At 73.5% G+C, this 454,507-nt stretch carries 410 protein-coding genes and 1 riboswitch (2 of these 411 running past the window's edge); of the genes, 187 read left to right on the top strand and 223 right to left on the bottom strand.

What is annotated here, in order from left to right; genetic code table 11:
* Nucleotides 1-111, top strand: the final stretch of a protein-coding gene (locus HT134_RS03995; RefSeq protein WP_175598857.1) for a hypothetical protein. It extends 894 nt beyond the left edge of the window; the window shows 111 of its 1,005 coding nt (coding positions 895-1,005); its start codon lies off the left edge, out of view; its stop codon occupies nucleotides 109-111.
* Between the two features lie 115 nt (nucleotides 112-226).
* Here HT134_RS03995 and HT134_RS03990 read toward each other — a convergent pair whose 3' ends face one another.
* From HT134_RS03990 to HT134_RS03980, 3 genes are all read right to left on the bottom strand, one after another.
* Entirely contained in the window at nucleotides 227-481 is a 255-nt protein-coding gene (locus HT134_RS03990) for a TFIIB-type zinc ribbon-containing protein (protein WP_175591454.1), read from the bottom strand.
* Between the two features lie 59 nt (nucleotides 482-540).
* A complete protein-coding gene (locus HT134_RS03985; RefSeq protein WP_175598856.1) occupies nucleotides 541-1,395 on the bottom strand; it encodes a phosphotransferase in 855 nt (284 codons plus the stop codon).
* Nucleotides 1,396-1,479: 84 nt separating this feature from the next.
* A complete protein-coding gene (locus HT134_RS03980; protein WP_175598855.1) occupies nucleotides 1,480-1,911 on the bottom strand; it encodes a hypothetical protein in 432 nt (143 codons plus the stop codon).
* Nucleotides 1,912-2,080: 169 nt separating this feature from the next.
* On the opposite strand from HT134_RS03980, the gene HT134_RS03975 reads away from it, so the two are divergent.
* The gene (locus HT134_RS03975; protein WP_175598854.1) at nucleotides 2,081-2,992 is read left to right on the top strand and encodes a TIGR03619 family F420-dependent LLM class oxidoreductase; all 912 of its coding nucleotides are present in this window, start codon (nucleotides 2,081-2,083) and stop codon (nucleotides 2,990-2,992) included.
* A 121-nt stretch (nucleotides 2,993-3,113) separates the two neighbouring features.
* Here the strand turns inward: HT134_RS03975 and HT134_RS03970 are convergent, their stop codons facing one another.
* The 3 genes from HT134_RS03970 to HT134_RS03960 all read right to left on the bottom strand — a co-directional run bounded on the left by HT134_RS03970 (nucleotide 3,114) and on the right by HT134_RS03960 (nucleotide 5,713).
* On the bottom strand, nucleotides 3,114-3,668 hold the full coding sequence (locus HT134_RS03970) for a DinB family protein (RefSeq protein ID WP_312887953.1): 555 nt from the start codon (nucleotides 3,666-3,668) through the stop codon (nucleotides 3,114-3,116).
* A 79-nt stretch (nucleotides 3,669-3,747) separates the two neighbouring features.
* Entirely contained in the window at nucleotides 3,748-4,518 is a 771-nt protein-coding gene (locus tag HT134_RS03965; protein ID WP_175598852.1) for a class I SAM-dependent methyltransferase, read from the bottom strand.
* Complete coding sequence (locus tag HT134_RS03960) at nucleotides 4,511-5,713, bottom strand: MFS transporter (RefSeq protein ID WP_175598851.1); 1,203 nt, start codon at nucleotides 5,711-5,713, stop codon at nucleotides 4,511-4,513. Before HT134_RS03960 ends, HT134_RS03965 begins: the two co-directional genes overlap by 8 nt.
* A gap of 50 nt (nucleotides 5,714-5,763) precedes the next feature.
* On the opposite strand from HT134_RS03960, the gene HT134_RS03955 reads away from it, so the two are divergent.
* Nucleotides 5,764-6,150: a MerR family transcriptional regulator gene (locus HT134_RS03955; protein ID WP_175598850.1), complete on the top strand. Its 387-nt coding sequence runs from the start codon at nucleotides 5,764-5,766 to the stop codon at nucleotides 6,148-6,150.
* Nucleotides 6,151-6,223: 73 nt separating this feature from the next.
* Here HT134_RS03955 and HT134_RS03950 read toward each other — a convergent pair whose 3' ends face one another.
* Complete coding sequence (locus HT134_RS03950; RefSeq protein WP_175598849.1) at nucleotides 6,224-7,294, bottom strand: serine hydrolase domain-containing protein; 1,071 nt, start codon at nucleotides 7,292-7,294, stop codon at nucleotides 6,224-6,226.
* A gap of 107 nt (nucleotides 7,295-7,401) precedes the next feature.
* Nucleotides 7,402-8,412 carry an N-acetylmuramic acid 6-phosphate etherase gene (gene murQ / locus HT134_RS03945; protein ID WP_175598848.1) on the bottom strand — a complete coding sequence of 337 codons (1,011 nt, stop codon included), beginning with the start codon at nucleotides 8,410-8,412 and terminating at the stop codon, nucleotides 7,402-7,404.
* A gap of 57 nt (nucleotides 8,413-8,469) precedes the next feature.
* Here murQ and HT134_RS03940 point away from each other — a divergent pair, with 57 nt between their 5' ends.
* Complete coding sequence (locus tag HT134_RS03940) at nucleotides 8,470-9,582, top strand: exo-beta-N-acetylmuramidase NamZ family protein (protein WP_175598847.1); 1,113 nt, start codon at nucleotides 8,470-8,472, stop codon at nucleotides 9,580-9,582.
* Between the two features lie 14 nt (nucleotides 9,583-9,596).
* Here the strand turns inward: HT134_RS03940 and HT134_RS03935 are convergent, their stop codons facing one another.
* From HT134_RS03935 to HT134_RS03900, 8 genes are all read right to left on the bottom strand, one after another.
* Nucleotides 9,597-10,463: a GNAT family N-acetyltransferase gene (locus HT134_RS03935; RefSeq protein ID WP_312887952.1), complete on the bottom strand. Its 867-nt coding sequence runs from the start codon at nucleotides 10,461-10,463 to the stop codon at nucleotides 9,597-9,599.
* A gap of 5 nt (nucleotides 10,464-10,468) precedes the next feature.
* On the bottom strand, nucleotides 10,469-11,479 hold the full coding sequence (locus HT134_RS03930) for an ABC transporter ATP-binding protein (protein ID WP_175598846.1): 1,011 nt from the start codon (nucleotides 11,477-11,479) through the stop codon (nucleotides 10,469-10,471).
* Complete coding sequence (locus HT134_RS03925; RefSeq protein ID WP_312887951.1) at nucleotides 11,476-12,516, bottom strand: ABC transporter ATP-binding protein; 1,041 nt, start codon at nucleotides 12,514-12,516, stop codon at nucleotides 11,476-11,478. The genes HT134_RS03930 and HT134_RS03925 overlap by 4 nt, the downstream gene beginning before the upstream one ends.
* Nucleotides 12,517-12,522: 6 nt before the next feature.
* Nucleotides 12,523-13,440 (bottom strand): ABC transporter permease, encoded by a 918-nt coding sequence (locus HT134_RS03920; protein ID WP_175598845.1) that lies wholly within the window; start codon nucleotides 13,438-13,440, stop codon nucleotides 12,523-12,525.
* Nucleotides 13,437-14,444 (bottom strand): ABC transporter permease, encoded by a 1,008-nt coding sequence (locus tag HT134_RS03915; protein WP_175598844.1) that lies wholly within the window; start codon nucleotides 14,442-14,444, stop codon nucleotides 13,437-13,439. Before HT134_RS03915 ends, HT134_RS03920 begins: the two co-directional genes overlap by 4 nt.
* A 7-nt stretch (nucleotides 14,445-14,451) precedes the next feature.
* Nucleotides 14,452-16,278 carry an ABC transporter substrate-binding protein gene (locus HT134_RS03910; RefSeq protein WP_175598843.1) on the bottom strand — a complete coding sequence of 609 codons (1,827 nt, stop codon included), beginning with the start codon at nucleotides 16,276-16,278 and terminating at the stop codon, nucleotides 14,452-14,454.
* A gap of 173 nt (nucleotides 16,279-16,451) precedes the next feature.
* Complete coding sequence (locus HT134_RS03905) at nucleotides 16,452-17,204, bottom strand: aminotransferase class IV (protein WP_217707165.1); 753 nt, start codon at nucleotides 17,202-17,204, stop codon at nucleotides 16,452-16,454.
* Nucleotides 17,205-17,295: 91 nt separating this feature from the next.
* Nucleotides 17,296-18,528: a M20 metallopeptidase family protein gene (locus tag HT134_RS03900; protein ID WP_175598842.1), complete on the bottom strand. Its 1,233-nt coding sequence runs from the start codon at nucleotides 18,526-18,528 to the stop codon at nucleotides 17,296-17,298.
* A 62-nt stretch (nucleotides 18,529-18,590) separates the two neighbouring features.
* Between HT134_RS03900 and HT134_RS03895 the strand changes: the two genes are divergently transcribed.
* Complete coding sequence (locus tag HT134_RS03895) at nucleotides 18,591-19,370, top strand: HAD-IIA family hydrolase (RefSeq protein ID WP_175598841.1); 780 nt, start codon at nucleotides 18,591-18,593, stop codon at nucleotides 19,368-19,370.
* Between the two features lie 56 nt (nucleotides 19,371-19,426).
* Nucleotides 19,427-20,056, top strand: coding sequence for a DinB family protein (locus HT134_RS03890; protein ID WP_175598840.1), 630 nt, complete (start codon nucleotides 19,427-19,429; stop codon nucleotides 20,054-20,056).
* Here the strand turns inward: HT134_RS03890 and HT134_RS03885 are convergent.
* Entirely contained in the window at nucleotides 20,013-20,486 is a 474-nt protein-coding gene (locus tag HT134_RS03885; protein WP_175598839.1) for an NUDIX domain-containing protein, read from the bottom strand. The genes HT134_RS03890 and HT134_RS03885 overlap by 44 nt on opposite strands.
* A 74-nt stretch (nucleotides 20,487-20,560) precedes the next feature.
* On the opposite strand from HT134_RS03885, the gene HT134_RS03880 reads away from it, so the two are divergent.
* The 7 genes from HT134_RS03880 to HT134_RS03850 all read left to right on the top strand — a co-directional run bounded on the left by HT134_RS03880 (nucleotide 20,561) and on the right by HT134_RS03850 (nucleotide 28,276).
* Nucleotides 20,561-21,487: an acyl-ACP desaturase gene (locus HT134_RS03880; RefSeq protein ID WP_175598838.1), complete on the top strand. Its 927-nt coding sequence runs from the start codon at nucleotides 20,561-20,563 to the stop codon at nucleotides 21,485-21,487.
* Between the two features lie 140 nt (nucleotides 21,488-21,627).
* Nucleotides 21,628-23,646, top strand: a complete 2,019-nt coding sequence (locus HT134_RS03875) for an ABC1 kinase family protein (RefSeq protein ID WP_175598837.1) — start codon at nucleotides 21,628-21,630, stop codon at nucleotides 23,644-23,646.
* 232 nt (nucleotides 23,647-23,878) lie between these two features.
* Entirely contained in the window at nucleotides 23,879-24,466 is a 588-nt protein-coding gene (locus tag HT134_RS03870; protein WP_175598836.1) for an NADPH-dependent FMN reductase, read from the top strand.
* Between the two features lie 148 nt (nucleotides 24,467-24,614).
* Nucleotides 24,615-25,022: an alternative ribosome rescue aminoacyl-tRNA hydrolase ArfB gene (gene arfB / locus HT134_RS03865; protein WP_175598835.1), complete on the top strand. Its 408-nt coding sequence runs from the start codon at nucleotides 24,615-24,617 to the stop codon at nucleotides 25,020-25,022.
* Between the two features lie 185 nt (nucleotides 25,023-25,207).
* Nucleotides 25,208-26,026, top strand: coding sequence for a hypothetical protein (locus HT134_RS03860; RefSeq protein ID WP_175598834.1), 819 nt, complete (start codon nucleotides 25,208-25,210; stop codon nucleotides 26,024-26,026).
* Nucleotides 26,023-26,604: an HAD family hydrolase gene (locus tag HT134_RS03855; protein ID WP_175598833.1), complete on the top strand. Its 582-nt coding sequence runs from the start codon at nucleotides 26,023-26,025 to the stop codon at nucleotides 26,602-26,604. Before HT134_RS03860 ends, HT134_RS03855 begins: the two co-directional genes overlap by 4 nt.
* A gap of 139 nt (nucleotides 26,605-26,743) precedes the next feature.
* On the top strand, nucleotides 26,744-28,276 hold the full coding sequence (locus HT134_RS03850) for an alkaline phosphatase D family protein (protein ID WP_175598832.1): 1,533 nt from the start codon (nucleotides 26,744-26,746) through the stop codon (nucleotides 28,274-28,276).
* 104 nt (nucleotides 28,277-28,380) lie between these two features.
* Here HT134_RS03850 and HT134_RS03845 read toward each other — a convergent pair whose 3' ends face one another.
* Nucleotides 28,381-30,252: an efflux RND transporter periplasmic adaptor subunit gene (locus HT134_RS03845; protein WP_175598831.1), complete on the bottom strand. Its 1,872-nt coding sequence runs from the start codon at nucleotides 30,250-30,252 to the stop codon at nucleotides 28,381-28,383.
* A gap of 146 nt (nucleotides 30,253-30,398) precedes the next feature.
* Here HT134_RS03845 and HT134_RS03840 point away from each other — a divergent pair, with 146 nt between their 5' ends.
* The 6 genes from HT134_RS03840 to HT134_RS03815 are packed head-to-tail and all read left to right on the top strand — an operon-like array spanning nucleotide 30,399 to nucleotide 36,388.
* On the top strand, nucleotides 30,399-31,586 hold the full coding sequence (locus HT134_RS03840) for an efflux RND transporter periplasmic adaptor subunit (protein ID WP_312887950.1): 1,188 nt from the start codon (nucleotides 30,399-30,401) through the stop codon (nucleotides 31,584-31,586).
* Nucleotides 31,583-32,314 carry an ABC transporter ATP-binding protein gene (locus HT134_RS03835; RefSeq protein WP_175598830.1) on the top strand — a complete coding sequence of 244 codons (732 nt, stop codon included), beginning with the start codon at nucleotides 31,583-31,585 and terminating at the stop codon, nucleotides 32,312-32,314. Before HT134_RS03840 ends, HT134_RS03835 begins: the two co-directional genes overlap by 4 nt.
* The gene (locus tag HT134_RS03830) at nucleotides 32,311-33,561 is read left to right on the top strand and encodes an ABC transporter permease (RefSeq protein WP_175598829.1); all 1,251 of its coding nucleotides are present in this window, start codon (nucleotides 32,311-32,313) and stop codon (nucleotides 33,559-33,561) included. The genes HT134_RS03835 and HT134_RS03830 overlap by 4 nt, the downstream gene beginning before the upstream one ends.
* A gap of 39 nt (nucleotides 33,562-33,600) precedes the next feature.
* Entirely contained in the window at nucleotides 33,601-34,179 is a 579-nt protein-coding gene (locus HT134_RS03825) for a DUF5666 domain-containing protein (RefSeq protein WP_175598828.1), read from the top strand.
* Entirely contained in the window at nucleotides 34,176-34,868 is a 693-nt protein-coding gene (locus HT134_RS03820; RefSeq protein WP_175598827.1) for a response regulator transcription factor, read from the top strand. The genes HT134_RS03825 and HT134_RS03820 overlap by 4 nt, the downstream gene beginning before the upstream one ends.
* 17 nt (nucleotides 34,869-34,885) lie before the next feature.
* Nucleotides 34,886-36,388, top strand: coding sequence for a sensor histidine kinase (locus tag HT134_RS03815; RefSeq protein ID WP_175598826.1), 1,503 nt, complete (start codon nucleotides 34,886-34,888; stop codon nucleotides 36,386-36,388).
* Between the two features lie 167 nt (nucleotides 36,389-36,555).
* On the opposite strand, the gene HT134_RS03810 is transcribed toward HT134_RS03815, so the two are convergent.
* On the bottom strand, nucleotides 36,556-37,998 hold the full coding sequence (locus tag HT134_RS03810) for an FG-GAP and VCBS repeat-containing protein (RefSeq protein WP_175598825.1): 1,443 nt from the start codon (nucleotides 37,996-37,998) through the stop codon (nucleotides 36,556-36,558).
* A 208-nt stretch (nucleotides 37,999-38,206) separates the two neighbouring features.
* Here HT134_RS03810 and HT134_RS03805 point away from each other — a divergent pair, with 208 nt between their 5' ends.
* Entirely contained in the window at nucleotides 38,207-39,451 is a 1,245-nt protein-coding gene (locus tag HT134_RS03805; RefSeq protein WP_312887949.1) for a cytochrome P450, read from the top strand.
* Nucleotides 39,452-39,496: 45 nt separating this feature from the next.
* Here the strand turns inward: HT134_RS03805 and HT134_RS03800 are convergent, their stop codons facing one another.
* Nucleotides 39,497-40,180 carry a TetR/AcrR family transcriptional regulator gene (locus tag HT134_RS03800; protein ID WP_175598824.1) on the bottom strand — a complete coding sequence of 228 codons (684 nt, stop codon included), beginning with the start codon at nucleotides 40,178-40,180 and terminating at the stop codon, nucleotides 39,497-39,499.
* Between the two features lie 103 nt (nucleotides 40,181-40,283).
* Between HT134_RS03800 and HT134_RS03795 the strand changes: the two genes are divergently transcribed.
* Complete coding sequence (locus HT134_RS03795) at nucleotides 40,284-41,162, top strand: NAD(P)H-binding protein (protein WP_175598823.1); 879 nt, start codon at nucleotides 40,284-40,286, stop codon at nucleotides 41,160-41,162.
* A 37-nt stretch (nucleotides 41,163-41,199) separates the two neighbouring features.
* On the opposite strand, the gene HT134_RS03790 is transcribed toward HT134_RS03795, so the two are convergent.
* The gene (locus HT134_RS03790) at nucleotides 41,200-42,597 is read right to left on the bottom strand and encodes an MFS transporter (protein ID WP_175598822.1); all 1,398 of its coding nucleotides are present in this window, start codon (nucleotides 42,595-42,597) and stop codon (nucleotides 41,200-41,202) included.
* 58 nt (nucleotides 42,598-42,655) lie between these two features.
* Between HT134_RS03790 and HT134_RS03785 the strand changes: the two genes are divergently transcribed.
* From HT134_RS03785 to HT134_RS03765, 5 genes are all read left to right on the top strand, one after another.
* Entirely contained in the window at nucleotides 42,656-43,588 is a 933-nt protein-coding gene (locus HT134_RS03785; protein WP_175598821.1) for an STM4015 family protein, read from the top strand.
* Nucleotides 43,585-44,724 carry an STM4014 family protein gene (locus HT134_RS03780; RefSeq protein WP_312887948.1) on the top strand — a complete coding sequence of 380 codons (1,140 nt, stop codon included), beginning with the start codon at nucleotides 43,585-43,587 and terminating at the stop codon, nucleotides 44,722-44,724. The genes HT134_RS03785 and HT134_RS03780 overlap by 4 nt, the downstream gene beginning before the upstream one ends.
* Before the next feature lie 95 nt (nucleotides 44,725-44,819).
* Complete coding sequence (locus HT134_RS03775) at nucleotides 44,820-45,626, top strand: STM4013/SEN3800 family hydrolase (RefSeq protein ID WP_175598820.1); 807 nt, start codon at nucleotides 44,820-44,822, stop codon at nucleotides 45,624-45,626.
* Entirely contained in the window at nucleotides 45,623-47,014 is a 1,392-nt protein-coding gene (locus HT134_RS03770; RefSeq protein WP_175598819.1) for an STM4012 family radical SAM protein, read from the top strand. The genes HT134_RS03775 and HT134_RS03770 overlap by 4 nt, the downstream gene beginning before the upstream one ends.
* A complete protein-coding gene (locus tag HT134_RS03765) occupies nucleotides 47,001-47,978 on the top strand; it encodes an STM4011 family radical SAM protein (protein WP_175598818.1) in 978 nt (325 codons plus the stop codon). Before HT134_RS03770 ends, HT134_RS03765 begins: the two co-directional genes overlap by 14 nt.
* Before the next feature lie 140 nt (nucleotides 47,979-48,118).
* On the opposite strand, the gene HT134_RS03760 is transcribed toward HT134_RS03765, so the two are convergent.
* Together HT134_RS03760 and HT134_RS03755 are read right to left on the bottom strand one after the other, a co-directional pair.
* Nucleotides 48,119-48,724, bottom strand: coding sequence for a TetR/AcrR family transcriptional regulator (locus HT134_RS03760; RefSeq protein ID WP_175598817.1), 606 nt, complete (start codon nucleotides 48,722-48,724; stop codon nucleotides 48,119-48,121).
* 66 nt (nucleotides 48,725-48,790) lie between these two features.
* Entirely contained in the window at nucleotides 48,791-49,438 is a 648-nt protein-coding gene (locus HT134_RS03755; RefSeq protein ID WP_175598816.1) for a biliverdin-producing heme oxygenase, read from the bottom strand.
* A 1,190-nt stretch (nucleotides 49,439-50,628) separates the two neighbouring features.
* Between HT134_RS03755 and HT134_RS03750 the strand changes: the two genes are divergently transcribed.
* Both HT134_RS03750 and lon read left to right on the top strand, forming a co-directional pair.
* Nucleotides 50,629-51,177, top strand: a complete 549-nt coding sequence (locus tag HT134_RS03750) for a YciI family protein (protein WP_175598815.1) — start codon at nucleotides 50,629-50,631, stop codon at nucleotides 51,175-51,177.
* Between the two features lie 168 nt (nucleotides 51,178-51,345).
* Complete coding sequence (gene lon / locus HT134_RS03745) at nucleotides 51,346-53,718, top strand: endopeptidase La (RefSeq protein ID WP_175598814.1); 2,373 nt, start codon at nucleotides 51,346-51,348, stop codon at nucleotides 53,716-53,718.
* Between the two features lie 395 nt (nucleotides 53,719-54,113).
* Here lon and HT134_RS03740 read toward each other — a convergent pair whose 3' ends face one another.
* Nucleotides 54,114-54,593 carry a MarR family winged helix-turn-helix transcriptional regulator gene (locus HT134_RS03740; RefSeq protein ID WP_175598813.1) on the bottom strand — a complete coding sequence of 160 codons (480 nt, stop codon included), beginning with the start codon at nucleotides 54,591-54,593 and terminating at the stop codon, nucleotides 54,114-54,116.
* A gap of 73 nt (nucleotides 54,594-54,666) precedes the next feature.
* On the opposite strand from HT134_RS03740, the gene HT134_RS03735 reads away from it, so the two are divergent.
* From HT134_RS03735 to HT134_RS03705, 7 genes are all read left to right on the top strand, one after another.
* Nucleotides 54,667-55,803 (top strand): FUSC family protein, encoded by a 1,137-nt coding sequence (locus tag HT134_RS03735; protein ID WP_175598812.1) that lies wholly within the window; start codon nucleotides 54,667-54,669, stop codon nucleotides 55,801-55,803.
* Nucleotides 55,787-57,049, top strand: a complete 1,263-nt coding sequence (locus tag HT134_RS03730) for an alpha-amylase family protein (RefSeq protein WP_175598811.1) — start codon at nucleotides 55,787-55,789, stop codon at nucleotides 57,047-57,049. Before HT134_RS03735 ends, HT134_RS03730 begins: the two co-directional genes overlap by 17 nt.
* Before the next feature lie 423 nt (nucleotides 57,050-57,472).
* Nucleotides 57,473-58,423: a methionine ABC transporter ATP-binding protein gene (locus HT134_RS03725; RefSeq protein ID WP_175598810.1), complete on the top strand. Its 951-nt coding sequence runs from the start codon at nucleotides 57,473-57,475 to the stop codon at nucleotides 58,421-58,423.
* On the top strand, nucleotides 58,420-59,076 hold the full coding sequence (locus HT134_RS03720) for a methionine ABC transporter permease (RefSeq protein ID WP_175598809.1): 657 nt from the start codon (nucleotides 58,420-58,422) through the stop codon (nucleotides 59,074-59,076). The genes HT134_RS03725 and HT134_RS03720 overlap by 4 nt, the downstream gene beginning before the upstream one ends.
* Nucleotides 59,077-59,113: 37 nt before the next feature.
* Complete coding sequence (locus tag HT134_RS03715; RefSeq protein ID WP_175598808.1) at nucleotides 59,114-59,941, top strand: MetQ/NlpA family ABC transporter substrate-binding protein; 828 nt, start codon at nucleotides 59,114-59,116, stop codon at nucleotides 59,939-59,941.
* A 115-nt stretch (nucleotides 59,942-60,056) separates the two neighbouring features.
* Nucleotides 60,057-61,604: an AMP-binding protein gene (locus HT134_RS03710; protein WP_175598807.1), complete on the top strand. Its 1,548-nt coding sequence runs from the start codon at nucleotides 60,057-60,059 to the stop codon at nucleotides 61,602-61,604.
* A 157-nt stretch (nucleotides 61,605-61,761) separates the two neighbouring features.
* Nucleotides 61,762-63,009 carry a S1C family serine protease gene (locus HT134_RS03705; protein WP_175598806.1) on the top strand — a complete coding sequence of 416 codons (1,248 nt, stop codon included), beginning with the start codon at nucleotides 61,762-61,764 and terminating at the stop codon, nucleotides 63,007-63,009.
* 86 nt (nucleotides 63,010-63,095) lie between these two features.
* On the opposite strand, the gene HT134_RS03700 is transcribed toward HT134_RS03705, so the two are convergent.
* The 9 genes from HT134_RS03700 to HT134_RS03660 form a co-directional block, all read right to left on the bottom strand.
* Nucleotides 63,096-63,836 carry an ABC transporter permease gene (locus HT134_RS03700; RefSeq protein ID WP_175598805.1) on the bottom strand — a complete coding sequence of 247 codons (741 nt, stop codon included), beginning with the start codon at nucleotides 63,834-63,836 and terminating at the stop codon, nucleotides 63,096-63,098.
* On the bottom strand, nucleotides 63,829-64,710 hold the full coding sequence (locus tag HT134_RS03695; protein WP_175598804.1) for an ABC transporter ATP-binding protein: 882 nt from the start codon (nucleotides 64,708-64,710) through the stop codon (nucleotides 63,829-63,831). Before HT134_RS03695 ends, HT134_RS03700 begins: the two co-directional genes overlap by 8 nt.
* Complete coding sequence (locus tag HT134_RS03690) at nucleotides 64,707-65,033, bottom strand: transcriptional regulator (RefSeq protein ID WP_175598803.1); 327 nt, start codon at nucleotides 65,031-65,033, stop codon at nucleotides 64,707-64,709. The genes HT134_RS03695 and HT134_RS03690 overlap by 4 nt, the downstream gene beginning before the upstream one ends.
* The gene (locus tag HT134_RS03685) at nucleotides 65,030-65,653 is read right to left on the bottom strand and encodes a hypothetical protein (protein ID WP_175598802.1); all 624 of its coding nucleotides are present in this window, start codon (nucleotides 65,651-65,653) and stop codon (nucleotides 65,030-65,032) included. The genes HT134_RS03690 and HT134_RS03685 overlap by 4 nt, the downstream gene beginning before the upstream one ends.
* Before the next feature lie 83 nt (nucleotides 65,654-65,736).
* Nucleotides 65,737-66,702, bottom strand: a complete 966-nt coding sequence (locus HT134_RS03680; RefSeq protein ID WP_175598801.1) for a D-2-hydroxyacid dehydrogenase family protein — start codon at nucleotides 66,700-66,702, stop codon at nucleotides 65,737-65,739.
* Between the two features lie 34 nt (nucleotides 66,703-66,736).
* Nucleotides 66,737-68,419 carry a thiol reductant ABC exporter subunit CydC gene (gene cydC, locus HT134_RS03675; protein ID WP_312887947.1) on the bottom strand — a complete coding sequence of 561 codons (1,683 nt, stop codon included), beginning with the start codon at nucleotides 68,417-68,419 and terminating at the stop codon, nucleotides 66,737-66,739.
* Nucleotides 68,416-70,311 carry a thiol reductant ABC exporter subunit CydD gene (gene cydD / locus HT134_RS03670; protein WP_312887946.1) on the bottom strand — a complete coding sequence of 632 codons (1,896 nt, stop codon included), beginning with the start codon at nucleotides 70,309-70,311 and terminating at the stop codon, nucleotides 68,416-68,418. Before cydD ends, cydC begins: the two co-directional genes overlap by 4 nt.
* Before the next feature lie 17 nt (nucleotides 70,312-70,328).
* Nucleotides 70,329-71,093, bottom strand: a complete 765-nt coding sequence (locus HT134_RS03665; RefSeq protein ID WP_175598800.1) for a cytochrome d ubiquinol oxidase subunit II — start codon at nucleotides 71,091-71,093, stop codon at nucleotides 70,329-70,331.
* A gap of 12 nt (nucleotides 71,094-71,105) precedes the next feature.
* A complete protein-coding gene (locus tag HT134_RS03660; protein ID WP_175598799.1) occupies nucleotides 71,106-72,269 on the bottom strand; it encodes a cytochrome ubiquinol oxidase subunit I in 1,164 nt (387 codons plus the stop codon).
* Between the two features lie 90 nt (nucleotides 72,270-72,359).
* On the opposite strand from HT134_RS03660, the gene HT134_RS03655 reads away from it, so the two are divergent.
* Nucleotides 72,360-72,692: a helix-turn-helix transcriptional regulator gene (locus HT134_RS03655; RefSeq protein WP_175598798.1), complete on the top strand. Its 333-nt coding sequence runs from the start codon at nucleotides 72,360-72,362 to the stop codon at nucleotides 72,690-72,692.
* 39 nt (nucleotides 72,693-72,731) lie between these two features.
* Here the strand turns inward: HT134_RS03655 and HT134_RS03650 are convergent, their stop codons facing one another.
* Nucleotides 72,732-73,409: a permease prefix domain 1-containing protein gene (locus HT134_RS03650; RefSeq protein ID WP_175598797.1), complete on the bottom strand. Its 678-nt coding sequence runs from the start codon at nucleotides 73,407-73,409 to the stop codon at nucleotides 72,732-72,734.
* Nucleotides 73,410-73,511: 102 nt separating this feature from the next.
* Here HT134_RS03650 and HT134_RS03645 point away from each other — a divergent pair, with 102 nt between their 5' ends.
* The 3 genes from HT134_RS03645 to HT134_RS03635 are packed head-to-tail and all read left to right on the top strand — an operon-like array spanning nucleotide 73,512 to nucleotide 74,714.
* A complete protein-coding gene (locus tag HT134_RS03645) occupies nucleotides 73,512-73,865 on the top strand; it encodes a VOC family protein (protein ID WP_175598796.1) in 354 nt (117 codons plus the stop codon).
* Complete coding sequence (locus HT134_RS03640; protein WP_175598795.1) at nucleotides 73,862-74,245, top strand: ArsR/SmtB family transcription factor; 384 nt, start codon at nucleotides 73,862-73,864, stop codon at nucleotides 74,243-74,245. Before HT134_RS03645 ends, HT134_RS03640 begins: the two co-directional genes overlap by 4 nt.
* Nucleotides 74,238-74,714, top strand: a complete 477-nt coding sequence (locus tag HT134_RS03635; RefSeq protein ID WP_175598794.1) for an SRPBCC family protein — start codon at nucleotides 74,238-74,240, stop codon at nucleotides 74,712-74,714. Before HT134_RS03640 ends, HT134_RS03635 begins: the two co-directional genes overlap by 8 nt.
* Nucleotides 74,715-75,120: 406 nt before the next feature.
* On the opposite strand, the gene HT134_RS03630 is transcribed toward HT134_RS03635, so the two are convergent.
* A complete protein-coding gene (locus tag HT134_RS03630; protein WP_175598793.1) occupies nucleotides 75,121-75,645 on the bottom strand; it encodes a PadR family transcriptional regulator in 525 nt (174 codons plus the stop codon).
* A 91-nt stretch (nucleotides 75,646-75,736) separates the two neighbouring features.
* On the opposite strand from HT134_RS03630, the gene HT134_RS03625 reads away from it, so the two are divergent.
* Together HT134_RS03625 and HT134_RS03620 are read left to right on the top strand one after the other, a co-directional pair.
* Complete coding sequence (locus tag HT134_RS03625) at nucleotides 75,737-76,996, top strand: serine hydrolase (RefSeq protein ID WP_175598792.1); 1,260 nt, start codon at nucleotides 75,737-75,739, stop codon at nucleotides 76,994-76,996.
* Nucleotides 76,997-77,423: 427 nt separating this feature from the next.
* Nucleotides 77,424-77,828, top strand: coding sequence for a hypothetical protein (locus HT134_RS03620; RefSeq protein WP_175598791.1), 405 nt, complete (start codon nucleotides 77,424-77,426; stop codon nucleotides 77,826-77,828).
* Between the two features lie 39 nt (nucleotides 77,829-77,867).
* On the opposite strand, the gene HT134_RS03615 is transcribed toward HT134_RS03620, so the two are convergent.
* The gene (locus HT134_RS03615) at nucleotides 77,868-80,750 is read right to left on the bottom strand and encodes a poly(A) polymerase (protein ID WP_175598790.1); all 2,883 of its coding nucleotides are present in this window, start codon (nucleotides 80,748-80,750) and stop codon (nucleotides 77,868-77,870) included.
* Nucleotides 80,750-82,486 carry an RNA ligase family protein gene (locus HT134_RS03610; RefSeq protein WP_175598789.1) on the bottom strand — a complete coding sequence of 579 codons (1,737 nt, stop codon included), beginning with the start codon at nucleotides 82,484-82,486 and terminating at the stop codon, nucleotides 80,750-80,752. The genes HT134_RS03615 and HT134_RS03610 overlap by 1 nt, the downstream gene beginning before the upstream one ends.
* Before the next feature lie 435 nt (nucleotides 82,487-82,921).
* On the opposite strand from HT134_RS03610, the gene HT134_RS03605 reads away from it, so the two are divergent.
* Entirely contained in the window at nucleotides 82,922-83,686 is a 765-nt protein-coding gene (locus tag HT134_RS03605) for an SDR family oxidoreductase (RefSeq protein WP_175598788.1), read from the top strand.
* 75 nt (nucleotides 83,687-83,761) lie between these two features.
* On the opposite strand, the gene HT134_RS03600 is transcribed toward HT134_RS03605, so the two are convergent.
* From HT134_RS03600 to HT134_RS03580, 5 genes are all read right to left on the bottom strand, one after another.
* A complete protein-coding gene (locus HT134_RS03600; RefSeq protein WP_175598787.1) occupies nucleotides 83,762-84,544 on the bottom strand; it encodes a class I SAM-dependent methyltransferase in 783 nt (260 codons plus the stop codon).
* A gap of 42 nt (nucleotides 84,545-84,586) precedes the next feature.
* Complete coding sequence (locus HT134_RS03595) at nucleotides 84,587-85,288, bottom strand: 2-phosphosulfolactate phosphatase (RefSeq protein ID WP_175598786.1); 702 nt, start codon at nucleotides 85,286-85,288, stop codon at nucleotides 84,587-84,589.
* A 7-nt stretch (nucleotides 85,289-85,295) separates the two neighbouring features.
* Entirely contained in the window at nucleotides 85,296-86,312 is a 1,017-nt protein-coding gene (locus HT134_RS03590; protein WP_175600100.1) for a fatty acid desaturase family protein, read from the bottom strand.
* Between the two features lie 164 nt (nucleotides 86,313-86,476).
* The gene (locus tag HT134_RS03585) at nucleotides 86,477-87,010 is read right to left on the bottom strand and encodes an AAA family ATPase (protein ID WP_175598785.1); all 534 of its coding nucleotides are present in this window, start codon (nucleotides 87,008-87,010) and stop codon (nucleotides 86,477-86,479) included.
* 68 nt (nucleotides 87,011-87,078) lie between these two features.
* The gene (locus HT134_RS03580) at nucleotides 87,079-87,954 is read right to left on the bottom strand and encodes a universal stress protein (protein ID WP_175598784.1); all 876 of its coding nucleotides are present in this window, start codon (nucleotides 87,952-87,954) and stop codon (nucleotides 87,079-87,081) included.
* Between the two features lie 943 nt (nucleotides 87,955-88,897).
* Here HT134_RS03580 and HT134_RS48005 point away from each other — a divergent pair.
* Nucleotides 88,898-89,287: a rhamnogalacturonan lyase family protein gene (locus HT134_RS48005; protein ID WP_376768068.1), complete on the top strand. Its 390-nt coding sequence runs from the start codon at nucleotides 88,898-88,900 to the stop codon at nucleotides 89,285-89,287.
* On the opposite strand, the gene HT134_RS03575 is transcribed toward HT134_RS48005, so the two are convergent.
* From HT134_RS03575 to HT134_RS03555, 5 genes are all read right to left on the bottom strand, one after another.
* The gene (locus HT134_RS03575) at nucleotides 89,203-89,508 is read right to left on the bottom strand and encodes a hypothetical protein (RefSeq protein WP_175598783.1); all 306 of its coding nucleotides are present in this window, start codon (nucleotides 89,506-89,508) and stop codon (nucleotides 89,203-89,205) included. The two genes, HT134_RS48005 and HT134_RS03575, sit on opposite strands and share 85 nt — an antisense overlap.
* Nucleotides 89,509-89,586: 78 nt before the next feature.
* On the bottom strand, nucleotides 89,587-90,456 hold the full coding sequence (locus HT134_RS03570) for a TIGR03619 family F420-dependent LLM class oxidoreductase (RefSeq protein ID WP_175598782.1): 870 nt from the start codon (nucleotides 90,454-90,456) through the stop codon (nucleotides 89,587-89,589).
* Between the two features lie 114 nt (nucleotides 90,457-90,570).
* On the bottom strand, nucleotides 90,571-90,819 hold the full coding sequence (locus HT134_RS03565; protein WP_175598781.1) for an SCO4226 family nickel-binding protein: 249 nt from the start codon (nucleotides 90,817-90,819) through the stop codon (nucleotides 90,571-90,573).
* Nucleotides 90,820-90,928: 109 nt separating this feature from the next.
* On the bottom strand, nucleotides 90,929-91,711 hold the full coding sequence (locus HT134_RS03560) for a class II aldolase/adducin family protein (RefSeq protein WP_175598780.1): 783 nt from the start codon (nucleotides 91,709-91,711) through the stop codon (nucleotides 90,929-90,931).
* Between the two features lie 147 nt (nucleotides 91,712-91,858).
* Nucleotides 91,859-93,268 (bottom strand): pentapeptide repeat-containing protein, encoded by a 1,410-nt coding sequence (locus tag HT134_RS03555; protein ID WP_175598779.1) that lies wholly within the window; start codon nucleotides 93,266-93,268, stop codon nucleotides 91,859-91,861.
* Nucleotides 93,269-93,373: 105 nt separating this feature from the next.
* On the opposite strand from HT134_RS03555, the gene HT134_RS03550 reads away from it, so the two are divergent.
* The gene (locus HT134_RS03550; protein WP_281387364.1) at nucleotides 93,374-95,113 is read left to right on the top strand and encodes an ExeM/NucH family extracellular endonuclease; all 1,740 of its coding nucleotides are present in this window, start codon (nucleotides 93,374-93,376) and stop codon (nucleotides 95,111-95,113) included.
* A gap of 138 nt (nucleotides 95,114-95,251) precedes the next feature.
* Nucleotides 95,252-95,632 (top strand): thioredoxin, encoded by a 381-nt coding sequence (trxA, locus tag HT134_RS03545; protein WP_175598777.1) that lies wholly within the window; start codon nucleotides 95,252-95,254, stop codon nucleotides 95,630-95,632.
* 61 nt (nucleotides 95,633-95,693) lie between these two features.
* Here the strand turns inward: trxA and HT134_RS03540 are convergent, their stop codons facing one another.
* Nucleotides 95,694-97,031 (bottom strand): class II 3-deoxy-7-phosphoheptulonate synthase, encoded by a 1,338-nt coding sequence (locus HT134_RS03540; RefSeq protein ID WP_175598776.1) that lies wholly within the window; start codon nucleotides 97,029-97,031, stop codon nucleotides 95,694-95,696.
* Nucleotides 97,032-97,098: 67 nt separating this feature from the next.
* Nucleotides 97,099-97,296, bottom strand: a complete 198-nt coding sequence (locus HT134_RS03535; RefSeq protein WP_175598775.1) for a hypothetical protein — start codon at nucleotides 97,294-97,296, stop codon at nucleotides 97,099-97,101.
* 207 nt (nucleotides 97,297-97,503) lie between these two features.
* On the opposite strand from HT134_RS03535, the gene HT134_RS03530 reads away from it, so the two are divergent.
* Complete coding sequence (locus HT134_RS03530; protein ID WP_217707163.1) at nucleotides 97,504-98,400, top strand: anti-sigma factor; 897 nt, start codon at nucleotides 97,504-97,506, stop codon at nucleotides 98,398-98,400.
* A 7-nt stretch (nucleotides 98,401-98,407) separates the two neighbouring features.
* Here the strand turns inward: HT134_RS03530 and HT134_RS03525 are convergent, their stop codons facing one another.
* Nucleotides 98,408-99,301 carry an SDR family oxidoreductase gene (locus HT134_RS03525; protein ID WP_175598774.1) on the bottom strand — a complete coding sequence of 298 codons (894 nt, stop codon included), beginning with the start codon at nucleotides 99,299-99,301 and terminating at the stop codon, nucleotides 98,408-98,410.
* A gap of 86 nt (nucleotides 99,302-99,387) precedes the next feature.
* Here HT134_RS03525 and HT134_RS03520 point away from each other — a divergent pair, with 86 nt between their 5' ends.
* On the top strand, nucleotides 99,388-100,038 hold the full coding sequence (locus tag HT134_RS03520; protein WP_175598773.1) for a TetR/AcrR family transcriptional regulator: 651 nt from the start codon (nucleotides 99,388-99,390) through the stop codon (nucleotides 100,036-100,038).
* On the opposite strand, the gene HT134_RS03515 is transcribed toward HT134_RS03520, so the two are convergent.
* The 9 genes from HT134_RS03515 to HT134_RS03475 all read right to left on the bottom strand — a co-directional run bounded on the left by HT134_RS03515 (nucleotide 100,004) and on the right by HT134_RS03475 (nucleotide 109,762).
* Nucleotides 100,004-101,002, bottom strand: coding sequence for a phosphotransferase family protein (locus HT134_RS03515; protein WP_175598772.1), 999 nt, complete (start codon nucleotides 101,000-101,002; stop codon nucleotides 100,004-100,006). The genes HT134_RS03520 and HT134_RS03515 overlap by 35 nt on opposite strands.
* A gap of 25 nt (nucleotides 101,003-101,027) precedes the next feature.
* A complete protein-coding gene (locus HT134_RS03510) occupies nucleotides 101,028-102,026 on the bottom strand; it encodes a LacI family DNA-binding transcriptional regulator (RefSeq protein ID WP_175598771.1) in 999 nt (332 codons plus the stop codon).
* Nucleotides 102,007-103,395 carry a GH1 family beta-glucosidase gene (locus tag HT134_RS03505; protein ID WP_175600098.1) on the bottom strand — a complete coding sequence of 463 codons (1,389 nt, stop codon included), beginning with the start codon at nucleotides 103,393-103,395 and terminating at the stop codon, nucleotides 102,007-102,009. The genes HT134_RS03510 and HT134_RS03505 overlap by 20 nt, the downstream gene beginning before the upstream one ends.
* A 17-nt stretch (nucleotides 103,396-103,412) precedes the next feature.
* Nucleotides 103,413-104,249: a carbohydrate ABC transporter permease gene (locus HT134_RS03500; RefSeq protein ID WP_312887945.1), complete on the bottom strand. Its 837-nt coding sequence runs from the start codon at nucleotides 104,247-104,249 to the stop codon at nucleotides 103,413-103,415.
* Entirely contained in the window at nucleotides 104,246-105,199 is a 954-nt protein-coding gene (locus tag HT134_RS03495) for a carbohydrate ABC transporter permease (protein WP_175598770.1), read from the bottom strand. The genes HT134_RS03500 and HT134_RS03495 overlap by 4 nt, the downstream gene beginning before the upstream one ends.
* A 99-nt stretch (nucleotides 105,200-105,298) precedes the next feature.
* Nucleotides 105,299-106,633 (bottom strand): ABC transporter substrate-binding protein, encoded by a 1,335-nt coding sequence (locus tag HT134_RS03490; protein ID WP_175598769.1) that lies wholly within the window; start codon nucleotides 106,631-106,633, stop codon nucleotides 105,299-105,301.
* Nucleotides 106,634-107,016: 383 nt separating this feature from the next.
* Nucleotides 107,017-107,703 (bottom strand): CHAP domain-containing protein, encoded by a 687-nt coding sequence (locus tag HT134_RS03485; RefSeq protein ID WP_175598768.1) that lies wholly within the window; start codon nucleotides 107,701-107,703, stop codon nucleotides 107,017-107,019.
* A 13-nt stretch (nucleotides 107,704-107,716) separates the two neighbouring features.
* Nucleotides 107,717-107,856: riboswitch (cyclic di-AMP (ydaO/yuaA leader) on the bottom strand.
* A 117-nt stretch (nucleotides 107,857-107,973) separates the two neighbouring features.
* Entirely contained in the window at nucleotides 107,974-108,927 is a 954-nt protein-coding gene (locus HT134_RS03480) for a Gfo/Idh/MocA family protein (protein ID WP_175598767.1), read from the bottom strand.
* A gap of 19 nt (nucleotides 108,928-108,946) precedes the next feature.
* The gene (locus HT134_RS03475; RefSeq protein ID WP_175598766.1) at nucleotides 108,947-109,762 is read right to left on the bottom strand and encodes an aldo/keto reductase; all 816 of its coding nucleotides are present in this window, start codon (nucleotides 109,760-109,762) and stop codon (nucleotides 108,947-108,949) included.
* Between the two features lie 146 nt (nucleotides 109,763-109,908).
* Here HT134_RS03475 and HT134_RS03470 point away from each other — a divergent pair, with 146 nt between their 5' ends.
* Both HT134_RS03470 and HT134_RS03465 read left to right on the top strand, forming a co-directional pair.
* The gene (locus HT134_RS03470) at nucleotides 109,909-110,829 is read left to right on the top strand and encodes a hypothetical protein (protein WP_312887944.1); all 921 of its coding nucleotides are present in this window, start codon (nucleotides 109,909-109,911) and stop codon (nucleotides 110,827-110,829) included.
* The gene (locus tag HT134_RS03465; RefSeq protein ID WP_175598764.1) at nucleotides 110,826-111,989 is read left to right on the top strand and encodes a DUF6716 putative glycosyltransferase; all 1,164 of its coding nucleotides are present in this window, start codon (nucleotides 110,826-110,828) and stop codon (nucleotides 111,987-111,989) included. Before HT134_RS03470 ends, HT134_RS03465 begins: the two co-directional genes overlap by 4 nt.
* A gap of 286 nt (nucleotides 111,990-112,275) precedes the next feature.
* Here HT134_RS03465 and HT134_RS03460 read toward each other — a convergent pair whose 3' ends face one another.
* The 5 genes from HT134_RS03460 to HT134_RS03440 all read right to left on the bottom strand — a co-directional run bounded on the left by HT134_RS03460 (nucleotide 112,276) and on the right by HT134_RS03440 (nucleotide 118,873).
* Nucleotides 112,276-113,514, bottom strand: coding sequence for a polysialyltransferase family glycosyltransferase (locus tag HT134_RS03460; protein ID WP_175598763.1), 1,239 nt, complete (start codon nucleotides 113,512-113,514; stop codon nucleotides 112,276-112,278).
* The gene (locus HT134_RS03455; RefSeq protein ID WP_175598762.1) at nucleotides 113,511-114,491 is read right to left on the bottom strand and encodes a glycosyltransferase family 2 protein; all 981 of its coding nucleotides are present in this window, start codon (nucleotides 114,489-114,491) and stop codon (nucleotides 113,511-113,513) included. The genes HT134_RS03460 and HT134_RS03455 overlap by 4 nt, the downstream gene beginning before the upstream one ends.
* A gap of 31 nt (nucleotides 114,492-114,522) precedes the next feature.
* The gene (locus HT134_RS03450; protein ID WP_175598761.1) at nucleotides 114,523-116,643 is read right to left on the bottom strand and encodes an N-acetylneuraminate synthase family protein; all 2,121 of its coding nucleotides are present in this window, start codon (nucleotides 116,641-116,643) and stop codon (nucleotides 114,523-114,525) included.
* Between the two features lie 71 nt (nucleotides 116,644-116,714).
* A complete protein-coding gene (locus tag HT134_RS03445) occupies nucleotides 116,715-117,383 on the bottom strand; it encodes a response regulator (protein ID WP_175598760.1) in 669 nt (222 codons plus the stop codon).
* Nucleotides 117,380-118,873: an ATP-binding protein gene (locus tag HT134_RS03440; protein ID WP_175598759.1), complete on the bottom strand. Its 1,494-nt coding sequence runs from the start codon at nucleotides 118,871-118,873 to the stop codon at nucleotides 117,380-117,382. Before HT134_RS03440 ends, HT134_RS03445 begins: the two co-directional genes overlap by 4 nt.
* 136 nt (nucleotides 118,874-119,009) lie before the next feature.
* Here HT134_RS03440 and HT134_RS03435 point away from each other — a divergent pair, with 136 nt between their 5' ends.
* Entirely contained in the window at nucleotides 119,010-120,347 is a 1,338-nt protein-coding gene (locus tag HT134_RS03435) for a cation:dicarboxylate symporter family transporter (protein ID WP_175598758.1), read from the top strand.
* 55 nt (nucleotides 120,348-120,402) lie between these two features.
* On the opposite strand, the gene HT134_RS03430 is transcribed toward HT134_RS03435, so the two are convergent.
* The 3 genes from HT134_RS03430 to HT134_RS03420 all read right to left on the bottom strand — a co-directional run bounded on the left by HT134_RS03430 (nucleotide 120,403) and on the right by HT134_RS03420 (nucleotide 124,479).
* A complete protein-coding gene (locus tag HT134_RS03430; protein WP_246363534.1) occupies nucleotides 120,403-121,233 on the bottom strand; it encodes an SAM-dependent methyltransferase in 831 nt (276 codons plus the stop codon).
* Nucleotides 121,234-121,297: 64 nt separating this feature from the next.
* Nucleotides 121,298-122,653 (bottom strand): sensor histidine kinase, encoded by a 1,356-nt coding sequence (locus HT134_RS03425; protein WP_312887943.1) that lies wholly within the window; start codon nucleotides 122,651-122,653, stop codon nucleotides 121,298-121,300.
* A gap of 221 nt (nucleotides 122,654-122,874) precedes the next feature.
* Complete coding sequence (locus HT134_RS03420) at nucleotides 122,875-124,479, bottom strand: glycoside hydrolase family 13 protein (protein ID WP_175600094.1); 1,605 nt, start codon at nucleotides 124,477-124,479, stop codon at nucleotides 122,875-122,877.
* Nucleotides 124,480-124,786: 307 nt separating this feature from the next.
* On the opposite strand from HT134_RS03420, the gene HT134_RS03415 reads away from it, so the two are divergent.
* From HT134_RS03415 to HT134_RS03395, 5 genes are read left to right on the top strand one after another with little or no spacing between them, the layout of a single operon-like run.
* Entirely contained in the window at nucleotides 124,787-126,076 is a 1,290-nt protein-coding gene (locus tag HT134_RS03415; RefSeq protein WP_175598757.1) for a sugar ABC transporter substrate-binding protein, read from the top strand.
* A gap of 4 nt (nucleotides 126,077-126,080) precedes the next feature.
* Nucleotides 126,081-127,649, top strand: coding sequence for an ABC transporter permease subunit (locus tag HT134_RS03410; protein WP_175598756.1), 1,569 nt, complete (start codon nucleotides 126,081-126,083; stop codon nucleotides 127,647-127,649).
* A gap of 32 nt (nucleotides 127,650-127,681) precedes the next feature.
* Entirely contained in the window at nucleotides 127,682-128,485 is an 804-nt protein-coding gene (locus HT134_RS03405) for a sugar ABC transporter permease (RefSeq protein WP_175600093.1), read from the top strand.
* A 4-nt stretch (nucleotides 128,486-128,489) separates the two neighbouring features.
* Nucleotides 128,490-130,277 (top strand): glycoside hydrolase family 13 protein, encoded by a 1,788-nt coding sequence (locus HT134_RS03400; protein WP_175598755.1) that lies wholly within the window; start codon nucleotides 128,490-128,492, stop codon nucleotides 130,275-130,277.
* A 60-nt stretch (nucleotides 130,278-130,337) separates the two neighbouring features.
* Nucleotides 130,338-131,606 (top strand): right-handed parallel beta-helix repeat-containing protein, encoded by a 1,269-nt coding sequence (locus HT134_RS03395; protein ID WP_175598754.1) that lies wholly within the window; start codon nucleotides 130,338-130,340, stop codon nucleotides 131,604-131,606.
* A 3-nt stretch (nucleotides 131,607-131,609) separates the two neighbouring features.
* Here the strand turns inward: HT134_RS03395 and HT134_RS03390 are convergent, their stop codons facing one another.
* Nucleotides 131,610-132,170 carry a TetR/AcrR family transcriptional regulator gene (locus tag HT134_RS03390; RefSeq protein ID WP_175598753.1) on the bottom strand — a complete coding sequence of 187 codons (561 nt, stop codon included), beginning with the start codon at nucleotides 132,168-132,170 and terminating at the stop codon, nucleotides 131,610-131,612.
* 88 nt (nucleotides 132,171-132,258) lie between these two features.
* On the opposite strand from HT134_RS03390, the gene HT134_RS03385 reads away from it, so the two are divergent.
* From HT134_RS03385 to HT134_RS03365, 5 genes are all read left to right on the top strand, one after another.
* Nucleotides 132,259-135,375, top strand: a complete 3,117-nt coding sequence (locus HT134_RS03385; RefSeq protein ID WP_175598752.1) for a bifunctional cytochrome P450/NADPH--P450 reductase — start codon at nucleotides 132,259-132,261, stop codon at nucleotides 135,373-135,375.
* 179 nt (nucleotides 135,376-135,554) lie between these two features.
* On the top strand, nucleotides 135,555-136,154 hold the full coding sequence (locus HT134_RS03380; RefSeq protein WP_175598751.1) for an ACT domain-containing protein: 600 nt from the start codon (nucleotides 135,555-135,557) through the stop codon (nucleotides 136,152-136,154).
* 122 nt (nucleotides 136,155-136,276) lie between these two features.
* Nucleotides 136,277-137,440, top strand: coding sequence for an acyl-CoA dehydrogenase family protein (locus HT134_RS03375; protein ID WP_175598750.1), 1,164 nt, complete (start codon nucleotides 136,277-136,279; stop codon nucleotides 137,438-137,440).
* An 89-nt stretch (nucleotides 137,441-137,529) separates the two neighbouring features.
* Nucleotides 137,530-138,732: an acyltransferase family protein gene (locus tag HT134_RS03370; protein WP_312887942.1), complete on the top strand. Its 1,203-nt coding sequence runs from the start codon at nucleotides 137,530-137,532 to the stop codon at nucleotides 138,730-138,732.
* Between the two features lie 228 nt (nucleotides 138,733-138,960).
* On the top strand, nucleotides 138,961-140,169 hold the full coding sequence (locus tag HT134_RS03365) for a cysteine--tRNA ligase (protein WP_175598749.1): 1,209 nt from the start codon (nucleotides 138,961-138,963) through the stop codon (nucleotides 140,167-140,169).
* Nucleotides 140,170-140,309: 140 nt separating this feature from the next.
* Here HT134_RS03365 and HT134_RS03360 read toward each other — a convergent pair whose 3' ends face one another.
* The 4 genes from HT134_RS03360 to HT134_RS03345 all read right to left on the bottom strand — a co-directional run bounded on the left by HT134_RS03360 (nucleotide 140,310) and on the right by HT134_RS03345 (nucleotide 145,293).
* The gene (locus tag HT134_RS03360; protein ID WP_175598748.1) at nucleotides 140,310-141,311 is read right to left on the bottom strand and encodes a sporulation protein; all 1,002 of its coding nucleotides are present in this window, start codon (nucleotides 141,309-141,311) and stop codon (nucleotides 140,310-140,312) included.
* 342 nt (nucleotides 141,312-141,653) lie between these two features.
* Nucleotides 141,654-143,057, bottom strand: a complete 1,404-nt coding sequence (locus tag HT134_RS03355) for an MmgE/PrpD family protein (RefSeq protein WP_312887941.1) — start codon at nucleotides 143,055-143,057, stop codon at nucleotides 141,654-141,656.
* 121 nt (nucleotides 143,058-143,178) lie between these two features.
* The gene (locus tag HT134_RS03350) at nucleotides 143,179-143,994 is read right to left on the bottom strand and encodes a cyclase family protein (RefSeq protein ID WP_175598747.1); all 816 of its coding nucleotides are present in this window, start codon (nucleotides 143,992-143,994) and stop codon (nucleotides 143,179-143,181) included.
* Between the two features lie 18 nt (nucleotides 143,995-144,012).
* The gene (locus tag HT134_RS03345; RefSeq protein ID WP_175598746.1) at nucleotides 144,013-145,293 is read right to left on the bottom strand and encodes an ABC transporter ATP-binding protein; all 1,281 of its coding nucleotides are present in this window, start codon (nucleotides 145,291-145,293) and stop codon (nucleotides 144,013-144,015) included.
* Between the two features lie 188 nt (nucleotides 145,294-145,481).
* Here HT134_RS03345 and HT134_RS03340 point away from each other — a divergent pair, with 188 nt between their 5' ends.
* Nucleotides 145,482-146,507: a LacI family DNA-binding transcriptional regulator gene (locus tag HT134_RS03340; RefSeq protein ID WP_175598745.1), complete on the top strand. Its 1,026-nt coding sequence runs from the start codon at nucleotides 145,482-145,484 to the stop codon at nucleotides 146,505-146,507.
* A 39-nt stretch (nucleotides 146,508-146,546) separates the two neighbouring features.
* Nucleotides 146,547-147,434 carry a carbohydrate kinase family protein gene (locus HT134_RS03335; RefSeq protein WP_175598744.1) on the top strand — a complete coding sequence of 296 codons (888 nt, stop codon included), beginning with the start codon at nucleotides 146,547-146,549 and terminating at the stop codon, nucleotides 147,432-147,434.
* Nucleotides 147,435-147,458: 24 nt separating this feature from the next.
* Here HT134_RS03335 and HT134_RS03330 read toward each other — a convergent pair whose 3' ends face one another.
* From HT134_RS03330 to HT134_RS03315, 4 genes are all read right to left on the bottom strand, one after another.
* A complete protein-coding gene (locus HT134_RS03330) occupies nucleotides 147,459-148,655 on the bottom strand; it encodes a cytochrome P450 (protein ID WP_175598743.1) in 1,197 nt (398 codons plus the stop codon).
* A 37-nt stretch (nucleotides 148,656-148,692) separates the two neighbouring features.
* The gene (locus HT134_RS03325) at nucleotides 148,693-149,502 is read right to left on the bottom strand and encodes a class I SAM-dependent methyltransferase (protein ID WP_175598742.1); all 810 of its coding nucleotides are present in this window, start codon (nucleotides 149,500-149,502) and stop codon (nucleotides 148,693-148,695) included.
* 15 nt (nucleotides 149,503-149,517) lie between these two features.
* Nucleotides 149,518-149,985: a GbsR/MarR family transcriptional regulator gene (locus tag HT134_RS03320; RefSeq protein WP_217707161.1), complete on the bottom strand. Its 468-nt coding sequence runs from the start codon at nucleotides 149,983-149,985 to the stop codon at nucleotides 149,518-149,520.
* 111 nt (nucleotides 149,986-150,096) lie between these two features.
* Complete coding sequence (locus HT134_RS03315) at nucleotides 150,097-150,492, bottom strand: winged helix-turn-helix transcriptional regulator (protein WP_175598741.1); 396 nt, start codon at nucleotides 150,490-150,492, stop codon at nucleotides 150,097-150,099.
* Between the two features lie 137 nt (nucleotides 150,493-150,629).
* Here HT134_RS03315 and HT134_RS03310 point away from each other — a divergent pair, with 137 nt between their 5' ends.
* Nucleotides 150,630-151,565, top strand: coding sequence for an NADP-dependent oxidoreductase (locus HT134_RS03310; protein WP_175598740.1), 936 nt, complete (start codon nucleotides 150,630-150,632; stop codon nucleotides 151,563-151,565).
* A gap of 245 nt (nucleotides 151,566-151,810) precedes the next feature.
* Here the strand turns inward: HT134_RS03310 and ligA are convergent, their stop codons facing one another.
* The 6 genes from ligA to zwf form a co-directional block, all read right to left on the bottom strand.
* Nucleotides 151,811-153,880 (bottom strand): NAD-dependent DNA ligase LigA, encoded by a 2,070-nt coding sequence (gene ligA, locus HT134_RS03305; protein ID WP_175598739.1) that lies wholly within the window; start codon nucleotides 153,878-153,880, stop codon nucleotides 151,811-151,813.
* Nucleotides 153,881-154,102: 222 nt separating this feature from the next.
* Nucleotides 154,103-156,805 (bottom strand): serine/threonine-protein kinase, encoded by a 2,703-nt coding sequence (locus tag HT134_RS03300; RefSeq protein ID WP_175598738.1) that lies wholly within the window; start codon nucleotides 156,803-156,805, stop codon nucleotides 154,103-154,105.
* 169 nt (nucleotides 156,806-156,974) lie between these two features.
* A complete protein-coding gene (gene eda, locus HT134_RS03295) occupies nucleotides 156,975-157,589 on the bottom strand; it encodes a bifunctional 4-hydroxy-2-oxoglutarate aldolase/2-dehydro-3-deoxy-phosphogluconate aldolase (protein WP_175598737.1) in 615 nt (204 codons plus the stop codon).
* Nucleotides 157,590-157,775: 186 nt separating this feature from the next.
* A complete protein-coding gene (locus tag HT134_RS03290; RefSeq protein WP_175598736.1) occupies nucleotides 157,776-158,765 on the bottom strand; it encodes a glucokinase in 990 nt (329 codons plus the stop codon).
* Nucleotides 158,762-160,702 carry a phosphogluconate dehydratase gene (gene edd / locus HT134_RS03285; RefSeq protein WP_175598735.1) on the bottom strand — a complete coding sequence of 647 codons (1,941 nt, stop codon included), beginning with the start codon at nucleotides 160,700-160,702 and terminating at the stop codon, nucleotides 158,762-158,764. Before edd ends, HT134_RS03290 begins: the two co-directional genes overlap by 4 nt.
* 118 nt (nucleotides 160,703-160,820) lie before the next feature.
* Nucleotides 160,821-162,239 carry a glucose-6-phosphate dehydrogenase gene (gene zwf / locus HT134_RS03280; protein ID WP_217707469.1) on the bottom strand — a complete coding sequence of 473 codons (1,419 nt, stop codon included), beginning with the start codon at nucleotides 162,237-162,239 and terminating at the stop codon, nucleotides 160,821-160,823.
* A 241-nt stretch (nucleotides 162,240-162,480) separates the two neighbouring features.
* Between zwf and HT134_RS03275 the strand changes: the two genes are divergently transcribed.
* On the top strand, nucleotides 162,481-163,662 hold the full coding sequence (locus HT134_RS03275; protein ID WP_175598734.1) for an ROK family transcriptional regulator: 1,182 nt from the start codon (nucleotides 162,481-162,483) through the stop codon (nucleotides 163,660-163,662).
* A 313-nt stretch (nucleotides 163,663-163,975) separates the two neighbouring features.
* On the opposite strand, the gene HT134_RS03270 is transcribed toward HT134_RS03275, so the two are convergent.
* Both HT134_RS03270 and HT134_RS03265 read right to left on the bottom strand, forming a co-directional pair.
* On the bottom strand, nucleotides 163,976-164,512 hold the full coding sequence (locus tag HT134_RS03270; RefSeq protein WP_175598733.1) for a hypothetical protein: 537 nt from the start codon (nucleotides 164,510-164,512) through the stop codon (nucleotides 163,976-163,978).
* Nucleotides 164,513-164,770: 258 nt separating this feature from the next.
* Nucleotides 164,771-165,649 carry a DUF2470 domain-containing protein gene (locus HT134_RS03265; RefSeq protein ID WP_175598732.1) on the bottom strand — a complete coding sequence of 293 codons (879 nt, stop codon included), beginning with the start codon at nucleotides 165,647-165,649 and terminating at the stop codon, nucleotides 164,771-164,773.
* Nucleotides 165,650-165,725: 76 nt separating this feature from the next.
* Between HT134_RS03265 and rpsD the strand changes: the two genes are divergently transcribed.
* The gene (rpsD, locus tag HT134_RS03260) at nucleotides 165,726-166,340 is read left to right on the top strand and encodes a 30S ribosomal protein S4 (RefSeq protein WP_175600088.1); all 615 of its coding nucleotides are present in this window, start codon (nucleotides 165,726-165,728) and stop codon (nucleotides 166,338-166,340) included.
* Here rpsD and HT134_RS03255 read toward each other — a convergent pair.
* Nucleotides 166,328-167,206, bottom strand: coding sequence for an ion transporter (locus HT134_RS03255; RefSeq protein ID WP_175598731.1), 879 nt, complete (start codon nucleotides 167,204-167,206; stop codon nucleotides 166,328-166,330). The two genes, rpsD and HT134_RS03255, sit on opposite strands and share 13 nt — an antisense overlap.
* A 65-nt stretch (nucleotides 167,207-167,271) precedes the next feature.
* Entirely contained in the window at nucleotides 167,272-167,748 is a 477-nt protein-coding gene (locus HT134_RS03250; protein ID WP_175598730.1) for a nitroreductase family deazaflavin-dependent oxidoreductase, read from the bottom strand.
* A 102-nt stretch (nucleotides 167,749-167,850) separates the two neighbouring features.
* Here HT134_RS03250 and HT134_RS03245 point away from each other — a divergent pair, with 102 nt between their 5' ends.
* Nucleotides 167,851-168,162 carry a DUF4190 domain-containing protein gene (locus tag HT134_RS03245; RefSeq protein ID WP_175598729.1) on the top strand — a complete coding sequence of 104 codons (312 nt, stop codon included), beginning with the start codon at nucleotides 167,851-167,853 and terminating at the stop codon, nucleotides 168,160-168,162.
* On the opposite strand, the gene HT134_RS03240 is transcribed toward HT134_RS03245, so the two are convergent.
* Nucleotides 168,085-168,795, bottom strand: a complete 711-nt coding sequence (locus tag HT134_RS03240; RefSeq protein ID WP_175598728.1) for a TetR/AcrR family transcriptional regulator — start codon at nucleotides 168,793-168,795, stop codon at nucleotides 168,085-168,087. The two genes, HT134_RS03245 and HT134_RS03240, sit on opposite strands and share 78 nt — an antisense overlap.
* A gap of 61 nt (nucleotides 168,796-168,856) precedes the next feature.
* On the opposite strand from HT134_RS03240, the gene HT134_RS45215 reads away from it, so the two are divergent.
* Both HT134_RS45215 and HT134_RS45210 read left to right on the top strand, forming a co-directional pair.
* The gene (locus HT134_RS45215) at nucleotides 168,857-169,603 is read left to right on the top strand and encodes an ABC transporter ATP-binding protein (protein ID WP_246363533.1); all 747 of its coding nucleotides are present in this window, start codon (nucleotides 168,857-168,859) and stop codon (nucleotides 169,601-169,603) included.
* A complete protein-coding gene (locus HT134_RS45210) occupies nucleotides 169,600-170,337 on the top strand; it encodes an ABC transporter permease (protein ID WP_312887940.1) in 738 nt (245 codons plus the stop codon). Before HT134_RS45215 ends, HT134_RS45210 begins: the two co-directional genes overlap by 4 nt.
* 43 nt (nucleotides 170,338-170,380) lie before the next feature.
* Here the strand turns inward: HT134_RS45210 and HT134_RS03230 are convergent, their stop codons facing one another.
* Nucleotides 170,381-171,745, bottom strand: a complete 1,365-nt coding sequence (locus HT134_RS03230; RefSeq protein ID WP_175598727.1) for a S8 family peptidase — start codon at nucleotides 171,743-171,745, stop codon at nucleotides 170,381-170,383.
* Between the two features lie 167 nt (nucleotides 171,746-171,912).
* On the opposite strand from HT134_RS03230, the gene HT134_RS03225 reads away from it, so the two are divergent.
* Nucleotides 171,913-173,943 (top strand): spermine/spermidine synthase domain-containing protein, encoded by a 2,031-nt coding sequence (locus tag HT134_RS03225; RefSeq protein WP_175598726.1) that lies wholly within the window; start codon nucleotides 171,913-171,915, stop codon nucleotides 173,941-173,943.
* A 52-nt stretch (nucleotides 173,944-173,995) separates the two neighbouring features.
* On the opposite strand, the gene HT134_RS03220 is transcribed toward HT134_RS03225, so the two are convergent.
* Together HT134_RS03220 and HT134_RS03215 are read right to left on the bottom strand one after the other, a co-directional pair.
* Complete coding sequence (locus HT134_RS03220) at nucleotides 173,996-175,759, bottom strand: LCP family protein (RefSeq protein WP_175598725.1); 1,764 nt, start codon at nucleotides 175,757-175,759, stop codon at nucleotides 173,996-173,998.
* 130 nt (nucleotides 175,760-175,889) lie between these two features.
* A complete protein-coding gene (locus HT134_RS03215) occupies nucleotides 175,890-177,173 on the bottom strand; it encodes a neutral zinc metallopeptidase (RefSeq protein WP_246363532.1) in 1,284 nt (427 codons plus the stop codon).
* 492 nt (nucleotides 177,174-177,665) lie between these two features.
* Here HT134_RS03215 and HT134_RS03210 point away from each other — a divergent pair, with 492 nt between their 5' ends.
* The gene (locus HT134_RS03210) at nucleotides 177,666-178,535 is read left to right on the top strand and encodes a LysR family transcriptional regulator (protein ID WP_175598724.1); all 870 of its coding nucleotides are present in this window, start codon (nucleotides 177,666-177,668) and stop codon (nucleotides 178,533-178,535) included.
* Nucleotides 178,536-178,966: 431 nt separating this feature from the next.
* Nucleotides 178,967-179,872, top strand: a complete 906-nt coding sequence (gene folP, locus HT134_RS03205) for a dihydropteroate synthase (protein ID WP_175598723.1) — start codon at nucleotides 178,967-178,969, stop codon at nucleotides 179,870-179,872.
* On the opposite strand, the gene HT134_RS03200 is transcribed toward folP, so the two are convergent.
* Nucleotides 179,869-180,720 (bottom strand): CPBP family intramembrane glutamic endopeptidase, encoded by an 852-nt coding sequence (locus HT134_RS03200; RefSeq protein ID WP_175598722.1) that lies wholly within the window; start codon nucleotides 180,718-180,720, stop codon nucleotides 179,869-179,871. The genes folP and HT134_RS03200 overlap by 4 nt on opposite strands.
* A gap of 55 nt (nucleotides 180,721-180,775) precedes the next feature.
* Between HT134_RS03200 and HT134_RS03195 the strand changes: the two genes are divergently transcribed.
* The gene (locus HT134_RS03195) at nucleotides 180,776-181,633 is read left to right on the top strand and encodes a TetR/AcrR family transcriptional regulator (protein WP_246363531.1); all 858 of its coding nucleotides are present in this window, start codon (nucleotides 180,776-180,778) and stop codon (nucleotides 181,631-181,633) included.
* A gap of 9 nt (nucleotides 181,634-181,642) precedes the next feature.
* Here the strand turns inward: HT134_RS03195 and HT134_RS03190 are convergent, their stop codons facing one another.
* The 5 genes from HT134_RS03190 to HT134_RS03170 all read right to left on the bottom strand — a co-directional run bounded on the left by HT134_RS03190 (nucleotide 181,643) and on the right by HT134_RS03170 (nucleotide 188,996).
* A complete protein-coding gene (locus HT134_RS03190; protein WP_175598721.1) occupies nucleotides 181,643-183,205 on the bottom strand; it encodes an ABC transporter permease in 1,563 nt (520 codons plus the stop codon).
* Nucleotides 183,202-184,098: an ABC transporter ATP-binding protein gene (locus tag HT134_RS03185; protein WP_175600084.1), complete on the bottom strand. Its 897-nt coding sequence runs from the start codon at nucleotides 184,096-184,098 to the stop codon at nucleotides 183,202-183,204. Before HT134_RS03185 ends, HT134_RS03190 begins: the two co-directional genes overlap by 4 nt.
* 111 nt (nucleotides 184,099-184,209) lie before the next feature.
* Entirely contained in the window at nucleotides 184,210-186,870 is a 2,661-nt protein-coding gene (locus tag HT134_RS03180; RefSeq protein WP_175598720.1) for an ATP-binding protein, read from the bottom strand.
* Nucleotides 186,871-186,982: 112 nt separating this feature from the next.
* Nucleotides 186,983-188,329, bottom strand: a complete 1,347-nt coding sequence (locus HT134_RS03175) for a sensor histidine kinase (RefSeq protein WP_175598719.1) — start codon at nucleotides 188,327-188,329, stop codon at nucleotides 186,983-186,985.
* Nucleotides 188,322-188,996 carry a response regulator transcription factor gene (locus tag HT134_RS03170; RefSeq protein WP_175598718.1) on the bottom strand — a complete coding sequence of 225 codons (675 nt, stop codon included), beginning with the start codon at nucleotides 188,994-188,996 and terminating at the stop codon, nucleotides 188,322-188,324. Before HT134_RS03170 ends, HT134_RS03175 begins: the two co-directional genes overlap by 8 nt.
* Before the next feature lie 146 nt (nucleotides 188,997-189,142).
* Here HT134_RS03170 and HT134_RS03165 point away from each other — a divergent pair, with 146 nt between their 5' ends.
* The 4 genes from HT134_RS03165 to HT134_RS03150 all read left to right on the top strand — a co-directional run bounded on the left by HT134_RS03165 (nucleotide 189,143) and on the right by HT134_RS03150 (nucleotide 193,175).
* Complete coding sequence (locus tag HT134_RS03165) at nucleotides 189,143-190,390, top strand: LolA family protein (RefSeq protein ID WP_246363530.1); 1,248 nt, start codon at nucleotides 189,143-189,145, stop codon at nucleotides 190,388-190,390.
* A complete protein-coding gene (locus HT134_RS03160; RefSeq protein ID WP_312887939.1) occupies nucleotides 190,387-191,373 on the top strand; it encodes an ABC transporter ATP-binding protein in 987 nt (328 codons plus the stop codon). Before HT134_RS03165 ends, HT134_RS03160 begins: the two co-directional genes overlap by 4 nt.
* 445 nt (nucleotides 191,374-191,818) lie before the next feature.
* On the top strand, nucleotides 191,819-192,661 hold the full coding sequence (locus HT134_RS03155) for an ABC transporter permease (protein ID WP_312887938.1): 843 nt from the start codon (nucleotides 191,819-191,821) through the stop codon (nucleotides 192,659-192,661).
* A gap of 319 nt (nucleotides 192,662-192,980) precedes the next feature.
* A complete protein-coding gene (locus tag HT134_RS03150) occupies nucleotides 192,981-193,175 on the top strand; it encodes a CsbD family protein (protein ID WP_175598716.1) in 195 nt (64 codons plus the stop codon).
* Between the two features lie 240 nt (nucleotides 193,176-193,415).
* Here the strand turns inward: HT134_RS03150 and HT134_RS03145 are convergent, their stop codons facing one another.
* The 4 genes from HT134_RS03145 to HT134_RS03130 all read right to left on the bottom strand — a co-directional run bounded on the left by HT134_RS03145 (nucleotide 193,416) and on the right by HT134_RS03130 (nucleotide 196,586).
* A complete protein-coding gene (locus HT134_RS03145) occupies nucleotides 193,416-193,628 on the bottom strand; it encodes an EF-hand domain-containing protein (RefSeq protein WP_175598715.1) in 213 nt (70 codons plus the stop codon).
* A 205-nt stretch (nucleotides 193,629-193,833) separates the two neighbouring features.
* Nucleotides 193,834-194,580, bottom strand: coding sequence for a YcnI family copper-binding membrane protein (locus HT134_RS03140; protein WP_175598714.1), 747 nt, complete (start codon nucleotides 194,578-194,580; stop codon nucleotides 193,834-193,836).
* A 48-nt stretch (nucleotides 194,581-194,628) separates the two neighbouring features.
* Nucleotides 194,629-195,240 carry an MFS transporter gene (locus tag HT134_RS03135; RefSeq protein ID WP_175598713.1) on the bottom strand — a complete coding sequence of 204 codons (612 nt, stop codon included), beginning with the start codon at nucleotides 195,238-195,240 and terminating at the stop codon, nucleotides 194,629-194,631.
* A gap of 389 nt (nucleotides 195,241-195,629) precedes the next feature.
* Entirely contained in the window at nucleotides 195,630-196,586 is a 957-nt protein-coding gene (locus HT134_RS03130; RefSeq protein ID WP_175598712.1) for a rhamnogalacturonan acetylesterase, read from the bottom strand.
* Between the two features lie 157 nt (nucleotides 196,587-196,743).
* On the opposite strand from HT134_RS03130, the gene HT134_RS03125 reads away from it, so the two are divergent.
* Complete coding sequence (locus HT134_RS03125) at nucleotides 196,744-197,205, top strand: hypothetical protein (protein ID WP_312887937.1); 462 nt, start codon at nucleotides 196,744-196,746, stop codon at nucleotides 197,203-197,205.
* A gap of 43 nt (nucleotides 197,206-197,248) precedes the next feature.
* Here HT134_RS03125 and HT134_RS03120 read toward each other — a convergent pair whose 3' ends face one another.
* Genes HT134_RS03120 through HT134_RS03110 form a run of 3 tightly spaced genes read right to left on the bottom strand, consistent with a single transcriptional unit; the run spans nucleotide 197,249 to nucleotide 199,699 of the window.
* On the bottom strand, nucleotides 197,249-198,019 hold the full coding sequence (locus HT134_RS03120; RefSeq protein ID WP_175598710.1) for an ABC transporter ATP-binding protein: 771 nt from the start codon (nucleotides 198,017-198,019) through the stop codon (nucleotides 197,249-197,251).
* 2 nt (nucleotides 198,020-198,021) lie between these two features.
* Entirely contained in the window at nucleotides 198,022-198,810 is a 789-nt protein-coding gene (locus HT134_RS03115) for an ABC transporter permease (protein WP_312887936.1), read from the bottom strand.
* On the bottom strand, nucleotides 198,803-199,699 hold the full coding sequence (locus tag HT134_RS03110) for an ABC transporter permease (protein WP_246363528.1): 897 nt from the start codon (nucleotides 199,697-199,699) through the stop codon (nucleotides 198,803-198,805). Before HT134_RS03110 ends, HT134_RS03115 begins: the two co-directional genes overlap by 8 nt.
* A gap of 111 nt (nucleotides 199,700-199,810) precedes the next feature.
* On the opposite strand from HT134_RS03110, the gene HT134_RS03105 reads away from it, so the two are divergent.
* Both HT134_RS03105 and HT134_RS03100 read left to right on the top strand, forming a co-directional pair.
* Nucleotides 199,811-200,797, top strand: coding sequence for an alpha/beta hydrolase (locus HT134_RS03105; RefSeq protein ID WP_175598709.1), 987 nt, complete (start codon nucleotides 199,811-199,813; stop codon nucleotides 200,795-200,797).
* 78 nt (nucleotides 200,798-200,875) lie between these two features.
* Entirely contained in the window at nucleotides 200,876-201,709 is an 834-nt protein-coding gene (locus HT134_RS03100) for a siderophore-interacting protein (protein WP_175598708.1), read from the top strand.
* A 19-nt stretch (nucleotides 201,710-201,728) separates the two neighbouring features.
* Here the strand turns inward: HT134_RS03100 and HT134_RS03095 are convergent, their stop codons facing one another.
* From HT134_RS03095 to aceA, 3 genes are all read right to left on the bottom strand, one after another.
* Nucleotides 201,729-202,886, bottom strand: coding sequence for a TolB family protein (locus tag HT134_RS03095; RefSeq protein ID WP_175598707.1), 1,158 nt, complete (start codon nucleotides 202,884-202,886; stop codon nucleotides 201,729-201,731).
* Nucleotides 202,883-203,392, bottom strand: coding sequence for a SigE family RNA polymerase sigma factor (locus tag HT134_RS03090; RefSeq protein WP_312887935.1), 510 nt, complete (start codon nucleotides 203,390-203,392; stop codon nucleotides 202,883-202,885). The genes HT134_RS03095 and HT134_RS03090 overlap by 4 nt, the downstream gene beginning before the upstream one ends.
* Before the next feature lie 193 nt (nucleotides 203,393-203,585).
* Nucleotides 203,586-204,872 (bottom strand): isocitrate lyase, encoded by a 1,287-nt coding sequence (aceA, locus tag HT134_RS03085; protein ID WP_175598705.1) that lies wholly within the window; start codon nucleotides 204,870-204,872, stop codon nucleotides 203,586-203,588.
* A gap of 258 nt (nucleotides 204,873-205,130) precedes the next feature.
* Between aceA and HT134_RS03080 the strand changes: the two genes are divergently transcribed.
* The 4 genes from HT134_RS03080 to HT134_RS03065 all read left to right on the top strand — a co-directional run bounded on the left by HT134_RS03080 (nucleotide 205,131) and on the right by HT134_RS03065 (nucleotide 209,928).
* Nucleotides 205,131-206,603: a helix-turn-helix domain-containing protein gene (locus tag HT134_RS03080; protein WP_376768067.1), complete on the top strand. Its 1,473-nt coding sequence runs from the start codon at nucleotides 205,131-205,133 to the stop codon at nucleotides 206,601-206,603.
* Between the two features lie 82 nt (nucleotides 206,604-206,685).
* Nucleotides 206,686-207,639: a glucosyl-3-phosphoglycerate synthase gene (locus HT134_RS03075; protein ID WP_312887934.1), complete on the top strand. Its 954-nt coding sequence runs from the start codon at nucleotides 206,686-206,688 to the stop codon at nucleotides 207,637-207,639.
* A 139-nt stretch (nucleotides 207,640-207,778) separates the two neighbouring features.
* Nucleotides 207,779-208,987 (top strand): acyl-CoA dehydrogenase family protein, encoded by a 1,209-nt coding sequence (locus HT134_RS03070; RefSeq protein ID WP_175598703.1) that lies wholly within the window; start codon nucleotides 207,779-207,781, stop codon nucleotides 208,985-208,987.
* A 620-nt stretch (nucleotides 208,988-209,607) separates the two neighbouring features.
* Nucleotides 209,608-209,928, top strand: coding sequence for a sensory rhodopsin transducer (locus tag HT134_RS03065; protein ID WP_175598702.1), 321 nt, complete (start codon nucleotides 209,608-209,610; stop codon nucleotides 209,926-209,928).
* A gap of 51 nt (nucleotides 209,929-209,979) precedes the next feature.
* Here HT134_RS03065 and HT134_RS03060 read toward each other — a convergent pair whose 3' ends face one another.
* Nucleotides 209,980-210,507, bottom strand: coding sequence for a hypothetical protein (locus HT134_RS03060; RefSeq protein ID WP_175598701.1), 528 nt, complete (start codon nucleotides 210,505-210,507; stop codon nucleotides 209,980-209,982).
* Nucleotides 210,508-210,703: 196 nt separating this feature from the next.
* Nucleotides 210,704-210,982: a hypothetical protein gene (locus HT134_RS03055; protein ID WP_175598700.1), complete on the bottom strand. Its 279-nt coding sequence runs from the start codon at nucleotides 210,980-210,982 to the stop codon at nucleotides 210,704-210,706.
* 331 nt (nucleotides 210,983-211,313) lie between these two features.
* Between HT134_RS03055 and HT134_RS03050 the strand changes: the two genes are divergently transcribed.
* Together HT134_RS03050 and HT134_RS03045 are read left to right on the top strand one after the other, a co-directional pair.
* Entirely contained in the window at nucleotides 211,314-211,910 is a 597-nt protein-coding gene (locus tag HT134_RS03050; RefSeq protein ID WP_175598699.1) for an Rv1733c family protein, read from the top strand.
* Nucleotides 211,911-212,073: 163 nt separating this feature from the next.
* Nucleotides 212,074-212,745 carry a restriction endonuclease gene (locus tag HT134_RS03045; RefSeq protein ID WP_175598698.1) on the top strand — a complete coding sequence of 224 codons (672 nt, stop codon included), beginning with the start codon at nucleotides 212,074-212,076 and terminating at the stop codon, nucleotides 212,743-212,745.
* Nucleotides 212,746-212,772: 27 nt separating this feature from the next.
* On the opposite strand, the gene HT134_RS03040 is transcribed toward HT134_RS03045, so the two are convergent.
* The gene (locus tag HT134_RS03040; RefSeq protein ID WP_175598697.1) at nucleotides 212,773-212,991 is read right to left on the bottom strand and encodes a cold-shock protein; all 219 of its coding nucleotides are present in this window, start codon (nucleotides 212,989-212,991) and stop codon (nucleotides 212,773-212,775) included.
* Nucleotides 212,992-213,086: 95 nt separating this feature from the next.
* Here HT134_RS03040 and HT134_RS03035 point away from each other — a divergent pair, with 95 nt between their 5' ends.
* Entirely contained in the window at nucleotides 213,087-214,424 is a 1,338-nt protein-coding gene (locus tag HT134_RS03035) for an ATP-grasp domain-containing protein (protein WP_175598696.1), read from the top strand.
* Here the strand turns inward: HT134_RS03035 and HT134_RS03030 are convergent.
* The 4 genes from HT134_RS03030 to HT134_RS03015 form a co-directional block, all read right to left on the bottom strand.
* Entirely contained in the window at nucleotides 214,421-215,377 is a 957-nt protein-coding gene (locus HT134_RS03030) for a helix-turn-helix transcriptional regulator (protein ID WP_175598695.1), read from the bottom strand. The two genes, HT134_RS03035 and HT134_RS03030, sit on opposite strands and share 4 nt — an antisense overlap.
* Before the next feature lie 128 nt (nucleotides 215,378-215,505).
* Nucleotides 215,506-217,341 carry a DUF2264 domain-containing protein gene (locus HT134_RS03025; protein ID WP_175598694.1) on the bottom strand — a complete coding sequence of 612 codons (1,836 nt, stop codon included), beginning with the start codon at nucleotides 217,339-217,341 and terminating at the stop codon, nucleotides 215,506-215,508.
* Nucleotides 217,342-217,421: 80 nt separating this feature from the next.
* Complete coding sequence (locus HT134_RS03020) at nucleotides 217,422-218,060, bottom strand: NAD(P)-dependent oxidoreductase (protein WP_175598693.1); 639 nt, start codon at nucleotides 218,058-218,060, stop codon at nucleotides 217,422-217,424.
* Nucleotides 218,057-218,833: an SDR family NAD(P)-dependent oxidoreductase gene (locus HT134_RS03015; RefSeq protein ID WP_175598692.1), complete on the bottom strand. Its 777-nt coding sequence runs from the start codon at nucleotides 218,831-218,833 to the stop codon at nucleotides 218,057-218,059. Before HT134_RS03015 ends, HT134_RS03020 begins: the two co-directional genes overlap by 4 nt.
* Nucleotides 218,834-218,902: 69 nt before the next feature.
* On the opposite strand from HT134_RS03015, the gene HT134_RS03010 reads away from it, so the two are divergent.
* The 5 genes from HT134_RS03010 (at nucleotide 218,903) to HT134_RS02990 (ending at nucleotide 223,617) form a co-directional block, all read left to right on the top strand.
* Nucleotides 218,903-219,394: a MarR family winged helix-turn-helix transcriptional regulator gene (locus tag HT134_RS03010; RefSeq protein ID WP_175598691.1), complete on the top strand. Its 492-nt coding sequence runs from the start codon at nucleotides 218,903-218,905 to the stop codon at nucleotides 219,392-219,394.
* Between the two features lie 73 nt (nucleotides 219,395-219,467).
* Entirely contained in the window at nucleotides 219,468-220,727 is a 1,260-nt protein-coding gene (locus HT134_RS03005) for an ABC transporter substrate-binding protein (RefSeq protein ID WP_175598690.1), read from the top strand.
* Nucleotides 220,724-221,620 carry a carbohydrate ABC transporter permease gene (locus HT134_RS03000; RefSeq protein WP_312887933.1) on the top strand — a complete coding sequence of 299 codons (897 nt, stop codon included), beginning with the start codon at nucleotides 220,724-220,726 and terminating at the stop codon, nucleotides 221,618-221,620. Before HT134_RS03005 ends, HT134_RS03000 begins: the two co-directional genes overlap by 4 nt.
* Entirely contained in the window at nucleotides 221,620-222,450 is an 831-nt protein-coding gene (locus HT134_RS02995) for a carbohydrate ABC transporter permease (RefSeq protein ID WP_175598689.1), read from the top strand. The genes HT134_RS03000 and HT134_RS02995 overlap by 1 nt, the downstream gene beginning before the upstream one ends.
* Nucleotides 222,451-222,459: 9 nt before the next feature.
* Nucleotides 222,460-223,617, top strand: a complete 1,158-nt coding sequence (locus HT134_RS02990) for an ABC transporter ATP-binding protein (RefSeq protein ID WP_175598688.1) — start codon at nucleotides 222,460-222,462, stop codon at nucleotides 223,615-223,617.
* A gap of 9 nt (nucleotides 223,618-223,626) precedes the next feature.
* On the opposite strand, the gene HT134_RS02985 is transcribed toward HT134_RS02990, so the two are convergent.
* Nucleotides 223,627-224,271 carry a TMEM175 family protein gene (locus HT134_RS02985; RefSeq protein ID WP_175598687.1) on the bottom strand — a complete coding sequence of 215 codons (645 nt, stop codon included), beginning with the start codon at nucleotides 224,269-224,271 and terminating at the stop codon, nucleotides 223,627-223,629.
* Between the two features lie 219 nt (nucleotides 224,272-224,490).
* Between HT134_RS02985 and HT134_RS02980 the strand changes: the two genes are divergently transcribed.
* Nucleotides 224,491-225,267 (top strand): SDR family NAD(P)-dependent oxidoreductase, encoded by a 777-nt coding sequence (locus HT134_RS02980; RefSeq protein ID WP_217707454.1) that lies wholly within the window; start codon nucleotides 224,491-224,493, stop codon nucleotides 225,265-225,267.
* Between the two features lie 34 nt (nucleotides 225,268-225,301).
* Here the strand turns inward: HT134_RS02980 and HT134_RS02975 are convergent, their stop codons facing one another.
* Together HT134_RS02975 and HT134_RS02965 are read right to left on the bottom strand one after the other, a co-directional pair.
* Nucleotides 225,302-226,585 (bottom strand): cytochrome P450, encoded by a 1,284-nt coding sequence (locus HT134_RS02975; protein WP_175598685.1) that lies wholly within the window; start codon nucleotides 226,583-226,585, stop codon nucleotides 225,302-225,304.
* A 1-nt stretch (nucleotide 226,586) separates the two neighbouring features.
* The gene (locus HT134_RS02965; RefSeq protein WP_246363526.1) at nucleotides 226,587-227,417 is read right to left on the bottom strand and encodes a TetR family transcriptional regulator; all 831 of its coding nucleotides are present in this window, start codon (nucleotides 227,415-227,417) and stop codon (nucleotides 226,587-226,589) included.
* Between the two features lie 426 nt (nucleotides 227,418-227,843).
* Here HT134_RS02965 and HT134_RS02960 point away from each other — a divergent pair, with 426 nt between their 5' ends.
* Nucleotides 227,844-228,071 (top strand): hypothetical protein, encoded by a 228-nt coding sequence (locus HT134_RS02960; protein WP_175598684.1) that lies wholly within the window; start codon nucleotides 227,844-227,846, stop codon nucleotides 228,069-228,071.
* A gap of 625 nt (nucleotides 228,072-228,696) precedes the next feature.
* On the opposite strand, the gene HT134_RS45205 is transcribed toward HT134_RS02960, so the two are convergent.
* A complete protein-coding gene (locus tag HT134_RS45205; RefSeq protein WP_246363525.1) occupies nucleotides 228,697-228,843 on the bottom strand; it encodes a hypothetical protein in 147 nt (48 codons plus the stop codon).
* Between the two features lie 262 nt (nucleotides 228,844-229,105).
* On the opposite strand from HT134_RS45205, the gene HT134_RS02950 reads away from it, so the two are divergent.
* On the top strand, nucleotides 229,106-229,552 hold the full coding sequence (locus HT134_RS02950; RefSeq protein WP_175598683.1) for a hypothetical protein: 447 nt from the start codon (nucleotides 229,106-229,108) through the stop codon (nucleotides 229,550-229,552).
* A gap of 386 nt (nucleotides 229,553-229,938) precedes the next feature.
* A complete protein-coding gene (locus HT134_RS02945; RefSeq protein WP_175598682.1) occupies nucleotides 229,939-230,526 on the top strand; it encodes a hypothetical protein in 588 nt (195 codons plus the stop codon).
* Nucleotides 230,527-231,014: 488 nt separating this feature from the next.
* Here HT134_RS02945 and HT134_RS02940 read toward each other — a convergent pair whose 3' ends face one another.
* Nucleotides 231,015-232,022: a saccharopine dehydrogenase family protein gene (locus HT134_RS02940; protein WP_217707159.1), complete on the bottom strand. Its 1,008-nt coding sequence runs from the start codon at nucleotides 232,020-232,022 to the stop codon at nucleotides 231,015-231,017.
* A 78-nt stretch (nucleotides 232,023-232,100) separates the two neighbouring features.
* Between HT134_RS02940 and HT134_RS02935 the strand changes: the two genes are divergently transcribed.
* Nucleotides 232,101-232,691: a TetR/AcrR family transcriptional regulator gene (locus HT134_RS02935; RefSeq protein ID WP_175598681.1), complete on the top strand. Its 591-nt coding sequence runs from the start codon at nucleotides 232,101-232,103 to the stop codon at nucleotides 232,689-232,691.
* 277 nt (nucleotides 232,692-232,968) lie between these two features.
* Here the strand turns inward: HT134_RS02935 and HT134_RS02930 are convergent, their stop codons facing one another.
* The gene (locus tag HT134_RS02930; protein WP_312887932.1) at nucleotides 232,969-233,325 is read right to left on the bottom strand and encodes a S1 RNA-binding domain-containing protein; all 357 of its coding nucleotides are present in this window, start codon (nucleotides 233,323-233,325) and stop codon (nucleotides 232,969-232,971) included.
* A 170-nt stretch (nucleotides 233,326-233,495) separates the two neighbouring features.
* Between HT134_RS02930 and HT134_RS02925 the strand changes: the two genes are divergently transcribed.
* Nucleotides 233,496-236,582, top strand: coding sequence for a CARDB domain-containing protein (locus HT134_RS02925; protein WP_175598679.1), 3,087 nt, complete (start codon nucleotides 233,496-233,498; stop codon nucleotides 236,580-236,582).
* Nucleotides 236,583-236,691: 109 nt separating this feature from the next.
* On the opposite strand, the gene katG is transcribed toward HT134_RS02925, so the two are convergent.
* Complete coding sequence (gene katG, locus HT134_RS02920) at nucleotides 236,692-238,968, bottom strand: catalase/peroxidase HPI (RefSeq protein ID WP_175598678.1); 2,277 nt, start codon at nucleotides 238,966-238,968, stop codon at nucleotides 236,692-236,694.
* Nucleotides 238,969-239,353: 385 nt separating this feature from the next.
* Between katG and HT134_RS02915 the strand changes: the two genes are divergently transcribed.
* Nucleotides 239,354-240,205: a phosphotransferase family protein gene (locus tag HT134_RS02915; RefSeq protein WP_175598677.1), complete on the top strand. Its 852-nt coding sequence runs from the start codon at nucleotides 239,354-239,356 to the stop codon at nucleotides 240,203-240,205.
* Between the two features lie 122 nt (nucleotides 240,206-240,327).
* On the opposite strand, the gene HT134_RS02910 is transcribed toward HT134_RS02915, so the two are convergent.
* The 8 genes from HT134_RS02910 to HT134_RS02870 form a co-directional block, all read right to left on the bottom strand.
* Entirely contained in the window at nucleotides 240,328-241,209 is an 882-nt protein-coding gene (locus HT134_RS02910) for a TIGR03620 family F420-dependent LLM class oxidoreductase (protein WP_175598676.1), read from the bottom strand.
* The gene (locus HT134_RS45195; RefSeq protein WP_175598675.1) at nucleotides 241,206-242,135 is read right to left on the bottom strand and encodes an NmrA/HSCARG family protein; all 930 of its coding nucleotides are present in this window, start codon (nucleotides 242,133-242,135) and stop codon (nucleotides 241,206-241,208) included. Before HT134_RS45195 ends, HT134_RS02910 begins: the two co-directional genes overlap by 4 nt.
* Nucleotides 242,136-242,440: 305 nt before the next feature.
* A complete protein-coding gene (locus HT134_RS44580; RefSeq protein WP_217707157.1) occupies nucleotides 242,441-243,718 on the bottom strand; it encodes a GNAT family N-acetyltransferase in 1,278 nt (425 codons plus the stop codon).
* A gap of 62 nt (nucleotides 243,719-243,780) precedes the next feature.
* On the bottom strand, nucleotides 243,781-244,461 hold the full coding sequence (locus tag HT134_RS02890) for a FadR/GntR family transcriptional regulator (protein ID WP_175598674.1): 681 nt from the start codon (nucleotides 244,459-244,461) through the stop codon (nucleotides 243,781-243,783).
* A gap of 3 nt (nucleotides 244,462-244,464) precedes the next feature.
* Nucleotides 244,465-245,598 (bottom strand): L-talarate/galactarate dehydratase, encoded by a 1,134-nt coding sequence (locus HT134_RS02885; RefSeq protein WP_175598673.1) that lies wholly within the window; start codon nucleotides 245,596-245,598, stop codon nucleotides 244,465-244,467.
* Nucleotides 245,599-245,640: 42 nt separating this feature from the next.
* A complete protein-coding gene (locus HT134_RS02880) occupies nucleotides 245,641-246,408 on the bottom strand; it encodes an SDR family NAD(P)-dependent oxidoreductase (RefSeq protein ID WP_175598672.1) in 768 nt (255 codons plus the stop codon).
* A gap of 90 nt (nucleotides 246,409-246,498) precedes the next feature.
* On the bottom strand, nucleotides 246,499-247,599 hold the full coding sequence (locus HT134_RS02875; RefSeq protein ID WP_175598671.1) for a sialidase family protein: 1,101 nt from the start codon (nucleotides 247,597-247,599) through the stop codon (nucleotides 246,499-246,501).
* Nucleotides 247,600-247,848: 249 nt separating this feature from the next.
* A complete protein-coding gene (locus HT134_RS02870; protein WP_217707156.1) occupies nucleotides 247,849-248,745 on the bottom strand; it encodes a LysR family transcriptional regulator in 897 nt (298 codons plus the stop codon).
* A gap of 99 nt (nucleotides 248,746-248,844) precedes the next feature.
* On the opposite strand from HT134_RS02870, the gene HT134_RS02865 reads away from it, so the two are divergent.
* From HT134_RS02865 to HT134_RS02835, 7 genes are all read left to right on the top strand, one after another.
* Entirely contained in the window at nucleotides 248,845-249,669 is an 825-nt protein-coding gene (locus HT134_RS02865; RefSeq protein WP_175598669.1) for an oxidoreductase, read from the top strand.
* 133 nt (nucleotides 249,670-249,802) lie between these two features.
* Nucleotides 249,803-250,213, top strand: coding sequence for a hypothetical protein (locus HT134_RS45190; protein WP_175598668.1), 411 nt, complete (start codon nucleotides 249,803-249,805; stop codon nucleotides 250,211-250,213).
* Nucleotides 250,210-251,433, top strand: a complete 1,224-nt coding sequence (locus tag HT134_RS02855; RefSeq protein WP_175598667.1) for an NRAMP family divalent metal transporter — start codon at nucleotides 250,210-250,212, stop codon at nucleotides 251,431-251,433. The genes HT134_RS45190 and HT134_RS02855 overlap by 4 nt, the downstream gene beginning before the upstream one ends.
* Complete coding sequence (locus HT134_RS02850; protein WP_175598666.1) at nucleotides 251,430-252,206, top strand: hypothetical protein; 777 nt, start codon at nucleotides 251,430-251,432, stop codon at nucleotides 252,204-252,206. The genes HT134_RS02855 and HT134_RS02850 overlap by 4 nt, the downstream gene beginning before the upstream one ends.
* Nucleotides 252,207-252,311: 105 nt before the next feature.
* Nucleotides 252,312-252,926 (top strand): hypothetical protein, encoded by a 615-nt coding sequence (locus tag HT134_RS02845; protein WP_175598665.1) that lies wholly within the window; start codon nucleotides 252,312-252,314, stop codon nucleotides 252,924-252,926.
* Nucleotides 252,927-252,987: 61 nt separating this feature from the next.
* Nucleotides 252,988-253,551 (top strand): DUF6328 family protein, encoded by a 564-nt coding sequence (locus HT134_RS02840; RefSeq protein ID WP_246363523.1) that lies wholly within the window; start codon nucleotides 252,988-252,990, stop codon nucleotides 253,549-253,551.
* Between the two features lie 234 nt (nucleotides 253,552-253,785).
* Nucleotides 253,786-254,154 (top strand): hypothetical protein, encoded by a 369-nt coding sequence (locus HT134_RS02835; protein ID WP_175598664.1) that lies wholly within the window; start codon nucleotides 253,786-253,788, stop codon nucleotides 254,152-254,154.
* 77 nt (nucleotides 254,155-254,231) lie between these two features.
* On the opposite strand, the gene HT134_RS02830 is transcribed toward HT134_RS02835, so the two are convergent.
* Nucleotides 254,232-254,648, bottom strand: a complete 417-nt coding sequence (locus HT134_RS02830) for an SRPBCC family protein (RefSeq protein WP_175598663.1) — start codon at nucleotides 254,646-254,648, stop codon at nucleotides 254,232-254,234.
* Nucleotides 254,649-254,740: 92 nt separating this feature from the next.
* Nucleotides 254,741-255,697: a carbohydrate kinase family protein gene (locus HT134_RS02825; RefSeq protein WP_175598662.1), complete on the bottom strand. Its 957-nt coding sequence runs from the start codon at nucleotides 255,695-255,697 to the stop codon at nucleotides 254,741-254,743.
* Between the two features lie 203 nt (nucleotides 255,698-255,900).
* Here HT134_RS02825 and HT134_RS02820 point away from each other — a divergent pair, with 203 nt between their 5' ends.
* From HT134_RS02820 to HT134_RS02800, 5 genes are read left to right on the top strand one after another with little or no spacing between them, the layout of a single operon-like run.
* Nucleotides 255,901-256,890: a sugar ABC transporter substrate-binding protein gene (locus tag HT134_RS02820; RefSeq protein WP_175598661.1), complete on the top strand. Its 990-nt coding sequence runs from the start codon at nucleotides 255,901-255,903 to the stop codon at nucleotides 256,888-256,890.
* 10 nt (nucleotides 256,891-256,900) lie between these two features.
* Entirely contained in the window at nucleotides 256,901-257,863 is a 963-nt protein-coding gene (locus tag HT134_RS02815) for an ABC transporter permease (protein ID WP_246363522.1), read from the top strand.
* Nucleotides 257,860-258,669, top strand: a complete 810-nt coding sequence (locus tag HT134_RS02810; protein WP_175598659.1) for an ATP-binding cassette domain-containing protein — start codon at nucleotides 257,860-257,862, stop codon at nucleotides 258,667-258,669. Before HT134_RS02815 ends, HT134_RS02810 begins: the two co-directional genes overlap by 4 nt.
* A gap of 19 nt (nucleotides 258,670-258,688) precedes the next feature.
* Complete coding sequence (locus HT134_RS02805) at nucleotides 258,689-259,702, top strand: LacI family DNA-binding transcriptional regulator (protein ID WP_246363521.1); 1,014 nt, start codon at nucleotides 258,689-258,691, stop codon at nucleotides 259,700-259,702.
* 57 nt (nucleotides 259,703-259,759) lie between these two features.
* Nucleotides 259,760-260,284 (top strand): hypothetical protein, encoded by a 525-nt coding sequence (locus HT134_RS02800; protein ID WP_175598657.1) that lies wholly within the window; start codon nucleotides 259,760-259,762, stop codon nucleotides 260,282-260,284.
* A gap of 24 nt (nucleotides 260,285-260,308) precedes the next feature.
* On the opposite strand, the gene HT134_RS02795 is transcribed toward HT134_RS02800, so the two are convergent.
* Nucleotides 260,309-260,932, bottom strand: a complete 624-nt coding sequence (locus HT134_RS02795; RefSeq protein WP_175598656.1) for a TetR/AcrR family transcriptional regulator — start codon at nucleotides 260,930-260,932, stop codon at nucleotides 260,309-260,311.
* Between the two features lie 80 nt (nucleotides 260,933-261,012).
* On the opposite strand from HT134_RS02795, the gene HT134_RS02790 reads away from it, so the two are divergent.
* Nucleotides 261,013-261,699: an SDR family oxidoreductase gene (locus tag HT134_RS02790; RefSeq protein ID WP_175598655.1), complete on the top strand. Its 687-nt coding sequence runs from the start codon at nucleotides 261,013-261,015 to the stop codon at nucleotides 261,697-261,699.
* 33 nt (nucleotides 261,700-261,732) lie between these two features.
* Here HT134_RS02790 and HT134_RS02785 read toward each other — a convergent pair whose 3' ends face one another.
* The 4 genes from HT134_RS02785 to HT134_RS02770 all read right to left on the bottom strand — a co-directional run bounded on the left by HT134_RS02785 (nucleotide 261,733) and on the right by HT134_RS02770 (nucleotide 267,189).
* Entirely contained in the window at nucleotides 261,733-262,182 is a 450-nt protein-coding gene (locus tag HT134_RS02785; RefSeq protein WP_175598654.1) for a DUF6292 family protein, read from the bottom strand.
* 120 nt (nucleotides 262,183-262,302) lie between these two features.
* On the bottom strand, nucleotides 262,303-263,127 hold the full coding sequence (locus tag HT134_RS02780) for a PIG-L family deacetylase (protein ID WP_175598653.1): 825 nt from the start codon (nucleotides 263,125-263,127) through the stop codon (nucleotides 262,303-262,305).
* A 100-nt stretch (nucleotides 263,128-263,227) separates the two neighbouring features.
* Entirely contained in the window at nucleotides 263,228-264,757 is a 1,530-nt protein-coding gene (locus HT134_RS02775; RefSeq protein ID WP_175598652.1) for an acyl-CoA synthetase, read from the bottom strand.
* Between the two features lie 92 nt (nucleotides 264,758-264,849).
* Entirely contained in the window at nucleotides 264,850-267,189 is a 2,340-nt protein-coding gene (locus HT134_RS02770; RefSeq protein WP_175598651.1) for a beta-xylosidase/alpha-l-arabinosidase, read from the bottom strand.
* Nucleotides 267,190-267,490: 301 nt separating this feature from the next.
* Between HT134_RS02770 and HT134_RS02765 the strand changes: the two genes are divergently transcribed.
* Nucleotides 267,491-268,498 (top strand): LacI family DNA-binding transcriptional regulator, encoded by a 1,008-nt coding sequence (locus HT134_RS02765; RefSeq protein WP_175598650.1) that lies wholly within the window; start codon nucleotides 267,491-267,493, stop codon nucleotides 268,496-268,498.
* A 40-nt stretch (nucleotides 268,499-268,538) separates the two neighbouring features.
* Here the strand turns inward: HT134_RS02765 and HT134_RS02760 are convergent, their stop codons facing one another.
* A complete protein-coding gene (locus HT134_RS02760; protein WP_217707154.1) occupies nucleotides 268,539-269,048 on the bottom strand; it encodes a GNAT family N-acetyltransferase in 510 nt (169 codons plus the stop codon).
* 284 nt (nucleotides 269,049-269,332) lie between these two features.
* Between HT134_RS02760 and HT134_RS02755 the strand changes: the two genes are divergently transcribed.
* The gene (locus tag HT134_RS02755; RefSeq protein ID WP_175598648.1) at nucleotides 269,333-270,145 is read left to right on the top strand and encodes a hypothetical protein; all 813 of its coding nucleotides are present in this window, start codon (nucleotides 269,333-269,335) and stop codon (nucleotides 270,143-270,145) included.
* Nucleotides 270,146-270,205: 60 nt separating this feature from the next.
* On the opposite strand, the gene HT134_RS02750 is transcribed toward HT134_RS02755, so the two are convergent.
* From HT134_RS02750 to HT134_RS02730, 5 genes are all read right to left on the bottom strand, one after another.
* Nucleotides 270,206-272,401, bottom strand: a complete 2,196-nt coding sequence (locus HT134_RS02750; RefSeq protein WP_175598647.1) for a choice-of-anchor J domain-containing protein — start codon at nucleotides 272,399-272,401, stop codon at nucleotides 270,206-270,208.
* A gap of 175 nt (nucleotides 272,402-272,576) precedes the next feature.
* Entirely contained in the window at nucleotides 272,577-273,635 is a 1,059-nt protein-coding gene (locus tag HT134_RS02745; protein ID WP_175598646.1) for a hypothetical protein, read from the bottom strand.
* Nucleotides 273,632-274,120, bottom strand: a complete 489-nt coding sequence (locus tag HT134_RS02740) for a SigE family RNA polymerase sigma factor (RefSeq protein WP_175598645.1) — start codon at nucleotides 274,118-274,120, stop codon at nucleotides 273,632-273,634. Before HT134_RS02740 ends, HT134_RS02745 begins: the two co-directional genes overlap by 4 nt.
* 123 nt (nucleotides 274,121-274,243) lie before the next feature.
* Nucleotides 274,244-275,212 (bottom strand): adenylate/guanylate cyclase domain-containing protein, encoded by a 969-nt coding sequence (locus HT134_RS02735; RefSeq protein ID WP_175598644.1) that lies wholly within the window; start codon nucleotides 275,210-275,212, stop codon nucleotides 274,244-274,246.
* A 152-nt stretch (nucleotides 275,213-275,364) separates the two neighbouring features.
* On the bottom strand, nucleotides 275,365-276,138 hold the full coding sequence (locus HT134_RS02730) for a FadR/GntR family transcriptional regulator (protein WP_175598643.1): 774 nt from the start codon (nucleotides 276,136-276,138) through the stop codon (nucleotides 275,365-275,367).
* A 98-nt stretch (nucleotides 276,139-276,236) separates the two neighbouring features.
* Here HT134_RS02730 and HT134_RS02725 point away from each other — a divergent pair, with 98 nt between their 5' ends.
* From HT134_RS02725 to HT134_RS02690, 8 genes are read left to right on the top strand one after another with little or no spacing between them, the layout of a single operon-like run.
* Complete coding sequence (locus HT134_RS02725) at nucleotides 276,237-277,727, top strand: ABC transporter substrate-binding protein (RefSeq protein ID WP_175598642.1); 1,491 nt, start codon at nucleotides 276,237-276,239, stop codon at nucleotides 277,725-277,727.
* Nucleotides 277,724-278,671 carry an ABC transporter permease gene (locus HT134_RS02720; RefSeq protein ID WP_175598641.1) on the top strand — a complete coding sequence of 316 codons (948 nt, stop codon included), beginning with the start codon at nucleotides 277,724-277,726 and terminating at the stop codon, nucleotides 278,669-278,671. The genes HT134_RS02725 and HT134_RS02720 overlap by 4 nt, the downstream gene beginning before the upstream one ends.
* Entirely contained in the window at nucleotides 278,668-279,519 is an 852-nt protein-coding gene (locus HT134_RS02715; protein WP_175598640.1) for an ABC transporter permease, read from the top strand. Before HT134_RS02720 ends, HT134_RS02715 begins: the two co-directional genes overlap by 4 nt.
* The gene (locus HT134_RS02710) at nucleotides 279,513-280,457 is read left to right on the top strand and encodes an ABC transporter ATP-binding protein (protein ID WP_175598639.1); all 945 of its coding nucleotides are present in this window, start codon (nucleotides 279,513-279,515) and stop codon (nucleotides 280,455-280,457) included. Before HT134_RS02715 ends, HT134_RS02710 begins: the two co-directional genes overlap by 7 nt.
* A complete protein-coding gene (locus HT134_RS02705; protein ID WP_175598638.1) occupies nucleotides 280,426-281,298 on the top strand; it encodes an ATP-binding cassette domain-containing protein in 873 nt (290 codons plus the stop codon). Before HT134_RS02710 ends, HT134_RS02705 begins: the two co-directional genes overlap by 32 nt.
* Nucleotides 281,295-282,476, top strand: a complete 1,182-nt coding sequence (locus HT134_RS02700) for a M20 family metallopeptidase (RefSeq protein WP_175598637.1) — start codon at nucleotides 281,295-281,297, stop codon at nucleotides 282,474-282,476. Before HT134_RS02705 ends, HT134_RS02700 begins: the two co-directional genes overlap by 4 nt.
* A gap of 43 nt (nucleotides 282,477-282,519) precedes the next feature.
* Nucleotides 282,520-283,524 carry a P1 family peptidase gene (locus HT134_RS02695; protein WP_312887931.1) on the top strand — a complete coding sequence of 335 codons (1,005 nt, stop codon included), beginning with the start codon at nucleotides 282,520-282,522 and terminating at the stop codon, nucleotides 283,522-283,524.
* Entirely contained in the window at nucleotides 283,521-284,957 is a 1,437-nt protein-coding gene (locus HT134_RS02690) for an aldehyde dehydrogenase family protein (RefSeq protein ID WP_312887930.1), read from the top strand. Before HT134_RS02695 ends, HT134_RS02690 begins: the two co-directional genes overlap by 4 nt.
* On the opposite strand, the gene HT134_RS02685 is transcribed toward HT134_RS02690, so the two are convergent.
* A complete protein-coding gene (locus HT134_RS02685; protein WP_175598636.1) occupies nucleotides 284,944-285,546 on the bottom strand; it encodes a TetR/AcrR family transcriptional regulator in 603 nt (200 codons plus the stop codon). The two genes, HT134_RS02690 and HT134_RS02685, sit on opposite strands and share 14 nt — an antisense overlap.
* A gap of 64 nt (nucleotides 285,547-285,610) precedes the next feature.
* On the opposite strand from HT134_RS02685, the gene HT134_RS02680 reads away from it, so the two are divergent.
* Entirely contained in the window at nucleotides 285,611-286,015 is a 405-nt protein-coding gene (locus HT134_RS02680) for a nuclear transport factor 2 family protein (protein WP_175598635.1), read from the top strand.
* 77 nt (nucleotides 286,016-286,092) lie between these two features.
* On the opposite strand, the gene HT134_RS02675 is transcribed toward HT134_RS02680, so the two are convergent.
* Nucleotides 286,093-286,863: an SDR family oxidoreductase gene (locus tag HT134_RS02675; RefSeq protein ID WP_175598634.1), complete on the bottom strand. Its 771-nt coding sequence runs from the start codon at nucleotides 286,861-286,863 to the stop codon at nucleotides 286,093-286,095.
* A gap of 78 nt (nucleotides 286,864-286,941) precedes the next feature.
* On the opposite strand from HT134_RS02675, the gene HT134_RS02670 reads away from it, so the two are divergent.
* Together HT134_RS02670 and HT134_RS02665 are read left to right on the top strand one after the other, a co-directional pair.
* Entirely contained in the window at nucleotides 286,942-287,571 is a 630-nt protein-coding gene (locus tag HT134_RS02670) for a TetR/AcrR family transcriptional regulator (protein ID WP_175598633.1), read from the top strand.
* A gap of 53 nt (nucleotides 287,572-287,624) precedes the next feature.
* Nucleotides 287,625-288,521: a maleylpyruvate isomerase N-terminal domain-containing protein gene (locus tag HT134_RS02665; protein WP_175598632.1), complete on the top strand. Its 897-nt coding sequence runs from the start codon at nucleotides 287,625-287,627 to the stop codon at nucleotides 288,519-288,521.
* A gap of 10 nt (nucleotides 288,522-288,531) precedes the next feature.
* On the opposite strand, the gene HT134_RS02660 is transcribed toward HT134_RS02665, so the two are convergent.
* The 6 genes from HT134_RS02660 to HT134_RS02635 form a co-directional block, all read right to left on the bottom strand.
* Complete coding sequence (locus HT134_RS02660; RefSeq protein WP_175598631.1) at nucleotides 288,532-289,308, bottom strand: class I SAM-dependent methyltransferase; 777 nt, start codon at nucleotides 289,306-289,308, stop codon at nucleotides 288,532-288,534.
* 5 nt (nucleotides 289,309-289,313) lie between these two features.
* Nucleotides 289,314-290,297, bottom strand: coding sequence for an aldo/keto reductase (locus HT134_RS02655; protein WP_175598630.1), 984 nt, complete (start codon nucleotides 290,295-290,297; stop codon nucleotides 289,314-289,316).
* Between the two features lie 85 nt (nucleotides 290,298-290,382).
* Nucleotides 290,383-291,147, bottom strand: a complete 765-nt coding sequence (locus tag HT134_RS02650) for an SDR family NAD(P)-dependent oxidoreductase (protein ID WP_175598629.1) — start codon at nucleotides 291,145-291,147, stop codon at nucleotides 290,383-290,385.
* An 83-nt stretch (nucleotides 291,148-291,230) separates the two neighbouring features.
* Nucleotides 291,231-292,439 carry an RNA polymerase sigma factor gene (locus HT134_RS02645; protein ID WP_175600070.1) on the bottom strand — a complete coding sequence of 403 codons (1,209 nt, stop codon included), beginning with the start codon at nucleotides 292,437-292,439 and terminating at the stop codon, nucleotides 291,231-291,233.
* A gap of 65 nt (nucleotides 292,440-292,504) precedes the next feature.
* Nucleotides 292,505-292,855 carry a YciI family protein gene (locus HT134_RS02640; protein WP_175598628.1) on the bottom strand — a complete coding sequence of 117 codons (351 nt, stop codon included), beginning with the start codon at nucleotides 292,853-292,855 and terminating at the stop codon, nucleotides 292,505-292,507.
* A 97-nt stretch (nucleotides 292,856-292,952) separates the two neighbouring features.
* Nucleotides 292,953-293,504: a GNAT family N-acetyltransferase gene (locus HT134_RS02635; RefSeq protein WP_175598627.1), complete on the bottom strand. Its 552-nt coding sequence runs from the start codon at nucleotides 293,502-293,504 to the stop codon at nucleotides 292,953-292,955.
* 107 nt (nucleotides 293,505-293,611) lie between these two features.
* Between HT134_RS02635 and HT134_RS02630 the strand changes: the two genes are divergently transcribed.
* A complete protein-coding gene (locus HT134_RS02630; protein WP_175598626.1) occupies nucleotides 293,612-294,307 on the top strand; it encodes a TetR/AcrR family transcriptional regulator in 696 nt (231 codons plus the stop codon).
* Nucleotides 294,308-294,373: 66 nt separating this feature from the next.
* Here the strand turns inward: HT134_RS02630 and HT134_RS02625 are convergent, their stop codons facing one another.
* Nucleotides 294,374-295,135 carry an alpha/beta fold hydrolase gene (locus tag HT134_RS02625; RefSeq protein ID WP_175598625.1) on the bottom strand — a complete coding sequence of 254 codons (762 nt, stop codon included), beginning with the start codon at nucleotides 295,133-295,135 and terminating at the stop codon, nucleotides 294,374-294,376.
* Between the two features lie 71 nt (nucleotides 295,136-295,206).
* On the opposite strand from HT134_RS02625, the gene HT134_RS02620 reads away from it, so the two are divergent.
* On the top strand, nucleotides 295,207-295,743 hold the full coding sequence (locus HT134_RS02620) for a PadR family transcriptional regulator (protein WP_175598624.1): 537 nt from the start codon (nucleotides 295,207-295,209) through the stop codon (nucleotides 295,741-295,743).
* A gap of 110 nt (nucleotides 295,744-295,853) precedes the next feature.
* Nucleotides 295,854-296,816, top strand: coding sequence for a helix-turn-helix domain-containing protein (locus HT134_RS02615; protein ID WP_175598623.1), 963 nt, complete (start codon nucleotides 295,854-295,856; stop codon nucleotides 296,814-296,816).
* Between the two features lie 4 nt (nucleotides 296,817-296,820).
* On the opposite strand, the gene HT134_RS02610 is transcribed toward HT134_RS02615, so the two are convergent.
* On the bottom strand, nucleotides 296,821-300,363 hold the full coding sequence (locus tag HT134_RS02610; protein WP_217707152.1) for a S8 family peptidase: 3,543 nt from the start codon (nucleotides 300,361-300,363) through the stop codon (nucleotides 296,821-296,823).
* Nucleotides 300,364-300,582: 219 nt separating this feature from the next.
* On the opposite strand from HT134_RS02610, the gene HT134_RS02605 reads away from it, so the two are divergent.
* The 3 genes from HT134_RS02605 (at nucleotide 300,583) to HT134_RS02595 (ending at nucleotide 307,706) form a co-directional block, all read left to right on the top strand.
* Nucleotides 300,583-301,473, top strand: a complete 891-nt coding sequence (locus tag HT134_RS02605) for a TIGR03620 family F420-dependent LLM class oxidoreductase (RefSeq protein ID WP_246363520.1) — start codon at nucleotides 300,583-300,585, stop codon at nucleotides 301,471-301,473.
* A 242-nt stretch (nucleotides 301,474-301,715) separates the two neighbouring features.
* Entirely contained in the window at nucleotides 301,716-303,035 is a 1,320-nt protein-coding gene (locus tag HT134_RS02600) for a chymotrypsin family serine protease (RefSeq protein ID WP_175598622.1), read from the top strand.
* Between the two features lie 429 nt (nucleotides 303,036-303,464).
* On the top strand, nucleotides 303,465-307,706 hold the full coding sequence (locus tag HT134_RS02595) for a hypothetical protein (protein ID WP_175598621.1): 4,242 nt from the start codon (nucleotides 303,465-303,467) through the stop codon (nucleotides 307,704-307,706).
* Nucleotides 307,707-307,982: 276 nt separating this feature from the next.
* On the opposite strand, the gene HT134_RS02590 is transcribed toward HT134_RS02595, so the two are convergent.
* Nucleotides 307,983-308,423 carry a MarR family winged helix-turn-helix transcriptional regulator gene (locus HT134_RS02590; RefSeq protein WP_175598620.1) on the bottom strand — a complete coding sequence of 147 codons (441 nt, stop codon included), beginning with the start codon at nucleotides 308,421-308,423 and terminating at the stop codon, nucleotides 307,983-307,985.
* Nucleotides 308,424-308,503: 80 nt separating this feature from the next.
* Here HT134_RS02590 and HT134_RS02585 point away from each other — a divergent pair, with 80 nt between their 5' ends.
* Entirely contained in the window at nucleotides 308,504-308,917 is a 414-nt protein-coding gene (locus HT134_RS02585) for an organic hydroperoxide resistance protein (RefSeq protein ID WP_175598619.1), read from the top strand.
* Between the two features lie 92 nt (nucleotides 308,918-309,009).
* On the opposite strand, the gene HT134_RS02580 is transcribed toward HT134_RS02585, so the two are convergent.
* Nucleotides 309,010-309,285, bottom strand: a complete 276-nt coding sequence (locus HT134_RS02580; protein ID WP_175598618.1) for a hypothetical protein — start codon at nucleotides 309,283-309,285, stop codon at nucleotides 309,010-309,012.
* A gap of 123 nt (nucleotides 309,286-309,408) precedes the next feature.
* Here HT134_RS02580 and HT134_RS02575 point away from each other — a divergent pair, with 123 nt between their 5' ends.
* Nucleotides 309,409-310,389, top strand: a complete 981-nt coding sequence (locus HT134_RS02575; protein ID WP_175598617.1) for an acetylxylan esterase — start codon at nucleotides 309,409-309,411, stop codon at nucleotides 310,387-310,389.
* Between the two features lie 151 nt (nucleotides 310,390-310,540).
* On the opposite strand, the gene HT134_RS02570 is transcribed toward HT134_RS02575, so the two are convergent.
* On the bottom strand, nucleotides 310,541-310,831 hold the full coding sequence (locus HT134_RS02570) for a Fe-S cluster assembly protein HesB (RefSeq protein ID WP_175598616.1): 291 nt from the start codon (nucleotides 310,829-310,831) through the stop codon (nucleotides 310,541-310,543).
* A gap of 151 nt (nucleotides 310,832-310,982) precedes the next feature.
* Here HT134_RS02570 and HT134_RS02565 point away from each other — a divergent pair, with 151 nt between their 5' ends.
* Nucleotides 310,983-311,579 carry a TetR/AcrR family transcriptional regulator gene (locus HT134_RS02565; RefSeq protein WP_175598615.1) on the top strand — a complete coding sequence of 199 codons (597 nt, stop codon included), beginning with the start codon at nucleotides 310,983-310,985 and terminating at the stop codon, nucleotides 311,577-311,579.
* The gene (locus HT134_RS02560; RefSeq protein WP_175598614.1) at nucleotides 311,576-312,055 is read left to right on the top strand and encodes a DUF6653 family protein; all 480 of its coding nucleotides are present in this window, start codon (nucleotides 311,576-311,578) and stop codon (nucleotides 312,053-312,055) included. Before HT134_RS02565 ends, HT134_RS02560 begins: the two co-directional genes overlap by 4 nt.
* Before the next feature lie 16 nt (nucleotides 312,056-312,071).
* Here the strand turns inward: HT134_RS02560 and HT134_RS02555 are convergent, their stop codons facing one another.
* Together HT134_RS02555 and HT134_RS02550 are read right to left on the bottom strand one after the other, a co-directional pair.
* Entirely contained in the window at nucleotides 312,072-313,364 is a 1,293-nt protein-coding gene (locus HT134_RS02555; RefSeq protein WP_175598613.1) for an ArsB/NhaD family transporter, read from the bottom strand.
* Complete coding sequence (locus HT134_RS02550; RefSeq protein WP_175598612.1) at nucleotides 313,361-313,804, bottom strand: CBS domain-containing protein; 444 nt, start codon at nucleotides 313,802-313,804, stop codon at nucleotides 313,361-313,363. Before HT134_RS02550 ends, HT134_RS02555 begins: the two co-directional genes overlap by 4 nt.
* Nucleotides 313,805-314,045: 241 nt before the next feature.
* Here HT134_RS02550 and HT134_RS02545 point away from each other — a divergent pair, with 241 nt between their 5' ends.
* Both HT134_RS02545 and HT134_RS02540 read left to right on the top strand, forming a co-directional pair.
* Nucleotides 314,046-314,546 carry a DUF5946 family protein gene (locus tag HT134_RS02545; protein ID WP_175598611.1) on the top strand — a complete coding sequence of 167 codons (501 nt, stop codon included), beginning with the start codon at nucleotides 314,046-314,048 and terminating at the stop codon, nucleotides 314,544-314,546.
* 170 nt (nucleotides 314,547-314,716) lie between these two features.
* A complete protein-coding gene (locus HT134_RS02540) occupies nucleotides 314,717-315,565 on the top strand; it encodes a phosphotransferase (RefSeq protein WP_175598610.1) in 849 nt (282 codons plus the stop codon).
* A gap of 177 nt (nucleotides 315,566-315,742) precedes the next feature.
* Here the strand turns inward: HT134_RS02540 and HT134_RS02535 are convergent, their stop codons facing one another.
* Nucleotides 315,743-316,051, bottom strand: a complete 309-nt coding sequence (locus HT134_RS02535; protein ID WP_175598609.1) for a type II secretion system protein M — start codon at nucleotides 316,049-316,051, stop codon at nucleotides 315,743-315,745.
* A gap of 118 nt (nucleotides 316,052-316,169) precedes the next feature.
* On the opposite strand from HT134_RS02535, the gene HT134_RS02530 reads away from it, so the two are divergent.
* Together HT134_RS02530 and HT134_RS02525 are read left to right on the top strand one after the other, a co-directional pair.
* On the top strand, nucleotides 316,170-316,862 hold the full coding sequence (locus tag HT134_RS02530; RefSeq protein ID WP_246363519.1) for a DedA family protein: 693 nt from the start codon (nucleotides 316,170-316,172) through the stop codon (nucleotides 316,860-316,862).
* A gap of 250 nt (nucleotides 316,863-317,112) precedes the next feature.
* Nucleotides 317,113-317,295 carry a hypothetical protein gene (locus tag HT134_RS02525; protein WP_175598608.1) on the top strand — a complete coding sequence of 61 codons (183 nt, stop codon included), beginning with the start codon at nucleotides 317,113-317,115 and terminating at the stop codon, nucleotides 317,293-317,295.
* A 111-nt stretch (nucleotides 317,296-317,406) separates the two neighbouring features.
* On the opposite strand, the gene HT134_RS02520 is transcribed toward HT134_RS02525, so the two are convergent.
* From HT134_RS02520 to HT134_RS02495, 6 genes are all read right to left on the bottom strand, one after another.
* Nucleotides 317,407-318,819: a dihydrolipoyl dehydrogenase family protein gene (locus tag HT134_RS02520; protein ID WP_312887929.1), complete on the bottom strand. Its 1,413-nt coding sequence runs from the start codon at nucleotides 318,817-318,819 to the stop codon at nucleotides 317,407-317,409.
* A 513-nt stretch (nucleotides 318,820-319,332) separates the two neighbouring features.
* Nucleotides 319,333-319,947, bottom strand: coding sequence for a pentapeptide repeat-containing protein (locus tag HT134_RS02515; protein ID WP_175598607.1), 615 nt, complete (start codon nucleotides 319,945-319,947; stop codon nucleotides 319,333-319,335).
* A gap of 79 nt (nucleotides 319,948-320,026) precedes the next feature.
* Nucleotides 320,027-321,202, bottom strand: coding sequence for a cation:proton antiporter (locus HT134_RS02510; RefSeq protein ID WP_175598606.1), 1,176 nt, complete (start codon nucleotides 321,200-321,202; stop codon nucleotides 320,027-320,029).
* An 8-nt stretch (nucleotides 321,203-321,210) separates the two neighbouring features.
* Nucleotides 321,211-321,693 carry a cation:proton antiporter regulatory subunit gene (locus tag HT134_RS02505; protein WP_175598605.1) on the bottom strand — a complete coding sequence of 161 codons (483 nt, stop codon included), beginning with the start codon at nucleotides 321,691-321,693 and terminating at the stop codon, nucleotides 321,211-321,213.
* A 109-nt stretch (nucleotides 321,694-321,802) separates the two neighbouring features.
* Entirely contained in the window at nucleotides 321,803-322,978 is a 1,176-nt protein-coding gene (locus HT134_RS02500) for an acetate/propionate family kinase (RefSeq protein ID WP_175598604.1), read from the bottom strand.
* Nucleotides 322,954-325,257, bottom strand: a complete 2,304-nt coding sequence (locus HT134_RS02495) for a phosphoketolase family protein (protein ID WP_246363518.1) — start codon at nucleotides 325,255-325,257, stop codon at nucleotides 322,954-322,956. The genes HT134_RS02500 and HT134_RS02495 overlap by 25 nt, the downstream gene beginning before the upstream one ends.
* Nucleotides 325,258-325,387: 130 nt before the next feature.
* On the opposite strand from HT134_RS02495, the gene HT134_RS02490 reads away from it, so the two are divergent.
* The 6 genes from HT134_RS02490 to HT134_RS02465 all read left to right on the top strand — a co-directional run bounded on the left by HT134_RS02490 (nucleotide 325,388) and on the right by HT134_RS02465 (nucleotide 332,292).
* Nucleotides 325,388-325,777 carry an ATP-binding protein gene (locus tag HT134_RS02490; protein ID WP_175598603.1) on the top strand — a complete coding sequence of 130 codons (390 nt, stop codon included), beginning with the start codon at nucleotides 325,388-325,390 and terminating at the stop codon, nucleotides 325,775-325,777.
* A gap of 46 nt (nucleotides 325,778-325,823) precedes the next feature.
* Nucleotides 325,824-326,240: an ATP-binding protein gene (locus HT134_RS02485; protein ID WP_175598602.1), complete on the top strand. Its 417-nt coding sequence runs from the start codon at nucleotides 325,824-325,826 to the stop codon at nucleotides 326,238-326,240.
* A 10-nt stretch (nucleotides 326,241-326,250) separates the two neighbouring features.
* Nucleotides 326,251-327,957, top strand: coding sequence for an IlvD/Edd family dehydratase (locus tag HT134_RS02480; protein WP_175598601.1), 1,707 nt, complete (start codon nucleotides 326,251-326,253; stop codon nucleotides 327,955-327,957).
* 135 nt (nucleotides 327,958-328,092) lie between these two features.
* A complete protein-coding gene (gene pgi / locus HT134_RS02475) occupies nucleotides 328,093-329,724 on the top strand; it encodes a glucose-6-phosphate isomerase (protein WP_175598600.1) in 1,632 nt (543 codons plus the stop codon).
* A gap of 95 nt (nucleotides 329,725-329,819) precedes the next feature.
* Nucleotides 329,820-331,934: an alpha-galactosidase gene (locus HT134_RS02470; protein WP_175598599.1), complete on the top strand. Its 2,115-nt coding sequence runs from the start codon at nucleotides 329,820-329,822 to the stop codon at nucleotides 331,932-331,934.
* 4 nt (nucleotides 331,935-331,938) lie between these two features.
* The gene (locus tag HT134_RS02465; RefSeq protein ID WP_175598598.1) at nucleotides 331,939-332,292 is read left to right on the top strand and encodes a spore germination protein GerW family protein; all 354 of its coding nucleotides are present in this window, start codon (nucleotides 331,939-331,941) and stop codon (nucleotides 332,290-332,292) included.
* Between the two features lie 83 nt (nucleotides 332,293-332,375).
* Here HT134_RS02465 and HT134_RS02460 read toward each other — a convergent pair whose 3' ends face one another.
* Entirely contained in the window at nucleotides 332,376-333,098 is a 723-nt protein-coding gene (locus tag HT134_RS02460) for a VIT1/CCC1 transporter family protein (protein ID WP_175598597.1), read from the bottom strand.
* Between the two features lie 386 nt (nucleotides 333,099-333,484).
* Nucleotides 333,485-334,135 (bottom strand): hypothetical protein, encoded by a 651-nt coding sequence (locus HT134_RS02455; protein ID WP_217707149.1) that lies wholly within the window; start codon nucleotides 334,133-334,135, stop codon nucleotides 333,485-333,487.
* A 434-nt stretch (nucleotides 334,136-334,569) separates the two neighbouring features.
* Between HT134_RS02455 and HT134_RS02450 the strand changes: the two genes are divergently transcribed.
* The 3 genes from HT134_RS02450 (at nucleotide 334,570) to HT134_RS02440 (ending at nucleotide 341,829) form a co-directional block, all read left to right on the top strand.
* Entirely contained in the window at nucleotides 334,570-336,813 is a 2,244-nt protein-coding gene (locus tag HT134_RS02450) for a hypothetical protein (RefSeq protein WP_175598596.1), read from the top strand.
* A gap of 151 nt (nucleotides 336,814-336,964) precedes the next feature.
* Nucleotides 336,965-340,372, top strand: coding sequence for a phosphodiester glycosidase family protein (locus HT134_RS02445; protein ID WP_312887928.1), 3,408 nt, complete (start codon nucleotides 336,965-336,967; stop codon nucleotides 340,370-340,372).
* 161 nt (nucleotides 340,373-340,533) lie between these two features.
* A complete protein-coding gene (locus HT134_RS02440; RefSeq protein ID WP_175598595.1) occupies nucleotides 340,534-341,829 on the top strand; it encodes an amidohydrolase family protein in 1,296 nt (431 codons plus the stop codon).
* Between the two features lie 39 nt (nucleotides 341,830-341,868).
* Here the strand turns inward: HT134_RS02440 and HT134_RS02435 are convergent, their stop codons facing one another.
* The 5 genes from HT134_RS02435 to HT134_RS02415 all read right to left on the bottom strand — a co-directional run bounded on the left by HT134_RS02435 (nucleotide 341,869) and on the right by HT134_RS02415 (nucleotide 349,377).
* On the bottom strand, nucleotides 341,869-342,471 hold the full coding sequence (locus tag HT134_RS02435) for a hypothetical protein (RefSeq protein WP_175598594.1): 603 nt from the start codon (nucleotides 342,469-342,471) through the stop codon (nucleotides 341,869-341,871).
* A gap of 47 nt (nucleotides 342,472-342,518) precedes the next feature.
* Entirely contained in the window at nucleotides 342,519-343,160 is a 642-nt protein-coding gene (locus HT134_RS47500) for a zinc metalloprotease (RefSeq protein ID WP_217707147.1), read from the bottom strand.
* A 234-nt stretch (nucleotides 343,161-343,394) separates the two neighbouring features.
* Nucleotides 343,395-344,924, bottom strand: a complete 1,530-nt coding sequence (gene amaB, locus HT134_RS02425) for an L-piperidine-6-carboxylate dehydrogenase (RefSeq protein ID WP_175598593.1) — start codon at nucleotides 344,922-344,924, stop codon at nucleotides 343,395-343,397.
* Between the two features lie 32 nt (nucleotides 344,925-344,956).
* The gene (gene hglS / locus HT134_RS02420) at nucleotides 344,957-346,423 is read right to left on the bottom strand and encodes a 2-oxoadipate dioxygenase/decarboxylase (RefSeq protein ID WP_175598592.1); all 1,467 of its coding nucleotides are present in this window, start codon (nucleotides 346,421-346,423) and stop codon (nucleotides 344,957-344,959) included.
* 38 nt (nucleotides 346,424-346,461) lie between these two features.
* Nucleotides 346,462-349,377 carry an FAD-binding and (Fe-S)-binding domain-containing protein gene (locus HT134_RS02415; RefSeq protein ID WP_175598591.1) on the bottom strand — a complete coding sequence of 972 codons (2,916 nt, stop codon included), beginning with the start codon at nucleotides 349,375-349,377 and terminating at the stop codon, nucleotides 346,462-346,464.
* A gap of 186 nt (nucleotides 349,378-349,563) precedes the next feature.
* On the opposite strand from HT134_RS02415, the gene HT134_RS02410 reads away from it, so the two are divergent.
* A complete protein-coding gene (locus HT134_RS02410) occupies nucleotides 349,564-352,389 on the top strand; it encodes a glycoside hydrolase family 2 TIM barrel-domain containing protein (RefSeq protein ID WP_175598590.1) in 2,826 nt (941 codons plus the stop codon).
* 131 nt (nucleotides 352,390-352,520) lie between these two features.
* Here the strand turns inward: HT134_RS02410 and HT134_RS02405 are convergent, their stop codons facing one another.
* The gene (locus HT134_RS02405; RefSeq protein ID WP_175598589.1) at nucleotides 352,521-352,670 is read right to left on the bottom strand and encodes a hypothetical protein; all 150 of its coding nucleotides are present in this window, start codon (nucleotides 352,668-352,670) and stop codon (nucleotides 352,521-352,523) included.
* A 156-nt stretch (nucleotides 352,671-352,826) separates the two neighbouring features.
* Between HT134_RS02405 and HT134_RS02400 the strand changes: the two genes are divergently transcribed.
* A complete protein-coding gene (locus HT134_RS02400; protein WP_175598588.1) occupies nucleotides 352,827-353,420 on the top strand; it encodes an RICIN domain-containing protein in 594 nt (197 codons plus the stop codon).
* 12 nt (nucleotides 353,421-353,432) lie between these two features.
* On the opposite strand, the gene menC is transcribed toward HT134_RS02400, so the two are convergent.
* Together menC and HT134_RS02390 are read right to left on the bottom strand one after the other, a co-directional pair.
* Nucleotides 353,433-354,533: an o-succinylbenzoate synthase gene (gene menC, locus HT134_RS02395; RefSeq protein ID WP_175598587.1), complete on the bottom strand. Its 1,101-nt coding sequence runs from the start codon at nucleotides 354,531-354,533 to the stop codon at nucleotides 353,433-353,435.
* 120 nt (nucleotides 354,534-354,653) lie between these two features.
* Complete coding sequence (locus tag HT134_RS02390; protein ID WP_175598586.1) at nucleotides 354,654-355,217, bottom strand: acyclic terpene utilization AtuA family protein; 564 nt, start codon at nucleotides 355,215-355,217, stop codon at nucleotides 354,654-354,656.
* Nucleotides 355,218-355,397: 180 nt separating this feature from the next.
* Here HT134_RS02390 and HT134_RS02385 point away from each other — a divergent pair, with 180 nt between their 5' ends.
* Entirely contained in the window at nucleotides 355,398-356,399 is a 1,002-nt protein-coding gene (locus tag HT134_RS02385) for a mechanosensitive ion channel family protein (protein WP_175598585.1), read from the top strand.
* 237 nt (nucleotides 356,400-356,636) lie between these two features.
* Here the strand turns inward: HT134_RS02385 and HT134_RS02380 are convergent, their stop codons facing one another.
* The 7 genes from HT134_RS02380 to HT134_RS02350 form a co-directional block, all read right to left on the bottom strand.
* On the bottom strand, nucleotides 356,637-356,948 hold the full coding sequence (locus tag HT134_RS02380) for a DUF6401 family natural product biosynthesis protein (RefSeq protein ID WP_175598584.1): 312 nt from the start codon (nucleotides 356,946-356,948) through the stop codon (nucleotides 356,637-356,639).
* Nucleotides 356,949-357,040: 92 nt separating this feature from the next.
* A complete protein-coding gene (locus tag HT134_RS02375; RefSeq protein WP_312887927.1) occupies nucleotides 357,041-358,126 on the bottom strand; it encodes a M24 family metallopeptidase in 1,086 nt (361 codons plus the stop codon).
* Nucleotides 358,123-359,028, bottom strand: coding sequence for an ABC transporter ATP-binding protein (locus HT134_RS02370; protein WP_175598583.1), 906 nt, complete (start codon nucleotides 359,026-359,028; stop codon nucleotides 358,123-358,125). Before HT134_RS02370 ends, HT134_RS02375 begins: the two co-directional genes overlap by 4 nt.
* The gene (locus tag HT134_RS02365; protein ID WP_175598582.1) at nucleotides 359,025-359,810 is read right to left on the bottom strand and encodes an ABC transporter ATP-binding protein; all 786 of its coding nucleotides are present in this window, start codon (nucleotides 359,808-359,810) and stop codon (nucleotides 359,025-359,027) included. The genes HT134_RS02370 and HT134_RS02365 overlap by 4 nt, the downstream gene beginning before the upstream one ends.
* Nucleotides 359,807-360,682: an ABC transporter permease gene (locus HT134_RS02360; RefSeq protein ID WP_312887926.1), complete on the bottom strand. Its 876-nt coding sequence runs from the start codon at nucleotides 360,680-360,682 to the stop codon at nucleotides 359,807-359,809. The genes HT134_RS02365 and HT134_RS02360 overlap by 4 nt, the downstream gene beginning before the upstream one ends.
* Nucleotides 360,679-361,758 (bottom strand): ABC transporter permease, encoded by a 1,080-nt coding sequence (locus tag HT134_RS02355; protein WP_175598581.1) that lies wholly within the window; start codon nucleotides 361,756-361,758, stop codon nucleotides 360,679-360,681. The genes HT134_RS02360 and HT134_RS02355 overlap by 4 nt, the downstream gene beginning before the upstream one ends.
* Nucleotides 361,759-361,777: 19 nt before the next feature.
* Entirely contained in the window at nucleotides 361,778-363,367 is a 1,590-nt protein-coding gene (locus HT134_RS02350) for an ABC transporter substrate-binding protein (protein WP_175598580.1), read from the bottom strand.
* A 107-nt stretch (nucleotides 363,368-363,474) separates the two neighbouring features.
* Between HT134_RS02350 and HT134_RS02345 the strand changes: the two genes are divergently transcribed.
* Nucleotides 363,475-364,116, top strand: coding sequence for an Lrp/AsnC family transcriptional regulator (locus HT134_RS02345; RefSeq protein ID WP_175598579.1), 642 nt, complete (start codon nucleotides 363,475-363,477; stop codon nucleotides 364,114-364,116).
* 5 nt (nucleotides 364,117-364,121) lie between these two features.
* Here the strand turns inward: HT134_RS02345 and HT134_RS02340 are convergent, their stop codons facing one another.
* The gene (locus HT134_RS02340) at nucleotides 364,122-364,475 is read right to left on the bottom strand and encodes an avidin-fold protein (protein ID WP_312887925.1); all 354 of its coding nucleotides are present in this window, start codon (nucleotides 364,473-364,475) and stop codon (nucleotides 364,122-364,124) included.
* 214 nt (nucleotides 364,476-364,689) lie between these two features.
* Between HT134_RS02340 and HT134_RS02335 the strand changes: the two genes are divergently transcribed.
* Both HT134_RS02335 and HT134_RS02330 read left to right on the top strand, forming a co-directional pair.
* The gene (locus HT134_RS02335; RefSeq protein ID WP_175598578.1) at nucleotides 364,690-365,457 is read left to right on the top strand and encodes a bestrophin-like domain; all 768 of its coding nucleotides are present in this window, start codon (nucleotides 364,690-364,692) and stop codon (nucleotides 365,455-365,457) included.
* Nucleotides 365,454-366,827 carry a hypothetical protein gene (locus tag HT134_RS02330; protein ID WP_175598577.1) on the top strand — a complete coding sequence of 458 codons (1,374 nt, stop codon included), beginning with the start codon at nucleotides 365,454-365,456 and terminating at the stop codon, nucleotides 366,825-366,827. Before HT134_RS02335 ends, HT134_RS02330 begins: the two co-directional genes overlap by 4 nt.
* Nucleotides 366,828-367,175: 348 nt before the next feature.
* Here HT134_RS02330 and HT134_RS02325 read toward each other — a convergent pair whose 3' ends face one another.
* The gene (locus HT134_RS02325) at nucleotides 367,176-368,366 is read right to left on the bottom strand and encodes a phospholipase D-like domain-containing protein (protein ID WP_217707146.1); all 1,191 of its coding nucleotides are present in this window, start codon (nucleotides 368,364-368,366) and stop codon (nucleotides 367,176-367,178) included.
* Between the two features lie 692 nt (nucleotides 368,367-369,058).
* Nucleotides 369,059-369,847: a protein phosphatase 2C domain-containing protein gene (locus HT134_RS02320; protein WP_175598576.1), complete on the bottom strand. Its 789-nt coding sequence runs from the start codon at nucleotides 369,845-369,847 to the stop codon at nucleotides 369,059-369,061.
* A gap of 580 nt (nucleotides 369,848-370,427) precedes the next feature.
* Here HT134_RS02320 and HT134_RS02315 point away from each other — a divergent pair.
* The 4 genes from HT134_RS02315 (at nucleotide 370,428) to HT134_RS44570 (ending at nucleotide 378,211) form a co-directional block, all read left to right on the top strand.
* A complete protein-coding gene (locus HT134_RS02315) occupies nucleotides 370,428-372,020 on the top strand; it encodes an FGGY-family carbohydrate kinase (RefSeq protein WP_175598575.1) in 1,593 nt (530 codons plus the stop codon).
* 236 nt (nucleotides 372,021-372,256) lie between these two features.
* Nucleotides 372,257-373,462, top strand: a complete 1,206-nt coding sequence (locus HT134_RS02310) for an FAD-dependent oxidoreductase (protein WP_175598574.1) — start codon at nucleotides 372,257-372,259, stop codon at nucleotides 373,460-373,462.
* Nucleotides 373,463-374,439: 977 nt separating this feature from the next.
* Nucleotides 374,440-375,471, top strand: a complete 1,032-nt coding sequence (locus HT134_RS02305; protein WP_175598573.1) for a coiled-coil domain-containing protein — start codon at nucleotides 374,440-374,442, stop codon at nucleotides 375,469-375,471.
* Between the two features lie 130 nt (nucleotides 375,472-375,601).
* Nucleotides 375,602-378,211 (top strand): serine/threonine-protein kinase, encoded by a 2,610-nt coding sequence (locus HT134_RS44570; protein WP_217707145.1) that lies wholly within the window; start codon nucleotides 375,602-375,604, stop codon nucleotides 378,209-378,211.
* A 2-nt stretch (nucleotides 378,212-378,213) separates the two neighbouring features.
* Here HT134_RS44570 and HT134_RS02295 read toward each other — a convergent pair whose 3' ends face one another.
* The 3 genes from HT134_RS02295 to HT134_RS02285 form a co-directional block, all read right to left on the bottom strand.
* Nucleotides 378,214-379,128, bottom strand: coding sequence for a pirin family protein (locus HT134_RS02295; protein WP_175598572.1), 915 nt, complete (start codon nucleotides 379,126-379,128; stop codon nucleotides 378,214-378,216).
* A gap of 95 nt (nucleotides 379,129-379,223) precedes the next feature.
* Nucleotides 379,224-380,345 carry an MBL fold metallo-hydrolase gene (locus tag HT134_RS02290; RefSeq protein ID WP_175598571.1) on the bottom strand — a complete coding sequence of 374 codons (1,122 nt, stop codon included), beginning with the start codon at nucleotides 380,343-380,345 and terminating at the stop codon, nucleotides 379,224-379,226.
* Between the two features lie 90 nt (nucleotides 380,346-380,435).
* Nucleotides 380,436-381,224, bottom strand: coding sequence for an oxidoreductase (locus tag HT134_RS02285; RefSeq protein WP_175598570.1), 789 nt, complete (start codon nucleotides 381,222-381,224; stop codon nucleotides 380,436-380,438).
* A 112-nt stretch (nucleotides 381,225-381,336) separates the two neighbouring features.
* Between HT134_RS02285 and HT134_RS02280 the strand changes: the two genes are divergently transcribed.
* Nucleotides 381,337-381,921 carry a TetR/AcrR family transcriptional regulator gene (locus HT134_RS02280; protein ID WP_312887924.1) on the top strand — a complete coding sequence of 195 codons (585 nt, stop codon included), beginning with the start codon at nucleotides 381,337-381,339 and terminating at the stop codon, nucleotides 381,919-381,921.
* A 20-nt stretch (nucleotides 381,922-381,941) separates the two neighbouring features.
* Here HT134_RS02280 and HT134_RS02275 read toward each other — a convergent pair whose 3' ends face one another.
* A complete protein-coding gene (locus tag HT134_RS02275; RefSeq protein WP_175598569.1) occupies nucleotides 381,942-382,838 on the bottom strand; it encodes a LysR family transcriptional regulator in 897 nt (298 codons plus the stop codon).
* A gap of 121 nt (nucleotides 382,839-382,959) precedes the next feature.
* Here HT134_RS02275 and HT134_RS02270 point away from each other — a divergent pair, with 121 nt between their 5' ends.
* Nucleotides 382,960-383,466, top strand: a complete 507-nt coding sequence (locus HT134_RS02270; RefSeq protein WP_175598568.1) for a nuclear transport factor 2 family protein — start codon at nucleotides 382,960-382,962, stop codon at nucleotides 383,464-383,466.
* Nucleotides 383,467-383,490: 24 nt separating this feature from the next.
* On the top strand, nucleotides 383,491-384,786 hold the full coding sequence (locus HT134_RS02265) for an FAD-binding oxidoreductase (RefSeq protein WP_175598567.1): 1,296 nt from the start codon (nucleotides 383,491-383,493) through the stop codon (nucleotides 384,784-384,786).
* A gap of 36 nt (nucleotides 384,787-384,822) precedes the next feature.
* Here HT134_RS02265 and HT134_RS02260 read toward each other — a convergent pair whose 3' ends face one another.
* Nucleotides 384,823-386,184, bottom strand: coding sequence for an NAD(P)/FAD-dependent oxidoreductase (locus tag HT134_RS02260; RefSeq protein ID WP_175598566.1), 1,362 nt, complete (start codon nucleotides 386,182-386,184; stop codon nucleotides 384,823-384,825).
* A gap of 494 nt (nucleotides 386,185-386,678) precedes the next feature.
* Between HT134_RS02260 and HT134_RS02255 the strand changes: the two genes are divergently transcribed.
* Nucleotides 386,679-387,866 carry a Cmx/CmrA family chloramphenicol efflux MFS transporter gene (locus HT134_RS02255; RefSeq protein WP_175598565.1) on the top strand — a complete coding sequence of 396 codons (1,188 nt, stop codon included), beginning with the start codon at nucleotides 386,679-386,681 and terminating at the stop codon, nucleotides 387,864-387,866.
* On the opposite strand, the gene HT134_RS02250 is transcribed toward HT134_RS02255, so the two are convergent.
* Both HT134_RS02250 and HT134_RS02245 read right to left on the bottom strand, forming a co-directional pair.
* A complete protein-coding gene (locus HT134_RS02250) occupies nucleotides 387,840-388,574 on the bottom strand; it encodes a tyrosine-protein phosphatase (RefSeq protein WP_175598564.1) in 735 nt (244 codons plus the stop codon). The genes HT134_RS02255 and HT134_RS02250 overlap by 27 nt on opposite strands.
* A gap of 52 nt (nucleotides 388,575-388,626) precedes the next feature.
* A complete protein-coding gene (locus HT134_RS02245) occupies nucleotides 388,627-389,055 on the bottom strand; it encodes a type II toxin-antitoxin system PemK/MazF family toxin (protein WP_175598563.1) in 429 nt (142 codons plus the stop codon).
* Nucleotides 389,056-389,339: 284 nt separating this feature from the next.
* On the opposite strand from HT134_RS02245, the gene HT134_RS02240 reads away from it, so the two are divergent.
* The 5 genes from HT134_RS02240 (at nucleotide 389,340) to HT134_RS02220 (ending at nucleotide 395,627) form a co-directional block, all read left to right on the top strand.
* A complete protein-coding gene (locus HT134_RS02240) occupies nucleotides 389,340-390,368 on the top strand; it encodes a LacI family DNA-binding transcriptional regulator (protein WP_175598562.1) in 1,029 nt (342 codons plus the stop codon).
* Between the two features lie 423 nt (nucleotides 390,369-390,791).
* Nucleotides 390,792-392,075: an extracellular solute-binding protein gene (locus HT134_RS02235; RefSeq protein WP_175598561.1), complete on the top strand. Its 1,284-nt coding sequence runs from the start codon at nucleotides 390,792-390,794 to the stop codon at nucleotides 392,073-392,075.
* 3 nt (nucleotides 392,076-392,078) lie between these two features.
* Nucleotides 392,079-393,086: a carbohydrate ABC transporter permease gene (locus tag HT134_RS02230; RefSeq protein WP_175598560.1), complete on the top strand. Its 1,008-nt coding sequence runs from the start codon at nucleotides 392,079-392,081 to the stop codon at nucleotides 393,084-393,086.
* Nucleotides 393,083-393,949 (top strand): sugar ABC transporter permease, encoded by an 867-nt coding sequence (locus tag HT134_RS02225; protein ID WP_175598559.1) that lies wholly within the window; start codon nucleotides 393,083-393,085, stop codon nucleotides 393,947-393,949. The genes HT134_RS02230 and HT134_RS02225 overlap by 4 nt, the downstream gene beginning before the upstream one ends.
* A gap of 82 nt (nucleotides 393,950-394,031) precedes the next feature.
* On the top strand, nucleotides 394,032-395,627 hold the full coding sequence (locus tag HT134_RS02220; RefSeq protein ID WP_175600057.1) for a glycoside hydrolase family 13 protein: 1,596 nt from the start codon (nucleotides 394,032-394,034) through the stop codon (nucleotides 395,625-395,627).
* A 264-nt stretch (nucleotides 395,628-395,891) separates the two neighbouring features.
* Here HT134_RS02220 and HT134_RS02215 read toward each other — a convergent pair whose 3' ends face one another.
* Entirely contained in the window at nucleotides 395,892-396,749 is an 858-nt protein-coding gene (locus HT134_RS02215; RefSeq protein ID WP_175598558.1) for an AraC family transcriptional regulator, read from the bottom strand.
* Between the two features lie 628 nt (nucleotides 396,750-397,377).
* On the opposite strand from HT134_RS02215, the gene HT134_RS02210 reads away from it, so the two are divergent.
* Complete coding sequence (locus HT134_RS02210; protein WP_175598557.1) at nucleotides 397,378-397,728, top strand: VOC family protein; 351 nt, start codon at nucleotides 397,378-397,380, stop codon at nucleotides 397,726-397,728.
* Between the two features lie 370 nt (nucleotides 397,729-398,098).
* On the opposite strand, the gene gnd is transcribed toward HT134_RS02210, so the two are convergent.
* Both gnd and HT134_RS02200 read right to left on the bottom strand, forming a co-directional pair.
* Entirely contained in the window at nucleotides 398,099-399,523 is a 1,425-nt protein-coding gene (gene gnd, locus HT134_RS02205; protein ID WP_175598556.1) for an NADP-dependent phosphogluconate dehydrogenase, read from the bottom strand.
* An 82-nt stretch (nucleotides 399,524-399,605) separates the two neighbouring features.
* A complete protein-coding gene (locus HT134_RS02200) occupies nucleotides 399,606-400,298 on the bottom strand; it encodes an HAD family hydrolase (RefSeq protein ID WP_175598555.1) in 693 nt (230 codons plus the stop codon).
* A 22-nt stretch (nucleotides 400,299-400,320) separates the two neighbouring features.
* On the opposite strand from HT134_RS02200, the gene HT134_RS02195 reads away from it, so the two are divergent.
* Together HT134_RS02195 and HT134_RS02190 are read left to right on the top strand one after the other, a co-directional pair.
* On the top strand, nucleotides 400,321-400,965 hold the full coding sequence (locus HT134_RS02195; RefSeq protein WP_175598554.1) for an NAD(P)H-binding protein: 645 nt from the start codon (nucleotides 400,321-400,323) through the stop codon (nucleotides 400,963-400,965).
* Between the two features lie 164 nt (nucleotides 400,966-401,129).
* Nucleotides 401,130-403,619: an ATP-dependent Clp protease ATP-binding subunit gene (locus tag HT134_RS02190; protein ID WP_175598553.1), complete on the top strand. Its 2,490-nt coding sequence runs from the start codon at nucleotides 401,130-401,132 to the stop codon at nucleotides 403,617-403,619.
* A 33-nt stretch (nucleotides 403,620-403,652) separates the two neighbouring features.
* Here the strand turns inward: HT134_RS02190 and HT134_RS44565 are convergent, their stop codons facing one another.
* Nucleotides 403,653-404,600, bottom strand: a complete 948-nt coding sequence (locus HT134_RS44565; RefSeq protein WP_312887923.1) for a DUF2218 domain-containing protein — start codon at nucleotides 404,598-404,600, stop codon at nucleotides 403,653-403,655.
* Nucleotides 404,601-404,773: 173 nt separating this feature from the next.
* The gene (locus HT134_RS02180; RefSeq protein WP_175598552.1) at nucleotides 404,774-407,062 is read right to left on the bottom strand and encodes a transglycosylase domain-containing protein; all 2,289 of its coding nucleotides are present in this window, start codon (nucleotides 407,060-407,062) and stop codon (nucleotides 404,774-404,776) included.
* Between the two features lie 133 nt (nucleotides 407,063-407,195).
* On the opposite strand from HT134_RS02180, the gene HT134_RS02175 reads away from it, so the two are divergent.
* Complete coding sequence (locus tag HT134_RS02175; protein ID WP_175598551.1) at nucleotides 407,196-408,251, top strand: D-alanyl-D-alanine carboxypeptidase family protein; 1,056 nt, start codon at nucleotides 407,196-407,198, stop codon at nucleotides 408,249-408,251.
* Between the two features lie 21 nt (nucleotides 408,252-408,272).
* Here HT134_RS02175 and HT134_RS02170 read toward each other — a convergent pair whose 3' ends face one another.
* Nucleotides 408,273-408,620, bottom strand: coding sequence for an MmcQ/YjbR family DNA-binding protein (locus tag HT134_RS02170; protein WP_175598550.1), 348 nt, complete (start codon nucleotides 408,618-408,620; stop codon nucleotides 408,273-408,275).
* A gap of 222 nt (nucleotides 408,621-408,842) precedes the next feature.
* Nucleotides 408,843-409,259: a CBS domain-containing protein gene (locus tag HT134_RS02165; RefSeq protein WP_175598549.1), complete on the bottom strand. Its 417-nt coding sequence runs from the start codon at nucleotides 409,257-409,259 to the stop codon at nucleotides 408,843-408,845.
* 195 nt (nucleotides 409,260-409,454) lie between these two features.
* Between HT134_RS02165 and HT134_RS02160 the strand changes: the two genes are divergently transcribed.
* On the top strand, nucleotides 409,455-410,249 hold the full coding sequence (locus HT134_RS02160; protein WP_175598548.1) for a methyltransferase domain-containing protein: 795 nt from the start codon (nucleotides 409,455-409,457) through the stop codon (nucleotides 410,247-410,249).
* A 103-nt stretch (nucleotides 410,250-410,352) separates the two neighbouring features.
* On the opposite strand, the gene HT134_RS02155 is transcribed toward HT134_RS02160, so the two are convergent.
* From HT134_RS02155 to HT134_RS02120, 8 genes are all read right to left on the bottom strand, one after another.
* Entirely contained in the window at nucleotides 410,353-411,105 is a 753-nt protein-coding gene (locus HT134_RS02155) for an ABC transporter permease (RefSeq protein ID WP_312887922.1), read from the bottom strand.
* A gap of 111 nt (nucleotides 411,106-411,216) precedes the next feature.
* Nucleotides 411,217-411,750 (bottom strand): hypothetical protein, encoded by a 534-nt coding sequence (locus HT134_RS02150; protein WP_175598547.1) that lies wholly within the window; start codon nucleotides 411,748-411,750, stop codon nucleotides 411,217-411,219.
* A gap of 80 nt (nucleotides 411,751-411,830) precedes the next feature.
* Nucleotides 411,831-412,985, bottom strand: a complete 1,155-nt coding sequence (locus HT134_RS02145) for an alpha/beta hydrolase family protein (RefSeq protein ID WP_175598546.1) — start codon at nucleotides 412,983-412,985, stop codon at nucleotides 411,831-411,833.
* A 12-nt stretch (nucleotides 412,986-412,997) separates the two neighbouring features.
* Nucleotides 412,998-414,416 (bottom strand): S41 family peptidase, encoded by a 1,419-nt coding sequence (locus HT134_RS02140; protein ID WP_175598545.1) that lies wholly within the window; start codon nucleotides 414,414-414,416, stop codon nucleotides 412,998-413,000.
* A complete protein-coding gene (locus HT134_RS02135; protein WP_246363516.1) occupies nucleotides 414,413-415,456 on the bottom strand; it encodes an ABC-2 membrane transporter-related protein in 1,044 nt (347 codons plus the stop codon). Before HT134_RS02135 ends, HT134_RS02140 begins: the two co-directional genes overlap by 4 nt.
* Nucleotides 415,453-416,343: an ABC transporter ATP-binding protein gene (locus HT134_RS02130; protein ID WP_175598544.1), complete on the bottom strand. Its 891-nt coding sequence runs from the start codon at nucleotides 416,341-416,343 to the stop codon at nucleotides 415,453-415,455. Before HT134_RS02130 ends, HT134_RS02135 begins: the two co-directional genes overlap by 4 nt.
* Entirely contained in the window at nucleotides 416,340-416,732 is a 393-nt protein-coding gene (locus HT134_RS02125; protein ID WP_175598543.1) for a GntR family transcriptional regulator, read from the bottom strand. The genes HT134_RS02130 and HT134_RS02125 overlap by 4 nt, the downstream gene beginning before the upstream one ends.
* Before the next feature lie 167 nt (nucleotides 416,733-416,899).
* Complete coding sequence (locus HT134_RS02120; RefSeq protein WP_312887921.1) at nucleotides 416,900-418,033, bottom strand: hypothetical protein; 1,134 nt, start codon at nucleotides 418,031-418,033, stop codon at nucleotides 416,900-416,902.
* On the opposite strand from HT134_RS02120, the gene HT134_RS47495 reads away from it, so the two are divergent.
* Complete coding sequence (locus HT134_RS47495; RefSeq protein WP_312887920.1) at nucleotides 418,026-418,625, top strand: arylamine N-acetyltransferase family protein; 600 nt, start codon at nucleotides 418,026-418,028, stop codon at nucleotides 418,623-418,625. The two genes, HT134_RS02120 and HT134_RS47495, sit on opposite strands and share 8 nt — an antisense overlap.
* A 72-nt stretch (nucleotides 418,626-418,697) precedes the next feature.
* On the opposite strand, the gene HT134_RS02110 is transcribed toward HT134_RS47495, so the two are convergent.
* Complete coding sequence (locus tag HT134_RS02110; protein WP_175598540.1) at nucleotides 418,698-419,354, bottom strand: tetratricopeptide repeat protein; 657 nt, start codon at nucleotides 419,352-419,354, stop codon at nucleotides 418,698-418,700.
* 138 nt (nucleotides 419,355-419,492) lie between these two features.
* On the opposite strand from HT134_RS02110, the gene HT134_RS02105 reads away from it, so the two are divergent.
* From HT134_RS02105 to HT134_RS02095, 3 genes are all read left to right on the top strand, one after another.
* Nucleotides 419,493-420,401: a cation diffusion facilitator family transporter gene (locus HT134_RS02105; protein WP_175598539.1), complete on the top strand. Its 909-nt coding sequence runs from the start codon at nucleotides 419,493-419,495 to the stop codon at nucleotides 420,399-420,401.
* Nucleotides 420,402-420,492: 91 nt separating this feature from the next.
* Nucleotides 420,493-422,349: a propionyl-CoA synthetase gene (locus HT134_RS02100; protein WP_175598538.1), complete on the top strand. Its 1,857-nt coding sequence runs from the start codon at nucleotides 420,493-420,495 to the stop codon at nucleotides 422,347-422,349.
* 133 nt (nucleotides 422,350-422,482) lie between these two features.
* Nucleotides 422,483-425,497 (top strand): NACHT domain-containing protein, encoded by a 3,015-nt coding sequence (locus HT134_RS02095; RefSeq protein WP_175598537.1) that lies wholly within the window; start codon nucleotides 422,483-422,485, stop codon nucleotides 425,495-425,497.
* On the opposite strand, the gene HT134_RS02090 is transcribed toward HT134_RS02095, so the two are convergent.
* Together HT134_RS02090 and HT134_RS02085 are read right to left on the bottom strand one after the other, a co-directional pair.
* Nucleotides 425,494-426,645, bottom strand: coding sequence for a sensor histidine kinase (locus HT134_RS02090; protein WP_175598536.1), 1,152 nt, complete (start codon nucleotides 426,643-426,645; stop codon nucleotides 425,494-425,496). The genes HT134_RS02095 and HT134_RS02090 overlap by 4 nt on opposite strands.
* On the bottom strand, nucleotides 426,642-427,298 hold the full coding sequence (locus HT134_RS02085) for a response regulator transcription factor (protein ID WP_175598535.1): 657 nt from the start codon (nucleotides 427,296-427,298) through the stop codon (nucleotides 426,642-426,644). Before HT134_RS02085 ends, HT134_RS02090 begins: the two co-directional genes overlap by 4 nt.
* A gap of 153 nt (nucleotides 427,299-427,451) precedes the next feature.
* Between HT134_RS02085 and HT134_RS02080 the strand changes: the two genes are divergently transcribed.
* Entirely contained in the window at nucleotides 427,452-428,873 is a 1,422-nt protein-coding gene (locus tag HT134_RS02080; RefSeq protein ID WP_246363515.1) for a hypothetical protein, read from the top strand.
* Here the strand turns inward: HT134_RS02080 and HT134_RS02075 are convergent.
* The gene (locus tag HT134_RS02075; RefSeq protein WP_175598534.1) at nucleotides 428,857-429,819 is read right to left on the bottom strand and encodes a lytic transglycosylase domain-containing protein; all 963 of its coding nucleotides are present in this window, start codon (nucleotides 429,817-429,819) and stop codon (nucleotides 428,857-428,859) included. The genes HT134_RS02080 and HT134_RS02075 overlap by 17 nt on opposite strands.
* 249 nt (nucleotides 429,820-430,068) lie before the next feature.
* Here HT134_RS02075 and HT134_RS02070 point away from each other — a divergent pair, with 249 nt between their 5' ends.
* Together HT134_RS02070 and HT134_RS02065 are read left to right on the top strand one after the other, a co-directional pair.
* Nucleotides 430,069-430,956, top strand: coding sequence for a hypothetical protein (locus HT134_RS02070; RefSeq protein WP_312887919.1), 888 nt, complete (start codon nucleotides 430,069-430,071; stop codon nucleotides 430,954-430,956).
* 9 nt (nucleotides 430,957-430,965) lie between these two features.
* Nucleotides 430,966-431,943 carry a hypothetical protein gene (locus HT134_RS02065; RefSeq protein ID WP_246363514.1) on the top strand — a complete coding sequence of 326 codons (978 nt, stop codon included), beginning with the start codon at nucleotides 430,966-430,968 and terminating at the stop codon, nucleotides 431,941-431,943.
* Between the two features lie 66 nt (nucleotides 431,944-432,009).
* On the opposite strand, the gene HT134_RS02060 is transcribed toward HT134_RS02065, so the two are convergent.
* On the bottom strand, nucleotides 432,010-433,143 hold the full coding sequence (locus tag HT134_RS02060) for a UDP-N-acetylglucosamine--N-acetylmuramyl-(pentapeptide) pyrophosphoryl-undecaprenol N-acetylglucosamine transferase (RefSeq protein ID WP_175598533.1): 1,134 nt from the start codon (nucleotides 433,141-433,143) through the stop codon (nucleotides 432,010-432,012).
* 116 nt (nucleotides 433,144-433,259) lie between these two features.
* Here HT134_RS02060 and HT134_RS02055 point away from each other — a divergent pair, with 116 nt between their 5' ends.
* Nucleotides 433,260-434,204 carry a Ppx/GppA family phosphatase gene (locus HT134_RS02055; RefSeq protein ID WP_175598532.1) on the top strand — a complete coding sequence of 315 codons (945 nt, stop codon included), beginning with the start codon at nucleotides 433,260-433,262 and terminating at the stop codon, nucleotides 434,202-434,204.
* Between the two features lie 126 nt (nucleotides 434,205-434,330).
* Nucleotides 434,331-434,489 carry a hypothetical protein gene (locus HT134_RS02050; protein WP_175598531.1) on the top strand — a complete coding sequence of 53 codons (159 nt, stop codon included), beginning with the start codon at nucleotides 434,331-434,333 and terminating at the stop codon, nucleotides 434,487-434,489.
* Nucleotides 434,490-434,493: 4 nt separating this feature from the next.
* Here HT134_RS02050 and HT134_RS02045 read toward each other — a convergent pair whose 3' ends face one another.
* Nucleotides 434,494-434,973, bottom strand: a complete 480-nt coding sequence (locus HT134_RS02045; protein ID WP_175598530.1) for an ATP-binding protein — start codon at nucleotides 434,971-434,973, stop codon at nucleotides 434,494-434,496.
* A 69-nt stretch (nucleotides 434,974-435,042) separates the two neighbouring features.
* A complete protein-coding gene (locus tag HT134_RS46695) occupies nucleotides 435,043-435,588 on the bottom strand; it encodes a TetR/AcrR family transcriptional regulator (RefSeq protein ID WP_281387362.1) in 546 nt (181 codons plus the stop codon).
* Nucleotides 435,589-435,688: 100 nt separating this feature from the next.
* Between HT134_RS46695 and HT134_RS02035 the strand changes: the two genes are divergently transcribed.
* Nucleotides 435,689-437,254, top strand: a complete 1,566-nt coding sequence (locus HT134_RS02035) for an MDR family MFS transporter (RefSeq protein WP_312887918.1) — start codon at nucleotides 435,689-435,691, stop codon at nucleotides 437,252-437,254.
* A gap of 70 nt (nucleotides 437,255-437,324) precedes the next feature.
* Here the strand turns inward: HT134_RS02035 and HT134_RS02030 are convergent, their stop codons facing one another.
* Nucleotides 437,325-437,645: an STAS domain-containing protein gene (locus tag HT134_RS02030; RefSeq protein ID WP_175598528.1), complete on the bottom strand. Its 321-nt coding sequence runs from the start codon at nucleotides 437,643-437,645 to the stop codon at nucleotides 437,325-437,327.
* A 68-nt stretch (nucleotides 437,646-437,713) separates the two neighbouring features.
* Between HT134_RS02030 and HT134_RS02025 the strand changes: the two genes are divergently transcribed.
* Complete coding sequence (locus HT134_RS02025) at nucleotides 437,714-438,643, top strand: GNAT family N-acetyltransferase (RefSeq protein ID WP_175598527.1); 930 nt, start codon at nucleotides 437,714-437,716, stop codon at nucleotides 438,641-438,643.
* Nucleotides 438,644-438,725: 82 nt separating this feature from the next.
* On the opposite strand, the gene HT134_RS46690 is transcribed toward HT134_RS02025, so the two are convergent.
* The 8 genes from HT134_RS46690 to HT134_RS01985 form a co-directional block, all read right to left on the bottom strand.
* Nucleotides 438,726-440,000: an AAA domain-containing protein gene (locus tag HT134_RS46690; RefSeq protein WP_175598526.1), complete on the bottom strand. Its 1,275-nt coding sequence runs from the start codon at nucleotides 439,998-440,000 to the stop codon at nucleotides 438,726-438,728.
* Nucleotides 439,997-441,424, bottom strand: a complete 1,428-nt coding sequence (locus tag HT134_RS02015; protein ID WP_175598525.1) for a hypothetical protein — start codon at nucleotides 441,422-441,424, stop codon at nucleotides 439,997-439,999. The genes HT134_RS46690 and HT134_RS02015 overlap by 4 nt, the downstream gene beginning before the upstream one ends.
* A gap of 52 nt (nucleotides 441,425-441,476) precedes the next feature.
* Nucleotides 441,477-442,577, bottom strand: coding sequence for a hypothetical protein (locus HT134_RS02010; RefSeq protein ID WP_175598524.1), 1,101 nt, complete (start codon nucleotides 442,575-442,577; stop codon nucleotides 441,477-441,479).
* A 149-nt stretch (nucleotides 442,578-442,726) separates the two neighbouring features.
* Nucleotides 442,727-444,001, bottom strand: a complete 1,275-nt coding sequence (locus HT134_RS02005; RefSeq protein ID WP_175598523.1) for a hypothetical protein — start codon at nucleotides 443,999-444,001, stop codon at nucleotides 442,727-442,729.
* 59 nt (nucleotides 444,002-444,060) lie between these two features.
* Nucleotides 444,061-444,756 carry a class I SAM-dependent methyltransferase gene (locus tag HT134_RS02000; protein ID WP_175598522.1) on the bottom strand — a complete coding sequence of 232 codons (696 nt, stop codon included), beginning with the start codon at nucleotides 444,754-444,756 and terminating at the stop codon, nucleotides 444,061-444,063.
* 85 nt (nucleotides 444,757-444,841) lie between these two features.
* Nucleotides 444,842-446,263, bottom strand: a complete 1,422-nt coding sequence (locus tag HT134_RS01995) for a polysaccharide lyase 6 family protein (protein WP_175598521.1) — start codon at nucleotides 446,261-446,263, stop codon at nucleotides 444,842-444,844.
* A gap of 67 nt (nucleotides 446,264-446,330) precedes the next feature.
* Nucleotides 446,331-447,143 (bottom strand): AraC family transcriptional regulator, encoded by an 813-nt coding sequence (locus HT134_RS01990; protein ID WP_246363796.1) that lies wholly within the window; start codon nucleotides 447,141-447,143, stop codon nucleotides 446,331-446,333.
* A 5-nt stretch (nucleotides 447,144-447,148) separates the two neighbouring features.
* Nucleotides 447,149-448,129, bottom strand: a complete 981-nt coding sequence (locus HT134_RS01985; RefSeq protein ID WP_175598519.1) for a hydroxyacid dehydrogenase — start codon at nucleotides 448,127-448,129, stop codon at nucleotides 447,149-447,151.
* Nucleotides 448,130-448,283: 154 nt separating this feature from the next.
* Between HT134_RS01985 and HT134_RS01980 the strand changes: the two genes are divergently transcribed.
* The 5 genes from HT134_RS01980 to HT134_RS01960 all read left to right on the top strand — a co-directional run bounded on the left by HT134_RS01980 (nucleotide 448,284) and on the right by HT134_RS01960 (nucleotide 453,242).
* Nucleotides 448,284-449,600 carry a sugar ABC transporter substrate-binding protein gene (locus tag HT134_RS01980; protein ID WP_175598518.1) on the top strand — a complete coding sequence of 439 codons (1,317 nt, stop codon included), beginning with the start codon at nucleotides 448,284-448,286 and terminating at the stop codon, nucleotides 449,598-449,600.
* On the top strand, nucleotides 449,597-450,526 hold the full coding sequence (locus tag HT134_RS01975) for a carbohydrate ABC transporter permease (protein ID WP_175598517.1): 930 nt from the start codon (nucleotides 449,597-449,599) through the stop codon (nucleotides 450,524-450,526). The genes HT134_RS01980 and HT134_RS01975 overlap by 4 nt, the downstream gene beginning before the upstream one ends.
* A complete protein-coding gene (locus HT134_RS01970) occupies nucleotides 450,523-451,389 on the top strand; it encodes a carbohydrate ABC transporter permease (protein ID WP_175598516.1) in 867 nt (288 codons plus the stop codon). The genes HT134_RS01975 and HT134_RS01970 overlap by 4 nt, the downstream gene beginning before the upstream one ends.
* 6 nt (nucleotides 451,390-451,395) lie before the next feature.
* The gene (locus HT134_RS01965; protein ID WP_175598515.1) at nucleotides 451,396-452,610 is read left to right on the top strand and encodes an alpha-L-fucosidase; all 1,215 of its coding nucleotides are present in this window, start codon (nucleotides 451,396-451,398) and stop codon (nucleotides 452,608-452,610) included.
* A 176-nt stretch (nucleotides 452,611-452,786) separates the two neighbouring features.
* Nucleotides 452,787-453,242: a hypothetical protein gene (locus tag HT134_RS01960; RefSeq protein WP_175598514.1), complete on the top strand. Its 456-nt coding sequence runs from the start codon at nucleotides 452,787-452,789 to the stop codon at nucleotides 453,240-453,242.
* Here the strand turns inward: HT134_RS01960 and HT134_RS01955 are convergent.
* Nucleotides 453,200-454,051, bottom strand: coding sequence for an ABC transporter permease (locus tag HT134_RS01955; RefSeq protein ID WP_175598513.1), 852 nt, complete (start codon nucleotides 454,049-454,051; stop codon nucleotides 453,200-453,202). The two genes, HT134_RS01960 and HT134_RS01955, sit on opposite strands and share 43 nt — an antisense overlap.
* Nucleotides 454,048-454,507, bottom strand: the 3' portion of a protein-coding gene (locus HT134_RS01950) for an ABC transporter ATP-binding protein (RefSeq protein ID WP_175598512.1). It continues 260 nt past the right edge of the window; only the last 460 of its 720 coding nucleotides appear in the window; its start codon lies off the right edge, out of view — the gene reads right to left on this strand; its stop codon occupies nucleotides 454,048-454,050. Before HT134_RS01950 ends, HT134_RS01955 begins: the two co-directional genes overlap by 4 nt.

The following is a 454,507-nucleotide window of genomic DNA, read 5'->3' as shown; positions in this document are numbered from 1 at the left end:
ACCTTCACCGCCACCCAGATCCGCTGGCACGACTGGCGCATCACGCTGCACGCGATCGCCGGCGGCAACGCCCGCACCGCCGACGTGGACCCCGACGACTTCCCGGGCTGAGACCCCCGGAACGGCAAGGGCCGCGCACTTCTCGTGCGCGGCCCTTGCCGTTCCGCGGTCGTGCCGTGTCGCCGGCACGACCGTCGGCTCGTCAGCTCGTCAGCTCGCCGGTCCGTCAGGAGGAGAACAGCATGCCCACCCAGCTGCGCTGACGGTGGTGGCCGTAGTGGTGGCCGCCGTGCGGGGCGCCCCAGGCGGGGCCCGGCGCGGGCGGAGGCGGAGGAGCGGCGTGGTAGCTGGCCTCCATCCGGGTCAGCGTCTCCAGCTCGCCGTAGTCGAGGAAGATTCCCCGGCAGTTGTCGCACTGCTCGATGTGAACGCCGTTGCGCTCATAAGTCCGCATGGTGCCGCGGCACTTGGGGCACTGCATCTCTCGTCGGTCTCCTTGGCCTCGGATCTCTGAGGGAAAACCTACCGCGCGCAACCCCGTCACGCTCTGACGATTCTGTTGCACGCCTCCACTAACGACTGTTCGACCTCGTCGAGTTCCCGGCCCTCGCGACCGGCGTTGACCACGGCCGCGGCGGCCAGCTGGATGGCCACCGCGCGGGCCGGGAGGTCGAGCCGCCGCCACGGGTCGGCGCCGTCGCCGAGCGCCGGCCCGCCGAAGGCGAGGTACGCCCCCAGGAACCGCTCCCACACGGCCGGGTCGAGCAGCCCCGCGGCGTACCAGGCGGCCGGCCGGGCCAGGTCCCACGCCGGGTCGCCGACGCCGAGGTCGTCCACGTCGATGAGCAGCCAGCGGTCGCGGCGCACGAGCTGGCCCAGGTGCCAGTCGCCGTGGGTGAGCAGGCCGGGCACCGGCTCGGGCTCCGGCAGCTCCGCGAACGCCCGCCGCAGCAGCCGCTCGACCGGGCCGTCGCCCGGCATGCGGCGCACCGCGCGGGCCGCCCGCGCCGGTCCGCCCGCCTCGGGGAGCGGCGGCACCAGCGTCAGGGGCACCGCGTGCAGCCGCGCCAGCAGCCGGGCCCCCTCCTCCCAGGGCGCGGTGTCGACCTCGTCGTGCGCGACGGGCGCGCCCGCCGGCCAGACCGTGACCGCGCGGCCGGCCACCGTGAGCACGTCGGGACGCAGCGGCGGCAGCAGGACGCCGCTCAGCGCGGCCGAGGCCGCGGCGCGCACCCGCAGCCGCAGCGCCTCGGCGTCGTCGCGCCGCGAGTGCGCCTTGACCACGACCTCGCCCCGGCGTAACACCACCACGTCGGTGCGGGTCGGGTGGAGCACCGGCTCCCCCGTGCCGCCGTGCGCGGCGGCGACGACCCCGAGTTCGCCCTGCAGATCCACTCGTACAGACTATTCGGCAGGAACACGGTCAACGCACGCGGTGCGCGCCCGCCGGACCGCCCGAGGCGAAGGCGAAGGTGCTCATCAGATGATCGGGCAGATCCTCAAGGTCGCGTCCGGTTCGTTGTCGCCGCCGCCCCGGAAGTAGATCTGGTTCACCCAGCCGATCCTGCCGTTGTCGGCCGTGGTCAGCGCCCACCAGTAGTTGGTGGCTCCGTGAGCGGTCTGCTGCGTGCCCGTGTAGCCGCATTGGTACCAGTCGTCCCCGGGGGCGTAGATGTAGCCGACGATCGGTGAGGTCTGATCGCGATTCGCGTGGACGGGGATCGAGTCGTCGGGTGCCCAGTCCGGGCAGAACTGCACGTAGACGTTGGGGCCGGGCTTCCAGAACTGGGGCCCGCAGGGATAGGCGTCGGCAAGAGCCCTGGTGGTGGATGCCTGTGCCGGTGGGACCGTGGCGAGGGACAGGAGGATCGCGGCGACGAGCACGGGCAAGATCCGCCGAAGGCCGGTCATGCTGCTCCCTTCCGGGGCGAGATGGATAGCCGTCGGCTCGATCATCGTTGAGCGCGAGCCTCCGCACCATGGCAGTAAGGAGACATTGACAAGACATGTCAGGGTGCGGTCGGCGCGCCGGAGTGCCGCTGGGATGTGTGCGGGGATTCGGGTGGGCCAGACTGAGGGCATGAGAATCGGTTTCGCCGTGCCGCAGTCGGGCCCCTGGGCCACACCCGCCAACATGCGCCGGATCGCCGCCCGGGCCGAGCGACTCGGCTACGCGGAGCTGTGGACGTTCCAGCGGGTGCTCTACCCCGTGGGCCACCCGATGGGGCCCGTGTACCGCAGCGTCCACGACCCGGTGGTCACGCTGTCGTACCTGGCGGGGGTCACCGAGACGATCAGGCTCGGCGTCGCCGTGATCAACGCGTACGTGCAGCCGGTGGTGCTGGCCAAGCAGCTCGCCTCGCTGCAGATCGTGTCCGGCGGGCGGCTCACGGCGGGGCTGGGGCTGGGTTGGCTGCGCGAGGAGTTCGAGGCCGCGGGGGTCGGCTTCGAGCGGCGCGGCCGGCGCGTGGAGGAGTTCACGCAGGTGCTGCGCGAGGCGCTGACCGAGGACGTGATCGAGCACTCGGGCGAGTTCTACCGGGTCCCGGCGTCCCACCTCGACCCGCGCCCGGAGCACGCGCCCCCCATCCTGCTGGGCGGCGCGGCCGAGCCGGCGCTGCGCAGGGCGGGCCGGCTCGCCGACGGCTGGATCAGCTCCAGCAGGGAGGACCTGGCGGGCATCGCGCCGCGGGTGGCCGTGATCAAGGAGGCGGCCCGGGAGGCCGGCCGCGACCCCGAGGCGCTGCGCCTCGTGTGCCGCGGCGTCACCCGGGTGCGGCCGGCGGGGGCGAGGGAGGAGGCGGACGGTGGGCGTTCGCCGCTGACGGGCACGTACGAGGAGATCCGGCGCGACGTGGACGACCTCATGGCGCGCGGCGTGACGGAGGTCTTCCACGACCTCAACTTCGACCCCGAGATCGTCACCGCGGAGCCGGAGGAGGCCATGCGCCGCGCCGAGGAGGCCCTGGAGGCCCTCGCCCCGAACGCCTGAGACACCTCCCGCCGCCTCCCGTCCCGGGCGCCCGAGGTCACCGGGCGCCTGAGGGCCTGTCCGCGCGAGGTCACCGGGCGCCCGATGGCCTGTCCGCGAGGTCACCGGGCGCCCGTCCCGCTCACACGCCTCTGGCCCCGTCGATGCGTTCGCGGAGCAGGTCGGCGTGCCCGTTGTGCCGGGCGTACTCCTCGATCATGTGGATGAGCACCCAGCGCAGCGAGACCCGCCCGCGCCAGGCGTCGTGACCCTCGACGTCGAGGTGGGGCGCCTCGGCGACGTAGGCGTCGGCGAAGGCCACCTCCTCCCGCCACGCCAGCCAGGCGCCGGCGACGACGTCGGGGTCCGGCACGGCGCCGTCGAAGTCGCCGTCGGGGTCGTCGGCGGAGGAGAAGCGTCCCGGTGCGTCCTGGCCGGCCAGGACGCACCGGAACCAGCGGCGCTCGACGTCGGCGAGGTGCCGGACCAGTCCGAGCAGCGACAGCGTGGAGGGCTCCACCGACTGCCGGGCCAGCTCGGTGTCCAGGCCCGCGCACTTCAGCTCCAGCGTCGCCCGCTGCGCGGCGAGGACGTCGGCGAGCAGCGTCCGCTCGTCCCCGACGGCGGGGAAGGTGAAGCGGCGGTCCTCGTCGCCGCCGAGGATCTCGCTCCGTCTCCGGGGGGTCTCATTGCTCACGGTGTTCGTGCCTCTCTGAAAAGAAGGGAATCTCTGGGGGAGGGGCCGGTGCGCGTGGTCACGCGGCCGGGGCATGCCGTCAGTTCGCCGGCGGAGGCGGTGCCTTGACGGCGGTCAGCAGGCGCATGCCCCGAGGGCCGAGCTCGTCGCGGCGCACGGTCAGCCCGGCCGCCGCGCATCGCTCGGCGAGCCAGCCGGCGCCGAGCCGCAGCTTGGGGTAGCTGCCGGCCTGCCGGCTCCAGGTGTCGCCGGAACGGGTGTACAGCAGGTCGTGGACGACGACGACGTCGTCGTCGCGGTAGTCCAGGAAGCAGGTGAGCAGCCGGTCGGCGCTCCCGCGGACCAGGATGAACCGGTCGGTGCCGGTCAGCGGCCGGCTGAGGTCGCGGTAGGTGACGACCAGCGTGCCGCCCTCGGCCAGGGCCCGCGCGATGTCGCCGATCAGGGCGGTCACCTCGTCCTTGCCCGGCAGATGGGTCAGCGTGTCGCCCATGCAGACGACGAGGTCCGCGCCGCCGGGCGGGGTGATCCGCGGCAGCACGGTGCGGATGTCGGCCTGGACGGTCCGGATCGCCGGGTCGCCGCCCGCGGCCGTGAGCAGTTCGTCCAGCAGCGCCTTGCTGGTGTCGACGGCCAGTACGGTCGAGTAGCCGAGCCGGGCCAGGGCCAGGCTCTGGCTGCCCGGCCCGCAGCCGAGGTCCACGGCGGTGGCGCCGGGGCCCGCCGGAGCGGCGCCGGCGTCGCGCAGGAGGTCGGCCTGCTCGGCGGCGAGGGCGGCCAGGTCGCCGCCGAGCATCCAGGTGTAGTGCCGGGCGAGCAGCCGGTCGTAGTGGTCGATGGCCTCAGTCATGGATCTTCCTCAGGGTCGGGGACGGGGCCGGGTGCTCCGGCCGCCGCGTGGCGGCGGCGCGCCGGGGCACGGCCAGGCAGGACAGCAGCAGCCCGGCGGCGCTGAGCACGGCTCCGGCCAGGCCCGTCCAGCGCAGTCCGGCGGCGGTCACGACGCCGGCGCCGATCACCGAGCCCACCGCGTGGGCGAGCATGAACGCGGCCACGTTGACCGTGACCGCCAGGGTCGGGGCGGCGCCCGCACGTCGCAGGATCAGGCTCTGCAGCGGAGCGACGGTGGCGGTGGCCAGCAGCCCGAGACCCAGCACGGCGGCCGCCGCCGCCGGCTTGTGCACGACGGCCAGCGGCAGCACCGCGAGCAGCGCCGTCAGGCACGCGAAGACGCCGCGCAGCGTCGCCCCCACGGACCGGTCGGCGAGCCGTCCGGCGACGAGGTTGCCCAGCAGGCTGCCCACCCCGTAGGCCAGCAGCAGCCAGGAGACCATGGCCGGGGTGAAGCCGCTCACCTCGGTCAGCGTCGGCGCCAGGTACGTGAACACCGCGCCCACCCCGGCGAAACCGACGGCCGTGGTCGCGACCGACACCAGCACGGGCCGCCGGGCCAGCACCGACAGCTCCGTGGTGACGCTCGTGGGCTGCGCCGGGACGCGCGGCAGCGCGAACGCCAGCAGCGCCAGGCACGCCAGCGCCAGCGCGGCCAGCACGGCGAACGGGAAACGCCAGCCCAGCTGCTGGCCGAGTGCCGAACCGAGCGGCACGCCGAGCAGGTTGGCCACGGTCAGGCCGGAGGTCACGGCGGCGATCGCGGAGCCGGCCCGCCCGGGACCGGCCACGGTGGTGGCCGCGATCAGCGTCAGCGCGAAGAACGTGGCATGGCCGACCGACGAGACGACCCGCCCGGCGAGCAGCACCGGATAGCTGGGCGCGAGCGCGCTCACCACGCTGCCCGCCGCGAAGACCGCCATCAGAGCGAGCATGAGACCTTTGCGCGGCAGCCGCACGGTGGCGACGGCCACCAGGGGCCCCGCGACCACGGTGCCGAGCGCGTACGCGGTCACCACCTGCCCGGCCACGGCGACCGAGACCCCCAGATCGGACCCGATCCGCGGCAGCAGGCCGGCGGCCAGGAACTCGGCGGTGCCGACGACGAACACGCTGACGCAAAGAGCGGCGAGTACCGCAAACGTCCTTCTCATGCGGGGGAGGCTAAGCTCTGACATCCATGTCAGAGTCAAGGGGAGGCGCCGTGCGCATCGGGGAACTGTCGCGTCGTACCGGGGTTCATGAGCGGTTGCTGCGGTACTACGAGCAGCAGGGGCTGCTGTGGCCGGAGCGGGCGGCCAGCGGCTACCGCTCCTACCAGGAGTCGGACGTCGACACCGTCGTGCGCATCCGCCGCCTGCTGTCGGCCGGGCTCAACACCGAGACGATCGCGCAGGTGCTGCCCTGCGTACGGGTCAAGGCCGGGAACCTGGTCCCGGTCTGCCCGGAGATCGTCGACGACCTGCGGCACCAGCGGGAACGCATCACCCGCGCCATCGAGGAGTTGCAGGAGTCGCGTGACCTGCTCGACGCCGTCATAGACGCGGCGCCGCGGACGCTCTCGTCGCCGGCCGCCCGCGTCCCGGCCTGACCGCGCCGGCCCCGCCGAGGCGGCCCGCCGAGGGGGCTTTCGGTGAGGGCGGCTCGCCGCGTACGGGCGGCGGTCAGCGGCCGGACAGGCGGAGGGCCTCGGCGGCGACGGCGCGGCGCACGTCGCGGATGCCGTCCCGGCCGCGCAGCGGGTGCACGGCGTTGGTCAGCAGCACCACCGTCAGCCCGCGGGCCGGGTCCACGACGAGCGACGTCCCCGTGAAGCCCGAATGCCCGTACGCCCCCTCCAGCGGCCCCACGATGCCCGGGTCACCGATCCGCACCCCGAGCCCGTGGCGGAACGGCGCCCCCTCGGCCCCCTGGTCGCGGACCATCTCGGCCACGCTCTCCGGCCGCAGCATCGCGCCGCCGCCGCGCCGCAGCGCCTCGCCGAAGGCCAGCAGGTCGTCGGCCGGGGCGAACAGCCCCGCGTGCCCCGCCACGCCGCCCAGGCCGTGACAGGTCTCGTCGTGCACCTCGCCGCGCACGCAGCCCGGTGACGACGGGGACGGCCCCGGTCGTTCCGGTCTCCACTCGGTGGCCGCCACGCGCGCCAGCTTGCCCGGACCGGGCCGGTAGCCCGTCGCGTCCAGGCCCAGCACGCCGGTGACGCGGGCGCGGACCAGCTCGTCGAGCGGCGCGCCGCCCGCGAGCTCGGCCACCCGGCCCATCGTGATCATGCCGACGTCGGAGTAGAGGTACGGCCCGCCGACGGGGCCGGTGACGGGCGTGTCGATGATCGCGTCCAGCCGGGCGGCATGCCCGGCGTGGGGCAGCTCCAGGTCCACCCGGCGGGTGGGCGGGAGCCCGGCCGTGTGGGTGAGCAGGCGGCGCGGCGTGATCCGCGGGTCGCGCCCGGGCAGCCAGGCCGCCACCGGCTCGTCCAGGCCGAGGCGGCCCTGCTCGGCCAGGGACAGCACGACGGCCGTGGTGAACAGCTTGCTCACCGAGGCCAGGTCGAAGATCGAGTCGCGGCGGGCCGGCGGGCGCTCGCCGGCCAGGGTGCCCTCGCCGTCGGTGTACCTGACCAGCTCGCCGGCCACCGCCGCCGCCGCGACCTCGCCGTCCACGGCGACGAGCGCGACAGCCGCCGAGCACACGCGCGGCACCGCGTCGGCCAGGACCTCCTCGAGTCCCTCCGCCACCTTCCCCCCTCCGCTCTTCCGTTCTTCCGTCCGTCCGGGCACCAGTGGCGCCGTCCGCCGCGCCCCGGGAACGCCGCCCGGCGCGTCAGCCGCTCAGCGCGTCGCTCTCAGCCGCTCAGCGCGTCGCTGAGCCGCTCGCCGTGCGACTCCAGCAGCGCCCGGGCGCCCTCCGCGTCGAGCCCGTGCTGGATCATCACCACGGCCGTCTTGGCCTGCCCGCCGGCCTCGTCCACGGCCCGGGCCGCGGTCTCCCGGTCGGCGCCGGTGATGTCGACGACCATGCGCACCGCCCGGTCGGCGAGCTTGCTGTTCATGGCCGACATCTCGATCATCCGGTTCCCGTACGTGCGGCCGAGCCGGACCATCACGATCGTGGAGATCATGTTGAGCACGAGCTTCTGGGCGGTGCCCGCCTTGAGGCGGGTCGAGCCGGCCACCACCTCGGGGCCCACGACGACCTCGATCGCGTGCTCGGCGGCGGCCGACAGGGGCGCGCCGTCGTTGCACGACAGGGCGGCGGTCAGCGCGCCGCGCCGCCGCGCCTCGGCCAGGGCGCCCAGCACGAACGGGGCACGGCCGCTGGCGGACACGCCCACCACCGAGTCGAGCGGTCCCACCTCCAGGCGCTCCATGTCCGCGGCGCCGGCCTCGGCGTCGTCCTCCGCGCCCTCCACGGAGCGGGTCAGGGCGTCCAGGCCGCCGGCGATGACGCCCTGGACGAGTTCCGGGTCCGTGCCGAACGTGGGCGGGCACTCCGAGGCGTCGAGCACGGCGAGCCGTCCCGAGGTGCCCGCGCCGACGTACAGCAGCCGGCCGCCCGAGCCCATCCGCGCGGAGATCGCGTCGATGGCGGCCGAGATGGCGGGGATCGCCACCGCGACGGCGGCGGGCACCGCGGCGTCGGCCTGGTTCATCAGGCGCGCGATCTGCTCGGTCGGCAGCCGGTCGATCTGGGCGTAACGGGGGTCGCTCTGCTCGGTGGCCAGCTCGCCGGCCGGCACCGCCGGCGAGCCGGCGGTCGGCGCGGCGGACGCGCCGTCGAGGGCTGGCAGGGCCGGCGAGCCGGTGGAGGACCCGGTGGACGCCTCGGCGGAGGGCTCGGGTAGCGGATCAATCATGACGCTAATTTCCACCTTCTCCTTCTCTCTTGTAAATATCTTTCAGACTATGGATTCATGACGTACGTACGAACCGGAGCCGAACGGCTGGCCGCGGATGCCTCTCTGGCGGGTGGACGGCGGCTCGGCCTCATCACCAACCCCACCGGGGTCCTTCCCGATCTGACCCCCACCGCCGAGGCGCTGCTGGCCGGCGGCGCGCCGCTGGTGGCGCTGTTCGGGCCGGAGCACGGCGTGCGCGGCACCGCGCAGGCCGACTCCAGCGAGCCCGACACCACCGACCCGAGGACGGGCCTGCCCGCCTACGACACGCACAAGCTCTCCGGCGAGGCGCTGGACGAGGTGGTCGCCCGTTCGGGGGTGGACACGCTGGTCTTCGACATCGCCGACGTGGGAGCCCGCTTCTACACCTTCGTGTGGACGATGTACGACCTCATGGCGTCGGCGGAGCGGCTGGGGCTGCGGTTCGTGGTGCTCGACCGGCCGAACCCGCTGGGCGGCACCGTGACCGAGGGGCCGGAGCTGGACCCGGCGTTCGCGAGCTTCGTCGGCCGCTTCCCGATCCCGGTGCGGCACGGCAGGACCGTGGGGGAGCTGGCGCTGCTGTTCGGCTTCGACCTCGACCTGGACGTCGTGCGGATGGAGGGCTGGCGGCGCGACATGGACGCCGCCGCGACCGGGCTGCCGTGGGTGATGCCGTCGGTCAACATGCCCACCCCCGACACCGTGCTCGCCTACCCGGGCACCGCGCTGTTCGAGGGCACCACGTTCTCGGAGGGGCGCGGCACGACCCGGCCGTTCGAGCTGGTCGGCGCGCCGTTCGTGGACGAGCGCCTCGCCGCCGAGCTCAACGCGCTGGACCTGCCGGGGGTGCGCTTCCGTGACACCTGGTTCACCCCCACCTTCCACAAGCACGCGGGCACGACCGTGCGCGGCGTCCAGCTGCACGTCCTCGACCGGGCCGCGTTCCGGCCGGTGCTGACCGGCGTGTCCATGCTGCACGTGGCCCGCACGCTCTATCCAGACGGCTTCGGCTGGTGGGGGCCCGAGAACTTCGAGGACCACCTGTGGGGGTCGGACACGCTCACGGCGTGCCTGGACAAGGGCGAGGACCCGAGGGCGCTGTGCCCCGAGCCCGCGCCCCCGGCGGGGCCGCTGCTCTACCCGTGACCTCAGGCGTGACATCACGCCAGGTCGCGCCGGTAGAGCCAGAAGACGCGTTCGGCGCGCGCGCCCACGGCGCGCGCGTAGAACCGCAGCGGCCCCACCCAGCCGATCTCGGCGGTGTCCTGCCCGGCGGCGCGCTGCTCGGCCAGGCAGCGGCGCAGCAGCACCCGGCCCACGCCGAGTCCGCGCGCCTCGGGCGCCGTGCCCATCGGCCCGAACCACGCAGGCCGCGCGCCCCACGCCGCGAACCCCAGCACCCGGCCGTCGCGCTCGGCGTAGTGCAGGCCGGCGGCGTTGGCCGCCTCCCAGGCCCAGCGCTCGTTCCAGTGCTCGGCCACGAACGCGGCCACCCGGTCGCGGTCGTCGCCGGCCCGGCGCACCGCCACGCCCTCCGCGGCCAGCAGCGCCTCGTCGGCCTCGGTGGACAGGTCGGCGCCGGGGCCGAGGGGGGCGGTCATGTTCCAGGCGACGTGGTAGCGCTCGTAGCCGAGGCTCTCGGCCAGGCAGGCGGCCGCGGTGTAGCGGACGTCCACGCCCGGCCAGGCGTAGCACGGCGGGTTGCCGGCCATGCGGGCCTGCGTCGCGCCGTGCCCGCGCAGCCACTCCTCGGCCGCGCGGACCAGCTCCCGGCCGGCCCCGCGTCCCTGCCGCTCCGGATGGACGGCCAGCAGGTCGAGGTGGCCCACGGTGGGCTCGCGCGTGGACAGGGACGCCATCACGACGCCCCCCTCGCTCACCAGCGCGCCCCAGGTGCGGTCCGCCGGAGGGGCGGCCAGCCGCCGCACCAGCGCGCCCGCCTCGGGGGTGTCCAGCGTCAGCGCCGCCTCCGCGATCCGTACGGCCCGCTCCAGGTCCTCCCCGCCCAGAGCGGAACCCTCGCGCACGCGGGTCACACGCCGCTCAGCGGACGGGCGATCACGCTGCGGCTGCGCGGGTGGAAGCACGCGTGCTCCTGCGGGACGCCGTCGGTCACCTGGAGCAGCGGCAGCTCGCTCTCGCACCGCTCGTCCCGGAACGGGCAGCGGCGGGCGAACAGGCAGCCGGCGTCGGCCTGCGACTCGTCCAGCGACTCCAGCGGCACGACGGGCTGCTCGCCCGGCTCCTCCAGCCCGTGCAGGACGGGGATGGCCGACAGCAGCGACTGCGTGTACGGGTGGACCGGGTCGGCGATGACGGTGTCCACCGGCCCGCGCTCCACGACCTGGCCCCGGTAGATGACGAACAGCTCGCCGTCGTCGCCGATGTAGCGGGCGGTGGCCACGTCGTGGGTGATGAACAGCACGGCCACGCCGAGCCGCTCGCGCAGGTCCTTCAGCAGCGCGAGGATGCCGAGCCGCAGCGACACGTCGATCATCGAGACGGCCTCGTCGGCGACGAGCATCTCGGGGTCCACGGTCAGCGCGCGGGCGATGACGACCCGCTGCCGCATGCCGCCGGAGAGCTGGTGCGGGTAGCGCGACAGCACGCTGCCCGGGTCGAGCCCGACCAGCGACAGCACCTCGGCGGCCCGCTCCTCCATCCACTGCTTCGAACGGCCGGTCTGGCGGGCCCGCAGCGCCAGCGGCGCCTGGAGGGTCTGGTGGATGGTGCGGGTCGGGTTCAGGGCCGAGTAGGGGTCCTGGTGGATCATCTGGATCTTGCGGAAGTGCGGCTGGCGCTGCTTGGGCCTGAGCGGCGTCATCGGCGTGCCCGCGATGGCGATCTCGCCGCCGTCGTACGACTCCAGCCCGGCGATGATCCGGCCCAGCGTGGTCTTGCCGCAGCCCGACTCGCCGATGAACGAGGCGGCCCCGCCCTTGGCGATCGAGAAGTCGACGCCGCGCAGGGCGTGGACCTCGCGTCCGGCGAGCACGCCGCCGCGCTGCTTGAAGGTCTTGGTGATGCCGGTTGCCGTGATCACGTGCGCTCCTTCGCGCCCACCGCGTGGCAGGCCACGATCCTCGGCCCGTCGGCGAGGGCCGCCGGATCGTCGGTCTCACAGATGTCCATGCGCAGGGCGCAGCGTTCCCGGAACACGCAGCCCCGCTCCGGCACGGTCGCCAGCGTCGGCGGCCGGCCGGGCAGCGCCCGCGCCTCGTCGATGTCGCCCACCAGGCGCGGGATGGCCTGGATGAGGCCCCGGGTGTACGGGTGGCGGGGCGCGCCCAGCACCTCGCGGGTCGGGCCCTGCTCCACCAGCCGCCCGCCGTACATGACGGCCAGCCGGTCGGCCACCTCGGCCACCACGCCGATGTCGTGGGTGATGACCAGCGTGGTCAGGCCGCGCTCGGCGTGGACCTCGCGCACGATCTTCAGGATGTTGGCCTGCGTGATCATGTCGAGGGCGGTGGTCGGCTCGTCCAGGACGACGAGGTGGGCGTTGAGCACCAGGGCCAGCATGATGCCGACCCGCTGCCGCATGCCGCCGGACAGCTCGTGCTGGTGGGAGTCGAGCACCCGCGCGCCGTCCAGGCCCATCCGGCCGAGCAGCTCCTTGGCCTCGCGGACCAGGCCGCGCAGGTCGTCCACGTCGTGGGAGCGGCCCAGGTCCAGGAGCTGCTTGCCGACCGTCTTGAGCGGGTTCAGGGAGTTCTGGGCCGCCTGGAAGACGTACCCGATGTGCGCGCCGCGCGCCTTGCGCAGCCGCTCGCCCGCGAGCCCGACGACGTCGCCGAGCCCGTCGATCTCGACGCTGCCGGCCGCGATCCGGCCGGGCGGCTGCACCGCGTTGAGCAGCGACAGCGCCAGCGTGGACTTGCCGGAGCCGGACTCGCCGACGATGCCGGTGATCGAGCCGGGCTCCAGGGTGAGGCTGACGTCGCGGACGGCCGGCAGCTCGCCCGCGGAGGTCTTGTAGACGACGGTCAGGCCGTCGATGCGCACCCCGGGCGCGGGCGTGACCGGCGCCGGGACCGGCGCGGGTGCCATCTGCGGGGGTGCCGTCTCTGGCTGGGCCACCGGTGGTTACTCCTCACGCAGCCGGGGGTTGAAGATCTCGTCCATGGCGTCCACGACGAGCACGATGCCGAGCGTCAGCAGCAGGATCGCGAGCAGCGGCGCCAGCAGGTAGCCGAGCGCGTACGGGGTGATCATCGCACCGGCCTGGAAGACGGCCAGGTTGAGCATGACGCCCCAGTTGTTCGACTCGTACGGCAGCACGCCGAGGAAGAACAGGCCGACCTGCGCGTAGACGGCGCCGGTGACCGCGATGAGCATGTTCATCGCGATGTACGGCGCCATGCTCGGCAGCAGCTCCTTGCCGATGATGTGGCCGGTGGACAGGCCCAGCCCGCGCGCGGCCTCGATGAAGCCGCGCTCGCGCAGCGACAGCGTCTGGGCCCGCACCGCGCGGGCCACGCCGCCCCAGCCGAGCAGGCCGAGCACGAGGCCCATCTGCAGCGGGCTGCCGAACTTCCAGACCGTCGCGAGGACGAGCAGCAGGGGCAGGCCGGGGATCGTCAGCTTCATGTCGGTGACCCGCATGAGCACGGTGTCCCAGCGGCCCCGCTTGAAGCCGGAGAACAGCCCGAGCCCGGTGCCGAAGACCACGGTGATGAGCGCGGTCACGGCGGCGCTGAGCAGCACGTACCGGGAGCCGGTGATGACGAGCGCGAGCACGTCGCGGCCCTGCGGGTCGGTGCCGAACCAGTGCTCCCAGCTCGGCGGCCGGGTGATGGCGTCGGCGTCGCCCGGCAGGTTGTCCGGGTAGAACATCGGCCCGAAGACGGCCATGAACACGAAGCCGACCAGGATGACCGCGCCGGCCAGCCGGCTGGGCTTGCGCCTCATCACCCGCCACACGCCGCGCCAGAAGTTGCGCCGCATGGCCGAGGCCGTGGACAGGCCGCCGCCGGAGGTCTCGGGGATGACCGTGGCGCTCATGCCGCCTCCTCGCCGCTGCGCACCCGCGGGTCGATCGTGCTGTAGAACAGGTCGGCCACGATGTTGGCCACGATCACCGCGGCCGTGATCAGCAGGAACGCCCCGCTCATCAGCGCGTAGTCGCGGTCGTTGACGCCGTTGATGAGCATCAGGCCGAGGCCGGGGTAGTTGAAGATCTTCTCGATGAACACGGCGCCGCCGAGCAGCAGCCCCAGCGACAGCGCCAGGATCGTGAACAGCGGCAGGATCGCGTTGCGCGCGATGTAGCGGAAGACGATCGAGCGCTTCATCCCGCGCAGCTCGGCGGCCAGGATGAAGTCGTCGCCCAGGACGGTCACCACACTCGACTTCATCGCGAGGACCCAGCCGCCGTACGCCGACAGGGCGTAGGTGACGACCGGCAGCACGGCGTGCTCGGCGAGCGAGCCGATGTAGCCGGCGTTGAACCCCGGTTCGAAGAGGATGTCCACCGGCCCGTCGGCGGGCAGGATCGGGATGAGCGTCGCGAAGATCACCACGAGCAGCATCGCCAGTACGTACTGCGGGATGCCGTGCAGCAGCGAGCCGGAGATCGCCAGGGCGTCGCCCAGCTTGCTCGTGCGCTTGATCGCCGCGAACACCCCGAGGATGACGCCGACGAGGAAGCTCAGCAGCGTGCCCACCAGCACGGGCAGCACCGTCCACTTCGCCGCCTCGCCGAGCACGTCGAGGACCGGGGTGCCGGGCCTGCTGACGGAGACGCCGAGGTCGAGGTGGAGCAGGCCGCCCATGTAGTCGGTGTACTGCTGCCACAGGGTGCCCGTCGGCTGGAAGCCGTAGAGCACCTTGACGGCCTGCGCGGCCGCCTCCGGGGACATGCCGCCCTCGACGAGCTTCTCGTAGCGGGCGGCCATGGGGTCGCCCGGGATGTTGTTGACGATGAAGAAGCTGATCGTGGCGACCACGAGGATCATGACGAGCCCGCGGGCCAGGTGGCCCGCGAGTCGCCGTGCGATGACCGTCATAAGGGCCTTACTGCTTCGCCTTGACCATGCCGAGCTGGATCCACACGCCGGCGGGGAGCACCCCGGTGCCCAGGCGGAGGATCTCGTCGTCGTGCGGCCAGCCGGTGAAGCGGGTGTTGTTGACGAACTGGTTGTTGACGTAGTCCCAGAGCTGGATGACCGGGAGGTCCTGGTTGGCGGCGGTGGCGAGCTGGGCCATGATCGGCTTGGCCTGCTCCGCGGTGGCCGTGTTGAGCTTGCCGGTCAGCTCACCGGGGTTGATCTTGGCGCCGTCGACCTCGATCTCCTCGGGGCCGCCCATCCAGTTGCCGTTCTTGCCCGGCGCGGCGTGCGTGACCTTGCCGGCGACGTTGGTCCAGCCGTTGGAGGCGCCGTAGAGGCGCTGGAAGATGTCGTACGGCGCGGGGCCGAGCGCCATCAGCCAGAAGCCGACGTCGTACTTGCCGGCCGCCAGCTCCTCCAGGTAGAGCGGGTAGTCGGTGGTGGTGACGACCTCGGCGTCGATGCCGTTCTTGACGAGCTGGCTCTTGATGTTCTCCTGGGCCGACAGCCAGTCGGAGAAGCCGGAGGGCGCGTGCATGGACACCTTCCACGGCGTGCCGTCGGCGAGGGCCCACTTGCCGTCCTTCTTGGTGAGGCCGGCCTGCTTGAACTCGGCCTCCGCCTTGGCCGGGTCCGGCTTGTACGGGTCGAGCTTGGGCAGCGTGTCGGGGATCCAGGCCTGGGCGGCCTTCTGGTGGATGCCGCTGGTGGTGACGGCCGGGGTGCCGCCCTCGGGCGAGGCGACCTTGGTGACCTCGTCGCGGTTGATGAGGTAGGCCAGGCCGCGGCGCACGTGCACGTTGTCGTACGGCTTCTTGGACTGGTTGAAGGCCATGCTCACGGCCACCGGCGAGTAGCCCTTGATGACCTCGTTGCCCGGCGCCTGCTTGATCCGGTTCATCACGTCCGTGGGGGCCGCGATGAAGCCGGACTGGTCGAGCTTGCCGGCGGTGAGGTAGTTCCAGATCTGCTCGTTGCCGGTGTAGTTGAGGAACTTCACCTGCGCCGGGGCCACGTTGGCGGCGTTGTAGAAGTTCTTGTTCTTGACCAGCAGCGCCTCGCCGGGGTTGACCCGCTCCAGCACGAACGGTCCGGCCGAGACGTCCTTCGGCGGGGCGAAGGTGAGGACCTTCTGGCCGAGGGCGGTGATGTCGGCGCGGGCCTTCTCGGCGGCGGCGTCGTCACCGCGGGCGGCCTTCAGCGTGTCCCAGAAGTTCGCCGGCAGGACGTCCTTCCAGACGTGGGACGGCAGGACCGTGGTGTCCAGCACGCCGCGCACGAACTTGGGGCTCGGGTTGGCCATCTCCTGCGTGATCTTCAAGGTCTTGTCGTCGACCACGGTCACGTCCGAGGCGACTCCGGCGGCGCCCGGGGTGACCGAGAAGGCGGTGCTGCCCTGCGTGTACGCGATCCCGATGGACATCTTGACGTCCTCGGCGGTGACCGGCTGGCCGTCGGACCACTTCGCGTTCGGCTGCAGCTTCAGCGTGATGGCGGAGTTGTCGGGGGCGACCTCCCAGCTGGCCGCGATGCCGGGCAGCGCCTGGTTCGGGTCCGTCAGGTGGTTCTTGACCCATCCCAGCTTCATGGAGTTGAAGGCGGGGAAGGAGTTCCCCTTCGGGTTGTACGGGTTGGCCGGGGCCGACGCGTCCAGACCGGGCCTGTTCACGTCGATCGTGGTGAAGAGCCCGCCACCTCCGCCCGAACCGGACTTGGTGGGGGAACCACCGCTGCACGCTGTCACGGTGGCTGCGAGGCCCAGCAACGCCGCTGCGGCTGCTAGTCGCTTCATGTTCCGCTCCGGGGGATGTCTGACCTGTTCAGGATCTGCAGGATTGACCGGACCCTACGGTCGCGCCAAGGGCGCGTCAATAATCTCCAGGGGTTGTGAGGCTAATGTAACTTTCCTTCATGGGTGTCCGCAATGGCGCTCGGCTCCATTCCGTCCCAGGTCGGGCGTACGGGTCAGATCACATCCCAGGGGACGCCCTCGTAGGCGTCCCGCACCCGGGCCAAGGCGGCCTCATCCGAGCGTATCCGCAGGTCACCGACCTGGGAAACCGGCACGACGCCCCACGAGTTGGTCAGGAAGACCGCCGGACGGCCGGCCAGGTCGGCGACCTTCAGCGGCCGGCGCTCGCTCGGCAGCTCGCCCTCCTCCAGCAGCGCCATGGTGATGCCGCGCAGCATCGGGGCATCCGGCCAGAGGAGCCGCTCGCCGTCGAAGCAGCCCAGGTTGGCGATCGACGACTCGGAGACGAAGCCGTCCGCGTCCGTGAACAGCACGTCGTCGAAGCCCGCGGCCGGCGCGCTGCGGGCCAGGTGGGCCTGCGGGAAGCCCCCGAGGTGCTTGACGTGCGGCAGGTAGCGCGCGTAGCGCACCGGCAGCAGCGAGAGCGGGGTGTCCGGCCAGGCGTGCGGAGGCGCGGCCGTGGCGATCACCCGTACCCCGTCGCGCTCGGCGACGATCACCCGCACGCTCGCGTCGGGCGCGCCGCCCAGGGCGTGCCGCGCGGTGGCCAGGACCAGCTCCTCGTCCAGGGCCGCGCCGAACAGCTCCTCGTTGGCGGCGCGCAGGCGGGCCAGGTGCAGGGCCAGGCCCCGCACCCGGCCGCCGCGCACCTGCATGGCGGTGAAGTGCCCGTAGCGGGCCGCCGCGGCGAGCCCGAGGTCGCCGGCGCCCGCGGGCCGGCCGTCGACGGCTACACGATCGATCACGCGTCCCAGCCTAGGGAACGCGGGCGGGCGCGTTCGACCCTCCGGGCGCCCGCACGTCGCCTCGTGCGGGGCTCGGGCGCCTCTGCGGCGCTCAGGTGTCCAGGCTCGCCGCCGCGGCGAGGCGGTCGCGGGCCAGGGTGGCGAGCAGCGCCGCGCCGTCCGGCACCACCGCGTCGTCGAACAGCGCCTCCGGGGAGTGGTTGTACGGCGCCGTCGCCGGGTCGCGCTCCGGCGGGCACGCCCCGAGGAACAGGAACGCCCCCGGCACCCGCTCCAGCACGTACGAGAAGTCCTCCGACCCCATCACCGGCTGCGGCGTGACCAGGAACCGGCCGGGCCCGAACAGGTCGCCGGCCGTGCGCTCGGCGAAGCCCGCCTCGTCGGCGTCGTTGACCGTCACCGGGTAGCCCATGCCGAACGAGGTCTCCACGCCCAGCGCGTGCGCCGCCGCGACGCCCTCGACGACCTCGACCAGCCGCCGCTTCGCCACGGCCCGCGCCTCCGCGCTGAACGTGCGGAGCGTCGCCTCGAAGTACGCCTCGTCCGGGATCACGTTGTCGGTCGTCCCGCCGTGGAACTGGCCGACCGTGACCACCACCGGGTCGAACACGTCGAACGTGCGCGTCACCATCGTCTGCAGCTCGGTCACCATGGCGCAGCCCGCCTGCACCGGGTCCAGCGCCCGGTGCGGGCTGGAGCCGTGCCCGCCGCGCCCCTTGACCCGGACCTGGAACACGTCGGCCGCCGCCATCATCGGCCCCGGCCGCGAGGTGAACAGGCCGGGCGGCAGCATCGAGGAGATCACGTGCAGGCCGTACGCGGCGACCGGCCGGGGCCCGGCCGCCTCCAGCACCCCCTCGTCGATCATGACCTTGGCGCCCTCGAACCCCTCCTCGCCGGGCTGGAACATGAACACGACGTCGCCGGCCAGCTCCTCGCGCCGCCCGCACAGCAGCCGCGCCGCGCCCGCCAGCATCGCCGTGTGCAGGTCGTGGCCGCACGCGTGCATCCGGCCGTCGATCTCCGACCGGTACGGCAGGTCGTTGCGCTCGGCGACCGGCAGGCCGTCCATGTCGCCGCGCAGCAGCACGACCGGGGCCTGCCCGCCGATCGGCCGGCCGCCGCCGCGCAGCACCGCGGTGACGGAGCTGAGCGCGGTGCCCGTCGAGATCTCCAGGGGGAGCCCGTCGAGCGCCGCCAGGACCTTCTCCTGGGTGCGCGGCAGGGTGAGGCCGAGCTCGGGGGTGGCGTGCAGCGAACGGCGCAGCGCGACCAGCTCGTCGCGCAGGTCCTGCGCGGCTTCGGTGAACAGCGTGGGCGACATAGCCCCTATTCGCTCATATACCTGTCGCGAAGTCGACAAGACTCCCTCGGTACGATGACCGGGTGACCGAGCGTAAACGGATCGATTACTGGCTCTCCGACATGGACGGCGTCCTCGTGCACGAGGGCCGCCCCGTTCCCGGCGCCGACACCTTCATCAAGCGCCTCAGCGACTCGGGCAAGCCGTTCAGGGTGCTGACCAACAACTCGATCTACACGCCCCGCGACCTGTCCGTACGGCTCGCGGCGGCCGGCCTGGAGGTGCCGGAGCAGTCGATCTGGACCTCCGCCCTGGCCACCGCCGAGTTCCTCGACGACCAGCGGCCCGGCGGCTCGGCGTACGTGATCGGCGAGGCCGGCCTGACCACGGCCCTGCACGAGGTGGGCTACATCCTCACCGACCTCGACCCCGACTACGTCGTGCTCGGCGAGACCCGCACCTACAGCTTCACCCAGATCACCCGCGCGATCCGGCTCATCGAGAACGGCGCCCGCTTCATCGCCACCAACCCCGACCCGATCGGCCCCTCCACCGAGGGCTCCCTGCCGGCCTGCGGCGCGGTCGCCGCGATGATCACCAAGGCGACGGGCGTCGACCCCTACTTCGTCGGCAAGCCCAACCCCCGGATGATGCGCAGCGCGCTCAACGCCATCGAGGGCCACAGCGAGACGACCGCGATGATCGGCGACCGCATGGACACCGACGTCGTGTGCGGCATGGAGGCCGGGCTCTACACGATCCTCGTCCTGACCGGCGTCACCCAGCCCCAGCAGATCGAGCGCTTCCCCTACCGGCCCTCGCTCGTGGTCGAGTCGGTGGCCGAGCTCGTCGACCTCGTCTGAGGTCCGCCGCCCGTACCTGACGCGTTCTGACAGGTACGCGTGGCAGGGTGAGCGTCATGACCCGTGTCTACCTGGAGCTCGGCCCCAAGAAGGTCTTCGCCTGCTCGCTGGAGTGGCCCGGCTGGTGCCGCGTGACCAAGGGCGAGGAGCCGGCCCTCGACCTGCTCATGGACTACGTGCCGCGCTACCGGGCGATCGCCCGGCGGGCCGGTCTCGCGTTCGAGCCCGGCGAGCCCGTCGTGGCGGAGCGGGTGACCGGCGACCCGACGACCGACTTCGGCGCGCCCTCCGCCATGCCCCGGCTGGACCTGGAGCCGCTGGACGCGGACGAGGCGCGCCGGCAGGTGGCGCTGCTGCGCGCTGCGTGGGAGCTGTTCGACGAGACCGTGGCGGCCTCGCCGGAGGAGCTGCGCAAGGGCCCGAGGGGAGGCGGGCGCGACACGTCCAGGATCTACGACCACGTCGTCGAGGCCGAGCGCTCCTACGCCCGCAAGCTCGACGTCCGGCACAAGCCGTACCGCTCGCGCGAGGACCGCGACGCGATGCGCGAGGAGCTCGCCGAGGTGCTGTCCCGGCCGTGGGCGCCGCCGGGCGACACGCGCTGGACGCCGCGCTACGCCGTCCGCCGCCTGGCCTGGCACGTCATCGACCACCTGTGGGAGATCGAGGACCGTCGCGAGGGATGAGCCGGGGGAGGGCGGCGATGTGCTCCGACAGGTAGCCGGCGACCGCCTCCGGCACCACGTGCCGCGAGGTGATCTCCGAGCGGAGCAGCGGCAGCCGCTCCACCTCGTAGCGGCCGCGTGTCGCGTCCTCCACCTCCGGGCCGTGGCGCAGCGCCCAGTCCATGCCGACCAGCCGGCAGCCGTAGAGGTGCTGCACCTTCACCTCGCCCTGCCACGGATGGCGCACCGTGGTGAGCGGCGTGACGGCCGACACCGTCGCGCCCAGCTCCTCCATCAGCTCCCGGCGCAGCGTGTGCTCCAGCGTGGCGTCGTCCGGCTCCACGTGGCCGCCCGGCACCGACCAGTAGACCTCGCGCCCCGGGACCGTGCGGCGGAACAGCAGCAGCCGCTCCTCGCGGTCGAGCAGCAGGCCACGCACGCTGGGACGCACGGCGGCTCCTTACGGGACGGAGATGACCTTCGGGTACCCTAACCTACGGTCCCGTAACAAAGGAGAACGTTCTTATGGCGATGACGCAGACGGAGCTTCTGCACGAGCTCGAACCCGTGGTCGCGGGAGAGCTCGACCGCCATCACGCGATGGCCAAGGAGTGGTTCCCCCACGAGTACGTACCGTGGAGCGAGGGACGCGACTTCGACGGTGTCTACGGTGGTGAGGCCTGGCAGGAAAGCGACTCCAAGCTGCCCGAGGCGGCGCGCGTCTCCCTGATCGTCAATCTGCTCACCGAGGACAACCTCCCGAGCTACCACCACGAGATCGCCACCACGTTCGGCCGCGACGGCGCCTGGGGCACGTGGGTCCACCGGTGGACCGCCGAGGAGGACCGCCACGGCACCGCCATCCGCGACTACCTCACGGTCACGCGCGCGGTCGACCCGGTCGCGCTGGAGCGCGCCCGCATGGTGCACATGGAGAACGGCTTCACCAGCGAGTACGGGACCATGCTCCAGCAGCTCGCGTACGTCTCCTTCCAGGAGCTCGCGACCCGCATCGCGCACCGCAACACCGGCAGGGCGTCGGGCGACGAGGGCTGTGAGCGGCTGCTCGCCCGCATCGCCGCCGACGAGAACCTGCACATGCTCTTCTACCGCAACCTGCTCAAGGCGGCCTTCGAGCTCGACCCCAACCAGACGATGCGGGCCGTGACCGACGTGGTCACCACCTTCCAGATGCCCGGAACCGGCATCGAGGGCTTCGCCCGCAAGGCGATGATCATCGCCCACGAGGGCATCTACGACCTGCAGCTGCACCTGGACGACGTGCTCATGCCGGTGCTGCGCCAGTGGTCGGTCTTCGACAAGACCGGGCTCGACGCCGAGGGCGAGCAGGCCCGCGAGGAGCTGTCGGCGTTCCTCGCCAAGACCGAGGCCACGGCCGCGCGCTTCGTGGAGCGCCGCGAGGAGCGCCGCGCCCGCGCCGCCGCCCGCTGACCCCGCCGCGACGACCCCGTACCGCCCGCCCGGCCACCCCCCGCCGGGCCCGGCGTGATCCGTCTCCTTGCGGCTTCCTGAGCTTCCCGCTGCGGCTCTGCGGGCGGTGTGGGGCGATTTGTCTGGGATGATCCAGAGCCATGGACTTCCCCGTGACGCTGGTCGTCTCCGTCGCCGCCCTGGTGATGATCCTCCTGCTGGCGGGTGCCGCCCGGCGGCTGCTGGGAGTCAGGTTCGGGGCGATCCGGACGTTCCTGGCCGGCTTGCTGGCCTTCGCCCTGTCCGCCCCGCTGCTCTCGCCGATCCTCGACTCCTTCCCCCGGACGCCCGCCGGCGGCGAACCGGTCGATCCCGGCATCGGCGCCGTCTGGGTGCTCCTGCTCGTCGCCATGTGCGTCGTGCTCATCCCCATGGTGCTGCTGGTGCTGGCCGAGGCGCTGGTCCCGCCCGGCTCCATCCCCGGGCCGCTGGAAGTGGTCCGCTCGATGCGTGGCCGGATCTCCCGGGCCAGGCGGTACTCCCAGATCACCCGCATCGCGATCCGCCACGGCCTCGGCCCGTACCTGCGCGGACGCGGGGCGCGGGTCGAGGACCGGCCCGGCCGGCGGCGGCTCGCGGCGTCGCTGCGCCAGGCGCTCGACGACGGCGGCGTCACGTTCGTCAAGCTCGGCCAGGTGCTGTCCACCCGCCGCGACCTGCTGCCGGCGGAGTTCGTGGAGGAGCTCGGCCTGCTGCAGGACCGGGTCCAGCCCGCGCCGTGGGAGCAGATCGAGCCGGTGCTGACCGCCGAGCTGGGCGGCCCGCCGGAGAGCGTGTTCGCGGAGTTCGACCGCACGCCGCTGGCCGCCGCGTCGATCGCCCAGGTGCACGCCGCCCGGCTGCGCACCGGTGAGAGCGTCGTGGTCAAGGTGCGCCGGCCCGGCATCGACCGGGTCGTGGCCAGGGACCTCGACATCGTGCGCCGCCTGGCCGCCACCCTGGAGACCCGTACCCGCTGGGGCCGCTCGCTGGGGGTGCGCGAGCTGGCCGAGGGGTTCGCGGTGGCGCTGTGCGAGGAGCTCGACTTCCGCGTCGAGGCGGCCAACATGGCGGCCGTGATCGCCTCCAGGGCGTCCGGCGCGCCGCCCGCCGTGTCCGTGGCGGCGGGCGGGTCCGGGGGAGTGGCGGTCACGTACCCGGGACCGGTCCCGTCGCTGTGCGGCGAGCGCGTGCTCGTCATGGAGCGGCTGACCGGCCGCCCGCTGGCCGCCGCCGACGACGGCGCCCGCGGCCTCGAACGCGCCCGCGCGCTGCTGGACTGCCTGCTCAGGCAGGTGCTCGTGGAGGGCGTCTTCCACGCCGACCCGCACCCGGGCAACCTCATGCTGCTGGACGACGGCACGCTCGCGCTGCTCGACTTCGGCTCGGTGGGGCGCCTGGACGCCGCCGTGCGCTCGGCGCTCCAGCGCTTCCTGCTGGCCATGAACCGGCAGGACCCGGTGGCCGTCACGGACGCGCTGCTGGAGGTGATGCCGAGGCCCGAGGACGTCGACGAGCCGGCGCTGGAGCGCGCGCTCGGCCAGTTCATGGCCAGGCACCTGGTGCCGGGATCGGCGAGCGTGCAGATGTTCACCGACCTGTTCAGGATCGTCTCCGGGCACGGGCTGTCCGTGCCGCCGGAGGTCGCCGCGGTCTTCCGCGCCCTCGCCACGCTGGAGGGGACCCTGCAGCGGCTGGCGCCGGGCTTCGACCTGGTCGGCGAGGCGCGCGCGTTCGCCGGCCGCCACCTGTCCGAGCGGCTCGACGCCGGCGCGGTCAAGGAGACGGTCGTCCAGGAGGTGGCCACGCTGCTGCCCATGCTGCGGCGCCTGCCCCGCCGGATCGAGCGCATCGCGAGCGCCGCCGAGCACGGCCGCCTGGGCGTCAACGTCCGCCTCCTCGCCGACGACCGCGACCGCCGCTTCCTGACGGGGCTGCTGCACCAGGTGCTGCTGACGGTCCTCGGGGCGACGGCCGGGCTGATGGCGGCGATCCTGCTCGGGCTCGACGGCGGGCCGCGGGTGACCCCGGCGATCAGCCTCTTCCAGCTCATCGGCTACAACCTGCTGGTGATCAGCGCCATCCTGGTGCTGCGCGTGCTGATCGTCGTCTTCCGGCGGCCTCGCGACGCCCGCCCGTAGCGCCGCTCACGGCGGGTGACGAGGCGGTCTCCCGATCGTCACGCCGATCCCAGCAGTCCCAGAACATTCTTCTGTCGATCTCGCTGCGGCGGGCGTTCGCGCAGATCATGACCCTGCGCGTACGGCCCTGCGGCCCCGGCGGCAACTTGACCCTCAAGTGGTGTTGGACATCCCCGACATCGGGCAGGTTCCCGCCCATGGGCACCACATTGAGATCCTTCGGGAGTAGAGGGTGAGAATCATCGGGATCGCCGCGAGCCTCCACGCAGGATCCTTCATCACTAGATTGCTGGCGGCGGTGGGCGGCGAGCTCCCGTCCGGCGTGGACTTCATGCCCTGGACCGGACTCGCCGACGTGCCGCCGTTCACCGCCGGACCCGTGCCCGACCCGCCCTCCGAGCTGCTGCGCCTGGTGGACGACGCCGACGGGCTGCTGCTGATCGCGCCCGAGCACAGCCTGCTGCCCGTCGAGCTCGGCGACGCCCTGCGGTGGCTGTCCGCCTCCGGCGCGCTGACCGGCAAGCACGTCGCGGTGATGAGCGCCAGCGCGCGTCCCTGCGGCGCCATGTGGGCGCAGGCCGAGCTGTACCGGCAGCTCACCGAGGCGGGGGCCGTGGTCATGGGGGCCGAGCTGGTCATCTCGCCGCTCAGCCCGCACTTCGACGAGCGGGGCCGCCTCACCGTGGGACGGCTGCGCGAGCAGGTGCGGGACGTGGTGAGCCGCCTGTGCCCGGCCGCGGTCGGCGAGCCCGTGCCCGTCATGGAGGCCGTGCCGCTCAGGCAACCCGCGGTGAAGCGGGAGGCCGCCCTCACCGCCTGACGGCCCGGACTCACCACTCGCCTCTCCGGCCCGACCGTGTCCCGGTCGGGCCGGACCTGTGTACGGGCGAAAAGCCGTTGGCCGCCGCGCCCGTCCGATCGGTACCGTTGAGGAACAGAACGGACGACAACGACAGGAGCCCACCACGATGCCCGGCCCGCTGGTCGTCAACGACGCGGTCGTCATCCCCGACGCCGAGCTCGTGTGGCGCTTCTCGCGCTCCTCCGGCCCGGGCGGACAGGGCGTCAACACCACGGACAGCCGGGTGGAGCTCAGCTTCGACCTGGCGGCCAGCACCGCGTTCCCGCCGGCGCTCAAGGCGCGCGCCCTCGACCGGCTGGGCACGGCGACCATCACGATCGCCGCCTCGGAGTACCGCTCGCAGCTGCGCAACCGCGAGGCGGCCTGCCAGCGGCTGGCACAGCGCCTGAGGGAGGCGATCGCGCCCCCGCCCAAGCGCCGCCGCCCCACCAAGCCGAGCCGCGGGTCGGTCGAGCGGCGCATCGCCGCCAAGAAGCAGCGCGCCGACCTCAAACGCCTGCGCCGCGACCCCTGACCCGCGCCGCCCCCGAGCGCCCGTCAACTCTTGGCCGCCGCACGCGGGCGTCCGCGCCACCCCCGGACCGCGGCCCGCGGCCCGCAGGCTTCCCCCGCGCCCCGCCCGTTTCGCGCTCTGATGGTGTGATGCAAGCGACATGTGCGACCATCGCCGGGAATCCGCGGGTCTAGTGGGGAGGCGCTGTGGCGGGCATCGTCGGCGTGCACGGAATCGGGAAGTACGACTACTACCTCAACGCCGGGAACTCGGCGAGCGGGGCCGCCGAGGCGATGCGCCTCAAGTGGGACCGCTACTTACACGTGGCGCTCGGCGGCGAACCCCGGCCGTACTTCACCGAGGTCGCCTACTTCTCCCACCTCCTGCGTGACCGCGCCCCCGAGCAGGGGCCGAAGGCGTTCGCCGCCATGGGCGCCGACGCCCACCACGTCCTCGCCGAATGGGCCCGGCAGCGCGGCTGGGGCGAGCACGTCACCGGCGCGCTGCGCACGTTCACGGGATGGCTGCTGACGCGGCTCGACGCCCGCTCGGCCGCGTTCGCCGGGCTGTTCGCGCCCGAGGTGGCCGCGTACCTCACCGATGCCGTCCGGCGGGAGCGGGTGCGGCAGGCCGTCGCCGCGACGATCCGGCGCAACCGGCCGCGCGTCGTCGTCGCCCACTCGCTCGGCAGCGTCGTCGCCTACGAGGCCCTGTGGTCCGACCCCGCGCTCGAGGTGGACCTGCTGCTGACCCTCGGCAGCCCCCTCGGCATGCGCAACGTCGTCTTCGAACGCCTCCTGCCCGCGCCGATCAACGGTCGCGGGGGCCGCCCGCCCGGCGTCCGGCGCTGGGTGAACATCGCCGACAAGGACGACATCGCGGCCATCCCGCCGGACCTGTGCGACAGCTTCACCGGGGTGGACGTCGAGGAGCTGGTCAACCTCGACTGGATCGACTTCCACACGGCCGAGAAGTACCTGGGCTGCCCCGCGCTCGACCCGCATCTGCGACCCTTTCTCGTATGAAGTGGATCGTGTTCGACTACGGCAACGTCCTGTCCAAGTCACCGCCCGAGGCCGACGTGGAGGCGATGGTCCGGGAGTCCGGCGCCGACCCGGAGACGTTCCGGGAGGGCTACTGGAAGCACCGCCACGACTTCGACCTGGGCACGCTGACACCGCGGGAGTACTGGTCGGCGGTCCTGGGCCGGGCTGTGGCCGCCGACGAGGCCGCCCGCCTGGACGCCCTGGACGTGGCGGGCTGGTCGCACCCGGAGGCCGGCACGGTCGCGCTCCTCGGCGAGCTGCTCGCCGCCGGCCGGCCGGTGGGCCTGCTGTCGAACGCCCCCGCCTCCCAGGCCGACGGCCTGGACCAGCTGCCCTGGATCGCGGCGATCCCGCACCGGGTCTACAGCGGCCGGATCGGCATGGCGAAACCCGATCGCGCGATCTACGACCACCTCGCCCGCGAGATCGGCGCAGACCCCGCCGGCGTGGTCTTCGTGGACGACCGGCCGGACAACGTGGCGGGGGCCCGGGCGGCGGGCATGACGGCCGTGGTCTTCACCACGGCCGCCGCGCTCCGCGCCGACCTCGGCCTCTGACGACCACACCCACCGCCCCGAGCCGCTGACCACCGCCCCGGGCCTCCGGCCACCGCGCCCGCCGCTCCGACCGGAGCTGTTCACTCGTACGTGGCGCCGCTGTCATGACCGGGTCAGCGGCGCCGGACATACCTGAGGCGTGAACCGCAGATCCTTCCTCACCGCGGCGGCCGCCGGCCTGGTCACCCAGGCCGCCGACCCTCTCACCTCCCCGGCCCGGGCCTCCGCCTCCCTGGCGCTCAAGAGCGACCCGTTCACGCTCGGCGTCGCCTCCGGCGACCCCTCCACCGGCGGCTTCGTGCTCTGGACCCGTCTGGCCCTCGACCCGCTCGGCGGCGACGGCCGCGGCGGCATGCCCGCCCGCGACGTGGACGTCGACTGGCAGATCGCCACCGACGAGCGCTTCCGCTCCGTCGTCCGCACCGGCACCGCGACCGCCCGCGCGGGCGCGGCGCACAGCGTCCACGTCGAGGTGGACGGCCTGGAGGCGGGCCGCGAGTACTTCTACCGCTTCCGGTCGCAGGGCCGCCTGTCGCCCGCGGGCCGCACCAGGACCACCCCCGCCGTGGAGCGGCCGCTGAGGTTCGCCGTCGCCGCGTGCGCCCACTACGAGCACGGCTACTACACCGCCTACCGTCGCCTGGCCGAGGACGAGCCGGAGCTCGTCGTCTTCCTCGGCGACTACATGTACGAGTACGGCCCCAGCGGCTACACCGCGCTCGCCGGCCGGGTCCGCACCCACACGCCCGGCAAGTGCGAGACGCTGGCCGACTACCGGCTGCGCCACGCCCAGTACAAGAGCGACCCCGACCTCCAGCACGCCCACGCCACCGCCCCGTGGCTGGTCGCCTTCGACGACCACGAGGTGGAGAACAACTGGGCGGGCCCCGTCTCCAGCACCGGCGCGCCCGGGTTCGCCCGCCGCCGCGCCGACGCCTTCCGCGCCTACTACGAGAACATGCCGCTGCGCCGCGCCAGCCTCCAGGGCGCCGTGCTGCGGGTCAACCGGCGCGTCTCCTGGGGCCCGCTGGCCCGCTTCCACCTGCTCGACACCCGCCAGTTCCGCGACGACCAGGCGTGCCTCGACGGCGTACGGGCCGGCTGCGACGACCGGCTGTCGGCGAAGCGGACGCTGCTCGGCTCCGGCCAGTGGAGCTGGCTGGAGAGCGGCCTGCGCGGTTCCGACGCCCACTGGAACCTGCTCGGCCAGCAGATCATGGTGACGCAGCGCGACTACAAGGTCGGGCCCGGCCGCGAGGTGAACCTCGACTCCTGGGACGGCTACGCCCCCGAGCGCACCCGGCTGCTCGGCTCGCTCGCCGCCACCTCCAACCCCGTCGTCCTGACCGGCGACGCGCACATGCACCACCTGGCCGACCTCAAGACCGACTTCGACGACCCCGACGCGCCCGTGGTCGCCAAGGAGCTGATCGCCTCCTCGATCGCCAGCGACGGCGACGGCTACCGCGACAAGGCGTGGATCGCCGAGGCGGTGGCGGAGAACCCGCACATCTCGTTCATCGACCAGCGGCGCGGCTATCTCGTGGGCCGGCTCACCCGCGACGAGCTGTCGGTCGACTACCGGACCCTCGACTACATCTCCCGCAGGGGAGCCCGGGCCAGGACGGCGCACCGCGTCACGATCCCCTCCTCCGCCCAGGCCCGCGCCTGACCACCCTCATCAGGTTCCCGTCGCGTCTGACCACCCTCATCGTCCCCGTGCTCCGCCCAGGCGCCCGTGCCTGAGCGTTCGCTGGGAGGAGGCTGAGGGTTCGCTCAGCGGCCCGGCCACGACCCGTCGGGGAAACCGCCCGCCGAGCCGCCCTCCAGCACCACCTGGTCGCTCTCGCTCAGCCCGGTGGTGACCTGCACGTACTGGTCGCCGCGCACGCCCGTGCGCACCACCCGGGTGGCGTCCCGGCCGCCCGAGCGCACGGTGACCACCGACGTGCCGTCCGCGCGCCCGCGCACCGCCGCGACGGGCACGTACACGGCGTCCGCCGCCGTGCCGGTCGTCACCACCACCGACGCCGTCTGCCCCAGCATGATGCCCGCGGGCGGCTCGTCGAAGGCCAGCGCGACAGAGTAGCGGACCAGGCTGCCGTCCGTGGTGGCGGTCGGGGCGATACGGGTCACCCGGCCCGCGTACCGCTGCCCGGGGCGCGTGGCGAGCGTGATCTGCGCCTTCTGGCCGATCTTGAGCCGGTTCACGTCGGACTCGGTGACCATGGCCTCGACCTGCTGCTCGTCCAGGTCGCCGAGGCTGACGAACGTGCCGCCGCCCGCGGCGTCGCCCGCCCGGCCCGCGACCGACAGGACCGTGCCGGCGGCGGGCGCCACGATGCGGGTGCCCCGCACCGCGTCGGCGGCCTGCTCCAGCGCGGCCTCGGCGCGGTCGACGTTCGCCTGCGCCTGCTCCTCGCTGATTCCGCCCTTCGCGCCGCCGCCCGGCTGGCACGCGCCCTGTGAGGGACGGGCCCCGCTGGAGGGCCGCGCTCCGCTGGAGGGGCGTGCTCCGCTGGACGGACGGGCGGAGGGCCGGCCGGACGGCTTGCCCGTGGGTTCGCCCGTCGTCCTGCCGGTGGGGGCGGCGGTGGCCTTGCCGGTCGGCGTGGCGGTGGGACGGCCGGTGGGTGCGGGGCTCGCCCCGGGGTCGGCGGGGCCGGCGGTGGGTCCGGTGGTGGGTCCCGCCGTGGGCTCGGTGGTCGAGGGCCTGGTGGGGGTGGCGGTCACGGTCGCGGTGGCCGTGACGGTGGCCGTCACCGTGACGGTGACCGTGGGCCGCGGCTCCGGGAGCGTGGGGCCCGGCTCGGGGTCGCCGGAGGGCCCCGACGTGGACGAAGGCGTGGGGGAGGGGGCGCCCTCGGGCGAGGCGGGAGCCCGGGTCGCGACGGCCGCCCGCACACTGAACGCCCCAGCGCCCCCTAGCGCGGCCGCGTCCTGGACGGTGGCGGCCGTGGATCGTGGGGATGGGGGAGTGGCCTGGGGGGCCGCCGTGTCCTGGACGGAAGAGGGGGTGGGTCCTGGGGACGGGGCGGTGCCCTGGAGGGCGGCCGACGTGCCGGCAGAGGTGGTGGGGGAGCAGGTCGAGGGGGTGGCCGTGGACGAGGACGCCTCCTCCAGCGCCTCCCGCGCCGCCGCCAGGTCCGCCTTGGCCGCCTCGTACTGCTCGCGCGCGGCACGCCCGTCGATGCGGGCCAGCACCTGGCCCTTGCGCACCTTGGCCCCGACCTTGACGTACACGCGCGTCACGGTCCCCGAGCCGCCGAAGGCCAGGTCGCGGCGGGAGCCGTCGACCGTGCTGCCCGCGGCCGTCACCGAGGCGGTCACCACGCCCCGCCTGGCCGCCGCGAGCTGGACCCGGACGGCGGCCGGGGCGTCGTCGCGCAGGGCGACGGCCAGGCCGGAGCCGGCCGCCAGGACGGCCAGCGCCAGCGCCCCCAGCGCGAGCGCCTTCGGCCGCGAAAGCCCCGAGAGCCCGGAACGCCCTGAAAGCCCCGAACGCCCCGAAAGCCCCGAGAGCCCCGAGAGCCCCGAGAGCCGCGAAAGACGCGAAGGACGCGAAGGCCCCGAGGGCCCTGAGGGCTTCGAGGGCTCCGAGGGCTCCGAGGGCTCCGAGGGCAGCCCGGGCCGGGAAGTCGGTCTCATGGCCGCCCATCCTGGCGCGGCAGGTTCACGCCCTCCTGCGAGCCGGCTCCGAGTTGGCTGTGTGCCGAGCGGACGGCGGCCGTTGTCAGCGAACCTTCAGCAAGCTCCCGGCTCGGGCGCAGGCTGGTGTGCCAGGGTCACCGCCTGTGAAGGTGTCCCCCCGGCGCAGAGCGCTGACGACCACGACCAGCCGCAGGACGCTGGTGACCAACGGAGCGCTCGCCGTGCTCCTCCTGGGCGGCGCCGCGTTCGCCTACGCCCAGCTCGGCACGGACGAGGCGGCCGGCGAGACGGCCCTGCGGACCGCGACCGCCGCCCGGGGCGGCGTGACCGCCTCCGTGACCGCGTCGGGCTCCGTGGAGAGCGCCAAGAGCAGGGCGCTGACGTTCGGCACCAGCGGCACCGTCGAGCGCGTCAACGTCAAGGCCGGCGACAAGGTGCGCAAGGGCGACATCCTGGCCGAGGTGGACGACGACGCCGCCCGCGAGACGCTGTCGGCGGCCCAGGCCACGCTCGCCTCCGCCACCGAGGACGGCACCTCGACCGCGCAGCTCTACGCCGCCTACGTCAAGGCGCGCAACGCCTACCGCGAGGCCAGGCGGGCCGTCGACGGCACCGTCATCCGGGCGCCCTTCGCCGGCACGGTCACCGCCGTGAACGGCAGCGTCGGCGGCTCCTCGTCCGGCACCGGCTCCGGTCAGACCCAGACCGGCCAGACCGGCCAGACCGGTCAGACAGGTCAGTCCGGTCAAAGCGCCCAATCTTCCCAGCAGAGCACGACCGGGTTCATCGAGCTGGCCGACACCCGCAAGCTCCAGCTCGTCGGCTCGTTCACCGAGTCGGACGCCGGCCGCCTCAAGGTCGGCCAGAGCGCCACCGTCACCTTCGACGCCCTGCCCGGCGTCACCGCCACCGGCAAGGTCAGCCAGATCCAGCCCGTCGCCTCCACCAGCAACAACGTCGTCCAGTACCCGGTCACGATCACCTTCGGCAGCGTGCCCGCGCAGGTCCGCCTCGGCCAGACCGCGACCGTCGAGGTCGTCGTCGGCAGCGCCGAGAACGCCGTCACCGTCCCCACCGCCGCGATCTCCACCAGCGGCGGACGCAGCACGGTCACCCTCCTGCGCGACGGCGCCCAGGTCAGGACCCAGGTCGAGGTGGGCGTGCGCGGCACCGCCACCTCCGAGATCACCTCCGGGGTGTCGGAGGGCGACGTGGTCGTCCTGCCGTCCGTCACCACCGGGACGGGCACGGGCAACGGCCAGCAGCAGCGCGGCTTCGGCGGCGGCTTCCCGGGCGGCGGCCCCGGTGGCGTGCCGGGAGGCGGCCGATGAGCGCCCCCGTCCTGCGCGTGCGCGAGCTCGTCAAGGAGTACGGCGAGGGCGACGCCCGCGTCCGCGCCCTGCGCGGCGTGGACCTCGACGTCGACCAGGGCGACTACGTGGCCGTCATGGGCGCCTCCGGCTCCGGCAAGTCCACGCTCATGAACATCCTCGGCTGCCTCGACGTCCCCACCTCCGGCAGCTACCAGATCGACGGCGCCGACGTGGGCCTGCTCGACGAGCACCAGCTCGCCCTGCTGCGCAACCGCCGGGTCGGCTTCGTCTTCCAGTCGTTCAACCTGATCCCGCGCATGAGCGCCCTCGCCAACGTCGAGCTGCCGCTCGTGTACGGCGGCGTCGGCCAGGCCGAGCGCCGCTCCCGGGCGCTGGCCGCGCTGGAGCAGGTGGGCCTGTCCGACCGGCTGCACCACGAGCCCAACCAGCTCTCGGGCGGCCAGCAGCAGCGCGTCGCCGTCGCCCGCGCGCTCGTCACCGCCCCCGCCCTGCTGCTGGCGGACGAGCCCACCGGGAACCTCGACACCGCCTCCACCCGGGACGTGCTCGACATCCTCGACCGGCTCAGCGCCGCCGGCCGCACGATCGTGGTCATCACCCACGAGGACGACGTCGCCGCGCACGCCAAGCGGGTCATCCGGCTCGTGGACGGCGCGATCGTCGAGGACCGCAGGCAGGCGCCGGTGGACGGCCCGCCGCCGAGGCTCGCGGAGGCGGCCAGGTGAACCGGCTGGAGATCCTCCGCTTCGCGCTGCGCGGCCTGCTGGCCAACAAGATGCGCAGCGCCCTGACCACGCTCGGCATCCTCATCGGCGTCGCCGCGGTCATCCTGCTCGTCGCCGTCGGCGAGGGCTCCTCCCAGAGCATCCAGAAGAACATCCAGCGGCTCGGCGCCAACACCCTGACGATCTCCCCGTCCTTCACCGGCGGGGGCGGCGGCCGGGGCGGCCCCGCGGGCGGCGGCCAGAACACCGGCCCCCGCACCCAGGCGCGGCAGCTCACCCTGGCCGACGCCGAGGCCCTGGCGGACAAGGCCGCCGCCCCGTCGGTGGCCTCCGTCTCGCCGGTCGTGACCGCCGGCTCGGCCACCGCCACCTACGAGGCGGCCAGCCACGGCATCGGCCAGCTCGTCGGCACCTACCCCAGCTACTTCGAGGCCATGAACAGGCAGGTGGCCCGCGGCACGTACTTCTTCAACGACGACGTGCTGGCCGCCCGCAAGGTGATGGTGCTCGGCACGACCGTGGCCGAGGAGCTGTTCGGCGACCTCGACCCGGTGGGCAGGCAGGTCAGCGTGTCGGGCGTGCCGTTCACCGTCGTCGGCGTGCTCAAGGAGAGCGGCTCCACCGGCATGCAGGACGCCGACGACGTGGCCCTCGCGCCGCTGCCGGCCGTCCAGCAGAGCCTCACCGGGTTCGGCTCGCTCGGCTCGATCGTCGTGCGGGCCACCGGCGCGTCCGCCACCGCGACGGCGCAGGCCGAGGTCACGGCCATCCTCAACCAGCGGCACGGCGTCACCGGCACCGCCGCCGCCGACTACCGCATCCTCAACCAGGCCACCCTCCAGGAGACCGTCAGCGCGGCGACCGGCACCTTCACCGTGCTGCTCGGCGCGGTCGCCGCGATCTCGCTGCTGGTCGGCGGCATCGGCATCACCAACATCATGCTCGTCACCGTCACCGAGCGGACCAGGGAGATCGGCATCCGCAAGGCCATCGGCGCGCCCCGGGGCGCCATCCTCGGCCAGTTCCTGATGGAGGCCACGCTGCTGAGCCTCGTCGGCGGGCTGTCCGGGGTGCTGGTGGCCTTCGCCGGCACCCGGTTCACCATCGCCGGCATCGAGCCGGTGCTCGTCCCGTCGTCCGTGGTGCTGGCCCTCGGCGTGTCGGTCGGCATCGGGCTGTTCTTCGGCAGCTACCCCGCCAACCGGGCCGCGAAGCTGCGGCCGATCCAGGCCCTGCGCCACGAGTGACGCCTTCCCCATCCCCGTATCCCCCTCTAGGAGACTGACATGGCCGAGCGTGACAACCCGCTCGACTCCTCGCTCGACTCCTCGCCGTTCCGCGACGACCTGCGCGAGGAGCTGGCCGTCCAGCCCCGCAAGGGACCGTCCAGGGTGACGCTCGCGCTCGGCGCGGGCGTGGCGCTGGTGGCCGGCGTGCTCATCGGCATCCAGGCGCACAAGACGCTGGGCGGCGACGCCGCGCCCGCTGCCGCCGCCGCGGGCGGCCGGCAGTTCGGCGACGCTTCGCAGGGGTACGGCCAGCGCATGGGCGGCATGCCCGGGAACGGCATGCCCGGCTACGGCGGCCAGCCCGGCGGGCAGCCGGGCGGCGGGCAGCCCGGCCAGCGCATGGGCGGCGGCACGGTGGGCACCGTCGAGAAGGTCGAGGACGGCAAGGTATACCTGAAGGCCATGGACGGCTCCACCGTCACCGTCACGACCACCGGCTCGACCACGGTGCAGATCTCCCAGCCCGGCAAGGTGTCCGACCTGGCCACCGGCTCCACCGTCGTGGTGCGCGGCCAGAAGGCCGCCGACGGCTCGCTCGCCGCCGTGTCCATCAGCCAGGGAGGCGGCGCCCGATGAGGGTGCCCGAGGCGCGGCTCCTGGTCGTGGACGACGAGCCCAACATCAGGGAGCTGTTCTCGGCGAGCCTGCGCATGGCCGGCTTCGAGGTGTTCACCGCCGCCGACGGCAGGAGCGCCCTGCGGGTGGCCGAGGAGCGCGCCCCCGACCTCGTCATGCTGGACGTGATGCTGCCCGACCTCGACGGCCTGACCGTCGCCGCGCGGCTGCGCTCGCGCGGCCGGCGCGTCCCGGTGCTGTTCGTCACCGCCAAGGACACCCCCGAGGACCGGCTGGCCGGGCTGGGGCTCGGCGAGGACTACGTCACGAAGCCGTTCAGCCTGGAGGAGGTCATCGCCCGCATCCGGGCCGTGCTGCGCCGCACCAGGCGCGGCGCGCCGCTGCCCAACCGGCTGCGCGCCGGCGACCTGGAGCTCGACGTGGAGACGCACGAGGTGTGGCGCGACGGCCTGCCCGTGCGGCTGTCGCCCACCGAGTTCCGGCTGCTGCGCTACTTCATGCTCAACACCGGCCGCGTGTTGTCGAAGACGCAGATCCTCGAGCACGTCTGGAACGGCGACTGGCGCACCGACGTCGGCCTCGTCGAGTCGTACGTCTCCTACCTGCGCCGCAAGCTGGACACCGGCGAGCGCCGCCACCTGCACACCTTGCGCGGCGTGGGCTATATCCTTCGCCCGCCCAAGGACTGACCCGGGGAGCGTGAGGCATGAGGCGCGGGCGTGAGGCCGTCCGGCAGGTGCGGCGGCGGCTCGCCCGCACCCCGCTGTGGCTGCGGCTGGTCTCGGCGACGCTGCTGATGGTCACGCTGGCCATCGCGCTGACCGGGCTGTTCGCCGTGCGGCTGCTGCGCGGCTACCTCGTCGAGCGGGTCGACCAGCAGCTCCACTCCGCCAGCCGCCCGCCGCGCGTGCCGCCGCCGCCCGACCCCACGCCGGGCAGCCGCGCGCCGGAGCGCTTCTACGGCCTGTTCCACGGCGTGCTCGTCGACGCGGGCGGCGCGGTCGTGCGGCGCTACTCCGAGTCCACCGACGCCTACACCCCCGACCTGCCCCGCCTGACCAGCGCCGACGTCGCCCGCCTCGCCGGCCGGCCGTTCACCGTCGAGTCGGTGCCCGCCGACGGGCCGCTATGGCGGGTGATCGCCGTGCCCGCCCGCGACGGCGCCAGCCGCGTCATCGCGATCAACCTGGGTGACGTGGACGCCACCGTCAGCCAGCTCATGCTCATCGTCGTCGTGGGCGGCGGCGGCACGCTGGCCGTCCTCGGCGTCGCCTGTCACTGGCTCGTGCGGCGCAGCCTGCGCCCCCTCGGCGAGATCGCCCGCACCGCCCGCGACATCGCCGGCGGCGACCTGTCGCGCCGGGTGCCGCTGTGGGCCGCCACCACCGAGGTGGGCCGGCTCGGCCGGGCGCTCAACGGCATGCTCGGCCGCATCGAGGTCGCGGTGCGGGAGCGTGAGGCGGCGGCCGAGGAGGCCCGCCGCTCGGCCACGGCCGCCCAGCGCTCCGAGGAGCTGATGCGCAGGTTCATGGCCGACGCCTCCCACGAGCTGCGCACCCCGCTCACCTCCATCCGGGGCTTCGCCGAGCTGTACCGGCTGAGCGAGGAGCAGAGCCTGGACGAGGCGGTGCGGCTGCTCGGCCGGATCGAGGGCCAGGCCGCCCGCATGGGGCTGCTCGTGGAGGACATGCTGCTGCTGGCCCGGCTCGACCAGCGCCGCGCCCTCGACCGGCGGCCCGTCGACCTGCTGAGCCTGGCCGCGACGGCCGTCATCGACGCGCAGACGCTCGCCCCCGACCGGGTCGTCGAGCTGGTCCGGCTCGACGGGGGAGAGGGGCCCGTGCCGGTGGTGGGCGACGAGCCGCGCCTGGCCCAGGTGCTGGGCAACCTCGTCGGCAACGCGCTCGCCCACACGCCGCCCGGCACGCCGTTCCGCGTCGGGGTCGGCCTGCTCGGGGACCGGGTCGAGCTGGAGGTGGCCGACGAGGGGCCGGGCTTCCCGCCTCGGGTGGCGGAGCTGGTGTTCGAGCGGTTCTACCGGGCCGACCCGGCGCGCGGCACCGGCGGGTCGGGGCTCGGCCTGTCGATCGCGGCCACGCTCGTGGAGGCGCACGGAGGCACGATCACCGCCGCGTCGGAGCCGGGGAAGGGCGCGGTGTTCCGCGTCGTCCTGCCCGCCGCCCCGCCGGGCGCGTACCCGGACGAGTAGCCGCGCGGTCCCGCCGGTGCGTGCCCGGACGAACCGCCGGGCGGCCCACCCGGGTGCGTGCCCGGACGAACCGTCGGGCGGCCCACCCGGGTGCGTGCCCGGACGAACCGTCGGGCGGCCCCGCCGGGTGCGTACCCGGACGCGCGGCCGGGTCGCCCTTCGCGGGGCTATCCCAGGGCGTAGCCGTACAGGCCGGGACCCTCGCCCAGCTCCCGCGCCCGGCCCGGCCGCACCCCCGGGTACGGCCCCGGCCTGCGGGCACCCGGCACGAGCCAGACCGCGCCCTTCTCCGGCTCGGCCACCACCAGCCCGTCCACCCGCCCCTCCATCGGACGGGCGTCCGCCGCCACGGCCGCCGTCGCGCCCTTGGCCGGGGGCGCGGACAGGGCAGGGCCGCGCCGGACCGCCGGCAGCACGGCCGGGACCGCGCCGCGCCCCTTGACCAGCACGTCCCCGTGCCGGGTCAGGCCGCCGGACCGGTCCGAGGCCAGCACCTGCACCGCGTTCTCGCCGGGCACACCGACGGCCAGCTCGTCGTCGCCGTCGCCGTTGAAGTCACCGGCCGCCAGCGCCGCGCCGAACCGGTCGTAGTAGCGCGGCTCGCCCTTCAGCAGCCGCTGCGTCCACGTCTCGCTGCGCGCCCCCCGCAGCCCGGAACGGCCCCCGTAGATCACGTGCACGGCCCCGTCGCCGTAGTCCATCGCCCGCTGGTTGGCGCTCAGCCCCTCGCCGGGCACCCCGACGGCCAGGTCGTCACGGCCGTCGTCGTCGAAGTCGCCCGTCGCCAGCGCCGCCCCGAACGCGTCCCACTTCTCCGCCGCCCCCTTGATCCCGGCGCTGCTCTGGGTCAGCGCCAGGGCCCGGCCGCGCGCGACGTCGAGCACGGTCACGGAGCCCTGGCCGTCCTGGGTGACGCTGTCGGCCGGGGCGCCCACGGCCAGCTCGTCGCGGCCGTCGCCGTCGAAGTCGCCCGTCGCCAGCGCCGCGCCCCACTGGTCGGTGACGTTCGCGGCCTGCCGCACCCACCGGGTCCGCTGGGTGATCTCGTACGGGCCGCGCCCCTTCAGCCAGTAGACGACCACCGAACCGCCCCGCCCGCGCGTGGGCGCGCCCACGGCCAGCTCGTCGCGGCCGTCGCCGTCCAGGTCGCCCGCCGCCAGCGCCGCGCCGAACCGGTCGCTGGACGGGTCGCGCGGCGCGAGCCGCCCGCCCGCGCGCAGCCCCTCCGGCGAGCCGTGGAAGACCTGCACCACACCGTTGCCGTCGCCGCCCGGCACCCGCCGGCCCGCGAACTCCTCCGACACGCCCACGGCCAGGTCGGCGCACCGGTCGCCGTCGAAGTCGCCGGTGGCCAGCGCCGAGCCGAACGCGTCGCCCGGCTCGGCGTCGTCCTGCGTGAGCTTCACCGTGCGGCCGTCGCCGTACAGGACGGTCACCGACCCGGCGCGGCGGTCGTCGTACGGCGCCGCCACGGCCAGGTCGGGACGGCCGTCGCCGTCGAAGTCGGACGGCCCGCCGGCGCACGACCGGGCGATCGCGGCGTGCGGCGCGGCGTGGGCCGCCCCGGAGGCCAGGGGGAGGATCAGACAGGCGGCGAGCAGCGCTTTCATGCCTCCAGTGATGACCGTCCAGGAGGAACCACGCCTGAACGTGACGGGAACGCCCCGAGAGGTCCGGATGCACATCGCCCCCCGCCGGACGGCTCGCGGACGTGACCCGGACCAGCGGCGCGCCGGCCTGGCGCGCCGAGACGCGGGAACCCCGGCGGTGACGGGGATCCATGAGTGGACCGCCCCGGGAACGTGCCAGGATAGACGCGTGGCTATCGACGTGGCGGACATCGATCTCGCGGACCTGGACTTCTGGCGCAGACCCCTCAAGGAACGGCACGAGGCGTTCGCCAGGCTCCGGCAGCTGGAGCACCCGGTGTTCTTCGAGGAGAAGCGGGTGCCGCTGCTGCGTTCCGGCAAGGGCTTCTACGCGTTGGTCCGCCACGCCGACGTGGTGGAGGCCAGCCGCAACGCCAAGGTGTTCTCCAGCGAGCCGGCCGTCACCAACCCCGAGCCGCCGGGCTGGGTCAAGCAGGTGTTCGGCGAGTCCATGGTCAACATGGACGACCCCCGCCACGCCCGCCTGCGCCGCATCGTGACCCGCTCCTTCAGCCCGCGCATGCTGGCCGGGCTGCAGGGCGACATCGAGGCGGCCTGCGCCCGGATCGTGGACGACGTGGTCAAGGACGGCCCCCGCGACTTCGTCCGCCAGGTCGCCGCCCGGCTGCCCATCCACGTCATCTGCGACATGCTCGACATCCCGCAGGAGCTGCGGGAGAAGGTCCACGAGCACGTCGACGTCTCCACCGCCTACACCGGCGTGCGGCCCAGCCTGGCCCGCAGCATCCAGCTCGCCGGCCAGAACATGCTCGCCCTGCTGGCCCTCCAGCGCATGGTGATCAAGCTCGGCCACGAGCGCGCCGCCGACCCCAAGGGCGACCTGATCTCGCTGCTGGTCACCGCCAACCCCGACGGCGAGAAGCTCACCGACAAGGAGCTCGGTTCGTTCTTCGCGCTGCTGCTGGTCGCCGGCAACGAGACCGCCCGCAACACGATGGCCCACGGCATCAAGCTGCTCACCGACAACCCCGCCCAGCGCGAGCTGCTGATGAGCGACTTCGACGGCCACATCAACAACACCATCGAGGAGATGGTCCGCCACGTCTCCCCGATCATGCAGTTCCGCCGCACCGTCACCCAGGACTACTCGCTGCGCGGCCTGGAGCTGAAGCAGGGCGACAAGGTCGTGCTCTTCTACGGCTCCGCCAACCGCGACGAGAGCGTCTTCCCCGACCCCGACACCTTCGACATCACCCGCGACACCAAGCCGCATGTCGGCTTCGGCGGCCCCGGGCCGCACTTCTGCCTGGGGGCCAACCTGGCCCGCCAGGAGCTGCGCACGATGTTCCGCGAGCTGCTCACGCGGCTGCCCGGCGTGCGGGCGGTGGGGGAGCCCGAGCTGCTGCTGTCCAACTTCGACAACAGCGTCCGCAGCCAGGCTTTCACCTTCTAGCGGTCCGGCACCTTCGGGCGGTTCGGCACTTCTGGCGGTCCGGTCTCACGTGTCTTCGGCGATGCGGTCGAGCAGTTCGGTGAGCAGGGCCTGTTCGCCCGGGGTGAGCACCTTGGTCCGCGGGAGCAGGGCGCGCAGGGCGAGTGCCGCGCCGGCCGGCCCCGGCGTCTCGGCGGCGGGGGTGCCGGTCGTGATCGCGGCGATGACCGCCTCCCTGGCCAGGTGGGACACGCTGACGTCCCGGCGGTCCTCGGGGGCGGCGATGAGGGCGAGCGTGGTGCCGCCGCCGACGGCATGGACCAGCCGGGTGGCGCGCTCCTCGTCGATCCGCAGCCGCCCGGCCTCGGCGATCCGGCGGATGTGGGCGCCGAGGATGTCCAGCGCGGCCGAGGTGGCGGGCGGCTCGACACCGGGGCGCGGCTCGGCGTACAGGAGGGCGTACAGGGCCGGGTTGGCGAGACCGAACTCCAGGTTGAGGTTCCAGCCGGTGCGCAGGTCCTCGACCGGATCATCGGTGGGCTGAAGGCCGGCCTTCGCGCCGAGATGCGTCGCCAGGCCGCGCGCCGCGACCGCGTCGAGCAGCCCCTGCTTGTCGCCGAAGAGCCGGTAGATGGTCGGGGCCTGGACGCCCGCCGCGGCGCTGACCGCGCGGGTGGACACCGCTTCGCGTCCGCCTTCCGCGAGCAACCGGGTGGCGGCGGCGATGATCCGTGCGCGGTTGTCCTCCATGTTTCCAATGATAACGGAACATTGTTAGCAGTTTGCGTAATCGGTGGAAACATGCAAGCGTTATCAGTGGAAACAGCGCGTCACCGCGTCACAGGAGGCTTTCTTGATCGTCGTCACCGCTCCCACCGGCCGGATCGGCCGCCAGGTCCTCGACGCCCTGCTCACGGCCGGCCGGCCGGCGCGGGTGATCGCCCGCGAGCCGGCCCGCCTGGCGCCGGGGACACGCGAGCAGGTGGAGGTCGTGCGGGGCTCGCACCGGGACCCCGCGGTCCTCGCCGAGGCGTTCCAGGGCGCCGACGCCGTCCTGTGGCTGGTCCCGCCGAACCCCCGCACGGCGGACCCCGAGGGCCACTACCTCGACTTCACCCGCCCGGCCTGCGACGCCTTCAAGGCGCACGGCGTCACGCGCGTCGTCGGCGTCACCAGCCTGGGCCGCGCCTACGGCAAGCACGCCGGGCTGCTGTCGCCGGCGTTCGCGATGGACGACCTGATCGAGAGCTCCGGGGTCGGCTATCGGGCCCTGGCCATGCCGTTCTTCATGGAGAACCTGCTCGCCCAGGCGGAGGCGGTCAGGACGCGGGGCACGTTCGCGCTGGCCAACGCGGCGGACCGCCCGCTGGCGACCGTCGCCACCCGCGACATCGCCGCCACCGCCGCCGCCCTGCTGAGCGACGACTCCTGGAGCGGGCAGGAGACCGTCCCGGTGATCGGCGACACGCTGTCCCCCGACGACATGGCGCAGGTCATGTCCGAGGTGCTGGAGCGCCCGGTCCCCTTCCAGCAGCTCGACGCACGGACCTACAAGGAGACGATGCTGCGGTACGGCATGAGCGAGGCATGGGCGCAGGGCCTGGTGGACATGGCCGCCGCACAGGACGACGGCATCTACGACGCCGAGCGGAAGGCCCTGGCCGCACCCGCGCCCACCGGCTTCCGCCAGTGGTGCCAGGAGGTGCTCAGGCCCGCCGTCCTGGCCCGCTGACGCGCGGGCGGGCGCCGGAGCCCGCGGGAGCCGTGACTCAGCGGTCGGCTCGTTCCGCGGCGAGCACGTTCGTCCTGATCGCCAGGAACGTGATGGCCGCTGAGACGAACATCATCACCGCGCTGACCACCATCGCGGCCCGGAAACCCGCGTCGAACACCGCCGGCCGCTCGAACGCGTCGCCGACCAGGCCCACCAGGGGCGGCACGGCGGCCACCGCGAGCAGGCTGCCGGTACGGGCCACCGCGTTGTTGACGCCGCTGGCCGTGCCCGCGTACCGCTCCTCGGCGGTGGCCAGCACGGTCGCCGTCAGCGGCGCCACCGCCGCCGACAGGCCGAGGCCGAAGACCGCCACCGCGGGCAGCACCTGGAGCGCGTACGACGCGCCGGTGGAGATCGTGCTCATCCACAGGAAGCCCAGTCCCGCCACGACGATGCCCAGCGTCATCGGCAGGCGCGGCCCGTACCGCTTGGCCACCTCACCGGCCGCGGGCGAGAGCACCAGCATCAGCACCGTCGTCGGCAGCAGGGCCAGGCCCGCCGCGACCGGCTTGAACCCGGACACCACCTGGAGCTGCACCACCAGCAGGAAGAACACCACGCCCATCGCCGCGTACATGATCAGCGTCACCACGTTCACCGCCGTGAACACCCGGTCGCGGAAGATCCCCACGGGCACCAGCGCGTCCGGCGAGCGCCGCCGTTCGACCAGCACGAACGCCACGCTCAGCGCCACGCCCACGATCAGCGGCACGGGCGCGCTCAGGTCGATCAGCCCGTACGTGATCCCGGCCAGCGCCAGCGCCGCGAGCGCCGCGCCCAGCACGTCGAAACGGCCGGCGGCCTGCTCGTCCCGGCTCTCGGGCACGTGCCGGACGGCGACCAGCACCACCAGCGCCGCGAACGGCAGGTTGAGCAGGAACGCCCAGCGCCAGCCCGCCCACTCCACCAGCCAGCCGCCGAGCAGCGGTCCCACGGCGGCGGCCACCCCGCCCAGCCCCGACCAGGCGCCCACGGCGCGCGGCCGGTCGGCCTTCTCGAACGACGCCTGGATGATCGCCAGCGACCCCGGGGTGAGCAGCGCCCCGCCCACGCCCTGCAACGCCCGCGCCGCCACCAGGAAACCGACGTCGGGCGCCAGCCCGCACATCGCGGAGGCGACCGCGAACCACACCGTGCCGATGAGGAACACCTTGCGCCGGCCGTACCGGTCGCCCAGCGACCCGCCCAGCAGGATGAGCCCCGCCAGCGTCAGCGTGTACGCGTTGACCGTCCACTGCAGGCCGGACATGCCCGCGTCCAGCTCCTTGCCCAGGAAGGGCAGGGCGACGTTGACGATCGTGCTGTCGAGCATCGTCAGGCCGGAGCCGAGAACGGTGGCCGCGAGGATCCACCGCCCCCGGGCGCTGCCGAGGCTGATGTGGCCGTTCTCCATGCGCCCATCCTGTCACCGCTCTCTGGTAGACCTTGATCTCCCCCTACCTGGAGACCCGATGACCATCCACGCCCACCTCGACACCTTCCACGGCCTGCCGGTCCGCTGGGTCGGCCTCGACCCGGCGACGTCGTCGGCCGCCCCCGACACCGTGGCCTGGCGCGTGCAGGCCCCCTACGCAGAGGACGAGCCGACGCTCCAGCAGCGGTTCGAGGAACTGCTCGCCAGGGTCGAGCCCACGCGCATCCGGGCGCTGGTCATCGGCTGGTGGGGCCCCGGCTGGGACGGCGCGCGCGGCGACATCCCGATCCGGATGCTCGCCGAGGCGGCCGACCGGCTGCCGGCGCTGGAGGCGATCTTCCTCGGCGACATCGTCGCGGAGGAGTCCGAGATCTCCTGGATCGAGCAGGACGACGTCACGCCGCTGCTCGACGCCTACCCGCGCCTGCGCCGGCTGGAGGTGCGCGGCGGCACCGGGCTGCGCCTGCGGCCCGTCACCCACGACGCGCTGGAGGTGCTCAGGTTCGAGACCGGCGGCCTGCCCGCGTCGGTGGCGCGCGCCGTCGGCGAGAGCTCCTTCCCCGCGCTGCGGCACCTGGAGCTCTGGCTCGGCAGCGAGGACTACTCCGGCGACTCCCGGCCCGCCGACTGGACGGGCATCCTCGACGGCTCCGGCCTGCCCGCCCTGCGCCACCTCGGCCTGCAGGACAGCGATATCCAGGACGAGGTGTGCGCCGCCGTGGCCGCCGCCCCGGTGGTCGCCCGCCTGGAGTCCCTGAACCTGTCGATGGGCGTCCTGACCGACACCGGGGCCGAGGCGCTGCTGTCCGGCCGGCCGCTGACCCACCTGAGGAGCCTCGACCTGAGCCACCACTACCTGAGCGAGGCGATGACGCAGCGGCTGCGCGCCGCGCTGCCCGGGGTGGAGCTCGACCTGTCCGGCCGCCAGGATGCCGGCAAGAAGTGGCGCTACGTCGCGGTGTCGGAGTGACCCGGGCCCCGGTGGCGCCGCCGGTCGCCGTCGTCGGCACGCCGGGCGACCGGCGGGTCACCCTGTTCGCCGCCGCGCTGCGCCGCCGGGGTCTGCCGGAGCCGCACGTGGTCGCCTGGCGCGACGTGCTCGGCGGGGATGACGTGGAGAACGCCTGGGCGCCGCGCCTCCCCGGCCTCCCCGAGGGGGCGCTGGTCCGGGTCGAGTCGCCGGGCGAGGACGCGGCGGCCGACGCGCTGCTGCGCGGCCCCGGCGACCCGACCCGCGTCGGCGGCGGCGCCACCTGGCACACCCGCTTCGTCCGCGCGCTGGAGGCGGTCCGGGACGCGGTGGACCGCACCCCCGGAGCGCGCCTGGCGGGCGACGTCGGGGAGATCGCGGTGATGTTCGACAAGCGGCTGTGCCACGCCCGGCTCGCGGCGGCCGGCGTGCCGGTCCCGCCCGCCCTGCCGGGCCCGATCACCGGCTACCCGGGGCTGCGGGCCGCGATGCGCGCGGCGGGCTGGGCCCGGGTGTTCGTCAAACCGGCCCACGGCTCGTCCGCCTCGGGTGTGGTGGCGTTGCAGGCGCGCGGTCCGCGGATCAAGGCCACCACGTCCGTGGAGCGGGGGCCCGCGGGCACGCTGCACAACTCCCTGCGGGTGCGCTCGTACGAGCGGGAGGCGGACGTCGCGGCGATCGTCGGCGCCCTGGCGCCCGACGGGCTGCACGTCGAGCGCTGGTTCCCCAAGGCGTCCGTCGGCGGGCGCGTGTTCGACCTGCGGGTGGTGGTGATCGGCGGCCGGCCCACCCACGCGGTCGCGCGCACCAGCCACGCCCCCATGACCAACCTCCACCTCGGAGGCCGGCGGGGAGACCTCGCCGCGGTCCGCGCCGCCCTGGGGGAGCCCGCATGGGCGCGGGCCATGGACGTCTGCTCCCGGGCCGCCGCCTGCTTCCCCGGGAGCCCGGCCGTCGGCGTGGACCTCATGGTGGGGGCCGGCCGGTGGGAGCCGGCGGTGGCCGAAGTCAACGCGTTCGGCGACCTGCTGCCGGGCCTGACCGGGCTGCCCGGCGGCGGCGCCGAGGGCCTGGACACGTACGAGGCGCAGGTGGAGCTGCTCCTGGGGTCCGTACCGACGGCGGGCCGTCGATGACCGGCACACGCGGGGAGGGCTCCACGGGGAGCAGCCGTGAGGACCGCGCCGGCGCGGTGCCGACCGCGAGGGAAGGGTCCGGAAGCGGGACGCCCATGAGGGACATGCACGCGGTGATCGGCACGCACGACCTGCTGCTGGTCACGCTCGACACGTTGCGGTACGACGTCGCCGCCGGGGAGCTGGCCGCGGGCCGGCTGCCCACCCTGGCCCGGGTGCTGCCCGGCGGCCGGTGGGAACGCCGGCACACGCCCGGCAGCTTCACCTACGCCGCCCACGCCGCGATGCTGGCCGGATTCCTGCCCACGCCGGTCACCCCCGGCCCGCACCCGAGGCTGTTCGCCGCCGCCTTCCCCGGCAGCGAGACCACCGCGCCCGGCACCTGGCGCTTCGACGCCGCCGACCTGCCCAGCGGTCTCGCCCGGGCGGGCTACCACACGATCTGCGTCGGCGGCGTGGGCTTCTTCAACAAGCTCACCCCGCTCGGCTCGGCGCTGCCGGCGCTGTTCGCCGAGTCGCACTGGGAGCCGGGGTTCGGCGTGACCGCGCCCGACTCCTTCGAACGGCAGCTCGACCGGGCCGAGACCGCCGTCAGGAGGGCCGCCGGGCCCGTGTTCCTGTTCGTCAACGTCTCGGCGCTGCACCAGCCCAACTGGTTCCACCTGCCGGGCGCCACCGGCGACGACCCGGCCACGCACGCCGCCGCCCTGCGCTACGTCGACCGGCACATCGCGAGGCTGTTCGCCCTGATGAGCGAGCGGCGGCCGTGCCTGGCCATCGTCTGCTCCGACCACGGCACCGCGTACGGGGAGGACGGGCACACCGGCCACCGCATCGGCCACGAGGTCGTGTGGACCGTCCCCTACGGCGAATTCGTCCTCGAGAAGGGATCCTGGCGGTGACCTCGCCCTACCAGGGATACGTCTACTCCTACCCGCACAAGACCGCCTACCGGCCGCTGGAGCCGCGGCCCGCGTTGCGCGAGGTGTGGGCGCGGGAGCCGGACCAGGCGCTCTTCCTGTACCTGCACGTGCCGTTCTGCGAGATGCGGTGCGGGTTCTGCAACCTGTTCACCCGCACCGGCGCGCCCGCCTCCCTGGTGGCGGCCTACCTCGACGCGCTCGGCCGCCAGGCGGCCGTGACCCGCGAGGCGCTCCCCGAGGCCCGGTTCGCGGCGGCGGCGATCGGCGGCGGGACACCCACCTACCTGGAGGCGGGAGAGCTGGCCAGGCTCCTCGACATCGCCGAGGACGTCATGGGGGCCGATCTGCGGGCCGTCCCGTTCGGCGTGGAGACCTCGCCCGCCACCGCGACGCCCGACCGGCTGGCCGTCCTCGCCGAGAGGGGCGTCACCCGCGTCTCGATCGGCGTGCAGAGCTTCCTCGACGCCGAGGCGCGGGCCGCGGTGCGCCCGCAGCGGCGCGCCGAGGTCGAGGCCGCGCTCGCCGCCATCAGGGCGGCCGGGCCGCCCGTACTCAACCTCGACCTGATCTACGGCATCGACGGCCAGACGGAGGAGTCCTGGCTGTACTCGCTCGACGCGGCGCTGGCGTGGCGGCCGGAGGAGATGTACCTGTACCCCCTGTACGTGCGGCCGCTCACCGGGCTCGGGCTGCGGCCGGGCGCGTGGGACGACCAGCGGCTGCGCCTGTACCGGGCGGGCCGCGACCACCTGCTGGGGGCGGGCTACGAGCAGGTGTCGATGCGCATGTTCCGCCGCCGCGCGGCCACCTCCCCCGCGCCGGGAAGCCCGTACGGCTCCTCGCCGGAGGGCTCGCACGGCTCCTCGCTGGAGGGCTCGCACGGCGCTTCACCGGGGGGCTCGCACGGCGCGTCGCCGGGGGAGGAGTACAGATGTCAGCGCGACGGGATGGTCGGGCTCGGCTGCGGCGCCCGTTCCTACACCGAGCGGCTGCACTACTCGTTCGAGTACGCCGTGGCCGTCCGCCACGTCCGCGCGATCATCGACGACTACGTGCGGCTGCCGCGCGAGGAGTTCGCCCGCGCCAACGCCGGCTTCGCGCTCGACGCCGCCGAACGCCGCCGCAGGCACCTGCTCCAGTCGCTCCTGCAGGCGGCTGGCCTCGACCGCGCCGCCTACGCGGAACGTTTCGGCACCGACGTGCTGGACGACTTCGACCTGGAGGGCTACGCGGAGCGCGGCTGGCTCGACCACGACGCCGAGCGCGTCCGGCTCACCGCCGAAGGGCTCGCCCACTCCGACGCCGTCGGGCCCGCGCTGTTCTCCGCCCGCGTCCGGGAGTTGATGGACACCTATGACCACCGCTGACCTGACCACCGCTGACCGCCTCCCGCACCGTCCAGCCGGCGGCCCGCACGAGCAGTCCTCCGCCGCCGGGCCCGCGCGTTTGACGATCCTCTACCGAGGCCCCCTCGCGAGCTGCGACTACGACTGCCCCTACTGCCCGTTCGCCAAGCGACGCGACACACCCGAGCAGCTGCGGGTCGACCGGGCGGCGCTGGAGCGGTTCGTCCGGTGGGTGTCGGAGCAGGATTTCAGCGTCTCCGTGCTGTTCACCCCGTGGGGCGAGGGTCTCGTGCGGTCGTGGTACCGGCGCGCCATGCTGCGGCTCAGCCGTCTCGCCCACGTGCCCCGGGTCGCCATCCAGACGAACCTCAGTGGCCGGACGGACTGGCTCGACCAGGCGGACCTCGACACGCTCGCCCTGTGGGCCACCTACCACCCGGGCCAGGTGTCCCACGACCGCTTCATCCAGAAATGTCATGACTTGTCCGGCAGGGGGGTGCGGTACAGCGTGGGCGTGGTCGGCCTCCCGGAGCACCTCGACGCCGCCCGCCGCCTGCGCGCCGACCTGCCCGGCGGCGTCTACCTGTGGGTGAACGCCGCCGAAGGCCGCCTCTACACCGACGAGGAGGCGGCCGACTGGGCCGCGCTGGACCCCCTCTTCGCCGTGAGCCGCGACCCGCATCCCAGCCTCGGACTGCCGTGCCGTACCGGAGAGAGCGTGATCTCCGTGGACGGGGAGGGCGACGTGCGGCGCTGCCACTTCGTGCGGGGACGCCTCGGCAACCTGTACGACGGAACGGCGCTGGCGGCGCTCCGCCCGCGCCCCTGCCCGCTGGCGGTGTGCGACTGCCACATCGGCTACGTGCACCTGGAGCCGCTCGGTCTGTACGACACCTTCGCGGGCGGAGTCCTGGAACGCATCCCCGCGGGCTGGCCGCACCGGCCGCGGGACTCCGCCCCCTCCCGGCAGCGGACCGCGCCCTGAGCCCGCCCACGCCCCCCGACCCTGCCCCGTCCGGCTCCGGGCCCCGGTCCCGATCAGGCGCCGGACCCGCCTCCGACCGCCTTCGGGGAGCTCTAGGACCGTGCGGTCCGTGCGAAACGGCCGTCCGGAGCGGGCGGCGGTCAGCGCGGAGGGCGGCTGCCGAGTGCGCGCAGGACGAAGTCCGACACCAGCTCGGTGGCCCTGTCCACGGTGATCGCCCCGCTCACCAGGGGCACCCGCTCCGCGCCGATCACCGCGAGCACCATGCGCGCCGTCGCCGTCACGTCCGGCACCTCGAACTCGCCCGACGCGGCGCCGCTCTCCAAGATCTCCGTGAGGATCCGCTGCATCGGCGCCACGTGCTCGGCCAGCCGCTGGTAGGCGTCCGGGCCGAGGGCGGCGCCGAGGTCGGCGGGGCCGGGGTGCGGGTGGGCGACGAGGCCGGCGAGCTGGAGCCGCACGTACGCGCGCAGCCGTTCCGCCGGGGTGGCCCCGTCGGCCAGTTCGCGTTCGTAGCTCTCGATGAAGTAGCCGGTGACCTGCTCGGTGAAGGCGAGCAGCAGCGCCGCCTTGTCGGGATAGTAGTTGTAGAGCGCGGTCCGGGTGATGCCCGCCTCGTGCGCCACGTCCGTCATCGAGAGCGCGTCGATGCCCTGCTCACGCGACAGTCGTGAGACCGCCTGGAGGATGCGCTCGCGCGTGCGGGCGCGGTGCTCACCGATGGTGGCGGCGGAGATCCGGGGCATAGGGCCATCGTAGGCCGCGCGTACGCCACGGGAAGGGGCGAACGTACGGCCGGAGACGTGCCGCCGTCAGGCGACCGCGCGGACGGCGTCGAGGAGCTCGGCCAGGACCTCGGTGTTGAGCTGGTAGGCCAGCTTCACCTCACGGATGACGCGCTCCCGCTCCCGCTCGTCGAGGGTCTCCCCGAAGGCGTCCAGCCGCGACCGGTACTCCCGCTTGAACCTCGGCAGGCTGCCCACCTGGTCGAACAGGTAGAAGTCGACCCCGCCGCCCTTCGCGTACCCGTAGATGCGCTGGAGCTCCATCCGGATGAACTGCCCGCCCGACAGGTCGCCCATGTAGCGGGTGTAGTGGTGGGCGACGTACCCGCCGGGCCAGCCGGCCATCTGCTCGATCCGGGCCACGAGGGTGCGGGTCGCCTTGGACGGGGCGATCCGGTCGCGCCATCCGTCGCCGTAGATGGTGGCGAGGTCGCGTTCCAGCGCCGGTTCGCGGTACAGCTCGGGGAACACGAACCTGCCCGCCACCGGGTGGTCCGCCAGCTCGCGGGACACGCCGTCGAGAGCCGCGTACGCGAAGTGGTGCTGCGCGACCATCTCGCCGTACTCGGCGGCGCTCAGCCGCCCGCCCATGAGCTCCTTGAGATAGCTCTCGCCCTCGGCCGCCTCGTGGTCTCCCCACGTGGCGTTCCTCAGCGCTTCGGAGAACGACGTCACACTTCACCCCACCGTGTACCAGTGTTTCATGACACAGTGTCACAAACCTGCGGCCGTCTCGTCAAGAGGATGACGACACAGTGTCGTGAAACCTGTGGCTCCCTGCTGCCTGCCCCGCCAGCCGCGCCTGAAACCGGAAATTTCCCGATAGAAGCGGTGTTGGTATTGCGCAAACCGCCTTTTTCTTGAAAGCGGATAATCGCCGCGTTTCTTTAATTCGGTGCGCGCGTTGTTGGACGGCGAAGCGGGTCGGGACCAGTACGATCCTGGGAGAAAATTGATCCGAGCTTGATTCACGAGTACGTGCGCGAGGCGGTGTTGATGTTATGTACGCTTCGATCGAGAGGGCGCCCCATGCTCTCCGAGTCGAACGTGAACGCAATTCATATTCGCGTTCGATGAATGACGTGAAATCGGATGATTGATCATCTTGCGCCGGGTCTCCCGGCTCCCCGGCGGGGAGGCGAGGGGGACGGCGGCTTCCTGTTGCAGCAGGAGTCGTCCCCCTCGTCCCGTCGGCGCCCCGTCACGCACAACGAAGGCGACTCGACATGACTCAACACCAGTTCCCCATGTTCGTCACCCCTCATGAGGCCGGCGCCTCCTCGATGGCGAACAGCTACTCAGCGTATCTGCTCGGTCACCGGCATGCCGGGCGAACTCCTGCGCACGACCAGACCGGCGAACCCGCGGCCGAAGGTGACGTGGAGGAAGCGCGGGAGGAGGGCCCAGCCTAGAGCCGCGGCTGAACACCGGCCTGCCCGGGACGAAGTCCTCCCAGCGGCTGCTCCGGCCGGGCGGGGCTCCTTGAACGGCCGCTCCGGCCGGGCGGGGCTGCTTGAACGGCCGCTCTGGAGAGGCGGGAGTTCTTGGACGGCTGCTCCGGCCGGGCGGGAGTCCATGAACGGCCGCTGCGGTCGGGGGGAGTCCTTGAACGGCCGCTGTGGCCGGGCGCGGCTCCATTGAGGGCCCGTGCCGGCGGGCCTTGTTGGAGCCGCCCCCCTCGGCCGGGCGCCGCCCGTTCGGACCGCTGCCCCGTTCGGACCGCTGCCCCGGCCGGGCCTGTCGCGCCTGAGACTGCGTTGGGCGGAAACTCGGTCTCCTTGGGAGCGTGCTCCACGGACGTGGGGCACGAAGCCATGGTCGCTGGACGGGGGCCGTGGCCGCGTTTCATGGTAGGTACCTTCGGCATGGAATTCTTCTGCTATCACCGTGATCGTCCAGGCTCCGGCGCGCTGCGCGACGCGTTGCTCGAAGAGCACTGGTCCTACATGGACCGCTTCGCGGCGGAGATGATCGCCCGTGGCCCGACCTTCTCCCGTGCGGACGACACGGCCACCGGCAGCGTGCACATCCTCGACCTGCCGGATGTCGCCGCCGCGCGCGCCTTCGTCTTCGACGAGCCCAACTACCAGGCCGGTGTCTACCGGGACGTGATGGTGCGGCGATGGCGCAACGTGCTGGGCCGCACCATGTGGGACTTCCCCGGCGGCCGCGAAGGCGGCAACCGCTATCTGGTGCTGGGCCTCGGCTCCGGGCAGGCCGCCGACGTCGTCCCGCCGTCCGGCGGGGAAGAGTTGATCGCGTACGGGCCGCTGCTGTCCGACGACGGCGCCGCCTGGCTGGGTACGGCGGCGCTGGTGCGGGCGCCGGACCCGGACGCGGCCCGTGCCGTGCTGACCCCCGACCGGTACGCCGGCATCGAGGTCCACGACTGGGAGTTCGGCGGGCGGCGCTGACGGGCGCCTGACCGGCGCCGCCGAGGCGAGGGTTCGCCCGGCGGCGCGCCGCGCATCCACGCTCGTGCTTACATGATTACGATCGCTGTGAGCGAACATCGGCAAGGAAGGGAACATCGGTGGGCTCCAATGAATTGAGTCTGTATAACTCAACCCTTGGGAGTTCGCATGAGTGAAAGCTTGACCCTGCCGGTCCTGCCGCTGGACGACGAGGTGGTCCTGCCGGGCATGGTGGTCCCGCTGGACCTGTCCGACTCCGAAGTGCGTGCGGCGATCGACGCGGCCGAGTCGTCGAGCCGCGCATCCGGACGCAACAAGCCGCAGGTCCTCCTCGTTCCCCGGATCGACGGCCGCTACGGCGCCGTGGGTGTGCAGGCCGTCGTGGAGCAGGTCGGCAGGCTGCCCGGTGGCGAGCCCGCCGCCGTGGTGCGTGGCGTGAACCGCGTGCGCGTCGGCACGGGCACGACGGGCCCCGGTGCCGCGCTGTGGGTGGAGGCCATCACGGTCGACCCGGTTCCCGCCACCGAGCGCGCCCAGGAACTGGCCAAGGAGTACAAGGCCCTGGCCACCACGATCCTGCAGAAGCGCGGCGCCTGGCAGGTGGTCGACCAGGTCAACCAGATCGACGACCCGTCGGTGCTCGCCGACAGCTCCGGCTACACCCCTTGGCTGACCACGGCCCAGAAGGTCGAGCTGCTGGAGGCCGCCGACCCGGCCGACCGGCTGGCCAAGCTGGTCGAGTGGTCCCGTGAGCACCTCGCCGAGCTCGACGTCGCCGAGACGATCCGCAAGGACGTCCAGGAGGGCATGGAGAAGCAGCAGCGGGAGTTCCTGCTGCGCCAGCAGCTCGCCGCCGTCCGCAAGGAGCTCAAGGAGCTCAACGGCGACACCTCCGAGAGCGAGGAGGAGGACTACCGGGCCCGCGTCGAGGCCGCCGACCTGCCGGAGAAGGTGCGCGAGGCCGCGCTGAAGGAGGTCGACAAGCTGGAGCGGACGTCCGACCAGTCTCCTGAGACCGGCTGGATCCGCACCTGGCTCGACACCGTCCTCGACATCCCCTGGAACGAGCGGACCGAGGACAACTACGACATCACCGGCGCGCGGGCCGTGCTCGACGCCGACCACACCGGCCTCGACGACGTCAAGGACCGCATCATCGAGCACCTGGCCGTGCGCAAGCGCCGCCAGGACAAGGGCCTCGGGGTCGTCGGCGGTCGCCGCAGCGGCGCCGTCCTCGCCCTGGCCGGCCCTCCCGGCGTGGGCAAGACCTCGCTCGGCGAGTCCGTGGCCCGCGCGATGGGCCGCAAGTTCGTCCGCGTCGCCCTCGGCGGCGTGCGCGACGAGGCGGAGATCCGCGGCCACCGGCGCACGTACGTCGGCGCGCTGCCCGGCCGCATCGTGCGCGCCGTCCGCGAGGCCGGCTCCATGAACCCGGTCGTCCTGCTCGACGAGGTGGACAAGGTCGGCGCCGACTACCGCGGCGACCCGACGGCCGCCCTGCTGGAGGTGCTCGACCCGGCGCAGAACCACACGTTCCGCGACCACTACCTGGAGGTCGAGCTCGACCTGAGCGACGTGCTCTTCCTCGCCACGGCCAACGTCCTGGAGGCCATCCCGGGGCCGCTGCTCGACCGCATGGAGGTCGTCACCCTCGACGGCTACACCGAGGACGAGAAGGTCGCCATCGCCCGCGACCACCTGCTGCCCAAGCAACTGGAGCTGGCCGGGCTGACGGCCGAGGAGGTCACGGTCGAGGAGGCGGCGCTGCGCAGGCTCGCCGCCGAGTACACCCGCGAGGCCGGGGTCCGCTCCCTGGAGCGGTCGGTCGCCCGCGTCCTGCGCAAGGTGGCCGCCAAGGACGAGCTGCCGGTCACCGTCGGCGCCGACGACCTGGTCGGCTACCTGGGCCGGCCGCGGTTCGTGCCGGAGTCGTCGCTGCCCGAGTCCACGCAGCGCACCTCGGTGCCGGGCGTGGCGACGGGCCTGGCCGTCACGGGTGCCGGCGGCGACGTCCTCTACGTGGAGGCGTCGCTGGCCGACCCCGAAACCGGCGAGACCGGCCTCACGCTGACCGGCCAGCTCGGCGACGTGATGAAGGAGTCGGCCAGGATCGCCCTGTCCTACCTCCGCTCGCACGGCGCGGAGCTGGAGCTGCCGGTGACCGCGCTGAAGGACCGCTCGGTCCACGTCCACTTCCCGGCGGGCGCGGTGCCGAAGGACGGCCCCTCGGCGGGTGTCACGCTCACGACGGCGCTGGCCTCGCTGCTGTCGGGCCGCCAGGTCCGCGGCGACGTGGCCATGACCGGCGAGATCTCGCTCACCGGGCGGGTCCTGCCGATCGGCGGCGTCAAGCAGAAGCTGCTCGCGGCGCACCGGGCGGGCATCACCACGGTGCTCATCCCGGCCCGCAACGAGCCCGACCTGGACGACGTGCCCAAGGAGGTGCGCGACGAGCTGACCATCCACGCGGTCAGCGACGTGCGCGAGGTGCTGGACATCGCCCTCACCCCGGCCAAGGTCGCCTCCACGGCCGCCGCCTGACCCCCGGCTCCCGCGGCCGGGACCGTCCGCCGCCCTCCGGGACGTCGCTCCTCTCGTGGCCGAGGGGAGGGCGTCTCCCGGTGGCGGGGACATCTCGATCGACGCCCGCCGATCCCTCAGGGGACGGCGGGCGTCGTCATGTCCGCCTCAGGGCGGGATGCCCGAGGGTCGGCCCGCGAGTGGGGGCAGCCCTCGGCGCCCCGGTCGCGGGGAGAGGAAGGGCAGGCGAGCCGGAAGATGTCGCGACGGATCCTGAAGGCCGGGCGCCTCACGGGGAGGGGCCGCCCTCGGCCTCACGGGCCCTTGCGCTCACGGGTCCGCCTCATGGGCCCTTGGGCTCACGGCGCGCAGGGGTCCTTGCGCTCACGGGCCCGCGGATCCGCAAGGTCACGGGCTCACGCGCCTTCGGGCTTCTGAGTACGGCGCGGGGGCGGGCCGTCCGGCTGGTCGGTGAGGAGGCGGTCGATCAGGTCGGCCGCCACCCCGAGGACACGGCACTCCTCCGGCGTGAGCGCCCGGGACATCGCCTCCGCCAGCCGGGCGTCGCCGCCCCTCACCTGGTCGGTGAGCGCCCTGGCGCCCGGGTCGGTCAGGACGATGAGGTGACGCCTGCGGTCGCCGGCGTCGCGGGAGCGCCGGACCAGGCCGCCCTCCTCCAGGGACGCGAGCGCCCGCGTGATCGACTGTGGTTGCAGGTGCTCGGCCGCCGCCAGCTCGCCCGCCGTCATGGCGCCGTGCCTGCGCAGGTGCCCCAGCAACGACAGCGCCAGCCTTCCCGGCGCCTCGGCGGTGCGTTCGTCGCGCAGCCGCCGCGCGAGCCCGACAGCGGCCCGCCGCAGCGAGGCGGCCGTCGCGTGCAGCTCGGTCTCTTCCATGGTCGCTACGCTATCACTTACCAATTTGGGCCAACGCAGCAGCAGAACGCCCGATAATTGGTACGCTCTGCGTATGATCTGGATGCGGATGGCCGTCGCCGCGCTCGGCGTGGGCGGGCCGGTCGCGCTGGGCGTCGCCGCGGGCCGACCGGCGCTGGGCGCGCTCGCCGCCGTCGGAGCACTGGCCGCCACCGGCGTCCCCTCGGCCGCGAGCCAGGGAGACGGCACCGCATCCGCCGGGGCGATCCTGCGGGGAGCAGCGAGCACCGTGGGCGCCGTCGCCGCCGCCGGTTTCGCGGGCGCCGCCGTGACCGGGCACGGATGGGGCGGAGCGGTCGCGCTCGTGCTGATGGCGGCCGTGTCGGCCCTCGCGGGCGGGCTCAGCCGTCCCATGGCGGAGCTCACCACCCGCTTCGTCACGTTCATGGTCATCACGACCGGCCCCGCCCGGAACGGCCACCCGGCGGCGGTCGCCGCCGTCGTGGCCGCGGGGGTGGCGTGGGGAGTCCTGCTGGCGCTGCCCCTGGCCCTGGCTCTGGCGCGCAGGGCGGACGACCCTCCGCAGCGGGCCCTGACACACGCGACGGGGGACACGGCGCGCCGGAGAGGCGCGTCGTTCGTGAGGCGCGTCCGGCGGGGAGCGTGGAGCGCCACGAGCCGCCGCTACGCCGTGCGCCTGACCGCCTGTCTCGGCGCGGCCCAGGGGATCGCCCTGCTCTGGCCGCACCCGACCGGGTCGTGGATCTCGGTCACCGTGGTGATCGTGGTGCGGCGGCAGCTGACCGGCGCCGCCCGGCGGGCCGTCGAGCGGGCCGCCGGCACCGCCGCGGGCGCCCTCGCGGCGGCCGCCCTGCCGCTGTGGGCGCTGACCGCCTGGCCGTTCACGCTCGTGGTGGCCGGGCTGGCCGGGCTGCGCCCGGCGGTCAAGGAGCATCACCCGGCCCTGTACGCCGCCGTGATGACCCCCCTGGTCCTGCTGCTCACCGGGGGTGCCCCCGCCGGCCTGGCGGGCCTCCGGATCGCCGACACGGCCATCGGGTGCGCGCTCGCCCTGGGTTTCGGCTACCTTCCCTGGGCAGTACGCCGCCGAGAGCAACCGCACCAGCAGGACCAGCGGCAGGCCCACGAGCGCGACCAGGAAGACGACCGCGCGGATCGGGCCGCGAGCCGTCCCGACACAGTGAGGAGCACCCGTGCCGACGTGGAGTGACCACGCGATCCTCTGGCAGGTCTACCCCCTCGGCTTCACCGGGGCCCCCGCCGTCGCCCCGCCGCCCGGCGAGCCGGTGCGGCACCGGCTGCGGCGGCTGCTGCCGTGGCTGGACTACGCCGTCGAGCTGGGCTGCTCCGGCCTCCTCCTCGGCCCCGTCTTCGCCTCCGAGACCCACGGCTACGACACCGTCGACCACTTCCGCGTCGATCCGCGCCTGGGCGACGACGCCGACTTCGACGCCCTGGTCGCCGAGGCGCGCGGGCGCGGGCTGCGGATCGTGCTCGACGGCGTCTTCAACCACGTCGGCAGGTCCTTCACCGGCGGCCCGTCCTGGTTCAGGAAGGGCCCGGACGGCTACGACACGTTCGAGGGCCACGAGCGCCTGGTCGCCCTCGACCACGACCAGCCGGCGGTGCGCGACCACGTCGCCGCCGTCCTCGGCCACTGGCTGGCCCGCGGCGCGGCCGGCTGGCGGCTCGACGCCGCCTATGCCGTGCCCCCGGCGTTCTGGCGCGAGGTGCTGCCGGGCGTCCGCGAGCGGCACCCCGACGCGTGGTTCGCCGGCGAGGTCATCCACGGCGACTACGCCGGGTACGTCAAGGAGTCCGGCCTCGACTCCGTCACCCAGTACGAACTGTGGAAGGCGATCTGGAGCTCCCTCAACGACCGCAACCTGTTCGAGCTGGCCTGGGCCCTCGACCGGCACAACGACCTGCTCGCCACGTTCACCCCGCTCACCTTCGCCGGCAACCACGACGTCACCCGGCTCGCGACCCGGCTCGACGACCGGCGCCACCTGGGCCACGCCCTGGCGATCCTGCTCACGGTGGGCGGGGTCCCGAGCCTGTACTCCGGTGACGAGCAGGCGTTCGAGGGGCTGAAGGAGGAGCGCGAGGGCGGCGACGACGCCATCCGCCCCGCCTTCCCGGACACGCCCGCCGATCTGGCCCCGTACGGGCTGCCGGTCTACCGCCTGCACCAGGACCTGGTCGGCCTGCGCCGCCGCCACCCGTGGCTGGTGCGGGCCCGCACGGACGTCGAGCACCTGACCAACCGGGCCGCCGCGCTCAGGTCGAGCGCCGGCGGGCAGGCGCTGGTCACCCTGCTCAACCTCGACGACCGGGCCTACCGCTTCCCGCTCGACGTCTCCCGGCTGACGCCGCTGGCCCCGGACCGCGGCGCCCACGACCCCGCCGTCGTCGGCCCGCACGCCTGGCGGATCCTCGCCGAACGACCGGCGTGACGGAGAGCCCCGAGACCGGCGTGATATAGATCACCAAAAGTGTCGGGAATATAGGGAAGTAAAGGGGGCGTTAGCGCTCATCGTGGACGAGGTACACGCGAGCAACCGAAGCGCTCCCATCGGCGGGCGCTGTTGTCGCATGCGCACCCGGCGAATGCGCACCGCGCGAATGCGCTGACCGAGCAGCTGATCGCGCGAACGCGCCGGCCGAGCCGCCCTCCGCGGGCCAAGGCCCCGCAGGCGTGAAGACCCGTCCGCCCTCCCACGAAGGTTCCCCGATGATCGCACCGAGCTACGTGCTGCGCAGGCTGAGCCACCTGCCCTTCCACCCCGGCACCCGCTGAGCCGCGCCCCGAGTCCGCGCTCTCTCCTGACGTTCGTCCGTTCCCAGCGGCGTGGCCGCTGCCAGTGTGGGGTTTTCTCGTGATCCAGGTGTCCGGCCTGCGCAAACTGTACGGTGACACCGTCGCTCTCGACGGTGTCGACCTGCGGGTGCGCGAAGGCGAGATCTACGGTGTGCTCGGTCAGAGCGGCGCCGGCAAGAGCACGCTGCTGCGCTGCGTCAACCTGCTCGAACGGCCGACCGCGGGCACGGTGACGGTCGCCGGCCAGGACCTGACCGCGCTGCCGTCCCGCGAGCTGAACCGGGCGCGCCAGCGCATCGGCATGATCCACCAGCACTTCGCGCTGCTGTCCTCGCGCACCGTCGCCGGCAACGTGGCGTTCCCGCTGGAGGTCATGGGCGTGCCGCGGGCCGAGCGGGCCCGGCGCGTCGCCGAGCTGCTCGACCTGGTCGGGCTGTCCGGCCGCGGCGGCGACCACCCGCACCAGCTCTCCGGCGGCCAGAAGCAGCGCGTCGGCATCGCCCGCGCGCTGGCCGGCAACCCGTCGGTGCTGCTGTCGGACGAGGCCACCTCGGCGCTCGACCCGGCGACCACCCGCTCGGTCCTCGACCTGCTCAAGCGGCTCAACGCCGAGCTGGGCCTGACGATCCTGCTCATCACGCACGAGATGAACGTCGTCAAGAGCGTCTGCGACTCCGTCGCCATCATGTCCGGCGGCCGGATCGAGGAGTCGGGTGCCATCGCCGACCTCATCCGCACGCCGGGCTCCCGCCTGACCCGCGAGATCTTCCCGCTGCCCGAGCCCGCGCCGTCCGGCTCGGTCACGCTCACCTTCACCGGCGACCCGCAGCGCCCGGTCGTGTCGGAGGCGGTGCGCAAGTTCGACGTCGAGATCAGCATCCTGGGCGGCTCGATCGAGGAGCTGGCCGGCGGCTCGGTCGGCCGGCTGCGCGTCTCGATCACCGGTGACACCGCCCCGGCGCTCGCCTTCCTGCGCGAGCGCGGACTGCTCGTGGAGGTGACCCCATGACCTGGGACGAGATGACGCCGCTGCTGTGGGAGGCCGCCGGGCAGACCGCGCAGATGGTGGGCTGGTCCACGCTGTTCACGCTGCTGTTCGGGCTGCCGCTGGGCGTGGCGCTCGTGGTCTTCGACCGCGGCGGGCTGCGGCCGCTGCCCGCGCTGCGGTCGGTGCTCGGCGTGCTGGTGAACGTCGGCAGGTCGCTGCCGTTCATCGTGCTGATGATCGCGATCATCCCGTTCACCCGGCTCGTGGTCGGCACCACGATCGGCACCGCGGCCGTGGTCGTGCCGCTCACCGTGGGCGCGGTCCCGTTCTTCGCCCGGCTCGTCGAGACCGCCCTGCGCGAGGTCGGCTCCGACGTGGTCCAGGCCGCGCAGGCCATGGGCGCGAGCCGGACGACGATCGTCCGCAAGGTGCTGCTGCCCGAGGCGTTCCCCGGCCTGGTGGCGGGGCTGACCGTGACGGTCGTCGCGCTCATCGGCTACTCGGCCATGGCCGGGACGATCGGCGGGGGAGGGCTCGGCGACCTGGCGGTCCGGTACGGCTACCAGCGCTTCGAGACCCTGCTCATGATCGTCACGGTCGTCGTGCTCGTCGTCATCGTGCAGGTCGTGCAGAGCCTGGGCGACGCCCTGGCCCGCCGCCTGTCCCATCGCTGACTTACGTACACCATCCCTGAATAAGTAAGGAAAAATCATGAAATTGCGGAACATTGTGGGTGTCGCTGCCCTTTCGGTGTTGCTCGCCGCGTGCGGCTCGTCGCAGACCGCGACGACGAACGCGGGCGCCGAGTCCGCCGACACCGTGATCAAGGTGGGTGCCTCCCCGGTGCCGCACGCCGAGATCCTCAACTACGTCAAGGACAACCTGGCGCCCGCCGCCGGGCTGAAGCTGGAAGTGGTCGAGTTCACCGACTACGTGCAGCCGAACGTGCAGCTCAGTGAGGGCAAGCTGGCCGCCAACTTCTTCCAGCACAAGCCGTACCTCGACGACTTCAACGCCTCCAAGGGCACGAAGCTGAGCTTCGTCACCCCCGTCCACCTGGAGCCGCTGGGCCTGTACTCGAAGAAGGTCACGAGCCTGCAGGCGCTGCCCTCCGGCGCGAGCGTCGCCGTGCCGAACGACGCCACCAACCTCGGCCGCGCGCTGAAGCTGCTCGCCGACAACGGCGTCATCACGCTCAAGCAGGGCGCCGGCACCACCGCGACCGAGCGCGACGTGACGGGCAACCCGAAGAACCTGGCGTTCAAGCCGCTGGAGGCCGCGCAGCTCCCGCGCTCGCTCGACGACGTGGACGCCGCGGTCATCAACGGCAACTACGCCATCGAGGCCGGGCTCAAGCCCGCCTCCCAGGCGCTCGCGCTGGAGAAGAGCGAGGGCAACCCGTACGTCAACGGCCTGGTCGTGCAGGCCGGGCACGAGAAGGACGCCGCGATCGTCACCCTCGGCAAGCTCCTGCAGGACCCGAAGGTCAAGGAGTTCATCAAGCAGAAGTACCAGGGCTCGGTCATCCCCGCGCAGTGACCGCCCGGCGCGCCTGACGGAGCCGCGGCCTCGTGCGGGGCCGCGGCTCCGTCACGTCCGGAGCCGTGATCACGGGTGCTGGCGCGGCGGCCGGTGACCGAATAGTGTTCGGTTCATGTACCCGGGAGTGATCGCGGCAACGCACCCGGACAAACCCGCTGTGGTGATGGCGGGCTCCGGGGAGATCGTCACCTATCGGCGGCTGGACGAGGAGTCCAACCGGCTGGCCCACCTCTTCCGCGCCGCCGGGCTGCGGCCGGGCGACCACGTCGCCTTCATGCTCGGCAACCATCCCCTCTTCCTGGCCATCGCCTGGGCCGCCCACCGCTCCGGCCTGTACTACACGGCCATCAGCTCCCGGCTGCTCGCCGACGAGCTGGCCTACATCGTGGACAACTGCGGCGCCCGGGTCTTCATCGCCGGCGCGGACCTCGCCGAGGTCGCCACGTCGATCACCGGCGCGACGCCGCGCGTCCAGCGCCGGCTCATGCTGGACGGCACGGCGGAGGGGTTCGAGTCGTACGAACGGGCGGTCGCCGGCCTGCCGGTCACGCCGATCCCCGACGAGCGCCAGGGCGCCGACATGCTCTACTCCTCCGGCACCACCGGCCGCCCCAAGGGCGTCAAACCGCCCCTGCCGCGGGCCCCGCTCACCGAGCCGACCATGCTCTACAAGCTCGTGGCCGGCCTGTTCGCGCCGTCCGCCGACAGCGTCTACCTGTCGCCCGCGCCGCTCTACCACGCCGCCCCGCTGCGCTACTGCATGACCTTCCAGCGGCTCGGCGCGACGGTCGTGGTGATGGAGCGCTTCGACCCCGAGGAGTACCTGCGGCTGGTCGAGAAGCACGCGGTCACCCACACGCAGCTCGTGCCCGCCATGTTCAGCCGGCTGCTCAAGCTGCCGGAGCAGACCCGCGCGGCGTACGACCTGTCGTCCCTCACCTGCGCCATCCACGCCGCCGCGCCGTGCCCGGTGCCGGTCAAGCAGCAGATGATGGAGTGGTGGGGCCCGATCATCCACGAGTACTACGCGGGCACCGAGGGCAACGGCTTCCTGTACGCCTCGCCCCAGGACTGGCTGGCGCACCCGGGCACGGTCGGCCGCTCCCTGCTCGGCCCGGTCCACGTCTGCGACGAGCAGGGCCGGGAGCTGCCGCCGGGGGAGACGGGCGTGATCTACTTCGAGAGCGGCGTCCGCTTCGAGTACCACGGCGACCCCGGCAAGACCCGCTCCGTCCAGGACCCCCAGGGGCGCGGCTGGACCACGCTCGGCGACATCGGCCACCTCGACGCCGACGGCTTCCTCCACCTCACCGACCGGCTCTCCTACATGATCATCTCCGGCGGGGTGAACATCTACCCGCAGGAGGCGGAGAACGTCCTGTCCGTCCACCCCGAGGTCGCCGACGTCGCGGTCTTCGGCGTGCCGGACGAGGAGATGGGCGAGCAGGTCAAGGCCGTGGTGCAGCCGGCGTCCATGGAGCGGGCGGGGCCGGAGCTGGAGGCGGAGCTGATCGCGTACTGCCGCTCGCGGCTGGCCTCCTACAAGTGCCCGCGCTCGGTCGACTTCCGCGCGGAGCTGCCGCGCCACGCCACCGGCAAGCTCTACAAGCGGCTGCTCAGGGACCAGTACTGGCCGTCCGGCGCCACGACGGCAAAGTGAGGGAAGATTTTTTCGCGGCTCCTCACTTGCGTGACCGAGCCCCCACCAGCGGTGATAAGGCCCGTGTCAGACGTCTCAGAAACCTCCGATCACGGTCTTAAGCTGCACTTACGCGCGACTTGGCACTCTTGAGTCATCGGGACTTGAGGAGATGACAATGAACGCGAACGAGCCTCGCGAGCAGGGAAACGGCGGCTGGAGCCAGTTCGGTGACACGCCGCCCTCCGCCGGGGGGTTCCCCCGTCGAGAGACCATGGTCATGGGGCAGCCCGTCCCTCCGCCTCCGCCGCCCGCGTCCGCCGTCAAGCCGGGCCTGTCCACCCGTCAGAAGGCCATCGCCGGGCTCGCCCTGGCCGCCATGGCCATCGGCGGCGGTGCGGCGGGGGCCGCCGTCGCCACCGCGATGCAGCCGGACACGATCGCCGCGGCGGCCCCGGCGCCCGCCTCGTTCAAGCAGGCGGCCAGCACCCTGACCGTCTCGGACGTCGCCGCGAAGCTGCAGCCGTCCGTCGTCATGATCGAGGGCAGCACCGGTGAGGGGTCGGGTGTGGTGCTGACCGCCGACGGCCTCATCCTCACCAACAACCACGTGGTCGTGGGGGCCGGGCAGGGCGGCCAGATGTCGGTGAAGTTCAGCGACGGCAAGAGCGCCAAGGCGTCGGTCGTCGGCACCGACCCGGCCACCGACCTCGCGGTCATCAAGGCCGACGGCGTGTCGGGGCTGACCCCGGCCCAGCTCGGCGACAGCGACCAGCTCAGGGTCGGCGCGCCCGTCCTGGCCATCGGCAGCCCGCTCGGGCTGCAGGGATCGGTCACGGCCGGCATCGTCAGCGCCCTCGACCGCACGCTCACCGTCGGCGGCGAGCAGCAGCAGCAGGTCCCGCCGGGCTGGGGCCAGCAGCCGGGCGGCCAGCCGTCCGAGGTGACCACGATCGGCGGTGCCATCCAGACCGACGCGGCGATCAACCCCGGCAACTCCGGCGGCGCGCTCGTCGACGCGGCGGGCCAGGTCGTGGGCATCAACAGCGCCATCGCCACCAACGGCGGCAGCAGCGGCAACATCGGGGTGGGCTTCGCCATCCCCATCAACACCGCCAAGCAGGTGGCCGACCAGCTCATCAAGGGCGGCAAGGTCAGCCACGCCTATCTCGGCGTCAGCGTCACCGACGCCACCGGCGACGTCTCCGGCGCCCTGGTGCGCCAGGTGATCCAGGGAAGCCCGGCCGCCAAGGCGGGGCTCCAGGAGGGCGACCTCATCACGAAGATCGCCGGCAAGCCGGTTGACGGCGGAGATACGGTAGTTGGGCAGGTCAGAGGTTTCAAAGTGGGCCAACAGGTTCAGATCACATATATGAGGGACGGGAAGACGAGTAACGTCACCGTCACTCTCGAAGAGAAGAAATAACAGGACCCCCTCACGGACGGGTGTGCCGTCGAGATCGCTGCGGACTCGGCGGCACACCCCCGTTCAGGTTTCCGGCGCGAGGGCCGTCAGGAGAACCGGCGGCCCTCGTCGCGCCGGTAGGCCCAGGCGGCGGCCAGCGCCGCCGCGACCGTCCACACCACCAGCATGACGATCCCGGTCGTCCCCGGGGTCGCGCCGGTGGCCGCGCTCCACACCAGCTCCGCCGCGCCGCGGCTCGGCGCGTACGGGGACAGCGCCTGCAGGAACTCCGGCATGACCTGCGGCGGCATGAACAGCCCGCCCACGATCGCGATCGGGAAGAACACCACCTGCGACACGCCGATGGCCGCCTTCGACGGCAGCAGGAACCCCAGGAACAGCCCGATCAGCATGAACGGCAGCGACCCCGCGAGCAGCGCCGCCATCCCGAGCGCCAGCCTCGGCGCCGTGACGCTCGCCTTCGTCAGCAGCGCCGCGATGACCAGCACCGGCACCGCCGCCACGAGCATGACCGCCATGGTGGTGAGGATGCGCCCGGCGAAGCGGGGGAACGGACCGGCGGGCAGCGTGCGCAGGTAGGGGTTCCACGGCTGCTCGCGGTCCTGCGCGACCGAGATGCTCAGGCCCATCAGCGCCGCCGACATCGCGCCGATCAGCATCATCGACCCGGTCGCCCGGGTCGCGCCGGCCGGGTCGTCGCCCGCGAACGGCACGACGAACGCCAGCATCGACGCCGCGGGGAAGAACGCGCTGGCCACCAGCCCGAGCGGCACCCGGATCTGCTCCAGGAGCTGGTAGCGGGTGTGGGCGAGGACGAGGCTAGACATCGGCGGTCTCCTTCGAGGTGATGGCGAGGAACGCCTCCTCCAGCGTGGTGGGCCGGATCTCCAGCCCCGAGAACGGCGTGCCGCTGCGCACCAGCTCCACCACCAGCCGGTCGGGGTCGGCGGTGAGGAGGTGGATGCGGCCGTCCTCGCGCTCGCTGCTGAGGACGCCGGGCAGCTCGGGCAGTTCGGCGGCGGTCAGCGAGACGCGCCGCGTGCCGACCACGTCGCGGATGGCGGTCACGGTGTCGTCGGCCAGCACCCGTCCGTGGCCGACGACGATGACGCGCCGCGCCAGCGCCTCGATCTCCTCCAGGTAGTGGCTGGTCAGCAGGATCGTGCCGCCCTGCTCGTGGAAGCTCCTGACGCCGTCCCATAACGCGCGCCGGGCCTCCACGTCCAGGCCGGTGGTCGGCTCGTCGAGGAAGACCATGCGGGGCTCGCCGGCGAAGGCCAGCGCCACGGCCAGCCGCCGCCGCTGGCCGCCCGACAGGCCGCCGATCTGCCGCCTGGCCAGGTCCTGGAGGCCGAACCGTGCGAGCAGCTCGCCCTTGTCCGCCCGGCGCGGGTAGTGGGCCGAGACGAAGTCGACGATCTCGCCGACCCGCAGCGCCTCGGGCAGGCCCGTCTCCTGCGGGGTGACGCCGATGCCCTGCCGTACCAGGGGGTCCTGGGGGGAGCCGCCGAGCAGCTCCACCGTGCCGGACGTCGGCCGGCGCAGGCCGACGAACAGGTTGATGAGCGTGGACTTGCCGGCCCCGTTGGGGCCGAGCAGGCCGACCAGCTCGCCGGCCCGGATGTCGAGCGACACCCGGTCGAGCGCGAGCACGTCGCCGTACCTGCGGGACACCTGCGCCGCGCGGGCGAGGACGGTCATGACGATCCTCCAGCATGGTCGAGGAGGGCGCGGATGGCCCTGGTGTACTCGTCGAAGGCCAGCCGCCCGCGCTTGGTGAGCCCGACGTAGGTGACGGGGGTGCGGCCCTTGTGGGTCTTGGTGATCCGGACGTACCCGGCGTCCTCCAGCTTGGTGAGGTGGACGGACAGGTTGCCCGCGGTCATGCCGAGCAGGTCCTTCAGCGCCGGGAACGCCATCTCGTCGCGGTCGCCGAGGGTGTTGAGCGCCGCCACCACGCGCAGCCGGGCCTGGGCGTGGATGACGGGGTCGAGCTCGGGCGGCGGGGTGGCGCCGGCGGTCATGGGCGCCGCCTGAGCCACAGGCTCGCCGCGATGAACCCCCCGCCGACGAGGACCGCGACGAGCAGGGCCTGCCAGCCCGCGCCGAGCATGACGCCGGTGGCGTCGACGGCGATGGTCCAGGCGCCGAGGAAGAACATCGGCCATTCCAGCCAGGCCGCCGCCGACATCATGTACATCAGGCCGACGACGAGCAGCGACGCGCCCGTCCAGAGGATCTGCACCTCCTCCTCCGGCAGGACGACGGAGAGCCGGACGCACAGGACGATCATGAGGGCCATCCCGGCCGCCCAGCTGTAGCCGGTCATGGCGCCGCGCGCGGAGGCGTCGCCGCGCACCTGCCGGCTCCGCCGCGCGATGCCGAACCCGGCGAAGGCGCCCGCCAGGACCTGCGCGCCCTGGAGCACGCCGACCGCCTGCATCTGCGAGATCGGGGCCAGACCCCGGCCGTCCAGCCCGAAGTGCAGGAAGACCGCGCCGAAGCCGATCAGCCAGGCGACGCCCCAGGGGAGGTAGAGCAGCAGCGGCTCGCCCTTGAGCCGCCGGACGGTGGCCGCCTGCTGTTGCTCGATGAGCCGCAGGGTCTCCTCGGGTGTGGGCGGAGCCTCTGGGTCGTCTGTCATCTCAACCTCTCTCACCACCAAACTGGTTTGAACTGTAAACCAGATGGCGGCGCCAACTCAACCCCCTTCGCGGAGTGGGAAGGTCAGCCGGCCGGCAGCCGCCTCAGGGGAGCGCCGGACAGGAAGGCGGAGATGTCCTCCACCGCCTCCGTGTAGTAGGTGCGGTAGTTCCCCTCGGTGACGTAGCCGAGATGGGGCGTGGCCAGCACGTTGGGCAGGGTGCGCAGGGGGTCGTCCGCGGGGAGCGGCTCGGTCTCGAAGACGTCGAGGCCGGCTCCCGCGATCCACCCCTCGCGCAGCGCGCGCACCAGCGCCGCCTGGTCGACGAGGCCGGCGCGGGAGGTGTTGACGAGGTGGGCGTGCGGCCGCATGGCGCGCAGCTCGGCCTCGCCCAGCAGGCCGCGGGTGCGCTCGGACAGGACGAGGTGGAGCGAGACGACGTCGCTGCGGCGCAGCAGATCCTCCTTGCCGGCGGCCGCCTCGGCCCCGGCCTCGGCCGCCCGCTCGGGGGTGAGGTTCGGGCTCCACGCGAGGACGTCCATGCCGAACGCGGCGGCGACGCGGGCGACCTTGCCGCCGATCTTGCCGAGGCCGATCAGGCCGAGGGTGCGGCCGTGGAGGTCCTGACCGACGCTGGACTGCCACGGGCCGCCCTCGCGCATAGCCCGGTTCTCGGCCGGCACCCGCCGGGCCAGGCCCAGGATCAGCGCCCAGGTCAGCTCGACGGGCGGGGTGGAGCTGCTGGTCGTGCCGCAGACCGTCACCCCGGCCGCGGCCGCCGCGGCGAGGTCGATCGAGGCGTTGCGCATGCCCGTGGTCACCAGCAGCCGCAGCCGGGGCAGGCGGCGCAACAGGTCCGCGTCGAACGGCGTGCGCTCCCGCATCGCCACGACGATCTCGCAGTCGGCGAGGGCGGCGACGAGCTCGTCGCGGTCCGCGAGGTGTTCGCGCAGCGCGCGTACCTCGACCTTCCCGGCGAGGGGACTCCAGTCGGCGAGGGTCAGGGCGACGCCCTGGTAGTCGTCCAGCACGGCGCAGCGGAGGGTCATGCGGGGATCCTGGTTCTCGTCGGTGTTCCGTCGGTCAGCGGGAGCGGGTGAGCACCTCGGACTCCCACAGGTCACGGTAGTAGCCCGGCCCGGCGACCAGTTCGGCGTGGGTGCCGCGCTGGATCACCCGGCCCTCCTCCAGCACGACGATCTCGTCCACGCCCTCCAGGCCGCGCAGCCGGTGGGTGACGAGCAGCGTGGTACGGCCCCGCGTCGCGTCGAGCAGGTCGGCCATGAGCCGGTCGGCCGTCTCCTCGTCCAGCGCCTCGGCGGGCTCGTCCAGCAGCAGCACCGGCGGGTCGTACAGCAGGGCCCGCGCCAGGGCCAGCCGCTGGAGCTGCCCGCCGGACACGGTCCGGCCGTCCTCGCCGAGCTGGGCGTCCCAGCCGGTCCGCTCGACCCACTGCTCCAGCCGCGCCTCGCGCACGGCCCGGGACAGCTCCTCCTCGCCCGCCTCGGGGCCGGCCAGGCGCAGGTTGTCGCGCAGGGTGGTCTGGAAGACGTACGGGTCCTGGGTCAGGCCCGTCATGAGGGTCCGCACGTCGTCGGACGCCAGGGCGCGGATGTCGGCGCCGTTGACCAGCACCCGGCCGGCCTCCGGCTCCACCAGCCGCATCAGCGCCGACAGCAGGCTGCTCTTGCCGGCGCCGCTGGGGCCGACGAGCGCGACCCGCCGGCCCGGCGTCAGGGTCAGCGACACGCCGTCGAGCGCGGGCCGGGCGGCCTCCGCGTGCCGCACGACCAGGTCCTCGACCTCCACCGTGTACGGCGGGGCGGGCACAGGCGCGGGGTCGCGCGGCTCGGCGACCGCGGCCGGGGCTGTGCGGACCTCCTTGAGGCGCCGCAGCGCGGCCGTGATGCCCGCCATGCGCTCGCCCGCCGCCGCGAGCGGCAGCACCGGCTCGAACGACACCAGCGCCGTCAGCGCCAGCACGGCCGTGGCCACCGGACCCGCGCCCGCGCCCTGGGCGAGCAGCACGATCGCCGCCACGGTCAGGCCCTGCACGAGAGTGCCGACGGCCAGGGCGACGGCCTGGACGCGGGCCTGGCGCCGTTCGAGCGCGGCCAGGTCGTCGTCCGCGGCCAGCGCCGCCGTCAGCGCCCTGTCCTCCGCCCCGTACGCGGCCAGGTCGGCCGAGCCGTGCACCAGGTCCGCCACCGAGCCCGCCAGCGCGGCCCGCGCCGGGGCGATCCGCGCCGACCAGCGGCGCGCCGCGGCGGCGGTGAGGGCGGGCAGCAGCACGCCGGCCACGGCCAGCCCGGCGACCAGCACCAGCGCCGTCACGGGCAGCACGAACAGCCCGACGACGACCGCGGCCAGCCCGGTCAGCGCCGCGGCGGCGGCCGGGAGCAGGGCGCGCACGAGCAGGTCCTGGACCGCCTCGGTGTCGTCCACCATGCGGCTCAGCAGGTCGGCGCCGCCGTGCCGGGGCGGGCGCGGCGGGATCAGCGCCTCGTACAGCTCCTCACGGGTGGCCGCCTGGGCGCGCAGGGCCACGTCGTGGCCGGTGAGGCGCTCGGCGTAGCGCAGCACGCCCTTGCCGGTGGCGAACGCCCGCGTGGCCACGATCGCCACGCTCAGCGCGGCCAGCGGCGGCTGCTCGGCGGCCCGCGTGATCAGCCAGGCGGCGGCGGCGATCAGGCCCAGCCCGGCCAGGTCGGCGCCCGCCCCGGCCAGGACGGCCCAGGTCAGCCGGAGTCCCATCCGCCGGTTCACCGGTCACCTCCGAGGTCCTGGCCACCGGCCCGCACGGCCTGCTCGCCTTCGGGGCCGGCCTGGGGGCGTCCGTCGTCCCCGGTCAGGCCCTCTCGCCGCGCCCGTTCCGGCTCCGGCTCCGGAGGCGGCCCGTCCGGCGACTGGACACGTGAGGAGGGGGCGTCCGTGGAGGCGGCGCCGGTGGAGGGAGCGGCCGTGGAGGCGGCGTCCAGGGGTGAGGGGGCCCCGCGGCGGGCGGTGGTGTCGGAGATCACCCGGCCCTCGTGGAGCCGGACGACCCGGTCGGCCAGCTCGATCATCGCGGGCCGGTGCGCGACGACGACGGCCGTGCGCCCCTCGCTCAGCTCGGCCGTCGCGGCCACCACCGCGGCCTCGCTGCGCCCGTCGAGCCGGGCGGTCGGCTCGTCCAGCAGCAGCACCGGGGCGTGCGGGCGGCAGAAGGCCCGCGCCAGCGCGATCCGCTGCCGCTGGCCGGCCGACAGGTTGGCGCCGCGCTCGCCCACCGGGGTGTCGTAGCCGCCGGGGAGCCGTTCCACGAACTCGTCGGCGCGGGCCGCCGTCGCGGCCCGGCGTACGTCGTCGAGGGTGGCCTCAGGGGCGCCCAGCCGGATGTTGCCGGCCACGGACGTCGCGAACAGGTGGGGCCGCTGCGGCACGAACGCCAGCCGGTCGCGCCACGCGCGCGGGTCGAGGTCGCGCAGGTCGGCGCCGTCCACGAGGACGCGGCCCTCGGACGGCTCGACGAAGCGCAGGAGCAGGTGGAGCAGCGTGCTCTTGCCGCCGCCGCTCTCGCCGACGAGCGCCACCCGCTCGCCCGGCTCGATGGTCAGGGACACGCCGGACAGGGCCGTGTCGTCCCGGCCGGGGTAGCGCACGGTGACGTTCTCCAGCTCGATCCGCGGCGCCCCGCTCACCGTGGCCGGGGTCGTGGCGGGCTTCGGGGCGGCGGGCTCCGGGCCGGCCGCCCGGTCCAGGACGGCGAAGGCGGCGTCGGCCGCCGCGACCCCCTCCATCGAGGCGTGGAAGCGCGTGCCCATCGCCCGCAGCGGCAGGTACGCCTCCGGCGCCAGCAGCAGCACCAGCAGCGCCGTCGTCAGGTCCAGCGTGCCGCCCAGCAGCCGCAGCCCGATCGGCACCGCCACCAGCGCCAGCGACAGCGACGCGCACAGCTCCAGCACCAGCGACGACAGGAACGCCACCCGCAGCGTCCGCATGGTGGCCGCGCGGTGGGCGTCGGCGACCTGCCGGATGACCGTCGCCTGGTAGCGGGCGCGGCCGAACGCGCGCAGCGTCGGCAGGCCGCGCACCACGTCGAGGAAGTGCCCGCCGAGCCGGGACAGCGCGTGGAACTGCCGCTCGGTGACCGCCTTGGTGGTCATGCCCACCAGCGCGCCGAAGACCGGGATCAGCGGCAGCGTGACCAGGACGATCACCGCGCTGGCCAGGTCGGCGGCGAACAGCCGGACCAGCACCGCCACCGGCACCACCCCGGCGACGGCCACCGCGGGCAGGTAGCCGGTCAGGTAGGCGTCGAGCCGGTCGAGGCCGCGGCCGGCGAGCGTCACGAGCTCGCCCGAGCGGTGGCCGCTGAGCCGGGCCGGGCCGAGCTCCTGGAGCCGTTCCAGCAGCCGCCGGCGCAGGGCGGACTTCACGCCGGTGGCGGTGCGCCCGGCGAAGGCGCCCTGCGTCCAGGCCAGCAGGCCGCGCAGCGCCACGACGGCGACCAGGCCGGCCAGCGCCGTCGCGGCGAACCTGCCCGACAGCACGCCGGCCAGCAGCTCGGCCTGCGCCAGCACGAGCAGGCCGGCGACGACCGCGGCCGCGAGGGTGACGGCCAGGTGGCGGCGTACCGACCGCTCGGCCCGCATGAGCCGGAGGAGATCTCGATGCACGTGTCCTCAGAAGAACTTCAGAAGAACGAGGGGGTCCGGACGGCGCTCCTCCCGGGTCGGAAGAACCGCCACACCCATACTTGCGCGAGCACCATGACGGGCGCGAACGGCAACGCCATGACACCCATCACACCCAGCGTGGAGGCCGGGGCGCTGTGGTCCAGCAGGTACGGCAGGGCGCCCCCGAGGACCGCCAGCGCGGGCAGGGCCGCGGCCAGCCCCGACAGGGCCAGGGCCCGCCCGGTGCGGGTGATGCCGGCGGTCTCGGGCGCGCGCCAGCCGAGGAACGTCCAGCCGTGCCAGGCGAACAGCAGCGTGACCACCACGCCCAGGAGCAGCCCCAGCGGGTGCAGCAGCGAGGAGCCGAAGCCGGTCGCGGCGGCGTACAGCGCGACGCCCCAGCCGAACGACAGCCCCAGCGACCCGGCCGTGATCGTCACGTCCCAGAACCGCCGCCAGCCGGGCCCGTCGATCCGGCGCCGGAACCACAGCCCGGCGTCACGGACGACCCACGCCAGCAGCATGGCCACCACCAGCGGGTAGAGCCCGAACAGCGCCTCGCCCTCCAGGTGCGGGTAGACGCCGAAGAGCGCGCCGGCGACGGCGACCAGCCACACCTCGTTGGCCAGCACGAAGGGCGCCATGGCGGCGACCATGCGGTCGCGGGTCTCCTGGGTCCGGCCGATCACCGGCATGAGCAGCCCCACGCCGAGGTCGAAGCCCTCCAGCGCGAAGTAGCCGGACAGGAGCAGCGTGAAGACGGCGTACCAGATGAGTTCCATGGGGGAGGGCTCCTAGAGGCTCAGCGCGGGGGCGGGCCGCTCTTCGGCGGCGGCGCCCAGGTCGAGGTCGCGCGGGCCCCGGCGGATCAGCCGGGCGATCAGCGCGTAGTCGGTGAGGGCGAGCAGCCCGAGCACGGCGGTGAAGCCGACCAGCGAGACGGTGATCATGCCCGGGGTGAGGCCGGGGGACATGGCGTCGGCGACGGTCAGCTTCTTCCAGACCATCCAGGGCTGGCGTCCCAGCTCCCTGGCCAGCCAGCCGCAGACGGCCAGGACGAACGGGACGGGCGTGAGGATCATCAGCAGCCGGTGCGTCCACCGCCAGCGCGGCAGGAAACGGACCAGCGGCAGCATGAGGAACACCGCGAGGAAGAACATCAGGTTGCCGACGTCCATCATCAGGGCGAGCGGCGTGGCGGCGGTGTCGCCCTTGAACTTGCCCTCCTGGATGCCGCCGAACTGGGCGTAGCCGAAGCCGACGGTCAGTGTGATGCCGAGGGCGGCCGTCACGATGCCCGTGCGCATCGAGCGGGTGAAGAACGCGGCGTCCTCGCCGCCGCGGCGCAGCCGGTAGGCGCTCGCGCCGACCAGCATCATGCCGGCCGTGAACAGGCCCGCGCTGATCACGTGCGGGAAGGAGAACACGAGGGTCTTGTTCGTGAACAGGGCCGCCGCGTCGACCAGCTCCATGCGGCCGCCGCGCTCGACGGCGCCGGCGGGGTTCTGCAGGAAGGAGTTGGCGGCCATGATGAACCAGGCGCTGGCGTACGCGGTGAGGGTCACGGCCCAGATGCAGGCCAGGTGGAGCCACTTCGGCAGCCGGCCCCACCCGAAGATCCACAGGCCGAGGAACGTGGACTCCAGGAAGAAGGCGACCAGCGTCTCCATGGCCAGGGGGGCGCCGAAGACGTCTCCGGCGTAGCGGGACAGCCCGCTCCACGACAGCCCGAACTGGAACTCCATCACCAGGCCGGTGACGATGCCCACCGCGTAGTTGGTGACGTAGACCTGCCCCCAGAACCTGACCGCCCGCTCGTGCTCGGGCGCGCCGGACCGCGTCCAGCGGGTGTGCATGATCGCCACCAGCGGCGCCAACCCCAGGGTGAGCAGGACGAACAGGAAGTGCAGGCTTCCCGTCACCGCGAACTGCGTTCGCGCCAGGTCCAGCGCGTCCATGCGCGTCAACTCCCTTATCTAGACCACCTACATATAGAGAGCCTACATGTAGACTGTCTACATGACGCACGGTTGCCTAGGATCGAGGGCATGAACCCCGACGCGCTCCGCGGCCACATGGACGCTCTGCTGCTGTCCGTGGTCGAGGCCGGGCCGCTGCACGGTTACGCCATCATCGAGGCGCTGCAGGAGCGGAGCGGGGGTGCGCTGTCCGTGCCGACGGGCACCGTGTACCCGGCGCTGCGCAGGCTGGAGCGGGTCGGCCACCTGTCCAGCGAGTGGGCCACGGTGGGCGGGCGCAAACGCCGCACCTACCGGCTCACCGACTCCGGGCGCAAGCAGCTGGAAGGCGAGCGGTCGGCCTGGCGCGAGTTCACCAGCGCCATCGGCAGCGTCCTGAGCCCGGGCCCGGAAGCCCCCTGACGACGCCTCACGCGCTGGTTTGGGCCGGTTCGGGCCGGTTCAGACCGTAAGGGACGGTCTGCCGGTACGGGTCAGGCGCAGGCAGCGGACGGCGCCGTACAGCAGCAGTCCCCAGAAGGCCGACGTCACCAGCTCGGCCAGCGCGACCGGCAGCATCCGGTCGAACTCGCGCGGCAGCCCCGAGGTCAGAGTCAGCGCCGAGCTCAGCAGCCCGCACACCGGCAGCGCGATCATGACGGTCATCCCGAGCGAACGCGTGACCGCCCGGGGCCGGCGGATCCAGCGGGCGCCGCGACCGAGCGCCAGCAGCGCGATCCCGCCGTACACGCCCGCCCCGGCCTGCACGTAGTCGAGCGCGTGCGAGACCGCTCCGTACCAGGCCGGACGGTCCTCCCAGGGCGTGCCGGAGCTGGGGTAGAGCCGCCAGATCGCCGACCAGACGAGCACGCTGACCGGCAGGCTGAGGAACAGCAGCGCCGCCAGCCGCCGGCCCGCCGCCGCGGTCAGCTCGTCCTGGAAGCCCGGGGCGATCTCCGTCACCTCGCCGAACTCCGCCACGGCCAGCCGCTCGGCCTCGGCGCGGTCGAACCCCTCCGCCTCCAGGGCGTCGGCGGCGTCGGCCAGGCTGTCGCGTGCCTCGACGACCAGATCGCGCTTGGGCCCGGCCGGCCCGGCCAGCGCCCTGCTCAGATCGGCCACGTAGTCGTCGATCAGCATGCCCCAAGTGTACGGGCCGGGCCGCCGGCGGCCCATCGGGGATCTCCCGGATGTCCGGCCCGGGCTTGATGCGTAGGAAAAATCCTACATATAGTGTCCGGCATGGACATCTCCTCGATCCTCACCGTGACCGTGCCCGTGGCCGACCAGGAGCGCGCGCTCGCCTTCTACACCGGCGTCCTCCGCATGGAGGTCCGCACCGACGACCCGGCCCCCATGGGGCGCTGGCTGACCGTGGCCCCCAAGGGCGCCGAGACCGCCCTGCTGCTCGCCTCCTGGTTCCCGGACATGGCGCCGGTCGGCGGCCTCGTGGTCGCCTCGCCCGGCCTGGACGAGCTCGCCGCCCGCCTGCGCGAGCACGACGCGCCGTGCGAGGGGCCCGCCGACGAGCCGTGGGGGCGGCAGCTCGTGTTCAAGGACCCCGACGGCAACGGGTTCGTGGCGGTGGCGGCGTGACGGCCGACCACGTCTTCGCCGCGCTGGCCAGCCCGGCCAGGCGCCGGCTGCTGCGCCTGCTGCTGGACGAGGGCGCGCAGCCGGCCGGGCGGCTGGCCGTGCGCTTCGATATGAGCCGGCCGAGCGTCTCGGAGCATCTGAAGGTCCTCAAGGACGCGGGCCTCGTGGCCGAGAGCCGCAGGGGACGCGAGCGGCACTACCGGCTGGAGGCGGGCCCGCTCATGGAGATCCGCGAGTGGCTGACGCCGTACGAGCGGTTCTGGCGCGAACGCCTGTCCGCCCTCAGCACGCTGCTGGACGAGATGGACGACCTCGGCCCGGACGACGAGCACGGTCCCGACGGCCTGAACGGAAGGAACGGTGAGCAACCCCATGTCTGACCCGACGCCGCCGCCCGGCGCCACCGACGTGGACGACGACCTGCGCTCGATCCACCTGGACCAGTTCCTCGCCCACCCGCCCGCCAAGGTGTGGCGGGCGATCACCGATCCGGGCCTGATGGCCCGCTGGCTCATGCCGAACGACTTCAAGCCCGTCGTGGGACACCGCTTCACCTACACGACCAAGCCCATGGAGGCCGTCGGCTTCGACGGGATCGTGCGCTGCGAGGTGCTGGAGGTCGTACGGGAACGCCTGCTGCGCATCAGCTGGCGCGGCGGCCGGAACGCCGACTGGACGGTCACCTGGCGCCTGGAGCCCGAGGGCACGGGCACCCGGCTGTTCCTGGACCACGAGGGCTTCGACCCGGACGACGCGACGCAGCAACTGTCGCGCCGCATCATGGGCAGCGGCTGGCGCTCGGGCCACTTCCGCGCGATCGCCGCGATCCTGGACGAACTCCCAGCCTGACCCCCAAAAGCAAGGCCCTCGCTCCGCTCGGACGCTCTGAGCGGGGCTTGCGCCCCGCACCCCCGACCGGGGCCTCCCGGCCCCGCACCCCGACCGGGGCCTCCCGGCCCCGGACCCCGGGCCCTGCCCGACGCGCTCATGGCGCAGAGGGGAGCTGCCGGGATCGGAAGAGGATGCCGACGCGCGGACCGGCGTTCAGTGGCTGTCAGCAGGCGGGTCGAGGCTCGGAGAGAGTAGCGAGACGAGGGCCGGTATCGCCGACGGGCTTGGACCTCGGCGCCGCGACCCGGGAGACGTGCGGCCCTGAGCTCGTCGCGAGCCGAGGCGATCCCGGACGTCTTCTCTGCCGAGGCGTAGCCGCCGCCGGTCGGTTCGTTCTGCCCTGAGCACGGCGGCGTGCGGGTCGTCAGTCGTCCAGCAGGCGCTGGACGTCCTCCAGGAGCTTCGCGTCGGCGGCCAGGTGCGCCTCGGCGTTGTCGAACAGGGCGTCGGCCAGCGGCGACAGCCCCGCCTTCGCCTCGCGCCCCGCGCGGAGCATCGCCCGCCGAGCATCCAGCGCCTGCCGTGAGGCTGCCACCAGGTCCCGCGCCTCGCCGGACTCCAGGAGCGCATGCCAGCGCAGTGCGAGCGCGAAGTCGGACCTGGTGGAGTGCGGCGGCGCGGCGAGCGCCTTGCGCAGCAGGTCGTGAAGCGCGCGCCGGCCCTCGGGCGTGATCGCGTAGACGCGTCGCAGCCGGTCGCCGGTGCGCTCCTCGGAACGGGTCTCCGCCAGTCCTTCGCTCTCCAGCTTGGCCAGAGCGTGGTAGACCGATCCCGGTTTCACGTCGGTCCATTGCTCCAGAGCTCCGGCCGTGACCAGCTGATTGATCTCATAGCCGTGCCGCGGCCCCTCATGGAGCAGTCCCAGGACGAGCAGCCGGGTCGAGGACACTCAACACCTCCACGCGATAGTCAAGCTTGACCATATCAGGCGCGCCATGTTCAGATAGTCAAACTAGATTATTCAAATTGGAGGTTGTTCGGTGTTCTCCCGCTTCTCGCGCCGGATGGACGCGCTCGTCAGCGCGTACGCGGAACTGGGCAGGTTCAGCGGCGCGGTGCTGGTGGCGCGCGGCGACCGGCGGCTGTTCGCCAAGGGGTACGGCCACGCCGACCACGAGCACGGTGTGCCCAACACGCCCGCGACGCCCTTCCGCATCGGGTCCCAGACCAAGACGTTCACCGCGATCGCGCTCCTGCAACTGCAGGAGCGGGGCCGGCTGCGCGTCACGGACCCGATCGCCCGCCACCTGCCCGGCTATCCGCACGGCACGCGGATCACCCTGCACCACCTGCTGTGCAACACCTCGGGCATCCCGGACTACGTCACGGCGGACGGCTTCACCGGCGTCATGGGGACACCGCGCACCCGGCGGCAGCTCATCGACGACTTCAAGGACCGGCCCCTGCTGTTCGAGCCGGGCACGCGGATGAGTTACAGCAACTCGGGATGGATCCTGCTGGGCGAGGTCGTCGAGCGGCTGTCCGGCTTGACCTACGGCGAATACCTGCGCCGCAACGTCTTCGCCCCCTTGGCCATGGAGAGCAGCGGCCTGACCGACGGCGCCGGGTCAGCCGTCGGCTACATGTCGGCCGACGGCCGTCTCGCCAGGACCCCGTACCTGGACAACTCCAACCAGGACGCCGCCGGAGCGCTTCACTCGACGGTCGAGGACCTGCGCCGCTGGAACCGGGGCCTGCCCCGGCTGCTGCGGCGCGAGTCGCTGGCGGAGCTGGTCAGGCCACACGTCGAAGCCGACGGCGGTGGGTACGGGTACGGCTGCGTGGTGAAAGGGGACCGGGTGGAGAGCGCGGGCGGCACGATCGGATTCGTCAGCGTCTCGGCTCACTACCGGCACGACGACCTCTTCGTCACCGTTCTGTCCAACTTCGAGAATGCCGCCTTCTCCGAGATCGAGTCCGCGCTGGCGGCGATCGCCCGCGGCGAGCCGTACGAGCTGCCGAGCCGGCGCGTCTTCGTCACTGTCACTCCCGACATCCTCGACCGGTACGTGGGCCGTTACACCATGCGGTACATGGGACGTACCTCCACGATGGACGTCACGCGGGAGGACGAGCGGCTCATGGTGGAGGTGAGCGGGCTGGTGAGGACGGAGCTGCGTCCGATGTCGCGGACCCGCTTCTTCGCGAGGATGAAGGGGGAGGTCGAGCTGGACTTCCTGGCAAACGGCGAGATCGCCCTCGATTGGGCGGGTCACGACGTCATCGCCCGGCCCGTATGAAGCAGCAGCAAGCACCTCCGTCCACTCGGACGTCCGGAGCGGGCCCTGCCTGGCTCACTCCTCGGACTTGAGGATCTCCCGCCGACCAGAGGCACCTGGCGCCCGGCCACCAGCAGCAACCGTCGTGCGATGAGGTCGTTCAGCCAGCCGCCGTGGGCCGGCCGCCACGGGTCGACCTCATCCAGCGGTGCCGTGCAGGTCACTGTGACAGTGAACATGATCGGGCCCTAGGGGAACACCCGCGACCGCCGCGACCGCATGTCCTGCTCCGGGGACAGGCCCTGCAAGGGCGCAGGACGGCTCGAAATGGTGAACACCATAGGACCTCAAGAGGCTCCCGTGGGGTGACCGCCGCGTGTGTATGGGCACGTGATGCGGCCTTTGTCATGGTCGACATCGGCCGTACGGCGATGAAGGGATGGCGATCATGTTCACTTCAGTCGGTTCCGGGCCGACGGCTGGTCTGGCGGCGGTGCTGGCCGCCGCCGCGCTGACGCTGACGGTCGGCGCTCCAGCCGCGACGGCGACGCCCCAAGTCCCCGCCGGCACCAGCGGCACAGCCGTCGTGCCGGTGAGGGAGGGGAACTTCTTCATCGCGCTCCCGAGGCAGGGCTTCAGGACGGGCACCGTCCAGTTCAGGATCAAGAACGTGGGCTGGCACCGGCACGCGCTCTCGATCGCCGGGCCCGGAGTCCACAGCACCTCCGCGCTCATCCCGCCCGGGGGAAGGGCATCGCTCACCGTGACCCTGAAGCACGGCCGCTACATGCTGTGGTGCCCGGTGGACCACCACCGCCAGCGCGGCATGTGGACGTGGATCTGGGCGAGGTAGCGCACCCGGGACGCCCGCCGTCCGAGGGGTGATGCCGCTCTACGGGCAGGTCAAGGTGGGCACGGCGCCGCCGTCGGCCCGTTCGACCGTGACGCCGGGCAGGTCCGCGGCCCACCGGCGGGTGATCTCGCCGAGCCGCCCGGCCCGCGGGGGAGTGCGGCCCAGGCCGATCGCGTAGCGCACCTGCCGTGGGCCGCTCTCGAACGGGCGCGGCCAGGCGTGGACGTCCGGAACCCCGTACTCCTCCAGAGCCGTGACCAGCTCCAGCATCCGTCCCCGGACGCGGCCGAGCGCCGCGTCGAGCCGCTCGGGGCGCTCGGGGCGCTCGGGGCGCACGGTCACCACCGCCCAGGCCGCGTGACGGCGGTGGAGGGGCGGCGGGGCGGGCAGCTCGGCGCAGCGGCCGTCGTCCGTCAGCTCCCAGGCCCGGTAGAGCTCCCGGCCGAGCAGGTCGAGGAAGCCGGGGGTGACCTGGCGGGCGCAGTTGCGTACGGGGGCGCTGGGCGTCAGCACCACCGCAGGGGCCGGTTCGGGAACGGCGGGGGTGACGTCGAGGGCGATCGGGTCCCGCCAGTTCCAGGCGGCCCACGTGCTGAAGAAGCGGCCCAGCAGGTCGTCGCAGGCGGGCAGGTCGCCGCTCTCGCGTACGGTGCGTGCGGCCATGACCGTCCAGGCCAGCCCGGGGAGTCCGCCGAACGGGGCGGAGTCCAGGCCGCGGGCCCGCGCCCACGCCTTCACCCGCCTGGCCAGGCCGGCGAAGCGGTCGTGGTCGTGGCCGGCGGCGGCGCGGACCGCGTCCGCGTCGCTGACCGCGCTCAGGGCGACCGCCGCCGCCGGGCCCAGTTCGGCGCGGCGGGTCACGGCCTGCCCGGGCGGGAGGGGGCCGGCGGGGACCACGGTCAGGTCCACGTCCAGATCGGCCGTACGGAACCGGAGGCCCGGCACCCGGGCGCCCACCACCCTGCGCAGCCGGGCCGCGTCGGGCAGCGCCGCGCGTACCCGGGCCTCGACGTCGTCCATGTCCGGTCCGCCGGGCAGCGCCGCCACCAGATCCAGGTCCGCGTCCGGGAGCTCGCAGCCCATGCGCCTGGATCCGACGACATGCACGGCCCCCGGCGCCAGCGCCTCCTCCAGCCGCCGCGCCACGCCCGCCGCCGGCCCCGCCCGGTCCGCCTGCCCCGCCGAGCCGGTCACCGGGTCGGGGGGCCAGTGGATCTCGCCCGTTCCCAGGGTGATCCGGGCCCGGGGACGCATGGGCTCGTCCGCGCGGCGCGACAGCATCACGAGCTCCCCGACCCGCGCCGTCATCCCGGGCAGGCGGATCGGGTCCTCGGTGCGGCCGAGCGTCAGGTGCGGGGTGAAGCCTTCGGGGCGTCCCACGCAGCGGGGGAAGCGCCGTTCGAGCGCCTGCCGCAGCCGCGCCCAGGGTGCCGGGTCGTCGGCGGCCGGGTCAAGCCAGGCCGTCACGTGGTCGCGATGCCGGAACGTCCGCACCCCTTCCAGCCTGGCGACGAACGGCTCGGCCTCGGCTGCCGCCGCGGCCAGCAACGGCGCCGCCGCCTCGAACGCGGACTCCGGTACGAAGCCGAAGAGCAGGTTCACGTGCGGCGGCCAGCGGTCGATCCGCGGGTCGTGCGCGCGGCGGACGGCCTGGATCGGCGGCCACAGCTCACCCGGCGGTATCCAGGCCACCGCCGTCCGCGCCGTCGGCGGCACGTCGAGCACACCGCCGGCCGCGTCACCGAACAGGTCGAGCACACCGCCGGCCACGTCACCGAACAGGTCGAGGACGGCCTCCACCCCGTAGTGGTCGGAGACGAACAGCCCCTCGGAGGTGGGCGTGTCGCCGAGCAGAGCCGCCGACACCACCCGGGGCCGGCCCCGGAGCAGCACCCGATCCAGGCGCGCGGCCCGGCCCGACCGTGATGAGATCGCCGCCAGCGGGTTGACGGCCGGGTCGAACGTGGGCGTCTGATCGGATCCGTACGCCTCCGTCCAGGCGTCGCGGAGCCCGAGCGCGGACCCGGGGGTGTCCGTGCCGTCGTTGAAGTCGCCCACCAGGACCAGATCACCGTCCACGCCCGCCAGCCCCTCGGCGATCCTCGCCAGCTCGGCGCGCCGCCTCCCCGCCCCGTCACTCGCATGGTCGCTGGTCAGGTGGGTGACGGCGACGACGAGCGGGCCGCCGGCGGTGTCCACGGCGACGGCGGCGAGCGACTTGTGCGGGCCGAGCCCGTGCCGGGCCGCCTCCTGGACGGGCAGCCGGCTCAGCAGCAGCAGGCCGTCGTCCTCGACGTCGGGGCCGTACGGGTCGGTGCCGAGGGTGTAGCCGTCGCGTACCCACGGGGCGGCCAGCAGCATCGACAGCAGCGCGGGCTCGACCTCCTGCAGGGCGATGACGTCCGCGTCGGCCTCCTCCAGGGCCGCGAGGAGGAGGGGGCGGCGCCGGGCGGTGTCGATGCGGTCGCTGTCGTAGCGGTCCCACAGCGTGTTCCACGTCAGCACGCGCACGGCCGCAGGCCCGGCGTGTGCGGGCCCGGGGTGCGCACGCCCGGCGTGTGCGCGGCTCGCGGAGGGCCCGGGGTGCGCGCGCCCCGCGGAGGGACGCCATCCGCCTGCCGCGTCCCAGACGTACGGGGTGCCGGCCGTGAAGAACGGGGGCCGCAGGCGGCGCGGGTCACGCGCCCGGCCCGCCTCGCAGGTGTCGACCCGGTCCAGGCCCGTGGCGCGGTCCCAGACCCGCTCGCCGTCCGCCTCGACGAACAGCACCCGGTGCCACGGGATGTCGCCGCCCGGATCGAAGGCGGGCAGCGGGACGCGCTTGGGTTCGGCGCCGCGCTGGCCGACCCCCAGGACGAAACGGGACGGATCACACCGCGGATCCCAGCGGACCCGGTGGTAGATCTCCTCGCTGGTACGCATCACGCCTCCCCCTCCAGGCTGCCGTCCTCGTCGCCGACGGTTCCGTCCGCCCCGATGTACCAGATGCGATGGGCCTGACCGGGATACGGCGGGACGAACCGGCGCGACTGCGCGGCCAGCACGTGCGCGGGCACCGGATGGGCACGGCGCGCGTTGCGCCGACGCAGCTCGTCCTCCTCCACCAGCGTGACCGCGTACGTCGTCAGCGCGTCGCGGCGGCGCGCCACGGCGTGGACCAGGGAGCGCCGGCGCTGGTCGAGCGAGGTGGCGTCCCAGACCACGGCGCCGCCGGCCGCCAGGGCGGCGTCGAGCCGGTCCAGCGCCTCGCCGAGCACCTCACGGTTGGCCCGCTGGTCGGCCCGCGAGCCCCGCGCCTGGCGCAGGTCGTCCAGCGACAGGTACGCGTCGATCCCCGCCAGGCCGGCCCCGAACGTGCTCTTCCCGCCGCCCGACGGCCCGACGAGGTGCACCAGCCGGGGGAACCGCCCGGACCGCCACCGCCATGTCGCCGCCACGGCCTCCTCGGCCGTGGCGACCCGCCCCCTCGCCCAGGCGTCGCGCGCCTCCGCCCAGCACCGGTCGGCCGCCTCCGCCCCGAGCCCGGCCAGCGCCTCGCGCAGGCCGTCCCGCAGCGGCTCCAGCGGCGCCGGCCCGAGCAGGCCGGCCTCCTCGGCGTGCAGGGCCGACCATTCGACCTGCTCACGTCCCTGGCTCGCCTCGTCGTCCGCGCGCCCGGCGAGCACGGCGGCCGCCACGGCGTGCAGCACGCCCAGGTCGGCGGCCGGCGCCATGCGCGCGAGCCCGGCACGCCGTTCCTCGTCCGGGTACGGCCGGCGCAGCGCGCCGTGCAGCCCGACGAGGTCCGCGATCCGCCGCGCCGCCCGCATGCCCAGCGGCCCCGCCAGCCGGGCCGCGACCCGGGCCCGCGGCATGGAGTGCAGCGCCGCGGCCAGCACGCCCCACAGGCGGGCGTCCCCGTCCCGGCCGATCGCGTCCAACCGGGCGGACACCTCCGCCACCGCCTCCACCCGTGCCTCCATGGCCAGGGGGAAGCCCACCGCCGCCAGCAGGGCACCCACGTCGGGGTCCGCGCCCGAGCGCACCGACCACAGCGCCGCTCCCGGGCCGAGCGCGTTGGGCACGACGGCGGAGTGCATCCAGTGCGTGCCGGTCCGTACGTGCTGTCGGCGCACCCACTTGGCCACCCGCCCCGCGAACTCCTCCCGCCCGAACCCCTCGGCGGTCCGCACCACGTAGCCCTCGTGCCGCTCCACGTCCAGCCGCAGGGCCCGCAACGCCCGCTCGTCGAACACGCCGCGCCACAGCACCGGCGGGACCGGAACGCCGAGCCCGCGCAGGAACGCGACGGTGCGGTCCCAGTCCAGGCACCGATCGCCGTCCCAGACCGAGAACCCGTAGAACCAGCTCTCCAGCTCCCGGTACGCGAGGGAGTGCCGGGCGTACACGTTCTCCCCGCACACCCGCCACCCGGCGGGTATCCGCCGGCCGATCCGTCCCTGCAGGCCCTTGACCCATGCCCGGGAGGGATGGTGCGCCGAGTCGGGCGACCGGGCGTGCATCCCGTCCGCGTACAGGGTGGTGTTCTCCCCGTCGAGCTTCTCGGTGACCACGACCTCGCGCCCGCGCAGCCCGGACAGATCTCCCGCGCGGACGTCGTCGGGGGTCGCTCCGGGGGACCAGGGCAGGTGCGGGGTTCGCGGATAGTGCACGCGCATGATCCCTCCCCTTGGCCGGAGTCACTGTACAAGCGGCGCATCGGCGCCTCCATCCAATAAACGGGGCGGCACGTACCTGCTCACGGCGCTGCTCCGCGGGCCGCGGCGGCTGGTGTACCTGAGCAGCGGCTCGCATGTCGACGGGCGTCCCTCGCTCTGGGTGCCGACGAGGATGGGCGGACCGGACGCGCCGGACGATCTGGAGCTCGGCCACCGTACGCAGGAGTGGCTCGCGTCGAGTGCCGACCCCCAGGCCCTGACCAGTGGCGGGCACAGGTACCACGGCCGGCGGCAGCAGCCGCACCCCGCGGTCCTCTGGCGTCCTCGACGGGTGGTGCACATCACAGGACCGTGCTGTCACAGGGGGCGGCCCGCCGGCATCTGGTGTTCGTCAGAACGCCACGAGACAGACCCTCTCGGAACAGGAGTTTGGTCATGAACGAACCCACCACCCAGAAGGTGGCGATGATCACCGGAGCGAACAAGGGGATCGGCCGCGCGACCGCCGAGCAACTCGCCGGGCTGGGCATGACGGTCCTGATCGGGGCCAGAGACCTGCGGCGCGGGCAGGAAGCCGCTGCGGCGCTGCGCGCGGCGGGCGGCGACGCCCACGCGGTGACCCTGGACGTGACCGACCCGGCCACCGTCCAGGAGGCCGCGAAGTGGATCGAGGAGCGCTTCGGTCACCTCGACGTGCTGGTCAACAACGCCGGCGTCACCGGCTCCGGACAGGTCTCGCCGCAGGATGCCCACGACCAGGTCCCGAGCTCGGTCGACCTGGACATGGTGCGGGCGGTGTTCGAGACCAACGTCTTCGGAGTGATCTCGGTGATCAACACCATGCTGCCGCTGCTGCGGCGGTCGCCGGCGCCGCGCATCGTCAACGTCAGCAGCCACGCCGGATCGCTGGCTCTCACCAGTGACCCGAACGGTCCGTTCACAGCGCTGCTGCCCTCGGCCGCGTACACGCCCTCCAAGACCGCGCTGAACGCGCTGACCGTGCAGTACGCCAACGAGCTGCGCAAAGACGGGATCCTCGTCAACGCCGCCGCTCCCGGCTACGTCGACACCGACAGCAACAACCACACCGGCCACCTCACGCCCGCGCAGGGCGCCGCGGTCGTGGTGCGCCTGGCCACCCTCGGCGCGGACGGCCCGACCGCCGGGTTCTTCAGCGAGGACGGCCCGCTGCCCTGGTAGCGGCCGGACGAAGAGACCCGGGCTCGACTGCGCGAGAGTGACCGGCGGGGGCGCGGCCGGTGCCAGGAAGAGGGCTCAGCGCTCCGTCCGTCTGGCGATCAGTACCTCGGTGACCAGGTCCTGCTCCCACCGCCCCGCCGGATCGGCGGCGAGCAGCGCCGCCCGGAACGCCGCGACGAACGCGCCCAGCCGATCACCGAGCGCGGCGGGTGAGCTGTAGGAGTAGGAGAGCTGGAGCCCGACCAGCCCGTCCACGTCCCAGACCAGCCGCCGCCTGAACGTCCGCGACTCCAGGCGGCGGAACGGCGAGGCGGCCAGCACGGCGCGGTGGGGCTGCCCGGTGGCGTGGAAGCAGGTGGCCGCCGCGTCCATGTCGAGGCCGAAGTCGGCGCAGACCCGCCGCTCGACCGCCTGCCACGGCTGGGCGTCCGGCTGCCACGGCTCACCCGGCTGCGCGGCCGGGCCGAGCAGCGCCACCGCGCCGCCGGGCGGCAGCAGCTCGTCCAGTTCCGCCAGCACCGCCCCGCGGTCCATCCAGTGGAACGACCGTCCCATCACCACGTGGTCGAACGGCGGCAGCGCGCGCAGCGTGGCCGAGTCGCCGCGCAGCCACGTGATGGCGGGGACGCCTTCCGCCAGGCGCCGGCCTTCCGCCAGCATCTCCTCCGCCGGGTCCACGGCGAGCACCGCCCTCACCCGGTTCGCGAGCGGGATCGCGATCGTCCCGGGACCGCAGCCGAGGTCCAGCACCCGGCTGTCCGCGCCGAACGCCTCGGCCAGGTGGTCGATCGCCGCGTCCCCGTACGCGGGACGATACCGGGCGTAATAGGGCGCGGCGCCACCGAACAAGTCCTCCACGCACGGGCACCCTAGACCGAGCCCGTGCCCCCCGACCAGTGATCAGATCGAAGCCTCGGCGGTCGGCGACGGCACGGCGCACAGGCGGAGCACCATGAGCGAGTCCTCCAGGGCCGCCACCATGGCGAAGGGGAACCGGTCGAGTTCAAGACAGAGTGCGACGTCATCGGGATGGGCTCCTTGGCGCACGCCCTCCGCCAACTCGGCGGCGGCGCGCGACGCGCCGGCGCGGCGGAGGAACCCGGCCGCATCCGCCCCGTCCCCGGCGGCCCTGCGGGCGATGTACTGAGCGCACGCCAGGTCTTCGTCGGCGCGCCCCTCGTCGCCGGTGACCACGAACGTGACACTGCCGCACTCGCGTGCCCGCAGGAGCCGGGCCGTCGCCTCCGCCACCACGAAACCGGCGCACAGGACCAGCGACGCCTCCTTGACGGCGAGCGCGCCGACCGTCCCCGCCGTGGTCTTCTGCACGACCGTCCGCCCGCCGAGGTCGACAGAGCGCAGCAGGGCCGGCGAGTTGACGGCGTCGAACCCGGCCGCGGGCGGACCGTCCTTGAGCGCCACCCAGTCCGGGTGGCGGGCCTTCAGCGCCAGGGCTTCGTCCAGCGACTCAGCGAGGACGATCCGCTCCGCCCCTTGGGCGAAGGCCCACGCGGCCACGGTGAAGGCGCGCATGACGTCGACCACGACCGCCGCCGGCGGAGTCTCGACCAGCTCGGCGATGCCAAGGAAACGCGTGTCCATCCGGACATCATCGCGGGTCGCGCAGCGGCCGGCCCGCGTCGTGCAGGTGGCGCAGGGCCTGCCCCCATGACGCGAGCAGCCCGCACTCGGTGTACTCGACGCCCAGCGAGCGGCAGTAGTCGCGCACGATGGGCTGCGCCCTGCGCAGGTTCGCGCTGGGCATGCCGGGGAACAGGTGGTGCTCGATCTGGTAGTTCAGGCCGCCGAGGGCCACGTCCATGAGGCGCCCGCCGCTGACGTTCCGGGAGGTCAGCACCTGGCGGCGGAGGAAGTCCAGCTCGTCCTCCGCCGTCAGCACCGGCATGCCCTTGTGGTTGGGAGCGAACGTGCAGCCCAGGTAGACGCCGTAGCACGCCTGGTGAACGGCGAGGAAGGCCAGCGCCTTGCCGGGCGGCAGCACCACGAACAGCGCTCCCGCGTACAGCAGCACGTGCGCGACGAGCAGCAGCCCCTCGGCCGGGCGGTTCCTCAGCCCGGGGCGGCGCAGCGCGCGGAAGCTCGACACCTTGAGGTTGACGCCCTCCAGCGTGAGCAGCGGGAAGAACAGCCACGCCTGCCAGCGCCCGACCAGCCGCGGCAGCCCGCGCGCGGCCTCGGCCTGCTTGCGCGACCAGATGAGGATGTCCGGCGCGACGTCGGGATCGCGGTCCTCGTGGTTGGGGTTGGCGTGGTGGCGGGTGTGCTTGTCCATCCACCAGCCGTAGCTCAGGCCGACGGCCAGGTTGCCGACCAGCAGCCCCGCGATCCTGTCGGTACGGCGCGAGCGGGAGATCTGGCCGTGCGCGAGGTCGTGGGCCAGCAGCGTCACCTGGGCGAAGGCCACGGCCAGCAGCACCGCCACCGGCATCTGCCACCAGGAGTCGCCCACCACGGCGAACGCCGCCCAGGTCCCCGCGAACAGGGTCGCGACCAGTCCGATCCGGACCGCGTAGGAGCCGGGCCGCCGCTCCAGCAGTCCCGCCTCCGCGATGCGGCGCGACAGCTTCGCGAAGTCGCTGCCCCGCTGCGGGCGGGACGCCTCCACCACAGTCACATCTGTCTCCGATGCTGACGAAGTCGGTCATACGTGATCGCTTGTCAGCATCGCCGTCGCCGGTGGGGGAGCGGACCCCCGCTGGCACCCGTTCCTCAGGTGGTGACAGCCCTACCATCGCCGCGGACACGGCGAGCCTGAGGCGCCGCCTCGCCTCAGACCGGGGGCGGGCCGATCGGCAGGCCGGCATCACGCAGGACGCGCCGCACGGTCTCCTCCAGCGAGGAGTCCTCACCGACGACGATGTCGTGCCCGTCCAGCGCGTCCCGCTCGACGTACCACCGGCGCATCTGCTCGGCGCTGAACAGGTCGCGCTGGGGGCGCGTGTCGTGCCGGCGCAGGGTCTCCTCCAGGGAGATGTCGAAGTAGTAGAACCTCGTCGTCCCCAGGTGGTCGCGGCGGAGCGCGTTCAGCATGGCGCCGTACCGGCTCGCCGCGAGGATCCCCTCGAGGACCACGTGGTGGCCGGCGTCCAGCGCGTGGCGGCACATCACGTCGATCAGCCCGATGTTCACCCCGCCCGCTCTGTCCGGCTCGCGCAGGATGTCGCGCCGCACCACGTCCTGGCTGATGAGCGCCATCCCGCGTCGGCCGTACGCGTCACGCACCGCGTGCGCGACGCTGGTCTTGCCGGACCCGGAGTTGCCGCGGATGACGATGAGGACCGTGCCGGGGGAGCCGGTTCGCATCTGCGCAGGTTACCGGGCCGCCCCCGGCGGATGTGGCCTCTTCGCGCCGGTGCCGCCCGGCTGGGCGGTCAGCCGCGGACCACGATGACCGGCGCCCGCGCGTGGTGCAGGACCGCGTGGGCCGTGCCGCCGAGGCCGAGCAGCGCCCCCGTCGCCCCGTGCGCGGCCCCCACGATCACGACGTCGCACTCCGCCGAGGCGGCGGCCAGCGCCTTGCCCGGATGCCCGCGCACCACCTGCGCGCTGAGCTCCACGTCCGGGAACCTCTCGGCCGTCCGGATGAGGAACGCCGTCAGCCGCTGCGCCTCGTCCCGTCCCGTCGCCTCGGTGTCGAAGACCACCGGCTCCACGGTCCAGGGCTCGACCGTGCCGGGGTGCGTCCAGGCGTGGACGGCGCGCAGGACGGATCCCCGCAGCACCGCCTCCCGGAACGCGTAGTCCACCACGGCGTCCTCGCCCGCCAGCCCCGACACGCCCACGACGACGACTCCGTGCCGAGCGGCGGGCTCGCCGTCCGGCGTCTCCCGGACGACCGCCACGGGACGCGGCGCGCGGGTGGCCACGTGCCTGCTCACGGAGCCGAGCAGCAGCTCGGTGAACCCGCCGCGGCCCCTGCTGCCCACCACCACCAGTTGCGCGGTTTCGGCGGCGTGGACGAGCGCGTCCCCCGGCCGGTCCCCGACCACGTCCGTGGCGACCTCCAGCCGCGGCCTGCGCGCCCGGATCTCGGCCACCACCTGCGTGAGCTGCTCGCGCGCGGCCTTGTTCGCCTCGATCTCCCAGCCGGAGGGCTCGGGGACCAGCAGGACGTCGGGTGACCAGCGCGGCATGGCGTGCAGGACGCGCAGCGGCGCGTCACGGACGGCCGCCTCCTGCTCCGCCCAGGTCAGGGCCTGCCGCGAGGATTGCGATCCGTCGAATCCGACGACGATCGGCTCTGTCATGGTCGTCACCTCACCCGCTCCCGCGACCCCCCGTCGCGCCGGAGCCCTGTCATGGGTATCGCCGTTTCGCCCCCTTCGAACCCCCAAGGCATGGCCCTCACTCCGCTCGGACTCCCTGGGCTGGGCTCGCGCCCCGCACCCCCGGCCGGAGCCTCCCGGCCCCGGACCCCGGGCCCTGCCGAGACACACCGGGCGGCCTGCCGAGCTTCACTTGGGGCGAAGGCTCCCGGGTGGGCGGCCCGAGGGGAGCGGAGGTCCACGAGCACGCAGACCCAAGAGCGGGAAGACCCAAGAGCGGGAAGACCCAGAAGGGCAAGATCGAAGAGGAGTTGACCCACCGAGAAGAGGAGTTGACCCGCTGATGAGACCCGGCTTCGGTGAGCGTCACCCGACCTGGCCCACCTCCTGGAGGTCGATGCTCCGGTGGAGAGCCATGAGATCGCGTGGTTGGGCGGCTGCCGCTCCGCGCCGGCGCCCACGTCTCCCACCGTCACCTCGAAGCTGCAGCGTGACGGATCCGGCCCGGACCGTACCCGTCCCCAGAGCTGGACGCCCTGCTCGGCGAGGATGGCCGCCCCGGCCTGCTCGACGGCCGCCCTGGGGGCCGGCAGGTGGACGTGGAAGATCGGCGTCTGCGGCGGATCGGGATGGACCCGCGCGGCGCCGTCGGCGTTGACGGCGGCGGCGATGGCGATCGCGTGGTCCCGGAAGGCGGCCATGCGGGGCGGCAGCGTGTCGAGACCGGCCATGGCGGCCAAGGCGAGCGGCCAGGCGTCCGCGATGCCGCCGCCGAGCCGCTGCCGCCACACCACGGCGGCGCGCACCGTGTCGGCGTCCGCGGCGAGCACGGCGCCGCGGACGCCCTGCAGGCTCTTGTTGCGACGTTCATTGCCCCGGCGCCCCGCCCGGCGAGGGTTCTGCCTGGTGGGACGCTGCCTCCGCGATGCGGCAGATCCTCGCTGCCGCCGTCCTCGTCCTCGCCGTGGCTCTCACCGGCACCGCAGCCGCCGCCAGGCAGATGGAGGACCTCGACGTGGACCGGTTCCTGGCCGGTACCGCGTACCTGGACGGGACGCGGCCGTCGCTGATCATGGCGCGCGCCTCCTGCACGCGCTCCGTCATCGTGGCCTGGGACTTCCGCGCCGGCGCGCTCACCAAGCGGTGGGCGTTCGACTCGAACCCCCGGCTTCTTCATCGGCGACGGCATGCCGGCCCCGCCCCGGCCGGACATCTACGTCCGCTGGCCCCTCAGACGGCGCACGGGCACCGCCGGGCGAAGATGAGCCCGCGCCGGCGGTCGATGTGCTGCACCGCGCCGTGGCCCAGGCAGTAGCGGCAGGTGAAGGCGGCGGCGACCATCGGGTCGAGCCATCGCGGGTCCTCCCACACCGGCGGAGTCTCCGCGAGCTCGGGCGCCTCCAGCTCGGGCTCCTCATCGTCGTCGTCGCCGCCCACCCAGCCGAGCCCCCGGCAGGCGACGCAGAGCAGGAATATCCGGCCGAGCCGCTGCACCCTGCGGCCCGAACACTTGTAGCACAGGTCCCGTCCCGTCATCGCGGCCTCCCGGCCCGGTCCTCGTCCGTCTCGCCCATGCCGGAACCGTAACCGGGCGAGCGCGGTCGGTGGGGGCGTTCAGGAGGATCCGTCGCCCGAGAGGCCGAACCGGCGGGCGAAGTCGGACATCTCCTCGCGCTGCTCGTCCAGGTCGATGGAGGCCGGCGAGACGACGAGGCGGGTCACGCCGGCCGCCGCCAGCTCCTCGGCCCGCTCGTGCGTCATGTCGATCGCCCCCCACCGGGTGTATTCGAGCGCGTCCGGGTCGCGGCCCGCCTCGGCGGCGGAGGAGCGGACGAGCTCCCACTGGGCGGCGCGCTCGGCCGCGTCCAGTCGGCCGCCGGGGAAGTAGCCCTCGCCGCGCCGCCCGGCCCGGCGCGCCGCCGCGTCGCTCGACCCGCCGACGTGGATCGGCAGGCCCGCGTCACCGAGCGGCTTGGGGAAGCTGCACAGGTCCTCGAAGGCGAAGAACTCGCCGCTGTACGAGACGCCTTCCTCGCCGCCCGCCCACAGCAGCCGCAGCACGTCGATGGCCTCGTCGGCGCGCCGCCCGCGGGTGGCGAAGTCGACGCCCATGGCCCGGGCCTCGCCCGGCAGCGCGCCGACGCCCACGGTCAGCAGCCGCATCCTGCCCCCGGACAGCAGGTCGACGGTGGCCAGGCGCTTGGCCAGGGTGACGGGATGGTGGTACGGCAGCAGCAGCACGGCGGTCCCGAGCAGGAGCCGCCGGGTGGCCGCGGCGACGAACGTCAGCGTGTCGAGCGGGTCGGCGTACGGCAGCGACGTCGGGATCTCCCAGGGCCCGAGCTTGGCGCCGCGGTACAGCACGACGTGCTCCGGGACGTACAGCGCCTCGAAACCGCACGCCTCGGCGTGCCGGGCGAACGCCGCGATCGCGTCCGGGTCCACCCCGCAGTGAGGGGTGCTGTAGCTGATGGCGAACTTCATGGGGCATTCCTCTGGGGCCGGCCGTTGACGACGGCGACAGGGTAGAACGTTGTCACCGGCGTCAAGGCAAACGCGCTCCAGAGGAAGGCCGCGATGCGGGGGGCGGGGGCCGGGTCAGACGTCGAGCGGCACGGCGTGGATCTCGTCGGCCGGGTGGCCGGCCCGCTCGTGGATGCGCTGCACCGCCTCGGCGCTGGGCGCCTCCGACAGGCAGTAGACGACGCCCGTGTCGGGGTCGGCCCAGGCGTGCTCGAAGGTCACCTTCTCCTCACCCTGGATCGCGAGATCGGCGTCGTGCGCCTGCTGCAGCTGGTCCGCGGTGATGCCGACCATGCCGTGATGGACGTCGATGAACTTGCTCATGGGTCCTCCTCGGGCCATCTCCACCCAGCGTAAGTGGGATAAAAGCCCCTAAACACCCAATCCACCCCAAAGTGCTCACAGTGAACGGCCTGCCGGCGCGGCCCGCGCGTCAGTCGAACAGGTCCGGGTCGGAGCGGACGATCTGGTCGTACAGCGGCTGGAAGTTGATCCAGCCGACCAGGTCGTTGCCGACCTGCCCGTGGGTGAGCTTGGCCTGCTCGTGCTCGATGGGCACCGTCGGGCCCGCGGCCTTGGCCAGCAGTTGCGCCTGGCACGAGCGCTCCATCGTGATGAACCACCAGGCGGCGGCGTCCACGGAGTCGCCCACGGTCAGCAGGCCGTGGTTGCGCAGGATGACGGCCTTGTGCGAGCCGAGCGCCCGGGCGATGCGCCTGCCCTCCTCGACGTCCACCACCACGCCGGTGTAGTCGTCGAACAGGCCGTGGTCCTCGTAGAAGGCGCAGGCGTCCTGGGTGAGCGGCTCCAGCATGACGCCGAGCGAGGACAGCGCCTTGCCGTGGACCGAGTGGGAGTGGGCGGCCGCCACCACCTCGGGCCGGGCCTGGTGCACCATCGAGTGGATCGCGAAGGCGGCCTGGTTGACGTGGTACGAGCCGTGGACCACCTGGCCCTCGTGGTTGACCAGGATGAGGTCGCTCACCCGGATGTGCTTGAAGCTCATGCCGAACGGGTTGACCCAGAAGTGGTCCGGGTGCTCGGGGTCGCGGGCGGTGATGTGCCCGGCCACCCCCTCCTCGAAGCCGAACCGGCCGAACAGGCGCAGCGCGGCGACCAGCCGTTCCTGGCGGTGGCGGCGCTCGTCCGCCACGTCCTCGAACGTCTGCGGCAACCGGAACGTCAGCCGGTCGGTGGGGATCGGCTCCAGGTTCATCGTGCCTCCAGCTCTGCAGGGACGCGTCCCGTCCCCGGGACGCGGGACCCGTCAAGGGTGCCGCCCGCGCCCGCCGGGAGCAAGCCTCCGGGCGGGCGCGGGGCGGGTGGGCGGATCTGTGGGTGGGCGGATCAGTGGGTGGGCGGATCAGTGATGGACGGCCGGGGGCTGGTGCGGGGCGCCGTGGGCGGCGTGCTGGGCCGTGGACAGCAGCATGGCGCCCGCGGCGATGGCCGTCATCAGGACGAGCCAGCCGGCCGCCCGCCCCAGGCGGACCCCGGCCGTGACCAGCGGCCAGGAGCCGGCGCCCCACCAGCGGTGTCCCGCCAGGCGGCGCATCTCCGTGGCGGCGAAGGCGAAGTCGAGGGACAGGCCGCGGTCGTCGACGCGCCGGCCGAGCTCGGCGTACAGGGTGGCGAGCCAGCCGGCCCGCAGGTCGGGGGCGTCGCGCGGCTCACCGGGCACGAGCGAAGGCCCGGACTCCTCCAGGCCGGGACCGCCGCGTAAGGCCCGTTCGTCGGCCAGGACGCTGCGCCGCGAGAACCAGCGCAGCATCGGCCGGCGCATGCTCACCCGCACGCCGCGCCCGGTCAGCGCGAACCGGCAGTCCTTCAGCCGCACCCCCGCCGGGTGCGCCAGCCCGGCGAAGCGGCAGGCCGACAGGTCCAGCCCGTACAGCGCGAGGCTGCGGGCGTCCACGTGCCGCAGCGAGGTGAGCGCCGCGCCGCCGCGCCCGGTCACCGTCGCCGGGCCGCGCAGCACCGCGCCCTCCAGGTCGGCGTGGGAGCCGGTCAGCCGCAGCGTGGTCGCCCCGGCGACGTCCACGCGCCGCAGGTCCACCCCGCAGCCGGTGACCGACACGTCGAGCGAGGCGTCGGAGCGGGCGCGCGCGGCCGACAGGCGGCCGGTGGCCGACAGGTAGGCGTTGGCGGCGAAGTGCGCGGCGTCGAACCCGGCGGCGCCGACGACCTTGCGGAACGACAGCGTCCGCCCGAACCGGGCGCCCCGGAACGTCGCGCCGTCGCCGAGCCGCGCCCCGTCGAAGGTGGCGTACCCGTCGAACCTGGCCCGCTCGCACGACAGGCCGCGCCCGAACGACGCCTGGCTGAACAGCGCGTCGCGCGCCATGACGGCCCGGTCCAGCGAGGCGTGGCCGCGCACGGTCACGCCGTGCATCGACAGCTCCCGGGAGAAGCGGGCGTCGGCGAGGGAGAGGTTGCCCTCGAAGCGGGCGCCGAAGAACGACGCGAGGCGCTCGAACACGGCGCCGTCCAGCGACACGTCCCCGGCGAAGGTGACGCCCGACAGGCGCACGTCACCGGTGAACCGCACCCGGTCGAGGCGGGCCCGGCCCGGCCGGGCGCCGGTGGCCTCGATCAGCCGGGAGAGCAGGTCGCCGCCGACCACCGTCCCCCGCAGGTCGAGCAGGCGGCCGGGGGCCAGCTCGCCGATCGCGGCGGCGAGCTGGTCGGGGGGCAGATGCGCCAGGCAGAGGTTGTACGGCCGGCGTGCGATGCCCGTGCAGGCAGCAGAGTGCGCGCAGGTGACCCAGTCCATGGAGTCGTCATACCCCGGCCGCCCACGTGTCAAGATTTACTAATTTCATCCTCTCTCCACATTTATGTCGAAATATGCAAGCGCTGTCCCTCTAAAGTGCGGGTCATGCGCGTTTTACCCCGGGCCACTCTCGCCGCCCTCGGCGCGGCCGTCCTGTCCGCCGTCCTGGCCGTCCCCGCCGTGGCGGCGTCCCCCGCGCCCGCCACGCCGGACGCCGCCGCCGCGCCGCAAGCCGCGGCCACGTCCTGCGACACCCCCGCCACCCACCGGATCTCCCAGGTCCAGGGCAGCGGCGACGCCACCCCGCTCGCCGGGCGGACCGTCCGCGTCGAAGGCGTCGTCACGGGCGACTTCCAGCGCTCCGACCAGCTCAGCGGCTTCTTCCTGCAGGACCCGGAGCCCGACTCCGACCCTGCCACCTCCGAAGGACTGTTCGCCTTCGCCCGCGACACGCTCAAGGACGTCAAGCCCGGCGACCGGGTGCTCGTCACCGGCAAGGCCGTCGAGTACAACGGCTGGACCGAGCTGTCCCCGGTGACCGCCGTGGACGTCTGCGGCACCGGGACCGTGCCCGCCCGGCCGTACACGCTGCCCGGCGACGGGCTGGAGCCCGTCGAGAACATGTTGCTCACGTTCCCGCAGCCGCTCACCGTCACCGACCACTACAACCTCGGCCGCTTCGGCGAGGTCACCGTCTCGGCCGACGGCCGGCTCTTCCAGCCCACCGACCGCCCCGGCGTGGACGCCGGCCAGCAGCGCGCCCGCACGCTGCTCATCGACGACGGCTCCACCCGGCAGAACCCCGCCACCCTGCCGCCCGTCGTGCGCACCGGCCAGGTGGCCATGGGCCTCACGGGCGTCCTCAGCTACGGCTTCGACACCTACCGGCTCCAGCCCACCAAGCCCGTCACCTACCTCGACGCCAACCCCCGGCTGCCCAAGCCGTTCCCGGTGGTCGGCAACGTCAGGGTCGCCTCGTTCAACACCCTCAACTGGTTCACCACCGTCGGCTCACGCGGCGCGAGCAACGCGGAGGAGCAGCGGCGCCAGCTCGCCAAGCTGGTGGCGGCGCTCAAGGGCATCGACGCCGACGCCGTCGCCCTCATGGAGGTCGAGAACAACGGCCAGACCGCCCTCCAGACGCTCGTGGACGCCGTCAACGCCGAGGTCGGCGCCGGCACGTACGCGGCGCTGACCCACCCCTACCCGGGCACCGACGCCATCCGGGTCGGCCTCATCTACAAGCCCGCCAGGCTGGAGCCCGTCGGCGAGCCGCAGGCCTCGCAGGACCCGGTGTTCAGCCGGCCGCCGCTCATCCAGACGTTCCGCCGCCCCGGCGGCGGCCAGCCGTTCACCATGGTCGTCAACCACCTCAAGTCCAAGGGCAGCTGCCCCGCCGGCGGGCCCGACGCCGACCAGGGCGACGGGCAGGGCTGCTGGAACGCCACCCGCGTCAAGCAGGCGCAGGCCCTGCTCGGGCTGGTCGAGGACCTGCCCAACCCGCTCGTCCTCGGCGACCTCAACGCCTACGGCGAGGAGGACCCGATCGACACGCTGGAGGTGGGCGGCCTGACCAGCCTCACCAAGCGGTTCGTGCCGGCGCCGCTGCGCTACAGCTACCTGTTCGACGGCATGTCCGGCGAGCTCGACCACGCCCTCGCCGGCCGGCAGCTCCTCAAGCGGGTCACCAGCACCACGATCTGGCACATCAACGCCGACGAGCCGCGCATCCTCGACTACAACACCGAGTTCAACCCGCCGGACCTCTACCGGCCGGACGCCTACCGCTCCTCCGACCACGACCCCGTCGTGATCGGCCTCACCCTGCCCGGCGGCAAGGGGTAGAAAAGGGGGAGGCGTACGACGGACGCGGGCCCCGCCACCTGAGACGTGGCGGGGCCCGCGCGCGTGCGGCTGGAATGACGGAGGACGGGTAGGAGTTCCTATCCGTTGGCAGTTTCAACGACGAGCGAGGAGCCACTTGTGGCGACCATCGAGGTAACCGAGACCAACTTCAACGACATCGCCGACAAGGGGATCGTCCTGCTCGACTTCTGGGCTGAGTGGTGCGGTCCGTGCCGGATGTTCGGCCCGATCTTCGAGAAGGCGTCGAACAAGCACGACGACATCACCTTCGGCAAGATCGACACGGACGCCCAGCAGGCGCTCGCGCAGGGCTTCGAGATCTCCTCGATCCCCACGCTGATGGCGATCCGCGACGGCATCGTCGTCTACGCCCAGCCCGGCGCCATTCCCGAGCCCGCCCTCGAGGACCTCATCAGGCAGGTGCGCGCGCTCGACATGGACGCCATCCGCACCGAGCTGAGCGAGGAGCTCAAGCAGGCCGAGCAGGGCAACAACTGACCCGCCAAGCCCCGCCCGTGGTGGCGGGGCTTTCGCACGTCCGCGAGGCCGGCCGGGGACCTCAGGCGTTGCGGTAGAGCTCCGCGACGCGGAAGGCCAGGTCGAGCGACTGGCCCCGGTTGAGGCGCGGGTCGCAGGCCGTCTCGTAGCGGGTCGCGAGGTCGCCCTCGGCGATCTCGTGGCCGCCGCCCACGCACTCGGTCACGTCGTCGCCGGTGAACTCGATGTGGATGCCGCCCGGGTGGGTGCCGAGCGAGCGGTGCACCTCGAAGAAGCCCGCCACCTCGTCGAGCACGTCGTCGAGCCGCCGCGTCTTGTGGCCGCTCGGCGCCTCGAAGGTGTTGCCGTGCATCGGGTCGCACACCCATGCCACCTGCACGCCGGCCGAGGTGACCTCCTTGACCAGGTTGGGCAGCAGCTCGCGGATCTTCGGGGCGCCCATGCGGGTGATGAACGTCAACCGGCCCGGCTCGTTGTCGGGGTTGAGCTTCTCGACCAGCTCCAGCGCCTCGGACACCGTCGTGGTCGGGCCCAGCTTGACGCCGATCGGGTTGCGGATGCGGGCGAAGAAGTCGACGTGGGCGCCGTCGAGCTGGCGGGTGCGCTCGCCGATCCACACCATGTGCGCCGACACGTCGTACGGCAGGCCGGTGCGGGAGTCGATGCGGGTCAGGGCCCGGTCGTAGTCCAGGATCAGCGCCTCGTGCGAGGAGTAGAACTCGACCGTGTGGAACTCCTCGGGGTCGGCCCCGCAGGCGCGCATGAACGCCAGCGCCTGGTCGATCTCCCGGGCGAGCTGCTCGTAGCGCCGGCCGGCCGGCGACTCGGCGACGAAGTCCTGGTTCCAGGCGTGGACCTGGCGCAGGTCGGCGTAGCCGCCCTTGGCGAACGCGCGGGCCAGGTTGAGCGTCACCGCGGAGGAGTGGTACGCCTTCAGCAGCCGCCACGGGTCGGGCCTGCGCGCCTCGGGGGTGAAGTCGAAGCCGTTGACCATGTCGCCCCGGTAGGCGGGCAGCTCGACGCCCTCGCGGGTCTCGGTGCCCTTGGAGCGCGGCTTGGCGAACTGCCCGGCCAGCCGGCCGATCTTCACGACCGGCACCTTGCCCGCGTACGTGAGCACGATCGCCATCTGCAGCAGCGTCTTGAGCTTGTTGCGGACGTTGTCGGCGGTCGCGCCGGCGAACGTCTCGGCGCAGTCGCCGCCCTGCAGCACGAACGCCTCGCCGCGCGCCACGGCGGCCAGCTCGTCCTTGAGCTGGTCGCACTCGCCGGCGAAGACGAGGGGAGGCAGGCCGCCGAGCTCGGCGACGACCTTGTCGAGCTCGCCGCGGTCGGGCCAGTCGGGCTGCTGGGCCGCGGGGAGGGCTCTCCAGGAATCCAGATTGCTGTGTGCGCTCACGACATACGAGGGTATTCCACCGGCGCCGCCCGGCAGGACCCGATGTCCACGTTGTGAGAAGGTCGTTTCACGGGGACGACGGCACCTCCACGTGCTCGGGCCGTACGCCGAGGCCGATGAAGCGCCGCGGAACCCGGTTGAGCAGCGGGATCCGCGCCAGGTCGGGCCGGATGGGCGGCGCCGGGACGCGGCTGCGCGGCGCCGGGCCGATCAGCAGACCCTGCACCACCCGCTGGGCGGCCTGGGTCACCCGGGTCGGCCACATGCGCCGCCAGGCCGCCGGCGATCACACAGGTCATGGTCCGTCCCCAGGTGCGGCTTCTCGCCGGGTCCTTCCCCGTACGGGCACGAAGATGCGGTGGACGCCGGGCGGTCCGGTGGGTGGCCCGGGTGCCGGGCGGCCGGGACATCCGGCGGGCCGGAGCAGCCGAAGCACTGGACGAGAGTCGCCGACCGACGTGGGGAGCCGACCGTGACCGATGAGCTCCACAGCCTGTCCGGCGCCTACGCGGTGCACGCGCTGCCGGAGGACGAGATGGCGCCGTTCGAGCGCCACCTGGCGGGGTGCGCGGCGTGCGCGGCGGAGGTGCGGCGGCTGCGGGAGACGGCCGCCCGGCTGGCGCTTCCGCTGGCCGAACCGCCCCCGGGGGGCCTGTGGCCCCGCATCGTGTCCGCCGCCCGCCTCCTGCGCGCGCCGCGCCCGATCTCGCCGGCCTCCTGGCCGTCGTCTCCTCCGCCGCCCCCCGCCGCGCATGTCTCCCCGGAGGACGCGACCGTACGGCTGCGCCGCCCGCCCAGGGGCTCCGGAGGCGTGGAGGAGGGCCGCGCCGGGGGGCGCCGGGACGGACGGCGGCGCGCGGGCACGGTGGCGCTGCCGAGGGTGACGGCCGCCGCGATGGCGGCCACGGCGGCGGCCACGGCGGCGGCCGTCCTGCTCGGGGTGGCCGCCCGGGACGCGCGCGGCGACCTCGCCGCGTCGCGCGCCCGGGAACGCGAGGTGGCCGCCGTGCTGGCCGCCCCGGACGCGCGCACCGTGCGGAGGCCGGTCGCCTCAGGAGGCGTCGGCACGCTCGTCGTCTCCCGGGCACGGGGGAGCGTGGTGTTCGCCTCGGCGGGCCTGCCCCGACTGCCCGCGTCGCGCGTCTACGAGCTGTGGCTGATGGGTCCCGGTGGCTCCCGCCCGGCGGGCCTCCTCGACACGGGCCCCGGCGCCGGTCCCGTCCCTGGCGCCGGGGACGGGCAGGCCGGGCCGGTGCCGATCCGCGTGCGGGAGGGTGACACGCGCATGGGGCTCACGGTCGAGCCCGCCGGGGGCTCCCGGCGTCCGACGACGCGCCCCCTCCTCCTCGCCGACCTCCCTTCGTCCTGATCGCCGCCTACGCCGGCGACCTCGCTCCCCGAGCGGGCCGGTTGGCCTCCAGCCACGCCGGGAACGACAGCGGCTCGCCGAACTCGGCCCAGACCGCGCCGGAGTCGACGACCTGCGGCTGGGTGTCCAGCAGCGCCCCCATCCGCATCCGCCGGGCGAGGACCTCGTTGAACGGCCTGGTCAGCGTGCTCATCACCCGCAGCATCCCGGCGGGCATCCTGTTCTCGCCCTTGACCTGGACGCCCAGGGAGGCCGCGATGAGCTCGTTGACCTTCGTGAGCGGCAGCGCCTCGGGGCCGCCGAGGTCGGCGGACCAGCACTCGCCGGGGCGGGCGGCGATCGCGGCGGCGACCTTGGCGACGTCCTCGCCGGCCACCCACGAGACGGGGCTCGCGCCCGAGCCGAGCACGGTGGCCTTCCCCTTCGTGACGATCGACTCGGCGAGCGTCTCCACCCACGTGTCCATCAGGTGGGTGGGGCGCAGGATCGAGTACGGCAGGCCGCTGGCGCGCAGGACGCGCTCGGCCTCGAACTTGAGCCGGAAGAACTCGACGGGGCTGTCGGGGCGGGCGCTGGCGGAGGAGATGTAGACGAAGTTCCCGACCGCGGCGTCCCGCGCCACGCCGATGAGCCTCGGGATCCCCGCGCCCTCGATGCGCCGGGGGCCGTCGATCCCCTTCCCGTCGCCGCCCTGGACGGTGCAGACGACCGCCTCGGCCCCGGCCACGGCCCGGACCAGCGTGTTCCGCTCACGCAGGTCACCGGCGACGACCTCGACGTCCTCACCCGCGCGCGCCGAGGTCGGATCACGGGTGACGACCCGCACCGCCTTCCCCTCCCGGCGGAGCCGGTCCACGATCTGGCGGCCGACCCTGCCGGTCCCGCCGAACACGACGATCACGATGATCTCCTAACGAAGTTCAAAAAGCTAACATTGTTAGAGATTAGACCGGGGATAGGATGTCGCGGTCAAGAGGAGGACGGATCGTGACGACGAAGGCCGGGCCCGAGCCGAGCGCCAGCAAGAAGCGGCGCGAGCGGGAGCGGCAGGAGATGCGCGCCCGGCTGCTGGACGCGGCCCGGCTCATCGCCGCCGAGGAGGGCTGGAACGCGGTCACGATCCGGCGCATCGCCGGCAAGCTCGAATACAGCGCGCCGATCCTGTACCAGCACTTCTCCAGCAAGGAGGACCTGCTCGTCGAGCTGATGACCGTCGGTTTCGCCGAGCTGGCTGAGCGGCTGCGCCTGGCCGCCGAGGACGCTCCCGGCCGGCGGCTGGTCGCGATGGCCGAGGCGTACTGGACGTTCGCGTTCGCCTCGCCGGAGCTCTACCAGGCGATGAACGGCATGGACGGGGTGCCGTTCGGCACAGCCGAAACCCCGAGGGAGGCCAGGGACGCCTTCCGCGTGTTCCGCGTCGCGCTGCAGGACATCGCGTCGGCGCGGGGCGCCGAGCTGGCCGATCCCGCCGGCGCGGTCGACACGATCTGGGCGTTCCTGCACGGCAGCGTGTCGCTGGCGATGGCGGGCAGGATCGCCGGCGGGACCGAGCGCGCCCGAACGCTCATGGTCGACGCCGTGGAGCCCCTGTTCTCCGCCCAGCTCAGGGGAGGCGAAGGCGGCCCAGCACCTCGGTGAGCGCGACCGTGGCCAGGTCGCGGACGCGGCGGTACTCGTCCTCCGGGTACTGGCGCGGCCCGTTCTCCACCAGCAGGATCAGGTACAGGTACGCCCGGTACAGGTCGAGCCGCACCAGTGCCCGGGGCGTCAGCTCCAGCGGCGTCACCTCGCGGTAGCCGGCGAGCAGCGGATCGTCCTCGCACAGCTCGCCGAAGATGGTCGGCGTGACGAACTCCGCCAGCGGGTCGCCCCAGAACGCCCGCTCGTGGTCGATGATGGCCTGGATGCGCGGCGTGCCGGTCAGGTCGAGGAACACGTTGCCCTGCCACACGTCGAAGTGGACCAGGTGCGGCGTCGTCACCTCGTCCAGCGCGGGCGCCGCGCCGGCGAGCACGGCGGCGATCCGCTCGGCGGGCATCGGCAGCGGCGTCGGGTAGCGCAGGGTGTCGGCCAGCAGCGCCCCCGCCATGGCGAGGTACGCCTCCCGCCAGGTGGCCCCGGTGATGCCCGCGTGCGGGTAGCCGAACACCTCGCCGGTCACCGCGTTGAACCGGGCCAGGTGCCGCCCGAGCTCCCGCCGCAGCTCGTCGTGCCCGCCGGCGGCGAGCGGGCCCCCGGAGGCGGGCACGGCGTTCCAGGAGACGCCGTCGAGCGCGCCCAGCACGAGGTAGTCGCCGCCGAGCACCGGGTCGTCGAACCCGGTGGCCACCAGCCCCGCCACCGGCACCCCCGCCGACGCGGCCAGCTCGCACACCGCCGCCTCCATGCGCAGCAGGTGGCGCTCGTAGCTGAGCTGCTCCAGCTCGGGCGGCGGCGCCACCTTGAGCACCACGGCGCGGCCGTCGTCGAGCGTGAGCCGCCACACGGCGTTGGCGTAGCCGTCGGTCAGCTCCGCCGAGGCGGCCACGCCCGTGCCGAGGGCCCGCCGGGCCAGGTCGTCCAGCTCGGCGGGGGACAGGCGCCGCTTGGTCCTGCTGTCCATCGAGGGGGGTCCTCCGGGTCTCAGGTCAGGCCGACGCGCGCAGCACCAGGTGGGTGTCGAGGATGACCACCGGCTGGCGCACCTCCTCGCCGTTGATGCGGGCCACCAGGAGCTGCGCCATCTGCCGGCCCATCGCCTCGGTCGGCTGGTGGACCGTGGTCAGCGGCGGGTCGGTGTGCGCGGCCGCCTTCGAGTCCTCGAAGCCGACCACCGCCACGTCGTCCGGGATGGCGCGGCCCGCGGCCTTCAGCACCCGCATCGCGCCCACCGCCATGAGGTCGGAGGCGGTGAACACCGCGTCCAGCCCCGGGTGCTCCGCCAGCAGCTCGCGCATCGCCGAGGCGCCGCTCTCCTCGGAGAAGTCGCCGTAGGCCACCAGCTCCGGCATGCCGGAGCTGAGCAGCGCGTCGCGGTAGCCGGCCAGCCGGTCGACGCCCACCCCCATGTCCTGCGGACCGGCGATGGTGGCGATCGAGGCCCGGCCGAGGCCCAGCAGGTGCTTGACCGCCTGCCGGGCGCCGGCCCGGTTGTCCATGTCGACGTAGCTGTAGGGGGCCGGGCCCACCGGCCGGCCGCCGAGCACGGTGGGCACGCCCATCGCCTCCAGCCGGCCGGGCAGCGGGTCGTCGCCGTGCAGCGACAGGAGCAGCACGCCGTCGACGTGCTGCCCCGTCAGGTAGTGCTCCAGCCGCTCGTGCTCCTCGTCCGACTGCGCCATCGCGAGGATGAGCTGGAGCCCGGTCTCGGACAGCGCCGAGCCGATGCCCCTGATCGTGCCCGCGAAGTACGGCTCGTCGAAGACCCGCAGCTCGCTCTCGGACACCACCAGGGCCACCGTGTCGGTGCGCCGGGTGACGAGGGCGCGCGCGGCCCGGTTGGGCACGTAGCCCAGCTCCTCGATGGCCTGGCGGACCGCCTCGCGCGCCTTCTCGCTGACGTTGGGGGACCCGTTGATGACCCTGGACACCGTGCCCCGGCCGACCCCGGCCCGGGCCGCGACTGCCTCAAGAGTCGGTCGGTTCATGGCGCCTATTCTGCCGGATGATCTGGCTGTACCAGCGTGCGCTGTCCTTCAGCACCCGTTCCTGGGTCTCGAAGTCCACGTGGACCAGCCCGAAACGCTTGCCGTACCCCCACGCCCACTCGAAATTGTCCATCAGCGACCAGGCGAAGTAGCCCTGCAGCGGCACCCCCGCGTCGATCGCCTCCCGGCAGGCGCGCAGGTGGCAGTCGAGGTAGGCGGTGCGCTCGGCGTCGTGGACCCGGCCGTCCTTGAGCACGTCGTCGAACGCGGCGCCGTTCTCGGAGACCACCAGCGGGATCGCCGGGTAGTCGCGCGCCACCCGCTGCAGCACCTCCAGCAGGCCGGCGTCGTCGATCTCCCAGCCCATCGCGGTGACCGGCCGCCCGCCGTTGACGAACGACACGTGCTCGCTGCCGACCCACGGCGAACCCGTCTCCGTCGGGGCCGCCGCCGCCGACGCCTTGCCGCCTCCGGCTCCCGAAACGGTGAAGCGGCTGTAGTAGTTGACGAGCAGCACGTCGAGCGGCGCGTTGATGGTGGCCAGGTCGCCGTCGTGGATGAAGCCGGTGTCCATGCCGAGGTCGGCCAGGACGTCCTCGGGGTAGCGGCCGAGCAGCAGCGCGTCGAGGAAGAAGCGGTTCTGCAGCCCGTCGATGCGCCGCGCCGCGTCGAGGTCGGCGTCGCTGCCGGTGGCCGGGGTGATCGCGTACAGGTTGACGCAGCCGCCCACCCGTCGCGCGTTCATGGCCCGTACGGCCAGCCCGTGGGCGAGGTTGAGGTGGTGGGCGGCCCGGATGGCGCTGTCCGGCTCCCGCCGGCCCGGGGCGTGCTCGCCCGAGGCGTAGCCGAGGAAGGCGGCGCACCACGGCTCGTTGACCGTGCTGAACGTGTGCACGTGATCCTTGAGCGCGTCGTGGACGCACAGCGCGTACTCGGCGAAGCGGTAGGCGGTGTCCCGCTCGGGCCAGCCGCCCGCGTCCTCCAGCGCCTGCGGCAGGTCCCAGTGGTAGAGGGTCAGCCACGGGTCGATGCCGCGGGCCAGCAGCTCGTCGCAGAGCCGCTTGTAGAAGTCGAGCCCCTTGTGGTTGAACGCGCCCGAGCCCGCCGGCTGGATCCGCGGCCACGACACCGAGAACCGGTAGGCGCTCAGGCCGAGGTCGGCCATGACGGCGACGTCGTCGCGGTAGCGGTGGTAGTGGTCGATGGCCACGTCCGCGTGGTGGCCGCCCACCACCCGTCCGGGCCGCTTGGTGAAGGTGTCCCAGATGGAGACGCCGCGCCCGTCGTCGCTCACCGCGCCCTCGATCTGGTACGCCGAGGTGGCCGCGCCCCAGGCGAATCCCGGTGGGAACCGCAGGTGGGAGCTCATCTGCTCCTCTTGAGTCGTCACGCCTTGACCGCACCTTCCATCAGTCCGCCGACGATCTGCCGGCCGAACAGCACGAAAACCACGAAGAGAGGGAGGACGGAGGCGGCGGTGCCGGTGAACAGCATCACGTAGTCCGTGCCGTGGGCGGAGTTGAGCGCCGCGATCGACGTCTGGACCACCGGGTTGTCCGGGTTCAGCACGATGAGCGGCCACATGAACTCGTTCCAGGTCTGCATGAACACGAGCAGCGCCAGCACCGCCATCCCGGGCCGCAGCGCGGGCAGGACGACCCGGCCGTAGATGCCCAGGGTGGTCGCCCCGTCGACCCGGGCCGCCTCGACCAGCTCGTCGGGCACGGCCTGGGCGGTGTACTGGGTCATCATGAACACGCCGAACCCGTTGACGAGGAACGGCAGGATGACCGCCTTGAGCTGGCCGGTCCATTCGAGCTTGACCATCATCTCGTACAGCGGGACCATGCCCATCTGCTGGAGCGGCACCATCATCGTGACGAGGATCAGCCCGAGCAGGACCTTGGAGCCGGGGAAGCGGAGCTTGGCGAACGCGAAGCCGGCCAGCGTCGAGATGAGCACCACCGACGCCGTCACCGTGACGGCGACGATCGCGGAGTTGACCAGGCCGGTGACGAAGTTGGCGTCCTCGGTGGCGAGCAGCCGCTGGATGTTCTCGCCGAGGTGGCCGCCGGGCAGCAGCGGCGGCGGCGTCTCGACGGCGTCGTCGTTGGTGCGCGTCGCCATGATGAACATGTAGTAGATCGGGAACGCCGACAGCAGCAGCGCGAACCCGAGCACGACCTTGGTGATGAGGCCGGCGTCCCAGAGGCGGTTGTTCACTTGGCCCCTCCGATGCGCCGGGTGAACCAGTAGTTGATCATGGTGCCGACCAGGATGAGCACGAACAGCAGCCAGGCGGCCGCCGCGGCGTAGCCCATCTCGAAGTCGCGGAAGGCGGACTTGACGATGAACATGGCCACCGTCTGGTACTGGCCGGTGGTGCCGCCCGTCATCATCGGGTTGCCCTCGAACATGACCGGCTCGGCGAACAGCGTCAGCCCGCCGATCGTGGAGATGAACACGACGAAGACGATCGTCGGCCGCAGCATCGGCACCGTGATGCGCCAGAACTGGGTGCGGGCGGTGGCGCCGTCGATGGCGGCGGCCTCGTACAGGTCGCGCGGGATCGTCTGCATCGCGGCGAGCAGGATGATGGCGTTGTAGCCGGTCCAGCGCCAGTCGATCATCGTGGAGATCGCGATCCAGGACGACCACTTCTCGTTCTGCCAGGTGATCGGGTCGACGCCGAACCAGGACAGGATCCAGTTGAACAGGCCGTAGTCGCGGCTGTAGAGCTGGCTGAAGACGACGGCGACGGCGACGACCGAGGTGACGAGCGGCAGCAGCACGCCCAGGCGCAGCAGCAGCCGGCCGCGCAGCCTCTTGTTGAGGGCGTTGGCCAGCATCAGCGCGAGCACGATCTGGGGCACGGTGGCCACGACGAACATGCCGAGCGTGTTGACGACGGCGTTCCAGAAGGATCCGTCCGTGATCAGCTCGCCGTAGTTGGCCAGGCCGGTGAACTTGGTGTCGCCGGCCAGCTCCCAGTCGTGGAGCGAGACCCACAGGGTGTACCCGAGCGGGAAGACGCCGAAGATCGCGAACAGCAGGTAGTAGGGCGACACCAGCAGGTACGGCACGCCCTTGAGGTCGAAGCGGGCCATCCGCCGGGACGGGGCGGTCCGCCTGCCCGGCGCCTTCCGGGGCGGCGACGCGAGTTGGAGAGTCATGGAAGCCTTTCGAGCCGGGGCGGGGAGGGGTGGCGCCCGCAGAGGGGAAGGGGCGCCACCCGGTCCTGGGGCGGGGTCAGCCCGCCGCCTTCACGGGGGTCAGCCCGCGGCCTTCACGCCCGCCGCGACGAACTTCGACCAGGCCTCGTCGTACTTGATCGCGCCCTGGTCCATGCCCTCGATGACCTTCTCGACGGCCGTCTTGACCTGGGCGTGCTTCTCACCGAAGAAGACCGGCTGGAGCTTCGCGACCGACTCGCTGAAGATCTTGCCGGTCGGCGCGTCGTTGAAGTAGGCGTTCTTCAGGTTCGCCACCTCGGGGTCCTGCTGCGCGGGCAGCGAACTCGGGAACGCGCCGGCCTCCTTGAAGGCCGCGATGTGGCCCTCCTTGCCGGTGAGGTAGTTCACGACCTCGGCGGCCTCCTTGGGGTGCTTGCTCTGCTTGGGCACCGCCAGCCAGGAACCGCCCCAGTTGCCCGTGCCGCCGGGCACCGCCGCGACGTCCCAGTTGCCCTTGTTGGACGGACCCGCCTTGCCCTCGATCACGCCGAGCATCCACGACGGGCAGCCCATGGTGGCGAAGCCGCCGCCCTTGATGGCCTTGTCCCACGCCGGGCTCCACGCCTGCAGCTTGGCGGTCAGGCCGGCCTTGCTGAAGGTGGTCACCCAGTCGAAGGAGGTCTTGACGGCCGGGTTGGACTCGATGACGAGCTGGTTGTTCTTGTCGAAGTAGGACAGGTTGCCGTTCTTCGGCGCCTCCTGGAAGAGGATCACGTTGTAGATCGTGTTGGGGCCGTCCATGAACTTGGCGCCCGTCTTGGCGGCCTCGAACTTCTTGCCCGTCTCCAGGAACGCGTTCCAGTCGGGCCAGAGCTTGCCGACCTCCTCGCGGTCCGTGGGCAGGCCGGCCTTCTTGAACAGGTCCTTGCGGTAGCACATGGTCATGCCGCCCATGTCGGTGCCGAGCGCGAACAGCTTGCCGTCCGCGTTCACGCCCGCCTCCCACTTGGCGGCGGGGAAGTCCGCCTTGCGGCTGTCCAGGCCGTACTGACCGAGGTCGGTGAAGAACTGCGGGCGGGCCGCCATGAGGCCCATCGCGCCCTCGTCGATGCCGACGACGTCCCCGGCGCCTGCCCCCGCCTGGAGACGCTGGAGGAGCTGCGGCAGGTACACGTCCTCGAACCGGTCCGTGAGGTTGGTGTACTTGATCTGGATGTTCGGGTGCTCGGCGTTCCACTTCTTGACGGCCTCGTCGTAACCGAAGTTCTCGCCGCCGCCGAAGGTGTGCACGTTGATCGTGACCGGCTCGGCCGGCGCCGTGCTGCTGCCGGAGCCCGACGACGTGGTGCCGCCACCGCCGCCGCTGCACGCCGCGATGGCCAGCAGCGCCGTCATCGCGGCTCCGGTCACGACGAAGCGCTTGTGGTTCTTCATTCCGTACCCCTCTTGGGTGGTGAATGTGGGAGGTGCATCGCGGCCCGCCGCCGCGATGGGAAGGTCTTGGGAGCGCTCCCACAAAGAGTGCCCTCATCGCGTGGGGGCCGTCAACGCCCCGAAACGCAACCGTTACCTCGGGGGCGATTCACCGCCGCTGAAGGGGATAGAGCACCATAAACGACGCGAAAAGGCCGCTGGGAGCGCTCCCATACCATCTGTCCCCTTAATGCCACAGGACCGGACAAGCCGGAGCGAGATCCTCCCGGAATGCGACGAGCGCGCGCCTCGGGGGATGGCGCGCGCTCGCTCATTGGGGAGAGGGGGAGAGGGGGAGAGGGGGAGAGGGGGAAGGGGGGAGGGGGAGGCCGACCTGGGGGAGGTCAGGCCTTGTAGTTGGGGTAGCCGTAGCCGACGACCTGGGAGGTCGGCCGGACCCGGGCCTCGACGCGGCCGTTGCCGGTGTTGCCCTCGATCGTCGAGATGGTGCCGTCGCCGTTGTCCTTGACGACGAAGCCGACGTGGTTGATGGCGTCGATGCTCTTGCTGCCGCTCCAGGAGAAGAACACGACGGCGCCCGGCTTGGGCGTGCTGCCCCAGCGGTGGTTGGCGGCGAACCAGCGGGCGTGCTCCACGGTGTAGGCGTCCCAGCCGACCTGCGGGCGGGCGCCGGTCTGCTCGCCGACCCAGGAGACGAACATCGAGCACCAGGCGGCGTTGAGGTACTCGGTCGGCGCGCCGCCGTCACGCTTGACGGTCTCCATCGCGCGCTGCGAGGTCGCGTACCACTTCTGGAACTTGGTGCCGCCGCCGGCGGAGTTCTCGGACGTGCCGATCTGGGCGCGGGCGACGTCGAGGACCTGCTGCGCGGTCACGTTGACCCGCTGGTTGGCGGCGGCGTGCTCGGCCGTCTGGACGACGGAGGACTTGGCGGCCGGGCCGACCTGCTCGGGAGTGTCCGCATGGGCCGGCGCGACGGCGCCGAAGGCGGCCGAGGCGAGGACGGTCGCGCCGAGGGCGGCGCGGATCGAACCGGGCGTGAGGGCACGGATGAGACGGTGCTTGGCCATCGAGAAGGGATGCTCCTTGCTTCCATGCCGCTTACCGGGTTAGCTGACGGGTTCGGGCGTGGAAGCTGCCCTACGGCACGCAGACGTGCCGATTCACCCCAAGGGAAGTGGGTCCCCGGTTCCGCGCTCAGGCGGATTCAGCGGTCACAGGGGGGTCCTGTGATGATTTCAGAGGGAGTCGGCAACGAACCGGCAAAACGGACGTAAGCCGACGAACAGGACTTAAGGTAATACATCCGGCAAGAGGATTACAAGTGGATAAATGCCCAGTCAGGAGAGCTGGGCCCGCGCGGCCTCCAGAAGCCCCATCATGGCGAGGCTTTCGTCGAGCGGCATGACATGGCTCTCAGTCCGTCCCTCCGCCAGCGCGTCCCGCACCTCGCGCAGCTCCCCGGCGTATCCGTTGTCGGCCGGGTCGAGCTCGTGGACCTCCGTCTCCATCGAGGGTCCGGTGAGCACCAGGCGGCTCGGCGCCCAGAACGGCGCCTGGATGTCGGCCCGCATCCCCGTGCCCACCACGTACGCGCTGTTCGGGTACGGCGCGAGTAAAGACGTCTCCACGATCGCCCGCCGCCCGCCGGGGTAGACGAGCACGCCGCCGGCCTCGGCGTCCACGCCCGACGGCGCGAGGCTGCCCGTCATCCGCACCTCCGACGGCGCCCCCAGCAGCAACTGCGCCAGCCCGAACGGGTAGATCCCCAGGTCGAGCAGGGCCCCGCCGCCCAGTTCCGGCGCCCACAGCCGGTGGGCGGGGTCGAACGGCAAAGCGAAGCCAAAGCTGGCGTGAACCGAACGGATCTCGCCGAAGCGCGGGTCGGCGGCCATCCGCCGGATGAGCGGGTTGAAGCGCATCCACATCGCTTCCATGAGGAACACCCCGGCCTCGCGGGCCAGGCGCACCATGCGCTCGGCGTCGGCCACCGAGGCGGCCAGCGGCTTCTCGCACAGCACGGCCTTGCCCGCCGCGATGGCCGCCTCGGCGACCGCCAGGTGCTGGGCGTGGGGCGTGGCCACGTACACCGCGTCGACCGCCGGGTCGGCGCACAGCTCCGCGTAGGAGCCGTGGGCCGACTCGGCGCCGAGCTCCGCGGCCAGCGCGGCGGCGCGGCCGAGGTCACGCGACCCGACCGCGGCCACCCGCATGCCGGGCTCCGCCGCGATGACCGCGCCCACGGTCCGCGCGATGCCGCCGGTGGCGGCGATGCCCCATGCCAGATCCCTCATGGCGAGGGATCATAGCTTTTTACCCAAAGGTGGCGGGATCGGGGCCAAGGCGGCGATTGGCGTTGAGCGCCCCGATGGCTGCCAGGTCCTCGTCGTCCAGGACGAAGCCGAACACGTCGAAGTTCTCCCGGATGCGGGCGGGGGTGACCGACTTGGGGATCACCACGTTGCCGAGCTGGAGGTGCCAGCGCAGCACGATCTGGGCGGGGGTGCGCCCGTGCTTGGCGGCCAGCGTCGCCAGCGCCGGCTCCTCCAGCAGGCCCTTGCCCTGGCCGAGCGGGCTCCACGCCTCCGTGAGGATGCCGTTGGCCTCGTGGAAGGCCCGCAGCTCGTGCTGCTGGAGCCACGGGTGCAGCTCGATCTGGTTGATCGACGGCGTGACCCCGGTCTCGTCCATCAGCCGGGTGAGCGCCTCGGCGGTGAAGTTCGACACACCGATGGCCCGTACGCGGCCGTCGCGGTGCGCCTTCTCCATCGCCCGCCAGGCGCCGACGTAGGCGTCCTGCTTCGGCGCCGGCCAGTGGATGAGGTAGAGGTCGACGTGGTCGAGCCCGAGCCGCGCCAGGCTCTCGTCGAGGGCCTGCTCGGCGCGCCGGTGGTCGTCGTTCCACAGCTTCGTGGTGACGAACACCTCCTCGCGCGCCAGCCCGGAGGCGCGGACCGCCCGGCCCACCCCCTCCTCGTTGTCGTAGATCTTCGCGGTGTCGACATGCCGGTAACCGGCCTCGAAGGCCGTCGTGACGGCCCGCTCGGCCTCGTCGGCGGGAACCTGCCAGACGCCGTACCCCAGCTGGGGGATCGTGACGCCGTCAGTGGTGAGATTGAGCGAGTTCATGGCCTCCATTGTTCACGCCGCGTTCTTCGCGCCGTCAGGCACCCGGACTACCGTGACCCCGTCGTTCGATGTCAGAGCACCGAAACAGCGAGGCCGGTGAGCCCGGAGTGGGGAGAGCAGGGGTGGCGGAACGGGCGTCGGCCTGGGTGGAATCTCCCCTTCAGATGCTCTGCGCCGTCGAGGCGCACCATGCCGGGCTGCTCGGCCCCGCCACCGTCGTCGTGCCCCGCGCCGGTCAGCGCGCCCTCAAGGCGACCCGCCGCGAGCTGCGCCGCCTGGCGCTGCCCGACGGCCTGGAACTGGCCCAGCCCACCGAGGACATGCCGCGCCGCGTCGACGTCGCCGGCGACGCCTTCTCCGGCAAGGTGCAACTGCGCTGGCTCACCTCCCGGCCCGGCCGGCTCGTCGTCGTGGACGACGGCCTGGCCACGCTGCGGCTGCTGGAGCTGCTGGCCGCGGGGCCGTTACGGCCGCTGCTGCGGGCCCGCGCCCATCCGGGACGGCTGCGCACGCTGCTGGGGCTGGCCGCCGCGATCCGGCTGCGCGCCGGGCGCGTGACCGTCTTCACCGCCCTGCCGGTGCCCGACGACCTCGACCGCGCCGTCCGCGCCGCCGGGTTCGACCTGGTACGCCATGACTTCGCCTGGCTGCGCTCGCAGCCGCCCACCGAGCCCGGCCCGGCCGAGCGGACCGTCGTGCTCGGCACGTCCCTGGTGCGCAACGGCCTCGTGCGCCGCGACCGTTACCTGCGCTGGCTGACCGACCTGGCCGGCGAGGAGCCGCTCGCCTACTACCCCCACCGGCGCGAGGACCCCGTGGACGTCGCGCACATCCGCGAACGGCCCGGCATCACCGTGCACGACGGCGGAGCGCCGGCCGAGCTGACCCTGCGCGGCCTCGGCGCCGGGCAGCGCGTGCTCAGCCTGCCCTCCACCGCCATCGCCTCGCTGCGGGTGCTGCTCGGCCCGCGCGGCGTCGCGGTGGAGCCGGTGGCCGTGCCGGACGACTGGTGGACCAGCGGAGCCGCCCCGGCGCTGCGCTCGCATCTGACAGGAGTGACCGGGTGAGAGTGCTGGCGGTCGCCGACTCCGACTCGTACCTGAAATGGGCGGCCTGCCTGCTCGGCGACCTGCCGGCCGGCTGCGAGAGCGACCTCGTGGTGGTGCGCACGCCCATCGCGCCCTCACCGCAGCAGATCGCCGCGGCCGTGGGCGGCCGTCCCGCGCCGCCCGTGCTGTCCGCCCGCGCGCTGCGGCGCGCGGCCGAGCGCGACCGCCCGGACGTGATCCTCGTCGCCTGCACCGGCCCGGTCGTGGACGTGCTGGTCGCCGAGGTGCTGGACGGGCTGCGGCCCCGGCCCGTGTTCGTGACCGGCCTGCCCGGCATCTCGGTGCCCGCCACCGAGAAGGCGTGGCTCTTCCGCAGCGGCTGCGACCTGTTCGTGCTGCACAGCCGCCGGGAGGTGGCCGAGTTCGGGGAGATCGCCGCCCGGCTGGGCGGGGGAGGGGCGATCGGGCTGGCCCGGCTGCCGTTCCTGCGTCCCGGCCGGACCGCGTCCGGCGGGAACCGCGTGGTGTTCGCCACCCAGGCCAAGGTGCCGGTCGGGCGGGAGGAGCGCGAGCGGGTGCTGCTCGCGCTGGGGCGGCTCGCCGAGCTGCGGCCGGACCTCGACGTGGTGGTCAAGGTGCGCGCCTTCGAGGGCGAGCGGCAGACCCACCGCGAGCGTCTCCCCTACCAGCGACTCTGGCGCGAGCTGGGGGAGCCCGGGAGGCTGGCCTTCGCGGCCGGGCCCATGCAGGAGCACCTGGAGCGGGCCGCCGGCTTCGTGACGGTCAGCTCGACCGCCGCGCTGGAGGCCATCGCCCAGGGCGTGCCGTCGCTGGTGCTCGCCGACTTCGGGGTCAGCGCCGAGATGATCAACCTGGTGTTCGAGGGCAGCGGGCTGCTCGGGACCCTCGACGACCTCGCGGAGGGCGACTTCCGCACCGCCGACCCGCGGTGGTGCGCGGCCAACTACTTCCACCCGGCGGAGCTCGACGACTGGACGGGCCTGCTGGCGGGGCTGGCCGCCGGGCGAAGGACGCCGGCCCGGTCGCTGCTGGACGGTCCCGAGCACGCCGCCGCCCGCCGCCGGGCCCGGCTGCGGCTGGAGGTGCCGCCGACCATGCTGCGCTACGGCTACCGCGCCAAACGCCGCGTCCGCCGCTACCTGCGCGCCATCACCTGACGGACCGCGGTCAACCGAGCCGGTCGTGGGTCACCCGGCGGGCCGCGGTCATCCGACGTGCTGCATACGCCGCCGCCTTGCCCGGCGTCGTGCGGCCGTGGTCGGGGGGCGCATGGGCGGTGGACACCTCGGCGCCGCCTCTCGTGCGCGGCTGGGACGCTGACCCGCCCGCGTCTCACCTCACGCCCCCCGGCGCCCGACCCGGCCGGCCCTCCCATGAAGGCCGTTCCGGAACGAAGGCGGCGAGGCCGAGACGGGGAGGGGTCGGAAGGGACTCGGGTGGGGGTCAGCGGGTGGCGCTGAGTTTGCGGCGCAGCCGGGCCAGGGCCGTCGGCCGCCCGGCCAGCCCCAGCGTCTCCAGCCGCTTGCGCTTGAAGTAGCGCGGGTCGAACGTCATCCCCGACGGCCGCAGCTCCGGGTACGCCTCGGCCTGCATGCAGTAGCCCACCGCCCGCACCAGCGCCTGCAGGTCCACGGCCGGGGGCGCCGTCACCGAGCCGTCCTCCGACAGCCGGGGCAGCAGCGCGTCCACGAGCGTGACCGGGATGCGGTTGCTGTTCTCGTACGGGGCCAGCCGGTCCAGCACCAGGCCGGTGCCGTACGAGGCGACCGGCAGGCTGAAGTACCGCTGCGCCGTGACGAGCCCGGTCGAGAAGCAGCCGACGACCAGCTCGGGTCGCAGCGCCGCGAAGCACGCCTCGGCCGGGGTGCTCTCGTCGGCCACCACCAGCCGCACCCCGAGCCGCTCGGCCGCCGGGCGCAGCAGCCGGGCGTGGGCGCGCCCCGCCGACGGGTGCGGCTTGAACACGACCGTCTCGTGGCCCCGGGCGGCCAGCGCGCGCAGCATCGCCTCGTGCAGCGCCGCCTCCTCCTCGGGCGTGACGATGTCGAGCGCCGACAGGTACTGCCCGAGGATCATCGCCCGCGCGTCCATCATGTCGGGCGCGGTGGCCGTCACCTCCCGCACCACCGACAGGAACGCCGCGTCCGGCAGCACCTCGGCGGGAACCCCGTACTCGCTCAGCAGCAGCGGCTCCAGCCCCGGCACCAGGTCCAGGTGGAGCAGGCGGGTGATCCGGCGGAAGATCTCGGCCGGCAACGGGTCGCGGGTCGGGCCGTGGCTCATCAGCCCGTCGGAGTAGACGGTGATCGGGCAGTCGCGCACCAGCCCGGCGATCGTCCGGGCCGGCGGCACCGCGATCGACTCCAGCACCAGCTCGGCCACCTCGCCGAGCCCCAGATGGGCGCGGATCAGCCGCTCCATCATCGGCACCTCGATCACCCGGGCCTTCCAGTCCGACGGGTGCAGCGGCGCGATGAGCTCGTTCCAGGAGTGGATCTCGTCGAAGCGGGAGCGCAGCGCGGCGAAGCCGGGCGCCCGGTCCAGCGGCACGGCGATCTCGGGGATCGCCGCGTTCGTGGACACGATGAGCACCCGGCGGCCGTCGCCGAAACGGCCGTCGTCGATCGCGGCGGCCAGCGACATGGCCCCGAACAGCGTCGAGGCGTAGCAGAGCGTCGTCATGAATCCTCCCGATCCCGGCGGGGCCGGACGAGGGGGCTGGGGGGCAGGTCCGGCAGCAGCGCCCGCAGCGCCGTCTCCCGCTGGAGCGACATCCGCGAGACCGCGTCCACGACCAGGCCGGCGGGCAGCGCCCGCACCGCCTGCGCGCCGCGCTCCTCGAAGCGGGCCCGCAGCCGCGGCGTGAAACGGCCGGCCAGCTCCAGGTGGTGGGCGAGCAGCGCGCAGAAGTTGCGCACCGCCTTGGGCAGGAACTCCTCCTCCAGGTCCTTGAAGACCAGCTCGAAGGCGTCGAAGAAGTGCAGCTGCCGCTCGTCGCCGACCTGCGTCAGCGACCCCGCCACCTGCCTCCGGTAGAAGACGCCCGCGATCGACACCACGGCGAACGTGGCCGCCTCGCGGTGCAGCCGCCAGATCCACGGCCGGTCCTCGGCGGTGTGCAGCGACCCGGGGAAGTGCAGCAGGTCCCGCAGCGAGCGGCGGTAGACCCCGGCCCACGCGTACGGGTAGTCGACCATGGTGCGCACGTTCGCGGGCAGGATCGCGCTCCTGGGATCGAGCACCACGCCCCGCCGCGCCAGCGGAGCGCGGTGCACGACCCGTTTGCGTCCCTCGGCCTGGACGTGGTCGGCCCGCACGAAGTCGCAGCCGAGGCCGTCGATCGCCGCGACGAGCCGTTCCAGGTAGCCGGGGGCGAGCCAGTCGTCGCCGTCCATGAACGTGACGTACCGGCCCGACGCGGCCGACAGCCCGGCGTTGCGCGCGTCCGCGAGCCCCAGCGGCACGGGGTTGCGGATCACGGACAGGCCGGGCAGGTCGCCGCGGAAGTCCTCGACGATGTCGGCGGTGGCGTCCACCGACCCGTCGTCCACCACGATGAACTCGAAGTCGCGCCGGGCGTTGCGGCGCAGGGAGGCGAGCGCGTCGGCGATGAAGCGCTCGCCGTCCCGCACCGGCACGACGACCGAGAGAGTGATCAAGTCTTTCCTTGCGAGGACGAGGGGGGACGGGTCAGGCGGTGACGCGGCGCAGGCGGGCCTTCGGGGCCTCCTCGCCGGGGAAGACCCGCTTGACGCCGTCGCCCAGGGCCTGCTCGATGATCCGGATGTCGCGCACCAGGTGCTCCAGCCCGGACGGCTCCAGCGAGGCGGCGTGGTCGGAGCCCCACATGGTGCGGTCGAGCGTGATGTGCCGCTCCACGCAGACCGCGCCGAGCGTCACCGCGGCCAGCGAGATCTGCAGCCCGCGCTCGTGGCCGGAGTAGCCGACCGGCACGCCGTAGCGGTCCTTGAGCGTGGTGATCGTGCGCAGGTTCGCCTCCTCCGGCGGCAGCGGGTACGTGGAGGTGGCGTGCATCATGATCAGCTTGCTGGTGCCGAGGATCTCGACGGCCTTGTCGATCTCGGTCAGCGTCGACATGCCCGTGGACAGGATGACCGGCTTGCCGGTGGCGGCCAGGGCGCGCAGCAGCTCGTGGTCGGCCACGCCGGCCGAGGCGACCTTGTGCACCAGGACGTCCATCTCCTCCAGGAACTCCACGGAGGGCACGTCCCACGGCGAGGCGAACCAGTGCAGGCCCCGCTCGTCGCAGTACTCGGCGATCTGCCGGTACTCGTCGAGGCCGAACTCGGTGCGCTCCTTGTACTCCAGGTACGTCATCTCGCCCCACGGCGTCTGCCGGATCTGGCCCTTCTGCTCCTCGGGCACGCAGATCGCGGGGGTGCGCTTCTGGAACTTGACCGCCTGGCACCCGGCGTCGGCGGCGACGTCGATGAGGCGGCGGGCGATGTCCAGGTCGCCGTTGTGGTTGATGCCGATCTCGCCGATCACGTACACCGGCATGCCGTCGCCGACGAGCACGTCACCGATGGCGACCGGCGCCGGGGCGGTCCTGGGCCGCGCCTGGACGGGGCCGCCCGGGGCGGCGGAGGACAGGGTCGGCGCCGCCGACGGGGCGGGCGTGCCCGGGACCAGCGGAGTCACGGGCACGGCCGGGGCCGGGGCGGGGCGGGCGGCCAGCACCCGGTCGCACAGCTCGCGCACCGCGCCGGCCCCGCCGACGCGGGTCAGCACGACGCGGGCGGCGGCCCGCACCTTCGGGTTGGCGTCCGGCACCGCGACGGGCCAGCCCACCTCGGCCATCGGGCCGAGGTCGTTGACGTCGTTGCCGACGTAGGCGACGCGGGCCGGGTCGAGGCCCTCGATGGCCAGCCAGTCGCGCAGCACGGTCCGCTTGTCGGCGAGCCCCTGCAGGACGGGCACGCCCAGCTTGCGGGCCCGCGCCGCGACGACCGGGTTGTGCTCGGTGGACATGACGAGCACCTTCACCCCGGCCCGGCGCAGCAGCGCGACGCCCATGCCGTCGGAGCGGCTGACGAGGACCATCTCGCGGCCCTCGGAGTCGACGTAGGCCCGGTCGTCGGTGTGGACGCCGTCGAAGTCGGTGATGACGGCGTCGACGTCGATCGGCTCCGGCTGGTCCACGAACGGGGCCAGCGCCCGGACCAGCTCCAGGTCCTCGGGGTCGTCGATCTCGATGCCGTGCCGGGCCGGGACGGGCTGCACGCCGACGGTGCCGAAGAAGCGGTGGCCGTGCTCGCGCAGGCCGGCGGCGCGCATGACGTAGAACGCGCCGTTCTCGCGGAACTGCGGCTCGCGGTCCTGCCGGCGCGGCCGTACCGCCGGGTCGTGGTTGACGCCGGCGCCGGCGGCCGTCCACAGGAACTCGTGCGTCGGCAGCCCCGACACGACCGAGTCGGCCTCGCCGTCCAGGACCCTGCGCACGGCGGCCGACAGGTCGGCCGGGTCGATGAAGGCGCTGGTGCACTGCACGAGCACGACCACCTCGGGGTCCGCGCCGAGCGTGTCCAGCGCGTGCAGCACCGCCGACTCGCTGGAGGCGGTGGCGCCGCTCAGCTCCTCCGGGCGGTCGACCACGAGCGCCCCCGCCCGCCTGGCGGTCTCCGCGATGCCGGCGTGGTCGGTGCTGACCACGACCTGGTCGATCAGCTCGGCGCGCAGGCAGGCGCGCACCGCGCGGGCCACCAGCGGCACCCCGCCGACCGTGGCGAGGTTCTTCAGGGGGACGCCCGCCGAACCTCCGCGGGCGGGAACTACGGCCAGGACTCGCAAGGTGTCTCCTCAGTGCTGTGGGATGCACCCAGAAGCTAGAGGCCCGGATTGAACGACCAGCGTCAGCGTCATTAACGTTCCATGGGGATCCGGTAGAGCAACTCTGGACGGCCGACCCCGCCGTACTGGGGGAAGCGCACCGCGACGCCCCGCTCCACCAGGTACTCCAGGTAGCGGCGGGCCGTCACCCGGGACACCCCGGCCGCCGTCCCCACGGCCTGCGCCGACACGCCCTCGGGCCGGTTGCGCAGCTCCGCCGCGACCGTGTCGAGCGTGTCCTGCGTCATGCCCTTGGGCAGCTCGCCGCCGGTGCCGCGCAGCGTGCCCAGCACCCGGTCCACGTCGCCCTGGCCGACGATCTCGCCCGCCTCCCCGCGGAAGGCGGCGTAACGGGTCAGCTTGTCGCGCAGGGCCGCGAACGCGAACGGCTTGAGCAGGTACTGCGAGACGCCCAGCGACACCGCCGAGCGCACCATCGCCAGGTCGCGCGCCGAGGTGATCGCGATGACGTCGCACAGCAGGCCGCCGGCCCGCACGGCCCGGCACACCTCCAGCCCGTGCATGTCCGGCAGGTACAGGTCGAGCAGGATGAGGTCCACCGGCGTGTGCCGCAGGAAGCGCAGCGCGTCGCCGCCCGAGCGGGCCACCCCGGCGACCCGGAAGCCGGGCACCCGCTCCACGTAGATGCGGTGGGCCTCGGCCGTGATCTCCTCGTCCTCGACGACCAGCACGGTGATCATCGGACCCGCTCCGGCACCGGGAGCCGCACGGTGAACACCGAGCCCGCCACGTCGATCACGCCGCCCAGCCGCCGCACCGCCTGGCCCACCAGCGCCAGGCCCAGCCCGTGGCCGTCGCCCTTGGTCGTCCAGCCGCGCCGGAACGCCTCGGCGGAGGTGAGCCCCGGCCCGTCGTCGGCCACCCGGATCAGCAGCTCGCCCTCGTCGGCGCGCAGGCAGACCTCCACCCGCGTGGCCGCGTCGATGGCGTTGTCGATGAGGTTGCCGAGGATGGTGACCAGCTCCCGCGGGTCGATGCCGGGGTCGTCCAGGTCGCTGTCCGGGCTGATGACCAGCTCGGCGCCGCGCTCGGCCGCCTCCGAGCTCTTGCCGAGCAGCAGCGCCGCCACCACCGGCTCGCGCACGGCGGCCATCACCTGGTCGGTCAGCTCCTGCGCGGCCCGCAGCTCCGCGGTGGCGAACGCCACCGCCTGCTCCGTGCGGCCCAGCTCGACCAGGGTGATGACGGTGTGCAGCCGGTTGGCCGCCTCGTGCGCGGCCGACCGCAGCGCCTCGGCGAAGCCGCGCTCGGCGTCGAGCTGCCCGGCCAGCGCCTGCAGCTCCGTGTGGTCGCGCACCGTGACGACCGTGCCGAGGCGGCTGGCCGCGCTGTTGACCGCGAGCACGCGCTCACCGACCAGGTGGACGCGCTCCTCCCGCGCGGTCAGCACGTCCCCGAGGCCGAGGTCGGCCACGTGCCGCCCCTCGGCGTCCTCCGGCAGGTTCAGCAGGTGGCGGGCCGCGTCGTTGCAGAGCGTCAGCGTGCCGTCCTTGCCGACCAGCAGCAGCCCCTCCCGTACGGCGTGCAGCACGGCGTCGTGGTGCTCGTGGATGCGGCTCAGCTCCAGCGGCCCGAGCCCGTGGGTCTGGCGGCGCAGCCGCGAGGTGACCAGCCAGGTGCCGCCGGCGCCCAGCCCGAGGGCGAGCGCGGTGATGAGGCCCGTCCACACCAGGATCACGACCAGCTCGGCGCTGACCTTCTCCATCTTGATGCCCACGCTGACCAGCGCCGTGACGGAGCCGCCGACGCGGACCGGCACGACGGCGCGCACCGACGGGCCGAGCGTGCCGGTGTAGGTCTCGGTGAACGGGTGACCGCGCAGCGCCGGCTCGGTGTGGCCGAGGAAGCGCCGCCCGATCTCGGCCGGGTTGGGATGGGTGTAGCGGGTGCCGTCCGGCTTCATGATGGTGACGAAGTCGACGCCGGTGTCCAGGCGCACCCGTTCGGCGTACGGCTGGAGCCGGGTGGTCGGCGAGGGGCCGGCCAGGGCCGCCCGCACGTCGGGGGAGGCCGCGACGCTGAGCGCCACGGCCTTGGAGGTGGCGGCGGCCTGCCCGCTCACCACCTCGCGCGCCAGCACCGACTCCAGCACGGCGCCGCCCGCCACGGCCACGGCGATCACGACCAGCTGCAGGAGCAGCATCTGCCCCGCCAGGCTCCACCGTCGCATCCGGACCACCTCGTCACTCATCACCTCGTCCGTCGCGGATCCGGTGAACGAAACTTACGCAATGGTGACGTGGATCACCACGGCCCGCATAGTCACGCAGTGAGAACAGTCGCCCACAACGCTTGGAGAGCCCCCCATGCGTGACCGCACCCGCTACCTCTATCTGGCCGTCATCGTGGCCGTGCTCGCCGGAATCGTTGTCGGATTCGTCTGGCCGGACGTGGGCCAGGCGCTCAAGCCTCTCGGCACGGGATTCGTGGCGCTGATCAAGATGATGATCAGCCCGATCATCTTCTGCACGATCGTGCTCGGCGTCGGCTCCGTCACCAAGGCCGCCAGCGTGGGCAAGGTCGGCGGGCTCGCGCTCGGTTACTTCCTCGTCATGTCGACTGTAGCCCTGGTCATCGGCCTGGTGGTCGGCAACCTCATCGACCCGGGCAGCGGCCTGCACCTGACCGCCGCCGCCAAGGAGGCGGCGGCGGCCGAGGCGGCCAAGGGGGAGGCGACGAACACGGTCGACTTCCTGCTCGGCATCGTCCCGACCACGCTCGTGTCGGCGTTCACCGAGGGCCAGGTGCTCCAGACGCTGCTCGTGGCGCTGCTCACCGGCTTCGCCCTCCAGGCGATGGGGCCCAAGGGCGCGCCCATCCTCACCGCCATCGGCCACATCCAGCGGCTGGTGTTCCGCATCCTCGCCATGATCATGTGGGCGGCGCCGGTCGGCGCGTTCGGCGCGATCGCGGCCGTCGTCGGCGCCACCGGCCTGGACGCGCTCAAGAGCCTGGCCGTGATCATGGCCGCCTTCTACATCACCTGCGCCCTGTTCGTCGGCGTCGTGCTCGGCGCGCTGCTGTGGCTGGTCGCCCGGATCAACCTGTGGTCGCTGCTGCGCTACCTGGGCCGGGAGTTCCTGCTCATCCTGTCCACCTCGTCGTCGGAGTCGGCGCTGCCGCGGCTCATCGCCAAGATGGAGCACATGGGCGTCAGCCGCACCGTGGCCGGCATCACCGTGCCGACCGGCTACTCCTTCAACCTCGACGGCACCGCCATCTACCTGACCATGGCCACGCTGTTCATCGCCTCGGCGACGGGCGACCCGCTGCAGTTCGGCGAGCAGCTCGGGCTGCTGCTGTTCATGATGATCGCCTCGAAGGGCGCGGCCGGGGTGACCGGGGCCGGGCTCGCCACGCTGGCGGGCGGGCTCCAGTCGCACCGCCCCGAGCTGGTGGACGGCGTGGGCCTCATCGTCGGCATCGACCGGTTCATGTCCGAGGCGCGGGCGCTGACCAACTTCGCCGGCAACGCCGTGGCGACCGTGCTGGTCGGCACGTGGACCGGCGGGTTCGACCGGGAGCGGGCGCTGCGGGTGCTGGCCGGGCACGACCCGTTCGACGAGGCGACGCTGCTGGACGAGGACGAGCGGGCGCCGGAGCCGCCGGCGGCCCCGGCCGACCGGGAGATGTCGCCGGTCTGACCCCGGTGGACCGCACCGGCCGGGCGCCCGCCGTGGGCGCCCGGCCTCGCCCGGGTCAGGCCGGCTTGCGGCCGATGCCCGCGTACCCCATGCGGGCGATCTCCTCGTCGATCAGGGGAGGGCTGGCCGGGTCGATGAACGGCCAGCCGGTCTCCTCGCCCAGCCCGGTCGCCAGACCGGGCGGGATGAGCTCGAAGTCGCCGAAGAACGCGGCGATCTCCGCCCCGGGACGCGGGCAGAACGGCGCGTTGGCCTGCTGGTAGAAGTCGCTGACCCGGCGCACCTGCTCCGGCGCGCTGTCGCTGCCCACGTGCGAGATCGCGAGGTAGCTGCCCGGCGCCAGCGCCTCACGGTAGCGGGCCACGAACCCCTGCGGGTCGTCCTCGTCCGGCACCAGGTGCAGGAAGAACATCATGAGCAGCGCCACGGGCCGCTCGAAGTCGATCAGAGCGCGCACCGAGGGGTGGTTCAGGACCTCCTCCGGCCGCCGCGCGTCGGCCTGCACCATCGCCACCCGGTCCGGCGCGGCCAGCAGCGCCCGCCCGTGGGTGGCCACCACCGGGTCGTTGTCCACGTAGACCACGCGGGCGTCGGGGACGTGCCGCAGGGCGGCCTCGTGCACGTTCTCCCGCGCGGGCAGCCCCGACCCGAGGTCCAGGAACTGGGTGATCCCCTGGTCGCACAGGTGCTTCACCACCCGGCCGATCAGGGCGCGGTTCTCCTGGGTGCCGACCCGGATGTCGGGCATCACCTTGAGCACCATCTCCGCCAGGTCCCTGTCGGCCTGGAAATTGTCCTTACCGCCGAGGAAGTAGTCGTACATCCGCGCCGCGTTGGGAACGTGCGGATCGATGCCCACCGGCGCCTGCTCCATCATGGCGTCCATGATTCCGGATATGAGGGAGTGGAGGCCACTCGATCCCCTGATGTCACGGGCTTTTCGGCTGCTCTCACTCCGCCAGGGCCGCCGACGGAAGGCGCAGCACGAAGCGGGCGCCGCCCTGGCAGTCCTCGACGGTCAGCTCGCCGCCGTGGGCCACCGCCACGTCCCGCGCGATCGCGAGGCCAAGCCCGGTGCCGCCGGCGTCGCGGCTGCGCGCCGCGTCCAGCCGGGTGAACCGCTCGAAGATCCGCTCGCGGTCCTCCTCGGCGATCTCCGCGCCGTCGTTCTCCACGGCCAGCACGGCGGTGCCGTCCTCGCATCCCACCGACACCCTGACGTACCGGTCGGCGTGCCGTTCGGCGTTGTCGAGCAGGTTCGTCAGCACCCGGGCGAGCTGGAGCCGTACGCCCTGGACGAGCACGCCGTCCTCGACCGCCAGCCGGATCGGGACCCGGTCCTTGCGGACGGACAGCTCCTCGCGGACCATCTCCCCGAGGTCCAGCCACTCCTTCGCCGCGTCGTCCACGCGCGAGCCGATCCGGGCCAGCAGGAGGAGGTCGGTGATGATCGCCTCCAGCCGGTCGGTGTCGCGCAGCGCGCTGGTGACGAGGGCCTCGAGGTCGGTGTCGTCCGGGTAGAGCTGGGCGCTCTCCAGCTGGGCGCGCAGCCCGGCGATGGGGGTGCGCAGCTCGTGGGAGGCGTCGGAGGCGAACTGGCGCTGCTGGCGGGACGAGCGCTCCAGGCGGGCGAGCGTCCCGTTGATGGAGGCGGCCAGCCCGGACAGCTCGTCGTCCCCGGCCGGCTGTGCCACGCGGCGGCTCAGGTCGCTGGCGTTGATCTCGTCGAGCTGGGCGCGCATGGCCGCCACCGGCCGCAGCGCCCGCCCCATGATCATCCAGGTGGCCCAGCCGGTGATGCCGATGAGGATCGCGATCTCGATCGCGGCCACCGTCTCCAGGGTGTGGTCGTTCAGCACGGCGGGGGCGCGGCGCCCGGCGTACACGACGCTGGAGTCCGGTTCGAGGGACACGCGGACGGCGGTCAGGTACAGGCACATCCGCGACACACACGGCCGTGCGGTGATGACGCGGTCGTCGGGGGCCGGCCACAGGTCGCTCAGGCGGGGCATGGCGGCGGCCCCGTCACTGGCCGCGCTGACCGTGCCGTGGGGGTTGACGATCTGGATGAGCGGCACGGTGGGGTCGAGCACCGGGATCCGGCCGCCCCGCCACAACGCCCCGGCGTGGGTCTCGGTGGCGATCCGCTCGGCGACGTTGCGGGTGTCGCGGGACACGCTCGCCGCGACCCAGGCGCGCGTCACGGTGACCGCCCCGATCCCGAACGGGATCAGCAGCACCGCCGCGATCAGCGTCGTGACGAGCGTGACACGCCCGCGTAGGGAGCGCGCCCAGATGCCGGACACGCCCCGAGGTTACTAACCGTGACATTCGCCGTTAGTCGCGTGCAGGGAAAGATTCACCCAACGCCCGTCACACCCGCGCCCGCCCCCGCGCCGCCCACCCCCGCGCCGCCCGCGCGCCCGCGCTCTGCCCCCGCCCCCGCGTCCGCGCCCGCGACGCCGAGGACGCCCGGGAACGAGGGCGACCGGTGATCAGGGAGGACCGGCGAGCGGGGACGGTGCGGTCAGCGGGTCTCGGAGTCGAGCTGGAGCCAGATCGTGGTGTCGGGAGCCACCGCCCCGGGGGCGGGCTGCGGGCCGCTCGACAGCAGGACCTCGCCGGACAGCCCCAGCTCGGCCAGGGACACCGGCTCCTCGCCCGTGTTGAGCACGACGGCGAGCCCGGGGGAGCGTTCCAGCGCCAGCACGTCCTCGCGCAGCTCCGGCGCGGGGACCTCCAGCCACCGCAGGGTGCCGCCGCCCAGCGCCGGGTGCTCCCTGCGCAGCCGCAGCGCCGCCCGGTAGAGGTTCAGCGTCGAGCCGGGGTCGTCCTGCTGGGCCTCGGCCGACAGCTCCCGCCAGTCCTCGGGGATCGGCAGCCAGGGCTCGCGCCAGCCGCAGCCGGGCTCGGCGGTCCACGGCAGCGGCACGCGGCAGCCGTCGCGGCTCTCGCCGCTGCGCTTGAACGCCGGGTCCTGGCGCAGCTCGTCGGGCAGGTCGAGGACCTCGGGCAGGCCCAGCTCCTCGCCGTTGTAGAGGTAGGCGGAGCCGGGCAGCGCCAGCATGAGCAGCGTGGCGGCGCGGGCGCGGGCCAGGCCGCCGTGGCGGGTGACGTGGCGCGGCTTGTCGTGGTTGGACAGCACCCACGTGGTGGGCGCGCCGACCAGCTCGGCCTCGGCCAGCGACTTCTCGATGACCGTGCGGAACGACTTGGCGTGGTAGTCGGCCATCATGAAGTCGAACGAGAACGCCTGGTGCAGCTCGTCGGGCTGCACGTAGCGGGCGAGCCGCTCGGGCGAGGCCACCCACGCCTCGGCCACGGCCATCCGGCCGCCCGGGTAGGAGTCGAGGATCGGCCGCCACTCGCGGTAGATGTCGTGCACGCCGTCCTGGTCGAAGTACGGCACCCGCTCGTCGCCGAGCAGCTCGACCTGGCGGCCCTCCTTCGGCCCGACGTCCGGCAGCCCGGCGTCCTTGATCATGCCGTGGGCCACGTCGACGCGGAAGCCGTCGACGCCCCGGTCGAGCCAGAAGCGCAGGATGTCGCGGAACTCGGCGCGCACCTCGGGGTTCTCCCAGTTGAGGTCCGGCTGCTCGGGCGCGAACAGATGGAGGTACCACTGCCCGTCCGGGGTCCGGGTCCAGGCGGGGCCGCCGAAGACGGACTCCCAGTCGTTGGGGGCGTCGCGGAAGATGTAACGGTCGCGGTGTTCGCCGCGCAGCGCCTCCTGGAACCAGGGGTGCCGGTCGGAGGAGTGGTTGGGCACCAGGTCGACGATGACCCGGATGCCGAGCGCGTGCGCGTCGGCGACCAGCGCGTCGAAGTCGGCCAGCGTGCCGAACATGGGGTCCACGTCGCGGTAGTCGGCCACGTCGTAGCCGGCGTCGGCCTGCGGCGAGGTGTAGAAGGGGCTCAGCCAGAGGGCGTCGACCCCGAGCTCGCTGAGGTAGCCGAGCCGGGCGCGCACGCCGGGCAGGTCGCCCATGCCGTCGCCGTCGGAGTCGGCGAAGCTGCGCGGATACACCTGGTACACGACGGCGTCGCGCCACCAGTCGTCGTTGGTCGCGGCGCCGGGCAGCGTCCCGGCGGCGGGCCGGGTGCCGGGCAGCGGGTGCGGCGAGGTGGCCATGTCGTCCTTCTTCCCCCGTGGGTGGTTCACGTTCCGATGCAGGATGACCCGTGCGCTCGGCAGCGGTCAAGCGCAAGTTGCGGAAACTTGCATGGACGCACCTCGGGCCGGTCATAGCCCTGGTTCTCGGGTCAACCTGGGGTCATGCCGGGTCTGAATCAGGTAACGCTTTCTGCAAGTTCTTCCAATTCTTGCAAAGTCTCGCTAACGTCGCGGAAACACAAGCCGCCGCTGGGGCGGCCCAAGGGATCTACCGGCGGCGGCGCCTCCCCGCGTCGCCGCTCCCTCCGTGACCTCAGGAGGTCCGATGCGCAAGCGAGCCATGGGTGCGGCGGCACATCTGGCGGCCCTTTCCGCACTGGCGGTCGCCGTGACGGCCTGCGGCGGTGGTGGCGACAAGGCCGCGCCCTCGGCGGCGCCCACCGGGTCGAGCGGCGCCACCGCGCCCGCCGCCCAGGGCGGCAAGCTCGTGATCTGGGCAGACCCCAACCGGGTCAAGGCCCTCAAGCCCTTCGCCGAGCAGTTCGGCACCGATAACGGTGTGACCGTCGAGGTGAAGGAGATCAGCAAGGACAACCAGCAGGTCTTCCTGACCGCCTCGCAGCAGGGCAGCGGCCCCGACATCATGGTCGGCGCGCACGACTGGATCGGCAACCTCGTGCAGAACGGCGCCATCGACCCGGTCAACCTCACCGAGGAGCAGAAGGCCGCCTTCCCCGAGATCGCCATGAAGGCCGTCACCTTCAACGGCCAGGTCTACGCCGCGCCGTACGCGGTGGAGAACATCGCGCTGATCCGCAACACCGACCTCGCGCCCGACGCCCCCGCCACGATCGAGGACCTCGTCGCCAAGGGCAAGGCGCTCAAGGAGGCGGGCAAGGTCAAGGAGGTGCTCTGCCTGCCGGTCGCCCAGAAGGGCGACGCCTTCCACGTCTACCCGATCTTCGCCTCCGGCGGCGGCGCCCTGTTCGGCGCGACCTCCACGGGCGACCCCGACCCCAAGAAGGTGCTGGTCGGCTCGGCCGACTCGGTCAAGGCGTTCGACCGGCTCAAGGAGCTCGGCGAGAAGGGCGAGGGGGCGCTCAAGACCTCCATCACCAACGAGAACTACATCGCCACCTTCGCCGCCAAGAAGTGCGCCTTCCTCATCTCCGGCCCGTGGGCCATGGGCGATGTGAAGAAGGGCGGCTTCCCCTACGACATCACGCCCGTCCCGTCGTTCAAGGGCGGCAAGCCGGCCACCCCGTTCGTCGGCGTGCAGTCGTTCTTCGTCGCGGCCAAGGGCAAGAACAAGGCGCTGGCGCAGGAGTTCGTCGCCAACTACGTCACCAACAAGGACGTCGCCAAGGCCCTGTACGCGGCCGACCCGCGCCCGCCGGCGCTGACCGCGGCGCTCCAGGAGGTCCAGGCGGCCGACGCCGACGCCGGCAAGTTCATGGAGGCCGGCAAGAACGGCTTCCCCATGCCGGCCATCCCCGAGATGGCGGCCATCTGGGAGCCGTTCGGCATCGCCGAGGCCGCGGTCGTCAAGGGCGGCGACCCCGCCAAGTCCGCCGAGGCGGCGCAGAAGGCCATCGACTCCTCGATCAAGAACTGACGCCATGGCGCACGACGCGCACGCGGCCGCGGACACCCGCAGGGGTCCGCGGCCGCGCCGGGAGGTCACCACGGCGTTCGTGGTGAGCAGGGTCGCGGTGCTGGCCGTGGCCGCCGCGCTGCTGCTCTACGCCGCCCCGCCGCTGGTCGCCGACGGGTCGTGGGTGTCGCTCACGCTGCTCTGCGCGGCGAGCGCGGGCATCGCCTACCTGTACCTGACCCGGCGCTTCGTCCCGGCGAAGTACCTCATCCCGGGCACCGTCTGCCTGCTCGCCTTCCAGGTCTTCCCCGTCCTGTACACGGTGAGCACCGCGTTCACCAACTTCGGCGACGGGCACCGCGGCGACAAGCAGGCGGCCGTCAGCGCCATCGAGACCGGCTCCGTCCGGCAGGCCCCCGGCTCGCCCGAGTACGCGCTGACCGCGGCGCTGCGCGACGGCGAGCTGGTGTTCCTGCTCGTGGACCCCAAGACCAAGCAGGTGCAGGCCGGGTCCGGGCAGGGGCTCGCCCCGGTGACCGGGGCGCAGGTCGGCGTCACGGGCAAGGTCCTGCGGGCCCCCGGCTTCACCGTGCTCAAGGCGCCCGAGGCCGCCGCCCGCGGCCAGGAGATCTCCAAGCTGGCCGTGCCGACCAGCGGCGGGGTGATCAAGGCCAACGGGCTGAGCCGCGCCGTCGAGGGCCGCGCCGCCCTCGTCTACGACGCCGCCTGCGACTGCGTCAACGGCGAGGGCGGCCCCTGGAAGGCCGACGAGGCGCGCGGCTACTTCGTCAACGCCCGGGGCGATCACCTGGCGCAGGGCTGGCAGGTGAACGTCGGGTTCGGCAACTTCACCCGGGTGCTCACCGATCCGACGATCTCCGGGTACTTCCTCGGCGTCTTCGGCTGGAACCTGGTGTTCGCGCTGGCCTCGGCCGGCGGCACGTTCGTGCTCGGCATGGCCGTGGCCCTGGCCCTGCACCACCCCCGCATGCGCGGCACCAAGATCTACCGGATCGCGCTGATCCTGCCGTACGCGATGCCGTCCTTCGCCATGCTGCTGGTGTGGCGCGACATGTTCAACCGCGACTTCGGCCTGATCAACCAGCTTTTCGGGACGAACGTCGACTGGCTCGGCCAGAGCGGCACCGCCCGCGCCGCGGTCATCCTGGTCAACCTCTGGCTCGGCTTCCCGTACATGTTCCTCGTCACGACCGGCGCGCTCCAGGCGATCCCGCGCGAGCTGACCGAGGCGGCCTCCATCGACGGCGCCTCGCCCTGGTACGGGTTCCGCAAGGTGACGCTGCCGCTGCTGCTGGTGGCGCTCACGCCGTTGCTGATCTCGTCGTTCGCGTTCAACTTCAACAACTTCAACGCCATCCAGCTCACCAGCGAGGGCGGCCCGTTCCCGGCCGAGAGCCCGCAGGTGGGCGCGACCGACCTGCTCATCACCTACACCTTCCGCCTGGCCTTCGGCGCGGGCGGCGCGCAGTTCGGCTTCGCGGCGGCGATCTCGGTGTTCATCTTCGCCCTCGTGGCCGTCATCTCGGCGGTGGCCTTCCGCCGCACCCGCAAGCAGGAGGAGGTCTACGCGTGAAGCTCGCGCTCCGGCACGGCTTCGTGCTGCTGATGTGCGTGTTCGCCCTGGTGCCGATCCTCTTCGTGGTATCGGCGGCGATCAACCCGCTCGGCACGCTCGCCTCCACCGACCTCGTGCCGCACGGGGCCAGCCTCGGCAACTTCGCCGACCTGTTCAGCAACGACCGCTACCCGTTCGCCCGCTGGTTCCTCAACTCGGTGTTCATCGCGCTGGCCGCCTCGTTCGCCAGCCTGCTGCTGTCGATGATGGCCGCCTACGCCTTCAGCCGGATGCGTTTCCGAGGGCGCCGGGTGGGACTGCTGGCGCTGCTGCTCATCCAGATGTTCCCGCAGTTCCTGGCCATCGTGACGATCTTCATGATCTTCACGCGGGTCACCGAGCTGTACCCGGCGATCGGCTTCGACACCGTGTGGGGCCTCCTGCTGCTCTACCTGGGCGGGGCGCTGGGCGCGAACACGTGGCTGATGAAGGGCTTCCTCGACACCGTGCCGAAGGAGCTGGACGAGGCGGCCACCGTGGACGGCGCCACCCACGCGCAGATCTTCTGGCGGGTGATCCTGCCGCTGGTCACCCCGATCCTGGCGGTGACCGGGCTGCTCGCGTTCATCGGCATCATGAGCGAGTTCATCATGGCCAGCGTGTTCCTGCGCGACCCGGAGAGCAAGACGCTCGCCGTCGGCATGTTCGGCATGATCGCCGGTGACCAGCGCAACGCCAACTTCGGCATGTTCGCCGCCGGCACGCTGATCACCGCGATCCCGACGGTCGGCGTGTTCCTCTGGCTGCAGAAGTTCATCGTCTCCGGCCTGACCGCCGGGGCCGTGAAGGGATAGGCGCATGCTGCTGTTCGCCGGGGAGCCGCACCACGACGGCTCCGCGCTCTACGTGTCCGACCTCGCGCCGTCGCTCGGCTCGCGGGTGACGGTCCGGCTGCGCGCGCCGCGCGCCGCCGGCGTCACCGCCGTGCACGTCCGCACGGTGGAGGACGGCGAGCCCCGCTACACCGAGGCCGCCGTGGACGAGCTCAGGACGTCCTCGCACGTCACCGGGTACGGCCCCGACGACGTGTGGTGGCACGCCGAGATCACCGCCGTCAATCCGGTGACCCGCTACCGGTTCCTGCTGCTCACCGCGCGCGGCCAGGTGTGGCTGACCGCCGGCGGCCTCGCCGGACACGACGTGACCGACGACACCGACTTCCGGCTCGTCGCCCACGACGCGCCGCCGGCCTGGATGGCCGACGCGATCGTCTACCAGATCTTCCCCGACCGCTTCGGCCGCTCCGGCGCGTCCCGGCCGCTGCCCGACTGGGCGCTGCCGCGCGACTGGGACCGCGACCCGGTCATCCCGAGCGGCCCCGGCACCTCGCAGCAGTTCTACGGCGGCGACCTCGACGGCGTCGTCCGCCACCTGGACCACGTCCAGGCCCTCGGCGTCGACACCGTCTACCTCACGCCGATCTTCCCGGCCCGCTCCAACCACCGCTACAACGCCGCCGCGTTCGACCGGATCGACCCGCTGCTCGGCGGCGAGGAGGCGCTGCGGCGGCTCGCGGACGCGCTGCACGCGCGCGGCATGCGGCTGCTCGGCGACATCACCACCAACCACTGCGGCGACACCCACCCGTGGTTCACCGCCGCCGTGTCCGACGTGAACGCCCCCGAGCGCGAGATGTTCTTCTTCGACCCCGACACCGGCGACTACGAGGCGTGGTTCGGGGTCAAGACGCTGCCGAAGCTCAACTGGCGCAGCGACCTGGTGCGCTCCCGCGTGCCGGCCGTCCTCAAGCGGTGGCTGGGGCCGCTCGACGGATGGCGCGTGGACGTGGCCAACATGACCGGGCGCCGCGGCGCGGACGACCTCACGCACGAGGTCGCGGCGCTGCTGCGGCGCGAGCTGGGGCCGGAGGTGGCGCTCGTCGCCGAGCACTCCCACGACGCCACCGGCGACCTCGACCGCGGCGGCTGGCACGGCACCATGAACTACGGCGGCTTCACCCGCCCCGTCTGGACCTGGCTGCGCGGCCCCGGGCTCGACCTGCCGCAGTTCCTCGGCGTCCCCGGCGGGGTGCCGGCCCGCGACGGCACGGCCGCCCTGGCCACGGTCCGGACGTTCGCCGCGCGCATGTCGTGGCGCTCGCTCGTCCACTCGTGGCAGCTCCTCGACTCCCACGACACGCCGCGCATCCGCACCGTGACCGGCTCGCGCGCCCTCCACCTGGTGGCGCTGGGCCTGCAGGCCACGCTGCCGGGCACGCCGATGGTGTTCGCGGGCAGCGAGTTCGGCCTCACCGGCGTGAACGGCGAGCACGCGCGCACCCCCATGCCGTGGGACCGCCCGGCCGACCAGGACCTCGCCACCCTCGCGGCCTACCGGGAGCTGTTCGGGCTGCGCCGCGCCGAGCCGGCGCTGCGGCACGGCGGCCTGCGCTGGCTGCACGCCGACGCCGACCATCTGGTGTTCGCCCGCGAGTGCGAGGCCGAGACGCTGCTCGTGAGCGCCCGCCGCGCCCCCGGAGCGCCGCTGCCGCTGCCCGGTCCGGCGACCCCGGTCCACAACGCTTCGGACACGAACGTGATCCCGGGCGACGGACCCGCGCTGAGGATCTGGCGTCTGGCGCGGTGAGCCGATACGTTAACGCCCTGCCTCCTTGAGCGTTCAACTTGATGACCGGGCGTGGTGAGCGTGAACCTTCTGTCAGCGGCTGTCCTGACGTCGTCCCTGCTTCCGTTCGGCGCGGGAACGACGCACAGCGCGGGAACGACGCACAGCGCCGGCACGACGTACTACGTCGACTCGCGGAAGGGCGACGACTCGGCCGCCGGCACCAGCGCCACCGCCCCGTGGCGCTCGCTCGACAAGGTCAACGCCGCCGACCTGAAGCCCGGCGACGCGGTCAGCCTCAAGCGCGGCAGCCGGTGGACCGGCACCCTCACCCTGTCCGCCAACGGCACGGCCGCCCGGCCCATCGTCGTCCAGCCGTACGGCAAGGGCCCGCTCGCCACGATCAGCGGCGAGGAGGGCAACTGCGTGGTCGTCAGCGGCGACCACTGGCGCGTCAGCGGCCTGCGCGCCTCCGGGTGCCTGTGGGCCGGCTTCGAGGTCGGCGGCGACGGCAACCACCTGGCAGGGGTGCGGGCCGACCACAACGTCGCCGGCGTCTGGATCACCCCGACCGGCTCGCGCAACGTCGTGCGCGACAGCGTCCTCGCCGACAACGACAAGATGAGCGTCAACGACGACGCCCCCGACAACGACTCCGGGGCGTTCGGCGTCCTGCTCAACGGCGACGACAACCTCGTCACCCGCAACACGATCACCGGCAGTGACGCGGCGAGCCGCGACTACGGCCGCGACGGCGCGGCCGTCGAGGTCTTCGACGGCGACCGCAACCTCGTCACCTACAACCGCGCCCACGACAACGAGACGTTCACCGAGCTGGGGGCGACGAAGGGCAGCACCGCCACGGGCAACGTGTTCGCCTTCAACGTCGTCACCTCGTCGCTGCGGCAGAGCTCGTTCCTCGTCACCCGCGGCCCGCGGCACGTGGTGGGGCCGGTGCTGGGCACGATCGCGGTGCACAACTCGGTGTACCTGACCGGGCGGCGCACGGTCGGCTGGACCTGCCACGGCGGCTGCTCGCCGGCGGTCCTGCGGCTGCGCAACAACGCCGTCGAGGTCGGCGGGCAGGCCGGCTACGAGGACGGCAGGGGCGCCGACGAGGCGGGCGGTGTCTACAAGGCCCGCTCGGCCCGCTTCCGGCCCGGCCCGAGGACCGCCATGACGGACCCGCGCTTCGTCTCGCGCACCGACCTGCGGCTGCGCCCGGGCTCCCCGGCGCTGCGCAACGGGCTGCCGCTGTCGGCGGCCTGGTTCGGCGGCACGGCCCTGACCTCCGACATCGCGGGCAGGCCGCTGTCCTCGCCGCCGTCGGCGGGCGCCTACCAGCCCTGACGGTCAGGGCCGGGGGAGACCGCGGATGATCATGTCGATGGCCGTCTCGTAGACGCGGTCCGCCTGCGCCGGGTCGTCGCGGCCGAGGTGGCCCTGGCGCTCGGTCACCACCAGCCCCGCCACGAACCCGTGGAGCACGTCGGCCGTGGTCGTCCGCTCCTCCTCCGGAACGCCCGCGTCGGCCAGGATCGGGAACAACACGTCCCAGATCCCGCCCTGGTGGTCGGCGACGGTCTCCGGGTGGGTGTGGATGTACGCCCACAGCGACGGATACCGATGGACCATCCGCCGGTAGGCGTGGGCGAGGTCGCGCAGCCGCTCCTGCCACGGCGACCCCGGCTTGTCGGGCAGCGCCAGGCGCCCGGCCATGGTCTGGCAGATCTGGCTGATCAGCGCCGTCTTGTTGGCGACGTGGTGGTAGAGCGACATGGGGTTGACGTCGAGGACCGCGGCGAGCTTGCGCATCGACAGCGCCTCGACGCCGCCCTCCTCCACCAGCCGCAGCGCCGTCGAGTGGATCTCCTCGGGAGTCAGGGGGGCACCCCTGCGCGCACTGACAGCCATACAGCGTATGCTAGCGATAGCCATACGGTGTATGGCTACGTACGGGCCATCGTTATGGCTGCTCGAGAGGCGATACCAGGGAGCGTTCATGAAGCAGATCCCCTCTCCGTCCGGTTTGCCGATCCTCGGCAACACCCTGCAGATCCCGGCGCACTCGCCCATGGCGCACTTCACGGAGCTCGCCGGCAGGTACGACGAGGGCCTGTTCCAACTCGACCTCCTCGGCCGCAAGGTGGTCTTCGTCTACGACCCCGACATGGTGGCCGAGCTGTGCGACGAGACGCGCTTCCGCAAGCGGATCGAGCCGCCCCTGTCGATCGTGCGCGACTTCTCCGGCGACGGGCTGTTCACCGCCGAGCTGGACGAACCGGTCTGGGGCCAGGCGCACCGCATCCTCATGCCGGCCTTCAGCCAGCGCTCGATGAAGGCGTACTACCCGCAGATGCTGGAGATCGCCGAGCGGCTGACCGCCTCCTGGGCCGCCCGCCAGGGCGAGGACCTGCCCGTGTCGGACGACATGACCCGGCTCACCCTCGACGTCATCTCCCTGACCGGCTTCGGCTACCGCTTCGAGTCGTTCCGCTCGCCCGAGTTGCACCCCTTCCTCAAGGCCATGGGCGGCGCGCTGACCGAGGCCATGGTCCGCAACCAGCAGCTCCCCGTGGTCACCAAGCTCAAGCGCAGGAGCGAGGAGACCTACCGCCAGGACATCGCCACCATGCGGGAGCTGGTGGACGACGTCATCAGGCGGCGCCGGGCCGAGCCGTCCGGCGGGGCCAAGGACCTGCTCGGGCTGATGCTGGAGGCCTCCGACCCGCTCACCGGCGAGCGCCTGCCCGACGCCAACATCCGCGACCAGGTCCTCACCTTCCTCATCGCCGGCCACGAGACGACCAGCGGCCTGCTCTCCTTCGCGCTGTACAACCTGCTGCGCCACCCCCACACCCTGGCCCAGGCCTACGACGAGGTGGACCGGCTGCTGCCCGGCGACGAGCCGCCCACGTACGAGACGATCATGAAGCTGGACGTGATCCCGCGCGTCCTCGACGAGACGCTGCGCACCTGGTCGCCGATCCCCGCCTTCGCCGTCACCGCCCTGGAGGACACCACGGTCGGCGGCTACCCCTTCCCCGCGGGCACGCCGGCCGTGATCGTGCTGCCCGCGTTGCACCGCCACCCGAAGGCGTGGGAGCGGCCCGAGGAGTTCGACATCGACCGCTGGCTGCCCGAGCGCAAGCAGGAGCAGCACCCGGCCGGCTACAAGCCGTTCGGCAACGGCGAACGGGCCTGCATCGGCCGGCAGTTCGCGCTCACCGAGGCCCGGCTGACGCTGGCGATGCTGCTGCGTCGCTTCGCGCTCTCCGACCCCTCGGCGTACCGGATGCAGATCAAGCAGACGCTCACCCTCAAGCCGGAGGGCTTCACCCTCCAGGTGCGCGAGCGGCGCCCGCACGAGCGCTTCACCGCCGCCGCGGTCACGCAGAGCGAGGAGCAGGGGGACGGGCAGGAGATCGCGGTGACCGGCGTGCCGCTCACCGTCGCCTACGGCTCCAACCTCGGCACCGCCTCCGACATCGCGGAGCGCTTCGCCGAGCGGGCCGGCCGGTCCGGGTTCGCCACCACGCTCACCACGCTCGACGACCTCGAACCGCCCCGCGAGGGCCTGCTCGTCGTCGTCGCCTCCTCCTACAACGGCAAGGCCCCCGACAACGCCCAGCGCTTCGACGCCCTGGACACCCTGCCCGACCTGTCCGGGGTGCGGCTGGCCGTCCTCGGCTGCGGCAACACCCAGTGGCCCACGTACCAGGACTTCCCGCGCCGCGCGTACGACAAGCTGACCGCCGCCGGCGCCGTCCCGCTGGTCGAGCGGGGCGAGGCCGACGCGGACGGCGACTTCGACGGCGACGTGTCCGCCTGGACCGCGAAGCTGTGGGCGGCCCTCGCCGAGGAGTACAGCGCCTCGGCCGCCGACGCCGGCCCCCGCTACGAGGTGGAGGTGCTGACCGAGGCCGAGGTGCGGCCCGCCGTCGTCTCCGAGCGCGCCTTCCCGCTGACCGTCGTGTCCAGCGAGGAGCTGACCCACGACCCGTCAGGGCTCTGGGACTTCTCCGTCGAGGCGCCGCGGCCCGGGGTCCGCTCGATCGTGGCCGAGCTGCCCGAGGGCGTCACCTACTCCGCCGGCGACCACCTGGCCGTCTTCGCCAAGAACGACCCCGAGCTGGTTGAGTGGGCGCTGCGCTGCCTGCGCGTGCCGCGCGAGCAGGTCGTCCGGCTGCGTGCCCGGGGCGGCACGCACCTGCCGGTGGACCGGCCCGTCACGGCCGGGCTGCTGCTGACCGAGTTCGCCGAGCTGCAGGAGGTCGCCACCCGCGCCGACCTGGAGGCGCTGGCCGCCCACACCGGCTGCCCGTGGACCCGGCAGCAGCTCGCCGCCCTGTCCGCGGACTACGCCGACGAGATCCTCGCCAAGCGGGTGTCGCCGCTCGCGCTGCTGGAGCGGTTCCCGGCCGTCGAACTGCCGCTGGCGGCGTTCCTGGAGATGGCCGGCCCGATCAGGCCGCGCTACTACTCGGTGTCGTCCTCGCCGCTGGCCGAGCCGGGCCGGGTGCGGATCACCGTCGGGCTCGTCGAGGGTCCGGCCTGGTCCGGCAGCGGGCGCTACCAGGGCATGTGCTCGGCCTACCTGGCGGCCCTCGCCCCCGGCGAGACGTTCTACGGCTACGTCCGGGTGCCCGCGCCGCCGTTCCGGCTGCCGGACGACCCCGAGACGCCGGTGATCCTGGTGGGGCCGGGCACCGGGTTCGCGCCCCTGCGCGGGTTCCTGGAGGAGCGCGCGCTGAGCGGGGCGGGCGGGCCGGTCGAGGTGTTCACCGGGTGCCGCCACCCCGGGCACGACTTCCTGTACCGGGAGGAGCTGGCGCGCTGGGCCGAGGCGCCGCACGTCCGGGTGCACGAGGCGTTCTCGGCCGTGCCGGGGCACCCGTACCGGTTCGTCCAGGACGCGGTGGCCGCCGAGGCGGACCGCGTCGGGGAGCTGCTGGAGGCCGGCGCGCACGTGTACGTGTGCGGCGACGGGCTGCGCATGGCCCCTGCGGTCCGCGCGGCGCTCGCCGCGATCCACCGGGACCGCACGGGCGGCGACGGGGAGGCGTGGCTGGCGTCCCTGGAGGAGCAGGGGCGCTACCAGCAGGACGTCTTCGCCTGACCGTGGCCTGGGTCGCCGGGCCTGCGCGGAAAGGCGCAGGCCGCAGGCGGCAAAGGCTCTGTGACGGACCTGCTGCGCGATCAAATATTGGGATATAACCGCAGCATGCGCGACATATGCCTAAAACATTCTCGAAACGTTGTGGCGGCACTGTGGGAGCCCTCGAAAGGAGGGCGCCGATGCTGTTGCGACTGAGGGTGTCGCTGCCGGACCGGCCGGGCGGGCTCGGCCAGGTCGCCCGGGCGCTCGGCGCGCTGGGCGCCGACATTCTGCAGGTCACCGTGCTCGAACGCGAGTCCGGCCGGGCCGTGGACGACTTCACCGTCTCCTGGCCGGGCGCCGCCACGACCGACGAGGTCCGCGACCGGCTGTCGGCGGTGCCCGGCGTCCGCATCGAGGGCGTCTGGGCCACCAGGGAGGTGCCGGGCTCGGCGCCCGACTACGACCTGCTCATGCACGTCGCCGCCGACCCCGGGCGGGCCTTCCCGACGCTGGTGGACGCGCTGCCCGCGCTGTGCTGGGCCGAGTGGTCGCTGGCACTGGCCGGCGGCGAGGTGCGGCACGCCAGCCTGTCCGCGCCCGCCGTGTTCGACCTGGACGAGCCGCCCCTGCGCGCCACCACGCGCGTCTCCGAGAAGCTGCGGCTCATGCTGCTGCCGGTCGCCGCCCACGACATGCACGTGGTGGTCGCCCGCTCCGAGGGCCCCGGCTTCCACCGCGCCGAGGTCGAGCGGGCCGCGCGCATCGTGGACGTCGTCTCCGCGCTGTCCAGGCGCTGAGCCCCCGCCGCACGCCGGGTACGTCGGCCCTGACGTTGACCCGGAAAACGGCGGATCACTAGCGTGATCGGCGGAGCCGTGCGCGGATCCGCCCCCGCGCGGCGCTGACGGAGGAGCGGCAGATGGACTTCGAGCTGACCGACGAGCAGCGGGCCTTCCGGGAGACGCTCCGGGCGTTCGTGGACAAGGAGATCGTGCCGGTCGCGACCGAGTGGGAGCACTCCGGCCGCTATCCCACGGAGATCGTCGGCACGATGCGGCGGATGGGACTGTTCGGCCTGTCCGTGCCCGAGGAGTACGGCGGCCTGGGCGCCGACATGGTCTCCTTCGCGCTCGTCTTCGAGGAGATCGCGCGCGGCTGGATGGGCGTCGCGGGCATCCTGGGCTCCCACTCGATCGCCTGCTGGATGATCGCCCGCCACGGCACCGACGAGCAGAGACGCCGCCACCTGCCCGACCTCGCCGCCGGCGCCCGCCGCACCGGCATCGCGCTCACCGAGCCCGCCGCGGGCACCGACCTCCAGGGCATCCGCACGCGGGCCGTCCGCGACGGCGACCACTACGTCGTCACCGGCACCAAGACGTGGATCACCAACGCCCGCCACGCCGACCCGCTGCCCGTGCTCGTCAAGACCTCCGTCACCGAGCCCGCGCACAAGGGCATGTCGGTGCTGCTGGTCGACCCGTCGGCCGAGGGCTTCACCGTCAGCCGTGACCTGCCCAAGCTCGGTTACAAGGGCACCGAGACGTGCGAGGTCGTGCTCGACGGCGTGCGCGTGCCGGTCTCGGCGCTGCTCGGCGGCGTCGAGGGCCGGGGCATGCAGCAGGTGCTCGGCGGGCTGGAGATGGGCCGCGTCAACATCGCCGCCCGCGCGGTCGGCGTCGCCCAGGCCGCCTACGACGCCGCCCTCTCCTACGCCCGCGAGCGCACCGCGTTCGGGCAGCCGATCGCCGACTTCCAGGCCGTCCAGCTCAAGCTCGCCGACCTGGCCACCGAGATCCAGGCCGCCCGCCTGCTCACCTACTGGGCCGCCTCCCGGGCCGACGGCGGCGGGCGGATCGACATGGAGGCGGGCATGGCCAAGTACTTCGCCTCCGAGGTGGCGCTGAAGGCGTCGCTGGAGGCCATGCGGATCCACGGCGGCTACGGCTACTCCCAGGAGTTCGTGGTGGAGCGGCTGTACCGGGACGCGCCGCTGATGGCCATCGGCGAGGGCACGAACGACATCCAGCGGCTGGTCATCGCCCGGGCCCTGGTCGCGGGCAAGAACCGGATCGGCTGGTAGACGCGTCGAGCGCGGGCGAGGACGCCGGGCACCGTGCCCGTTCGCCGCCGCATCGCATCACCCGAGGCACTCCGGGTAGGTTGGGGCGGGTGTCGCCCGCCCCCGCCCGTCCCCCCGGCTCCCGTCCCGCTCCCACGGCCGCGCCGCGCGAGGAGCGCAGGCTGGCCTGGCTGGACGCGTTGCGCGGCGTCGGCGCGATGGCCGTGGTCGCCGAGCACATGCTCCCGTGGTTCCTGCCGTCGCTGCGCCCGTACTGGTTCAGCCTCGGCGTCTACGGCATCCTGGTCTTCTTCCTGGTCAGCGGGTACATCATCCCCGCCTCGCTGGAACGGCACGGCGACCTGCGGCGCTTCTGGGTCAGCCGGGCCTTCCGCCTCTACCCGCTGTACCTGGCCGTCGCCGCGCTGGTGGTCGGCCTGGCCTGGTGGGTGCCGGTGCGGGCGGAGGTGCCGCGCGACGGGGCGGCGGTGGCGGCGCACGCGACCATGCTGCTCGACGTCGTCGGCGTGGGCGGCGTCGCCGACACGATGTGGACGCTGTCCTACGAGATGGTGTTCTACCTGCTGGTGACGGCGCTGTTCGTGATGCGGGCGCACGAGCGCAGCGGGGCGCTGAGCGTGCTGTTCGCCGGCCTGTCGGTCGTCGTCGGACTGGTGCTCGCGGGGGCGGTGGTGACGGACGGCTGGCTCGCGTACGCCACGGGCGCCGTGTTCGCCGCCGGGCTCGCCGCCGTCGTCTCGGGCCGGTTCCGCACGGCCGGCGCCTGCCTGCTGGGCCTGATGGCTCTGGTGCTGCCGGTGCTGGGCGGCCGGGTGCCGTGGCTCGGGGTCGCCGTGCTCGGCGTGATGTTCGCGGGCACCGCCGTCCACCGCTGGGAGCGCGGCACCGCCCCCTTGTGGCCGGTGGCGGTCACGGGGGCGCTGGTCGCCGCGGCGCCCCTGGGGGCGATCGGGTCGGGATGGTGGTGGGTCCAGCCCGACGTGTGGATCACCACGGTCGCGCTGGCCGCGGCCACGTTCGCGGGCGCGATGGCGCTGCGCGGGCGCCGCCTGCCCCGGGCGCTCACCTGGATCGGGCTGATCAGCTACTCGCTCTACCTGGTGCATCATCCGCTGCTGAAGTACTTCGTCCAGGTCACGGGCGATCTGCGGCGGGCGCCGCTGCCGGTGCAGCTGTCCATGGCGGCCGCCGCGCTGGCCCTGGTGCTGCTGGTCAGCGCCCTGGCGTACCGGTTCGTGGAGCGGCCGATGCAGCGCCTCGGCCGCCGCGCGGCCCGCCCCGCCGCGAGCTGACCACGGCCGGCGTCCAGCAGGAACGCCAGGTGCCGCACCGCGTGCGCCGCGACGCCGCTGATCCGCCGGGCCGCCTCGTCGGGCGGCTCTCCCGGCGCCGGGACGGCCGAGGCGCGCCGCTGGGCCCGGCGCCCGCGGGCGTCCGCCCGTAGCATGAGCGTCTCAACCGAGACCGCGTGTCCTCCCGCCACCCGCACGCCATGCGGAGTGTCGGCCGGGAGAGCCGGGGTGCGAGAGAGAGGCGGCAGGCCGATGCCCGGGGTGCTGGTGCTGATGGGGTCGGGGGAGACGAGCCCGACCATGGTGGAGGTCCACCGCTCCGTGGCCCGGCGGCTCCCGGCCGGCGCGCGCGCCGTCCTCCTCGACACGCCGTACGCCTTCCAGGAGAACCGCGCCGACATCAGCGCCCGCGCCCGCCGCTACTTCGCGCGCAGCGTCGGCCTGGAGGTGCGGGTGGCCGAGGGCGTCGCGGGCGCCGACTGGGTGTTCTCGGGGCCGGGCAGCCCCACGTACGCGCTGGAACGCTGGAACGACGGGCCCGTGGGCGGCGACCTGCGGGCCCGCGTCCGGGCCCGGCGGGGCGCGACGGTCCTCGCCTCGGCGGCGGCCTGCACCGCCGGGGTGGCGACGGCGCCCGTGTACGAGATCTACAAGGCGGGCGCTGAACCGCACTGGCGGCCGGGGCTCGACCTGCTGGAGCCGCTCGGGCTGCGGGTCGTCGTGATCCCCCACTTCGACAACGCCGAGGGCGGCACCCACGACACCCGCTACTGCTACCTGGGGGAGCGGCGGCTGTCGCGCATGGAGCGGGAGCTGCCCCCGGGCACCGCCGTCCTCGGCCTCGACGAGCACACCGCCGTCCTGGTGGACCTCGGCACCGAGGAGGTGGAGGTGGCCGGCCGCGGCGGCCTGACGATCCGCCGGCCGGACACGCGGGCGGTGCTGCCCGCGGGCACCCGGCTCACCCTGGGGGAGCTGCGCCGCCTGGCCGAGGGCGGCGGCGCGGCCGCCACGCCGCCCTCGTCCCTGTCGTCGGCCTCGGCTCAGGGAGCGCGCCAGGTGACGCTGGCGGAGACGATCCGCGCCTGCGAGTGCCGCTTCCAGGAGGCGGTGGCCGGGGGCGACCCGTCGGCCGCCGCCCGGGCCGTGCTCGACCTGGAGGCCGAGCTGGTCAGGTGGTCGGCCGACACCGAGGAGGACGACGGCGGCGTCGACCAGGCCCGCGACCTCATGCGGCTGCTCATCGCGCGGCTGGGCGAGGCGGCGTCCGAGGCCGGGGTGCGCCGCCTCGCCGGGCCGCTGCTGGCGCTGCGCGACGAGCTGCGCCGGGCCGGCCGCTACGCCGACGCCGACGCGCTCAGGGACGCGATGGGCCGGGGCGGCGTCCAGGTCGAGGACACCCCTGACGGCCCTCGCTGGACCACCCGCCCCGACTGAGGCTCATCGCCGGAACGTCGCGGGAACGCGCCGCGCGGGCCGTCCGCTCGCCCGCACGGCGCAGGTCCTCGCGGTGTCCGGCGGCGCGCCTCGCGGTGTCCGGCGGCGCGCTTCGCGGGACCCGGAGGGCGCCGGCCGGGTCACCAGTCGTCGCCGCCGCCCTCGTCGTCGCTCTCGAAGATCTCCTCGATCGCCTCGCCCGCGAGGTAGCCGCCCACAAGACCGGCCGCGCCCGCCGCCGCCACCGCGCCGAGACCCGCACCGCCGCCGTGGTGACCGCCGTGATGGCCGCCGTGGTGGTCGGAGTAGTGGCCGCCGTGACCGAAGCCGTGACCGGAGTCGTGACCGCCGTGCCCGTAACCGTGGCCGCCGAAGTGCGCCAGGCCACTGAGCCAGCGGTCGATCTCGCCCGCCCAGTCCATGGCCTGCGCCTCGTCGTGGCTCACGCGGAAGCGGCCGATCGCGTCGCTCGAACCGCCGAACCGTCCGCTGCGCTTGTCGGCCTCCAGGATCACCTCCAGCCCGTGCGGGTCGGCGACGAACGTCAGCTCCACCTCGCCGACCTGACCGGCGTACCGGGGCGGCGGATAGAACTCGATCTCCTGGTAGAACGGCAGCTCCTGCCGCACGCCGTAGATCTGCCCGACCTCCACGTCGGCGGACCGGAACTGGAAGCCCAGCTCCAGGAACGAGCGCAGCACCCGCAGCTGCGACGGGAGCGGCTCCACCGCGACCGGGTCGAGGTCGCCCTTGTCGACGGCCTTGGCGATGGCCAGTTCGGTGCGCACCCCCACGGCCATGCCGGCCAGGGGCTGCCCCTCGACCTCGTTGAGCGGCGTCTCCCACGGCAGCGTGATCTGGAACGGGATCGTCCGCCGCTCCTTCTCCGCCAGCCGGAACGGGCCGGACACCTGGACGCGGTAGAACTCCGCGAGGCCGCTCGCCTCGCCCTCGCCGCCCTCGATCTCGACCCCGGCGACCAGACCGAGCGTGATGTGCTCGATGTCGGCGTCGAAGTCGCCGCCGGCGAGGCGTACCTCGCCGCTCAGCGCACCGCCCGGCCGGACGAGCGGCGTCGCGAGGACGGTGTCCACCGAGGGCGCGCCCACGCCGAGAGCGCCGAGCATGCGTTTGAAGACCACGGGTTGCACTCCTGTCGATCAGACCGATGACTGATGTCGAACGGCAAACGATCACCGCTGGGCGGTGGTTCCGGAACGCGCCGCGAGATTATCAGCCGGCACCCTCGTCCGAGGGCAGGTCAGGAGGTAACGCCGCGGCCGAGCCGGACGGACGAACCTCTGGCGGCGTTCGGTTGATCACTGAGGGGGTGGACATGTCAGGGTTCGCCCGTGCGCGCGGAGCCTCTCCTGCCGCGTCCCGGTCGCCACGGTGGAGCAGCGGAAGGCGGGGGACAGGCGGACGATGACCTCCGCGTCGAGCTCATGCCCGGCGCCCGCCGGGAGCGGCCCCGCTGAAGAACCTCACCCGGCGTGGGTGAGGCGCGGCAGGGGAGCGGCGGACGGGGCCGACGGGAGGGCGCGGGCCGCCGCCAGCAGCTCCTCCACCGCCTCCGCCCGCAGCGCGCGTCCCGCGTTCGAGCGGAACTTGACCTCCAGCTCCTCCCGCGTCAGCGGCCGTTCGGGGCCGCCCCGCGAGGAGTCCACCCGGTGCTCCCGCGTGGAGCCGTCGCGCAGCCGCACCCGGAGCACCGCCGCGAACGCCCGCGGGAACAGCTCCGAGGCCCGTTCGTCCGCCACGCACCGCACCCGCGCCGCCAGCGCGAGCGCGTCCTCGTCGAGCGCGGCGAAGTCGTCCAGGTCCAGCCCGAGCCCGCCGCCGCCGAGCAGCGCGGCGGCCACGACGTACGGCCCGGAGAACTTCGCGTGGTACGGCGAGCGCGGCCGGGCCTTGTCCCGCGGCGGCTCGGCAATGGTGGCCAGCACCGGGGCCGCCACTCCCAGCTCGGCCTCCGCCACGCTCTCCGGCGCGAGCCCGCCGGCCCGCAGCGCCAGCGCGCAGTCCACGGCGGGATGGGTGAAATGGTTGGCCGGATACGGCTTGTACACCGTGCGCGGCAGTTCCCACCGCTCGCCGAGCCCCGACAGCAGCGCCTCGGCGTCGTACCGGCCGTCCAGCCACGCCCGGAAGAACCCGAACCGTCCCTCCAGCACGGTCGGCGGCCCGGTCACGCCTTCGAGCGCCAGCACCGCCGCCGACACCCCGGCGTGCGCCGCCCACCCGCAGTGGGCCCGTTTGACCGTGCCGCCCGTCCGGTTGGCCTCGATGAGCCCGGACCCCATGCTGGCCGCCACCCCGGCCGCGTGCGCCACCCCCTCCGCCGGCAGCCCGAACAGCAGCCCCGCGGCCACGGCCGCCCCCAGCGTGCCGCAGATCGACGTGGCGTGCTGGCCCCGCTCGAAGAACAGCGAGGTGCGGGTCTCCGGCAGGTACGAGGCCATGCCCAGGCGCGCGCACACCTCGATCCCCGCGGCCACGGCGTCGACCAGCTCCGAACCGGTGGAGCCCGCGGCCTCGGCGGCGGCCAGCGCGGCGGGCACCACGGACGCGCTCGGGTGCAGCACCGACGGCAGGTGCGTGTCGTCGTAGTCGAGGGCGTGCGCCAGCGTGCCGTTGACCAGCGCCGCCGACGGGGCGGGCAGCCGGTCGCCGGAGCCGATCGCGGTCGCCTCGCCGGCGCCGCCCCACCGGCGCGCCGCCCGCAGCACCGCCGGTCCCGCGTCGGCCGCCGGGTCGGCGTACGCGGCCAGGCAGTTGCCGAGGACGTCCAGCACCCGCCCCGTCACGTCCTCGCGCACCGCGTCCGGCGCGCCCCGGTCCCGGCAGTCCGCCGCGAAGGCCGCCAGCCGCTCCATGTACGTCGTCACCGCACCGCCTCCCGGCCGGACACCAGCTCCCGGCCATCGACTCCCGGACGTGCCGAGGCTCTGCGGCGTGCCGAGGCTCTCGGACGGGCCGCGGCTCCGGGCCGGCCGAGGCTCCCGGACATCAGCTCTCGGGCGGGCCGAGGACGGCGAGCGGCCGGACCGGCGCTCCCGTGGCCCCCACGATCGGCAACGGGTTCAGCACCAGCAGGAACTCGCGCGCCCCCGAGTCCAGCAGCTCGTCCAGCCGCATGGTCTCCACGATGTTGACACCCGACTCCACCAGCATGATCCGGTGGACCGGCAGCGTGGCGTGCCCGCGCCCCGGCGGCACGTGCTCGAAGGCGATGGTCTCGCCGCCGACCACCCGCGGCCGGCGCGCGGCCAGCCAGCGCGCCGCGCCGACCCCCGGCCCCGGCGCGCCGCCCCGCGCCCCCGCGAAGTCCACCTCCTGGGAGGAGGCGGTCCAGTGCCGTGACCAGCCGGTCCCGACCAGCACGGCGTCCCCCTCGCGGATCTCCAGCCCGGCCGCGGCCCGCTCCAGGTCGTCCGCCGTGACCTCGTACCCGGGCGGCAGCGCCGCCACCCCGTGCGCCGCGGCCACGTCGAGCAGCACGCACCGCCCCACGTACGGCTCGAACGCGTCGATGCCCAGCTCGGCGAACCCGTCCTGGGACGTGACCTCGGCCGCGGGCCGCCCGCCGTGCAGCAGGCCGTCCTGCGAGACGTGCGCGAGCGCGTCCACGTGGGTGCCGACGTGGCCGCCCGTCACGATGATCTCGTTGGCGGCCGAGCCGCCGCCGGGCCGCACGACGTCGCCGTGCCGGCGCTCCAGGGTCATCCGGAACGGCGGGTGGTTCGGGGACTGCGGCATGCCCTTGCGCATCGGCTGCGCGAGGTCGAGCACGCGCGCCCCGTCCAGGTCCTTCCACAGCGGCATCGGCGGCTCCGGGGGTCGTCAGCGGCGGGGAGGGTCGATGCGGGCGCCGTCCAAGGTGAAGATCATCAGGCGGGTGGTGTCCACGGCGACCTTGGCGGCGTCGCCCGCGCGCCAGGCCGGCCGGCCGCCGACGCGGACGATGAGGTCGGCGCGCCGGTGGTGGCCGCTGCCGGGGTGCTGCCCGGCCTGCTCGTGGTCCTGGCGCTCCTCCTCGTGGCCGAACATCCGCTTGACGAACGCGCCGATCCGGCCGGAGGCGTTCTGGCGGGCGTTCGCGCGGGCCCTCGGGTCCGGCGGTTCGGGCACGGGCACGGCGGGGGCGCCGCACTCGATGTAGGCGAGCCACTCGTGACCGTGGTACTCCAGCGCCCGCACCCGCCCGAAGAACGACGGCCCCTCGTACGACTCCGGCACCGGCGCGAGGCCGTCGGGGCGCATGCCGACCAGCACCTGCCCGCCGGTGTGCTGGGAGATGGCGTACGCCCTGGGATCGCTCCAGGGGATGATCAGCCGGTGCGGCCCGAAGTCGAGCATGACGTACTCGTTCTGCGGGGTCCTGACCGTCGCGGCGAGCAGGTTGAGCTGCTGGGAGTTGAGGAACGCCGCCACGAACGCCGTCGCCGGGTCGTTGTAGATCTGCGAGGGGGTGCCGACGTCCTGCAGGACCCCGCGGTTCATGATGGCGATGCGGTCGGCCAGCGTGAGCGCCTCGATCTGGTCGTGGGTGACGTAGATGGTGGTGACGCCGAGCGACCTGACCAGCGCCGAGATCTCCATGCGCAGCTCGGTGCGCATGCCCGCGTCGAGGTTCGACAGGGGCTCGTCCATGAGGAACAGCTTGGGCTGGCGGACGATGGCCCGGCCCATCGCGACCCGCTGGCGCTGGCCGCCGGACAGGGTGCCGGGCCGGCGTTCGAGGGTCTCGTCGATGTGCAGCGCCTTGGACAGCTCGGTGACGCGCTGCCGGACGAGCTCGGGGTCGGCCTTGGCGATCTCCAGCGGGAACGAGATGTTGCCGCGGACCGTGCGGTGGGGGTAAAGGGCGCCGTTCTGGAACACCATGGCCACGTCGCGCTCGCGCGGGGCGAGATGGTTGGCGAGCTGGCCGTCGAGCCACAGGTCGCCCTGGGTGATCTCCTCAAGTCCCGCGATCATCCGTAACAACGTGGACTTGCCGCACCCTGAGGGCCCGAGCAGGACGAGGAACTCACCGTTTTCGGCCCGCAAGCTCAACCGGTCCACCGCCAGGTGGTCACCGGGGTAAACCTTGGTCACTTTGTCGAGAACGACCGAGCTCATGGGCCCACACCTTGCGCACGTGTCACCTGTGACGGGGCTGATGGAAGAGGTAGTACATCGCGCCACAACCCTGATGTCCACCCTTGGCATGAAACATCTCGCACAATCGTGATTTCGTCTGGAAGTGCTTGCGGAAATTTGCGGTAAGCCTTTCAAAGTGTGGGGTGGCCGGAGGTAAAGTGACTGCCATGAACGGTCACGCCCGCCTCGCCGACATCGCCGCCCAGGCCGGCGTGAGCGAGGCCACGGTCAGCCGGGTGCTCAACGGCAAGCCAGGTGTCTCGGCCGCCACCCGCCAGGCCGTGATGACGGCGCTCGACCTCATGGGCTACGAGCGCCCGCCCCGCCTGCGACAGCGCAGCAACGGCCTGGTCGGCCTGGTCACGCCCGAGCTCGACAACCCGATCTTCCCCGCGTTCGCCCAGGCCGTGGAGAAGGCGCTCACCCAGCACGGCTACACGCCCGTGCTCTGCACACAGCTCCCGGGCGGAGCGCCCGAGGACGAGTTCACCGAGCTGCTGGTCGACCGGGGCGTCAGCGGCATCGTGTTCGTGTCCGGGCTGCACGCCGACACCACCGCCCGCATGGACCGCTACACCCGGCTCACCGACCGGGGCCTGCCGATCGTGCTGGTCGACGGCTACAGCGAGCGCATCGAGGCCCCGTTCATCTCGCCCGACGACCGGCTGGCCGCCCACCTGGCCGTGCGGCACCTCGTCGACCTGGGTCACGAGCGGATCGGGCTGGCCCTCGGGCCGCGCCGGTTCGTGCCCGTGATCCGCAAGATCGAGGGCTTCCGCCAGGCCATGGCCCAGCTCCTCGGCGCGAGCGACGTGGACGACCTCATCGCCGACTCGCTGTTCTCCGTCGAGGGCGGCCAGGCCGCGGCCGCCCAGCTCCTCGCGCGCGGCTGCACCGGCATCGTGTGCGCCAGCGACCTCATGGCGCTCGGCGCGATCCGCGCCTGCCGCGAGAAGGGGCTGGCCGTGCCGGGCGAGGTGTCGGTGGTCGGGTTCGACGACTCGCCGCTCATCGCGTTCACCGACCCGCCGCTCACCACCGTGCGCAAGCCCATCGGCGCGATGGCCTCGGCGGCCGTGCAGACGCTGCTCGAAGAGGTGAACGGCGCGCCGGCCAAGCACGTCGAGCTGATCTTCCGTCCCGAGCTGGTGGTGCGCGGCTCCACCGGCTCGGGCCCCCTGGTCAACCGGTGACGAGTCCCGCCCCGGGCGGGACCGAGGAGGTTCCCGCCCATGGTTCATGACGTGCTCGTGCTCGGCGGCTCCGGGGTGGACGCCACCGTCTACGTCCCCGAGCTGCCCCTGCCGTACGCCGACACGTACGGCGTGCCGCCCATCCAGGAGCGGGTCGGCAACACCGGCGCCGGCGTGGCGCTCGGCTGCGCCGCGCTCGGCCTGTCGGTGGCCTTCGCCGACCTCGTCGGCGACGACCCGCAGGGCGCGATCATCCGTGAGGCACTGAGCGGCGTCGACGCCCGCTGGGGCCGGGCCGCGGCCGGCACCCGGCGCAGCGTCCTGCTCGTCGGGCCCGACGGCCGGCGCACGTCGCTGCACGACCCGCGCGACACGCCGGGCGAGCGCCTGCCGCGCGAGCTGTACGCCGGCGTGCGCGCCCGCCACGCGCACGTCTCGATCACCGGCTACTGCCGCGACGTGTACGACGACCTCGACGGCGTCCCGACCTCCACCGACCTGCACGACTGGGACGGCGTCAACGACCACCACCGCGACTTCGCCTACCGCTCGGGGCTGGTGTTCCTGTCGGCCGCCGCGCTGGAGTCGCCCGAACGGGTGATGCGCCACATCCTCGACCGGGGCCGCGCCGAGGCGGTCGTCTGCACGCGCGGCGCCGAGGGCTGCCTCGTGCTGCCGCGCGGCGGGGAGCTGCGCGCCTTCCCCGCGGCCCCGCTGCCCGGGCCGGTCGCCGACACCAACGGCGCCGGCGACGCGTTCGTCTCCGGCTTCCTGTACGGCCGGCTGCGCGGACGGCCGCTGGAGGAGTGCGTACGGCTCGGCGCGCTGGCCGGGGCCCACGCCTGCACGGTGGCCGGCACCCACGAGGCGCCGATCACCGAGGCCGCCCTGCTCGCCCGCCACGACCGGATCGCGGCGGACGCCTGACGTCCCGACGGCGGCGAGTCGTGGTCAGGCCAGGCTGAGGCGGCGGACTCCCGTCATGGTGGGTGTCGGGATGAACCTGACCGGGTCCTCCGGGTCGGTGCGCAGCGGGTCGAACCGGTCGAGCAGGATGTCCAGCGCGACCCGCCCCTCCAGCCGGGCCAGCGGAGCGCCCAGGCAGAAGTGGATGCCGCGGCCGAAGGCCAGGTGCGGGTTGGGGTCGCGGCCGGGGGCGAAGGCGCCGGGGTCGGGGAACTGCCGGGGGTCCCGGTTGGCCGCCCCGAGCCAGACCATGACCAGCTTGTCGGCCGGGATGGTCACGCCGCCCAGCTCGACCTCGCGCGTGGTCGAGCGGCCGAGCGCGGCGAACGGGGTGAACAGCCGCAGCGACTCCTCGATGGCGGCCGGCACCAGGGCGCGGTCGGCCCGTACCTTCTCCTGCTGCTCGGGGAAGGCGTCCAGGCAGAGCACCGTGTTGCCGAGCAGCATCGTCGTGGTGATGTGCCCGGCGAGCAGCAGCACGATGGCGAAGTTGACCACCTGCTGGTCGGGCAGGCGCTCGCCGTCCACCTCGGCCTCGACCAGCCGGGTCAGCAGGTCGGCCCGCGGCTGGCGCCGGCGCTCGGTGGCGTGGTCGGCCAGGTAGGCGCTCATCTCCTTCCACGGCCCGAGCGTGGCCTGGATGTCCGCGTTCCGTTCCTCGGCCGGCTCGTTGAGCGAGAACTTGGCGTCGCGCTGGAACAGCGCGTCGGCCCACTTCTTGAACAGGGCGCGGTCACCGGCGGGCACCCCGAGCAGCTCGGCGATCACGATGACCGGCAGCGGGTAGGCCAGGTCGGTCACCAGCTCCAGCCGGCCGCGCTCGCGGGCCGCGTCGAGCAGCTCGTGGGTGAGGGCGGCGATCCTCGGCTCCAGGTCGGCGACGACCTTGCGGGTGAAGGCGCTGCTGACCAGCTTGCGCAGCTTGCCGTGCTCCGGGGGGTCGATCTGGGTGATGAACCCCTCCAGCGAGAACTCGCCCTCCGGGATCATGCCCTTGGGGATCACGCGCATGGTGTCGGAGGAGAACGTCGCGGGGTCGCCGAGGATGTGGTGGGCCTCGGGGTAGCCGTAGACGTTCCACATGCCGGTCGCGGAGTCGTACTCCACCGGCGGGCCGGACCGCGTTCCGCGCAGCCAGAAGAAGTGTTCGGGGATGTCGTACCGTTCGACGATGTCGGTCATCGCCTCTCCTTTTCGGTTCCCGAAAGGGTGGAGCCCGTCAGAACGTGAACCGGAATTCCCGGTAGGCGTTCCGCAGCGCGGGCACGGCGTGCATGAGCCGGTAGAGGACGCGGTAGCGCCGTACCGGGATCCTGCGGTGGTGCGTGGTGAAGGGCGTCTGCTCGGCGCACCGCAGACGCGGGTTCCAGCGCTCGATCTCCCGCGCGTCGCGGGGAGCCCAGCGGAAGGGTTCGACCAGGCGGGCCATCCAGGGGGCCGGCGCGTCGAAGATCAGCTCGCCGCCCGCGGTGAAGTGACCGGTCAGCCGCGACAGCAGCGTGCGCGCCTCGTCCGGGGTCAGATACGGCAGCAACCCCTCCGCGACGATCAGGACGGGGCGGTCGGCGGGGACGCCCTCCAGCCAGCCGTCGTCCGTCACCGAAGCGCCGATCATCGTGTACCGGCCGCGTTCGGGGTAGATCCGCCGGCGCAGCTCGATGACGTGCGGGACGTCCACGTCGAACCAGCGCAGCTTGCCCAGCGGGTCGAGCCGGAGCATGCGGCTGTCCATGCCGCAGCCGAGCTGGAGCACGACGGCGTTCGGATGCCGGGCCAGGAAGGCGCGGCTCCAGTCGTCGAGCTGCCTGGCCCGCAACGCCACCAGGAACTGGTTGCTCGCCGGCCGCACCCGCCGCCGCAGCGCGGCGAAGTCGTAGTCGATGCGCTCGACGGCCTCGGCCGCGTAGCGGTCACCGAGGATGGGCTCGGGTAATCGGCTCTCCCACGCCCGCAGGTACAGGGTGGCCAGCAGCGTCCAGGTCACCCCCTCGCCGGCGGCCCCCCTGAAGTCGACCTTCGCCCCGTTCATGTGCCACTCCGATCGTCATCGATCCGCGTCGTCGCGCGAGTCGCGCCAGCGCCGGAGCATGTCGTCCGCGTCGCGCTCGGTCCAGAGGAAGAAGTCGCGGGTCTCCTCCAGCCGCGCCCGCTGCTCGGGCCGCTCGCCGCCGACGGCCGCCAGCCCGAGGTCCAGCGCCTCGACGGCCTGCCGCAGCGCGGCGAACTGGACCTTCATGACGTGCTCCCAGCCGCCGGCGGCGACCTGGTAGCGGTGCTCGCGGCTCGCCGTGGGGACGCGCTCGATCATGCCGGTCAGCTCCAGCTGCCTGGCGACCGTGCTGACGGCCGTCTTGCTCACGTCGAGGCGCGCGGCCAGCTCGGTGAGCGACTGGTGCGGCGGATCGCAGATCATCAGCCACGCGTACAGGCGCCCCATCGTGCGGGTGCCCCCGAAGCGCTCCATGACCAGCCCCATCCGGTCGACGAACTCGCCCTCCCGTGGATCCATCATGCCACCTCCGCAAACTACGTCAAGTACGTACTTGACGAAGTATACGATGACGTGCCGTGACCGTCTCCTCCCTGGGCGTACCCGCGCGAGGGGCGCGCGGCGGCGGCGCGGTCAGCGCGCGTCGTAGGTCTCGCGGGCGGTGATGACCTGCTCGATGTTGGACTCGGCCCAGTCCTTGATGGCCCGCATGACGGGTTGCAGGCTGTGCCCCAGCGGGGTCAGCTCGTAGTCCACCCGTACCGGCACCGACGGCGTGACCGAGCGCGAGACCAGCCCGTCGCGCTCCAGCGTGCGCAGCGTCTGGGTGAGCATCTTCTGGCTGACCCCGGCGACCGTGCGCGACAGGTCGCTGTAGCGGCGGGGGCCGTCGGCCAGCGCGTTGAGCAGCAGGCTGACCCACTTGTCGCTGATCCGGTCGAGGAGCTGCCGGGCCGGGCACTCCTGCAGGTAGGCGTCGTAGGCGGCGCGCGCCTCCTCGCGCCGCTCGGCGGCCGTCCGCGTGGTCATGGGTCTCCTGTTCGCCGCACGTCTGCGTGTGTTACGCACTCTCAGGTACGTACTTCCTGGAGGAGAGTACCTCTCCTACGGTAAGTCGTGGCGGCGCGAGGACGCCACCACCCCGAACGAGCGAGAGGAAGAAGATCATGCGTGCTGTCGTCATCCGTGGCTTCGGCGGCCCGGAGGTGCTGGAGATCGCCGACGTGCCCGTGCCGTCCGTGGGAGCGGGCCAGGTGCGGGTCAGGGTCGAGGCCGCGGCCGTCAACCCGGTGGACGTGGCCACCCGGTCCGGCGCCCTGACCGAGGCGGGGCTGCTGCCCGCCCGCGACCTGATCGGCATCGGCTGGGACGTGGCCGGGACCGTCGAGGAGACCGGCCCCGGCGTCGCCGGGCTCGCGGCGGGCGACCGCGTGGTGGGGCTGTCCGACCGGCTCGACGTGCCGCTCGGGACGCATGCCGAGCAGGTCGTGCTCGACGCGGACGCGGTGACCCGCGCGCCGTCCGGGGTGGGGGCGGTGGAGGCGGCGACGCTGCCGCTCAACGGGCTGACCGCCGTCCAGGCCCTCGACCGGCTCGGCCTGCGTCCCGGTGAGACCCTGCTGGTGACGGGCGCGGCCGGCGCGGTAGGCGGCTACGCCGTCCAGCTCGCCGTGGCACGGGGGTTGCGGGTCGTGGCGGTGGCCGGGGCCGCGGACGAGGCGCTGGTCCGGGAGTTGGGCGCGGAGCTGTTCGTGCCCCGGACGGCCCGCCTCGGGGAGGCCGTGCGGGCGCTGGTGCCGGGCGGCGTCCACGGCGCCCTGGACGCCGCCGTGACCGGCGCGGCGGCCCTCGACGCGGTGCGCAACGGCGGCTCCTTCGCCGCCGTGGTGGCGGGCGGCGAACCGCTGCCGCTGCGGGGGACGCGCGTGTTCACGCACTGGATCAGCGCGGACGGGGCGCGGCTGGCCGGCCTGGTGACGCTGGTCGAACAGGGGAGGCTGACGCTCAGGGTCGCCGGCACGCTGCCGCTGGAGGAGGCCGCCGAGGCCCACCGCCGCCTGGCCAAGGGCGGCCTGCGCGGCCGGCTCGTCCTCGTCCCCTGACGCCGCCACGCCGCCCGGCTCGTACGACGGGTCGCCGGCCGCCACCGACGGTCCGCGTTCCCGGGGCGGGAGTGGCGTAGGCCCCCTGGCTGGTCCATGACGCCTTCTCCCTCGACCTCGTCACCGTCCCGGACCCTGAGACGGTGAAGCACCGCGTCCACCTCGAGCTCGCCACGACCTCCGCCGCCCGTCAGGCGGACCCGTGTCCTCGGACGAGGCTGAGGCGGAGCTTCTTGCAGACCCCTTCACAGGAAGCGCCCCACCATCTGGGCGAACTCGTCGGGGGCGACGATCCGCACGCCCAGCCCTTCGGCCTTGGTGCGCTTCGCCCCGGCCTTGTCGCCCGCGACCAGCAGTGACGTCTTGGCCGACACGCTGGAGGACGCCTTGCCGCCGGCGCGTTCGATCAGCTCGTTGACCTCGTTGCGCGACAGGGCTTCCAGCGGGCCGCTCATCGCGCCGGTGACGACGACCGACATGCCGGCCAGCGGCAGCTCGGCGGAGGCCGGCTCCGCGGCGCCCGCCACCGCCGTGACGGCACCGGGCTCGGTCATGTTCACCCCCGCCGCGATCAGCTTGTCGATGAGCTCGCCGAGTTCGGCGAGCTCGGCGACCACGAGCGGCGCCTTCTCGGGCCCGATGCCGTCGACCACCTGGAGCGCCTCGGCGTCGGCGTCGCGGATGGCCTGCATGGCGCCGAAGTGGCGGGCGATGCGGCGGCTCATGGACCTGCCGGTGCCGCGTACTCCGAGGGCGCAGAACACCCGGCTGAGCGGCCGGTCCTTGGCGCGCTCGATGGCGGCCAGGAGCTTGTCGGTGCTGGTCTCGCCCATGCGCTCCAGGCCCAGCAGTTGCTCCCGGGTCACGGTGAACAGGTCGGCGAAGTCGGTGATCAGGCCCGCGTCGAGGAGCTGCTGGATGCGGTTGTCGGCCAGGCCCTCGATGTCGAGCTGGTCACGGCCGACGGCGTAGCTGATCGAGGCGATCGCCCGGCAGGCGCGGCCGCGCACGCAGCGCCACCGTTCCTGGGACTTGTCGATGGCGTCACCGCAGGACGGACACACCTCGGGGAAGGCGATCGGCTGCTCGCCGCCGGTGCGCAGGTGCACGACCGGGGACTCGACCCGGGGGATGACGTCGCCAGCCTTGTAGACGACGACGCTGTCACCGAGCATGAGCCCGCGTCGGGTGATGTCGGCCACGTTGTGCAAGGTCGCGTAGGTGACGATGCTGCCGTCCAGCGTGACCGGCTCCAGCACGGCGCGCGGGGCGATGACGCCGGTGCGGCCGGTGTTCCACTCCACGCCGAGCAGCTTGGTGATCTTCTCGACGGCGGGGAGCTTGTAGGCGATCGCCCAGCGGGGCGCCCGTGAGCTGAACCCGGCCTTCTCCTGGTCGGCGGCCAGATCGCACTTGATCACGATGCCGTCGATGCCGAACGGCAGCTCGGCCCGCTCGGCGGCGATCTGCTCCACCCGCTCCTGCACCTGTTCGAGGGAGGTGGCGACGACGCCGGCCACCGGCGTGGCGGCCGTGGTCTGCACACCCTGTCCGGCGACCCAGGTCATGATCTCGCTGTGCGGGAGCTCCCGCAGCCGCGCGGCCGGTTCCGAGTCGTCGTCGGGGCCGGGCAGGGCGCCGTAGCCGAAGAACGTCAGCTCGCACACGTACGGCCGGTCCTGGGCGCGCAGCGTGCCGGCGGCGGCGCTGCGCGGATTGGCGAAGGTGCTGCCGTCGTGCGCCTGACGCTTGGCGCACGCCTGCTCGAACTGCTCGGTCGTCATCATGACCTCGCCGCGCAGCTCCACCGTGACGGGGTCGGCCAGCCGGTCGGGCAGGCCGACGACGGTGCCGATGGCGTGGGAGACGTCCTCACCGGCGGAGCCGTCGCCGCGGGTGACGAGCTGGACCAGACGGCCGCCGCGGTAGCGGGCGGAGATGGCCAGGCCGTCGAGCTTGGGCTCCACGCTCCAGGCCGTCACCGTCCGGCCGAGCCTGCGTTCCAGCGAGGCGGCCCAGTCGGCCAGGTCCTCGGGGCCGAAGACGTTGTCCAGGCTCAGCATCGGCACCGTGTGCGGCACGTCGCCGACGACCGCGCCGCCGGCCACCTTCCCGGTCGGCGAGGCGGGGAGCACCTGCTCGGGGTGTTCGCGCTCGTACGCGGCGATGCCCCGTACCAGCTGGTCGTAGGCGTCGTCGTCCAAGGGGGAGTCGCCCTGGCCGTAGTACGCGGCCGCGGCGTCGGCCGCGAGCTGCACGGCCGCCGCGTAGGCGGCCTGGTCGGAGAGCTCGGCGTGCGGAGGAGCATCGATCATGCGCTCATCGTGCCGGGCGGCTCCGACATTTCCTTCGACCCGAGCAGGTCACGTTCGCGACCCGGCCGCATCCCACCCGGCGCCGCCGCCGCGACGAGCGCTCTGGAGGACCGCATGACAGGATGCGACAGTTCGGCACGCCGGTGCACCCGATCCGGCGGACACGGTGGCCGGGGGTCGCCGCCGGAGGTCTTCGGCACCGGCGCGACCAGTGAACCGAGGTCAGTCTCCGAGGGCGACGCGGACGCCGTGGCTCAGGGCGGAGTCGTGCAGCTCCAGCTCCGCCGGCCGGGCCTGCTTCGGCAGCTCGAACACCAGCGACCCGCTGAACGACTGGCCCGGCCCGATGCGCACCGGCGTGAGCTCCTTGCCCGCCTTGTCGAGCAGCCGCGTGGCCGCGTGCGGCACGTCGTCCTCGTCGCAGAGCTTCTGCTGGCCCGGGTAGAGGACCCGCCCCTCCTTGCCGACGTTGTCCACCTTCAGCGACACCGTGCAGGTGCGCTGCGCGGCCGACTTGGCCGGTTTGGGGCACGTGGTGCCGGTCACCGCGAAGCGCAGCCTGCCGTCCTGGGCCGGACGCTCCGCGCCGACGGCCGCGGGGGAGCGGCCGAGCCAGGCGACCAACGCCACCAGCAGCACGAGCAGCACCACGGCGATCACCACGGCCGTCAGGCAGCCGGTGAACGTGGCGCGGCGCGCCCCGCCGGGCGGCGGCATCGTGGTGGGCGGCAGCGGCCCCCGGCCCGTGAGCCGCGACGAGCGCCCCGGGCCAGGCAGCGGGCCCTGCGCGGTAGGCCCATGCGCCGACGGCCCAGGTGCCGAGGGACCGTGCGAGGACGGGCCGTGCGGGGACGGGCCGTGAGACGAGGGGCCGTGAGACGAGGGGCCGTGCGGGGACGGGTTATGGGACGTGGGGCCCTGCGGCGGCGGCCCCTGGGTGCCCGGGGACTGCCGGCCCGGGAGCGGGCCTTGCCCGCTGTGGTGGTGGGGCGGCTGCTGAAGGTGCCCGGACGGCGGGGGACCCTGCGGCGGCGGGCCGCCCGAGGGCAGGGGGATGCCCGTGAGCGACGGCCCGTCCGCCGGCGGACCGGCCTGCGGCAGGCGCAGGCCCGTGAGCGACGGCCCGTCCGCGGACGGACCGGCCTGGGGCACGCGCATGCCGGTCAGCGATGGGCCGTCCGCGGACGGGCCCGGTCCCGGATGGCCGGGCTGGGCCTGGTGGGACGGCGCCGAGACGGACGGCGCCTGATGGGCGCCGGGCCCGCCCTGATGCGGCGCGGCCGGGTGCCCGGACGGCGAGGCGGGCCCCTGAGGGCCGGCGGTGTGGCCAGGCTGAGGCCCCGCAGGCATGGAAGGAGCCGCGTGCGGCCCAGGCTGGGAACCAGGAGATGCGGCCGAAGCCGCATGCGGCCCCGGCTGCGGTCCGGCGGCCGCCTGCGGTCCGGGCTGCTGTCCGGGGGAGGCATGTGGCCCGGCGGACGGGTGCGGTCCAGGCTGGGGTGGGGCCGACGCGTGTGGTCCCGGCTGCGGTGCGGCGGACGCGGCAGCGGACGGCTGGGAACCCGGGGGCCCCGCAGCGGGACCGTGCGGTGATCCGGCACCGGGCATCTGCGGCCCGGGCGCACCCTGGGGACCCGGCGGTGGCCCAGAGGGCCCATGGGGGGCCGCGGCCGATGGCGCTTGAGAGGCCGGGGGCGCGGCGGCGGGACCGTGCGACGACCCGGGGCCGGGCATCTGCGGCCCGGGCGCACCCTGGGGACCCGGCGGTGGCCCAGAGGGCCCGTGAGGGGCCGCGGCCGACGGCGCCTGAGAGCCGGGAGGCGGGGACATCTGAGAGCCGGGAGCCGGAGGCACCTGGGAGCCGGGAGAGGGCGGCGCCGGGGAGCCGGGAGGCGGGGGCATCTGGGAGCCGGGAGAAGGAGGCGCCTGCGGACCGGCGGGCGCCTGGGTGCCTGGACCGGGGGACGGTTGGGGGCCCGGGGGCTGGCCGGGGTGGCCCGGGGTGTTCGCGGGTGCGCCCGCCAGCGGCGGGAACTCCGCCGGGTCCCACGTGTTCGTGAGGTGGCGCGTCGCCGCGAGCTGCGCCGCCGGCTCGTCCGCCGCCCCCACCAGCTCCAGCAGCAACTGCCGGGCCGCCGGGCGGCGCGCCGGGTCGGGGTGGATGGCCGCCGCCACCAGCCGGTCGAGCGGCGCGGGCAGCCCGCGCAGGTCGGGCGGCGCGGTGCGGGCGCGGGCGGCCATGACGTACGCGTCGCCCTCGCCGAACGGATGCCCGCCGAGCCCCGCGTACGCGATGAGCGACCCCCACGCGAACACGTCGCCCGCCGGGCTCGTCCTGCCCTCGAACACCTGCTCCGGAGCGATCCACCCCGGCGTGCCCATGACCATCCCGGCGTTGGTGTGGCGGGAGGACAGGTGCGCCGAGCGGGCCAGCCCGAAGTCGATCACCCGGGGCCCGGCCAGCGTCAGCATCACGTTCGCCGGCTTGAGGTCGCGGTGGACGAGGCCCGCCGCGTGGATGGCGGTCAGCGCCGCCGCCACGCCCACGGCCGCCGAGTGCAGCACGGACGGCGACAGCGCCCCGTGCTCGATCAGGTGGTCCTCGAGGGAGATGCCGTCGATGTACTCGGTGACGAGGTAGAGGACGCCGTCGTCCTCGCCGTGGTCGAGCACCCGGGCGGTGCAGAACGAGGCGACCTTGCGGGCGTTGGACACCTCTTCGTGGAAGCGTGCCCGGTAGACGGGGTCGGCGGCGTAGTCGCGGCGGATCGCCTTGAGCGCCACCCGCGGGCCGTCGGCGGCCCTGGCCAGGTAGACCGTGCCCATCCCGCCCGACCCCAGCCGGCCGTACAGCTCGTAGGGGCCGATCGACTGGGGGTCCTCGGGTGTCAGCGGAGTGCCCGCGGAGCGGCCCTGCAGCCCCAACGTCGCTGTCCTCTCGCCGTCGTCATCCCGCCGCCTGAACCGGCCGGGCCTTCGCCCGGCATGCCCTTTTCCACCCCAGACTCTAACGGTAAACGGCACCCCGCGGTGGCGACCCGGCCCGCTCGGCCTGGCTCGCCCCCGTACGGTGCGGAACGGCTGCGGCGCCGGGTCAGCGCAGGGCCGCGGCCTCGGCGGCGAGGGCCTCGACGCGGGCCCAGTCGCCCGCCGCGAGCGCGTCGGCCGGGGTGAGCCACGTCCCGCCCACGCAGCCGACGTTGGGCAGCGCGAGGTAGTCCGCCGCCGTGTCCGGCCGGATCCCGCCGGTCGGGCAGAAGCGCATGTCCGGCAGCGGCCCCGCCAGCGCCTTCAGGTACGGCCTGCCGCCCGCCGCCTCGGCCGGGAAGAACTTCAGCTCCTTCAGCCCCCGCTCGGCCAGCGCCATGACCTCCGACGCCGTGGCCGCGCCGGCCAGGAACGGCGCGCCGCCCGCCAGCATCGCGTCCACCAGCGACGACGTGGCGCCGGGCGACACCAGGAACGACGCGCCCGCCTTGAGCGACGCCTCGACGTCGGCTCCGGTGCGCACCGTGCCGGCGCCCACCACGGCGCCGGGCACCTCGGCGGCGATCCGGCCGATCGCCTCCAGCGCCACGCTCGTACGGAGCGTCACCTCGATGACCGGCAGGCCGCCGGACACCAGCGCCCGCGCCATCGGCACGGCGGTCTCCACATCCTCGATCACCACGACGGGGATCACGGGGGCGAGGTCGAGCAGGCTCGTCATCTGCGGTTCTTCTCCTTGCCGGCCTTCGGGGCCGTCGTCGATCTCGTCGGCCCGGAGGCCGTTCCACGTCTTCACGTCACGGGCCGGGGCAGCGCGCCGCCCGGCCGGAGCGGGCCGGCGCGCCCAGGCTACCGGCCCGTGCTCCAGGCCACGGCCCGGAGCACGGCCGGTGCCGCGGCGCGGTCGTCACGCACGGCCCGCCCGGGAGGCGAGGTGGGCCAGCCACGCCGCCGCCCCCGTCAGCGCGGGCTGCGGGGCGACGATCAGCGACGTCGCGATGGCCGACAGGTACTCCGTCATGTCCGGGTTCGCGGCGAACCGCGCCCGGAACGGCCCCGTACGGACCCGTTCCGCGATCCGCGGCAGCACCCCGCCGCCCAGGTAGACCCCGCCCCGCGCCCCCAGCGTCAGCGCGACGTCGCCCGCGAACGACCCCAGCAGCCCGCAGAACACCTCGACCGTCTCCGCGCACAACCCGTCGTCGGCCCGCGCGACGATCCCCGACGCCGTGTCCTCGACCGGCGGTACGCCCCTGACCTCCGCCAGCGCCCGGTGCAGCCGCACCAGCCCCGGTCCCGACAGGACGTGCTCGGCCACCACCTGGCCGCCCGGCCCGCCCGAGTCTCCCGGCGAGCGCGCGTGCCGCAGCGCCCGCAGCACCTCCAGCTCCCGCTCGTCCTGGACGGGCAGCGTCACGTGCCCGCCCTCGCCCGGGACCGGCACCCAGCCGCCGTCCACCGGCACCAGCCCGGCCACGCCCAGCCCGGTGCCGGGGCCGAGCACCGCCTTCACCCCGTACGACGGGGCGGGGCCGCCCAGCGCGGCCAGGTCGTCGCCCTCCAGGTGCGGCAGTGACAGCGCCAGCGCCTCGAAGTCGTTGAGCAGCGCCACCTCCGGCAGGCCGAGGTCGCGCGCCGAGCCGGACCACGGCAGGTTCGTCAGCGCATAACGGTCGCCGTCCACGGGCCCGGCCAGGGCCAGGCACGCCGCCCCGGGCCGGGCGCCGCCGGCGTGGTCGGCGAGGTAGGCGGCCACGGCCTGCGGCAGGCCGCGGTGCTCGGCCCCGGCCAGCACCGCGACGTGCGAGGGCCGCGCCCCCGGCGAGGTCACCAGGCCGAACCTGGCGTTGGTGCCCCCGACGTCGGCGACCAGCCACGGATAGGCGAAAGAGCTCACCCGGTGACTCCGGCGCGGACCGCGTCGCCGAGACCCGTCTCCAGGTGGGAGGAGCCGGCCTCCACCGGGAAGCCGAGCCCCGGGCCGTGGTGCGGCGACTCGGCGCCGCTGACGCCGAAGACGCCCGCGCCCTGCTCGGCGTGCCCGGCCATGCGGCGGAACGCCGCGAACAGCTCACGGCCCGTGCCCACCCACTCGGCGTCGCTGAGCGGCCGGCCGGCGGGCGTGCGCCGCGCCAGCTCCTCGGCCGGCACCAGCAGCTCCAGCGTCCCGGCCGCCGAGTCGAGCCTGATCACGTCGCCCTCGCGGACGAGCGCGATCGGGCCGCCGTCGGCCGCCTCCGGCGACAGGTGGATGGCCGCGGGCACCTTGCCGGACGCGCCGGACATGCGGCCGTCGGTGACGATCGCCACCCGCTGGCCCCGGTCGAGCAGCACGGCCAGCGGCGGGGTGAGCTTGTGCAGCTCCGGCATGCCGTTGGCGCTCGGCCCCTGGTAGCGGATGACGGCGACGAAGTCCTGCCCGTCCAGCTCGCCGGCCTCGAACGCGCGCAGCAGGTCGAGCTGGTCGTCGAACACCTTGGCCGGCGCCTCGATCACCAGGTGCTCCGCCTTGACGGCCGACACCTTGCTCACGGCCCGGCCGAGGTTCCCGTCGACCATGTGGATGCCGCCGTCGGCGGAGAACGGGTCGGCGACGGGACGCAGCACGTCGAGGTCCGCGCTGCCGCCCGTGACCTCCGACCACACCAGCGCGCCGTCCTCCAGGGCCGGGGCCGAGCGGTAACGGCCGAGACCGCGTCCGGCGACCGTCATCACGTCCTCGTGCAGCAGGCCCGCGTCGAGCAGGTCGCCGATGAGCACCTGCATGCCGCCGGCGTCGCGGAAGTGGTTCACGTCGGCCTGGCCGTTGGGGTAGATGCGGGTGAGCGACGGCACGACCTTCGACAGGCACGCCAGGTCGTCCCAGGTCAGGACGATGCCCGCGGCGGCGGCCATGGCCACGAGGTGCAGCGTGTGGTTGGTCGAGCCGCCGGTGGCCAGCAGCGCGACGCAGGCGTTCACGATGGCCTTCTCGTCCACCAGCTCGCCGAGCGGCGTGTACTCGGAGCCGTGCGCGGTGATCTCCACGGCGCGGCGGCCGGCCGCCTCGGTGAGGGCGTGCCGCAGCTCGGTGTGCGGGTTGACGAACGTCGAGCCCGGCAGGTGCAGGCCCATGACCTCCATGAGCGCCTGGTTGGAGTTGGCGGTGCCGTAGAAGGTGCAGGTGCCGGGGGAGTGGTAGGACTTGGCCTCGGCCTCCAGCAGCTCGCCGCGGCCCACCTTGCCCTCGGCGAACAGCTGCCGGGTGCGGGCCTTGACCTTGTTCGGCAGCCCGGAGGTCATCGGGCCGGCCGGCACGAAGATCGCCGGCAGGTGCCCGAAGTGCAGCGCGCCGATGAACAGCCCCGGCACGATCTTGTCGCAGACGCCCAGCAGCAGCGTGGCGTCGAACATGTCGTGCGACAGGGCGATCGCGGTCGCCATGGCGATCACGTCACGGCTGTAGAGCGACAGCTCCATGCCGGCCCGGCCCTGGGTGATGCCGTCGCACATGGCCGGCACGCCGCCCGCCACCTGCGCCACGCCGCCGGCCCGCCGCACGGCCGCCTTCAGCTCCGGCGGGTACGTCTCGTACGGCTGGTGCGCGGACAGCATGTCGTTGTAGCTGGTCACGATGGCCACGCCGGGCTTGGCGGCGCCCATGAGGGCGGGCTTGTCCTCGGCCGGCGCGGCGGCGAAGCCGTGGGCCAGGTTGGCGCAGCCCAGGTGGGCGCGGGCCGGGCCCTTGGCGCGGGCGGCCTCGCCGGCGCGGCGGACGCGGTCCAGGTAGACGGTCCGGCTGGCGCGGCTGCGCTCGGCGATCCTGCCCGTGATCTCCTGGATGACGGGGTTCATGGACGCTCCTTCGTCGGGCACACGGCCGCGTTCGGGTTCTCGGTCGCGTTCGGCTTCGGGGTCGGGCTCGGGTTCGGGGTCGGGCTCGGCTTCTCGGTCCGGCGGCGGTCGCGGGCGGTCATGAGACGTCCTCGTGCCAGGCCCGGCCGCTGCGGGCGAGCAGCTCGTGCGCGCCGGCCGGCCCGGCCGAGCCCGCCGGGTACGGCTCGGGCAGCTGGTCCGACGCCTCCCAGGTGGCGAGGATGGGGTCGATCCACCGCCAGGCGGCCTCGACCTCGTCGCGGCGCATGAACAGGGTCGGGTTGCCGGCCAGCACGTCCATGAGCAGCCGCTCGTACGCCTCCGGCACCCGCGCGGTGAACGTCTCGCCGAAGCTGAGGGTCAACGGCACCGGCTTGAGCGTGACCTCGCCCGCGCCCGGCTCCTTGGCCATGATGTGCAGCCGGATGCCCTCCTCGGGCTGCAGCCGCAGGACGAGGCGGTTGGGCGTGCCGCCCGGGAAGATGGAGTGCGGCACGTCCTTGAACTGCACCACGATCTCCGAGACGCGGCGCGGCAGCCGCTTGCCGGTGCGCAGGTAGAACGGCACCCCGGCCCAGCGCCAGTTGCGGATCTCGGCGCGGATCGCGGTGAAGGTCTCCACCCGCCGCGACTCGTCGGTGGGCGGGGTGGAGGCGGGCTCGTCCAGGTAGCCGGGCATGTCGCCGCTCTCCACGTACTGGCCGCGCACGGTGAACCGCTCGACCTCGCCGCCGGTGATCGGCCGCAGCGCCTGCAGCACCTTGACCTTCTCGTCGCGGATCGCCTCGCGGTCGTTGCGGGCCGGCGGCTCCATCGCGGTCAGGCAGAGAAGCTGGAGCAGGTGGTTCTGCACCATGTCGCGCAGGGCCCCCGCGTGGTCGTAGTAGCCGCGCCGGCCCGGCGTGCCCACGGTCTCGGCGGCGGTGATCTGGACGTGGTCGATCCACAGCGAGTTCCAGATCGGCTCCAGGAAGGCGTTGGCGAAGCGGAGCACGAGCAGGTTCTGCACGGTCTCCTTGCCCAGGTAGTGGTCGATGCGGAAGATCTGCCGCTCGTCGAAGATGGCGCCGACCTCGTCGTTGATGCGCTGCGCGCTGACCAGGTCGTGGCCGAGGGGCTTCTCCAGCACCACGCGGGAGCGGGGCGTCACCAGGCCGGCGGCGGCCAGCTCGCGGCAGAAGACGCCGAACGTGCGGGGCGGGCTGGCCAGGTAGAACACCCGGTCGCGGTCCTCGTGCCCGGCCAGCAGCGCCGACAGCGCGTCCCAGCCGGACCGGTCGGCGCCGCCGTCGGCCACGCGGCCGCCCACGTCGATCGACACGTGGTGCAACCGGCCCAGGAAACGCCGCCACACCTCGGGGTCGCCGCCGGGGATCCGGTCGCGTACCTCGGCGTCCACCTTGCCGCGGAAGTCCTCGTCGGTCAGGCCGCCGCGGGACATCGCGATCACCCGCGTGCCGGGGGCGAGCCGTCCCTCGCGGTCGCCGTGGTACAGCGCCGGCAGCAGTTTGCGCATGGACAGGTCGCCGGTGCCGCCGAAGACGATCAGGTCGGCGGTGTGCGCGGTTTCGGGGACGGCGGGTGCGGTGGCGCCGGGTGACGAGCTCAGGGGGGACACGACGAGGCTCCGTTGATCTATCAAGAAGGACAGAACGGACACTAGCCAGAGTTCGGGTCGTAGACAAGCAGAGTTTTGACATGTGAGATAAAAAAGTCGCGACTTTTCATTACCTAATGTCCTGTGATTCACTTAGCCGATGCCTCGACGTACCGCCGCGACCCTCGCCACGAGTGGCGAGGTGCTGCGCCTCATCCGCTCCGGTGAGGCGGTCACGCGGGCCGACCTGGGCCGGGTGACCGGCCTGTCGCGTCCCGCGGTGCAGTTGCGCGTCGGCGAGCTCATCGAACGGGGCCTCGTCGTGGAGCGGGCCGACGCGCCCTCCACCGGCGGACGCCCGCCCGTGCGGCTGGAGTTCAACGCCGCGGGCGGGGTGGTGCTGGTCGCCGCGCTGGGCGCGAGCCGCACCCGCGTCGCCGTGTGCGACCTCGCCGGCCGTGAGCTGGCCGGCCGCGACTTCGCCATCGACGTCGAGCAGGGCCCCGACGTGGTGCTGCCGCTGCTCCTCGACACCTGGGACGACCTGCTCGGCGACCGCCCGCGCGAGGACGTCAAGGGCGTCGGCATGGGCGTGCCCGCCACCGTCGAGTTCGCGCGGGGCCGCACCGAGAGCGTGCGGGTGATGGCGTCGTGGACCGGCGTGCTCATCCCGCCGATCGTCCGCGAGCGGTTCCCGGTGCCCGTGCTCGTCGACAACGACGTGAACGCCCTGGCCATCGGCGAGCACCGCGGCGTCTACCCCGACCTCGACGACCTCATGTTCGTCAAGGTCTCCACCCGGATCGGCGCCGGCGTCATCGCGGGCGGCGGCATCCTGCGCGGCGCGCTCGGCGCGGCCGGCGAGATCGGGCACATCCCGGTCCGCGACGGCGGCGGGGTCCTGTGCCGCTGCGGCAACGTCGACTGCGTCGACTCGGTGGCGAGCGGCACCGCGCTGCTGCGCGACCTGCGCGCGGCCGGCAAGGACGTCAAGACGATCGCCGACGTGACGGCGCTCGTGCGGGCCGGCGACGCCGAGACGATGGCCACCGTACGCGAGGCGGGACGGCGCATCGGCGAGGTGCTGGCCGGCGCGGTCAACATCCTCAACCCGTCGGTGGTGGTGCTCGGGGGAGACGTGGCCGAGGCGTTCGGCCCGCTCGTGTCGAGCATCCGCGAGGTCGTCTACCGCCGCTCGACGGCTCTGGCCACGCGCCGCCTGCGCATCGAGCCGAGCCGCCTGGGCGCGGGCGCGGGGATCAGCGGGTGCGCGGTGATGGTGCTGGACAGCGTCCTGTCACCGGAGGCCGTCGACGAGAGCCTCGCCCACCGCGCCTCCTGACACCACCCGCCGCCCAGGGGCCCCGGCCTGCGCCCGGCGCTCGGCATCCGGGCTCCAGGCTCGCGCTCGGGTCTCCGGGCTCCAGGCTCGCGCTCCGGTGTCCGGGCTCCGGCTGCAGGCCCCCTCTCCAAGCCCCGGCTCCCGGGTCGCCCGCGAGGTGGCGGGGACGTGGTCCGCGTCGCCCCATTCGGCCCCCGGAAGGGGCGCGCCTGACGACTCTCGCGTGGTTGCAGCGCGGCACGCGCCTGCGTCCCGAACGCCTGGCTCCGGACCTCCAGGTGAGGAGGCAGGACGGCGAGCGGAAGGTCCGCGGTCAGTCCGCGGCGTTTCCGTTGCCGTTTCCGTCGCCCGGGCGCCGGGTGTGGCCGGGCGGTGTGTGCCCGGCGGGGTTTCCGGGGGTGCCCGAGACGACGTCCGAGAGCGTGGGCACGGGCGTCGGCGGGACGGTGGCCGGCCTGCGGGAGCGCACCGGGGTGACGGCCGCCTCGCCGGGCGTCACGGGCGGCGCGGTCGTGGTGTGACGGCGCGGGGCCGGGGTGACCCGCGCGGTGCGGGGCGGTGGGGTGACGGTGGGCGGGGCCGTACGGGTGAACCGCGGCGACGGCACGGCCGTGGGCGCGGGACCGTGGTGCGCGGGGCGGGTCACCGGGGCGCTGGCCGTGCTGACCCGCGTGGCCGCGGCCGTGACCGGCGCCGGCGGGCGTCCGCCGCCGTCGGGAAGGCTGACCGGGGACAGCGACGCGCCGCCCAGCTCACCGAGGCCGAGGATCGCCGCCGCGCTCAGCATCACCACGCCGGTCAGCACACCGGCGGCCATCAGGACACGTCTGCGCGGCTCGGTCTCGGTCACAGCCGCCGATGATAGTGAGTGGGGGAAGCCGGATGGGCCGCCCCGCGACAATCGTGATCAAGATGGTGGCCGGTGCCTGGTGCGCGGCCCCGCCCGGCTGGGTGCCGATGCCTGGTGCGCGGCCCCGCCCCGCTGGATGCCGACGCCTGGTGGGCGGCCCGTGCCCGGCTGGGTGCCGGTGCCTCGTGGGTGGCGCGCGGTGGGCGTGCCCCTGCCCGGTGTCGTCGCCGGTCGGGTCGGGTCGGGTCGTGTCCGGCTTCAGCAGGTGCACATCAGGCCGCGCAGCGCGGCCTCCAGGTCGTGGCCCGTCGCCACCGTGGCCGGCCACGGGAAGCGGACCAGCGACTCCTCCACGCGCACCGTCGCGCCGTACCTGTCGAGCTCCCACAGCCACACCTCGCCGCACCGCGAGCCGCCGGGAGCACCGGGGCTGCCGCAGCCGCCCGCGCCCGCCCCGCTGCCGACCCGGTCGTCGTGGAGAGCGCCGGCGTGCCCGGTGCCGCCGCGCGGACCCTCGCCCGCGATCCAGCTCTGGTCCGCGAGCCGGCCTTCCTCCGCGAGAAGGCCCTCGCCCGCGAGGGCGGGCTCGCCGAGCAGGGCCGCCACGCCGTTCGCGAGCTGCGCCCGGTGTGCCTCGTTGACGTGGGCCAGGACGCGCTCCGCCGTCTCCGTCAGCGGGTCGGCGACGGCGTCGAGGTACTCGCCGGCGTCCAGGACGCCCGACTCGTGCCCGGTCAGGTAGACGACCTGCGCCACGTCCAGCCGCAGCAGCCGGGGCGCGGACGGCTCGCCGAAGCGCTCCAGCGCCGTGAACAGCGCCTCGTCCGCGCTGCGCGCCGCGACCGCGACGGCCGCCGCCCGCGCCTCCTCCGCCGGCACCGCCATCGCCCAGCCCTGCACCTCCAGCAGCCCGCGCGGGTGCTCGGCCGCGCCCAGGCGGCGCGTCGCGGTGAGGTTGACCGCGACCACGGCGTCCTCGCGCAGGCCGTGCAGCGGCTCGCCGGGCCGCACCAGCAGCACGGGCCGGCCGCGCTCGTCCACGCCGCCGGTCGCGGGGCAGGGGACGCCGTCGAGGGACACCCGGGCGACGGAGGAGGTCGCGGCGAGCGTGCGGACGCGTTCGGCGATGGGCGGCATGGCGGCTCCTTGAGATCAACGCGAAGACTAGGTTAGCCTTACCTAAGTAAGGATTACCTAATCACATGAGGTGAACGTGCGCTACACCGGTCCCAAGGTGCGGCTGTCCCACCGCGCGGGCGTGCCGCTGACCAGGAAGGCCCTCCGCTACTTCGAGCAGCGTCCCTACCCGCCGGGCGAACACGGCCGCAAGACCAACCGCCGCACCACCGGCGACTACGGCCTGCGCCTGATGGAGAAGCAGAAGCTGCGCTGGTACTACGACGTGTCCGAGCGCCAGCTCCGCCGCTACTGGGACCTGGCCGTGCGCAAGCCCGGCGCGTCCGGCGCGGAGCTGGTCACCCTGCTGGAGAGCCGCCTGGCCTCCCTCGTGCTGCGCGCCGGACTCGCGCCGTCCATCTACGCGGCCCGCCAGTACGTCACGCACGGCCACATCGCCGTGGACGGCCGCAAGGTGGACATCCCCAGCTACCTCGTCAAGCCCGGCCAGGTCGTCTCGGTCCGGGAGCGGTCGCGGCGCATGCAGCCGTTCGTGGCCGCGGCCGAGGGGATCCACGCCGACGAGCGGATCGCGCCGTACCTGTCGGTGGACCACGCCGAGCTGCGCTTCACGCTGACGGCCCGGCCGGAGCGTGAGCAGATCACGGTGCCGGTGGACGAGCAGCTCGTCGTGGAGTTCTACTCCCGCTGAGCTCCCGCCGGAAGCCCGCCGGCCCGGGCGGCCCCGTCGAGGACGCCGTCGCGCCGCAGGGCGGCGACCTCGCGGCGCAGCGCCGCCAGCTCCTCCAGGACGGCGCGGTGGGCGGCGGCCGACTCCTCCAGGGCGGCGCGGGCCGAGGCCGCCGGCTCGTCGCCGGCCCCGCGCGGCTCGGCGCGCTCGCCGGCCGACTCCTCGTCCATCGCGCTCACCACCACCGCCATGAACAGGTTGAGCACGATGAACGTCGAGATCAGGATGAACGCGGTGAAGAAGATCCAGGCCGACGGGTGCAGGGTCATCACCTGCCGGGCGATGTTGCCCCAGTCGTCGCCCGTCATGGTCTGGAACAGCGTGAACAGCGAGGCGGGCAGACTGCCGAAGCGCTCGGGCGCGGCCCCGCCGTACAGCTTGGTGGCCATCACCCCCGCCACGTACAGCACCAGGGCGAGCAGCACCACGATGGAGCTCATCCCCGGCATGGCGCGCAGCAGCGCCGACACCACGCGGCGCAGGCTGGGCACCACCGACAGCAGGCGCAGCGCCCGCAGGATCCGCAGCGAGCGCAGCACCGACAGGCCGCCGGTCGAGGGGACCAGCGCGATGGCGACGATCAGCGCGTCGAAGATGTTCCAGGGGTCGCGCAGGAAGCGGGCCCGCTCGGCGTAGACCTTGGCGAGCAGCTCGGCGACGAAGACGTAGAGCGCGGCGTGGTCGATCACCTTGAGCGTCGCCTCGTGCCCCGCGGCGATCGCGGGCACGGTCTCCAGGCCGAGGGTGGCGGCGTTGATGAGGATGACGACGACGATGAGCTGCTGGAAACGGCGGCTCGTGACGACGGCGTGAACGCGTTCGCGCACGGGAGGGGGCTCCTAGGGATCTCGGTGGTACCCCACCATCATCCCGCAGACGATCACGCTGTTGATCATCTCGGGGTCAGGCGGAAGACCCGCAGCTCCCTGCCGCCCGCCGTCTCCACGTACCGCTCGTAGAGCGGCCACTGCTCCACCAGCCCGCGCCAGGCCGCCTCGCGCTCCTCGCCGGTCAGCAGCCTGGCCGTCACGGGGATCTCGCGGCCCTTGTAGGTGACGGCGGCCTGCGGCGTCTTCAGCAGGTTGCCGGTCCAGGCCGGGTGCTTCTCGCGGCCGAAGTTGCTGCCGACGACGAGGAAGCCGCCGCCGGGCTCGGGCCGGCAGGCCAGCGGCGAGTGGCGCGGCTGTCCCGTCCTGGCGCCGGTCGTGGTGAGCACGAGCGAGGGCACCACGTGGTCGCTGCTGATCACCTTGCCGCGGGTCAGCCGGTACAGGGCGCGGTCCAGCTTGGGGACGAACCGGGGGCCGACCCTGAGGAACCAGTCGGTCGAGGCCATCCACTGGGCGAAGGGCTTGAGGACCTGGATCATGCCGCGAGTGTAGCCGTAGCAAGCGCTAGGTCAAATGCCTGGGCGGTCGTCTTCGTGGTATAAAAAACCGGCTGTCAGGCGACCGACGAGGGGCGTGCGCAGATGTCCTATCCCAACTACGGCCCTTCTCCCTACGGGCCGCCGCCCCAGACCCACCCCAACGGCACGACGATCCTCGTGCTGGGCATCCTCAGCCTGGTCGTGTGCGGCCTGCTCGGCCCGTTCGCGTGGGTGATGGGCAACAAGGCGCTGCGCGAGATCGACGGCAGCGGCTACTACTTCGAGAACCGCGGCATGGTGCAGGCCGGTCGCATCTGCGGCATCGTGAGCACCTGCCTATGGGCGGCCATGGTCGCCCTCTACGTGATCATCTTCGTGGTCGCCGGCGGCCTCGCCGTCATCAGCAACAACTAGCGGGCGCCGGCCGTAGTCGCCGATCCCCGACTCCAGCAGGTCGAACAGCGCTTCGGCCTGCTCGCGCAGCCACGCCTCGGTCTCGCGCGGGCTCTCGCCCGCCGCCCGGCGGCGCAGCGCGTGCCGTGACAGCAGCCGCGTCGTGCTGAGGATCTGCGCCGCCACCAGCTCCGGACGTACGTCGTCGGGGTCGGCGCCGGTCTCCTCCGCGATGGCGGCGGCCACGCACGCCATCACCTGACGCTCGATCTCCAGCGTCCGCGCCCGCAGCGCGGGGCTCTCCGCGATCACGCGTCCGAACACCTCGGCCCCCTCGTGGAAGCCGTAGCGCCAGTCGCCGGTGTCGAGCGCGTCGAGGAAGTCGCGCCGGAAGGCGTCCGCCACGCTCTCGCCGGGCCGCCGGTCACGGACGACCCCCCGGTAGATCTCCTCCAGATCGGCCTGCCGGTCGAGGAACAGGTCCTCCTTGGTGCCGAAGTAGTTGAAGACGGTGTTGACGGACACGTCGGCCGCGCGCGCCACCTCCGCCACCGTGACCTGGTCGAAGCCGCGCATCAGGAACAGGCCCGTGGCCATGTCGGAGATCCGCCGGCGGGTCTCCCGCTTCTTGCGCTCGCGCAGTCCTTCCTCCATGGGGCCATGCTACCCAACTTGCAGTCACTCCAAAATTGTGGCTACTGTAATTTTGGAGGCGATGAAATTGATCGAGACCCAAGGTCTGACGAAGACCTTCAAGAACGGCGTGCAAGCCGTCAAAGGCGTGGACATCACGGTCGAGGCCGGCCAGATCGTGGGCTTCCTCGGCCCGAACGGCGCCGGCAAGAGCACGACCATGCGCATGCTCACCACGCTCCTGGCCCCCACCTCGGGGAGCGCCACGGTCGCGGGCCACGACCTGCTCGCCGACCCGGCGGGCGTGCGGCGGCGCATCGGCTACGTCTCGCAGTCCGGCGGCGTCAACCTCGCCGCCCCACCGGCCGGCGACCTGGTGCTGCAGGCCATGCTGTACGGCATGGACCGCGCGCGGGCGCGCGAGCGCGTCGCCGAGGTGCTGGCCCTGCTGGAACTCACCGGCATGGAGCACCTGCCCGGCGGAGCGTTGTCGGGCGGCCAGCGCCGCCGCTTCGATCTGGCGTTCGGGCTGCTGCACCGCCCGCCGCTGCTCTTCCTCGACGAGCCCACCACGGGGCTCGACCCCCAGAGCCGCGCCCACCTCTGGGACCACATCCGCGCGCTGCGCGCCGACCACGGGATGACGGTGTTCCTCACCACGCACTACCTCGACGAGGCCGACGCGCTCTGCGACCGCCTCCTGATCATCGACGACGGCCGGATCGTCGCCGAGGGCGCCCCGGCGGAGCTGAAGGCCGGCGGGCGCACCCTCGACGACGTCTTCCTCGACATCACCGGCCGCTCGCTGCGCGAGGAGGTGCCCGCGTGATCGGGTCCGCGGCCCGCGACACGTGGCTGCTCTTCCGCCACAACCTCGCCACCACGTTCCAGCAGAAGTTCGGCCTCGTCTTCGGCGCGATCCAGCCGATGGTGTTCCTCGTGCTGTTCGGGCCGATCTTCGCCACGATCGGCACCTGGGAGACGCTCGTGCCCGGCCTGATCGTGCAGCTCGGGCTCGTGAGCACCGGCATGGCCGGGTTCGGCGTGGTCTTCGAGCGGCGCTTCGGGGTGCTGGAACGGCTGCGCGTCACCCCGGCCAGCCGCCTGGCGCTGCTGCTCGGCCGGGTGCTCAACAACGTCGCCGCGCTCGTCGTGCAGACCCTGGTGCTCGTCGCCGCCGGCTACGCGTTCGGGCTGCGGGCCCCGGCCGCCGGCCTGCTCGCGGGGCTCGCGCTGGTCGTCGTGCTGGGCGCGAGCCTCGCCTCGCTGTCGTACGCGGTGGCGCTCACCATCGACGAGAACCTGTTCGCGCCCGTGATGAGCACCGTCGTCATGCCGCTGGCGCTGCTGTCGGGCTCGTTCCTGCCGATGTCGATGGCGCCCGGCTGGCTCGACGTGCTCTCGCGGATCAGCCCGTTCCGGTACGTGCTGGAGGCGCTGCGCGACCTGTTCGCCGGGCACTACGCCACCGGCACCGTGGGGCTCGGCGTGGCGGTGACCGCGGCGCTGGCCGTGGTGAGCGTCGCCGTCGGCACCCGCGTGTTCAGCCGCGCGAACGCCTGAACACGCGGGCGGCCCCACCAGGGGTCAGGCGGCGGACCGGCGCTCAGGCGGCGGACCGGCGCCGCAGCGCCGCCACGATCCCGTCCGGGTCGATGACCCCGTACCCGTAGTCGAAGTCGAAGCCCACCGCGCTGCGGTCGTCGGCGGTGCGGCGCAGCAGCGCCCGCAGCTGCGACGGCGACAGCCGGGTGCACGGCCAGCGGGTGCGGATCGCCGCGACGAGCCCGGCGGCGACCGGCGTGGCCGCCGAGGTGCCCGAGTCGGGCTCGGCGTCGCCGAACGCCCGCGAGCCGGAGAAATGCGTGTAGGCGCACACGTCCGGCTTGCGGGCGGTCAGCCGCCCGGGCCCCTGCGACGAGTAGCCGACCCGCTCGCCGCTGATGTCGACGCCGCCGACGGACAGCGCCTTGGCGTGGGAGTTGGCCCCGACGATCGGCCGGTCGGGGTAGGCGCAGCGGCCGTCACGGCACTGGCGGCCGCAGTTGCCCGCCGCGAACAGCACGTCGGCCCCCGCCTCGTCCAGAGCGGTGACCATGAGGTTGAACGGATGCGCCGGGTTGTCGGAGTAGTTGCCCGGATGGCCGACCGGGAAGTCCCACTCGGGGGAGAACGACCCCCACGAGTTGGACACCACCAGGGCCCGCGTCTCGGCGGGCTGCGCCGCCAGCACCCCGCGCAGGTGCGCGAACGCGGCCACCGCGTCCGACAGCAGCCCGTCGAGCGCCGAGCCGCCGGGACGGCGCGACAGCAGCACCGGCACGTCCACGAGCGTGGCCCTGGGGGCGCCGATGAGCGTGTCGAAGGCGCACATCGTGCCGTGGTTCACCGCGAACTGGCCCGGCCGCCCGTCGACCCCGGCCGGAATCCAGCTCCGCGCCGCGTCGAGGATGACGTCGCGGCCGAGCTGCCGCTCGGTGTGGGCGAGGTTGATCCCGGTGTCGAGCACGGCCAGCGCCACGCCGGCCCCGTCGAGCCCCTCGGCGCGCAGCGCGTCGGCGCCGAGCAGCCGCTCCACGTCGTGCCAGGTGCCGACGGGCGGGTCGCCGCCGCAGGTCAGCGTGGTGTGGATGACCGGGTCGGCGAACACGCCGGTGACGTCGGGCCGCAGCGACGACAGCATGGCGACGCGGGCGGCCACCTCGTCGTCGGCGATGACGCCGCGCACCAGCACCGAGGCGTCCTCGGCGGCCAGCGAGAAGCCGAGCGGCTGGTTGAGCGACAGCGGGTCGCCGCCGGGCGGCGGCACCGGGCGCGGCAGGGCGACCGGCGCGTACGCGTGGTCGAGCGCGACGCCGGGCAGGCCGTCGGCCACGTCGGCCACGGTGGCGCCGCGGCCGGGATCGGCGGGCCGGTTGACGACGGCCTCGACGACGTCGGGGGAGGGGCGGAGCTGGATGAGCACGCGCATGGGGTCACCACCCGGGGGATCGAACGAACGGACGCCCCCACATTCCTGCATCCGCGGGGGCGCGTCCAGCGGTTCACGCACGGCTGACCTGCTGAAACACCGCGAAGCGGGCGAACCGGCCGCGGTGGGCTTCCGCGTGGCCGATCAGTTCACTACGGTGAGGCGGCATGACGCTCCAGGCCCCCCAGGCGCGCACCGGCGACCACTGGCTGGCGGTGCGGCCGAGACTCGTCCTCGCCAGCGCCTTCATGCTCTTCCTGGAGCTGGCCCTGATCCGCTGGACCGGCTCGAACATCGTCCATTTGAGCTACTTCACGAACTTCGTGCTGCTCGGCTCGTTCCTCGGCATCGGGCTCGGCTTCCTGCGCGTGGGCCGGGCCAAGGGCCAGCCCTACTACTCGCCCGTCGTGCTGTTCGGGCTGGTCGTCCTGGTCATCATGTTCCCGGTCACCGTCGACCGCGACACCGAGGGCGTCCTGTACTGGACGAGCCTGGCCACCAAGGGGCCGCCCGCGTGGCTCATCCTGCCGGTGATCTTCTGCGCGGCGGCGCTCGTCCTCATGGGGCCCGCCGAGCTGGTCGGCCGGTGCTTCCCCGAGCTGCCGCGCCTGGAGGCCTACCGTTACGACCTCATCGGCAGCCTCACCGGCATCGCCGCCTTCACCGCGCTGTCCTTCCTCGGCGCGCCGCCCGTCTTCTGGGGCGTCGTCGCCGCCCTGGCCTACGGGGCGCTGCTCACGCCGCGCCCGCTCGTGTCCTACCTCGGGCTCGTCACCGTGCCGTCCCTGGCCGTCGTCGCGCTGCTCCTGGCCGAGACGCTGACCGCCGGCGCGCTGTGGTCGCCGTACTACAAGGTCACCTTCCAGCAGAAGAACGTGCTCGGCGTGCCGGTGACCGACATCTCCGTCAACGGCATCCCGCACCAGCAGGCCGTCCCCGCCGCCGCCCGGCTCCAGTGGGAGCGCCAGTACGGCCTGCCGTACGAGCGGGCCGCCACGCCGCCCCGCGACGTGCTCATCGTCGGCGCGGGCAGCGGCACCGACGTCGCCATCGCGCTGTCCAAGGGCGTCTCCCGGGTCGACGCCGTCGAGATCGACCCCAAGCTGCGCGAGCTGGGCGGCTCCAAGCACCCCGACCACCCCTACGACGACCCGCGCGTGACCACGCACATCACCGACGGCCGCGCGTTCCTGGAGCGCACCTCCGCCAAGTACGACCTGATCCTGTTCGCGCTGCCCGACTCGCTCACGCTCGTGTCGGGGGCCAGCTCGCTGCGCCTGGAGAGCTACCTGTTCACCGAGGAGGCCATGCGGGCCGCCCGCGACCACCTCAAACCGGGCGGCGCCTTCTCGATGTACAACTACTACCGCGAGAGCTGGCTGGTCGACCGGCTGGCCTCGACGGTGCGGGCGGCCTTCGGCCACGCCCCGTGCGTCGACGTGGTCAGCACCGCCGGGCAGCAGGCCGTCATCACGGCCGGCCTGACCCCCGCCGCGCAGCGCTGCGCCGCCCCCTGGGCCGGGCCCACGGCCGGCACCCCGCCGCCCGCGGGCGACGACCGGCCGTTCCTCTACCTCAAGGACCGCACGATCCCGCCGATCTACCTCATCACCCTGGGCCTGATCCTCGCGGTCAGCCTCGTCGCCGTGCGCGCCGTGGCCGGCCCCTACCGGCGGATGCGTCCGTACGCCGACCTGTTCCTGCTCGGCGTCGCGTTCATGCTGCTGGAGACCAAGAGCGTGACCGGGTTCGCGCTGCTGTTCGGCACGACGTGGGTGGTCAACGCCGTGGTGTTCGCGGGGGTGCTCGTGGCGGTGCTCGCCGCCGTCGAGGTGACGCGCCGCTTCCGCACCCCGCCGCTGCCCGTCATGTACGGCGTGCTGCTCGCCGGCCTGCTGCTGGCCTGGCTGGTGCCCAACACGTGGCTGCTGTCGCTGCCGCTGCCGCTGCGGGCCGTCGCCGCGGTCGTGGTCGCGTTCCTGCCGATCTTCGCGGCGAACGTCGTCTTCGCCAAGCGGTTCGCCGACACGGCCGACGCGACGACCTCGTTCGGGGCCAACCTGCTGGGCGCGATGGTGGGCGGCTGCCTGGAGTACCTCGCGCTGGTGATCGGCTACAAGGGGCTGCTGATCGTCGCGGCCGTGCTCTACCTGGGCGCGTTCGCGCTGCTGCCCCGCAAGGGCGCGGTCCCCGCCTGAGACGGGACCGGCCTCCCCTCTCGCCGATCACGGGAGGGGAGGCCGGGAGGCGTCACAGGCCGCAGAGCTCCTCGAGTGTCTTGGCCGTCTTCTGGGAGCCGTTGCGGGTCGGCGTCTGGCTCGGCCGCGCGGCCGTCGCCGGGCTGGACGAGGTCGGCGCCCCCGTCGAGGGCGCGTCGGGCGAGGCGCTGACGTTCGCCGCCTGGGCGCGGCGCGGCTTGACCGAGTCGGAGATCGCCTTGGCCGCGTACCGGCGGATCTTGGCCCAGTCGGCGGAGCCCGGCCAGAAGTCCGGCGGCACGAACTGCATGCTGGTGATCTTGGCGCTCTTCACCTTCAGCGCCAGGTCCGCCAGATGCGGGAGCAGATCCTGAGGGATGTTGGTCTGCGCCAGGCGCTTCGCCCCTGCCATGATCTTGCTGAAGTTGGTCAGGATCTTGTTGGGGGTGGCCTGCTTGGCGAAGGCGCCGATGACGCAGCGCTGGCGGCCCATGCGGGAGAAGTCGTCGCTGTCGACCCGGGACCGGCCGTACCACAGGGCCTGCTCGCCGGTCAGCTTCCGGTAGCCAGCCTTGATCGTGCCGGCGGTGCCGAAGTGGCCGCCCCACTTCACGTCCTGCTCGACGCGGATCTTGAGGCCGCCGATGGCGTCCACCAGGTCCGCGAAGCCGAACATGTTCATCAGCATGTAGTAGTTGATCTTGAGGTTGAGCGTGTAGCCGATGGCGTCCATCAGCGCCCGGGGGCCCCTGTTGCGGCCGCCCATGAGCTGCGGGTGCTCGTTGGCGTACTGCCAGACCTCGTTGAGCAGGCCGCCGTTCGGCAGCTCGGCCATGTAGCCGTTCGGGAACTGCTTGTGCAGCGGGGACGTCGGCGGGAAGCGCACGTGCTGGAGGTTGCGCGGCAGGCTGAACAGCACCGTGTTGCCCGTCCGGATGTCGATGCTGGCCACGTTCATGCTGTCGGTGCGCACGCCCGTCCGGTTGCCGGCCGCGTCACCGCCGATGAGCAGGAAGTTGACCCGGTCCGCGCCGTTCCACGGATCCGACTGCTTGATCGGCGCGATGGCGGGATCGTCCGGGGTGCTGCGGAAGATGGTCTGGACGGCGTCCCTGGCCGACAGCACGGTCTGCGCGGTCAGCGCGAACGGAGCCATGACCACCACGCACAACATGCCCACCGCGATGCCGGAGACGATCTGGCCCTGCTGGTTCAGCCGGTTGGGACGGAGCGTCACGTACGAGGTCACGATCAGGGCGAACCAGCTCAGCGCGCCCAGCGAGGCGATCACGACGACCTTGAGCATCGCGTCGGTGCTGACCAGGCCCGTGAGGCCCTCCAGGCCGTTGGCCAGGTAGTAGGCCAGCGCGCCGAGCAGCAGCAGCGCGTACACGCCGATCAGCGTCAGGCCCGTGCGGCGGTGCCCGGCGCGCAGGTGCGCGACGCCCGGCACGATCGCGGACAGCGCGGTCCAGCCGAGGATCGAGCCGGCGTTCAGCGGCCTGGCGAAACGCGGCGCGGCCCCGCCCGGACGTCCCGGGCCCCGGCTCCCCTTGCCGCCGCCCTTGCCGTTCGGTCCGCCCTTGCCGTTCGGCCCGCCTTTGCCGGCTTTGCCGCCTTGGCTGCCCGAGGTGGGGGCGGCCTCCTGCGCGGCGGCACGCGGCTCGTCCGCGTCGGGGCCGACCGGCGGCCCGTCCAGGGCTTCGGGGCCCTCCTGAGCGGAGGGGCCCGGCCGGGCGCCGGACGCCGCGCGAGGCCGGCGGGGGCGCCGTTTCCCGCCCCCCGCCGCGGTGTCTACCCCATCGCGCTTGCTCACACCGGCTCCTTCACGCCTACCAGGCAAAACTCGGTTTTGCCCCCCGTTGGGCACAAGATTGCCAGGATTCTAGTCCCCATATAGGGACAACCGAGACATGTGCTCAACCTGAGATGAACGCCGTATGACGTCAGGACGTCGTCGAGGACGGGGCCATCCAGGTGTTGCACTGGTACGTCTGGCTGCGCTCCCAGCCCTGCCGGAACCACCGGTTGTTGTTCGGCGGCGAGCCGTGGTCGCGCGGGTAGCCGGGGTAGTCGCCGACCTTGCTGTAGAGCCAGAACAGGCGGGCCCGGTTGGAGGTGTTCACCGGGTACGACGTGGCGACCGAGCGCATCCACATGCCCGCGAAGCAGGTGGCCTGGAGCTCTAGCCGGCGGCTCAGCGCGAGTTTCCCGGCCCGGTCGCGGGTGTCCAGGGTCTTGTCCCACCAGGAGTCCATCAGGCCCGTCAGGTTCTGGACGTGGTGGCCGTACTCGTGGGCCATCATGCTGATGATCCCGCCGTTCCACGCCAGGATCTGCCCGTACCCCTGGGACCTGCCGTTGCCCCGCGCCATCGCCGACGTCGAGGCGTAGATCGTGTTGTTGCGCGGGCAGTAGTACGGGACCATGTTGCCCGGCTGCGGGTAGTCGCCGCACGCGCCCCGGCCGCGCTTGGCGGCGATCGCGTAGTTCGGCGCGCTGAACGGGATGCCCTGCTTGTCCAGGACCGGCTTCCACGCCCGGTTCATGCACGCGCCTGTCTTCAGGATGAGCGCCTTGAGCTGGGCGTGGTCGAAGACGTTCGCGTTGCCGGCCGGGCAGTTCAGCCGGGGCAGCGAGCCGCCTCGGTAGACCGTGTTCGTCTTCAGGCCGCGGTCCAGCTTGACCTGGGCGGGCGGCTCGGCGGTCTCCTCGGGGGCGCTCGTCTCCGTCGTGCTCGTCCGGGTGGGCCGGTCCCGCGTGGCCGACGGGAACGGGTCCCTGGTGTGCCCTGAGGCCGGCGGCTCGTACGTGGGGATGGCGACGGGTGTGGTCGTGTCGGTGCCGGACGAGCTCCTGAGCGCCACGGTTCCGACGACGAGCAGCACGAACATCGCCGCCACCGAACCGAACACCAGGCCCACGACGCCGGCCGCCGACATGCCCCGCTTCCTGCGCGGCTGCTGCGGCCAGCCGTGCGGGGGCGGGGGAGGGGGCGGCGGGTGCCCGCCGGCGTGGCCCGGCGGGTAGGGCTGCTGGGGCCCCGGCCACGCGGGCCCGCCGGGAGGCGGCGCCTGCCAGGCGGGGCCCTGGGGCGGCGCGGGCGTCCCGCCGTGCGGCGGCATGCCCTGGGACGGCGCCGTGGGCTGTCCGTAGGGGGACGGCGCGGCGGGCGGGCCGTAGGGGCCGGGGCCCTGGGGCGGCGCGGGCGTCCCGCCGTGCGGCGGCATGCCCTGAGGCGGCGCCGTCGGCTGTCCGTAGGGGGACGGGGCGGGGGGCGCCGGTTGCCCGTACGGCGGCTGGGGCGGCGCCGACGGCCGCCCGTGCGGCGGGCCCGGCTGCGGCCCAGGGCCGTACGGCGGGCCGCCCGGGGACGGCGGACCGTAGGGCGCGCCCGGCGGCGGGGGAGGGGTCTGTCCGTCCGGGCGGCCGCGGCCGGGCGGCGGCCACGGCAGCGAGGGTGGCCGCTGGGGCCCTCCAGGCTCCTGGGGCGCAGGGGGATACTGCCCGTTGCCTGTCACGCTGTCTCCCCCAGTGGTCAGTTGTCCGTATTGCGCGACTTGGGACGTCACTTGCCGGAGCTTTGCCAAATTTGGGGCAGAAGCATACTCATTTCTCACCCGTCACGGATGTGACAGCACTCGGTTACGGTCCGAAATCATTCGAGGTGATCTCCGTCATGTTCCCTACCAGTCGGCGGGTGGTGTCCTAGCTTCTTTGCCATGAACCTCCAGCAGCTCCGCTATGTGGTCGCGACTGCGGAGCACCGCACCATGACCGATGCGGCCAGATCGCTCTACATCGCACAGCCTGCGCTTTCGCGTGCGATAAGGGACCTGGAACGCGAACTCGGCCTGACGCTCTTCGCCCGGTCCGGACGCGGTGTCGTCGTCACCGCCCAGGGCCGCCGGGTGGTGAAGCTGGCGAGGGAGGCGCTCGACGCCGTCCACGAGATCGAAGGTCTCGCCAGTCACGCCGGCTCCGCAGAGACGGAGCTGCGCATCGCCTCCACCCCCACCCTCGAACCCGGCCTCGCCGGGCGCCTCCTGCCGGCCTACACGGCCGAGCATCCCGGCGTCCGCGTCCAGATCGTCCGCTGCGAGGGACGTGAGGCCGTGGTCAACGCCATCCGGGAGCAACGCGCCGACCTCGGGCTCACCGACCTGCCCGTGCCGGCCGACCTGATCACGCATCCCCTGGAACGCCAGGAGATCGTGCTGATCTCGCCCCCCGGCATGGAGCTGCCGAACCCGGTGCCGATGGGCCGGCTCGACGGCATGCGCCTCGCGCTGCCCGCCCGCGGGAGCCTCCGGCGCAGGGAGCTGGACGCGATGTTCGGCAAGTACTCCGTCAACCCGGTGGTGGTCCTGGAGACCGACGAGCGCAACGGCTGGCTCAACGCGGTGCGCAGCGGCCGGGCGTCCCTGCTGTGGTACCGGGGCATGGCCGAGCAGGCGGCCCGGGCCGGGCTCGTGGTGCGCTCGCTCGAACCCGCCGTCCGGCGCGTCATCGCCGTCGTCCACGCCCGCCGCCGCCTGCCGCTCATCGCCCAGGACTTCCTGTCCACCGCCGAGAAGGGCTCCGCCGCCTGACGGCGCCGGCCCGATCCCCTCACCCCTCACCCCTCACCCCTCAGCCCGGCGGCTCCCGCAGGGCCCCGGCCCCGCCGCCTGCACCGACCTCCTCCGGTGCCGCCTCTCCTCCGGCCCCGTACCTTGCCGGTACGGCGCCTGTCCGGCCTCGCACCTGCCGACGTGTGGCACCTTCCCCGGCCACCCGCCGCCACGGGTGCGGCGCCCTCCGGAACGGCCCCGCCCGACCCGCGCGGCCCTTCCCGCTCACCACGGCCGGCCGGCAGCCTCGGCCGTCCCGTCCTTCCTGAGGGCTCAGCCCTTCGGCACGGCTCCCGTGACGTCCGTCCGCGCCGGCCTCCCCTGGAACGGTCCTCAGGGCTGCGGGCGGGGGGAGGGAGGGCGGCCGGCGTCGGGCGCCGGCGCCCCGGTGCGCGGTACGCTCGCCCCTGATGAGCACTTTGCGGCTGCGCCACCGGACGTTCGGGCCGGGGGAGTACGCGGTGATGGCCGTGGTCAACCGAACGCCCGACTCGTTCTACGACAAGGGACGCACCTACGGCTTCGGCGCGGCCGTCGAGGCGGTGGACCGGGCCGTCGAGGGCGGCGCGGACATCGTGGACATCGGCGGCGTCAAGGCGGGCCCGGGCGACGAGGTGGACCCCCGTGAGGAGATCCGCCGGGTCGCCGGGCTGGTCGAGGCCGTCCGCCAACGGCACCCCGAGCTGATCATCAGCGTCGACACGTGGCGGGCCGAGGTGGGCGACGTCGTCGCCCGCGCCGGCGCCGACCTGCTCAACGACACCTGGGGCGGCCCCGACCCGGGCCTGGCCGAGGTGGCGGCGCGGCACGGCGTCGGGCTGGTGTGCGCCCACGCCGGCCCGGCCGCCCCGCGCACCCGGCCGCACCGGGTCGCCTACGCCGACGTGGTGGCCGACGTCGTCGCCCACACGGTGTCCCTGGCGCGCGCCGCCGTGGCCGCCGGGGTGCCGCGCGAGTCGATCCTCATCGACCCGGCCCACGACTTCGGCAAGAACACCTACCACTCGCTGGAGGTCAGCCGCAGGCTCGGCGAGATGACGGCGACGGGCTGGCCGGTGCTCGTGGCGGTGTCCAACAAGGACTTCGTGGGCGAGACGCTCGGCGGGCTGCCCGTCGAGGAGCGGCACGCCGGCACCATCGCCACCCTGGCGGTGTCGGCGCTGCTCGGGGCGCGCGTGTTCCGCGTCCACGACGCCGCCTCCGCCCGTACGGCGCTGCGCGAGATCACCCGGCTCGTCCCGTACGCCGGAGACGGAGACGGAGACGGAGCCGGAGACGAGACCGGGGGCGGGGGCGGGGGCGGGTCCCAGGGCTAGTCCGGCGTGGCTCCGTGGGGACGAGCCGCGTCCTCGTCGCGGACCCGCGACCGTGACGGCCGGGCGCGGCGGCATGCGCCGAGCCGCAGGACGCCCACGGCGGCCGCGACGGTGAACAGGGCCGACATGAAGGGAACGGCGGGCCGGTCGTAGTCCGGCAGGTAGGCGACGGTGACGTTGAGCATGGCGTGCATCAGGATCGCCGCCGACACCCCGCCGGTGGCGTTGCGCAGGCCGACCATGATCACCCGAGTCGCGACCGTCCCTGCGAACCAGCCGCCGATCCAGGCCGCGCCATGGCCGACCTGCAGGAGCGGGATCAGATGCCAGACGGCCCAGAAGACCCCGAGGAGCAGCCCCGTCCCCACGGTGCCGAACCGGCGCACCATCGGATCGCAGGCGTAACCGGTCCAGCCCAGCTCCTCGCACGCGGCCCCCACCAGCGCCGCGGCCAACAACAGCGGCAGAACCGCCGGCGCTGCCGGAGGCGCCGAACCGACCTGACCGGTGAGCCACCCCAGGGCCCACGTGAGAGCGCCGATGGCGGCGGGCAGCAGCGCCGCCGCGACGTACCAGCGGGTCCGACCGGCGGGCCGGTCGACGACCCGGGCCAGCAGGCTCACGACGGCGGCCCGGCCGCCCGCGCGGTGGGCCAGAATCGCGGCGGCCAGCCCCGGCACCACGAACATGGCGGCGCTCGCGGGCAGGTCGAGCGCGCCGATGCGGACTGTGGGAGACACGGCCCCCAGGACGAAGAACGGCACCGACAACGCGGTGACGAGCACCAGGAACCGCATCGGGTGGCCGGCGCCATCGCGCGCCGGAATGCCGGCCGCCGGATCTCTCACGGGTCACCGCCTCATCTGTTGAGACACGATATCCCAAGTACCATATACTGGCCGCATGGCAGAGGAAACGCCGGAGAGCGGCCTGGCCCGGCGCCGCAAGCGGCTGTCCGACGACGAGACCGCGCGGCGGATGCTCGCCGCCGCGGTCGCCAGGGTCGAGGAGGCCGGGCTGACGGTGAGCCTGGAGCACATCAGCTTCGAGGAGGTCATCCGTGACGCGGGCGTCGCCCGCAGCGCCGCCTACCGCCGCTGGCCCTACAAGGACCTGTTCTTCGGCGACCTGCTGCGCGAACTCGCCAGAGGCGCCAGCCCCGCCATCACCGACACGAATCCGGGCGCGGTGGAAACCGTGGCCCGCACCCTGCTCGCCTCGCTGCACTGGGCCCGCACGCCCGGCCTGCGCCGCGCACTGGCCGGAGAGGTGCTGCGGGAAAGCGCGCTCGGCGAGTTCGAGGCCTTCCACCGCTCGTCGGCCTGGCGCACCTACCTCGCGCTGCAGGCCACCTTCCGCGGCCTGCCCGACGGCGTCCTGCGCGCCGAGGTCCAGCAGTCCTTCGCCGAGTCCGAACGCTCGCTGGTCGCCGGCGTGGCAGCCGCCTACGCCCGGATGGCGACCCTGATCGGCCTGCGGCCGTGTGCCGGCGTCACCTTCGAGACCGCGGCCCGGACGGCGATCGCCACGTTGCGCGGACTCATCCTGATGGCGCCCGGCGACCCGGACCTCACCGTCCGGCGATTCCGGGCCAATCCGTTCGGCGCACCCGAGCCCGCCGAATGGTCGGAGCCCGCGCTGGCGATCGCGTCGGTGGTGCTCGCCCTGGTGGAGGCCGACCCCGACGTCCCATGGACCGACGAGCACGAGCGCTCCGTCGCCACACTGCTCAGGAGCGGCCGGTGGGCGGCGCGGGGCTGAGGGGCGCGCTCAGGCCAGTGCTCTGCGCCTCAGCGCGGCCATGCCGGTGGCGATGAGAGCGGCGGTGACGCCGACCATGATCAGGACGGGGGTGGCGGCGAAGGGCTCGCCCGACAGCACCATGGGCAGGTTGGGGAAGGGCACGGCGTACTTGGCGATCCAGTAGTCGAGGCCGAGGATCGGGCCGAGCACCTCGCCGAAGAGGTTGACGAACAGGTACGCGGCCCAGCTGATGGCCGCGGCGGCCCGGGGGAGCAGGCCGAAGGCGGCGACGCCGACGCCGGCCAGCACCCACACCGCGGGAATCTGGATCAGGGTGCCGCCCAGCACGCCGAGCACGTCACCGGCTGCGATCCCCATGGCCAGGCCGGCGACGGCGAGGATCCCGGCACTGCCGGCCAGGGCCAGCAGCAGGTGCCCGGCCGCCCAGCGCAGCCGGGCGACCGGCTGGGCGAGCAGCAGCTCGGCGCGTCCGGACTGTTCCTCGGCGCGCAGGCGCAGCAGCGCCAGCAGCGGGTACAGGGCGGCGACGTAACCCAGGCTGAGCGCCATCAGCCACAGGTAGGCGTCGGTCATGGTCGCCTCCGGCGAGGCGGTGTAACGGCGGAAGAACTCCTCCACCGCGGCGCCCTGACGCGAGACCTCCTGTATCGAGCCGGCCAGGGCGCCGAAGACCAGCCCGGCGACCGCGTAGCCGGCGACCCAGCCGATCAGCAGGCCCTTGTGCAACCGCCAGGCCAGCCTCAGCGGGGTGCGCAGCCATGTCGAACCGGCCGGGCCCGGACGCTCGGGGATCAGGCCGTGCCCCAGGTCGCGGCGGGCCGCCAACCGGTAGGCGACGGCGATGGCGGCGACGGTGCAGGCGAGGCTGAGCAGCAGGACGCCCACGTCGTTGGCGCCGTACGGTTTGACCAGGTGCGACCAGCCCTGCGGGGACAGCCACTTGAGCGCTGTGACGCCACTGCCGTCGGCGGCGAAGCGCAGCACGTAGCTGACGCCGAGGCCGAGCCCGGCCACGCCGATCGCGGTGCGGGCGGTCTGGGTGAGCTGCGCGGCCACGGCGCCCAGGGCCGCGAACACCGCGCCGGCGGCGGCGATCGCGGCGCCGAAGGCAGCCGAACCCGCGGCGTCGGCGCCGGTCGCGGTCATCGCGACGGCCGTCAGCGCACCGGCCAGCACGGCCGAGCCGCAGGTGACGGTGAGCGCCGCGGTCAGCGGTGCCCGACGGCCGACGACGGCCGCGCCGACCAGTTCCGCGCGGCCGGACTCCTCCTCGCCGCGGGTGTGCCGGATCACCGTGAGGATCATGATCAGAGCGAGGATGGTGTAGATGGCGTCGGCGTTCTTCCAGACCGCCATGCCGGCCGGAGTGGCGGAGGGAATCTCCCCGGCGAACGCGCTCAGCGCCTTGTTGGCGGCCATCTCCCGGGCGAAGGCGCCGATGTCGCCGATGCCGGTGGCGTAGCGCTTGACCTGCCCGGCCGCCAGTGCCACCAGCAGCAGCATCCAGAGCGGGGCGATGAGGCGTTCCCGGCGCAGGACGAGCTTGGTCAGGGTCCAGGTGCCGTTCATCGCTCCGCCTTCGCGCTCTCGTAGTGGCGCAGGAACAGGTCTTCCAGCGAAGGAGGGGCGCAGGTCAGATCGCGTACGCCGACGCGGATCAGCTCGGCCAGCGCCGCGTCCAACCGCGTGCGGTCCACCTCGAACTCGATGCGGTTGCCGTCGACCTTCACCCCGTACAGGTCCGGCATCCGGGCCAGGCCGTTGGGCGGCGAGGCCAGCTCGGCGCTGACCCGGCTGCGGGCCAGTCCGCGCAGCTGAGAGAGCGGACCGGCCTCCACCGTGCGGCCTCGCCGGATGATGGTGACGCGGTCGCAGAGCGCCTCGACCTCCGACAGGATGTGGCTGGACAGCAGCACGGTACGGCCGCGCGCCTTCTCCTCGGCCACGCACTGCTGGAAGACCGCCTCCATCAGCGGGTCCAGGCCGGCGGTGGGCTCGTCCAGGATGAGCAGCTCGGCGTCGGAGGCGAACGCCGCCACCAGGGCGACCTTCTGCCGGTTGCCCTTGGAATAGCTCTTGGCCTTCTTGCGCGGGTCCAGCTCGAACCGATCCAGCAGTTCCGCGCGTCGGGCCGGGGCCAGGCCGCCGCGCAGCCGTCCGAGCAGGTCGATCACCTCCCCGCCGGTCAGGCCCGGCCACAGGTTCACGTCGCCCGGCACGTACGCCAGCCGCTTGTGCAGCTCGGCCGCCTCACGCCACGGGTCGCCGCCCAGCAGCACGGTCCGGCCGGAGTCGGCGCGCAGCAGCCCCAGCAGAATCCTGATCGTGGTGGACTTGCCGGCGCCGTTCGGGCCGAGGAAGCCGTGCACCTCCCCCCGTCGCACACTCAGATCCAGCCCGTCCAACGCCCGGGTCCGGCCGAAGGACTTGGCCAGTCCCGCCACCTCGATGGCCGCTTCCATCACGCACCACGCTCCTCGTCTCGCGTTCTGTCGCAGATCCAGAACGGTAGGAGCGTGGATCATCACGCGGTATCGGGCACGTGACCCATCCGATGCCCAAGCCGTGCTCCGTCAGCCGAGCCGCAGCCGCGCCAGCTCCGCCCGGCTCGAGACACCGAGCTTGGGGAAGGCGCGGTAGAGGTGATGGCCGACGGTCTTGGGGCTGAGGAACAGCCGCGCGGCGATCTCCTTGTTCGTCGCGCCGGTCGCGGCGAGCCGGACGACCTGCAGCTCCTGCGGAGTGAGCTGCGCGATCGCGTCCGTCACGGCGTCAGGAGCGGAGCTCTCCCCCGCCGCGCGCAGCTCCGCGCGGGCGTGCTGCGCCCAGACCGTCGCACCCAGCCGCTCGAACCTCTCCAGCGCCTCGCGCAGGTGTGCGCGCGCCTCCGCCTTGTGGCGTTCGCGGCGCAGCCACTCCCCGTACAGCAGTTCCGTACGGGCCCGTTCGAACGGTCGCGCCTCGCCCTGCAGTGCCAGCGCCCTCGCGTACGCCGTGCCGTCCCCGCTCACCAGCGCGCGGCAGCGCTGCACCAGCCCCTCCTCCCAGGGCAGGCGCACGGCGTCCGCCCATCGCTCCAGCCGGGACAGCGGTCCGGCCGCCTGCTCGGGCCGCCCGAGCCGTACGGCCGCCTCCACCTGGTCGGCCGCGAAATGCACGCCAGGTCCCACGTGCCGGATCGGGCCGTTCGCGGCGGCCTCCAGCCGGTCCAGCACCGCCTGGTAACGGCCTCGTCCGAGATCGAGCAGCGCCAGCGCCCACTCGCACCACGCGGCCACGAGCGCGTTGGCGTGCGCGGGGAAGCGCTGCAGATTGCGCTCGGCCAGCCGCCTGCACCGCGCGTCGTCGCCGGCGACGGCGGCCAGGTACGCGAGCAGCGCCTCGGCCTGAGCCATCCGGCTGGGCTGGCCGATCTCGTCGGCGATCCGCAGCGCCTCGGTGGCGGAGGCCGTCGCGTCACGATAGCGGGCCAGGTTCGTCTCGGCGGTCGCCAGCGTGCACAGCACCGCGGGCAGCCGTCCGACGGCGCCGCTCGCGCGCAGCTCGTCCGCCAAACCGGCCATGATGTCGCAGGTGTCGTCGTAGTCGCCGGTCAGCAGCGCCTGCAGCGCCACGTTCAGCCGGAGCCCGGGCGGCCCGGTCCGTCCCTGCGCGATGTGGTCGCGAAGCAGCGCCGCGCCCTCGGCCGCCTCGTCCGAGTACAGCTTCAGCGCGCCGCCGATGGACTCGACCAGCTTCCGCCTGTACGGATCCGGCGGAAGCTCACGCAACATCCGGTACGCCTGCGCGACCCTCCCCGGGGCGCCGGCCGACCAGGACGCCCGCGCCGCGTCCGTCAGCATCGACGCGGCCACGTCCGCTTCGAGCGGCGCGACCCGTCGCGCCGCCGCGACGAGCACCTCGTGCACCGTGCGCAGTGAGCCGTGCTCGAATTCCACCCGCGCCCGCACCGTCGCGATGCGCGCCAGCGCGCGGGCGTCGTCGGTGAGCCGCAGCGCCTGACCGGCGAGGTGCCGGGCGCGGTCGGGGAGTCCCGCGTCCACGGCGACCTCGGCGGCGAGGGCCAGCCGTCGCGCGCGCCCCGCCTCGTCCGAGGTGAGCCGGGCGGCCCGTTCCAGCGCCGCGACGGCCGTGGCGTGGCCGGAGCGGCGGCTGGCCCGCAGGGCCGCCGCCTCCAGATCCGCCGCCACCTGCTCGTCCGGACCGGTGGCGGCCGCCGCCCGGTGCCAGGCCGCACGGTCGGGGTCGTCGGCCAGCGCGTCCGCGAGGGCGGCGTGCGCGGTCAGCCGGTCGGTGAACGGCACGCCGCGGTAGGCCGCCGTGCGGATCATCGGGTGCCGGAAGACGACCTTCTGCTCCTCCACGATGATGAGTCCTTCGTCCTCGGCCGCCGCCAGCGCGCCCGGCGCCAGCCCCAGCCCCGCCATGGCACGCAGTGTGGTCGCGAGTGCGCCGCTCTCCTCCGCCGCCGCCAGCAGGAGTGCCGTACGGGTCGGCGCGGGGAGCCGGGAGATGCGCCGCCGGTAGGCGTCCTGCAGACGCAGCGGCAGGGGCAGCGGCCCGGGGGCGCCGGCATCGGTGCGGGGCAGTTCCAGCAGAGCCAGCGGGTTGCCGTCCGCCTCCGACAGCACCCGGTCGCGCACGTGGGCGGGCAGATCGGGAGCGTGCTCGGCCAGCAACGCCCGCGCGGCCACCGGGGTCAGCCGCTTCAGCTCCAGCTCGGGTACGCCGGGAACGGCGACCCCCTCCCGGGCCGCGAACAGGAGGAACACCGCCTCGGCCGCCAGGCGGCGGGCGGCGAACGCCAGGGCCTCGGACGAGGGGCGGTCCAGCCACTGGGCGTCGTCCACCAGGCACAGCACCGGCTTGTCCGCGGCCAGCTCCGCCAGGAGCGACACCGTGGCCAGACCCACCAGGAAGCGGTTGTCGCCGCCAGGCGCGGACAGCCCCAGCGCCGACCGCAGAGCCTCCGCCTGAGGATCGGGGATGCCGGGCAGGTGCCGCATCGCGCCGGACAACAGGGCCTGCAGCGCCGCGAACGGCAGCTCGGCCTCGCTCTCCACACCCGTGCAGCTCAGTACCCGGAAGTCCTTGGCCGAGCCCGCCCACCGCAGGAGCGCCGACTTCCCACCGCCCGGCTCGCCCAGGACCACGACGGCGCCGCCCCGGCCGGACGCGGCCTCCTCCAGGAGCCGGTCGAGCTCCCCCTGCTCCCGCTCCCGCCCGTACAGCATCAGGCTCTCCCTGCACTCACATGTCCGGTGATCTGACGCCCGGGCAGCATACGCGCCCCCGTCGCCCGGACACCGCCGCGGGCCTCCGGCCCGTCCGCTCCGCGGTGCAGCGCTAGGCGGCCGGTGGCAGGCGCACCACCGCGCGCAGCCCCGGCCCCGCGTCCTCCAGGTGGACCGTGCCGCCGTGGGCGCGCACCGTCTCCCGCACGATCGCCAGCCCCAGCCCCGCCCCGCCCTCGTCGCGGCTGCGCCCCGAGTCGAGCCGCGTGAACCGGTTGAACACCCGCTCCCGGTCCGCCTCCGGGATGCCCGGCCCGTCGTCGGTCACCGTCAGCACCCCGTCGCGCGTCAGCGTCACCTCCACCGTGGAGGAGGTGTGCCGGACCGCGTTGTCGACCAGGTTCGTCAGCACGCGGCTCAGGTCGAGGGCGTCGCCCCGCACCACCACCGGGTCGCACACGGTCAGCCGCGCCTCGCCGTACCGGTCGACGGTCTGCCGCACCACCGCGTCCAGGTCGACCGGTTCGCTGCGCGCGGGCACCCCGCCGCGCTCGTCCAGCCGGGCCAGCGCGAGCAGGTCCTCGGCCAGCCGCGACAGCCGCATCGCGTCCTCCAGCACGCCCTCGGCCGTCTCCGGCCAGTCCTGCCCCTCCGGGTGGCCGAGCGCCACCTCCAGCTGCAGCCGGATGCTGGCCAGGGGGCTGCGCAGCTCGTGCGCCGCGTCGGACACCAGCGCCCGCTGCCGCTGCTCGGCCTCCTCCAGCCGGGCCAGCATGCCGTTCAGCGTGACGGCCAGCGAGTGGACCTCGTCGCGCGACTCCGGCACGGGCAGCCGCCGCGAGCGGGCCGTGTGGGTGATCTCGGCCGCGCCCCGGCGCAGCGCCGCGATCGGCCGCAGCGTCCGGCCGATGATCAGCCAGCTCGCCAGGGCCAGCACCACGACGAGCAGCGGCGTGCCGACCAGCAGCACGCGCCCCGCCGTGCCGACGCTGGTCTGGATCTCGCCCACGGGCCGGGCCGCCAGCACCGTGCGCCCGTGGTCGGCGCTGACCGCCACGACGCGCAGCGGCCCCGGGATCGCGTACGGCCGGCCGTCCATGAAGCGGGCCGTGCCCTCGCGCAGCACCCGCGCCCGCTCGCGGACGCCCAGCAGCGGCACCAGCCGGTCGGTGCCGTACGTGGCGTGCGTGATGCGGCCCGAGGCGTCGATCACCTGCACGATCGTGCCGTCGTTGGTGGTGATCGGGTTGGTCAGGGTGCCCGCGTCGGCGTGGACGCGCACCGTCTGGGCCTGCTGCCACGTCGTCCCGTCGATGGTGTCGACCAGCGCCCGGTCGAGCACGTTCAGCAGCACCGACGCCGACAGCGCGAGCGCCGCCGCGAGCACCGCGGCGGCCACGACGGTCAGCCGGAAGCGCAGCCCCTGCCGCCGCCACCACGCCAGCGGGGTGTCAGCCACCGTCGCCGGCCAGCCGGTAGCCCGCGCCGCGCACGGTCTGCAGGGAGTTGCGGCCGAACGGGCCGTCGAGCTTGCGGCGCAGGTAGCCGACGTACACCTCGACCACGTTGGGGTCGGTGTCGAAGGTGTCCCAGACGTGCTCCAGGATCTCCGCCTTCGACACCACCTCGTCGCGCCGCCGCATCAGGTACTCCAGCAGCGCGAACTCGCGGGGCGTCAGCTCCACCGGCGTCTCGCCGCGCTGCACCTTGCGCCGCGCCGGGTCGAGCGACAGGTCGCCGGCCGTCAGCACCGCCGGCCGCCGCCCCGCGTCGCGCCGCAGCAGCGCGCGCAGCCGCGCCACCAGCACCACGTACGAGAACGGCTTGGTCAGGTAGTCGTCGGCGCCCAGGTCGAGCCCGTCGGCCATGTCGTACTCGCCGTCCTTGGCCGACAGCATGAGGATCGGCACCCAGTTGTCCTCGGCGCGCAGCCGCTTGCACACGTTGTAGCCCGACAGGCGCGGCAGCATGATGTCCAGCACCACCACGTCGTAGTCGCCCTGCCGGGCCAGGTGCAGCCCCTCCTCGCCGTCGTGGGCGAGGTCGACGGCGAAGCCCTCGGCCTGCAGCCCGCGCTGCAACGCCGCCGCCATCCGCCGCTCGTCCTCGACGACCAGTACTCTCATGCGCCCCATCCTCCCGTGCCCGTCCTGTGACGCGGCTGAGAAGCCTGAGAGCCGTCTCAGCCGGTCTCAGGCTCCTCAAAGGATGCATGACGCAGGCTGCGGTCATCGACATACCGTTGAGGAGTGAGATGCGTAAAGGCACGTTCGTGAGGTGGGGAGTCCCGATCGCGGCGGCGGCCGTCATCGGGGGAGCGCTCGGCGCCGGTCCCGTCATCGCCGCCGTCAGCGGCGAGCCCGCGCTGCCGGAGCGGACGGCGCAGCAGCTGCTCGCCGACGCCGTGGCGGCCTCCCGGGGCAAGGACGGCCCGCCCCCGATGTCCGGAACCGTCCAGCAGACCGCGTCGCTCGGGCTGCCCGCCCTGCCGCAGACCGGCGGCGAGTCGCCGCTGACGCTGCTGTCGGGCTCGCACGAGATCAAGGTCTGGTACGGCTCCAGGGACCGGTTGCGCGTGGCCATGCCGACCCAGATGAACGAGACCGACCTGATCGTCAACGGCGGCCAGACCTGGTACTGGGACAGCGCGGCCAACACCGCCACCCGCGTCAAGCTGGAGGCGGGCCAGGACGGCCGGACCGCGCCCAGGCCGCACGACATGGCGGCGTCCACGCCGGCGGCGACGACCCCGCAGGCCATGGCCGAGCAGCTGCTGGCGCGGGTCGGCGAGTACAGCGTGGTCAGCGTGGCCAACACCGACAAGGTGGCCGGCCGCCCCGTCTACCAGCTCGTCGTGGCCCCCAAGGACGCGGCCTCGCTGGTGAAGGAGGTGCGGCTCTCGCTCGACGGCGAGACGTATGTGCCGCTCCAGGTGCAGGTGTTCGCCAAGGGCTCGCCCGAGCCGGCGTTCCAGCTCGGCTTCACCCAGGTCACGTTCAGCCCGCCGGCCGACGAGAACTTCACCTTCACCCCGCCCGCCGGGGCGAAGGTCAAGGAGACCACGATCGGCGCCGGGCAGCGCGTGGAGGAGCGCGAGCAGGCCGAGAAGGCCCGCAAGGCCGCCGCCGACCGGCTGAACGTCGTCGGCAAGGGCTGGACCAGCGTCGCGGTGGTCAAGCTGTCGCCGGACGACCTCAAGGCCCTGCAGAACGGCCTGCGGCCCGGCCAGGACGCCCGCGACGGCCAGGGCTCCCAGGACGGCCAGGACAGTCAGGGCCTCCAGGACAGTCAGGGCCTTCAGGACAGCCAGGGCCTTCAGGGCCGTAAGGGGCCCGACGCCGGAGAGGCCGCCGCGATCGCCGACGGGCTGCTCAAGGCGGCCAAGCCCGTGAGCGGCACGTGGGGCTCCGGCAGGCTGATCACGACGAAGCTCGTCACCGCGCTGATGACCGACGACGGGCGCCTGCTCGTCGGCGCCGTCACCCCGGAGGAGATCATCAAGGCGGCGGGAGTCAAGTGACCTCCGTCATGCTCGACGCGGGGGCGCCCTTCGGGGCGGCCCCGCCCTCCGCCCGGCCCGCGATCGTCACGCGCGGGCTCACCAAGCGGTTCCGCGGCGGTCAGGTCGCGGTCGACGCGCTCGACCTGAGCGTGCCGCGCGGAGCGGTCTACGGGTTCCTCGGGCCGAACGGCTCCGGCAAGACCACGACCATCCGCATGCTGCTCGGCCTCGTCGCGCCCACCTCCGGGGAGCACGAGCTGCTGGGGCTGCCGCTGGGCGAGGCGCTGCCCCGGGTGGGGGCACTGGTCGAGGGGCCGGCCTTCTACCCGTACCTGTCGGGCGAGGCCAACCTGCGCCGCTTCGACGCCGCCGACCCGGCCGCGCCGCGCGCCACCGTGCGGCGGCGCGTCGCCGAGGCGCTGGACCGGGTCGGCCTGACGGCCGCGGCGGCCAAGCGCTACCGCACCTACTCGCTCGGCATGCGCCAGCGGCTGGCCATCGCCGCCGCCCTGCTCGGGCCGCGCGAGCTGCTCATCCTGGACGAGCCGACGAACGGGCTCGACCCGCAGGGCACCCGCGAGGTGCGCTCCCTGGTCAAGGAGATCGCGGCCGGCGGCACCACCGTGTTCGTCTCGTCGCACCTGCTGGCCGAGGTGGAGCAGATGTGCACGCACGCGGCCGTCATGCGGGCCGGCCGGCTCGTCGCCCAGGGGTCGATGGCCTCGCTGGGCGGAGGCCAGGTCCCGCGCGTCCGCGTGCGGACGCCCGACACGGCCGACGCGCTGCGCGTCCTGCGCTCGCTGGGCCTGGCGGACGTGCGCGCCGACGGCCCGGAGCCGGGCGACGGGGTGAGCGCCGAGCTCGGCGGGGTCGCGCCCGAGCGGGTGAACGCCGCCCTGGTGGGCGAGGGCGTGGCCGTGCGGGGGTTCGCGGTCGAACGGCCGAGCCTGGAGGACGTGTTCGTGAGACTGACGGGAGAGGGATTCGATGTCGACGGCTGAGACGCGCGAGACGCGCCCCCGGCGCACCCCGGGCCTCGTCCCGGTCTCCGAGACGCTGCGCACGACCAGCCGGCCGGCTCCTTCCGACACGGCCGACCCCGCCCCGGCTGGGACCACCGCCCCCGCCGGGACCGCCGATGCCGCCGGGACCACCGCCTCCGCCGGGACCGCCGATGCCGCTGGGACCACCGCTCCCGCCGGGACCGCCGATGCCGTTGGGACCACCGCTGCCGCCGGGACCGCCGACGCGACCGGATCGACCGGATCGACCGGATCCGCCATATACGCCGCATCCGCCGGGGGAGGCCGTGCCCCCGAGACCGCCGGAGTCGCTGAGGGAGGGCGCGCCCGCGAGGCCGCCGGAGTCGCTGAGGGAGACCGCGCCCCTGGGGCCGCCGGAACCGTCGGAAGCGCGGACGTCATCGACCTCGCCGGGCCGCCGCCGGTGCGCCGGTTCGGTTCGTTCTGGCGGTTGCTCGGCTCCGAGCTGGGCCTGACCTTCCGCCGCCCGCGCAACCTCGTGATGCTCGCCGTGCTGGCCAGCGTGCCCGTCATCCTGGGCGTCGCGCTGCGCCTGGTCACCGACGACATGGACGCCTCGGGGCGGGGCGGCGGGATGGGCGGCCTCGTCGCGTCCGTCGCGGGCAACAGCCTCATGCTGGCCTTCGCGTCGCTGTCGTTCCTCGTGGTGCTGCTCATGCCGGTCGCCGTGAGCGTGGTGGCGGGCGACGCGATCGCCGGCGAGGCGGGCGGGGGCACCCTGCGCTACCTGCTGGCGGCCCCGGCCGGGCGCACCCGGCTGCTGACGGTGAAGTACCTGAACGCGGTCGTCTTCTCCTTCGCCATCGCCGCCGTCGTGGCGCTGTCCGCCCTGGTGACGGGCCTGGCGCTGTTCCCGGTCGGGCCGGTGACGCTGCTGTCGGGCACCACCGTGTCCGTGGCCGACGGGCTGCTGCGCGTGCTCATCAGCGTCGGGTACGTCGGGGCCGGGATGGCCGCGCTGGCGGCCGTGGCGCTGGCGCTGTCCACGTTCACCGAGGTGCCGATCGGGGCCATCGCGGGCACCGTGGTCCTCGTCATCGTCGCGCAGGTGCTGCGGGCCGTGCCGCAACTGGAGGCGATCAACCCGTACCTGCTGCCGACCTGGCTGACGCGCTTCGACGGGGCGCTGCGCGACCCGGTCGACCTGGGCGCGATGCGCGACGGGCTGCTGGCGTTCGGCGCGTACATCCTGCTGTTCGGCTCGGTGGCGTGGGCCCGCTTCACCGGCAAGGACATCACGTCCTGAACCGCCCTCGGGGACGGACGGCGGGGCGCGCGACGCGCGGCGGGGCCGGAGAGCCTGCCCCCGCGCGGCTCTCCGGCCCCTGACCCGGTGTCCGCGCAGCTCGCGCGCGGTCCGGGCACGAGGTGTCGATGCCCGATAACGATCCGCGTATGGGTGGTCACGTCCCGATGTGGGGGACGTCACACCGGCGAAGAGGGCGTACCCGGGTGTTTCCGGCGGCGTCCTCCGGATAGAGGGAGGGCCTCGGGGACGGAGCCCGGGCGCCTGGCGCCGAGCCGGCGTCCGCCGGACCCGACCAGACCTTCGGAAGGACATCGACATGGGAACGGACGACAAGATCTCCAACAAGGCGGAGGAGTTGAAGGGCCGCGCCAAGGAGAACGTCGGCGACCTCACCGACGACGAGGATCTCCAGGCTGAGGGCCGCGCCGACCAGGCGGAGGGAAGCCTGAAGCAGGCCGGCGAGAAGGTGAAGGACGCCGGCCGCAAGGTCAAGGACGCCTTCAAGAAGTGACCTGACCCGGCCGCCGCCATCACGAGGTGACCGGCCCGGCGGGCGCCGTCGCGACGTGGTCCGGCCCGGCGGACTTGTCCGCGACGCGACCGGCCCGGCGGACGCCTTCGTGACGTGACCGGCCTGGCCCAGGCGGACGACCGTGCCCGCCCCGCGGCGCCGATCCCCGGAAAGCGATCGGCGCCGCGGGAGCCGGGCACGGCGTCGGTTACGGCGCCGGTCGCGGCGCCGGTGACAGCGTCACGGCATCAGCCGGATGAACTCCTCCAGCGAGAACCGCCCGTCGCCGTCCGCGTCCCCGGTGTCGCGCAGCGCGGGCATCGCCTCGGCCGGCAGCTCGGGGAAGTGCGCCCGGAACTCCGCCTCGGTGATGTAGCCGTCGCCGTCGCCGTCGAGCGAGGCGAACTCCCTCTTCAGCCGGGCCAGCCGCTCATCTGTCACGTCCTCGGACATGGTCCATCGCCTTTCGGTCGGGGGCCGCCTTTCCGGACAACCTAGCGACCCCGCCGCGGCCCGCCGCCACGAGGGCGGCCGGGCGGCGCGGCGGCAGCGCGCCAGGGCCGTCCAGCAGGACGGCGGCGGCGCGAGGAGGACAGGAGGGACAACGGCAGCGCGCCGGCCCCGGTCAGGAGGGACGGGGGCAGCGCGCCGGCGCGGGTCAGGAGGGGCGGCGGCGCAGGGCCAGGACCGCGACCACGATCCCGATCACGCCCACCAGCAGCCCCGCCCCGCCCAGCAGGCGCGCCGTGCCGTCGGAGGCCGACGACGCCGCGACCAGCCGGGGCGCGTCCGAGGGGGCGCCGGCGGGTGAGGCGGCCGCGTGACCGTCCGCCGGAGCGCCGGACTTGGCGGCGGCCGGGGTGAGCTTGAGCACCGGAGCCGGGTGCTCCGCCTCCGTGCCGTCGCTCTTGGGGGCGTCCGCCCAGTTCACGACCTCGCCGCCGGAGTACGTCTGCTTGGTCGGGAACGCGAGCTGGTCGACGCCCTCGGGCAGCTTGCCCATGGACACCTCGAACTCCTGGAACTCGCCCTTGGAGATCTTCCCGCCCGACCAGACGACCGTGGAGACGGCCTCGGTCAGGTCGCCGTACTCGGTCTTGACCGGGGTCGGCAGCTTGCTCTCGGTGACCTTGACCGTCCAGCCCGGCACGGGCTTGACCGAGACGAACGCCAGCGGGTGGTCGGTGGGGAAGGTGACCTCGACGCGCACGGTCGAGGCGTCGTCGCGCTCGTTCGGCACCCGGAACGCGACCTTGGTGAACCCGCCCTGCTCGGCGCTGGCGGGGTTGATCGTGACGTGCGCGAGGGCGGGCAGCGCGGTGGCCACGGTGACGGCCGCCACGGCGGCGAGCATGGTCGCGGCACGACGGCCGAAGGACCGCCCGGAGGGCATGGCGAAGGACATGACGAAGCTCCACGTGTGAAAAGGGGAATGGGAAAGGGATGTCAGAGGTCAGGCGGTACGTGGAGGACCGCGCCTGGCCAGACAGTGCCGCAGGGCCGGGTCGGGGGGAACGGCGCGTACGCGCACCACGGGGGGCGCCTGCCGCGCGGACGGCGTCGCCGGGAACACCCCGGCGAGCAGCACGCGTGCGAGGCGGCGTCCCAGGCCGTCGTGGAGGCGGCGCAGCAGCGACCACAGCGCGGCCTCGCCGCGCGCCAGCCACCAGCCGGTGAGGAGCGTGGCCGTCAGGTGCGCGGCCAGCATGCCGGCGTCGACCGCGAGGCCCCGGCCGGCGGGCGCTCCGGCGCCGACGGCCAGGCTCATCCCGCCGGCGGGGGAGCCGTGCGGGTGGACGGAGACGTAGCCGGTGGGGCCGCCGGCGCCGAACAGCTCGTGCAGGACGGCCTGCGCGGCGACCAGCGCGAGATTGATCGTCAGCGGCTGCCGCTCCCTGCCGCCCAGCGCGAGCGCCAGGAGGCAGGCCGCGCCGAGCCCGAGGGCCGCCGTGCCGGGTGCGGGCGCCGTCCCGCCGCCCGCCACGTGCGCCACCGACGCCAGGACGACGCAGACGGCGGCGAAGACGGCCGTCCGCGCGAGTCTGAGGGGAAGGCGAGCGCGCATGCGGCCTCCATGCTCTCACGGGGGGTGCCCGCCGCACCCCCTAACCGCGAACGGGGGCCGGTCACGACATAGGGGGCTCTGCCCTCTCAGCGTGCTATCCGCGTCCGCGGATCTGCGCGACGTTCCCCGAACCCGGTCGGCGAGGCGTCCTGTATCCGCGCCCGGACGTCCTTCAGCGCCCAGGCCGGTGCGGCCCGCCGACCGTCGAGGCCGCGCAGAAGAGTCCCCTTGAAGATTCTCACCGCTGGGCATTTCCGCTGGTGCTCACGCCAGGATTCCGTTCACGCCGGTCGAGCCTTCTCACGGTCCGTCCTCGGCTCACTTGACGGCTTGCGTCTTCGGAAGGCGTCCGGGCGGAGCGAGGGCCTTTGGCCACAGGGCACGGTGGTTCAGGGTGCCCAGAAGCGGTCGGCGACGAGGCCGAGGCGGCGGAGGCCGGCCGCGACCAGGTCGGCGAAGATCGTGGCGCCGTGCTCGGAGGTGTGCGTGTCGTCCTGCTTCTCCCGGGTGAGGTAGAGCTCCTCGGCCGCCTGCGGGCCGAGCGCCTCGACGAGCCGGCGGCTGTCGTCCGTGAGGTCGATCAACGGCACGCCCTCGGCGGCGGCCACGGCGCGCATCTCGGCCGGCAGGTCCACGCCGCGTTCGTTCACGATCAGCCCGGTGGGGCCGAGCGCCGCGCCGTCGAACCGCCGCCGCACGATCGGCGTGACGAGGACCGGCGTGCCGCCCCTGGCGGTGATCCCGCGCGTGATCCGGGTGAGGTTGTCCCGGTACGCGGCGGCGGTGGCCTGCTTGTCGTTGTGCCCGAACTGGATGAGCGCCACGTCGCCGGGCCGTACCTGGGGCTCCATCGCGGCCCACAGCTCCGGCTTGGCGAGGAAGGACGCGGCGCTCTCGCTGGAGCCCGAGTGGTTGACCACGGACAGGCCGCGCCCGAAGTGGCGGGGCAGCCGCTGTCCCCAGCCCGTGTACGGGGCGTGCGCCTGGTCGGTGACGGTCGAGTCCCCGGCCAGGAAGAGCGCCACCGGGCCGCCCGGCGCCCTCCCGACGTCCCGCACCTCGACGGCCCGCACCTCGACGTCCCGCACCTCAGGGGTCGCGCCGGTGAAGGTCAGCGTCAGGCCCGGCGTCCCCGGGCCGTCCCAGCCGTTCTGCTGGGCCTCCGGGGTGCGGACGTTGACGGTGAACGTACGGCGGTGCCAGCCCCCGTCCGGGGACGCCCGCGCCATGAGCCGCCGCGCCTCGGCCAGCACCTCGGTGCCGCCCCTGACGACCACGGTCACGTCGTAGTGGCCGGGCGGCACGTCGAAGGTGCGGACGGTTGCCTCGTTCGCGGGTTCGGGCATGCGGCGACTCCCCTTCCGGAGGGAAAGCTGTGGTAAGCGCTTTCCGTCTTGATGTCGGATTATGCCGTGCGATGCTGGCCAATGCGTGGCCGATTCGCGTCCGATGTCGCTAGGGTCATCCCGATTGCGTCGACATGAGGTGAGTACGTTGCGGCATGTGGGTGGTTTATTGCTCGGCCTGGTCGTGACGGCGGCCCTGGTCGGGGGTGGGGGATGGGCGATCCAGCAGGCGCTGGGCGCCGCGCAGCCGCCCGCGGGCCAGAAGCTCTGGATCGCGCTCGGCGCGATGGCCGCCGTGGGCCTGGTGACGGGGCTGGTGGTGGCGGGACGGGTCTCGCCGCTGGCGACGTTCCTGCCGTCGATGGCGCTGCTGGCCTGGACGGTCGTGTACGCGCTGGACATGAACCGCGCCCTGTCCTACATCCCGGCGGAGCCGTCGGTGAACGAGATCGTGCGCGAGGCCGGGCAGGGCGCCAGGATGCTGCTCACCTCGGGGGTGTTCGCGCTGCTGGGCGTGGCGCTGTTCATCCCGGTGCTGATCCCGTCGCGCTGGGCGCGCCGCTACGACGATGACGACGACGACGAGTACGAGGAGAGCCGGCAGGGCGGCTACTACTGACGGACCGACTGAGGGCCCGGCCCGGAACGGGCCCTCACGGCGCTCACACGGGTTCGACCGGGGGCGGGGCGGCCCGTCCGCGCGTGTAGAGGCGGGTGACGACCTCCTCGATCGTGGCCGGCCCGGGAGCGGTGGCCATGAGGTCGCCGACGCTGCCGTCGAAGGCCAGCCGGCCGTGGTCGATGAGCAGGACCCGGCGGCACAGCCGCTCGACGTCGCCGAGGTCGTGCGTGGTCAGCAGCACGGTGGTGCCCCGCTCGGCGTTGACCCGCAGCAGGAACGACCGGATGCCGGCCTTGCTGACCACGTCGAGGCCGATGGTCGGCTCGTCGAGCACCAGCACCTCGGGGTCGTGCAGCAGCGCGGCGGCCAGGTCGCCGCGCATCCGCTGGCCCAGGCTGAGCTGCCGCACCGGCGTGCGGGCGAACCCGCCGAGGTCCAGGGCCTCGGTCAGCTCGTCCAGCCGGGCCGCGAACAGCTTGCGATCTACTTTGTAAAGGAGCCGGACCAGCTCGAAGCTGTCCCGCAGCGGCAGGTCCCACCACAGCGTCGTCCGCTGCCCGAACACCACGCCGATGCGCCGCGCCAGGGCCGTCCGCGCCCGCGACGGGTCGAGCCCGGCCACCCGCACCCGCCCGGAGGTGGGGGTGAGGATGCCGCACAGCATCTTGATCGTGGTGGACTTGCCGGCGCCGTTCGGGCCGAGGCAGCCGACGAACTCGCCCGGCTCGATCCGGAACGACAGGTCGCGCACGGCGTGGACGACGGAGCCCCGCACCTTGAAGGCGCGCCCGGCCCGCTCTGTCTCGATCATGGTCAACTCCCCGTGGATCGGTAGTGCCTGATGCCCTGCCGCCAGGCCAGCCCGGCCAGCAGGGCGAGGACGGCGGCCGCGACCGGGCCGAGGAACCGGACGAAGCCGGGCGTGCCGAAGGGGTCGTCCCGGTCCAGCACGTACAGGGCGGGCTGCCAGTTGACGAACGCCAGCGGCAGCACGTACGTGACCCCGCGCACGAGGTCGCGGCCGTACACGCTGAGGGGGTACTGGGTGAGCTGCCCGCCGCCGTACGTGAAGGAGTTGATCACCTCCGGGGCGTCGGTGAGGAGGAACTGGGCGGCCCCGCCGAGCGTCCAGATCGCGGCGAAGATGACGGTGCCGGTGGCCAGCATGACGGGGACCATCCACAGCCTCCCCGCGTCCAGGTCGAGGACGGCCAGCGCGTAGCCGAGGACGGCGGCGGCCTGGAGCACCCGCCCGGCGCGGGTGGGGGCGAAGCGGTCGGCGGCGAGCTGGATCCAGGTGCCGACCGGGCGCACCAGCATCGTGTCCAGGGTGCCGGCCCTGATGTGCTGGCTGACCCGGTCCACGTTGCTGACGAGCAGGTCGCAGAGCGCGAACGGCAGGCCGGCCGCGCCGTACAGGAACAGGACCTCGTCGCGGGTGAAGCCGGCCAGCGCCGTGGTGTGGGAGAAGATGACGAGGATGACGGCCACGTCGGTGGCGGTGACGCACACCCCGAGCACCACCATGAGCGCGAACGAGGCGCGGTAGGCCATGGCGGCGCGGGTCCACGTCCAGGCGAGCAGCGCGTACGTCCTAACCACCCTGGATCACCACCCGGTGGCGCACGGCGCGGGTGGCCAGGGCGCCGAGCGCGAGCAGCGCGGCGCCCCACGCCGCCTGGAAGGCGAGGGTGGGACCGGCGGGGGCGGTGCCGAGGTAGACGTCGGCGGGCGCCTGCGCCATGGCCGCCCACGGCAGCGCCCGCACCAGCTCGCCCAGCGCGCCGGGGAACAGCGTGAGGGGCACCATCATGCCGCTGAGCAGGGTGGTCAGCAGCATGGAGCAGACCATGACGCCCCGGTCGTCGGCCAGCCAGCACACCGACAGGCACACGAGGTAGCGCCAGGCGAAGCTGACGACCACCCCGGCCGTGACGCAGGCGAGGACGCCGGCCCAGCGTGCCGGGTCCCGCGGCACGGTGATGCCGAAGACGGCGGCGCCGGCGAGCATCGGCGGCAGGCCGCGCAGGAGCAGCTGGTAGGCGGCCCGGCCGAGGTCCTCGGCCAGCAGCCAGAGCTGGAGCGGCGCCGGGCGGACGAGGTCGAGCGCGATGTCGCCGGTGCGGATGCGTTCGGGCAGGGTCAGGCCGCCGCCGAGGAGCTGCATCGGCCCGATGAACGCCTGGGTGACGAAGCAGAACGTGACGGCGGCGGTGACGTCGTAGCCGGCCAGGCCGGGCCTGGCCTGCCAGAGCGCGATGAGGATGTAGGCGCGCAGCACGCCGAAGACGCTGTTGGTGAAGGCCCCGGCCAGGGCCGCACCGACATAGGTGGCGTGCTTGCGGAAGCCGTACCCGGCGAGCCGGGCGTAGAGGGAGAAGGAGACGCACCTCCGGAGGGTGATGGCACGGTGACATGCCGTGCCCGGGCCCGCGCGCGGGCCGGCCAGTGGGAGCCCTGGATTATGGTCCGCACGCCGCGGCGACGGCAACGGATTTACCGCCCGGCATCGAGAGCCCGGGGAGGGCGGGTGGGGGACGAGTTTCTTACTCGTTGGTAGATCGGTGTTCCGCGGGGAAGGGACTTCCTCGGAGGGCCGAACATGCACATCGACAGGGACGTCACTCCGGACTATCCCCTCAGCTGGCAGGCGCGCGCGGTCATCGGCGTGATGCACGGCACGCTCAAGCCGGCGTCCATCCTGTTCCTGCGGCACGCGCTGGCCCTGGACTGCGCCGCCCGCCTCGGCGACGTCGTCAACCTGCTCCCGCTGCGCCTGCCGGGCCACGTCACGATCACTCCGGCGGGCTTCTCGGCCTGCGGCGGCGAGTGGGTGCGGGCCGGTGAGGGGCTGGACGAGCGCAAGGTCGTGCTGTACTTCCACGGCGGCGGCTACTTCTCCTGCTCGCCGGCGACGCACCGGCCGATCACCTGGCGGCTGTCGCGCGTGGCCATGCGGCCGGTGCTGGCCCTCGACTACCGGCAGGGCCCGGTGCACACGCTCGCCGACTCCCTGTCCGACGCGCTGGACGCGTACCGGTGCCTGCTCGATCAGGGGTACGCCGCCGAGGACGTCATCCTCGCGGGCGACTCCGCCGGCGGGCACCTCACGCTGGCCAGCCTCCTGGCGCTGCGCGACCGGGAGCTGCCGCTGCCCGGCGCGGCCGTGTGCCTGTCACCCTGGACCGACCTGACCGACTTCCCCCGCCGCGCCAACCGCTGGCAGGACCCGTTGCTGCCGGCCGGCCGGGTGCGCTGGCTCGCCCGCCGCTGGACCGCCGGCCTGGACCCCTGCGACCCGCTGGTGTCGCCGGTGCTCGGTGACTTCTCGGGGCTGCCGCCGCTGATGATCCTGACGGGTTCGACGGAGGTGCTGCGGGACGAGGCCCGCCGGGTCGCCGTCCGGGCGCGGCGGGCCGGGGTGCCGGTGCGCTACGAGGAGTGGCGGCGGATGCCGCACTGCTTCCCGATCCTGGCGGACGTGGTGCCGGAGGCGCGGACGGCGTTCCGGCACATGGGCGAGTTCCTGGCGGCGGTGGGCGCCCTGGAGGAGAACCCGCCGGCCGAGGACGCCGGCGCCGCCGCCTGACCCCCGCACCTCCGGACTGTGACGCCGCCGGTCGGGTATGGGTTAGGGTTACCTAAGTAAGAGCGGAAGGGTAGGTGTATGTCCGGCAAGCCGAGAGACCACCATCGCGGCGTCGTCCTGCGCACGGAGCGGCTCACCCCGCACATGATCCGCGTCGTGGTGGGCGGTGACGACCTGCGCGACTTCGCCACCTCCGGGCTCACCGACCACTACGTCAAGCTGGTCTTCCCGCACGAGGGCGTCGAGTATCCCGAGCCGTTCAGCGTCCAGAACGTCCGTGCGAGCATGCCCCGGGAGCTGTGGCCCCGGCTGCGCAGCTACACCGTGCGCGCCTGGGACCCGGACGCGGGCGAGCTGACCATCGACTTCGTCCACCACGGCGACAAGGGCCTGGCCGGCCCATGGGCGGCCCGCGCCGTGCCCGGCGACGAGCTGCTCATGCTGGGGCCCGGCGGCGGCTACGCCCCCGACGCGGCGGCCGGCTGGCACCTGCTCGCCGGCGACGAGAGCGCGCTGCCCGCGATCCTCGCCTCGGTCGAGGCGCTGCCCGCGGGCGCCCTGGCGTACGTGCTGGTCGAGGTGGAGGGGCCGGACGAGGAGCAGAAGATCGAGACGGTGGCCGACGCCCGCGTGACCTGGCTGCACCGCGGCGGCCGCCCGGTCGGCGAGGCGCTGGTCGAGGCGGTGTGCCGGCTGGAGTTCCCGGAGGGCGACGTGCACGCGTTCGTCCACGGCGAGGCGGGCTTCGTCCGGCGGCTGCGCCACCACCTGCGCATCGAGCGGCGGGTGCCGCTGGAGCGGCTGTCCATCTCCGGCTACTGGCGCTCCGGCGTGGACGACGAGGCGTGGCGGGCGGTCAAGAAGGAGTGGAACCGGCAGATCGAGGCCGAGGAGGCGGCCGCCCTGGGCTGATCGCCTCCCCGGCATCCGGTCACGGGATCTTGGTGAGGTCCACGAGACGCATCCGGCCCTGGACGGTGTAGTGCATCAGTCTCTGCCCCATGTTGGGCACGAGGCCGAGCATGGAGGAGCGCGCGATCCCCAGGACGGCGGACCTGCCGGTCCTCCTGTCGCGCAGAACTTCCAGCGCCTGTCCGCTCCCCTTCACCAGCTCGGCGCAGAACCGGCCGGGCGTCACCGTCTGCGGTCGGTCCGCGCACGGGTCCGGCCGCTCCTGCGAGCCGTCACGCAGCCGCGTGAACCCGCCGCGGACGGTCCAGCCGGCGCAGACCTCCAGACCGCACCGGATCGACTCGTCCCCCGGCCGGGTGAACGCCGTGTCGGTCTCGCCGGTCTGCACGTTGCGGATGGTGCCGAACATCGGCTCGCCCTTGGCGCTGGCCATGCCGGGCCGGCCGATCCACGGCCATGCCAGCAGGTGACTGTCCGCACCGCCCTTGACGGGTTTCACCGTCCCGCCCCGCAAAGGAACGGTGAACACCCCGCCCTCCTGCACCGAGAACACGATCCGGTCGCCGGCCACGGCCATGGCGTCGACGCCCCCGTCGTCCATGGGGAGGCCGGCCACGACGCGGGCCGGGCCGCCCGACAAGGGAGCCGACCAGAGCTGCCCCCGGCCGTTCCCCGGCACCGTCCACCACATCACCCGGCCGCCACCCGCCACCAGGCCCTCAGGGAACAGCGCTGTCTCCTTCGGCAGGTCGGTGATCTTCCGGGCGTCCCCGGCCCTGACGTCGTAGGCGTAGACGGCGTCCGGCAGCTTGGTCCTGTCCTCCGGCGTCACCAGGAGCGTCCGGTCGTCGATGAACTGGTACGGCCGGAACGCGCGCCCGTCCGGCAGCGTGGCCGGCAGGTCGTGGATCGCCTGCGGCCACACCTTCTCGATGGCGGGCGGAAGTGTCGCCGTGGGCGGGGCGGCGGGCATCGCCCGCGGCGTCCCGTCCTTCAGCGCGAACGCCGTCCCGCCCAAGACAGCCACGACCGCCGCCGTGGCCAGCATCGCCCGGGTCCGGTTGCGGCGCCTGCGGTAGCGGGCCTCGACCGTGCCGGTCAGCGTGGCCGGCGCCTGCGGGGCCTGCCCGGCCGCGCCGGCGAGCGTCCTGCGCAGGGCTTCCTCGAGCTGGCTCATCGCGCCTCTCCTCGGGTGGTGGGGACGGCGGATTCCGCGGGCACGGAGTCGCGGAGCTTGGCCAGGGCGCGGGCGGCCTGGCTGCGCACGGTGCCGCGCGAGACGCCCAGCACGCGGGCGATCTCCTCGTCGGTGAGCTGCTCGTAGTAGCGCAGCACGATCACCGCCCGCTGCCGGCGCGGCAGTCCGGCCAGCGCGTGCCACAGCCGCTGCTCGTCCCCGTCGGGCAGCGTGTCGTGGTGCGCGCGTTCGGGCGGGTCCCAGGCCAGCTGCTCGCGCCGGCGCCGGCGCCAGGCGCGAAGGTGCAGCCTGGCCATCGTCGTGCGCGCGTAACTCTCCGGGTTGTCCTTCAGCCGTACCCGCGCCCAGGAGGCGCGCAGCTTGACCAGCGCCTCCTGCACCAGGTCGGCGGCGTCGTGCGGGTTCCCGGCGAGCACGTATCCGTACCGCAGCAGCGCGTCGCCGCGTTCGGCGACGAACTCCGCGAAACGGGGGTCTCGGTCCACGTGCGTCAGCCCTTCGTCGTCTTGGTCACCTCCCAGAGACATCAGGTGCGGAAACTGTTGCACGGTTCCGCGCGGAAGATCGGGCACGCGAAAGGGCCGCGCCGATCCGGGGGGAGATCGGCGCGGCCCTTGGTCGCCGGGGAACCCTCCCATGCCCTGGAGGTGGCCGGCGAGTCAGGAGGCCCCTGGACGGTCAGTGGGCCGCGGCGAACTGCTCCTCTTCCGTCGAGCCCTTGAGCGCGGTCGTCGAGGAGTCGGGCGCGACCGCCGTGCTGACCAGGTCGAAGTAGCCGGTGCCGACCTCGCGCTGGTGCCGGGTGGCGGTGTAGCCGCGGGCCTCGGCGGCGAACTCGGCCTCCTGGAGGTCCACGTACGCGCTCATGCCGTGGTGGGCGTACCCCTGGGCGAGGTCGAACATCGAGTAGTTGAGCGAGTGGAAGCCGGCCAGCGTGATGAACTGGAACTTGTACCCCATGTGGCCCAGTTCCTTCTGGAACTTGGCGATCGTGGAGTCGTCGAGGTGCTTCTTCCAGTTGAACGACGGCGAGCAGTTGTAGGCGAGCATCTGGTCCGGGTATTCGGCCTTGATCGCCTCGGCGAACTCGCGGGCGACGTCGAGGTCGGGCGTGCCGGTCTCCATCCACAGCAGGTCGGAGTGCGGCGCGTAGGCCAGGCCGCGGGCGATGCACGCCTGGACGCCGTTGCGCACCCGGTAGAAGCCCTCCGGCGTGCGCTCGCCGGTGGTGAAGCGCTGGTCGCGGGGGTCCACGTCGCTGGTCAGGAGCGTCGCGGCCTGGGCGTCGGTCCGCGCGATGATCAGGGACGGGACTCCGGCCACGTCGGCGGCGAGCCGGGCGGCGTTGAGCGTCTTGACGTGCTGGCCGGTCGGGATCAGCACCTTGCCGCCGAGGTGGCCGCACTTCTTCTCGGAGGCGAGCTGGTCCTCCCAGTGCACGCCCGCCGCGCCGGCGGCGATCATGCCCTTCATCAGCTCGAAGGCGTTCAGCACGCCGCCGAAGCCGGCCTCGGCGTCGGCCACGATGGGCGCCAGCCAGTCCCGCTGCTCGCCCTCGGACCAGGAGATCTGGTCGGCGCGCAGCAGGGCGTTGTTGATGCGCCGCACGACGGCGGGCACCGAGTTGGCCGGGTACAGGCTCTGGTCGGGGTAGGTGTGCCCGCCGAGGTTGGCGTCGGCGGCGACCTGCCAGCCGGACAGGTAGATGGCCTTCAGTCCGGCGCGCACCTGCTGGACGGCCTGGTTGCCGGTCAGCGCGCCGAGCGCGTGCACGTAGTCCTCGGTGTGCAGCAGCCGCCACAGCTTCTCGGCGCCGAGCCGGGCGAGGGTGTGCTCCTCCTGGACGCTGCCCCGCAGCCGGATCACGTCCTCGGCGCTGTAGGTCCGCTCGACGCCCTCCCACCGAGGGTCGTTCTCCCACTCTTCGCGCAGCTGCTCCGCAGCTCCCTTGAGGCGATCGTTCATGTTTCCACTCCTTTGTCGTCCCCTGGGGCCTGTGTCGAGTCTGTGCCCCGGAAACGCTTGATCGACAGGCCGGATGCGTCAGAAAAATCGCGAAATTTCACGTATTGCTGATTACTGATGGGTATTCGGGACAGAAGAAATCACGACTTTTCCCGTTGGACTAGACCAATCGGGTGCGCACGCGCGGCCGAGCGGCCGGTGTCCGGAAGATCGCCCGGCTGCTAGAAAATGGGCAGAAATTCTGTCTAAGATGCCGACATGGCGTCCTTGATAGGGGAAGAACCGCTGCTTTTGACGCAGGAGCTGGATCTCCTCGCCTTCGGCCAGCGCCTGCGTCACCTGCGCAAACAGCGCGGCCTGACCTTGTCGGACCTCGGCGCGCGCGTCAGCAGGGCCCCCAGCCAGCTCTCGCTGCTGGAGAACGGCAAGCGCGAGCCCAAGCTGTCCCTGCTCAAGGCGCTGGCCGCCGCGCTCGGCGTGCCCGTCGAGGAGCTGCTGCGCCGCCAGCCGCCCAACCGCCGGGCCCAGCTGGAGATCGCCCTGGAGGAGGCCCAGCGCGACCCCATCTACGCCGCGCTCGGCCTGCCCAAGCTCAAGGTCTCCGCACGCGTCCCCAACGACGTGCTGGAGCACATCCTCGGCCTGTACGGCGAGCTGCGCGCGCGCCAGGCCCGCGGCACGGCCACCCCCGAGGAGGCCAGGGCCGCCAACGCCGAGCTGCGCCGCCGCCAGCGCGAGCTGGGCAACTACTTCCCCGAGATCGAGAAGGCCGCCGGCGAGGCGCTGGCCGCCGTCGGCTACCGCACCGGCGCCCTGTCCCAGAGCATGATCCAGAGCCTGGTGACGCACTTCGGCTACACCGTGCACACCGCCCAGGACCTGCCCCGGTCCGTACGCTCCATCACCGACCTGCGCAACCGCCGCATCTACGTCAAGCACGAGCAGCTCGGCATGCACACTCCGCGCACGATCCTGCTCCAGACGCTCGGCCACCTCGCCCTCGGCCACGGCAAGCCGCGTGACTTCGCCGACTTCCTGCGCCAGCGCACCGAGGCCAACTACTTCGCCGCGGCCGTGCTCGTCCCCGAGAAGGCCGCCGCCGTCTACCTGCAGGAGGCCAAGGCCGACCGGGCGCTGTCGGTGGAGGACCTGCGCGACGTGTTCGCCGTGTCGTACGAGATGGCCGCCCACCGCTTCACCAACCTGGCCACCCACCACCTCGACCTGGTCTGCCACTTCGTGCGCAACGACGCCGGAGGCACGATCTACAAGGCGTACGAGAACGACGGCATCGTCTTCCCCGCCGACGAGCAGGGCGCGATCGAGGGCCAGCGGATGTGCCTGCAGTGGTCGGGACGCCAGGTGTTCGCCTCGCCGGACCGCTTCTCCGTCTACTACCAGTACTCCGACTCGCCGACCGGCACGTACTTCTGCGTCGCGCACGTCGACCCGTCGCGGGAGCGGGACTTCGCGATCACCCTCGGCGTGCCGTTCCGGGAGTCGCGCTGGTTCCGCGGCCGGGAGACCACGCATCGCACCCGCAGCAACTGCCCGAGCGGCGACTGCTGCCGCCGTCCGCCCGCCGACCTGGCCGAGCGCTGGGAGGGGTACGCCTGGCCGTCGGCCCGCGCCAATTCGCACGTGCTGGCGGCGCTGCCGCCCGGCTCGTTCCCCGGCGTGGACGAGGCCGACGTCTACACCTTCCTCGAACGGCACGCCATCACCGCCTGACCTGCCCTGGAGCCGGGCGGTGGAGGGGCGCGGAACGGCGCACCCTAAGCTTGGGGCCATGGGGTGGACGGGGGAGGACTGTGTGCCTGCTGAGGTGCGCGCCTGGACGCGCCGCCGCAGCTCACGGGCCGCTGACTGGCCGGCGCGCGCGCTGGCCGAGGCCAAGGGCGACACCACGGTCAGCGTGGTGCTGCCGGCGCGCGACGAGCGCGAGACCGTGGGCGACATCGTCCGGGTGATCCGCGGCGAGCTGGCCGCCCTGGTGGACGAGGTCGTCGTCATCGACTCGCGCTCCACCGACGACACCGCCGCCGTCGCGGCCCGGGCCGGCGCCCGCGTCCACGCGCAGGACGACATCCTGCCGCACCTCGAACCGCTCGGCGGCAAGGGCGAGGCGCTGTGGAAGTCGCTGGCCGTCACCGAGGGCGACATCCTCGCCTTCGTCGACGCCGACATCCGCAACTTCCGGTCCGAGCTGGTGACCGGCCTGCTCGGGCCGCTGCTGTCCGACCCCGGCGTCGTCTACGTCAAGGGCTGCTACGACCGGCCGCTCGGCGGGTCGCCGACCGGCGGCGGGCGCGTCACCGAGCTGGTCGCCCGGCCGCTCATCAACCTGCACTGGCCGCAGCTGTCCGGTTTCGTGCAGCCGCTGGCGGGCGAGTACGCGGGGCGGCGCTCGGCGCTGGAGCGGGTGCCGTTCATCACCGGCTACGGGGTGGAGCTGGGGCTGCTCGTCGACCTCGCGGAACTGGCCGGGCTCGACGCGCTGGCGCAGGTGGACCTGGGGGTGCGCGAGCACTCGCACCAGTCCACCGAGGCGCTCGGGGCGATGGCGGCGCAGATCATGCTGGCCGCCTGGTCCCGGCTGGAGCGCCAGGGCAAGATCCAGGCGGTCCACCGGCCCGGCTCGCGGCTGACGCAGTTCCGGCGGGGCGAGCACGGCCACGAGGTGGTCGTCCAGGACGTGTCCATCGCCGAGCGCCCGCCGATGAGCACCGTGCGGGCGCCCCGGCCGGGGCGGGCCACCGGCCGCTAGGAGCCCGTGGCCGCCAGAGGCTCTGGCCGCAGCGCCTACTGGCCGGTAGGGTTCTGGCCCGGATGGGCTACCCGCCGGTAGGGTGTGGCCCGGCCTCCTCTCGGGTACCTCAGGGCGGGTCTCTTCTCAGGGAGCGTGTATGAGCGGGTTCGGTCTGGAGCTCGGCGACGACGTCATCGAGGTGCGCGACTGGGTGCGCGCGTTCGCCCGCGACGTCATCCGTCCCGCCGGAGCCGAGTGGGACGAACGCGAGGAGACCCCCTGGCCGATCATCCAGGAGGCCGCCAAGATCGGGCTGTACTCCCTCGACTTCTTCTCCACGCAGTGGTTCGAGGAGAGCGGGCTGGCGCTGCCCGTGGCGTTCGAGGAGATCTTCTGGGGCGACGCCGGCATCGGCCTGTCCATCGTCGGCACGGGCCTGGCCGCCGCGGCGCTGGCCGCCAACGGCACGCCCGAGCAGATGGGCGAGTGGCTGCCGCAGATGTTCGGCACGCCCGACGACGTCAAGCTGGGCGCCTTCTGCGCCTCCGAGCCCGACGCCGGCTCCGACGTCGGCGCCATCCGCACCCGCGCCGTGTACGACCGGGGCGACTGGGTGCTCGACGGCGTCAAGACGTGGGCCACCAACGGCGGCATCGCCGAGGTGCACGTGGTGGTCGCCTCGGTGGACCCCGAGCTCGGCACCCGTGGCCAGGCCACCTTCGTGGTCCCGCCGGGCACGCCCGGCCTGTCCATGGGACAGAAGTTCAGGAAGCACGGCATCCGCGCCTCCCACACGGCCGAGGTGGTGCTCGACGGCGTCCGCGTGCCCGGCTCGTGCCTGCTGGGCGGCAAGGAGAAGCTCGACGCCCGGCTGGCCCGCGTCCGCGCCGGGGAGCGCGCCGGCGAGCAGGCGGCGATGCGCACGTTCGAGACGACCCGCCCGTCGGTGGCCGCGATGGCGGTCGGCATCGCCCGCGCCGCCTTCGAGTACGCCCGCGACTACGCCCGCGAACGCGAGCAGTTCGGCCGCCGGATCGGCGAGAACCAGGCCATCGCGTTCCTGCTGGCGGAGATGGCGACCCGGGTGGACACCGCCCGCCTGCTCACCTGGCGCGCCGCCTGGATGGCCCGCAACGGCAAGCGCTTCGAGCAGGCGGAGGGCTCGATGTCGAAGCTGGTCGCCGGGGAGACGGCGGTGTGGGTGACGGAGCAGGCCATCCAGATCCTCGGCGGAGCGGGGTACACGCGGGAGCACCCGGTGGAGCGCTTCCACCGCGACGCCAAGATCTACACCATCTTCGAGGGGACGTCGGAGATCCAGCGGCTCATCATCGGCCGCGCGGTGACGGGCCTGCCGGTGAAGTGAGCACGCCGCAGGACGGATACGTGCGCTCGATCAGGTGCAGGGCGTGATCCCGCGCCGGAGCCCCCTGACGGAGCCCGGGTAGGTGGGAACGGCGACATCGTCAGGCAGGGCGCTGCAGGACGTGGACGTAGGCCCGCTGAGAGTTCGCGTTGCGGACATACCACGACGGGAACGGACAGGAGCCCGGCGAGGACGCTCATGAGCGCGGCCCACCATGGGACCGACCAGTGGACGTCACGCAGCCTGCGGCGCTCGCGCGGCTTGAGGTGCTGGCGTTCACCCGCCTTCGCCGCGACCCGGGCCGGCGCGGCCGTGGCCGCCGGGGGCCGGCCGACACCGGACCGGTACCTCCAGGGCCCTGCCAGACCCTGGCCGACTGCGACCTCGCCTACGAGGACGCTGCGGCGGAGCGGCCTGTACCGCTCCCTGTGGTTCATCCACCAGTCAGTGATGATCGGGGTCGCTCGTGCGACGAGCCGGGATCACGGTGCCGGCGCGCCCGTCCACGAGACCACGCGCGTACTGCCGCTGTGCGGCTTCGGTCTGCCCGCCTCCCGCATGATATTTCGCACTTTGTCGGGGTAGCGGGACGATGTCGCCCCCTGAGACAGGAGTCACGCATGAGCACCGTGGTGGGGAAGTGGAAGATGGCGATCGCCGACGGGTGCATGCCCGGCGACCGGCTCGTCCTGTTCAACGCCGGCGCCGGGAACGCCCACGTCGAGCTGACGTTCTGCGCGGAGGGCGGCCGGCCGCTCGGGCCGTTCCGCGTGGTCGTTCCTCCGCGGCGCGCGCGGTTCGCGACGCTGGAGGAGCTGGCCGGTTCCGGCCTTCCGGGCCGGCGCGTGCCGTACGGCGTGGTGGTGCTGTCGGACGTGCCGGTGCTCGTGCAGCACCCGGCGGACCAGGACGCGCCGCAGGCGCGGCGGTCGGCGGCCTGACCGCCGGCGCGCGGCCATCGCCAGGGCGATGGCCGGCCGTCGGGAAGGCGGCTACTTCCACACGGCCTTGCCGAGGATGGCGTCCAGGCCCGGCGTCTTCCAGTGGTCGACGACGATCACCTTCTTGGCCTGCACGTACCAGACGCGCTGGGTGTAGGAGGCGACGTTGGTCTTGCTGCCGTCGCACGACACCTTCCACTCGGTGAACTGAGCCCGCTGCCCGGTCCCGAACGCCGCCTTCGCGGTCCTGACGCGCGTGGCCTGCCCGCTGTTGTACTTCTTCGCCGGGACGCACTCGGTCACGCCGCTGCTGGGGTGGTAGGGCTGGTCGGGCCGGTACGCGTTGCCCTCGGAGGCGTGCTTGACCGCCTGGGGGCCGCCCAGCAGGAAGCCCGGGCACTCGGCGGCCTGAGCGGAGCAGGCGCCGGTGATGACGCGCAGGTTGACGCCCTCCTTCTTGGTCTTCCACTGCGCCGGGACCTGGAGGGTGAACCCCTGGAACGTCACCGGTTTGGTGGCGGCGTGAGCGGGCGAACCGGTGAGGGCGAGGGAGGCGCTGAGCGCGAGAGTCATGATCACGGGCGCTGATCCTAGGACGAGCACGCCCGGCACGGTCAAGGTTGTACGGATGTGCGAAGAACCACGCCCGATTCCCAGAACTGTCGGGGCCGTCCTCGCGTCCAAAGTCCCGTGCGCACTCTCGTCACGGGCGGCCTCCCACGGTCAGGGGAGTGCCGGCGCGCGGGTGCACGTGCCGCGGTTCACGTGCCGCGGTTCACGTGCTGCGGTCCAGGTCGGTCGCCGCCTCCCGGAGGCGTTCCATCGCCGCCAGGACGGCCGGGTCGGAGAACTCCAGGCCGGACCGGTCGCAGGTGTCGATCACGGTCAGGGCCGCGTCCTCCAGGTGGTCCACCTCGGCGTCCGCCGCCAGCAGGGCCGCCAGGTGCCGTACGGACTCGATCAGCGGTGTCAGGGCGGGCGGATGGTGGCGCATGACCTGCGCCAGGCGTGCCGCGGCAGCCCGGAACTCGGTCTCGGCGTCGTCGGGTGTCACGACCGCCGTCCCCTCTCGAACATCCGGCTCTCGGCGGGAACCGTCCCTTCAGTGATGATATCCACCTTTTCGCGAAGTGCCTGGCCGGGCGGGGCCCCGACCCGGGCGCAGCCGGGGAGCCGCGTCGTGCGGGGGCGGTGGGGCCAAGGTCCCGGGTCGCGATGCCGTATGGCCCTGCCGGGCCCCCGGCCCCCGCCGCGAGGCTGGACGAAGAGGCGCGCGAGGCTGGGACCAGGACCGGTGGGGCCGGACCGCGAGGCGGCGGGCCGGAGGCGGTGGCGCTGGTACGGGTGGCCCGCGAGGCCTGAACGAGCGGCGGCGGGGGTGCGCGATGGGGGACATGATCCGGTGGGTGGTGCTGCGCGTGCGCCTGTACCGCCCCGACCGCAATCCGGTGCGCCGCCGCACCGACCGGCTGGAGGCGGTGGGCGTGATGGTGGCGCTGGCCCTGCTGCTGCTCAGCGTCTGGCCCGCGGTCGTCGTGGGACGGATGGCCTACGAGAACGGGACGCGGTCCGAGCGGGCGGGGGCGGGCGCCCGCCGGGCCGTGACGGCGACGCTCGTACGGGACGCGCCCACCACGCTCGCCGACGAGCACGTGAGCCCGGGGGCGAAGGTCGAGGCGGTGGCCCGCTGGACCGGCCCGGCGGGCAAGCCGATGACCGGACCGGTCACCGCGCCGGCCGGGGCCAGGGCGGGCACGCGGGTGTCCGTGTGGGTGGACGCCCGCGGCGAGCCGGCCCCGCCGCCGCGGCGCCACGGGGAGACGGTGTTCGACGCCGTCACGGCGGCCCTGCTGATGCTGGCGGGAGGCGCGGCGGTGTCGCTCTCGGCCTTCCGGGGACTCAGGTGCCTGCTCGACCGGAGACGGTACGCGGCGTGGGACGCCGCCTGGGCCGAGGCGGCCCGGCGCTGGCGCCGCGCCTGAACTCCTCTTCGCGGTCCCCGCCGGGGCGCGCCGGCTGCGTCGGGTTCGCCCTCGTGGCCGACGCGCCCTTCTCCGGAGTCCTGCCGCTGGGTCCGCGATTCTGTCGTACCCGCGGCTCACACTCACCCTGACACCGTCCGCCCGTCGAGGACAGGAGGGACTCATGGCGAGGGGATCCGGACGTGGGAAGGGCCGGCGCGCGTCGCGGGGCAACGGCGACCGGTGGTTCCTGGCGCTCGTCGGCGTGCTGGCCGTGGGGGCGCTCGTGACGGAGTTCGTGCGCGCCCACCCGGCCTGGGCGGCGGTGATCGCCTGCCTGGCGGTCGTCCTGGTCGTGGGCGGTCTCGTGCTGCGCCACCGCGCCATCCAGGCGGCCCGGTTACGCTTCCTGGCCGGGAACGCCCAGCTGGAGAAGGTGGACCGGATGACCGGGACCCAGTTTGAGCACCTGGTCGCCGAGCGCATGAGCGCCGACGGGTTCCGCCAGGTACGGGAGCGGGGCGGCCGCGGCGACGGCGGCGTGGACATCACGGCCGTCGCCCCCGGCCACGGGCGGTACGCCGTCCAGTGCAAGCGCTACAGCAAGTCGGTCGGCGCGCCCGAGGTGCGCGACTTCCTCGGCGCGCTCGCCAACACCTTCGCCGGTCACACCGGCGTCCTGGTCACCTCCGGCCGCCTCACCCGGCAGGCCCGGCAGGAGGCGCTGGGCGCCAGGGAGCCGCTCATCGTGATCGAGCGCGACCTGCTGGCGGACTGGCTGCTCGGGGCGTACTCGCTGCTGCCGGCCGGCCGGCCCGCCTCACGGCTCGTCGAGGGCGAGGAACCCGCCACCTGAACAGTCCCGGGCACCGGCGCGGGCGTGTCACAGCTTGCGGATGTCGAGGGCCACGTAGTCGAAGCTGTCCTGCTTCTGCTCGACCAGGTCGAACTCGACCTCGTCCCCCTCCTCCAGCGTCCGGTAGCCGGTGGCGACGACCTCGCTGACGTGGCCGAAGGCGTCGCGGCCCGGCGGCAGGGCGGCGGAGGAGATCGCGCCCCAGCCCTTCTCGGCCTTCCAGAACTTCACGATTCCTCGTGTCATGGCCTCACCTTGGCAAACCCGGAGGATCGGGCGCCAGCCATTTACGGCGAATAACCGGGTGAACGACGCGGAGCGCCGGACGTACAGTCGCGATCATGCGTGTGGGGTTCCTGTTCTGCGCCGACCCGCTCCGCCCGCGCCGGGTCGATCCGCACTTCGCCGCCGAGGCGGACGCCGCGCGCGAGCGCGGCGCGCCCGTGGCGCTCGTGGACCACGACGCGCTGGTGGCGGGACGGGCGGAGGAGGCTGTGTCCCGGGTGCCGCGGGGATACGGCCGGTACTGGTACCGCGGATGGATGCTCACCGCCGACCGGTACGAGCGGCTGCAGGAGGCCCTGGCCGAGCGGGGAGGCGTGCTGCTCACCGACGCCACCGGCTACCGGCGCGCCCACGAGCTGCCCGGCTGGCTCGGCCGCTTCTATCACCTGACGCCGCCCACGGGCGTGGTGCGCATGGCGCCCGGGGAGAGCGCGCCGGACGGCGAGCGGCTGGCCCGGCTGGCGCGCGGCCTGAGCGACGACGGCTTCGTGGTCAAGGACTTCGTGAAGTCGCGCAAGCACGAGTGGCTGGAGGCGTGCTACGCGACCGACCCGGCATCGCTGGGACGGGTCGCCCGCCGCTTCGTCGAGCTCCAGGGCGCGGACCTGGTGGGAGGGCTGGTCATCCGGGGGTTCGAGCGGTTCACCGGCCCGGAGGTGCGGGTGTGGTGGGTGGACGGGGCGCCGGTGTTCACGGGGCCGCACCCGGACCACGCGGGCGAGCCCGTCGAGCGGCCCACCGGCCTGCGGGCGGTCCGGGAGGCCGTACGGGACCTGGGGGAGCGGTTCGTGACGACCGACCTCGCGCGGCGGGAGGACGGCGTGTGGCGGGTCGTCGAGGTCGGCGACGGCCAGGTGAGCGACTGGCCCGTCACGGCCGACCCGGGGATCCTGATCCGGGCACTGCTCCGCGCCAAGGCGTACGGCTTCCGGCTGAGCAAGTACGATCCCGCGCTGCGCGACGCGTGCGGGCGCTTCCGCGGCGACGACTGGACCGGCATGAGCGACATCGGGCAGGTCTTCGACGGCGTGCGCCTGACGCGCGAGCGGTACGAGGAGGTGGAGAACGCCTACCTGCGGGCGGTCGAGCTGCTGGCGCGCGACGCCGGCGTGGCCCGGCTCAGGATCCGCCGCCCGGACACCCGCCGGCGCAGGAGACTGCGCGAGGGGCGGTCCGTCCCGCTGGGCAGGGCGCTGGAGATCGTGCGGGACATGCTGCGCGGCAAGGGGTGGTGCGTGCTGGAGAACCGCGACCGCTTCTTCGTCCACGCGGGTTACGACTACTACCTGCACGTGGCGGGGGCCGCCGTGTCGGAGGAGACCATGGCCGAGATCGGCCGGCTGGGCCTGTTCGCCGAGGAGGAGCCGGCCATGCTGCCGGTCTTCGACGGCTAGGCCGGGGTCGCCCGGGACAGGCGGGTGGTCAGGGTGCGGATGTAGGCGATCAGCTCCTGCGGCTCGTGCACCTCGAAGTCCACGTCGAACATGCCGATCGTGAGCGCCAGCCACTGCAGCGAGTCGGCCGCCGTGTGCAGCCGGCACGTGTGCTCGTCCACCACCGTCAGCACCCCGTCCTGCGGGCGCAGCCGCTCGGCCACCCGGGCGAACGGCGCGTGCAGCGTGACCACCGCCCGGTGGCGGGCCAGCGAGGAGGTCACCGACTCGGCGACGTAGCGGGCGATGTCGGGGGCGGGCAGCTCGCGGGGGCGGAACCGCTGCCCGGCCGGCGTCGGCGAGGCCAGCCGGTCCGCGCGGAAGGTCCGCCAGTCGTCGCGGTCGACGTCCCAGGCCACGAGGTACCACTTGCGCGCCAGATGGACCAGCCGGTACGGCTCCACCAGCCGCGTCCCGTGCTGCCCGTCGCGCCTGCGGTAGGCGAACGTCAGCCGCTCCCGGTCACGGCAGGCCTGGGCGATCACGGTCAGCGCCTCGGGGTCGGCCGCCGGGCCCTGGGAGGCCAGCGGCACTGTGTAGCTCTGCAACGCGCTCACCCGGCGGCGCAGGTGTCCGGGCAGCACCTGCTCCAGTTTGGCCAGGGCGCGCACCGACGTCTCCTCGATGCCGGCCACCGTGCCGCCCGCGGCCGTGCGCAGGCTGATGGCGATCGCGACCGCCTCCTCGTCGTCGAGCACCAGTGGCGGCAGCGCCGTGCCGGCCTCCAGCCGGTAGCCGCCGCCCATGCCCGGGGCGGCCCGCACCGGGTAGCCGAGCTCGCGCAGCCGGTCGACGTCGCGGCGCAGCGTGCGCGGGCTGACGCCCAGCCGGGCGGCCAGCTCGGGGCCCGGCCAGCCGCGGCAGGTCTGCAGCAGGGACAGCAAACGGATCATGCGGGACGGCGTACTGGCCATGGCCCGAGGATGGCAGGTAAAGCGGCCAGGGCCCGTCCGCAATGCGCCCTGTTCGTCCTCTGAGGGCGAACAGGCGACTCGGCGCCGGTCAGTCGGTCAGCCGTTCAGCCGTTCAGCCGGTCAGCCGTTCAGCCGGTCCAGGTGACGCGCTCGCCCGAGGGGTGCTCGCGCACGTACCCCGGCGTGCGGCCGAGTCGCACCTCGATCCGGCCGCCCTCCGTGTCCTTCCAGGTGAAGCCGTCGCTCACCGGCTCCACCACGGGCGGCGGCGCGGACGGCTCGCCCGGCCCCAGCCACACCGCCGAGGCGAACAGCGCCCGCCCTCCCGGGTGGTCGCCCACCAGGTACGGCGTCGCCGAGTGCTCGCCGAAGGCGTTCTCGCCGGTACGGGCCTGGACCCGCGCCCCGTACCAGCCGTGCAGGCCGGTGATGGAGCTGACCAGCGCGCCCGAGGAGACCCGGGACTCCAGGCCGTCGAGCCGGGTGCCGCACGGCTCGTCGCCGGCCAGGGCGTGGCCGCCGTCGCGGACGTGGCTGCCCTCGGGAGCGGCGACCCGGTGGACGCGCACCTCCCACGGCCCGTCCACCACGGACGCGGTCTCGACCACGACCTCGCCGTCGAAGTAGCGGGAGGCGGCGAGCCGGTCGATGACCACGAGCCGGTCGATGCGCCGCCGCCGCGTGCTCCTCCCGTCGGGGCGGACGACGGTGAGGCTGTTGTCGAGGTCGGCGGCCCGGCCCTCGGGGCCGGTCTCGGGCGCGGTGTGGGTGGAGTAGGCGAGCTTGACGTAGTGGGGGTCGTCGCCGGAGCCGTCGCGGTCGTTGCCGTCGCTGCCGTGGTTGAGCAGGCGCACCACGCCGCCGGAGCGGTGCAGCAGCCAGCCGGGCGCGGGCATCGCCAGCGTCAGGTCCCCCTGGTCAGCGGAGTCGCCGGAGTCGTCGGCGGGCTCGGTCCACACCGGGTGGTCCGGGCCGAGGAGCAGGCCGATGAAGCCCTTGCTGGCCCAGTACGGCGAGGCGGGCCCCGAGTACGCCTGCGTGACCGGCAGGAACGGCCGGTGCCAGCCGAGGCTGAGCAGCCCGTCGGCGTCCGGGACGCCGTGCCGTTCGAAGTGGGCGAGGGTGCGGCCCGCCAGCAGCCGGGTCCCGCCGGGCGACAGGGGCGTGGCGTCGAAGATCGCGCCGAGCCAGAGCGGCGCCACGGCCGCCATCCGGTACGTCAGCGACCGGCCCTGGTGCATCGGCGCCCCGTCGGGCGCGAACAGGTGCCGGTAGGACTCCAGGAACGCGCGCAGCCGCTCCCGGTAGACGCCCGCGTCGGCCCCGGACATCCTGGTCCACCACAGCGTGTACAGGTGCATGGCCCAGCCGCAGTAGTAGTCGTAGTGCTGGCCCGCGCCGTCGGTGTACCAGCCGTCGCCGACGTACCAGCCCTCGACGTCGGCGAGGTGCCGCTCGATCTCGGCGGGGTCGTGCGGCCCGCCGACGTTGGCCAGGAACTGCTCCACGATCACCTTGAACAGCACCCAGTTGCACGGCCACGCGTGCTTGCCGACGATCCCGCCCAGCCAGGCGACCACGCGCTCGCGCACGGCCGGGTCGAGCCGGTCGAACAGCAGCTCTCGCGTCTCGTGCAGGGCCAGCGCGATCGAGGCGGCCTCCACGATCGTCTGGTGGCCGTCGGCGATGGGCTGCCAGGCGTGCGCGTGGCCCGGGTCGGTGCCGTGGGCCAGGCCCTCGGCGTACCTCTCCAGCAGCCCGCCGGGCGCGGCGCCGGGATCGCCGGCGGCGCGGAACGCGGCGAGCAGGAACGTGCGCGCGAACCCCTCCAGGCCGTCGGAGTCGGGGCCGGAGGCGCTGGCGCGTCCGGGCAGCCGGTACTGAGCGAAGCCGGGGGTGGCGTACGGGACCACGGCGTCCAGCAACCGGTCGGCGACCGACACCCAGTGTTCGCGGGATCCCACAGTGCCCCCTCAGGCTTGGTAAGCGCTTTCCACCTTCAGAAGACCCTAGGGATCCCGCACCCCGCCCGTCAAGGCCCAGGTCAGGTCGCGATCTCCACGACGCGCCCCCAGGCGTCGCGGTCGCCGAGGTGGTGCAGCAGGTAGTGGGCGAGGTCGGCGCGCGAGATCCGGGACATCCCGTCCAGGTGCCCTCCCACCGCCGTGCGGTACCGCCCGGTCAGCGGCCCGTCGGTGAGCATCGGCGGCCGGACCACCGTCCAGTCCAGCCCGGACCCGGCCACCAGCCGCTCCATGACGGCCATGTCCGCGTACGCGTGCCGGTACAGCCGCTGCACCACGTGGCGCGTGACGAGCCGCTGCGCGAGCGGCGTGCCGGGAGGGATCTCCAGGCCGGCCGACGACAGGCACACCAGGCGCCGGACGCCGGCCGCGAGCATGGCGGAGACGACGGTGGCCGTGCCGCGCGAGTAGACGGTGGTCGGGTGGCGGCGATCGCGCGTGCCGAGACAGGAGGCCACGGCGTCCTGGCCGAGCACGGCGTCCTGCCACGCGCCCGGCCGCAGGACGTCGCCGCGGACCGCGGTCAACCGGTCGTGCCCGGCGCCGGGCAGGCGGGCGGGATCGCGGGCGACGGCGGTGACGTGGTGGCCGGCGTCGAGCGCCTGCTCCACCAGCAGGGCGCCGGTGGGGCCGGTGCCGCCGAAGATCAGCAGTCTCATGCCGCGGCGCGCCCGCCGGTCAGGTCCAGGGTGGTCCCGGTGACCCAGGACGACGCGTCCGACAGCAGGTAGAGCGCCGCCTGCGCGACGTCCTCCGGGCTGCCGGCCCGGCCGAGCGGGTACGACGCCGCCATCTCGGCGAGCTGTTCCGCCGGGATCGCCCGCCGCATCCGCTCGACGAGCACCGCCGACGGCGCCAGGCAGTTGATCCGCACGCCCTGCCGGCCCAGCTCGGCGGCGAGGTGCGTGGTCAGCATCGACACGCCGGCCTTGGCCGCCGCGTACGCGGCGTTGGCGCCGCTCGGTCCGCGCCCGGCCGAGGAGGACATGGTGACGACGGCTCCCGCGCCGCGCTCGTACATGGCCGGCAGGAACGTGTGGAGCGTCAGGTAGACCGACGTGAGGTCGGTCTCGACGACCTCGCGCCACCGCTCGGGTCCCAGCTCGGTGACCGGCGCGGGCGCGCCCTTGCCGCCGGTGAACGCCGCGAGCAGCTCGACCGGCCCGAGGGCCCGCTCGACCGTCTCGCGCACGCGGCGCAGCGCGTCCTCGTCGGTGGCGTCGCCGGGCGCGGCCACGGCGGTGCCGCCGGAGTCCTCGATCGCCCGGACGAGCGCCTCGACGGCGGCCGGGTCGCGGCCGTTCACGGCGACGCGGGCGCCGTTGGCGGCCAGGGCGCGGCAGGTGGCCGCGCCGATGCCCTGGGAGCCGCCGGTGACGAGGGCGACCTTGTCGGCGAGGTCGGGATAGCGGGGTTGCGTGGCGGGGGACATGGCCGCACTCCGTTCTGTCGAGTGAATCATTCATAGCACAGAACTATTGGACGACGCTACCATCGCCTCATGAGTACGGACATCGCCCCGCCGGGCCGGCCGAGAGGAACCGCGTTCCTGCTGTCACAGGTGGGCGCCCACGCGGCGGCGCGCTTCGCCGAGCGGGTGGGCGAGCTGGGGGTCGCGCCGTCCGACATCGGGCTGCTGCGCATGATCGCCCTCCAGCCGGGCCGCAGCCAGCAGTCGCTGGCCGGGGAGCTGGGCGTCGTGCCCAGCCGCGTGGTCGCGCTCGTGGACGGCCTCGAACGCAAGGGCCTGGTCGAGCGGCGGCGCAGCCCCCGCGACCGCCGCAACCACGAGCTGCACCTCACCGACGAGGGCGGCCGGGTGATGGCCGCGATGCGCACCCTCGGGGCCGCGCACGAGGACGACATCTGCGCCGCGCTCGACGAGGACCAGCGCAACCAGCTCGCCGCGCTGCTGGAGGCCATCGCCGCCCAGCAGAACCTCACGCCCGGCGTCCATCCGGGCTACCGGCAGACGTCCGCGCCGCCCCGCTGACGCCTCGCGCCCGTCCCGCAAGGCATTGACTACTCATGGTGATATGCGCAGGTAGGACGGGTACGCCTGTGACGTGAGCCGAGCGGCGAGGAGGAGACGGGGGGCCGCGGCCGCGCTGGCGGCCGGTACCGCGCTCCTGCCCGCCGCGTGCGCCGGGGGCGGCCAGGCGGGCGTCCCGCTGGTCAACCTCTACAACGCGCCCCAGGAGAACCTCGCCGCCATCGTCGCCCGCTGCAACACCGAGGCCCGTGGCCGCTACCGGATCGTGCTCAACACCCTCCCGCGCGACGCCGACGGCCAGCGCGAGCAGCTCGTGCGCCGCCTCGCCGCCGCCGATCCCGGCCTGGACGTGCTCGGCCTCGACGTCACCTGGACCGCCGAGCTGGCCGAGGCCCGCTGGATCCGCGAGTGGACCGGCGAGCACGCCCGGCAGGCCCGCGCGGGCACGCTGGCCAAGCCCCTCGACACCGCCACCTGGCGCGGGAGGCTGTACGCGGCGCCGTACAACACCAACGTCCAGCTCCTGTGGTACCGCTCCGACCTGGTGCCGCGCCCGCCGCGCACCTGGGGCGAGATGGCGGCCGTCGCCGCCGGCCTCGCCGCGCGCGGCCTGCCGCACTACGGCGAGGTGACCGGCGCCCAGTACGAGGGCCTGGTCGTCTGGTTCAACAGCGTCGTCGCCTCCGCCGGCGGCCGCATCCTGGACCCCGGCGGCACGCGCGTGGCCCTCGGCCCGCCCGCCCTGGAGGCGCTCACGGTGATGCGCGACTACGCCCGCTCCAAGGCGGCCGACCCGTCGCTGCCCAACACCCAGGAGGACTCGGCCCGGCTGGCCATGGAGGGCGGGAGGGCCGCGTTCGAGGTGAACTGGCCGTTCGTGTACGCCTCGATGGCGGCCAACAAGCCGGACCTGCTGCCGCACTTCAAGTGGGCGCCCTACCCGGGCATCCACGGCCCGGGCGCCTCGCCGCTGGGCGGCGCCAACTTCGCGGTCAGCGCGTACTCCGAGCATCCCGAGCAGGCGTTCCAGGCGGCGCTGTGCCTGCGCGACCCGGTCAGCCAGCGCACCGCCGCGGTCAAGGACGGCCTGCCGCCCACCATCGAGGCGGTGTACCGGGACCCGGCGATGGCCGAGCCGTACCCGATGCGCCAGGCCATCCTCGACGCGCTGAAGACGGCCGCGCCCCGGCCGAAGACGCCCACGTACCAGAACGTCTCCACGACGATCTCCGCGGCGCTGTCGCCGCCCGCCTCCATCGTCCCGCCGGTCACGCTGGCGAAGCTGCGCGAGCAGATCGCCCTCGCCCTGCGCAGCCAGGGGGTTCTGCCGTGAACGGCGGGAAGGGCCGGGCGCTCACCGAGGGGCAGCGGGCCGAGCGGCGGCTGGGACTGTGGCTGTGCGCCCCGGCCGCGCTGATCATGGTGGTGGTCACCGGCTGGCCCATCGTCTACTCGGTCCTGCTGTCGCTGCAGCGCTACGACCTGCGCTTCCCCGAGGACAAGGCGTGGATCGGGCTGTCGAACTACGCCACCGTGCTCACCAGCGAGGTGTGGTGGAACGCCTTCTGGGTGACCCTGCTCATCACCGTCGTCAGCGTCGCGATCGAGCTGGTGCTGGGCATGCTGCTGGCGTTCGCGATGTACCGGGCGATCGTCGGCCGCGGGCTGATCCGCACGGTCGTGCTCATCCCGTACGGGATCGTCACGGTCGCCGCCGCCTACGGCTGGAAGTACGCCTGGACGCCCGGCACCGGCTGGCTGGCCGGCCTGCTGCCGGAGGGCTCGGCGCCGCTGACCGAGCGCGGCCCCGCCATCGCGATCATCATCCTGGCGGAGGTGTGGAAGACCACCCCGTTCATGGCGCTGCTGCTCATGGCCGGCCTGGCCGTGGTGCCCGAGGAGCTGCTGCGGGCCGCGTCGGTGGACGGGGCGACGCTCTGGCAGCGGTTCACGCGGGTGACGCTGCCGCTGATGAAGCCGGCGATCCTGGTCGCGCTGCTGTTCCGCACGCTGGACGCGTTCCGCATCTTCGACAACGTCTACGTGCTGACGAACGGCTCCCAGGGCACCGGCTCGGTCTCGATCAGCGCCTACCACAACCTCATCGGCGGCCTGAACCTTGGCATCGGCTCCACCATGTCCGTCCTCATCCTCGTCACCGTCGCGATCATCGCGGTGGTCTTCATCATCGGGTTCGGCACGGCCGCGCCCGGAAGCGAGCGGTGATGGAGGCCGGGCGCCGGAGCGTCTCCGGCTGGACCGTCGCCAACGTCGTGGTCGTGCTGTACGCGATGGTGCCGGTGCTGTGGATCGCGTCGCTGTCGTTCAAGGACCCCAGCACGTTCACCGACGGCTCGTTCGTCCCGCGCAAGTGGACGCTCGGCAACTACGCCGGCATCTTCACCAACGCCGACTTCGTCCGCGGCCTGGTCAACTCCATCGGGATCGGGCTGATCTCGACGTTCGTCGCGATCGTCTTCGGCACCATGGCCGCCTACGCCGTGGCCCGGCTCAGCTTCCCGGGCAAGCGGCTGCTCATCGGCGTGTCGCTGCTGATCGCCATGTTCCCGCAGATCTCGCTGGTCAGCCCGCTGTTCCAGATCGAGCGGGCGCTCGGCCTGTTCAACACCTGGGCGGGGCTGATCCTGCCGTACATCACGTTCGCGCTGCCCCTGACGATCTACACGCTGTCGGCGTTCTTCCGCGAGATCCCGTGGGAGCTGGAGAAGGCCGCCAAGATGGACGGCGCGACGCCGTTCCAGGCGTTCTGGCAGGTCATCGTGCCGCTCGCGGCGCCCGGCATGGTGACGACCGCGATCCTCGCGTTCATCTTCTGCTGGAACGACTTCCTGTTCGCGATCTCCCTCACCTCCTCCGACGCGGCCAGGACGGCTCCGGCGACGATCTCCTTCTTCACCGGCAGCACCCAGTTCGAGGACCCGACGGGCTCGATCTCGGCGGCGGCCGTGGTCATCACCATCCCCATCGTGATCTTCGTGCTGTTCTTCCAGCGGCGGATCGTCGCCGGGCTCACCTCCGGGGCGGTGAAGGGATGACGCCACACCATGGCTGAGATCGTGCTCGACCACGTCACCAAGAGGTACGCCGACGGGACCGTGGCCGTCGACGACTTCGACGTCCGCATCGCCGACCGCGAGTTCGTGATCCTCGTCGGCCCGTCCGGCTGCGGCAAGTCCACCACCCTCAACATGATCGCGGGGCTGGAGGACATCACCGAGGGCGAGCTGCGCGTCGACGGCCGGCGCATGAACGAGAAGGCGCCGCGCGACCGCGACATGGCGATGGTCTTCCAGTCCTACGCGCTCTACCCGCACATGACGGTCCGCGAGAACATCGCCTTCCCGCTCAAGCTCGCCAAGATGGGCCGGGCGGAGATGGACGAGCGGGTCGAGCGGGCCGCCGGGCTGCTCGACCTCGCCCCCTACCTCGACCGCAAGCCCGCCGCCCTGTCCGGCGGCCAGCGGCAGCGCGTGGCGATGGGCCGCGCCATCGTCCGCGACCCCAAGGCGTTCCTCATGGACGAGCCGCTGTCCAACCTCGACGCCAAGCTGCGCGTGCAGATGCGCACCTCCATCTCGCGGCTGCAGAAGAGCCTCGGCACCACCACCGTGTACGTCACCCACGACCAGACCGAGGCGATGACCCTCGGCGACCGCATCGTCATCATGCGGGCCGGGCTGATCCAGCAGATCGGGCCGCCGCAGGAGCTCTACGACCATCCGCGCAACCTGTTCGTGGCCGGCTTCATCGGCTCGCCGTCGATGAACGTCCTGCCCGCGCGGCTGGAGGAGGGCCTGCTGCGCACGCCCATCGGCGACATCCCGCTGCGCGGCCGGCTGCGGCGCGCCACCGAGGGCCCGGACGTGCCGCGCGACGTCATCGCCGGCATCCGGCCGGAGTCCTTCGAGGACGCCTCCCTGGTGCACGACACGGACCAGGGCGGCACCTTCACCGGGACCGTGGACCTGCTGGAGTCGATGGGACCGGAGAAGCTCGCCTACTTCACCCTCGACACCGGCGCCGTCCGCTCGGAGCACCTGGCCGAGGCGGGCGGGGAGGAGGCGGGGGAGGGGTGCCAGCTCGTGGCGCAGCTCGACCCGAAGTCGGGGGCGCGCCGGGGCGCGCCGGTGCGGCTGTGGTACGACACGCAGGCCGTCCACCTGTTCCACCCGAAGACCGGCGAGAACCTCACCGAACGCTGAGCGCCACCGTCAGGCCCGGGCCGCGAACCGGCGCGCCGAGACGGCGCCGACGACCGGGGCGAGCACCCACAGCAGCGGCACCCCCTCCACCAGCCAGGTCAGCCCCGCCGTGAGCAGCCAGAACAGCCCCGCCGCCAGGAGCGTCGCCGCCTGCGCGCGCAGCGCGGCCACGTCCGTGCCCGGCCTCAGCACGTCGTCGCGCAGGATCGCCCGGAGCAGCGCCGCCTGGGCCAGCAGCAGCGCCGCCACCGCCGTGGCGAACAGGCAGACGGTCAGCGGGTTGGACACCGACTCCCCGATGAGCCCCGTGGCGTACGGCAGCAGCACGACGACGACCAGCAGCGGGACGTGCCTGGCCATGATCCGCGGCGACACGCGCGTGACCATGTCGAGGGTGCGGTGGTGCTCCCGCCAGACGCCCCACAGGATGAGGAAGGCGATGAGGAAGGCCAGCCACGTGGTCCAGTTGTCGCCCAGGAAGCCCCACAGCCGGGCCGCCATGACCAGGCGCGGCTCGTCGCCCTCGACCAGGTCGGCGGGCGGGCGGTGGATCTCCACGACGAGCAGCGTCATGGCGATGGCGAACACGGCGTCGACGAACGCGCCCACCCGCTCGTGCGTCGTCCCCGGCGCCACCCGCTCCGGCTCGCCCATCGGTCCCACCTCCGGTCACCGAGCGTAACCAGGGATCAGGCGGCGCCGCCGCACGCGGGCCGCCGTGCGGCGTGTCCGCCCCGCCGCCGTGCGGCGTGTCCGCCGTGCCCCGGGCGCGGCCGGGGGGCGGCCGGGGTGCGGCCGGGGCACGGCCGGGGCGGTTTCGGCGGGAGAGCCGCCGACCGGGACGGGCCGGGCGTCCTCTAGAGTGCGGGCGTGATGTCGCAGACGTACCTCTCCCAGCTCTTCTCCCTGGACGGCAGGGTCGCCGTCGTGACCGGCGGCAGCTCCGGCATCGGCCGGGCCATCGCCGGGGCCCTCGCGCGCGCCGGGGCGAGCGTGGTGATCGTGGCGCGCCGTGAGCCGGAGCTCGCCGCCACGGTCGAGGAGCTGACCGGCGACGGCTGCCGCGCCGCCTGGGTCAGCGCGGACCTGAGCACGCGCGAGGCCGTACGGGCCGCGGCCGAGGAGGCGGCCGCCGTCTACGGGGAGCCCGACATCCTGGTCAACAGCGCCGGGATCAACCTGCGCCCGCCCATGGACGAGCTGACCGACGACGTCTGGGACCGCACCATGGCGGTCAACCTGGAGGCGCCCCACCTGCTCGGCCGGCGCTTCGGCCCCGGCATGGCCGAACGCGGCTACGGGCGGATCATCCACGTCAGCTCGCAGCAGGCGCACCGGGCGTTCGTGCAGAGCGGCGTGTACGGCGTCTCCAAGGGCGGGCTGGAGTCGCTGGCCCGCTCGCAGGCCGAGGCGTGGTCCTCGCGCGGCGTCACCAGCAACACGCTCGTGCCCGGGTTCGTGATGACGCCGCTCAACGCGCGGCTGTCGGCCGACCCCGGGAAGGTGGCGGAGCTGGCCGCGCGCACCATGGTCGGCCGCAACGGGCTGGCCGAGGACTTCGCCGCGGCCGCGGTGTTCCTGGCCGGGCCCGGGTCCGCGTACGTCACCGGGCAGTCGATCTTCGTGGACGGCGGCCTGTCCGTCCACTGACGGCCCTCAGCCGACGACCCTCAGCTGACGGCCCTCAGCAGGCTCGGCCGAGGCGCAGCGGGAGCGTGCGCGGCCCGCGGACCTGGCCCGGCGCCCACCGCACCGCCGCCGGGTCCGCCAGCTCGAACACCGGCATCCGCTCCAGCCACACCTCCAGCGCCAGCCGCAGCTCCATGCGGGCCAGGTGGGAGCCCACGCAGCGGTGGATGCCGAGGCCGAAGGCGACGTGCCGGTTGACCTCGCGGTCGATGACCACCTCGCCGGCCCGGTCGAACTGCTCCGGGTCACGGTTGGCCGCCGGGAACGACAGCAGCACCCAGTCGTCGGCCTTCATCTCCACGCCGCCCCAGCGCATGTCCTCCTTGACCAGGCGGGCCATCGTGACCGGCGCGTACGCCCGCAGGAACTCCTCCATCGCGGTCGGCAGCAGCTCCGGCTCGGCGACCAGCCGCTCGCGGTCGGCGGGGGTGCGGGCCAGGTGCCACAGCGACGCGCCGATCGCGCTCCACGTGGTGTCGATCCCGGCGATGAGCAGCAGGGCGATCGTCCCGGCCACGTGCGAGGGTTCGAGCTTGCGGCCGTACAGCTCGGCCTCGATGAGGTACGTCGTCAGGTCGTCGCGCGGGTGGGCGACGTGGTCGCGGATCTGCTTGAGCAGGTAGTCGAACAGCTTGTCCATCCGCTCGATGCGCTCCTCCGGGGGCAGGTTGACCCCTTCGAGGGAGCTCTCGATGAACTCGCGGAAGCGCGGCCCGTCGTCCGCGGGGAAGCCCAGCATGTCGGCGATCACCCGTACCGGGATGTGCTGGGCGTAGTCGCGGGCGGCGTCCACGACGTCGCGGCCCTCCAGCGCGTCGATCAGCTCGTGGCACAACGCCCGCGTGGCCGCCTCCCGCTTCGAGACCGCGGTCCGGGTGAACGCGGGCAGCAGCAGCTTGCGCGCGTCGTGGTGGAACGGCGGGTCCGAGGAGATCGGCGGCACGCCGCCCACCGGCGCGATCTCGCGGGGCGGCCGGAAGTTGCTCATGACGATGGAGCGGGAGGAGAAGCGCTCGGTGTCGTAGGCGATCGCCGCGACGTCCTCGTAGCGGGTCGGCAGCCAGCCGCCGCCGAAGCGGCCGGTGCGCGCGATCGGGCAGCGCCGCCGCAGGTCGTCCTGGATGGGGTACGGGTCGGCCGTCCACTCCGGCTCCATGTGGGAGAAGTCGGTCGCCCAGTCCGAGACGGGACCGATGACGGGCTCGGTCCGCGTGCCCTGGAGCGGCGCGTCGCCGCGCGGCTCGCGGTAGTCCTCGGCGAAACGGTCGTCGGCCGTCATGTCACGCCCCCTCGCCCAGGTCGACGGCGCGCTCAGGACAGTTGGCCGCCGCCAGGCGCGCGGCGTCCTCCTCGCCGGCCGGTACGGCCCCGTCGCGGGCCACCCGGCCGTAACCCTCGTCGTCCTCCTCGAACAGGCCGGGGGCCAGCGTGTAACAGCGGCCGTGCCCCTGGCAGCGCCCGGAGTCGATCTGCACTTTCACCGCGATGCTCTCCTCGGTCCTTCGCTGGGTCCTTCGACGGGTGTCGGGTGGGGCGAGCGCGGTCACGACCCGGGTGAGCAACGCGGCCCACTCCTCGTCGCCGACCGCGTGCAGGTCCGGCGTGACGAGCGCGCTGCCCATCGCCAGCAGGAGGCAGAAGTGGGCGAGCGCGTCCGGCGACAGCGCGGGGTCCAGTTCTCCGCCGTGCTGGGCGGCGCGTACGAGGGCGGCGAGCCAGTCGGCGCGCTCGCCCACGTAGTCGCGCATCGGCCGGGCGACCTCCTCGTCCCGGCGGGCTGCGACCAGCGCCTCGACGATCAGGTGGCCGTCGGGGTCGCGGCGGCGGGGCAGCCACCGGCCTACAACGAGCAGCAGGTCCGCGACCGACCGGTCGGGGTCGGCGGCGAGCAGGTCGGCCAGCAGCCGCCGCCCGTGGGCGCGCAGCGCCGCGACGAGCAACTCGGCCTTCGAGCCGAAGTGCGCGTACAGGGCGCCGTTGCTGACGCCCGCGGCGGCGGCGATGTCGGCCACGCGCGTGCCGTCGTACCCGCGCCGGGCGAAGACGTCGGCGGCGGCGCGCAGCAGGCGCTCGCGCGTCTCTGCGGCCGTGACGCCGGGGATGCGCCCCATGAACGAATTAAAAGATCATTCATTTAACGCGTCAAGGGCCGGCCGGTCCCAGGGAGCTGTCTGAGGCGCTTGCAGATGTCAGTACGGCACGGGAGATGTCAGCGGACTCGGCAGTAAGCCATCGGGGTGAGCGTATGAGCGATAGATGGCCAGTGGGAGCAGTAGCTGGCCACTTTGAGAGTGGTAGTTGGCCACCCCCGCCCCCGTCACGAGAGACAGAGCCCTCACAGGCCCGTGTTCTTTGCGGAAACCGATGGTACGGCTGGTTCCTGGGTGCTGTGGTTGAGTGGTGACGGTTGGCGACTTACCTGAAGTGCGGTCGGAGACCTGTGGCTTAGAGGAGCTGTTCTCTGCTCGTACCGCCGGCGAGCGATCGCTGGGGTCGCTGGCGCTGGGCTCGCAGTGGCCCCGGCGATGGAGCGCGATGTGGCGGACATCGGCGGGGGAATTCTGGCCTGGCCGCAGCAGGCCCGCCAGGCGGCAGAGGAGATCGACGCGGAGCGGCGCCGCCGTCGCGAGGCTGTGGTCACCTCACCACCGCAACCACCTCCGCTTCTGCATGACGCGCTGCGCCGCAAGAGCATCTTCCTCATACACGACGACGATGACGAGGCATTGCCGACCCAGCCCGAGCACGGAGAAGACAGCCCATGACGTCCGTTCGAAAAGCGGACGGCCGAGGCCCGGAGTCCTTCGTGCTGCCCGATGAGGTCCCATTCCGGGACCCCTTGGCCGGGAGGGAGCACTACCGGACCAGCCGCGGCCTCTTCATCCCCGCCCCGCAGCTCGGCCTCGCCGAGTGGTGGCTGCTGTCGCCGCGCCGACGGATGCTCCACGACCTGCACCGCGCTGCGACGCACGCCAACCTGCCAGTGATCGCGACGCCAATGAGCACCGCGGTGGAAAAGCTGCTACGTGCCCGGATCGAGTCCCACGCGCTCAAGCACAAGCCGGCCACCCGATCCGGGATCATTGTCTTCGGCGGGGGATTCCAAGGCAAGACGGAGACGGTCTGCGAGGTCTGCGCCGCCTTTGAGGACTTCTGGCTGGACGCACACCTGCACCTGCCCAGTGCCACGCCGGCACCAGGGATCTGCACGCCCCGGTCGCCTACGTCCAAACGCCCATCACCGCCAAACCGAAGTCCACCTGCAAAGCCACCATGCACGTCTACGGCGCCGACACCGGGAACATGGAGCTGCCCGAGCTGATCCGCCAGGTCGCCCAGTCCCTCAACGACCACGGCACGAAGGTGCTCGTGCTGGACGACATCACCCGGTTACGCACGCACCGCGCCGATGACCAGGACGTGCTCGACCTCATCCGCGCGTTCATGAGCATGCACGTCACCCTCATCCTCATCGGTCTCGACACCCCTGGCTCGGGCCTGTTGCAGGAAGGGCGCCTGCTCCGGGCTGTTGTCCATCGCCGACCAGATACTCAGCCTTCCCAGCCCTGCCGACGTCCGGGCCCGACTGCGACCGCTCGTCCCCGAAAGCACAAGACAAACCCGCTTCACCCCATGGGGCTATCTCATCCAGCGCATGCGGCCTCGCTGCTCCGATGGGCTGAACGATGCTTGCGATCCGTTACTCACAGGCTTTCGCCGAGGCGAGGGCGCTCTCCGAGGTCGACGCCTCGCCAGTCACTCGACGACGACGCTGAGGCTGGAACTCATTCCGGCGTTCTTGCCTGAACCCTGGTATAACCAGAACTTCCGCCACCTGGGCGAGATCAACCCCGCACTCCTGCGACGAACCGTCATGCTCCGACCTGTCCAGATGATCTCGGGCGGTTCGCTCGGGGACGCAGCTGCGTTTCTCGGCATCGTTTCCGACTCGCGCAACGGCAGCGTCTATGCCGCAGCAGGAGCAGTTCACTCCTGGGCGAGACGGTCGCCGGACCCGCAGGCGTTCAACGACTCGGTGCTGCGAGTCCTGAACACTATTGAGGCCGCACCGAACAAGGTGAACTTTCAGCGCCGCCGCTCTGGTCTTCGGCGCTGGTCCTTGGACCAGGACACGTGGAATTCCATGGTCGCCGAACTCCCACCAACCCCGGGCCCCGTCCAGCCAGATCTGGGAGATCGCAAGCGCCAAACCGCGTCCGTGCTGGTCTCGGCCCAAGTCACCTAAGGTGAACACCTCTTCGTCCCGCGACCGATCGAGGCCGCACAGCCCTCAGGCGTCCGGAAAGCTTGGCGCCACGAAGACACCTGGTATCACTTTCAAGCCGTCCGCCCAAAGCGGCACTATGCGCACGTGAAGGAGATCCTCCTGCGCCACGCCCGTCAGCTGGCGGAACACATCGACAGCACGCTCGACAATTAATCAGTCCGAGCCGAGATCTCGCAACCAGTGCCTCAATAACCGGGCCAGCCACCTATCCCATGGAGGGCCACTTCCTCCCAGGGAAGGGAGAAGAGAAGGTAGACGATTTCGATTGCTTACGCCTTGGCTACCGCAAGGTGGCTGCTCACACTGTTTGTCACACGGACAGGACAGATGGGGAGGAGTGCAGGATGAGCTGGGATGCTCTCGGAGCGATAGCTGGCGCCATCTCGGTCGTACTGGCCGTGGTAGGGGTGGCGCTTGCTTACCTGCAGGTACGTGGCCAGATACGCACGCTGCATCCAGACTCCACGACCGCCGCGGCAGACGCTTCTCTTCCGATTGGCCGAATCCGGGAATCGTTGCGGCCGATACTTTCCGCGCTAGGGCTCTGGTTCATGGCCGCCATGTTGCAATTGCCAGCCCGCTCTTGGTGGGGCTGGGCCATGATCGTCATGATGATCGGTCTCTATAGTCTTGAGGTCTTCGTCACGACCGTTGGCTGGAGGCCAGCGATCCGAACGTTTCGCATTCTGCGCTGGCTGCTCCCCCCGCGTCTTCGACGTACGTTGAAAGTGCCTGATCTGCCGCGACCCCCCAGCTCTTGGCAACGCCTGATAGCAGCAGGCCAGGTTGTGGGGATCCTCATCATCTTGCAGATCGCCGGAGTCCCTACGGCGCACTTCTTCGTGAACGTCCTTGTGCACCTCGGTCGTAACGTCCTCAAGGGGCCGCCAACGCATTGCCCCTCGGCACCGGACGCCTGGATCTGTTGGTGAAGCGCTAGATGCCCGAATTCCAAGGCAGTGTTCGGGTTCCTTACGTCTCGCGGTCTGCTGGCGGGGGTCCGGCTCCGGACCAGCGGTCGCAGCAGGGCAGTAACCCGCTCTTGCGATGGGCCAACAATCGCTCCCCATGACCATCTATCGCTCCCACGCTCACGGGGATGTCAGTAGGCGCGTGTACGGCAGGAGGTTCAGCCAGGATGGTGGCGATCAGGCCTCGGCAGTTGGCGCTGGTAGTTGCTCCAGTGCCTGGCGAGGCGTTCGCATCCTGGGTGGATCGGTTGGCGGTACGCAATGGATGCCCGCCGTGGGCGATCGTCGAGGCGTTAGGGCTGGATGTCCGCGGGACCTCTGGTGATGTCCGCACGTTGGCATACGGCATCGTCGCGACTGCGGAAATGTGCGAGGCGGTTGAGGCCGCTACTGGGATGGGCGCCCAGCCGCCCGCGATTCTCGATAGCCGCAGCCGGCGATCGCCGCAGTCAGCGATCGCCGTGCGCGCCGACGAAGGTGGTGCCGATCTCCGCCATCCGCTCGGCCGCGTACCCGGGATCGATCAACGCCTCGGGGGTGTGGAGTCCGGGCGGCACGGGGGCGCCGCGCAGGCCGAGCAGTCGCTCGACGCCGAGGGCGACACCGAGCGCCGTCAGGGAGCGCTGCCCCTCCGGGTGGAAGAGGTAGCGGCTCGTCCTGAGCGGCGCGCCCGCGCGGTCCACGCCTTCGAGGTCGATCCTGACCTCCGCGGACGCGGGCCCGCCGCGCCGCCTGCCCATCGACTCACCGACCGCGAACGCGAAGCGGACGTTGGGCGCGCCCGTCGCGAGGGCCAGGCTTGGCACATCGAGGATGGGGACGATCTGGCCAGGTAGCACGGTGCCGTCGACGCCGGTTACCTCCACCTCCGCGTCGGGGCCGCTGACCCAGTGGAAGACGCCGTCGCGGCGGATGTGCCCCGCTGAGGTGGCGCCCAGCAGGCGTTCCATGTCCGCCATGGCCGCGGGCCCGCCGCCGTCCTGTTCGTCCAGCACGCCGCTGACCTCGATGGTGTCGAGCCGGTCGAACTCCCTGGCGAGGCCGAGCACCGCCAGGACGACGAGCCCCGCGTACCAGTGGCTGGCCAGCAGGATCGGCGTTGCGCCGGTTCTCAGGCCGGCGGCGACGACCTCGGGTCCGATGTCGACCAGGCCGCTGGAGATGCTGACGTACGGCAGGCCGCGGTCCTGTGCGAAACGCAGTCCGTTCAGGTGGCTGTCCCACACCGTTGCCACGACCGCCGAGTAGCCCTCGGTCTCCTGGAGGCCGAGGTCGCCTCGCCGCAGATCGATGGTTGCGGCTGCCGCGCCACCGAGCTCGTCGGCGACCCGCTGGGCGCGGCCGAGATCGCGGCCCGCGATCGTCAGCCGCAGCTTCGGGTACCACCGGCGCAGGAGGGTCGCGGTCCCGGCGCCCACCTGGCCGGATCCGCCCAGTATCAGTACGGAGTGCTCCACGGTGATCCCCTCTCCTTAACCTACATTCTGTAGGTTTCATTTTGTAGCTTAAGCTGAGAGGTGACGCAAGGGAGGACGATGGCCACGGGATCGACTCGCCTGTCCAAGCCGGCCAGGCGGGAGCAGTTGCTCGATACCGCCATGGCGATCGTGCGCGCCCACGGCACCGACAGCCTCACGCTGCTCAGCCTGGCGGAGGCCGCCGGGGTGAGCAGGCCGATCGTCTACGACCACTTCGGCACCCGCCCCGGCCTGCTGATCGCGCTCTACCGGCGGCTCGACGAGCGGCACCGGGCCGCCGCGGAGGAGGCCCTGCGCGACGCCCCGGCCGTCCCTCGCGAAATCGCCCGCGTCCTGAGCGTCGCCTACTTCGCCTGCGCCACCGACATGCCGGAGTGGACCGCCATCTCGGCCGCGCTCAAGGGGAGCCAGGAGATGGAGGAGATCGAGCGCGAGCTGCTGGACAGCTACACGGACCTGATGGTCACCGCGCTGCGGCCGTACACCGGGCTCACGCAGGAAGCCCTCCGGCTCCGCTGCGTTGGCGTGCTGGGCGCGGCCGAGGCGATCGCCGCGGAGCTGAACCGGGGGCGTACCACCGTCGGCGCGGCCATCGCGGCGCTGACGGACCTGACCGTCGACGGCATTGACACCGGAGCTCAGGACTGACTCTGTCGCGGTCCGTTGTGTGGTGATGCTGCCGAAGGCCATGACCCCGCCCGGGGCCGCGTTGCGCCTGGCCGGCGAAGAACTACGCCCCTGGGGGAGCGCCACAGCCCCGGGGCCGGCCTCAACCCTGGGCCAGAATAATCATGAACTTCGGAGTCATGGCCCTCGCTCAAGAGGAATGATCTTCGACCGGATACTGCCAACTTCGATGACAGGAGCGCCGGTATTTCGACACCCATCGAAGCGACAGCGCTCAGCTTGGGAGCGGGCTCCACTGTCATCTTCGCTGCCTCCAGACAGGAGCCTTGTCCGACAGGGCGAGCCGGCGCCGCAGCGTGTCGATCTCGATGATGATCACCGTGACCACGTCACCGACCTGAACCGCGACGCCTGACACCTCTGAGGTCCGGGAGGTGAGTTCGCCGAGGCGAATCAGGCCTTCAACGCCGTCTGCCACCCGGACGAAGGCACCAAAGGGCGCCACTTTGGTGACCGGGCCGTGCAGGATCTGCCCCACGTGAACGCGGCGCGCGAACTGCTGGAACGGGTCCGGCCGGGTGGCGCGCAGCGACAGGCGGGCTTCGCCGTCATGGGTGTCGGAGGCGAGGACTTCGCAGGTGACGCGCTCTCCCACGGAAACGACCTCGGATGTGTCCCCGAAGCGGTGACACCCACTTAGGTAGGGGGTACTCAGGCGGCGGGCCTCGCCCTCGGCGGACGCTTCCTTGTGGCAGCGCTCCAAGGGAGGAAACCATGGGCTTCAGTCGGTTCAGGCGTGACACGCGACAACCTTTATCGTTCGCCGTGATCCTGGTGCTGCTGCTGGCCTTGGTCCCGGCGCTCGCCGCCCCCGCGGCCGCGGCCGCCCCCGGCATCAAGGTCACTTTCAAGATCGAGTACCTCCGCCAGATCGAGGACCCCGACAGCGGCGGCGTGGGCGACGGCGACTACTACCCCAAGGTCCGGATCGCCGACGGCCCCTTGGAGATCGGCCCGAGAATCGAGGACGACGAGTTCGAACCGTTCGGCCTGCCGGAAGCCCCCAACGGCTGGACCTTCACCAAAGACGACCTCCCGGGCGACAAGCCGACCGTGGACATCACGGTCACGCTGTGGGACTACGACGGCGGGCTCAACACCAACGACGACCGGATGGACATCAGCCCCCGCGACCAGGACCTGGAGCTGAACCTCGTCTACGACCTGCGCTCCGGCACGTTGTCGGGCGACGACATCGTCTTCGGCACGCCCTGCGTGAGGTCCGACGGGCAGACCGCCAAGGGGGAGACCTGCGTCGAGGGCGACGGCGACCACGGCTTCCCCCGCGACAACGACGGGCGGATCACCAGGATCGGCATCACCGCCACCGCCGAGATGCCCGACACCGACGGCGACGGCATCCCGGACATCGTCGAACTGACCGGCGTCAGGAACCGCGGCGGCGGCGTCATCGCCGACCTGCCCGCGCTCGGCGCCGACCCGTGCCGCAAGACGATCATCCTGCAGCTCGACTACATGGCCGACACCAACCCGGCCACCCGGCACTCCCACCAGCCCAAGCCCGGCGCGATCACCCTGGTCCGCGACACCCTCGACGCCGCTCCGTTCCCGGCCACGAATCCATGCCCCTATCCGGGGACCCATCGCGCCGGCATCGACTTCGTCTACCTGCAAGGAACGCAACTCGCCGAACAGCAGCAGATGGGCCTGAACAGCAACGACTACCGGAACGCGCGAAACGCCGACTTCCCCGTCGAGCTGGCCCGTTACGCCCACTACGGGATCTTCGCCCACGACCTCCTCGGCGACCCGGGCACCTCGGGCCAGTGCTGCGAACCGACCCGGGACAACAACAAGGACTTCATCGTCACCCTCGGCTCATGGCGGACCATGTGCGTGGCCGACTTCACCCGCGACTACGGCGGCGACGACACCCTGCAGACCACGGCAGGGGGTGACGACGTCACCGTCGGCACCCAGATCCACGTCGGCGACAACCGCCGGTGCGACACGACCAGCGCCCACCGTACCGACATCCAGGTGCTCACCCCCGGCACGGGCGACGCCGACGCCAAGGTCGGCACCGAGCAGGACCAGGCCGGCACCATCCTGCACGAGCTCTTCCACGCCCTGGCCCTGCGGCACGGCGGCGACAACAACGACAACTACAAGCCCAACTACCTCAGCGTCATGAACTACTTCTTCCAGACGGGCATCCCGAACAGCCCGCCGCCGCTGCTGGTCAACCAGCTCCGCGACTGGAAGGTGGGCGCGGTACGCCTGGGCCTGTCCAACGGCAAGCTGCCCCCGCTGAACGAGGACCTGAAGGACGGCGGGCTGAACGAGTCCGCGGGAATCGGCGACGGCACGGACTGGACGTTCTGGTGGACCGACAACCTCGCCAACCCGGGCAGCGGTTTCCGTCCGCTCCGGGCGGGCGCCGGGAACGGGCCGCTCAACTGGAACGACAACCGCACGCCCGGCACCAACGTCCCGATCATCGACACCGGCAACGTGAGCGTGGACCTCAACGCCGAGAAAGGGCTGACCACCCTCAGGGACCACGACGACTGGCCCGCGATCAGGTTCCGGGCGCAGTCCCCGGACCGCCTGGGCTGGGCGTGCAGCAGCTGGCCCGCGTCCGCGCCCACCTGCGCCGGGGCCAGCGGCGGCGTGGAGAAGGAACTGGACTTCGCCGCCGTGATCCGCCAGGAGATCTCGTTCTTCAACTCCTACGACCCCGACATCGCCACGAAGAAGACCGTCGACAAGGCCGACGCCGAGCCCGGCGACACCCTCACCTACCCGGTCAGGCTCGATAACATCGGCACCGGCCAGGCGACCGCGATCGTCGTGACGGACACCCCGCCGACCGGCGACGCGCGAACGCGCCAGGTCGGACAGCTGGGCGCGGGTGGTACGAGCACGGAGACGTTCACCTACACGATCCCCTGCGCCACCGAAGACGCCGCCGTGCTGACCAACAAGGCCGAGGTGACCGCGAAGGACCTCGCCGGCGGAGCCGAGGCCAGAACAGACAACAACACCGCGACCGCCACGACCAAGGTCCACGCCCCCAGGCTCACCCTCGACAAGCGCGCGACCGCCACGGTCGACGCTGGCGAGGCGATCACGGTCGACCTGAAGGTGGCCGACGTCGGCAGCGCCAAGGCCACCGGCGTCGCCTTGACCGACACGCTCCCGAAGGACGTCTACTACAGCCAGGCCCTCGACCAAGGCACAGGCCCGCGTCCGACCGGGGTCACCCGCAACGCCGACGGGACGACGACGCTGACGTGGTCGCTGGGCGAGCTGGCCGCGGGCGCCACCCGGTCGGTGCAGTTCACGGCGCGGCCCGGCCTGCTGTTCTCCGCCGGGGACAAACTGGCCGACCAGGCCTCCGTGACGTACGGCAACGTCAACGGCTGCGCCTACGAGCCGGTGACCGCGACGGCCACCACGACGATCACCGAGGTCACGCCGACCCGTGACCCGCGCTCGCACGGCTACTGGAAGACCCACCCGGACGAGCGCACCGCCGAGCTGCTGGCCCGGGTTCAGGCCACCTATCAGCAGTTCGACAGCTCGGGAGACGGGGCGCTGGACAACGCGGAGGCCGGGGCCGTGCTCTCGGCGGGCGGGCCGCAGCCGGGTCCCGCCAGGTTCCAGCTGCTGGCGACCTTGCTCGACCTCGCCGCGCGGCAGGTCAACGCCTCCACGCGGATCGACAGCGAGCTCACCCGCCGGCTCGGGACGCGCACGGTCGGCGAAGCCGTCCGGTACGGCTTCGCCACCCTGGCCCTGCCGGTCGACAGCTCGACGGCCCAGCGGTACTCCGACGCCACCGCCCTGCTCGACGAGATCGTCACCGACAAGAGCGAGGTGTACTGAGGACAGAGGGGCCGCGCCGGACGCGGGACGAGCCCGGCCGATCATGGTGACTCGGCCGGGCTCGTCGGGTGGAGATCGGTGGAGATCGGTGGAGATCGGTGGAGAAAGGTCAGGCGAGGTCGAAGCGGTCGAGCTCCATGACCTTGGTCCAGGCCGCGACGAAGTCGGTCACGAACTTGTCGCGGGCGTCCCGCCCGGCGTAGACCTCCGAGAGGGCTCGCAGCTGCGAGTTCGAGCCGAAGACGAGGTCGACCGCGGTGGCGGTCCACTTCACCTCGTCGGTGGCCGCGTCGCGGATCTCGTACACGTGCTCCTCCGACTCCGACGCCTTCCACCGGGTGCCCGGGGAGAGCAGGTTGACGAAGAAGTCGTTGGTGAGCACGCCGGGCCGGTCGGTGAGGACGCCGTGCCGCGAACCCCCGAAGTTGGCCCCGAGCGAACGCAGGCCGCCGATGAGGACGGTCATCTCGGGCGGCGTCAGGTTCAGCATGTACGCGCGGTCGACGAGCAGCACCTCCGGCTGGGTCTTCTCGCCGGGACGCAGGTAGTTGCGGAACCCGTCGGCCCGTGGCTCGAGAACCCCGAAGGACTCGACGTCGGTCTGCTCCTGCGTGGCGTCGGTGCGCCCCGGGCGGAACGGCACCGTCACCGTCACGCCGGCCTCGCGGGCCGCCTTCTCGACGGCGGCCGAACCGGCCAGCACGATCAGGTCGGCGAGCGAGATCTTCGCGCCGCCGGCCTCGTTGAACTCGCGCTGGATGCCCTCGAGGGTGTCCAGGACCGTCGCGAGCTGCTCGGGCTGGTTGACCTCCCAGCCGCGCTGCGGCTCCAGGCGGATCCGGGCGCCGTTGGCGCCGCCGCGCTTGTCGGTGGACCGGAAGCTCGCGGCCGAGGCCCAGGCGGTGGACACCAGCTGGGCGGTCGTGAGGCCGGACTCCAGGACCTTCGTCTTGAGGGCGGCGATCTCGGCGTCGCTCACGAGTTCGTGGTCGACGGCGGGCACCGGGTCCTGCCACAGCTGGGGCTCGGGGACCCAGGGCCCGCGGAAGCGGCTGACCGGGCCCATGTCGCGGTGCAGCAGCTTGTACCAGGCCTTGGCGAAGGCCAGCGCGAACTCGTCGGGGTGCTCGAGGAAGCGGCGGGAGATCTTGTTGTACACCGGGTCGACGCGCAGCGACAGGTCGGTCGTGAGCATCGTCGGCTTGTGCTTCTTCGACGGGTCGTGGGCGTCGGGGATGATCGCCTCGGCGTCCTTGGCGACCCACTGCTTCGCGCCGCCGGGGCTCGTGGTGAGCTCCCACTCGTAGCCGAAGAGGATCTCGAAGAAACGGTTGCTCCACTGCGTCGGCCGGTCGGTCCACGTCACTTCGAGACCGCTGGTGATCGTGTCGGCGCCCTTGCCGCTGCCGTGAGTGCTCAGCCAGCCCAGGCCCTGCGCCTCCAGCGGCGCGGCCTCGGGCTCCGGCCCCACGTGGCCGTCCGCGACGCCGGCGCCGTGGGTCTTGCCGAACGTGTGGCCGCCGGCGATGAGAGCGACGGTCTCCTCGTCGTTCATCGCCATCCGGGCGAAGGTCTCGCGGATGAAGTGCGCCGCCGCGGCCGGGTCCGCGTTGCCGCGGGGACCCTCCGGGTTGACGTAGATGAGACCCATCTCGGTCGCGCCGAAGTTCGGCACCATCTGGCTGTCGTCGACGTAGCGCTCGTCGCCGAGCCAGGCGTCCTCCGGGCCCCAGAAGATCTCCTCCGGCTCCCACACGTCCTCGCGGCCGAAGCCGAAGCCGAAGGTCTTGAACCCCATCGACTCCAGCGCGACGTTGCCGGCGAGCACGAGCAGGTCGGCCCACGAGATCTGCTGGCCGTACTTCTGCTTGACCGGCCACAGCAGCCGGCGGGCCTTGTCGAGGTTGGCGTTGTCGGGCCAGCTGTTGAGCGGCGCGAAACGCTGGGAGCCGTCGCCCGCCCCGCCGCGACCGTCGTGGATGCGGTAGGTGCCCGCGGCGTGCCAGCTCATCCGGATCATGAGACCGCCGTAGTGGCCGAAGTCGGCCGGCCACCAGTCCTGCGAGGTGGTGAGCGTCTCGATGATGTCCTGCTTCAGGGCCTCGACGTCGAGCTTCTCCAGCTCCTTGGCGTAGCTGAAGCCCTCGCCCAGCGGGTTGCCCTTGGACGAGTGCGCGCGCAACACCGAGAGGTCGAGCTGGTTGGGCCACCAGTCCCGGTTCGTGCGCGGACGGCCGCCGGTCTTGGGAGTCGGCGAGTCGATGGCCGGGTTCTCGCTCTCACTGCCGTGCGCGGTCACGGAGTCATGCGCGACCGGGCAGCCGGCCGCCGCCTTCTGGTCCACTCCCTGCGCGCTGGAAGGGGCGTTGTCCTGAGGGTCGCTCATCTGTTTCCTTCCGAACTTCCGGATCACTGGTCAACATGCCTTTGAGGAGCGTGGCCGGTGGCGCGGCCGACGTCCGCGACCGCGCCGCGGGAACGGCACCCGACGTGGCGGTGGTTGTCTCCCACGCGTGCCTCGTGGCGGGCGCTCGCACCGGCGGGCTCGACACGCCGCGCCGGACCGGCGTTGCTCAGCGCACGCACAGCGCGGCGCGCGCTGCCGGCAGCGGCCGGGTCTCACGCGGCGAGACGGCTCGTAAGTGCGCCTCGAAATCGGACGCCATACGGCCAACATAGTCCTCTAATCTGGAACAGTTCAAGTTTGGCTCGCCCGGGATCGGGAGGATTCGGGCGGGGGGACCGGACGGCACGGGGTCGCCGCCGGGCGGGTGCGCCCGCTTCCGGCGGGGTCGGCCAACCGGGTCTACCTGCTCGGGGACGGCCTGGTCCTGCGCGTCCCGAGGGCCGAGCGGTTCCTGCCCGACCTGGTCAAGGAGGCCGTGGTCATCCCCGCCGCCCGGCGGGCGGGGGTGCGCACTGCGGAGGTCGTCTTCTTCGACGACACGTGCTCGGTGGTGGACGTGCCGTACCTGCTGCTCACCCGGGCGCGGGGGAGCGATCTCGCGGACCTGGCCCTGCCCGCCGCCGGCACGGAGCGGGTCCTGCGCCAGGTGGGGCGCGAGCTGGCCAAGCTGCATCGGCTGTCCCCGGCCACCGCCCCCGCCCTCGCCGCGCTCCCCGTGGACGACGGCGCGGCCGACCCCTGGACGCTCACCCACCGCCTCCGTACGGAGGGCTGGCTCGACGCCGAGCACGCCCGCTGGCTCACCGGCTGGTTCGACCGGCTCTCGGCGCGTCTCCCGGCGGACCCTCCCGTGGTCCTGGTCCACGGCGACATCGCTCCGCAGAACCTGCTCATCTCCCCGGGGACCGCTCGGCTGGAGGCGATCGTGGACTGGGGCGACGCCCAGTGGGCCGACCCCGCCGCCGACTTCGCCAAGCTGCCGCTGACCGGCGTCCCGGCCACGCTCGACGGCTACCGGCAGGAGAGCGGCGAGGAGACCTCAGGCTGGGAGGCGCGCGTGCTGTGGTTCCATCTCACCTGGGCCCTCGGCCGCCTGGCGGACCCGGTGCCGCGCCCGGGCGAACGCCACTGGACCGCACCGCCCGCCAGCTGGCTGCTGGGCCTGCTCCGCTTCTTCGCCTCGGCTCCACCGGCGCCCTGGGCGTCCCTGACCTGAGCCGGCCTCCCTGACCTGAGCCGGCCTCCCTCGCCTGAGCCGGCCTCCCTCGCCTGAGCCGGCCTCCCTCGCCTGAGCCGGCCTCCCTGGTCTGAGCCGCCGCGCCGATCGGCGGTGCGGGGTCAGGCGAGCAGGTGCGCGGCCAGCCGCTCCCACTGCCGGACGGCGGGGACGTGGGGGTCGGCGGTCACGACGTGCAGGCTGACGTGGTCGGCGCCGGCGTCGAGGTGCTGCCGGACGCGGTGGGCGACGTCCTCGGCGCGGCCGTGGGCGACGATCGCCTCGACGAGGCGGTCGTCGATCGCGTCCGGGGCGGGATGTCCGAGCCCGCGCAGCAGTTCGCGGCGGTTGGGCAGGGCGGCCGCGGCCGTGGCGCGGGCCGGTTCGGCGGTGCGCGCGCGATCGTCGCCGAGCACGCACAACTGGGTGACGGCCAGCAGGCGGTCGCCTCCGAGCGTGGCGCGGGCGGTACGGGTGTACTCCACGGGCATGCCGAGCACGCACGCGCCCCGGGCGCGCTCGGCGGCTAGGGCGAGCATGCCGGGGTCCAGTGCGGCCAGGACGCGGTGGGGCGAGGCGGTCGTGCCGGGCGGCCCGAACGGGGCGGCGTCCAGCGCGTCGAGGTAGGAGCGCATGGTGGCCAGGGGCGGGCCGAAGCGGTGTCCGCGGACGTCCTCGGCCAGGCTCGGGTGGCTGTCCCACAGGCCGAGCAGGAACCGCCCGGGGAAGGCCTCCTCCAGGGTGCGTTGCGCGGCGGCGGCCGTGACCGCGTCGCGCGCGTAGACGTCGGTCATCCCGGCGGCCACGGTGATCTCCCGGGTGCCGGCCAGCAGGATCGCGGCCTGCGCGACGGCCTCGCGGCCCGTGGTCTCGGGGATCCACAGGGCGCCGTAGCCGAGGTCCTCGATCGCGGCCGCGGCCCGGCGGACCTCGGCGGCGCGGAGGGCGTCGAAGTCCCCCGCCCAGATCCCGACGCGGCCGAGGGCGGGGGTGCGGGCCGTCACCACGCGCCCTGTCCGGCTGCGCGCGCGGAGTCCAGGAACGCGGAGATCTGGGCCGCGCCGGTGCGCGCCAGCCAGGTGCCGAAGTCCATGGCGGCCGGGAGGATCCGCCGGGTGGCGGCGATGTTCGCGCGGTAGCCGTGCTCGTCGAGCCACCGCATGGCGTACGCGAAGTCCTCGCTCACGCTCCTGATCACCTCGTTCGGGATCCGCGCATAGGGCAGCGAGATCCCCAGCGCCGCCCCGATGGCCTCGGCGACCTGGACCGGCGTGAGCTCGTCGGCGGCCAGCGAGACCGCCCGCCCGATCCATTCCGCCGGCCGCGCGAAGGCCAGGGCGGTGACGGCGCCGACGTCGTCGACGGCCACGAGCTGCTGGACCGTGTCCGGCGCGACCCCGGTGGACAGGGTCCCGTCGCGCAACGCGTAGCCGCCGGTGAAGTTCTCCATGAAGGAGACCGGCCGCAGGATCGTCGCGGGCAGGCCGAGCTCGGCGATGCGCCGTTCGATCCGCCACTTGCTGACCAGGTTCGCCGGCACCTTCTCGCCGGGGTGACGGTCCGCGCCGGCGACCGAGCTGTACACCAGGTGCCGGACGCCGGCGGCACGCGCGGCCTCGGCGACGTTCACCCCCCAGCGCACCTCGTCCTCGGTGGTGAAGTCGGGCGCGGTGCCGGGGGAGCCGACCGTGGGCTGAACGCTGAACAGCCCCCAGGCGTCCCCGGCGGCGGCGGTCAGGGAGCCGACGTCCTCCATCCGGGCCCGTACGGGCTCGGCGCCGGCCCGCGCCAGCGCCCGGGCGCCGGCGCCGTCCGGGTCGCGGGTGAGCGCCCGCACCCGCCAGCCGTCGCGCAGCAGGTGCCGGGTCACGGCCCTGCCCTGCAGACCCGTCGCGCCGACCACCACGACGGTCTTGTTCGTCAGCGTCACTGTCTCGTCTTCCTCTGCGCTCGTGCGGGCCGATTAAATGGGGTGGCCCTCCATTTGGTTGTCGCGATCATATGGGGGGGCACCCCACTTAGCAAGCTCGCAGCGGTGACACCGCGCGTGAGCTGGAGGTGCCGCGCTCGGCGGGGCAGGGGCCGTCCGGCGGCGACGTCTTGCCGGGCGACGGCGACAAGGCGTTTCTTCGGCGGTTCTCCGGCGTGTCTTCCGCGTGCGGCCCGGGAAGGCGGTCCGTCAGTGTGTGACCGCGAGGAGGGGTCCGTCAGTGTGTGACCGCGAGGAGCCGTCCGTCAGTGTGCGACCGCGAGGAGATGGGCACTGCTGTTGATCATTGACGGGTCCTGCTCGGCGATGCGGGCGCACCGGAGCGCCGCCTCCACGAGCCGGTCGAACTCTCCCTCCCCGGCGGCGTCCAGCGCGGGCCAGGCGGGTCCTTCGACTCCGTAGACCTCCACGTCCGTCAGCCCCGCGCTCTCCAACTCGGCCCGCAGGCCCGCCGCGGTGTGGAAGTGGGTGGGCAGGAAGCCGAGATGCCCGTCGTAGTCGCCGGTGGCGATCAGGTGCTGCACCGCGGAGGCCATCTCCTCGGTGAGCCTCCCGGTGGTGCCGGCCTCCAGGAGCGACAGGTGACGGCTGATGGCGGCGGCCACCACGACGCCTCCCGGGCGCAGCACCCGGCGGGCTTCGGCGAGCGCCCGCGCCCGGTCGGCCGCCTCGGTCAGGTGGTAGAGCGGGCCGAGCAGCAGGACGACGTCCGCGCTCCCGGCCGGGGCACGCAGCCGACGGGCGTCGCCCACTTCGGCGGTGACGCCCGGCAGGGCCGCCGCGGCCTCGACGTGCGCGGGCACCGGGTCGACCAGGTGCACGTCGTAGCCGTCCGCGGCGAGCCATCGCGCGTGCACGCCCGTGCCGCCGCCGACGTCGAGGACGCGCGCCGGAGGCGGCGTCAGGACCCGCCGCAGCAGTTCCTGGGTGCGCCGGAACTCCAGCATGCCGTGCGGTGATCTGGTCAGGCGGGTGCTCTCGGAAGCCCCCGTCGTGTAGTGCTCGACGAGGTCCGTGGCGGTGAGCGGCCGTGTGTAGCGGTCGAAGCCGTCGGCGCCCCGTCCCGCGTGGGCGAATCCGGCCCGTACGGCCACGGCCGCCGAGGCGGTGTTGTCCGGGTCGACCCTGATGACGGCGACGGTGGCGCCGGCCGACGCCGCGTACAGGCAGGCCAGCTCGACGGCCCGGGTGGCGATGCCGCGTCCCCGCCAGCGCGGGTACAGCCCGTAGGCGAGGTTGACCTCCCCGGCGGGCAGGTAGGGCCGGTCGAACTGCACCTCGATCGTCCCGGCCGGCACCGGCGGCGTGCCGGCGCGCACGCCGAACGCGTGGACGGGCCCGCCGGCCCGCCACTGCTCCTCGCACCATCGCAGGTGCGCCTCGACCGTGGCGGGCGTGCCGGGGCCGCCGTTGAGGTGGCGGACCAGCTCGGCGTCCTCGCCCGCCAGGTGCGCCTGCGCGTCGTCCATGGTCAGCGGGGACAGCGTGACGGCGCCGTCGGCCGATCGCAGTTCCCTTCGCATCCGGCGAGTCTCACCGGGCGCCGGGAAGCCGCGCCACCGAATATTCGCGCGCCACCCGACGGTCAGCCGTCTCCGGGTTCCGGCTGGAGCAGGCGGGCGCGGCTGTTGGCCAGGTGGACGCGGGCGGCCGCGCGGGCCGCGTCCGCGTCGCCGCGCGCGATCGCGGCGTAGATGTGCTCGTGCTCCGCCACGATCCCCGCGAACCGGCCGCCCGGGTCCAGCCGCTCCCGCGGGACGACGATCATGGACGGCCCCAGCGAGGAGATCAGGTCGGCGAAGTGATGGTTGCCCGTCGCGAGGGCGACGCGCAGGTGGAAGCGGTAGTCGGCGTTGACCGCCGTGCTCGGGTGCTCCGCCGCGCCCGCGAACGCGTCCAGGGCCTCGCGCAGGTCGGCCAGGTGCGCGTCCGTGCGGCGCCGGGCGGCCAGCGCGGCGGCCTCCACCTCGAACGCCGTCCGGAACTCCAGCAGCCCCGTCACCTCCTCCAGCGTGACCTCCCCCTGGGGGCCGGCCGGGAAGCGGGTGGTGGAGGGGCGGGCGAGGACGAAGGTGCCCCGACCGTGGTGCGTCTCCACCAGGCCCGCCGCTTGCAGCCGGGAGATCGCCTCGCGCACCACGGTCCTGCTCACGCCGTACGTCTCGACCAGGCTGCTCTCGGTCGGCAGCCGCTCGCCGGGGCGCACGACTCCTTCCCTGATGCGCGCCGTCAGGGTGTCGACCAGGCGTTGCGTGCGGCTCGTCATCGGCTACCGGCCGCCGAACTCGCACTGGTCGGTGGTCCAGCGGCGGGCCTGCTCGCTCGGGGTGACGCCGAGACCGGGCCGCGCCGGCACCAGCATGCGGCCGTCGCGGATCTCCAGCCGCTCCTCGAACAGCGGCTCCAGCCACTCGAAGTGCTCCACCCACGGCTCCAGCGCGTACGCGGCGGCGAGGTGCACGTGGATCTCCATGGCGAAGTGCGGGGCCAGCTGGAGCCGGGCGTGCTCGGCCAGGCCGGCCAGGCGCAGGAACGGGGTGATGCCGCCGATGCGCGGCGCGTCGGGCTGGATGACGTCGGCGGCGCCCGCCCGGATGAGCTCGGCGTGCTCGGCGACGCTGGTCAGCATCTCGCCGGTCGCGATCGGGGTGTCGAGCGAGGCGGCCAGGGCCGCGTGGCCGGCGCTGTCGTAGGCGTCCAGCGGTTCCTCGATCCAGACCAGCCCGTACGGCTCCAGCGCCCGGCAGAGCCGCTGCGCGGCAGGACGGTCCCACTGCTGGTTGGCGTCCACCATGAGGGGGACGGCGTCGCCGAGGTGCTCGCGCACGGCGCTCACCCGGGCCAGGTCCACCCGCGCGTCCGGATGCCCGACCTTGAGCTTGATGCCGCCGATGCCGCGCTCCAGGGCGGCGGTGGCGTTGTCGAGGACCTGCTCGACGGGCGCGTGCAGGAATCCGCCGGAGGTGTTGTAGCAGCGCACCGAGTCGCGGTGGGCGCCGAGGAGCTTGGCGAGGGAGAGGCCGGCGCGCCTGGCCTTGAGGTCCCACAGGGCGATGTCGAGGGCGGCGATGGCCTGCGTGGACAGGCCGCTGCGGCCGACGGACGCCCCCGCCCAGACGAGCTTGTCCCACAGGCGGGCGATGTCGCTGGGGTCCTCGCCGAGCAGCTCGGGGGCGATCTCCCGGGCGTGGGCGTACTGCCCGGGGCCGCCGGCGCGCTTGGAGTAGCCGAACCCGAAGCCCTGGTGGCCGCTCTCCGCCCCGATCTCGGCGAACAGGAACGCGATCTCGGTCATCGGCCGCTGCCGCCCGGTCAGCACCTTGGCGTCGCTGACCGGGGTGTCGAGGGGGAGGGTGACGGACGACAGCCGCACCCAGGTGACGCGGTCGGAGGGGGAGGTCATACCCGTCATCGTACAACCTCGCCTGTTGTCATACGAGTATGGCTAGACGGCGGACCACCCGTTGTCGACCGCGAGGATCACGCCGTTGACGTTGGCCGCGGCGGGGGAGGCGAGGAAGACGATCGCCGCGGCCTGCTCGTCCGGGTCGCAGACGCGGCCCGCGTTGGCCAGGTACGACATGACCACCGACGGCCCGAGCGCGTCCTGGTCGACCTCGACCCGGATGTTGGTGGCGGTGCCGCCGGGGGCGACGGCGTTGGCCCGCACGCCCTTGTCCCGGTACATCACGGCCAGCGACTTGGTCAGCCCGGCGATGCCGTGCTTGGACACGGTGTAGGCGGTGCCGGCCGCGCTGCCGCGCAGCGCCGCCTCCGACGCGGTGTTGACGATCGCCCCGGACCCCGAGGCCATGAGGTACGGCAGGCACGCCCGCGTCAGCAGGAACGGCGCGGTCAGGTTGACCCGCAGCACCGTCTCCCACTCCTCGTCGCCGGTGTCGCCGGCCGCGGACATCCGGTCCATGACGCCCGCGTTGTTCACCAGCACGTCGATGCCGCCGAACGCCTCCACCGCCGTCGCCGCCACCCGCTGCACGACCGCCGGATCGCCGAGGTCGCCGACCACGCTGACCGCGGTGCCCCCGGCGGCCTCGACCTCGGCCACCACGGCCCGGGCCCGCTCGCCGTCCAGGTCCGCGATCAGCACGTTCGCCCCCTCGGCCGCGAAGCGCAGAGCCGCCGCGCGGCCGATGCCGGAGCCGGCTCCGGTGACGATGACGCTTCTGCCGCGCAGACCCGTGGCGGTGCTCATGGGGGGCTCCTTCGCTCGACCGGCCGGGCCGTCCCCGGCCGCCGAGGCAATGATCACTCCGCTGGAACGATCTCCACAATGGAGCGGGGCTCACGTCCGCAGCAGATCGGCGATCGGCACCCGCCGGAAGGCGATGGTCTCGTACGGGGAGAACTCGCCCGTCTCGAACAGCAGCCCGACCGTGGCGGCGTCCACGCGCACCAGGTCGGAGTAGGCGGCGGGCAGCCCCGACACCGTGTGCGCGGCGCGCCAGGTGACGCCGTCGTCGTGGCTGACCCGCACGGTCATCACGGCCCGCGCGTCCGGGACGCCCGGGCCGGACAGCAGCAGCACGGAAGGATCGTCCCACGCCAGGACGCTGCACTCCACGACCGGGCAGACCACCCCCGCCTGCGGGCGGAAGGGCCGCTCCAGCGTGCGCCCGCCGTCGGCCGAGTACGCGTCGGCGCGGGTGCCGGGCGCGGCGGAGTCGGTGCGGCAGTTGAGGTAGAGGCGGCCGCCGGGCAGCTCGGCGGCCGTCGTCTCGTTGACGTTGACGTACCCGTCGGGCCGGTCGTCGGCGTACCCGATGCTCCAGGTGCGCCCGCCGTCGTCGCTGAGCAGCGCGTGCCCGCCGTCGTACTTGCCCTCCGTGCCGTTGTCGGTGCCCGCCGGCGGGAGCGAGTGGTCGGCGGGCACCACGATCCGGCCCGCGGCCGGCCCCTGCCGCAGCTCGACGGCGTGACCCGGGCCGGTGGCGTACCAGCGCCACTCCGGCTTCTTGACCGCGGAGGTGATCTCGCGCGGCTCCGACCAGGTCGTCCCGTCGTCCTGGCTCGTCTGGACGTACACGCGGCGCCCGTCGGCGGCGGCGACTTGGCCGCGCCGGATCCGCTCCTCGGTGGCGGAGGCGGCGTTGCGCACGTGGACGAGCACGACCCGGCCGTCGCGCGTGACCACCGGGGCGGGGTTGCCGGCGGTGCCGCCGCGCGGCTCGCGCGCCACGACCTGGAGCGGGCCCCAGGTCGCGCCGCCGTCGGACGAACGCCTGAGCACCAGGTCGATGCGGCCCGCGTCGCCGGCGGAGTCTCGCCGCCCCTCGGCGAAGGCGAGCACCGTGCCCGCCGGGGTCGCCACGGCGGCGGGGATGCGGAAGGTGTGGTAGCCCTCGGTGCCGGCCCGGTACGGCACGGACGTGGGGTAGGCGGGCATCGGCGTCCCTCTCCTGTCGCGGCTGCTCCTCGTGCGGACCCAGCATGATCGCCGCGCCGCGCGGCCTCCGGGTGGCCGCCGGGGAACGCGCGCGTGAACTCCCGCCTGAACTCCTGCCTGAACCACCCGCGCGTGAACCACTCGCGCGTGAATCACTCGCCCGTGAACCACTCGCCCGTGAACCACCCGCGCGAGGACCTCCCGCGCGGAACTCCCGGTGAACCTGCCGCGCGGGGACCCGCGTCCCCGTTATGCGGAAGGGTCGCCCGTCGCCTGGCGGCAGGCCCGCACATAGTCCTGGACCAGCGGCCGCCGGTCGCCGGCGCGCCAGGCCAGCGCCAGCCGGGACGGCGACAGGCCGCGCACCGGCCGGGTCACCACCCCGCCCAGCGTCAGGAGCGGGGCGTTGCCGCTGGCCAGCAGGCAGACGCCGCGGCCGTCCACCAGCGCCTCGTACGTCTCGTCCGTGCCGGCGATCTCGGCGCCGACGCGCACCGGCCGGCCGTCGCGGGCGTCCAGCGCGAGCCAGTGGTCGCGCAGCGGCCCGGCCGCCTCCGGCAGGGCCAGGAACGGCTCGTCCAGCAGCTCGGCGAAGTCGACGACCTCGTGGCCGGCCAGCCGGTGGCCGTCGGGCATCGCCACCAGCCGGGGCTCCTCGGCCACCACGGTCCAGGCGTACCGCTCGGGGGCCGGGAGCGGCAGCCACACGAACGCCACGTCGGCCGCGCCGTCGGCCAGCCCCGCGGTCGGGTCCTCCCAGCCGACCTGCCGCAGCCTGACCGTGGCCTCCGGGTGCAGGGCCGTGAAGCGCGACCGGATCGCCGGCAGCAGCCCGCCCCGTCCGGGACTGGTGCTCATGCCCACGACCAGGGTCGCGCGCTGCTCGCTCCGGGCCCGGACCACCGCCGCCCAGGACTCGTCCCACGCCGCGAGCACCCGGCGGGCGTGCGGCAGCAGCGCCGCCCCCACCGGGGTCAGCCGCACGCCCTGCGGGTCGCGCTCGAACAGCGGCGCGCCGAGCTGCCGCTCCAGCATCCTGATCTGCTTGCTCAGCGCCGGCTGCGACACGAACAGCCGCTCCGCCGCGCGCGTGAAGTGCAGTTCCTCGGCCGTCGTCACGAAATACCGCAGGTCTCGCCCGTGCACGTCCATAACCATGGGTTATCACGGCAGATCTTGGACACGTGCCCCGGCCCCCGGGCAGGGTGGGTCACGGAAAGAGCACCACCCGGAAGGGGAATCGGGATGAACAAGGTCTGGCTGGTCACGGGCGCCGGCAGCGGTTTCGGCCGGGCGATCACCGAGGCGGCCGTCGCCGCCGGGGACGTGGTGGTCGCCACCGCCCGCCGCGTGGCGACCCTGGACGACCTGGTGGCCGCGCACCCCGGGCAGGTCGAGGCGCTGCCCCTGGACGTGACCGATCCGGCCGCGATCGACGCGGCGGTACGCGACGTGGTGGACCGCCACGGGCGGATCGACGTGCTGGTCAACAACGCGGGCCGCAGCCACGTCGGCGCGGCCGAGGAGACCACCGACGCCGAGCTGCGCGGCCTGTTCGAGGTGCACGTGTTCGGCCCCGCCGCGCTGACCCGGGCCGTGCTGCCGCACATGCGCGCCCGCCGTTCCGGCGCGATCGTGCAGTTCAGCAGCATGGGCGGGCAGATGTCGTTCGCCGGCTTCTCGGCCTACAGCGCCACGAAGTTCGCGCTGGAGGGGATGTCGGAGGCGCTCGCGCAGGAGGTCGGCCCGCTGGGGATCAAGGTGCTGATCGTCGAGCCGGGCGCGTTCCGCACCGCACTGTTCGCCAACATCACCACCAGCGAGCCGATCGGCGACTACGACGCCACGGTAGGCCCGACGCGGCGGATGGCCGAGACCGGCGACGGCACGCAGCCCGGCGACCCGGCCAAGGCGGCGGCGGCCGTCCTCGCGGCTCTGGAGGCCGAGGACACCCCGCTGCGCCTGCCGCTGGGCGACGACGCCGTGGACGCCATCGTGGGCCACCTCGACGCCGTCCGCGCCGAGATCGCCGCCTGGGAGAAGGTGAGCCGCGACACCCGTCTTGACTGACCGGCGGGACTATGATCGCGCTCTGCGGGAAGCCTGCCTCCATGACCGATGAGGGGCTGGTGTTGCTCATGGCCTGGGGGCAGTTGTTCGTGCTGCTCGGCGTGCTGACCTACTTCCTGCTGCGCGGGCGGGCATGAGAGCCCTGCTGGCCGCCGTCGCGCTGGTGGTCATGCTCGGCGGATGCGTGAGCCCGGCCTGGGACGACCACGACTACGCGCTCAAGGCGCAGGAGACCACCAAGACGGCGCACTCCGTCGTGGAGATGGCGCGGCTGGCCGTCCAGCACTCCACCGAACTGCACGGGCCGTACCTCAAGACCGTGCTGACCGACGCGGCGGTGGACCTGGGCAACGTCGCCCAGCAGTTCGGCGGCGTGCAGCCGCCCTCCGACGCCTCCGACCAGGTGCGCGACCGCACGCTGGAGAAGGTGCAGCAGGCCGAGGACGAGATCGACGCGCTGCTCATCCAGCTCCGGCGGGGCGGGATCGAGCAGCCTCGGCAGGCGGCGGCGCGGCTGGAGAAGCTGGCGGGGGAGCTGCAGTGAAGAAGGCGTTCGCCGTCACGCTCGGCATCCTCACCGCCTTCGGCGGCTTCGTCGACATCGGCGACCTCGTGGCCAACTCGCTGGTGGGCGCGCGGTTCGGCATGTCGCTGGCCTGGGTGGTCGTCGTCGGGGTCGTCGGGATCTGCCTGTTCGCCGAGATGTCCGGCCGCATCGCCGCCACCTCGCAACGCCCCGTCTTCGACCTCGTCCGGGAGCGGCTGGGGCCCAGGGCCGGTGTGGTCAACCTCTCGGCGTCGTTCTTCGTCAGCCTGCTCACGCTCGCCGCCGAGGTCGGCGGCGCGTCGCTCGCCCTGGAGCTGGCCACCGGCGTCAACTACCTGCTGTGGGTGCCGGGCGTGGCGTTCGTGGCCTGGCTGGTGATGTGGCGGGTCAAGTTCGAGAACATGGAGCGCATCTTCGGGCTCCTCGGGCTGGTGCTGGTGGTGTTCGCGGTCGCGCTGTGGGCGCTCGGGCCCGACTGGGGAGAGCTGGCGGGCCAGCTCACCTCCCCGCCGCAGGCCGAGGGCGCGCCGACCTACTGGTACTACGCCGTGGCCCTGCTCGGCGGGGCGATGACGCCGTACGAGGTGTTCTTCTTCTCCTCCGGCGGCGTGGAGGAGAAGTGGACCCGCCAGGACCTCGTGGTCGCGCGGGCCAACGTGTTCGTCGGCTTCCCCCTCGGCGGCCTGCTGTCGCTGGCCATCGCGGCCTGCGCGGCCACCGTCTTCCTGCCGGTGCAGGCCCAGGTCGAGTCGCTGGCGCAGATGGTGCTGCCGGTCGGGCTGGGCCTGGGGAAGATCGGGCTCGCGCTGGTCATCCTCGGCGTGTTCGCGGCCACGTTCGGCGCCACCCTGGAGACCGCGCTGTCGTGCGGCTACACGCTCAGCCAGTACTTCGGCTGGCAATGGGGCAAGCTGGTGCGGCCCGTCGAGGCCGCCCGGTTCCACACGGTGCTGCTGGTGACGGTCGTCCTGGCCGCCGCGCTCATCCTCACCACCGTCGACCCGGTCATGGTCACGGAGTACTCGCTGGTGTTCTCGGCCGCGGCGCTGCCGCTGACGTACCTGCCCGTCCTGATGATCGCCAACGACCCGGACTACATGGGCGACCACGTCAACGGCAGGTTCACCAACGCGCTGGGCACCTTCTACATGGTGCTCCTCTCGGTGGTCGCCGTGGCGGCGATCCCGCTGATGATCGCGACGAAGGCGGGGCAATGAGAGCCAGAGAGATCCACGCCGCGCTGCACCTGCTCGACCGGCAGGTGGTGCGCGCCTCCACCGGCAAGCTCGTGTGCAAGGTGGACGACCTGGAGCTGACCGGCGACCCGCCCTACGTGACGGCCATCCTGGCCGGTCCGCTGGCGCTCGGCCCCCGCATCGGCGGCGTGCCGGGCCGGCTCATGGTCGCCGTCGCGAAGCTGCTCAGCCCGCAGGAGGACCCGCGGCCGTGGCGCATCCCCATGCACCTGCTCACCGAGCTCGGCAGCGCCGTCGAGGTGGGCGGCGATCCGGAGGAGCCCGCGCTGGAGACCTGGACCAGGCGGAACATCATCGCCAGGATCCCCGGCAGCGGCCAGGAGGAGGAGTCACGGGAGCGGCCCGTCAGCCACGAACGGCATCCGGCCGCGCGGCTCGGGGCGTACCTCGACAAGCCGGTGCTCGACGCGCAGGGCACGCGCGTCGGGAACGTGGCCGACGTCCGGCTGCGCCAGGACGGGCCGCTGCTGATGGAGGTGCAGCAGGCGTTCACCGTCGCCGAACTGATCGTGGTGCCCCACTGGCACTCCCGCCTGTTCGGCTACGAGCGCGGCCCGGGTGGCCGGGCCCCGAAGCTGGTCAGCGCCCTCGTGCGCGGCCGGTTCGCCGCCGCCCGGCTGGTGAGCCGGGACCAGGTGGAGTCCTTCGGTCCGGACGGGTTCCGGCTGAACGTCCCGGCCTCCCGGCTGGCTCCGCTCACCGACCTGTACGAGCCCGACCCCCGCCACCGATAGCCTCACCAACTCTTGGGCCCCCCGAGGGCACCGGCCGGTCGACCGGGTCCGGCGCCCGCTCCTAGCGTGGGACCTACGGGGACAACCCGGAGAGGGGAGGCGGCGATGTTCGTCCAGGTCTTCCAGGGGCCGGTGGCCGACACGGGCGAGGCGCGCGAGGCGCTCGACCGGTGGGCGCGCGAGCTGGCGCCCGGTTCGTACGGCTGGCTCGGCACGACCGCCGGCGTGACCGAGGGCGGCACGCTGGTGGCCGTGGCCCGCTTCGAGTCGCGGGAGGAGGCGCGGCGCAACTCCGACCGGCCCGAGCAGACCCAGTGGTGGATGGAGACGGCCAAGCTGTTCGCCGGCGAGGTGACCTTCCACGACTGCGACCAGGTGGACGTGTACCTGCGCGGAGGGTCCGACTCGGCGGGGTTCGTCCAGGTGATCGAGGGCCGGGTCGGCGACCCGGCGCGCGTGCGGGAACTGCTGCGCCGCTGCGAGCCCGACCTCGCCGGGTTCCGGCCCGACCTCATCGGCGGCCTGGCGGCCGTGTCGCCCGACGGGGACTACGTCGAGACCGCGTACTTCACCTCCGAGGGGGAGGCCCGGATGGGCGAGCGCGCGGAGCCGCCGGCCCGGCTGCGCGAGGAGTTCGAGGAGCTGATGAGCCTGTTCGAGCTCTCACCCGTCTACCACGACCTGCGCGACCCCTGGCTCTACTCCCCGGGGCCGCGGTAAGGCGGCCCCCGAGGCCCGCCACGGTGATCGGCCCGGACGCGTACCGAACGAGGTTTCGACCATGAGCACCCGGAAAGTCGTACCGCGTCGGATCGGCATCGCAGGCGGAAGGGCGGCCCAGGTGGACCAGGGGTTGAAGCGGAGGAACGAGACGGAGAGCGCGCGCGCCGACCGCAACTTCGTCGAGCTGCTGCAGGGCGCCCGCGTGGCGGTCACCGGGGTTCAGGTGCTGTTCGCGTTCCTGCTCACGGTGCCGTTCTCGCCCGGCTTCGACCGGCTGGGCGAGGGCGACCGGCGGCTGTTCTACGTCGCGCTGGTCAGCGCGGCCCTCGCCTCCATCTGCTATATCGCGCCGGCGACCCAGCACCGCGTGCTGTTCCGGCAGGGGCTGAAGGAGACGCTGGTACGGCGCTCCAACAGGTACGGCATCGCGGGGGCGCTCGCGCTGGCCGTGTCGATGACCGCGGCCACCATGCTGGTGGTGGACTTCCTGTTCCACAACGCGATCGCGATGATCACGGCGGGGATCGTGGCGCTGGTGGCCGCGTGGGCGTGGTTCGGACAGCCGGCGCTCGACCGCAACCGGGCGCCGGAGGACGGCGGCGGCGCCGACAGCCCGAGCTGACGTGTCCTCCATGGGCGTGCCGGGGGTGACGAACGGTCCCCGGCACCGTATAAGGGGGAGGACGCGTTTCGCCCGCCCGCCGAAGGGCCGGCGGCGAGACGAGCCGAGGGCGGTCTCGCCGCCGCGCACCGGGCCGGCGCGGCGGCGGCCCCCAGCCCCCGCGCATGCCGTACGGGATGCGGGGTAACGGACCCGGGAAGGCATGTCACCAGGGGAAACTCATCGGGGGGAATCGTGGCAGAGCAGGACCGGCCCGTCGAGGGCGAGCACAAGTACCAGCAGCACATCGGCTCGCCGGACGAGCATGAGGAGCGGCCCGGACGCAGCCTCATCACCACCGACCACGACGTGATCCGCCAGTGGGCCGAGCACCGCAAGGCTCGTCCCGCCACGGTGCCGGGCACGGAGCACGAGGGACGCGCCGGCGTGCTCAGGTTCGACTTCCCCGGCTACGGCGGCCAGGACCTCCAGGAGATCTCCTGGGACGACTGGTTCGAGACGTTCGACGCGCGCAAGCTGAACTTCATCTACCAGGAGCACACGAAGGACGGGAAGGAGAGCAACTTCTTCCGCCTGGAGAACCCGGACCGCGAGGACGCCTGACCCGCACGGGGTCGCGCGACGCCTGACCCGCAGGAGGTCGTGCGCGCCTGACCCGCACGGGGTCGCGCGGGCGCCGGTCAGGAGCGCCGCGCGACCTCGCCGGCCAGCCGGTCCAACGACTCGTCGAGCATGGAGCGCACCTGCTCGCCGCGCTCCCGCGCCGTCCCGTCCTCGGGCTCGTCGAGCAGCGAGATGTGCACGGTCACCTCGCTCGCCCCGTCGGCGCGGTCGGCCACCTGGAGCCAGCCCGCGTACTCGGGGTGGTCGCGACCGCCCCACTCCACGCGCAGCTGGTCGCGCGACGCCCCGAACAGGCCCTCGTGCTCCCCGCCGCCCGGCACCACGTCGCCCGCGGCCTCGACGACGCCCTCGCCGCCGCCGCGCACGTGCAGCCCGTGCGGGAGCCACCGGTTGACGAGGTCCACGTCGGAGGCCACCTCGAACACCGTCGCGCTGTCCGCGGGCATCTCTCTTGTCGCTTCGTACTCGGCCATCCCCCTCACCTCCGGCCCGGCTCTACCCACCGCCGCCGCAGGCAAACGATCATTCCCGTGCCGTTGAGCGCCCGCGCTTGCGGGCCCGGCCTCTACGCGCTGGCCCGGTCGTCCAGGTCGCGCGCCCACGGCGGGTTGGCGCCAGCGACCGCGCAGGTCAGCGCCGCCACCCGGGCGGCGAACGCGGCGGCGTCCACGGCGGTCGCCAGGTCCAGCCCGTCCAGCCGCCCGCCCAGCAGGCCGCGCCGGTCGAGCCGGTGCAGCAGCCCGGCGGTGAACGCGTCGCCCGCGCCGACCGTGTCGACGACCGTCACGCGGGGCGCCGCGACCTCGGCCCGCTCGCCGTTCAGCGAGACGAGGGCGCCGGCCCCGCCCCGGGTGACGATGACCAGCGGCGCCCCGGCGGCGTGCCAGAGGTCGCAGACCCGCTCCACCGGCTCGTCCGGGGCGAGGAAGGCGAGGTCGTCCTCGCTGAGCCTGAGGATGTCGGCGAAGGCGCACCAGCGCGTCACGTCGTAGGCGACGCGCGGCGCCAGGCTGGGCCGTACGTTCGGGTCGATCGACACCGTCGCGCCCCGCGCGGCGGCGGCGGCGAACGCCTCGACCGCGTCCCGGCCCGGCTCCCTGACCAGCGCCAGCGAGCCGGTGTGCAGGCACGACGCCCCGCCCAGGTCGCGGGAGGCCAGCTCGGCGGCCGTCCACGCCCAGTCGGCGGCGCCCTCGGCGTGGAAGCCGTAGGCGGCCTGCCCGCGCTCGTCGAGCGAGGCGACCGCGAGCGTGCTGGGCTCGGCCGCCTCGACGCACGCCGACAGGTCGACGCCCGAGGAGGCGAGCCGGTCGCGGAACAGCCGGCCGAACACGTCGCCCGACAGCCGCCCCAGGAACCTCGTGGGCGTGCCGAGGCGGGCCAGCGCCACGGCCGTGTTGGCGGGGCCGCCGCCCGCGTGCACCCGCAGCGTCAGCTCGCCGGCCGGCCCGCCGGACCCGGCTCGCGAGGAGGCGGGTTCGGCGAAGGCGTCGGCCACGCACTCGCCGAGGACAGCGATCATCGGTTCTCCCTTTCCGCCCTCTTGCCCGACGGCCGGGTCTCCCCCTGTTGCCGATTCGTTACGGGGCGAAAGCATTGACGTTTCCAGGCCCGGAGTTCATCATCACAACACGGCGCATGTCAACGATGACATGTGTCAACGATGACATCGTGTTCTCCCTGATAGTACGATTAAATCCGAGACCACTCTGTTAGGAAGCCACCATGAATGCAAGGCTCTCGGCCGGTCTCCTGGCTGTCGCTCTGCTGGCAGCCGGATGCGGCGGCAACAGTGGAGGCGGCGGCGGGCAGGCCGGCGCCGCGAAGGTCGGGCTCATCACGAAGACCGAGACCAACCCGTTCTTCGTGAAGATGAAGGAAGGGGCCGAGAAGGCGGCCAAGGCCGACGGCATGGAGCTCATGACGGCGGCCGGCAAGTTCGACGGCGACAACGCCACCCAGATCACCGCCATCGAGAACATGGTGGCCGCCGGGGTCAAGGGCATCCTCATCACCCCCAGCGACACCAAGGCCATCGTCCCCGCGATCAAGAAGGCCCGCGACGCCGGCGTCGTCGTCATCGCGCTCGACACGCCGACCGAGCCGCAGGACGCCACCGACGCCCTGTTCGCCACCGACAACTTCAAGGCCGGCGAGCTGATCGGCCAGTACGCCAAGGCGGTGATGGCCGGCAAGCCCGCCAAGATCGCCACCCTGGACCTGGCCCCCGGCATCACGGTCGGCAAGCTCCGCCACGACGGCTTCCTCAAGGGCTTCGGCATCGCCGAGGGCGACCCGCAGATCGTCTGCTCGCAGGACACCCGCGGCGACCAGTCCAAGGGCCAGACCGCGATGGAGAACTGCCTGCAGAAGGCGCCCGACATCAACGTCGTCTACACCATCAACGAGCCCGCCGCGCTCGGCGCCCACACCGCGCTCAAGGCCGACGGCAAGGACAAGAACGTGCTCGTCGTCTCCGTCGACGGCGGCTGCACCGGCGTCAAGGCCGTCCAGGCCGGCCAGATCGCGGCCACCTCGCAGCAGTACCCGCTGAAGATGGCCGAGCAGGGCGTCAACGCGGTCGCCGAGTATGCCAAGAGCGGCAAGAAGCCCTCCGGCTACACCGACACCGGTGTCACGCTGATCACCGACAAGGCGGCCCCCGGCGTCGACGCCAAGGACACCGCCTTCGGCCTGGCGAACTGCTGGGGCTGACATGGCCGTCATGCAGGCGACGCTCCCGCGCCGCATCCTGACCACGCCGACCGCGGGGCCGCTGGCGGCGCTGGTGCTGGCGTGCGTGTTCTTCGCGTTCAAGAGCGACCAGTTCCTGACCGGCGGGAACTTCTCGCTGATCATCCAGCAGGTGATGGTCGTCGGCACGCTGGCCATCGGGCAGACCCTCATCATCCTGACCGCGGGCATCGACCTGTCCAACGGCGCCATCATGGCGTTCGGCGGGATCGTGATGACCAAGCTGGCCGTGGAGAACGGCCTGCCGCCGCTGCTGGCCATCGCGGCCGGCCTGGCCGTCTGCGCGTTCTTCGGCCTGGCCAACGGCCTGCTGGTGATGAAGATCAACCTGCCGCCGTTCATCGTCACGCTCGGCATGCTGAACGTGGTGTTCGCGCTGACCCATATCTACTCGCAGGACCAGACGGTGACGAACCTGCCGCCGGAGATGACGTTCCTGGGGCAGACCTTCCGGGTCGGCGGCACCAACGTCACCTACGGCTCGCTGCTCACCATCCTGCTGTTCCTGCTGTTCGCGTACCTGCTGGGCTACACCGCGTGGGGCCGGCACGTGTACGCGCTGGGCAACAGCCCCGAGGTGGCCCGGCTCACCGGCATCCGCACCGGCCGGCTCATCGTGGGCGTCTACGCCCTGGCCGGGCTCGTGTACGGCCTCGCGGCGCTGCTGCTGGTCTCGCGGACCGGCGTCGGCGACCCGCAGGCCGGCCAGACCGACAACCTCGACAGCATCACCGCGGTCGTCCTCGGCGGCACGAGCCTGTTCGGCGGGCGCGGCACCGTGCTCGGCACGCTGATCGGCGCCCTCATCGTGGGGGTCTTCCGCAACGGCCTCCAGCTCATGGGCGTACCGTCGATCTATCAGACACTCATCACCGGCATCCTGGTGATCCTCGCCGTCACCGTCGACCAGCTCTCCCGCAGGAGGACCCGATGACACCCGTGCTCCAGGCGCGCGGCCTGGTCAAGCGTTACGGCCACGTGACGGCGCTCGACGGCGCCGACTTCGACCTCATGCCCGGCGAGGTGCTCGCGGTCATCGGCGACAACGGCGCCGGCAAGACCAGCCTCATCAAGGCGCTGACCGGCGCCCTGCAGCCGGACCAGGGGGAGATCCTCCTGGACGGCAAGCCGGTGCGCTTCCGCGACCCGCTGGAGGCGCGCAGGCACGGCATCGAGACCGTCTACCAGGATCTCGCGGTCGCCGCCTCGCTCGACATCGCGACCAACATGTTCCTCGGCCGCGAGGTGCGCAAGCGCGGGCCGCTCGGCACGGTGTTCCGCATGCTCGACAAGAAGCGCATGCGCGAGGAGTCGGCCCGGCACATGGAGGACCTCAAGATCGGGCTGCGTTCCCTGACCCAGCCGGTCGAGTCGCTGTCCGGCGGCCAGCGGCAGGGCGTCGCCGTCGCCCGCGCGGTGGCCTGGGCCTCGAACGTCGTCGTCATGGACGAGCCCACCGCCGCGCTCGGTGTCAAGGAGTCGGGCCAGGTGCTGGACATGATCCGGCGGGTCCGCGACCGCGGCACCCCCGTCGTCCTCATCAGCCACAACATGCCGCACGTCTTCGAGATCGCCGACCGCATCCACGTCCAGCGGCTCGGCCGCCGCGTCGCCCAGCTGAAGCCGGCCGACCACAACATGGCCGAGGTCGTGGCCATCATGACCGGGGCGATGACCGTCACGGACGGCAAGGCCGTGGTCGCGGACAAGGGCGCCGCGGAGGCCATCGGCCTGTCCTGACGCCACTACCATGGTCGGAATGCGGCGCCCCACGATGGCAGACGTCGCCCGCGAGGTCGGTGTCACCGCCAAGACCGTGTCGCGGGTGCTCAACGACGACGGGCCCGTCGCGGTCGAGACGCGCGAGCGCGTCATGGAGGCGGTGCGCAAGCTCGGCTACCAGCCCAACCTCATGGCCCGCAACATGCGGGTCGGGGCGCGCGACGCGGCGATCGGGCTGGTCATCCCCGAGATGGGCAACCCGTTCTTCGGCACGGTCGCGGGCGGGGTCGAGAGCGTCGTGCGCCCGCGCGGGCTGACCCTCATCGTCGGCTCCTCCAGCGAGACGGCCGAGCTGGAGCGTTCCCTGGTCGCGACGTTCCTGGCGCGCCGGGTCAGCGGGCTCATGATCGTGCCGTCGGCCGCCGGCGACCACCGGTACCTGCGGACCGAGCGGGCCGCCGGGCTGCCCATCGTCTTCCTCGACCGGCCCGCGGTCGGCATGGCCGCCGACCACGTCGTCAGCGGCAACCGCGAGGGCGCCCGGGAGGGCGTGGCCCACCTCGTCGCCCACGGCCACCGCCGGATCGGGTTCGTCGGCGACCTGCCCGCGGTCCTCTACACCCGGCGCGAACGCTTCCAGGGCTACCGCGACGCGCTGGCGGCGGCGGGCCTGCCGTTCGACCGGGCACTCGTGGAGAGCGGCCACGACCAGGAGGCGGCCAGCGCGGCCGTGGTCCGGCTGCTCGCCCTGCCCGACCCGCCGACGGCGCTGTTCGCGGCCAACAACTTCGCCTCCATGGGCGCGGTCGTCGCGCTGGCCCGGGCCCGGCGGCGCGACGTGGCGCTGGTCGGGTTCGACGACCTGCCGCTGGCGGAGGTGCTGGAGCCGCCCCTCACGGTCGTCGCCCAGGACCCGGCCGCGATCGGCACGGCGGCGGCCGAGCTCGTGCTGTCGCGCCTCGACGGGCGGCCGTCGCGCGCCGCCCACCGCGAGCAGATCCCGACCCGGCTCATCGCCAGGGGGTCGGGCGAACTGCCCCCGTCCCGGTGAGGCGGGGCTGCGGTGGGATGGTCGGGGAGCGGGCGCGCCGGGTGGGAGGTCGCTGACGTGGGGGAGCGGTTCCGGGACCCGGGGTGGCGGCTGTGGCACTTCGCCCGGGAGATCCTCGTGCGGTGCCCGCGCTGCGACGGCCGCGCGCTCGTGGCGGTCCACCCCGACCACCGGGAGCGGCACGCGTACGCCGTGGGCTGGCTGACGGCGCCCCACCGGCTGACCTGCGGCGGGTGCGGGCGCTGCGCCGACCGGGCGCCCTCCCGCTGGGAGCCCGGCCGTGGCGACCCGTACTTCACCTCGGGCGGCCCGTACGCGGTGCCGCGCCTCGGCGGCCCGGACGACCCGTACTTCGGGCTGCCGCTGTGGTTGCGGCGGCCCTGCCGCGGCGGGACGCTCTGGGCGTACAACCTGGCGCACCTGGACGTGCTGGAGGCGTACCTGGCGGCGCCGCTGCGGGAGCGGCCGGTGACGGCGGGGTCGCAGACGATGCTGGAGCGGCTGCCCGCCTGGATGAAGGCGGCGGGCAACCGCGAGGAGGTGCTGGCCGCCGTCCACGCGCTGCGCGCCTCGGCGTCCTGAGGCGCCGGAACCGGGGGCCCGGCGTCAGGACATCGGGCCGGAGGGCTTCGACGCGGCGCCGGTGCCGGGAGGCGGGGCGGAGACGGCGCGCAGGAGAAGGCCGGTCAGCTGCCGCCCCACCGGCTCCCCCAGAGGGGCGTGGTCCAGCATGAGCCGGTACCACAGCAGCCCGTACACCATGTCGATGAGCAGCTCCCGGTCCACGTCACCGGGGATCTCGCCGCGAGCGGCGGCGCGGTCGAGGATCTGCCGCAGCGCGGCGCGGCGGCTGAACAGGAACCGGTCGCGGAACGCCACGGCGAACTCCGGGTCGAGCAGCGCCTGCGCCATCAGCCCGGTCAGCACCCGCCGCAGGCCGTGCTCGCGGAACGTCGCCGTCAGGAACGCGTCCAGGTCGGCCTCAAGCGTGCCCGCGTCCGGTGCGACGACGATCTTCTCGGCCCGTTCGATCAGCGCTTCCAGCACGACGTCCGCCTTGGAGGACCACCAGCGGTAGACCGTCTGCTTGCCCACCCCGGCGCGCGCGGCGATGCCCTGCATGGTCAGCGCCGCGTAGCCGTGCTCGTCCAGGTCGAGCATCGCCGCGTTGAGGACGGCCTGCCGCGCCGCCTCGCTGCGGGGCCGCCCCGGGCCCCGTTGATCCGTCATGGCCTCACTTTACAAGACGTCGTGTCTCGGATTAGTCTGACGACATATCGAGACGCTGTGTCTACAAAAGGGGGCGCGCGATGCGCGTTGTCATCATGGGTGGGACCTCCGGCATCGGCCTGGCGACGGCCGAGCGGCTGACGGCCGACGGCGCCGAGGTGATCGTCACCGGCCGTGACCCGGAGCGCCTGGCCGCCGTGAAGGACCGGGTGGCCCAGGCCGAGGCGGTGGACGGCATGGACGAGGAGCAGGTCGCCGCCTTCTTCGACCGGACCGGCCCGGTCGACCACCTCGTGCTCGCGTTCAGCTCCGGCGGTGGCGGCATCCGGCCGGTCACCGAGACCGGGGCGGAGGACGTCCGGGCGGCGTTCGAGGGCAAGCTGTTCGGCTACCTGTCGGCGATCCGGCACGCCAAGGTGACCGAGTCGATCGTGCTCGTCTCGGCGGCCTCCGCGCGGGCGGCGCTGCCGGGCACGGTGACGCTGGCCGCCGTGAACGGGGCGATCGAGCGGATGGTGCCGCCGCTGGCCGCCGAGCTGGCGCCGGTCCGGGTCAACGTGGTGTCGCCCGGGGTGATCGACACGCCGTGGTGGTCGTTCCTGCCGGAGGAGGCCAGGCGGGAGCAGTTCGCGGCGATGGCCGGCGGGCTGCCGGCCAAGCGGGTCGGCCGCGCGGACGACGTGGCCGAGGCGATCCGCTACCTCATCGGCGCGACGTACGTGACGGGCACGATCCTGCCGGTGGACGGCGGCTTCACGGTCGCCTGAGCGCCGGTGCCCATGGCCGGTCCGGCGGCGCGCTCACCCGGCGGGCGGATACGTGGCGAGCAGCCTTTCCAGGTCCGCGTCGTCGTCGGCGCTGCGGCGGAGCCGCGGCCCCTGGCCTGTGCCGAGAATGAGCTCGTCGGCCAGGAACTGCCTGACGACGTGGGCGACCTCGGCGGGCTCCGGCACCAGCCCCAGGCCGAGGGCGTAGTAGGTGTACGCGGTCGAGTGCAGGTGGCCGACGGTGTGGACCTCGTGCAACGCCCACCCGCGCTCCTCGTCCCATTCGAGCCGGAGAGCGTCGGCGTCCGCCAGGCTCGCGGCTTCCCAGTGGAAGTCGCTGTCGAGACGGATCACCAGAACCCGCCTGGGCGGACCCGGCCGCTCGACGGCGACGGCGCCGCCGTTGCCCAGGCCCGTCTCCGCCAGTTGGGCGGCGACGGCCTGGACGTAGCCGCGCGGGTCGGCGCGGTGCTCTGACCTCACGTCGTGATCATGACACGACCGGCCGGGTCCGCGTCGCGGCGGGCCGGAGCCCGCCGGGCACGTGCCGCGACCGCGCGGGGCACGCGCCGCGACCGCGCCGGGGCACGCGCCGGACGCGGGTTACGGGCGCAGGCCGGCGAAGAGGTCGTCCTCGTGGTCCGGGGTGTCGACGCGGCTGCGCACCAGGGTGAACGACTCGTGCGAGAACGCCTCCTGCTGCGTCTCCTCCGGCATGCTGAGCAGGAAGATGTTGTCGCCCTGGCTCTCGTGCGCCTGCAGCGCCTTGAACTTGCGCTCCACCCACGGCGCGACCTCGACGACGGTCGTCACCAGCTCGTCGGGGGTGCCGAAGTCGTCGGACGGCTGGAAGTCGCCGAAGTCGACCCCGGACTCGGCCATCAGCTCGAACATCCGCTTGATGGCCGCCCGCGGGATGGCCGTGTAGTAGAGCTTGTCGGGGATGCCGGTGGCCTCGACGGCGGCCACGGCGACGCGGTGGGTCTGCACGTGGTCGGGGTGGTTGTAGCCGCTGCCGCCGGTCTCGTCGTACGTCACGACGACCTGCGGGCGGTAGCGCTCGATCAGCTCGGCCAGCCGGGCCGCGGCGGCCTCGACCGGGACGTTGGCGAACGCCTCGGGGTGCTGGTTGGTCTCCCAGCCCTCCATGCCGGAGTCGCGGTAGCCCAGCAGCTCCAGGTGGTCGATGCCGAGGTGGGCCACGGACTCGCGCAGCTCCTCCAGCCGCCGCTCGGCCACCGCCGCGTCGTCGTGACCGGCCTCGCCCGGCTTGACGCCGCCCGGTCCGTCGCCCTGCTCGCCGTTGGTGCAGGTGACGAGGACCGTGCGGATGCCCTCGTCGGTGTAGCGGGCGAGCACGCCGCCGGTGCTCAGACACTCGTCGTCGGGGTGGGCGTGCACGGCCATGAGGGTGAGTTGCCGATCCATGGGAGCGACCCTACTCCCCGGCACCGACAACCCGCGGCCGAGTCGTCCGTCCCGGCCGCGAAAGATCACCGCTCCCCACGCCGGCCCGCCCGGCCGGTCGTCACAGGACGGTGGCGCGGAGCTCGCGCTTGAGGACCTTGCCGCTGGCGTTCTTCGGCAGGGCCTCCACGAACGTCACCCGCTTGGGCGTCTTGAACGGCGCCAGCCGCTCCCGCAGGAACGCGATCAGCTCCTCGGCCGTCAGCGCGGCTCCCTCGCGCAGCACCACCGCGGCCGTCACCGCCTCGATCCACCTCTCGTCCGGCACCCCGAACACCGCGGCCTCGGCCACCGCCGGGTGCCCGTAGATGGCCTCCTCGACCTCGCGGCTGGCGACGTTCTCGCCACCCGACTTGATCATGTCCTTCTTGCGGTCCACGACCGTGAGGTAGCCGTCGGCGTCCATGACACCGAGGTCGCCGCTGTGGAACCAGCCGCCGCGGAAGACCTCGGCGGTCTTGCCGGGGTCGTTCCAGTAGCCGAGCATCGCGTGCGGGCTGCGGTGCACGATCTCGCCCACCACCCCGGGCGGCACCGGCCGGTCCTCCTCGTCCACGACGCGCGTCTCCACGTTGAGCGCGGGGCGGCCGGCCGAGCCGAGGCGGGTGAGCTGCTCGTCCGGGCCGAGGATGGTGGCCACCGGCGCCATCTCGGTCTGGCCGTAGAAGTTGAACAGCCGCACCTCCGGCAGCCGCGCGGCGATCTCCTTCAGCACCTCCACCGGCATGATGGACGCCCCGTAGTAGCCCTTGCGCAGCGACGACAGGTCGCGCCGGTCGAAGTCGGGGTGGCGCAGCAGGGCGATCCACACGGTCGGCGGGCAGAACAGCTTGGTGGCCCGCTCCGCCTCGATCGCGGCCAGGACGGCGGCCGGGTCGGGACCGGGCAGGACGACGTTCGTGGCGCCCAGGTAGACGCCGGGCGTGAGGAAGCAGTGCAGTTGCGCGCAGTGGTAGAGCGGCAGAGCGTGCACCTCGACGTCGTCGTGGCGCATCTCGCCGTCCACCACGCACGTGACGTACTGGGCGATCAGGCTCCGGCTGGACAGCGCCGCGCCCTTGGGCCGCGACTCGGTGCCGCTGGTGTACATGAGCTGCACCGGGTCGTCGTCGGCGATGTCCACGTCCGGCTCGGAGTCGTCGCCGTGCGCCACCCACGCCTCGAACGGCTCCCAGCCGCCGGAGGACGTCCCGGCGCCGATGACGCCGCGGACCGCGACCCGATCGGTGACGGCCTCCCGCGCCACCGGCAGCAGCGCCTCCTCCACGAGGATGCCCGTGGCCCCGGAGTGCTCCAGGATGTAGCCCACCTCGGCCGCGCCGAGCATGAAGTTGACCGGCACGGAGATCGCCCCGAGGCGGGCCAGCGCGAAGTAGGCCACCACGAACGCGTGGTTGTTGTGGCTGAACACCGCGAACCGGTCGCCCTTGCCCACGCCGCGGGCGGCGAGGGCGTTGGCGGTGCGGTTGACCACCCGGTCGAGGTCGGCGTAGCTCTGCCTCAGCCCGCCGTACACGATCGCGGTCTTGGCGGGGTGCCGCGCGGCCGTGCGGCGCAGGAGGTCTCCGATGGCATGCCGGCGAGTGGTCATCCGCGCACATCCTCACATGGGGCCAGAACGATGTTCGGCGATCCTAGCCTCCCGCGCGGGCCGCGTCGCGGCCTACGGCCCGGCGCCCGGGGTCACGACGGGTCCTCCGTGGCGGGCCGGTCGGCCAGGAGGCGAACGCTGACCTCGGTGAGCCGGCGTTCGGCGCCGGTGACCTCGTACACCGGCCCCGTGATCGTGACCGGCCGCTCGGCGACGACGTCGGCGGCCGAGCGGCGCACCGAGACCACCACCTCGCCCGGCTCGACCACCCGCCGCCCGTCCCGGCCGGTGAACGCCAGCAGCCGCAGCGGCACGTCGAAGCCGACGCGCGCGGCCTGGCCCGGCTCCAGCTCGACCCGGGCGAACCCGACGAGCTGGGCGAGCGGCCGGGTGACCGAGGCGACGGTGTCGGAGGCGTACACCTGGACCACCTCCGCGCCCGGCCGCCCGCCCGTGTTGCGGACGGTCACCGCGCAGCGGATCGACCCGCCGGCGGCGGGCGCGCTCTCGTCGGCGGTCAGGCCGGAGTAGGCGAAGGCGGTGTAGCTCAGGCCGTGGCCGAACGGCAGCGCCGGCGCCGGGTCGATGTTGCTCACGGAGCTGGCCGCGCCGAGCCGCGGGTGCAGATAGCTGTACGGCTGGCCGGCCGCCGAGCGCGGCATGCTCATGGGCAGCCGGCCGGAGGGGTTGACCGCGCCGCTGAGCACCCGGGCGACGGCTCCCGCGCCCTCCTCGCCGGGGAAGAACGCCTGCACCACCGCGGCGGCCCGGCCGAGCAGGCCGGGCACCGCGTACGCGCGGCCGGTCAGGAGCACCACGACCACCGGCGTGCCGGTGGCGAGCACGGCCTCGGCCAGCTCGGCCTGGGCGCCGGGCAGGTCCAGCGACTCCACGTCGCAGCCCTCGCCGGAGGTGCCCCGGCCGAACAGCCCGGACCGGTCGCCCAGCACGAGGATCGCCACGTCGCAGGAGGCGGCCAGCCGGGCGGCGGCGGCGATGCCCGTGCGGTCGCCGTCGTCCACGCCCGTGCCCCGCTCGTGGAGCACCTCGGCCTCCGGCAGCTCGGCGCGCAGCGCGTCGAGGAGCGTGGGGGCCTCGATGCCGGGCGCGACGTCCGGGAACCGCGGCAGGACGTGGTTGACGAACGCGTAGCAGCCGAACAGCGCGGCGACGCTGTCCGCGTTCGGCCCGAGGACCGCGACCCGCCGCCCGGCCGCGCCGCCGAGAGGCAGCACGCCGTCGTTGGCGAGCAGCACGACCGACTCCTCGGCCAGCCGGCGCGCCACCTCGCGCGACGCGGGCGGGTCGAGGTCCACGGGGCCGGACGGCTCGGGCTGGTAGTCGTCGTCCAGCAGGCCGAGCGCGGCCTTCTGGGCGAGCACGCGGCGCAGCGCCCGGTCCACCAGGTCCTCGGGGACGTGCCCGGCCAGCACGGCCCGCTTCAGCGGCTCCAGGTAGGCGACGCCGGTGGGCAGCTCCACGTCGATCCCGGCGGTGAGCGCCTGGACGGCCGCGTCCCCGGCGTCGGCCGCCACCGCGTGCAGGGTGTGCAGGAACGCCACCGCGAAGTAGTCGGCGACCACGGTGCCCTCGAACCGCCACGCGTCGCGCAGCACCGCGGTCAGGTACGTGGGGTCGGCCGCGACGGGCACGCCGTCGATCTCCGCGTACGAGTGCATGACCGAGCCGGCGCCCGCGTCGCGCACCGCCACCTCGAACGGGAACAGCAGCGTGTCGGCCACCTCGCGGGGGCCCGCGTGGACCGGCGCGAGGTTGCGGCCGGCCCGCGAGTTGCTGTAGCCGACGAAGTGCTTCAGCGTGGCGATCACGCCCGCCGACTGGAGCCCCCGCACGTACGCCGCGCCGACCACGGCGACCTCGTACGGGTCCTCCGAGACGCACTCCTCGACCCGGCCCCAGCGCTGGTCGCGGATCACGTCGAGCACCGGGGCGAGACCCTGGTGGACGCCGAGCGCCGCCATGTCCTCGCCGATCCGCCGCGCCATCCGCTCCACCAGGCCGGGGTCGAAGGACGCCCCCCACGCGGGCGGCACCGGGTAGGTCGTGGCCCGCCAGGCGGCCAGGCCGGTCAGGCACTCCTCGTGGGCCAGGGCGGGGATCCCCGGCCGGGTGCGCTCCATCAGCCAGCGCTGCCGCTCGGCGAGCCGCGCGCTCGCCCACCCGGGGTCGACGGGCCGGGTGCCGAAGTGGCGGGTGACGTGCCCGAGGCCGTGGCGGGCGAACGTCTCGAACTCGACGTCCTCGCCCTGCATCGCGTCCTGGAGCGGGGCGACGACGCCCTCCTCGCGGTCGACGTCCAGCCAGACGCCGACGAGCTGGGCGAGCTTCTCGTCCAGCGACAGCCCGGCCACCAGCTCCTCTACCCGCCGCGACCGGCGGCCGTGCAGGCTCTGCGGGTCCGCGGCGTTCACCGGTGTCCGTCCTCGTGGAACCTCATGGTGCGGCCATCTCCCATCAGGCGGGCGCGACCCGGCGGCGGGGACGGGGACGCGCGGAGGTGCGAAGGGTTTCGGGAAGAGGCAGAGGGTTCGGAAAGTTTCTGGCCAACTTTCTGAACAATTTCCGTGACTTTTCCGTCGCGTCACGCTAGGCTCCCGCTCGTCAGCGTGTCAATACTCGCGGCCCGCCGCGCCCCACGCCGACCGGCCTCGCTCCGCGGGCAACCTCGCCCCAGCGGACTTTTCCCGAAATATTTCGGTCACAGGAGGTCCCGTGCCACGAGCCACGCTCGCCGACGTCGCCGCCGCCGCCGCCGTCTCGGTCCCGACCGTCTCCAAGGTCCTCAGCGGCAGGAAGCACGTCTCGGCCGCCACGCGGGAGAAGGTCCTCGACGCGGTCCGGGCCCTCGGCTACGAGGCGCCCCGCCCGGCCGGCGCGCCCCGGGCCGGCCTGGTCGACCTGCTCATCGGCGGCCTGGGCTCGCCCTGGGCGCAGGCCCTCATCAGCGGCGCCGAGCGGGCCGCGGCCCGCTGGGGGTTCTCCCTCGTCGTCACCTCCTCCGCGCGGCCCGACTTCGACCTGCGCCAGTGGCTCGGCATCCTGCGCAGACGCGGCACCGACGGCATCGTGCTCGTCCTGTGGCGGGCCGGCCAGGAGGAGGTCACCGCCATCCAGGAGCTGCTGCGCGTGCCCCTGGTGCTGCTCGACCCGGTCGGCCAGGGCGACCCCCGGCTCTCGACGGTCGGCGCCACGAACTGGTCCGGCGGCGTCATGGCGGCCACCCATCTGCTGGAGCTCGGGCACACCCGCATCGGCTTCGTCGGCGGGCCCCGCGACGTCCGGTGCACGCTCGACCGGCAGGAGGGCTACCTCGCCGCGCACCGCACGTTCGGCATCGAGCCCGACCCCCGCCTGACCCGCTTCGGCGACTTCCTCGTCGGCGGCGGCAAGGAGCGCGGCGGCGAACTGCTCGACCTGCCCGAGCGGCCCACCGCCGTCTTCGCGGGCTCCGACCTGATGGCCGCCGGCGTGTACCAGGCCGCGGCCGAGCGCGGCATCCGGGTGCCCGGCGAGCTGTCGGTCGTGGGCTTCGACGACGCGCCGGTCTGCGAGACCATGTCGCCCCCGCTCACCAGCGTCCGCCAGCCGCTCGGCGACATGGCCAACGAGGCCATCCGGCTGGTCGCCGACGAGCTGTCCCATCCCGGCGAGTCCACCGGCACCCGGATCGAGCTGGCCACCACCCTGGTCGTCCGGGCGAGCACGGCCAGGCCGGCCTGACGTCCGGTGTCCGGAACGCCCCTGCCGTGCTGGAGCCGCCTCACAGGCGGCGCGCCTCACCCGGGGCAGGACGGCGGGTGCAGGGCCGCGGCGCCTCCCGCAGATCCTTGACCAGGATGTGGCAGACGTCGGCCAGCGCCTCCACGCGCCCGTCCGGCCGGAACACCTCCCGTGTGGTCGGCACCGGCGGGTACGGCCAGTCGCGGTAGCCGCGCCGCCGGTACAGCGCCCGGGCGCGATGGTTGTCCAGGTCCACCCCGAGCGCCACCCGCGCGTGGCCCAGCTCGCTCAGCCGCCGCTCGGCCACGTCCATCAGCCGGCTCCCGATCCGCCGCCCGCGGTGCTGCGGCGCCACCCGCAGATGGACGATCAGCGGCACTCCCGGCAGCCGGTCACGGACCTCGGGCTCCTCGGCGGGCGCCAGCCACAGGTACACGTGCCCGACCGGGGTGAAGGCGCGCCAGGCGACCAGGAGCACGCCGTGCCCGGCTCGCTGCCGGGCGAGGTGGGTGACGAAGTACGGCTCCTCCCCGAGGGCGCCCGCGAGCAAGGGAAGATCCTTCTCCGCGGCCGCCCGAATCCGGACATAGCTCATACGTTCACGATCGGCAGGTCAATCGGTTCACAACAAGCGCCTAGCGTCAATCTGTCAGGTCACGCCGAAGGCCGCTGATCGCGCTTGGCAGATTTCGCGGGAGTGGCGCGACCGTCAGTATTTGCCTGGAATCTTATGGCTGAGCGGGAAAGTTCGGTATAACGTGTTGCGTTGAGATCAAATGAATCGCGGGGCGCGGGTACAGGCCAGGGTCTATTGCCCAAGACGGGTGATGAGTGATGGACGACCTTCGTGATGTGGCGATCAACCTGACGGCGGCCCTCATCTTCTCACTTCTAGGTTTCTTGGCGGGCGTATCCCGTGGACTGGTCAGGCACTACCGGAACAGAGTCGCGAACAGCTTCTGGAGGCGGCTCGGGGATGGCGGGGTCCGCGTTGTCATAGCGCCGCATCGTCGGCGATCCCATGTCGCCTGGGAGCCCTCTGGACTGTATGGGGCCGGTGACGTAGAGGCCCTCGCCGAATTGCAGCGGATCAGGGCGGTCCTGCACCTCCCTCTGGCGCGTCCAGTGTACGGGGCCGATATCGGCAGGAACGACATCCACGGGAATCTCATCCTCATCGGCGGCCCCGATGTGAACCAGGTCACCCGCGACGCGCTCGACGGACTTGGCCGGATGAGGCGCGTAGGGCTGGCCTTCCAGGGAGGCGGTCGGACCGCCGTGCGTCTTCACGACACCCGAAATCGTCGTACGTACATCGCGAAGCGAACGCCGGGACATTTCTTTCGCCGTGGAGAGGTCGTCGTCGACTACGGCATCATTGTATTCGCCGAGAACCCGTTCAACCCGCGCAGGCGCATGCTCATTGTTGCCGGAGGATATGGGTACGCGACGCTCGCCGGCCTCAGGATCCTCGACGACAAGCGTTTTCTCGCTCACCCCGTCGTAAGGTCGGGCAAGCCTTTCGAGTGCCTGCACGAGGTCAATGTGGTGTCGGGTGAAGTGGTGAAACCCGAGGTCGAGCAGTGGGACGTCCGGTCCTTGCCCCTGCTCCATGGCTCTTCAGGGCCCGCAGCGTCCAACAGATGAGGCGCGAGAAGGCGCCCGCCGCAGCGCGGCAGGCGCCTTCCCTCACGGGTCACCCCGGCGTCACGGCTGCGCCGCGCCGCCCGGCTGGGTGACGCCGTTCACCTTCAGCGTGTACGGCGCGTACTGCCCGACCTGCTCGGTCGGATCGTCGTAGGCCACGATCGCGACCACCTTCGGGAACGGCGTCATCACCGCGAGCTGCAGCCGGTTGAGCGTGATCGTGCGCCGCCCGTCGGACTCCAGCTGCAGCGCCACCTGGTGCTTGTCGTCCAGGCCGACGAGGCGGACGTTCCAGTTGGCGACCGGCGTCGGGTAGATCTCCGTCGGCGAGTCGAACGGCTCCAGGCTCGACCCGTCGCTCACCGCCGTCCCGCCGACCGTGACGTCGTCGATCTTCCAGCCGCCCTCGTTGACGCCGCCGTCGCTGACGTACCGGAAGCCGAGCAGGACCTCCTTGCCCGCGTAGGCGGCCAGCGAGTAGGTGTGCGGCTGGAAGCCGGTGGTGGTGCCGTTGACCGCCGGACCGAGCGGGCCCGTCACCGTGCGGTCGCCGGCGATCGCGGTGTAGGTCGCCCCGCCGTCCGTCGAGACGACCACGTAGCCGTAGTCGAACCCGGCCTCCGCCCCGTACTTGGCCAGGAAGCGCAGCGTCGGGTCCGCGGCCGGGACCGTCAGCTTGGTCACGGCGGCGGCGTCGAGGTTGCTGGCGTTGCCCGACCAGAGCACCGGGTTGCCCGAGCGGTCCGGGTCGTCGGAGACGACGGTCCAGGCCAGCGGCTGCGGCGGCAGCGTCTTGGCGCCCTCGAACGACAGCGACCGCAGGTCGGCGCCGCGCAGCACCTTGCCGTCCGCCTTCTGCAGCGGCACGTGGTCGGCGCCGTTCGGCGCGGCCCCGGCGGTCTTGTACGCGGCGGGGTTGTCCAGGTTGACCGTGGAGCGCAGGCTCGCGGTCGTCACCCGCTTCTTCGGCACGCCGAGCATCACGCCCCGGGCCGACTCGCCGACGACCTTGTCCACCAGCGTCATCGTCTGGTAGTCGTGGATCACCTGGTACATGTTCTTCACGCCGCGCGCCTCCAGCGCCGCCCGCAGGCTGGCCAGTCCCTGCAGGTCGCCGTCGCGGTGCAGCCGGCTCATGAAGTCCGTGCCGTACCTGTCGTACAGGAACAGCATGAACGAGTACGCGTTGCCGTAGTCGGCGAGCACCCCGCTGGCGTCGGCGCCCTCGCCCCACAGGTTCAGCGAGTTCTCCGGCCCGCCGCAGTCACGCGGGTTGGTGTTGTACGGGCTCTGCACGGTGCCGAAGCCCTGGAAGCAGAAGATGTGGCTGTCGGCGCCCCGGTCGAAGACGGTGGCCTGGGCGTCGGCGTACCCGGTGATGGTCTGCGCGAAGTCCGACAGGCCCTCGTTCATCCAGGTGGTCTCGAGGGGGTCGGTGTAGTAGTGGGCAAGGTGCTGCCACTCGTGCGCGAACGTCTTCTCGTACTGGCGGGGCCGCGCCGGCCGCGAGGTGCACAGGTCGGCCGTGGGCTCGTCCGGCGGGTTGGCGCCGGTGCGGTGCAGCCAGTCGAACGCGTCGATCGTCATGACGTTGCGGTCGAGCAGCTCGTTGAACTGCGCGGAGAAGAATCCGGCGATGTAGGTCGGGGCGGCCGGGAACTGGTAGTAGTTGTCGTCCCTGACGTTGTCGACGAGGGTCACGGTGCGGTTGCCCGCGCCGGTGTAGACGCCGCCGTTGCCGTTGGCGTCCGGGCCGAGGACGGCGTTGGTGCCGTCGCGGTCCGGCGGCCGGCTGAAGGCCGCGGTCTCCTTCGGGTACATGTTGGTGTCGAACTCGCGCGCGAGGTCGGCCACCTGGGCGTCGGTGATCTGCGTGCTGCTCGGGATCTGCGCGCGGCAGTCGCCGGCCGGGAAGGCCAGGTCGTTGGCGACCCAGACCTCGATGTTCGCGCCGACGGCGCGCAGCGTGTAGTCCTTGCGGTAGAGCCGGCCGTTGAAGTCGTCCATGCCGAGCCACTGCCGCACGGTGCCGACCGGCGGCGTGTCCGCGGCCTCGGCCCTGACACTGGGCTTGGCCTTGTACGCGGAGGGCACCTTGACGGGCTTGCCGTCGAGGGTGAAGTCCTTGCGGGTGAGCTCCCGCACGTCCGACGGCGCCGGGGCCTTCGGCGCGGCCTCCGCGGTGGCGGGAAGGGCCGTGAGGAGGGGTAAGGCGAGGAGCGTGGCTGCGAGCCCGATGATCCGGTGGCGCGCCATGGAACCCCCTTTTGTGGGTGTTGCCCGGGTTTGTTGGGGTGACATGCCGTTATCACCCGGGGCCGTGGGGGCGCGCAAGCCGATCAGTTGCCAACAACCGCCGGGTGATTTCGTGCTCGCGCGCCCTCCACGCCGCTCGCCGGGACCGCTCCAGGGGCCCCTCCCCGCGCCGCGCCTAACGCCGGAAGAGCCCCACCGACCAGCGGACCGGCCGGCCCTCGGCCGGCGACTGCATGGACAACGTCACGGTGATCGTCACCGTCTTCCCCTTGGGGACCTCGAACAGGCTCAAGGCCATGGGGAACGGGCCCTTCTCCCACACGCCGCACGCGCTGCTCGAGCCGGTGCTCTTGCCGTCGATCGCGTAGCTGAACCACAGGCGGCCGGCGAGGTCGCCGGTGCAGACCGGGTCGAGGCCGACCGGGCGGCCGTCGCCGCGCACGCGGAACGTCAGGGACTTCTCAGCCGGCCAGGTGCCGCTCCGGGTGTCCGCCAGCTTCCAGCCGGCGCTCTTGCGGGGGAGCGGCCTGAGCGCGGCGGGCTCGGCCGGCGGGTCCGGGGGCGTCCACTCGTAGACGGCCAGGCTCCAGGGGACACGGAACTCCTTCACCTGGCGGCAGGCGCCCTTGGGGTCGGGCCGCGTGCACCCCCAGCCGTGCGTGGTCGTGTCGAAGGTGATCGTGACCCGGTCCGCGCCCGCGGGCAGGACCATCGCCTGAAGCTGGAGCTGGTGCGGGAACCCGCGCCGGCAGGAGAGGCCGCTCCTGCCCGTCGGCCGTCCGTCGACGCGGATCTGGACGCCGGGGTTCGCTTCTCCCTGGGGGGTGCACACCCCGGCCACGTCCAGCGGCTTGCCCGTGACGGGGACGGTGACCGTGGCCTTCCTGCTCCCCGTCATCCCGATCGAGGTCAGGGCCAGGCGACGGTAGACGGTGCCGTCGGGCGCGGTGAAGGTCTCCGGCAGCTTCGGCGTGGGGGTGCCCTCGGGCGCGGCCGAGGTGGCGGCGGGGGCCACAGCCACCGTCGTGTCGCCGCGCTGATCGGGCCCGCCGGGCACGACCACGACGCCCAGCACGGCGACCACGGCGGCCGCGGCGGTCCCGGCCGCCATGAGCCGCCGGCGCAGCCGGATCCGGCCGATGCGGGCCCGCACCTGGTCGTGGCGGGCGGGGTTGGGCGGGGGAGCGGCGTCGCCGTGCTCGCGCAGGACGTCCCGCAGATCGCGTACGGTCATCGGGAGACCTCCTCCAGGATCGATTCGTCCACACGCAGCTTGGCCAGGGCCTTCGCGGTCTGGCTCTTGACCGTCCCGGTCCCGCAGCCGAGCGTGTGCGCCACCTCGGCCACCGGCAGGTCCTCGTAGAAGCGCAGCACGATGACCGCGCGCTGCCGGGCCGGCAGGCGGCCGACCGCCCGCCACAGCGACTCGCGGTCGCCGGCGCGCTCGGCGCCGCCGTCCACGGGCGTGTCCGGCAGGTCGTCGCTGGGCAGCTCGCGCCGCCACCTGCGCCGCCACCACGAGGTGTACGTGGTGACCAGCACCCGGCGCACGTACGCCTCCGGGTCCTGCACGCCGGGCCAGGCGAACCACGCCTTGGCCAGGGACTCCTGCAGCAGGTCCTCCGCCAGCGCCCAGTCGCGGGTCAGCAGGTAGGCCGTGCGTAACAGGCGGTCCGACCGCGCCTGCACGAATGCCTCATAGATCGCCCTGTCCGCCACCAGTCCGCCTCCCGCCGGCGCGGCGCGCCGTACGTGTGTCCTGCGGCCCTCCGGGTGAGGGCCACTGCGGCTAGTGACGCATCGACGCGCCCGCCCGGTTGCCCGGCCGGGCACCGCGGAGCATCAGCGGGCGCGGCCCGCGCGCGCGATCGCGAACGGCGCCAGCTCGCCCAGCCCGCGCACCGACAGCCGGTTGACCGGGCGCAGCTCGAAGGCGCGGTCGCCCTCCAGCTCCTCGGCCATCTCCGGGTCGGCCAGGATGGTGCCGGGCCGGGCCAGCGCCGTGAGCCTGCTGGCCAGGTTGACCGTCGTGCCGAACACGTCGCCCATCCGCCAGATCACCGGCCCCGCGGCCAGCCCGACGCGCAGCTCCGGCATGCCGCGGACCTTGGCGTGCGTCTCCAGCAGCCGCAGCCCGATCTCGGCGCTCTCGTGCGCCTTGCCCGAGACGAACAGCACCGAGTCGCCGAGCGTCTTGACCACCCGGCCGCCGGAGGAGGTCACGACGTCGGCCGAACGGCCCTCGAAGCGGTCGACCAGCGTGGCCAGCTCCCGCTCGGTGATCTGCCGGCTCAGCCGGGTGAACCCGACGAGGTCGGCGAAGCCGACGGCCAGCCGGACCGCGCCGTGGTCCTGGTCGACCATGCGCCCGGCCGCGGCGGCGAGCTGGCGCTGCCACGAGTAGACGAGCAGCCGCGCGAGCGGGGGCACCACCCGGTCGGCCCGGCGGCGCCAGGCGCGGGCCCGCTCGGCCAGCGGCACGCCCGCCTGGTCCAGCTCCTCGACGCCGAGCTGCGCCTGCGACTCGGCCAGGCGTGTGGTGGCCCGGCCCAGCGAGCGGGCGATGAGCAGCACGTGCTCCTCGTCGTAGGCGCCGGAGGAGACCATGCCGAGCAGGGTCTTCAGCGCCTCCACGTCGGAGTCGGTGAACTCCACGGCGTCGTCGGCCACGTTCGGGAAGCCGAGCGCGCGCCAGAACCGGCGCGCGCGGTAGACCGGCACCCCGGCCATCTCCGCGACCTGGTGGCTGGTGTAGCGACGGGGCTCGCGCAGGAACGCCTCGACGAGCCCGTCCGAATCCTCGCGAGCCACGGCTGCAAGATACACCGTTAACGGCAGATAGCGCGTCCAAATCCCAAGGTGATCGGACGTGTCCCGCTCCATCCCGATCGCCCGAGGAGGTCGGTCCGGCGCGGCGCGGGCCTCCTCCGGCGCGGCGCCGGCCCCTCCGGCGGGGGGTGGGCCTACTCCGGCGCGGAGTGCGGCTGGTCCAGCAGGGCGCGCAGCGCGGGGCGCTCGGCCGCCGGCACGTACCCGGCGTAGTAGTCGTACATCGTCCGCCGCGCCAGCCGCGCCGCGAGCGGGCCGTCGCCGTCGCGGACGGCGGCCAGCACCTCCTCGTGGTGGCGGATGCTGCGCCGCATGAGCGCCTCCCGGTCGGGCGCGTCGGCGAGCCGGTCGGCCACCAGGCCGAGCACGATCGAGCGCACCACCTCGACGCAGATCTGGATGAGCTTGTTGCCGCTGGCGCGCGCCACCGCGTCGTGGAAGGCCAAATCGGCGGCGCTGAACTCGTCGTAGCCCCGCGTGACCGCCTCCCGCATCCGCTCGATGGCCGCCTCCATCTCGGCGAGCTGGCCGGGGGTGCGCAGCCGGGCCGCCAGCAGGTTCGCCGACCCGTCGAGCACCATCCTGAACTGCACCAGCTCACCCAGCGACAGGCCCTCGACCCGGGCCAGCGAGGCCATGGACCTCTGCAGCGCGTCCGGGCTGAACGGCAGGACCTCGGCGCCGTTGGGGTCGCCGGGACGCGAGCGCACCAGGCCGCGCGCCTGGAGCACGCGCAGCGCCTCGCGCACCGTGGACCGGCTGACCGAGAACTGGCCCATCAGGTCGCGCTCGCTCGGCAGCCGCTGCCCGGGGGACAGGGCGCCGCTCTCGATGGCCTCCTCGACCTGCTCCACGATCCGCTCATAGGCGCGTACGGTGCGCACCGGCTCGAAGCGTGGACCACTCATGAAGCCCCCTTGACCTGAGCCGTCGTCGGCTGGCAGTGTGCGTAGCCTACTGGTCCGACCAGTGCACTAGCCAGGGCTATCAGCCAGGAGGCTTGAACATGAGGCGCATCGGCATCTGGATCGCCCTGGGCGGTCTCCTGCTGGGCACAGCGGCGTGCGGCGGCGGCTCCGGCGGCCGTTCCGGCGGGACGGCGGCGAAGGAGTCGCTGTCGGTCGGGTTCGTGGCCGAGCCGGCCAATCTCGACTTCACCTCCACCGAGGGCGCCGCGATCCCCCAGGCGCTGCTCGTCAACGTCTACGAGGGCCTGGTCAAGCTCGACCAGGACGGCAAGATCCAGCCGCTGCTGGCCGAGAAGTGGGACGTCTCGCCCGACCGCAGGACCTACACCTTCACCCTCCGCAAGAACGTCACCTTCACCAGCGGGGCCCCGTTCACGGCCGACGACGTCGTCTTCTCCCTCGGCCGCGTGCGGACGGACTGGAAGCTGAAGATCAAGACGCAGCTCGACGTCATCGACAAGGTGGACAAGAAGGACGACACCACGGCGGTCGTCACGCTCAAGCGCCCGAGCAACGGCTTCCTGTACGCGCTGGCCACCCGGCTCGGCGCGATGTTCAGCCGCACCGGCGTCGCCGACCTGGCCAACAAGCCCGTCGGCACCGGCCCCTACCAGCTCGGCGTCTGGAAGCGGGGCGACTCGATCCGGCTCGACGCCAACCCGAAGTACTGGGGGACCAAGCCGGCGGTGAGCGCCGTGACGCTGAAGTACTTCAAGGACGCCACGGCCATGAACAACGCGCTGCTGACCGGCGGCATCGACGTCATCTCCAGCGTCCAGGCGCCCGAGTCGCTGCAGCAGTTCGCCGACCCCAACCGGTTCACCACGGTCGAGGGCACCACCAACGGCGAGGTGGTGCTGTCGATGAACAACGGGCGGCCGCCGTTCGACGACAAGAAGGCGCGCCAGGCCGTCCGGTACGCGATCGACCACAAGGCGCTGCTCGACACGGCCTGGGCCGGGCGCGGCAAGCTGATCGGCTCCATGGTCCCGCCCACCGACCCCTGGTACGAGGACCGCACCGGCGACTACCCGTACGACCCCGCCAAGGCCAAGGAGCTGCTCGGCGGCAAGACGTACACGGTCAAGATGCGCATCCCCAACCTGCCGTACGCCGTGGCCTCGGCCCAGGTGGTCAAGTCGCAACTCGCGCAGGTGGGCATCACGGCCGACATCGAGCCGCTGGAGTTCCCGGCCCGCTGGCTGGACGTGGTGTTCAAGCAGGGCGACTACGACATGTCCATCATCAACCACGTCGAACCCCGCGACATGGGCATATTCGCCGACAAGTCGTACTACTTCAGGTACGACAACCCCGAGTTCGGCAAGCTCCTCGCCTCCGCCGACGAGGGCAGCGAGCAGCAGCAGAGCGACGACCTCAAGCAGGCCGCCAAGCTGCTGTCCGACGACGCCGCCGCCGACTGGCTGTTCCTGTTCCCCAACCTGATCGTGGCCAGGAAGGGCGTCACCGGGCTGCCCCAGAACGCCATCGCCGAGTCCTTCGACTTCACCGGGCTCGCCAAGCAGTGATCGTCTACCTGCTCAAGCGGCTGGCGGTGCTCCTCGCGAGCGTCGCCGCCGCGGGCGTGGCGGTCTTCGCGTTCATGGCCGTGCTGCCCGGCGACCCGGCCGAGATCGCGCTCGGCGTCAACGCCACGCCCGAGGCGGTCGCCGAGCTGCGCGCCCGCTTCGGCACCGACCGGCCGCCCGTCACCCAGTTCCTCGACTGGTTCGGCGGGCTGGCCCACGGCGACTTCGGCACCTCCTACGTCACCAGCTCGCCCATCGGCCCGCAGATCGCCGACCGCCTCGGCGTGACCGTGGTGCTCGTGCTCGGCGGCATGGTGGTGGCGCTGCTCGTCGCCGTCCCGGCCGGCACGTTCGCCGCCGTCCACCACCGCGACCCGCTCGGCGCGGCCATCAGCGCGGCCAGCCAAGTCGGCATCGCGATCCCCGCGTTCCTCGCGGGCATCCTGCTGGTGTTCGTCTTCGCGGTGAAGGCGCAGGCGCTGCCGTCGGGCGGCTACGTGCCGATCGCCGACGACCCCGCCGAGTGGCTGCGGAGCCTGCTGCTGCCGTGGCTGTCGCTCGGCCTCGTGCAGGGCGCCGTCCTCACCCGGTACGTGCGCAGCGCCGTGCTCGACGTGATGCGCGAGGACTACCTGCGCACGGCCCGCGCCAAGGGCCGCGGCCGCATGGGCGCGCTGTGGCGGCACGGCCTGCGCAACGCCTCCATCCCCGTGGTCACCGTGCTCGGCCTCCAGCTCGCCACCCTGCTGATCGGCGCCGTGGTGGTGGAGCGGGTGTTCGTCATCCCCGGGCTCGGCGACCTGCTGCTCAACGGCGTGGCCGGGCGCGACCTGCTGCTCGTCCAAGGGGTGGTGATGGTGCTGGTGGCCGCCGTCCTGCTGATCAACTTCGTGGTGGACGTCTGCTACGCCGTCCTCGACCCCCGGCTGCGGGGCGCCCGATGAGCGGCCGGCGGCTCAACCTGGGCCTGGTCACCGGCGGCGCGCTGGTCGGCGTCGTCGTGGCCGCCGCGCTCGTGTCCTTCGTGTGGACGCCGCACGACCCCACCCTCGTCGACGCGGCCGGCAAGCTGCGCGAGCCCGGCGGCGGCTACCTGCTCGGCGCCGACAAGTTCGGCCGCGACACGCTCAGCCAGCTCATGGTCGGCGCCCGCACCACGCTCTACGTGGGGGTGGTGGCCGTGGGCATCGCCGCCGTCGTCGGCACGCCGCTGGGCGTGGCCGCCGGCATGGCGCCCCGCTCGCGCGGCTGGCTGTCGGAGCTCATCATGCGGGTCAACGACCTGGTGTTCGCGTTCCCGGCGCTGCTGCTGGCCGTCATGCTCGGCGCCGTCTACGGGGCGGGCACGCTGACCGCGATGATCGCGATCGGGGTGGCCACCGTGCCCGCGTTCGCCCGGGTGGCCAGGGCGGCGACGATGCAGGTCATGGTGACCGACTACGTGCTCGCGGCGCGCGCGGCCGGCCGCCGCGGCCCGGCCATCGCGATGCGGCACGTGCTGCCGAACATCGGCTCGCTGCTCATCGTCCAGGCGTCGGTGTCGTTCGCCATCGCCATCCTGGCCGAGGCGGCGCTGTCGTTCCTCGGCTTCGGCACCCGCCCGCCCACGCCGTCGTGGGGACGCATGCTCCAGGAGTCGCAGGAGCTGCTGTTCTCCACGCCCCGCCTGGCCCTGTGGCCGGGCCTGGCCATCGCGCTGGCCGTCCTCGGCTTCAACCTGCTCGGCGACGGCCTGCGCGACCACCTCGACCCGAAGCTGAGGAGTGCCCGTGGTCAGGAGGAGCCGTGCTGACGGTTGAGGGCTTGAGCGTGCGGGCCGACGACCTGGAGCTGGTGCGCGAGGTGTCGTTCGGCATCGGGCCGGGCGAACGGGTCGGCCTCATCGGCGAGTCGGGCTCCGGCAAGTCGCTGACCGCGCTCGCGCTCATGGGGCTGCTGCCCGACGGCGTCACCGCGTCCGGCACGGCCCGGCTGGGCGGTCGCGACCTGGTGGGCGTGCCCGAGCGGCGGCTGAAGGACCTGCGCGGCCGTACGGTGTCGATGGTCTTCCAGGAGCCGATGACCGCGCTGAACCCGCTCATGCGGGTCGGCGCGCAGGTCGCCGAGGTCATGACGCTGCACGGCGTCGCCGCGGGCCGCGCCCGCGAGCGCGCCGCCGAGCTGCTCGGCCGGGTCCGCCTGCCCGACCCGGAGCGGATCGCCCGCTCCTACCCGCACCAGCTCTCCGGCGGCCAGCGCCAGCGCGTCATGCTCGCCATCGCCCTGGCCAACGAGCCCGACCTGCTCATCTGCGACGAGCCGACCACCGCGCTCGACGTGACCGTGCAGAAGCAGATGCTGGAGCTCATCGCCGAGGTCGCGCCCGCGCTGCTGTTCATCACGCACGACCTCGCCGTCGTCGCCTCGCTCTGCGAGCGGGTGCTGGTCATGTACGGCGGGCGGGTCGTCGAGAGCGGGCCCCTGCGCGAGGTGTTCAAGCATCCCCGCCACCGCTACACCGAGGGCCTGCTGGCCGCCTCCCGGCTGGCGCCGCGCGGCACCCGCCTGGCCACCATCCCCGGCGCCGTGCCCGCCGCCGGACGCTTCCCCGGGGGCTGCGTGTTCCGCGACCGCTGCGCCCACGCCACCGAGACCTGCGCGACCGCCCCGGCGCTGACCGACCCCGACCTGACGGGCCCGGAGCCGAGAGGAGACGGCCATGCCTTCGCATGCTGGCACCCCCGCCGCTGACCCCGCGCGCATCACCGCCGGCGCCCCAGCCACCGCCGGCGCCGCTGACCCCGTCCGCGAGCCGCTGATCGAGGTGCGCGACCTCACCCGCGTCTACCGCCGCCCCCGCACCTCCCTCACCCGCCCCGGCGAGGCCGTGCACGCGCTCAAGGGCGTCTCGCTGACCGTCCACCGCGGCGAGCGGTTCGGCATCGTGGGCGAGTCGGGCTCGGGCAAGTCCACCCTGCTGCGCCTCATCTGCGCCCTCGACCGGCCCACCAGCGGCTCCGTCGCCTTCGCCGGCCGGGAGGTGGCGGGCCTGCCGGAGCGGTCGCTGCGCTTCCTGCGGCGCAGCCTCCAGATCGTCTTCCAGGACCCGATGAGCTCCCTCGACCCGCGCATGCGGGTGCGCGACCTCGTCGCCGAACCGCTCGTGGCGCTCGGCGAGCCCGTCGGCGGCCGGGTCGCCGAGCTGCTGGACGCGGTCGGCCTGCCCGCCTCGGCGGCCGGCCGCTACCCGCACCAGTTCTCCGGCGGGCAGCGCCAGCGCATCGCGATCGCCCGCGCGCTCGCCCCCCGCCCCGAGGTGCTCGTCGCCGACGAGCCGGTCAGCGCCCTCGACGTGTCGGTACGCGGCCAGATCCTCAACCTGCTCGCCGACCTGGCCGACGAGCTGGGGCTCACCCTCGTCTTCGTCTCGCACGACCTGGCCGTGGTCCGGCACCTGTGCGAGAGCGTCGCGGTCGTCCACGACGGGCTGATCGTGGAGTCCGGCCCGGTGGACGACGTCTGGGAGGCGCCGGGCCATCCGTACACGCGGGCGCTGCTGGCGGCCGTACCGACCCTGGAGGGACTGCTGTGATCGACGTCGACGCCCGGGGAGTCGTGGAGTTCACCCAGGCGCTGGTGCGCATCCCCAGCACCAACGACCCGGCGCGCGGACGCTGCGAGCGGCCGGCCGCCGAGCTGGTCGAGGCCAGGATGCGCGAGTGGGGCTGGGAGCCGCGCGTCTACGAGGTCGAGCCCGGACGGCCCAACGTGGTGGCCGTCGTCGAGGGCGGCGGCGGTGACGGGCCGACCCTCATGTTCGAGGGGCACACCGACGTGGTGACCGAGGGCGACCTGTCGAGCTGGACCGTGGACCCGTTCGGCGGCGAGATCCGCGACGGGAAGCTGTGGGGCCGGGGCAGCGCCGACATGAAGTCCGGCCTGGCCGCCGCCCTCTACGCGACGCGGGCGCTCCAGCTCGCCGGGCCGTTCCCCGGACGGATCAAGGTGTGCGCGCTGGCCGACGAGGAGGGCCTGATGATCGGCGCCCACCACTTCGTCGCCGAGGGGCTGGCCGCCGACGTCGACGGCGCGATCGTGGCCGAGCCGGAGGCGGGCGAGATCTGCGCGGTCGCCAAGGGCGCGCTGCGGCTGCGCGTGGACCTCACCGGCAGGATGGCGCACGGCGCGATGCCCCAGCACGGCCGCAACCCCATCCAGGCCGTGGGCGAGCTGCTCGTGGGGCTGCGCTCCCTGGAGAAGGAGCTCCAGGCGGCGCATCCCGCGCACGAGCACCTGGGTGAGGTGTACGTGACGCCGACCGTGGTGCGGGCGGGCACCGAGGAGCAGGTCAACGTCATCCCGGCGGTCGCGTCGGTCTTCGTGGACGTGCGGACCGTCCCCGGGCTGGCGCACGAGGACGTCGCCGCCCGGGTGCGGGAGCTGGCCTCCCATGACGGGATCGCGGCCGAGGTGTCGGTGCTGGTGGACCGGCCGCCGGTCGAGGTGCCCCTGGACGACCCCGTGGTCGTGGCGCTGGCCGGCGCGCACCGGGCCGTCACCGGCGAGGAGCCCGTCTACGGGGGTGTGCCCGGCTCGACCGACGGCACCGTCCTGACGCACTGGGGCGGCGTGCCGTCCGTGGTGTACGGGCCGGGCGGCAAGTGGATCGCCCACCAGGCCGACGAGTACGTCGAGGTGGAGGAGATCGTGCGCTGCGCCCGCGTCTTCGCCGAGGCCGCCCGCCGCTTCCTGACCGGGAGCGCCTCGTGAGCCGGGCTCCGGGAGCCGCGCGGCCCGCCGCCGGGAGGCGGCCGTGAAGGCGGGGCGGGCCAACGCCCTGGTGGACGTCGCCGGGCTGCGCGTCGGGCACGCCGAGCGGGTCGGCGGCGGCTACCGCACCGGCACGACCGTCGTGCTCGCGCCCCCGGGCGGCATGGTCGCCGGGGTGGACGTGCGCGGCGCCGCGCCGGGCACCCGCGAGACCGAGCTGCTCGACCCGCGCAACCTCGTCGAACGGGTCCACGCGATCACGCTCACCGGAGGCAGCGCGTACGGCCTGAGCGCCACCTGCGGCGTCATGGAGCGGCTGGCCGACGCCGGGATCGGCTTCCCCGTCGAGGGCGGCGTCGTGCCCATCGTGCCCGCCGCCGTCATCTACGACCTCGGGCGCGGCGGCCGGTTCCGCGCCGTGCCGGACGCCGCGCTGGGCGCCGCCGCCTACGACGCCGCCTCGGCCGCCGAGGCGCGCAGCGGGTCGGTCGGCGCGGGCGCCGGCGCCGTGGCGGGCGGGCTGGCCGGAGGCGTCGGCACGGCCAGCGCCGTGCTGCCCTCGGGGGTGACCGTGGCCGCGCTGGCCGTGGTCAACGCCGCCGGTTCGGTGCTCGACCCGGGCCGCGCCTTCCTGTCCGGCACCCGGTACGGCCTGCCCGGCGAGTTCGGGCCGCTGCGTGAGCCGTCGGCCGCGGAGTCCGACGCCTGGCGGCCGGCCGCCGTCACCTCGTTCAACACCACGATCGGCGTCGTCGCCACCGATCTGACCCTGACCAAGGCGCAGTGCGGCAAGCTGGCCGGCGTCGCCCACGACGGGCTGGCCCGGGCGATCCGGCCGGCCCACACCATGGTCGACGGCGACACCGTCTTCGGGCTGGCCACCTGCGGCGAGCCCGCGCCGGACCCCGGCGGGCTGCAGGACGTGCTCGCCGCCGGGGCCGACGTGTTCAGCCGGGCCGTGGCGCACGCCATGCTCGCCGCGACCGGCCGCGAGGGCGCGCCCGCGTACCTCGACGTGTTTCCCAGCGCTCTAGGGGGAGTGGCGTGACGGTGGACGAACTCGACGGGGCGTGGCCGTCCGGGCTGCCCGTGGGCGACGGATGGGTGGAGACGGACCAGGCGCGCGAGGTCGTCTTCCCCTACGACGGCTCGGTGGTGGCGAGCTCGCCGGTCGGCACGCCGGAGCTGGCCCGGCGCGCCGTGGAGGAGGCGCTCGCGGTGGCGCCCGCCATGGCCGCGCTGCCCTCGCACGCCCGCCGCGCCGCGCTCATGGGCGCGCACGACGCGCTCGCGGCCCGCCGGGAGGAGGTCGAGCGGCTGCTCGTGCTGGAGACCGGCAAGCCGCTGGTGGACTGCCGGGTGGAGGTGGCGCGCACGCTGGTCACGCTCGCGACGGCGGCCGAGGAGGTGGCCCGGCTGCACGGCGAGACGGTGCCGCTCGACCTGCTGCCCTCGGGCGAGGGGCTGGTCGGGTTCTGGACGCGGCGGCCGATCGGCGTGGTGGTCGGCATCACCGGCTTCAACTACCCGCTGCTGCTGGCCGCCCACAAGATCGCTCCCGCGGTGGCCGCGGGCTGCCCCGTGATCGTCAAGCCGGCCCCCGCGACGCCGCTGGCCACGCTCTGGCTGGTGCACCTGCTGCGCGCGGCGGGCGGGCTGCCCCCGGCGGGGGTGCAGCTGGTCACCGGTGACGTCGAGGTCGGGCGGACGCTGGTGGAGGACCGGCGGATCGGCGCGGTGTCGTTCACCGGCTCGGCCGCCGCCGGCCACGCCATCGCGCGGGCCGCCGCGCCCACCAAGGTGCTGCTGGAGCTGGGCTCGAACGCCGCGCTCGTGGTGGCCGCCGACGCCGATCTGGAGGCCGCCGCCGACGCGGTGGTGCGGGGCGGCTACTACGCCTCCGGCCAGGCGTGCATCTCGGTGCAGCGGGTGCTGGTGGAGGAGCCGGCGCGCGAGGCGTTCGTGGCGCTGCTGGCCGAGCGGGTCAAGGACGTCGTCGCGGGCGACCCGCGCTCGCCGGAGACGAGGGTGGCGCCGCTGATCGACCCGGCCGCCACCGAGCGCGTGCTCGGCTGGGTGCGGGAGTCGGGCGGCACGCTGGTCACCGGCGGGGTCCGCGACGGCCGGGCCATCGCGCCGACGGTGCTGACGGACGTGCCGGACGGGGCCGCCGCGTGGGACGAGGAGATCTTCGGCCCGGTCGTGTGCGTGCGCTCCGTGCCGGACCTCGACGCCGCCTTCGCCGCGGTCAACGCCTCCCGGTACGGGCTGCACGCCGCGGTCTTCACCCGTTCCCTGGCCACCGCGTTCGCGGCGATCGACCGCATCGAGGCCGGGGGCGTGGTGGTCAACGACGTGCCGGGGTTCCGGGCGGACAACATGCCGTACGGGGGCGTCAAGGACTCGGGCGCCGGGCGGGAGGGCCCCCGCTTCGCCATCGAGGAGCTCACGGTCACCCGCATGGCGATCATCCGCCCCTGACCGGGCCTTCCGCGGTCGTCCCCTCCTCCGGCGCGGGCTCCAGCACGGCCCGGCAGGCGCGGGCCACCAGCTCGTCGACCAGCGGGGGAGGGGGCTGCCGGGCCAGCAGGTGGCGCCGCACGGCGCCGTAGGGCAGGTCGACCACGGCGAAGACCAGCCGCTCGCGCCCCACGCCGGGAAGGCGGGCGGCGCACACGTCGAGCGCCGCCGACAGGCCGGTGTTGACCCCCTCCAGCTCGCCGGCCAGCTCGCCGGGCCACCGGGCGACCAGCTCCCGGCGGTGGAGCAGCACTGTCGCGGCCTCGGCCAGGTGGTCGCGGCACCAGCGCGGGGTGTGCAGGGCGGCCGCCTCCACGTCCCCCGCCGCCAGCGCCTCGATCACGCCGTGCTGGAAGCGGCGCACGCCGCGCAGCCACAGCGCGGCCATCAGCAGGTCGCGCGAGGCGAAGCGATGGTAGATCGAGCCGGTCGGGGCGCCCAGCCGCCCGGCGATGGCGGCCATGGTGGCCGCGGCGGGCCCCTCCTCGGCGGTGATCGCCGTCGCCGCGTCCAGGATCAGGTCCTCGGTGAACTTGCCCGGCCTTCCCACCCGCCGCCTCCCGTGATATTAGATGACTGATTCTAGAATCTACCATCTAAAAAGGGAGAGTGGCATGAGCCGGTCCACCGAGATCGTCCAGCGCTTCTACCAGGCGACGCAGGCGCGTGACGGAGCCGGGATCCTCGCGATCCTGCATCCCGCGTTCGAGGCCCGTACCGCCCCCGGCCTGCCGTGCGGCGCCGGCGGCTGCTTCCACGGCCCGCGGGAGGCGATGGCGGGGATCTGGGGCCCGATCGACGCCGCGTTCGACACCGCCCCGTACGCCGAGACGTGGCACGAGGCCACCGACGGCACCGTCGTCGTCACGGGCGCCTACCGGGGCGTGGCCCGCTCCACCGGCCGGGCGTACGAGGCCGAGTTCGTCCACCTGTGGGAGGTCGCCGACGGCCGGATCAGCCGCCTGCACCAGTACACCGACACGGCGCGCTGGCACGAGGCCCTCTCCCCGGCCGCCTGAGGCCGCCCCGGGAGAGCGCCTGGGGCCGCCTCCGGAGAGCGGGCCCGGCCGCTCCTTCCCGGTCCGGCCGGGCGACGTCACAGGCCGGAGCCGCCCGTGGCGTCCACGACGCGGCCCGTCACCCAGCGGGCGTCGTCGGAGGCGAGGAACGCGACGACGTCCGCGATGTCGTCCGGCCGCCCCACGCGGCCGAGCGCCGCCACCGACGCGGCGCGCTCCCACGCCTCCGGGTCGCCGCGCAGCCAGCTCGCGTTGACGTCGGTGTCCACGATGCCGGGCGCGACCGAGTTGACCGTGATGCCGCGCGGCCCGAGCGCCTTGGCCAGGTTGAGGGTGAACGTGTCGAGCGCCCCCTTGGTGGAGCTGTAGGCGATGATCTCGGGCATCGCGATGCGGGCGGCGCCGCTGGAGACGTTGACGATCCGGCCGCCGTCGCGCAGCCGGCCGAGCCCTTCCTTGACGATGAAGAACGGCGCCCGCACGTTCACCGCGAACACCCGGTCGAACTCCTCCTCGCTCAGCCCGCCCAGGTCGGAGCTGGTCGCGACGGCCGCGTTGTTGACGATGACGTCCACGCCGCCGCCGGGCGCGAACTCCTCGACCGCGGCGTCGAACGCCTCCCACAGCGCCGCCGCGTCGCCGTGCCGGCCCAGCTCGGCCCGGATCGCGAACGCCCGGCCGCCGTCCTTGCGGATCCGGGCGACCACCTCCTCGGCGGAGGCGGTGTCCCGGGCGTAGGCCACGGCCACCACCGCGCCGTCCCGGCCCAGCCGCTCCGCGACGGCCCGGCCGATGCCCCTGCTGCCGCCGGTGACCAGCGCGACCTTCCCGGCAAGACTCCTGCTCATGGTGCTCTCCATTTCTTGAGTAATCGCTCAAGAAAGAACCTAGCACGATTTGTTGAGTGGTCGCTCTACAATGGAGGCATGACGACGGGCACAGGGGCGGCCCCCGGCCGGCGGGCGGCGCGGGGCAGGCCGCGGGGGTTCGACCGCGACGCGGCGCTCGCCGCCGCCACGCTGCTGTTCTGGCAGCGCGGGTACGAGGCCACCTCGGTCGGCGAACTGACCGAGGCGATGGGCATCCGGCCGGGCAGCCTGTACGCCGCCTTCGGCGACAAGAAGGCCCTGTTCAGGGAGGCCGTGGCCGCCTACGGCCGCTCGCCGGTCGGCGCGTTCATGGGCGTGGCGCTGGAGGAGGAGCCCACCGCGCGGGGCGCGTTCGCCCGCATCCTGCGCGAGGCCGCCGCGATCTACTCCGACCCGGCGCACCCCGCCGGGTGCCTGACCATCTGCGCCGCCACCAACGTGGGCGTCGAGGACGAGGAGGTGGCGGCGTTCCTGCGCGAGCTGCGCAACGCCAACCTGGTCACCTTCGAGGCGCGGCTGCGCGCCGCCCAGCGGGACGGCGAGCTGCCGGAGGAGGCCGACCCCCGCGCCCTGGCGGCCTACTTCGCGACGATCATCCAGGGCATGTCCCAGCGCTCCCGCGACGGCGCGACGGCGGCCGAGCTGGCCGCCACGGCCGAGCTGGCCCTCGCGGCCTGGCCCGCCTGAGACGGGCGGCCCGGCGGGTTCAAGGGCGGGGCGACCGGGGGAACAGTGGAGTCATGGATCATGTCGCCCACTTCCACCGCGAGATCACGGCGTTCCGCGCCGCGGCGTCCCGAGCGGCCGCCATGGACGAGGCGCCCCTGGTGCCGTCCTGCCCCGGCTGGTCCGTGGCGGACCTGGTCGTCCACCTGGGCGGGGTGCACCGGGGGCTGACCCGCGTCATCGAGGACAGGCTGCCCGGCTTACCCGACCTGGGCGACCTGTCCTTCCTCCGGTTGCCCGCCGACCTCACGGGCTGGCCGCTCCCCGAGAACGCGCCCAACCGCGGCCCGATCCCGCGCGGGCTCCTCGAGTGGTTCGCCGAAGGGGCCGCGCTGCTGGAGGAGTCGTTCAGGGCGCACGACCCCGGCACGCCCGCGTGGACCTGGTCGGCGGAGCGGAACGTCGGCTTCTGGGCGCGGATGCAGGCCATCGAGGCGGCCGTGCACCGGTGGGACGCCGAGAACGCGCTCGGCGCGGCCGGTCCCGTGGACCCCGAGCAGGCCGCCGACGCCGTGACGCAGACCTTCCAGATCATGGCGCCGGCCCGGCGCGGCTGGACGCAGGCGCCCCCGGGCGCGGGGGAGCGGTACCGCTTCCGGCGGACCGACGGCTCCGGGGTGTGGACGGTCCGTTTCGACGCCGACGACCTCCATCTGAGCACGAGCCCGCCGGGGACCGCCGAGGCGGGGCCCGCCACCGACGGTGCCGGGAGCGACGCCACCGCCGCCTCTGCCACCGCCTCTGCCACCGTCGGTCCTGACACCGACGCCGGCCCGGTCGGCGTGGAGCTGGCGGGGACGGCGTCGGACCTCATGCTCTACCTGTGGCGGCGGATCCCCGCCGACCGGCTGGAGGTCCGCGGCGACCCGCGGCTCCTGGAGCGCTACTTCGTCCTGGTCCCGCCCGTGTGAGCGAGCGCCGTCACGCCCGTACGGCGAGCACGTGGGTCAGGGCGGCCACCCGGCGGTACGGGTCGGTGGCGCCCGCCCGCTCCTCGCAGGCCAGCAGCGCGGCCAGCTCCGCCTCCCCGGGCACCTCGGCCTCGTCCGGCGCGGTGTCGGTGAACACCCGCACCCCGTACCACGCGGCCACGTCCAGCCCCCGCCCGGCGAGCGAGGCGGTCAGGACGTCCAGACGGTCGGCGCGCGCCGTCACGCCGATGCGGTTGCCGTACGACGGCTCCTCGAACGCCCGCCACGCCGCCGCCCAGTCGCCCGTCAGCCCCGGCCGCATCGCCAGCCCGTCACCGTTGCGGACCAGCAGCGACACGACGCCCCCTGGTCCCGGCAGCCGGGCGAGGTCGTCCAGCACCGGCTCGGGGTCGGCGAAGTACATCAGGACGCCGTGGCACAGCACCACGTCGAAGCTCCCCGGCTCGAACAGCGACGCGAGGTCCCGCACGTCGCCCTGGACGGTCCGCACGCGGCGCCGCGCCTCCTCCGGCTCGCCCGCCAGGGCGCGGCCGAGGTCGGCCAGGAGCGCGGGGGAGGAGTCCAGCCCCGTCACCTCGTGGCCGCGCCGCGCGAGACGCAGCGTCTGCGTCCCCTGCCCGCACCCCACGTCCAGGACGCGCAGCGGCGCCCGCCCGGGGAGGTGGGCCGTGAGCTGGCGGGTGACCAGCTCCTGCCGGACGACCTGCCGCAGCGTGCCCAGCCGCGCCCGCCACCGCCCCTCGCCCGCCGCGAAACCCGTCTCCATCGCGCTCACCAGCGGCCGGCCACTTCGGGGGCGATCAGCTCGTCGTAGACCTCCCGCACGACGCGCAGCGACTCCGGCGGCAGCGGGGCCAGCCCGGCCGCCGCCGCGTTGGCGCGGGCCTGCTCCGGGTTGCGGGCGCCCGGGATGACCACGCTCACCCCCGGCTGGTCGGCGATCCAGCGCAGCGCGAACTGCGCCATCGTCACCCCCTCCGGCACCAGCGGCGCGAGCCGCCGCACCGCCTCCAGCCCGGTCGCGAAGTCCACGCCGGAGAAGGTCTCGCCGACGTCGAACGCCTCGCCGCGGCGGTTGAAGGTGCGATGGTCGTCCGCGGCGAACGTGGTGCGCTCGTCGTACTTGCCGGACAGCAGGCCGCTGGCCAGCGGCACCCGCGCGATGACGCCCACCCCCGCCGCGCGGGCCGCGGGCAGCACCTCCTCCAGCGGGCCGAGCCGCAGCATGTTGAGGATGATCTGCACGGTCGCCACGCCCGGCCGGGCGATCGCCGTCAGCGCCTCCTCGCGGGTCTCCACGCTCACCCCGTACGCGGCGATCCGCTCCTCGGCGACCAGCGTGTCGAGCGCGTCGAACACCTCGTCGGAGGAGTAGACCGGCGTGGGCGGGCAGTGCAGCTGCACCAGGTCGAGCACGTCCACGCCGAGGTTGGCGCGGGAGCGGTCGGTCCAGGCGCGGAAGTTGTCCAGTGTGTAGGCGGCGGGCTCCTGGGGGACGCGGCGGCCCATCTTGGTGGCCACGGTGACCTCGCCGGCGGGCCGCGTCCTGAGGAAGCGGCCGACCAGGCGCTCGCTCAGCCCGTCGCCGTAGACGTCGGCGGTGTCGACGAACGTCACCCCGGCGTCGGCCGCGGCGGTGAGCGTGGCCAGGGCGTCGTCCTCGGGGACGTCGCCCCAGTCGGCGCCGAGCTGCCAGGCGCCCAGCCCGACGACTCCCACCCGGCGGCCGGTCCGGCCGAGAACTCGCTGCTCCATGGTGTGCTCCCCGTCCCGGCGCCGTTGGTGTGTGTGAACGCTAACAGCCGGTACGGGCGCGTCGCGACCCGCCCCGCCAAGCGGCTCAGTTGGGCGGGTCGAAGCGGCCGTCCACGGCCGTCCAGCCGCCGTCCACGTACAGCACGGACCCGGTGACGAAGCTCGCCGCGTCGCTCGCCAGGTACACCACCGCCCCGGCCATCTCCTCGGCCCGCGCCCACCGGCCGAGCGCGCTCTTGGCCGCGTACGCGTCGTACCAGGCGGGGCTCTCCTTGATCTGCCGCGTCAGCGGCGTCTCCACCACGCCGGGCGCGACCGCGTTGACCCGCACCCCGTACGGGCCGAACTCGGCGGCGGCGGTGCGCAGGAGCTGCACCAGGCCCGCCTTCGTGGCCGAGTAGACGCTCTGCCCCGGCTCGGTGACCGATGCCCGGATCGACGCGAAGCCGACGATGGAGCCGCGCCGCCGCTCCACCATCCCGGCCCCGAAGGCGCGCACCACGTCGAACGAGGCCCGCAGGTTGAGGTCCACGACCCGGGCGAACTCCTCGCCGGAGTAGTCCAGCAGCCGCTTGCGGACGTTGGTGGCGGCGGTGAACACCAGCACGTCCGCCGGCTCCGCGCCCGCCGCCTCCCGGACCGCCTCGGTGTCGAGCACGTCGAGCAGCCGGGCCCGGCCGCCGGCCCGCGCCGCGGTCTCCTCGGCGGCGGGCAGGTCGCGGTCCGCGCACACCACCTCGGCGCCGTGCGCGGCCAGGGCCAGCGCCGCCTCCCGCCCGATGCCGCTCCCGGCCCCGATCACCACAGCCCGCCGCCCGTCCAGGCGGAACAACGCGTCGTATCCCGTCATAGGAGGAACCCTAGCGACTGGTCTGACCAGTACACCAGGTGTACGGGGATGGAGTCTCCGCCGAACCGGTACGCGCGAGACGGCTACCGCTGATCCGCGCGCCGGGCCTTCCGCTCGGCGCGGCGCAGGAAGGCCTGCTCGGCGGCGTTGGCGGTGCGGGCGATCGCCGCCTCGTACGCCCGCGCCGCCTCCGCGTCACGTCCGAGGCGGCTCAGCAGGTCGGCGCGGACGGCGTGGAAGAGGTGGTAACCGGCCAGGTCCAGACCGTCGACCAGGGCGAGAGCCGCCCGCGGGCCGTCGGTCTCGGCCACCGCGACGGCCCGGTTCAGCGCCACGACCGGCGACGGCGCGACCACCATGAGCTGGTCGTACAACTGCACGATCTGCCCCCAGTCGGTCTCCGCCGCCGTGCGCGCGTCGCCGTGCACCGCGTTGATCGCCGCCTGGATCTGGTACGGTCCCGGCCGGCCGCGGCGCAGGCACCGGCGCACCAGCGCGTGCCCCTCGGCGATCAGCTCCCGGTCCCACAGCGTGCGGTCCTGTTCCGGCAGCGGCACGAGGTCGCCGCCGGGCGTGGTGCGCGCGGCGCGGCGCGCGTCCACGAGCAGCATCAGCGCGAGCAGCCCGAGCGCCTCGGGCTCGTCGGGCATCAGCTCGGCCAGCAGCCGCCCCAGCCGCACCGCCTCCGCGCACAGGTCGTCGCGGACGAGCCGGTCGCCGGCGGCCGCGGTGTGGCCCTCGGTGAAGATCAGGTAGATGACGGCGAGCACGGAGCGGAGCCGGTCGGGCAGGTCGGCCTCGCGCGGCACGCGGTACGGGATCCGCGCGTCCCGGATCTTGGCCTTGGCCCGGACCAGCCGCTGCGCCATGGCCTGCTCGCTCACCAGGAACGCGCGGGCGATCTCGGCGGTGCCGAGCCCGCCCAGCAGCCGCAGGGTCAGGGCCACCTGGGCGTTCACGGCCAGGGCGGGATGACAGCAGGTGAAGATCAGCCGGAGCCGGTCGTCGTGCACGGGGCCCTCCTCGACGGGGGAACCGGGGTCGTCCCAGGCGTGCAGCAGGGCCGCGGCGGCGTGCCGGCCGGCCCGCGACGACTCGCGGCGCAGGCGGTCGATCGCCCGGTTGCGGGCGGTCGTGATGATCCACCCCGCCGGGCTCGGCGGCGTGCCCTCGGCCGGCCAGCGCTCCAGCGCCACGGCGAAGGCGTCCTGTACGGCCTCCTCGGCCAGCTCGATGTCGCCGAAGTGCCGGACCAACACGGCCACCGCCCGGGCGTACTCCCGCCGGAACACGCCCTCGACGTCCACGTCCGGGTGCCGGTCCGGGCCGCCGGGCGCGGGCGGCGGCCCGGCGCCGGTCAGGGCAGTTCCTTGAACGGCCGCACCTCGACGGGGAGCCCGCTGGCCGCCGAGATCCTGCGCGCCCACTCCAGCGCGCCGTCCAGGTCGTCGGCCTGGACGATCACGAGCCCGCCGACGTGCTCCTTGCCCTCGGTGAACGGGCCGTCGGTCAGGAGTGTGTCGCCGTCGCGCACCTGGACCACGGTGGAACTGCCGGCGGGGTGCAGGCCTCCGTTGAACACCCACGCGCCCGCCTCCCGCATCTCCCGGTCGACGGCCGCCAGCTCCCTCATGATGGGGTCCAGCACCTCGGGCGGCGGCGGGTCGCCGTCGGGCTGGTACAGGTTGAGCAGGTACTGCTGCCGCATCGGTGCTCTCCTCGCTGTCGTGGCCGGCGTCGTCGCCGTCCTCTCATCCTCCACACGAACGGGAGCTCGCGGGATCGACACCCGGCGGCGCCGGAATTCACGGTTCGTTCGCCGTCCTCGCCTCCCACTCGGCCCGCAGCATCTCGTACTCGACCACGCCGTGCTCCGCCCCGTCGGCCGGGTGCGGCCGGTCCTGGAGATCCGTCCGGACGAAGCGCAGGCCGCACCTCTCCATCACCGCCCGGGAAGCGTGGTTCACGGTCAGCGTCCGGGCGAACACCCGGCGGGCCCCCAGCTCGCCGAACGCCTTGCCGATCAGCGCCAGCGAGCCCTCCGTCGCGTACCCCCTGCGCCATGACGCCCTGCGCAGCCGGTAGCCCAGCTCGGGCTCCGCGGGGTCGCCGTCACGGGCGGGCCGCAGGTGGAACCAGCCGACGAACTCGCCCGTGTCGCGTTCGATCGCCGCGAAGAAGCCCGAGCGGATGAACGCCGGCAGGGTCTCGCCCGTGATCACCTCGCGCGGGACCGGCCTGCCGCCGTTGAGGTGACGCATCACCTCGGGATCGTTGTGCAGCTCGAACAGCAGGTCGGCGTCGTCCTCGGTGAAGCGGCGCAGGAGCAGCCGGTCGGTCGTGAGATAGATGTCCACGGGTGAACGCTAGCCAGCCGCCCGCGCCCGCCTCGACAGGTTTCCCTCCGCCTGTGGTTGCATGCGGGGGACCGCCGAGGAGGGCGGACCTTCCGGAAGGGGGCGGGGTGGGCAGGCGCACGCAGGCCGAGCGGACGCGGGCCACCACCGGTGAGCTGGTGGAGGCGGCCAGGCTGCTGTTCGGACGCGACGGGTACACCGCCACGTCCATCGACGACGTGGCGCGGGCGGGGGGCCTGACCAAGGGCGCGGTGTATCACCACTTCGCCGGCAAGGCCGACCTGTTCCGCGCGGTCTTCGTCCGGCAGCAGGAGCGCCTGACCACCGTGATCGCCGAGGCCGCCCTCCGCCCCGCGGCCGTCGCGGAGAGCGTGGGAGGCGCGGAGAGCGCCGTGAGCGCCGTGAGCGCGGAGATCGCGGAGGGCGGGGAGGGCGGGGAGGGCGGGGAGGGTGCGGATCCGCTGGCGGCCGTGCGGCGCGGCGCCCGCGCGTTCCTGCTGGCCTGCGCCGAGCCGGAGACGCGGCGGATCGTCCTGCTGGACGGGCCGGCCGTGCTGGGCTGGGACGAGGTGCGGCGGATCGAGTACGGGCACACGCTGCGGCTGCTGCGCGAGGGGCTCGCCGCCGCGGCGGAAGCCGGCCGGATCGAGCCCGGCGACGTGACGGTGCGGGCGCATCTGGTCTTCGGGGCGCTGTGCGAGGGCGCCATGCTCGTGGCCCGCGCCGCGGACCCCGGCACGGCCCTCACCGAGGTCCTCGCCCGGGCGGACGCCCTCGTCGCCTCCCTCGCCTCCCGTCCCTGACCCCGTCCCTGATTCCGCCCCTGATTCCGTCCCGCCGCTGAACGCGCGAGGCCGGGGCCGGCGGGGTCAGGGCAGCAGCGCGGCGACCGCGCGGGCGAAGCCCTCAGGGTTGTCGAGCATGATGTTGTGGCCCGCGTCCGCGACCTCCACGAGCCGCACGCCCGCGGCGGCGAGGTCGCCGGCCGCCGCCGGGGCCGCGCCCTGCGGGTACAGGTAGGCGCGCGGGATCGGCAGGGACACGAGCAGCTCGCGCATGGCCGGGTCCGTGCCCTTCGCCAGGCTCGTCGCCGTGCGGTGCAGCCCGCGGCGGTCGGCCAGCCGCATGGTCGCCCACCAGTGCGGCCCCACCCGCTCGCGGACCTCCTGCCAGCCGTGGCGGACGAAGTCGTCCTCCGTGTAGCTCGCGATGCCGCTGCCGCCCGGCTTGACGAGCGCGGGAGGGTACGGGTCGAGGTTGGCGTCGACGAGGACCAGCCGGCCGGCCAGCCCGGGATGGCGGGCGGCCAGCGCGATGGCCACCGCGCCGCCCATGCTGTGGGCGACCAGGGACGCCCCCTCCGCTCCCGCCTCGCGCAGCACCGCGGCCAGCGTGTCGGCGTGGGCCTCCAGTGTGTACGCGAAGTCGGCGGGCCGGTCGCTGACGCCGAAGCCGAGCAGGTCCACGAGCAGGGAGCGGCGGCCCCTCAGCAGCGGATGGGCGGCCGCCGCCGCGTAGTAGGGGGCCGAGGCCGCTCCCAGCCCGTGGACGTACACGACGGCCGGGCTCGCGCCCGGCAGCTCGACCCAGCGCATCCGGGCGCCGCTCGGATGGACGATCGCGTCCCGCATGGGTGACCTCCTGCTGCTCGCGTTCATACATCGGAACCGAGATATCTCGGTGTCGATGTAGAGTAGAGCACATGCTGGAGTTGGCGATACTCGGGTTCCTCAAGGACGGGCCGTCGCACGGTTACGACCTGCGCACGAAGGTGGCCGCGCTGACCGGCCACGTCCGCCCGGTGGCGGACGGCACGCTCTACCCGGCGATCAAGCGGATGGCCGGCGCCGGGTGGCTCACCCGCAAGGACGAGCCCGGCGCCGCCGCGGCGCCGCGCCGCGTCCTCTACCTGACCGAGGCGGGCGAGCGCGAGCTGGAGCGGCGGCTGCGGCACCCCGATCCGCTCGACCTCAGCGACGAGAACCGCTGGTTCACGCTGCTCGCCTTCCTGCGCCACCTGGACGACCCCGCCGCCCAGGCCGAGGTGCTGCGCCGGCGGCTGGCCTTCCTGGAGCAGCCGGCGAGCTTCTTCTACGACGGCGACCGGCCGATGCGGGCCGAGGAGTTCGGCGACCCGTTCCGGCAGGGGCTGCTGAGCATCGCCCGGGCCACCAGCCGGGCGGAGCTGGCGTGGCTGCGCGCCACCATCGACTCCCTCGACCGGGGCGACGCGCCCTGACGGCCACGTCGCCGCCGTGGCCGGCGCATCCGCCGGCACCGGCCCGGCCATCACCCGGCGGCTCCTCCCTACAATGGCCGGGTGAATCGGGATCGGGTCGTGAGCGGCACGTGCTGAGCGCGGCGGGGCTGGGCGCGGAGGAGGAAGCCGCCTACCGGCTGCTGGTCAGGACCACCGAGGCCGAGCCCGACGCCCTGGCCGAGGAGCTGGGCGTGGCGGCCGAGGTCGCGCGGCAGACGCTCGGCTCGCTGCTGGCAAAAGGACTGGCGCGCGCCGTGCCGGGAGATCCCGGCCGGTTCACGGCGGTCGCGCCCGACGTCGCGCTCGCGCCCCGGCTGCACCGGCGGCAGGCCGAGGTCGACCGGGCACGGCATGCCATGGAGCAGCTCACGGGGGAGTACCTCGCGCACGCGCGGCGCCGCGAGGCGGCGCAGCTCATCGAGGTGATCACCAGCCGCACGGCGCTGCGCGAGCAGCTCCGGCTGCTGCAGGACGGCGCCCGGCACGAGGTGCTCAGCCTGTGCCGGGCCGGGCACGTGGCGATGAGCTCGCAGGAGAACACCGAGGAGCTCGCGGCGCTGCGGCGCGGCGTCGGCTTCCGCGTCATCTATGAAGGGGCGTTGCTGGAGGAACCCGGCATGCTGGTCAACCTCGCCGAGGGCATCACGCTGGGGGAGCAGGCTCGCGCGCTGCCCGCCCTGCCGGTGCGGATGCTCATCGCGGACGGCGAGCTCGGGGTGCTCCCGCTCATCCAGCACACCGACGGCCTGACCCAGCTCACCGCCGCGCTGATCAGGCCCAGCAGCCTGCTCGACGCCCTCAAGGCCCTGTTCGAGAGCCTGTGGGAGCGGGCCACGCCGGTCAGCCTCACCAGCCCGGGCAGTCCGCTCGACACCGACCACCTCTACCTGCTGTCGCTGCTGGTCGCGGGCGTTCCGGACAAGTCGATCGCCACCCAGCTGAAGATCTCGCAGCGTACGGTGCAGCGCCGGATCGCCTACCTGATGGAGCGGGCGGGTGCGCAGACCCGGATGCAACTGGCCTGGCACGCCGCCCGCGAGAACTGGCTCTGACCGATCAGAAGGCCCTGATCACCGTCTGCCGGACCGTGTTGCCGGCCGAGTCGGTGGCGGTGACCCGCAGCGACGGGTGCGGGCGCAGGACGAGCGCGCTGTAGCGTCCGCCGCCGAGCGCGACCACCGGCTGCCTGCCCCACGTCGCGCCGTCGTCGTACGACAGCTCCAGCTTCAGGTCCTTCGCGCGCGCCCCGCTCACACCCTCCTGGTGCCGTACGGCGAAGCCCACCAGGCCGGGGCGCTCCGGGCGTACGTCATAGTCGACCTGCAGCAGCGGCAGCACCTGATCGCCCGGCTTGGAGCGGAACGTCCAGGCCGTCTCGGTCGCGGTCGCCGTGGTCCACTCCTCCGAGGTGCGCCTGGTGGACAGCTCCAGCCGGTAGGCGGCCTCCTGCGGCGAGGCGGGGAACGCGCCCCAGGCGGCGTCGCGCTCGGCCACCAGCGTGCCGTCGCGGAACAACCGGGCCGACGCGGTGTCGTTGTCCACGCCCGCGCGGGAGACGTGACCGGAGGAGTCCACGAACTCGGGAATCCGGATCTCCATCGTGTCGCCCTCGCGGGTGGAGGGCTTGAGCCAGGCGGGGATCGCCGGGCGGACCACCGGGGCGTGCCAGCTCTCGCCGGTCCGCGTGCCGGGCCGGTAGGTGCGCGGCTGCTCGGTCATGCCGTCGAGCAGCCGGCCCATCTCGTCCCAGACGTACTGGTGGTTGACGAGGTGCTGCCAGAAGGAGCCGTCGGCGCTGACGTACTCGGCGCGGCGCAGCGGGGTCTTCACGATCCGCTGGGTCTCCATCTGCTGGCCGAGCGCGTACGACTGCCAGGGGCGCCAGCCGAAGCGCTGCTCCTTGGCCCAGGCGAACCCCCCGTTGTCGGTATATGTCGTGTCAACGCGTGCGGTGTTGCTGTCGTTCACCTCATGCACGATGCTGTCCGGCACGCGGCCGTCGGAGACCTGCATGACGTCGTAGAGGTAGGGCGAGTTCATCAGCCCGGTGACCTCCAGCTTGGCGTCGCCCTTCGTCATCCGCTCCAGCAGGCGCTGACCGTCGTCGTTCGCGACCACCAGCGCCGGGATGGGCAGGTCGGCGCCGACCGGCTTCCAGTCGTGCCCGAACGCGTCGTCGGGGGACAGCACCAGGATCACGGCGACCGCTCCCGCCTTGATCGCGGCCGCGGACGGGTCGGCCCAGTCGATGTCCTCGCTGCGGATGACCGCGGCCTTGCCCCTGGACCCGGCCGCCCCGTCGGCGAGCCGCCACAGGTGCCGCCCCTCCACGCCCGGCGACCCGCCCAGGAACCCCATCGGGTACGGCTGCCCCGCACCGGGCACGCGGGCGGTGAGCTTCGGCGCGACGAGCTGCCAGCGCGACGCGAACTCGAACGAGCCGTCCCGCACCGGCTGGGTCGGTGAGACGTTGAGCCCCTCGATGACGTCGAAGTTCATGACGCCCTGGGAGATCTTGCGCGAGCCGAACGCGCGATGGGTGAAGTAGGTGTAGATGCCCACCTGTTCGGCGGGCTCCCTGGTCCTGATGGTCACCGGGGTGGTCCTGCGGAAGTCGAGCACCACGTCCAGGTCGCGGTCGACCTTGAGCTCGGGGATGACGACCATGCCGTCACGCGGGTGCGTCCGGCCCCAGCCGCCGCCCAGGTTGAGCGACTGCGTCATGTAGGTGCCCTCGGACACCTCCACGGTCAGCCCTTCCTGGGGCAGCCAGGTGAAGAGGTCGTCCTGCTGCGACGCGCCGAACATCGACAGCGTGTCGGCGCTGGTCGGCTTGCCCGCGGCGTCGAGGGCGGTGAAGCGGACCGTGTGCTGCGGTCCCTTCCAGGTCAGCGCCAGCGTGGTGTGCACCTGCTCCGCCCCCGCCGTGGCGGTGACGAGCCCGCCGTACCGGCCGAAGGAGAGCCCGGCCAGGTCCACCGTGACCTTGACGTCGGCGGTGCCGCCCGCCGGGACCGTCACGGTCCGGGCGCTCAGCTCGGCCTTGTCGAGGCCGGCGGCCAGCTCCAGCGTGACGGGGGTGGCCGTGCCGTTGGTGTAGGTGATGGTGCCCTCGGCCGTGGCCGCGCCCTCGTCCTGCTGGTGCTTGCCGAGGTCGACCACGCCGGTGGCGGTCACGCCCTGGCGCACCGCGCGGGCCACGTCCAGGCGGCCGGCGCCGGCGTCGTCGATCCGCTGGCCCGGGACGGGCTTGGCCGAGCCGATCAGCGCGTCCTTGATCTGCTTCGCCGTCCAGCCGGGGTGGCGCTGCTTGACGATCGCGGCGGCCCCCGCCACGTGCGGCGTGGCCATCGAGGTGCCGGAGGCGGCCGTGTAACGCTCGTCGACCGGCTCGCCCATGGCGGTGCCCGCCGCGCGGGCCGCGACGATGGCCACGCCGGGGGCGGTGAGGTCGGGCTTGGGCGCGTCGTCCAGGCGCGGGCCCCGGCTGGAGAACTCCGCGAGCGCGTCCTTGCCGTCGACCGCGCCGACGGTCAGCGCCGACGTCGCCGCGCCCGGAGTGCCGATGGAGTAGGCCGAGCCGTCGTTGCCCGCCGCGACCACGAACAGGGCGCCGGTGCGCTCGGTGAGGGTGTCGACGGCGACGCTGAGCGGGTCGGTGCCGTCGCTGGCGCCGCCGCCGAGGCTCATGTTGATCACCGACGCGCCTTCTGCGGCGGCCCACTCCATGCCCTCGATGACGCCGGACAGGGTGCCCGAGCCGTCGTCGCCGAGCACCTTGCCGACCATCAGCTCGGCACCGGGCGCGACGCCCTTCCTGCCGTCGCCGCCGGCGATGGTGGCGGCCACGTGCGTGCCGTGCCCGTTGCCGTCCCGCACGCTCGGCTCGCCGGTGAACACCTTGGTCTGCTTGACGCGTCCGGCCAGGTCGGGGTGGGTGGCGTCGACGCCGGTGTCCAGCACGGCGACCTTGACGCCCTTGCCGTCGAACCCGGCCTGCCACGCCTCCGGCGCGCCCACCTGCGGCACGCTGTGGTCGAGCGTGGCCTTGACCTTGGCGTCCAGCCAGATCTTCGTCACGCCCTGCGCCAGCGTGGCCCGCGGCTCGTCGAGCGACTTCCACAGCCGGCCGATCGTGCGCTTGTCGGCGGCGACGACCCGGCCGTTGACGCTCTCCAGCTCGGGCCCGGTCGCGCTCTTCGGCGCGGCGCCGTCGTAGAGGAACAGCAGCGGCAGCTTGTCCGTCCGCGCGTCGTCGTACCCCTGGGCGATCAGCCGGGTGACCGAGAACAGGCCGGGGTCCAGCCGCCTGGCCGCCAGGAAGGGGACGATGTCGCTGGGCAGCACCCGCAGCTCGCCGTTCTCCTCGGTGGTGGTGAACGCCATCCGCTCACGGCCCGGCCCCGGCTTCACCTCGACCGCGTGCCTTCCCGGTCCGGCCTGCCTGACGGTCACCACGTCGCCGGTGATCAGCGTGACCCGGTGGACGCTCCCGTCGGCGGGCTCGCCGGCGGGCTCGGCGGCGGCCGCGGGTAACGGGGAGCTCAGCAGGGCGGCGGTGGTGACTCCTGCCACCGTCACATGGACGGACCAGTGCATGGGGGGCCAAACCTCTCGTAGCGGTAACCAGTGGACACGAGAGTGGGTGATGGGGTGATCGGCACACCAGGTGTCTCAGGTGCCGTTTGTCTGCCATGTCGTGATTGCGACACCGGGGCGCGAGGCGATGTGACTGTTCATATCGAATTTCTGCGATACTTCGATATGTGGATGCCGCGAAGGCCGGCTCCACGTCGTCGCCGTTCGGCAGGAGGAGACATGGGCGCGATCGACGGGATGGACCTGGGCCGCTTCGGGGTCTGGACGTTCGACTTCGAGGACCAGCCGGCGAGCATGATGCGGGAGTCCGTCCAGGAGCTGGAGGAGCTCGGCTGGCCGGCGATCTGGATCCCGGAGCGCGACGGGCGCGAGGCGCTGACGCACGCCGGGTTCCTGCTGGCGAGCACCGAGCGCATGACGGTCGTCAACGGCATCGCGCGGATCGGCTCGCGCGGGCCGCGCTGGACCAGGGGCGCGGCGCTGCTCCTCGCCGACGCCTACCCCGACCGGCACGTGCTCGGACTCGGTGTCGGCGGCGCCCCCACGGCCCGGCCGCTACGGGAGATGAGCGACTACCTGGACGAGATGGACGCCACCACGAGCGCGAACCCCCTGCCCCGGGCGCCGATGCGGCGGCTGCTGGCCGGGTACGGGCCGAAGATGCTGGAGCTCGCCCGCGACCGGGCCCACGGCGCTCACACGTACCACGTGACGGTGAGCCACACGGCGCAGGCCCGCGAGGTGCTGGGGGAGCGGCCGTTCCTCGGCGTCGAGCAGGCGGTCCTGTTCGAGACCGACCCCGCCAGGGCACGCGCGATCGCGCGCGAGCACCTGTACGGGTACTTCACGTCCCCGTACAACGTGGCCAAGTTCCTGCGGCTCGGCTACACCGAGGCCGACCTCGACGGCGGCCGGGGCAGCGACCGGCTCGTCGACGACCTGGTGTACTGGGGCGACCTCGACACGATCGTCCGCAGGCTGCACGACCACCTCGACGCGGGGGCGGACCACGTCGGCGTCCAGGTGCTCGGCGTCGAGCCGGGGCGGACGGCCATGCCGCAGTGGCGGCGCCTGGCCGAAGCGCTGGCGCCCCAGCGGGCCGCCCGGTAGCGAGCGGGCTTCCGGCCCGCACTCCACGGCGTGGCGGTCGGCACGGCGGCTGCGGGGGAGGCGTACCTCCACTCAGACCTCACGGCGGGACGTAGATCTCACGACAGAGGACGATATGTCACTATCGCTGACGCTGTGAGGTGAACCGTTTGTGAACCGCCACCTGCGATGATCTTGCCGCGTTCGTCCCGCACGAGGGACGCCTTCGTCCCGCACGAGGGACATGGAGAAAGGACCGGCACGTGGTCAGGAAGTTACTCGGGGTCGCGGTCGCGGCCACCGTCGCGATGTCCGTAGCCCCCTCCGTCGCGTACGGCGCCACCGCGCAGTCCGGGGCGGCCGGGCGCGGCGACACCCCGAAGCCCGCGGCCGTCGCGCAGGACGGCACCACGGACGTGCCCGAGGAGAGCGGCCCGGAGGAGACGGCGGAGGACACGGCCGGCGTCGGCGACGTCGACGCCGCCGAGATGGAGGACCTCCAGCAGGCCGCCACCGAGGAGGGCATCACCCTGGAGGAGGCCATCGCCCGCTACGGCTGGCAGGACGACTTCGTCAGGGTCGCCAACGAGGCGCGGGACTCCTTCCCCGACACCTACGCCGGAGCGGTGATCGCCGAGGACGGTTCGAGCGCCTCCATCGCCTTCAAGGGCGAGGCGCCCGCGACGGTGACGAATCTCGCCAAGACCGTGCGCCACCCCGTGAAGGTCTTCGGCGGCCGGCCGTACTCCGAGGAGGAGCTGCGGCAGGCGCTCAGGACCACGCACTACGAGATCCTCGCCCGCCCCGGCGTCGCCACCAGCGCCGGCGAGTACGACGTCGAGACCGGCGTCGTCACCATCGAGGCGCAGCCGAAGGAGCCGATCACCGACCCGGCGGCCAAGGAGCGCTTCCGCGCCGCGCTCCAGCCCGCCCGGCTGGCGACCGCCAACCCCGCCATCAAGGTCGACATCGAGGTCGCCGACCAGGTGGAGTCCCAGCCGCAGGCGTACCTCCGCGGCGGCGGCCTGCTGAACACGACGGGCGCCGAAACGGTCTGCACCACAGGGTTCACCGTCAAGAAGGGCAGCACGACCGGGATCTCCACGGCGTCGCACTGCAGCGACGACTCGAAGCTGCGCTACCACAACCACGACACGAACGAGTACACCATCGTCACCCGCAAGGGCCGTCACAGCGGCGGCCACGGCGACGTGGCCTGGTATTCGCGCGGCAGCTACACGGCGGCGAAGACCTTCTACTACAACAAGGGCAAGACCCGGTACGTGGACGAGACGCGCTGGGCCGTGCAGGGCGTGCGCCTGTCGAACTACGGCCGGACGAGCGGCTACAAGTCCAGCGCCAAGATCTACCGGATCAACCTGTGCGTCGACCGGGAATGCGACCTGGTCGCCATGGACAAGATGGTCACCAAGGGCGGGGACAGCGGCGGCCCCTGGTTCAACGGCACCTCCGCGTACGGCATCCACAAGGGGTGGGTCAAGCTCGGCGGGAAGAAGCGCTCGGTGTACAGCGAGGTGCGGTACCTGCCGCAGGCGCTCGGCGTCACGGTCCTGGAGCGCTGACCCGCCACCCGCATTCATGATCACTACCTGGAGCCCCATGTCGGATCCGAATTGACGACTAGTGAGGGAATGTGGTCGGGTCGTAACTCTTGTTAGAGATGTGATGATTGAGACCGCTTCGGGGGTAAGCGTTAGATGTCGCGGTATCCACGGCACGCGTTCGCGCGCGTGCTCGCCTCCGCGTCCTTGGCCGGTGCCGTACTGACGGCGGGTTCCCCAGCGGCGGAACCCGCGTCGGCCGCGGGGCCGGCGGGCGCGGCGGCGATGGATGGCGCGGCGCCCCACCCGATGCGGGGTACCGTCCGGGCGGCGCAAGTCTCCGGCGCCGCCCGGACGGGACATTCCGCCGCCTCCGCCGCCTTCGGCGCCCCGACGGCGCGTTCCTCCGCCTCCGCCTCCGCCGCGGTCGCCGGGGCGAAGGTGCGGGCGGTGCCGTCCGTCCGCCGGCCCGCTCCCGCCACCGTGAACGTCCCCATGGAGCCCTCGCCCGCCCTCCGCCAGGCCGGAGGCCGGCCCGACGGCCCCGCCGCGCCGGAGATCACCGTTCCGGCGGGTTCGCGGCTGGTGAGCGAGGTCGAGCGTGAGGCGTCCCGGCTGGTCGGAGCCAAGGGCCCCGACGTGCGGTCCGTGCTCCCCGACACGAAGGACGCCCGTCCCCTGACGCTGAAGAGCCCGCCGGCCGCCCTGTCCCGCGCCCTCGCCGACACCCTCACGGGGGCGCTCGGCGGAGGGGGAGGCGGCGCGGTGGGAAGCGGAACGGGAGGAGCCGGCTCTGCGGCCGAGGCGACGCCCGGGTTGACGTATCGGCTGTGCGTGGAGAGCGCCGAGGTGCCGGTCTCCTGCTCGGCCGTCCGGCCCGTGGCGGTGCCCGTGGCGGCCGACGTGACCGGCGACGGCCTCCCCGACCTGGCCGCCGACCTGGTGCCCGCCGCCCGTCCTCAGGAGGGCGCCGTGGGGCTCGCGTTCGCCGTGCGGCGGCTCCCCGGCGCACCGGAGAAGGCAGGGACGGCGGGGAAGGCGGGGAAGCTGAGGGCGCGCGTGTGGGCGGAGTACGACGGGCGCGTCTCGGTCGGGTTCGACGGGCTCCGGAAGGGGGCGTCCCTGTCGGCGGCCGACCGCGGGACGTTCACGGTGGACCTGTCCGGCAAGCAGGTACGGGCCGAGGTCAGGCGGACGGACCCGGGCGCGTCCGCGGCCGTCATCGCCGGTCTCACCGGTCGTACCGCGGTGAGCCTCACCCAGACGCCCGCGACCGGCCGCCTCACCGTGGACGCCGCGCTCGGCACTCCCGCGCTGGAGGTCTCCGCGTCCGCCCCCGCCCGGGTGGACGCCGTGGCCGTGGACGGCGGCAGGTACGTCCGCGCGGTGCTCGACCGCATGCCGACCCGCGCCCGGGTCGAGCTGGCCCGGCGTGACGGGGCCGCCCGGCTGCGCTTCTCCGGGTCGAGCCCGGCCGGGCGGGCCGAGCTGCGCAGCTACTCCTACCGCGACGGCCGCCTCTCCCGGGCGATGAGCGCGGAGCTGCGCGACGTCCCGCGGGCGCTGTCGGCCTCGTACGACACCGACCAGGGACGCCACACGCTGGAGGTGACGTCCGGCGGGGGCCGGGCGGGCTCGGCCGAGCTGGTCTGCTTCGACCGGGACGCCGCCGAGACCGTGCTGCGGGCCGAGCTGGCCGGGCTGCCGGCCAAGGTGCGCCTGGAGACCGACCCGGCCGCGCGCCGGGTCACCGAGACGTCGGCTTCGGCGATCGGCAGGCTCGCCGTGGTGCTCCAGCGGGGCGGCGGCGCGGTCTCCAGCCCGCGCGGCGGTCACGTCACCATGATCAAGAACGGGGCCGCGCTGGGCGTCTCGGCGCTGCTGACCGGGGTGTCCGGGCTCGACGTGACGTACGGGGCCACGCCCCGCGCCAGCCTGAAGGGCGCCCCGGGACGGTCGTTCGTCGCCGCGGCGAGCCTCGACGGCACACGCCTGGCCCGCATGGAGCTGTCCAACACCCCCGGCGACGTGGACGTGACCCTCGCACCGGCCGCCCGCAAGGCCGTCTACCGGGGGACGGGCGTGATCCGCGAGGCCCGGGTCGCGTACACGGACCTGAAGCAGGGCCCGACCCTCGACGCCACCGTGTTCGGGATGCGCGGAGAGGTGGCGGCGTCGTGGACGCTGGGGGAGAGGTCCGAGGTCGAGGTCACGGGGAGCTCCCTGCTGCCCCGGGTCCTGTTGTACGCCGCCAGAGGACCGGCCGCCCCCGGGACATCCGGGGCCGACGCCTCGAAGGGAGCCGCCGCCCCCGCCTCCGGGGCCGTGAGCGACGGCGGCAAGGGCGACGACGTGCGGGCGGAGATCTCGGGCGCGGGGCGGCGCGTGCGGCTGGTGGCCGACACCGCGGACCGCACCCTCACCTGGACGTCCGACCGGCCCGTAGCCTCCGTCGCGGCGCTGGCGCGCGCCCAGGTGGACGGCCGGTACGTCAGGGCCTCCGCCCGCGTCACCGGCGTGCCGGCCGGCTTCGACGCCTCCTGGGCTCCCGGGGCGTACCGGTTCCGTGGCCTGTCGGGGCCGGTGGGGTCGGCGGAGCTGGCCTTCGCCAACCACGACGGCGTCCGCGTGCCCACGGGACCGCACCTGGCGGCCCACTACGACGAGGCCACCGGCGACCTGGACGCGAGCGTGCGCGTCACGGGCCTGAGGAGCGTGGACTTCACCCCGGAGGAGGCGGGCTTCACGGCCGGGCTGGGGGCGGCGCGGCAGCGGCTGGCGCTCGACGCCGACGTCACGCGGGGCGACCTGCGGTTCGGGCTGCTGGGACACGTCGGCCCCCTGCCGGGACGGCTGTCCGTCACGTCCGCGAACGGGGTGATCACCTACACCGGCGGCCCGGCCGACTCCCGCGACAACACCGGCGGCGCCGAAACGGGCACGGGCACGGGGGCAGGAAAGGCCACGGGGACAGGCACGGGGACAGGCACGCGCACGGGGAAGGGCGCGCGGACGAAGGAGGGCGCCGGCGCCGGGCTGGACCTGCGGGCGCGGGCCTGGGCGGGCAAGGCGGGCGCTCTGCGCGGCATGGCCGCCGCCCCCGCCGTGAGCGGCGGCGTCTCGCTGGTCGACGGCCGTTGCGACCCCGGAACGCCCGGCTGCCAGGAGGGGGCGTTCTGCGTCGCCGGGCGCGGCTGCTTCGGCGTCCAGGCGTACGTGGACCTGAACGGGCTGCCGGATCGCGTCACCCTGGACCCGGCGCGGAGGGCGGTCACGTTCGACGGCTTCCGGCCGCGGGGCGGCGGCCTCGACGTCTACCTCGCCAGCTCCGTCCTCGCGCCCGTCCCGGTGCAGGCGCGCGCCACGCTCACCGGCCTGCCGCGCACCGTGACGAGCATGGCGATCGGGCCGTTCGAGGTGGGCGGGCACGGCGTCGTACGCGCCGCGTACCGGGTGCGTCCGGCCGTGACGCTGGGGTCGCTCACCGTCCACGCCGAGGCGGGCGGCGTGCGCGGGCGGCTGGCGGTCGACCCGGTGCCCGCGGCGCTGGACGTCCAGGGCACGTACGGGGCGCGCACCCGCGTCCGGGTCACCGACTCCGCGCCGGTCAGGAGGCTCAGCGCGGCGGTCACCGTGCCGGGGGCGGGCAGCGGCGAGCTGGAGCTGGGCGACGTTCCGGCCGTCTTCGGGCTGGACACCGACGCGTCCGGCGGCGCCCTGCGCGTCCCCGCCCTGACCTACAAGGCCGTCCCCGCCCCCGGGGGCGGGACAGGACAGGACGCGGTCGGGAAGACGGGCCGTGCCGCGGGCAAGGAGTTGAACGGCCTCGACGGGCGGCTGGCCGTGGAGGGCGGGCTCGTTGACCCGAGCGGGCGGCTCGGCGGCGTGGCGCTCTCCGTCACCGACCTGGCCGCCGACACCACCATCCGCCCCGGGCCCGGCGGTCAGGGCGCCGACCTCATGTCCAGGCCCGTGCCCACCGGACGGCTCGCGGTGCGCGCCGGGCTGACCATCGACCCGGTCGCCCGCCAGCGCCTCGCCGTCGCCAAGGACGTCCCGTACACGACCGGCTTCCTGTCCTACCGGGTCAGCGGCGAGTTCGGGCTGGAGCGCAGCGCGGTCGAGGACGTCTCGATCGCGGCGCGCCGCGTGTCGTGGCTGCGGGTGCGGCCGGGCAGGGTGCCGTTCGGGCTGAAGGCGCCGGCCGCGGCCGGTTACCTCGCGCCGGGCTTCGAGGGCGCATACGACCGGCTGGACATCGCGGCCAAGGGCGTGGACCTGCGGCCCGACGTACGGCTGGACGTGCGGCTGAGCCGCAAGGTCGGCGCCGACGTCTTCCACGACTCGGTGCGGCTGGGCCGCGCCACCTCCCTGGCGCTGCGCCGCTACGACCAGCGGATGCGGCGCATCGGCGCCCGGCAGTCGATCAGCGCCGCCGGGGTGCGGCTGGCGTGCCTGACGGTGGACGCCCGGCCGGGGTTCGCGGCAGGGCGCGAGGGCGACTCCATCACGCTGCGCGGCGCGGACGGGCCGCAGATGGTGTCGCTGCTCGACCCGGGCGGCCAGGTGCCGGACTACGCGGTGGACCTGCTGACGCACTTCATGTCGCCGTTCCCGGACGCCGGCTGGAAGGTGTCCGGGGTCAAGGCGGGCCACTGCGCCGCCCCCTCCACCAGGCCGGACACCCGCTGACCGCCCCTCTGATCGCGTGCCGGTCAGGGACGGATGGCCGACTCGGGCGGGCGAGCGGGTCAGGGAGCGGGTGGCCGACTCTGGCGGGCGAGCGGGTCAGGGATGGGTGGCCGACTCCGGCGGGCGAGCGGGTCAGGGATGGGTGGGCGGCTCCGTGAGGAAGCGGGTCAGGGATGGGTGGGCGGCTCCGTGAGGAAGCGGGTCAGGGATGGGTGGGCGGCTCCCTGAGGAAGCGGGTCAGGGGGCGGATGGCCGACGCCGTGAGAGAGCAGCGGGTCAGGGGCGGGTGGCCGACTCGGTGAGGGAGCGGGTCAGGCGGCCCAGGGTCCGGTGCAGGTCGGCCAGCTCCTCCGGCCCCATCCCGGACGCCTCCATGATGCGCCGGGGCAGCGGCTCGGCCCGCTCCCGCAGCAGCGCCCCCTCCGGCGTCAGCCGTACCAGCACCGATCGCTCGTCGCCCGGGTCGCGCTCGCGGCGCACGAGCCCGGCCGCCTCCAGGCGCTTGAGCAGCGGCGACAGCGTGCCGGAGTCGAGCCGCAGCGCGACGCCGAGGTCCTTGACCGACACCTGGCCCCGCTCCCACAGCACCAGCATCACGAGGTACTGCGGGTAGGTCAGCCCGAGCGCCGCCAGCTCGCGCCGGTAGACCGCGTCGAGGGCGCGTGAGGCGGCGTGCACGGCGAAGCACACCTGGTCGTCGAGGCGGAGGGCGTTCATGCCCCCATGCTATCCGATTTGACTGGCATCAATTCAATTGTGCACAATCGAGTTGTCCTCAACCGAAAAGGAGCGCAGCCATGAGCGTCCTCTACACCGCGATCGCCACCGCCACCGGCCGCGACGGCCGTGCCGTCACCTCCGACGGCAGGCTCGACGTGGCCCTCGCCCCGCCCAAGGAGATGGGCGGCACCGGCACCGGCACCAACCCCGAGCAGCTCTTCGCCGCCGGCTACGCCGCCTGCTTCGCCAGCGCGCTCGGAGTCGTGGCCAGGCGGGCCAAGGCCGACGTGTCGGAGGCGTCCGTCACCGCGGAGGTCGGCATCGGCCCGGACGGCGACGGCGGCTTCGCCCTGTCGGTCGTGCTCCGGGTCGAGCTGCCCGACCACCTCCAGGGGGAGGAGGGGCGCGCCCTGGTGGAGGCCGCCCACCAGGTGTGCCCGTACTCCAACGCGACCCGCGGCAACATCCCGGTCGAGCTCGTCGTCGAGTGACCCGGGACGCCGGAGGGCTGGCGCCGGGGTCATGCAGGGCGCCGGGGGCCTGGCGCCGGGTCAGGTCAGGGCGCCGGCGGCCTGGCGCCGGATCACGTCAGGGCGTCGCCCAGCCGGATGACGGTCAGGCCCGGCCGCCGCACCAGCTCGCGCACCGTCCAGAGCTCCTCGTCGACCACCGTCCCGTCCAGCCGCATCCGGGCGCCGACCCGCAGCACCGGCCGTTCCGTGTCGTCGCGCACGAGCCGCGCCCGCGCCTCGGTGTCGTCGGTGAACAGCAGCAGGAAGTCGCTCGGGTCGACCGGCGCCTCCATGGCCAGGCCGGGGTGGAGGCGGGGGTGCGCGATCTTGACCAGGTGATCGTTCATTCCGTCGCACCTACCCGGGAAGGGCTCGGGAACGCTTTTCCCGCCTCCGGGATAGCGCTTACCTGGCCGGATGCGGTGAAATGGCCTCGCCCCTGTTCCCTGGTCCCCAGGTTGGAGATCTTCGTGGCCCTGTTCGACCTGCCGCTTGAGCAGCTCCGCACGTATCGCCCCGAGCGCGACGAGCCCGCCGACTTCGCGGACTTCTGGACGCGCACGCTGGAGGAGGCCCGCGGCTTCGACCTCGCGCCGGAGTTCACGCGCTACGACCTGCCGTTCGCCTCCGTGGACGTGTACGACGTGTCGTTCGCCGGCTGGGGCGGCCACCGGATCAGCGGCTGGTTCATCACCCCGCGCGACGCGGAGGGCCCGCTTCCCTGCGTGATGCACTACATCGGCTACAGCGGCGGGCGCGGCTTCCCGCACGACCACCTCATGTGGCCGGCCGCCGGGTACGCGGTGTTCGTCATGGAGACCCGCGGCCACGGCGGCGCCAGCGTCGGGCACCCGGGCGCCACCGGCGACCCCCACGGCGCCACGCACCCGCACGCCCCCGGCATGATGACCAAGGGCATCCTCGACCCGGAGGAGTACTACTACCGGCGGGTCTTCACCGACGCCGTGCGCGCCGTCGAGGCGGCCGCCACGCACCCGGCCGTGGACGCGGACCGGATCATCGTCTCGGGCGGCAGCCAGGGCGGCGGCATCGCCCAGGCCACGGCCGCCCTGTGCCCGTCGGTCGCGGGGGCGCTCATCGACGTGCCGTTCCTGACCCACTTCCGCCGGGCCGTCGAGATCACCGACCGCGACCCGTACCAGGAGATCGTGCGCTTCCTCGCCAGTCGCCGCGGCGACGAGGAGCAGGTCTTCCGCACCCTGGGCTACTTCGACGGCCTGCACTTCGCCGCCCGCGGCCAGGTCCCCGCCCTGTACTCGGTGGCGCTGATGGACGACGTCTGCCCGCCGTCCACGGTCTTCGCCGCCTACAACCACTGGCAGGGGCCCAAGGAGATCACGGTCTGGGCGTGGAACGGGCACGAGGGCGGCCAGGGCTTCCAGCGCGAGGAGCAGCTCCGCTACGTCCACAAGCTCCTCTCCGGCGCCTGACCCCGTCCGCCTCGGGCTCCTGGTCCCGGGACGTCTCGGGCTCCTGGTCCCGGGACGTCTCCGGCTTCTGGTCCCGGAACGCCGCCGGCCCGGTACGGGTGAACGTACCGGGCCGGTGGGCGGGTCCGGGCGCGGCCGGACCCGTGCGAGGTCAGGTGGTGGTCTGGTCGGTCACCAGGAACGACACGGCGCCCTTCTCGTCGGCCCCCGCGTCCAGCGACTTGTCGTCGAGCACGGTCGCCGCGACCGGGTCGAGATAGACGCGCGCCCCCTGCTCCTCGACGACGGCGTCGGTCGGCTCCGGCTGGCTGGCCAGCGAAAGGGTGAGCGTGCCCGTGTCCTGCCCCTGCGACGCGATGCGGACGCCGCTCTGCGACGGCTCGGGCGTGGACGCCGTGAGGTCGCGGATGGCCTGGGCAGCGTTTTCTGTCAGGGTGAGCACTAGGCCCCTCCTTGTGGTTGACGTGCAGGAATGTCGTGCCATGCCCGCATGTCATGCCCTCAACCCTCCTTTCACATGATTTTTCGGGTTCTGGGGGGCGAGCTGGTGTTAGGCTATGACCCAATATCCGATCCGGTCATAGGTGGACAGCATGGCTGTGGCCTTCACCGCCGAGGACAGGGAACGCATCACCGCCTCCCTCCTCGACACCGCGGAGCAGCTCTTCGCGACCCAGGGGCTGAAGAAGACGTCGCTGGAGGAGCTCGTCGCGCCCTCCGGCATCGCCAAGGGCAGCTTCTACGCGTTCTACGACTCGAAGGAGGCCCTCTACAAGGACGTGATGATCCGCAGGGCGCCGCTCGTCGGCAGGCGGCTGGCCGAGGCGCTGAGCCGGCCGCCCAGCACCGAGGCGCTGGCCGCGCTCATGCGGGCGGCGACCGAGGTGCTGACCGGCGATCCGTTCTACCGGCGCCTGCTCACCCACCCCGACGAGCTGGCGGCGGTCGCCCGCCGGGTGGGGCCCGAGGAGATCGCCCGCGTCACCCCGCACCTGGTGCAGCCGCTGATCCGCTACTTCGCCCAGGGCCAGGCCGACGGCGTGATCGTTCCCGGCGTGCCGCCCGAGATCCTCGTGGGCGTCGTCCGCACGGCCGGGCTCGTCGTCGTCAACCGCGACCGGTTCGGCGCCGACTACGAGCAGGTGCTGGACGCCACCATCGACGCGCTGGCGAGGGGGCTCACCGCATGAGCGTGCTGAAGAGATACGCCGCCGCCGCCGGCATGACCGACGAGGCGTGGAAGCGCCACGCCAACCCGTGGAGCGTCTGGACCCGGTTCGCGGCCATCCCGCTCATGATCCTGGCCGTCTGGAGCCGGGCGTGGGTCGGCTGGTGGTGCCTGGCCGGGGTGGCGCTGGTCGTCGTGTGGCTGGTGGCCAACCCGCACGTCTTCCCCGCCGTCGAGCGTCCCGAGAGCTGGGCCGCCAAGGGCATCTACGGCGAGAAGCTGTGGCTGTACGACCGGTCACTCGTCGACGGCGACCACCGCAGGGTGCAGCGGCTGCTGGTCGCCGTCGGCGTCACCGGGTTCGCCCTGCTGGTCTGGGGGCTCGTCGCGCTGCAGGTCTGGCCGACGGTCTTCGGCGCCACGCTCGTGGTGCTCGGCCAGCTCTGGCGCATCGACCGCCTCGGCCAGCTCTACGAGCGGCACCGCGCCGCCGGCTGAGCGGACCCGCCGGGCGTCAGAGCAGGTAGCGCAGCCACAGGTACGGCGTCGCCAGCGCGACCGTGGTGACCGTCGCGACCAGGCCGTACCGGGTGAACCCCCAGAAGCTGATCGGAGTCCCGTTGCGGGCGGCGATGCCGATCACCACGACGTTGGCCGCCGCGCCGACCGCCGTGGCGTTCCCGCCGAGGTCGGCGCCGAGCGCGAGCGCCCACCACAGCGCCCGCGCGTGCTCGCCGCCCCCGGCGGCCTGCACGAGCTGCTCGACGATGGGGCTCATGGTGGCGACGTACGGGATGTTGTCCACGATGGCCGACAGCCCGGCCGAGCCCCACAGCATCGCCATCACGGTGGCCTCCGGCCGCCCCTCGGCCGCGCCGGCCGCGGCCCGCGCCACCTCGCCGATGACACCGGTGTGGACCAGCGCGCCGACCATGACGAACAACCCGGCGAAGAACACCAGCGTCGGCCACTCGACCTCGGCGATCGCCTCCTCCGTGGTGATCTCCGTGAGGGCGACCAGCGCCCCGGCGCCCAGCAGCGCCACGACCGAGGGCTCGTAGTGCAGCACCGGGTGCAGCACGAACGCCGCCATGACCAGCGCCAGCACGGTCAGGCTCTGCCACAGCAGCCGCCGGTCGGCGATGGCCTCCCGCTCGTTCAGCGCCATGATCTCGGCGGCCCGGCCGGGGTCGTAGCGGAACGCGTCGCGGAACAGCACCCGGCACAGCAGCGCGAACGCCGCCACCAGCACCACGACCAGCGGCGTCAGGTGGACGAGGAAGTCGTTGAAGGTCAGGCCGGCCCGGCTGGCGATGATGATGTTCGGCGGGTCGCCGACGAGCGTTGCGGTGCCGCCGATGTTGGAGGCCATGGCCTCGGCGATGAGGTACGGCGCCACCGGCAGCGCCAGCCGCTCGCACACCAGAAACGTCACGGGCGCGACGAGCAGCACGGTCGTCACGTTGTCGAGCAGCGCCGACGCCGACGCGGTGATCACCACGAGCAGCACCATGAGCCGGTACGGCCGGCCCCGGGCGCGCTTGGCGGCCCAGATGGCGAGGTACTCGAACACGCCGGTCCGCTTCAGCACCCCCACGATGATCATCATGCCGAGCAGCAGGAAGACGACGTTCCAGTCGATGCCGGTGCGCTCGGAGAAGAACGCCGGCCCGGCGGCGGTGGCGTGGATCACCAGCATGATCGCCGCCCCGCCCAGCGCCGCGGCGACGCGGTGCACCTTCTCCGTCGCGATCAGCGCGTACGCGCCGAGGAAGGCGGCGACCGCCAGCCACGCGGTGAGCGTCACTGCTCGACCAGCCGGTCCACCAGCGCCTGGAGCGTCACGGCGCCCCGCAGCCCGCCCGCGTCGACCACGGCCACGAGCGGGCTGTGGGTGCGCGCCATCAGCGCGGCCAGCTCCAGCACCGTCGCGTCCGGGTCGGCGACCGGCAGCTCGCGCGGGCGGGGCGGCATCGCCTCGCGTACCGTACGGCCGGAGATCGAGCGCATGAACACGTCGGCGTGCGCCTCGTCCACCACCCGCGCCAGCGCCGGATCGTCGAGGCAGTAACCCGGAACGGCCAGCCGCAGCACCTGGGTGCCGGGCAGGATCCCGGCGGGGAGCCCGCGCTCGTCCACCACGATCAGGCCCGGCAGGTCGTGCTCGGCCAGCAGCCGGGCGGCGTCGGCCACCGGGGTGTCGAGGCCCACGGTGGGGAAGTCGGCGACGAGGTCACGGGCACGCATGGCGGCTCTCCCGGGGCATGACGACAGGACCGCCGACCAGCCTTCCCGGCACACCGTGGATCAACCTATCGTCCCGCCTCCAAGATCAGAAGTGCGTGTCCCCGGCTGCGGCGGCGGTTCGACCCTCACGTCGCGTGAGGCCGTAACGTCTCGTCAGGCGCGGCGCCGGGCCGGAAGCCGGTGGCGGGCCGGAAGACGGTGGCGCGCCGGGACGTCGTGGTGACCGGAGGAGGGCACGAGGGTGAGCGCGGTGATCTGTCCCGGGTGCGGGCTGGAGGCCCCGGCCGGGGGAGGGGTGCGGCCCGACGGATACGGTGCGTCGGCGGAGTGCTGGGAGCGCTACGGAGAGCTGCTGGCCCGCTCGTACGGCATCGCGGAGTATCGCCCCGTCCACCAGCTCGTGGTGGACGCGTACGTCGCCCAGCACCCCGGGGGCGACGGCCGCCGGGAGGTCCAGCGCATGGCGTTGTGCCTGATGACGCTGTGCCTGTTCGTCGAGGACGGCGCCGACCCGCGTGAGGGCCCGGCGCTGCACAAGCGGATGATGGCCGGCCGCCCGGACTACTTCCACCCGCTGCGGCCGCCGCGGCTGCACGGCCTGATGACCGTCGCCGACGTGCTGGCCGCCCGGGACCCGGCCGAGCACCGGCGCCTCGTCCGGGAGTGGGGCCGCGACGTGTGGCGCGCCTGGGAGCCCTGCCACGCCACGATCCGCGCCTGGAACGCCCGCGCCCTGTCCTGACCCGCCCTGCTCCGGGATCCGCCCTGCTCCGGGAGCCGCCCTGCTCCGGGAGCCGCCCCGCGCCCTGTCCTCACCGGCCTCACGCCAGGGACCCGCCGCATGCCGCGTCGTAAGATCGGGATCTTGCCCGCGGCGGGCCGAGCCGCCGGACCTCGACCCTGGAGCAGGACATGACCTCGCGCACGTACGCCGAACCACGCGACCCCGGACCCGAGATCCCGCTCGCCGGCGGGGACGTCACCGAGGGCGTCGTACGGGTCGGCGACACGGTACGCCGTCCGGTCGGCCCCAACGCACCGCTCGTCCACGCGCTGCTGCGCCACCTGGAGGACGTCGGGTTCGCGGGCTCCCCGCGGTTCCTCGGCATCGACGCGGCCGGGCGGGAGGTGCTGACCTTCGTCCCCGGCGAGGTCGCCGGGCGGCCGAGGCCGGCGTGGGTCGCCGACGAGGGACGGCTGGCCTCCGTCGGGCGCCTCGTGCGCGACTACGACGACGCCGTCGCGGGCTTCGTCGTGCCCGACGGGGTGCGGCCGGGCTACGAGATGGCGGAGCCGCCGGGCATGCCGCCCAAGCCCCCGTACCCGGCCGAGCTGGTCGGGCACATGGACTACACGCCGGACAACATCGTGTTCCGCGCCGGCGAGGCGGCCGCGTTGATCGACTTCGACATGGCGAAACCGGTCGCCAGGGTGGAGGAGGCGCTGAACGTGATGCTCTACTGGGCGCCGCTGGGCGACCCCGCCGACGCCGACCCGCCGCTGCGCGAGGTGGACGTGCCGCGCCGCTGCCGCATCGTCGCCGACGCCTACGGGATGACGGACGCCGACCGCTCCCGCCTCGTCGAGGTCGCCGTGCTGCGTACCCGGCGGGCGTGGTTCTCCATGAAGCAGATCGCCGAGGAGCGGGGCGGCGGCTGGGCGCGCATGTGGGAGGAGGGCGTCGGCGACAAGATCAAGAGGCGCGAGGCGTGGCTGGAGCGCCAGGCCGCGGCCATCGACGCGGCACTGACCGCCCCCTGACCACCCGACCGCCCTGGCCGTCCGGCCCGGCCGTCTCTCGACGAGGCCGACCGCCCTGGCCGTCCGGCCCGGCCGTCCCTCGACAAAGCCGACCGCCCTGGCCGTCCGGCCCGCCTCGACGAGGCCGACCGCCCCGTGACCGCGTGACCGGACTGAGCGCCCCCTGGGCCGCCCGGGTCAGGGCTGGTCGCGGGGTGTGACGATCATCCGGCCGCCGTCCTCGCGCACGTGGTAGCCGGCCTCGGCCAGGATGGTCCGTAACGCGAGCCGCACGGCGCCCCGGATCAGCCGGTAACGCGCCGCATGCTCCTCGCCGGGCGCCGCGTCCGGCTCCCACGAGACGACCACGCCGCGGCCCGGCTCGTGCCACACCCGCAGCCCGCCGTCGCCGTCCGCGTCGTGGCGTTCCACGGCGAATCCCGCCTCCGCGAGCCGCCGGCGGACGCGGCTCTCCAGCGCGGCGGCGTCGATGGGCGGGGGGCTCACGACGATCATGTTCCCGCCGTGGCCGCGTCCATTCCTGGCGCCCGGTCACGCATACCCCCGGCCGCACCGGCTAGAGGATCTTCCGGACACCGCCGACGACAGACGAGGAGCCGGATCGATGACCTCCGCGACCGTGGCGCCCACCGGGACGTCCCCCGACCCCGGCGGGATCGCCGGCTGGGCCATGGGGATCATGGACGCGCTCGGCGCTCCGGGCGCCGGGCTGGTCGTGGCGCTGGAGCACGTGTTCCCGCCGCTGCCGAGCGAGGTGATCCTGCCGCTGGCGGGCTTCTCGGCGGGCAAGGGCCGGATGGCGCTGTGGGAGGTGCTGGTCTGGACGACGCTCGGCGCGGTGGCGGGGGCGCTGGCCCTGTACGGGCTGGGCGCGCTGCTCGGGCGCGAGCGCATCCACGCCCTGGCCGGCAGGGTGCCGCTGGTCAAGCCGTCGGACGTGGAGAAGGCCGAGGACTGGTTCGACCGGCACGGCCGCAGGACGGTCCTGTTCGGGCGGATGGTGCCGGTCATCCGCAGCCTCATCTCCGTCCCGGCCGGCCTGGAGCGCATGCCGCTGGCCACGTTCTGCGCGCTGACCGCGCTCGGCAGCCTCGTCTGGAACACCCTGCTCGTGGTGGCGGGCTACCTGCTGGGCGACAACTGGTCGCGGGTGGAGCAGTACGTCGGGACGGGCACCAACATCCTGCTCGGCCTGGCCGCGGTGATGATCCTGGTGTGGGCGGGCCGCCGCGTCGCCGGGAACCGCCGGTCGGCGGACGGCGAGAGGAAGAGCCCGTCGTCCGGCAAGTCCTGCTGAGTCAACGCATCGTCGCGGGTTCGTGGATCGCGGCGGGCCGCGCGGGAAGCCTGACCCGCCGGGGAGGTTCGCCCGAACGAGGGGACGGCCGCCATGGGCGAGGCTTTGCCGCCGCGCGGGCGACCCCGCCGCGAGCCTCTGGCTACGTTGAGAGGTGTTCCGCGCCGCATGGGCGATTCCCGGGAACCCAGTCGACGCTCCGTCCGGTCCGGACCATCCGGACCATCGAACACCCACGGAGTGATCCACGATGCTGAAGCACCTGCTCGTCGCCGCCGCCGTGGTGGCCGGAGTCCTCACCGTCTCGGGCGCCGTCGCCGCCGCCGTGTCCGCGCACCCGGCTCAGCAGAGCGGAAGCGCCACGGTGCACGTCCCGGCGAAACCCGACCCGACCGAGTACTACAACGAGGACGACGAGGACCGGGCCCGGTAGAAGATGTCCACGCCCGGCGTGCCCGGGGGCGGGCCGCACCTCTGACGGGGCGGCCCGCCCCTCCGCGTCACCTCTCGCCTCCGGCCCTTCTCACACCGGCGGCGCCGGCCGTCAGAGCCCGTACGTCTCCAGCAGCCGCAGCCAGATCTCGCTGACGGTCGGGAACGACGGCACGGCGTGCCACAGCCGCTCCAGCGGCACCTCGCCCGTGACCGCGATCGTCGCCGCGTGCAGCAGCTCGGCCACGCCCGGCCCGGCGAACGTCACCCCCAGCAGCACCCGGCGGTCCTCGTCCACCACGGCCTTGGCCCGCCCCCGGTAGCCGTCGCCGAGCAGGTACGCGCCCGACACCGAGCCCAGGTCGTACTCCACGGTCCGGATCCGGAAGCCCGCGTCCCGGGCGGCGGCCTCGGTCCGGCCGACCGAGCAGATCTGGGGGTCGGTGAAGACCACCTGGGGCGCGCCCCGGTCGTCGGCCGTGTCGCGCAGCGCCGGCAGGTCGTCGGGCTCGCCCTTGGCCCGGGCGGCGATGACGTCGCCGCAGACCCGCGCCTGGTACTTGCCCATGTGGGTGAGCAGGTTGCGGCCGTTGGCGTCGCCGACCGCGTACAGCCAGCCGCCCTCGACGCCGGTGGCGCGCATGCTGTCGTCCACCTCGACGTACCGGCCGGGCTCCAGGCCCACGGTGTCGAGGCCGACATGGGAGGTGGCCGGCTTGCGGCCGGTCGCGACGAGCAGCTCGTCGGCCTCCAGCGGCGGCCCGTCGGGCAGCCGGATCGTGACCTTGGCGCCGGCCTCCGGCCGCTCCACCGCGACGGCGCCGGTGCCGAACCGCACGTCGATCCCCGCGTCGGCGAACGAGGCGGCGAGCAGTTCGCCGGCGAACGGCTCCATCCGGGGCAGCAGCCGGTCGCCGCGCACGAGCATCGTGGTCTGCCGGGCCCCGAGGCCGTGCATGGCCTGGGCCATCTCGCAGGCCACCACGCCGCCGCCGATGACGGCCAGCCGCTCGGGCACGGACGTGGCGGCGGTTACCTCGTGGCTGGTCCAGGGGTTGGCCTCGCGCAGCCCGGGCACCGGCGGGACGGCCGCGGTGCTGCCGGTGGCCAGCACCACCGCGTGGCGCGCGGTCACGGTGCGCTCGGAGCCGTCGGGGGCGGTGACCCGCACGCGGCGCGGCCCGTCGAGCCGTCCGGCGCCGCGCAGGAACGTGGCCGGCACCCCGTCCAGCCACCGCACCTGCCCGGAGTCGTCGTAGTGCGCCACCGCCTCGTCGCGCCGGGCCAGCACCTTGCCCGCCTCGATGGGGCCGATCGTCAGGCCCGGCACGCGCCCGACCTCGGCGGCCAGCTCCACCGGGCGCAGCAGGGCCTTGCTCGGGATGCACGCCCAGTACGAGCATTCGCCGCCGAGCAGGCGGCTGTCCACGACGGCTGCCGTGAGCCCGCCGCGCACGGCCCGTGCCGCCACGTTCTCCCCGGCCGGCCCGCCGCCGATCACGATCACGTCGAACTCGTCGCTCACGTCCGCCTCCCCAGACTCACCGTCATGCCGACCCCACCAGCCTGTCAGAACCGCGAGCCGTGGGGGCACGGCGGGGCGGCGGGCGTCCCGGGAACCGGATCGTCTTCCGGACGCGCCGCGGTGTCCCGCGACAGGACGTGAAAGGCCCGGCGCCCGGGCGCGAAGGCGACCGTGATACCGGGCGTTCTGGCTGTTCTACGGGCGGTGCCTGTGCTTCTGGCTCTGCCGGTGTCCCGCACTGCGGCGACGGCCAGGCCCGAAGAACCTGTCGGAAACGCTGCACACGGGCAGCAGCGTGAGAATCGTCATGTCACGACCTCCGCGTCGGTGAATTCCCTTGCTTTCAGCTCGCCACGTTACTGGGCCGACGCGGCATGTTCCCCCAAACCTCCGTCAACCAATCCGCGCTGCTTTTGGGCGGGATCTACGTCCGGAGCGGCGGGGCGCCCCGCCGTGGCGCGGACGCGCGCCGAGCCAGGGGATCGCCGAGTTGGCGGTGTGTTGGCGAACGCGTCAGCGCACGTCGAGGCCCAGGGCGGTGGCCACGACCGTCGCCTGGGCGGCGTCGATGATCGCCCCGCCGATCTTGGTGGTCAGCGGGTCGAGCCCGCCGAGGTCGCTGCCCCGCAGGTCGCACCGGGTGAGGTCGGCGCCGTGCAGCCAGGCGCCGGACAGGTCGCAGCGCAGCAGCGAGGCGCCCTCGAGCCGGGCCCCGGTGAGGTCGGCCTCGCGCAGCCGGACGTCACGGAAGCTGCTGCCCCGCAGGTCGGCGCCCGGGAGCCCGGCGAACGACCAGTCGCCCCCCTCGACCTTGAGCAGCCCGTACGAGCAGCCGTCGAACATGCTGCCCGTCAGCTTGCACCCCCGGAAGGTGGCGTCGAAGAACGAGCAGCGCACGAACGTGCAGCCCGCGAACCGGGCGTCCTCGTGGACCGACACGTTGAACCGGACGTCGCGGAAGACGCACTCGTCGAACACGGACCCGCGGTCGGTCGCCTCCGTCATGTCCACGCCCGAGAACAGGACCCGCCGGTGGACCTCGCGGTCCAGCTCGCGGCCGTCCCAGTCGGCGGAGTCGATCGACGTGTCGGTCGGCGGAGGGCGGTGCCCGTGCTCGCGTTCGGCCATGCGGGCAGGCTAGCCGCCCCCACCGACAGAAAGCCGGGCCCGGCGGCCGGCGACCCGCGCCCGGCGAGCAGCCCGGCCGTCAGGCGCTCTCGCCGGCGGCGCGCCGGGTCAGCGACGTGATGAGGGGCTGCACGAGCTTGGCCGCCAGCGGCCCGAAGGCCGCCAGGATCAGCACGTACGCCGCCGCCAGCGGCCCGAGGTCCGGGTGGATGCCGGCCGCCACCGCGAGCCCCGCGATCACGATGTTGAACTCGCCCCGGGGGATGAGCGCGATGCCGGCCCTGGCCTGACCGGCACGGGCGATGCCCGCCCGGCGGGCCGCGTACATGCCGGTCAGCAGCTTGGTCGCCATGCTGACCACGGCCAGCAGCGCCGCCAGCCCCGCCACCGGCAGGATCTTGCCGGGGTCGGTCTGGAAGCCGAAGAAGACGAAGAACACCGCGGCGAACAGGTCGCGCAGCGGCTCCAGCAGCGCCCGCGCGTCGTGGGCGAGCTGCCCCGACAGGGCGATGCCGACGAGGAACGCCCCGACGGCCGCCGACACCTGGAGCTGCTGGGCCAGCCCCGCCACGAGCAGCGCGAGCCCGACGACCTTGAGCAGCAGCACCTCGGAGTTCGGGCTGGAGACGAACGCCTCGATGAAGCGGCCGAAGCGCAGCGCGACCAGGAGCACCACGCTGACCGTGGCCAGCGCGATGGCGACGGTCAGCGCCCCGCTCAGCAGGCTCAGCCCGGCCAGCAGGGCGGTCAGCACCGGCAGGTAGAGGGCCATCGTCAGGTCCTCGAACACCAGCAGCGACAGCACCGTCGGCGTCTCGCGGTTGCCGATCCAGCCGAGGTCCGACAGCACCTTGGCGGTGATGCCGGAGGAGGTGGCGTAGGTGACGCCGGCCATGGCGACCGCCGCCACCGGCCCCCAGCCGAGCAGCAGCGCGCAGATCGCGCCCGGCGCGGCGTTGAGCACCAGGTCCACGAGCCCGGCCCGGGCGTTGCCGCGCAGGCTGGTGACGAGCTCGTCGGCGTTGTACTCCAGGCCGAGCGTGAGCAGCAGCAGGACGACGCCCAGCTCCGCCCCGGCGGAGATGAAGTCCGTGCTGGTGGCGAGGGGCAGCACGCCGCCGGTGCCGAAGGCCAGCCCGGCGATCAGGTAGAGGGGGATGGGGGAGATGCCGGCCCGCAGGGCCAGGGCGCCGAGCACGCCGAGACCCAGCAGGACCGCACCGATTTCGAGCAGGAGGATCGCGGTATCGTGCACCCGCGGCCCTACCCGTGCGCCAGGATGTCGGCCACCTCGGCGGTGCTGTCCGCGCCGCCCACGACCACCACGATGTCGTTGGCCGCGAGGCCGAAGTCGGGGCCGGGGCTGGTGACGACCTGCGGCCCGCGCACCACGGCGACGACGGACGCGCCGGTGCGGGTGCGCACGCGGGCGTCGCCCATGGGCCGCCCGGCGTACGGGGAGGTGGGGGGCACGGGGAGCTGGACGCTGACCAGGCCCTCGACCTGCTGGTGGAGCTGGTTGAGCCGCTGCACGATGCGGGGCGCGCCGAGCAGCTCGACCAGCGCCTCGGCCTCCTCGTCGTTCAGCTTGACCGTCTCGCAGGCGCGGTCCGGGTCGCCCTTGTCGTAGATCACGAGGTCGCGGCGGCCGCTGCGGTGGGAGATCACCGCCACCCGTCTGCCGCTCTGCGTCGTGAACTCGTGCCGCAGTCCGATGCCCGGCAGCGCCGTCTGCTCGACCTCCACCCGTCTCCCCGCTCGTTCGATCCGCCGATGAACACGAAGACCGTACCATTTGGCGGCTTCCGTCCCAGTTGGGAGAAATCAGGCGAACGGGGGGCAAACGAGCGGGGAGTCACAGGAGGGCGAGCGTCTGGCGGGCGATCTCCCACTCCTCGTCGGTGGGGACGACGAGCACCGCCGTCGCCGACCCGTCCGCCGACACGAACCGCTCCCCGGAGGCGTCCGCGGCGTTGCGCTCCTCGTCCAGGGCCAGGCCGAAGCGGTCCATCCCGGCCAGCGCCCCGGCCCGGGTGGCGGCGTCGTGCTCGCCGACGCCGCCGGTGAACACGACCGCGTCCACCCGGCCGAGCAGCGCGCAGTAGGCGCCGACGTACTTGCGGATCCGCCGCGTGTAGACCTCCAGCGCCAGGCGCGCCCGCCCGTCGCCGCCGGCGGCGCGCCGGCGCACCTCCCGCATGTCGCCGGACCCGGCCAGCGCGAGCAGGCCGCCCCTGCGGCTCAGCGCCTGCTCGGCCTCCTCGACGTCCAGCCCGCGCGCCCGCTTCAGGTAGCCCAGCAGCGCCGGGTCCACGTCGCCGGAACGGGTGCCCATGACCAGCCCCTCCAGCGGCGTCAGCCCCATGGAGGTGTCCACGCTGCGCCCGCCCTCGATCGCGGTGGCGCTCGCGCCGTTGCCGAGGTGCAGCACGATCAGGTTCGTCTCCTCCGGGGCGCGGCCCAGCAGCTCGGCCGCCCGCCGCGACACGTACGCGCACGACGTCCCGTGGAAGCCGAACCGCCGCACCCCCCACTCCCCGGGCACCGCGTACGTGTACGCCTCCGGCGGCAGCGTCCCGTGGAAGGCCGTGTCGAACACGGCGACCTGCGGCACGCCGGGGAAGGCGTCGCGGGCCACCCGCACCCCGGCCAGGTTCACCGGGTTGTGCAGCGGGGCGAGCGGCGCCAGCTCCTCGATGGCGGCGATCACGCCGTCGTCCACGAGCACCGCCTCCCGGAAGCGCGTCCCGCCGTGCACGACCCGGTGCCCGACCGCGACCGGGTCGAGCTCCGGGCCGGCCTCCCCGAACGCCTCCAGCACGGCCGCCAGGGCCTCCGCGTGCCCGGGGAACGCCCGCTCGCACCCGTACGGCCGGCCCCGCCCGGCGTCGGCGTGGTGGGTCAGCCGCCCCTCCTCCTCGCCGATGCGCTCCACCAGGCCCCGGGCCGCGCGCTCGCGGGACTCGACGTCGATCAGCTCGTACTTGATGGAGGAGGAGCCGGTGTTCAGGACGAGGATCCGTGCGGCCATGTCCACCCGCTGATCTCGGGGGAGTCCTCGCCGTGCTCGCGGGTGTACGCGCGGGCCCGCAGCCGGGCGTCCGACATGCGCTGGCGCAGGTGCGCCTGCGTGGAGCCGAGGCCCGGCACCCGGTCGACGACGTCCATGACGAGGTGGAAGCGGTCGATGTCGTTGAGCATCGCCATGTCGAAGGGCGTCGTGGTGGTGCCCTCCTCCTTGTAGCCGCGCACGTGCAGGTTCGCGTGGCCGGTGCGCCGGTAGGTGAGCCGGTGGATGAGCTGCGGATAGCCGTGGAAGTTGAAGATCACCGGCTTGTCGGTGGTGAACAGCGCGTCGAACTCGGCGTCCGGCATGCCGTGCGGGTGCTCCGAGCGCGGCTGCAGCCGCATGAGGTCGACCACGTTGATCACCCGGACCTTCAGCTCCGGCAGGTGCTCGCGCAGCATCGCCGCGGCGGCCAGCGTCTCCAGCGTGGGCACGTCGCCCGCGCAGGCCAGCACCACGTCCGGCTCGGCGCCGTCGTCAGTGCTCGCCCACGGCAGGATGCCGAGCCCGCGCGTGCAGTGCGCGATCGCCTCGTCCATGGTGAACAGGTCCAGCACCGGCTGCTTGCCCGCCACGATCACGTTGACGTAGTCGCGCGAGCGCAGGCAGTGGTCGCCCACCGAGAGCAGGGTGTTCGCGTCCGGCGGCAGGTAGACCCGCACCACCGACGGCTTCTTGTTGACCACCACGTCCAGGAACCCCGGGTCCTGGTGGCTGAAGCCGTTGTGGTCCTGCCGCCACACGTGCGACGACAGCAGGTACGTCAGCGAGGCCACCGGCCGCCGCCACGGGATCTTCTTCGACGACTCCAGCCACTTGGCGTGCTGGTTGAACATCGCGTCGATGATGTGGATGAACGCCTCGTAGCAGTTGAACAGCCCGTGCCGGCCGGTCAGCAGGTAGCCCTCCAGCCAGCCCTGGCACAGGTGCTCCGACAGCACCTCCATGACCCGGCCGCCGGGCGCCAGGTGCTCGTCCGTGGGCTTCAGCTCGGCGTTCCAGGCGCGGTCGGTGACCTCGAAGACCTCCGACAGCCGGTTCGAGGCGGTCTCGTCCGGGCCCATCAGCCGGAACGTGCGCGGGTTGGCGGCGATCACGTCGCGCAGCAGCCCGCCGAGCACGCGGGTCGGCTCACTGCTCGTGGCGGCCGGCGACTTGACCTCCACCGCGTGCTCGCGGAAGTCGGGCAGCCGCAGCGGCGCCAGCAGCTCGCCGCCGTTGGCGTGCGGGTTCGCGCTCATCCGGCGCGGCCCCTCGGGAACGGTCCGCCTGATCGCCTCCACCGGGCCGCCGTCCGGCGCGAACAGCTCCTCGGGCCGGTAGGAGCGCATCCACTCCTCCAGCATCGCCAGATGCTCCGGGTTGTCGCGGACGCCCGCCAGCGGCACCTGGTGGGCCCGCCACGTGCCCTCCACCGGCAGCCCGTCCACCTCCTTCGGCCCGGTCCACCCCTTGGGGGTGCGCAGCACGATCATGGGCAGCCGCTCGGAGTCGCCCCCCTTGTACGCGGCGATCCCGTCGAAGACCGTGTCCAGGGTCGCGGCCATCTCCTGGTGGTCCGGGCCGACCACGTACGGCTCGTAGCCGTAGCCGCGCATGAGCTGGAGCAGGTCCGCCTCGGGGATCCGGGCCAGCACCGTCGGGTTGGCGATCTTGTAGCCGTTGAGGTGCAGGATGGGCAGGACCGCGCCGTCATGGCGCCGGTCGAGCAGCTTGTTGGAATGCCAGCTCGCCGCCAGCGGGCCGGTCTCCGCCTCGCCGTCGCCGATGACGCACGCGACCACCAGGTCCGGGTTGTCGAAGGCCGCGCCGTACGCGTGCGCCAGGCTGTAGCCCAGCTCGCCGCCCTCGTGGATCGAGCCGGGCGTCTCCGGCGCCACGTGGCTCGGGATGCCGCCCGGGAAGGAGAACTGGCGGAACAGCCGCCGCATGCCCTCCGTGTCCTGGCCGATGTCGGGGTATTTCTCGGTGTAGGAGCCCTCCAGCCAGGCGTGCGCCACCGCCGCCGGCCCGCCGTGACCGGGCCCCGCGATGTAGATCATGTCCTGGTCGCGCTGCCGGATGACCCGGTTGAGGTGGGCGAAGCAGAAGTTCAGCCCGGGCGTGGTGCCCCAGTGGCCCAGCAGCCTCGGTTTGATGTGCTCGGGCCGGAGCGGCTCCGTCAGGAGCGGGTTGTCGAGCAGATAGATCTGGCCGACCGACAGATAGTTCGCCGCCCGCCAGTACGCGTCGATATCGTCCATCCCATGGTGATTCCTTCTCTCCGACAGCTCACACGCGTTGATTAGAACGGCCCTCCTGTGGCAGGGGACCAGGCAACCGGCTGAGTGAGGCGTCATGGACATCCGGTCATCGAGAACACAGGCGTTCGCCATGACATTCACCGAGGCGGACGTGGCGGGGGCACGCGGAGCCGTGGAGCGGTTCGCGCTGGCTCACGGCCTGGCGGACGAGCGCGCGGTCGACCTCGTGCTCGCCGTCAACGAGGCGGTCGTCAACGCGATCGCCTACGCCGACGGAAGGGGGGTGCTACGGCTGTGGAGGGACGGCGACAGCGTGGTGTGCGAGATCCGTGACTACGGGAGCGGGATCTCCGGGCGCACGCTGGACAAGGAGGACCCGCCGCCCATGACCTCGGCGGGCGGATGGGGCATTTGGCTCATCCGGCGCCTGGCCGATAAGGTCGCCATCACGACCGGCCCGGACGGCACCGCCGTGCGCATCGCGATGTCGCTCCCCGGCCGCGAGCGTGGCGCGACCTGACGGCGCAGCCCATCCACGCAGGCCAACCACCCCAGGCAGGCGACCCGTGAACTCCGATCGCGGCCAGGCGGACACTCCTCCGCTGCTCGACACCTTCTTCGAGAAGGACACCCTCTCCGGCACGCGCGCCGACGCGCAGCGCCTGGCCGAGGCCAACGGGCTGGAGTCCACCCGGCTCCTCGACTTCGTCATGGCGGTCAACGAGTGCCTGGTCAACGTCGTCGCCCACGCGGGCGGGCGCGGCAGGCTGCGCCTGTGGCACGACGGCGACCGGCTGCTGTGCGAGATCCGCGACTTCGGCCCCGGCATCCCGGCCTCCTACCTGGAGGAGGCCGACCTGCCCGCCCCCTCGCAGGTGGGCGGGCGCGGCATCTGGCTGATCCGCCGCCTGACCGACGGCGCCGCCTTCGCCACCGGTCCGGGCGGGACGACCGTCCACATGGTGATGAAGACCACACGATAGGCTCCGCCCCATGGGGCTCCGAAGCGCGCGCTGGTACTCCGGTGACGACCGGAACTCCTACATCCACCGGGCCTGGATGCGCCGCGGGCTGCCCGCGTCCGCGTTCGCCGGCGACCGGCCGCACATCGCGATCGCCAACACCGCCTCCGACCTCACCCCCTGCAACGCCCACCTCGACGAGGTGGCCGAGAGCGTCGGGCACGGCGTGTGGGCCGCGGGCGGCGTCCCGCTCGACCTGCCCGTCGTCTCCCTCGGCGAGACCAACGTGCGGCCCACCGCCATGCTGTGGCGCAACCTCGCCGCCATGGCCACCGAGGAGATGCTGCGCGCCAACCCGATCGACGGCGTGGTCCTGCTCGGCGGGTGCGACAAGACCATCCCCGCGCTGCTCATGGCCGCGGCCTCCGTCGACCTGCCCGCCCTCGTCGTGCCCGGCGGCCCCATGCTGACCGGTCACTTCCGGGGCGTGCCGCTCGGCTGCGGCACCGACGTGTGGCGGCTCAGCGAGGAGGTGCGGGCTGGCACCCTGTCGCGCGAGGCGTTCCTGCGCTCGGAGACGTCGATGATCCGCAGCCGCGGCCACTGCAACACCATGGGCACCGCCTCCACCATGGCCTGCGTGGCCGAGGCGCTCGGCATGACCATCCCCGGCACCGCCGGCACCCCCGCCCCCGACAGCAGGCTGCTCGAACACTCCCACGCGGCGGGCGAGCTGGCCGTCGAGCTCGTCCGGCGCGAGCGCCGCCCCAGCCGGGTGATGACCCGCGGCTCGTTCCTCAACGCGATCGTCACCCTGGCCGCGATCGGCGGCTCCACCAACGCCGTCATCCACCTGCTGGCCATCGCCGGGCGCCTCGGCGTGCCGCTCGACCTCGACGACTTCGACCGCGCCGGCGCCGGCGTCCCGCTGCTCGCCGACCTCCAGCCGGCCGGCCGCCACCTCATGGACGACCTGTACCGCGCGGGCGGCCTGCTCGCCCTGCTGCGCGAGGTCGAGGACCTGCTCGACCCGCACACCGTCACCGTCACCGGCCGGCCGCTCACCGACTACCTCGCCGAGGCCGAGATCTGGGACGACGAGGTCATCCGGCGCCGCGCCGAGCCGCTGCTGCCCGACGCGGGCATCGCGGTCCTGCGCGGCAACCTCGCCCCCGGCGGCGCCGTGATCAAGCCCGCCGCCGCCTCGCCCGAGCTGCTGCGCCACCGCGGCCGGGCCGTCGTCTTCGACAGCGTCGAGGACCTGCACGCCCGGCTCGACGCGCCCGGCCTGGACGTGGACGAGACCTCCGTCCTCGTGCTGCGCGGCTGCGGCCCCAAGGGCTACCCCGGCATGCCCGAGGTCGGCAACCTGCCGCTGCCCGCCAAGCTGCTGGCCAAGGGCGTGCGCGACATGGTGCGCGTCAGCGACGCCCGCATGAGCGGCACCGCGTACGGCACCGTCGTCCTGCACACCTCGCCCGAGGCCGCCGCCGGCGGGCCGCTGGCCCGGGTCCGCACCGGCGACCCGATCGTGCTCGACGTGGCCGCGCGGCGCATCGACGTCGACCTGCCCGACGGCGAGCTGGCCGCCCGCGACCCCGTCCTGACCGGCCACGCCCGGCCCGTACGCGGCTGGGAACGCCTCTACGTCGACCACGTCACCCAGGCCGACCGGGGCGCCGACCTCGACTTCCTCGTCGGCTCCGGCGGCGACGCGGTGGGCCGCGACTCCCACTGACCGCGTCCCCCTCCCGGGGGCAAAGAGTGGCCTGCGCCACGCGCGGAATCCGTCCCCCTGGGTACGGGGTTACGGAACCATGTGAACCGTGTGATCGGATTGACGGCACCCTCGAACGACGACGCAGGAGGACACGTGAGCGGCGACATCACCCAAAGCCAGGAGTGGGCGGCGCTGGGCAAGCACCACGAGGAGCTGGCCGGCAGGCACCTGCGCGAGCTGTTCGCGGAGGATCCGGGGCGCGCGGAGCGGATGACGCTGACCGCCGGCGACCTGTTCCTCGACTACGCCAAGCACCGCGCCACCGGCGAGACCATCGACCTGCTCGTGGCGCTGGCCGAGCGGGCCGGGCTGCGCGAGCGGATCGACGCCATGTTCTCCGGCGAGCACATCAACGTCAGCGAGGACCGCGCCGTCCTGCACACGGCGCTGCGCGTGCCGCCCGGCACCGACCTGACCGTGGACGGGCAGGACGTGGCCGGCGACGTCCACGCCGTGCTCGACAAGATGAGCGCCTTCGCCGAGCGGGTCCGCTCCAAGGAGTGGCGCGGCGCCACCGGGCAGCCCATCGCCACGGTCGTCAACATCGGCATCGGCGGCTCCGACCTCGGCCCCGCCATGGCCTACGAGGCGCTGCGCGACTACGCCGACGCCGGCGTCGAGGCCCGGTTCGTCTCCAACATCGACCCGGCCGACATCACCGGCACCCTGGCCGGCCTCGACCCGGCCACCACGCTGGTCGTGGTCAGCTCCAAGACGTTCACCACGCTGGAGACGCTCACCAACGCCAAGGTGGCCCGGCAGTGGCTGGTCGGCGCCCTCGGCGAGGAGGCCGTGGCCAAGCACTTCGTGGCCGTCTCCACCAACGCCGCCAAGGTCGCCGAGTTCGGCATCGACACCGACAACATGTTCGGCTTCTGGGACTGGGTCGGCGGCCGCTACTCCTACGACGGCGCCATCGGCCTCTCCCTCATGATCGCCATCGGGCCGGAGCGGTTCCGCGAGATGCTGGCCGGCTTCCACGCGATCGACGAGCACTTCCGCACCGCCCCGCTGGACGCCAACATGCCGGTCCTGATGGGCCTGCTCGGGGTGTGGTACACCGACTTCTTCGACGCCGAGACCCACGCCGTCCTGCCCTACAGCCAGCGCCTGCACCGCTTCCCCGCCTACCTCCAGCAGCTCACGATGGAGTCCAACGGCAAGTCGGTGCGCGCCGACGGCGAGCCGGTCACCACCGACACCGGCGAGATCTTCTGGGGCGAGCCGGGCACCAACGGCCAGCACGCCTTCTACCAGCTCCTCCACCAGGGCACGCGGCTCGTGCCCGCCGACTTCATCGGCTTCGCCGAGCCGTTCGAGGACCGCGAGGGCATGCACGACCTGCTGTCGGCCAACCTGTTCGCGCAGAGCTCCGCGCTGGCCTTCGGCAAGACCGCCGAGGAGATCGCCGCCGAGGGCACGCCGGCGCACATCGCGCCGCACAAGGTGATGCCCGGCAACCGGCCCAGCTCCACCATCCTCGCGCCCAAGCTCACGCCGTCCACGCTGGGGCAGCTCGTCGCCCTGTACGAGCACATCGTGTTCGTCGAGGGCACGATCTGGGGGATCGACTCCTTCGACCAGTGGGGCGTCGAGCTGGGCAAGAAGATGGCGCTCGACCTCGCGCCCGCCCTCACCGGCGAGCAGCCGCCGGCCGGCCTGCCCGACCCGTCCACGGCCACGCTCGTCCGCCGCTACCGGGAGCTGCGCGGCCGGCGCGTCTGAGCCTTCAGGCCGCCCCGCCCGCTCCCACGGGGTCGCGTGGGAGCGGCGTCTGACCCGATTGACGTCGCGTGCCGGGGCACCGGAGGATCTCTCCCATGCCAGTCATCCCGGTTCCCGGCCGCCGTCACACCTGGGCCGCCCTCACCCCGGCCACCGCGTACGTCTTCGGCGTCGAGAGCGCCGACGACACCCGCGTCGTCCAGCACTACTGGGGGCCGAGGCTGCCCGGGGCCGCGCTGGAGGAGGTCGCCGCCGACGCCACGGCCTGGTTCGTCACCAGTTTCCACGACCCGGCCGACGCCACGGAGCTGCTGCCCGTCGACGGCGGGCGCCGCTGGGGCGTGCCGTCGCTGCAGGCGGTCTACCCGGGCGGCGTCCGCTCGGTCGAGCTGTCCTTCGACCAGGCCGTCGAGCACGGGCCCGGCGAGCTGGAGCTGGTGCTGCGCGACCAGGTCTACGGCCTGCGCGTCGGCCTGCACGTGCGCGTCCACGACGACACCGACGTGATCGAGCGCTGGACCGAGGTGACCAACGAGTCCGGCGAGCCCGTCCACCTCCAGCGGCTCGACTCCGGCGCGTGGGCGCTGCCCGAGCACGCCGGGCACCGCTGCACCGGCGTGGCCGGCGCCTGGGCCCGCGAGACCCGCCTCCACCGGGGCGAGCTGCCGGTCGGCGAGACCACGTTCACCAGCAGGACCGGCACGACCTCGCACCACGCCAACCCGTGGATCATGATCGGCGACGCCGGCGAGACCGCCGGCGAGGTGTGGAGCGTCGCGCTGGCCTGGAGCGGCTCGTGGCGGCTCACCGCGCAGCGCCGCCCCGAGGGCGACGTGGCCGTCACCGCCGGGTTCGGCCACGAGGGCCTGTCCTGGCCCCTCGCGCCGGGCGCCGCCCTGCGCACGCCGTCCGTGCTCGGCCTGCACACCACCGGCGGGTACGGCGCCGCCAGCCGCGCCTGGCACGCCTACGCGCGCGGGCACGTGCTGCCCACCCCGGCCGAGGAGCGGCCCGTCCTGTACAACTCGTGGGAGGCCACCGGCTTCGACGTCACCGAGGACGGCCAGCTCGCCCTCGCCCGCCGGGCCGCCGAGCTGGGCGTGGAGCTGTTCGTCGTGGACGACGGCTGGTTCGGCGCCCGCACCGACGACACGCGCGGCCTCGGCGACTGGTGGCCCAACCCCGACCGCTTCCCGCAGGGGCTCGGCAAGCTGTTCGACGGCGTCCGCGACCTCGGCATGCGGGCCGGGCTCTGGGTGGAGCCCGAGATGGTCAACCCCGACAGCGACCTCTACCGCGAGCACCCCGACTGGACGCTGCACTTCCCGGGCCGCCGCCGCGACACCATGCGCAACCAGCTCGTCCTCAACTTCGCCCGCGAGGACGTGCGCGCCTGGGCGCTCGCCTGGCTGGACGGGCTCGTCACCGAGTACGGCCTGGCCTACCTCAAGTGGGACATGAACCGCAGCTTCAGCCAGGCCGGCTGGGCCGAGGGCGGCGACCTGCTGTGGATCGAGCACACCCGCGGCGTGTACGCGATCATGGACGAGCTGCGCGCCCGCCACCCCGGCCTGCGGATCGAGTCGTGCTCCGGGGGCGGCGGCCGGGCCGACCTCGGCATCCTGCGGCGCACCGACCAGGTGTGGACCTCCGACAACACCGACGCCCGCGACCGCCAGGCCATCCAGGAGGGCTTCTCCTACCTGTACCCCGCGAGCGCCATGTCGTGCTGGGTGACCGACAGCCCCAACCCGATCACGGGGCGGGAGGTGCCGCTGCGCTACCGCTTCCACGTGGCCATGGCCGGCACGCTCGGCATCGGCGGCGACCTGACCCGCTGGAGCGAGGAGGAGCTGGCCGAGGCGCGGGAGCTGGTCGCCGCCTACAAGGAGGTGCGGCCGGTCGTCCAGCACGGCGAGCTGCGCCGCCTGGCCGGCACGCCGGGCGTCACCGCCTCGGCCGTGCAGTACACGCTGGGCGACCGGGTCGTGGTGCTGGTCTACAACCCGTACAAGCTGGACGAGCGGCCGCCCCGCAGACTGCGCCTGGAGGGGCTCGACCCCGACGCGGTCTACGAGGACGGGACGGGCGCGCGCCGGCACGGGGCGGCGCTCATGCACCACGGTCTGACCCCGTCCGTGTGGTCGCCGTTCGGGCCGGACTACCGCAGCGAGATGGTGGTGCTCCGCCGCGTACAGGGCGGATCATGACGAGATGGACATCATGCGACTGATGGAGAAGGCCGGCGACGAGGCGGTCGTCAGGCGGGTCTTCGGCGAGCCCGTGCAGCGGGGGGACGTCACCGTCGTCCCGGTCGCCCGCGTCATCCAGGGCGGGGGTGGCGGGGGAGGACGGCGCCAGGGGGAGAAGGGCGAGCAGGAGGAGTCGGGAAGCGGCGGCGGCTACGGGTACAGCGCCACGCCCGTGGGCGCCTACGTGATCAAGGATGGTGAGGTGAGCTGGCAGCCCGCGCTCGACGTCAACCGCGTCGTGCTGGGCGGTCAGATCGCGTTGGTCGTGCTCCTGCTCGTGCTGCGGTCCATACTCAAGAAGCGCCGCCGCCGTTAGCCCGGCGAGGGTCCCGTGCGTTTTCCGGGCGTACGGGACCCTCCGCCGTTCACCGGACGGATCAGGGACGGGTCAGGGCCGGATCACGAGATGGTGACGCCCAGCACGTGGCCGATGCCGAAGGTCGCGGCCGCGGCGCCGACGCCGAGGGCGAGCTGGCGCAGGCCGCCCAGCCACCACGGCCGGGCCGTCATGCGCGCCACCACCGCGCCGAACCCGAACAGCGCCAGCACGCTCAGCACCACCGCCACCGCCAGCCCCGACGCCCCGAACAGGAAGGGCGCCAGCGGCACCAGCGCGCCCGCGGCGAACGCGCCGAAGGACGAGGCGGCGGCCAGCCGCGGAGAGGGCAGGTCGTCGGGGTCCACGCCCAGCTCCTCGCGCACGTGGACGCGCAGCGCCTGCTCCGGGTCCGCCGACAGTCCGGCGGCGACCTTGCGGGCCAGCTCGGCGTCCAGCCCGCGGGCCCGGTAGAGGGCGGCCAGCTCGGCCTGCTCGCCCTCCGGGTTGCGGGCCAGCTCGCGCCGCTCCACGGCGATCTCGGCGCGCATCAGCTCCGTCTGCGACTTCACGGAGGTGTACTCGCCGGCGGCCATGGAGCACGCGCCCGCGACCAGCCCGGCGAACCCGGCCAGCACCGCCCCGCGGCCCGCGCCCGCGGCCCCCACGACGCCGGCGATCAACGCGAAGTTCGAGACGAGTCCGTCCATGGCCCCGAACACCGCCGGCCGCAGCCATCCGCCGGTCACGTCGCGGTGGGTGTGGTGCAGCTCGGGGGAGTGCGGCTGGGCGAGCTCGACAGTCATGACAAAGCCTCCAAATGCCTATTACTACGTGAAATTTAGGCATAATTCCGGAGGTGTCGCAACGAAGGCGAGGCTTGCCTGAGCTGCGGCGTTACCGCGAGAACGGGCCGGACGACCGGCCGGGAGACGCCGCGTACAGCGTGGTGACCTTACCTTCCGTAGCGTCGTCGAGCTACGGTCTCCCGGCGGGAACGCGAGGGGGGCTCGCCCGCCGGGTCCGGCCCGGCTTCCGGCGTCGGCCGCTGCACGGGTCCGGGCGGGCGCCCCGGCCTTCCACGGCGACGTCGCCCACCCGGTGGCCGACGCCGTGAGTCACCGCGACAGCGCCCCGGGCAGGCGCGTCGCCGGCACGAGCGGGTTCGTGGCCGGTCCCGCTCCGGTGGGCGTCAGGCGCCCTTCCGGGCCGCCGTCCGCACCACCGCCTCGCCCCCGGCCGGGACGGCGGGGACCGGCGCCGGTCCGGCCGCGAGCCGGGGCGCGGGCAGGGCGGGGCCGCGGACGAGCGCCGCGCAGTCGGCGATCGCCTCGGTCAGCAGCTCCCGCAGCAGCGCGTCCGGGTCAGGGATGCACGCCTGCACGATCCCCACCACCGACAGTTGCACCGCGTTCGGGGCGGCGTAGCGGCGGAAGCCCTTCTCGGTGATCTTCGCCGCCCGGCTGAACTTCCTGGCCTGCTCGGCCGCGCGCGGCACCTGGGCCAGCGCCTGTTCGCTGCGCTCGCTCAACCGCCCCGACGGGGCGCCGTCGAGCCGGCACATGACCTCCTCGGCCGCCAGCACCGAGACCGCCAGCGCGAGCTGCCGCTCCGCGGCGGCCACCGGCAGCGCCGTCGTCGCGCACCGCAGGGAGATCTGGGCGTCGAGGCGCAGGTCGTCGCCCGCCAGGCCGATGATGGACGGGACCAGCCCGATGAGCCTGCCCCGGTTGTCGTCACTGGTGTTGTCGTTGACCAAGCGGGCGAGCGCGGCCAGCAGCGGATGCGTGCAGGCCGGGTGATCGCTCCACCGCTCGCCGGCGAGATAGGACGCCAGCTCCATGAAGCAGGCACCGCGCTTCGGGTTGCGATGTCTCCCTCGGGACAGGACCGGCATGTGATCAAGGTGATTGTCCACGGGTGCTCCCACTCGACGGATCGCCGTGATTCCAGTCTGCGCCGCCGATCGCGCGAGCGCCAGTGATGGGAGGTCCCGCGCCTGCTCACGCCATAGGCCTGCCGTCGGGGCCGTGCAGGACCGCCAGACATCGGAGGAATGGCCGCTTGAGAGCGACGGCGCACCCCTGTCGGTTGGCACCTGGATCGTCGGGTACGTAGCTGTTCGGAGACCTCGGTCGCACGGGGTCAACGGCATGATCAAACGTGATCGAAAAGGAGAGCGCCCGAGGACGGGCACGTGCTAGGTTTCCGACACTTCCCGACTCGAGCGCCGGGCGGCGGCCGGGGTGTCACAGCCGCGCGGAGCTCCTCATCCGGATGGGGGCACCGACGGTGAGGTGGGCGCTGCTGCTCGCGGCCGCGACGACGCTGTGGCTGGCACAGCCCGCCGCGGCCCATGCCATGGACACGGCCCGGACCACGGCGCAGGCCGCCGGCACAGCCGGGACGACGGCGCAGGCCGCCGGCACGGCCCCCGTGACGCGCGCGGCCGGGACGGCGGGCGCGGACGCGGTGACGCGCGCGAGCGCGGACGGGCGGGTCGTCTTCATCGGCGTGCCCGGCCTGCACTGGAACGACCTCGACCCGGCCCGCACCCCCCACCTGTGGCGGCTCGCGGGCCAGAGCGCGCTCGGCTCGGTCTCGGTCAAGACCGTCGGCACCGTCGCGTGCCCGTACGACGGCTGGCTGACCGTCTCCGCCGGTGTCCGCTCCGCGGTCGGCCACGGCTGCGGCCTGCCGCCGGAGCCCGAGACGCGCGGCGCCGGCGCGGTCGTGCCCGGCTTCCAGGACCTGCGCGGCCTGCGCGACGGCACCTACGCGGGCACGCTCGGCCAGGCCGTCCACGCCGCCGGGCAGTGCACCGCCGCGGTCGGCCCGGGAGCGGCGCTCGCGCTGGCCGACCTGGAGGGCAAGGTGGACGTGTACGCCGCCGAGCCCGCCGCGCTGGCCGACTGGACGCGCTGCCGCGTGACGGCCGTCGACGTGGACGAGCTGATCACCCCGTACCTCTCCGGCGGCGGGCTGCCCGCCGAGCCGGAGGCGCTGGCGCCGGCGCGGCGCGAGGAGGCGGCGCGCGCCGCCGACGCGAAGGTCGGCGAGACGCTGGCCAAGGTCCCCGCCGGAACCGACGTGGTGCTGGCCGGCATCGGCGACCACGGCACCATGCCCCACCTGCGGGTGGCCATGTGGAAGGGCACGCAGGCGACGCCCGGGGCGCTGCTCGGCACCACCTCGACCCGGCGCGACGACATCGTCATCCTGCCCGACATCGCCCCCACCGTGCTGGCCGCCGCCGGCATCGCGGCGCCGCCCACCGTCATCGGCGTGCCCTGGCACCCGGGCGCCGTGCTGACGCTCGACGAGGGCGTCGCCCACCTGCGCGAGTCCGACCTGACCGGCACCACCGTGCGCTCCACGACCGGCCTGTTCTTCACCGGGTTCGCCATCCTGCAGGTGTCGTTCTACGTCACCGCCTACCTGCTGCTCTCGCGCCGCAGGCGCCCCTACGCCGTGGGCGTCGCCGCCCTGGGGGTCGCCTCGATCCCCGTCTCCACGTACCTGGTGAACCTGCTGCCGTGGGTGCGCGCCGGCGTGCCCGCCGCGGCCCTGGTCGGCGGGGTGCTCGGGATCGCGGCCCTGATCGTGCTGGCGGCCCTGGCGGGCCCGTGGCGGCGTCATCCGCTCGGCCCGCCCGCCGTGGTCGCCGGGGTCACCGCCGCCACCCTGGTCGGCGACCTGCTGAGCGGCACGACCCTGCAGTTCAACAGCCTCATGGGCTACACCGCGGTCGTGGGCGGCCGCTACTACGGGCTGGCCAACATCCCGTTCGCGCTGCTGGCCACCGCCGTGCTCATGGTGACCGCCGTCGCCGCCGACCACCTCGTGCGGGTCGGCCGCCGGACGGTCGCGGTGGCGCTGGTCTCGACGCTCGGCCTCGTCGCCATGCTGCTGGCCGGCTGGCCGGGCGTGGGCAGCGACTTCGGCGGCGTGATCGCCTTCGTGCCCGGGATCGCGGTGACGGCGATGCTGGTGGCCGGACGGCGGGTGTCGCTGGTCAAGCTCGCCGGGTTCTGCGTGCTGGGCGGCGTGGTGGTGACGATCATCGCGGTGCTGGACCACACGCGGCCCGTCGCGTCGCAGACGCACCTCGGCCGGTTCGTCGGCCAGGTGATCGACGGGACGTTCCTGCCCATGATCGGCCGCAAGCTCGGGGCGATGCTCAACACCATGCTCTCGCCCAACCTCATGCCGATCGTGATCGTCGGGCTGGCGTTCCTCGTCTTCGCGCTGCTGCGGCCGGCCAAGGTGAGCGCCGGCCTGGTGCCGCAGGCGTTCGCCCGCGCCCCGATGCTGCGGGCCGGCCTCGTCGGTGCGCTGGTCAGCGGCGTGGTGGGCATGCTGGTCAACGACTCGGGCACGGCGGTGCTGTCGATGGCGGTGTCGCTGGCCGTGCCGCTGGTGCTGTACGCGGGCCTGCGCTCGCCGATGCCCGAGCCCGAGCCCGGCGACCCTCGGCCCGACACCCTCGAACCCCACGGCGCGGCCCGCACCCCCGCCTGACGACCCTTCCGCGTGCGCGTCCCCACCCCACGGGCCTTCCGCGTGCGCGTCCCCGCCAACGGGCCTTCCGCGTACGCGCCCGCGCTTGAAGTTTTCTTTTAGTTCATCGCGAAGTCTTGAAAGTTATAGCCACGAGCGATTGAGTTCGGTCGTGCAGACCCTCCGTCATGTGGCCGCCGCCGCGTCCGCGCTCCTGTTAGGAGTCGCGCTCCCGGCGCAGGCCGATCCCCAGCCCCCCGCCGAGGACGCGCTCCAGGCGTCCTCGTACGCTCCCTCCTCCACGCTCCTCGCCGACACCGGCGCCGCGGCCACCGCCGCCACGCAGCGGCTGGAGACCGACAAGCGGACCCGGCCCGTCGCCCCCGGCGTCTCGCTGACCTCCTTCGACCGCTACGACGCGCTCGGCTGGCTGCGCGGCGACGCCGTCACCGCCGACCTCAGCGGCGGCGCGAAGGCCGACTACGTCTACTCCGGCGAGGTCACCAAGACCGAACCGCTGTCCGGCCCCGCCAGGCGCGCCCGCGCCGTCGTGGCCGTCAACGGCGACTTCTTCGACATCAACGCCTCCGGCGCCGCCCAGGGCGTCGGCGTCCAGAACGGCACCCTCATCCAGTCGCCCGTCGCCGGCCACGAGAACGCCGTCGCGATCACCGGCGACGGCGTCGGCCGGGTCCTCAAGGCGTACTTCGAGGGCACCGCCACCCCCGCGGGCGGCACGCCGATCAGGCTCACCCAGTTCAACCAGGTCATCCAGAAGGACGGCGTCGGCCTGTTCACGCCGCTGTGGGGCTCCTACACGCGGGCCCGCGCCGTCGAGGGCGCCTCCGCCGTCACCGAGGTCGTCCTCAAGGACGGCGTCGTGGCCGAGGTGCGGCAGGCGGCCGGCACCGGCCCTGTCCCGGCGGGCACGACCGTCCTGCTGGGCCGCGACGCCGGAGCCGCCGCGCTGGCCGCGCTCAAGGCCGGCGACCGGATCGACGTCGCCTACCGGCCCAAGACGTCCGACGGCAGCGCGCTCAAGGCCGCCGTCGGCGGCAACTACGTGCTGGTCAAGGACGGCGTCGTGCAGAACTCCGCCGACCCGGCCGCGCACCCGCGCACCGCGGTCGGCTTCTCCGCCGACGGCCGCACGATGTACCTGCTGACCGTGGACGGCCGCCAGGCCGACAGCCGCGGCGTCACCCTCAACGAGCTGGCCGCGATGATGGCCGAGCTGGGCGCCGCCGACGCCCTCAACCTCGACGGCGGCGGCTCCTCGACCATGCTCGCCCGCGAGCCCGGCCAGGCCGACGTGCAGGTCGAGAACAGCCCGTCCGACGGCGGCGAGCGGCACGTCCCCAACGGCCTCGCCCTGTTCGCCCCCGAGGGCAGCGGCAAGCTCAAGGGCTTCTGGCTGGAGACCGCCGGCGACCCGTCCCGCGTGCCCGGCACCGGCCCGGTCGCGGGCGGCCGGCCCGACCGGGTCTTCCCCGGCCTCACCCGGCGGCTGACCGCCGCCGGCTACGACGAGACGTACGGTCCCGCCGCCGGCACCCCGGCCTGGCGCTCCGAGCCGGCCGTCCACGGCGTCGTCCGCGACGGGAGGTTCCACGCGCTCGTGCCCGGCCAGGCCACCGTCACCGCCTCGCGCGGCGCCGCCAAGGGCACGCTGGAGCTCACCGTCCTGCAGCCGCTGCAGCGGCTCGGCCTCACCACCGACCGCGTCGGCCTGCCCGGCGCAGGCGGCAGCGCCGCGTTCGGCGTCGTCGGCTACGACCGCAACGGCAACTCGGCGCCGATCGAGCCCGCGGACCTGACCCTGTCCTACGACAAGGACCTGTTCGAGGTGGCCCCCGCCGACCAGGGGTACTTCACGGTCAAGGCGAAGAAGGAGACCGGCTCCGGCCTCATCACCGCCAAGGTCGGCTCGATCAGCGCCGCCGTGCCCGTCACCGTCGGCTTCGAGGACAAGCCGGTCGCCGGCTTCGACGACGCCGCGTCCTGGACGTTCGCCGCGGCCCGCGCCACCGGCTCCCTGTCGGCCGCGACCGGGCAGAGCGGCGGCGGCCTCAAGCTGGCCTACGACTTCACCCAGTCCACCGCCACCCGCGCCGCGTACGCCAGCCCGCCACAGCAGATCGTCGTGCCGGGACAGCCGCAGGCGTTCGGCATGTGGATCAACTCCACCGGCAAGGGCGAGTGGCCCAGCCTGGAGTTCTACGACGCGCTCGGCCAGTCGCAGATCCTGCGCGGGCCGTACCTGACGTGGACCGGCTGGAAGTACGTCGAGTTCGCCGTGCCGGCGGGCGTCAACTACCCGCTGAAGCTGCGGCGCTTCTACGTGGCCGAGACGCGCGCCGACCAGAAGTACACCAACGAGATCGTCATCGACGGGCTCGTCGCCAAGGTGCCGCCGTCGGTGACGGCCCCGGCCGCCGCCAAGGTCACCGACCCGGTGGTCCGGCCGGACGTGGCCGCGATGCCGTGGCGGTTCGCCGTCATGTCCGACGCCCAGTTCGTCGCCCGCGACCCTGACAGCGACATCGTCCGCAACGCCCGCCGCACGCTGCGCGAGATCAAGGCCGCGAAGCCGGACTTCCTGCTCATCAACGGCGACCTCGTGGACGAGGCGTCGCCGGAGGACTTCGCGCTGGCCAAGCGCATCCTCGACGAGGAGCTGGGCGGCGAGCTGCCGTACCACTACGTGCCCGGCAACCACGAGGTCATGGGCGGCAAGATCGACAACTTCAGGGCCGTCTTCGGCGACACGTACAAGACGTTCGACCACAAGGGCACCCGCTTCGTCACGCTCGACACCTCGCGCCTGAACCTGCGCGGCGGCGGCTTCGAGCAGGTCGCGATGCTGCGCGAGCAGCTCGACGCGGCGGCCCGCGACGCCTCGGTCGGCTCGGTCGCCGTGCTGTTCCACGTGCCGCCGCGCGACCCCACGCCCGGCAGGGGCAGCCAGCTCGGCGACCGCAAGGAGGCCGCGCTGGTCGAGCAGTGGCTCGCCGACTTCCAGCGGACCACCGGCAAGGGCGCCGCCTACATCGGCGGGCACGTCGGCACCTTCCACGCCTCGCGGGTGGACGCGGTGCCGTACTTCATCAACGGCAACTCCGGCAAGAACCCGGCCACGGCCGCGGACGACGGCGGGTTCACCGGGTGGTCGCTGTGGGGCGTGGACCCGGTGACGGCGAAGGAGGCCGAGCGGGTCCGGCGCGACTGGTTCGTGGACGCGCCGGCCTGGATCGGCACGCAGGTGCGCCCGCACGTGGACGAGCTCACGCTCACGGCCCCCGCCACGCTCGCCGCCGGCGCCACCGGCCGGGTCGCGGCCGAGGTCAAGCAGGGGACGCGGACCGTACCGGCGGCGTACCCGGTGTCGGCCGCCTGGTCCGGCTCGCCCAACCTGCACGTTGGCCCGGCCCGTACGGCCAAGCCGTGGCACGTGGCGGTGCTCGACCCGCGGACCGGCACGCTGACGGCGCGGCGCGCCGGACAGGTGACGGTCGCGGTCACGGTCAGCGGCGTCACCCGCCAGGCCACGGTCGCGATCAGCGCCAAGGCCGCCGCCTGACGTCCAGCGTCTCGCTGTGCCGCCTCGAGGGCGCCTGCCCCGACCCGGGCGGGCGCCCTCGTCCATGCGGGCGGTCCGCCGTCCCCGGCGTGCCGCATGAGGGGGACGGCGGGCGGGTACGGCGGCATCGGACGCGTGCCGGAACCCGGGGAGGAACGCCCATGGCCGCCGACCTCACCGAGTTCATCGACGAGCTGCCCCTCGTGGACCACCACGTCCACGGCGCCACCGCGCACGACCTGTCCCGCCGCGCGTTCGAGGAGCTGATCACCGAGTCGGACCGCCCGGTGCCGGCCTGGATGACCACGTTCGACTCCCAGCTCGGGCACGCCATCCTCCGGCACTGCGCCCCGGAGCTGGGGCTCGACCCGCACGCCTCGCCCGAGGAGTACCTGGCGCGCCGGGCCCGGCTCGGCGCCGACGAGGTCAACCGGCGGCTCCTCGGCGCCTCCGGCGTCGAGCACTATCTGCTGGAGACCGGCTACCGGGGCGAGGAGATCCTGGGCCCCGGCGGCATGGCCGAGGTCACCGGCGTGCCCGTGGACGAGGTGGTCCGGCTGGAGCAGGTCGCCGAGCAGGTGGCGGCCTCCGGCTGCGGGGCGGGCGCGTTCGCGCGGCGCTTCGCCGAGGCGCTGTGGGAGCGCACCCGTACGGCGCGCGGCCTGAAGACCGTCGTGGCCTACCGCCACGGCCTCGACTTCGACCCGTCACGGCCCTCGGCGGCCGAGGTCACGGAGGCGGCCGGCCGCTGGCTGGGGGAGCGCGAGACGGCTCCGTCCGACGAGCCCCCCGAAGGAATCGAGGGCGGAACCCGGGACGGAACCGAGACCGGTGCGGACGGCGGATCCGGCAGGAGACCGGACAGACGGCTCGGGCTGGTGCAGGACGCGGCGCCGGCGACGGCCGCCGAACCGGGGCGGCGCGGGTGGCGGCTCACCGACCCCGTCCTGCTGCGGCACCTCATCTGGACCGGCCTCGACCGGGGGCTGCCGCTCCAGTTCCACACCGGCTTCGGCGACCCGGACGTGGACCTGCGCCGCGCGGACCCGCTCCTGCTGCGCGGGCTCATCGAACGGGCCGAGCCGACCGGGGTGCCGATCATGCTGCTCCACTGCTATCCGTACGTCCGCAACGCCGGCCATCTCGCCCACGCCTACCCGGCCGTCCACCTCGACGTGGGCCTCGGCGTCACCCACACCGGCGCCCGCGCCGCCGCGCTGGTGGGGCAGAGCCTGGAGGTGGCGCCGTTCGCCAAGCTGCTGTTCTCCTCGGACGCGTGGGGTCCGGCCGAGCTGCACCATCTCGGCGCGAGGCTGTGGCGGCGCGCGCTGGCGCGGGTCCTGGGCTGGTTCGTGGCCGAGGGGGAGTGGTCGGCCGGGCAGGCGGCGCGGGTCGCGGCCATGGTGGGCGCCGGCAACGCCCGCCGCGTCTACGAGCTGACCGCCCCCCGGCCCTGACGCCGTCCCGCTCCAGGACCGAGGGGCGCTCTCACGCTCTCAGTCCTTGGCCGACAACCGCTGCACGTCGGTGTCCTCGAGCTTGACCGGGTTCTCCGGCATCGCCGAGTAGGTGCCCGCCGAGGTGACGACGTACTTGGCCTGCTCCGGGTTGAGCAGCGAGGCCGGCGAGTCGGGATAGGTCTCCAGGAACAGCATGTAGGTGACGCCTGCCTTCAACGGCGTCGCGTCCTGCTCCTCGTACGTCACGCCGTCCAGCGTGCCGCCGAGCTCCTTCACCTGGATGACCTGCCCGACCCGGGCCAGGCCCTTGCGCACCTTGAGCACCTCGACGGAGCTGACCGTCATGACGGTGGGCGGCCCGGCGGGCGGGGTCGCCGGGTCGGGCGTGGCCCCCGCGTTCGGGTTGAGCTGGGGATCGGTCTCGGTCTCGTCGTCCGCCGGTTCGACCTCGGTCATGACGTGCTTGGTGCCGGTCAGCCGGCCCTCGATCACCAGCTTCGCCCCGGCGAACAGCGCGTCGGCGCTGTCGTAGGCCGGATAGTCGGCGGCGTAGACGACCGTCTTCTCCTCCGCCGCGCACGCGGACATGAACAGCACGGCCAGGGCGACCACCCCGAGCCGCCGCATTCGAGCCTTCATCGGCTTCTCCTCCCGTTGTCCTGATGAATGTCGTCGGGCGGAGCCGGTCAGTAATAGGCGTTGACGTCGGAGACGTCGTGCGCCTGCGGTTTGGTCATCGTGTCGCGGTTTCTGCTTCTGTTCATGATGGAGGTCGTGCTGTTGTGCGCGAGATTGAGCGCGTGCCCGAACTCGTGCACGAGGACGCCGGTCACGTAGTTGGAGAAATTGTTCGCGTCGCGGTTGATGGTGCGGGTGTTCAGTTTGATGTACAGGCAGCTGTCGCCGCACCGGGTGTAGTGGCCGTACCACGTGTTCCGATACGACTTCACGGTGATCGTCGAGCCGGAGTTCCGGTTCTTGTAGAGGTCGGCGGGCGAGGACGTGGCGTTCCAGTTGGCCAGCGCCTTGTTCATCGGCTTCTGCCAGGTGTCGTTGTAGTTGTAGGGGTAGATGCCGATGCGGGCGATGAGCTGGCCGGTCCCGTTCCAGTGGGCGGACGCGGGGGTCGCGCTCACGCTCACGCACAGGATTCCGGCGAGAGCGGCGGCCAGCGTGCGCGTGACTTTTCGTTTCGCGCTCCGGGCGCGGGGTGCTGACAATGCCACGATCCACTCCGATTCTTTTCGGGCAGGGCGGAACAGCGTGACGGGCGAAGGAATGGCGGGGTGACCGGTCACGCCCGGACGGGCGGCCGGCACGGTTTTCACCGGGACGTTGTGCGGATTATCGGTTCACATCGGCGGAAACCGTTTGCACGCTGCGACGGTACTCGACGCCCAGTTATGCGCACAAGATCAACGCAGAGTTCCGGGAACCATCGTCTCCGTCATATCGGCCGGTCCTCCCGTACGGCCGGAGCGGGCCCGGATATCGATCCTGAAAAATCGCTGTGAACCCGGGGCGCGGGGCGTCCGGCCGGGCGCCCCGGGGGCCCGGAGGATCTAGAGGAAGCTGACGTTCTGGGCCAGGGTGAGCCGGTCGGAGTAGTTCACCGTGGCGGTCGAGCGCCGCATGTAGGCCCGCCACGCGTCCGAGCCGGACTCGCGCCCGCCGCCCGTCTCCTTCTCCCCGCCGAACGCCCCGCCGATCTCGGCCCCGGACGTGCCGATGTTGACGTTGACGATCCCGCAGTCGGAGCCGGTCGCCGAGGTGAACAGCTCGGCCTCGCCCACGTCCCGGGTGAAGACGCTGGACGACAGCCCCTGGGGGACCGCGTTGTTCAGTTCGATCGCCTCGTCCAGCGTGCGGTACGTCTGGACGTACAGGATCGGGGCGAACGTCTCCTCCCGCACGATGCCGTTCTGCCCCTCGACGCGCACGAGCGCCGGCTCGGCGTAGAAGGCGGCCGGCGCGGCGTCGGCCAGGCGGCGCCCGCCGCCGGCCAGCAGCTTGCCGCCCTCGGCCCGCGCGGTGTCGAGGGCGCGCCGCATCGCCTCGTGCGCCTGCCCGCTGATGAGCGGTCCGACCAGCGTGGCGTCGGCGAACGGGTCGCCGATGGGCAGCCGGCCGTACGCGGAGGTCAGCCGGTCGAGCAGGGCGCCGGCGACGTCCTCGTGCGCGATGAGCCGCCGCAGCGTGGTGCAGCGCTGCCCGGCCGTCCCGGCGGCGGCGAACACGATCGCGGACGCGGCGAGGTCCAGGTCGGCCGACGGGGCGACGACGGCGGCGTTGTTGCCGCCCAGCTCCAGCAGCGCGCGGCCGAAGCGCGCGGCGACGCGGGGGCCGACCTGGCGTCCCATGCGCACGGAGCCGGTGGCGCTGACCAGGGCCACGCGCGGGTCGTCGGCCAGCAGCTCGCCCAGAGCGCGGTCGCCGAGCAGCAGCCGGTGCACCTCGCGCGGCGCGCCGGTCTCGTCGGCCGCCCTGGCGAGCAGCCGGTCGCAGGCCAGCGCGGTGAGCGGGGTGAGCTCGGACGGCTTCCACACCACGGTGTCGCCGCAGACCAGGGCGACGGCGGTGTTCCACGCCCACACGGCCGCCGGGAAGTTGAACGCCGAGATGACGCCCACGACGCCCAGCGGGTGCCAGGTCTCGGTGAGCCGGTGGCCGGGCCGCTCGGAGGCGATGGTGCGCCCGTAGAGCTGGCGCGACAGGCCCACGGCGAAGTCGCAGATGTCGATCATCTCCTGGACCTCGCCGAGCGCCTCCGAGCGGATCTTGCCCGCCTCGATCGTGACGAGGTCGGCCAGGTCCGCCTTGTGCTCGCGCAGCAGGTCGCCGAGCCGGCGCACCAGCTCGCCGCGGCGCGGCGCGGGCACGGCCCGCCAGGACCGGAACGCGGCGTGCGCGGCGGCGACCGCCTCGTCGGCGGCGTCGGGGGTGGTGGCGGCCAGGTCGAGCAGGTTCTCGCCGGTGACGGGCGTGCGGGCGCGCACGCCGTGGCCCTCGGCGGGGACGGCGTCCAGGCGGGCCAGGACGTCGAGGGCGCGCCGCCGCAGCGCGTCGGTGGAGGGGAGTGCGGTCGTGGTCATGGACGGTCTCCGTGAGTGGGGGCGGTGGTCGTTCAGGGGATGGCGGGGAGGCCGAGGGCGCGGGCGGCCTGGTCGAGGGAGCGCTCCTGCTGGGCCTCGTAGAGCGCGAACGGGTCCAGCACCTCGCGGCCGATCGCCTCGGACAGCAGCCCGAGGTCGTAGCCGGCGCCGGTGAGGCTGTCGTCCTTGATGCCCTCGCCGCTGAGGTTGGACTGGAAGATCCCGGCCGCCGAGCGGGGCAGGAAGTCCTCGTACACGATGGGCTCGGCGCGCAGCCAGCCGGCGTCCAGCAGCTCGGCGAGGTCGGCCACCGGCGGGCGGCCGTCGCGCGGGCGGTCCTCGACCGCGTGGTAGGTGAAGAACCCCATGCGGCGCACGGCGAGGTCCCGCTCGGAGGCGGGGAACTCCCGCTCCCACAGGTCGCGGGCCACCGCGTCGCGCCGCGCGGACGCACCCCGCCCGGCCCCGTCCGGCGACCCGCCGGACCCGCCCGAGCCGCCGGAAGCGCTCGCGGCGGCCGGGACGGTCTCGCGGGCCAGGTGGTCGGCGCGGGCCAGCAGGTCGTCGTAGAGGCGGCGCCCGTCGCGGGTGAGCGCGATCCCGCGCGCCTCCACCTCGCCGAAGCGCACCCGCAGCGACCCCGTCGTCACCCTCCCGTCCGGCTCCCGCAGGACGCGCGGCTCGGCCAGCGCCCGGAACGACGTCTGCCGGAGCAGCACGTCGGGGCCCGGCCAGCGGGGCGGCCCCTGGATCGCGTCGATCATGGTGATGCCGTGCCCGGTCATCCGCCGGTACAGGTCGTCGATGTCGAGCACGCGCGGCGTCAGGTGGTTGATGTGCGTGCTCGCCACCCCGCCGATGTCGGCCGCGACCGCCGACACGCGCTCCAGCTCCTCGTACCAGGCCCGGTCGATCGGCTCGGTGGACAGCGCGAACGCCTCGACGGCCAGCCGCAGGAAGCGCTCGGCCCGCTCCTCCGGCAGCCCGCCCGCGGCCTCCGCCTCGTCGGCCAGCTCCAGCAGCTCCGGCGGGAACAGCCGCCTGGCCGACAGGAACGCCTCCAGCCGCCCCCGCAGGCCCGCGTCGAAGAAGCGCGGATCGCCGGGGGTGAGCATCGAGGTGAACACCCGGAACGGATTGGTGGCCAGCTCGTCCTCCGTCACCGGCCGGAAGGCCGTCGAGACGACGGGCACGGCGCTGGAGGCCGTGTCGCGCAGGTCGTAGAAGCCGACCGGCCGCATCCCCATCGCCCCGAAGATCCGCGCCACCTGCCGCAGCTCGCCGGGCGTGCCGACGCGGATGGCGCCGTGCCGCTCGGCCGTGACCCGGCCGATGGAGCCCAGCCGTTCCGCCCCGGCCCCGGCCCGCCGCAGGACGTCGAGGTTGACCTCCTGCGAGACCTCCACGAGCGTGCGGTACGCGGGGACCTCCCGGCCGTACATCTCGGACAGGCGGCGCGCGAACGCGGCACGCAGCCGCCCCTGGGTGATCGATGACATGCGTTGCCTTTCCCGGTGGTACGCGAGGACGATCGGGGTCAGAGGGCGTCGGCGATCAGCTCGGCGAGATGGGTGGCCCGCCGCCCGGCGCCCTGGGCGATCTGGGTGCGGCAGCTGAAGCCGTCGGCCAGCACGGCGGTGTCCGGCCCGGCGGCCCGCACGGCCGGCAGCAGCACCTGCTCGCCCGCCGCCACCGACACCGCGTAGTGCTCGCGTTCGAACCCGAAGTTGCCGGCCAGCCCGCAGCAGCCCGACTGCAGCAGGGTGTTGTCCACGCCCATGCGCCGCAGCAGCTCGGCGTCGGCGTCGAAGCCGCTCGTGGCGTGCTGGTGGCAGTGGGTCTGGCTGATCGAGCGGCCCCCGGCCCGGGGCGGCTGCCAGCCGGAGCGGACCAGCAGCTCGGCCAGGCCCACGACCGACCCGGCGAGCAGGCGGGCCCGCCCGTCCTGGTGGAGCAGCTCGGGCAGGTCCGTCCGGAGCGCGGCCGTGCAGCTCGGCTCCAGCCCGACGACCGGCACGCCGGCCTCCAGCGACGGCCCGAGCGCGTCCAGGGTGCGGCGGCCGAGGCGGCGGGCCGTGCCGAGCTGGCCGGTGGTGAACCAGGTCAGGCCGCAGCACTGCGTGCCCGGCGGCACGCGCACCTCGTAGCCGGCGCTCTCCAGCACCCGCACGCCGGCGCGCAGCACCGACGGCGCGAAGTGGTTGTTGAAGGAGTCCACCCAGAGCGTCACCGGCCCGCGCGGCGCCTCGCCCTGCGGCGCGGGCCGGCGCCGGAACCACGACAGGAACGTCCGGTCGGCGAAGCGGGGCAGCTCACGCTCGGCCGCGATCCCGCCGAGCCGCTTGACCAGCGGCGACAGGCGCGAGGACAGCACCGCGTTCACCAGGCGCGGCATCCGCGAGGCGGGCCGGGCCAGCAGCGGCAGCCAGCCCATCGAGTAGTGCGAGGCGGGCCGCGGGCGACGGCGGTAGTGGTGGTGGAGGAACTCCGACTTGTAGGTGGCCACGTCCACGCCCACGGGGCAGTCCACGCTGCACCCCTTGCACGACAGGCACAGGTCGAGCGCGTCGAGCACCTCCGGCGAGCGCCAGCCGGTCGTGATCACCTGCCCCTGCGTCATCTCGTACAGCAGGCGGGCGCGCCCGCGCGTGGAGTCCTTCTCGTCGAGCGTGACGCGGTAGCTGGGGCACATGACGTCGCCCCGCTGCTCGGCGGTGCGGCACTTGCCGACGCCGACGCAGCGGCGGGCGGCCCGGGCCAGGTCTCCGCCGTCGGCGTGCAGCGGCAGGACGGTGGCCAGCGGGATCGCCGGCCGCCGCGGGTCCACGCGCAGGTCGCCGTCCACCGGCCGGGGCCGCACGATCATGCCCGGGTTGAGCCCGCCGTCGGGGTCCCACAGGTCCTTGAACCGCTCGAACAGCGCCATGACCTCCGGCCCGTACATGAGCGGCAGCAGCTCCGAGCGGGCCTGGCCGTCGCCGTGCTCGCCGGACAGCGAGCCGCCGTGCTCGGCCACCAGCCGGGCCGCGTCCGTGACGAAGGACCGGAACGTCGCCACGCCCTCGCGGGTGCCGAAGTCGAAGTCGATCCGCACGTGCAGGCAGCCCTCGCCGAAGTGGCCGTAGACGGCGCCGCGCAGCCCGTGGCGGTCCATGAGGGCGGTGAAGCCGCGCAGGTACGAGCCGAGCCGCGCGGGCGGCACGGCGGCGTCCTCCCAGCCGGGCCACGCCTCCGAGCCGTCGGGCATCCGGGTCGCCAGGCCGGCCCCGTCCTCCCGGATCCGCCACAGGCGCCGCGCCCGCTCCGGGTCGGTGACGGTCAGCGCGCCGGTGAACCCGGCCGCCCGCCCCGCGCTCTCGCCCAGGGCCAGCGCCCGTTCCGGCAGCTCCGCCGGCTCGCCGCCGAGCTCGGCGAACAGCCACGCCTGTCCCGGCGGCAGCGCCTCGATCTCGGCCCGCGTCGCCGGGCGGGTCACGATGCCGGTCAGCGCCCGGTCCAGGCCCTCCAGGGCCAGCGGGCGGTGCTCCAGCAGCGCGGGGACCGCGTCCGCGGCCTCGCCCGCCCCCTCGAACCCGAGGACGACCAGGGCGCGCGCCGGCGGCGGAGCGACCAGGCGCACGGTCGCCGACAGGATCACCGCGCACGTGCCCTCGCTGCCGGCCAGCGCGCGCGCCAGGTGGAAGCCATGCTCGGGCAGCAGGTGCTCCAGCGCGTAGCCCGACACCTGGCGGGGGAAGCGGCCGAGGCCGGTCCGCAGCGTGGCGAGGTTGCCGCGGGCCAGCTCCGCCAGCGCGCCGACCAGCCGGCCGCGTTCGCCGCCCTCGGCCACCGCCGCCGCGACCTCCTCCCCGGTCATCGCGCCGATCCTCAGCACGGTCCCGCCGTAGGTGAGCACCTCCAGCTCCACCAGGTTGTCGGCGGTGCGCCCCCAGGCCAGCGAGTGGGAGCCGCACGCGTTGTTGCCGATCATGCCGCCGAGCGTGCAGCGGCTGTGCGTGGACGGGTCGGCGCCGAAGAGCAGGCCGTGGGCGGCGGCGGCCGCCTGCAGGTCGTCCAGGACGACGCCGGGCTCGACGGTCGCCGTGCGCGCCTGCGGGTCCACCGCGAGGACGCGGTTGAGGTGGCGGGAGAAGTCGAGCACCACGCCCGAGCCGACGGCCTGGCCGGACGTGCTCGTCCCCGCGCCGCGCGAGGTGATCGGCACGCCCAGGCGGCGGCACACCGCGACCGCCTCGACGACGTGCCGCCGCTCCCGGGGGAAGACCACGGCCATGGGGACGCGCCGGTAGTTGGAGGCGTCGGCGGAGTACTGGGCGCGCCGGCCGGCGTCGGCCGCCACCTCGCCGCAGCCGGCCTCGCGCAGCGCGGCGACCAGGCGCCCGAGCTGCGCGGCCGCGCCGCCGCCCTCGTCCCCGGCGGTCGTACGGGTCTCGCCGGCGGCCGTGCCCACCATGTCCCCCTCGTCGTGCCTCGTCGTCCGGATCCCTGCGTCCCACCTTGCGGGGACGTCCGGCCGAAACCAAGACCCGGCAGACCGACAGATTCCCGCCCAAGCCCAAGCAACACTTACGCTCAGCCCCGACGCCCCGATCAGCTCATCGCTGACGAAACAGGCCGGAACCTCTAGGCTGGGGCGGCGATGGATCTCGCACACTTCACCCCCGGCTCGGGCCGCCTGGCGCCCCGGGCGGCCCTGCGTTCCGACGCACCCTCCCTCGTCCTCGACGGCATGTGGCGCTTCCGCCTGTCGCCCGCGGCCGACGTGCCGGAGGACTTCGCCGACCCCGACCACGACGACTCCGCGTGGGACGAGCTGCCCGTGCCGTCGCACTGGCCGCTGCACGGCCACGGCGCGCCGGCCTACACCAACGTGTCGTACCCCTTCCCGATCGACCCGCCGCACGTCCCCACCGACAACCCCACCGGCGACTACCGCCGCGCCTTCGACCTGCCCGAGGGATGGAGCGGCGGCCGGCTGCGCTTCGAGGGCGTCGAGTCGTACGCCCGGGTCTGGCTCAACGGCCACGAGCTCGGCTTCACCACCGGCAGCAGGCTGCCCGCCGAGTTCGACGCCGGCCCGTACCTGCGGCCGGGCCGCAACGTCCTGGCCGTCCGCGTCCACCAGTGGTCGGCCGCCAGCTACCTGGAGGACCAGGACATGTGGTGGCTTCCCGGTATCTTCCGGGACGTCACCCTCACCCGCTCCACCGCCGACGTGTTCGTCCGCGCCTCCTACGACGCCGCCACCGGGCGGGGGACGCTGAGCTTCGACGGCCCCGGCCGGCTCAGCGTGCCCGAACTGGGCGTCGACGGCCTGGAGCCCGGCACGCCGGTCACCGTGGACGTGGAGCCGTGGTCCGCCGAGACGCCGCGCCTGTACGACGCCGTCGTGGCCTGCCCGGAGGAGACCGTGCGGCTGCGCGTCGGCTTCCGGACCGTCGCCATCGAGGACGGCGTCCTGCTCGCCAACGGCCGGCCGCTGCTGCTCAAGGGCGTGAACCGGCACGAGTTCCACCCCGAGCACGGGCGCGCCGTGCCGTGCGCGACCATGCGGCAGGACATCCTGCTGATGAAGCGGCACAACGTCAACGCGGTGCGCACCAGCCACTACCCGCCCCACCCCGCGTTCCTCGACCTGTGCGACGAGCTGGGCCTGTGGGTCGTGGACGAGTGCGACCTGGAGACCCACGGCTTCGGCCAGGTCGGCTGGCGCGCCAACCCCACCGACGACCCGCGCTGGGAGGAGGCGCTGCTCGACCGCATGCGCCGCATGGTCGAGCGCGACAAGAACCACCCGAGCGTCGTCATGTGGTCGCTCGGCAACGAGGCGGGCGTCGGCCGCAACCTCGCCGTCATGGCCGCCTGGACGCGCGAGCGCGACCCGTCCCGGCCGATCCACTACGAGGGCGACTGGTCGTGCGCGAACGCCGACGTGTACTCGCGGATGTACGCCGGCCACGCCGAGGTGGAGGCGATCGGGCGCGGCGTCGAGGACCCGCTGCCCGACCCGGAGCTCGACGCGCGGCGGCGCGCGATGCCGTTCCTGCAGTGCGAGTACGCCCACGCGATGGGCCTCGGCCCCGGCGGCCTGGCCGAGTACCAGGAGCTGTTCGAGCGCTACCCGCGGCTGGCCGGCGGCTTCGTGTGGGAGTGGATCGACCACGGCCTCACCCACCCCGAGCACGGGTACGCCTACGGCGGCGACTACGGCGAGCCGGTCCACGACGGCAACTTCGTCATCGACGGGCTCGTCTTCCCCGACCGCACGCCGTCGCCCGGGCTGCTGGACCTGAAGAAGGTGTTCGAGCCGGTCCGCTTCGCCTTCGAGGACGGCGTCGTCCACGTCCGTAACGGGTACGGCTTCCGCGACCTGTCGCACCTGGAGTTCGTGGCCACGGTCGAGGCGGACGGCGAGCAGGTGGCGCGCTTCCCGCTCGACGTGCCCGCCGAGGGCGGCGAGGTCAAGCTGCCCGCCGCGCCGGGTGGCGAGGGGGAGCGGTGGATCACCGTGCGCGCCGTCCTGGCCCGCGACGAGCCGTGGGCCGAGGCCGGGCACGAGGTGGCGTGGGGGCAGACCCGCCTCTCCCCGCCCGCGCCGAACGCGGGTGCGGGCACGGGAGCAGGTGGCGCCGTCGCGAAGCTCGCCGTCACGGAGCTCGCCGGCGGGGGGTTCGCCGTCGGAGGCGGGCGGTTCGACGCCCGCGGCCGGCTCGTGCGGCTGTTCGGGCTCGACGTGGACGGTCCGCGCCTGGAGCTGTGGCGGGCGCCCACCGACAACGACCGCTACGGCGGGCTCGTCGCCGCCTGGCGGGCGACCGGCCTGCACCGGCTCACCCACCGCGTGGACGAGGTCACCTCCGGGGACGCGGGGACCGGCCTGGCCGTGCGCACCCGGGTCGCCCCCGCGGCGACCGACCTCGGCATGCGCGTCACCTACCGCTGGGACGCCGACGGCGACGGCCTCGTCCTGACCGTCGAGGTCGAGCCGGAGGGCGAGTGGACCGGCCCGATCCCCAGGCTCGGCGTCGTCATGGCGCTGCCCGGCGAGCTGGGCGACGTCACCTGGTTCGGCCGCGGCCCCGGGGAGGCGTACCCCGACACCGGGATGGCGGCCCGGGTCGGCCGCTGGTCGGCGACCGTGGACGCCCTGCAGACCCCGTACGTGCGCCCCCAGGAGAACGGGCACCGGGCGGAGGTCCGCTGGGCCACGCTGACCGGGCCCGGCGGGCGGGGCGTGCGGGTGTCGGGTGACCCCGTGTTCGGGCTCACGGCCCGGCGCTGGAGCACGGCCGACCTCGAACGCGCCCGCCACCGGCCCGACCTCGTGCCCGGCGACCGGATCCACGTCAACCTGGACCTCGCCCAGCAGGGCGTCGGCACGGCGAGCTGCGGCCCCGGCGCGCTGCCCGCCTACGACCTGCGGGCCGAGCCGGCCGCCTTCCGGCTGCGCTTCGACCCGGCCTGAGGCCCGGTCCGACACCCGGCCCGAGGCCCGGTCCGACACCTGGCCTGAGGCCCGCTCCCAGGCGCGGCCCGAGCCCTGACCGGTGCGGTACGGGACCCGGGGCCCTCACGGGGGCCCCGGGGACTCCCGGCTCAGTGGCGCTTGGTGCGCAGCTTGTCCAGGAACCGGCGGGCCTTCTCCTGGTTCTGCGGATCGCTCGCCATCCGCTTGGCCTTCTCGATCGTCTGCTGACCCTGAGGGCTGCGCAGGTACCCGCGCAGCTTGTCCATGAGCGTAGCCATGCGCTCCCCCTACCCAGGACGGACGCCAGGAAGCGGCCGGGGCCGGGGACCGAGGCCGTGGCGGTGAGTAGGGGCTACTCATGACGGGGCGCCCCCGCGGAGGCGATGGTGGCCTGGTCCGGCACCACCGCCGGCAACGGAGGCACTGGAGGACCCATGAACGGCGCACGACTCGCCCTCGCCGCAGCCGCCCTGCTCACCGGCATGCTCGCCGCCCCCGGACCGGCCGAGGCGGCGGCCTCCTCGCCCGGGCCCGTCCGCTGGTACCAGATCATCGCCCAGCACAGCGGCAAGTGCCTGGACGTGGCCTACGCCAGCCAGGCGCACGCCGCGAACGTCGTCCAGGGCACCTGCGGCGGCCCGGGCGCCGGCTACAACCAGCAGTGGCGCGTCGTCTTCCGCAACGGCGTCGACGGTCCGGCCCGCATCATCGCCCGGCACAGCGGCAAGTGCCTGGACGTGGCCTACGCCAGCCTGGCGCACGCGGCGAACGTCGTCCAGGGCACCTGCGGGGGCCCGGGCGCGGGCGACAACCAGTTCTGGACCCAGGTGCCGGTCCCCGGGCGCGCGTGGCAGGGGACCGGCGGCCCGGTCCGCCTCGTGGCGCTGCACAGCGGCAAGTGCCTGGACGTCGCCTACGCCAGCCTGGCGCACGCCGCGAACGTCGTCCAGGGCACCTGCGGGGGCCCCGGCTCCGGCGGCAACCAGATCTGGCGCTTCAAGGAGGTCGCCGTCACCTGGAAGAGGTAGGGGAGCGGGACGTCAGAGGGGGATCCACTCGGTGGACGTGGTGACCTCGTCGAGGATCGACGGGACCGGGTCCACGCCCAGGCCGGGCCCGGTGGGCACGTCGAGGTGGCCGTCGCTCAGCTCGAACGGCGCGGTGATGTCGGTGGCGTAGTAACGGCGCGAGGCCGAGGTGTCGCCCGGCAGCGTGAAGCCGGGCAGCGCGGCCAGCGCCACGTTCGCGGCCCGGCCGAGCCCGGTCTCCAGCATGCCGCCGCACCACACCGCGACGCCGTGGGCCCGGCACAGGTCGTGGATGCGCCGGGCCTCCAGGTAGCCGCCGATCCGGCCCGGCTTGATGTTGACGATCGAGCAGGAGCCCAGCTCGATCGCCGCCGCGGCGTGCTCGGCCGACTCGATCGACTCGTCCAGGCAGATCGGGGTGCGCAGCCGCCGCGCCAGGCGGGCGTGCTGCACGAGGTCGTCGTTGGCCAGCGGCTGCTCGATCAGCAGCAGGTCGAACGCGTCGAGCTGGGCCAGGCGGGGGGCGTCCGCCAGCGTGTAGGCGGCGTTCGCGTCCACCTGGAGCAGCAGGTCGTCGCCGAAGCGCTCACGCACCGCGCGGACCGGCTCGACGTCCCAGCCGGGTTCGATCTTCAGCTTGATCCGCACGTACCCCTCGGCGAGGTAGCCCTCGACGGCGTCGAGCAGGCGCGGGACGGAGTCCATGATGCCGACCGACACGCCGCACGGCACCCGGTCGCGCGCCGCGCCGAGGAAGCGGCCGAACGACTCGCCTGACGCGCGCAACTGCGCGTCCAGCACGGCCGTCTCCAGGGCCGCCTTGGCCATGCGGTGCCCCTTGATCGACTCCATGGCCCGCCCGACGGCGTGGACGTCCGGGGAGGGCGGCAGCGCCGGCAGCAGGAAACGGCGGATCACCTCGGCGGCGCCGTCCACGTACTCGGAGGAGTAGAGCGGCTCGGACATCGCCACGCACTCGCCCCAGCCCTCGGCGTCGGGCGTGACGACCCGGACCAGCAGCACGTCGCGGGCCGTCTCGGTGCCGAACGACGTGCGGAACGGCGCCACCAGCGGCATCGCGATCCGCCGCAGCTCAACTCCAGTGATCTTCACGCTGACTCCCTGCTCCACGGGTGCTGGTCCTGGTCAGAGGGCACCCGGCGCGCGGGGCCACCCCGTCCTACCGTAGGCGCTGCGGCCGGGCGCCGGGCCGCCGCCCACGCCGGTCCCGCGCTAGCGGACGTGGGCGGGCTCGCCCGCGCAGGGGGCGATGCGGACACGGTACGGCGCCTCCTGGCTGAGCCGTACCGACTCGAGCAGGACCGTCACCACCGGCGTCGGGTAGCGGCCCGCGCGGAAGCGGGCGGCCAGGCAGGCGAGCACCGCGTCCACCTTCACCTCGCCGTCGAGCGCGGCGCCGCCGTCGCGGCGGATCTCCATGACGCAGGGCGCGCGCTGCCCCGCCAGGGCCAGGCCCGCGACCGTCGCGCCCGCCAGCGCCCCCACGTCCTCGCTCGTCCAGCCGTAGTGCCACATGCCCGCCGCCACGACCACCGCCGCCGGGTCGCCGGGCGCGGTGAGCACCACGTCCACGCCGTCACGCAGCTCCCGGGCGATGGCCTCCGCGCCGCGGGCGATCCGGGTGCCGGTACGCAGCCCCGGCAGGCGCGGGACCACCCCGCCCGCCTCGAAGACGAGCTTGACGCCGGTGCGGAGCCGGCCCGGCCGGCCGTCGCGCCACCCGCAGATGACCATGTCCGCCGAGCCGTGCATGCCCGAGACGCCGATCCGCAGCATGACCTGATCATTACCCTGCGCGTTCGGCGATTACACACCGTGAGGCCGAGGTGGGTGTCGCTTGACCTGCGCCATCGATGTCCGTTATGGCGGTGGGCGCATGTGCGGTCGCGGAGAGTGCGTGAAATGTCCGGTCTTGGGTAGTGCCTTTGCTGCGTTGAATCCTCGAAGGAGGAAGCCGTGAACATCAACTTCGGCCAAGCACTGACGGACGTTCTCCGGCAGATAGCGACGTTCGTCCCCAGGCTGGTCGCCTTCATCGTCATACTCGTCGTCGGCTGGCTGATCGCCAAGGGGTTGGCGAAGGTCGCCGACAAGATCCTGGAGCGGGTGGGCTTCGACCGCGCGGTGCAGCGCAGCGGCATGGGGCGAGTGATGGAGCGCAGCCGCTACGACGCCAGCACCCTGGTCGCGAAGATCATCTACTACGCGATCATTCTGGTGACGCTGCAGATCGCCTTCAGCGTGTTCGGGCCGAACCCGATCTCGGCGCTGCTGACCGGCGTGGTGGCCTGGCTGCCCAAGGCGATCGTCGCGATCATCATCGTGGTGGTCGCCGGTGCGATCGCGGCCGCCGTCCGCGACCTGCTCACCAGCATGCTGGGCGGGCTGTCGTACGGCCGATGGATCGCGACGGCCGCCTCCGTCTTCATCTGGGCGCTGGGCATCATCGCCGCCCTCAACCAGATCGGCGTCGCCACCACGGTGACCACGCCGGTGCTCATCACCGTGCTCGCCACCATCGGCGCCATCCTCGCGATCGGCGTCGGCGGCGGCATGGTGCGGCCGATGCAGGAGCGGTGGGACCGCTGGCTCGCCCGCATGGAGAGCCAGGCGCCCCAGGCGCGGGCGCAGGCCGAGGCGTACCAGCGCGGCCGTGAGGACGCCATGCGGATGGCCCCGGAGACGGAGGCCGCCAGGGCGCCCGAGACGGCCGGTGCGCCGCGGCGCGCCGAGCAGGCGGGCGGCACCCCTCCCTCGGGGCAGGCCATGCCGCCGTCTGGTCAGGGCATGACTCCCGGCGAGCCCATGCCGTCCGGCCAGCCCATGCCTCCCGGCCAGCCCATGGACCCGGGCCGGCCCACCGGCCAGGGCCCGACCGGCCGCGGCGGCGAGGACCGTCCGTGGACCGAGGGCGGCCCGAGAGGCGGCCTCGGCCCCGACCCCGGCCGCGACGTCTGACACGAACACCCGGGCCTCGGGCGCGACGTCTGACACGAACACCCGGGCCCCGGGCGCGACGTCTGAACGAACACCCAGGTCCGGCGCCGGGTCCGGCAGGAATCCCGGCGCCGGACCTGGCGGCGACGTCGGGCACGCGCCCCCGGGCCTGGGCGCGCCCGCGTGGCGCGCCCAGGGCCCGATGCCGACGGGCTCAGGTGGGGGAACCGGCGGGCTCGGGCGGGGAACTCGTCCGGCTCAGGCGGGCGACTCGTCGGCCAGCAGCCCGAGCTCGTGGGTGAGCCAGCAGATGGCGGTCAGCCGGAGGGAGACGGCGTCCGGCTCGCCGCGGAAGGTCCACCCGAGGTGCCGCAGCTCGTCGGCGAAGCCCAGGAGGTAGTCGCCGAGCGTCTCGCGGTCGAGCGCGACCGTGTCGCGCAGCGCCGCCGCGTGCTGGTCCACCGCCGCCAGGAGGCCGGGCTCGCCCGCCATCCGTTCCAGCTGGGCGCGCCCCAGGGTGTCCATCAGCCACCGCAGGGGAGTCTCCGCCCATCCCTTCTCAAACAACACCCAAACAACCTTAAAGATGATTTATCCGGCATGGTTGCATAGAACCGTACATCAGGGTCAGGGGCGGCCACGAGCCCCGGGGCCGAGCACCGTCAGCGGTCCAGCACCCACAGCGTCCCCGCCCCCGCCGGCACCCCCGCGTCACTGCAGGTCCAGGCCCCCGCCTCCGCGCCCGCGTCCAGCGGCGCCGCCCCGTCCGGCACGCACGCCACCACGTCCGCCACCCGAGCCCCGAACAGCTCCGGCACGTAGATCGCCGGCTCCACGCACAGCGTCATCCCCGCCTCCAGGAGCGTGTCGTCGCCCGCCCGCAGCCACGGCCCCTCCTGGTGGCTCAGGCCGACCCCTCTCCCCGCGTGCGGGGCGGCGAACCGGCCGTAGCCGCTGCCGTCGATCACCTCACGCGCCGCCGCGGCCACCTCCGAGGCCGCGACACCCGGCCGTACCGCCCGCCGGGCCGCGGCGTGCGCGGCCAGCACCACCGAGTACATCGCCTCGAAGTCGTCCGGCGGCTCCGCCACCGCGTAGACCCGCGCCACCTCCGCGCAGTACCCGTCCCACCGCCCGCACAGCGACACGTGCAGCGCGTCACCCGGATTGATCACCCGGTCGCCGGGCCGGTGCGCCGGCCGGGCGGTGTGCTCGCCCGCAGCCACCACCACCGACACGACCTCCTCGCAGCCGGACTCCAGCAGCATCCCGGCCAGCCGCCACGCCATCGCCCGCTCGGTCGCGCCGAACCAGGCCAGCTCCCGCGCCCGCGCCAGCACCTCACCCGCCGCGCGGGCCGCCCGCGCCACCGCCGCGACCTCGTCCGGCTCCTTGCGCAGCCGCAACCGGGCCAGCACGGCCGCCGCCGGCACCAGCTCGGCCTCCAGCGAGAGCCCGAACAGCTCCCGCACCCGCATCTCCGGGTCCACCCCGACCCGCCGGGCCCCGGCCGGGACCAGCAGGTCCGGCTCGCCCGTCTCCTCGCACACCTCCGGCGTGACCACGAGGAAGGCGCCGCCCGATCCGCCGAGGAAGCGGAAGTCGGGCGACGGGCGCAGCACCAGCGCGTCCACCCCCGCGGCCGCCATGGCGGCCCGCACGGCCGCGAGCCGCCCGCCGCCCGTACCCTCCGCGGGCCGCACATCGCCGCCCGCGCCGTCCGCGAGCCGCCCCCCGCCGGTCGTCACGCGGGCTCGTGCAGCCAGCAGGCCACCGGGCCCGGCTCGGGCTCCTTCACCCGGCACACGTCCATCGCGAACGGGCAGCGCGGATGGAACCGGCACCCCTCCGGCGGCGCGGCCGGGTCCGGCACGTCCCCGGTCAGCTCCTCCGGGAGCACGCCCATGCCGTCGGGCTTGGGGATCGCCCGCAGCAGCGCCTGCGTGTACGGATGGCGCGGGTCGTCCCACACCTCGGCCGTGTCGCCGATCTCGACGATCCGGCCCAGGTACATCACGGCGATCCGGTCGGCGATCAGCCGCACCACCGACAGGTCGTGGCTGATGAACAGCAGCCCCGCGCCCGAGTCCACCGCCAGGTCCCGCATCAGCGTGGCGACCTGCGCCTGCGCCGAGGCGTCCAGCGCCGAGATCGGCTCGTCGCCGATCAGCATCCGCGGCCGGGCCGCCAGCGCCCGCGCGATCGCGATCCGCTGCCGCTGCCCGCCCGAGAACTCGTGCGGGTGCCGCCCGGCGAACTCGCGCGGCAGCCCCACCCGCTCCAGCAGGTCGGCCGGGTCCGTCTCGCCGTCGCGCGCGGTCCGCAGGCCGTCGGCGATCTGGTCGCCGACGCGCCGGCGCGGGTTCAGCGACGCGTACGGGTCCTGGAACACCATCTGGACGCCCGTCAGCGTACGGCGGCGCAGCCCCAGCGGCGTGACCGGCACGCCCTCGAACGTGATCGACCCCTCGGTGACCGGGTTCAGCCCGCACACCGCGCGGGCCAGCGTCGACTTGCCGCACCCCGACTCGCCGACCAGCCCGACGACCTCGCCGGGCCGCACCGTGAGACTGGCCCCCGCCACCGCCCGCACCACCGGACGCCCGGGGGAGCGGTGCTCGACCACCAGATCCTTGATTTCCAGCGTCATGCGGTCTCCCCAGGCAGCGAGTCCAGCAGCGAGCGGGTGTAGGCGTGCGACGGCTCCCGCAGCACCTTGCCGCGCGGCCCCGTCTCGACGACGAGCCCGTCCTTCATCACGCTCACCTCGTCGGCGATCGCCGACATGACCCCGAGGTCGTGGGTGACCAGCAGCACCGCCAGCCCCAGCTCGTCGCACAGCCCGCGCAGCAGCCGCAGCACGCCGGCCTGCACGGTCACGTCGAGCGCGGTCGTCGGCTCGTCGGCGATGAGCACCCGCGGCGAGCAGGCCAGCGCGATCGCGATCGCGATGCGCTGGCGCATGCCGCCCGAGAACTGGTGCGGGAAGCGGCCGTACGCCTCCTCGGCGCCCGGGATGCGGACCTTGCCGAGCAGCTCCACCGCCCGGGCCCGCGCCTCGCGCTTGTCCAGCTTGAGGTGGTGGCGCATGTGCTCGGTGAGCTGCCTGCCCACCGACAGCATGGGGTGCAGACTCGTGGCCGGGTCCTGGAAGACCATGGCCACCTCGCCGCCGCGCACCTTGTTCAGCTCACGGGGCGGCAGCGTCAGCAGGTCGCGCCCGCCGAGCGCGATGCGGCCGGTGGCGCGCGCGCCGTGCGGCAGCAGACCCAGCACGGCCAGGCCGGTCATGGTCTTGCCGGACCCGCTCTCCCCGGCCAGGCCGTGGACCCGGCCCTCCTGGAGCGACAGGTCCACGCCGCGCAGGATCTCCCTGCCGCCGATCGTGACCTTCAGGCCGGTGATGTCCAGCGTCGTCTTGCCGGTGCTCACAGCGCACGCTCCTTGATGGCGCGGGCCGTACGCGGGTCGAGGGCGTCGCGCAGGGTGTCGCCGAGGAAGTTGAACGCGAGCACCACCGTCAGGATCGCCAGGCCCGGGAACGTCGCGACCCACCAGCTGTCGAACACCTCGACGCCGCCCGCCACCATGGCGCCCCACTCGGGCGACGGCGGCTTGGCGCCCAGGCCGAGGAACGACAGACCCGACAGCAGCAGCAGCGCGGTGCCGATGTCCAGCGTCGCCAGCACCAGGACCGGGCCGGTGACGTTCGGCAGCACGTCCACGCGCAGCGAGCGCCAGGCCGAGAAGCCCAGCAGCCGCCCGCTCAGCACGAACTCCCGCTCCCGCACCCCCAGCACCAGGCCGCGGGTGACGCGGGCGTAGGCCGGCCAGGCGACGACCAGCACGGCCAGCACCGCGTTGACCAGGCTCGCGCCCAGCGCCGCGGCCACCACCATGGCCAGGATGACCGTGGGGAAGGCGAACACCAGGTCCGCCACCCGCATGATCGTCTCGTCGGCCCACCGGCCGAAGTAGCCGGCGCAGGCGCCGAGCAGGCCGCCGATCAGCACCGACAGCACCACCAGCAGCAGCGTCAGTGGGATCGACACCCGCGCGCCGTACAGGACCCGGCTGAGGATGTCGCGGCCGAGCTGGTCGGTGCCGAACCAGTGCCCGGGACCGGGCGGGGCCAGGCGCGGCAGCTCCTGCGCCAGCGGGTCGTGGGGCGCCCGCAGCGGCGCCGCGAGCGCGACGACCAGCCAGGCCAGCGCCACCACGCCGCCCACGACGGCCAGCGGCTGCCGCCACGCCTCGGGCAGCCGCCCGAGCAGGCCCTTGCGGGCCAGGGGATCGCGTTTCACTGGAGCCTCACACGCGGGTCGATGACGCCGTACAGCACGTCCACGATCAGGTTGATGACGAGGTAGACCACGCCCACGACCAGGCCGACGCCCATGACGGCGGGCAGGTCGAGGGTGGTGGCGCTCTTGTAGGCGTACTGACCGATGCCCGGCCAGGCGAAGATCGCCTCGACCAGCACGGTGCCGGACAGCAGGCTGCCGAACGCCAGGCCCGCCACCGTGATGACCGGCACCAGCGCCGAGCGCAGCACGTAGCGGAACAGGATCACCCGGCCGGGCAGGCCCTTGGCCCGCGCCGCCCGCACGTAGTCCTGCCCGAGCACCTCCAGCACCGCCGAGCGGGTGAACCGCGTCAGCAGGCCGATCGTGTAGAGCGCCAGCACCAGCGCCGGGGTGATCAGGTGGCCGACGGCGGAGACGAAGACGTCCCACCGGCCGGCGATCAGCGCGTCCACCGTCTGCAGCCCGGTCACCGCCGGCGCCTCGCCGATCGCCGGGTCCACCCGGCCGCTGCCGGGCGTGATCTGCAGCCGGTAGAAGAACACGTAGAACGCCACCAGCGCCAGCCAGAACGTCGGCACCGAGATGCCGATCAGGCTCAGCACGCGCAGCACGTGGTCCGGCAGCCGGTCGCGGCGCAGCGCCGCGACCACGCCGAAGGCCACGCCCAGCACCAGCGACACGGCGATCGCCGCGCCCGCCAGCTCCAGCGTCGCCGGCACGAACTGCGCCAGGTCCTCGGCGACCGGCCGGTGGCTCTGCTGGCTGACGCCGAAGTCGCCCTGGACGACGCCGCGCAGGTGCAGCACGTACTGCTCCCACAGCGGCTTGTCCAGGCCGTGCTCGGCGCGCCACTGCGCCACGATGGCGGGGTCGCCGAGCGCCCGCTGACCGAGGTTGGCGGTCACCGGGTCGCCCGGCACCAGGTTCGTCAGGACGAACGTCACCAGCGTGATGCCCCAGGCCAGCAGCACGGCGGTCAGGATCCTCCGGAAGAGGAACCGGGCGAGCGGGTGCACGCCCCGCCTGCTCCTGACCCGGGGCGCGGCGTCCGCGCTCTCCTTGGCGGACGTCATGGCCGACACGTCACGAGCCTCACTTGCCGGCCAGGTCGGCGACGTCCACCGTCCACACCGGGTGGTACTCCAGGCCGGTGACGGAGGTGGCGGTCACGATGTTCTGGCTCGGCTGGATCAGCGGCACGAACGGGCTGGAGGCGTTGAGCTGCTTCTGCAGGTCGGCGTACGCCTGCTTGCGCGCGTCCTCGCCGACCGCCGCCGCGGCCTTGTCGCCGGCGGCCGAGGCCGCCTTGTCGGCGTCCTCCTTCCAGCCGGCCCGCAGGCCGACCGTCTTGCCGGGCAGGAACGCCAGGTAGTCGCTCGGGTCCGGGTAGTCCGGGCCCCAGTACCACAGGCCCATCTCCTCCTTGCCGTTGCGGTAGTTGTCCAGGGCCGTGGTGACCGGCGCCGGCTGGAGGTCCACGGTGATGCCGACCTCCTTGAGGTTGGCCTGGATCCGCTCGGCCAGCGGCTGGAACGACAGGCCGTTGACGGTCAGCTCGCTCGGGTACTCCAGCTTGACCGTCGGGTTGGACAGGCCGCTGGCCGCCAGCGCCGCCTTGGCCCCCGCGACGTCCCGCTTGGTCGCCTGGTCGGCGCCGAGCGCGCCGAGCAGCTGCGACGGGATCACGCCCGGCGTCTGCGTCGCGCCCTCGCCGGCCAGCTCCAGCAGGCCCGCGTAGTCGACGCCCTTGCGCACGGCCTCGACGAACTTGGGGTTCGGCGTGGTCTTGCTGATGCCGGAGTCCTGGTTGGCGAACAGGAAGATGACGTTGGCGGAGGCGGTCTTCTTGACCGAGAGGTTCGCCGGCATGCCGGTGACCTGGTCGCCCGACAGGTTCAGCGCCACCTGGCTGTCGCCGCGCTGCACGTTGAGCTTCTGCGTGGCGGCCTCGACGTTGCGGATGACGACCTTGTCGTAGAACGGCTTGGTCCCGTAGTACTTGTCGTTCTTCTTGAGCACCACCTGGCTGCTCACGTTGAACGACTCGATCTGGTACGGGCCCGAGCCGGCGGAGGAGGAGTTCAGGTACTGCTCGGCCTTGTCCTGGGAGTCGGCGGTGGCGCCGTGCGACTTGGCGAGCTTGCTGTTGAGGATGCCGAGCGCGGGGTTCGGCAGGATGTACGGCAGCGCCGGGTTGGCCTGCTTCGAGGTCAGCGTGACGGTCGAGTCGTCGGTCTTGGCCACCTCGACGCCGTCCAGCAGGAACGACGGGGTGCCCTTCATGTCGCGTACGCGGGTCAGCGAGAACACCACGTCGTCGGCCGTGACGGGCGAGCCGTCGGCGAAGGTGGCGCCCTTCTTCAGCTTGAGCGTGAGGACCTTGCCGTCCTCGGACAGCTCGTAGGACTCGGCCAGCGCCGGGACCGGCTTGGTCACGTCCGAGCCCTCGAAGGTGAGCAGCGTCTCGTACGCGGCCTTGCCGATGATCAGCCCGGTCGGCTCGTAGGTGCGCCCGGGGTCGGCGGTCTTGAGGTCGAACGAGGTGTCGATGACCAGCGTCTTGCCGCCGCCCTGCGCGGTGGAGCCGCTGCCGCTGCTCTTCCCGGAGCCGCCGCTGCCGCAGGCGGCGAGAGCGAGTGCACCGGCGAGCAGTACGGCCGCCGTCTGCGAGCGGGTCGCCATAGGGTCCTCCAGTTGGACGATCAGTCGAAAGGTGTCCAGGATTGTCCGGCAGAACGTCCAGGACCTGTGTGGTCCCCGAGACGTATATAAATAGTCAAGGGGTAACAATGAGTGATATTTCCAGGAATGGTGGCGGGCCTGGCGGCCCGCCTGGACGGATCGGCATCGGCCTCGAGCTCGACTCGGTCCATATGAAGATCCTCGAGGTCCTGCGCGAGAACGGCCGGATCTCGGTGTCGGCGCTGGCCGAGCGGGTGGGCATCTCCCGCGCCAACGCCTACACCCGCTTCGAGGCGCTGCGCGCGGACGGCGTCATCAAGCGGTTCACCGCCGAGATCGACCACGTCCGCACCGGCCTGGGCATCACCGCCCTGATCTTCGTCACCGTGCGGCAGCAGATGTGGCGGCAGTTCCGGGCCGAGCTGGCCCGCATGCCGGAGGTCGAGTACTGCGCGATCACCACCGGGCAGCACGACGCCATGATCCAGGTGCGGGTGGCCGACGTGGCCGAGGTCCACACCATGGTCACGGACCGGCTGGCCAACATCCCGGCCGTCAAGGCCACCGAGACGGTGTTCATCCTGGACGAGGTGCTCAGGCGGCCGTACGTGCTGCCGAGCGACCGCGACGCCCGCGCCAACCGGCCCGTCCGCCGGATGCCGCAGGAGGCGCAGGGGGACGTGCCCCTGGGCAAGATGCGCTTCGTCGGCGCGGCGGAGGGCCGTGCGGCCCTCCGCAAGGACGACTGACCTGATCAGGAGGCGGACGGCACCTCGGTGCACACGCTCACGTGCCGCGTGTCGTCCCCCTCGAACTGGAACTCCTCGACCAGGCGCAGCCGCCCGTCGTCCTCGCGCTCGACCCGGCTGACGCTCTGGCCGCCGGCCCTGCCGCCCGCCTTCAGGGCGTGGACGTACGAGATGGTCACGACGTCGCCCTCGCGGCTGCCGACGAAACGCCCCACCGTGACGGTGTCGCCCTCGTAGTCCCCCCACACCACCCCGTCGGACTCCCAGTAGCGGAACGCGGTGGGCTGCTCGGGGTCCACCGCGCTCGCGGTCGAGCTCACCATGACGAACCTGCGGCCGTTCAGAAGGTTGTTCTCCACGCGCGGCATGATCCTGCTCTTCTTCTGACAACGAGGGCGCGCCTGGACGAATGGCACAGTCAGAACGGCGTCGCGGTCGATCCGTCCAGCCGCGCGCCGCGCACGACCCCGCCGGGCGCCGATCCTTGCTTTCCGGTTATCACGACTTCATCTTTGAACGCGGACTGTGATAGTCAAGTGACGTTCCGTATCCGGCAGGCGACAGGAGATCGTTATGGTGGCGTACGCGCTCGCGATCGCGGCGGCGGTGGGTGTGGTGGCGCTCACCGCGCTCGTGTACAGGATGACGGGCCGCGGTGAGGACGACCGCCAGCCCGACGGTCCTTCGGCGGGCCACGCCGGCGCGATGCTGTCGGCGCTGTTCCTGCTGGTCTTCGCGATCGCCGTCATCGTGCCGTGGACCACCGCCGACGCCGCCCGGCAGAACGCCCAGGCCGAGAGCCAGGCCGCGGTCGACGCCTACTGGGCCGCCGCCGCGCTGCCCGGCACCGCCCCCGGCCTCGTCCGCGCCGGGCTGCGCGACTACGTCACGTTCGTGGTCGGCGACGAGTGGCCCGCCATGGAGCAGGGGCGCATGCACCCGGTCGGCACGGAGCGGCTCGACGCCCTGCGCGCCCGGGTCGCCGCCATCGCGACGGACGACGACGACGCCAAGGACGCCAAGGACGCGGTCCTCGACCACGTGGCCGCCGTGTCGGCCGCCCGCTCCCAGCGCGCCGCCGACGCCGCCGCCACCCCGCCGCCCGGCCTGCTGCTCCTGACGATCCTGACCGGGATCGTGGTCATCGTCTTCCCGTTCCTGGCCGGGGCCCGGCCGCGCGGCATGGCGCTCGCCCCGCTCGTGGCGATGGCCGCCCTGCTGGGCTTCGGCACCTACCTGACGTGGGACATCTCGCACGTCTTCGCGGGACCGCTGGCGGTGGGGCCGGACGCGTTCAAGGCGGCGCTGCAGGAGTTCGCCCGCATCGGCGGAGGCGTGTGACCGTGGGCGCCCGGCGCACGCAGCTCTTCCTGTCCGGCACGCTGCTGGCCTTGTACGTGGGCGTCCCGGCCGCGGCCGCCCCCTTCACCGCGCAGACGGCCGCCGGGGCCCCGCCCGCGGCCGCCTCCGGCACGACCGGGCTCGCCGGGACGCGCGTCCTCGCGGGCGGCGCTGCCCCGGCCGGTCGCGCCGGCATTCCGCGCGCGCGAGCTTGGGGAGACGCCGTGCCCGGGAGCGCCATGACGGCCGGCGGCCTGCCCGGGGGAGGTTCTCGGACGGGCGGTCTGTCTGCGGGAGGTTCTCCGACGGGCGGCCTGCATGCGGGAGTCTCTCCGACGGGCGGCTCGGAGTCGCCGAGGGGCTCCTTCGCGGCGGCGGCGGCCCTGGGTCCGCTGGCGGCGCCGCTGTTCACCCGTGCCGCCATGCGCGACGACGACGGCCGGGGGAGCGGCCCCGCGGCGGCGGGCGGGCCGGCGGACGGCGACGGCCGGGGCGACCCCGGCGGCCTCGCGCAGGCGACGGACGGCAGCCGGGGCGACGACGGCGACCGAGACGGCGCGGAGGCGGCGACCGGCAGGCGGGGCGGCGCGGAGGCGACGACCGGCAGGCGGGGCGACCCCGGCGGCCTCGCAGGGGTGACGGGCGGCAGCCGGGGCGGCGGCGCCGCCGAGCCGAGGGCCTTGGTCGACGTCCACACGTCGGTGGGCGGTTCAGGCCGCGAGCGGGACCCCGGCGACCAGACCGGAGCCCGGCGCGCGAGGAGCGGCGGGGAGCCGCTCGTCGACATCGCCGGGGTACGGGTCGGGGCCGGCACTCGGGAAGACGACCGGGACGACGACCCGGGAGACGGCCGGCGAGGCGGCGGCCTGGCCGTGTGCGCCGACCTGCCGGTGGCCTTGGTCCACATCGGCTCCTGCGGCCCGCCTCCCGGGCCGGTCTGCGTGGACGTGCCGCCGGTGGTGAGCGTCGAGATCGGCTCCTGCGGCCGGGCCCGTGCCGTGCCCGCCCCGACGGTCACCCCGTCGCCCACCGCCACGCCCGCCCCGACCCGCGCCCCCACGCCCCGGGTGACGCCGACACGCCGCCCCGCGCCCACGCGGAGTGCCGCCCCGGTGCCGAGCTCGGCGCCGGTCCGCACCCCGGCACGGCACACCGTACGCGCCGCTGCGCCGGAGCCGTCCGCGACCACCTCGCCGAAGGCGGAGCCGACACCGGAGCCCACGCCCGCCCGCGTGGCGGCCCATCCGCCGCGCGAGCCGGCCGCCGCCCCGGCCCGCAAGCGCCACAGCCCCCTCGGATCGGTGCTCGTCATGGTGGTGGTGACGACCCTGATCGCCTCCACGACAGCCGTCGCCTTCTCCACCCGCTGACGAGACCCGCAGGTCTCGAGTAGGGGAACGGGCGACCGGCCGCTGAAGGTCCGGGAACGCGGATGAAGGTCCGGGAACGCGGATGAAGGTGCGCGGGAGCGCGGGTGAAGGCGCGGGAGCGCGTGTGAAGGTGCGGGAGGGCGGATGAAGGTGCAGGAACGCGGGCGAAGGTGCGGGAGCGCGGCGAAGGTCGGGGAGGGCGGGTGAAGGTTCGGGAACGCGGGTGAAGGTCGGGGAGGGCGGATGAACGTGCTGGAGCGTGGTTGAAGGTTCGGGACGCGGGCGGCGAACGCGCCCCACCCGGCCCCGGGACGGCGGGACCCGTGCGGCCACGCCGTCCCGAGGAAGTCAGGAGGCGACCGGAGCGACCGATCGCATGCGTTCGAAGTTCGCCACGTACTGCTGGTAGATGGTTCTGTCGTTGAGCCGCAGCAGCGTCTCGTCGTTGCGGCGCAGCGACGTCTCGATGTAGTTGTGGCTGCCGGTGAACACCCAGTGGGCGTCCCGGTCGCCGTCGTAGGAGCCCTCGACGAGCAGGTACTTGGAGTGGACGCGGCCGGGCAGCGCGCCGCCGTCGCCGAGCACGCGCAGCTCGACGCGTGGTTCGGCCAGCAGGAGCCGCTTGACCTCGTCCGCCATGATCCCGTAGACGATCCGCACGGTGCAGCCGCGGACCGCCAGGTCGCGCAGGCGCTCCGGGATCGCGACGCGGTAGGTGTCCCACTCCGACATGCCGACGCGGATCGTCGTGCCGCCCTCGCAGGAGACCTTGTCGAGGTGTTCGACGATGGGGTCGGTGGTGGCGTCCGTGCCGGCGCGGGGGAAGAAGTGGGCGCGTACGGAGCCGCCCGGCCCGCCGGTCGTGGTGACGCGGTAGTAGTCGGGGTTCTTGCGCTCGGCCGCCAGGTCGGCGAAGTAGCCGGCGTACGCCGCGTACAGGCGCTTGTTGCCGGGCAGCACGACCGCGTTGTTCCAGTACGTCGTGGAGTTGAGGTCGGTCAGGTTGGCCGACGACTGCACCACCACGTCGGAGGCCGTCCCCGTGCGGGAGAACAGGTAGAACTTGTTGTGCTGGCCCTTGTTCCCGATGCACGCGGCGGTGCCGCCGGACGGCGGGCCGGTGCAGACGTGCGTCCACGAGCCGGCCGAGGTGTCGGTGCCCAGCTCGGCCGTGAGCTGCCGGGCCACGGCGGCGCCGCGCGTGTCGCCGTCCAGGATGACCTGAACGCCGACGCCGCGCCGATGGGCCTTGACCAGTTCGCCGGCGAACTCGGTGCCCGCCCTGCCCGACATGACGAAGTGGGCGACCTGGATGCGCCCTCCCGCGGGCGTCTGCTTGACGAGCCCGCAGAGCATGGTCACGATGGCGGCCCCGTCGCCGCCCGCCGGATCGTTGAACACCGCGCCGGTGGTCACGGGGGTCGCCGGCGCGTCCGCGCAACTGGTCACGGCGTTCGCGGCGGCGGTGCCGGTCGCGGTCGACGCGGCCGCGGCCAGGACGGCTCCGGCCGCCAGCACCGACAGGATCTTGCCTTGCATGGATCACTCCTTCACGCGGCGGCCGTGTCGCCCGCCGTCGTCATCGCGGTCGGGACGGCTCCGGGGAAGCGACAGGCGACCGGGTGACCCGTGTCCCGGTCGATCGGTGCCGGTTGCTCGTCCCGGGCATGATCCTGGGGCCGCCGGCGGCGCGTACGGAAACGGCAGCCTGAAGGGGGAGACAACGGTGAGGGAACATCGCCGTCGGCACGGTCTCCCCACGCTCGGCACCACACCGGCTGTCCGCTCTTGGCACCAGGCCGCCCGTCCACTCTCGGGGCCGCGCCGGGCGTCCACGCTCAAGGCCGCGCCGGGCGTACGCGCTCGGGGCCGCGCCGGGCGTACGCGCTCGGGGCCGCGTCACCCGTCCAGGCTCGAGGCCCCGCTGGGAGTCCAACGCCGAGGGCGCCAGTCATCCACGATTGGGGAGGTCGGCATCAGGACCCGCGTTCACGAGCCGAAGGCATCGCCGTGGACCTCTACGGGCCGGAGGCATCGCCGTGGACTTCTACTGGTGGGGGATCGCGGTGGACCTCTACGGGTGGGAGGGTCGCCCACACCTCGTCCATGGCGCCGCTCACGACGACCTTGCCGAGGCACATGACCGCGGCCTGGGGGCGGCGGTTCCGGGATCGCGGTGAGTCGCGGGAGTGTGGTGGTGGGTTGGTGGCTTGTCAGGGGTGTGGTGGCCGTCAGGTGGCGGGGATGGGCAGAATCCAGGCGGCGGTGGCGTCGTCGTGGACCTTGGCCGGTCGCGGCGGTCCGTAGGCGAGCTCGGCCTCGCGGACGTCGGCGAGCAGGCTCGCCGGGCCGCGCTCGGTCAGCGTGTCGAGCACCTGCTCCCACGACCGGCCGTACCACTCGACCAGCCTCGTCACGCCGTCCGTGAACATGCCGATCCCCGTCACGTCGGCCACCGGCACGGAGCCGGTCAGGGCCTCGGCGGCGGCGTGCGGCGCGGTGGAGGCCACCCAGAACCCGTCTGGCTGGTTGCGCAGCGACCGGATCAGCTCCAGACGGTAGGGATGTCCGCCCGGCAGATGATCCAGACGGTCGTCGGCGACGACGGTGACGGACCCGTCCCGACGCCGGATGGCGATGGGGGAGTCGCACAAGACGAGGTAGTCGACGTGGTCGCCGGTGCGCCGGACGATGGCGATGGTGGCCGAGGGCGAGTCGGGGTTGAGAAGGTCGCAGCCGCCGCCGTGGGCGCGCATGGTCGCATGGATGGCCTCATCGAGGACCCGCGTCAGCGGCCAGGGCTCCTCGATGCGTGCGGCGACGGCCATGGCGAGGGTGCGGACCAGCCAGCGCACATCGTGGACGCACCCGGAGTCGACGCCCCGCGGCGCCGTCGCTCCGTCGAGAACCGCGATCCAGGCCGGCCCGGTGACGAGGTAGTCCTCGTTGGCGCCACCGGGCGCGGCGGTCGTGGCGTGGTTGACGTGCAGCACCGGTCTCCCCCGTCGGTCGTACGACATCTCTGCTCATGGGTACGTACAGCCTGACATGGAGCCCGGCCACGCGCCTCCATCAAGATCGACGCGACGTCACCATTTGCGCCCCTTGCCCGACCCCAGGCGTGCTGCCCCCCAGGCGTGCTGCCCAGCCACGCGCTGTCCCCGCCACGTGCTGCCGCGCCACGCGATGCCCCTCCTGCGGGCCTGCTCCTGCGTGGCCGGTTTGCTCCTGCCCGGCTGGCCTGCCCCCGCCCGGCCAGCCTGCCGCGCCAGACGCGCTATTCCGCCTGGCCAGGCTGTCGCGCCGGGCTGGGCTACCGCGCCGGGCGGCGGATGCCCTTGAGCCGTTCTGCCACGGCGACCCAGACAGACTGCTCACAGCGAGCTGGCGGTGCCGGTCATGACGTGGCGGGGGAGGCGGCCGCGCTCCGTACGCGCCGGCCGCTCCTCGGTGTGTACGCGCCGCCTGCTCTTTGGTCCGTACGTGCCGCCCTCTCCTCCCTCTGTACGCAGCGCTCTGTACGCAGGGGGCTGGGTCTGGGGCCCGTACGCACGGCTGGGTCTCGGTACGTGGGGGTCGGCGTCGCGTAGGCTCCCGGCCATGCGCACGCTGGCCGGGGTGGATGTCGGGACGACGCACGTCAAGGTGGGGTTCCACGACGAGAACGGCCGGTGCCTGGCCGAGGTCCGCCGGCCGACCCCGCGTCAGTTGCCCGCCCTGGTCGCGGCCGTACGCGAGGGGCTGGCGGAGTGCGCGGCCCGGACCGGACACCGGCCCGACGCGATCGGCGTCACCGGCATGGCCGAGACCGGCGTGCCGCTCGACGCTGAGGGCCGGCCGCTGACCCCGTTGGTGTGGTGGACCGACCCCCGGGGCGCCGAGGAGGCCTCCGAGCTGGCCCGCGACGCGGTGACGCTGTTCGAGGTCACCGGGCATCGCGCCACCGCCAAGACGCCGCTGGCCAAGTGGCTGTGGCTGCGCCGCCACGAGCCCGCTGTGCTGGACCGGATGCGCTGGTGGGCGGGTGCGCCCGACGCCGTCGCCAACGCTCTCACGGGCGCGTTGCGTACCCACGAGACGCTGGCCGCCCGCACGCTCGCCTACGACCTGGGCCGGCACGCCTACGACCCGGACCTGCTCGCGCTCGCGGGGCTCACTTCCGAGGTGCTGCCGCCGGTGGCGGGGGCGGTGGAGCCGGTCGGCCGGGCGGTGGCCGGCCTCGACGGTGTGATCCCCGGCACGCCTGTGGTGATCGCCGGCCACGACCACATGGTGGGGTGCTGGGCCGCCGGCGTCCGCCGTCCCGGCGACGCCGGCGACTCGCTGGGCACGGCTGAGGCCGTCATGGTGCCGGCCGCGGCGCCGCCGGACGCCCGGACCGGCCTCGCACTCGGCATCACGGCCGACCCGTCCCTCGACGGGCGGCACGTCGTGCTCGTCGGCGGCCTGTCCAGCAGCGGCGCGCTGCTCGACTGGCTGCTCGATCTCCTCGCCTCCGGCTCTGACTCTGGGTCTGGGTCTGGGTCTGGCTCAGCGTCTCTCTCCGGGACCGCGGCAGGGGACAACCCCGGCGCTGGTTCCGGCTTGGGCTCAGGTTCGGGCTCGGGCTTCGGATCGGGGTCGGAGTCTGACTCGAGCTCTGGCTTCGGGTCTCGGATGCGGGACAGGTACGCGGTGCTGCCACACCTGCTGGAGGGCGTGCGGCTGCCCACGGGTATCGTCGCCGAGCCGTACCTGCGCGGGCGCGCCGCCCCGGCACCCGACCCGCGAAGGCGACTGACGCTGGCCGGGCTGGACGCCGATCACGGGGCCGGCGACCTGCTGGCCGCCGCCATCGAGGGCACCTGCCTGCACACGCGCTGGACGCTCGCCGAGCTCACCGCCGTGGCGGGGACGGCGGTGGAGCGGCTGGTGGTGTTCGGCGGGCAGGTCAGGATCCCGCTGTGGATGCGCATCAAGGCCGCGGTGTCCGTGCCGCCGGTGGAGGTGGTGCGGGCGCGCGACGCGGTGTGCGCGGGAGCCGCGCTCGTCGCCGGGCAGGCCGGCGGTTCCCTCGACGACGTGCCGGTCCTGCCCCACGAGGCCGAGCCGCGCGACCCGGCCCTCGCCGCCGCCTACGACGCGGTGTACGAACGCTTCCTCGAGGCGGCGAGGACGACGGGCACGCCAGGCGCCGCCGAGGACGCCGGCTAGCGCATGACATCCGAGCCAGCGGCGAACAACAGGACGGCCCAAGGACGACACGACGGCTTGTATGACTAGGCCGCTCGCGCAGGACTGCGATACGGCTTGCGCGACGAGGCCATGCCGGGGACACGGAGATGGCCAGGGCGGCGGGCGGCATGACGCTCCCCCGGCCCGCGAGATGGCCCGCCGCGTCCGCCCCGAGCTCGCCCAGCACGACGGGCACGGGTGGGAAGGACGGCGCCATGACGCTGGCGGGCGTGGCTGCCCGGGTCGGCTCCAGCGGGCTCGCCTCGGCGGAACTCTGCCCGTCGGCGGCACGCTCCGCCAGGTTTCCTGACGGGCTCGTCGAGGCGGGAAGAGGTGTCGCGGGCGCGTGGTTGGAAGGGGACGTGGAGAAGATCGACGTCGTGGTCATCGGCGCCGGGCAGGCGGGCCTGTCCAGCGCGTACTTCCTGCGCCGCTTCGGCCTGGATCCCCTGGTCCTGGACGCCGCCGAGGGGCCCGGCGGGGCGTGGCGGCACCGGTCACCGACCCTCACCATGGACAAGGTCCACGGCGTGTTCGATCTGCCGGGCAGCAGACGTGAGCAGGAGGCCGACGGCGAGCGCCCGGCCGCCGCCGTGGTGCCCGCCTACTACGCCTCCTACGAGCGCGACCTCGGCCTGGAGGTGCTTCGACCGGTCGAGGTGTCCGCCGTCACGCGGGGCCCCGGCGAGCGGCTGACCGTCACCTCCGGCGCGGGGGAGTGGGCGGCGCGCGCCGTGGTCAACGCCACGGGCACCTGGACCCGTCCCCACTGGCCGTACTATCCGGGCGCCCGCGACTTCCGCGGCCGGCAGCTCCACTACGCCGCCTACCGCGGGCCCGAGGAGTTCCGCGGCCGGCGGGTCGTCGTGGTGGGCGGCGGCAACTCCGCCGCCCACGTCCTGTCGGAACTGGCCGGCGTCGCGGCGGCCACGCTGTGGGTGACCCGCCGGCCGCCGGTCTTCCGTGGGGACGACTTCGGCGAGAGCGCCCGCCGGGAGGCGGTCGCCCTGGTCGAGCAGCGGGTACGCGCCGGGCTGCCGCCGCAGAGCGTCGTCGCCGTGACCGGGCTCGGTTACACGACGGTCGTCCGCGAGGCCCTGGAGAAGGGCGCCCTGGAACGGCTGCCGATGTTCGCCCGGCTCACGCCTGACGGCGTCGCGTGGGCCGACGGTGCCGAGGCCGCGGCCGACACCGTCATCTGGGCCACCGGGTTCCGGTCGGCGCTGAGCCACCTTGCGCCGCTCCACCTGCGCGAACCGGGCGGCGGGATCGCGGTGGACGGCACCCGGGTCCTGGCCGAGCCGCGGCTGCAGCTCGTCGGCTACGGCCCGTCGGCGAGCACGATCGGCGCCAACCGTGCGGGCCGCACCGCCGCCCGCAACGTGCGCGACCTGCTCGCCACCGCCGCCGAGGCCGCCTGAGACCGTTCCTCGATATCACTTCTTCCGAGCGTCTCGTCCGGATCGTCGTCCGGCATGCCGACCCCGCACGACAACCCCGCATGACGATTGCGCATGCCCTCCCGCATGCCGATCCTGCATGGATCGCGACTCCGGCGGGTTCGCATCTCGACACGCCGCGTCACTGCGGGGTAACGTCCCGGCGGAAGGATCTTTATCCATCTAAAGGGCCGTTTTTCGGATTTATCCGAGCAGGAGGTGCCCCGCCATCGTGACGGAGCCAACGGACGCAGCCGTACCGTACCGCTCGCTCCCGGATCGGGCGGCGCCCTCGTCCGAACGCGACGACACCCCAGCGCAGGATGCCTCGGCCCCTGGCCACGACACGCCCGCGCATCAGGCCCTGGTCCCCGGCAGCGACGCCTCCGCGCATCAGGCCCCGGTCCCCGGCAGCGACGACCCTCTCCCGGTCCGCGACGCCCCCCTGCCAAGCCGCGACGTCCCCCACGCACCCGAGGACGCCGCACTTCCTCACGGCGCACTTCCGCACGACGGCGCTCGCCCGTACGACGTTCCTCTCCGGCAGGACAACCCTCTCGCGCGCGACGAACCTGTCCGGCCCGGCGAACCTCTCCCGCCCGATGACCTTCTCGCGCCCGACTGCGCCGTCCCCGCCGTCCCGCCTGACTCGTCGCGCAGGCCGTCGGCGCGGTGCCGTGACCCGTTCCAGTCCGCGCTGAGCCCCGTCGTCCGCCGGGCGGTCGCGGGCGGGCTGCTCCTGGCCACCGCCGCCGCGATGGCGGCGGCCCTCGCCATCTGGAACGGCCGGCCCTCCGACGGAACCGGCGCCCTCGCCCCCGCCACCCCGTCAGCCGCAAATATGCTGATTCCCGGCGAAGCGGTGTGATCCCCTACTATCTACCCTCGGTAAGAGGGTGCTCGCCGGACCGTAACGGAATCCCCCCGGCGCGACCCTGCGGCACGGCCGAAGGAGAAGCGTGGCGGTTGCGTCCCCCGCCGACCGGCGGCGCGGCCCGCTCAGACCTTTCCGCCTCCCCCTGGCGCTGGTTCTCACCCTGACGGGCACGCTGGGCGGGGCCGCGATCACGGGCGCCGAGCCCCGGCCCGCGATGGCGGCGCCGAAACCCACGGTCGAACAGCTCAAGAAGGAGCTGGCCGCGCTCCAGAAGGAGTCGGACCGGCTCATCACCGACTACTACAACGGCCGTATCGCCCGCGAGAAGGCGGAGAAGGCCGAGAAGGCCGCCAAGGAACGGCTCGCCGCCGCGCAGGAGGTCTTCGACCGGGAGTCCACCGAGCTGCGCGCGATGGCCGTCGCCCAGTACATCGGCGCCGTGCCCGTCGGCCAGGTGGTGCTCTCCGGGGCCGAGGACTCGAACACGCTGCTGAGCAGGCTGGCCCTCGCTCAGCACCTCGCCGACCGGCAGCACGCCCGGCTGAGCGGGTTCGCCCAGGTCAGGGACGAGCACGCGCGCGCCGAGGCCGAGGCGGCCGCCCGCGCCGCCGAGCTGGCGGACCAGGTGGCCGACCTCGCCGAGCGCAAGGGCAAGGCGGTCAAGCAGATCGACAAGATCAAGGACAAGATCGACCAGCTCTACCAGGCGCCCGGGGTGCGGCGCTCGGACGGCACCTGGGTGCCGCAGCTCCCCGAGGGCTCCGACCACATCACGCCCCGGATGCGGCTGGTCAAGACCCTCATCCAGGAACGCTTCGACGTGCCGTTCGGCATCGGCTGCTACCGCACCATCCAGGACGGCGGCGAGCACCCGCTCGGCCGGGCGTGCGACTTCATGCTGAGCCGCGGCGGCTCCATGCCCACGGCCGGCGAAGTGGCGCGCGGCAACGAGATCGCCGCCTGGGCCATCAAGAACTCCAAGCGGCTGGGCATCATGTACATCATCTACCGGCAGCGCATCTGGCACTCGCGCACCGGGACGTGGCGGACGATGTCCGACCGCGGCGGCACCACCGCCAACCACTACGACCACCCGCACATCTCGGTCTACTGAGGCCCGACAGCACTGCGGCCCTGCTGCCGGGACCGGCATCCCGGCAGCAGGGCGCCCGTCCTCCGAACCGGTGGGCCGGCAAAGCCCGCGGAGGCAAGCGTCCTGCAAGGAAAATGACCATAATCTGGGCATGCCGTCTATCAGCAGGCTCAACCCGGGCGATCCCGCCACTCTCGGAGGCTACGAGATCAAGGGGCGGCTCGGAGAAGGCGGTCAGGGAGTCGTCTACCTCGGTGAGGACCGGGAGGGCGGCCGGGTGGCCGTGAAATGGCTGCGGCCCCACCTGGCGGGGGACGCGGTCGCGGCGGAGCGCTTCGCGAGGGAGGCCGCGGCGGCGCGGCGCGTGGCGCCGTTCTGCACGGCGAAGGTGCTGGCCACCGGCGTCCACGACGAACGTCCGTACATCGTGAGCGAGTACGTCGACGGGCCGTCCCTCCAGGAGGCGGTGGCCCGGGACGGGCCGCGCACGGACGCGGCGCTGCACCGGCTGGCCATCGGCACCGTGACGGCGCTGGCCGCCATCCACCAGGCCGGCATCGTCCACCGCGACCTCAGCCCCGGGAACGTGCTGCTCGGCGCCGATGGGCCGCGCGTCATCGACTTCGGCATCGCGCGGGCGCTCGACGCCACCTCGACGATCACGTCCATGCCGGTCGGCACGCCCGCGTTCATGGCGCCCGAGCAGATCCTCGCCCAGGCCGTGGGGCCGGCGGCGGACATGTTCGCGTGGGGCAGCACCATCCTGTTCGCCGCCAGCGGGGCCGGGCCCTTCGCCGCCTCGTCCGTGCCCACGATCATCCAGCGCGTCCTGTACACGGAGCCCGACCTGACGCCGCTCGCCGAGCCGTTGCGCGAGCTCGTGGCGGCCTGCCTGGCCAAGGATCCGGCGCGGCGGCCGACGGCCGAGCAGGTGATCATGAGGTTGCTGCAGAGCCCGTCGTCCGCCGAGGCGCCGGAGCTGGAGCAGGCGGCGGCGGTGGTGAACGCCGGCCCGCCGGTGCCCCCGCTTCCCGGCCCGCCGGAGTCCTCACGGCCTCCTGGGCCTCAGGTCTCCTCCGCTTCGGGCCCGCAGGCAGCGCCGCACCCGGGCCCGCAGGGGTCCTCTCGTCCGGGGCCCGAGGTGCCGTCGCACTCGGGGGCGCAGGCGTCCTCCCAGGTGGGGCCCCAGGTGGCAGGAGGCTCGGGGCCGCAGCCGCCACAGGGTCCTCCCCACGGCGGGACGGCCGACCAGGCCGGGACGCCGTCCGCCGGCCCTGGCGCGGCACCGCAAGGACCCCACGGCCCGCCTCCCTCCTACGGCCCACCACCCAGCTCGGGTCCGGGCGCCCCGCAGGGTTCCCCTCAGGGCGCTGGTCCGGGCGGTCCGCAGGGTTCGCCTCAGGGCGCTGGTCCGGGCGGTCCGCAGGGTTCGCCTCAGGGCGCTGGTCCGGGCGCCCCCCAGAGTCCCCCGCACGGCGCCGGTCCGGGCGGGCCTCAGCGTTTTCCGCAGAGCTCGGGTCCTGGGGGCCCGCAAGGCTCCCCGTACGACGCGGCCCCAGGACGTCCCCAGAACTGGCCCCCCTACGCGCCCCCGGGCGGCCCGCAAGGTCCTCCCCCCGGCGCGCCCCTCGCCGGGAGCGCGCCCCTTCCCCCGTACGGCGGTCCGGGAAGCCGCGCGCCGCGCCCCCAGGGGCCGCGCAGGGGAATGGTCGTGGCCGGTGTCGCCGCCGCCGTGGCCGTGGTGGCGACCATCGCGGTCGTCGCCGTCGCCGTCGTCCGGATGCGCGACGACCCCGGCCCCGCACCCACCCTGGCCGCCACCGCGACGGCCACCGCGACCCCGAGCCTCGCCCCGGTCCCCACCACCGGCCTGGGCCGGCTCACGTTGCCGGGGACGACCGCCACCCTCTTCGAGTCGCCCGCCGACAAGGTGCGCCTGACCACGTACATGCTGCGCGACCCCAAGACGCAGAACTGGGTGTACTACGCACGCGACTCGCTGACCGGAAATTTCGTGAAGTATCCGGAGGCGTGGGAGGCCCTCCTCTCACCGGACGGCCGCTACCTGGCCAGCCGCGGCAAGCAGTTCGTCGGCGGCTACGACACCGTCGACATCACCGACAAGGCCACCGGCGAGAAGTTCTCGATCCGCACCTCGCGTCAGCCGCTCAGCGCGTACGTCCAGACCTGGTCCCGCGACGGCAACCGCCTCCTCCTCAACGTCGGCAGCGCCGCCGGCACGGAGTGGCAGTCCACCGGGTTCGCCATCGTGGACGTCGCCACCCGGCAGGCCAGCGTCGCCACCCTCAGGGAGGGCGCGCTGCGCGGCATCCGGTACGGCTTCGACGAGCGGGACACCGGCGTCGTCGCCCTCTCCAGCGTCGCCAAGCAGCAGGCGCTGCGCTTCTTCGACGCCGGCGGCACGCGGGTGCGCCGCGTGCCGAACGTCGGCGCGGCCATCGCCGACTCGCTGTTCTCGCCCACGGGCCAGAAGTTCGTCACCAACTGTCCCGGCCTGGTCAGCGGCGACAACTGCGTCTACGACACCGCGACCGGCGCCGAGCTGACCCGCTTCGAGTCGCCCTGCTCGGGCCTGGCCACCTGGTACGACGACCTGCACCTGGTCTGCTGGACGAACCCCGACGGCGGCCGCTACGAGATCCACGTGATCGACTTCACGGGGACCCCGGTGCGGACGCTGCTCACGGTGCCGACCGGCGGCGAGAACATGGACGTCGTCTTCTCGCACCCCCGCCGGTGAGCTCAGCGGCTGCGGCCCCGGGGCCGCAGCCGCGTGCCGGGCAGGACGGGCGCGGGCAGCGGCGCGCCGTCGAACCCCTCGACGGCGCCGAACCCGTCGCCCTCCATCCACTCCTTGCGGAACGCGACGATCTCGTCGTGGTCGCGGCCCACGAAGTTCCACCACATCACGATCTCCTCGGCGAACGGCTCGCCGCCGATCACCAGCACCCGCCCGTCGCCGTTCAGGGACAGGCCCGTACGGCCGGGCGGCAGGTACAGCAGCGGCCCCCGCTCCAGCGGCTCCACCTCGCCGTCGAGCAGCAGCAGCCCGTGCTCGAACGCGGGATCGAGCGGCAGCTCGGCCGCGCCCGAGACGGCGACCTCGGCCCCCGCCAGCGGCGTGAGGGCCGTCGCCGGCGACGTCGCACCGGCGAACGACCCCATGATCACCGTCGCGGTGAAGCCCGGCCCGGACACCCGCGGCAGCTCCGCGTGGTGCTCGAAGCCCGGCTCCATGCCCCGGGCGCCGTCCGGCAGCGCCACCCAGAGCTGCACCCCGTGCAGCAGGTCCTCGCGCGACTCCTCCGAGTGGGAGATGCCGCGCCCGGCCGTCATGAGGTTGAGCTGCCCCGGCCGGACCACCTGGAGGCTGCCCAGGCTGTCGCGGTGCAGCACCTCTCCCGACAGCAGCCAGCTCACGGTCTGCAGGCCGGTGTGCGGGTGCGGCGGCACCCGCATCGCGGCCACCTCGGGCCCGTAGGCGTCGACGAAGCACCACGCGCCGATCATGCGGCGGTGCACGCCGGGCAGTGTCCTGCTCACGCGCATCGCGCGCGGGCCGCCCAGCGGCACCTCCCGCCCGGCGAGCGACTCGGCGGCGCCGCCGTCCGCCGCGCCGCACCGGATCTCGCCGGGGTCCCGCTCCAGGTTGCTCATGCTGCGACTGTACGACTGCCGCGTCACCGGCTCAGCCCGGGGTCTCCACGAGCCGTCGTCGGCTCAGCCCGGGGCCTCCACGAGCCGTCGCCGGCTCAGACCAGGGTCTCCCACCAGCCGTCCACGGCCGGCACCGCGTCGGGGTCCACGGCCTCGCCGGGCCGCGGCACCGCGATCGACACCTCGCGGGCCTTGGCCTCCCGCCACAGCCGCTCCACCGGCTCCGCCCACGGGTGCAGCGCCAGCGTGAACGTCGCCCAGTGCACCGGCAGCAGCACCCGGCCGCCCAGGTCGAGGTGGGCGTTGACCGCCTCCTCCGGGTTCATGTGGATGTCCGGCCACGCCGGGCTGTAGGCGCCGATCGGCATCAGCGTCAGGTCGAACGGCCCGTGCTGCGAGCCGATGCCGCGGTAGCCCTCGAAGTAGCCGGAGTCACCCGCGTAGAACACCTTGCGGGTGGGCCCGGCCACCACCCACGAGCCCCACAGCGTGTCGTTGCGGGCGAGCGTGCGCCCGGAGAAGTGACGGGCGGCCGTCGCGACGAAGCGCAGCCCGCCGACCTCGGCCTCCTCCTCCCAGTCGAGCTCGATGATCCGGTACGCGGGCACGCCCCAGCGCTCCAGGTGGGCGCCGATGCCCAGCGGCACCAGGAACGGCGCCTTCTGCGTGGCTGTCAGCCCGCGGACCGTCGCCATGTCGAGGTGGTCGTAGTGGTCGTGCGAGATCGCGATGGCGTCGACCAGCGGCAGGCTCGCCAGCGGCACCGGCACCGGGTGGTGCCGCTTCGGCCCGACGAGCTGCGAGGGGGAGGGGCGCCGGCTCCACACCGGGTCGAACAGCACCCGCCGCCCCTCGATCTCCACCAGCGTGGAGGCGTGGCCGTACCAGATCGCGCGCACGCCCGACGTCGGCGCCGCGCCCGCCGGGGGCACGCGCAGCGGCACGGGGCCGGCCGGGCGCCGCTGGTCGCGGTCCTTGGCCAGCTCGCCCAGCATGCCCGCGGGCGGGGCGCTGACCAGCGTCGTCGCCTCCGGCATGGTGTTGACGAACGCGCCGTCCCTGAACTGCGGTGAGCGCCGGATCCGCTCCGCCCGCACGGGCCCCGACCGCAGGGGCCGCACACCGAGTTCCGCGGGCACGTCCCGCAGCGCCCATCCCGCCGCCGCGAGGGCCGCCCCGCCCATGAGGATCCGCCGTGCCGTCCGCAGTGCCGCCATCGTTCACTCTCCCCAGGATGTCTGTTCCGTCCTGCTCAACCGAGCGGAGCGGCCGTCCTGTTCCCGTTACGACGATATATCGCGATAGGTTCAGACCGTCTTGACGGCTCCGCCGTCGATGACGTAGTCGGCGCCGTTGACGCTCGCGGCGCGCGGCGAGGCCAGGTACGTCACCAGGGCGGCGACCTCCTCCGGTCCGACGAACCTGCCGGTCGTCATCCCCATGCCGGACGGCAGCCCCGCGAGCAGCTGCTCGTGCTCCAGGCCCAGCGAGGCCGCGAGTGCCGCGCCGTACCCCTGGGGATCTTCCCACATCGCGGTGCGGACCGGTCCGGGGGAGACGGTGTTCACGCGCACGCCCTGCGGTCCGAACTCCTCGGCCAGCGCCTTGCCGAACGCCGTCAGCGCCGCCTTGGTGGTCGTGTACGGGATCGGGCCGGAGTGCGGCATCCGCGCGCCGATGGAGGAGATGTTCACCACGGCGCCGCCCCGCCGCACCAGGCTGGGCAGGGCGGCCCGGGTGGCGCGGACGGCGCTGAGGAAGTTCAGGTCGAACGCCTGGAGCCAGTGCTCCTCGCCGAAGCCGAGGAAGCCGCCGGCCTGCTCCTGGCCTCCTTCGCCGCCGCCCACGTTGTTGACCAGCAGGTCGAGCTCGCCCACCTCGGCGAGCGCCCGCTCGACCAGCCCGGCGGGCCCTTCCGGCGTGGACAGGTCGGCGGTCAGGGTGATCACGCCGGTGGCCTTCAGCTCGGGGGTGACGGTGCGGGCGCCCGCGACGACGCGCACGCCCTCCTCGGCCAGCGCGGTCACGACGGCCAGTCCGATGCCCCTGCTGGCGCCGGTGACCAGGGCGGTCGTCCCGCTCAGTCGAAGATCCATGAGGTGTCCTCCATCACTAGTCGCTTCATCGGTGATGCGGAAACCGTAGAACATGCAACATCAATGATGCAACTCCATCGTCAATGAGGACGATGGTGTAGCCTTCTCTGTCGTGACAGAAGCGACGCGGGCGCTGCGGTCGGACGCCGAGCGGACCGTCCGCCAGATCCTCGAGGCCGCCGAACGCGTCCTCAGCCGTAACCCGGCGGCCACCATGGAGCAGATCGCCGAGGAGGCGGGCGTGGCCCGCACCACCGTCCACCGGCGCTTCGCCTCCCGCGACGCGCTGGTCGGCGCGATGGCCGCCTGGGCGACCCGCCGCTTCGCCGACGCGGTCGAGGCCGCCCACCCCGAGACGGCGCCGCCGCTCGTCGCCCTCTACCAGGTCACGGCCAACGTGCTGCGGGTCAAGCTCGACTGGGGCTTCGCGATGAGCCGCGCCCTGACCGCCGACCCCGAGGCGGCACGGGTCCACGCCGAGGTGGAGGAGAAGTGCGAGCGAGTGTTCCGGGCCGCGCGGGAGGCGGGGCTGCTGCGGGCCGACGCCGACCTCGGCTGGGCCCGGCGGGTGTACTACGCGCTCATCCACGAGGCCGCACAGAGCGGCGACGGCGACGCCGACGCGCTGGCCACACGGGTCGTCGACACGCTGCTGCGCGGCGTGGGCACCGCCCAGGGCCTCACGGCGCCGCGCTGACCGGCCGAGGCCCTGGGCCCTCAGGCGTCGTCGGCGACCAGGTCGCGGGCGGCCTCGCCGAAGGCGCGCACACGCGCGCTGGCGCCCTCGGCTCGCCACATCAGCCCCCACCGCAGCGGCGGGGCGTCGTCGATCGGGACGTACGCGACGTCGGGCCGGACGTAGTAGCGCCGGGCGTGCGCGCCGACCGGGAAGACGCCGTGACCGGCGCCGACCAGCGTGAGCATCTCGTTGAAGGTCGAGGCCGACGGGCCCGGCTCGATCGGCCGCCCCGAGGGGGTGAGGGTCGGGGTGCGGTCCGCGCGCATGGACGCGGGGAGCGTGCCCGGAAGCTGGAGCAGCCTGACCCGGGCCAGGTCCTCCAGGCAGACCGACGTCCGGCGGGCGAAGGGATGCCCGGCCGGGACCGCGAGCATGCGCGCCTCGGACACGAGGACCGGCCCGGTGGCGATGTCCGGCTCGTCGACGGGGAAGGTGCCGAGCGCGAGATCGATCTCGCCGGCCCGCAGCCAGGGCATCAGGTCGACCATCTGCGCCTCGCGGAGCCGCACGTCGCAGTCCGGCCTGCGCCGCCGGAACAGCTCGGTCACCCCGGAGAGGAGCTGGCCGCCCGCCGCGCCGACGAACGCCACGCTCAGGGTGCCGGTGAGGCCGCGCCCGGCGGCGACGGCCCGCTCGTACGCGGCGGCGATCCGGTCCCAGGCGGGCCGGGTCTCCTCGTACAGCTCGCGCCCCACCGACGTGAGCTCCACCCGGCGGCTGGTGCGGTTGAACAGCGGAACCCCGACGCGGCGCTCCAGCTTGGCGATGGTCTGGCTGATGCGGGCGGTGGACACCCGCAGCCGCTCGGCGGTCCGGCCGAAGTGCAGCTCCTCGGCCAGCGTGAGGAACGCCTCCAGCTCGTGCCGCTCCAGCATGGCGTCCCCCGATCGTTAATCCTCGCTTGACAATCGTTGCACAGAGCCGCATTGATCGGCTCGCGGCCCCGGTCGAGAGTGGAACCGCTCGAAACCCCTCCGACCCGCATGGGAGCATGCGATGTACGTCACCTCGGCACAGGCGCTGTCCGCGCCCGCCCATGACCAGGACGCCGCGGTCCGGGAGCTGCGGGACCGCGCCGAGATCGTGGACGCCCTCCACCGCTTCGGCCTCGGCCAGGACCTGAAGGACAAGGAGCTGTTCGCCTCGGCCTTCGCGGCCGACGCCGAGCTGGACTTCCGTCCCGCGGCGGCGAAGTGGGGCGGCCGGCCGCCCCTGATGAGAGGGCGGGACGCGATCGTCTCCACGATCCTGGCCCTGTTCGACGGCCGGGTGGACACCACCCACCAGGTCACCAACCCGCGGGTCACGGTGGACGGCGACACGGCGCGCCTGACCGCGCTGGTGGAGGCCCAGCACCTGCTAGCCGCCGACCACGGTGTCTTCGCCCTGCTCAAGAACCCGTACGACGTCGAGCTGGTCCGCGACGGGGAACGCTGGGTCGTCCGCCGCATGACCATCGACAACGCCTGGTACACCGGCGACCCCGTCGCCATCTTCGGCTGACCCCACCTACACCTGAGGAACCTCATGGAGACCTTGCGATCGGCCGTCCGCGGCCAGGTCCTGCTGCCCGGCGACCCCGGGTTCGACGCCGCCCGCCGCCCCTGGAACCTGGCCGTCGAGCAGCCCGTGGCCGCCGTGGTCGAGGCCGCCGACGCCGACGACGTCGCCGCCCTCGTCCGCCACGCCCGTCAGGCCGGGCTGGGCGTCGCGACGCAGCCGAACGGGCACGGCGCGAGCGGCCGTACCGAGGGCGCGATCCTGCTGCGCACCCGGCGGCTGGACACCCTCGACATCGACCCCGCGGCCCGGAGCGCCCGCGTCGGCGCGGGCGTGGCCTCGGGCCGGGTGCAGGCCGCCGCGGCGCCGCACGGCCTGACCGGGCTGCCCGGCAGCTCGCCGGTGGTCAGCGTCGCGGGCGTCGCCCTCGGCGGCGGGCTGAGCTGGTTCGGCCGCGCGTTCGGCTGGGTCGCCGACAGCGTGACCGCGTTCGACGTCGTCGACGCCGCCGGACGGCCGCGGCGCGTCACCGCGGACGCCGACCCCGACCTGTTCTGGGCGCTGCGCGGCGGGGGAGGAGACTTCGCGGTCGTCACCGCGCTGGAGCTGTCCCTGCGCCCCGCGCCGCGCCTGTACGGCGGGCGCGTCCTGTGGGCGGCCGAACACGCCCCCGCCGTCATGGACGCCTACCGGCGGATCACCGCCGCGGCCCCGGACGAGCTGACCGTCTGGCTCGACCTGCTCCACTTCCCCGGCGCCGATCCCATGGTCGCCGTCGACGCGACGTACCTCGGCGGCCCCGACGAGGCGCGCGACCTGCTGGCCCCGCTGGACCGCCTGGCCGCGCCGCTGTCCGACAGCCGGGGCGTCATGTCGCCCGCCGAGCTCGGCTCCATCACCGCCGAGCCCACCGACCCCGGCCCGGGCTGCTCCCGCGCCGAGCTGCTGGCCGAGCTGGACGACACGGCCGCCAAGGCGCTGCTGGCCGACCCCATCGCGCCGCTGCTCAGCGTGCAGATCCGGCACCTGGGGGGCGCGCTGGCCCGCCCGTCCGACAGCCCGCACGGCGCTCTGGCCGAGCCGTACGCGGTGTACCTGTTCGGGATCCCCGCCGACCCGGCCACGGCCGAGGCCGTCACGGCCCGGCAGCGCGACATCGCCGGCGCCCTCCCGGTCAGCGGACGCAAGCCGTACACCTTCCTCAACCCCGGCGAGAGCGCGGCCGACGCCTTCACGCCGGAGGCGCTGGCCCGGCTGCGGGCCGTCAAACGCCGCCACGACCCGCAGGACGTCCTGCGCGCCAACTTCCCGGTCGGCGGCTGACCCCGCGGGGCCGCGGCGGTCCCGGGCGGCGGGGGGTCAGGAGGGGAGGCGGTACGGCGCCAGGTCCAGCGGCGAGGGCTCGCCGAGCGCGAGCCGCGCCGCGAGGAGCCCCGCGAACGGCCCCGCCGTCAGCCCGTACGCGCTCAGCCCCGTGGCGAGCACCACCCGCTCGCCCACGCGGCACAGCAGGGGCGGCCCGCCCGCCCGTACGGGCCGCAGCCCCACCCGGGTCTCCGTCACCGTGGCCCCGGCCAGCCCGGGGGCGAGGCGGAGCCCGGCGCGCAGCACCTCCTCCAGCCCGCCCATCGTGACCCGCGGCACGAACCCCACGTCCTCGACCGTCGCCCCCACGACCACCCGCGAGCCCGGGAAGCCGAGCAGGTACGGGCCGACGTGCGGCAGCACGATCGGCCATCCGGCGGTGTCGACCCCGTCGAGGGCCGCGTGCACGATCTGGCCGCGGCGCGGGAAGACGGGGACCTCCACGCCGAGCGGCCGGCACACGGCCCCGCTCCACGCCCCGGCCGCCACGACCACCATGTCGGCCGCGATCGTCTCCCTAGTCGCGACCGTCTCCCTTGTCGCGAGACTCTCCCTTGTCGCGACCGTCTCCGCGGGCGCGCCGTCACCGGCGGGGTCTTCCGGAGCCGGCCCGCGTGCCTCCCGCTCCCACGCGCCCGTCCGCGACCCGGTGTCATCGCCGGAGAGGGGCGCCGCCTGCCGCCACGACCCGTCACCGCCGGCCACGTCCGCCCGCCCCGGCCCGCCCGGCGCGGGGTGAGCGCCGGACGTGCCGGCCGCGTCGCCGGCGCTCAGCAGCGCCTCGTCCCCGGCGCTCAGCGGTACCTCGCCCCTGGCGCTCAGCAGCACCTCGCCCCCGGCCGTCAGCGTCGCCACGCCCGTGCGCAGCGCGGCCCCCTGCCGCACCGCCGCGCGCAGCAGCGCGTCACGGACGGCGCGGCCGTCCACCCGCGCCGCCCCCGGCACGTGGATCGCGGTCAGCCCTTCCGCCAGCGGCGGGAACAACCGCGCCGGGTCCGGGACCACGGTCACCTCGCCCATCTCGGGCGCCTCGGCGTGCCGCCGCGCCAGCAGCGCCCGCACCGGCTCCAGCTCCGCCGGGTCCCCGGCGACCAGCAGCGCCCCCACCCGCTCGTACCCGAGGTCCTCGCCCAGCGCCTCCACCAGTTCCGGGTAGTGCCGCGCGCCCGAGCGGGCCAGGGCGTACCAGGCGTCGTCCTCGGGATGGTCCACCCACGGGCACACGATTCCCGCCCCGGCCGCCGTGGCCTGCCCCTCCAGGTCCGCGTCCACCACCACGACGTCCGCTCCGCGGCTGCTCAGGTGGTACGCGGCGCTTGCCCCGACGATCCCGCTTCCGATCACTGTGACCCGCATGCCGCCATGATTCCAGCCGGGTGCGGGCTCCTCACCGGCGGCCGTGGCGGAAATGTTTGGACATGATCGGGAGGGGTGACTAGGGTGAGGGCCCATGTCCAGCCCCGAGGCGTCAAGACGTTAGCCACCGGCCGTCCGGTGGCCTCCTCCGACGTCGCCCCGCTTGCCTCCCGTCGCCGTTGACGGCCGGAGGGCGCTCGGGCGCGCGTCCGTCGCCGCCATCGGACCGCCGCACGCGCGGGGCCGCGTCCGCCTGGACCGCCGCCACGTCACCTCGGTGACCGTGGCCGGGATCCGGCGCGCCGGCGCGCCGACTCCTCTCCGACACCCTGACGCGATGACGCCCTGACGCGTGACGCGTCGGCTCCTCGATGCCTCGATGCCTCGATGCCTCGATGTCTTGATGCCGGGGAGGGGGGAGGGCGAGCACGGCAGGCGACCCCGCATCCGTTCGTCCGACGATCCGATCCACGACATCGTTGCGGAGCCTCACCGTGCCCTTCGCCCTGTACCTCCTCGGACTGGCCGTGTTCGCCATGGGAACGTCCGAGTTCATGCTGTCCGGCCTCATCCCGGACATCGCCTCCGACCTGCGCGTCTCCGTCCCGGCGGCCGGAGCGCTCACCTCGGCGTTCGCCGCCGGGATGGTCGTCGGAGCGCCACTGACGGCCGCGCTCAGCATGCGCTGGCCACGCCGCCGGGCCCTGCTGGCGTTCCTGGTCTCGTTCCTGCTCCTGCACGCCCTCGGCGCGGTCACCACGAGCTTCGAGGTGCTGCTGGCCACCCGGTTCGCGGCGGCCGTGGCCGACGCCGGGTTCCTCGCGGTCGCCGTGGCCACCGCCGCCGCGATGGCGCCGCCGCGGGCCACGGGACGGGCCACGTCCATCCTGCTCGGCGGCGTCACCCTGGCCTGTGTCGCCGGCGTCCCGGCCGGTGCGGTGCTCGGCAACCTGTGGGGATGGCGGTCGGCGTTCTGGGCCGTCGCCCTGCTGTCGGTGCCCGCCGTCGCGGCGGTCCTGCGCTCCGTCCCGGCCGCGCCGGCCGGCACCGGGGACGGCGGCGCCCGGCGTGAGGCGAGGGCTCTGCGCGACCCCCGGCTCCTGGTGCTGCTGCTGCTCGCCGCGCTGGTCAACGGCGCGACCTTCTGCACGTTCACCTACCTGGCCCCGCTGGCCACCTCGGCCGCCGGGATCGCTCCGGGATGGGTGCCCGGGCTGCTGGTGCTGTTCGGGCTCGGCTCGTTCGCCGGGGTGAGCGCCGCCGGGCGGCTGGCCGACACCCGGTCCCGTCTCCTCCTGAGCGCCGGCGGCGTGACGCTGGCGGCCGGGTGGGCGGTCCTGGCTACGGTCGCGGGCTCGCCGGTGGCCGTGTCGGTGCTGGTCTTCACGCAGGGCGCTTTGTCGTTCGCCGTCGGCTCGACGCTGGTGTCCCAGGTCCTGTACGCGGCGACGCTGGCGCCCACGCTGGCCGGGAGCTTCGCCACGGCCGCGTTCAACGTCGGCGCCGCCGCCGGCCCCTGGCTCGGCGGGATCACGATCGGCGCCGGGTTCGGTTACCGCTCGCCGGTCTGGGTGAGCGCCTCGCTGGTGGCGGTCGCGCTCGCCGTCGCGGCGCTCGCCCACGTCACCGGCCGGGGCCCCACGTCGCGGGACGCCTCACGGCTCCAGCAGACGCTCCCGTAGCGCCTCGACGACGTCGCCGTCCACGCCCAGGTGCTCCGCGACGTACCGCTCCACCGAGCCGTGGGCGGCGGCCAGGTCCGCCAGGAAGAACCTCATGATGTCCGCCGGCGCCCGCCCGTACCCCGGCCACAGCAGGGTGCGGTCCGGGTGCGCGGCGCGCCAGTCGGCGACCAGCCGGTCGGCCGCCAGGTCGGTGAGGGCGAAGTCGGCGACGACGGCCTCCTCGTCCACGCCCACCAGCGTCAGCACGAGCGCGGCCAGCAGGCCGGTGCGGTCCTTGCCGGACGCGCAGTGGAACACCAGCGGCGCGCCGGCGTCCGAGGCGATGACCTCCAGCGCCCTCCGCAGCTCCTTCGCGCCGTCGTGGGCCACCTCGGCGTACCGGTCGGCGAGGTAGCGCGCCGTGTCGACGTCGGGGGTGAGCGCCGCCTGGTCGTACGGGCGGTGCTCGATGCTGAGGTTGTGGTACGCGAGCCCGTCGAGGTGCGGCACCCGCCCCTTGGCCGCGATCTCCCACGGGTAGCGCAGGTCGATGACCGTGCGCACGCCCAGCCTCACGAACCGGTCCCGGTCCGCGTCCCGCAGCTTCGACAACGAGTCGGAGCGGTAGAGCCGCCCCCAGCGCGTCGAGCGCCCGTCGCGCGCGCGGTAGCCGCCCAGGTCCCGGAAGTTGTGCAGTCGCTCGAACGCGATGTGCCGTGTCCTCACCCGCCGGACCCTACAGCCCCCGGCCGGTCGCGGGCCGCGCGCCCTCCGCGGTTCAGCCCGCCTGCCAGCCGTACAGCTTCATCAGCCGGGCCGCGACCCGCGTGAACCGGTCGACGTCCAGCACCGCGCCCTCGCGCCGGATGTCGTCCTCGTCCAGCTCGAACACCCGGTCCAGCCGTACGTGCGAGACCTTGCCGTCGCGGCCCCACGCGCCGATCTCCAGCCACTCGGGGCCGTCGTCGCCCCTGCTGGACAGCATGACGCCGAGCAGCCTGCGACCGGTGCGACCGACGACCAGCAGCGGACGGTCCTTGCCGCGCGACGGGTCCTCCTCGTACGGCACCCACGCCCAGACGATCTCACCGGGGTCGGCCAGGCCGTCGAGGTCGGGGGAGTAGGCCAGCGTGGCGGCCTGGGCGAGCGAGTGGACCTCACGCACCGCGCCGCGCGCCGGCCGCGGGTCTTCACCTTGTCCGAACACGTGAGCATCCTAGATCGCCGGGCTCCCGAGGACGACCGGGATCGCCGGGACGGGCCCGGCGGAGCGTACGCCCGACTCCCGATGAGCAGCTCCTTGCAAGAGATCGGAAGATTCTGCAAGATGCTCACCGGATCTCGACGGGTCATGGCGCTGAGGCGGGGTCGCCAGTGCCTGCAAGTGCTGAAAGAGCTGTGCTCGCTGGATACGCTAGAGCGCGGCCTGATGCCGAGGTCGTCCACGGACAAGAACTGGGCGTATGGGCAGGGAAAGGTAAATTAGCCACTATGACAATGCGCCTCGCCGACGTCGCCGCCCAAGCGGGCGTGAGCGAGGCGACTGTGAGCCGAGTGCTGAACGGCAAGCCGGGGGTGGCTTCGAACACCCGGCAGGCGGTTCTCACGGCTCTCGACGTCCTGGGGTTCGAGCGCCCGCCCAAGCTGCGGCAGCAGAGCGCCGGCCTGATCGGCATGATCCTTCCCGAGCTGACCAACCCCATCTTCCCCGCCTTCGCCCAGGTGATCGAGAGTGCGCTGGTGCCGTCGGGCTACACGGCGGTCCTGTGCACGCAGACGCCCGGAGGCATCACCGAGGACGACTACACCAACCTGCTTCTGGAGCGGGGCGTCGCGGGCATCATCTTCGTCAACGGGCTGCACGCCGACTCGCGTTCCGACCCCGCCCGCTACGCCCGGCTGAACGAGCTGGGCCTGCCCATGGTGCTGATCAACGGCTACCGGTCCGACATCGACGCCCACTACATCTCCAACGACGACGCCGCCGGCCTCGACATGGCCGTCAGCCATCTGGTCTCCCTCGGCCACCGGCGCATCGGCCTCGCCGTCGGCCAGGAGCGCTTCACCCCCACGATCCGCAAGACCGAGGGCTTCCGGCGCGCGCTGGCGCGGTACGCGGGCATCACCGACATCGAGCACCTGGTCGTCAACACGCTCTACACGGTGGAGGGCGGGCAGTCGGCCGCTCAGCAGCTTCTCGACCGTGACTGCACGGCGATCTGCTGCGGCAGCGACATCATGGCGATCGGCGCGATCCGTGGGGTGCGCCAGGTCGGGCTGCGCGTGCCGGAGGACGTGTCGGTGGTCGGCTTCGACGACTCACCGATGACGGCGTACCTCGACCCGCCGCTCACCACGGTCCGCCAGCCGGTCCGCGACATGGGACTGGCGGCCGTGGCCAGCCTCCTTGACGAGATCCGCGGGATCCCGGCCCCGCGCACCGAACTGCTCCACCGGCCGGAACTCGTCGTCCGCCGCTCCACGGCGCCCGTGCCCGCGGACCTGTCCGCCGCGGGATAGCCGTTAAGGCCGGCGGCGGGAACCCGCCGGCCTCGTGACGCCCTCAGACCTGCACGTTCATGCCCGCGGCGTGGCAGCCGTCGATCATGGCCTACCCGGCCGGGCCGGGGGTGGGGCCGTCGGAGGCTGAGCCGTGCGGAGGGGTTGCCTGGAAGTTGCTCAGCGGCCACCCGATGGGCAATGCCTTGCTGCAAGATTCCACACCTCCTTGGGGCCTTGATAGCAAGAACCCATCGATCACAGCCCGTTTCGTCCGTATTGTCGGACGCAGTGCTCACGAAGCGTAGGGAATCGATCGCTCTGCGTGCGAATATAACGAAATGACCGCCATAGTTTTGCAAGAGCTTTCATAGATTCTTGCAGCCGCGTAACGTCCTCCTCGCCGGCCCACCCACCCCCTGAACGTCCGATGAGGAGACAGATATGCGGCGAGCCATCTCGACCGTGACCGTCGTCGCCGCTCTCGCTGTGGCGGCCTCCGCGTGCGGCGGCGGCGCGTCGACCGGGACCGCGAAGCCCGCCCCCGCCGATCCGGCCCAGATCGCCGGTGAGATCACCTGGTGGGACACCACGAGGCCCGACAGCGAGGGACCGACCTTCCAGAAGCTCATCAAGCAGTTCGAGGCCGAACACCCCAAGATTAAGGTCAAGTACGTCAACGTGCCGTCCGACCAGGCGCAGAACCAGTTCCAGACCGCCGCCCAGGCGGGGAGCGGCGCACCGGACGTCATCCGCTCGGAGGTCGCCTGGACCTCGCAGTTCGCCTCGCTCGGCTATCTCCAGCCGCTCGCCGGGACGCGCGCCGTGGACGACGAGAGCGACTACCTGGCGGGGCCGCTGAGCAGCACCAAGTACCAGGGCAGGACGTACGCCGTGCCGCAGGTGACCGACACCCTGGCGCTGATCTACAACAGGAAGCTCCTCAAGAAGGCGGGCTACGACCAGGCGCCCAAGACCCTGGAGGAGCTCAAGAAGGTCGCCCTCGACGTCAAGGCCAGGACAGGCGTCAACGGCCTGGCGCTCAATGTGGACTCCTACTTCCTGCTGCCCTTCCTGTACGGCGAGGGCGGCGACCTGCTGGACGTGATGACCAAGAAGATCGTCGTCAACTCACCGGCGAACGCGAAGGCCCTGACGGAGGTGGCCGACCTGGTGACGTCAGGAGCCGCGCCCAAGCCCGCGCTCCAGGACAGCTACGCCAACGCCATGACCGCCCTGAAGGACGGCAAGGCCGCCATGATCTACAACGGCCCGTGGGCGCTGTCGGAGATCTACCAGGGCAAGGAGTTCAAGGACAAGGCCAACCTCGGCATCGCGCCCGTCCCGGCCGGTTCGGTGAAGGCGGGAGCGCCGACCGGCGGGTGGAACCTCGCCGTGTACGCCGGCTCCAAGAACCTCGACGCCTCCTACGAGTTCCTGCGCTTCATGAGCTCGGCGGACGCGCAGGCCACCGTCTCCAGCGACCTGGGCCTGCTCCCGACCCGGGCCTCCAGCTTCGACGACCCGAAGGTCAAGGGCCGCCAGGACGTGGCGATCTTCAAGCCGATCCTGGACACGGCCGTCCCCCGCCCGTGGATCCCCGAAGGGGGTCAGCTGTTCCAGCCGCTGCTCGAGGGCTACCAGGCGCTGCTCGGCGGCGCCACGCCGCAGGACGCGCTCAAGCAGGTCGACGCGAAGTACCACAGCATCATGAAGGACTGGAGCTGACCTGTGGCGATCACGACTGGGCGTGCGTCCCGCACCTCCAGGGGCAGGGCCGCGGGCGGCGACAGCGCCCGCGGTGACCGCGAGCGGCCCGGTCCGGTCCGGCGCGCCCTGTCCCGGCACTGGTACGCGTGGGCGATGACGGCTCCCGTGGTGATTGTCGTCGGCGTCCTGGTCGGCTGGCCACTCGCCCGCGGCGTCCACCTGTCCCTGACCGACGCCACCGAGGCCAACGTGGGCCGCACCATCGGCGTCAACGTCATCCCCTCCACCTACGAGTTCGTCGGCCTCGGCAACTACGTCGACATCCTGACCAGCGGCCTGTTCTGGGAGCGGCTGACCTGGACCGTGCTGTGGACCGTCGCCTGCATCGGCCTGCACTACGGGATCGGGCTCGGCCTGGCGATGATGCTGCACCGCAGGCTGCGCTTCCGCTCCGTCTACCGGGTGCTGCTGATCCTGCCCTGGGCCATCCCGGGGTTCGTGGCCGCCTTCATCTGGCGCTACCTGTTCAACAGCGACTACGGCGTGATCAACGCCATGCTGAAGGCCGCGGGGCTAGGTGCGGTGGGCTGGCTGGACGAGCCGTTCACCGCGAAGATCGCGGTCATCGCCGTCAACGTCTGGATCGGTGTGCCGTTCATGATGGTGGCCCTGCTCGGCGGCCTCCAGGCGATCCCGGCTGAGCTGTACGAGGCGGCCGAGGTGGACGGCGCCACGGCCTGGCAGCGCTTCCGGCACATCACGCTTCCCGGGCTGCGCCCGGTGTCGAGCACCGTGGTGCTCCTCGGCACGATGTGGACGTTCAACATGTTCCCGATGATCTATCTGATCACCAGGGGCGGGCCCGGCGACTCCACGGAGATCCTGGTGACCTACGCCTTCCGCGAGGCGTTCACCGGCGTGCGGAACTACTCCGGTTCGGCGGCCTGGGGTGTGATCATCCTGGCGCTGCTCGTCGTCCTCGCCTCGGTGTACCGCAGAGCGCTGCGCAGGCAGGGGGAGGTCTGGTGAGCGACATCACCACGGGCGCCAGGACGCACGGCCGTCACCGGCGAAGCCTGGCCGGTTCGGTCCTCCTGCACGGGACGCTTCTGCTCGCCACCGCCATCTCGCTGTTCCCGGTGCTCTGGCTGCTGCTGACGTCGTTGAAGCCGCGCGACGGCTGGCTGTCGTCCGAGCTGGAGATCTTCAACCAGCCGTCACTGACGAACTACACGCGGGTGCTGACCGAGACGGCGTTTCCCACCTGGCTGCTCAACTCCGTCCTCGCCGCCGCGCTGACCATGATCGTCGGCGTGTTCGTGGCCGCGACCACCGGCTACGCCATCAGCAGGTTCCGCTTCCCCGGCCATCGGGGCGTCATGTGGCTGCTGCTGATCACCCAGATGTTCCCGGTGGCGATCCTCATCGTGCCGCTGTACAACCTCATGGCCGGTCTCGGGCTGCTCAACCAGATCGCCGGGCTGGTCGTCGCCTATCTCACCGTGGCCGTGCCGTTCTGCGCCTGGATGATGAAGAGCTACTTCGACACCATCCCGCGGGAGATCGACCAGGCGGGGCTGGTCGACGGGCTGACCCCGTTCGGCACGTTCTGGAGGATCGTGCTGCCGCTGGCCAGGCCCAGCGTCGCGGTGACCGCCTTCTACTGCTTCATGACCGCGTGGGGCGAGGTCGCCTACGCGTCGGTGTTCATGTCCCAGGAGGAGAAGCGCACGCTCGCGGTCGGGCTTCAGCAGTTCGTCGGTCAGCACTGGTCCGACTGGGGGCTGCTCACCGCCTCGGCCGTGCTGATCGCCATCCCCGCCGCGATCGTCTTCCTGCTCGTGCAACGCCATCTCGTGGCCGGTCTGACCAGCGGCGCCACCAAGATGTGACGGCTCGCCGGCCACCCTCACCCGTACCTCATGACATGTCCTCCTCACTCACGACGATCGGGAAAAAGCAGTGACCGAACTCATGGAGAACGCCATCGCCACGCGAGTCGCGACCCGGTGGTGGCGGGACGCGGTGATCTACCAGGTGTACGTCCGCAGCTTCGCCGACGGCAACGGCGACGGGATCGGCGACCTGCTCGGCGTGCGCAGCCGCCTGCGGTACCTGTCCGGCCTCGGCGTGGACGCCGTCTGGCTGACACCGTTCTACCCGTCCCCGATGGCCGACTTCGGCTACGACGTCGCCGATTATCGCGACGTGGACCCCGTCTTCGGCTCGCTGGCCGACGCCAAGGAGCTGATCCACGACGCCCACCGGCACGGGCTCAGGATCATCGTGGACGTGGTGCCGAACCACACCTCCGACCGGCACCCCTGGTTCCAGGCCGCGCTGCGGGCCGCCCCGGGCAGCCCGGAGCGGGAGTACTACATCTTCCGCGACGGCAGGGGCGCCCAGGGGGAGCTGCCGCCCAACGACTGGCAGTCGATCTTCGGCGGACCGGCGTGGACCCGGCTGCCGGACGGGCAGTGGTACCTGCACCTGTTCGCGCCCGAGCAGCCGGACCTGAACTGGGAGCACCCACCGGTGCGCGAGGAGTTCGCCGACATCCTGCGGTTCTGGCTGGACCTCGGGGTGGACGGCTTCCGGATCGACGTGGCGCACGGCATGATCAAGGCGCCGGGCCTGCCCGACGTCGGCCGTCCCGACCAGGTGCGCATGATCGGGTCGGAGGTGGTGCCGTTCTTCGACCAGGACGGCGTGCACGAGATCCACCGGGCCTGGCGCCGGATCCTCGACTCCTACGCGGGGGAGCGGATCGGGGTGGCGGAGGCGTGGGCGCCCTCGCCGGAGCGGCTGGCCGACTACGTCCGGCCGGACGAGCTGCACCAGGCGTTCAACTTCCACTTCCTGTTCGCCCCCTGGGACGCCGAAACGTTCAAGGAGGTGATCCGGAAGTCGCTGCACACGGCCGGACTCGTGGGCGCGCCCTCCACCTGGGTGCTGTCCAACCACGACGTGAAGAGGCACGTCACCCGGTACGGCGGTGGCGAGGCCGGCGCCCGCCGCGCTCGCGCGGCGGCGCTGCTCACCCTGGCGCTGCCCGGTTCGGCGTACGTCTACCAGGGCGAGGAACTGGGGCTGCCGGAGGTGCTCGACCTGCCGGAGGAGTACCTGCAGGACCCACAGCGGCTGCGCGACCCGGACAGCGGCCGCGACGGCTGCCGGGTGCCGCTTCCCTGGACGAAGGCCAGGCCCTTCGGCTTCGCCCCGCCCGGTGCCGACGCCTCCTGGCTGCCCATGCCGGACTCCTGGGGCGACCTCAGCGTGGAGGCACAGGAGCAGGACCCCGGGTCGGCGCTGCACCTGTACCGGGCGGCGCTGCGCCTCCGCCGCGAGCTCCCCGGCCTCGGTGACGGCTCCCTCACCTGGCTGGACTCCCCCGAGGGAAGCCTGGCCTTCGCCCGTGGCGACGGTTTCGTCTGCACCGTCAACATGAGCGACCGGCCGCTGGAGCCGGCGGTCGACGGCGAACTCCTGCTGGCCAGTGCGCCCCTCGTGGTCAGCGACGGGGTGGCCCGTCTCGCCCCCGACTCCGCCGCCTGGTGGCGGGAACGCTGACGGCTGCGGCGCCCCTGGTGGTGCGGTCACCCCGGCAGCCTCCGCCTTGGGATCGCCCTCCCGCACCAGCCGCTCCACGAGCTGCGCCTTCAGCACCAGCCGCTCCACGAGCTGCGCCTTCAGCACCAGGGCCGCCGGCCGGTGCCTCATCAGGTCGTGCAGGGGCCGCCGGCCGGTGCCTCACCAGATCGTGCAGGTCGCGGGTGAACCGACGGTCGCCGGCACCGCACCCTGGCCCGACCTGGCGGACCGGCGCGGCCGGGATCATGCCGATCCGGCCTCCGGCGGTGTGCGGGGCCCCACGCCCGCGCGGCTCAGCAGGCGGCGCAGGACCGCCGGAGTGTGGCCGCAGTGGTGGCGGATCGTGCGGGTCAGGTGCGCCTGGTCGGCGAAGCCGAGGTCGGCCGCGAGCCGCGCCAGGCTCTCCTCCCCGGCCTCCAGCCGGTCGAGCGCCCTGCCGACCCGTACCCGGTTGCGGTAGTGGGTGAGCGACACGCCCAGCTCGCTGGTGAACGCCCTGCTCAGCCGGTACGGCGACACGGACAGCAGCTCGGCCAGCGTGACCAGCCCGCCCGCCGCCTCGTGACCGGAGGCGATGGCCTCCCGCGCCGCGTCCACCAGCGTGCCCGCAGTCGGCCCCGTCCGGCGGGAACCCCCGCTGACGGACGGGGGAGGGGCCGCGCGGTCGAGGGCGGTGGCCAGCAGGGGGAGCAGGGCCTCGGTCAGCTCGTACGCGGGGTCGCCGCTCCCCGTCGCCGCCAGCAGCCGACGGTGGGCCAGGTCGAGCCGGGCGTCCACGTAGAGCGTCGAGCGCGCCGGACGTCCCCGTCCGCCCGCGAGGATGTCCCACAGGCGGGGCGTCAGGCGCAGCACGGTGCACACGTCGCCGCCCGCCGGGTGCGCGAACCGCTCCTCCTGGCCGGGCAGCGACAGGTAGGCCATCGCCGGGTCCACCACCGCGCCGCGGCCGTCGGCCATCCGCCGGAACCGGCCCCGCCGCACCAGCACGAGCTGGTGCGCGGACCCCACCTCGACCGGCGACCACCCCCGATGGTCGTCGACGCAGGTCACCGCGTGGACCACGAACCCCGGCCCGCTCGCGAGCCGCACACCAGAACGCACGTGGCGCACCCTACCCGGCACCTACGACAATTCCGCCACCCCACCACCACCGGGCCGCCGTGTCACCACGCCACTGGGCCGCCGTGCCGCCGTGCCGTCGTGCCGTCGTGCCACCGGGTCGTGGGGCCGCCACGCTGTCACGTCGCCACGTCGCCACGTCGCCACGTCGCCACGTCGCCACGTCGCCACGTCGTCTGGGCGTCAGGCGGCCGGGCCACTGGGACGCTGGGCTGCCACGCCGCCGGGTCGTCGGGGTCGCCACGCCATCACGCCGGCACATCGCCGGGCCTTCGGGGCGCTAGGCGGCACGCCACCCGGGGGCGTCGCGTCAGCGGGCCGTCGCGCGAGCGAGCCTCCGGGGCTCTGCCGGGCGCGTGGTCAGGAGTGGTGACACCGCCTGGCGGGCGTCGGAGGTAGGCCCGCCAGGTGTGGGGGTGAGAAGGGGACGGCGGCTCTGCCCCGTGGGCCTCGGGCGGGAGAAAGGGGAGGGTGGCTCTGCCCCGTGGGTCCGGGCCAGAGCCGGAGGCCGGGAGAGGCGGCCCCGCCCTGTGAGCGCGGGGTGCAGAAGCCCGGCCGGGGCGCAAGGATGTTCAAGACCGACGTCCCCATGCCGACCAGGCTGGACCGCATGACGACACTCTCCACGATCATCTTCGACTGCGCCGACCCGGTCGCGCTCGCCGCCTTCTACGCCAAGGCCACCGGCTGGCGGGCCGGCGAGGGGGACGCCGACTACGCCACCGTCGAGGGGGGACCCGTCACGCTCGCCTTCCAGCGGGTGGACGGCTACCCCGGCGGTCCCGGCTGGCCGGGCGGCGAGAAGCACCTCCACCTCGACTTCCAGGTGCCCGACCTCGAGGTGGCCCGCCGCGAGCTGGTCGCCCTCGGCGCGGTCATGCCGGAGTTCCAGCCGGGTGAGGACTCCTGGACCGTGTTCACCGACCCCGAGGGCCACCCGTTCTGCGTCTCGGCCGCCTGACGAGCCCACACAGGCGCCCCGTACGGCACGAACGCGTGCGGGAGACGCCCGGCTGGGCGGTCCGCGCAGTCCGGGCGGTTCAGGCGCCTCCCGCCGCGTCACCGCCCGGGCGGCCGGTGCCCCGCCAGGCCCGCCGCCCGGGACCCACCCCCCCGCCGGACCGGCGGGACGACCGGCCCGCCGGGACGACCAGACCGCCGGGACAATCAGACGGGCGGGGACGACCGACCGGCGGGGAGGGCCGGACCGGCGGAGACATACGGACCGGCGGGGAGGGCCGGACCCGCAGGGACGGCCGGACCGTCGGGGAGGACGAAACCGCCGGGACGACCACGACCGGATCGCCAAGGGCGGTCAGGCGGACGGACCGTCAGGCCGAGTGCTCCGACCGGTCGCCCGACCAGTCCGTGTGGAAGGCCCCCTCACGGTCCACCCGGAGGTAGGTGTGCGCGCCGAAGAAGTCGCGCAGCCCCTGCACCAGCGCCGCCGGCAGCCGGTCGCGGCGCAGCCCGTCGTAGTAGGCCAGCGCCGACGAGAAGCCCGGCGTCGGCACCCCGATCTGCACGGCCGTGGTGACGACCCGCCGCCACGCGCCCTGCGCCACGTTGAGCGCCGCCGCGAACGTCGGGTCCGCGAGCAGCGTCGGCAGCGCCGGGTCGGCGTCGTACGCGGCGCGGATCCGGTCGAGGAACTTGGCGCGGATGATGCACCCGCCCCGCCAGATGGTGGCCATCGCGCCCAGGTCGAGGTCCCAGCCGTACTCCTTGGAGGCGGCGGCCATCTGGTCGAAGCCCTGCGCGTACGCGACGATCTTGGACGCGTACAGCGCCTGCCGCACGTCCTCGATCAGCTCGCGCCCGCCCACGCCCGACAGCTTCGGCCCCTCCAGGCCCGCGGCGGCGGCGCGCTGCTCGGGGTGGCCGGACAGCGCGCGGGCGAAGACCGCCTCGGCGATGCCGGTGACCGGCACACCCAGGTCGAGCGCGCTCTGCACGGTCCAGCGGCCGGTGCCCTTCTGCTCGGCCTGGTCGACCACCACGTCCACGAACGGCTTGCCGGTGGCCGCGTCGACCTGGTCCAGCACCTCAGCGGTGATCTCGATGAGGTACGAGCCGAGGTCGCCCTGGTTCCACTCGCGGAACACCTCGGCCAGCTCCGCCGGGGTCGCGCCGAGCGCCTGCCGCAGCAGGTCGTACGACTCGGCGATGAGCTGCATGTCGGAGTACTCGATGCCGTTGTGCACCATCTTGACGAAGTGCCCGGCGCCGTCGGGGCCCACGTGCACCGCGCACGGCACGCCGTCGACCTTGGCCGAGATGTCCTGCAGGATCGGCCCGAGCGCCTCCCACGACTCCTTGGAGCCGCCGGGCATGATGCTCGGCCCGTTCAGCGCGCCCTCCTCGCCGCCGGAGATGCCGGTGCCGACGAAGTGGATGCCCTTCTCGCGCAGCGCCGCCTCGCGCCGCCGGGTGTCGGCGAAGTGCGCGTTGCCGCCGTCGACGATCATGTCGCCGGGCTCCATCAGCTCCGCGAGCTGGTCGATCACCGCGTCGGTGCCCGCGCCGGCCTTCACCATGATGATCGCCCGCCGGGGCCGCTTCAGCGAGGCCACGAAGTCCGCGAGCTCCTCGGAGGCGACGAACGTGCCCTCGCCGCCGAACTCCTTGACGAGGTCGCGGGTACGGCTCGCGGAACGGTTGTGCACGGCGACCGCGTAGCCGTGCCTGGCCAGGTTGCGGGCCAGGTTGCGTCCCATGGTCGCCAGACCGGTGACGCCGATGTCTGCCAAGTCCATTTCAGCTCCTCTATCAGGGATACGCACGATCAAGCCGCGCGAGTTCGGCCGGATATTCCCGCCTCGTGGATCATCGTCGCGGTCACTCGGTGCCGCGCACGCCGAGCTCGTCCAGCCGGCCCAGCATGTCCGCCGGATCGGCGTACACGCGGAAGGCGCCCGCCCGTTCGAGTTCGTCCCGGCCGTAACCGCCCGACAGCAGCCCGATGCCGAGCGCGCCCGCCCGGCGGGCGGCGAGCAGGTCCCAGACGCTGTCTCCCACCACCATCGCATGCGCGGGATCCACGCCGACCAGCGCCGCTCCCGCCAGGAACAGGTCGGGGTCCGGCTTGGCGCGGCGCACGAGGTCGCGGGTGACCATGGGGGTGTCCTCAGGCAGGCCGAGCATGCCCAGGGCCAGCCGCGCCGTGCGGGCGTACCCGCTGGTGGCGATCGCCCACGGCACGCCCCGCGACGACAGCTCGGCCAACAGCTCGGCCGCGCCGGGCAGCGGGCGGACCGAGTGGACCTGCTCGGTGTAGGCGTCGGCGTGGGTGTTCTGCAGCTCGTCGATCTGCTCCTGGGTGAGCTTCAGCCCGGTCTCGCGCAGCAGCGCGCTCACGAACAGTCCGCCGCTCATCCCGATGCGCCGGTGGATCCGCCACACCGACAGGTCGATGCCCATGCCGGACAGCGCCTGCCGCCAGGCGATGACGTGCTGGTACACGCTGTCGATGAGGGTGCCGTCCAGGTCGAACAGGAACGCCGGGGTGGGGGCCTGCGGGAAGTCGGTCATGGCTCCATGACACCATGTGCGCATGAGGATCATCATCGCGGGCGGTCACGGGAAGATCGCGCTGCGGCTGGAGCGGCTGCTCGGCAGCGCCGCCGTCGGCCTGGTGCGCAACCCGGCGCACGTGTCCGACGTCGAGGCCGCCGGGGCCCGCGCCGTGGTGTGCGACCTCGAACGCGCCTCCGCCGAGGAGCTGGCCGCCGTGCTCGACGGGGCCGACGCGGCCGTGTTCGCCGCCGGGGCCGGGCCGGGCAGCGGGGTGGCGCGCAAGGACACCGTCGACCGGGCCGCGTCCGCGCTGCTGGCCGACGCGGCCGAGCGGGCGGGGGTGCGCCGCTTCGTGCAGATCTCCTCCATGGGCGCGGGCCGGCCGCCGGCGGCGGGCCGCGACGAGGTGTGGGCCGCGTACATCACCGCGAAGACCCAGGCCGAGGTGGACCTGCGCGGCCGTGACCTCGACTGGACGATCGTCCGGCCGGGCGGTCTGACCGACGACCCGGGCACGGGGCGGGTCCGGCTGGAGCCCGAGGTGCCGCGCGGCACGGTGCCCCGCGACGACGTGGCGGCGGTGCTGGCCGGGCTGCTGCGGGAACGGGCCGCGATCCACCGGACGCTGGAGCTGGTCTCGGGCGACACGCCTGTCGCGGAGGCGATCGCCGCCCTGCGCTGAGCCGTCCGCCGTGGGGTCGGGGGAGTCGCGCGGCGCCGGCCGATCGGCGGCCCAGCCCCGTACCGCGGGATTTTGCCGTCCGGCGACGCCGGCTTGACTTTGACGGCAGGCGTCTACGGCAAGGGGACCCCTCAGTGCGTGAGGAGGAATCCGTAATGTCGAATATGTCGGATATGCCACTGTTTGGGGGAGACCCGTTCAGGCGGCTGGAGGAGCTCACCGGACGGATGTTCGGCGACGCGTGGCCGCCCGCCCGGCCCAGCGTGCAACGCGTCGACATCGGCCGGCTGCTCAGCGAGCAGGCCCGCCAGGTGCTCACGGACGCCCTGCGGACCGCCGGGCGGCGCGGGGCCGACGACCTCGGCGACCTCGACCTGCTCGACGCCCTCACCCGCAACGAGCAGATCAGGGCCCTGCTCCTGTCGGCCGGCGCCGGCGTGGACCGGCTGCGGGAACGGGCCGAGGCCGCCGCCACGCCCGGCGAGCCCGCCGACGAGCCGCCCGCGACGCTCTCCCCGGCCGTCAAGCGGACCCTCCTCGACGCCCAGCGCGTCGCCCGCGCCCTCGGCTCCTCCTACATCGGCCCCGAGCACCTGCTGCTCGCGCTCACCGTCAACCCGGACTCCACCGCCGCCCGGCTGCTCCAGGACGAGGGCGTCACCGTCGAGCGCCTCCAGCGCGCCCAGACGCACGGCGAGGAGCCCCGCCGGGCCGACCGGATGTCCGCCAGCGACACCCCGTCGCTCGACCAGTTCGGCAGGGACCTGACCGAGGAGGCCCGCCAGGGCCGGATCGACCCGGTCGTCGGCCGCGAGGACGAGATCGAGCAGGCCCTGGAGGTGCTGTCCCGCCGCACCAAGAACAACCCGGCGCTCATCGGCGAGCCCGGCGTCGGCAAGACCGCCATCGTCGAGGGCATCGCCCAGCGCATCGTGAACGGTGACGTGCCCGACCCGCTCAAGGACCGCCGCGTGGTCGCGCTCGACCTGACCGGCATGGTGGCCGGGACGAAGTACCGCGGCGAGTTCGAGGAACGCATCAAGAAGGTCGTCGACGAGGTGCGCGCCACGGCCGACCGGACGATCGTGTTCATCGACGAGATGCACACCCTCGTCGGCGCGGGCTCGGCCGAGGGCGGCATGGACGCCGCCAACATCCTCAAGCCCGCCCTCGCCCGCGGCGAGCTGCACGTCATCGCCGCCACGACCATCGACGAGTACCGCAAGAACGTCGAGAAGGACGCCGCCCTCGAACGCCGCTTCCAGCCCATCCTCGTCGCGGAGCCCACCGTCGAGGAGACGATCGAGATCCTGCGCGGCCTGCGCGACGCCTACGAGGCCCACCACCAGGCGCGCATCACCGACGAGGCGCTGCACGCCGCCGCCATCCTGTCCGACCGCTACATCTCCGACCGGTTCCTGCCGGACAAGGCCATCGACCTCATGGACCAGGCCGCCGCCCGGGTACGGCTGCGCGCCCGCACGCCCAGCACCGACGTGCGCGACCTGGAGGAGCGCCTCGAGGCGTTGCGCCGCGACAAGGACCAGGCCGTCGCCGGCGACGACTTCGACAAGGCCAAGGAGCTGACCGCGGAGATCGGCAAGCTGCGCCCCGAGCTCGACCGCGCCCGGCAGGTACGCGACGAGGCGCCGCAGGTGACGGCCGAGGACGTCGCCGAGATCGTCTCCCGGCGCACCGGCATCCCGGTGCGCCAGCTCACCGAGCAGGAGCGCGAGCGGCTGATGCGGCTGGAGGACCACCTGCACCTGCGGGTCGTCGGCCAGGACGAGGCGGTCGTCGCGATCGCCGAGGCGGTCCGCCGCGCCCGCGCCGGGCTGTCCGACCCGCACCGGCCGATCGGCAGCTTCCTGTTCCTCGGGCCGACCGGCGTCGGCAAGACCGAGCTGGCCCGCGCGCTCGCGGCGGCGCTGTTCGGCTCCGAGAACCACATGGTGCGGCTCGACATGAGCGAGTACCAGGAGCGCCACACCGTCTCCCGGCTCGTCGGCGCGCCGCCCGGCTACGTCGGCTACGAGGAGGCCGGGCAGCTCACCGAGGCCGTCCGCCGCCACCCGCACTGCGTGCTGCTGCTCGACGAGATCGAGAAGGCCCACCCCGACGTGACCAACATCCTGCTCCAGATGCTCGACGACGGCCGCCTGACCGACGGCCAGGGCCGCACCGTCGACTTCACCAACACGATCGTCATCATGACCAGCAACATCGGCGCCCAGCTCATCCTCGACTCGGGCGACGACCCGGCCCTGGAGGAGCGCCTCATGGACCTGCTGCGGCACTCCATGCGGCCCGAGCTGCTCAACCGCATCGACGAGACGATCATCTTCAAGCGGCTGGACCGCACGCAGCTGCGCCAGATCGTCGAGCTGCTGCTGGAGCGCACCCGGCAGCGGCTGCGCGGCCAGGACATCGACCTCCAGGTCTCGGAGGCGGCCGTGGACTGGCTGGCCGAGCGCGGCTACCAGCCCGAGTTCGGCGCCCGGCCGCTGCGGCGCGTCGTCCAGCGGGAGCTGGACAACCGGCTGTCGTCGATGCTGCTGACGGGGGAGGTCGCCGAGGGCGGCCGGGTGATGGTGGACGTGGAGAACGGGCGGCTGTCCCTGCGCTGCCAGAACCCCGAACCGGTCGGCGCCTGACCGCCGTCAGCCGGCCGTCAGCCCGCCGTCACGTCACTTCCGGCGCGCGAGGGTGACGCCGTCGCGCACCGGGAGCATCACCGACTCCACCCGGTCGTCGCCGGCGATCAGCTCGTTCACGCGGCGGATCGCCACCTGGTTCTCGCCCTGGAAGGCGGGGTCGAAGACGCGTCCGGCCTGGAAGACGTTGTCCAGGACGACCAGGCCGCCCGGCCGCAGCCGGGAGACGATCTCCTCGTAGTAGGCCGGGTAGCTCACCTTGTCGGCGTCGATGAAGGCGAAGTCGTAGACCTGCTCGGCGGGCAGCGCCCGCAGCGTGTCGAGCGCCGGCCCGATGCGCAGCTCCACGCGCTCGGCCACGCCCGCGCGCTCCCAGAACTCCCGGGCGACGGAGGTCCACTCGTCGCTCACGTCGCAGGCCAGCAGGTGGCCGTCCGCGGGCAGGGCACGGGCGATGCAGAGCGAGGAGTAGCCGGTGAACACGCCCACCTCGATCGCCCGGCGCGCCCCCGTCATCCGCACCAGCAGCGACAGCAACGCGCCCTCGTCGTGCGAGATCTGCATGCCGGCGGCGCCGCCGGTGGCCTCCCGCGTCCGCGTCACCAGCTCCAGCAGCAGCTCGTCGGGCGGGGTGCAGTGCGTGAGCAGGTAGTCGCCCGCGACGGGGGAGAGGACCTCCAGCTCGTCGCCCGCGACGGGCTCCGTCCACTCGGTACGCAGGTCCTCCTGGGCGGCGAAGCGCAGCAGGTGCCGGGTCACCACGTCCTGGACCGCGGCCAGCGCCTCGGCCCCGGCCGCCGTCGCGATCATCTCCAGGGCGTCACCGGACGGCGCGAGCACGCATTCCCCGTCCGGGAAGGTGATCGTCGCCCGGCCGTCGGCGGACAGGGCCGTGGTCGCCTTGTGCCCGAGGTGGGAGACGAGCTGCTTGATGTAACGCTCGGGGCGGTCGGTCGGGACGTGGGCCGTCGAGATGGGCATCGGGCTCCTTCGGTGAGAGGTGGCTCCGGGCTCGTACCCGAAAAACCTACTCCCCGGGACGCCGGAGCCGGACAACCGGTCCCGGACGCCGGGCCGACCGCGACGGCACCGGCGTCCGGGAGTCATTCCGCCGGGGAGTCGCCCCGCCGGGGAGTCGCCCCGTCCGGGAGCCGTCACTCCGTCCCGGCGTCGTCGGTCCCGTCCGGCACGATCCCGTCCGGGACCGTGCCTTCCGGCGCGGTCGCCTCGGGCGTCGTCGTCGGAAGGGCGCCGCCCCCCGGCAGGTCGGCGATCTGGGTGTCGTCGATGACCCCGTCGTCGTCCTCGGGCGCCTGCTCGTCGTCCGGGCTCTGCTGGCGCACCGGCGCGCAGGCCGAGCCGCAGCCGCCGAAGCGGGCCTGGTCCACGGGCGTGAACGGCGTGGCCGGCGTGCCCTTCAGGGCGGCCAGCATGGTGTCCTTCCAGATCGGGCCGGGCACGGAGGCGCCCTGGACCGAGCCGAAGTACTGGCCGCCGATCGTGATGCCCGTCAGCTTGTAGCGCTGCGAGCCGCGCGGGTCGCCGATGCTGACCGCGCCCGCGAGGTCCGGGGTGAAACCGGCGAACCAGGCGCTGGCGTACCCGTCGGTGGTGCCCGTCTTGCCCGCCGCCGGCCGGCCGATGCCGCCCACGCCGCGCATCGTGCCCTGGGTGAACACGCCGGACAGCACGTTGGCCGCCGCGTCGGCCACGGGCGCCTCCACCGCCTGCTTGCACTGCGGCGCGAACGAGGTGGACTTGCCGGTCGCGACGTCGGTGACCTTGGTGATGGCCAGCGGCGCGCAGTACTTGCCCCGGGCCGCGATGCCCGCGTAGGCCGCCGCCACCGTCACCGGGTCCATCTCGTTGATGCCCAGCGTGAACGTCTCCACCTCGTGCAGGGGCTTGCCGTCGGCCCGCCGGATGCCCAGCGACTTGGCCGTCTGCACCGTCTCGCACAGGCCGACCCGCTGCTCCAGCGCCACGAAGAACGTGTTGACCGACCCCCACGTGCCGGTCGCCAGCGTCTTGAACCCGCCCGAGCCCTCGTCGTTGGTCACCGGCCACGACGGGATGCCCATGTTGTTGCCCTTGCAGTCCTTGAAGGCGGACGCGGAGGGCGCGGTGTAGGTGCCGCCGACGCTGATGCCGTCGCCGATCTTCATGCCCTTCGCCAGCGCCGTGAGGAGGGTGAAGGTCTTGAACGTCGAGCCCGCCTGGAACCCGATCAGCCCGCCGTGCTTCATGTCGGCGACCGGGTTGTAGGAGATCTCGTTCTTCTTGGTGTTGGATCCGAACGGCCGGCTGGCCGCCATCGCCCTGATCATGCCGGTGCCGGGCTCCACCAGCGCCTCGGAGGCGAGCGCCCGGTCCGAGGCGTGCACGAACTTCCTGATGGCCCGGTCGGCGGCGGCCTGCGCCTTCGGGTCGAGCGTCGTGTAGATCCGCAGGCCGCCCCGGCGGAACGCCTCCTGCCGGGCCCGCTGCGTCTTGCCGAACGCCTTGTTGGTCAGCAGCTCGTAGCGGACGTACTCGCAGAAGTACGGCGCGGAGATGGTGGCCTGGCAGCCGTTGGGCTGGCGGACGCCCTTGTAGCCGAGCTTGACGGCCTTGGCCTCGGCGGCCTCCTCGGGCGTGATGACCTTGAGCTGCGCCATCCGGTCGAGCACCGTGTTGCGCCGGTCCAGCAGCCGCTTGCGGGCCTTGGCGCCGGTCTCGGGGTCGGTCAGGTTCGGGTTCTGCACGGCTCCGGCGAGGGTCGCGGCCTGCGGCAGCGTCAGCCGGGCCGCGGACACGCCGAAGAAGCGCCGGGCCGCCGCCTCCACGCCGTTCGCGCCCGCCCCGAAGTAGGCGATGTTGAGGTACTTCGCCAGGATCTCGTCCTTGGTGTACTTCTTCTCGACGCCCATCGCGTAGCGCAGCTCGTTGAGCTTGCGGGCGTAGCTGGCCTCCAGGGCCTTCTCCTTGCCCTCCTCGGTGGCGGCCGAGTTGAGCAGCACCTGCTTGACGTACTGCTGGGTGATGCTGGAGCCGCCCTGGCTCACCCCGCCCGAGCTGAGGTTCTTGGCCAGGGCGCGCACGGTGCCCTCGATGTCGATCGCGCCGTGCTGGTAGAAGCGGTCGTCCTCGATGGCGACGATCGCCTTGCGCATGATCTCGGAGATCTGGTCCAGCCGGACCACCTTGCGGTCCTCGGCGTAGAACTGCGCGATCCGCTTGCCCTTGGCGTCGTACACCGTGGACGCCTGCGGCAGCGGCGGCTCCTCCAGCTCCATCGGCCGCAGGTTGAGCTCCTCGGCGGCGGAGACCACCGCGGCGCCGGAGCCGCCCACGGCGGGCAGCGCGATGGCCGCGACGAGCACGCCGGCGGCCGCGGCCGCTCCGAGCAGGCGGACGACGCCCGTCAGCCGGGCATGGCTCCGCGTGGGGTTCGCATCGGGCATGGCGGCCATCCGACCACACCCGGCCGCGCCTGTCCAAGACTGCGCCGCCGGGCCGTTCATACGGAAGCCGATATCGGTCCAGCTCGAATGGGGTGATCTTCGGGCGGTCCGCGCGTTCTGGTAGGTATGGCGGATGCGCATCAAGCCGTGGGCCGCCGTCGCGGCGGCCGTCCCCCTCGCCGCGGGCTGCGTCTCCGGCCCTCCCGCCGTCCCGGCGTCGCAGGCGCGCCCGTCCGCCGCGTCCGGCCCGTCCGGCGCTTCGGCTGCGTCATCCGGCGCGTCCGCCGCGTCCGGCGCTTCTGACGCTTCGGGTGCGTCGTCCGGCGTTTCCGGGGCGTTGGCCGCCAAGCCGCCCCAGGTGCCGGCCGGGACCACGGCCGCGTGGGTGGTCTTCGACCGCCAGGCCGGCGGCGGCGGGCGCGTCGTGGCCACCCGCAACGCCCACCGGGCGTTCCGATCCGCCTCGGTGGTGAAGATCCTTCTCGCCGTCGACTACCTGGAGTCGCGCGCGACCGTCCCGCCGGCCGACGCCCGGCTGCTGAAGATCATGCTGCGCTCCAGCGACGACGACGCCGCCTCGACGCTGTGGGACCGCGCCGGCAAGGGCGCCGTCATCACCCGCATGGCCCGCCGGCTCGGCCTGTCCGACACCGTCCCGCCGCCCGCCTCCAAGCCCGGCTTCTGGGGGTACACCTCGCTCAGCGCGTACGACGTGGTGCGCGTGTACCGCTACCTGCTGGACCGGGCCGCGCCGCGGGTCCGCGACACGATCCTCGGCCATCTGCGGGCCGCCACCCCGTGCGGCACGGACGGCTTCGACCAGTACTTCGGCATCCCGCGCGCGGTGCCCCGGCCGTGGGCGGTCAAGCAGGGCTGGTCCGGGTTCGGCACGGTGCCGCCGGTCCGCTGCCGCCCCGGCTCGGCGTCCACGGGCGCGGTCTCGACCGGCTCGGCCGCCACGGGGGCGGGGGGCACGCAGGGGGCGTCGATCTCGGCCGTGGCGCTGCGCGCCCGCGGCTCCGGCGTGCCGGACCTGGGGCGTCCCGTGCTGCATACGACCGGCCTGGCCGGCAAGGGCGACAGGTACGTGCTGGCGGTCCTGACCGCGCACCCGGCGGGCGGCACGTGGAGCGCGTCGGTACGCCGCATCACCACCCTGACGGCGGAGCTGTACCGCGGCCTGCGCTGAGCCGCCGCACGCAGCGGCGCGTCAGCGGACGCCCGCGGCGTAGGCGGCGTAGACCTTCTTCGGCACGACCATCCGCCACGCCTCGACGACCAGTTCGCGCGCCTCGTCGAGGTCGAGGGCCGACATCCGGACGAGCACCCAGTTGTAGCGCAGGTCGCGCTCGTCCGGCATGAGGAACTTGTCCGGCTCGGCGGCCACCAGCGCCGAGCGCTCCTCCTTGGGGAACGCGAAACCCATCACGGTCTCGTCGCGGGAGAAGGCGACGTAGACGATCGAGCCCACCCGGAACTTCACGCGGTCCCTGATGAGGTGCTCCGACGACCGGGGGAGGGGGGACGCGATCCGCCGCACGTCCTCGACTGTCACCATCCCGCCACCGTAGCGACCGTCACCGACATTCCCGTGCGGCCCCGGCACGCGTCGGCGCCGCGTCCGCTTTCGGCTCCGCGTCCGCCTTCGGCGCGCGCCTGTCCCGCGCCCGGCCCCGGCATGCGGCCGACTCCGCGTGCGCCCGTCCCGCGCCTTGCCCTGGCATGCGTCCGGGCCCGGCCGTCGGGCCGGGCCCGGACGGGTGTGCCGGGACGGGGCGGCTCAGTCGTTGCCGGCCGCGGCCGAGATGTCGCCGAGCGCCGACTCCGGGTCGCGCTCCATCGCCAGGTCGCCCAGGCTGACGATGCCGACGGCCTGGCCGCTCTCGACGACCGGCAGGCGCCGCACGGCGTGCGTGCGCATGAGCTGGACCGCCTGGTCGAGGCTGGTGTCGGGCCCGACGGCCTCGACGGACGGGCTGCACGCCTCGCGCACCCGCGTGTCGGGGCCCTTGTCGGCCGCGACCACGCGGACCGCGATGTCACGGTCGGTGATGATGCCGCTGACCCGGCCGTTGTCGTTCACGATCACGGCTCCGGCGTCGTTGTCGCGCATCAGCGCCGCGGCGACCGAGACGGGTTGCTCCGCCTCCACCACCGCGGGCCGGGCCGTCATGATGTCTGCCACGGTCTTCGCCATGGGGGTTTCCTCCTCATCGAGCGTCGTCCGGCCGGCGTGGGTCGCCGGCCCGCACCCCCTACCCGCCACCCCCGCCCTGTCACCGCCGATCGGCCACCCCTCCGGTCTCTCGTATAATGAGACGAATCTTCTCTCATGATGAGACACGAGCTAGGGTTGCGCTGTCGGTCACGGGATGAGGACAAGGGAGTTCTGATGGACGCCGTATACACGCACGGCCACCACGAGTCGGTGCTGAGGTCGCACCGGTGGCGCACCGCCGAGAACTCGGCTGCGTACCTGCTGCCCCACCTCAAGCCGCACATGACGCTGCTGGACGTGGGCAGCGGGCCGGGCACCATCACCGCCGACCTGGCCGCCAGGGTGGGGCACGTGACGGCGTCCGAGGTGACCGCCGAGGCGCTGGAGCTGGCCCGCGCCGAGCTGGCCGCCCGCGGCGTCGCCAACGCCGCCTTCGCCGTCGCGGACGCGCACGCCCTGGACTTCCCGGACGACACGTTCTGCGTCGTCCACGCCCACCAGGTGCTCCAGCACGTGGGCGACCCGGTGCGGGCGCTGCGCGAGATGCGCCGCGTCACCAAGCCCGGCGGCTTCGTCGCGGCGCGCGACAGCGACTACGCGGCCTTCACCTGGTACCCGCGGATCCCCGCGCTCGACGACTGGATGACCCTCTACCAGCGGGTGGCGCGCGGCAACGGCGGCGAGCCCGACGCCGGACGCCGGCTGCTGGCGTGGGCCCGGGCGGCCGGGTTCGAGGACGTGACGGCCACCTCGTCCACGTGGTGCTTCGCCACACCGGAGGACCGGGCGTGGTGGGGCGGCATGTGGGCCGAGCGCGTCCTCGGCTCGGCCATGGCCGAGCAGGCGCTCGCCACCGGCGCCGCCACCCGCGACGACCTGGTCCGCATGGCCGACGCCTGGCGCGAGTGGGCCGCGGACGGGGACGGCTGGCTGGCCGTCCTGCACGGCGAGATCCTCTGCCGCGCCTGACCCCGCTCGCCGTCACCGTCACCGTCGCCGTCACCGTGGCCGTCGCCCTCACCGCCGGGCGGCGTCTCACCGTAGTGTGGCGCCTCACCGCCGGGGCGGCGCCTCACCGCGGTGTGGCGCCGAACCGGCCGCGGGCGGCCACCTCGATCGTCACCAGCGTCGCCACGGCCTCGGCCGCCAGCAACGCCACCAGCACCACGAGCTGCACGACCCCGGCCTGTACGGGGCTCGCCCCGCCGAGCAGCATGCCCACGAACGCGCCCGGGAGCGTGACCAGCCCCACGGTGCGCGTCTGGTCGAGCGCGGGCACCAGCGCCTGCGAGGCCGCCGGGCGGCAGATCTCCAGCGCCGCCTCCCGCGGGGTGAACCCCAGCGACAGGGCCGCCTCCACCTCACCCCTCCGCTGGGTCAGCTCGTCGAGGGCGCGCCGCCCGGCCAGAGTGGTGGCGGTCAGGCAGCCGCCGAGCAGGATCCCGGCGACCGGGATGATCACGACGCCCTTCGCGGAGATCACCCCGCCGGCGGCCAGGACGCCCAGCACCGGCGCGGCGCCCGCCGCGATGGGCACGGCCGCCCACCACCCGCCCCGGCCGCCCGTGACGCGCCGGCCCGCGGTGAAGGCGGCGACGCCGTACATGAGCAGGATGAAGCCGGCCACGGCGGCGGAGGACGCGATCACCCACGCGATCACCGCGGACACGACGCCCAGTTGCACGGCGGCGCGCAGGCTCGCCGTGACGACGGCCCGCCCGTGACCGAGCCGCCCGAGCCAGGCCACGGCGGCGCCCAGCGCGACCAGGGCCACCAGGGCGGCCGGGAGCAGCGGCGTGAGCGTGATCAGCGAAGACGAGCGCACGCCCACCAGTCTGAACCCTCACCGCCCACGATCACCGATGGTCGGGGGAGGGCGGCGGCGCGCGCCGTCAGCAGCCCCGGCGGGTGCCGGGCCGCGGTCCGATGAGCCGGGTCACGTGCCCAGGGTGCGGGCGCGCTGCCACTGGGGGTCGCGGTAGAGGACCACGTCGGTGCCGGCCAGCAGTTCGTCCGGCGCCGACAGCATGGTGATCTCCCCGGACGCCTGCAGGCGCAGCAGCAGGTCGCGCACCCTCGGCCCCACCGGGAGCCGGCCCGCCTGGAGGCCCAGCCCGGCGCGGACCACGTCGGCGACCTCCGACAGGTGGAACGGCCCGTCGAAGCCCGCCACCACGTCCCGCACGACGCCGACGGTGATGAGCTGCTCCGCCTCGGCGTGGGCGAGCTGCCAGACGACCTGCTCGCGCCGCCGGCCGGTGCCCGCGCACGCCGTGCAGGCCCGCGTCAGCTCCGGCACGAACCCGGGCGCCACCGGCTCCTCGGCCGAGCCCAGGCAGACGCTGCACTGCCCGGTCTCGGCGGCGTGCACCTCCGCGCTCATGCGGTTGGGCAGATCCTCGCCGCAGGCGCAGACGTAGGTCTCGCCCAGGATGGGGGCGGCGGGGGGAGTGATCGTGTGCTTCGTCATCGCCGCCGACTCTACCCGCGCCCACCCGCTCCCGCGCCCGCGGCGTGAGCCCCTCGACCGCTGGCGCGAACCCGCCGGCCTCAGGACCGGCCGCACGTCGCGGGGCAGAACGTGACTTCGGGGTAGCGCGATGACGGCTCGTCCAGGAGCGGCTGGGGCCGCGCCTTCAGGTGCCGGTCGAGGAAGGCCGCCACGTACGTGCGGGTGAGCTCGGCGGCGCGCGCCCCGGGCAGCACATCCGAGGGGGGCTTGACGCCGAGGGCGCCGGCCAGCAGCGGGGCGTCGGTGAAGGACTGGTGCTCCGCGCCGGACAGCACGAGCCAGCGCTTCCACCCGGTCAGCAGCTTCCAGTCGCGGTCCCACGAACGGTCACGGCCGCCGGGGACGTGCTGCGGCGAGCCCAGGAACATGAACGGCCGGGAGAACCCGCCCTTGGGGATCCGGGCGTAGGTGGTGCCGTCCATGTCGATCCCGGCCCGCACCCGGGAGTCCTTCACCATGGCCGCCATGGCGCCGGCCCCGCCGATCGACTGGCCGACCATCGCGATCCTGGAGCGGTCGATCCGGTCGGAACCGGCCCACTTCGCGGGCAGCTGGTCGAGCACGAACGAGACGTCGGCCGCCCGGCCCGCGACCACCCCCGTGCCGAAGCCCGGGTCGGTGTCGCTGTCGCAGGCGAGGCACGCGGCGACCCGCCCGTCGGGGAAGGTCGTGGCGTAGCTCTCGTAGGTGTGGTCGATCCCGGCCACGACGTACCCGCGGCTGGCCAGATCCTCGGCCAGGGACGTCAGCGAGCTCACCGGATGGGTGAAACCGGGGGAGAGCACCACCAGCGGAAGCCCCCGCCCCGTGGGTGCGGCGTCTTCGGCGGCGTTCGTGCGCGTCCTGCTCAGCGTGTCGTCCGGCACGCCCGCGATCCCGAAGCGCCGCATGGCGAGCTGCGACTCCTTGGGCGTCATGTACGGCGCGCGCTTCCCGTCCCGCCGCTCGGCCGGGTACCACAGGGTGACCTTGAGCTCCCTGGCGTGGGCGTCGGGGTTCCACGGATCGGGGCGGGAGGCGTCCTTCAGGTACAGGGCGATGGTGCCGACCCGATGGGCGCCGGTGGGGGCGGGCAAGGTGGCGGGGCCGGTCGGCGTGGCCGGCGGGGCGGCGGAGCGGGGCGGCGCGGGCGCGGAGCAGGCGGACGCCGCGAGGACGACCAGTCCCGCGGCGACCGCCAGGAGGCGTCTCATCGGGGGTTCCCTTCACTTCTGCAGCAGGGCCAGGGCCTTGGCCAGGGCGGGGTCGCGCCCGGCGGCCGCGTCCTTCGGGGTCAGGGTCACGTGGTGGTCAGGGGGCACGCCGATCCGGTCGATCACCTCCCGACGGGGCCCCAGGTGGTGCCGGACAGGGAAGCTGAGCATGGTGTTGTTGCGCAGCAGGTACCCGTGCGCCGGGCCGGAGATCAGGCCGGCGGTCCTGGTGCCGACCAGCCTGCCGAGGCGCAGGTCCTTGACCGCGGAGCTGAAGTGCTCGCAGGCCGAGGCGCACCCGCGGTCGGTGAGCACCACCAGCGGCAGGTCGAGCAGCTCGACGGTGTCGTCGGTCCGCGAAGCCTCGCACCTGCCGTCCACGGTGCACAGGTAGGCGGTGACCGCGCCGTGGGTGAACGCGCTGACCAGCCGGGTCGCCTCCAGCGGGCTGCCGCCGCCGTTGCCGCGCAGGTCCAGCACGACACCGGACAGGGCCCGGCCGGCCCGCAGCCGGGAGATCCCCTTGACCACCCTGTCCGCGGCGTCGGGGGTGAAGCCGCGCACCCGTACATAGGCGATGCCGTCGTCCAGCAGCGTCGCTCGCACCACCTGCAGGTCCGTCAGGTCCTGCGGGTAGAGGCCGGGCCGGAGCGTCGCCGTCCAGCGGCGGCCGGTGCTCTGCCGCAGCAGCCCCAGCCGCACCGGGCGCGCGTCCGGGTATCGCGGGTAGAGGGCGGCGATCGCCGGGGTGGCCGCGCCGTCGACGAAGGGCGCCGATCCGTTGACCGATTCGACGATGTCGCCGGGGCGCAGCCCGGCTGCCCGCACCGCGCCGCCCTGCACCTCGGTGACGAACAGCGGGGGCAGGGCGGCGCCGGGGTCGAGGTTCGCCTGCGCGCTGGTGACGTTCGCCTGGAGACCGAGGCCGTAGCCCTCACCGTCGTAGCGGTCCGGGGGCTCTTCGACGTCGTGCGCCCAGCGGGCATGGTTGTCGCCGAGGCTGTCCACCATGGCCTCCAGGGTGACGACGGCCAGCTTGTCACGCAGGTCCGGCGCCTGATCGCTGACCTTCCGGTAGGCGGCCTCGAAAGCGGTCCAGTCGGCCTTCCGCTCACCGGTCAACGCGGGCATGGCCGCCTCGGGCACGTCGCGCCCGTTGCGGTTGAGCTCCTGCGTCAACGCGGCGAACCCGGCGCTCAGCAGTGAGCGGGCGTCCAGCGTGGCGCCGCTGTAGTAGGTGCCGAGGATGCAGAAGTACGCCTGCTCGATGACGTCGATCGTGGTGGCCGTCTCCGCCCCGAGACGGCCCCGGGGTTGCGGGCAGGCCGTGCCGGCCGCCGTGCTCGCCCGGCTGCGCGGTGGCGCCGGCGCCGTGCAGGCCGTCGCCAGGAGGAGGGCGAGCCCGGCGGCCGCGACCCTGACGGCGGTCATGACAGGCGCCTGCGGATCCACCAGAAGGACAGCCAGGTGAGGCCGAGGGTGAGGAAGGCGTAGATCCCGGTCTCGATCCACTGGAAGGGCCAGAAGCGCTCAAGGGGCTGGTAGGTCGCCTTCTGGCGGTAGCCGAGCCGGTTGATCTCGGCCGCGCACGCGTCCATGACGGGCGATCCCGACGGTGCGCATGGTCCCGACGTCGTGGAGATCGGGACGGTGACCTCGGCGCCGTCGCCGAGCGTACGTCCGGCCGGATCGACCAGGCTGCCGGACAGGACCCAGGCGCCCCCGTGGCCGGGAACGGCGGACCTCAGGTGGATCTCCACGACGCCGCCTCGGTCCTGGTTGATGCCGATGCCCTCCATGTTCGCCTGGCCCAGCTCGAAGGTGGAGGTGACCGCAGGCATCAGATGGGGCCGGACCAGCAGCGGCATGGCGAGCTGGACCGCGGCGAAGACGGCCAGCGTGAGGGCCATGGCGGGCAGCGTGTGGCGCACCACCATGCCCTGGTCACGCCGAGGACGAAGGCGAAGGCGGCGTACCCCATCGGGGCGATGCCGCGCGCCGAACACCAGGGGAGCCATCAGCGCGAGGTTCTCCGAGGCCGACTTGTCGAGGGGGCCGGACCACCAGGTGACCGCGAGGCCGCACAGGCCCGCGGCGGCCACGGCGACCAGGCCCGGGAGGGCGAGCTTGACCGCCAGCCAGCGGCGGCGGGTGACGCTCTGGTTCCACACCAGCAGGTGCGTGCCCGCCTCCAGCTCCCGGGTGATCAACGGTGCGCCCCAGAAGAGCCCGACCAGCGCCGGAAGGACCAGCACGACGAGGCTGAGGGCCATGAAGGAGAATTCGTGCCCGCTGAAGAAGCGGTCGTAGAAGCGGCCGCAGGTGTCGTCCTGCGTACAGGCGGCGATACCGGCGGCATAGCGGGAGGCCAGATCCGGGCCGGTCACGGCCAGCACGACGGCGAGCAGGACGAGTAAGGCGGCCATCATCGCGGCCGAGCCGCGCAGCTGGCGCCAGGTCAGCCAGATCATCGTCGTACCTCCAGGGCGGCTCGCCGGTTCTCGGCGGTCCGCTGGTCCATGTGGGCGAGGACGAGGTCCTCCAGGCTGAGCTGGGTGACGGTCCAGGCGGGGTCGTGGATCGGGCCGTCGGTGCGGATCACGAAGGTGCTCTGCCGGTCGGTGTGGCGGGCGGAGACCACGTGCTGGTCGGCGGGCAGCCGATCGGGATCGCGGCGCGGGCCGGTGAGCCGGTGGTGGGTGGCCAGCAGCTTGTCGACCTCCCCGGCGACCTGGACGCGGGAGTCGGCGAGCACGATCAGGAAGTCGCAGGTTCGTTCCAGGTCGGAGACCAGGTGGGACGAGAGCACCACGCTGAACTCGTGCTCGACCGTGGCCTCCATCAGGTGCTGCAGGAACTCGCGGCGGGCCAGCGGGTCGAGCGAGGCCACGGGCTCGTCCAGGATCAGCAGCTCGGGCCGCTTGGCCAGCCCCAGGGTGAGGGCGAGCTGGGCGCGCTGGCCGCCCGACAGCCTGCCCGCCCGGTGGGTGAGGGGCAGACCGAGCCGCGCGATGCGCTCGCGCGCCATGGCGGCGTCCCAGCGGGGGTTGAGCCGTGCTCCCAGGCGCAGATGGTCGGAGACGGTCAGCCCGGCGTAGACGGGGGTGTCCTGGGCGACGAACCCGATCTTGGCCAGCTGCTCCGGGCCGCCGGCGGGCCGGCCGCCGAGCACGGTGATGCCGCCCGCCGTCGGTTCGAGCTGGCCGCTGGCCAGCTTCAGCAGGGTGGTCTTGCCGGCTCCGTTGGGCCCCACCAACCCCACGACGTGGCCCGCCGGGATGTCGATGGTGCACTCGCGCAGCGCCCAGCGCTTGCCGTATCTCCTGCCCAGCTCGTGGGCCTGCAGGACTGAAGTCACGCTATGTCCTCCTGAGCGGTGCTGCGAAAGGTGGTCATGAAGAGCGCCTCGATGTCGTCGTCGTCCAGGCCGGTCCGGCGGGCCTTGGCCAGCCAGCGCCGCAGTTCCAGCCGCAGCGGTCCGTGCGCGGCCAGCGAGGCGCCGGCGAGGGTGGAGGTCACGAACGTCCCCACCCCCGGCCGGGCGGCGACCAGGCCCTCGTGCTCGAGCTCCCGGTAGGCCTTGAGGACGGTGTTGGCGTTGATGGCCAGGTGCGCCACGACCTCCTTGACGGTCGGCAACTGGTCGCCCTCGCGCAGCATGCCGAGCCGTAGCGCGTGCCGTACTTGCTGGACCAGCTGCAGGTACGGCGAGACACCGGATCTGGCGTCCAGATGGAACTCGATCACTGTTTCTCCATATATCTAGCTTCATAGCACTATAGGGACATAGATATTCGGTGGACATAAGGAACTCGGCCGGTGACACAGCGGCCACGAGCGGCGCCGCGTCGCGGCGGCGCCGAGTCGAGTGCGTCGTCTTGGGGGAGCCCGCCGTCCCCTCCGCGGGACGGGGGCTAGCCGCGGATCGAGGCCAGGCCGTGCAGGCGGCGCAGCGCCTTGCGGGCGGCGGCGGCGACGCGTCGGTCCGGATGGTGGTCGATGAACACCCGGAGCACCTGCGCCGTCCACGGATGGTCACCCAGCGCGAACAGCGTGAGGGTCCCCGCCTGCTCCTCCGCGTCCATGCCCATCGCGATCGAGGCGATCACCTCGTCCGTCTCGCCGCCGAACTCCAGCAGCGTCGCCGCCATGTCCACCAGCGCCCAGGCGATCTCCTCCGGCGTCGAGGGACGCTCGTCCCGGCCCAGCCGGGCCGCGATCACCGCCCCCAGCCGGGGCGTGTCGATGAGCCGGTCGAGCACCCGCCTGCCCTCGTCGCCGAAGTCCGTGGCCAGCAGCTCGACGCCGACGGCCCGGCCCAGCGGGCTCGCAGTGGCGAGCGCGGCGCCCACCTCCTCGGCCGCCTCGCCCCGATCCCTGCCGGCCAGCCAGCCGGTCAGCTCCTCCAGGCGCTCCGGCTCCGGGTACGAGCGCAGGCCCTGCAGCAGCGCGGCGGCGTCGCGCGACGCGAACGACCCCATGACCGGGATGTCCTGGCCGGACGCCTCACTGATCAGCCCTCTGGCCGCCCACGAGCCGAGCGGGCTCAGCGCGGACAGCTCGGCCGGCTCCGGGTCGGCCGGTCCGCTCCCGCCCCTGCGGCCCCGCCCTCGGGGCGCGGCGGGAGGCGGGTCCTGTGCGACCCGCCGTACCAGTCCCAGCGTGCCGAGGACGCCCGGCGGCCCCGACAGCCGCTCGCGGCGCATGAACAGGCGCACGAGGCACAGGAAGACCTGCTCGTCGCGCAGGACGACGTCGCGGCACACCTCCGTCCACGTCGAGAGGACCTGCCGGTCCTCCCCCTCCCGCAGGACCTGGGCCACCCGCTGCCGGAGCGCCTCGTCCAGCAGCTCCTCGTCGCCCGCGGCCCCCGCCTCGCCGACGTCGGAGCCGGAGCCGGAGCCGGAGTCGGTGCCGGGCGCCGGGGCGGTGGCGCGCAGCAGGGCCGTCGTCAAGGGCGTCGCGCGTACCGCCGCCGCCAGCTCGGCCTCGGAGGGCAGCCGCACCGGCGGCTGGAGGGGCAGCGTGTCATCGTCGTTGGTGGCCACGACTCTCATCCTGGCGGACGCGGGCCGTCCCGCGACGGCCCCCCGCCACCTGAGGGCCCGAATCGCCCGACGCGCCGCGGCGGGGCCACGCCGCGCCCCCTCCGCCGAGACGCTGCGCGCCGTCCACCGCGCGCACGTCACCGCCATCCCGTTCGAGAACCTCGACGTCGTCCTCGGCAGGGGCGCCCCCATCGACCTGGAGAGCCTCCAGGACAAGCTGGTCGGCAGGCGCCGCGGCGGCTACTGCCACGAGCACAACCTCCTGTTCGCCGCCGCCCTGGAACGCCTCGGCTTCCGCGTGACCCGCCACCTGGCCCGCATCAGGCTCGGCCGGCTCCACCTGCCGCGCACCCACGCCACCCTCACGGTGGAGACGGAGGAGGGCGGGCGGTGGCTGGCCGACGTGGGGTTCGGGGGCGAGGGACTGGTGGAGCCCCTGCCGTTCCCCGACGGGGCCGCGGCGCGCCTGGGGGGGTGGGAGTGGCGGCTCGGCCGCGACGGCGACTTCTGGGTACTGCGAGACCACCTCGGCATCGAGCTGCCGGAACGGGACGCGGCCGCGCTCCTGCCCCGCCTCACGACCGCCCCCTGACCTCCTCCGGGGCCCGGCCCGCGACACCCGCCCCCGCGGGCAGGGGCCGCCTCCTCAGAGGACGGCGGACGCTCAGGAGGAGGACGCGGCCAGGCGGGCGCGCGCCTCCTCCACCTGACGCAGGATCGCCTCGGCGCCGCTGCCCGCCGCGAGCTCGGCCGCCTCCGCCGCCAGCGCCTCGGCGTCGCCGGGCCGTCCCTCGTCGAGGGCGACGTGGGCGAGCCCCACCAGGTTCGCGGCCACGCCGGGCAGGAACCCCAGCTCCCGGCGCAGCCGCGTCGACTCCTCCAGCCGCTCCCGCGCCACGTCGAGCCGCCCCGCGGCGTGCGCGGCGATGCCCAGGTGGCGCGCCGCGTACGACGCGGTCAGCCGGTCGCCCACGGCGTTCGCCAGCGCGTACGAGCGCTCCAGCAGCGGCAGCGCCGTGTCGTGGTCGTGCCGCACGACCTGGTGGTACGTCCCGAGCCAGAACACCGCCTCAGCCTCGCCGCGCGCGTCGCCCAGCGACCGGTAGAGGCCGCGGGCCCGCAGGAACAGCGGCAGCTCCTCCGCGTCCTCCTCGCCGTCGCGCAGGAAGCGGGCATGGGCGATCCGGCCGCGCGCCAGGGAGAGGCCGGCCTCGACCGCGTCCAGCTCGCGGCCGGCCGCGGCGAGGGCGGCGTCGTCACCGCCGAACACGGCCTCCTCGTAGAGCGCCCTCGCGCGTTCGGTCCACCCCTCGGCACCCATGGCCTCGCCTCCCCGTATCGACCCTCACTCATCGTCCCATCGCTCCAAGGAGATCCCGGCCCGCCGGAAACGCCTCGGCCGCTGGGACGCGCGGGCCGTCGCATGGTAGATCCTCCTCCGCGCGGGTAGTCGGCGACGGTGAGCAAGGACGGATCGGAAGAGGCCACCGTAGCGGCGCTGGCCGCCAACGTCGGGATCGCGGTGTCCAAGTTCGTGGCCTTCTTCTTCACGGGGTCGTCGGCCATGCTGGCCGAGGGCATCCACTCCACCGCGGACTCGGGCAACCAGCTCCTGCTGATGCTGGGGCGCAGACAGTCGGCGCACCGGCCCAGCCGGGCGCACCCCTTCGGCTACGGCGGCGTGCGCTACTTCTACGGCTTCCTGGTCTCCGTGGTGCTGTTCTTCGGCGGCGGCCTGTTCGCCCTGTACGAGGGCTACGAGAAGATCACCCATCCGCATCCGCTGGAGAGCTGGCCGTGGGCCATCGGCGTGCTGCTCGTGGCCATCGTCATGGAGGGCATGTCGCTGCGCACGGCCGTGCGCCACTCCAACCGGGTGCGCGCCGGCCGGTCGTGGGCCCGCTTCGTCAAGGAGGCCAAGGCGCCGGAGCTGCCGGTGGTGCTGCTGGAGGACGCGGCCGCGCTGGCCGGGCTGGCGTTCGCGCTCGTCGGCGTGACGCTGTCGCTCGTCACGGGCAACACCCAGTTCGACGGCATCGGCTCGGTGGCCATCGGCCTGCTGCTGGTCGTCGTGGCTCTCGTCCTGGCGCGCGAGACCAAGAGCATGATCATCGGTGAGGCCGCCTCGCCGGCCGTGCAGGGCGCCATCGAGGACGTCCTGCAGACCGACCCCGCGATCCGGTCCTTCACCGAGCTGCGCACCCTGCACCTCGGGCCGGACGACGTGCTCGTCGCCGCCCGCGTGATCATGCCCGCCGAACAGGACATGGAGGAGGCGTCGCGGGCCCTGGCCGACACCGAGCGGCGCATCCGTGACCGCGTCCCGCACGCCACCACGATCTACCTCCAACCGGCCGTGCCCTCCTGACGTCCCTCCGGTTCCACCGGCCTCACCCGTTCGGGCCCGCCCGCGCGCGGGGCCCTTGCGCCCGGCGCCCGGGCGCTGGTCTGATCGAAGGGTGAGCACCTACGACGCCGTCTACCGGCGCAGCATCGACGACCCCGAGGGTTTCTGGGCGGAGGCCGCTGCGGGCATCGACTGGGACGTGGCGCCCGGGACCGTCCTGCGCGACGGCAGGTGGTTCCCCGACGGCCGGCTCAACACCTGCTTCAACGCCGTGGACCGGCACGTCCTGGCCGGCCACGGCGCGCGCACGGCGCTGATCCACGACAGCCCCGTGACCGGCTCCGTGCTCGCCTACACCTACGCCGAGCTGCTGGAGGAGGTGGCGCGGACCGCCGGGATGCTGCGCGGCCTCGGCGTCGAGGCCGGCGACACCGTGGTGATCTACATGCCGATGGTGCCGGAGGCCGTGATCGCGATGCTGGCCTGCGCGCGCCTCGGCGCGGTCCACTCGGTGGTGTTCGGCGGGTTCGCCGCGGCCGAGCTGGCCGTGCGCATCGACCACGCGCGCCCCGTCGTGGTGCTGTCGGCCTCGTGCGGCATCGAGCCGTCCCGGATCGTGGCGTACAAGCCGCTGCTGGACGCCGCGCTGGAGCAGGCCGGGCACCGCCCCGCGCACTGCGTGATCCTCCAGCGCCCGCAGCAGCCCGCGACCCTCGTCGAGGGCCGCGACCTCGACTGGGCCGACGCGCTGCGCGGCGCGGAGCCGGCCGGGTGCGTCAGCGTCGCAGCGACCGACCCGCTGTACGTGCTCTACACCTCCGGCACCACCGGCGCCCCCAAGGGCGTCGTGCGCGACAACGGCGGCCACGCCGTGGCGCTGCACTGGAGCATGGGCAACGTGTACGGCGTCGCGCCCGGCGAGGTGTTCTGGGCCGCCTCCGACGTCGGCTGGGTCGTCGGGCACTCCTACATCGTCTACGGGCCGCTGCTCAAGGGCTGCACGACCGTGCTGTACGAGGGCAAGCCGGTCGGCACGCCCGACCCGGGGGCGTTCTGGCGGGTGGCGGCCATGCACGACGTGCGGGTGATGTTCACCGCGCCGACCGCCATCCGGGCGATCAAGAAGGAAGATCCCGCCGGAGATTTCACGAAAAAATGGGATTTGTCGGGTCTTCGGTATCTCTTCCTGGCGGGGGAGCGGCTGGACCCCGACACCTACCACTGGGCCGCCGGCCTGCTCGGCGTCCCCGTCATCGACCACTGGTGGCAGACCGAGACCGGCTGGCCGGTCGCCGCCGGCTGCGCGGGGCTCGGCCTGCCGCCCGTCAAGCCCGGCTCGCCCACCAAGCCCGTCCCGGGCTACGACGTGCGCGTCCTCGACCCGGCGGGGCAGGAGTGCCCGCCCGGCGTCGAGGGCGCGATCACCCTCCGGCTGCCGCTGCCGCCCGGCACGCTGCCCACCCTCTACCGCGACGACGCCCGCTTCGCCGCCTCCTACCTGTCCCGCTACCCCGGCCACTACCTGACCGGCGACGGCGGCTACGTCGACGAGGACGGCTACCTGTTCGTCATGGGCCGCATCGACGACGTCATCAACGTCGCCGGCCACCGCCTGTCGACCGGGCAGATGGAGGAGGTCATCGCCGCCCACCCGGACGTGGCCGAGTGCGCCGTGATCGGCGTGGCCGACGAGCTCAAGGGCGAGCTGCCGGTCGGGTTCGTGGTGCTCAAGGCCGGCGCGGACCGTGACCCGGCCGACGTGGAGCGGGAGGTCGTCGCGCTGGTGCGCGAGCGCGTCGGCCCGGTCGCCGCCTTCCGCCGGGCCGTCGTGGTCGGCCGCCTGCCCAAGACCCGCTCCGGCAAGATCCTGCGCGGCACCATGCGCGACATCGCGGCCGGACGGCCCTACCGCACGCCGTCCACGATCGAGGACCCGGCCGCGCTGGAGGAGATCTCCGACGCCCTCTGACCGCGCCCGTGCCGGTCGGCGAGAGGTTCGCCGACGTCTTCGGCACCGCGCGCCCCGGCCGGTCGGCGGCGGGATTCCCGGCGAGCCGGCCTGGAACGCGCCATGATGGGACATCCCCCGCCTCGGAGGCCCCATGACGGACACGCTCAGCTACGCGGACGCCCTGAAGATCCTCGGCTGCAACGAGAACCGGCTGTTCAAGGTGGCCGAGTTCGCCGCCACCGCGGGGCTCACCGGCTGGGCCCTGGCCGGCGGCGCGCAGACGGCGCTCAGCCTGTTCGACCTGAAGAACGACGTCGTGCGCTACGGCGAGGACGTGCTGCGGCGCGTGTCCGGCTGGCGCACGGGCGTCAACCGCTTCACCCGCACCCAGCGGCTGGCCGCCGCCCACGCCGTGGTCGTCGTCTCGGCCTACTTCCGGGCGCTGGACGAGAGCGAGCTCCCCTTCGACCTGCGCCGGCTCCGCCTGGACCGCGGCGTGCAGAGCGCGCTCGCCGCCGGGGGAGCGCCGGCCGACGGGTTCGCGGAGCTGATGGAGCGCCTACTGGCCGCGCGGCTGCCGATGCCCGAGCCGCACCGCCCGTACGCCGAGACGCGACGGGCCGTCGGCGCGGTGTACCGCCGCATGTCCGAGGCCGTCGCCCGGTACGTACGCGGGCTGGCCCTGTGGGACGAGCTGGCGGTGGACGACCGGATCCGCCTGCCCGCGCTGCTCGCCGAGGGCCCGCCGGAGCGGGCGCTGCGCCGCTACGACGACGACTACCGGCTGCTGGCCCTCGACAGCCCGGAGTTCGGGGTCTGGAGCCTGGTGACCGAGACGCAGGCGCTCGGCGCGGGGCTGTCGCGGGTGGCGCGGCTGCTGGCCGAGCTGGCGCCGCCCCGGGCCGGCGACCGGCCGCGCGTCCACCTGCTCCGGCTGGCCGCCAGCGCCCTCGACCAGCCGCTCATGGCCGCCGGCAAGGTCCCCGACGGCATCGCGCTGCCGCTGCTCGGCGAGGGGTACATCAACCCCCGCTGCCGCGTGGCCGAGATGACCCGCGAGGCCAGGCCGGCCGTGCGCGGATGGTGGGAGGGGCAGGCGGAGCTGCCCGACGCCGAGGCGTTCCTCGTCGGCCACCTCACCTCGCTGCGCGCCACGCAGGCGCCGCTCGTCGTGCTCGGCGAGCCCGGCTCGGGCAAGTCGAAGCTGACCGAGGTGCTGGCGGCGCGGCTGGCCAGCTCCGAGTTCCTGCCCATCCGGGTGGCGCTGCGGGACGTGGCCGCCGAGTCGACGGTGACGTCCCAGATCGAGCAGGGCCTGGCCGTCGTCCTCGATGAAGAGGTGAAATATCAGGACTTACTGGAATCAGCGGAGGGCGCGCTGCCCGTCGTCGTCCTCGACGGCTTCGACGAGCTGATCCAGGCCGCCGGGACCGCCCGCTACGACTACCTCGAACAGATCCAGGAGTTCCAGGCGCGGCAGGCCCGGCTCGGCCGCCCGGTCGCGGTCGTCGTCACCAGCCGCACCGTCGTGGCCGACCGGGTCCGCTTCCCGCGCGGCGTGCTCGCCGTCGAGCTGATGCCCTTCGACGACGACCAGGTCCGCGCCTGGCTCGACATCTGGGACCAGACCAACCGCGCCCTGCTCGCCCGGCACGCGCTCAAGCCGCTGCCCGCCGCCGTCGCCCTGGCGCAGGGCGAGCCGGCCCGGCTGCCGCTGCTCCTCCTGCTGCTCGCGCTGTACGACGCGACCGGCAACGCGCTCCAGCGCGGCGGCGGCGAGCTCGGACGCGCGCAGCTCTACGAGTCGCTGATCAAGGACTTCGCCACCCGGGAGGTGCTCAGGGAGCCCGGCGTGCGCGCCCTGCCGGCCGCCCGGCAGCGCCGGCTGGTGGAGCGGGAGCTGGTACGGCTCGGCGCCGTCGCCCTGTCGATGTTCGCCCGGGGCCGCCCCGTGGTCGCCGAGAGCGCCCTCAACCGCGACCTCCCGGCGCTGTGCGGCACGGGGGAGCAGGTGGAGGACGCCTCGGTCAACTGGGCGCAGCAGGTCACCGGCCGCTTCTTCTTCGTGCACCAGAACCAGGCCAGGCCCGCCGACGACCGCGCCCGCAGCTACGAGTTCCTGCACGCCACGTTCGGCGAGTTCCTGGTGGCCTGGCTGGCGGTGTACGCGGTGCGCGACCTGGTCAGGCGGCACGCCCTGGCCGAGGACGAGCTGACCGGCCCGCCGGACGACGACCTGCTGTACGCGATCACGTCGTTCTCCTGCCTCGCCGAGCGGGCCCCGGTGGTGGGCTTCGCCACGGAGCTGCTGCGCGCGCTGCCCGGCCCGGAGCGGTCGCGGGCGGCGGAGGCGCTGGCGGAGCTGGTGCGTGGTGCGCTGTACGAGCGCAAGAGGCGGTTGTTCACGGAGTTCGTCCCGGTACGGCACCCGCTGACGCGGCGGCTGGCGGCGTACTCGGCGAACCTGGTGCTGCTGCTGGTGGCGGTGTCGCCCGAGACGGTGAGCGTCAGGGAGCTGCTGGGGGACGAGGACGACTTCGCGTCGTGGCGCAGCCATGCCCACCTGTGGAAGGGCCAGCTCGAACGCGGCGGATGGCCCGGACTGATGCGGGCCCTGAGGGCGAGCCGTCGCGCGGACGACATCGAGCTCGGCGGGATGCCGGAGTCCGGCCGCGACGTGACCGCGTGGTGGTTCGGGGAGTTCGACCGGCCGCCCGCGCTGCTGCCGGTGCACACGTCGCGGGAGGAGCGTCCGTACTTCCTCGACCTGGCGGCCGACCTGATGGGGGAGGAGGAAGAGGCCGCGCTCGTCCAGAGCGACGGTCGCCTCCGCCCGCTGTCCCTCGTCGTGCGGGACCTGTTCCTGCACGACGGTTCCGGGAGCGTGGAGCGCGTCGCGCTCTACGAGGACCTGGCGTCGGTCTGGAACGAGCTGCCCCAGCCGGGTTTCCACCTCGATGTGCTGATCCGCGCCCTCACCCTGGACACCGGGCTGCCCTTCGACGAGCGGGCCCGCATCGTCACAGCGCTCGCGGGCACGGGAGCCGGGGATCACCGGCTGCGCCCGCTCGTCGAGTCCATGATCTTCGAGCGGACCGACAGCCTCGACCTCCTGGCCGCGGCCGGTGTCCCCGGCGACCTCCTCCGCGACCCGAACCGCCCCTAGGAGGCCGCCGCCGGCAGCTCCACCGTGATCGTCAGGCCGCCCTCGTCGCGCGGCCGGGCCACCACCGTCCCGCCGTGCGCCTCCGTGATGACCCGGACGATCGACAGCCCCAGCCCGCTGCCCCGGTCGGAGCGCAGCCGGTCGCCGTGCAGCCGCCGGAACGGCTCGAAGATCGTCTCGATCTCGTACGGCGGCACCTGGAGGCCGGTGTTGGCCACCACGAGCTCCACCTGCTCGGCCCGCTGCCGCGTCGTCACCCAGACCTCGCCCTTGGGGTGGTTGTGCCGGATGGCGTTCTCCACGAGGTTCTGCACCAGCCGCTCCACCAGCACCGCCTCGCCCGTGGTCGGCGCGGCGTCGAGCAGCCGGTGGATGGTCACCTCCCGCTCGGCCGCCTCGTCGGCCGCCAGGTCGAGCACGTGCTCGGCCACGTCCGTCAGGTCGAACGGCCGCCGGTCCAGCACCGCCTGCTCGCCCTCGGCCAGCGCCAGCAGCCCGTCGATGAGCCGTTCGTGGCGGGCGTTGACGAGCAGCAGCGACTCGCCGAGCCGCTTGACGTCGTCGGTGGCGTCGGGGCGGCGCACCGCCACATCCACCAGCGTCCGGTTGATGGTCAGCGGGGTGCGCAGCTCGTGCGAGGCGTTGGCGACGAAGCGCCGCTGGCCGTCGAAGGAGCGGGCCAGCCGGCCGAGCATGGTGTCGTAGCTGTCGGTCAGCTCCTTGAGCTCGTCGTGCGGCCCGTCGTAGGCGATGCGCTCGGTCAGGTCGTGGTTCTGCGCGACCCGCCGGGTGGTCTCGGTGACGTCGCTGAGGGGCCGCAGCACCCAGCCGGCGGCGCGCCATCCGGCGCCGAAGGCGAGGATCGCGGCGGCGAGCACGGCGATCCCGCCGACCGTGCGCACGTTAGCCAGCGTGTCGCGCTCGTAGACGGCGCGGACCTGCATGACGCGCTCGCGGGCCACCTCGTAGTACAGGTCACCGCGGCCGATCGTCCAGTGGTCCCGAGTATTGATGTAGCGCGGTGTGACCAGCCCGCTGCGGTACTGCAGGCTGTGCCGCACCGTCAGGTACACGCCCGCGACCACCAGCGTGCCGAGAACGGCCGTGACGACGGCCGAGGCCACGGCGAAGCGCATGCGCATGCTCATGGGATGCGGTACCCCGATCCCGGCACGGTCTCGATGACCTGCGGCTCGCCGAGCTTCTTGCGCAGCTTCATCATCGTCGTGCGCACGGTGTTGGTGAACGGGTCGATGTTCTCGTCCCACACCTTCTCCAGCAGCTCCTCGGCGGACACGACGGCCCCCCGCGCGCGCAGCAGCTCCGCCAGCACCCCGAACTCCTTGCGCGCCAGCGGCACGTACCGGCCCCCGCGGAAGACCTGCCGGTGCGCCCAGTCCAGGCGCACGCCGGCCCGCTCCAGCATCGGCGGGTCGGCCCTGCGGGCGCGGCGGCCGAGCGCGTGCACCCGCGCCACCAGCTCCTCGAACGCGAACGGCTTGGGCAGGTAGTCGTCGGCGCCCAGTGACAGTCCCGCCACGCGCGAGCGCACGTCGCCCGCGGCGGTCAGCATGAGCACCCGCACCAGCCGGCCCTCCTCGACCACGCGCGCGCAGACGTCGTCGCCGTGCACGACCGGGAGGTCACGGTCGAGGATGAGCACGTCGTAGTCGTGCACGCCGAGCCGCTCCAGCGCGGCGTCCCCGTCGTAGGCGACGTCCACGGCCAGCGCCTCGCCGCGTAACCCCTCCGCGATCGAGTCGGCGAGCATCCGCTCGTCCTCGGCGATCAGAACACGCATTCAGCCCCCATATGACACGAAAACCCCGGCAGTATGCCCGGGACGGGATAACGCGGGCATAACCGAATGTGGTGATCCTCACGTTAGCGCCCACCCGCTGGACTGCGTCCCCTACGGCCGGATCCGCCCGGTCCGTCCCGGGGGAGGCCCTCCATGGCGACCGCGTTCGCGGCGTCCGTCCGTTCGCGCGCGCGAACGGACGGCGGCAGACGGTCCGGAGGGCGCCTGCGCGGGCACCTGGTCCTCGGGATCGCGCTCGTGCCCGCCGTCGCGCTCCGCGTGCTCGTCATGCTGGGCTACGACACCGCGCAGCTCTACTGGTACGACTCGTTCACGTACCTGGACACGGCCGTCCACCTGCGCCCGCAGGGCGCCTTCCACCCGGCCGGGTACTCCTGGTTCCTGTGGCTGCTGCGGCCCTTCCACAGCGTCGAGCTGGTCGCCGGGGCGCAGCACGCGATGGGGCTCGGCGTCGGGGTGATGATCTACGCGCTGCTGCGCCGCCGGTCGCTGCCCGGCTGGGGCGCCACGCTGGCCGCCGCGCCTGTGCTGTTCGACCCGTCGTTCCTGCGGCTGGAGCACGCGATCCTCTCCGACCTTCAGGTGATCTTCCTGGTGGTGGCGGCGCTGCTCGTGGTGATGTGGCGCGAGGAGGTCTCCACGCGCGCCGCCGCGCTGTCCGGCCTGCTCCTCGCGCTGGCCGGGCTCACCCGGACCGCCGCCGCCCCGCTGGTCGGCCTGCTGGTCCTCCACCTCCTGCTCCGGCGGGCCGGGTGGCGGCGCGTGGCCGCCGCGGCCGTCGCCGGCGCCCTGCCGCTGCTGGGCTACGCCGGCTGGTACGCCCAGCACCACGGCAGGTTCGCGCTCAGCGGCTCCGACGGGGTCGCCCTGTGGGCCCGCACGATGACCTTCGCCGACTGCTCGGTGATCCGGCCGCCCGCGGACGAGGCCGCGCTCTGCCCGAACGGCACCGTGGCCGACGCCGCCTCCGAGTACGTGTGGGCCCCCGGCGCGTCGCTGAACCTGCTGCCCGGCGGCCGGTTCGCCCACAACGACCTGGCCCGCTCCTTCGCCCTGCGGGCCATCGCCGCCCAGCCGCTGGACTACCTGCGCGAGGTGGCCCGCGACACCGCGCTCGCCTTCACCTGGGAGCCCGTGCGACACCCCAGGCGGGTGAGCCCGACGACGTCGTTCCCGCGCGGCTCCTGGCCGCTGCCCGAGGAGCAGCCGCTCGTCGGCGAGGTGCGCCGGGAGTACGACCCGGGCATCCGCGGCATGAGCTCGGTGGAGCCGTACGCCTCGGTGCTGGCCGCCTACCGCTACCCGTGGTTCCTGCACGGCACGGTCTTCGGCGTGGTCCTGCTGGCCGGCGGCCTCGGCTCGGTGGGGCGCCGCCGGCCGGCGCTGCTGCCCTGGGCGTTCGCGGTGTTCCTGCTCGTCGCGCCGGTGGCCGCGCTCGACTTCGACCACCGGTACGTGCTGCCCGCCATCCCGGTGGCCTGCCTCGCCGCCGCCCTGGCGGCGGTCCGGCCCCCGGGTGCGGTGGACCCGGCCGCGGTCAGCGGGGACCGGTGAGGCGCACGTCGCCCTTCGCCGACAGCACGAACACCTGCCAGTTGTAGTAGGCGTAGAAGCTGCGCGGGTCACGCCGCATCTGCCGGGCGTGCGCCTGGACGGCGTCCACGTAGTGGTCGGAGTGGTTGTAGGCGTACAGCGCGCGCCGGTAGTCGCCGGGCGCGCCGGACGCCTTGAGGTAGTTGGCCGCCCCGAGGATCGCGTCCCGCGCGTCATGCACGTCGCCGCCCAGCCCGTACTGCCGCCACGTGGCCGGCATGAACTGCATGGGCCCCTGCGCCCCCGCCGAGCTGGACGAGGTGACCCGGCCGAACTTCGTCTCCACGAGCATGACGGCCGCCAGCACCTCCCAGTCCACCCCGAACCGCTTCTCGGCCCGCGTCATGTAGCCGCGCAGCCGTTCGGCGGGCAGCGGCTCGGCCAGGCGCATCTGCTTGCGCCGGGCGGCGCTGATGGGGCGGGCCAGCGACAGGAGGCGGCCCACGGCCGTGGCGTTGTCGCGGGCCTCGGCCGCCAGCCGCGCCGGCAGCCGCTCGGCCGTGCGCCGCGTCAGCGCCGCGTCGCGGGCCAGCACCCGGTAGATGCGCTGCTGGTGCAGGGAGAGCAGCACCACGTCCTCGGGCGGGCTCTGCTGGCCGCCCTTGGTCCAGCGGTCGATCGCCGCGTACAGGGCGGTGGTCGTCGTGCGCAGGGCGGCGGCCAGCTCGGCCGGGTCGGACGGGATGGGCGCGTCGGGCGCGGGCACGCCGGCGCCCGCGGCGGGCCGCTCCTCCGCGCCGTCCCCGCCCGAGCCGGGGGCCTTCGCGGCGGGCGTGGCACCGGCGGCGGCCCGCGAGGCGGCGACCCCGGACGGCGGGGGCGTGGCCGCCGCTCCGTCGGCCACGCCCCCGCAGCCGGCGAGGAGGAGGGCGAGCGGTGCGGCGATCATGACGTGCGCGGATCTCATGACGTCCTACCGTAGCCGGGATGATCGGCGGGCGCGCCGCGACACGGGGAGCACGGCGTTCGCCCGGGAAAGGCGCGCGCGGTGACGCGCCGGAGGCGGGCGCCGCGCCGCTGAAGGGTGGGGTGCCCGGGCGGGATGTGGCGCCGGGGTGCGGCTGGACTGTCCTTCGCGAGGCTGACATACGGGCGGAATGTTCCGTAGTATCCGGACATCACGAGCGTTGGGGGCGCCAGGGTGCCAGGGCAGAGCGTGGGTGTGGTAGTCGAACCGGGAGTACCCCCGGAGATCGCCGGAATGCTGCGCGCCAACGCCCCCCTGCTGGCCCGGATCAGGGCGGGCTGGGTGCCGCCCGCCTCCACGCCCGCGCCGCGCCGGCGCAGCCCGTCCGGCGTCGCGCTGCTGGCCGCCACCCCCGTGGTGCTCGCCCTCATGGCCGTCCTGCTCGAATCGCCCGCGGCGCCCGCCGGCTTCGTGCTGCTCGGCTCGTTCATGCTGGTCGTGCTCGTCAAGACCAGCACGCTCGGCGAGATACCGGAGACCGACCGGCCGTACGAGCGCACCGTCTACGAGCAGGCGCGCCTGTACGACGGCCGCTTCCTGCTGCCGGACGACTTCGACGAGCAGGCCCGCGCCGTGCTCCTGCGCGGCCAGCGCGCCATCGGCGGCGTCCTGCGCTCCCACGTCAACGCCGAGGGCCTGCTCGACGGCGCCCGCAACGCGGTGATGCTGCCCGAGCAGGAGTGGGAGATCGCCCGGCTGCTGGCCAAGCTGTCGGCGCTGCGCGCCGACCACCGGGAGCTGCTGCGCCGGGGCGTCGCCCCCGAGGTGGCGGCGGTGATCGAACCGCTGGAACGCGCGCTGGCCACCAGCGAGGCCGCCGTGGTGGCGCGCGTGGAGGCGCTGGAACGTTACGCCGGCCACGTCGCCGACGCCGAGCGCGCCTACCACGCGCGCGAGCAGATCGAGGAGCTGCGGGCGCGCCTGCCCCGCTACGAGGAGCTGCTGGCCGAGTCGGGCGCCGACGGGCTGTCCGTGCCGGAGCTGGAACGGCTCGCCGAGGACGCCGACCAGCTCGAACGCGTCTTACGCCGCAGCGTCAGCTCCGCCCACGAGGCGTTCCGCTACCTCGAAGGCTGACCCGCCCGGATGACGACAGCCGACGACCGTGCCCACGGACCCGCCGACCTGCCGTCCCCCGGGACCGGTGAGGCGGTCGGCCGCCGGACGGAGGTGGTGGTCGACCCGGCGGTGGACCGCGAGAGCGCCGAGCTGCTGCGCACCCATCCCCGCCTGCTGGCCCTGCTGCGCGAGGGCTGGACGCCCGAGGGCGGCCGCCGCTCCACCGTCCTGAGCGCCGCCGCGCGTCCCGCCGCCACCGCCCTGGCCCTGGCCGCCGTCGCCGCCGGCCTGGACCTCTTCCTGTCCGAGCGCTACACGGCCTTCGCCGTCGTCATGTCCAGCGCCGCGCTGCTCATCGTCGGCGTGCTGCTCAAGCCCCGCCCCGACGCGCGGGCCGAGCGGCGCCGCGCCGAGGAGCTGCAGGTGTACGAGACCGCCCGCCGGCACGAGGGGCGCTACATGCTGCGCGACCGGCTCGACGGGCCCGCCCGCGCTCTCATGGACCGCACGCACGCGGCGGTCGCCTCGGTCATGGGCTCGCGCGTCAACGCCGAGGGGCTGCTGGACGGCGTCCGCAACGCGGTGATGCTGCCCGAGCAGGAGTGGGAGATCGCCCGGCTGCTGGCCAAGCTGTCGGAGCTGCGCGCCGAGCACGAGGAGGTGCTCGCGGAGGGCGTGACGCCGGAGGTGGCCGCCGTGGCCGAGCCGCTCGGCCGCGCCCTGGCCGGCAGCGAGGCCGCCGTGGTGGCGCGGGTGGAGGCACTGGAGCGCTACGCGGGCCACGTCGCCGACGCCGAGCGCGCGCACCGGGCCCGCGGCCAGATCGAGCGGCTCGGCGCCACGCTGCCGCGCTACGAGGAGCTGCTGGCCGAGTCGGGCGCCGCCGGCCCGGCCGTGCCGGAGCTGGGCCGGCTGGCCGAGGACGCCGGCCGGCTCGAACAGGCGTTGCGCGACAGCGTCCGCGCCGCCCGCGAGACCCTGCGCCCGCTCACCCCGGACCCCTGACCCCGTCTCCGGCGCTCGGCCCCGGCACCCGGCCCCGGCACCCGGCACCCGGCACCCGAGAAGAGCTCAGCCGTGCCAGTGGGCCGTCTCCAGCAGCACGTCGCACAGCGCCTCCGCCGCGTCCACGCGGCCCGCCTTGCGCGCCGCCTCGGCCATCGCCGCACGCAGCTCCGGGTCGGCCAGCAGCGGCATCAGCTCGGCCAGCAGCATGTCGGCCGTCGGGTGCGGCTCCAGCAGCGCCCGCGCGGCGCCCGCCGACACGAGGTAACCGGCGTTCTTGCGCTGCTCGTCGCCGCCCGTCGGGATGAGCGGGATCAGCACCGACGGCTTGCCGATCGCCGTCAGCTCCGACACCGTGCCGGCGCCGCTGCGCGCGATCACCACGTCGGCCGCGGCGAACAGGTCGGCCAGCTCCGAGCCCACGTACGGCACCGGGTGGTAGCGCTCGGCCAGCTCCGGCGGCAGCGCGACGGCCCGCATCTGCTCGATCCAGGCCGGACCGCACTGGTGCACGACCTGCGCGTGCGGCAGCAGCCGGGGCAGGATCTCCGCGAGCAGCGTGTTGATCTGCTTGCTGCCCTGCGCGCCGCCCGTCACGTAGATCAGCGGCACCTCGAACGTCAATCCGAACAGGTCGTAGGCGGCGGCCCGGTTGCCCTGCAGCAGCTCCGGCCGGATCGGGTTGCCGGTCACCACGGCCCGGTCCCGCACCGAGGCCGGCAGGTACTGCAGCGACGACTCGTGCGACAGCGCGATCCGGGTCGCCAGGCGGGCCAGGATCCGGTTGGCCAGCCCCACCACCGTGGTCTGCTCGTGCATGACGAGCGGCCGGCGGATCAGCTTGGCCGCCACGCCGATGGGCACCGCCACGTACCCCCCGGTCGACAGCACCACGTCGGGCAGGAAGCGGGCGGCGTGCCCGATCGCCTGGGCGACGCCCACCGGGATGCGGAACACGTCGGCGATGTTGGTGCCGAGCTCGCGCAGGTTGGGCCGGCGGCGCAGCTTGCCCGTGGTGATCGCCTTGAACGGGATGCCGTGCTCGGCCGTGATCCTGGCCTCCAGCCCGTTGGCGGTGCCCACCCAGAGCACGTCGTGCGGCACCTGACGCCGTCGCACGGCCGTCAGGGTGGTCAGAGCCGGATACGTGTGACCTCCGGTGCCGCCGCCGGTGATCAGCAGTCGCAGGGTTCGAGACATGCGATCAGCGTATGGCCGGGACGGGGGGAACCCGTACTCCTGCCCCCGCGCGGCGGCGGTCGGGGCCCGCGGGGGTGGCGTCGCCGCGCGCGCCGCAGGCCGGTAGCGTCATGGACATGCGACTCGGCGTGCTGGACATCGGCTCGAACACCGTTCATTTACTCGTCGTCGACGCCCATCTGGGCGCCCGGCCCATCCCCGCGTACTCCCACAAGGAGGAGCTGCGCCTGACCGAGTACCTGGACACGCGCAACGAGCTGTCCGCCGAGGGCATCGAGCGGCTCGGCGCGTTCGTCGAGGAGGCCCTGCGGCTGGCCGAGGACAAGGGCGTCGAGGACTTCCTGGCGTTCGCGACGTCGGCGGTGCGGGAGGCGGCCAACGGCGAGCAGGTGCTGGCCCGGATCGACGAGCGCTGCGGCGTCGACATCGACGTGCTGTCCGGCCGCGACGAGGCCAGGCTGACGTTCCTGGCCGTGCGGCGCTGGTTCGGCTGGTCGGCCGGGCGGCTGCTGGTCTTCGACATCGGCGGCGGGTCGCTGGAGATCGCCGCGGGCGTGGACGAGGAGCCGGACGTGGCCGTGTCGCTGCCGCTGGGCGCGGGCCGGCTGACGCGCGACTGGTTCACCGCCGACCCGCCGCCCCCGGACGAGGTGCGGGCGCTGCGCCGGCACGTGCGCGCCGAGATCGCCCGCACGGTCCGCGACGTGGTGCGGCACGGCGAGTCCACCTGCGCGGTGGCCACCTCCAAGACGTTCAAGCAGCTCGCCAGGGTCGCGGGGGCGGCGCCGTCGAGCGAGGGGGTCTACGCCTCGCGCTCGCTGACGCGCCAGGATGTGGCCCACTGGGCGGGGAAGCTGACCACCATGGACACGGCCACGCGGGCCGCGCTGCCCGGCGTGTCGCCGGGGCGGGCGGCGCAGCTCGCCGCCGGCGCCCTGGTCGCCGACGCGGCGATGGACCTGTTCGAGGTCGAGCGCCTGGAGGTGTGCCCCTGGGCGCTGCGCGAGGGCGTCATCCTGCGCCGCCTGGACCAGCTGCCCAGCCAGACCCCGCCCGTCTGACCGGTCGGGGGCGCCGGGGGGCACGCTCGCGCGGGGACCAGGCGCAGGGAACACTCGCCGGCAAGTCAGCCCGATCTATCCCTCGGTGGAGGCATAGCCGTCAGGTGATGGGGAAAGTCTGGCCGAATGTTGGCACTACTCGGCGCGATCGCCTCCCTGGCGATCACCTTCTCCCTCGTGTTCCTGGCGGTCCTGCTCATCTCGGTGGTGGTCCTCGTGACCCTCGGCCTCATGGCCGGCCTGACAGCCAGACCGTTGTCGGTGCCGGCCGTCAGGACCCCGTAACCGCTCAGACCCCGTCGTCCGCGCCGCGCGCGGTGTGGTGGGCGGCGAACGCCCGGTCGTTCATGAGCGGCCGGGCCGCCGCCTCGGGGGCGAAGCGCAGCCGCTTCTCCAGGCACACCACGGCGCCGTTCTCGCGGCGGTTGGTGAAGCGGACGTCGTCGGCGAGCGCCCGCATGATCTGCAGCCCGCGGCCGTGCTCGGCGGTGTCGGCCGCGGGGCCCACCGAGCGGGCGTCGAACCCGCGGCCGGTGTCGATGACCTTGATCGTGCACAGGTCGTCGAGGACGCCCGCGCTGACCGTGTACTCGTCGCTGGGTCCCGCGTGCCGGATGACGTTCGAGCACGCCTCGCTGAGCATGAGCTCGATGTCGTCACGGATCTGCGGCACGACGCCCAGAGTCTTGAGGGTGGCCTCGAGAATCTGCCTGATCAGGGGGACGCTGGCCGCATCTCTGGGCAATCGGAGCGCGATCGTGGCCTCCACTGCTTTCCTCCCCGGATGGATGCGTTGCGTGATCGGAGACCTGCCCGCGATCGCCCGTCCCAATCGTCTCTACGGCTCCAGGAGCCGGAGCGCGACCTCCAGGGACGCCTCCATCACCTCGTCCTCCGACACCGACTCCTCGTGCGGCATCCACTTGCCCGCGTGCAGCGCGAACAGCGCCATGGAGCGGCCGATGCGCAGCGCCAGCGGGTCCTCCGGGGCGCTCATCTCGTTGACGAGCTCCAGCATCGCCTCGCGCATGCGCACGATCTTCGGATGGTCGCGCAGCGCCGTCTGGTTGCGCTCCATGAAGCGCGCGACCTCCATGTACCGCGGCCGGCGCAGCGCCTCGGCGTAGCGCAGCACGACCGCGCGCCGCGTCTCGGGGCTCTTCGGCTGCGCCCTGACCCACTCCAGCAGCTCCTCGATCTCGGCGACGCGCAGGTCGGCGAGGCTGGCGACGATGTCGTCCTTGGTCTTGAAGTGGTAGTAGAGCGCGGCCTTCGTCACGCCGAGCTCCTCGGCGATCTCTCTCAGGGAGGTCGCCTCGTAGCCCTGCTCCGTGAACAGCCTGAGAGCGATCTCCTGGATACGCGTCCGGGTGTCTTCCCGCAATGTGCACCTTTTCGACTTGACGACCGGCAAGTAAGTACCTACCTTATTGCAAGCTTGCCGGTCGGCAAGTAAGGAAGATTTCTGAGCCGGGGGTGTGCTGGTGGCAGAGACAGTGGGCGGGCGCCGCAAAGAGGTCATGGTGGTGCTGCCCGGACTGATGCTGGCGATGATCCTCGCCATGCTCGACAACATGATCGTGGGTACGGCGATGCCCCGGATCGTGGGCGAGCTCGGCGGACTCCAACATCTCTCATGGGTCGTCACAGCGTACGTGCTCGGCACGACCGTCTCCACTCCCATCTGGGGGAAGATCGGCGACCTTTACGGACGCAAGACCATCTTTCTGGTGTCCATCGTCATCTTCATGATCGGCTCGGCCCTGTGCGGCATGGCCGGCTCCTCCGTCCTCGGCGGCCCCGACGGCGGCATGATGGAGCTCATCGGCTTCCGCGCCCTGCAGGGCCTCGGCGCGGGCGGCCTCATGGTCAACGTCATGGCCATCATCGGCGACCTCGTGCCGCCCCGCGAGCGCGGCCAGTACCAGGGCATCATGGCCGGCGCCATGTCCCTGGCCATGATCGCCGGTCCGCTCGTCGGCGGCTTCATCACCGATCACCTCGACTGGCGCTGGGCCTTCTACGTGAACCTGCCCGTCGGCGCGATCGCGCTCGTCCTGCTGGCGGTCAAGCTGCACCTGCCCAAGCACCACAACAAGGTGCGCATCGACTGGTTCGGCGCGATCCTGCTGTCGATCAGCATCACCGCGATGGTCCTCGTCACCACCTGGGGCGGCAACGAGTACGCGTGGGACTCCTGGCAGATCCTCAGCCTCATCGGCGTCGCCGTGGTCACTCTCGCGATCTTCATCCCGGTCGAGCGGGCCGCCGTCGAGCCCATCATGCCGTTGCAGCTGTTCCGCAACCGCAACTTCACGCTGATCTCCGCCATCGGCTTCCTGCTCGGCTTCGCGATGTTCGGCGCGATCAACTTCCTGCCGCTGTTCCAGCAGATGGTCCAGGGCGACACGGCGACCAACTCCGGCCTGCTCATGCTGCCCATGATGGCGGCGGCCATGGTGATCTCGCTGTTCGTCGGCAAGGCCATCACCGCGACCGGCAGGTACAAGGTCTACCCGCTGATCGGCGGCGTCGGCATGGCCCTCGGCATGTGGCTGCTGTCCACCATGGACGTGGCGACGCCGAGCTGGCAGACCGGCGTCTTCATCGCCGTGCTCGGCGCCGGCATGGGCTTCCTCATGCAGACGACCATGCTCATCGCGCAGAACAGCGTCGAGCAGAAGGACCTCGGCGTCTCCAGCAGCGCCACCACGTTCTTCCGCTCGATCGGTGGCTCGTTCGGCGTCTCCCTGTTCGGCGCCGTCTTCAACAACGGCTTCCGCGACGAGCTGACCGGCACGTTCGGGGCGGAGGCCGCCGAGAAGATCGCCAAGGGCGGCGGCCGGATGGACCCGGCCGCGCTGGCCCAGATGCCCCAGGGCATGCGCACCGGCCTCGTCGAGGCGCTGGCCGGCTCCATCTCCAACGTCTTCTGGTGGGCGATCCTGTTCGCCGTCGTCGTCCCCGTGCTGGCGGCGTTCGTCAAGGAGATCCCGCTGCGCGGCGGCCCGGCCGCCCAGGAGCCGCAGCCGGAGGCCGTCGCCGGCTGACCCCGTGGGATCCGTCGCCCGGGGGGAGCCTCCTCCCGGGCGTCCGGCCGTGCGGGGGAGCCGGCCGCCCTCAGGAGGGCGGGAGGCTGAAGAGCCGGTCGAGCGCCGTCATCCGCAGCACGTTGCGCAGGTATGGCGTCACGGCCACCACCCGCAGCACGGCCTCGGCCCGCTCGGCCTGGTGGTGGAGCCGGATGAGCGCCGCCAGCCCGGAGGAGTCGATGAACGACAATCCCGACAGGTCCACATCAAGCTGGCGGACCTCGCGATCCAGGGCCAGTGCGGCCAGTTCGGACACGGTGCCGTAGTCTAGGTCGCCGCTGAGCGCCAGCCGCACCGTCATCGGGTCGGGTGTGGCGACCTCGACGCGCAGCGGGTTCTTGTCCAGCACCCATCCAGCTTAACGACGGAGGGAAAATGGGAGGCGAGGGTCCTGCCCGTTTCGGCACAATCGCCGGCATGGATTCCATCAGGCGCCCCCGGCCGGAGGACGCCCCCGCCATCCACGAGCTCCTCGCGGCGGCCGACACGGCGGTCCTCGGCCACGCCGACTGGACCTTGGACGACGTCAAGGCCGACCTCGCGGACCCCGGTTTCGACCTCGACCGCGACGGCGTGCTGCGCGCCGACCCCGACGGCCGCCTGATCGCCTGGGCCTGGGCCTGCGCCAAGGGCCGCAGCGACCTCGTCGAGGTGGACGTCACCGTCCGTCCCGGCCGCGAGGACGTGGCCGGGCCCCTGTGGGGCACCGTGCTCGACCGGGCCCGCGAACTGGGCAGGGAGCGCGGCCACGACGCCGTCACCGTGGACGTCGGCATCCACCGGGCCGACGAGGGCAAGCGCGCCCTGGCCGAGCGCCACGGGCTGGCGCCCGCCACCAGCTTCCACCGGCTGCGCATCGACCACGAGGGCCCGCTCGACCCGCCCGCCGCGCCGCCCGGCGTCACCCTGCACGGCGGCGAGAGCGAGCAGGCGCGCCGCGAGGCGCACATGCTCCACCAGGCCGCCTTCTCCCAGCACTTCGGCTTCGCCAAGGTCGACTACGACACCTGGTACGCGCGCCGAGAGGCGCACCGCGCCACCGACTGGAGCCAGCTCACCGTCGCCCGCCTCGACGGCCGGCCCGCCGCGACCGTGATCGGCAACGACCAGTTCCTGCCCGACGAGGGCTGCGGCTACGTCGCCCTGCTCGCCGTGCACCCCGAGTTCCGGGGCAGGGGCCTGGGCCGGTTCCTGCTCAGGCACGCCTTCGCCGCCGACGCCGCGCGCGGCCGCAAGGGCACGATCCTGCACGTCGACTCCAACAACACCACGCCCGCCCTCGACCTGTACCTGTCGGCGGGCATGCGCACCGTCATGGTCATCGACGTCTGGCGCGCCCGCCTCTGACCACGGCGCGCCGACCACGGCGGCGCCGCCCCGCCCCGGGCGCCCGCCGTCCTCCGGGACGGGGCGCCCCGGGGGGACGGCGTCAGACGCGGTGGGCCGCCAGGTGGTCCAGGACCGCCTGGTTGGCCTCCCAGCCGTCCGGGAACTTCACCGGGACCCCGAGCTGCACCGGCTCGGCCGACGGGTGCGCGTCCAGCAGCTCCGCGATCCCCGCGCGCGCCACCACGACGCACGCGTGCCGGTGCCGCGACGCCAGCACGCACAGCCGCCCCGACTCCAGGTGGAACGCCGTCGCGTCGCGCCGCCCCGACAGCGGGTGCAGCACGATCGTCACGTCGTACTCCCGGCCCTGCAGCCGGTTGGCGGTGTCCACGGTGATCTCCGGCGGCACCCCGGCGTTCCTGATCGCCGCCACCTGGTCGCGGTGGGCCGCGCCGACCGCGATCCGCTCGGCCGTCACCGGACGCTCGCCCTGCTCCGAGGAGGCGACCGCGCCCCGCTGGAGCAGCCGCGCGGCCAGCTGCGCCACCGCCTGCACGGCCTCGCCGTCCGTGCGCACGGTGTGCCGGTTCGGCAGCTCCAGCAGCGCCCACCCCGAGCGCGCCGCCTCCTCCAGCGCCCGGTCGTGGACGGTCCCCATGCCGCCCGTGGACAGCTCCAGCCGCCGCTCGTGCGGCTGCGTCCCGGCCCGGAACCCGGTGAACGGGTAGAACGCCCGCGACACCACCGGCGCGGCCGACGCGGGCAGCCGCCACGACACGGGCAGCCGGTGGACGGGCAGGTCCGGGTTGTGCCGCAGCAGCACCGACACGGCGCTCTGGAGCGGGTCCCACGACAGTCCCGACCACCGGTCGCCGTCCACGATCGAGAACGGGTCGAGCTGCCCCGGGTCGCCCACGAACAGCGCCCGGTCGAACAGCGCCGCGATGCGCAGCAGCTTGTCCGAGCGCATCTGGTACGCCTCGTCCACGATCGCCCACGGCCACGTACGGCCCGAGATCCACGCCCACTTGTCGGCCGTCGCGATCACGATGTCCGGGTCACCGAGGTCCTGCACGCGGGTGCCGACCGTGACCCCGGGCAGTTCCAGCAGCCGCAGCGGAGGCACGTAACCGCCCGCCGACAGCCGCCCCACCGTCAGGTCCGGATGCCGCTCGCAGATCCGCGTCACCAGGTCGTCGACCTGCTCGTTGGTCTGGGCCACGATCATCAGGGGCTCGCCGGTGGCGGCGATGTGCGCCGCCGCCCGCACGACCAGCGTGGACTTGCCCGCGCCGGGCGGCGAGTCGACCACCACGCCGCGATGCCTCGGCAGATCGGCCAGCACGGCCTGGATGACCTGCTCGGGACTCGTCACGACCACTCCTCCAGGGCGTCCTCGTCGCTCGGCGTGTACTCCCGCGGCGGGCCGCCGTGCGTCCACGGGGTGGCCTCGGCCTCGGGCAGGGCAGGGGAGCCCTGGAAGTCGTCGGTCAGCGAGGTGTAGCAGACCCGCTCGCCCACCTCGGGCACCGACCCGGGCGCGGGCGTCTTCCCCCGGCCCATCCCCTTGGTGATCTTCACGGTGACCAGGCCGTCGCGGGCCTCCACGAGCTGCGCGCCCTGGGCGCGGCGCTGCGGGGTGCCGAGCGCGGTGCCGGGCGCCAGCCGTACGGGATCGTCGGTCTTGACCACCACGAGCGGGCGCAGCTTGCGCGAGCGGCCCTCGCCCTCGGAGTGCTCGGGCTCGGTCTCCACGACCTCGCCCGCGAACGCCTCACCGGTCAGCCGGTACTCCGCCATGACCAGCGGGTCGTCGTAGGCGCGCTGCACCTCGTAGGCGGCCTGGGCGCGCTCCATGCGGGCCAGCCGGGACGCGGCGGCCACCGCGCCGTCGCGCCGCGCCTGCGGCGGCGCGCCCTCGGCGATGTGCGCCGCCATGGCGCTGAACGAGCCGCGGTCCTGCTCCCACCGCTGCTCCACGCTGGCCCCCTCGGGCAGGCCCCGCAGCAGGTCGACGGCCTGCCACATGAGCCGCCAGGTGGGTTCGAGCTGGCCGCGCAGGGCCTCGGTGATGCGCTCGGCGGCGCCCGCCTCGATGGCCGTCGCCAGCACCTCGGCGTCGAAGCCGGGATCGGTCGCGGGCCCCGCCGGGGGCCACACGAGCGGGTCCTCGGCGTCGTCGCTCGGCCCGGTCGTGATCCACGCCATCAGCGCCGCCAGGTTGGCGTCCTCCAGGCCGCTCTGCCCGCTCGCCCAGTGCCGGCCCAGCTCCTCGGTCGCGGCCGTCATGAGGGACGAGCCGGGGTGGGCGGCCCGCTCGCCGAAGTAGGTCAGCCAGCGGCCGAGCAGCGGCACCGTCTCCGGCACCGGGTACGGGCCGTCGGCGCGCCGGAAGCGGGTGGAGCGGCCCAGCAGGCGGACGAACGCGATGCCGGCCTGGTTCGGCACCAGGATCTGCGGCGCGTCCAGCACGCGCTCGTACGGGTCGGCGTTCTTGCGCTCCACCGTCTCCGTGCCGGCCAGGAAGCTCCCGATGTACGGCAGCAGCTCGGCGGCCAGGTCGGCGGTCCAGGCGAAGCGCAGGTCGCGGTTGCGCGGCTGCGTCACCACGAGCAGCCGCGGGTCGTCGCGGCGGGTGCCGAGCATGGCGGCCAGCGGCGCGGCGGCCTCGCCGGACATCCGCAGCGGGATGAGCACCATGGGCCGCTCGGACAGGTGGCAGTGCCGCACGGTCGCGATGGGCTGCGCGATCCCCTCCTCCAGCGCCCGCAGCCGCGCGAGCGAGGTCAGCAGGCTCACCCCGCCCACCTCCACCGGCGGTCACGCTGTGGCGCGTGTCGTGCTGCCGGGGTCACGCGAGGCACTCCCGGCGCAGGCGCTCGGCGTTGCGGAGCAGCCGGGCGATCTCCTCCTGCCCCTCGGCCGGGGCGCGGGTGCCGTCGGCCAGGCCCAGCGCCTCCTCGACCGAGGCCACTCCGCCCAGCTCGTCGCGCACCTGCCGGCCCAGCAGGTCGCAGGCGCCCTCCTGCCGGGCCTCGTCACGGCAGAAGAAGCACAGGTCGCACGTGGACAGGCAGTCGGGCGCGTACCGGGCGGTGGTGCGGCGCAGCGCGTCGGCCAGCTCGGCCGCCGGTCGGGTGGGCAGCCCGTCCTCGCCCGGCAGCAGGTCGAACGTCAGCTCCTCGGGCAGCCCCTCCACCAGCCGGTCGAGCCCGGTCATGCGGGAGAGCTGGCGTTCCAGCACGGCGAGCTGGCGGCGCACGTCGACGAGCGTGGCGACGGGCCGGTTGGCGAAGTTCTCCGGGCAGACGAGCACCACGTCGTGGGCGACCCGCAGCGGGTCGTGGCCGAGCTCCCGCAGCATGCGGCGCAGCGCCAGCACGTACACGGCCGCCTGCCGCGCCGCCGCGGCCACCGCCGCCGGGTCGGCCTGGCCGTCGATCACCGCGAACGACTTGATCTCCACGATGTGGAACCGGCCGCCGAGCTGGAACGCCACCACGTCCGGCTCCAGGTACGCGACGTGCCCGGCGATCTCCAGGCCGAGCAGCGGATGGTCGTAGATCGTGCCGGAGTCGTGCTCGTCGCGCGCCGCTCGGTCGAACAGCGCCCGGGTGTGGGCGTGGCGCAGGTGGGCGCCGACGTTCTCGACGTCGTGGTAGGCCACCTCGGCGACCGGCAGCTCCAGCAGCTCGCGCAGCATCCGCAGCAGCTCGGCGCAGCCGTCGGCCTTCACCAGCGCCTCGAACGCGTTCCCGCGCGTGATCGCGAACGGAGACTGGCCGAACGGCGCCGGGAACCCCAGGTGCCGGGCGGTCGCGTCCTTGTCGATGCCCGCGCCGTCCAGCAGCGCCCGTCGCGCGCAGCCCGGGTTGGCGGCGAGCGCCGCGATGGCGCGCGCGTCGTGCGGCTTCGGCGGCGTCGTGCCGCGCAGCGCGTCAAGCCGGTTCATCGGCGGCCTCTCGTCGCGGTGTCGCTCGTGGGGCCGCGCTCCGCACGGCCGGATCTCGTGTCGCTGTGGCTCATGTGACTCATAGGGCTGATGTGATCTTGTGTTCGGGCGGTGGGTCTTCAGGTGACGGGTCTTCGGGTGGCGGGTCTTCAGATGGCGGGCGGGCCGGTCGCGGCCCGGTCACCGATCGTGCTCAGCGTAGCGGCGCCGAACAGCCGGGCCCGGTCACCGAGCTGGGCGGCGGCGCGTCCGGCCAGCTCGGCGCGGTCGCGCGTGTCGCGCTCGGCGTGCACGGCCAGCTCGGCCCGCGCCGCCTCGATCACCCGGGCCGGGTCGGGCGGCCCGATGTCGAGGTCGGCGCCGCCCGGGATGTTGCGCGCCATCCGCGCGAGCAGCCGCGCGGCCCCGGAGTCCGGCCCGGCGTCCACGCCATGGCCCGCGGTCATCCGTTCGGCCACGGCCACGGCGCAGGTCAGGAAGTGGACGCGCGGGCTGAGCGGGCCGACCATCCGCTGCTCCAGCGGCCACGTGCTCACCGCGAGCAGGCCGCGGGCGGGGGAGAGGCGGTCGGTCAGGGCCGCGCAGAGGTAGTACGGCCGGCCGTACGGGGAGGAGGCGAACGAGCGCTCCTCGTCGCGCCGCAGACTGGTGAGCTGCGCGCCGCGCAGCCCGCCGCCGAAGAACGCCTCCCGCACGGCGGCGATCAGCCGCGGCTGGGCCGGCACGCCGAGCAGGGTGAGCGCCTGGTGCGCCTGCTCCCGCACGGTGACGAGCCGCAGCCCGTCGCCCCCGCCGCCACGCCGCACCCGCGGACCCGCCTGTCCTCCACCCCCGGCCCGTCCTCCACCCCCGGCCCGTCCTACGGCTCCGGCCTGCCCTCCAGCCCCGGTGTGTGCTGCGGCCTCGGCGTGTCCTCCAGCTCCGGCGCGTCCTCCGGCCTCGGCGTGTCCTCCGGCCTCGGCCGGTGTGGCCCCGGCGTGTGCTGCGGCCCCGGACTGTGCTCCGGCGCCGGGCTGCCGTCCGGTGAGGTCGGGCGGCGAAGCGGGGGAAGCCGAGGAGAGGTCGCCCAGGACAGTGGCAGCGCCGCGAAGGACGGGCGGGACAACGGGAGTTCCGGAGAGGTCGCGCGGCGTAACGGAAGCACCGGAGAGGTCGCGCGGCGTAACGGGAGCGCCAGGGAGGTCGGGCGGGGAGGCGGGAGCGCCGTCCGAGCGGGTCGAGGAGTCGTCCGGGTCGGTGGGGGCGGCGGTGGGGAAGGCGGGGTCGAGGCCGTCGGTGACCAGGGCGTCCCAGGCGCGCTCGGCGGCGCGGAGGTCGGCCCGGAGCCCGCGGGCGGTGGCCGTGTCGCGGGCTCGCATGGCGCGGCGCACCCCGGCGCGCAGCTCGTCGATCCGTCGTTCGAGATCGTCCAGCCGGTCACCCATGGCGCGAGCGTAACAGTAGTTCCAGTAATTCCCAGTAATTTCGTGAAATCTGGGGAAATCTACGCTGTAAAGGCGGCCGGTCGGGCCGCCACCCACGTCCGGTCCTCGGTCAGGAACCGCTCCAGGCGCAGCCCCGCGGCCTCCAGGGCCGCGGCCAGGTCCTCGTCCGACAGCCGCCACGACGTGAACGACTGCGTCCACTCCTTCTCGCCCACCGTGTACCGCATGGTCGCGGCGTAGCGTCCGGGTTCCGGTTCCTCCAGGGCGGCGAGCTCCACCGTGACGCCGTTCTCGGACTTGCCCTGGCCCACCCGCCAGGCGTCCTGCGCCTCCGCCGGCATCCACTGGATGAGCACGTGCCCGTCCGGCGCGACGTGCCGGGCGCACGCCTCCAGCAGGCCGCGCCGGCCTTCGGCGTCGGTGGTCTGCACGAGGTGCGAGGCCAGCAGGACCGTGTCGAAGCGCCGGTCCAGCGCCAGCTCGTCGATGCGGGCCCGGACGGTGCGCGCCCCGCGCACGTGCGCGAGCATCTCGGCCGACTCGTCCACGGCCACCACCTCGTAGCCGAGCTCGACCAGCGGATGCGTCATCCGGCCGGTGCCGCAGCCCAGTTCCAGGATCGAGCCGCCCTCGGGGGTCACCGCGGCGATGATCTCCGGCTCGCCGCGTGACGTCTGCATCGCGTAGAACTCCACGGGGGAGCCGTCGGGGGTGATGGGGCCGGATCCGGTGCCGGTGTTCGGTGCGATCGTCATGGTTTCGACTCTAATCACCGGCAGCCCGATCAACGAGGCGAAGAGCGCCGCGCGCCGAAGGTCACGGGAGACGACGGCCCGGCCGTCACGAGAGCCGGCCGTCGTCCTGGCCGGCCTGCCAGGACGGCCCCGTCTGCTCTGTGCGCGGCGGGGCGGGCGGGGTCCGGTCGCGGGAGGGGACGACCACGATGCCCTCGGTGCTGTTGGGCGGGTTGACGTCGAGGGTCCCGCCGTGGACGACGTTCCCGCGGAAGGTGTTCGGCTGGAAGGAGAACTTGGCCAGCGGCGGCGCCGTGTCCTGCACCGAGGTCGTCACGGCCACGCCGCCGTCGGGCCGGTAGCTGAGGTTGCCGGTGAAGGTGTTGCGCTCGGGCAGCAGCACCATCTGGTAGCCGGGCCAGTGGTTCTTGTAGAACCAGCCGATGTGGATGTCGCTCTTGGCGTTGCCGGCGAACACGTTGCCGGTGAACGCGCTGTCCGTCACCTGCCCGTAGTGGAACAGGTAGCCGTAGGGCGTGCGCGGGTTCGGCTGCGGGACGAAGTCCGGCGTCAGGTAGTCGAGCTCGTGGTTCTCGTCGAACAGGTGCTCCCCGCTGGTGACCTTGAGCCCGTAGCCGGAGACGCCCCGCACGTGGTTGCCGCGCACCACGTGGTGGTCGCCGCTGACGCGGATGCCCTCGCTGCCCGGGTAGCGGTCGCCGATGATGGCGTTGCTCTCCACCGTGTTGAAGTTGCCGTAGCGCATCACCAGGCCGCCGCTGGACTGCCTGATGGTGTTGTTGCGGACCGTGTTGTGGTTCGACTTCAGCGAGATGATCTCGTCGTCGCCGTCGACGTGCTCGAAGAGGTTGTTGTCGATGGTGAAGTACGCGCCCTCCTCAGCGCCCTCCTCCGCCCACTGGCCGTAGCCCCAGATGCGCAGCGCCTCCATGCCGTTGCGGTGGAGGTTGGGGACGTCGGCGAAGCGCGTGTGGTCGACCCGGTTGTAGGTGGCCGCCGGGCCCCGGTCGTTGCCGACCAGCGGCTCCTGGTGGGCCTTGCCCTTGAGCAGGCCGTGGTCGAACCGGTTGTGCCCGCCCGTGAAGAAGACCCAGTAGTACGGCGTCGCCGGGTCGCCCGGGTTGAAGTCGACCACGGCGGTGTCGGTGACCCTGCCGCGGTCGCTGTTGAAGGAGATGACCGAGCCCGCGCCGTCGGGCGCCTGGCCCGAGGTGAAGGTCAGACCGCTCACGGTCAGGTCGGGGCTGTTGAGCGACAGCGCCGACCTGCCGGTGAGCAGCACCTTGCCGGGTGTCTGGGCCCTGAGCGTGAGGGGTCGTGGGGCGCGCAGGTCGATGACGGTGTCCTGCCAGGTGCCGTCGGCCATGACGATGGTGTCCGCGGTCCCGATCGCCGCGTTCAGCTCGGCCTGGTTCGAGACGAGCCGTTCCCCGCCCGCCGAGGCGAGAGCGGGCGTGGCGGGCAGCAGCATGAGCGCCGCCGCGGCAAGGGCTGCCAATCGGTTCATACCGGCAACGTAGGGAAACCGCATTCCCTTGAGCATGGGCAAAACTCGGGCACTCCTGGGACGATCCTCAGGGTGCCCGGTGCAAGGCCCGGTACTGCGTGGGCGTCAGCGAGGTCACCTGGCGGAAGACCCGTGACAGGTAGGCGGGCTCCCAGCCCACCGCCCCGGCGATCTCCTCGATCCGCTGCTCGGTGTGGATCAGCGCCTGCTTGACCCGTTCGACCCGCAGCTGCCGGATGTACTGGTTGGGGGAGACCCCGAAGAGCTGAGCGAAGTAGGTGATGAAGTAGGTCGGGTTGTAGTGGAAGACCTCCGCCAGCCGCCCGACCGTCAGCACCTCGGCCAGGTGCGCGTCGATGTACTCCAGGATCCGCCCGGGCCCCTGGTCGAGCGGCCGCAACGAGCCCAGTGGCGCGTGGTCCACCAGGTAGGCCGTCAGTTCCATGAGCACCGCCCGCTGCCGCAGCGGCCCGGTCACCTGCGTCGCGCCCCGGCCCGCCGCCAGCAACCTGGTGAACATCTCCCGTACGACCTGCGGATCCGCCACCTCCACGACCCGGGGGAGCGCGACCAGCGAGGCGAGCTCGCGCCCGGCCACGGTGGCGGTGAAGTTCGCCCAGTACTTGCGCAGCGGGCGCTCCTTCGAGCTGGAGAAGGCCAGCGCGGACCCGGCGGGCAGGAAGTAGAGCTGGCCGGGCCGCGGCAGGTACTCCACGCCGTCCAGGGTGATCGAGCCCGCGCCGCCGAGGATGAGGTAGATCCGGTTGTAGCCGTCGGTCCGCGCCTTCCTCCCCCAGCCGGCGGGGACGGGATCGGCGTGCCCCGCCATGAGCAGGTCGAGGTCGACCCGCCGCAGGTGCTCCCTGAGTGCCGGGTCCATCGCCGTCACGCCCGCAGGCCGGCCAGCGCCGGGCTCACCGCGTGCCGCAGCGGTTCGCCCGCGGCCAGGCGGGCGACCTCCTCCAGCACCAGCTCGCCCATCCTGCCCCGTTCGGCGCCCATCGCCCCGGCCAGGTGCGGGGTCAGGACCACGTTGGGCAGGCCGTACAGCGGGGATCCCGGCTCCGGCGGCTCGGGCCAGGTGACGTCGAGGACCGCGGTGAGGTCGGGCCGCCCGCGCAGGACCTCGACCACGGACGGTTCGTCCAGGACGGCGCCGCGGGCGGTGTTGATCAGCGTCGCGCCGGCGCGCAGCCGCGCCACCAGCGGGCCGCCGACCAAGCCCGTGGTCTCCGGCAGCAGCGGGGCGTGCACACTGACGACCTCGCAGGTCTCGAACAGCTCGGCCAGCGGGAGGAGCGGGACGCCCAGCCCGGCGGGGGCGTGCGGGTCGTAGGCGACCACCTCCAGGTCGAAGGCGCGCAGGTGGGAGGCGACCAGGCGGCCGATCTCGCCCAGGCCGAGCAGCCCCACCCGCGACCGGTAGGCCCCGGCCACGCGGACCTCGTCCGGGTAGCGGCCCAGCTCCTTGAGCTCGCGGGAGATCCGGTGGAACTGCTTGAGCGCCAGCAGGATCTGGGCCAGCGTGAACTGCGCCACCGGGATCGCGTTGGCGGAGGCGGCCGAGACGATCGGGATGCCCAGCGCCCAGAAGTCCGGCGTGGTCAGCGGGCGCACCGAGCCCGCCGCCACGAGTACCGCGCGCAGGCGCGGAGCGTGGGCGAGCAGCCCGGCGTCGAGCACCGGCGCGCCCCAGCCGGACAGCAGGATCTCCACCTCGGACAGCACGCGGGGATCGGCGGCCAGCCGCTCGCGCGTCATCGCGGGAGCCTGCCATTCGACCAGGTCAGCCAGCTTCTCCAGCACGTGCGCGGGGTACACGTCGGCCCGCCTGCGCTCCTCCATCACCAGCAGCGCTTTGATCATCTCGTCCTCTTTTCATCGGATGCCTGGGAAGGCATAGTCCCGTATGGCGGCACAACTTTCTCCCTGATGGTCTATTCATCGGAGCATTGACGGCGAGCGTCACCACCGTTACCTTCCGGGAAATCGCTTGCCAAGGAGAGGATGTCGTCCACATATGCGAACCGCTTCCACGATGCTGACATGTTTGGTGGTGCTGACAGCATGTTCGTCAGGCGCGGCCGGAACCCGTGTCGCTCAGGACGCCAAGGCCACGCTCGAGCTCTGGACCAGGACCACGCCCGGCGGACCCGGCGAGCAGGGCACGCTCAAGCTGGCCGCCGCGTTCGAGAAGGCGACCGGCTACAAGGTCAAGGTGACCGCGATCTTCGACGACTTCGAGACGAAGATGCAGCAGCGGGCCGCCCAGAAGGACCTGCCCGACATCGTCATGAACGACGCCGCGCAGCTCGGAACGATGCAGAGCCAGGGCCTGCTCCGGGAGATCGACCTCACCAAGCTCGCCGGGGCCGCGGATCTGTCCGAGCGCGCCCTCGCCTCCGGCAAGGGCGTGGACGGCAAGCAGTACGGCGTGCCGTACTCCGCGCAGGCCACGGCGCTGCTGATCCGCAAGGACTGGCGGGAGAAGCTGGGATTGCAGCCGCCGCGGAACTGGGCGGATCTGGCGGCCCTGGCCAAGGCGTTCACCGAGAAGGACCCCGACGGCAACGGCCGCAATGACACCTACGGGCTGGCCGCGCCGTTGTCGACCAAGCGCGGCTACGCCTCCTGGTACTTCTCCAACTTCCTGTGGGCGGGTGGCGGTGACTTCGTCGCCGGCGCGGGCGGCGGCAGGTTCAAGCCCGCCATGTCCACCCCCGAGTCGGTCGCGGCCACGCAGTGGTTCCGCGACCTGGCGTGCAAGGACAAGGTCATCCAGCCCGGCGCCGTCACCATGGACACCCCGCCGACGAACGAGACGTTCGAGTCCGGCAAGAGCGGCATGTACGTCGTCGGCCCCTACCTGATGCCCCGCTACGACAAGTCGCTCGGCAAGGACAAGTACGAGGTCGTGCCCATGCCCCGCGGCGCCAGGAACGCCGACGTGCTCGCCGAGGGCGGCGCGATCTACCTGATGGCGGGCTCGCCCAACAACGCGGGCCAGGACGCCTTCGCCTCCTACGCCGTCTCCGCCGAGGGCCAGAAGATCGGCATGGAGGGCGACACCGCCTACATCGTGCAACTGCCCGTCAACAAGACCGTCGACATCACCCAGGTCCGTCCCGACCCGAGGTGGAAGACCTACGCCGACGTCTACCAGAGCTCGGGCCACTACCCGCCGTCGATCCCCAACTGGACCCCCGTACGGCAGGCCGCCGCCGACACCCTCAACGCCCTGGTCGCCGACTGTGGCCTGGACCTGACGGCTGAGCTGCGGAAGCTGGACACCAAGCTCGCCGAGATCCTGGCCGAGCAGGGCGTCGCCGCGTCATGACGGCGGTGGAGGTCGAACCGGTCGCTCGGGCCGGGCAGGAGCGCGTGAGCGGGCGGAGCGGGCGGACCGGGTCCTGGGTCGTTCCGTGGCTGTTCCTGGCCCCCGCGCTCATCCTGTTCCTGTACTTCAAGTTCATCCCCATGGGCAACGCCCTGGTCATGTCCTTCCAGGACGTGCAGCCCTTCCTCGGCAACCAGTGGGTGGGCCAGGACAACTACGTCAAGGTCGTCACCTCCGACGGCTTCCGGCAGGCCGCCTGGCACACCGTCCTGCTCGCGGTGTGCCAGACGGCCGGCTCGATGGTGCTCGGGCTGGTGCTCGCGCTGCTGATGGAGGGGCGCAGCCGCAGGCTGAGCTTCATCAGGTCGGCGGCGTTCCTTCCGGTCGTGGTGCCGATGGCGGTCATCGCCGAGCTGTGGCGGATCATGTACCACCCGACCGCCGACGGCATGCTGAACTCCCTGCTCGGCCTGGTCGGGCTCGGACCCTCGGGGTTCATCAACGACCCGCACACCTCGATGGCCTCGGTCATCGCCACGGGGATCTGGCGGGGCGCGCCGTACGACATGATGATCTTCCTGGCCGGGCTGGCCGGGGTGAACAGGGACCTGTACGAGGCCGCGTTCGTCGACGGCGCGTCCCGGTGGCGGCGGCTGCTGCACGTGACGCTGCCGGGGCTGCGCTCGGTGTTCTCGATCCTGTTCATCCTGGCGGCCATCCGCGGCCTCCGGGTCTTCACCGAGGTCTACCTGCTGACCAACGGCGGGCCGAACGGTTCGACCGAGGTGGTCATGACCTTGATCACCAAGCTGGGCCTGGAGCAGAACCGGCTGGGCGTGGCCTCCGCGGGCGCCGTGCTGCTGTTCCTGGCCACGCTGCTGCTGACCGTCGTCGTGTCCGTCCTCAGACGGAGGGAGAGGGAATGAGCGCGGCCAGCGAGACCGCACTCGGGCTCAAGGAGAGCAGGACGCCGCAGGCGCGGCTGCTCAAAGCCGTCGTCGGCGCGCTCGTCCTGGTGGTGTTCGCCGGGCCGCTGCTGGCGCTGCTCGTCGGCGCCTTCAACCACGTCTCCGATCCGACGCAGCTCAGCGTCGTGCCCTCGCGCCCGACGCTGGACAACTTCGCGGTCGCCGTCGACCACGGGGTGCTGAAGTACCTGCTGAACTCCTTCTTCGTGGTCGGGTTCGGGCTGCTGCTGCAGGTGGTCGTCTCGACGCTGGCCTCCTACGCGCTGGCCCGCAAGCGCTTCCCGTTCATGACGATCGTGTTCGTGGCGATCCTGGCCACGCTCATGCTGCCGGAGGAGATCCTCGCGATCCCGCTGTCGCTGATCCTCTCCGACCTGCCGGTGCTGCACATCAACCTGATCGGCACGCTGGCCGGGATCATCGTGCCGGTGGGCGCGTGGGCGTTCTCCATCCTGGTCATGACGGAGTTCATGCGGGACGTGCCGCGCGAGCTGGAGGAGGCGGCGCGGATCGACGGCGCGGGTGAGCTGCGGATCTTCGCCCAGATCATCCTGCCGATGTGCCGTCCGGCGCTGGGCGTCATCGGAGTGTTCGGGTTCACCATGATCTGGGACCAGTACCTGCTGCCGATGCTGGTGGCCGGCGATTCCTCGACCTACACGCTGCCGCTGGCCCTGCGCACGCTGCGGATCGACCCGATCGTCACGCCCGGGGTGGTGATGGCGGCCTCGTTGCTGGCGCTGCTGCCGTCGGTGATCGTGTTCCTGTTCTTCCAGCGCTCGTTCGTGCATGGACTGTCGTCGGGCGCCCTCAAGGGATGATCTCTCATGAACTGGTTCGTCAATGATCGTTTCGGAATGTTCGTGCACTGGGGCCCGTACTCGCTGGCGGCCCGGCACGAGTGGGTGAAGACGCGCGAGAAACTGACCGACGCCCAATACCAGCCCTACGTCGACCATTTCTCGCCGGACCTGTACGACCCCGCCGAGTGGGCGCGGACCGCGAGGGCGGCGGGCATGCGCTACGCCGTCCTGACCACCAAGCACCACGACGGATTCTGCCTGTGGGACAGCGACCTGACGGACTACAAGGCCCGCCGTGACCTGGTCGAACCGTTCGTGGCGGCGTGCCGCGCCGAGGGGTTGAAGGTGGGTTTCTACCATTCGCTGATCGACTGGCACCACCCGGAGTTCCCCGTGGACGGAACCCATCCCCTGCGGGATGTCCGCCCCCTGGCCGAACGTGACATCTCGGTGTATCGGCGATACCTGCACGGCCAGGTCAGGGAACTCCTGACGCGTTATGGGAGCATCGACTATCTCTTCTTCGACTTCTCCTACGCCGGCCGGAGCGAATGGTGGGGCGGTAAGGGCCCCGAGGACTGGGGCTCGAAGGAACTGCTGGCGATGGTGCGCGACCTGCAACCTGACATCCTCGTCAACGACCGACTCGGGATTCCCGGCGACTTCGTCACCCCCGAGCAGTACCAGCCCTCCGCGCCCATGCCCGGCCTGTGGGAGGCCTGCCAGACGCTGAACGGCAGCTGGGGCTACGACCGTGACAACCTCGACTACAAGAGCGCCGACCTGCTGGTGAGGATGCTGGTCGACGGGGTCTCCAAGGGCGGCAACCTGCTGCTCAACGTCGGCCCTGACGGGCGCGGGCGCATCGACCCGCGCGCCACCGCGTTGCTGGCCGGGATCGGCGGCTGGATGGAGCTGCACGAGCGCTCCGTCCGCGGGTGCGGCCCGGCCGAGTACACCGCTCCCGTCGACTGCCGCTACACCCGTCGCGGCGACCGGCTCTACCTGCACCTGTTCAGCTGGCCGCTGCGCCACGTGCACCTGCCGGGGCTGGCGGGCAAGGTGCGCTACGCGCAGTTGCTCAACGACGCCTCGGAGATCAGGTTCGTCAGGACCGACCCCGACCAGGAGGCCCAGAACACCCGGATGGGCGGCCAGGCGCCCGGAACGCTCACGCTGGAGCTGCCGGTGCGCCGCCCCGACGTCCTGGTGCCCGTCGTCGAGCTCTTTCTGACCTGATCGGGACCGGTGGCCGACCGGCGACGTGCTGAGAACAGCGAGTCGATCGGCCACCAGGGCGCCTCGGCCGTCTCCAGGCGCGCGTCGACGTCGGCCAGGACGCGTCAACCAGGCACCAACCGCCGCGAACCGCCGAACGGGCCCGCGGCGGGGGCTCGGCGCGCGACCATGGTGCCGTGCCGCTGCGTCGAGTGATCGGGACCGCGGCGGGGCTGGCCGCCCTGCCGGTCGTGTACTACCTGACCGAGGCGGGCGCCCGCGCCCTGCGCGACGCCTACACGTCGTTCGCCCCGGGGCCCGCCGGGCTCGGCCTGCTGGCCGCCGTGGCGGCGGTCGCCGCGCTGCTGCGCGGGCTGTCGCGCCCGGCGGCGCTCGCCTGCGGGGCGCCGCTGGCCGCCGTGGGGGTGCTGTTCGCGCTGCGGCTGGACCTCGCGGTGGAGCTGGCCGGGCGGCTGCCCCGCCTCCTGCCGCCCGCGGGCGAGCCGCCGGGCGCCGTGGCGGGGGCGACGGGCCTGTACGCGCTGCTCGGCCTCCTCCTGGTGGCCTCCGCCGTCCCCCTGCGCCGTCCCGGCGGCAGGCGGCCGGGTGATCAGTCGCCGAAGCGGGACAGCTTCCCGTGCCGGCGGGCGTAACGCAGCGCCCACGCGTACAGCGCGAGCGTGAGCGCCAGGTAGCCGGCGTCGAGCGCGCCCGCCCACGCCAGCCGGTCCCAGGGCACGGCCCCGCCCGCCATCACCGTGCGCATCCCCTCGAAGACGTGCGAGGCGGGCAGGAACCACGACACCGTCTGGAGCGGCGCGGGCAGCACCGACACCGGGTAGAAGATGCCGGCCAGCGGCTGCACCACGAACACCAGCGACCAGGCGATGACCTGCGCGTTCTCGCCGAAGCGGAGCACGGCGGCGATGCCGACCAGCCCGAGCGACCAGCCGAGCAGGAGCAGCACCCCCATGAACGGCACCAGCCCCACCCCGAGGCTGGTCACCCCGAACCCGTAGAGCGCGTAGGCCAGTCCGGCCATCACCGCGACCGCGAAGACCACCTTGCCCAGCGAGAACAGCACCAGCCCGACGAGGTACTCGGTGCTGGACAGCGGGCTGACCTGCACGTTGAGCAGGTTGCGGGACCAGATGTCCTCCAGGAAGGCGATGGAGATCTCGTTGCTGGCCTTCTGCAGCACCTGCCAGAGCAGCACCGCGCCGAGGAGGAAGGCCACCACGAACGGCACCCGCTGCGTCCGCAGGAACAGCGTGACGAACCCCCACAGCAGCAGCTCGACCGTCGGCCAGAAGAGGATCTCGAAGATGCGGATGGGGCTGCGGCGCAGCGCCGCGAAGTCGCGCCGCACGACGCCGAGCACGCGGCTGCGCCGGGCGGCGAAGCTCAGCGGCGCCAGCGTCAGGGCCGGGCGGGGGTCCGGCGGGAGGGGGAGTGCCGTCATCCGCGTGCCACCTTCAGGAACACCTCTTCCAGGTCCTCGGCCCCGTAGTGGCCGGCCAGCTCGGCGGCGCTGCCGGTGGCCACGATGCGGCCCTCGGCCATGAAGTGGACCCGGTCGCACATCCGCTCGACCTCGCGCATGTTGTGGGAGGTGATGAGCATCGCGGCGCCGCTCTCGCGGGCCACCCGCGACAGCAGGCCGCGGATCCGGTCGCCCGCGTCGGGGTCGAGGTTGGCCGTCGGCTCGTCGAGGACGAGCAGCCGGGGCGCGTTGACCAGCGCCTTGGCGAGCTGGACGCGGGTGCGCTGCCCCGACGACAGGTCCATCAGCCGCCGCCGGCGCAGCGGCCCCAGCTCCAGCAGCTCGATCATCTCGGCCACCCGTTCCTTCGGCCGGCGCACGGCGTAGAAGCGGGCGAAGACGTCGATGACCTCCTGCACCAGCAGCGGCCCGGGC

This window comes from Nonomuraea rhodomycinica, assembly GCF_013363995.1.
GTDB classification, from domain to species: domain Bacteria; phylum Actinomycetota; class Actinomycetes; order Streptosporangiales; family Streptosporangiaceae; genus Nonomuraea; species Nonomuraea rhodomycinica.
The sequence above is the reverse complement of the archived record's forward strand: the minus strand, read 5'-3'. Positions and strand labels throughout refer to the sequence as shown.

Coding starts and splice junctions, on each gene's coding strand:
- HT134_RS02410 (WP_175598590.1), top strand. CDS start 349,564: ATGGATCTCGCACACTTCACCCCCGGCTCGGGCCGCCTGGCGCCCCGG.
- HT134_RS02080 (WP_246363515.1), top strand. CDS start 427,452: ATGGCGACCGCGTTCGCGGCGTCCGTCCGTTCGCGCGCGCGAACGGAC.
- HT134_RS02560 (WP_175598614.1), top strand. CDS start 311,576: ATGAGCGTGCTGAAGAGATACGCCGCCGCCGCCGGCATGACCGACGAG.
- HT134_RS03410 (WP_175598756.1), top strand. CDS start 126,081: ATGGCGCACGACGCGCACGCGGCCGCGGACACCCGCAGGGGTCCGCGG.
- HT134_RS03815 (WP_175598826.1), top strand. CDS start 34,886: ATGAGGCGCGGGCGTGAGGCCGTCCGGCAGGTGCGGCGGCGGCTCGCC.
- HT134_RS02815 (WP_246363522.1), top strand. CDS start 256,901: ATGCAGGCGACGCTCCCGCGCCGCATCCTGACCACGCCGACCGCGGGG.
- HT134_RS03490 (WP_175598769.1), bottom strand. CDS start 106,633: ATGAAGAACCACAAGCGCTTCGTCGTGACCGGAGCCGCGATGACGGCG.
- HT134_RS03570 (WP_175598782.1), bottom strand. CDS start 90,456: ATGAAGTTCGCCATCAGCTACAGCACCCCTCACTGCGGGGTGGACCCG.
- HT134_RS02320 (WP_175598576.1), bottom strand. CDS start 369,847: ATGTCGTACGACCGACGGGGGAGACCGGTGCTGCACGTCAACCACGCC.
- HT134_RS03975 (WP_175598854.1), top strand. CDS start 2,081: ATGAGAATCGGTTTCGCCGTGCCGCAGTCGGGCCCCTGGGCCACACCC.
- HT134_RS02945 (WP_175598682.1), top strand. CDS start 229,939: ATGAGCTGGGATGCTCTCGGAGCGATAGCTGGCGCCATCTCGGTCGTA.
- HT134_RS02055 (WP_175598532.1), top strand. CDS start 433,260: ATGCGACTCGGCGTGCTGGACATCGGCTCGAACACCGTTCATTTACTC.
- HT134_RS02345 (WP_175598579.1), top strand. CDS start 363,475: ATGAGTGATATTTCCAGGAATGGTGGCGGGCCTGGCGGCCCGCCTGGA.
- HT134_RS03460 (WP_175598763.1), bottom strand. CDS start 113,514: ATGACGACGCTCTGCTACGCCTCGACGCTGTTCGGGGCCATGTCGCTG.
- HT134_RS03405 (WP_175600093.1), top strand. CDS start 127,682: ATGTGCGTGTTCGCCCTGGTGCCGATCCTCTTCGTGGTATCGGCGGCG.
- HT134_RS03750 (WP_175598815.1), top strand. CDS start 50,629: ATGGAATTCTTCTGCTATCACCGTGATCGTCCAGGCTCCGGCGCGCTG.
- HT134_RS03685 (WP_175598802.1), bottom strand. CDS start 65,653: ATGACAGACGACCCAGAGGCTCCGCCCACACCCGAGGAGACCCTGCGG.
- HT134_RS03695 (WP_175598804.1), bottom strand. CDS start 64,710: ATGACCGTCCTCGCCCGCGCGGCGCAGGTGTCCCGCAGGTACGGCGAC.
- HT134_RS03040 (WP_175598697.1), bottom strand. CDS start 212,991: ATGACACGAGGAATCGTGAAGTTCTGGAAGGCCGAGAAGGGCTGGGGC.
- HT134_RS02990 (WP_175598688.1), top strand. CDS start 222,460: ATGGCTGAGATCGTGCTCGACCACGTCACCAAGAGGTACGCCGACGGG.
- HT134_RS03660 (WP_175598799.1), bottom strand. CDS start 72,269: ATGGACGCGCTGGACCTGGCGCGAACGCAGTTCGCGGTGACGGGAAGC.
- HT134_RS03910 (WP_175598843.1), bottom strand. CDS start 16,278: ATGAAGCGACTAGCAGCCGCAGCGGCGTTGCTGGGCCTCGCAGCCACC.
- HT134_RS02725 (WP_175598642.1), top strand. CDS start 276,237: ATGAGGCGCATCGGCATCTGGATCGCCCTGGGCGGTCTCCTGCTGGGC.
- HT134_RS03645 (WP_175598796.1), top strand. CDS start 73,512: ATGGACATCTCCTCGATCCTCACCGTGACCGTGCCCGTGGCCGACCAG.
- HT134_RS02275 (WP_175598569.1), bottom strand. CDS start 382,838: ATGCTGGAGCGGCACGAGCTGGAGGCGTTCCTCACGCTGGCCGAGGAG.
- HT134_RS03100 (WP_175598708.1), top strand. CDS start 200,876: ATGTCCGGCAAGCCGAGAGACCACCATCGCGGCGTCGTCCTGCGCACG.
- HT134_RS03210 (WP_175598724.1), top strand. CDS start 177,666: ATGAACCTCCAGCAGCTCCGCTATGTGGTCGCGACTGCGGAGCACCGC.
- HT134_RS01985 (WP_175598519.1), bottom strand. CDS start 448,129: ATGATCAAAGCGCTGCTGGTGATGGAGGAGCGCAGGCGGGCCGACGTG.
- HT134_RS02540 (WP_175598610.1), top strand. CDS start 314,717: ATGACCTCGCGCACGTACGCCGAACCACGCGACCCCGGACCCGAGATC.
- HT134_RS02705 (WP_175598638.1), top strand. CDS start 280,426: ATGCCTTCGCATGCTGGCACCCCCGCCGCTGACCCCGCGCGCATCACC.
- HT134_RS02025 (WP_175598527.1), top strand. CDS start 437,714: ATGGATTCCATCAGGCGCCCCCGGCCGGAGGACGCCCCCGCCATCCAC.
- HT134_RS03790 (WP_175598822.1), bottom strand. CDS start 42,597: ATGGAGAACGGCCACATCAGCCTCGGCAGCGCCCGGGGGCGGTGGATC.
- HT134_RS02240 (WP_175598562.1), top strand. CDS start 389,340: ATGACAATGCGCCTCGCCGACGTCGCCGCCCAAGCGGGCGTGAGCGAG.
- HT134_RS03980 (WP_175598855.1), bottom strand. CDS start 1,911: ATGACCGGCCTTCGGCGGATCTTGCCCGTGCTCGTCGCCGCGATCCTC.
- HT134_RS03375 (WP_175598750.1), top strand. CDS start 136,277: ATGGACTTCGAGCTGACCGACGAGCAGCGGGCCTTCCGGGAGACGCTC.
- HT134_RS03330 (WP_175598743.1), bottom strand. CDS start 148,655: ATGACCGACATCGTCGAACGGTACGACATCCCCGAACACTTCTTCTGG.
- HT134_RS02050 (WP_175598531.1), top strand. CDS start 434,331: ATGTTGGCACTACTCGGCGCGATCGCCTCCCTGGCGATCACCTTCTCC.
- HT134_RS02135 (WP_246363516.1), bottom strand. CDS start 415,456: ATGATCTGGCTGACCTGGCGCCAGCTGCGCGGCTCGGCCGCGATGATG.
- HT134_RS03225 (WP_175598726.1), top strand. CDS start 171,913: ATGACGCTCCAGGCCCCCCAGGCGCGCACCGGCGACCACTGGCTGGCG.
- HT134_RS02655 (WP_175598630.1), bottom strand. CDS start 290,297: ATGGAGCAGCGAGTTCTCGGCCGGACCGGCCGCCGGGTGGGAGTCGTC.
- HT134_RS02435 (WP_175598594.1), bottom strand. CDS start 342,471: ATGAAGGCTCGAATGCGGCGGCTCGGGGTGGTCGCCCTGGCCGTGCTG.
- HT134_RS02795 (WP_175598656.1), bottom strand. CDS start 260,932: ATGACGGATCAACGGGGCCCGGGGCGGCCCCGCAGCGAGGCGGCGCGG.
- HT134_RS03890 (WP_175598840.1), top strand. CDS start 19,427: ATGACCCGTGTCTACCTGGAGCTCGGCCCCAAGAAGGTCTTCGCCTGC.
- HT134_RS03345 (WP_175598746.1), bottom strand. CDS start 145,293: ATGAGCTCGGTCGTTCTCGACAAAGTGACCAAGGTTTACCCCGGTGAC.
- HT134_RS03535 (WP_175598775.1), bottom strand. CDS start 97,296: ATGTGGCCGACCCGGGTGACCCAGGCCGCCCAGCGGGTGGTGCAGGGT.
- HT134_RS03900 (WP_175598842.1), bottom strand. CDS start 18,528: ATGTCGCCCACGCTGTTCACCGAAGCCGCGCAGGACCTGCGCGACGAG.
- HT134_RS02085 (WP_175598535.1), bottom strand. CDS start 427,298: ATGCGTGTTCTGATCGCCGAGGACGAGCGGATGCTCGCCGACTCGATC.
- HT134_RS02065 (WP_246363514.1), top strand. CDS start 430,966: ATGACGACAGCCGACGACCGTGCCCACGGACCCGCCGACCTGCCGTCC.
- HT134_RS02805 (WP_246363521.1), top strand. CDS start 258,689: ATGCGGCGCCCCACGATGGCAGACGTCGCCCGCGAGGTCGGTGTCACC.
- katG (WP_175598678.1), bottom strand. CDS start 238,968: ATGAGCGACCCTCAGGACAACGCCCCTTCCAGCGCGCAGGGAGTGGAC.
- HT134_RS03920 (WP_175598845.1), bottom strand. CDS start 13,440: ATGAGCGCCACGGTCATCCCCGAGACCTCCGGCGGCGGCCTGTCCACG.
- HT134_RS02235 (WP_175598561.1), top strand. CDS start 390,792: ATGCGGCGAGCCATCTCGACCGTGACCGTCGTCGCCGCTCTCGCTGTG.
- HT134_RS02110 (WP_175598540.1), bottom strand. CDS start 419,354: ATGGGTGCCGAGGGGTGGACCGAACGCGCGAGGGCGCTCTACGAGGAG.
- HT134_RS03435 (WP_175598758.1), top strand. CDS start 119,010: ATGCGTGACCGCACCCGCTACCTCTATCTGGCCGTCATCGTGGCCGTG.
- HT134_RS02220 (WP_175600057.1), top strand. CDS start 394,032: ATGGAGAACGCCATCGCCACGCGAGTCGCGACCCGGTGGTGGCGGGAC.
- HT134_RS03485 (WP_175598768.1), bottom strand. CDS start 107,703: ATGGCCAAGCACCGTCTCATCCGTGCCCTCACGCCCGGTTCGATCCGC.
- HT134_RS03015 (WP_175598692.1), bottom strand. CDS start 218,833: ATGTCCCCCGCCACGCAACCCCGCTATCCCGACCTCGCCGACAAGGTC.
- HT134_RS02605 (WP_246363520.1), top strand. CDS start 300,583: ATGGGCGCGATCGACGGGATGGACCTGGGCCGCTTCGGGGTCTGGACG.
- HT134_RS03875 (WP_175598837.1), top strand. CDS start 21,628: ATGGACTTCCCCGTGACGCTGGTCGTCTCCGTCGCCGCCCTGGTGATG.
- HT134_RS03800 (WP_175598824.1), bottom strand. CDS start 40,180: ATGGAGGACAACCGCGCACGGATCATCGCCGCCGCCACCCGGTTGCTC.
- HT134_RS03400 (WP_175598755.1), top strand. CDS start 128,490: ATGCTGCTGTTCGCCGGGGAGCCGCACCACGACGGCTCCGCGCTCTAC.
- HT134_RS02210 (WP_175598557.1), top strand. CDS start 397,378: ATGACGACACTCTCCACGATCATCTTCGACTGCGCCGACCCGGTCGCG.
- HT134_RS03065 (WP_175598702.1), top strand. CDS start 209,608: ATGAGCACCGTGGTGGGGAAGTGGAAGATGGCGATCGCCGACGGGTGC.
- HT134_RS45215 (WP_246363533.1), top strand. CDS start 168,857: ATGAAATTGATCGAGACCCAAGGTCTGACGAAGACCTTCAAGAACGGC.
- HT134_RS03230 (WP_175598727.1), bottom strand. CDS start 171,745: ATGCGCGTGCTCATCCAGCTCCGCCCCTCCCCCGACGTCGTCGAGGCC.
- HT134_RS02640 (WP_175598628.1), bottom strand. CDS start 292,855: ATGCGGCAGCAGTACCTGCTCAACCTGTACCAGCCCGACGGCGACCCG.
- HT134_RS02465 (WP_175598598.1), top strand. CDS start 331,939: ATGGACATCATGCGACTGATGGAGAAGGCCGGCGACGAGGCGGTCGTC.
- HT134_RS44565 (WP_312887923.1), bottom strand. CDS start 404,600: ATGCCCATCTCGACGGCCCACGTCCCGACCGACCGCCCCGAGCGTTAC.
- HT134_RS02285 (WP_175598570.1), bottom strand. CDS start 381,224: ATGGATCTTCGACTGAGCGGGACGACCGCCCTGGTCACCGGCGCCAGC.
- HT134_RS02750 (WP_175598647.1), bottom strand. CDS start 272,401: ATGGCGCGCCACCGGATCATCGGGCTCGCAGCCACGCTCCTCGCCTTA.
- HT134_RS03415 (WP_175598757.1), top strand. CDS start 124,787: ATGCGCAAGCGAGCCATGGGTGCGGCGGCACATCTGGCGGCCCTTTCC.
- HT134_RS02145 (WP_175598546.1), bottom strand. CDS start 412,985: ATGAGACGCCTCCTGGCGGTCGCCGCGGGACTGGTCGTCCTCGCGGCG.
- HT134_RS02650 (WP_175598629.1), bottom strand. CDS start 291,147: ATGACGGGATACGACGCGTTGTTCCGCCTGGACGGGCGGCGGGCTGTG.
- HT134_RS03610 (WP_175598789.1), bottom strand. CDS start 82,486: ATGCGCGTGCACTATCCGCGAACCCCGCACCTGCCCTGGTCCCCCGGA.
- eda (WP_175598737.1), bottom strand. CDS start 157,589: ATGACGAGCCTGCTCGACCTCGCCCCCGTGATCCCCGTCGTGGTGATC.
- HT134_RS02095 (WP_175598537.1), top strand. CDS start 422,483: ATGACGGACACGCTCAGCTACGCGGACGCCCTGAAGATCCTCGGCTGC.
- HT134_RS03275 (WP_175598734.1), top strand. CDS start 162,481: ATGCCTCGACGTACCGCCGCGACCCTCGCCACGAGTGGCGAGGTGCTG.
- HT134_RS02935 (WP_175598681.1), top strand. CDS start 232,101: ATGGCCACGGGATCGACTCGCCTGTCCAAGCCGGCCAGGCGGGAGCAG.
- HT134_RS03420 (WP_175600094.1), bottom strand. CDS start 124,479: ATGGCCACCTCGCCGCACCCGCTGCCCGGCACCCGGCCCGCCGCCGGG.
- HT134_RS01990 (WP_246363796.1), bottom strand. CDS start 447,143: ATGGACCCGGCACTCAGGGAGCACCTGCGGCGGGTCGACCTCGACCTG.
- HT134_RS03575 (WP_175598783.1), bottom strand. CDS start 89,508: ATGACGGGACGGGACCTGTGCTACAAGTGTTCGGGCCGCAGGGTGCAG.
- HT134_RS03655 (WP_175598798.1), top strand. CDS start 72,360: ATGAACCCCGACGCGCTCCGCGGCCACATGGACGCTCTGCTGCTGTCC.
- HT134_RS02830 (WP_175598663.1), bottom strand. CDS start 254,648: ATGGCCGAGTACGAAGCGACAAGAGAGATGCCCGCGGACAGCGCGACG.
- HT134_RS03605 (WP_175598788.1), top strand. CDS start 82,922: ATGAACGAACCCACCACCCAGAAGGTGGCGATGATCACCGGAGCGAAC.
- ligA (WP_175598739.1), bottom strand. CDS start 153,880: ATGATCGATGCTCCTCCGCACGCCGAGCTCTCCGACCAGGCCGCCTAC.
- HT134_RS02515 (WP_175598607.1), bottom strand. CDS start 319,947: ATGGCCGAACGCGAGCACGGGCACCGCCCTCCGCCGACCGACACGTCG.
- HT134_RS02610 (WP_217707152.1), bottom strand. CDS start 300,363: ATGCACTGGTCCGTCCATGTGACGGTGGCAGGAGTCACCACCGCCGCC.
- HT134_RS02980 (WP_217707454.1), top strand. CDS start 224,491: ATGTCGCAGACGTACCTCTCCCAGCTCTTCTCCCTGGACGGCAGGGTC.
- arfB (WP_175598835.1), top strand. CDS start 24,615: ATGCCCGGCCCGCTGGTCGTCAACGACGCGGTCGTCATCCCCGACGCC.
- HT134_RS03965 (WP_175598852.1), bottom strand. CDS start 4,518: ATGACTGAGGCCATCGACCACTACGACCGGCTGCTCGCCCGGCACTAC.
- HT134_RS02140 (WP_175598545.1), bottom strand. CDS start 414,416: ATGACCGCCGTCAGGGTCGCGGCCGCCGGGCTCGCCCTCCTCCTGGCG.
- HT134_RS02825 (WP_175598662.1), bottom strand. CDS start 255,697: ATGATCGCTGTCCTCGGCGAGTGCGTGGCCGACGCCTTCGCCGAACCC.
- HT134_RS02995 (WP_175598689.1), top strand. CDS start 221,620: ATGGAGGCCGGGCGCCGGAGCGTCTCCGGCTGGACCGTCGCCAACGTC.
- HT134_RS03315 (WP_175598741.1), bottom strand. CDS start 150,492: ATGACCACGCGGACGGCCGCCGAGCGGCGCGAGGAGGCGCGCGCCGCC.
- HT134_RS02325 (WP_217707146.1), bottom strand. CDS start 368,366: ATGCAAGGCAAGATCCTGTCGGTGCTGGCGGCCGGAGCCGTCCTGGCC.
- HT134_RS03515 (WP_175598772.1), bottom strand. CDS start 101,002: ATGGACAGCAGGACCAAGCGGCGCCTGTCCCCCGCCGAGCTGGACGAC.
- HT134_RS03340 (WP_175598745.1), top strand. CDS start 145,482: ATGAACGGTCACGCCCGCCTCGCCGACATCGCCGCCCAGGCCGGCGTG.
- HT134_RS01965 (WP_175598515.1), top strand. CDS start 451,396: ATGAACTGGTTCGTCAATGATCGTTTCGGAATGTTCGTGCACTGGGGC.
- amaB (WP_175598593.1), bottom strand. CDS start 344,924: ATGACCACGACCGCACTCCCCTCCACCGACGCGCTGCGGCGGCGCGCC.
- HT134_RS03325 (WP_175598742.1), bottom strand. CDS start 149,502: ATGAACGGGGCGAAGGTCGACTTCAGGGGGGCCGCCGGCGAGGGGGTG.
- HT134_RS02985 (WP_175598687.1), bottom strand. CDS start 224,271: ATGGGCGAGCCGGAGCGGGTGGCGCCGGGGACGACGCACGAGCGGGTG.
- HT134_RS01995 (WP_175598521.1), bottom strand. CDS start 446,263: ATGAACCGATTGGCAGCCCTTGCCGCGGCGGCGCTCATGCTGCTGCCC.
- HT134_RS03680 (WP_175598801.1), bottom strand. CDS start 66,702: ATGACCCTCCGCTGCGCCGTGCTGGACGACTACCAGGGCGTCGCCCTG.
- HT134_RS03855 (WP_175598833.1), top strand. CDS start 26,023: ATGAAGTGGATCGTGTTCGACTACGGCAACGTCCTGTCCAAGTCACCG.
- HT134_RS02190 (WP_175598553.1), top strand. CDS start 401,130: ATGTCGGATATGCCACTGTTTGGGGGAGACCCGTTCAGGCGGCTGGAG.
- folP (WP_175598723.1), top strand. CDS start 178,967: ATGAGCACTTTGCGGCTGCGCCACCGGACGTTCGGGCCGGGGGAGTAC.
- HT134_RS03170 (WP_175598718.1), bottom strand. CDS start 188,996: ATGAGAGTACTGGTCGTCGAGGACGAGCGGCGGATGGCGGCGGCGTTG.
- HT134_RS02965 (WP_246363526.1), bottom strand. CDS start 227,417: ATGGGGCGCATCCCCGGCGTCACGGCCGCAGAGACGCGCGAGCGCCTG.
- HT134_RS02625 (WP_175598625.1), bottom strand. CDS start 295,135: ATGCGGGACGCGATCGTCCATCCGAGCGGCGCCCGGATGCGCTGGGTC.
- HT134_RS03250 (WP_175598730.1), bottom strand. CDS start 167,748: ATGATCCAGGTCCTCAAGCCCTTCGCCCAGTGGATGGCCTCGACCGAC.
- HT134_RS02585 (WP_175598619.1), top strand. CDS start 308,504: ATGAGCGTCCTCTACACCGCGATCGCCACCGCCACCGGCCGCGACGGC.
- HT134_RS02660 (WP_175598631.1), bottom strand. CDS start 289,308: ATGGAGACGGGTTTCGCGGCGGGCGAGGGGCGGTGGCGGGCGCGGCTG.
- HT134_RS44580 (WP_217707157.1), bottom strand. CDS start 243,718: ATGCGAAGGGAACTGCGATCGGCCGACGGCGCCGTCACGCTGTCCCCG.
- HT134_RS02310 (WP_175598574.1), top strand. CDS start 372,257: ATGACGCTGGCGGGCGTGGCTGCCCGGGTCGGCTCCAGCGGGCTCGCC.
- HT134_RS03010 (WP_175598691.1), top strand. CDS start 218,903: ATGAGTACGGACATCGCCCCGCCGGGCCGGCCGAGAGGAACCGCGTTC.
- HT134_RS03020 (WP_175598693.1), bottom strand. CDS start 218,060: ATGAGACTGCTGATCTTCGGCGGCACCGGCCCCACCGGCGCCCTGCTG.
- HT134_RS02680 (WP_175598635.1), top strand. CDS start 285,611: ATGAGCCGGTCCACCGAGATCGTCCAGCGCTTCTACCAGGCGACGCAG.
- HT134_RS02270 (WP_175598568.1), top strand. CDS start 382,960: ATGTACGTCACCTCGGCACAGGCGCTGTCCGCGCCCGCCCATGACCAG.
- HT134_RS03430 (WP_246363534.1), bottom strand. CDS start 121,233: ATGGACGCCATGATGGAGCAGGCGCCGGTGGGCATCGATCCGCACGTT.
- HT134_RS02975 (WP_175598685.1), bottom strand. CDS start 226,585: ATGACGGCCGACGACCGTTTCGCCGAGGACTACCGCGAGCCGCGCGGC.
- HT134_RS03380 (WP_175598751.1), top strand. CDS start 135,555: ATGCTGTTGCGACTGAGGGTGTCGCTGCCGGACCGGCCGGGCGGGCTC.
- HT134_RS02775 (WP_175598652.1), bottom strand. CDS start 264,757: ATGACCACTCGCCGGCATGCCATCGGAGACCTCCTGCGCCGCACGGCC.
- HT134_RS03580 (WP_175598784.1), bottom strand. CDS start 87,954: ATGACAGAGCCGATCGTCGTCGGATTCGACGGATCGCAATCCTCGCGG.
- HT134_RS02840 (WP_246363523.1), top strand. CDS start 252,988: ATGAGCACCCGGAAAGTCGTACCGCGTCGGATCGGCATCGCAGGCGGA.
- HT134_RS02195 (WP_175598554.1), top strand. CDS start 400,321: ATGAGGATCATCATCGCGGGCGGTCACGGGAAGATCGCGCTGCGGCTG.
- HT134_RS03495 (WP_175598770.1), bottom strand. CDS start 105,199: ATGACTCTCCAACTCGCGTCGCCGCCCCGGAAGGCGCCGGGCAGGCGG.
- gnd (WP_175598556.1), bottom strand. CDS start 399,523: ATGGACTTGGCAGACATCGGCGTCACCGGTCTGGCGACCATGGGACGC.
- HT134_RS03265 (WP_175598732.1), bottom strand. CDS start 165,649: ATGCCGCCCATCGCCGAACGCGTCCGCACGCTCGCCGCGACCTCCTCC.
- HT134_RS03785 (WP_175598821.1), top strand. CDS start 42,656: ATGACCATCCACGCCCACCTCGACACCTTCCACGGCCTGCCGGTCCGC.
- HT134_RS02335 (WP_175598578.1), top strand. CDS start 364,690: ATGGTGGCGTACGCGCTCGCGATCGCGGCGGCGGTGGGTGTGGTGGCG.
- HT134_RS03595 (WP_175598786.1), bottom strand. CDS start 85,288: ATGGACACGCGTTTCCTTGGCATCGCCGAGCTGGTCGAGACTCCGCCG.
- HT134_RS02165 (WP_175598549.1), bottom strand. CDS start 409,259: ATGGCGAAGACCGTGGCAGACATCATGACGGCCCGGCCCGCGGTGGTG.
- HT134_RS03690 (WP_175598803.1), bottom strand. CDS start 65,033: ATGACCGCCGGCGCCACCCCGCCGCCCGAGCTCGACCCCGTCATCCAC.
- HT134_RS44570 (WP_217707145.1), top strand. CDS start 375,602: ATGCCGTCTATCAGCAGGCTCAACCCGGGCGATCCCGCCACTCTCGGA.
- HT134_RS03030 (WP_175598695.1), bottom strand. CDS start 215,377: ATGGCCAGTACGCCGTCCCGCATGATCCGTTTGCTGTCCCTGCTGCAG.
- HT134_RS01980 (WP_175598518.1), top strand. CDS start 448,284: ATGCGAACCGCTTCCACGATGCTGACATGTTTGGTGGTGCTGACAGCA.
- HT134_RS02460 (WP_175598597.1), bottom strand. CDS start 333,098: ATGACTGTCGAGCTCGCCCAGCCGCACTCCCCCGAGCTGCACCACACC.
- HT134_RS03445 (WP_175598760.1), bottom strand. CDS start 117,383: ATGATCACCGTGCTGGTCGTCGAGGACGAGGAGATCACGGCCGAGGCC.
- HT134_RS03050 (WP_175598699.1), top strand. CDS start 211,314: ATGGGGGACATGATCCGGTGGGTGGTGCTGCGCGTGCGCCTGTACCGC.
- HT134_RS03915 (WP_175598844.1), bottom strand. CDS start 14,444: ATGACGGTCATCGCACGGCGACTCGCGGGCCACCTGGCCCGCGGGCTC.
- HT134_RS02480 (WP_175598601.1), top strand. CDS start 326,251: ATGGGGCTCCGAAGCGCGCGCTGGTACTCCGGTGACGACCGGAACTCC.
- HT134_RS03810 (WP_175598825.1), bottom strand. CDS start 37,998: ATGAAAGCGCTGCTCGCCGCCTGTCTGATCCTCCCCCTGGCCTCCGGG.
- HT134_RS02675 (WP_175598634.1), bottom strand. CDS start 286,863: ATGAGCAGGAGTCTTGCCGGGAAGGTCGCGCTGGTCACCGGCGGCAGC.
- HT134_RS02565 (WP_175598615.1), top strand. CDS start 310,983: ATGGCTGTGGCCTTCACCGCCGAGGACAGGGAACGCATCACCGCCTCC.
- HT134_RS03190 (WP_175598721.1), bottom strand. CDS start 183,205: ATGAACGGCACCTGGACCCTGACCAAGCTCGTCCTGCGCCGGGAACGC.
- HT134_RS03310 (WP_175598740.1), top strand. CDS start 150,630: ATGCGTGCTGTCGTCATCCGTGGCTTCGGCGGCCCGGAGGTGCTGGAG.
- HT134_RS03385 (WP_175598752.1), top strand. CDS start 132,259: ATGAAGCAGATCCCCTCTCCGTCCGGTTTGCCGATCCTCGGCAACACC.
- HT134_RS02400 (WP_175598588.1), top strand. CDS start 352,827: ATGAACGGCGCACGACTCGCCCTCGCCGCAGCCGCCCTGCTCACCGGC.
- HT134_RS03720 (WP_175598809.1), top strand. CDS start 58,420: ATGACCTGGGACGAGATGACGCCGCTGCTGTGGGAGGCCGCCGGGCAG.
- HT134_RS03510 (WP_175598771.1), bottom strand. CDS start 102,026: ATGAACCGACCGACTCTTGAGGCAGTCGCGGCCCGGGCCGGGGTCGGC.
- HT134_RS45205 (WP_246363525.1), bottom strand. CDS start 228,843: ATGGACAACAGCCCGGAGCAGGCGCCCTTCCTGCAACAGGCCCGAGCC.
- HT134_RS02820 (WP_175598661.1), top strand. CDS start 255,901: ATGAATGCAAGGCTCTCGGCCGGTCTCCTGGCTGTCGCTCTGCTGGCA.
- HT134_RS02450 (WP_175598596.1), top strand. CDS start 334,570: ATGGGGGCACCGACGGTGAGGTGGGCGCTGCTGCTCGCGGCCGCGACG.
- HT134_RS03960 (WP_175598851.1), bottom strand. CDS start 5,713: ATGAGAAGGACGTTTGCGGTACTCGCCGCTCTTTGCGTCAGCGTGTTC.
- HT134_RS03070 (WP_175598703.1), top strand. CDS start 207,779: ATGAGCGGGTTCGGTCTGGAGCTCGGCGACGACGTCATCGAGGTGCGC.
- HT134_RS03240 (WP_175598728.1), bottom strand. CDS start 168,795: ATGGAGGAAGGACTGCGCGAGCGCAAGAAGCGGGAGACCCGCCGGCGG.
- HT134_RS02885 (WP_175598673.1), bottom strand. CDS start 245,598: ATGACCTCCCCCTCCGACCGCGTCACCTGGGTGCGGCTGTCGTCCGTC.
- HT134_RS02260 (WP_175598566.1), bottom strand. CDS start 386,184: ATGCGGGTCACAGTGATCGGAAGCGGGATCGTCGGGGCAAGCGCCGCG.
- HT134_RS03615 (WP_175598790.1), bottom strand. CDS start 80,750: ATGCGTACCAGCGAGGAGATCTACCACCGGGTCCGCTGGGATCCGCGG.
- HT134_RS02440 (WP_175598595.1), top strand. CDS start 340,534: ATGGCCGCCGACCTCACCGAGTTCATCGACGAGCTGCCCCTCGTGGAC.
- HT134_RS03105 (WP_175598709.1), top strand. CDS start 199,811: ATGCACATCGACAGGGACGTCACTCCGGACTATCCCCTCAGCTGGCAG.
- HT134_RS02390 (WP_175598586.1), bottom strand. CDS start 355,217: ATGCTGCGGATCGGCGTCTCGGGCATGCACGGCTCGGCGGACATGGTC.
- HT134_RS02350 (WP_175598580.1), bottom strand. CDS start 363,367: ATGGCGACCCGCTCGCAGACGGCGGCCGTACTGCTCGCCGGTGCACTC.
- HT134_RS02290 (WP_175598571.1), bottom strand. CDS start 380,345: ATGGCGGCACTGCGGACGGCACGGCGGATCCTCATGGGCGGGGCGGCC.
- HT134_RS02315 (WP_175598575.1), top strand. CDS start 370,428: ATGCGCACGCTGGCCGGGGTGGATGTCGGGACGACGCACGTCAAGGTG.
- HT134_RS02790 (WP_175598655.1), top strand. CDS start 261,013: ATGCGCGTTGTCATCATGGGTGGGACCTCCGGCATCGGCCTGGCGACG.
- HT134_RS02005 (WP_175598523.1), bottom strand. CDS start 444,001: ATGGGTGACCGGCTGGACGATCTCGAACGACGGATCGACGAGCTGCGC.
- HT134_RS03940 (WP_175598847.1), top strand. CDS start 8,470: ATGACGTACGTACGAACCGGAGCCGAACGGCTGGCCGCGGATGCCTCT.
- HT134_RS02150 (WP_175598547.1), bottom strand. CDS start 411,750: ATGACGAAGCACACGATCACTCCCCCCGCCGCCCCCATCCTGGGCGAG.
- HT134_RS03710 (WP_175598807.1), top strand. CDS start 60,057: ATGTACCCGGGAGTGATCGCGGCAACGCACCCGGACAAACCCGCTGTG.
- HT134_RS02470 (WP_175598599.1), top strand. CDS start 329,820: ATGCCAGTCATCCCGGTTCCCGGCCGCCGTCACACCTGGGCCGCCCTC.
- HT134_RS03550 (WP_281387364.1), top strand. CDS start 93,374: ATGCGCGTTTTACCCCGGGCCACTCTCGCCGCCCTCGGCGCGGCCGTC.
- HT134_RS03135 (WP_175598713.1), bottom strand. CDS start 195,240: ATGCGCGCTCGCCTTCCCCTCAGACTCGCGCGGACGGCCGTCTTCGCC.
- hglS (WP_175598592.1), bottom strand. CDS start 346,423: ATGTCATCGATCACCCAGGGGCGGCTGCGTGCCGCGTTCGCGCGCCGC.
- murQ (WP_175598848.1), bottom strand. CDS start 8,412: ATGATTGATCCGCTACCCGAGCCCTCCGCCGAGGCGTCCACCGGGTCC.
- HT134_RS03035 (WP_175598696.1), top strand. CDS start 213,087: ATGCGTGTGGGGTTCCTGTTCTGCGCCGACCCGCTCCGCCCGCGCCGG.
- HT134_RS02000 (WP_175598522.1), bottom strand. CDS start 444,756: ATGACGATCGCACCGAACACCGGCACCGGATCCGGCCCCATCACCCCC.
- HT134_RS03635 (WP_175598794.1), top strand. CDS start 74,238: ATGTCTGACCCGACGCCGCCGCCCGGCGCCACCGACGTGGACGACGAC.
- aceA (WP_175598705.1), bottom strand. CDS start 204,872: ATGAACGATCGCCTCAAGGGAGCTGCGGAGCAGCTGCGCGAAGAGTGG.
- HT134_RS02500 (WP_175598604.1), bottom strand. CDS start 322,978: ATGGCCGCACGGATCCTCGTCCTGAACACCGGCTCCTCCTCCATCAAG.
- HT134_RS02355 (WP_175598581.1), bottom strand. CDS start 361,758: ATGACGTCCGCCAAGGAGAGCGCGGACGCCGCGCCCCGGGTCAGGAGC.
- HT134_RS02745 (WP_175598646.1), bottom strand. CDS start 273,635: ATGACCGTACGCGATCTGCGGGACGTCCTGCGCGAGCACGGCGACGCC.
- lon (WP_175598814.1), top strand. CDS start 51,346: ATGAGTGAAAGCTTGACCCTGCCGGTCCTGCCGCTGGACGACGAGGTG.
- HT134_RS03820 (WP_175598827.1), top strand. CDS start 34,176: ATGAGGGTGCCCGAGGCGCGGCTCCTGGTCGTGGACGACGAGCCCAAC.
- HT134_RS02060 (WP_175598533.1), bottom strand. CDS start 433,143: ATGTCTCGAACCCTGCGACTGCTGATCACCGGCGGCGGCACCGGAGGT.
- HT134_RS02715 (WP_175598640.1), top strand. CDS start 278,668: ATGAGCGGCCGGCGGCTCAACCTGGGCCTGGTCACCGGCGGCGCGCTG.
- HT134_RS03990 (WP_175591454.1), bottom strand. CDS start 481: ATGCAGTGCCCCAAGTGCCGCGGCACCATGCGGACTTATGAGCGCAAC.
- HT134_RS02880 (WP_175598672.1), bottom strand. CDS start 246,408: ATGAGCACCGCCACGGGTCTGCGCGGCAGAAGCGTCATCGTCACCGGA.
- HT134_RS03320 (WP_217707161.1), bottom strand. CDS start 149,985: ATGATGGATCCACGGGAGGGCGAGTTCGTCGACCGGATGGGGCTGGTC.
- HT134_RS02730 (WP_175598643.1), bottom strand. CDS start 276,138: ATGAGTGGTCCACGCTTCGAGCCGGTGCGCACCGTACGCGCCTATGAG.
- HT134_RS02810 (WP_175598659.1), top strand. CDS start 257,860: ATGACACCCGTGCTCCAGGCGCGCGGCCTGGTCAAGCGTTACGGCCAC.
- HT134_RS02780 (WP_175598653.1), bottom strand. CDS start 263,127: ATGGATCGGCAACTCACCCTCATGGCCGTGCACGCCCACCCCGACGAC.
- HT134_RS03350 (WP_175598747.1), bottom strand. CDS start 143,994: ATGCCGCTGTGGAAGGACCTGGACGGGGCGCGCGTGCTCGACCTCGCG.
- HT134_RS03620 (WP_175598791.1), top strand. CDS start 77,424: ATGTTCACTTCAGTCGGTTCCGGGCCGACGGCTGGTCTGGCGGCGGTG.
- HT134_RS03140 (WP_175598714.1), bottom strand. CDS start 194,580: ATGTCCTTCGCCATGCCCTCCGGGCGGTCCTTCGGCCGTCGTGCCGCG.
- HT134_RS03145 (WP_175598715.1), bottom strand. CDS start 193,628: ATGTCCGAGGACGTGACAGATGAGCGGCTGGCCCGGCTGAAGAGGGAG.
- zwf (WP_217707469.1), bottom strand. CDS start 162,239: ATGCGCAAACTGCTGCCGGCGCTGTACCACGGCGACCGCGAGGGACGG.
- HT134_RS03585 (WP_175598785.1), bottom strand. CDS start 87,010: ATGCGAACCGGCTCCCCCGGCACGGTCCTCATCGTCATCCGCGGCAAC.
- HT134_RS02160 (WP_175598548.1), top strand. CDS start 409,455: ATGGACGCCGTATACACGCACGGCCACCACGAGTCGGTGCTGAGGTCG.
- HT134_RS03555 (WP_175598779.1), bottom strand. CDS start 93,268: ATGGACTGGGTCACCTGCGCGCACTCTGCTGCCTGCACGGGCATCGCA.
- HT134_RS02180 (WP_175598552.1), bottom strand. CDS start 407,062: ATGCCCGATGCGAACCCCACGCGGAGCCATGCCCGGCTGACGGGCGTC.
- HT134_RS03095 (WP_175598707.1), bottom strand. CDS start 202,886: ATGAGCCAGCTCGAGGAAGCCCTGCGCAGGACGCTCGCCGGCGCGGCC.
- HT134_RS03715 (WP_175598808.1), top strand. CDS start 59,114: ATGAAATTGCGGAACATTGTGGGTGTCGCTGCCCTTTCGGTGTTGCTC.
- HT134_RS02620 (WP_175598624.1), top strand. CDS start 295,207: ATGCTGGAGTTGGCGATACTCGGGTTCCTCAAGGACGGGCCGTCGCAC.
- HT134_RS03735 (WP_175598812.1), top strand. CDS start 54,667: ATGATCTGGATGCGGATGGCCGTCGCCGCGCTCGGCGTGGGCGGGCCG.
- HT134_RS02580 (WP_175598618.1), bottom strand. CDS start 309,285: ATGAACGATCACCTGGTCAAGATCGCGCACCCCCGCCTCCACCCCGGC.
- edd (WP_175598735.1), bottom strand. CDS start 160,702: ATGAACCCCGTCATCCAGGAGATCACGGGCAGGATCGCCGAGCGCAGC.
- HT134_RS02455 (WP_217707149.1), bottom strand. CDS start 334,135: ATGGAGCTGGCGTCCTATCTCGCCGGCGAGCGGTGGAGCGATCACCCG.
- HT134_RS03775 (WP_175598820.1), top strand. CDS start 44,820: ATGAGGGACATGCACGCGGTGATCGGCACGCACGACCTGCTGCTGGTC.
- HT134_RS03505 (WP_175600098.1), bottom strand. CDS start 103,395: ATGAGCTCCCACCTGCGGTTCCCACCGGGATTCGCCTGGGGCGCGGCC.
- HT134_RS02010 (WP_175598524.1), bottom strand. CDS start 442,577: ATGAACCGGCTTGACGCGCTGCGCGGCACGACGCCGCCGAAGCCGCAC.
- HT134_RS45190 (WP_175598668.1), top strand. CDS start 249,803: ATGAGAGCCCTGCTGGCCGCCGTCGCGCTGGTGGTCATGCTCGGCGGA.
- HT134_RS02170 (WP_175598550.1), bottom strand. CDS start 408,620: ATGGTGACAGTCGAGGACGTGCGGCGGATCGCGTCCCCCCTCCCCCGG.
- HT134_RS03650 (WP_175598797.1), bottom strand. CDS start 73,409: ATGCTGATCGACGACTACGTGGCCGATCTGAGCAGGGCGCTGGCCGGG.
- HT134_RS03215 (WP_246363532.1), bottom strand. CDS start 177,173: ATGCCGCCGCACGGCGGGACGCCCGCGCCGCCCCAGGGCCCCGGCCCC.
- HT134_RS02265 (WP_175598567.1), top strand. CDS start 383,491: ATGGAGACCTTGCGATCGGCCGTCCGCGGCCAGGTCCTGCTGCCCGGC.
- HT134_RS03130 (WP_175598712.1), bottom strand. CDS start 196,586: ATGCCCGAACCCGCGAACGAGGCAACCGTCCGCACCTTCGACGTGCCG.
- HT134_RS02665 (WP_175598632.1), top strand. CDS start 287,625: ATGGATCATGTCGCCCACTTCCACCGCGAGATCACGGCGTTCCGCGCC.
- HT134_RS02550 (WP_175598612.1), bottom strand. CDS start 313,804: ATGCGTGCCCGTGACCTCGTCGCCGACTTCCCCACCGTGGGCCTCGAC.
- HT134_RS02670 (WP_175598633.1), top strand. CDS start 286,942: ATGACGACGGGCACAGGGGCGGCCCCCGGCCGGCGGGCGGCGCGGGGC.
- HT134_RS03185 (WP_175600084.1), bottom strand. CDS start 184,098: ATGGAAGCGGCCATCGAGGTGGCGGGACTGGCCAAGTCCTTCGGCCGG.
- HT134_RS03080 (WP_376768067.1), top strand. CDS start 205,131: ATGGCGTCCTTGATAGGGGAAGAACCGCTGCTTTTGACGCAGGAGCTG.
- HT134_RS03700 (WP_175598805.1), bottom strand. CDS start 63,836: ATGTCTAGCCTCGTCCTCGCCCACACCCGCTACCAGCTCCTGGAGCAG.
- HT134_RS02495 (WP_246363518.1), bottom strand. CDS start 325,257: ATGGACGATATCGACGCGTACTGGCGGGCGGCGAACTATCTGTCGGTC.
- HT134_RS03825 (WP_175598828.1), top strand. CDS start 33,601: ATGGCCGAGCGTGACAACCCGCTCGACTCCTCGCTCGACTCCTCGCCG.
- HT134_RS01955 (WP_175598513.1), bottom strand. CDS start 454,051: ATGACGGCACTCCCCCTCCCGCCGGACCCCCGCCCGGCCCTGACGCTG.
- HT134_RS02175 (WP_175598551.1), top strand. CDS start 407,196: ATGCGCATCAAGCCGTGGGCCGCCGTCGCGGCGGCCGTCCCCCTCGCC.
- HT134_RS02875 (WP_175598671.1), bottom strand. CDS start 247,599: ATGCCCGCCTACCCCACGTCCGTGCCGTACCGGGCCGGCACCGAGGGC.
- HT134_RS02850 (WP_175598666.1), top strand. CDS start 251,430: ATGAGAGCCAGAGAGATCCACGCCGCGCTGCACCTGCTCGACCGGCAG.
- HT134_RS03475 (WP_175598766.1), bottom strand. CDS start 109,762: ATGAACTCGCTCAATCTCACCACTGACGGCGTCACGATCCCCCAGCTG.
- HT134_RS03180 (WP_175598720.1), bottom strand. CDS start 186,870: ATGCTGTACGGGCGGGAGCGGGAGCAGGGGGAGCTCGACCGGCTCCTG.
- HT134_RS03150 (WP_175598716.1), top strand. CDS start 192,981: ATGGGAACGGACGACAAGATCTCCAACAAGGCGGAGGAGTTGAAGGGC.
- HT134_RS03880 (WP_175598838.1), top strand. CDS start 20,561: ATGGCGATGACGCAGACGGAGCTTCTGCACGAGCTCGAACCCGTGGTC.
- HT134_RS03845 (WP_175598831.1), bottom strand. CDS start 30,252: ATGAGACCGACTTCCCGGCCCGGGCTGCCCTCGGAGCCCTCGGAGCCC.
- HT134_RS02370 (WP_175598583.1), bottom strand. CDS start 359,028: ATGACGCTGGAAATCAAGGATCTGGTGGTCGAGCACCGCTCCCCCGGG.
- HT134_RS01975 (WP_175598517.1), top strand. CDS start 449,597: ATGACGGCGGTGGAGGTCGAACCGGTCGCTCGGGCCGGGCAGGAGCGC.
- HT134_RS03835 (WP_175598830.1), top strand. CDS start 31,583: ATGAGCGCCCCCGTCCTGCGCGTGCGCGAGCTCGTCAAGGAGTACGGC.
- HT134_RS02590 (WP_175598620.1), bottom strand. CDS start 308,423: ATGAACGCCCTCCGCCTCGACGACCAGGTGTGCTTCGCCGTGCACGCC.
- HT134_RS02890 (WP_175598674.1), bottom strand. CDS start 244,461: ATGACGAGCCGCACGCAACGCCTGGTCGACACCCTGACGGCGCGCATC.
- HT134_RS02525 (WP_175598608.1), top strand. CDS start 317,113: ATGCTGAAGCACCTGCTCGTCGCCGCCGCCGTGGTGGCCGGAGTCCTC.
- HT134_RS03665 (WP_175598800.1), bottom strand. CDS start 71,093: ATGGAACTCATCTGGTACGCCGTCTTCACGCTGCTCCTGTCCGGCTAC.
- HT134_RS03390 (WP_175598753.1), bottom strand. CDS start 132,170: ATGGCTGTCAGTGCGCGCAGGGGTGCCCCCCTGACTCCCGAGGAGATC.
- HT134_RS03335 (WP_175598744.1), top strand. CDS start 146,547: ATGGTTCATGACGTGCTCGTGCTCGGCGGCTCCGGGGTGGACGCCACC.
- HT134_RS01970 (WP_175598516.1), top strand. CDS start 450,523: ATGAGCGCGGCCAGCGAGACCGCACTCGGGCTCAAGGAGAGCAGGACG.
- HT134_RS02295 (WP_175598572.1), bottom strand. CDS start 379,128: ATGAGCAACCTGGAGCGGGACCCCGGCGAGATCCGGTGCGGCGCGGCG.
- HT134_RS03765 (WP_175598818.1), top strand. CDS start 47,001: ATGACCACCGCTGACCTGACCACCGCTGACCGCCTCCCGCACCGTCCA.
- HT134_RS03195 (WP_246363531.1), top strand. CDS start 180,776: ATGGCAGAGGAAACGCCGGAGAGCGGCCTGGCCCGGCGCCGCAAGCGG.
- HT134_RS02755 (WP_175598648.1), top strand. CDS start 269,333: ATGGACGACCTTCGTGATGTGGCGATCAACCTGACGGCGGCCCTCATC.
- HT134_RS02415 (WP_175598591.1), bottom strand. CDS start 349,377: ATGGTGGGCACGGCCGCCGGCGAGACCCGTACGACCGCCGGGGACGAG.
- HT134_RS03045 (WP_175598698.1), top strand. CDS start 212,074: ATGGCGAGGGGATCCGGACGTGGGAAGGGCCGGCGCGCGTCGCGGGGC.
- HT134_RS02200 (WP_175598555.1), bottom strand. CDS start 400,298: ATGACCGACTTCCCGCAGGCCCCCACCCCGGCGTTCCTGTTCGACCTG.
- HT134_RS03120 (WP_175598710.1), bottom strand. CDS start 198,019: ATGATCGAGACAGAGCGGGCCGGGCGCGCCTTCAAGGTGCGGGGCTCC.
- HT134_RS03440 (WP_175598759.1), bottom strand. CDS start 118,873: ATGCGACGGTGGAGCCTGGCGGGGCAGATGCTGCTCCTGCAGCTGGTC.
- HT134_RS48005 (WP_376768068.1), top strand. CDS start 88,898: ATGCGGCAGATCCTCGCTGCCGCCGTCCTCGTCCTCGCCGTGGCTCTC.
- HT134_RS02405 (WP_175598589.1), bottom strand. CDS start 352,670: ATGGCTACGCTCATGGACAAGCTGCGCGGGTACCTGCGCAGCCCTCAG.
- HT134_RS03480 (WP_175598767.1), bottom strand. CDS start 108,927: ATGAGGGATCTGGCATGGGGCATCGCCGCCACCGGCGGCATCGCGCGG.
- HT134_RS02865 (WP_175598669.1), top strand. CDS start 248,845: ATGAACAAGGTCTGGCTGGTCACGGGCGCCGGCAGCGGTTTCGGCCGG.
- HT134_RS03740 (WP_175598813.1), bottom strand. CDS start 54,593: ATGGAAGAGACCGAGCTGCACGCGACGGCCGCCTCGCTGCGGCGGGCC.
- HT134_RS03245 (WP_175598729.1), top strand. CDS start 167,851: ATGTCCTATCCCAACTACGGCCCTTCTCCCTACGGGCCGCCGCCCCAG.
- HT134_RS02490 (WP_175598603.1), top strand. CDS start 325,388: ATGACATTCACCGAGGCGGACGTGGCGGGGGCACGCGGAGCCGTGGAG.
- HT134_RS03760 (WP_175598817.1), bottom strand. CDS start 48,724: ATGCCCCGGATCTCCGCCGCCACCATCGGTGAGCACCGCGCCCGCACG.
- HT134_RS02845 (WP_175598665.1), top strand. CDS start 252,312: ATGTTCGTCCAGGTCTTCCAGGGGCCGGTGGCCGACACGGGCGAGGCG.
- HT134_RS02090 (WP_175598536.1), bottom strand. CDS start 426,645: ATGAGCATGCGCATGCGCTTCGCCGTGGCCTCGGCCGTCGTCACGGCC.
- HT134_RS03705 (WP_175598806.1), top strand. CDS start 61,762: ATGAACGCGAACGAGCCTCGCGAGCAGGGAAACGGCGGCTGGAGCCAG.
- HT134_RS02530 (WP_246363519.1), top strand. CDS start 316,170: ATGACCTCCGCGACCGTGGCGCCCACCGGGACGTCCCCCGACCCCGGC.
- HT134_RS03565 (WP_175598781.1), bottom strand. CDS start 90,819: ATGAGCAAGTTCATCGACGTCCATCACGGCATGGTCGGCATCACCGCG.
- HT134_RS02075 (WP_175598534.1), bottom strand. CDS start 429,819: ATGAGATCCGCGCACGTCATGATCGCCGCACCGCTCGCCCTCCTCCTC.
- HT134_RS03560 (WP_175598780.1), bottom strand. CDS start 91,711: ATGAACCTGGAGCCGATCCCCACCGACCGGCTGACGTTCCGGTTGCCG.